At 61.7% G+C, this 461,373-nt stretch carries 405 protein-coding genes, 16 tRNA genes, 1 other RNA gene, 3 pseudogenes and 1 riboswitch (2 of these 426 cut by a window edge); of the genes and pseudogenes, 291 read left to right on the top strand and 134 right to left on the bottom strand.

From position 1 onward, the window contains the following. The 5 genes in view from hisB to hisIE are tightly spaced (at most 19 nt apart) and all read left to right on the top strand, a layout consistent with a single transcriptional unit that may run on beyond the window. On the top strand, positions 1-81 hold the final stretch of the coding sequence (gene hisB / locus PY254_RS09025) for a bifunctional histidinol-phosphatase/imidazoleglycerol-phosphate dehydratase HisB (RefSeq protein ID WP_281011729.1). The gene continues 987 nt to the left of window position 1, outside the view; 81 of the gene's 1,068 nt are visible here — the last part of the coding sequence; its start codon lies beyond the left edge, outside the window; it ends in the stop codon at positions 79-81. Next, positions 81-671, top strand: a complete 591-nt coding sequence (gene hisH / locus PY254_RS09030; protein ID WP_281011730.1) for an imidazole glycerol phosphate synthase subunit HisH — start codon at positions 81-83, stop codon at positions 669-671. The genes hisB and hisH overlap by 1 nt, the downstream gene beginning before the upstream one ends. Next, a complete protein-coding gene (hisA, locus tag PY254_RS09035) occupies positions 668-1,396 on the top strand; it encodes a 1-(5-phosphoribosyl)-5-[(5-phosphoribosylamino)methylideneamino]imidazole-4-carboxamide isomerase (protein ID WP_281011731.1) in 729 nt (242 codons plus the stop codon). Before hisH ends, hisA begins: the two co-directional genes overlap by 4 nt. Then, positions 1,390-2,160, top strand: coding sequence for an imidazole glycerol phosphate synthase subunit HisF (hisF, locus tag PY254_RS09040; RefSeq protein WP_281011732.1), 771 nt, complete (start codon positions 1,390-1,392; stop codon positions 2,158-2,160). The genes hisA and hisF overlap by 7 nt, the downstream gene beginning before the upstream one ends. Positions 2,161-2,179: 19 nt before the next feature. Continuing rightward, entirely contained in the window at positions 2,180-2,809 is a 630-nt protein-coding gene (gene hisIE, locus PY254_RS09045) for a bifunctional phosphoribosyl-AMP cyclohydrolase/phosphoribosyl-ATP diphosphatase HisIE (protein ID WP_281011733.1), read from the top strand. A 259-nt stretch (positions 2,810-3,068) separates the two neighbouring features. Here hisIE and PY254_RS09050 read toward each other — a convergent pair whose 3' ends face one another. Then, positions 3,069-4,061 (bottom strand): AraC family transcriptional regulator, encoded by a 993-nt coding sequence (locus PY254_RS09050; protein WP_281011734.1) that lies wholly within the window; start codon positions 4,059-4,061, stop codon positions 3,069-3,071. A gap of 131 nt (positions 4,062-4,192) precedes the next feature. Between PY254_RS09050 and PY254_RS09055 the strand changes: the two genes are divergently transcribed. Beyond that, on the top strand, positions 4,193-5,932 hold the full coding sequence (locus tag PY254_RS09055; RefSeq protein ID WP_281011735.1) for an N-acyl-D-amino-acid deacylase family protein: 1,740 nt from the start codon (positions 4,193-4,195) through the stop codon (positions 5,930-5,932). Between the two features lie 86 nt (positions 5,933-6,018). Here the strand turns inward: PY254_RS09055 and PY254_RS09060 are convergent, their stop codons facing one another. The 7 genes from PY254_RS09060 to PY254_RS09090 form a co-directional block, all read right to left on the bottom strand. Next, on the bottom strand, positions 6,019-8,328 hold the full coding sequence (locus PY254_RS09060) for a transferrin receptor-like dimerization domain-containing protein (RefSeq protein WP_281011736.1): 2,310 nt from the start codon (positions 8,326-8,328) through the stop codon (positions 6,019-6,021). Between the two features lie 215 nt (positions 8,329-8,543). After that, positions 8,544-9,557 (bottom strand): NADP-dependent oxidoreductase, encoded by a 1,014-nt coding sequence (locus PY254_RS09065; protein ID WP_281011737.1) that lies wholly within the window; start codon positions 9,555-9,557, stop codon positions 8,544-8,546. A gap of 40 nt (positions 9,558-9,597) precedes the next feature. Then, complete coding sequence (locus PY254_RS09070) at positions 9,598-10,386, bottom strand: SDR family oxidoreductase (RefSeq protein ID WP_281011738.1); 789 nt, start codon at positions 10,384-10,386, stop codon at positions 9,598-9,600. 57 nt (positions 10,387-10,443) lie between these two features. After that, positions 10,444-11,214 carry an SDR family oxidoreductase gene (locus tag PY254_RS09075; protein WP_281011739.1) on the bottom strand — a complete coding sequence of 257 codons (771 nt, stop codon included), beginning with the start codon at positions 11,212-11,214 and terminating at the stop codon, positions 10,444-10,446. A 31-nt stretch (positions 11,215-11,245) separates the two neighbouring features. Then, the gene (locus PY254_RS09080) at positions 11,246-11,941 is read right to left on the bottom strand and encodes a histidine phosphatase family protein (protein WP_281011740.1); all 696 of its coding nucleotides are present in this window, start codon (positions 11,939-11,941) and stop codon (positions 11,246-11,248) included. Further along, on the bottom strand, positions 11,938-13,008 hold the full coding sequence (locus tag PY254_RS09085) for a phosphotransferase family protein (RefSeq protein ID WP_281011741.1): 1,071 nt from the start codon (positions 13,006-13,008) through the stop codon (positions 11,938-11,940). Before PY254_RS09085 ends, PY254_RS09080 begins: the two co-directional genes overlap by 4 nt. Further along, on the bottom strand, positions 13,005-14,234 hold the full coding sequence (locus PY254_RS09090; RefSeq protein ID WP_281011742.1) for an acyl-CoA dehydrogenase family protein: 1,230 nt from the start codon (positions 14,232-14,234) through the stop codon (positions 13,005-13,007). Before PY254_RS09090 ends, PY254_RS09085 begins: the two co-directional genes overlap by 4 nt. 140 nt (positions 14,235-14,374) lie before the next feature. Here PY254_RS09090 and PY254_RS09095 point away from each other — a divergent pair, with 140 nt between their 5' ends. Further along, entirely contained in the window at positions 14,375-15,307 is a 933-nt protein-coding gene (locus PY254_RS09095; protein WP_281011743.1) for a LysR family transcriptional regulator, read from the top strand. Here PY254_RS09095 and PY254_RS09100 read toward each other — a convergent pair. Then, positions 15,299-16,240: an alpha/beta hydrolase gene (locus tag PY254_RS09100; protein ID WP_281011744.1), complete on the bottom strand. Its 942-nt coding sequence runs from the start codon at positions 16,238-16,240 to the stop codon at positions 15,299-15,301. The two genes, PY254_RS09095 and PY254_RS09100, sit on opposite strands and share 9 nt — an antisense overlap. Before the next feature lie 317 nt (positions 16,241-16,557). Here PY254_RS09100 and PY254_RS09105 point away from each other — a divergent pair, with 317 nt between their 5' ends. The 3 genes from PY254_RS09105 to PY254_RS09115 all read left to right on the top strand — a co-directional run bounded on the left by PY254_RS09105 (position 16,558) and on the right by PY254_RS09115 (position 19,000). Further along, positions 16,558-17,679: an HD-GYP domain-containing protein gene (locus PY254_RS09105; RefSeq protein WP_281011745.1), complete on the top strand. Its 1,122-nt coding sequence runs from the start codon at positions 16,558-16,560 to the stop codon at positions 17,677-17,679. A 197-nt stretch (positions 17,680-17,876) separates the two neighbouring features. Then, positions 17,877-18,581, top strand: coding sequence for a DUF4386 domain-containing protein (locus tag PY254_RS09110; RefSeq protein ID WP_281011746.1), 705 nt, complete (start codon positions 17,877-17,879; stop codon positions 18,579-18,581). Beyond that, positions 18,578-19,000, top strand: a complete 423-nt coding sequence (locus PY254_RS09115; RefSeq protein WP_281011747.1) for a DUF6326 family protein — start codon at positions 18,578-18,580, stop codon at positions 18,998-19,000. Before PY254_RS09110 ends, PY254_RS09115 begins: the two co-directional genes overlap by 4 nt. On the opposite strand, the gene PY254_RS09120 is transcribed toward PY254_RS09115, so the two are convergent. The 4 genes from PY254_RS09120 to PY254_RS09135 form a co-directional block, all read right to left on the bottom strand. Then, complete coding sequence (locus tag PY254_RS09120) at positions 18,997-20,001, bottom strand: C13 family peptidase (protein WP_281011748.1); 1,005 nt, start codon at positions 19,999-20,001, stop codon at positions 18,997-18,999. The two genes, PY254_RS09115 and PY254_RS09120, sit on opposite strands and share 4 nt — an antisense overlap. Positions 20,002-20,020: 19 nt before the next feature. Then, a complete protein-coding gene (mtnC, locus tag PY254_RS09125) occupies positions 20,021-20,707 on the bottom strand; it encodes an acireductone synthase (protein WP_281011749.1) in 687 nt (228 codons plus the stop codon). A 99-nt stretch (positions 20,708-20,806) separates the two neighbouring features. After that, the gene (locus PY254_RS09130; RefSeq protein ID WP_281011750.1) at positions 20,807-21,364 is read right to left on the bottom strand and encodes a 1,2-dihydroxy-3-keto-5-methylthiopentene dioxygenase; all 558 of its coding nucleotides are present in this window, start codon (positions 21,362-21,364) and stop codon (positions 20,807-20,809) included. After that, a complete protein-coding gene (locus tag PY254_RS09135) occupies positions 21,361-22,011 on the bottom strand; it encodes a methylthioribulose 1-phosphate dehydratase (RefSeq protein WP_281011751.1) in 651 nt (216 codons plus the stop codon). The genes PY254_RS09130 and PY254_RS09135 overlap by 4 nt, the downstream gene beginning before the upstream one ends. A gap of 164 nt (positions 22,012-22,175) precedes the next feature. Here PY254_RS09135 and PY254_RS09140 point away from each other — a divergent pair, with 164 nt between their 5' ends. Further along, positions 22,176-22,505, top strand: coding sequence for a high-potential iron-sulfur protein (locus tag PY254_RS09140; protein ID WP_281011752.1), 330 nt, complete (start codon positions 22,176-22,178; stop codon positions 22,503-22,505). A gap of 416 nt (positions 22,506-22,921) precedes the next feature. Here PY254_RS09140 and PY254_RS09145 read toward each other — a convergent pair whose 3' ends face one another. After that, the gene (locus PY254_RS09145) at positions 22,922-24,379 is read right to left on the bottom strand and encodes an amino acid permease (protein WP_281011753.1); all 1,458 of its coding nucleotides are present in this window, start codon (positions 24,377-24,379) and stop codon (positions 22,922-22,924) included. An 89-nt stretch (positions 24,380-24,468) separates the two neighbouring features. Next, positions 24,469-25,998 carry an amino acid permease gene (locus PY254_RS09150; RefSeq protein ID WP_281011754.1) on the bottom strand — a complete coding sequence of 510 codons (1,530 nt, stop codon included), beginning with the start codon at positions 25,996-25,998 and terminating at the stop codon, positions 24,469-24,471. A gap of 177 nt (positions 25,999-26,175) precedes the next feature. Between PY254_RS09150 and PY254_RS09155 the strand changes: the two genes are divergently transcribed. Further along, entirely contained in the window at positions 26,176-26,742 is a 567-nt protein-coding gene (locus tag PY254_RS09155) for an NUDIX hydrolase (RefSeq protein WP_281011755.1), read from the top strand. A 46-nt stretch (positions 26,743-26,788) separates the two neighbouring features. On the opposite strand, the gene PY254_RS09160 is transcribed toward PY254_RS09155, so the two are convergent. From PY254_RS09160 to parE, 3 genes are all read right to left on the bottom strand, one after another. Next, the gene (locus PY254_RS09160; RefSeq protein ID WP_281011756.1) at positions 26,789-27,310 is read right to left on the bottom strand and encodes a 3-hydroxyanthranilate 3,4-dioxygenase; all 522 of its coding nucleotides are present in this window, start codon (positions 27,308-27,310) and stop codon (positions 26,789-26,791) included. 109 nt (positions 27,311-27,419) lie between these two features. Beyond that, positions 27,420-28,013, bottom strand: a complete 594-nt coding sequence (locus PY254_RS09165; protein WP_281011757.1) for a fasciclin domain-containing protein — start codon at positions 28,011-28,013, stop codon at positions 27,420-27,422. Positions 28,014-28,140: 127 nt separating this feature from the next. Then, positions 28,141-30,033, bottom strand: a complete 1,893-nt coding sequence (gene parE / locus PY254_RS09170) for a DNA topoisomerase IV subunit B (RefSeq protein ID WP_281011758.1) — start codon at positions 30,031-30,033, stop codon at positions 28,141-28,143. 193 nt (positions 30,034-30,226) lie between these two features. On the opposite strand from parE, the gene PY254_RS09175 reads away from it, so the two are divergent. Together PY254_RS09175 and PY254_RS09180 are read left to right on the top strand one after the other, a co-directional pair. After that, positions 30,227-30,481 (top strand): helix-turn-helix domain-containing protein, encoded by a 255-nt coding sequence (locus tag PY254_RS09175; RefSeq protein ID WP_281011759.1) that lies wholly within the window; start codon positions 30,227-30,229, stop codon positions 30,479-30,481. After that, entirely contained in the window at positions 30,459-31,505 is a 1,047-nt protein-coding gene (locus PY254_RS09180) for a hypothetical protein (protein WP_281011760.1), read from the top strand. Before PY254_RS09175 ends, PY254_RS09180 begins: the two co-directional genes overlap by 23 nt. Here the strand turns inward: PY254_RS09180 and PY254_RS09185 are convergent. Next, positions 31,479-33,218: an Eco57I restriction-modification methylase domain-containing protein gene (locus PY254_RS09185; protein WP_281011761.1), complete on the bottom strand. Its 1,740-nt coding sequence runs from the start codon at positions 33,216-33,218 to the stop codon at positions 31,479-31,481. The genes PY254_RS09180 and PY254_RS09185 overlap by 27 nt on opposite strands. Positions 33,219-33,263: 45 nt before the next feature. Here PY254_RS09185 and PY254_RS18105 point away from each other — a divergent pair, with 45 nt between their 5' ends. The 4 genes from PY254_RS18105 to PY254_RS09205 all read left to right on the top strand — a co-directional run bounded on the left by PY254_RS18105 (position 33,264) and on the right by PY254_RS09205 (position 37,033). After that, positions 33,264-34,247, top strand: coding sequence for a polymorphic toxin type 15 domain-containing protein (locus PY254_RS18105; RefSeq protein WP_345781836.1), 984 nt, complete (start codon positions 33,264-33,266; stop codon positions 34,245-34,247). Between the two features lie 6 nt (positions 34,248-34,253). Then, positions 34,254-34,931, top strand: a complete 678-nt coding sequence (locus PY254_RS09195; protein WP_281011762.1) for a GAD-like domain-containing protein — start codon at positions 34,254-34,256, stop codon at positions 34,929-34,931. A gap of 297 nt (positions 34,932-35,228) precedes the next feature. After that, positions 35,229-36,455 carry a DUF7256 domain-containing protein gene (locus PY254_RS09200; RefSeq protein WP_281011763.1) on the top strand — a complete coding sequence of 409 codons (1,227 nt, stop codon included), beginning with the start codon at positions 35,229-35,231 and terminating at the stop codon, positions 36,453-36,455. A gap of 155 nt (positions 36,456-36,610) precedes the next feature. Further along, positions 36,611-37,033 (top strand): hypothetical protein, encoded by a 423-nt coding sequence (locus PY254_RS09205; RefSeq protein WP_281011764.1) that lies wholly within the window; start codon positions 36,611-36,613, stop codon positions 37,031-37,033. Positions 37,034-37,054: 21 nt separating this feature from the next. On the opposite strand, the gene PY254_RS09210 is transcribed toward PY254_RS09205, so the two are convergent. Further along, on the bottom strand, positions 37,055-38,839 hold the full coding sequence (locus PY254_RS09210; RefSeq protein WP_281011765.1) for an ABC transporter ATP-binding protein: 1,785 nt from the start codon (positions 38,837-38,839) through the stop codon (positions 37,055-37,057). A gap of 173 nt (positions 38,840-39,012) precedes the next feature. Next, positions 39,013-39,723 carry a peptide-methionine (S)-S-oxide reductase MsrA gene (msrA, locus tag PY254_RS09215; protein ID WP_281011766.1) on the bottom strand — a complete coding sequence of 237 codons (711 nt, stop codon included), beginning with the start codon at positions 39,721-39,723 and terminating at the stop codon, positions 39,013-39,015. Positions 39,724-39,909: 186 nt separating this feature from the next. On the opposite strand from msrA (PY254_RS09215), the gene PY254_RS09220 reads away from it, so the two are divergent. Next, the gene (locus tag PY254_RS09220) at positions 39,910-40,728 is read left to right on the top strand and encodes an arylamine N-acetyltransferase family protein (protein ID WP_281011767.1); all 819 of its coding nucleotides are present in this window, start codon (positions 39,910-39,912) and stop codon (positions 40,726-40,728) included. Position 40,729: 1 nt separating this feature from the next. Here PY254_RS09220 and PY254_RS09225 read toward each other — a convergent pair whose 3' ends face one another. Genes PY254_RS09225 through PY254_RS09235 form a run of 3 tightly spaced genes read right to left on the bottom strand, consistent with a single transcriptional unit; the run spans position 40,730 to position 41,895 of the window. Next, positions 40,730-40,993, bottom strand: a complete 264-nt coding sequence (locus tag PY254_RS09225) for an RNA-binding S4 domain-containing protein (protein WP_281011768.1) — start codon at positions 40,991-40,993, stop codon at positions 40,730-40,732. A gap of 33 nt (positions 40,994-41,026) precedes the next feature. Then, positions 41,027-41,470: a barstar family protein gene (locus tag PY254_RS09230; RefSeq protein ID WP_281011769.1), complete on the bottom strand. Its 444-nt coding sequence runs from the start codon at positions 41,468-41,470 to the stop codon at positions 41,027-41,029. Next, a complete protein-coding gene (locus PY254_RS09235; protein WP_281011770.1) occupies positions 41,467-41,895 on the bottom strand; it encodes a guanyl-specific ribonuclease in 429 nt (142 codons plus the stop codon). Before PY254_RS09235 ends, PY254_RS09230 begins: the two co-directional genes overlap by 4 nt. Positions 41,896-42,042: 147 nt before the next feature. Here PY254_RS09235 and PY254_RS09240 point away from each other — a divergent pair, with 147 nt between their 5' ends. Continuing rightward, the gene (locus PY254_RS09240; protein ID WP_281011771.1) at positions 42,043-43,596 is read left to right on the top strand and encodes a POT-type proton-dependent oligopeptide transporter; all 1,554 of its coding nucleotides are present in this window, start codon (positions 42,043-42,045) and stop codon (positions 43,594-43,596) included. On the opposite strand, the gene PY254_RS09245 is transcribed toward PY254_RS09240, so the two are convergent. Beyond that, positions 43,581-44,471: a phosphatase PAP2 family protein gene (locus tag PY254_RS09245; protein ID WP_281011772.1), complete on the bottom strand. Its 891-nt coding sequence runs from the start codon at positions 44,469-44,471 to the stop codon at positions 43,581-43,583. The genes PY254_RS09240 and PY254_RS09245 overlap by 16 nt on opposite strands. A 70-nt stretch (positions 44,472-44,541) precedes the next feature. Between PY254_RS09245 and PY254_RS09250 the strand changes: the two genes are divergently transcribed. The 3 genes from PY254_RS09250 to PY254_RS09260 all read left to right on the top strand — a co-directional run bounded on the left by PY254_RS09250 (position 44,542) and on the right by PY254_RS09260 (position 48,575). After that, on the top strand, positions 44,542-46,221 hold the full coding sequence (locus PY254_RS09250) for a serine hydrolase (RefSeq protein WP_281011773.1): 1,680 nt from the start codon (positions 44,542-44,544) through the stop codon (positions 46,219-46,221). 55 nt (positions 46,222-46,276) lie between these two features. Next, positions 46,277-47,902 (top strand): alpha/beta hydrolase, encoded by a 1,626-nt coding sequence (locus PY254_RS09255; RefSeq protein ID WP_281011774.1) that lies wholly within the window; start codon positions 46,277-46,279, stop codon positions 47,900-47,902. A gap of 172 nt (positions 47,903-48,074) precedes the next feature. Beyond that, positions 48,075-48,575, top strand: a complete 501-nt coding sequence (locus PY254_RS09260) for a DUF3761 domain-containing protein (protein ID WP_281011775.1) — start codon at positions 48,075-48,077, stop codon at positions 48,573-48,575. A gap of 58 nt (positions 48,576-48,633) precedes the next feature. On the opposite strand, the gene PY254_RS09265 is transcribed toward PY254_RS09260, so the two are convergent. Both PY254_RS09265 and PY254_RS09270 read right to left on the bottom strand, forming a co-directional pair. Beyond that, the gene (locus PY254_RS09265; RefSeq protein ID WP_281011776.1) at positions 48,634-49,065 is read right to left on the bottom strand and encodes a VOC family protein; all 432 of its coding nucleotides are present in this window, start codon (positions 49,063-49,065) and stop codon (positions 48,634-48,636) included. A 90-nt stretch (positions 49,066-49,155) separates the two neighbouring features. Then, positions 49,156-51,570: a DUF3772 domain-containing protein gene (locus PY254_RS09270; RefSeq protein ID WP_281011777.1), complete on the bottom strand. Its 2,415-nt coding sequence runs from the start codon at positions 51,568-51,570 to the stop codon at positions 49,156-49,158. A 180-nt stretch (positions 51,571-51,750) separates the two neighbouring features. Here PY254_RS09270 and PY254_RS09275 point away from each other — a divergent pair, with 180 nt between their 5' ends. Continuing rightward, positions 51,751-52,023 carry a hypothetical protein gene (locus PY254_RS09275; protein WP_281011778.1) on the top strand — a complete coding sequence of 91 codons (273 nt, stop codon included), beginning with the start codon at positions 51,751-51,753 and terminating at the stop codon, positions 52,021-52,023. 214 nt (positions 52,024-52,237) lie between these two features. After that, positions 52,238-54,077: pseudogene (locus PY254_RS09280) on the top strand (ABC transporter ATP-binding protein). 31 nt (positions 54,078-54,108) lie between these two features. On the opposite strand, the gene PY254_RS09285 reads toward PY254_RS09280, so the two are convergent. After that, positions 54,109-55,236: a glycosyltransferase family 4 protein gene (locus tag PY254_RS09285; RefSeq protein ID WP_281011779.1), complete on the bottom strand. Its 1,128-nt coding sequence runs from the start codon at positions 55,234-55,236 to the stop codon at positions 54,109-54,111. Then, complete coding sequence (locus PY254_RS09290) at positions 55,233-55,976, bottom strand: polysaccharide deacetylase family protein (protein ID WP_281015190.1); 744 nt, start codon at positions 55,974-55,976, stop codon at positions 55,233-55,235. Before PY254_RS09290 ends, PY254_RS09285 begins: the two co-directional genes overlap by 4 nt. 260 nt (positions 55,977-56,236) lie before the next feature. Here PY254_RS09290 and PY254_RS09295 point away from each other — a divergent pair, with 260 nt between their 5' ends. From PY254_RS09295 to PY254_RS09330, 8 genes are all read left to right on the top strand, one after another. Next, positions 56,237-56,662 carry a heavy metal-responsive transcriptional regulator gene (locus tag PY254_RS09295; RefSeq protein WP_281011780.1) on the top strand — a complete coding sequence of 142 codons (426 nt, stop codon included), beginning with the start codon at positions 56,237-56,239 and terminating at the stop codon, positions 56,660-56,662. Beyond that, complete coding sequence (locus PY254_RS09300; protein WP_281011781.1) at positions 56,659-59,163, top strand: heavy metal translocating P-type ATPase; 2,505 nt, start codon at positions 56,659-56,661, stop codon at positions 59,161-59,163. Before PY254_RS09295 ends, PY254_RS09300 begins: the two co-directional genes overlap by 4 nt. A 96-nt stretch (positions 59,164-59,259) precedes the next feature. Next, positions 59,260-59,424, top strand: coding sequence for a hypothetical protein (locus PY254_RS09305; RefSeq protein WP_281011782.1), 165 nt, complete (start codon positions 59,260-59,262; stop codon positions 59,422-59,424). Between the two features lie 79 nt (positions 59,425-59,503). Beyond that, complete coding sequence (gene folC / locus PY254_RS09310) at positions 59,504-60,817, top strand: bifunctional tetrahydrofolate synthase/dihydrofolate synthase (protein ID WP_281011783.1); 1,314 nt, start codon at positions 59,504-59,506, stop codon at positions 60,815-60,817. A gap of 64 nt (positions 60,818-60,881) precedes the next feature. Beyond that, a complete protein-coding gene (locus PY254_RS09315) occupies positions 60,882-61,961 on the top strand; it encodes an SPOR domain-containing protein (RefSeq protein WP_281011784.1) in 1,080 nt (359 codons plus the stop codon). A 36-nt stretch (positions 61,962-61,997) separates the two neighbouring features. Further along, positions 61,998-62,627, top strand: coding sequence for a CvpA family protein (locus PY254_RS09320; RefSeq protein WP_281011785.1), 630 nt, complete (start codon positions 61,998-62,000; stop codon positions 62,625-62,627). 27 nt (positions 62,628-62,654) lie between these two features. Continuing rightward, complete coding sequence (gene purF / locus PY254_RS09325) at positions 62,655-64,127, top strand: amidophosphoribosyltransferase (protein WP_281011786.1); 1,473 nt, start codon at positions 62,655-62,657, stop codon at positions 64,125-64,127. Positions 64,128-64,230: 103 nt separating this feature from the next. Then, positions 64,231-65,040: a ferritin-like domain-containing protein gene (locus PY254_RS09330; protein WP_281011787.1), complete on the top strand. Its 810-nt coding sequence runs from the start codon at positions 64,231-64,233 to the stop codon at positions 65,038-65,040. A 55-nt stretch (positions 65,041-65,095) separates the two neighbouring features. Here the strand turns inward: PY254_RS09330 and PY254_RS09335 are convergent. Further along, a tRNA-Pro gene (locus PY254_RS09335) sits at positions 65,096-65,172 on the bottom strand. A 167-nt stretch (positions 65,173-65,339) separates the two neighbouring features. Here PY254_RS09335 and hisS point away from each other — a divergent pair. From hisS to PY254_RS09350, 3 genes are all read left to right on the top strand, one after another. After that, a complete protein-coding gene (hisS, locus tag PY254_RS09340) occupies positions 65,340-66,728 on the top strand; it encodes a histidine--tRNA ligase (protein WP_281011788.1) in 1,389 nt (462 codons plus the stop codon). An 80-nt stretch (positions 66,729-66,808) separates the two neighbouring features. Beyond that, positions 66,809-68,710, top strand: a complete 1,902-nt coding sequence (locus PY254_RS09345; RefSeq protein WP_281015191.1) for an HAL/PAL/TAL family ammonia-lyase — start codon at positions 66,809-66,811, stop codon at positions 68,708-68,710. Between the two features lie 23 nt (positions 68,711-68,733). Then, positions 68,734-69,135: a DUF6165 family protein gene (locus PY254_RS09350; protein ID WP_281011789.1), complete on the top strand. Its 402-nt coding sequence runs from the start codon at positions 68,734-68,736 to the stop codon at positions 69,133-69,135. Between the two features lie 71 nt (positions 69,136-69,206). Here the strand turns inward: PY254_RS09350 and PY254_RS09355 are convergent, their stop codons facing one another. Beyond that, positions 69,207-70,253 carry a glycosyltransferase family 9 protein gene (locus PY254_RS09355; RefSeq protein ID WP_281011790.1) on the bottom strand — a complete coding sequence of 349 codons (1,047 nt, stop codon included), beginning with the start codon at positions 70,251-70,253 and terminating at the stop codon, positions 69,207-69,209. Between the two features lie 34 nt (positions 70,254-70,287). Between PY254_RS09355 and PY254_RS09360 the strand changes: the two genes are divergently transcribed. From PY254_RS09360 to PY254_RS09395, 8 genes are all read left to right on the top strand, one after another. Then, positions 70,288-71,019 (top strand): 3-deoxy-D-manno-octulosonic acid kinase, encoded by a 732-nt coding sequence (locus tag PY254_RS09360; RefSeq protein ID WP_281011791.1) that lies wholly within the window; start codon positions 70,288-70,290, stop codon positions 71,017-71,019. Next, positions 71,016-71,774 (top strand): MBL fold metallo-hydrolase, encoded by a 759-nt coding sequence (locus tag PY254_RS09365; protein ID WP_281011792.1) that lies wholly within the window; start codon positions 71,016-71,018, stop codon positions 71,772-71,774. Before PY254_RS09360 ends, PY254_RS09365 begins: the two co-directional genes overlap by 4 nt. Positions 71,775-72,059: 285 nt before the next feature. Next, positions 72,060-72,149 (top strand) — tRNA-Ser (locus PY254_RS09370). Positions 72,150-72,231: 82 nt separating this feature from the next. Further along, an RNA gene (gene ffs, locus PY254_RS09375) (signal recognition particle sRNA small type) lies at positions 72,232-72,328 on the top strand. A gap of 82 nt (positions 72,329-72,410) precedes the next feature. Next, positions 72,411-74,102 carry a DNA polymerase III subunit gamma/tau gene (gene dnaX, locus PY254_RS09380; RefSeq protein WP_281011793.1) on the top strand — a complete coding sequence of 564 codons (1,692 nt, stop codon included), beginning with the start codon at positions 72,411-72,413 and terminating at the stop codon, positions 74,100-74,102. Continuing rightward, positions 74,102-74,425 carry a YbaB/EbfC family nucleoid-associated protein gene (locus PY254_RS09385; protein WP_281011794.1) on the top strand — a complete coding sequence of 108 codons (324 nt, stop codon included), beginning with the start codon at positions 74,102-74,104 and terminating at the stop codon, positions 74,423-74,425. Before dnaX ends, PY254_RS09385 begins: the two co-directional genes overlap by 1 nt. A 13-nt stretch (positions 74,426-74,438) precedes the next feature. Next, positions 74,439-75,038, top strand: coding sequence for a recombination mediator RecR (gene recR / locus PY254_RS09390; protein ID WP_281011795.1), 600 nt, complete (start codon positions 74,439-74,441; stop codon positions 75,036-75,038). A gap of 25 nt (positions 75,039-75,063) precedes the next feature. Then, positions 75,064-75,408, top strand: a complete 345-nt coding sequence (locus PY254_RS09395) for a histidine triad nucleotide-binding protein (protein WP_281011796.1) — start codon at positions 75,064-75,066, stop codon at positions 75,406-75,408. 63 nt (positions 75,409-75,471) lie between these two features. Here PY254_RS09395 and PY254_RS09400 read toward each other — a convergent pair whose 3' ends face one another. The 6 genes from PY254_RS09400 to PY254_RS09425 form a co-directional block, all read right to left on the bottom strand. Beyond that, positions 75,472-76,062 (bottom strand): Slp family lipoprotein, encoded by a 591-nt coding sequence (locus tag PY254_RS09400; protein ID WP_281011797.1) that lies wholly within the window; start codon positions 76,060-76,062, stop codon positions 75,472-75,474. Positions 76,063-76,110: 48 nt separating this feature from the next. Then, on the bottom strand, positions 76,111-78,075 hold the full coding sequence (locus PY254_RS09405; protein ID WP_281011798.1) for a transglutaminase TgpA family protein: 1,965 nt from the start codon (positions 78,073-78,075) through the stop codon (positions 76,111-76,113). Beyond that, entirely contained in the window at positions 78,072-79,025 is a 954-nt protein-coding gene (locus PY254_RS09410) for a DUF58 domain-containing protein (protein ID WP_281011799.1), read from the bottom strand. Before PY254_RS09410 ends, PY254_RS09405 begins: the two co-directional genes overlap by 4 nt. Then, positions 79,025-79,957 carry an AAA family ATPase gene (locus PY254_RS09415; protein ID WP_281011800.1) on the bottom strand — a complete coding sequence of 311 codons (933 nt, stop codon included), beginning with the start codon at positions 79,955-79,957 and terminating at the stop codon, positions 79,025-79,027. Before PY254_RS09415 ends, PY254_RS09410 begins: the two co-directional genes overlap by 1 nt. Before the next feature lie 78 nt (positions 79,958-80,035). Further along, positions 80,036-80,632, bottom strand: coding sequence for a Maf family protein (locus PY254_RS09420; RefSeq protein ID WP_281011801.1), 597 nt, complete (start codon positions 80,630-80,632; stop codon positions 80,036-80,038). Beyond that, complete coding sequence (locus tag PY254_RS09425; protein ID WP_281011802.1) at positions 80,629-81,084, bottom strand: hypothetical protein; 456 nt, start codon at positions 81,082-81,084, stop codon at positions 80,629-80,631. The genes PY254_RS09420 and PY254_RS09425 overlap by 4 nt, the downstream gene beginning before the upstream one ends. A gap of 183 nt (positions 81,085-81,267) precedes the next feature. Between PY254_RS09425 and PY254_RS09430 the strand changes: the two genes are divergently transcribed. From PY254_RS09430 to gyrA, 41 genes are all read left to right on the top strand, one after another. Then, complete coding sequence (locus tag PY254_RS09430; protein ID WP_281015192.1) at positions 81,268-81,741, top strand: YceD family protein; 474 nt, start codon at positions 81,268-81,270, stop codon at positions 81,739-81,741. Between the two features lie 69 nt (positions 81,742-81,810). Then, on the top strand, positions 81,811-82,005 hold the full coding sequence (gene rpmF / locus PY254_RS09435; RefSeq protein ID WP_281011803.1) for a 50S ribosomal protein L32: 195 nt from the start codon (positions 81,811-81,813) through the stop codon (positions 82,003-82,005). 158 nt (positions 82,006-82,163) lie between these two features. Continuing rightward, on the top strand, positions 82,164-83,138 hold the full coding sequence (locus PY254_RS09440; RefSeq protein ID WP_281011804.1) for a beta-ketoacyl-ACP synthase III: 975 nt from the start codon (positions 82,164-82,166) through the stop codon (positions 83,136-83,138). A 144-nt stretch (positions 83,139-83,282) separates the two neighbouring features. Next, positions 83,283-84,230 carry an ACP S-malonyltransferase gene (fabD, locus tag PY254_RS09445; RefSeq protein WP_281011805.1) on the top strand — a complete coding sequence of 316 codons (948 nt, stop codon included), beginning with the start codon at positions 83,283-83,285 and terminating at the stop codon, positions 84,228-84,230. A 37-nt stretch (positions 84,231-84,267) separates the two neighbouring features. Beyond that, positions 84,268-85,011 (top strand): 3-oxoacyl-ACP reductase FabG, encoded by a 744-nt coding sequence (fabG, locus tag PY254_RS09450; protein WP_281011806.1) that lies wholly within the window; start codon positions 84,268-84,270, stop codon positions 85,009-85,011. 193 nt (positions 85,012-85,204) lie between these two features. Then, entirely contained in the window at positions 85,205-85,444 is a 240-nt protein-coding gene (gene acpP / locus PY254_RS09455) for an acyl carrier protein (protein ID WP_007805185.1), read from the top strand. 246 nt (positions 85,445-85,690) lie between these two features. Next, on the top strand, positions 85,691-86,929 hold the full coding sequence (gene fabF / locus PY254_RS09460; protein WP_281011807.1) for a beta-ketoacyl-ACP synthase II: 1,239 nt from the start codon (positions 85,691-85,693) through the stop codon (positions 86,927-86,929). A 10-nt stretch (positions 86,930-86,939) separates the two neighbouring features. After that, entirely contained in the window at positions 86,940-88,286 is a 1,347-nt protein-coding gene (locus PY254_RS09465) for an aminodeoxychorismate synthase component I (RefSeq protein ID WP_281011808.1), read from the top strand. Further along, positions 88,286-89,113 carry an aminodeoxychorismate lyase gene (gene pabC, locus PY254_RS09470; RefSeq protein WP_281011809.1) on the top strand — a complete coding sequence of 276 codons (828 nt, stop codon included), beginning with the start codon at positions 88,286-88,288 and terminating at the stop codon, positions 89,111-89,113. The genes PY254_RS09465 and pabC overlap by 1 nt, the downstream gene beginning before the upstream one ends. Further along, positions 89,110-90,144: an endolytic transglycosylase MltG gene (gene mltG / locus PY254_RS09475; protein ID WP_281011810.1), complete on the top strand. Its 1,035-nt coding sequence runs from the start codon at positions 89,110-89,112 to the stop codon at positions 90,142-90,144. The genes pabC and mltG overlap by 4 nt, the downstream gene beginning before the upstream one ends. Beyond that, complete coding sequence (tmk, locus tag PY254_RS09480; RefSeq protein WP_281011811.1) at positions 90,141-90,779, top strand: dTMP kinase; 639 nt, start codon at positions 90,141-90,143, stop codon at positions 90,777-90,779. Before mltG ends, tmk begins: the two co-directional genes overlap by 4 nt. Further along, a complete protein-coding gene (gene holB, locus PY254_RS09485) occupies positions 90,776-91,711 on the top strand; it encodes a DNA polymerase III subunit delta' (RefSeq protein ID WP_281011812.1) in 936 nt (311 codons plus the stop codon). The genes tmk and holB overlap by 4 nt, the downstream gene beginning before the upstream one ends. A 4-nt stretch (positions 91,712-91,715) precedes the next feature. Continuing rightward, the gene (locus tag PY254_RS09490; RefSeq protein ID WP_345781806.1) at positions 91,716-92,663 is read left to right on the top strand and encodes a PIG-L deacetylase family protein; all 948 of its coding nucleotides are present in this window, start codon (positions 91,716-91,718) and stop codon (positions 92,661-92,663) included. Between the two features lie 215 nt (positions 92,664-92,878). Continuing rightward, entirely contained in the window at positions 92,879-95,728 is a 2,850-nt protein-coding gene (locus PY254_RS09495; protein ID WP_281011813.1) for a bifunctional diguanylate cyclase/phosphodiesterase, read from the top strand. 108 nt (positions 95,729-95,836) lie between these two features. Beyond that, positions 95,837-96,190, top strand: a complete 354-nt coding sequence (locus PY254_RS09500; protein ID WP_281011814.1) for a PilZ domain-containing protein — start codon at positions 95,837-95,839, stop codon at positions 96,188-96,190. A 291-nt stretch (positions 96,191-96,481) separates the two neighbouring features. Then, positions 96,482-96,838: an NADH-quinone oxidoreductase subunit A gene (locus PY254_RS09505; RefSeq protein WP_281011815.1), complete on the top strand. Its 357-nt coding sequence runs from the start codon at positions 96,482-96,484 to the stop codon at positions 96,836-96,838. Continuing rightward, positions 96,829-97,386 carry a NuoB/complex I 20 kDa subunit family protein gene (locus PY254_RS09510; protein WP_281011816.1) on the top strand — a complete coding sequence of 186 codons (558 nt, stop codon included), beginning with the start codon at positions 96,829-96,831 and terminating at the stop codon, positions 97,384-97,386. The genes PY254_RS09505 and PY254_RS09510 overlap by 10 nt, the downstream gene beginning before the upstream one ends. A 10-nt stretch (positions 97,387-97,396) precedes the next feature. Then, positions 97,397-98,131 (top strand): NADH-quinone oxidoreductase subunit C, encoded by a 735-nt coding sequence (locus PY254_RS09515; RefSeq protein WP_281011817.1) that lies wholly within the window; start codon positions 97,397-97,399, stop codon positions 98,129-98,131. A 2-nt stretch (positions 98,132-98,133) separates the two neighbouring features. Then, the gene (locus tag PY254_RS09520) at positions 98,134-99,387 is read left to right on the top strand and encodes an NADH-quinone oxidoreductase subunit D (protein WP_281011818.1); all 1,254 of its coding nucleotides are present in this window, start codon (positions 98,134-98,136) and stop codon (positions 99,385-99,387) included. A gap of 21 nt (positions 99,388-99,408) precedes the next feature. Continuing rightward, positions 99,409-99,978 (top strand): NADH-quinone oxidoreductase subunit NuoE, encoded by a 570-nt coding sequence (nuoE, locus tag PY254_RS09525; RefSeq protein WP_281011819.1) that lies wholly within the window; start codon positions 99,409-99,411, stop codon positions 99,976-99,978. After that, on the top strand, positions 99,978-101,303 hold the full coding sequence (gene nuoF / locus PY254_RS09530; RefSeq protein WP_281011820.1) for an NADH-quinone oxidoreductase subunit NuoF: 1,326 nt from the start codon (positions 99,978-99,980) through the stop codon (positions 101,301-101,303). The genes nuoE and nuoF overlap by 1 nt, the downstream gene beginning before the upstream one ends. Then, positions 101,300-103,624, top strand: coding sequence for an NADH-quinone oxidoreductase subunit NuoG (gene nuoG, locus PY254_RS09535; RefSeq protein ID WP_281011821.1), 2,325 nt, complete (start codon positions 101,300-101,302; stop codon positions 103,622-103,624). Before nuoF ends, nuoG begins: the two co-directional genes overlap by 4 nt. A gap of 4 nt (positions 103,625-103,628) precedes the next feature. Further along, on the top strand, positions 103,629-104,657 hold the full coding sequence (gene nuoH / locus PY254_RS09540) for an NADH-quinone oxidoreductase subunit NuoH (protein ID WP_281011822.1): 1,029 nt from the start codon (positions 103,629-103,631) through the stop codon (positions 104,655-104,657). Positions 104,658-104,664: 7 nt separating this feature from the next. Continuing rightward, positions 104,665-105,156 (top strand): NADH-quinone oxidoreductase subunit NuoI, encoded by a 492-nt coding sequence (gene nuoI, locus PY254_RS09545; protein WP_281011823.1) that lies wholly within the window; start codon positions 104,665-104,667, stop codon positions 105,154-105,156. Between the two features lie 8 nt (positions 105,157-105,164). Continuing rightward, a complete protein-coding gene (locus tag PY254_RS09550) occupies positions 105,165-105,809 on the top strand; it encodes an NADH-quinone oxidoreductase subunit J (RefSeq protein WP_281011824.1) in 645 nt (214 codons plus the stop codon). Then, on the top strand, positions 105,806-106,111 hold the full coding sequence (gene nuoK, locus PY254_RS09555) for an NADH-quinone oxidoreductase subunit NuoK (protein WP_007805214.1): 306 nt from the start codon (positions 105,806-105,808) through the stop codon (positions 106,109-106,111). Before PY254_RS09550 ends, nuoK begins: the two co-directional genes overlap by 4 nt. A gap of 4 nt (positions 106,112-106,115) precedes the next feature. Continuing rightward, positions 106,116-108,155 (top strand): NADH-quinone oxidoreductase subunit L, encoded by a 2,040-nt coding sequence (nuoL, locus tag PY254_RS09560; RefSeq protein WP_281011825.1) that lies wholly within the window; start codon positions 106,116-106,118, stop codon positions 108,153-108,155. A gap of 13 nt (positions 108,156-108,168) precedes the next feature. Next, the gene (locus PY254_RS09565; protein WP_281011826.1) at positions 108,169-109,677 is read left to right on the top strand and encodes an NADH-quinone oxidoreductase subunit M; all 1,509 of its coding nucleotides are present in this window, start codon (positions 108,169-108,171) and stop codon (positions 109,675-109,677) included. Positions 109,678-109,689: 12 nt separating this feature from the next. Beyond that, positions 109,690-111,144 carry an NADH-quinone oxidoreductase subunit NuoN gene (gene nuoN, locus PY254_RS09570; protein ID WP_281011827.1) on the top strand — a complete coding sequence of 485 codons (1,455 nt, stop codon included), beginning with the start codon at positions 109,690-109,692 and terminating at the stop codon, positions 111,142-111,144. Between the two features lie 77 nt (positions 111,145-111,221). Continuing rightward, a tRNA-Met gene (locus PY254_RS09575) sits at positions 111,222-111,298 on the top strand. Between the two features lie 196 nt (positions 111,299-111,494). After that, entirely contained in the window at positions 111,495-112,016 is a 522-nt protein-coding gene (rimP, locus tag PY254_RS09580) for a ribosome maturation factor RimP (protein ID WP_281011828.1), read from the top strand. A 104-nt stretch (positions 112,017-112,120) separates the two neighbouring features. After that, positions 112,121-113,626, top strand: a complete 1,506-nt coding sequence (gene nusA / locus PY254_RS09585; protein WP_281011829.1) for a transcription termination factor NusA — start codon at positions 112,121-112,123, stop codon at positions 113,624-113,626. Positions 113,627-113,758: 132 nt separating this feature from the next. Further along, entirely contained in the window at positions 113,759-116,602 is a 2,844-nt protein-coding gene (gene infB, locus PY254_RS09590) for a translation initiation factor IF-2 (protein ID WP_281011831.1), read from the top strand. A gap of 91 nt (positions 116,603-116,693) precedes the next feature. Beyond that, positions 116,694-117,077: a 30S ribosome-binding factor RbfA gene (rbfA, locus tag PY254_RS09595; RefSeq protein WP_281011832.1), complete on the top strand. Its 384-nt coding sequence runs from the start codon at positions 116,694-116,696 to the stop codon at positions 117,075-117,077. Positions 117,078-117,105: 28 nt separating this feature from the next. Then, complete coding sequence (gene truB / locus PY254_RS09600; protein ID WP_281011833.1) at positions 117,106-118,032, top strand: tRNA pseudouridine(55) synthase TruB; 927 nt, start codon at positions 117,106-117,108, stop codon at positions 118,030-118,032. Between the two features lie 167 nt (positions 118,033-118,199). Continuing rightward, positions 118,200-118,469 (top strand): 30S ribosomal protein S15, encoded by a 270-nt coding sequence (rpsO, locus tag PY254_RS09605; protein WP_281011834.1) that lies wholly within the window; start codon positions 118,200-118,202, stop codon positions 118,467-118,469. 86 nt (positions 118,470-118,555) lie between these two features. Then, positions 118,556-120,664 carry a polyribonucleotide nucleotidyltransferase gene (pnp, locus tag PY254_RS09610; RefSeq protein ID WP_281011835.1) on the top strand — a complete coding sequence of 703 codons (2,109 nt, stop codon included), beginning with the start codon at positions 118,556-118,558 and terminating at the stop codon, positions 120,662-120,664. 127 nt (positions 120,665-120,791) lie between these two features. Beyond that, complete coding sequence (locus tag PY254_RS09615; RefSeq protein WP_281011836.1) at positions 120,792-121,913, top strand: poly(R)-hydroxyalkanoic acid synthase subunit PhaE; 1,122 nt, start codon at positions 120,792-120,794, stop codon at positions 121,911-121,913. Between the two features lie 12 nt (positions 121,914-121,925). Continuing rightward, complete coding sequence (locus PY254_RS09620) at positions 121,926-122,993, top strand: class III poly(R)-hydroxyalkanoic acid synthase subunit PhaC (RefSeq protein WP_281011837.1); 1,068 nt, start codon at positions 121,926-121,928, stop codon at positions 122,991-122,993. A 51-nt stretch (positions 122,994-123,044) separates the two neighbouring features. Then, complete coding sequence (gene mtnA, locus PY254_RS09625) at positions 123,045-124,064, top strand: S-methyl-5-thioribose-1-phosphate isomerase (protein WP_281011838.1); 1,020 nt, start codon at positions 123,045-123,047, stop codon at positions 124,062-124,064. Between the two features lie 311 nt (positions 124,065-124,375). Next, complete coding sequence (gene gyrA, locus PY254_RS09630; RefSeq protein ID WP_281011839.1) at positions 124,376-126,991, top strand: DNA gyrase subunit A; 2,616 nt, start codon at positions 124,376-124,378, stop codon at positions 126,989-126,991. Between the two features lie 197 nt (positions 126,992-127,188). Here the strand turns inward: gyrA and PY254_RS09635 are convergent, their stop codons facing one another. Continuing rightward, on the bottom strand, positions 127,189-127,671 hold the full coding sequence (locus PY254_RS09635) for a peroxiredoxin (protein ID WP_281011840.1): 483 nt from the start codon (positions 127,669-127,671) through the stop codon (positions 127,189-127,191). 137 nt (positions 127,672-127,808) lie between these two features. On the opposite strand from PY254_RS09635, the gene PY254_RS09640 reads away from it, so the two are divergent. Together PY254_RS09640 and PY254_RS09645 are read left to right on the top strand one after the other, a co-directional pair. Next, positions 127,809-128,261, top strand: coding sequence for an Hsp20/alpha crystallin family protein (locus PY254_RS09640; protein ID WP_281011841.1), 453 nt, complete (start codon positions 127,809-127,811; stop codon positions 128,259-128,261). Positions 128,262-128,329: 68 nt separating this feature from the next. Continuing rightward, on the top strand, positions 128,330-129,232 hold the full coding sequence (locus tag PY254_RS09645) for a DnaJ C-terminal domain-containing protein (protein ID WP_281011842.1): 903 nt from the start codon (positions 128,330-128,332) through the stop codon (positions 129,230-129,232). Positions 129,233-129,290: 58 nt separating this feature from the next. Here PY254_RS09645 and pilH read toward each other — a convergent pair whose 3' ends face one another. From pilH to PY254_RS09690, 9 genes are all read right to left on the bottom strand, one after another. Then, on the bottom strand, positions 129,291-129,656 hold the full coding sequence (pilH, locus tag PY254_RS09650) for a twitching motility response regulator PilH (RefSeq protein WP_281011843.1): 366 nt from the start codon (positions 129,654-129,656) through the stop codon (positions 129,291-129,293). 69 nt (positions 129,657-129,725) lie between these two features. Continuing rightward, positions 129,726-130,724 carry an acrylyl-CoA reductase family protein gene (locus tag PY254_RS09655; RefSeq protein ID WP_281011844.1) on the bottom strand — a complete coding sequence of 333 codons (999 nt, stop codon included), beginning with the start codon at positions 130,722-130,724 and terminating at the stop codon, positions 129,726-129,728. A 21-nt stretch (positions 130,725-130,745) separates the two neighbouring features. After that, positions 130,746-131,342, bottom strand: coding sequence for an LOG family protein (locus PY254_RS09660; RefSeq protein WP_281011845.1), 597 nt, complete (start codon positions 131,340-131,342; stop codon positions 130,746-130,748). A gap of 173 nt (positions 131,343-131,515) precedes the next feature. Beyond that, a complete protein-coding gene (lpdA, locus tag PY254_RS09665; protein ID WP_281011846.1) occupies positions 131,516-132,940 on the bottom strand; it encodes a dihydrolipoyl dehydrogenase in 1,425 nt (474 codons plus the stop codon). A gap of 85 nt (positions 132,941-133,025) precedes the next feature. After that, on the bottom strand, positions 133,026-134,234 hold the full coding sequence (gene odhB / locus PY254_RS09670) for a 2-oxoglutarate dehydrogenase complex dihydrolipoyllysine-residue succinyltransferase (protein WP_281011847.1): 1,209 nt from the start codon (positions 134,232-134,234) through the stop codon (positions 133,026-133,028). Positions 134,235-134,252: 18 nt separating this feature from the next. Further along, positions 134,253-137,096 carry a 2-oxoglutarate dehydrogenase E1 component gene (locus PY254_RS09675; RefSeq protein WP_281011848.1) on the bottom strand — a complete coding sequence of 948 codons (2,844 nt, stop codon included), beginning with the start codon at positions 137,094-137,096 and terminating at the stop codon, positions 134,253-134,255. A gap of 299 nt (positions 137,097-137,395) precedes the next feature. Further along, positions 137,396-138,349: a GNAT family N-acetyltransferase gene (locus PY254_RS09680; protein WP_281011849.1), complete on the bottom strand. Its 954-nt coding sequence runs from the start codon at positions 138,347-138,349 to the stop codon at positions 137,396-137,398. A gap of 10 nt (positions 138,350-138,359) precedes the next feature. Then, entirely contained in the window at positions 138,360-139,556 is a 1,197-nt protein-coding gene (locus PY254_RS09685; RefSeq protein ID WP_281011850.1) for a cupin domain-containing protein, read from the bottom strand. 34 nt (positions 139,557-139,590) lie between these two features. After that, on the bottom strand, positions 139,591-140,343 hold the full coding sequence (locus tag PY254_RS09690) for a sulfite exporter TauE/SafE family protein (protein ID WP_281011851.1): 753 nt from the start codon (positions 140,341-140,343) through the stop codon (positions 139,591-139,593). Positions 140,344-140,563: 220 nt separating this feature from the next. Between PY254_RS09690 and PY254_RS09695 the strand changes: the two genes are divergently transcribed. From PY254_RS09695 to PY254_RS09705, 3 genes and pseudogenes are all read left to right on the top strand, one after another. Beyond that, on the top strand, positions 140,564-142,366 hold the full coding sequence (locus tag PY254_RS09695; protein WP_281015194.1) for an assimilatory sulfite reductase (NADPH) flavoprotein subunit: 1,803 nt from the start codon (positions 140,564-140,566) through the stop codon (positions 142,364-142,366). A 66-nt stretch (positions 142,367-142,432) separates the two neighbouring features. Next, positions 142,433-144,136, top strand: a pseudogene (gene cysI / locus PY254_RS09700) (assimilatory sulfite reductase (NADPH) hemoprotein subunit); the annotation flags it as partial. Further along, on the top strand, positions 144,133-144,855 hold the full coding sequence (locus tag PY254_RS09705) for a phosphoadenylyl-sulfate reductase (RefSeq protein WP_281011852.1): 723 nt from the start codon (positions 144,133-144,135) through the stop codon (positions 144,853-144,855). The pseudogene cysI and the gene PY254_RS09705, both read left to right, overlap by 4 nt. Positions 144,856-145,099: 244 nt before the next feature. Here PY254_RS09705 and PY254_RS09710 read toward each other — a convergent pair whose 3' ends face one another. Next, positions 145,100-146,095, bottom strand: a complete 996-nt coding sequence (locus tag PY254_RS09710) for a LysR substrate-binding domain-containing protein (RefSeq protein ID WP_281011853.1) — start codon at positions 146,093-146,095, stop codon at positions 145,100-145,102. Positions 146,096-146,403: 308 nt separating this feature from the next. On the opposite strand from PY254_RS09710, the gene cysG reads away from it, so the two are divergent. Then, a complete protein-coding gene (gene cysG / locus PY254_RS09715; RefSeq protein ID WP_281011854.1) occupies positions 146,404-147,873 on the top strand; it encodes a siroheme synthase CysG in 1,470 nt (489 codons plus the stop codon). Between the two features lie 63 nt (positions 147,874-147,936). Further along, positions 147,937-148,878, top strand: a complete 942-nt coding sequence (gene cysK / locus PY254_RS09720) for a cysteine synthase A (RefSeq protein ID WP_281011855.1) — start codon at positions 147,937-147,939, stop codon at positions 148,876-148,878. A gap of 79 nt (positions 148,879-148,957) precedes the next feature. On the opposite strand, the gene PY254_RS09725 is transcribed toward cysK, so the two are convergent. Continuing rightward, the gene (locus tag PY254_RS09725) at positions 148,958-149,347 is read right to left on the bottom strand and encodes a winged helix-turn-helix transcriptional regulator (protein ID WP_281011856.1); all 390 of its coding nucleotides are present in this window, start codon (positions 149,345-149,347) and stop codon (positions 148,958-148,960) included. Between the two features lie 175 nt (positions 149,348-149,522). On the opposite strand from PY254_RS09725, the gene gstA reads away from it, so the two are divergent. From gstA to PY254_RS09785, 12 genes are all read left to right on the top strand, one after another. Beyond that, positions 149,523-150,140: a glutathione transferase GstA gene (gstA, locus tag PY254_RS09730; protein WP_281011858.1), complete on the top strand. Its 618-nt coding sequence runs from the start codon at positions 149,523-149,525 to the stop codon at positions 150,138-150,140. Between the two features lie 350 nt (positions 150,141-150,490). Beyond that, positions 150,491-150,575: transfer RNA gene (locus PY254_RS09735), tRNA-Leu, on the top strand. A gap of 90 nt (positions 150,576-150,665) precedes the next feature. Next, positions 150,666-151,958: a trigger factor gene (tig, locus tag PY254_RS09740; protein ID WP_281011859.1), complete on the top strand. Its 1,293-nt coding sequence runs from the start codon at positions 150,666-150,668 to the stop codon at positions 151,956-151,958. Between the two features lie 71 nt (positions 151,959-152,029). Continuing rightward, on the top strand, positions 152,030-152,659 hold the full coding sequence (gene clpP / locus PY254_RS09745) for an ATP-dependent Clp endopeptidase proteolytic subunit ClpP (protein WP_281011860.1): 630 nt from the start codon (positions 152,030-152,032) through the stop codon (positions 152,657-152,659). Positions 152,660-152,765: 106 nt separating this feature from the next. After that, a complete protein-coding gene (gene clpX / locus PY254_RS09750) occupies positions 152,766-154,058 on the top strand; it encodes an ATP-dependent Clp protease ATP-binding subunit ClpX (protein WP_281011861.1) in 1,293 nt (430 codons plus the stop codon). Positions 154,059-154,227: 169 nt separating this feature from the next. After that, entirely contained in the window at positions 154,228-156,699 is a 2,472-nt protein-coding gene (gene lon, locus PY254_RS09755) for an endopeptidase La (protein WP_281011862.1), read from the top strand. Between the two features lie 341 nt (positions 156,700-157,040). Beyond that, positions 157,041-157,313: a non-specific DNA-binding protein Hbs gene (locus PY254_RS09760; protein ID WP_281011863.1), complete on the top strand. Its 273-nt coding sequence runs from the start codon at positions 157,041-157,043 to the stop codon at positions 157,311-157,313. A 19-nt stretch (positions 157,314-157,332) separates the two neighbouring features. Next, a tRNA-Val gene (locus PY254_RS09765) sits at positions 157,333-157,407 on the top strand. Between the two features lie 10 nt (positions 157,408-157,417). After that, positions 157,418-157,494, top strand: a tRNA-Asp gene (locus tag PY254_RS09770). A gap of 141 nt (positions 157,495-157,635) precedes the next feature. Beyond that, the gene (locus PY254_RS09775; protein ID WP_281011864.1) at positions 157,636-159,537 is read left to right on the top strand and encodes a SurA N-terminal domain-containing protein; all 1,902 of its coding nucleotides are present in this window, start codon (positions 157,636-157,638) and stop codon (positions 159,535-159,537) included. A gap of 142 nt (positions 159,538-159,679) precedes the next feature. Beyond that, positions 159,680-160,255 (top strand): TMEM175 family protein, encoded by a 576-nt coding sequence (locus tag PY254_RS09780; RefSeq protein WP_281011865.1) that lies wholly within the window; start codon positions 159,680-159,682, stop codon positions 160,253-160,255. A 51-nt stretch (positions 160,256-160,306) separates the two neighbouring features. Next, positions 160,307-160,777: a YybH family protein gene (locus PY254_RS09785; protein WP_281011866.1), complete on the top strand. Its 471-nt coding sequence runs from the start codon at positions 160,307-160,309 to the stop codon at positions 160,775-160,777. 35 nt (positions 160,778-160,812) lie between these two features. On the opposite strand, the gene PY254_RS09790 is transcribed toward PY254_RS09785, so the two are convergent. After that, positions 160,813-161,619, bottom strand: a complete 807-nt coding sequence (locus tag PY254_RS09790) for an NAD-dependent protein deacetylase (RefSeq protein WP_281011867.1) — start codon at positions 161,617-161,619, stop codon at positions 160,813-160,815. 142 nt (positions 161,620-161,761) lie between these two features. On the opposite strand from PY254_RS09790, the gene PY254_RS09795 reads away from it, so the two are divergent. The 7 genes from PY254_RS09795 (at position 161,762) to PY254_RS09825 (ending at position 166,999) form a co-directional block, all read left to right on the top strand. Next, on the top strand, positions 161,762-161,938 hold the full coding sequence (locus PY254_RS09795; protein WP_281011868.1) for a hypothetical protein: 177 nt from the start codon (positions 161,762-161,764) through the stop codon (positions 161,936-161,938). 93 nt (positions 161,939-162,031) lie between these two features. Beyond that, entirely contained in the window at positions 162,032-163,171 is a 1,140-nt protein-coding gene (locus PY254_RS09800; RefSeq protein WP_281011869.1) for a DUF1615 domain-containing protein, read from the top strand. Between the two features lie 100 nt (positions 163,172-163,271). Next, positions 163,272-163,676, top strand: coding sequence for a host attachment family protein (locus tag PY254_RS09805; protein ID WP_281011870.1), 405 nt, complete (start codon positions 163,272-163,274; stop codon positions 163,674-163,676). Between the two features lie 96 nt (positions 163,677-163,772). Further along, a complete protein-coding gene (locus tag PY254_RS09810) occupies positions 163,773-164,477 on the top strand; it encodes a glutathione S-transferase N-terminal domain-containing protein (protein ID WP_281011871.1) in 705 nt (234 codons plus the stop codon). 101 nt (positions 164,478-164,578) lie between these two features. Then, a complete protein-coding gene (gene bla / locus PY254_RS09815) occupies positions 164,579-165,490 on the top strand; it encodes a class A beta-lactamase (RefSeq protein WP_281011872.1) in 912 nt (303 codons plus the stop codon). A 226-nt stretch (positions 165,491-165,716) separates the two neighbouring features. After that, on the top strand, positions 165,717-166,259 hold the full coding sequence (locus PY254_RS09820) for a cytochrome b (protein ID WP_281011873.1): 543 nt from the start codon (positions 165,717-165,719) through the stop codon (positions 166,257-166,259). A gap of 83 nt (positions 166,260-166,342) precedes the next feature. After that, positions 166,343-166,999 (top strand): VIT1/CCC1 transporter family protein, encoded by a 657-nt coding sequence (locus tag PY254_RS09825; RefSeq protein WP_281011874.1) that lies wholly within the window; start codon positions 166,343-166,345, stop codon positions 166,997-166,999. A 12-nt stretch (positions 167,000-167,011) separates the two neighbouring features. Here the strand turns inward: PY254_RS09825 and PY254_RS09830 are convergent, their stop codons facing one another. After that, positions 167,012-169,240, bottom strand: coding sequence for a penicillin acylase family protein (locus tag PY254_RS09830; protein ID WP_281015195.1), 2,229 nt, complete (start codon positions 169,238-169,240; stop codon positions 167,012-167,014). Between the two features lie 311 nt (positions 169,241-169,551). Between PY254_RS09830 and PY254_RS09835 the strand changes: the two genes are divergently transcribed. From PY254_RS09835 to PY254_RS09865, 7 genes are all read left to right on the top strand, one after another. Continuing rightward, positions 169,552-170,235 carry an NAD-dependent epimerase/dehydratase family protein gene (locus PY254_RS09835; RefSeq protein ID WP_281011875.1) on the top strand — a complete coding sequence of 228 codons (684 nt, stop codon included), beginning with the start codon at positions 169,552-169,554 and terminating at the stop codon, positions 170,233-170,235. 380 nt (positions 170,236-170,615) lie between these two features. Continuing rightward, the gene (locus PY254_RS09840) at positions 170,616-171,392 is read left to right on the top strand and encodes an iron-containing redox enzyme family protein (RefSeq protein WP_281011876.1); all 777 of its coding nucleotides are present in this window, start codon (positions 170,616-170,618) and stop codon (positions 171,390-171,392) included. Between the two features lie 110 nt (positions 171,393-171,502). Continuing rightward, entirely contained in the window at positions 171,503-174,211 is a 2,709-nt protein-coding gene (locus PY254_RS09845; protein WP_281011877.1) for a putative bifunctional diguanylate cyclase/phosphodiesterase, read from the top strand. Positions 174,212-174,315: 104 nt separating this feature from the next. Beyond that, complete coding sequence (lipA, locus tag PY254_RS09850; protein WP_281011878.1) at positions 174,316-175,293, top strand: lipoyl synthase; 978 nt, start codon at positions 174,316-174,318, stop codon at positions 175,291-175,293. 78 nt (positions 175,294-175,371) lie between these two features. Beyond that, positions 175,372-175,581 (top strand): hypothetical protein, encoded by a 210-nt coding sequence (locus PY254_RS09855; protein WP_281011879.1) that lies wholly within the window; start codon positions 175,372-175,374, stop codon positions 175,579-175,581. A gap of 54 nt (positions 175,582-175,635) precedes the next feature. Next, complete coding sequence (locus tag PY254_RS09860) at positions 175,636-175,977, top strand: carboxymuconolactone decarboxylase family protein (protein WP_281011880.1); 342 nt, start codon at positions 175,636-175,638, stop codon at positions 175,975-175,977. Position 175,978: 1 nt separating this feature from the next. Beyond that, positions 175,979-176,929, top strand: a complete 951-nt coding sequence (locus PY254_RS09865) for a PLP-dependent cysteine synthase family protein (RefSeq protein WP_281011881.1) — start codon at positions 175,979-175,981, stop codon at positions 176,927-176,929. Between the two features lie 79 nt (positions 176,930-177,008). Here PY254_RS09865 and PY254_RS09870 read toward each other — a convergent pair whose 3' ends face one another. Next, entirely contained in the window at positions 177,009-178,808 is a 1,800-nt protein-coding gene (locus tag PY254_RS09870) for an aminopeptidase P family protein (RefSeq protein WP_281011882.1), read from the bottom strand. Between the two features lie 144 nt (positions 178,809-178,952). On the opposite strand from PY254_RS09870, the gene PY254_RS09875 reads away from it, so the two are divergent. The 8 genes from PY254_RS09875 to truD all read left to right on the top strand — a co-directional run bounded on the left by PY254_RS09875 (position 178,953) and on the right by truD (position 186,797). Next, the gene (locus PY254_RS09875) at positions 178,953-180,623 is read left to right on the top strand and encodes a CTP synthase (protein ID WP_281011883.1); all 1,671 of its coding nucleotides are present in this window, start codon (positions 178,953-178,955) and stop codon (positions 180,621-180,623) included. Next, entirely contained in the window at positions 180,620-181,456 is an 837-nt protein-coding gene (kdsA, locus tag PY254_RS09880; protein ID WP_281011884.1) for a 3-deoxy-8-phosphooctulonate synthase, read from the top strand. Before PY254_RS09875 ends, kdsA begins: the two co-directional genes overlap by 4 nt. A gap of 58 nt (positions 181,457-181,514) precedes the next feature. Beyond that, positions 181,515-182,813, top strand: a complete 1,299-nt coding sequence (gene eno, locus PY254_RS09885; RefSeq protein WP_281011885.1) for a phosphopyruvate hydratase — start codon at positions 181,515-181,517, stop codon at positions 182,811-182,813. A 17-nt stretch (positions 182,814-182,830) separates the two neighbouring features. Further along, positions 182,831-183,163, top strand: a complete 333-nt coding sequence (gene ftsB, locus PY254_RS09890) for a cell division protein FtsB (RefSeq protein WP_281011886.1) — start codon at positions 182,831-182,833, stop codon at positions 183,161-183,163. After that, positions 183,160-183,855 carry a 2-C-methyl-D-erythritol 4-phosphate cytidylyltransferase gene (ispD, locus tag PY254_RS09895; RefSeq protein WP_281011887.1) on the top strand — a complete coding sequence of 232 codons (696 nt, stop codon included), beginning with the start codon at positions 183,160-183,162 and terminating at the stop codon, positions 183,853-183,855. Before ftsB ends, ispD begins: the two co-directional genes overlap by 4 nt. Continuing rightward, positions 183,855-184,328 carry a 2-C-methyl-D-erythritol 2,4-cyclodiphosphate synthase gene (gene ispF / locus PY254_RS09900; RefSeq protein ID WP_281011888.1) on the top strand — a complete coding sequence of 158 codons (474 nt, stop codon included), beginning with the start codon at positions 183,855-183,857 and terminating at the stop codon, positions 184,326-184,328. Before ispD ends, ispF begins: the two co-directional genes overlap by 1 nt. After that, on the top strand, positions 184,325-185,719 hold the full coding sequence (mgtE, locus tag PY254_RS09905) for a magnesium transporter (RefSeq protein WP_281011889.1): 1,395 nt from the start codon (positions 184,325-184,327) through the stop codon (positions 185,717-185,719). The genes ispF and mgtE overlap by 4 nt, the downstream gene beginning before the upstream one ends. A gap of 64 nt (positions 185,720-185,783) precedes the next feature. Beyond that, positions 185,784-186,797 carry a tRNA pseudouridine(13) synthase TruD gene (gene truD, locus PY254_RS09910; RefSeq protein ID WP_281011890.1) on the top strand — a complete coding sequence of 338 codons (1,014 nt, stop codon included), beginning with the start codon at positions 185,784-185,786 and terminating at the stop codon, positions 186,795-186,797. Between the two features lie 101 nt (positions 186,798-186,898). Here the strand turns inward: truD and PY254_RS09915 are convergent, their stop codons facing one another. Next, on the bottom strand, positions 186,899-187,444 hold the full coding sequence (locus PY254_RS09915) for a Smr/MutS family protein (RefSeq protein ID WP_281011891.1): 546 nt from the start codon (positions 187,442-187,444) through the stop codon (positions 186,899-186,901). Between the two features lie 542 nt (positions 187,445-187,986). On the opposite strand from PY254_RS09915, the gene PY254_RS09920 reads away from it, so the two are divergent. From PY254_RS09920 to PY254_RS09945, 6 genes are all read left to right on the top strand, one after another. After that, positions 187,987-190,254, top strand: coding sequence for a TonB-dependent receptor (locus tag PY254_RS09920; protein WP_281011892.1), 2,268 nt, complete (start codon positions 187,987-187,989; stop codon positions 190,252-190,254). A 267-nt stretch (positions 190,255-190,521) separates the two neighbouring features. Continuing rightward, the gene (locus tag PY254_RS09925) at positions 190,522-190,764 is read left to right on the top strand and encodes a hypothetical protein (protein ID WP_281011893.1); all 243 of its coding nucleotides are present in this window, start codon (positions 190,522-190,524) and stop codon (positions 190,762-190,764) included. 257 nt (positions 190,765-191,021) lie between these two features. Further along, positions 191,022-191,819, top strand: coding sequence for a 5'/3'-nucleotidase SurE (surE, locus tag PY254_RS09930; RefSeq protein ID WP_281011894.1), 798 nt, complete (start codon positions 191,022-191,024; stop codon positions 191,817-191,819). A gap of 3 nt (positions 191,820-191,822) precedes the next feature. Continuing rightward, positions 191,823-192,518, top strand: a complete 696-nt coding sequence (locus PY254_RS09935; protein ID WP_281011895.1) for a protein-L-isoaspartate(D-aspartate) O-methyltransferase — start codon at positions 191,823-191,825, stop codon at positions 192,516-192,518. Next, entirely contained in the window at positions 192,518-193,126 is a 609-nt protein-coding gene (locus PY254_RS09940) for a YqaA family protein (RefSeq protein ID WP_281011896.1), read from the top strand. Before PY254_RS09935 ends, PY254_RS09940 begins: the two co-directional genes overlap by 1 nt. A gap of 47 nt (positions 193,127-193,173) precedes the next feature. Beyond that, positions 193,174-194,181 carry a peptidoglycan DD-metalloendopeptidase family protein gene (locus PY254_RS09945; protein ID WP_281015196.1) on the top strand — a complete coding sequence of 336 codons (1,008 nt, stop codon included), beginning with the start codon at positions 193,174-193,176 and terminating at the stop codon, positions 194,179-194,181. 40 nt (positions 194,182-194,221) lie between these two features. On the opposite strand, the gene PY254_RS09950 is transcribed toward PY254_RS09945, so the two are convergent. Together PY254_RS09950 and yhbY are read right to left on the bottom strand one after the other, a co-directional pair. Further along, a complete protein-coding gene (locus tag PY254_RS09950) occupies positions 194,222-194,599 on the bottom strand; it encodes an Mth938-like domain-containing protein (RefSeq protein WP_281011897.1) in 378 nt (125 codons plus the stop codon). Then, positions 194,599-194,895 (bottom strand): ribosome assembly RNA-binding protein YhbY, encoded by a 297-nt coding sequence (gene yhbY / locus PY254_RS09955; protein ID WP_281011898.1) that lies wholly within the window; start codon positions 194,893-194,895, stop codon positions 194,599-194,601. The genes PY254_RS09950 and yhbY overlap by 1 nt, the downstream gene beginning before the upstream one ends. Before the next feature lie 82 nt (positions 194,896-194,977). Between yhbY and rlmE the strand changes: the two genes are divergently transcribed. From rlmE to PY254_RS09990, 7 genes are all read left to right on the top strand, one after another. Further along, positions 194,978-195,628 (top strand): 23S rRNA (uridine(2552)-2'-O)-methyltransferase RlmE, encoded by a 651-nt coding sequence (rlmE, locus tag PY254_RS09960; protein ID WP_281011899.1) that lies wholly within the window; start codon positions 194,978-194,980, stop codon positions 195,626-195,628. Beyond that, positions 195,625-197,583: an ATP-dependent zinc metalloprotease FtsH gene (gene ftsH, locus PY254_RS09965; RefSeq protein WP_281011900.1), complete on the top strand. Its 1,959-nt coding sequence runs from the start codon at positions 195,625-195,627 to the stop codon at positions 197,581-197,583. Before rlmE ends, ftsH begins: the two co-directional genes overlap by 4 nt. Before the next feature lie 202 nt (positions 197,584-197,785). Continuing rightward, a tRNA-Arg gene (locus tag PY254_RS09970) sits at positions 197,786-197,862 on the top strand. A gap of 179 nt (positions 197,863-198,041) precedes the next feature. Then, positions 198,042-198,118 (top strand) — tRNA-Pro (locus PY254_RS09975). Between the two features lie 24 nt (positions 198,119-198,142). After that, a tRNA-Arg gene (locus PY254_RS09980) sits at positions 198,143-198,219 on the top strand. A gap of 15 nt (positions 198,220-198,234) precedes the next feature. Continuing rightward, a tRNA-His gene (locus PY254_RS09985) sits at positions 198,235-198,311 on the top strand. Positions 198,312-198,347: 36 nt separating this feature from the next. Further along, positions 198,348-198,423: transfer RNA gene (locus PY254_RS09990), tRNA-Lys, on the top strand. A 153-nt stretch (positions 198,424-198,576) separates the two neighbouring features. Here the strand turns inward: PY254_RS09990 and purB are convergent. Continuing rightward, positions 198,577-199,944: an adenylosuccinate lyase gene (purB, locus tag PY254_RS09995; RefSeq protein WP_281011901.1), complete on the bottom strand. Its 1,368-nt coding sequence runs from the start codon at positions 199,942-199,944 to the stop codon at positions 198,577-198,579. Positions 199,945-200,089: 145 nt separating this feature from the next. Between purB and PY254_RS10000 the strand changes: the two genes are divergently transcribed. After that, positions 200,090-201,469: a class II fumarate hydratase gene (locus PY254_RS10000; protein WP_281011902.1), complete on the top strand. Its 1,380-nt coding sequence runs from the start codon at positions 200,090-200,092 to the stop codon at positions 201,467-201,469. Between the two features lie 146 nt (positions 201,470-201,615). Here PY254_RS10000 and PY254_RS10005 read toward each other — a convergent pair whose 3' ends face one another. The 6 genes from PY254_RS10005 to PY254_RS10030 all read right to left on the bottom strand — a co-directional run bounded on the left by PY254_RS10005 (position 201,616) and on the right by PY254_RS10030 (position 205,612). Further along, positions 201,616-202,203: a YggN family protein gene (locus PY254_RS10005; protein WP_345781807.1), complete on the bottom strand. Its 588-nt coding sequence runs from the start codon at positions 202,201-202,203 to the stop codon at positions 201,616-201,618. A 251-nt stretch (positions 202,204-202,454) separates the two neighbouring features. Beyond that, positions 202,455-203,006 (bottom strand): DUF2884 family protein, encoded by a 552-nt coding sequence (locus tag PY254_RS10010; protein WP_281011904.1) that lies wholly within the window; start codon positions 203,004-203,006, stop codon positions 202,455-202,457. A 53-nt stretch (positions 203,007-203,059) separates the two neighbouring features. Continuing rightward, the gene (locus tag PY254_RS10015) at positions 203,060-204,043 is read right to left on the bottom strand and encodes an ABC-2 transporter permease (protein ID WP_281011905.1); all 984 of its coding nucleotides are present in this window, start codon (positions 204,041-204,043) and stop codon (positions 203,060-203,062) included. Beyond that, positions 204,040-204,897 (bottom strand): ABC transporter ATP-binding protein, encoded by an 858-nt coding sequence (locus tag PY254_RS10020; protein ID WP_281011906.1) that lies wholly within the window; start codon positions 204,895-204,897, stop codon positions 204,040-204,042. The genes PY254_RS10015 and PY254_RS10020 overlap by 4 nt, the downstream gene beginning before the upstream one ends. Then, a complete protein-coding gene (locus PY254_RS10025) occupies positions 204,894-205,268 on the bottom strand; it encodes a GntR family transcriptional regulator (protein WP_281011907.1) in 375 nt (124 codons plus the stop codon). The genes PY254_RS10020 and PY254_RS10025 overlap by 4 nt, the downstream gene beginning before the upstream one ends. Before the next feature lie 2 nt (positions 205,269-205,270). After that, positions 205,271-205,612, bottom strand: coding sequence for a hypothetical protein (locus tag PY254_RS10030; RefSeq protein WP_281011908.1), 342 nt, complete (start codon positions 205,610-205,612; stop codon positions 205,271-205,273). A gap of 260 nt (positions 205,613-205,872) precedes the next feature. Between PY254_RS10030 and PY254_RS10035 the strand changes: the two genes are divergently transcribed. Continuing rightward, complete coding sequence (locus tag PY254_RS10035) at positions 205,873-206,646, top strand: SDR family NAD(P)-dependent oxidoreductase (protein WP_281011909.1); 774 nt, start codon at positions 205,873-205,875, stop codon at positions 206,644-206,646. 56 nt (positions 206,647-206,702) lie between these two features. Here PY254_RS10035 and PY254_RS10040 read toward each other — a convergent pair whose 3' ends face one another. Further along, entirely contained in the window at positions 206,703-208,370 is a 1,668-nt protein-coding gene (locus PY254_RS10040) for an amidohydrolase (RefSeq protein ID WP_281011910.1), read from the bottom strand. A 173-nt stretch (positions 208,371-208,543) separates the two neighbouring features. On the opposite strand from PY254_RS10040, the gene PY254_RS10045 reads away from it, so the two are divergent. The 4 genes from PY254_RS10045 (at position 208,544) to PY254_RS10060 (ending at position 212,932) form a co-directional block, all read left to right on the top strand. Further along, the gene (locus PY254_RS10045) at positions 208,544-209,515 is read left to right on the top strand and encodes a LysR substrate-binding domain-containing protein (RefSeq protein WP_281011911.1); all 972 of its coding nucleotides are present in this window, start codon (positions 208,544-208,546) and stop codon (positions 209,513-209,515) included. Positions 209,516-209,581: 66 nt separating this feature from the next. Next, positions 209,582-210,721, top strand: coding sequence for a pyridoxal phosphate-dependent aminotransferase (locus tag PY254_RS10050; RefSeq protein ID WP_281011912.1), 1,140 nt, complete (start codon positions 209,582-209,584; stop codon positions 210,719-210,721). A gap of 2 nt (positions 210,722-210,723) precedes the next feature. Further along, positions 210,724-211,524, top strand: a complete 801-nt coding sequence (locus tag PY254_RS10055; protein WP_281015197.1) for an amidohydrolase — start codon at positions 210,724-210,726, stop codon at positions 211,522-211,524. A 319-nt stretch (positions 211,525-211,843) separates the two neighbouring features. After that, the gene (locus tag PY254_RS10060; RefSeq protein ID WP_281011913.1) at positions 211,844-212,932 is read left to right on the top strand and encodes a DUF6384 family protein; all 1,089 of its coding nucleotides are present in this window, start codon (positions 211,844-211,846) and stop codon (positions 212,930-212,932) included. Between the two features lie 99 nt (positions 212,933-213,031). Here the strand turns inward: PY254_RS10060 and arsC are convergent, their stop codons facing one another. Genes arsC through PY254_RS10080 form a run of 4 tightly spaced genes read right to left on the bottom strand, consistent with a single transcriptional unit; the run spans position 213,032 to position 216,829 of the window. Further along, positions 213,032-213,376 (bottom strand): arsenate reductase (glutaredoxin), encoded by a 345-nt coding sequence (gene arsC / locus PY254_RS10065; protein ID WP_281011914.1) that lies wholly within the window; start codon positions 213,374-213,376, stop codon positions 213,032-213,034. A 12-nt stretch (positions 213,377-213,388) separates the two neighbouring features. Next, positions 213,389-214,954: a pseudouridine synthase gene (locus PY254_RS10070; RefSeq protein ID WP_281011915.1), complete on the bottom strand. Its 1,566-nt coding sequence runs from the start codon at positions 214,952-214,954 to the stop codon at positions 213,389-213,391. Continuing rightward, positions 214,951-215,844 carry an SMC-Scp complex subunit ScpB gene (gene scpB / locus PY254_RS10075; RefSeq protein WP_281015198.1) on the bottom strand — a complete coding sequence of 298 codons (894 nt, stop codon included), beginning with the start codon at positions 215,842-215,844 and terminating at the stop codon, positions 214,951-214,953. The genes PY254_RS10070 and scpB overlap by 4 nt, the downstream gene beginning before the upstream one ends. A gap of 49 nt (positions 215,845-215,893) precedes the next feature. Continuing rightward, complete coding sequence (locus PY254_RS10080; RefSeq protein WP_281011916.1) at positions 215,894-216,829, bottom strand: segregation and condensation protein A; 936 nt, start codon at positions 216,827-216,829, stop codon at positions 215,894-215,896. A 922-nt stretch (positions 216,830-217,751) separates the two neighbouring features. On the opposite strand from PY254_RS10080, the gene PY254_RS10085 reads away from it, so the two are divergent. Further along, entirely contained in the window at positions 217,752-218,120 is a 369-nt protein-coding gene (locus PY254_RS10085) for a PilZ domain-containing protein (protein ID WP_281015199.1), read from the top strand. A gap of 78 nt (positions 218,121-218,198) precedes the next feature. On the opposite strand, the gene PY254_RS10090 is transcribed toward PY254_RS10085, so the two are convergent. After that, positions 218,199-219,884, bottom strand: a complete 1,686-nt coding sequence (locus tag PY254_RS10090; protein ID WP_281011917.1) for a long-chain-fatty-acid--CoA ligase — start codon at positions 219,882-219,884, stop codon at positions 218,199-218,201. Positions 219,885-220,043: 159 nt separating this feature from the next. On the opposite strand from PY254_RS10090, the gene PY254_RS10095 reads away from it, so the two are divergent. Further along, positions 220,044-220,472, top strand: coding sequence for a hypothetical protein (locus PY254_RS10095; RefSeq protein WP_281011918.1), 429 nt, complete (start codon positions 220,044-220,046; stop codon positions 220,470-220,472). A 77-nt stretch (positions 220,473-220,549) separates the two neighbouring features. Here the strand turns inward: PY254_RS10095 and acnA are convergent, their stop codons facing one another. Next, entirely contained in the window at positions 220,550-223,291 is a 2,742-nt protein-coding gene (gene acnA / locus PY254_RS10100) for an aconitate hydratase AcnA (RefSeq protein WP_281011919.1), read from the bottom strand. A gap of 266 nt (positions 223,292-223,557) precedes the next feature. On the opposite strand from acnA, the gene PY254_RS10105 reads away from it, so the two are divergent. Next, entirely contained in the window at positions 223,558-224,505 is a 948-nt protein-coding gene (locus PY254_RS10105) for a LysR family transcriptional regulator (protein WP_281011920.1), read from the top strand. A 602-nt stretch (positions 224,506-225,107) separates the two neighbouring features. On the opposite strand, the gene typA is transcribed toward PY254_RS10105, so the two are convergent. Both typA and PY254_RS10115 read right to left on the bottom strand, forming a co-directional pair. Further along, positions 225,108-226,934, bottom strand: coding sequence for a translational GTPase TypA (gene typA / locus PY254_RS10110; protein WP_281011921.1), 1,827 nt, complete (start codon positions 226,932-226,934; stop codon positions 225,108-225,110). Positions 226,935-227,098: 164 nt separating this feature from the next. Beyond that, positions 227,099-228,496 carry a GntP family permease gene (locus PY254_RS10115; RefSeq protein WP_281011922.1) on the bottom strand — a complete coding sequence of 466 codons (1,398 nt, stop codon included), beginning with the start codon at positions 228,494-228,496 and terminating at the stop codon, positions 227,099-227,101. A gap of 190 nt (positions 228,497-228,686) precedes the next feature. Between PY254_RS10115 and PY254_RS10120 the strand changes: the two genes are divergently transcribed. From PY254_RS10120 to PY254_RS10130, 3 genes are all read left to right on the top strand, one after another. After that, positions 228,687-231,005 (top strand): TonB-dependent receptor, encoded by a 2,319-nt coding sequence (locus tag PY254_RS10120; protein ID WP_281011923.1) that lies wholly within the window; start codon positions 228,687-228,689, stop codon positions 231,003-231,005. A gap of 113 nt (positions 231,006-231,118) precedes the next feature. Next, positions 231,119-232,156, top strand: a complete 1,038-nt coding sequence (locus PY254_RS10125) for an extracellular catalytic domain type 2 short-chain-length polyhydroxyalkanoate depolymerase (RefSeq protein ID WP_281011924.1) — start codon at positions 231,119-231,121, stop codon at positions 232,154-232,156. An 820-nt stretch (positions 232,157-232,976) separates the two neighbouring features. Further along, complete coding sequence (locus PY254_RS10130) at positions 232,977-236,285, top strand: hybrid sensor histidine kinase/response regulator (protein ID WP_281015200.1); 3,309 nt, start codon at positions 232,977-232,979, stop codon at positions 236,283-236,285. Positions 236,286-236,291: 6 nt separating this feature from the next. Here the strand turns inward: PY254_RS10130 and PY254_RS10135 are convergent, their stop codons facing one another. After that, positions 236,292-236,951 (bottom strand): response regulator transcription factor, encoded by a 660-nt coding sequence (locus PY254_RS10135; protein WP_281011925.1) that lies wholly within the window; start codon positions 236,949-236,951, stop codon positions 236,292-236,294. Positions 236,952-237,113: 162 nt separating this feature from the next. On the opposite strand from PY254_RS10135, the gene PY254_RS10140 reads away from it, so the two are divergent. The 3 genes from PY254_RS10140 (at position 237,114) to PY254_RS10150 (ending at position 240,085) form a co-directional block, all read left to right on the top strand. Beyond that, positions 237,114-238,907: a 3-hydroxybutyrate oligomer hydrolase family protein gene (locus PY254_RS10140; protein ID WP_281011926.1), complete on the top strand. Its 1,794-nt coding sequence runs from the start codon at positions 237,114-237,116 to the stop codon at positions 238,905-238,907. A 104-nt stretch (positions 238,908-239,011) separates the two neighbouring features. Next, positions 239,012-239,521 carry a peptidylprolyl isomerase gene (locus PY254_RS10145; RefSeq protein ID WP_281011927.1) on the top strand — a complete coding sequence of 170 codons (510 nt, stop codon included), beginning with the start codon at positions 239,012-239,014 and terminating at the stop codon, positions 239,519-239,521. 132 nt (positions 239,522-239,653) lie between these two features. Beyond that, positions 239,654-240,085 (top strand): YidB family protein, encoded by a 432-nt coding sequence (locus PY254_RS10150; protein WP_281011928.1) that lies wholly within the window; start codon positions 239,654-239,656, stop codon positions 240,083-240,085. Positions 240,086-240,124: 39 nt separating this feature from the next. On the opposite strand, the gene PY254_RS10155 is transcribed toward PY254_RS10150, so the two are convergent. Then, positions 240,125-240,379, bottom strand: coding sequence for a GlsB/YeaQ/YmgE family stress response membrane protein (locus PY254_RS10155; protein ID WP_281011929.1), 255 nt, complete (start codon positions 240,377-240,379; stop codon positions 240,125-240,127). A gap of 160 nt (positions 240,380-240,539) precedes the next feature. Between PY254_RS10155 and PY254_RS10160 the strand changes: the two genes are divergently transcribed. Both PY254_RS10160 and PY254_RS10165 read left to right on the top strand, forming a co-directional pair. After that, positions 240,540-241,739 (top strand): pyridoxal phosphate-dependent aminotransferase, encoded by a 1,200-nt coding sequence (locus PY254_RS10160; protein WP_281011930.1) that lies wholly within the window; start codon positions 240,540-240,542, stop codon positions 241,737-241,739. An 87-nt stretch (positions 241,740-241,826) separates the two neighbouring features. Further along, a complete protein-coding gene (locus PY254_RS10165) occupies positions 241,827-242,813 on the top strand; it encodes a malate dehydrogenase (RefSeq protein WP_281011931.1) in 987 nt (328 codons plus the stop codon). Between the two features lie 65 nt (positions 242,814-242,878). On the opposite strand, the gene PY254_RS10170 is transcribed toward PY254_RS10165, so the two are convergent. The 4 genes from PY254_RS10170 to PY254_RS10185 form a co-directional block, all read right to left on the bottom strand. Next, positions 242,879-243,907, bottom strand: coding sequence for a MerR family transcriptional regulator (locus tag PY254_RS10170; RefSeq protein ID WP_281011932.1), 1,029 nt, complete (start codon positions 243,905-243,907; stop codon positions 242,879-242,881). Positions 243,908-244,001: 94 nt separating this feature from the next. Then, positions 244,002-245,600 carry an alkyl hydroperoxide reductase subunit F gene (gene ahpF / locus PY254_RS10175; protein WP_281011933.1) on the bottom strand — a complete coding sequence of 533 codons (1,599 nt, stop codon included), beginning with the start codon at positions 245,598-245,600 and terminating at the stop codon, positions 244,002-244,004. 182 nt (positions 245,601-245,782) lie between these two features. Further along, positions 245,783-246,346, bottom strand: coding sequence for an alkyl hydroperoxide reductase subunit C (gene ahpC / locus PY254_RS10180; protein ID WP_281011934.1), 564 nt, complete (start codon positions 246,344-246,346; stop codon positions 245,783-245,785). Positions 246,347-246,523: 177 nt separating this feature from the next. Beyond that, positions 246,524-247,837, bottom strand: a complete 1,314-nt coding sequence (locus PY254_RS10185; RefSeq protein WP_281011935.1) for a dicarboxylate/amino acid:cation symporter — start codon at positions 247,835-247,837, stop codon at positions 246,524-246,526. A gap of 152 nt (positions 247,838-247,989) precedes the next feature. On the opposite strand from PY254_RS10185, the gene prpB reads away from it, so the two are divergent. Together prpB and prpC are read left to right on the top strand one after the other, a co-directional pair. Next, positions 247,990-248,874 carry a methylisocitrate lyase gene (gene prpB / locus PY254_RS10190; protein ID WP_281011936.1) on the top strand — a complete coding sequence of 295 codons (885 nt, stop codon included), beginning with the start codon at positions 247,990-247,992 and terminating at the stop codon, positions 248,872-248,874. 73 nt (positions 248,875-248,947) lie between these two features. After that, entirely contained in the window at positions 248,948-250,093 is a 1,146-nt protein-coding gene (gene prpC, locus PY254_RS10195) for a bifunctional 2-methylcitrate synthase/citrate synthase (RefSeq protein ID WP_281011937.1), read from the top strand. Positions 250,094-250,147: 54 nt separating this feature from the next. Here the strand turns inward: prpC and PY254_RS10200 are convergent, their stop codons facing one another. Beyond that, on the bottom strand, positions 250,148-250,828 hold the full coding sequence (locus PY254_RS10200; protein WP_281011938.1) for a TerC family protein: 681 nt from the start codon (positions 250,826-250,828) through the stop codon (positions 250,148-250,150). A gap of 441 nt (positions 250,829-251,269) precedes the next feature. Here PY254_RS10200 and PY254_RS10205 point away from each other — a divergent pair, with 441 nt between their 5' ends. The 4 genes from PY254_RS10205 to PY254_RS10220 all read left to right on the top strand — a co-directional run bounded on the left by PY254_RS10205 (position 251,270) and on the right by PY254_RS10220 (position 257,056). Further along, entirely contained in the window at positions 251,270-253,213 is a 1,944-nt protein-coding gene (locus PY254_RS10205; protein ID WP_281015201.1) for an LTA synthase family protein, read from the top strand. A 52-nt stretch (positions 253,214-253,265) separates the two neighbouring features. Further along, the gene (locus tag PY254_RS10210) at positions 253,266-254,717 is read left to right on the top strand and encodes a bifunctional 2-methylcitrate dehydratase/aconitate hydratase (RefSeq protein ID WP_281011939.1); all 1,452 of its coding nucleotides are present in this window, start codon (positions 253,266-253,268) and stop codon (positions 254,715-254,717) included. Between the two features lie 325 nt (positions 254,718-255,042). Next, entirely contained in the window at positions 255,043-256,161 is a 1,119-nt protein-coding gene (locus tag PY254_RS10215) for an OmpA family protein (RefSeq protein ID WP_281011940.1), read from the top strand. 121 nt (positions 256,162-256,282) lie between these two features. Then, positions 256,283-257,056 (top strand): pseudouridine synthase, encoded by a 774-nt coding sequence (locus tag PY254_RS10220; protein WP_281011941.1) that lies wholly within the window; start codon positions 256,283-256,285, stop codon positions 257,054-257,056. Between the two features lie 57 nt (positions 257,057-257,113). Here PY254_RS10220 and kbl read toward each other — a convergent pair whose 3' ends face one another. Beyond that, positions 257,114-258,313, bottom strand: coding sequence for a glycine C-acetyltransferase (gene kbl, locus PY254_RS10225; protein ID WP_281011942.1), 1,200 nt, complete (start codon positions 258,311-258,313; stop codon positions 257,114-257,116). Position 258,314: 1 nt separating this feature from the next. Beyond that, entirely contained in the window at positions 258,315-259,349 is a 1,035-nt protein-coding gene (gene tdh, locus PY254_RS10230; RefSeq protein ID WP_281011943.1) for an L-threonine 3-dehydrogenase, read from the bottom strand. Positions 259,350-259,602: 253 nt separating this feature from the next. Between tdh and PY254_RS10235 the strand changes: the two genes are divergently transcribed. The 8 genes from PY254_RS10235 (at position 259,603) to PY254_RS10270 (ending at position 268,320) form a co-directional block, all read left to right on the top strand. Next, positions 259,603-261,765, top strand: a complete 2,163-nt coding sequence (locus tag PY254_RS10235) for a S46 family peptidase (RefSeq protein WP_281011944.1) — start codon at positions 259,603-259,605, stop codon at positions 261,763-261,765. A gap of 151 nt (positions 261,766-261,916) precedes the next feature. Further along, positions 261,917-262,885, top strand: coding sequence for a tRNA (adenosine(37)-N6)-dimethylallyltransferase MiaA (gene miaA, locus PY254_RS10240; protein WP_281011945.1), 969 nt, complete (start codon positions 261,917-261,919; stop codon positions 262,883-262,885). Between the two features lie 132 nt (positions 262,886-263,017). Further along, the gene (hfq, locus tag PY254_RS10245; RefSeq protein ID WP_281011946.1) at positions 263,018-263,299 is read left to right on the top strand and encodes an RNA chaperone Hfq; all 282 of its coding nucleotides are present in this window, start codon (positions 263,018-263,020) and stop codon (positions 263,297-263,299) included. A 57-nt stretch (positions 263,300-263,356) separates the two neighbouring features. Next, a complete protein-coding gene (gene hflX / locus PY254_RS10250; RefSeq protein WP_281011947.1) occupies positions 263,357-264,658 on the top strand; it encodes a ribosome rescue GTPase HflX in 1,302 nt (433 codons plus the stop codon). 181 nt (positions 264,659-264,839) lie between these two features. Next, entirely contained in the window at positions 264,840-265,907 is a 1,068-nt protein-coding gene (gene hflK, locus PY254_RS10255; protein ID WP_281011948.1) for an FtsH protease activity modulator HflK, read from the top strand. Then, positions 265,907-266,773, top strand: a complete 867-nt coding sequence (gene hflC / locus PY254_RS10260) for a protease modulator HflC (RefSeq protein WP_281011949.1) — start codon at positions 265,907-265,909, stop codon at positions 266,771-266,773. The genes hflK and hflC overlap by 1 nt, the downstream gene beginning before the upstream one ends. 10 nt (positions 266,774-266,783) lie before the next feature. Continuing rightward, the gene (locus PY254_RS10265; protein ID WP_281011951.1) at positions 266,784-266,966 is read left to right on the top strand and encodes a DUF2065 domain-containing protein; all 183 of its coding nucleotides are present in this window, start codon (positions 266,784-266,786) and stop codon (positions 266,964-266,966) included. Between the two features lie 61 nt (positions 266,967-267,027). Beyond that, positions 267,028-268,320, top strand: a complete 1,293-nt coding sequence (locus PY254_RS10270) for an adenylosuccinate synthase (RefSeq protein ID WP_281011953.1) — start codon at positions 267,028-267,030, stop codon at positions 268,318-268,320. A gap of 64 nt (positions 268,321-268,384) precedes the next feature. Here PY254_RS10270 and PY254_RS10275 read toward each other — a convergent pair whose 3' ends face one another. Next, entirely contained in the window at positions 268,385-268,741 is a 357-nt protein-coding gene (locus tag PY254_RS10275) for a hypothetical protein (protein WP_281011955.1), read from the bottom strand. A 394-nt stretch (positions 268,742-269,135) separates the two neighbouring features. Between PY254_RS10275 and PY254_RS10280 the strand changes: the two genes are divergently transcribed. From PY254_RS10280 to PY254_RS10290, 3 genes are all read left to right on the top strand, one after another. Further along, positions 269,136-271,790: a M1 family metallopeptidase gene (locus PY254_RS10280; RefSeq protein ID WP_281011956.1), complete on the top strand. Its 2,655-nt coding sequence runs from the start codon at positions 269,136-269,138 to the stop codon at positions 271,788-271,790. A 187-nt stretch (positions 271,791-271,977) separates the two neighbouring features. Further along, positions 271,978-272,916 (top strand): GGDEF domain-containing protein, encoded by a 939-nt coding sequence (locus PY254_RS10285; RefSeq protein WP_281011957.1) that lies wholly within the window; start codon positions 271,978-271,980, stop codon positions 272,914-272,916. Between the two features lie 158 nt (positions 272,917-273,074). Further along, positions 273,075-273,353 (top strand): hypothetical protein, encoded by a 279-nt coding sequence (locus PY254_RS10290; RefSeq protein ID WP_281011958.1) that lies wholly within the window; start codon positions 273,075-273,077, stop codon positions 273,351-273,353. 84 nt (positions 273,354-273,437) lie between these two features. Here PY254_RS10290 and gcvP read toward each other — a convergent pair whose 3' ends face one another. After that, positions 273,438-276,308 (bottom strand): aminomethyl-transferring glycine dehydrogenase, encoded by a 2,871-nt coding sequence (gcvP, locus tag PY254_RS10295; RefSeq protein WP_281011959.1) that lies wholly within the window; start codon positions 276,306-276,308, stop codon positions 273,438-273,440. A 52-nt stretch (positions 276,309-276,360) separates the two neighbouring features. Further along, positions 276,361-276,461: riboswitch (glycine riboswitch) on the bottom strand. A 207-nt stretch (positions 276,462-276,668) separates the two neighbouring features. Between gcvP and PY254_RS10300 the strand changes: the two genes are divergently transcribed. Next, positions 276,669-277,076, top strand: a complete 408-nt coding sequence (locus tag PY254_RS10300) for a VOC family protein (RefSeq protein WP_281015202.1) — start codon at positions 276,669-276,671, stop codon at positions 277,074-277,076. Positions 277,077-277,257: 181 nt separating this feature from the next. Here PY254_RS10300 and PY254_RS10305 read toward each other — a convergent pair. After that, positions 277,258-277,344, bottom strand: a tRNA-Leu gene (locus PY254_RS10305). 258 nt (positions 277,345-277,602) lie between these two features. Here PY254_RS10305 and rnr point away from each other — a divergent pair. From rnr to PY254_RS10320, 3 genes are read left to right on the top strand one after another with little or no spacing between them, the layout of a single operon-like run. Beyond that, on the top strand, positions 277,603-280,164 hold the full coding sequence (gene rnr, locus PY254_RS10310) for a ribonuclease R (protein ID WP_281015203.1): 2,562 nt from the start codon (positions 277,603-277,605) through the stop codon (positions 280,162-280,164). Next, a complete protein-coding gene (gene rlmB / locus PY254_RS10315; protein ID WP_281011960.1) occupies positions 280,161-280,904 on the top strand; it encodes a 23S rRNA (guanosine(2251)-2'-O)-methyltransferase RlmB in 744 nt (247 codons plus the stop codon). The genes rnr and rlmB overlap by 4 nt, the downstream gene beginning before the upstream one ends. Further along, positions 280,901-281,197, top strand: a complete 297-nt coding sequence (locus PY254_RS10320; protein ID WP_345781808.1) for a CBU_0592 family membrane protein — start codon at positions 280,901-280,903, stop codon at positions 281,195-281,197. The genes rlmB and PY254_RS10320 overlap by 4 nt, the downstream gene beginning before the upstream one ends. A gap of 72 nt (positions 281,198-281,269) precedes the next feature. Here the strand turns inward: PY254_RS10320 and rnt are convergent, their stop codons facing one another. From rnt to PY254_RS10340, 4 genes are read right to left on the bottom strand one after another with little or no spacing between them, the layout of a single operon-like run. After that, entirely contained in the window at positions 281,270-281,929 is a 660-nt protein-coding gene (rnt, locus tag PY254_RS10325; RefSeq protein WP_281011961.1) for a ribonuclease T, read from the bottom strand. A 59-nt stretch (positions 281,930-281,988) separates the two neighbouring features. Beyond that, a complete protein-coding gene (hflD, locus tag PY254_RS10330) occupies positions 281,989-282,612 on the bottom strand; it encodes a high frequency lysogenization protein HflD (RefSeq protein ID WP_281011962.1) in 624 nt (207 codons plus the stop codon). Between the two features lie 52 nt (positions 282,613-282,664). After that, positions 282,665-283,768: a tRNA 2-thiouridine(34) synthase MnmA gene (gene mnmA, locus PY254_RS10335; protein WP_281011963.1), complete on the bottom strand. Its 1,104-nt coding sequence runs from the start codon at positions 283,766-283,768 to the stop codon at positions 282,665-282,667. Continuing rightward, on the bottom strand, positions 283,765-284,250 hold the full coding sequence (locus tag PY254_RS10340) for an NUDIX hydrolase (protein ID WP_281011965.1): 486 nt from the start codon (positions 284,248-284,250) through the stop codon (positions 283,765-283,767). The genes mnmA and PY254_RS10340 overlap by 4 nt, the downstream gene beginning before the upstream one ends. Before the next feature lie 120 nt (positions 284,251-284,370). Between PY254_RS10340 and clpS the strand changes: the two genes are divergently transcribed. Together clpS and clpA are read left to right on the top strand one after the other, a co-directional pair. Further along, positions 284,371-284,697 (top strand): ATP-dependent Clp protease adapter ClpS, encoded by a 327-nt coding sequence (gene clpS / locus PY254_RS10345; protein WP_281011966.1) that lies wholly within the window; start codon positions 284,371-284,373, stop codon positions 284,695-284,697. 67 nt (positions 284,698-284,764) lie between these two features. Next, positions 284,765-287,035 carry an ATP-dependent Clp protease ATP-binding subunit ClpA gene (clpA, locus tag PY254_RS10350; protein WP_281011967.1) on the top strand — a complete coding sequence of 757 codons (2,271 nt, stop codon included), beginning with the start codon at positions 284,765-284,767 and terminating at the stop codon, positions 287,033-287,035. Between the two features lie 111 nt (positions 287,036-287,146). Here clpA and infA read toward each other — a convergent pair whose 3' ends face one another. Together infA and PY254_RS10360 are read right to left on the bottom strand one after the other, a co-directional pair. After that, entirely contained in the window at positions 287,147-287,365 is a 219-nt protein-coding gene (gene infA / locus PY254_RS10355; RefSeq protein ID WP_007508585.1) for a translation initiation factor IF-1, read from the bottom strand. 107 nt (positions 287,366-287,472) lie between these two features. Beyond that, positions 287,473-287,748, bottom strand: a complete 276-nt coding sequence (locus PY254_RS10360) for a polyhydroxyalkanoic acid system family protein (RefSeq protein ID WP_345781837.1) — start codon at positions 287,746-287,748, stop codon at positions 287,473-287,475. A gap of 94 nt (positions 287,749-287,842) precedes the next feature. Between PY254_RS10360 and PY254_RS10365 the strand changes: the two genes are divergently transcribed. The 11 genes from PY254_RS10365 to PY254_RS10415 all read left to right on the top strand — a co-directional run bounded on the left by PY254_RS10365 (position 287,843) and on the right by PY254_RS10415 (position 297,455). Next, positions 287,843-288,610 (top strand): FHA domain-containing protein, encoded by a 768-nt coding sequence (locus PY254_RS10365; protein WP_281015205.1) that lies wholly within the window; start codon positions 287,843-287,845, stop codon positions 288,608-288,610. Positions 288,611-288,704: 94 nt separating this feature from the next. Then, a complete protein-coding gene (gene serC / locus PY254_RS10370; protein WP_281011969.1) occupies positions 288,705-289,790 on the top strand; it encodes a 3-phosphoserine/phosphohydroxythreonine transaminase in 1,086 nt (361 codons plus the stop codon). 91 nt (positions 289,791-289,881) lie between these two features. Beyond that, a complete protein-coding gene (gene pheA, locus PY254_RS10375; RefSeq protein ID WP_281011970.1) occupies positions 289,882-290,985 on the top strand; it encodes a prephenate dehydratase in 1,104 nt (367 codons plus the stop codon). Continuing rightward, a complete protein-coding gene (aroA, locus tag PY254_RS10380) occupies positions 290,982-292,292 on the top strand; it encodes a 3-phosphoshikimate 1-carboxyvinyltransferase (RefSeq protein WP_281011971.1) in 1,311 nt (436 codons plus the stop codon). Before pheA ends, aroA begins: the two co-directional genes overlap by 4 nt. Before the next feature lie 63 nt (positions 292,293-292,355). Next, positions 292,356-293,135, top strand: a complete 780-nt coding sequence (kdsB, locus tag PY254_RS10385) for a 3-deoxy-manno-octulosonate cytidylyltransferase (protein ID WP_281011972.1) — start codon at positions 292,356-292,358, stop codon at positions 293,133-293,135. Positions 293,136-293,173: 38 nt separating this feature from the next. Continuing rightward, positions 293,174-295,000: an excinuclease ABC subunit UvrC gene (gene uvrC, locus PY254_RS10390; protein WP_281011973.1), complete on the top strand. Its 1,827-nt coding sequence runs from the start codon at positions 293,174-293,176 to the stop codon at positions 294,998-295,000. A gap of 71 nt (positions 295,001-295,071) precedes the next feature. Then, positions 295,072-295,683 (top strand): CDP-diacylglycerol--glycerol-3-phosphate 3-phosphatidyltransferase, encoded by a 612-nt coding sequence (pgsA, locus tag PY254_RS10395; protein ID WP_281011974.1) that lies wholly within the window; start codon positions 295,072-295,074, stop codon positions 295,681-295,683. A 71-nt stretch (positions 295,684-295,754) separates the two neighbouring features. Continuing rightward, positions 295,755-295,830 (top strand) — tRNA-Gly (locus PY254_RS10400). Positions 295,831-295,956: 126 nt separating this feature from the next. Further along, positions 295,957-296,032: transfer RNA gene (locus PY254_RS10405), tRNA-Gly, on the top strand. A gap of 83 nt (positions 296,033-296,115) precedes the next feature. Then, a tRNA-Cys gene (locus PY254_RS10410) sits at positions 296,116-296,189 on the top strand. 150 nt (positions 296,190-296,339) lie between these two features. Beyond that, the gene (locus tag PY254_RS10415) at positions 296,340-297,455 is read left to right on the top strand and encodes a site-specific integrase (protein WP_281011975.1); all 1,116 of its coding nucleotides are present in this window, start codon (positions 296,340-296,342) and stop codon (positions 297,453-297,455) included. Positions 297,456-297,487: 32 nt separating this feature from the next. On the opposite strand, the gene PY254_RS10420 is transcribed toward PY254_RS10415, so the two are convergent. Further along, on the bottom strand, positions 297,488-297,796 hold the full coding sequence (locus PY254_RS10420; protein WP_281011976.1) for a hypothetical protein: 309 nt from the start codon (positions 297,794-297,796) through the stop codon (positions 297,488-297,490). 57 nt (positions 297,797-297,853) lie between these two features. Between PY254_RS10420 and PY254_RS10425 the strand changes: the two genes are divergently transcribed. Next, positions 297,854-298,069, top strand: coding sequence for a hypothetical protein (locus tag PY254_RS10425; protein ID WP_281011977.1), 216 nt, complete (start codon positions 297,854-297,856; stop codon positions 298,067-298,069). A 51-nt stretch (positions 298,070-298,120) separates the two neighbouring features. On the opposite strand, the gene PY254_RS10430 is transcribed toward PY254_RS10425, so the two are convergent. From PY254_RS10430 to PY254_RS10530, 21 genes are all read right to left on the bottom strand, one after another. Continuing rightward, entirely contained in the window at positions 298,121-298,339 is a 219-nt protein-coding gene (locus PY254_RS10430) for a hypothetical protein (RefSeq protein WP_281011978.1), read from the bottom strand. 672 nt (positions 298,340-299,011) lie between these two features. Then, complete coding sequence (locus tag PY254_RS10435) at positions 299,012-299,164, bottom strand: hypothetical protein (protein WP_281011979.1); 153 nt, start codon at positions 299,162-299,164, stop codon at positions 299,012-299,014. A gap of 68 nt (positions 299,165-299,232) precedes the next feature. Continuing rightward, entirely contained in the window at positions 299,233-299,490 is a 258-nt protein-coding gene (locus tag PY254_RS10440; protein WP_281011980.1) for a hypothetical protein, read from the bottom strand. Positions 299,491-299,563: 73 nt separating this feature from the next. After that, the gene (locus PY254_RS10445) at positions 299,564-299,815 is read right to left on the bottom strand and encodes a hypothetical protein (RefSeq protein WP_281011981.1); all 252 of its coding nucleotides are present in this window, start codon (positions 299,813-299,815) and stop codon (positions 299,564-299,566) included. An 876-nt stretch (positions 299,816-300,691) separates the two neighbouring features. After that, positions 300,692-300,922, bottom strand: a complete 231-nt coding sequence (locus PY254_RS10450) for a hypothetical protein (RefSeq protein ID WP_281011982.1) — start codon at positions 300,920-300,922, stop codon at positions 300,692-300,694. 113 nt (positions 300,923-301,035) lie between these two features. Next, complete coding sequence (locus PY254_RS10455) at positions 301,036-301,215, bottom strand: hypothetical protein (protein ID WP_281011983.1); 180 nt, start codon at positions 301,213-301,215, stop codon at positions 301,036-301,038. Further along, positions 301,205-301,402 carry a hypothetical protein gene (locus PY254_RS10460; RefSeq protein ID WP_281011984.1) on the bottom strand — a complete coding sequence of 66 codons (198 nt, stop codon included), beginning with the start codon at positions 301,400-301,402 and terminating at the stop codon, positions 301,205-301,207. Before PY254_RS10460 ends, PY254_RS10455 begins: the two co-directional genes overlap by 11 nt. Further along, positions 301,399-301,704, bottom strand: a complete 306-nt coding sequence (locus PY254_RS10465) for a hypothetical protein (protein WP_281011985.1) — start codon at positions 301,702-301,704, stop codon at positions 301,399-301,401. Before PY254_RS10465 ends, PY254_RS10460 begins: the two co-directional genes overlap by 4 nt. Continuing rightward, positions 301,701-303,536 carry a DNA cytosine methyltransferase gene (locus tag PY254_RS10470; RefSeq protein WP_281011986.1) on the bottom strand — a complete coding sequence of 612 codons (1,836 nt, stop codon included), beginning with the start codon at positions 303,534-303,536 and terminating at the stop codon, positions 301,701-301,703. The genes PY254_RS10465 and PY254_RS10470 overlap by 4 nt, the downstream gene beginning before the upstream one ends. Continuing rightward, complete coding sequence (locus tag PY254_RS10475; protein ID WP_281011987.1) at positions 303,529-303,705, bottom strand: hypothetical protein; 177 nt, start codon at positions 303,703-303,705, stop codon at positions 303,529-303,531. Before PY254_RS10475 ends, PY254_RS10470 begins: the two co-directional genes overlap by 8 nt. Beyond that, positions 303,698-303,946, bottom strand: coding sequence for a hypothetical protein (locus PY254_RS10480; protein ID WP_281011988.1), 249 nt, complete (start codon positions 303,944-303,946; stop codon positions 303,698-303,700). The genes PY254_RS10475 and PY254_RS10480 overlap by 8 nt, the downstream gene beginning before the upstream one ends. After that, the gene (locus tag PY254_RS10485; protein ID WP_281011989.1) at positions 303,939-304,301 is read right to left on the bottom strand and encodes a hypothetical protein; all 363 of its coding nucleotides are present in this window, start codon (positions 304,299-304,301) and stop codon (positions 303,939-303,941) included. Before PY254_RS10485 ends, PY254_RS10480 begins: the two co-directional genes overlap by 8 nt. Positions 304,302-304,374: 73 nt before the next feature. After that, positions 304,375-304,701: a hypothetical protein gene (locus PY254_RS10490; protein ID WP_281011990.1), complete on the bottom strand. Its 327-nt coding sequence runs from the start codon at positions 304,699-304,701 to the stop codon at positions 304,375-304,377. A 286-nt stretch (positions 304,702-304,987) separates the two neighbouring features. Then, on the bottom strand, positions 304,988-305,236 hold the full coding sequence (locus PY254_RS10495; protein WP_281011991.1) for a hypothetical protein: 249 nt from the start codon (positions 305,234-305,236) through the stop codon (positions 304,988-304,990). Beyond that, on the bottom strand, positions 305,233-305,364 hold the full coding sequence (locus tag PY254_RS10500) for a hypothetical protein (RefSeq protein WP_281011992.1): 132 nt from the start codon (positions 305,362-305,364) through the stop codon (positions 305,233-305,235). Before PY254_RS10500 ends, PY254_RS10495 begins: the two co-directional genes overlap by 4 nt. Beyond that, complete coding sequence (locus tag PY254_RS10505) at positions 305,361-305,681, bottom strand: hypothetical protein (protein ID WP_281011993.1); 321 nt, start codon at positions 305,679-305,681, stop codon at positions 305,361-305,363. Before PY254_RS10505 ends, PY254_RS10500 begins: the two co-directional genes overlap by 4 nt. Next, on the bottom strand, positions 305,678-305,827 hold the full coding sequence (locus PY254_RS10510) for a hypothetical protein (protein ID WP_281011994.1): 150 nt from the start codon (positions 305,825-305,827) through the stop codon (positions 305,678-305,680). Before PY254_RS10510 ends, PY254_RS10505 begins: the two co-directional genes overlap by 4 nt. Continuing rightward, the gene (locus PY254_RS10515; RefSeq protein WP_281011995.1) at positions 305,824-306,045 is read right to left on the bottom strand and encodes a hypothetical protein; all 222 of its coding nucleotides are present in this window, start codon (positions 306,043-306,045) and stop codon (positions 305,824-305,826) included. Before PY254_RS10515 ends, PY254_RS10510 begins: the two co-directional genes overlap by 4 nt. Beyond that, entirely contained in the window at positions 306,045-306,314 is a 270-nt protein-coding gene (locus tag PY254_RS10520; protein WP_281011996.1) for a hypothetical protein, read from the bottom strand. The genes PY254_RS10515 and PY254_RS10520 overlap by 1 nt, the downstream gene beginning before the upstream one ends. A 202-nt stretch (positions 306,315-306,516) precedes the next feature. Then, entirely contained in the window at positions 306,517-306,933 is a 417-nt protein-coding gene (locus PY254_RS10525; protein ID WP_281011997.1) for a hypothetical protein, read from the bottom strand. Next, the gene (locus PY254_RS10530) at positions 306,930-307,652 is read right to left on the bottom strand and encodes a S24 family peptidase (protein WP_281011998.1); all 723 of its coding nucleotides are present in this window, start codon (positions 307,650-307,652) and stop codon (positions 306,930-306,932) included. Before PY254_RS10530 ends, PY254_RS10525 begins: the two co-directional genes overlap by 4 nt. A 297-nt stretch (positions 307,653-307,949) precedes the next feature. Between PY254_RS10530 and PY254_RS10535 the strand changes: the two genes are divergently transcribed. The 34 genes from PY254_RS10535 (at position 307,950) to PY254_RS10700 (ending at position 337,576) form a co-directional block, all read left to right on the top strand. Continuing rightward, on the top strand, positions 307,950-308,489 hold the full coding sequence (locus PY254_RS10535; RefSeq protein WP_281011999.1) for a hypothetical protein: 540 nt from the start codon (positions 307,950-307,952) through the stop codon (positions 308,487-308,489). Position 308,490: 1 nt separating this feature from the next. Next, the gene (locus PY254_RS10540) at positions 308,491-308,709 is read left to right on the top strand and encodes a TraR/DksA C4-type zinc finger protein (RefSeq protein ID WP_281012000.1); all 219 of its coding nucleotides are present in this window, start codon (positions 308,491-308,493) and stop codon (positions 308,707-308,709) included. A 35-nt stretch (positions 308,710-308,744) separates the two neighbouring features. Next, complete coding sequence (locus PY254_RS10545; protein WP_281012001.1) at positions 308,745-308,882, top strand: hypothetical protein; 138 nt, start codon at positions 308,745-308,747, stop codon at positions 308,880-308,882. Then, complete coding sequence (locus PY254_RS10550; RefSeq protein ID WP_281012002.1) at positions 308,879-309,208, top strand: hypothetical protein; 330 nt, start codon at positions 308,879-308,881, stop codon at positions 309,206-309,208. Before PY254_RS10545 ends, PY254_RS10550 begins: the two co-directional genes overlap by 4 nt. Positions 309,209-309,387: 179 nt before the next feature. Beyond that, a complete protein-coding gene (locus PY254_RS10555; RefSeq protein ID WP_281012003.1) occupies positions 309,388-311,787 on the top strand; it encodes a DUF5906 domain-containing protein in 2,400 nt (799 codons plus the stop codon). A gap of 384 nt (positions 311,788-312,171) precedes the next feature. Further along, positions 312,172-312,762 (top strand): hypothetical protein, encoded by a 591-nt coding sequence (locus PY254_RS10560; RefSeq protein ID WP_281012004.1) that lies wholly within the window; start codon positions 312,172-312,174, stop codon positions 312,760-312,762. Beyond that, the gene (locus PY254_RS10565) at positions 312,759-313,376 is read left to right on the top strand and encodes a primase-helicase family protein (RefSeq protein WP_281012005.1); all 618 of its coding nucleotides are present in this window, start codon (positions 312,759-312,761) and stop codon (positions 313,374-313,376) included. The genes PY254_RS10560 and PY254_RS10565 overlap by 4 nt, the downstream gene beginning before the upstream one ends. Next, positions 313,373-315,286, top strand: a complete 1,914-nt coding sequence (locus tag PY254_RS10570) for a phage terminase large subunit family protein (protein WP_281012006.1) — start codon at positions 313,373-313,375, stop codon at positions 315,284-315,286. Before PY254_RS10565 ends, PY254_RS10570 begins: the two co-directional genes overlap by 4 nt. A gap of 5 nt (positions 315,287-315,291) precedes the next feature. Continuing rightward, the gene (locus PY254_RS10575; protein ID WP_281012007.1) at positions 315,292-315,588 is read left to right on the top strand and encodes a Mor transcription activator family protein; all 297 of its coding nucleotides are present in this window, start codon (positions 315,292-315,294) and stop codon (positions 315,586-315,588) included. A 32-nt stretch (positions 315,589-315,620) separates the two neighbouring features. Then, a complete protein-coding gene (locus PY254_RS10580; RefSeq protein WP_281012008.1) occupies positions 315,621-316,166 on the top strand; it encodes a hypothetical protein in 546 nt (181 codons plus the stop codon). Further along, positions 316,166-317,761, top strand: a complete 1,596-nt coding sequence (locus PY254_RS10585) for a phage portal protein (RefSeq protein ID WP_281012009.1) — start codon at positions 316,166-316,168, stop codon at positions 317,759-317,761. The genes PY254_RS10580 and PY254_RS10585 overlap by 1 nt, the downstream gene beginning before the upstream one ends. Positions 317,762-317,855: 94 nt before the next feature. Next, positions 317,856-319,751 (top strand): phage major capsid protein, encoded by a 1,896-nt coding sequence (locus tag PY254_RS10590; RefSeq protein ID WP_281012010.1) that lies wholly within the window; start codon positions 317,856-317,858, stop codon positions 319,749-319,751. 85 nt (positions 319,752-319,836) lie between these two features. Then, complete coding sequence (locus PY254_RS10595) at positions 319,837-320,139, top strand: head-tail joining protein (protein ID WP_281012011.1); 303 nt, start codon at positions 319,837-319,839, stop codon at positions 320,137-320,139. After that, complete coding sequence (locus PY254_RS10600; protein ID WP_281012012.1) at positions 320,132-320,602, top strand: hypothetical protein; 471 nt, start codon at positions 320,132-320,134, stop codon at positions 320,600-320,602. The genes PY254_RS10595 and PY254_RS10600 overlap by 8 nt, the downstream gene beginning before the upstream one ends. A 104-nt stretch (positions 320,603-320,706) precedes the next feature. Continuing rightward, complete coding sequence (locus tag PY254_RS10605; protein ID WP_281015206.1) at positions 320,707-321,609, top strand: ATP-dependent DNA ligase; 903 nt, start codon at positions 320,707-320,709, stop codon at positions 321,607-321,609. After that, entirely contained in the window at positions 321,606-321,821 is a 216-nt protein-coding gene (locus PY254_RS10610) for a hypothetical protein (protein WP_281012013.1), read from the top strand. The genes PY254_RS10605 and PY254_RS10610 overlap by 4 nt, the downstream gene beginning before the upstream one ends. 32 nt (positions 321,822-321,853) lie before the next feature. Continuing rightward, the gene (locus tag PY254_RS10615) at positions 321,854-322,513 is read left to right on the top strand and encodes a hypothetical protein (RefSeq protein WP_281012014.1); all 660 of its coding nucleotides are present in this window, start codon (positions 321,854-321,856) and stop codon (positions 322,511-322,513) included. Beyond that, positions 322,510-322,761 carry a DUF7210 family protein gene (locus tag PY254_RS10620; protein WP_281012015.1) on the top strand — a complete coding sequence of 84 codons (252 nt, stop codon included), beginning with the start codon at positions 322,510-322,512 and terminating at the stop codon, positions 322,759-322,761. The genes PY254_RS10615 and PY254_RS10620 overlap by 4 nt, the downstream gene beginning before the upstream one ends. A gap of 38 nt (positions 322,762-322,799) precedes the next feature. Beyond that, the gene (locus PY254_RS10625) at positions 322,800-323,573 is read left to right on the top strand and encodes a phage tail tube protein (protein ID WP_281012016.1); all 774 of its coding nucleotides are present in this window, start codon (positions 322,800-322,802) and stop codon (positions 323,571-323,573) included. Further along, positions 323,573-324,058, top strand: a complete 486-nt coding sequence (locus tag PY254_RS10630; protein ID WP_281012017.1) for a DUF6631 family protein — start codon at positions 323,573-323,575, stop codon at positions 324,056-324,058. Before PY254_RS10625 ends, PY254_RS10630 begins: the two co-directional genes overlap by 1 nt. Beyond that, positions 324,058-324,192, top strand: a complete 135-nt coding sequence (locus PY254_RS10635; protein WP_281012018.1) for a hypothetical protein — start codon at positions 324,058-324,060, stop codon at positions 324,190-324,192. The genes PY254_RS10630 and PY254_RS10635 overlap by 1 nt, the downstream gene beginning before the upstream one ends. 5 nt (positions 324,193-324,197) lie before the next feature. Continuing rightward, on the top strand, positions 324,198-327,308 hold the full coding sequence (locus tag PY254_RS10640; RefSeq protein WP_281012019.1) for a phage tail length tape measure family protein: 3,111 nt from the start codon (positions 324,198-324,200) through the stop codon (positions 327,306-327,308). 2 nt (positions 327,309-327,310) lie between these two features. Further along, on the top strand, positions 327,311-328,510 hold the full coding sequence (locus tag PY254_RS10645) for a hypothetical protein (RefSeq protein ID WP_281012020.1): 1,200 nt from the start codon (positions 327,311-327,313) through the stop codon (positions 328,508-328,510). 34 nt (positions 328,511-328,544) lie between these two features. Further along, complete coding sequence (locus PY254_RS10650; RefSeq protein ID WP_345781809.1) at positions 328,545-329,360, top strand: phage BR0599 family protein; 816 nt, start codon at positions 328,545-328,547, stop codon at positions 329,358-329,360. Beyond that, the gene (locus PY254_RS10655) at positions 329,351-329,773 is read left to right on the top strand and encodes a hypothetical protein (RefSeq protein WP_281012022.1); all 423 of its coding nucleotides are present in this window, start codon (positions 329,351-329,353) and stop codon (positions 329,771-329,773) included. The genes PY254_RS10650 and PY254_RS10655 overlap by 10 nt, the downstream gene beginning before the upstream one ends. Beyond that, positions 329,773-330,003 carry a hypothetical protein gene (locus PY254_RS10660; RefSeq protein WP_281012023.1) on the top strand — a complete coding sequence of 77 codons (231 nt, stop codon included), beginning with the start codon at positions 329,773-329,775 and terminating at the stop codon, positions 330,001-330,003. The genes PY254_RS10655 and PY254_RS10660 overlap by 1 nt, the downstream gene beginning before the upstream one ends. A 250-nt stretch (positions 330,004-330,253) precedes the next feature. Further along, positions 330,254-332,632, top strand: a complete 2,379-nt coding sequence (locus PY254_RS10665) for a hypothetical protein (protein WP_281015207.1) — start codon at positions 330,254-330,256, stop codon at positions 332,630-332,632. Positions 332,633-332,655: 23 nt separating this feature from the next. Beyond that, on the top strand, positions 332,656-333,468 hold the full coding sequence (locus tag PY254_RS10670) for a hypothetical protein (protein ID WP_281012024.1): 813 nt from the start codon (positions 332,656-332,658) through the stop codon (positions 333,466-333,468). Next, positions 333,465-334,076: an SPRY domain-containing protein gene (locus PY254_RS10675; RefSeq protein ID WP_281012025.1), complete on the top strand. Its 612-nt coding sequence runs from the start codon at positions 333,465-333,467 to the stop codon at positions 334,074-334,076. Before PY254_RS10670 ends, PY254_RS10675 begins: the two co-directional genes overlap by 4 nt. A 54-nt stretch (positions 334,077-334,130) precedes the next feature. Continuing rightward, positions 334,131-334,760 (top strand): glycoside hydrolase family 108 protein, encoded by a 630-nt coding sequence (locus tag PY254_RS10680; RefSeq protein WP_281012026.1) that lies wholly within the window; start codon positions 334,131-334,133, stop codon positions 334,758-334,760. Positions 334,761-334,787: 27 nt separating this feature from the next. Next, complete coding sequence (locus tag PY254_RS10685; protein WP_281012027.1) at positions 334,788-335,180, top strand: hypothetical protein; 393 nt, start codon at positions 334,788-334,790, stop codon at positions 335,178-335,180. Beyond that, the gene (locus PY254_RS10690; protein WP_281012028.1) at positions 335,177-335,497 is read left to right on the top strand and encodes a hypothetical protein; all 321 of its coding nucleotides are present in this window, start codon (positions 335,177-335,179) and stop codon (positions 335,495-335,497) included. The genes PY254_RS10685 and PY254_RS10690 overlap by 4 nt, the downstream gene beginning before the upstream one ends. Further along, on the top strand, positions 335,490-336,053 hold the full coding sequence (locus PY254_RS10695; protein WP_281012029.1) for a hypothetical protein: 564 nt from the start codon (positions 335,490-335,492) through the stop codon (positions 336,051-336,053). Before PY254_RS10690 ends, PY254_RS10695 begins: the two co-directional genes overlap by 8 nt. 260 nt (positions 336,054-336,313) lie before the next feature. Continuing rightward, entirely contained in the window at positions 336,314-337,576 is a 1,263-nt protein-coding gene (locus PY254_RS10700) for a tyrosine-type recombinase/integrase (RefSeq protein ID WP_281012030.1), read from the top strand. 312 nt (positions 337,577-337,888) lie between these two features. On the opposite strand, the gene PY254_RS10705 is transcribed toward PY254_RS10700, so the two are convergent. Next, positions 337,889-338,997 (bottom strand): IS3 family transposase gene (locus PY254_RS10705; RefSeq protein WP_281012031.1). Its coding sequence is split into 2 segments (ribosomal slippage): positions 337,889-338,745 and positions 338,745-338,997, totalling 1,110 coding nucleotides; the frame shifts between segments, so codons are not numbered across the junction. A gap of 241 nt (positions 338,998-339,238) precedes the next feature. Here PY254_RS10705 and PY254_RS10710 point away from each other — a divergent pair. From PY254_RS10710 to PY254_RS10730, 5 genes are all read left to right on the top strand, one after another. Continuing rightward, on the top strand, positions 339,239-339,466 hold the full coding sequence (locus PY254_RS10710; RefSeq protein WP_281012032.1) for a helix-turn-helix transcriptional regulator: 228 nt from the start codon (positions 339,239-339,241) through the stop codon (positions 339,464-339,466). Between the two features lie 71 nt (positions 339,467-339,537). Continuing rightward, positions 339,538-339,864 carry a CHC2 zinc finger domain-containing protein gene (locus PY254_RS10715; protein WP_281012033.1) on the top strand — a complete coding sequence of 109 codons (327 nt, stop codon included), beginning with the start codon at positions 339,538-339,540 and terminating at the stop codon, positions 339,862-339,864. Beyond that, positions 339,861-342,296 (top strand): DUF927 domain-containing protein, encoded by a 2,436-nt coding sequence (locus PY254_RS10720; RefSeq protein WP_281012034.1) that lies wholly within the window; start codon positions 339,861-339,863, stop codon positions 342,294-342,296. The genes PY254_RS10715 and PY254_RS10720 overlap by 4 nt, the downstream gene beginning before the upstream one ends. Further along, on the top strand, positions 342,293-342,973 hold the full coding sequence (locus PY254_RS10725; protein WP_281012035.1) for a hypothetical protein: 681 nt from the start codon (positions 342,293-342,295) through the stop codon (positions 342,971-342,973). Before PY254_RS10720 ends, PY254_RS10725 begins: the two co-directional genes overlap by 4 nt. Continuing rightward, positions 342,970-343,215, top strand: coding sequence for a hypothetical protein (locus PY254_RS10730; RefSeq protein WP_281012036.1), 246 nt, complete (start codon positions 342,970-342,972; stop codon positions 343,213-343,215). The genes PY254_RS10725 and PY254_RS10730 overlap by 4 nt, the downstream gene beginning before the upstream one ends. Positions 343,216-344,143: 928 nt before the next feature. Here PY254_RS10730 and PY254_RS10735 read toward each other — a convergent pair. Then, positions 344,144-345,988 (bottom strand): putative bifunctional diguanylate cyclase/phosphodiesterase, encoded by a 1,845-nt coding sequence (locus tag PY254_RS10735; protein WP_281012037.1) that lies wholly within the window; start codon positions 345,986-345,988, stop codon positions 344,144-344,146. A 513-nt stretch (positions 345,989-346,501) separates the two neighbouring features. Here PY254_RS10735 and PY254_RS10740 point away from each other — a divergent pair. After that, positions 346,502-346,888 carry an HU family DNA-binding protein gene (locus PY254_RS10740; RefSeq protein ID WP_281012038.1) on the top strand — a complete coding sequence of 129 codons (387 nt, stop codon included), beginning with the start codon at positions 346,502-346,504 and terminating at the stop codon, positions 346,886-346,888. A gap of 90 nt (positions 346,889-346,978) precedes the next feature. Here the strand turns inward: PY254_RS10740 and PY254_RS10745 are convergent. The 5 genes from PY254_RS10745 to PY254_RS10765 all read right to left on the bottom strand — a co-directional run bounded on the left by PY254_RS10745 (position 346,979) and on the right by PY254_RS10765 (position 350,939). Then, a tRNA-Leu gene (locus PY254_RS10745) sits at positions 346,979-347,065 on the bottom strand. An 84-nt stretch (positions 347,066-347,149) separates the two neighbouring features. Then, the gene (locus PY254_RS10750; RefSeq protein WP_281012039.1) at positions 347,150-348,385 is read right to left on the bottom strand and encodes a TraB/GumN family protein; all 1,236 of its coding nucleotides are present in this window, start codon (positions 348,383-348,385) and stop codon (positions 347,150-347,152) included. An 89-nt stretch (positions 348,386-348,474) separates the two neighbouring features. Then, positions 348,475-349,365: a carbon-nitrogen hydrolase gene (locus PY254_RS10755; protein ID WP_281012040.1), complete on the bottom strand. Its 891-nt coding sequence runs from the start codon at positions 349,363-349,365 to the stop codon at positions 348,475-348,477. A 59-nt stretch (positions 349,366-349,424) separates the two neighbouring features. Continuing rightward, on the bottom strand, positions 349,425-350,459 hold the full coding sequence (locus PY254_RS10760; RefSeq protein ID WP_281012041.1) for an agmatine deiminase family protein: 1,035 nt from the start codon (positions 350,457-350,459) through the stop codon (positions 349,425-349,427). A gap of 117 nt (positions 350,460-350,576) precedes the next feature. Next, a complete protein-coding gene (locus PY254_RS10765; RefSeq protein ID WP_281012042.1) occupies positions 350,577-350,939 on the bottom strand; it encodes a hypothetical protein in 363 nt (120 codons plus the stop codon). A 193-nt stretch (positions 350,940-351,132) separates the two neighbouring features. On the opposite strand from PY254_RS10765, the gene PY254_RS10770 reads away from it, so the two are divergent. The 14 genes from PY254_RS10770 to zipA all read left to right on the top strand — a co-directional run bounded on the left by PY254_RS10770 (position 351,133) and on the right by zipA (position 367,132). Then, entirely contained in the window at positions 351,133-353,067 is a 1,935-nt protein-coding gene (locus tag PY254_RS10770; protein WP_281012043.1) for an ABC-F family ATP-binding cassette domain-containing protein, read from the top strand. Positions 353,068-353,069: 2 nt separating this feature from the next. Continuing rightward, positions 353,070-353,990 carry a phosphoglycerate mutase gene (locus PY254_RS10775; protein WP_281012044.1) on the top strand — a complete coding sequence of 307 codons (921 nt, stop codon included), beginning with the start codon at positions 353,070-353,072 and terminating at the stop codon, positions 353,988-353,990. Further along, on the top strand, positions 353,987-355,744 hold the full coding sequence (gene recJ / locus PY254_RS10780; protein ID WP_281012045.1) for a single-stranded-DNA-specific exonuclease RecJ: 1,758 nt from the start codon (positions 353,987-353,989) through the stop codon (positions 355,742-355,744). Before PY254_RS10775 ends, recJ begins: the two co-directional genes overlap by 4 nt. Positions 355,745-355,812: 68 nt before the next feature. Then, positions 355,813-356,187: a SpoIIAA family protein gene (locus tag PY254_RS10785; protein WP_281012046.1), complete on the top strand. Its 375-nt coding sequence runs from the start codon at positions 355,813-355,815 to the stop codon at positions 356,185-356,187. Between the two features lie 62 nt (positions 356,188-356,249). Further along, positions 356,250-356,372, top strand: coding sequence for a hypothetical protein (locus PY254_RS10790; RefSeq protein ID WP_281012047.1), 123 nt, complete (start codon positions 356,250-356,252; stop codon positions 356,370-356,372). Between the two features lie 132 nt (positions 356,373-356,504). After that, positions 356,505-358,172: an asparagine synthase B gene (asnB, locus tag PY254_RS10795; RefSeq protein WP_281012048.1), complete on the top strand. Its 1,668-nt coding sequence runs from the start codon at positions 356,505-356,507 to the stop codon at positions 358,170-358,172. A 113-nt stretch (positions 358,173-358,285) separates the two neighbouring features. Continuing rightward, a protein-coding gene (gene prfB / locus PY254_RS10800; RefSeq protein ID WP_281012049.1) for a peptide chain release factor 2 occupies positions 358,286-359,411 on the top strand; the annotation gives its coding sequence in 2 pieces (ribosomal slippage) (positions 358,286-358,360 and positions 358,362-359,411; 1,125 coding nt in all). A 46-nt stretch (positions 359,412-359,457) separates the two neighbouring features. Next, positions 359,458-359,784, top strand: a complete 327-nt coding sequence (locus PY254_RS10805; RefSeq protein WP_281012050.1) for a hypothetical protein — start codon at positions 359,458-359,460, stop codon at positions 359,782-359,784. Positions 359,785-359,879: 95 nt separating this feature from the next. Next, on the top strand, positions 359,880-361,397 hold the full coding sequence (lysS, locus tag PY254_RS10810) for a lysine--tRNA ligase (protein ID WP_281012051.1): 1,518 nt from the start codon (positions 359,880-359,882) through the stop codon (positions 361,395-361,397). After that, on the top strand, positions 361,398-361,886 hold the full coding sequence (locus tag PY254_RS10815; RefSeq protein WP_281012052.1) for a PaaI family thioesterase: 489 nt from the start codon (positions 361,398-361,400) through the stop codon (positions 361,884-361,886). Between the two features lie 52 nt (positions 361,887-361,938). Next, positions 361,939-362,241 (top strand): YciI family protein, encoded by a 303-nt coding sequence (locus PY254_RS10820; protein ID WP_281012053.1) that lies wholly within the window; start codon positions 361,939-361,941, stop codon positions 362,239-362,241. Further along, a complete protein-coding gene (locus PY254_RS10825; RefSeq protein WP_281012054.1) occupies positions 362,238-362,495 on the top strand; it encodes a BolA family protein in 258 nt (85 codons plus the stop codon). The genes PY254_RS10820 and PY254_RS10825 overlap by 4 nt, the downstream gene beginning before the upstream one ends. A gap of 135 nt (positions 362,496-362,630) precedes the next feature. Next, positions 362,631-366,131, top strand: coding sequence for a chromosome segregation protein SMC (gene smc, locus PY254_RS10830; RefSeq protein ID WP_281012055.1), 3,501 nt, complete (start codon positions 362,631-362,633; stop codon positions 366,129-366,131). Between the two features lie 11 nt (positions 366,132-366,142). Next, positions 366,143-367,132 (top strand): cell division protein ZipA, encoded by a 990-nt coding sequence (zipA, locus tag PY254_RS10835; RefSeq protein ID WP_281012056.1) that lies wholly within the window; start codon positions 366,143-366,145, stop codon positions 367,130-367,132. 6 nt (positions 367,133-367,138) lie between these two features. Here the strand turns inward: zipA and msrA (PY254_RS10840) are convergent, their stop codons facing one another. From msrA (PY254_RS10840) to PY254_RS10850, 3 genes and pseudogenes are all read right to left on the bottom strand, one after another. After that, positions 367,139-367,648, bottom strand: a complete 510-nt coding sequence (gene msrA / locus PY254_RS10840) for a peptide-methionine (S)-S-oxide reductase MsrA (RefSeq protein WP_281012057.1) — start codon at positions 367,646-367,648, stop codon at positions 367,139-367,141. Beyond that, positions 367,645-368,094, bottom strand: a complete 450-nt coding sequence (msrB, locus tag PY254_RS10845; RefSeq protein WP_281012058.1) for a peptide-methionine (R)-S-oxide reductase MsrB — start codon at positions 368,092-368,094, stop codon at positions 367,645-367,647. The genes msrA (PY254_RS10840) and msrB overlap by 4 nt, the downstream gene beginning before the upstream one ends. Positions 368,095-368,340: 246 nt before the next feature. Then, a pseudogene (locus PY254_RS10850) lies at positions 368,341-369,321 on the bottom strand (IS5 family transposase). Positions 369,322-370,323: 1,002 nt separating this feature from the next. On the opposite strand from PY254_RS10850, the gene PY254_RS10855 reads away from it, so the two are divergent. From PY254_RS10855 to PY254_RS10950, 20 genes are all read left to right on the top strand, one after another. Beyond that, positions 370,324-371,310 carry a sigma 54-interacting transcriptional regulator gene (locus PY254_RS10855; protein ID WP_281012059.1) on the top strand — a complete coding sequence of 329 codons (987 nt, stop codon included), beginning with the start codon at positions 370,324-370,326 and terminating at the stop codon, positions 371,308-371,310. A 298-nt stretch (positions 371,311-371,608) separates the two neighbouring features. Then, positions 371,609-371,878, top strand: coding sequence for a hypothetical protein (locus PY254_RS10860; protein WP_281012060.1), 270 nt, complete (start codon positions 371,609-371,611; stop codon positions 371,876-371,878). A 15-nt stretch (positions 371,879-371,893) separates the two neighbouring features. After that, complete coding sequence (locus PY254_RS10865) at positions 371,894-372,190, top strand: hypothetical protein (RefSeq protein ID WP_281012061.1); 297 nt, start codon at positions 371,894-371,896, stop codon at positions 372,188-372,190. Next, positions 372,172-372,822: a contractile injection system cap protein gene (locus PY254_RS10870; RefSeq protein ID WP_281012062.1), complete on the top strand. Its 651-nt coding sequence runs from the start codon at positions 372,172-372,174 to the stop codon at positions 372,820-372,822. The genes PY254_RS10865 and PY254_RS10870 overlap by 19 nt, the downstream gene beginning before the upstream one ends. Before the next feature lies 1 nt (position 372,823). Next, positions 372,824-373,843 (top strand): hypothetical protein, encoded by a 1,020-nt coding sequence (locus PY254_RS10875; RefSeq protein ID WP_281012063.1) that lies wholly within the window; start codon positions 372,824-372,826, stop codon positions 373,841-373,843. Between the two features lie 54 nt (positions 373,844-373,897). Further along, positions 373,898-375,286 (top strand): phage tail sheath family protein, encoded by a 1,389-nt coding sequence (locus PY254_RS10880; RefSeq protein ID WP_281012064.1) that lies wholly within the window; start codon positions 373,898-373,900, stop codon positions 375,284-375,286. A gap of 41 nt (positions 375,287-375,327) precedes the next feature. Beyond that, positions 375,328-375,768, top strand: a complete 441-nt coding sequence (locus tag PY254_RS10885) for a phage tail protein (RefSeq protein ID WP_026636669.1) — start codon at positions 375,328-375,330, stop codon at positions 375,766-375,768. Between the two features lie 5 nt (positions 375,769-375,773). Then, complete coding sequence (locus PY254_RS10890) at positions 375,774-376,229, top strand: phage tail protein (protein ID WP_281012065.1); 456 nt, start codon at positions 375,774-375,776, stop codon at positions 376,227-376,229. Positions 376,230-376,254: 25 nt separating this feature from the next. Continuing rightward, on the top strand, positions 376,255-376,443 hold the full coding sequence (locus tag PY254_RS10895) for a DUF5908 family protein (RefSeq protein ID WP_281012066.1): 189 nt from the start codon (positions 376,255-376,257) through the stop codon (positions 376,441-376,443). Further along, the gene (locus tag PY254_RS10900; protein ID WP_281012067.1) at positions 376,443-377,168 is read left to right on the top strand and encodes a CIS tube protein; all 726 of its coding nucleotides are present in this window, start codon (positions 376,443-376,445) and stop codon (positions 377,166-377,168) included. Before PY254_RS10895 ends, PY254_RS10900 begins: the two co-directional genes overlap by 1 nt. Then, positions 377,165-378,931, top strand: coding sequence for a type VI secretion system tip protein VgrG (gene vgrG / locus PY254_RS10905; protein ID WP_281012068.1), 1,767 nt, complete (start codon positions 377,165-377,167; stop codon positions 378,929-378,931). The genes PY254_RS10900 and vgrG overlap by 4 nt, the downstream gene beginning before the upstream one ends. 60 nt (positions 378,932-378,991) lie before the next feature. After that, the gene (locus tag PY254_RS10910; RefSeq protein WP_281012069.1) at positions 378,992-379,261 is read left to right on the top strand and encodes a PAAR domain-containing contractile injection system baseplate protein; all 270 of its coding nucleotides are present in this window, start codon (positions 378,992-378,994) and stop codon (positions 379,259-379,261) included. Between the two features lie 4 nt (positions 379,262-379,265). After that, entirely contained in the window at positions 379,266-379,706 is a 441-nt protein-coding gene (locus tag PY254_RS10915; protein ID WP_281012071.1) for a gp25 family contractile injection system sheath assembly initiator, read from the top strand. Positions 379,707-379,710: 4 nt separating this feature from the next. Beyond that, entirely contained in the window at positions 379,711-383,391 is a 3,681-nt protein-coding gene (locus tag PY254_RS10920; RefSeq protein WP_281012072.1) for a baseplate J/gp47 family protein, read from the top strand. Next, positions 383,388-387,128 (top strand): baseplate wedge protein, encoded by a 3,741-nt coding sequence (locus PY254_RS10925; RefSeq protein WP_281012073.1) that lies wholly within the window; start codon positions 383,388-383,390, stop codon positions 387,126-387,128. Before PY254_RS10920 ends, PY254_RS10925 begins: the two co-directional genes overlap by 4 nt. A gap of 21 nt (positions 387,129-387,149) precedes the next feature. After that, positions 387,150-391,391 carry a hypothetical protein gene (locus PY254_RS10930; RefSeq protein WP_281012074.1) on the top strand — a complete coding sequence of 1,414 codons (4,242 nt, stop codon included), beginning with the start codon at positions 387,150-387,152 and terminating at the stop codon, positions 391,389-391,391. Beyond that, a complete protein-coding gene (locus tag PY254_RS10935) occupies positions 391,388-392,896 on the top strand; it encodes a contractile injection system tape measure protein (protein WP_281012075.1) in 1,509 nt (502 codons plus the stop codon). Before PY254_RS10930 ends, PY254_RS10935 begins: the two co-directional genes overlap by 4 nt. 161 nt (positions 392,897-393,057) lie before the next feature. Continuing rightward, positions 393,058-396,534 carry an eCIS core domain-containing protein gene (locus tag PY254_RS10940; RefSeq protein ID WP_281012076.1) on the top strand — a complete coding sequence of 1,159 codons (3,477 nt, stop codon included), beginning with the start codon at positions 393,058-393,060 and terminating at the stop codon, positions 396,532-396,534. A 40-nt stretch (positions 396,535-396,574) separates the two neighbouring features. Continuing rightward, complete coding sequence (locus PY254_RS10945) at positions 396,575-397,897, top strand: ATP-binding protein (RefSeq protein ID WP_281012077.1); 1,323 nt, start codon at positions 396,575-396,577, stop codon at positions 397,895-397,897. A 257-nt stretch (positions 397,898-398,154) separates the two neighbouring features. After that, complete coding sequence (locus PY254_RS10950; protein ID WP_281012078.1) at positions 398,155-399,135, top strand: IS5 family transposase; 981 nt, start codon at positions 398,155-398,157, stop codon at positions 399,133-399,135. A 157-nt stretch (positions 399,136-399,292) separates the two neighbouring features. On the opposite strand, the gene PY254_RS10955 is transcribed toward PY254_RS10950, so the two are convergent. Further along, positions 399,293-400,255 (bottom strand): IS1595 family transposase, encoded by a 963-nt coding sequence (locus tag PY254_RS10955; RefSeq protein ID WP_281012079.1) that lies wholly within the window; start codon positions 400,253-400,255, stop codon positions 399,293-399,295. Between the two features lie 380 nt (positions 400,256-400,635). Here PY254_RS10955 and PY254_RS10960 point away from each other — a divergent pair, with 380 nt between their 5' ends. The 4 genes from PY254_RS10960 to PY254_RS10975 all read left to right on the top strand — a co-directional run bounded on the left by PY254_RS10960 (position 400,636) and on the right by PY254_RS10975 (position 405,776). Next, positions 400,636-401,328, top strand: a complete 693-nt coding sequence (locus PY254_RS10960; protein WP_281012080.1) for a hypothetical protein — start codon at positions 400,636-400,638, stop codon at positions 401,326-401,328. A gap of 65 nt (positions 401,329-401,393) precedes the next feature. Further along, complete coding sequence (locus PY254_RS10965; protein WP_281012081.1) at positions 401,394-403,343, top strand: hypothetical protein; 1,950 nt, start codon at positions 401,394-401,396, stop codon at positions 403,341-403,343. 10 nt (positions 403,344-403,353) lie between these two features. Beyond that, positions 403,354-404,382 (top strand): ATP-binding protein, encoded by a 1,029-nt coding sequence (locus PY254_RS10970; protein WP_281012082.1) that lies wholly within the window; start codon positions 403,354-403,356, stop codon positions 404,380-404,382. A gap of 557 nt (positions 404,383-404,939) precedes the next feature. Then, on the top strand, positions 404,940-405,776 hold the full coding sequence (locus tag PY254_RS10975) for a hypothetical protein (RefSeq protein WP_281012083.1): 837 nt from the start codon (positions 404,940-404,942) through the stop codon (positions 405,774-405,776). A gap of 367 nt (positions 405,777-406,143) precedes the next feature. Here the strand turns inward: PY254_RS10975 and PY254_RS10980 are convergent, their stop codons facing one another. Further along, on the bottom strand, positions 406,144-406,425 hold the full coding sequence (locus PY254_RS10980) for a type II toxin-antitoxin system RelB family anti-toxin (RefSeq protein ID WP_281012084.1): 282 nt from the start codon (positions 406,423-406,425) through the stop codon (positions 406,144-406,146). Between the two features lie 78 nt (positions 406,426-406,503). Here PY254_RS10980 and PY254_RS10985 point away from each other — a divergent pair, with 78 nt between their 5' ends. The 10 genes from PY254_RS10985 (at position 406,504) to PY254_RS11030 (ending at position 427,201) form a co-directional block, all read left to right on the top strand. After that, entirely contained in the window at positions 406,504-407,355 is an 852-nt protein-coding gene (locus tag PY254_RS10985; RefSeq protein WP_281012085.1) for a hypothetical protein, read from the top strand. A gap of 7 nt (positions 407,356-407,362) precedes the next feature. After that, complete coding sequence (locus PY254_RS10990) at positions 407,363-408,106, top strand: SseB family protein (RefSeq protein WP_281012086.1); 744 nt, start codon at positions 407,363-407,365, stop codon at positions 408,104-408,106. A 926-nt stretch (positions 408,107-409,032) separates the two neighbouring features. Then, positions 409,033-410,337: a glycosyltransferase gene (locus tag PY254_RS10995; protein WP_281012087.1), complete on the top strand. Its 1,305-nt coding sequence runs from the start codon at positions 409,033-409,035 to the stop codon at positions 410,335-410,337. A 37-nt stretch (positions 410,338-410,374) separates the two neighbouring features. Then, positions 410,375-410,872 (top strand): hypothetical protein, encoded by a 498-nt coding sequence (locus PY254_RS11000; RefSeq protein ID WP_281012088.1) that lies wholly within the window; start codon positions 410,375-410,377, stop codon positions 410,870-410,872. Beyond that, positions 410,869-419,286, top strand: coding sequence for a calcium-binding protein (locus PY254_RS11005; RefSeq protein WP_281012089.1), 8,418 nt, complete (start codon positions 410,869-410,871; stop codon positions 419,284-419,286). Before PY254_RS11000 ends, PY254_RS11005 begins: the two co-directional genes overlap by 4 nt. A gap of 172 nt (positions 419,287-419,458) precedes the next feature. Beyond that, entirely contained in the window at positions 419,459-420,730 is a 1,272-nt protein-coding gene (locus PY254_RS11010) for a glycosyltransferase (RefSeq protein ID WP_281012090.1), read from the top strand. Positions 420,731-420,847: 117 nt separating this feature from the next. Beyond that, the gene (locus tag PY254_RS11015) at positions 420,848-423,001 is read left to right on the top strand and encodes a type I secretion system permease/ATPase (protein ID WP_281012091.1); all 2,154 of its coding nucleotides are present in this window, start codon (positions 420,848-420,850) and stop codon (positions 422,999-423,001) included. Next, complete coding sequence (locus tag PY254_RS11020) at positions 422,998-424,419, top strand: HlyD family type I secretion periplasmic adaptor subunit (protein ID WP_281012092.1); 1,422 nt, start codon at positions 422,998-423,000, stop codon at positions 424,417-424,419. Before PY254_RS11015 ends, PY254_RS11020 begins: the two co-directional genes overlap by 4 nt. Then, positions 424,409-425,851: a TolC family protein gene (locus PY254_RS11025; protein ID WP_281012093.1), complete on the top strand. Its 1,443-nt coding sequence runs from the start codon at positions 424,409-424,411 to the stop codon at positions 425,849-425,851. The genes PY254_RS11020 and PY254_RS11025 overlap by 11 nt, the downstream gene beginning before the upstream one ends. 117 nt (positions 425,852-425,968) lie before the next feature. After that, positions 425,969-427,201 carry a glycosyltransferase family 4 protein gene (locus tag PY254_RS11030; RefSeq protein WP_281012094.1) on the top strand — a complete coding sequence of 411 codons (1,233 nt, stop codon included), beginning with the start codon at positions 425,969-425,971 and terminating at the stop codon, positions 427,199-427,201. A gap of 178 nt (positions 427,202-427,379) precedes the next feature. On the opposite strand, the gene PY254_RS11035 is transcribed toward PY254_RS11030, so the two are convergent. Continuing rightward, positions 427,380-427,571 carry a hypothetical protein gene (locus tag PY254_RS11035; RefSeq protein ID WP_281012095.1) on the bottom strand — a complete coding sequence of 64 codons (192 nt, stop codon included), beginning with the start codon at positions 427,569-427,571 and terminating at the stop codon, positions 427,380-427,382. Positions 427,572-427,827: 256 nt separating this feature from the next. On the opposite strand from PY254_RS11035, the gene PY254_RS11040 reads away from it, so the two are divergent. Next, on the top strand, positions 427,828-433,719 hold the full coding sequence (locus PY254_RS11040) for an anti-phage protein ProA (RefSeq protein WP_281012097.1): 5,892 nt from the start codon (positions 427,828-427,830) through the stop codon (positions 433,717-433,719). 236 nt (positions 433,720-433,955) lie between these two features. Here PY254_RS11040 and PY254_RS11045 read toward each other — a convergent pair. After that, positions 433,956-435,064, bottom strand: a protein-coding gene (locus PY254_RS11045; RefSeq protein WP_281012099.1) for an IS3 family transposase whose coding sequence is annotated in 2 segments (ribosomal slippage) — positions 433,956-434,812 and positions 434,812-435,064 — 1,110 coding nt in all. Because the reading frame shifts where the segments join, the coding sequence is not laid out codon by codon here. A 494-nt stretch (positions 435,065-435,558) separates the two neighbouring features. Here PY254_RS11045 and PY254_RS11050 point away from each other — a divergent pair. The 8 genes from PY254_RS11050 (at position 435,559) to PY254_RS11085 (ending at position 449,818) form a co-directional block, all read left to right on the top strand. After that, a complete protein-coding gene (locus PY254_RS11050) occupies positions 435,559-436,863 on the top strand; it encodes an ABC transporter permease (protein WP_281012100.1) in 1,305 nt (434 codons plus the stop codon). A 10-nt stretch (positions 436,864-436,873) separates the two neighbouring features. After that, on the top strand, positions 436,874-438,094 hold the full coding sequence (locus PY254_RS11055) for an ABC transporter permease (RefSeq protein ID WP_281012101.1): 1,221 nt from the start codon (positions 436,874-436,876) through the stop codon (positions 438,092-438,094). 398 nt (positions 438,095-438,492) lie between these two features. Beyond that, positions 438,493-439,950: a carbon-nitrogen hydrolase family protein gene (locus PY254_RS11060; protein ID WP_281012102.1), complete on the top strand. Its 1,458-nt coding sequence runs from the start codon at positions 438,493-438,495 to the stop codon at positions 439,948-439,950. A 182-nt stretch (positions 439,951-440,132) separates the two neighbouring features. Next, the gene (locus tag PY254_RS11065; protein ID WP_281012103.1) at positions 440,133-440,738 is read left to right on the top strand and encodes a winged helix-turn-helix domain-containing protein; all 606 of its coding nucleotides are present in this window, start codon (positions 440,133-440,135) and stop codon (positions 440,736-440,738) included. Then, positions 440,735-447,130 (top strand): HTH domain-containing protein, encoded by a 6,396-nt coding sequence (locus PY254_RS11070; protein ID WP_281012104.1) that lies wholly within the window; start codon positions 440,735-440,737, stop codon positions 447,128-447,130. The genes PY254_RS11065 and PY254_RS11070 overlap by 4 nt, the downstream gene beginning before the upstream one ends. A 508-nt stretch (positions 447,131-447,638) precedes the next feature. Then, positions 447,639-448,097 carry a hypothetical protein gene (locus tag PY254_RS11075; protein WP_281012105.1) on the top strand — a complete coding sequence of 153 codons (459 nt, stop codon included), beginning with the start codon at positions 447,639-447,641 and terminating at the stop codon, positions 448,095-448,097. A gap of 73 nt (positions 448,098-448,170) precedes the next feature. After that, positions 448,171-449,327 (top strand): IS3 family transposase gene (locus tag PY254_RS11080; RefSeq protein ID WP_281012106.1). Its coding sequence is split into 2 segments (ribosomal slippage): positions 448,171-448,411 and positions 448,411-449,327, totalling 1,158 coding nucleotides; the frame shifts between segments, so codons are not numbered across the junction. Between the two features lie 242 nt (positions 449,328-449,569). Further along, the gene (locus PY254_RS11085) at positions 449,570-449,818 is read left to right on the top strand and encodes a hypothetical protein (RefSeq protein ID WP_281012107.1); all 249 of its coding nucleotides are present in this window, start codon (positions 449,570-449,572) and stop codon (positions 449,816-449,818) included. A gap of 63 nt (positions 449,819-449,881) precedes the next feature. Here the strand turns inward: PY254_RS11085 and PY254_RS11090 are convergent, their stop codons facing one another. Then, on the bottom strand, positions 449,882-450,997 hold the full coding sequence (locus tag PY254_RS11090) for a site-specific integrase (RefSeq protein ID WP_281012108.1): 1,116 nt from the start codon (positions 450,995-450,997) through the stop codon (positions 449,882-449,884). 104 nt (positions 450,998-451,101) lie between these two features. On the opposite strand from PY254_RS11090, the gene PY254_RS11095 reads away from it, so the two are divergent. Beyond that, entirely contained in the window at positions 451,102-452,040 is a 939-nt protein-coding gene (locus PY254_RS11095) for a DNA-binding protein (RefSeq protein ID WP_281012109.1), read from the top strand. Here PY254_RS11095 and PY254_RS11100 read toward each other — a convergent pair. Further along, positions 452,037-452,237: a hypothetical protein gene (locus PY254_RS11100; RefSeq protein WP_281012110.1), complete on the bottom strand. Its 201-nt coding sequence runs from the start codon at positions 452,235-452,237 to the stop codon at positions 452,037-452,039. The genes PY254_RS11095 and PY254_RS11100 overlap by 4 nt on opposite strands. Before the next feature lie 192 nt (positions 452,238-452,429). Next, complete coding sequence (locus PY254_RS11105; protein ID WP_281012111.1) at positions 452,430-452,891, bottom strand: hypothetical protein; 462 nt, start codon at positions 452,889-452,891, stop codon at positions 452,430-452,432. 737 nt (positions 452,892-453,628) lie between these two features. Here PY254_RS11105 and PY254_RS11110 point away from each other — a divergent pair. Further along, positions 453,629-453,946, top strand: coding sequence for a hypothetical protein (locus PY254_RS11110; RefSeq protein ID WP_281012112.1), 318 nt, complete (start codon positions 453,629-453,631; stop codon positions 453,944-453,946). A gap of 285 nt (positions 453,947-454,231) precedes the next feature. Here PY254_RS11110 and tadA read toward each other — a convergent pair whose 3' ends face one another. From tadA to folD, 4 genes are all read right to left on the bottom strand, one after another. Next, entirely contained in the window at positions 454,232-454,720 is a 489-nt protein-coding gene (tadA, locus tag PY254_RS11115) for a tRNA adenosine(34) deaminase TadA (RefSeq protein WP_281012113.1), read from the bottom strand. Positions 454,721-454,799: 79 nt separating this feature from the next. After that, positions 454,800-456,380: a glutamine-hydrolyzing GMP synthase gene (gene guaA, locus PY254_RS11120; RefSeq protein WP_281012114.1), complete on the bottom strand. Its 1,581-nt coding sequence runs from the start codon at positions 456,378-456,380 to the stop codon at positions 454,800-454,802. A 125-nt stretch (positions 456,381-456,505) separates the two neighbouring features. Next, a complete protein-coding gene (gene guaB, locus PY254_RS11125) occupies positions 456,506-457,963 on the bottom strand; it encodes an IMP dehydrogenase (protein ID WP_281012115.1) in 1,458 nt (485 codons plus the stop codon). Positions 457,964-458,052: 89 nt separating this feature from the next. Next, the gene (folD, locus tag PY254_RS11130; RefSeq protein WP_281012116.1) at positions 458,053-458,922 is read right to left on the bottom strand and encodes a bifunctional methylenetetrahydrofolate dehydrogenase/methenyltetrahydrofolate cyclohydrolase FolD; all 870 of its coding nucleotides are present in this window, start codon (positions 458,920-458,922) and stop codon (positions 458,053-458,055) included. A 66-nt stretch (positions 458,923-458,988) separates the two neighbouring features. Between folD and PY254_RS11135 the strand changes: the two genes are divergently transcribed. Further along, the gene (locus tag PY254_RS11135; RefSeq protein WP_281012117.1) at positions 458,989-459,558 is read left to right on the top strand and encodes a GNAT family N-acetyltransferase; all 570 of its coding nucleotides are present in this window, start codon (positions 458,989-458,991) and stop codon (positions 459,556-459,558) included. A gap of 20 nt (positions 459,559-459,578) precedes the next feature. On the opposite strand, the gene der is transcribed toward PY254_RS11135, so the two are convergent. Together der and bamB are read right to left on the bottom strand one after the other, a co-directional pair. Beyond that, positions 459,579-460,982, bottom strand: coding sequence for a ribosome biogenesis GTPase Der (gene der / locus PY254_RS11140; RefSeq protein WP_281012118.1), 1,404 nt, complete (start codon positions 460,980-460,982; stop codon positions 459,579-459,581). A 22-nt stretch (positions 460,983-461,004) separates the two neighbouring features. Continuing rightward, a protein-coding gene (gene bamB / locus PY254_RS11145; protein WP_281012119.1) for an outer membrane protein assembly factor BamB crosses the window boundary here: on the bottom strand, positions 461,005-461,373 show its 3' end. 828 nt of this gene lie beyond the right edge of the window; the window shows 369 of its 1,197 coding nt (coding positions 829-1,197); the start codon falls outside the window, past its right edge; its stop codon occupies positions 461,005-461,007.

Here is a 461,373-nt window from a genome sequence, read left to right on the forward strand (position 1 = left end):
TTCAAGGTGGTCGCGCGCACGTTGCGCCAGGCGATTCGTCGCGAGGGCAGCGAGCTACCCAGTACCAAGGGCACGCTGTAATGAGCGTGGTCCTCGTCGATGCCGGTGGTACCAATATCGGTTCCGTGCGCTATGCGTTGCAACGGCTTGGCGTGGATGCGGCGCTGACCGCCGATCCGCAAGCGATTCGTGGCGCGGACAAGGTGATCCTGCCCGGCGTCGGTGCAGCGGGTCCGGGCATGGCTCGTTTGCATGATCTGGGTCTGGTCGACTTGTTGCGCTCCCTGACCCAGCCAGTGCTCGGCGTATGCCTTGGCATGCAGTTGCTGTGTGCGCATTCGGAGGAGGGTGATACCGAATGCCTTGGCGTGATTCCCGCATCCGTTCGCCGCTTCCGGGAGGCGCCGGGTGTACGCGTGCCGCACATGGGCTGGAGCCGGCTGCGTGCGACGCAGGCGCATTCCCTGCTGGCCGGACTGGGTGAGCAAGACCAGGTGTATTTCGTGCACAGCTATGCGGTGCCAGTGGGCGATTTTACCCTCGCCTGTGCCGACTATGCCGGTGAGTTTTCCGCGATCGTGGCCCGTGGAAATTTCCACGGCATGCAGTTCCATCCCGAGCGTTCGGCTGCCGTGGGCGCTCGCCTGTTGAAGAATTTCCTCAGCCTATGAGCTTCGACATCATTCCCGCCATCGATCTGCGCGAAGGGCGCGTGGTGCGCCTGCGTCAGGGTGACTATGCCCAGCAGACCACCTATACGCCCGACCCGCGTGAGCTTGCCTTGCGTTACCTGCATGCCGGAGCGCACTGGCTGCATGTTGTCGATCTGGACGGCGCGCGTTCGGGCAGTCTGGAAAACCTCGCCGTGATCAAGGCGATTGTCGACCATGGCATCGACGTACAGGCCGGCGGCGGTGTCCGTGGCGAGGCCGACCTGCGCCGGTTATTCGATGTTGGTGTGCGCCGCGTGGTGCTCGGCAGCGTTGCCATTCGCGATCGGGAAACGGTAGCGGGCTGGCTGGACATGTTTGGCAGCGACCGCATCACCCTTGCACTGGATACTCGCCGTGTCGGCAACGACTGGCTGCTGCCCAGCGCCGGCTGGACCGAAGTCGAAGCGGCCACGCTGGACGAGCTGGCGCCGTGGTACGCCGCACGCGGTGCGAAACACCTGTTGTGCACCGACATCGAGCGTGACGGCATGCTCAGCGGTTTCAATATCGAGCTGTATCGTCACCTCACCGATCGCGTGCCCGAGCTTGCCCTGCAGGCCTCCGGCGGCGTGCGTTCGCTGGCCGATATCCATGCCGCACGCGAGGCTGGCGCGAGGGCCGTGATCCTGGGGCGTGCGTTGCTTGAGGGGCTGTTCACACTGGAAGACGCACTCGCATGTTGAGCCGCCGCATCATTCCCTGCCTCGATGTACGCGATGGCCAGGTGGTCAAGGGTGTGCGTTTTCGCGATCACGTGGTGATGGGCGAAATCGTCGATCTGGCCTTGCGCTATCGCGATGAAGGTGCCGACGAGCTGGTGTTCTACGACATTACCGCCAGCCCCGAAGGACGCAGCGTGGATCGGGCGTGGGTGGAGAAGGTTGCCCGCGTGATCGACATTCCGTTTTGCGTCGCCGGCGGCATTCGCTCGGTCGAAGAAGCGCGTGCCGTGCTGCATGCCGGCGCCGACAAAATTTCGGTGAACTCGCCTGCGCTTGAGCGGCCAGAACTCATCAACGAACTCGCCGCCGCCTTCGGCGTGCAGTGTGTAGTCGTGGGTATCGATTCGTTGCGCGATGCTGACGGCGAATGGCGCTTGCGTCAGTACACCGGCGATCCCACGAAGACGCAGGCACTGGCGCGCAAGAGCCTGGACTGGATCGTGGAAGCGCAGCAGCGCGGCGCCGGCGAAATCGTGCTTAACTGCATGGGCAGTGACGGTGTGCGCAACGGTTACGATCTTGAACAACTTTCCGCGGCACGAGCGATCTGCCACGTGCCACTGATCGCCTCCGGTGGTGCTGGCGAGCCGGAACATTTTCGCGCTGCCTTCGTCGACGCCGACGTGGACGGCGCATTGGCCGCGAGCGTGTTTCACTCCGGTGCCATCGCGATTCCCGCACTCAAACAGTACCTGCAAACGCAGGGCGTTCCTGTGCGTTTGTGAGTTTCAAGGAAAGTCAGACATGAGCCATTCCACTATCGATACCAGCCGCCTCGACTGGCCCAAGGGCGGCGGTCTGCTTCCGGCCATCATCCAGCACTGGCTCACCGGTGAAGTGCTGATGCTCGGCTACATGAATGCCGAAGCGTTGGCGCAAACTCTAGCCAGCGCGGAGGTCACCTTCTACAGCCGCAGCAAGCAGCGCCTGTGGACCAAGGGCGAAAGCTCCGGCCACGTGTTGATGTTCAAATCCATCCGCATCGACTGCGATGCCGACACCTTGCTGATCCAGGTCGACCCACACGGTCCAACCTGTCACACCGGCACCTCCAGTTGCTTTGGTGACAGCGCCGATGTGCGCCCGCCGCTGGGCTTTCTCGCCGAACTCGATGCGCTGGTCGAACAGCGTCACACCGAGCGGCCCGAAGGCAGTTACACCACCAAATTGTTCGACGGCGGCATTCGCCGCATCGCACAGAAGGTCGGCGAGGAAGGTGTTGAAACGGCGCTGGCAGCAGTGGTGCAGGGCGATGAAGAATTGCTGGGCGAGTCGGCGGACCTGATCTTCCATCTCACCGTGGCGTTGCGTGCTCGGGGTTTGTCGCTGGGCGACGTAGTGGCAGTTTTGGCTGAGCGGCATCGTGGTGCGTAACCAGACCTGATGCGTCTGCGCAAGCTGCTTTGAACGCCGATCCAGCAGCCGAGGTGGAAGAACCTTCGGTGATCATGCGCCGAACTTTTGGTGTCGTTGGCGCAACGCGCAAACCTGCTGAGTCAATGCAATGGCAAGCTCCGCATCTTCCCGATGTACCACAGCGCGGCCAGCGAGAAACCGATGAACAGCGCGAGCTTGGCGTAGCCGAGATGAGTGCAGGCATGTGCCCTTCGCGCCCGAGACGGGTTTTCTGCTTCTACCGCCGCGGTCGCGGCGCCTGCCCGGTCCACTGCCGGTAACTCCGCGTCAGCGCACTGTGTTCGGAATAGCCCAGCAGCAGTGCGATATCAGCGACGGACAGCCGCGCGTCGCGCAGATAGATTTCAGCCATCTGACGGCGCACAGTTTCCAGTTCGGTGCGGAAGCTGGTGCCGGCCTGTTGCAGGTGGCGCTGCGCAGTGCGTGGCGTGACGGCGAGTCGTTCAGCGACGCGTGGCAGGGTGGGTTCGCCGTCATGCAGCAGGGCACCGATGGCGGTGCGTATGTGTGCAACGAAGGGTTCATCGGGTGTTGGCCATAGCGCCAGCAGTTGCTCGGTTTGCCGTTCCATCAGAGTGGACAGGTCGGCATTGGCGGCGCGCAGTGGCAGGGCAAGCGTGGCGCTGCTGAAGCGCACGCGCGTTACCGGTGCGGTGAACTCGACCGGACAACCGTAGGCTGCACGATATGCCGCGCAGTTGCGTGGTGCTGGGTTGACGAACTGCACGTATTGCGGAATGACCGGGCCGGCGGCGATGGCACGGCAGTAGTAGATCAGTGCAGTGATGGAGGTGTCATCGGCGAGGCTTCCGGGTTGGCCCTGATCGATGCCCCAGACCAGATCCACGTAATCGGCTTCGACCAACTGCAGCATCGGTGTCTGGTCATACACCAACCGCTGATAGCGCTGCAGCTTTTGCATGGCCGCGCCCAGCGTGGGCAGCGATTGCAGCAGAAAGCCCAGCGTACCCAGATGTCTTGGTTCGATGGTCTGACCTATACGCAGGCCGAGCAAGGGATCATCCATATGCTGCGACGCGCGTCGCAGCAGCTCGACCCAGTGCGCCATGGGAAAACCCACGGCTTGTTCCGGCGATTCTGCTGGCCGCGCTTCACCCAGCACACGCCACGCATCGAGTCCAAGTGACTGCACGTAGTCGTGCAGCAGGCGGACGAATGCCGGCGAAATGGTGCGATTCGCTGTCTGCATACCCAGGCTGGATTCCGCACGAAGGAACCGGCAGCTTGGCGAGATGGCGCAAATTGTCAAGACGGAAGGTATGACATCTGGAAGGATCATGAGGTCCATGCCATGGCGCCGCGGGCGCGGGGGTTACCGTTTTGCCAGCTGTTTACGATCTGCTGATTCAACGTGGCACCGTGTTCGACGGCACCGGTGCGCCGCCGCGCATCGCGGATGTCGGTGTGCGCGATGGTGCAGTGGTCACCATCAGCGAGGCGCCACTGGCGAGTGCCGAGGCGACGAAGGTGATCGATGCGAAGGGTCTGTGGGTGACGCCGGGTTTCATCGACATCCACACCCATTACGACGCCGAACTGTTGCTGGCGCCGGGCTTGCAGGAGTCGGTGCGGCACGGCGTGACCACGTGCTTTGTCGGCAGTTGTTCGATCAGCATGATCTACAGCGATGCCGAAGACGCGTCGGATATTTTTACCCGCGTGGAGTCCATCCCGCGCGAGTATGTGCTGCCGGCACTGCGCGAAAAGAAAGTCTGGAACGATGCGGCCGGCTATGTCGCGCATCTGCGCAGCCTGCCGCTGGGGCCGAACATCGCCAGCTATATGGGGCATTCGGATTTGCGTGCCGCCGCGATGGGGCTGGGGCGTTCAGTCGATCCGAAGGCGGTGCCCACCGAAACCGAGTTGCGCTGGATGGAACAGCAACTGGAGGACGGCATCGACCAGGGTCTGCTGGGCATGTCGGGCATGACCAATCCGTGGGACAAGGTGGATGGCGATCGTTTTCGTTCGTCCGCGTTGCCGTCGGTGTATGCGCGCTGGAGCGAGTATCGGCGTCTGCACAAGGTGCTGCGTCGGCGCGGCGCGATCCTGCAGTCCGCGCCGAATCTCAACAACCCGATCAACGCAGTCTTCTACCTGTTCACCTCGGCCAGTCTGGCGCTGCGGCGGCGGTTGAAGACTACGTTGATCACGCTGATGGATGTGAAGGCGAAGCCGCGGCTGGACATCGTGATGGGCGGGGTTACGCGTTTCTTCAACGCGTGTCTTGGTGCGGCATTCCGCTGGCAGGCGCTGCCGCAACCGTTCCAGGTATATGCCGACGGCGTCGACTTCGTGATCTTCGAGGAGTTTCCTGCTGGTGAGGCGGCGCTGCATTTGAAGCGCGAATTCGATCGCCAGAAGTTGTTCGCCAGCCCCGATTACCGGGCGAAGTTCAAGACCGAGTATCAGCGCAAGTGGGGCGGGCGCGTGTGGCATCGTGACTTCGGCGATGCGCATGTCATCGACTGCCCCGAGCCGGCTTATGTCGGCAAGACCATCCGGCAGATTGCCGACCAGCGTGGTGCGCACGAGGTGGATACGTTTCTGGATCTGGTGATCGACTACGGCCCCAAGCTGCGCTGGTCCACCTTGATCGGCAATCACAATCCCAAACGCGTGGCGATCAACCTCAATCAGCCCTACGCGATCATGGGTTTCTCCGATGCGGGCGCGCACCTGCGCAATATGGCGTTCTACAACTTCGGTCTGGCGTTGCTGCAGCTTTCAGTGCAGGACGCGCCGGTGATGTCACCCCAGAAAGCGGTGTGGCGGCTGACCGGCGAGATAGCCGAATGGTTTGACGTGGATGCCGGCGTGCTCAAGCCCGGTGCACAGGCGGACATTGTGTTGCTTGATCCAGCGGCACTGAAACGCAGCAAGCTGGATCGCTATGCCGAGGCACCGTTTGAAGCGATGGGTGGCTTGCAGCGCGTGGTCAACCGTAACGACGGTGTGATCAAGTGCACGCTGATTCGTGGTGAGGTGGCGTTCGAAAACGACAGGCCGTCAGCACGGCTGGGCAAGCAGGCGATGGGGCGTTTTCTGGCAAGGCGATAGTGCGACAAAGTCGTGTCTTGGCTCGGAGGTATACAACGAAAAGGGCAGCCAAATGGCTGCCCTTTTTTCGTCAGCCTGTTTGAAGGCTACGACGCCTTGTTCAACATGGCCGTCAGCTGGTCGAGTTGCGCGCAGTAGCCGTCGATCACCTTCGCGGTGATCACCGCATAGCGGTTGGCTTCGTTCCAGCGGCGCGCTTCCAGTGCTTCGCGCACGCCGGGCACCGTCTTGACGCCGTAACCGGTGAGCATGCCTGGCGCATAGATGAAGTGCTTGAACCACGGCCGGTCGGGCAGGCCGGCGGCATCCGTCAGCGCCTGTTCCATGCGGCCCATTTGCCGGTTCAACTTCAACTGTTGAGCGGCGGACAGATCGAAGCCACTGGCAGCGCGTTTTGCATAGGCGGTCTGGAAGGCTTCGGCGCTTTGCTTGAGCTTGGCCGCCGCCTGATCCAGCGGCGCCAGATCAATGGCCGGCATGTCCGAGTCGCGTGCCGGCGGTGCCAGGGGGCGGGTCGGATCGACGGTGAGCGCGAATGCATGCTGATCCAGCAGACGGTGTTGCTCGTCGGTGGCCTTGCGTGTGTTGTCGACCAGCGTGTGGAGTTCGCCGACATAGCGGTCGAGCGTGCTGCTGAAATCGCCGAAGCGCATAGGCAACACGTTGGCGTCGGCCATGCGCAGCGCAATGTGGCCTGCGACTTTGGACAGAGTCACGCCGTATTCGAAGGTCGGATCACCAAAGCGGATGTAGTGATCAAACGAGTCGTAGCGTGAGTGGTAGATGCCGTTGTTGTCGTCCTCGCCGCCGAAGCCGAGGTCGAGCGAGGCGATGCCCAGATGTTCGAGGAAGGCGCTGTAGTCGGAGCCCGAGCCCAGCGCTTCAATCGGCAGGTCACCGCCGCCCGCGACAAGCTTGGCAGACTCCTTGGCTTCAGGGTTGCCGTTCTTGTCATTGCCATCCACCAGCATTTTGGCGCGCACGCGCGCGCCGACGCTGACGTGGGTTTCCGGATCGATCACGCCATCGGCCACCTGGTTGACCAGATGTTGCATCGAATGGCTGCCACCCGCGCCGAGGAAACCGCGCCCGTTGGTATCGGAATTGATGTACAGCACGGCCTTGGCCTGCAGCTCTTTGGCGTGGGTTTCGGCCCATTCGGTGGAGCCGAGCAGGCCGGGTTCCTCGCCATCCCAGCTCGCATAAACCAGGGTGCGTTGCGGCCGCCAGCCCTGCTTGAGCAGGCTGCCGATGGCTTTGGCTTCGTCCAGCAAGGCGACGTTGCCCGCCAGCGGATCCCACGCGCCGAACACCCAGCCGTCGTGATGGTTGCCGCGGATGATCCACTGGTCCGGCGCGGTGGCGCCCTTGATCATCGCAATCACGTCGTAAACCGGCTTGCGGCTCCAGTCCGACAGCACGGTCATGTGTGCCTTGGCCGAGCTTGGGCCGATGTGATACGTCAGCGGCAGCGAACCGCGCCAGCTCGGCGGAGCCACGGGGCCGGTGAGTGATTGCAGCAGCGGTGTGGCATCGGCGTAGGAAATCGGTAGCACCGGGATTTTCAGGATGGTTTTTGCATCCTTGATCGCCAGTCGCTTCGCCCCGGGAGTGGAGCCGATGCCGGGGGTGAGCGGGTCGCCGGGGTATTGCTGCATGTCAGCGACCGAACCGCGCTGCACGCCATCCGCCGGACGCCAGCCGCCCTCGGGGTAGGTGTCGCCCCGTGCATATCCGTCGTCATGCGGGTCGGAGTAGATCAGGCAGCCGACTGCGCCGTGCTCTTGCGCCAGCTTCGGCTTCAGGCCACGCCAGCCGCCGCCGTAGCGGGTGATGACGATCTTGCCGCGCACGTCGATGCCGCGGCGGGCCAGCTCCGTGTAGTCGTCCGGCATGCCGTGGTTGACGTAGACCAGCTCGGCGCTGATGTCGCCATCGCCGCCGTAGACGTTGTACGGCGGCAATACGCCCGGCAGGCCGGAAGTTGCATCGCCGGCGACTGCAGGCTCATGCAGCTTGGCCGTGAAGGGATGTGGGCCAAGCAGTTCGAGTGCGACCTTTTTCGGCGTGGGATAGAGCACGTCGAACGTTTCGATACGTGCATCCCAGCCCCATGCACGGAACTTCTTCAGCATGAATTCCGCGTTGGCCTTGTCGTGCGGTGAGCCGACCTGGTTCGGCTCGGACGACATCTGTTTCATCCATGCACGCTGATCGGCCGGGCTGAGCTGGGCGTCGAAGCGTTGCTCCAGGCTGAGCTGGGCGGCAGCACTGGCGGGCGTGAAGCCCAGCATGGCGGCCTGCTGGTCTGCGGCGACATCGCTGCCGGTGGCGCCAGCACACGTGCCCAGCATGCAGGTCAGGATCAGCAGTGGGCGGAATTTCTTCACAGACATGGGCCAGCTCCGTTCGAGGAATCGCGGATGGATTGAAGTACGTCGGGTGATGCCCGCATGGCGCCAAGGCAAACCAGGGTCTGCGGGATACGATAGGTTTTACGCTTTTTCCGGTTCGGCAGGAAGTTCCAGTGGTGCTGGTTACGGCGTCGGATAACCGGGCCGTCACTTCGGTACTGGGGCAGCACGGCAAACCTGAGCTTGGGAAATCGCGCTCATGCTTCTGCGGCAACGCGCAGCACCAACTTGCCGCGATGACTTCCGTCAAACAAGCGATTGAGCACGACCGGCGCATTTTCCAGACCTTCGGCCACCGTCTCTTCGGTCTTCAGTTGGCCCGCGCGAATCCATCCGGCGATGGCGCCCACGGCTTCTTTTGTCCTGGTGTAGTCCAGTACCAGAAAGCCGCGCAGGGTGAGGCGCTTCATGATGAACGGGCTGAAGTCGTCGCTGGGGCGTTCGCCGCTGTTGTAGCCAGAGATCATGCCGCACAGTGCCACCCGCCCACCGATGACCATGCGTGACAGCACTGCACGCATCACTTCGCCACCGACGTTTTCGAAATTCACGTGGACGCCGTCGGGGGTGGCCGCCTTGAGTTGCTGCTTGAAGTCTTCGGCCTTGTAATCGACGGCGGCATCGAAGCCGAGTTCGTCAACGAGGTATCGGCACTTGTCCGCGCCGCCGGCAATGCCGACCACGCGCGCGCCCATGATCTTGCCGATCTGGCCGGCGATGGAACCGACTGAGCCGGCGGCAGCGGAAATCACCAGGGTTTCGCCGGCATGTACCGGCGCGATGTCGGTGAGGCCGTAGTAGGCGGTGACGCCGCTCATGCCGCAGGCGCCGAGCAGGGTGGGCAACGGGATGCCGGGATCGGCGGGCAGGCGCACGTAGCCCTTCGCGTCTTCGTGCAGCACCAGATAGTCCTGCCAACCGGTGACACCCTGGACCAGATCGCCTTCGGCGTAATGCGAGGAGCGCGAGGCCACCACGCGACCCAGTCCGAGCGCGCGCATCACCTCGCCGATCGCCACCGGCGGCAGGTATTGCGGGATGTCGCGCATCCAGATGCGGTTGGTTGGGTCCATCGAGAGATACAGCACGCGGATCAGCACCTCGCCGTCCTTCAGTTCGGGCACGGCCTGCTCGACGAGGTCGAAGTTGTCGCGCGAGACCAGACCTTCGGGACGGCTTTTCAGGCGCAACTGACGATTGACGTGGGACATGGGATTCACCGTGATGCGGGAAGGGGAGTGGTTGCTTTGACTATACGGCGCAGGCGCCACCGTCGATCACCATTTCGGCGGCGGTGACGTAGCGGCTTTCGTCGGAGGCCAGGTAAAGCACGGCATACGCCACGTCGTCCGGCTCACCGAGCCGACGCATGGGAATGCCGTGGGTGAGTTTGCGGGTGGCTTCTTCCTCGCCCAACGCGTCGAAGAACGGTGCCACGATGCCGGTGCGGATGAAGGCCGGATGGATCGAGTTGCAGCGCACGTCGACCTTTTGCCGCGTGCAGTCGATCGCCACGGATTTCGTCAGCATCGCCACCGCTGCCTTGGACGTGTTGTACGCGGTGTAGTCGGGACCGGCCTTGAACGCCGCCAGCGAGGAGATGTTGATGATCGACGCCGGCTGCTGCGCGCGCAGGTGCGGTAACGCATGTTTGCAGCCAAGCATGATGCTCTCGACGTTGACGCTCATCACCCGCCGCCACTCTTTCAGTTCGATCTGCTCGACCGTGCCGAGCGAGCCGATGCCGGCATTGTTGACCAGCACGGAAAGACCGCCCATCGACGCGACCGCTTCGGTGAGCAGCGCCTGCCAGCGATCTTCGTCACGCACATCCTGGGCGGCGCACCATGCGACCTGCTCGCCACGCTCACGGTTGATCTCGTCAGCCACGATGCTTACGCCGGCTTCGTCGATATCGGTCAGAAACACCTTCGCGCCGTGGCGCGCGAGCATGCGTGCGATCGCCGCGCCGAGTCCGCCGGCCGCGCCGGTGACGAAGGCGTGCTTGCCGGCAACACGCCGCGCGGAAGGTTCGCTCATGGTTGATTCCTGTCGATGTTGATGAGAATTAAATCGCTGAGCATGGTGTCGCTCAGATCAGACACAGAGGTAGCCGCCATCGACGTTCAGCACCGCGCCGGTCGTATACGACGACGCATCGGAGGCGAGATAAAGTGCCGCGCCAGCCATCTCCGACGGCTGCGCCACGCGGCGCATCGGCACGTGGGCCAGCGCCTGTTTGAGGATCGCCGGTGTGTTCACCAGTACCGAGGCGAACTTGGTGTCGGTAAGTCCGGGCAACAAGGCGTTGCAACGCACGCCGGCCGCCGCGCATTCCACCGCAAACGCCTTGGTCATCGAGATCACCGCGGCCTTGGTGATCGAGTAGATACCCTGCTGGAAACCGGGCACCACGCCGTTGACCGAAGCCACATTGACGATCGCGCCGCCGCCACTGGCGGCCATCAGCTTGGCGCCGTGGGTCGACATGTAGAAATAGCCGCGGATGTTGACGTCGACGGTCTTCTGGAAGATGGCCGGATCGGTGTCGAGGATGCTGCCGAAGTACGGGTTGGTGGCCGCGTTGTTGACCAGGATGTCGAGCCGCCCGTGTTGCTGCGTCACGTGCGCGAACAGTGTCTCGATCTGCGCCAGTTCGCCGATATGGCAGGCGAACGCTTCAGCCGAGCCGCCGGCCGCGATGATCTCGTCGACCACTAATTGGCAGTCGGCCTCACGCCGGCTGGAGACGATCGCATGCGCACCGTGCGCCGCCAACAGCTTGGCGATCTCGGCGCCGATGCCGCGGCTGGCACCGGTGACGATGGCGATTTTTCCGGTGAGGTCGAAGGTGGCGGTGGTAGTCATGACGAGGTCTCCTGGCGAATGGGGAAAGGGCTCAGCGCAGCGTGACGAGATGATCTGCGTGCGCTTGTTCCAGGTGCGGCCACGCGTTGTAGGTGACCAGCGTTGCGCCGTGGCGACCGAGCCGCAGCCGCGTGAGGCTGGTGTTGACCAGTGACCAGCTGAGTTTGAAGGTCTGCGCCGGCGGCGCTTCGAGCAAGGCATTGGCGACCACGGCGATCGGACCACCCGAGGTGAACGCCCAGATCGTGCGTGCCGGCTGTTCGGTCAGCGTCTGCAACGCGGTCAGCACCTTGCTGCGAAAGCGCGGCCACGTGAGCTGGTATTCGGCATCGTGCGCGCCGTCCACCCAGCGCGCGACGGCATCGGCAAACATTTGCTGGAAGGCGCGGTGTGGGTCGGCCGCTTGCTTCAACTCCGCGCGCAGTGCATCGGGTCCGTCCAGGTCGGGGCGATGGCGTGCAAGCAATTCGTGGTGATCGAATTCATCCAGTCCATCCAGCACCAGCAGTGGGAGGTCAACGCCGGCCGCTTCGAGACATTGTTCCGCCGTCCGTCGATGCCGCTCGCGTGGACCGATCGCGATCAGGTCGGGCCGTGATCCACTGGCGGCCAGCCATGCGCCGAGCCGTCGTGATTGTTCCTCACCCAGTGGAGATAGCCGATCGTAATCGGCTGCACCGAAACTGGCCTGGCCATGGCGTATCAGCAGCAGGCTGCGCTCGCTCACAGGCTCGATCCGGCGATGATGCGGCGGCAGCGCCCAGCCATGTAGCGGGCCGCCTGGCCGAAGCCGGCGAACTGTGGATTGCTGGTCTGGCCCAGCACGTAGCGGCGGTAGATCTGCTGGATGATCACCATCAGCCGGAACAACCCGAACGCTTCGTAGAAGTCGAAGTTTTCCACGTGCAGGCCGCTGTGCTCGCCGTAATAATCGATCACCTCGCGCCGCGTCAGCATGCCGGCTACATGCGTGGGCTGGCGGCGGAACGACTGGAAGGTGGCGTCGTCGTCGGCCTGTACCCAGTAGGCCAGCGAGCCGCCCAGGTCCATCAGTGGATCGCCGATGGTGGCCATCTCCCAGTCGAGCACGCCGATGATGTTCAGCGGATGCTCGGGGTCGAGTACGACATTATCGAAGCGGTAGTCGTTGTGGATCACGCAGCTGGCGTTGTCCTGCAAAGGTTGCTTCGCCATCAACCACGCGACGACATCAGTACAGGCGTCGGTGTCGTCGGTGGCCGCCTTCTGCCAGCGGTCGCTCCAGCCGGCGACCTGCCGCGCGATATAGCCGTCACCCTTGCCGAGGTGCTGCAGTTCGGGCGACGTGGCGTCCACGCGGTGCAGCTCGATCAAGCGGTCGACGAAGCCTTGGCAGAGTTTGCGCACACCCTCCACATCGAGACCCAGTTCGGTCGGCAAATCGCGGCGCAGGATGCTGCCGCGCAGCCGTTCCATCACGTAGAAGTCATGGCCGATCACCGAGTTGTCGTCGCACGTTGCCAGAATAGCCGGCACATACGAGTAGTGTGGTTTCAGCGCAGCCATGACCTGCGCCTCGCGCAACATGTCGTGCGCAGATTTGGCCTTGGCGCCTGGCGGTGGACGTCGCAGCACCAGTTCGCGTTCGCCGTAACTGATCAGATAGGTGAGGTTGGAGGCGCCGCCGGGAAACTGCGCGAGCGTGGGTGTGCCTTCCAGGCCGGCGATGTGCTGTCGCAGGAAGTTGTCGACGCGCTGCAGGTCGAGCGCATCTTCCTCACGCACCGCACGCGGCTGATCCACGGCCGTGCTCATCGTGCGGCTTCCTGTGCGGCTTGCGCTTTCATTTCCAGCCGCGCGATGACGCCGCGATGCACTTCGTCCGGGCCATCGGCCAGGCGCAACACGCGGGCATAGGCATACAACTGGGTCAGCGGGAAATCGTCGGACAGGCCGGCTCCGCCGTGGATCTGGATCGCCGCATCGGCCGCCTGCTGAGCCACCGCGGGCACCACCACCTTGATCTGCGAGATCAGGCTGAGCGCCGCCTTGGTGCCGTGCGTGTCCAGCGTCCAGGCGGTTTTCAAGGTCAGCAGACGCGCCTGCTCGATCGCCATGCGCAGGTTCGCGATGATGTCTGGATTGCCGCCCAATTCGGCCAGTGGCTTGCCGAACGCGGTGCGTGAACGCGCGCGCGCACAAAGCATGGCCAGTGCGCGTTCGGCTGCCCCGATGGCGCGCATGCAGTGATGCACGCGTCCGGGACCGAGTCGCCCTTGGGCGATTTCGAAGCCGCGGCCCGCACCGAGAATCACGTTATCCAGCGGCAATCGCACGTCGGTGAAGCTCACCTCGCCGTGCCCGCTGGGTTCGTGCAGATGATGAAACACCGGCAGCATGCGTTCTATTTTCACGCCGGCCGCATCGAGCGGGCAGATCACCATGCTGTGGCGACGGTGCGGTTCCGCCTGCGGAGCGCTCAGCCCCATGAAGATCACGAAGCGGCAATGCGGGTGCCCGGCGCCGGTGGTCCACCACTTGCGACCGTTCAACACGACCTGGTCGCCTTCGATGCTTGCGGTTGCCTGCATATTGGTGGCGTCGGAGGACGCCACCTCCGGTTCGGTCATGCCGAAGCCCGAGCGGATGTCGCCGTCCAGCAGCGGTTGCAGCCAGCGTTGCTTTTGTTCCGGCGTGCCATAGCGGTGCAGTACTTCCATGTTGCCGCTGTCGGGTGCGCTGCAGTTGAATGCCTCGGGCGCGATGAACGAGTGGCCCATGATTTCGGCGAGCGCGGCGTACTCCACGTGGCTCAGGCCGGCACCGTGTTCGGCATCGGGCAGGAACAGATTCCACAGCCCGCCGGCACGTGCTTTCGCCTTCAGGCTTTCCATCACTGGTGGCTGCCGCCATTGGCGATGATCACTGCTGCCACTGAGCTGCGCGGCGTAGACAGGTTCGGCCGGGATGACCTCGTCGCGCATGAAGGTGTCGAGGCGCTCGATCCAAACTTGTATGCGTTTCGAAGCGGCAAAGTCCACGTGCGTTTCTCCTGATTAGCCGCCAGCCTACGCCTTGACCTTGCAATGAGTGAAATGAATATGCTTTATGACTACCCATTAGCAATATTGATGACTATGGTTTGCGCTGGCATCGGCACAGTCACCGTCGGGAACTGGATATGGAACGCGCTGACAATCGTATCGACCTGAATCTGTTCCGCGTGCTCGAAGCTATCTATAGCCAAGGCGGCGTCAGCGCCGCGGCGCGGGTGCTGCACCTGACTCAGCCAGCCGTGACGCATGCGCTTCAGCGCTTGCGTGACCAGTTGGGTGATCCGCTGTTCGTGCGCCAGGGCAACCGGCTGCTGCCGACCGAGAAGGTGCGCACGATGATGCCGGCGGTGCAGCTGCACCTGAAGGGGCTGCACGCCAGCGCGCACGCGCAGCCGCATTTCGATCCGGCGCAACTGGATATCGAGTTGACCGTGGGCTTTCGCGACATCCTGGAATCGATTGCGTTACCGTCGTTGCTGGCGCGGATCGAGCAACATGCGCCGCAGTTGCGCGTGGTCAGTCGCCGCGTTGCCGCCGACGACGTGGAGCGCGAGTTGGCCGCAGGGACGCTGGATCTGGTAGTGGATCGGCCGCTGCGTGCCAGTGCACAGATTTCCCGCCAACGCCTGCTCGATGAATCACTGGTGGTGGTGATGCGGGCGGATCATCCATGCGCCAGGCAACTGCGACGGAGCGACTACATGGCTGCCCGGCACGTTGCCGTATCGGCGCTGGGCGAGGCCAATGCACTCGACCTCGTACTCGGCCAGAACGGCATGTTTCGGCAGGTGCAACTGGTCTGCCAGCACTATTTTTCCGCTTGCCAGATCGCAGCTGCCACGCAGATGCTGCTGACGGTGCCACGTTCGTATGCCAATCACCTGGCCAAGCTGCTACCGATGGCCGTGCAGCCGCTGCCGATCCGATTGAAGGCGTTTCCGATCCTCGCCTACTGGCATGCCTCGAAAGATGATGACCGTGTGCACAGCTGGTTCCGCCGCTGGGTGTTCGAGGCGATCAGTCAGGCCATCGCCCCGGTTCACCGAGGATTACCGTGAATTGGCCGCAACGGGCAGCGCGGTGGATAGCGCACGCGTATGCGCGTGGATGAAGCGCATGGTGTCGTCGATCACCGGCGCCTTGCTGCGCAGCGGCTTCGAGATCGAGAACAGGATTGCCAGGTGGCCAATATCCGGATAGAGCTTGACCACCACGGTTTCGTTTTCCTTGCGAAGCGCACGTGTCAGTGATTCGGTGTTGCGCGGCCAGACGGTCTTGTCGCTGGTTCCCTGCAGCAGCAACATCGGCGGTTCGTCCCCATCGACGAAATGCACCGGTTGCGACTGCAACTGAGCCTCGTGCGTGCTGCCGAACATGTCGATGAAGTCGGGGTCCTTCAGCGGCAGGAAATCGTAGGGGCCGGCCAGTCCGATGAAGCCGGCAAGCTGGCGCGGCTGCATGCCGACGGCATTCAGCCAGTGTGCGTCGGTGGCCAACAGTGCGCCGATGTGCGCGCCGGCCGAGTGACCCATTACGAACATGTCATCCGGGTTGCCACCGTATTCGCTGGCGTGGGCATGCGTCCACGCCACGGCGTGAGCCGCATCCTGCATGAACCCATCCAGCTTCACCGTCGGCCACAGGCGATAGTCGGGAATCACCACCACCATGCCTCTCTTCGCCAAAGCCTCACCAGCCCAGCGATACCACTGGCGTTTGCCCGACTTCCAGCTGCCACCGAAGAAGAACACCACCACGGGCGCGTTGCGCGCATCGCTGGGGCGAAACACATCCAGCGCCAGCTCGTGTGCCGGGTCGTACATCACGTCGCGCTGCACCACCACGTCAGACTTGCCGATGGTCGCGTTGAGACTGTGAAACAGCACCGCCTGGCAACCGCTGAGCAGGCTGCTGCCGATCAGCAGCAACAACGTGGCAAGCAGGGGGCGACGGGACGCAGGTGGGGCGCTGACGGTTTTCTGCGAGGGCATGGGGTTCCTTGGCTGAGACTGAGGCACGGCATTCAATGGCTGGTCGCCGCGGGCCGAGTCGCATGACGATCACGATGGCTACCGAAGATACGAAGCACACGCACTAAAGGATGCAAGGCTGCCTGTATGGCTGGCCTGTTTCACCGGAGTCGCCTTGGCGGTTTCGCAGGCATGCCTTGGGTCGCGCAGTTTCTTTCGCATCCGAGGGTCATGCCAGCCAGCCCATTTCCGCTGGAAGCGGCGGTTGACTGCCATCAGCGACCTGCCGAGTTGGGGCATACTTCCGTCGACGGTTGCAGATCAGGTGTGGAGGGGGCGTGGCAGATCGGGTAATCCATCCATTGCAGTTGAAGGTGGGCGACGCATTGCCATTCAATGCGCGCGATGCCAGAGGCGTGCTGTTGCTGCGACAGGGGCAGGTGATTACCAGTCTGGGTCAGATCGAAAGGCTGGTCGAAAACGTCAAGAGCGCCGAGTCCGATGGTCCGGTGGAAATACCCCGCGATCGACCGCTGTCCAAGGTATCGCCGTTAGGTCTGGCATTGGAGGCACGGCGTCGTTTGCACGCTTTGCTGTCGAACCCGGAGCCCGTCGACTTCACCGATGAGGTGCGGCGCATCGGCAGCATGTTGTGCAAGGCATGCAGCATGAATGCCGATGTGGTGCTGGCGTCGATCCTGTTGTGCCGCGACGAGCCTTACAGTGTGCGGCATGCGGTGAACGTGGCGGTCTCCAGCTACATCACCGGCAAGGCCATGCATCTGGATGCGTCGACATTGACCTCGATCGTGTCGGCAGCGTTGACCATGAACATCGGCATGTTCGACCTGCAGCAACAGCTGGTGTCATTGAAGGGAACGCTCAATGACGAATTGCGCCAACAGGTGGAGATCCACTGCGAGCACGGCACGGGCCTGCTGCAAGAGTACGGAGTAAACGATCCGCTGTGGCTTGAGATCGTGCGCGATCACCACGAGCGCCCCAATGGCAGTGGCTACCCGGCGCACAAGAGTGCCGCCAGCATCGCGGTTCCGACGCAACTGGTGGCCTTGGGTGACATTTATTGCGCGCGCGTTTCCGGTCGCATGTATCGCAGCGCAATGGCACCGAACGAGGCCTTGCGCAGGTTGTTCCTCGATGAAGGTGCGGTGGCGGACGAACAGTACGCGGCGCTGTTCATCAAGACCCTGGGTGTCTATCCGCCAGGGACCAGCGTGCGCTTGCGCAATGGCAGCATTGGCGTGGTGACCCATCGTGGTGTTTCGGGGCAGCGTCCACGGGTCTCTTCCATTACGACGCAGGATGGTCTGCTGGTCAGCACGCCGATCCGTCGCAGCGTGGAGTCCGAGGCGCACGCGGTGAGCGAGGTGGTCAACCTCGACGAACTGGATTTGAGCATCAGCCCGGCAGCGCTCTGGGGCGGCGACGCACTGCTCTAGCTTGCAGCGAATATCCCGCGCGCTGTCGTGGTCGGCGTTTCACCTGCTGGGCCGGTCTGGTTTGTCGGAACCCGCCTGACATGCAGGCAGGCAAAACAGAATGGAGATGACTTCCGGCACTGAACGGTTGTTGTCGTTTGATCTGACACTGGCCGCCTATGCCTGCCAGGCAACGTGATGGATCGCGGGGGTTTCGCATGACGAATGAAAGCAGGCTCGCCCGTTGGGCGGGGCTGGTCTACCTGATCGTGGTTGTGGCCGGCTTTTTCAGCCAGGGCTATGTGCCGGGAAAGATTGCTGCACCCGGCAATCCGGAAGCGTTGCTTGGCAATATCGTGGCGCACCAGACCCTGTTTCGCGCCGGGATTGCCGCTTTCCTTGTCGAACAGGTTGCGTTTCTTGCCGTGCCGCTGTTGCTGTTCAGACTGCTTGGCTCGGTCCATCGTGCAGCGGCAGTTGCCATGGTGGCCTTTGCCTTTGCCGGTGTGCCGATGGCGCTGGTCGCGGTGACGCACCGGCTGGATGCGCTGCTGCTGTTGACTGACGCCGGTGGCTTGCCCGTCGACCTCGCGCATGCGATGGCACGGATATCAATGAAGTCGTACGCCAACGGAATTCTGCTGGCCAGCGTGTTCTGGGGGCTTTGGTTGCTTCCGTTCGGCTATCTGGTGATTCGCTGCGGCAGGCTGCCGCGCATTCTGGGTGTGCTGCTGATGCTTGGCGGCGCGGGCTATATGGTGGACATCTTCGGTCAGCTATTGGTGCCCGGCTATGCCGAGATGGCGTTCTCGAATTACGTGAATCTGCCGGCTGCGTTGGGTGAGGTGGGTATCATGCTCTGGCTGCTGGTGATGGGCATTGGTGCCGGCAACGCGCACCGCCAGTCGGGGAACACCTTATGAAGGTTGCGCCATTGAGTGACATCAAATTGCACGTGCGCTTCAAGCTTTCGGCGCTGTGGGCCTCATTGATGTTCTGCTACATCTACGGCGACTACTTTGGCCTTTACGTGCCGGGGCAGCTGCAAGGCATGCTGGCGGGCGCGGGGCCGGTCGGGCCCGTCAGCCAGGGTTCGCTGAGCGGTACGGCCTTGCTGCTGGCGGTGCCGGGGCTGATGGCGTTTCTGTCATTGGTGGTGTCGCCACGGCTGTGCCGCTGGCTGAATATTGCGCTGGGTTTGTTCTATACGGCGGTCATGCTGGTCACCATGCCCGGCGCCTGGTGGTTCTACATCACGCTGGGCATGATCGAGGTGGTGTTGTCGCTGCTGATCGTGGCTTATGCGTGGCGCTGGCCGAGGGGCGGCCCGATTTCCGACTAAGGCATGCGTTTGCTTGGCGTCGGCAGTGTCGGTTGGAAAGGTACGGGTGGCCCGGGCGTGATGCCCTTGCGCCACAGCGCCAACTGATTCTGGATGCCGCTGCCGATATCGATTTGCGGTACCGACGGCGTCAGTTTGTCCTGCTGCTCCCAACTTGCGATGTCGTTGCTGGCCAGATGGAAGGCGTCGACGAAATTGTCGCTGTGGTTCAGTGCATCGACCAGCCACGCCTTGCCAAAGTAGGTGATGTCCGAATCGCTGCCGCAGCCGAATGAACTGCGGTCGCTGCGTGCAGCGGTGAGCACCAGGGTGCCCGGCCCGCGCAGTGGCGGCACGAAGCCGCCGGAGTAGCAGGCGTTTATCACCACGACTTTCCACTTGAATGGATGCAGCGCGAGGATGCCGGCAAGATCGCTGGCGCTGATCTGGTCCAGCGGCAGTGGGTCCATGTCGACCAGCAGCTCGTGGTCTTCGCTGCCGTGGCTGCTGACGTAGAGCAGCAGGATGTCATCCGGCTGCATGGCCTTGTTCAGTCCATCGAGTGCAGCGTCCAGATTGCTCCAGCTGGCCAGCGGGTGCGTGGTCAGGCTGGCCGGGTTGTTCTCCAGCACCAGGCTGTGGGTGCTGGCACCGAAGCGCTGCTTGAACAATTGCGCGGCGTATTCGGCTTCATTGCGGAAGACATCTTCGCCACCGTCGCCGGCGAAGGCCAGCAAGTAGAGGTTGGGTTTACCGGGAACACGCGGGCCAAGTTCGTCCAGCGCCTGGCGCATCAACCGTGGTTGCGCATAAAGAACCTGTTCGGGTGTCGGTGCCTTGTCGGGCCAGCGATCACCGTTGTCGATCGGGGCGTCTGCATCCGTGCCGGACTGCGCTGGCGCACTGGTTGCGGCCGGAACGGCGCTGCGGACCGCGTGCAGCGTGGCCGATTGACCCGACCACCACGTGCTCAGCAGCACGCCGGCGGCAAAGACGAGTGCGAGGGTCAGTGCGTTGCGCATGGCGGTCTGGTGCTGTCGGTTACACAGTGATCGCGTCGAAATCGCGATGGACCGGATGACGCGGTGACACCGGCAGCGGCTGCGGTTCGCGCACCAGCCAGCCGGTGTGGAAACCGGCAGTCTGAGCGGCATCGAGCTCTTCCACGATGTCGGACAGGAACAACAGGTGCTGCGGATGTTCGCCGATGGCCTCGGCGATACGCCGGTAGGACTCGGCTTCACGCTTGGGGCCGGTTTCGGTATCGAAGTAGCCGGCGAACAACGGGCTCAGATCACCGGCGTCGCTATGCCGGAAAAACAGTTTTTGCGCTGGCACCGAGCCGGAGGAATAGACATACAGCCGCAGCCCGTCCGCCCGCCACTGGCGCAGCTTCGCGGCCACTTCCGGATACATGTGCGCGCGATAGTCACCCGCCTCGTAGCCGTCCTTCCAGATCATCCCCTGCAGTGCCTTCAGCGAAGTGGACTTGCGATCCAGGTCGATCCCGTTCAACAGCAGTTCGATGATGTCCTGGCGACTGGCTTCGATCAGCCCCTCTTCGCGGGCGGCCTCATGCAGCCAGTGCTGCACCTCGGGCCGGTCGCTGTGGGTTTCGATGAAGGCTGGCAGGCGTTTGCGGGCGTAAGGGAATAGCACGTCGCGGACAAAATCGATCGAGCTGGTGGTGCCTTCGATGTCGGTGACGATGGCGCGAATTTCGATCATGACGCGGCTACCTGGTGGACGGCAAACTGTTGCAGGAGCCCGCCGGCGGGCGATGTGGCTGATCGCGATTCGCGAAAAGCATCGCCCGCCAGGCGGCTGCTACGCATTTTTCGAGGACTGCATGCGCGGGAACTGGCCGGCGATTTCGTCACCGGTGAAATTCGCGACCCAGCCTTCCTTGTTGGTGAACAGGCGGATCGCCACGAAATAGGGCGCTTCGCCCATGTCGAACCAGTGGCGGGTACCATCCGGCACGCCGATCAAGTCGCCTTGTTCGCACAGAATGTCGTAGACCTTGTCGCCAAGGTGCAGGGTGAACTGGCCGGAGCCGGCAACGAAGAAGCGTACTTCGTCTTCGCTGTGGGTATGTTCGCTGAGGAACTTCTGGCGCAAGGTGGCGCGATCGGGGTGGTCGGGAGTCAGGCTGATCACGTCGACCGCCTGATAACCCGCTTCGCCCATCAGGCGGTCGATGTCGGCGCGGTAGGCGGCGATCACTTCGTCCTGGCTGGCGCCGGGAACGACGGGCTGGTTTGCTGCCCATTGCTCGAAGCGCACACCTCGCTTGCCCAGTTCGGCGCTGATCGTGGCGTGCTCCGCAAACTCCGCCAGCGGAGTTTGCGGACGGCTTTCGTCGAAGATGCGCAGTCGGCTCATGATGTCCTCAGCTGTTTCAGGTCGAGTTCGCAAGCCAGCAGGAACTCCAGGGCTTCCAGGTGCCGCTGGGTCTCGGCCATGTCGCGGCCCCAGGTATAGATACCGTGGCCGTCGATCAGGTAGGCATGCAGGGGTTTGCCGGCGTCCAGCCATGCATCGACTTGCGCCACCAGTTCGGGCATGTGCTGCGTGTTGGGGAACACCGGGATATCCAGCAGGCTGTCGTGGCTGTGGTAGCCGGTAATTGCCTTCTGCAGCTCCCAACCCTGCAGCCGGATCACGCCGTCACTGGCGAACAGGCGCGAGGCCACGCTCTGCGTGCGCGAATGGGTATGCAACACCGCCTGCATTTCCGGCCAGCGGCGGTAGATCTGGGTGTGCAGCGCGGTCTCCGCGCTGGGGCGCGCATTCGTGCCCACGGCGTGGCCGTCCAGGTCGATCAGCATGATGTCGTCGCGACCGAGCCTGCCCTTGTGCTTGCCCGAGACGGTGATGGCTGCATGGGCGTCATCGACGCGCATCGAGAAGTTGCTGCTCGTCGCAGGTGTCCATCCGAGCACCGACAGTTCGCGCGCCGCTTCGATGATGGCGTCGGCGCGCTGTTCGAACTGGCTGGCGGATATCGTGGCGGGGAGAGTCTGCGTCATGTGGTTTGGACGTCCAAATGGATGTTGATCATATCACGTGGCAATTGTTGGCCCGACTGTAATGAGATCCATTCTCGCAAGTCAGGAAATGTTTTCCTACCGCAGGTACCATCAGTCCGAGTCCGGGGCAGGGTGCAACGGATAGTTACGACGGAGGCTTGCCCATGTCGAAAGAACAAGATACCGAATCGCGTCGCCGATTCCTCAAGGTCGCTGCCGGTACGGCAGCGGCGGCCATGGTGGTCGGTAGCCTGCCACGCTTCGCGCGTGCGGCTGATCTGCCGGCGGTGACCGATGCTGACCCCACCGCGAAGGCGCTGGCGTATGTCGAGGATGCGACCAAGTCGACCAACGCGAAGTACAAGAAGGGCGACGACTGCACCAACTGCCAGTTCTATAGTGGCGGCCCCACCGGTCGTGGTCCGTGCCAGTTGTTCCCGGGCAAGTCGGTGAACGCGAAGGGGTGGTGCGTCTCGCATACGAAGAAGGCCTGATTGCTCGCGACTGCAATCACGTTATTGCTGCAATAAAAAAGGCCGGCTTTCGCCGGCCTTTTTTATTGGCGTTTGCATGGTGCGTATACGCCAGCAGCAACCTCCGGACAAAAGTGCGGCCCGGACATATCAGGCTGAGGAGCTACCCACCTGACAAGCCGAGCCGCGATCCGGGGCCCACTGCCAAGTGATCAACCCGCGGACTGGCGATGATACTCCCGACTTTGGCGAATGGGCGGCCAGTGCGGTGATTTCTCTTGAAAAATTATCGTTAAACCAATTAAAAACAATGATTTACAATACAATTTCTAAGAAAATATCTGAAACTTGGCAATGATAGCCCAATTTCTACAAAGCAGTATTTTGGCCGCATTTCGAAGAAAATAAGATGATTTCGACGAATTTAACCGGTGTTATCAACGCGGGTCAGATGCGCCGGCAGTCCGTGCCAGCACACTGTGCTTGCGGCTGTACAGAAAGTAGATGGCAAAGCCCAGCAGCGTCCAGATACCCAGGATGGCCCAGTTGAACCAGTCCAGACTGAAGAGCAGGGCAAAACAGCTGCCCACGCCGGCCAGACAGGTGAACCACACCCACGGCACGCGGAACGTACGCGGCAAATCAGGCAAGGTGTGCCGCAAAATCAGCACGCCGCCGCACACCGCCGAGAAGGCGATCAAGGTACCCATCGAGGTGAGATTTGCGAGCAGGTCGAGCGGGAACACGGCGGCGAGCAGGGCGATCATCGCGCCGGTGATCAACGTGTTGATGTGCGGCGTGCGGTAGCGCGGATGCACTTTGGCAAACACCTGCGGCAGCATGCCGTCGCGCGCCATGATCATGAAAATGCGCGGTTGCGCAATGATCATCACCAGGATCACCGACGACAGCCCGATCATTGCGCCGATCTCCACGACCAGGCGCAGCCAGCCGAGCTGGGGAATGGCAGCCACGGCAGTGACCACGGGTTCGGCCGTATCCAGCATCGTATACGGCACAAGGCCGGTCAGTACGGCGGCCATGGCCAGGTAAAGCACGGTGCAAATTACCAACGAGACCATGATGCCGAAAGGCAAGTCGCGCTGCGGGTTCTTGCATTCCTGTGCCGCTGTCGAGGTGGCCTCGAAGCCGATATAGGCAAAGAACACCATCGCGGCGCCGCGCATGATGCCGGGCCAGCCGTACCTGCCATCACCCTGCGGCTCCGGGATGAACGGGTGCCAGTTTTCCGGGTTCACATAGCGGTAGCCGGCAACCACCACGATGATGATCAGGCCAACCTTGACCAGCACCATCAGCGCGTTGAGCCCTGACGATTCGCGGATACCGATGTAGCAAAGCCAGGTCAGTGCCAGCACGATGCCGACGGCAGGCAGGTTGAACAGATGTCCGGTGGCAACCAGGTGACCATCGGTAAAGGCCAGCGGCGCTTCGGTGAGCGCGATCGGCAGGTGCATGCCCATATGGTCGAGCAGGCTGGTGAAATAGCCGGTCCAGCTGGCGGCGACAGCCGAGGCCGAGATGCCGTATTCGGCGACCATGTTCCAGCCGATGAACCACGCCGCGAACTCGCCCAGCGAAGCATAAGCGTATGAATAGGAACTGCCCGAGATCGGGATCAGCGTGGCGAACTCGGCATAGCACAGCGCTGCAAATCCACTGCAGATGGCCGCGATGACAAAGGAAATCAGTACTGCAGGACCGGCATGTTCGGCGGCGGCCGTGCCAGTGACCACGAAGATGCCGGTGCCGATGACCGCGCCGATACCCAGGGCAGTGATGCCCCAAGGTCCCAGCGTGCGGCGCAGGCTTGGACCGTGACCGTGGTCGTCATTGGTGAAGTCGGTCTTGCGGGCGAGCAACTGCTTGAGCATGGGCGTGGTCTTTGAAGGCGGGTGTCAGACTCCGTCGAAGGAGCCTTGCAAACATGACGGCCGGCGCTTTTGGCGCCGGCCGCCGATTGTCACTGGGCGGTCTTTCTCAGCTTGCTGTGACGGTAGCCGTAGAAGCCGTAGATCAGGAAGCCGATCACGATCCAGCTGACCAGCAGCGGCCAGCGCACCACAAAGGCCTGCCAGAACAGGAACAGACAAGCGGCCGCGCCGAGCGGGCAGACCAGCCATACCAACGGCACGCGGAAGGCGCGGGGCAACTCCGGTCGTGTACGGCGCAACACCAGCACGCCTATGCACACGGTGGCAAAGGCCAGCAGGGTGCCCATTGAGACCAGGTCACCCAGCACGTCCACCGGGAACAGGCCGGCAAGGACACAGGCGATGACGCCTACCAGAATGGTGCCGACGTAAGGGGTGCGATGTTTGGGATGCAGCCGTCCCAGTGCCTGTGGCAACAGACCATCGCGGGCCATCGAGTAGAAGATGCGCGGCTGGCCCATCAGCATCACCAGTACCACCGAGCTCAGGCCCGCCAGCGCGGCGAACACCACCAGGATCTTCAGGGCGTTCAGCAGATAGATGGAGCCACTGCCGGCAGCGACGGTGCCGAGTACGTAATTGATTGCTGTGGCAACTGGCTCAGGTGTATTGAGCATGCGGAACGGCGTGGTGCCGGTCATCACGGCCGCCATGGCGATATACAGCACGGTGCAGATCAACAAGGAGCCGAGAATACCGATTGGCATGTCGCGCTGCGGATTCTTCGCTTCGCCCGCCGCGGTGGAGACGGCATCGAAGCCGATGTAGGCAAAGAACACCAGCGTTGCGCCACGGTAAATACCGCTCCAGCCGAACTTCGAGCCACCCTCATTGGCGGGAATGAAGGGATGCCAGAGTTCCGGGTGGACGTAATTGAACATCACGATCAGGAACAGCACGATCACCGTCACCTTGATCGCCACGATGATCGCATTGACGGTGGCCGACTGGGTGATGCCGACATAGCAAAGCCAGCTGATTGCCGCCACGATGAGGATGGCGGGCAGGTTGATCAACGCTCCGGTGAAGACCAGCGTGTGACCGCCTTCGGCGAACGTCAGTGGGGCCGAAGCTAGCGCCGCCGGCAAGTTGAAGTTCACCCCTGTCGCCGAGGTGAGCATGCGCAGCATCTCGCCGAAGTAGCCAGACCATGCCACCGCCACGGTGGATGCGGCGAACAGGTATTCGAGTACCAACGCCCAGCCGACAAACCAGGCCACGACTTCGCCGAGTGTGGCGTACGAATAGGAATAGGCGCTGCCGGAGACCGGCAACATGGCAGCGAACTCCGCATAGCACATGCCGGCGAGACCGCAGGCGAAAGCGGCAATCAGGAAACTGAGGATCAGCGCGGGGCCGGCGAACTGTGCAGCGGCGGTGCCGGTGATCGCAAAGATACCTGCACCAATCACCGCGCCGATGCCGAGCATGATCAGGTGTCGAGCGGTCAGTACACGCTTCAGCGTGACCTCGCCCTCTGCGCTCCCCTCGACAGGTTCGCCTGCGTCGACGTGAGGCATGGCCTCGATCGAGTGAGTGGCAAATAGACCTTTTATCATCAACGTCCCCTCAGGTGATTTTGCCCGTGTCCGCTCTGTGTCGGATGAGTGAAATGGGTGGGCAATGGCGGGCCAACATAGCCCATGCGGCAAAGGTTGTACAAGCTTCATTCATGTTGCGGCGAAGCATGTCGTGACGGGTTTCCACGCACTCATTCGAACTACCGAAGGACCTTCATGCAACAGCCCGCCATCATCGTGTTCGATGCACTCCAGCGATACCGTGACCAATGGCAGGGGGAATCAGCCGTGGTCGCGCAGTTCGAAGCATTTCTGCACGCGCACCCGAATGGATTTGATCGCGGCAATCTGTTCGGCCACTTCACCGGCTCCGCCTGGCTGCTGAGTGCCGACGGCCTGCGAGTGCTGCTCATGCACCATCGCAAGCTGGGGCGTTGGTTGCAACCAGGTGGCCATGCGGATGGCGACCGGGATCTTGCACGGGTGGCCTTGCGCGAGGCGGCAGAAGAGACCGGTCTGACCAGTCTGTGCATCGAGCAGGACATCTTTGATCTGGACAGGCACCGCATCCTTGCGCGCGGGAACGAGCCGGAGCACTGGCACTACGATGTGCGTTACGTGGTGCGTGCGGGCGCGGACGAATCGTTCGTGGTCAATGCCGAGGCGCATGCGCTGGCATGGCGATCGGTGGTCGATGTGGCCGAAGACGAGACGCTTGATCCGTCACTGCAGCGGATGGCCCGGAAGTGGCTGGCCCGCATGCAGGGGCACGTTCGCGCGTGATGCTGTTTGGCAGCTTCCCTAACAGCATCGCGCACAAAGTGCGCTCCTACAGGTACTTCTGCAGCGCCGGATGGACGTGACCGCAGGCGTCACAGGTGCGTGCATCCACCGAGCGATAGAAACGTTCGAACACCGGCGGAAAGTCACTCTCGATGCTGTCGAGGGTGAAGTACTCCTCGTACAGCTTGTGATTGCATTGCTCGCAGAACCACATCAGGCCATCCTTCTCGCCAGCCACGCGGCGACGCTCGATCACCAAGCCGATCGAGCCGGCGGAACGGTTGGGTGAGTGCGGCACGCGCGGCGGCAGGTAGAACATTTCGCCGGCACGCATCGGGATGTCGCGAGCTGCGCCGTCGTCCTGCACCTTCAGCGTGATTTCGCCTTCGAGCTGGTAGAAAAACTCGGGCCCTTCGTCATAGTGATAATCGGTGCGTGCATTCGGGCCGCCGACGATCATGATGATGAAGTCGCCATCGACAATGCACTTGTTGCCGACCGGCGGTTTCAACAGGTGGCGGTGTTCGTCGATCCAGCGTTCAAGATTCAGGGGCGGCAGCAGGGCCATGCGGAGTGCTCGCGAAAAACCAGCTCGCACGATAACCCTGCCATCGCCACAAAAAAAGCCGCCCGGCGTCAACCGGGCGGCGTTGGTCAGTCGATCGTAGCGGATGCTGTTACGGCATCAGCACCTTGTCGATCACGAAGATCTCGCCATTGGACTGGGTCACATCGGCAATCGTGATGTTGGCAACATTGCCCTTGGCGTCGGTGACAGTCCACTTGCCGTTCTTGCCGGCCACGGTGATCGAGTCACCTTCGACGGTCTTCAGCATCGCCTTGCCACCATTCGCCTTGGCCAGTTTGGCCAGATCGTGCGCAGTGTATTTGCCGGCCACCACGTGGTACGTGAGGATCTTGGTCAGCGTGGCCTTGTTTTCGGGCTTCAGCAGGTTGTCGACGGTACCGGCAGGCAGTGCAGCGAATGCCTCGTTGGTGGGGGCGAATACGGTGAACGGACCGGCGCCTTCGAGCGTCTCGACCAGTCCGGCAGCCTTCACCGCAGCCACCAGCGTGGTGTGATCCTTCGAGTTCACCGCATTCTCGATGATGTTCTTCGACGGATACATTGCGGCACCGCCGACCATCACGGTCTTCTGCATGCTCATCGAGTCCATCTGGCCAGCGAAGGCCATCGGCATCACGGCTGCAGTGGTCAGTGCGATGGAAAGGCCTACGGCCAGGGCGCGCATGCGGGAATGAGTCTTCATGAAGTTCTCCAGGATTTTCCGCTTCGCGGATTGGAAGCACCTGTAGATACGCGCCGTTCCGTGGAACGGATGCAACGCGATCGCCGGCAATTCAGCGAAGTGAATTCCAGGCGAAGACGCGGATTGATCAGACCTCGAGCGTGGCGAGGTCGCCTTTCTCTTCCAGCCAGGCCTTGCGGTCGCCGGCACGCTTCTTGGCCAGCAGCATGTCCATCAACTTGTTGGTGCCATCGTCCTCGTCACCGATGGTCAATTGCACCAGTCGGCGCGTATCCGGATGGATGGTGGACTCGCGCAATTGCGGCGGGTTCATTTCGCCCAGACCCTTGAAGCGGGTGGTGCTGACCGCGCCCTTCATCTTCTCTCGCTCGATCCGCTGCAGCATGGATTCCTTTTCGCCTTCGTCGAGGCAATAGAAAACCTGCTTGCCCACGTCAACGCGGAACAGCGGCGGCATCGCCACAAATACGTGGCCTTCGCGGACCAACTTGGGGAAGTGCTTCAGGAACAAGGCAGACAGCAGGGTGGCGATGTGCAGGCCATCGGAGTCTGCATCCGCCAGGATCACCACCTTGCCGTAGCGCAGGCCGGACAAATCGTCCTTGCCCGGATCACAGCCGATCGCGACAGCAAGGTTGTGCACTTCTTCCGAGGCCAGCACCGACGTGGATTCCACTTCCCAGGTATTGAGGATCTTGCCGCGCAACGGCAGGATCGCCTGAAACTCCTTGTCGCGTGCCTGCTTGGCGCTACCGCCAGCGGAGTCGCCCTCGACCAGAAACAATTCAGTGCGGCTCAGATCGGTGGCGGTGCAGTCGGCCAGCTTGCCTGGCAACTGCGGGCCCTGGGTAATCTTCTTGCGTACGATCTGCTTGGCGGCCTTCAGGCGCGCACTGGCGCGCTCGATGGCAAGCTGGGCAATGCGTTCGCCGGTATCCACGTTCTGGTTCAGCCACAGACTGAAGGCATCGTGGATGACGTTTTCGATCAGTCCGGCCGCATGGCGCGAAGACAAGCGCTCCTTGGTCTGGCCGGCGAATTGCGGATCTTCCAGCCGTGCGGACAACACGAAGGCGATGCGCTCCCACACGTCTTCCGGCGCCAGCTTCACGCCGCGCGGCAACAAGTTGCGGATGTCGCAGAACTCGCGGACGGCGGTAGTCAGACCGGTGCGCAAGCCGTTGACGTGGGTGCCACCTTGCGCGGTGGGGATCAGGTTGACGTAGCTTTCCTGCACCAGTTCGCCTTCGGGCAACCAGGCCAGCGCCACTTCCATGCCTTCGGCGTTGCGCGCCATCTGGTGCACGAACAAATCATTCGGCAACGCTTCGTTGCCCTCGAGCTCGCCACGCAGATAATCGCGCAGGCCATCTTCGTAATGCCACTCGATGATTTCGCCGCTGGCTTCGTCGGTGAGCTTCATGTTGAGGCCAGCGCACAACACGGCCTTGGCGCGTAGCAAATGCTTCAGCTTGCCCAGCGATATCTTGGGTGAGTCGAAATACTTCGCTTCGGGCCAGAAGTGCAAGGTGGTGCCGGTGCGCTTCTTGCCGACCGTGCCGATCACTTCCAGCGGGCTGACCATGTCGCCATGCTCGAACGCCATCGCGTATTCGGAACCGTCGCGACGAATGTTCACTTCGACGCGATCGGACAACGCGTTGACTACCGACACGCCGACGCCATGCAGACCACCGGAGAAACTGTAGTTCTTGCCGCTGAATTTACCGCCTGCGTGCAGCCGGGTCATGATCAGCTCGACGCCAGAGACGCCTTCCTCCGGGTGGATGTCCACCGGCATGCCACGGCCGTCATCGCTTACGGACACCGAGCCATCGGTATGCAGAATCACTTCGATCGAACTGGCGTGACCGGCCAGCGCCTCGTCCACCGAGTTGTCCACCACTTCCTGCACCAGATGGTTCGGTCGGCTGGTGTCGGTATACATGCCCGGGCGGCGTTTGACCGGGTCCAGGCCGGACAGGACTTCAATATCGGCGGCGTTGTAGCGACTGCTCATGCGTGTGTTTCGATGGTGACAAGACGGCAAAGCATGGCCGGCACGGGTGGGTAGGGTCAAGTTGATCTTGGCGCGAATCAGGTGTTTTGGGGCAATCGACTCAATAGCGCTAGAACCTCAAGCATGCTACTCAGAGTCTGTAGCATCAAAGTCATCGCCCGAAAAGAATGGTCTCTCGACAACTGGTCCAACGATGCCAAGAGAGCCAAGTCCCTCACTTCTAGCCATCCTTGCTGAAAACGTTCGGTCGTTTCGTAAACAGCATGGTTACTCGCAAGAGCAGTTGGCTGATCTATGTGAGCTTCATCGAACGTATATCGGGTCGGTGGAGCGCGAGGAACGCAATGTCTCATTGAGCACGATCGAGGTCCTCGCTGAGGCTCTCGGGGTCAGCGTCCCGGAATTGCTGACCCAGGGAGTAGGACGTGAGCGAGGAAAAGTATCCTGACTACAAGAGTGCGATTGCGTCGTCGGGCAAGAGCATATGCGAGCCTATTGACGTCGGGGATGCCGAATACTGGGTTCCGGCGCAACGTCTTGAAAAAATGCTCAACGACGAACTCTGCGGCAAGAGTTTGGCAGGCCTAGCCCTTCGTACGAGGTCTAAGATCGTCAAGAGCGCCGTCTGCGAGGCGCTTGGCTATCCCGTGCCGAAGTCCTTCAAGAGGACGCAGCCGCGATTTCCAGGACAGCAGCTCGACGTCTACGTGCAGAAGACATTGAATCTTCAGATATGGAACGAACAGCTCGCGGTTGCACGACGCTACGCGATCATCCAAGTAAGCCCGGACGATGTGATTACACGGGTGAAGGTAGTGGGGGGGCCACAGTTGGCGGTGCTGGATACGACCGGAACCATCACGACTAAGTATCAGGCTCGTCTGGAGCCAAGCTCCCAGACGCACGAGCTGGTTTCCTCGCAAGATACCCAGTCGATGATGCAACACATTGGAAAGGGCGTGACGCTTGGTCCTGCAGTAAGTCCCGTCCAGCAGCCCGAGACTGGGGGGATGCTTCCTATTCGGGAAATTTTCGACAGGCTTTCGCCGTTGGTTGGCAGGAGGTTTCCAGATCCGGGTGCAGATCAGGATCGCAACCGTGGTGCTGCACTTCATCGACTTGTCTGTCAGCAATTGGGATACCAGCGCTATGAGGACAACGGGCAATTCCCTGACATTCCAAATCAGTTGCTGGAGTTGAAGTTGCAGACTTCTCCCACGATTGATCTGGGACTCGTCCAGCCCACGAGCGAAGAACGTTTGGATGTGGGCCGGATTGGTTCGCTGCAACCACGGCATTGCGATACCCGTTATGCGTTGTTTTGCGCGGTGACGAACGGCGTGCAAGTAACGTTGACGCATTTGTTTGTCACTACGGGAGCCGACTTTTTTAGGCGTTTCAGACGTTTCGAGGGAAATGTCACTAATGGCAAGATCCAGATCCCGTTACCTAGGGATTTTTTCGACCGTTAGTCCAAACGCCCGCCAAACCAGCGAATCTAGGTCGCGGGCAAGTCGGTCGGCTTCGGGAGAGGGCACTTGGGCATGTATGGCCTGGGCCAGTTGCGCGATGGCTCTGGCTTCCTTGCGCGCTGGATTGGGCAAGGGAAATTGCTCGACGTATTGCGTGATGAAACGGCGGCGGCCGGCGTATAACTTGTTGTTGAAACGGTGATCGTAGAACGCCTCGATGAAAGTCGAGTTGGCGATTGCGAGGGCAAGCCAGAGCAAGTCGCCTTCGCCCTCTTTCTCGCATTGCAGCCAGTAACATTCGCCATTCACCACGCCGCCATCGGTGTCCATCCAGAACACGGGCTTGTCGGAGATGTCAGGAAATACAAGCTTTGGCGATGACCAAGCGGCGGGGTCTTGTGGGACCCACAACTCGTACCAGCGGCGTCCCGCAGCGATGACGTAGTTTCTCGCCTCCAACGTCTCCCGATGCTGTTCAAGGTAACTGGCGGCTTTTGGGTAAAGAGCGAGATCCACCGCCGAACGCATGCCGCCGATCACTGCATGTGGATACAGGATTTCCTTGATCTGATTTGTTTTTGACGGGACGCTGGCCTTGAACCGTCGTGCACAGTGACGTGTGATTAGGGGCCGCAACAGCTCCGGTCGGCCATCCGGAAGGCTGTTCCAGTCGCTCCGGATGAAAACTTTGTCGGCAGTGGATTTCACGCCGACGCGAATCTTGCCGATTCGTCGGAAAGTCGCCCAAGTATGGGCCTCGACGGTAGCGAGCCATTGGTCGCTGCTGTGCGTGGCAATGCGCCAGATGCCTTCCCTTTCTCCACCGTTATCCAATTGCCCATGCCGGACGCGGAAATGGCGACCATCCGGGATGGCCACGACGGTATCGTCGTCCGCGGTCAGTGCCGCGAGTGCGTCGGGTGCTTCGGACTGGGCGGGGTCGCGGGTTTCATAGATCGAGGAAAACGTGGTTCGATCAAGCGGCGACTCGTGCTGTTTGGCCGTTCCGCGGGCCAACAATACAGAAGGCAAAACGGCTGCATCGAAGAGCTTGGTGTCGCCCAAATCCCACGCGTGCACAAGGTTGAAGCGTGACAGTAATTCGCGACGCACCGTCTGACCCGACTTGGTAGTCATGAATCTGTTGGATGTGATGACGCCTGCGATACCATCCTCGGCCAGTACCCTAGATATACCAAGGAGGAACGGGTAATACAGATCAACCCTCCCGGTGAGGCCAAAGCTATGCGCCAGTTGCTGAGCCTGTTGTGCACCCATGATTTGGGTGCGAACGTATGGGGGATTGGCGATCACCAAGTCGAAAGGGGCTTGCGCTCTTCCGGCCAGAAACAAATCGCCGCCTCCCGCGAGATTGAGGACATGATCCAAGAAGTCCTCTCTTTGTAGGGAAATTTCTAATTCGGGAAAGTCAAGCTGCAGCCGCCGTGACGCCATCTCGATGGCAATAGGGTCTGTATCGTAGCCGAGCACTTGGACCCGTTTGCGGGCTTCGACGGGCAAGCATTTGATCAGCGCATCGAGCAACGCTCCATCGCCGACCGCGGGGTCGAGAATACGTATAGTCCCGTGAGATGGGAGCGACGCAACCCGTACCATCTGATCAGCGACAAATTCCGCGAAGAGTGCCGGCGTATAAGTCGCACCTGCGGATTTCTGCTGATTTACCTGGCTGTATCGCTGGTGCTTGGTCAAGGGTGGGCCAATTTATGTTTGCTACTCATGGTCATCAATGTTGGCATGAATGCATTTGGCAAACAAGATTCGAGCAGCGGTAGAAGCGAGCTCGAGTGGATCGGTGTTGGCGAAGCGTGGCTGGCGGCGGCTCCTGCACCCTCGCCGCAAGCTCAGCCACAAATCAACCGCTTCGCCATCACGCATGCGGCCAGTTTGCTCGCGCGCGGCCACGTGGCCATGTTTGTCCTGTTGCTGATGGCCATCGTCGCCTATGTCAGCAAGGGCCGTGGAAGCATGCGTGAGCTCGCCGAGAAGGCCAGCCATGGCCGGTTGGGACGGAAGTTTGGCGAATGGCTGCTGAAAAATGAGGCGAAGCTCAAAGCCGATCCGAGACTGCGGCCGGTGGAGCCTGTGCGGAGCACCACTGCTCCAAAAGCAAACGAGGCGCCCGGAGCATCACGTCCACGCCCTCGCCAGGAGACCAAGGCGGCACCGGAATCAAAAGCGCCACCGACCATGGCACGCAAGAAAGTCCCCTGTTTCAAGGCACAGAAGCTGCCACCCGGAAAGTTCGCGGAGATGGATCGGCAACTTCTCGCGCAACAAGGCGGCTTGAACAAGATGACCGTCCAGGACTATCTGGATGGGCGCGCACGTTATGCTGTGGATAAGCGCAAGGGGGCAGGCGCGGCAGCGCTTAAGGCACGTAAAAAGTATCAGGCGCGAATGGAGCGCTTGCTGACGGCCGCCCATGTGCAAGCGGGTACCAATCCTCGTACCGCAAAAATCCTGGCTCAGGAAGCAGCGGCTGATCACTTCAAGACACAGGATGCACTACACAACCCGGACATGGTGGCTGGAGGGAGATCGACTGCGATTGACGGAATGGGTGACTCCCCGGCGAACAGGACGATCGGTAGGCAATGGAACAAGGGGGCATTCGAAGGAATGACCCGTGTGAAACATATGGATGACGCGGCGCTGAAGGTGCCGGTGGCGGAAAGAAGCAGCACCTTGATGAATGTAGATTTGCATCGTTGCAAGTGAGGATTTATGGATCAGGAATTCAACTACTTTTACAATGATCAAGGCTTTGGCCCTGCGCTCAAGAAGCAGGACGTTCCAAAATCAAGCATCGAAAAATATCGCGGTAAACTGCCTGACCAACTGCTCCAGTATTGGAATGAATACGGTTGGTGTGGTTACGGCAATGGCCTGATCTGGATTATTGATCCCGACGAATACGCTCCAGTTGTCGACGCGTGGCTGGAAGGCACACCATTTGAAGGTCGGGATAGCTATCACGCCATCGCTGTCAGTGCTTTTGGAGAGTTGTTCTTGTGGGGTGAGACGACAGGTCTCGCCATTTCCATATCGTCCTTGTGGGGCATGATATTTCCTGGTGATGAAAGTGCGGCAGTGGCGGAAGGCAAGGGTGATTTGATGATCCGCGGATTTTTTGTCGGACTTGACAAAGACATGCTTGATGAAAGCGATGATGCCGAGCATCCATTGTTTGATCGTGCTGTAAAAAAGCTCGGTGTGCTCAGCGCCGGTCAGATGTACGGACTGGTGCCAGCTCTTGCATTGGGTGGCTCTTGCGACCTGAAACATCTGGAAAAGGTGGACGCCGTAACCCACCTGATCATGCTGGCTCAATTGGGTGAGCGGCAGATCATGCAAGACGTTGTTGCTGATGCCAAGGCTGCGGGCCTGCTTGACGGGCTCTGATGCCTCGATGAATGGCACGCCGGGTTTCGGAGTTTTTGCTGCATCGCTTCCGGAATCGAGGGACAGGCCAGGGTCAGGTTGCAAGAATTTCATGATAACGATTCATATCAAGTCCGCTGAAAGGGGTGATGTTCAAGTCGAACGCGGAGCCAGACGGCGAGGAGCAATGGTGTTCTTTGAAGGAAGCAGAGATTGCAAATGAAAATTTCTGGCGGAGTGGATGGACACTAGGGCGGCGATCGCCCCTTCGATCCCCGGCTATTTGCCCAGTTGCGTCCGCAGATGGCGGAAAACACCGTGCGTGACGCGATGGGGACGTTGTGGAACGGGCCGGACGACGAGGGCCGTGCCGGTCACTTTGACGGTGAGATTCCCATCTGCGGCTTGCGCATGAGTGCTGAAAGCCAGCTGCAGGCCGTCAGCTTCTACCGTGCATTTCCGGCTGACATGGTCATTGAGGGATTGCACATCGGCATGACGTTGACAGAGGCAAAGCGTGCACGACCCAAATTGTGCGAGACAGGCGAGACGCGTGGGGTTGTTGAGTTTCGCGATGAAACCACCGCGGGTGAATTGCTGGATGCACGTTTCGCCGACGGGTTGTTGATTGGCCTTTGTCTCTCGCAGCCGGGCATGGTCTTGCCGGAACGTCCGTGGAAGAATGCCGATCCGCGACTGCGCGAGGCCTACAACGTGTGGCCGGAAGATGCGCAACCTTTGCCCGAACGGGAACGCGATGCGCGTTGGGCGAAGGGTTGGTGCTTGGGCCGTCCACCGGGTATCACCACGGCACAATGGCCGCTCAGTCCTTGCTACGGCCATCCCTTGCGGCACGCGTTTACCTTGTACCTGCCTGAGGCTTATCGGACGCAAGGGCCTGAACGTGTCGCCATCAGCCTGTTTGTGGACGATCAGGTGGATGAGCTGGAAGAGATCTGCTCCGGAGAGGATGACGAGCAGCCATGGATGCGCGATCTGTATCAGCGTCACCCGCGCAGCTTTCCCATGCAGGATGGTCTGCAAGGCCATTGCTGTGGGATCTGGCTGACGCAGGCTGAATTCGACGGCCCGCTGGCCGCGTCGCCGGACCTGGCCGACTATCCTTTGCTTCGCGGGCTACCCCAGCCGCTCTGGCAACGTGCCGAATCCGGCGGATCAGACTTGCTGGATACCCTAGGCGAGAGCGACGAGTCCTTGCGGTGCTATGCCCACGGTACGGCGCACCCGATCGGCGTGGCCGAGCGCGAGGACGATCCCAACATCGGCAGGCCGGCACGCGAATGGGATCACGAGAACGAGCACAGCGGCTACATCGTCGCCTTCTCCGAAGAGGGCGAGGCACTGGATTTGCCGCGCTTCGAGCAGTGGCCTCACCACCTCGGCGGCACCATGATCCCGGTGCAGGGTTATCCCGACTTCAGTCCTTACTACTTCGAGTTCGGTGAAGAGTTCGCCGGGTTCAACTTCGGTGGTGGTGTCGGTCAGCTCGACTTGCTGCAGATGAAGTTGGACTGGGCCTGTTGAGTAGCGACGTTTGCGATGGCGTTGTATGTATAGCTGCAGCAGATGTGGGATTCACGGATGACAGCAGCAGGCAGACTCAAAACGGCTTGCGCGAGTTGTTGTTTGGATCAATCGGCAGATAGACGCAGGGCGGAATACAGAGATCGGTGGTCTTGATGAAATACGAAGTCAATCCGCTGGAAGGCGTGGGGCTGCTTCTTTTCGGCATGGACGTGCTGCAGGTCAGAGTACGCATGGATGCCGCGTTTCATTCCTTCAAGCGCACACCGGATGCAGCGTTTCCTTGTGATCACTTTTCTGATGCGGGCGTGTTTGCCAACTATGACAAATCGGGACGTCTGGAGGCGGTCGAGATGGCATCGCCTGCGGCACCCATGTTCGAGCGCTGCAACTTGCTGGGTTTGGGGTTCGACCAGATAGTGACGTTGCTGAAGTGCAGGGATTCCGCCATTGAACTGGATCCGGACGGAGCTACGTCGTCAGCCCTTGGCATCAGTCTCTACGCACCTTACGCAGCGGGAAATCCTGAAATGCCGCCGGAAAGTGTGCTGGTGTTTGCAGCGGGCTACTACAACTGACAGTACGTTTCAGCGCGGTCCTTACCGATACCCCTGCGCCTGCAACGAGAACAAATGGGCGTAGTGCCCATCTTCGGCCATCAATTGCTCGTGGTTGCCGCGTTCGATGATGCGGCCATCCTGGATCACGATGATCTGGTCGGCCATGCGCACGGTGGAGAAACGATGCGAAATGAGGATGGCGATGCGACCGCCAGAGAGTTCGCGGAAGTGTTCGAAGATGGTGGCTTCGGCTTGTGCGTCCATCGCGGCGGTGGGTTCGTCCAGCACCAGGATGTCGGCGCGTGAGCGCATGAAGGCGCGTGCCAGCGCGATCTTCTGCCATTGGCCGCCGGACAGCTCGCGGCCGTCGTTGAACCACTTGCCCAGTTGCGTATCGAAGCCGGCCGGCAGGCTGTCGATGAAGTCGCTGGCCATGCCCTTGTCGCTGGCTTCGCGCCAGCGCGTTTCGTCGTCGAAGTGGGTGACGTCGCCGGCACCGACGTTTTCGCCCACGCGCATCTGGTAGCGGGCGAAGTCCTGGAAGATCACCCCGATGCGTTGCAGCAACACGCCTTCATCCCACTCGCGCAGGTCGGTGCCGTCAAGCAGGATGCGACCGCTGTCGGGCGTGTACAGGCGCGTGAGCAGCTTGATCAGGGTGGTCTTGCCCGAACCGTTCTGGCCGACCAGGGCCAGCGATTCACCGGGGCGAATGTGCAGGTCGATGTCGCGCAACGCCGGTTCGCTAGCGCCGGGATAGGTGAAGCTGACCTCTTCGAAGCGGATGCCGTCTTCCGGTCTGGCGCCTTGCTGTGCCGTGCCGATGGCGGCGGGCACGGGGGTTTCGAGATATTCGTAGAGCGTCGAAAGATAGAGGTTGTCTTCGTACATCCCGCCGATGGCCGAAAGCATCGCTGACACGGCCGACTGCCCCTGGCGGAACAGCGCGAGGTACATCGTCATCTGGCCCAGGGTGATACGCGCCATCACCGTGCTCGCGGCGATCCACGCATAGGCACCGTAAAGTGCCAACGTGCCGAGCAGGCCCAGCCCGAAGCCCCAGCTGTCACGACGTACAGCAAGGTCGCGGTCGGCGCGATACAGCGCGTGGAAGATGTCGCGGTAGCGCTGCAACAGCAGCGGGCCGAGGCCGAACAGCTTCACTTCCTTGGCGTGGTCCTCGCGTGCCAGCACGGTTTCCAGATACAGCTGCATGCGCGTTTCCGGCGAACGCCAGCGGAACAGTCGGAACGCATCGCCGGAGAATTTGGTTTCGGCAAAAAACGAGGGCAGGCCGGCCAGCAGCAACACCGCCACCGCCCACGGCGAGAACTGGAACAGCAAACTGCCGTAGCTGAGCAGCGAGATGGCGTTCTGACCCAGCCCGAAGGTGCGCGTAACCAGTGACAGCGGCCGGCTGGAGGCTTCGCGCCGGGCGCGGGTCAGCTTGTCGTAGAACTCCGAATCCTCGAAATGCGTCAGTTCCAGCGTCAGCGCCTTCTCGAGGATCATCACGTTGACGCGCTGGCCCAGTTGCGCGCGCAGCAGCGACTGGCACAGCGACAGGCCACGCTGTGCGCCAGCCATCGCCGCTACCAGCACGCCTTCAAGCACCACCCATTCGAACACCGGGCGTAGAGGCGCGGTACCGTGCGCCGCCCACAACTTGCTGGCGCCGACCACGGCGTCAACGATGTGCGCACCGACATAGGCAATGCCGGCCGGCAGCAGGCCGGCGATCAGGGTGAGCAGGGCCAGCGCAATGGTCAGCGTGCGGCTGGTACTCCAGACCAGTTCCAGCGCGCGCCCGCTGTAGCGGAACACGCCCAGAAAGCTGCGCGCGAGTTCTTTGGGTGGAGCGAGAGGGGCTGCATGAGGCGGCACGTGGGGATGATATCGAAAGGCGCGCGGTAGGGCGCGGATCTTCCGAGATGGGGGCCGTGCCGCCTCAGGCAACCCGAGGCGGGAAAGTTGTCATCTTTTCAGTGCAGCTGGCGTCAATGAAGCTGCACTTGCACGAGGTGTTGCGGCGCTTGATAGATCTCGGGGAAAAGCTTCTGCAGGTGCGCGACCTTGGGTGCGTCGTTGAACACGATGTAGGGATTGTTCGGATGCAGGTCGTAGTAATTCTGGTGATAAGCCTCGGCCGGGTAGAACGCCTTCAGCGGCAGCACCTGCGTGACGATTGGTGCGTTGAATGCCTTGGCTGCAGTCAACTGGGCGATGTAGTCATCGGCAATCTTCTTCTGCTCAGCGTTGCCGTAAAAGACGACTGACCGGTATTGGGTGCCGCTGTCCGGACCTTGCCGGTTCAGCTCGGTGGGGTTCAGCGCGACCGAGAAGAACACCTGCAGCAGTTTGCCGTAGCTGACCTGGGTGGGGTCGTACTCCACCTTCACCGACTCGGCGTGGCCGGTGTCGCCGTTGCCTACGTCGTCGTAGGTGGCGGTGTTGGCGGCGCCGCCGGAATAGCCGGCGGTGACCCTGCGCACGCCCTTGACGTGTTCGAACACCGCTTCGATACCCCAGAAGCAGCCGCCGGCCAGCACGGCCACTTCGTTGTGTGTGGCGGAGGCAGCAGCGTCTACGCTGGGTGCGGGCAGGCGGGTGACTTCATTGGCGAACGCCACCGGCTGACAGGCGGCGAGGCCAGCCAGCAACACGGCGGCGGCAAGCGGAAACAGGCGGAACGCACGGTAGCGAATCATGGGGAACCTCGCTGGCAATGGGCATGCCCGAGTGCGGCATGCATGGGTAGTTACGTGGCGTCGACGTCAACGGATGCATGTCGTTGCCACGCGCTCAGTCAGTCATTCGTTCGCGGGGCGCCCGCAGTTACATGCAGCACCGCGGCGCGGTGGCTACCATGGGCATCGAACTCACCGGAGAGCGACATGCGCGACGCGATCGACCTGGATGCCTATCTGCGCCGCGTTGGCTGGTCTGGCCCGGTGGCGGTCGATCTGGCCACCCTGCGTGGGCTGGCCATGGCGCATGTGGCGACCATCACGTTCGCCAACCTCAATCCGCTGATGGGTTTGCCGGTGGCATTGGACGTGGCGACTTTGCAACGCAAGCTGGTCGACGAAGGCCGCGGCGGTTACTGCTTCGAGCAGAACCTGTTGTTCGAAGCGGTGCTGCGTGAAATCGGCTTTGACGTCAGCGGCTTGATTGCGCGGGTGCTTTGGGGGCATCCGGAGGATACGCAAACGCCGCAAAGCCACATGCTGTTGCGCGTGGAGCTTGCCGGTGAGAGCTGGCTGGCCGACGTTGGCTTCGGTGGCCATGTGCTAACCGGTGCGCTGCGGCTACAGCCGGATATTGAGCAAGCCACCGGCCATGAACCGTTTCGGCTGGTCCGAACAGGCACGGAATGGCGCATGCAAGCGCTGGTGCGTGGTGAATGGCGCACCTTGTATCGCTTCGATCTGCGGCCGGTACCGATGATCGATTACGTGGTCGCCAACCACTACGTATCGACGCACCCCGCCTCACGCTTCGTGAGCAACCTGCTGCTCGGTCGCACCACGGCGGATCGGCGCTTGAGCCTGCTCAACTACGACTTCACCGTGCGCCGCATCGGTCACGAGCCGGAGCGGCGTCAGTTGCGTGACGTGGCTGAATTGCGTGAGGTGCTGCAACGTGAATTCCTGCTGCCGCTTCCTGAAGGAGCAGACTTCCAGCGGCGGCTGGAAGGATTGCCGCGAAGCTGATTCAGTCCGGTCGGCCGGCGCGTGGGCGGCCGTCGTCGAAACCTTCCGAATCGGCGATGACGTGGATTTCCACATCGTCGATCGTGGCCACCTGACCGGCGTGGATCTTGCACGTCTTGCGCAGTTCGGTCTTGCCATCCACCGACACCGCGCCGGTGGCGACGATCGCCTTGCCGGCGCCGCCGCTGTCGCAGATGCCGACCAGCTTGAGCAGCATGTTGAGCTCGACGTAGTCGCCTTCCAGTTCAAATTCGATGGTTTGCATGGTGTTCCGTAGATGGAGAGAAGTGGCGGGCGGTCAGGCCGGCGCTTGGGCGGATGGGAACACGCTGTCGGGTAGCGTCAGAAACGCAAACCACGGGCGTTCGTGTTCTTCGCTGAAAGTAGCCGCATCATCGAGCACGCCCATCAAGGTGTCGTAATCCGCTGTGCTGGCCTGACGCAAGTCATCGGCGTGGTCGAACAGCAAGACATAACCCCAGGCCGGCATCCAGCTCAGGTCACGCAGGCAGTCGGCCAGCGAGTCCCAGGTGAAGCCGAACGTGACTGGCAAGGACAGCGATACGGCCAGCCGATGCATCAGGTTGTCCTTGCCGGGGCAGCCAGCCAGGTCGGTGCGGCAGACCCGAAGCTCGTCACGGATAGCCAGCTTTTCCAGCCGGTCCAGGTCGTCGGCATGCACCACGTAGACGCCGCTCTGGGTCGGTCGGGTCAGGTCCAGATCAAAACGTGACTTGCTCATCGCGCCACCTCGAAGCGATGAAAGCTGCGGTAGTGATCGTCGGTGTAATACCAGACGGCGGGCGGTGTCCCGCCGGTAATGATGCGCCGTGCGCCGCGGGTGCGCGCGCCTGGAGTCTCCACCGTGTACTCGTGGTAATAGCCGCGCGGCTGCTTTGGCAGCAGGCCTTCGTAATTGCCGAAGACCACGCCATCCTGGCTGTGCTCGAACGGGCCGCCCTGGTTGATCCGCTGAACCATCTGACGCGCTTGCGCCGGCAGCGATGCGCTGCCTTCTTTTGCGACATCAGGCGTTCGTGGCGCGGCATTGCCGTCCGCGTGGCTGGCGATCGGTGCCGTGGCCTCGGGCTTGCCGGCATGACGGCTCCAGAACGTCACTGCAAAGAGGACGATCACCAGCAGGATCAGTGGTTTGAGTTGGCGCATCAGGGTTCGTTGCAGAGGAATGCGAGGCGATCTTAGCAGGGGCGGGCGGTGAGGCCGACCGGTTGGCTTTCCTGATCGCAAGAAATTGCGCACACTCGGGATTCCCGTGGCATCAGCCCTGGCTGACCACTCGATTCTGGAGTCTGGATGAGCACCACCCTCGATCACGCCGAGGGCCGCCTGCCGCGGCAGATTGGCTACATCATCGGCAACGAAGGATGCGAGCGCTTTTCGTTCTACGGGATGCGCAACATCCTCACCCCGTTCCTGATCACTACGCTGTTGCTGTACCTGCCGGAAGGGCAGCGCATCCTGGCGGCGAAGGATGTTTTCCACACCTTCGTGATTGGCGTGTACTTCTTCCCGTTGCTGGGCGGCTGGCTCAGCGACCGCTTCTTCGGCAAGTACAACACCGTGCTGTGGATGAGCCTGATCTACGTTGCCGGCCATGCCTGCCTGGCGATCTTCGAGAACAACCGGCTGGGCTTCTTCGCCGGCCTGGGTCTGATTGCGTTGGGGGCTGGTGGGATCAAGCCGCTAGTAGCTTCGTTCGTGGGTGATCAATTCGACCAGTCGAACAAGCACCTGGCGAAGATGGTGTTCGACGCGTTCTACTGGATCATCAACTTCGGTTCGTTCTTCGCTTCCTTGCTGATGCCGCTGTTCTTGCGCCACTTCGGTGCGGCCGTGGCGTTCGGCATTCCCGGCGGCTTGATGTTCGTCGCCACCGTGGTGTTCTGGCTGGGCCGCAAGCAATACGTGATGGTGCCGCCGGGGCCGTCGGATGAGCACGCGTTTTCACGGGTGATTCGCAGCGCCTTGGTCTCCCGGCGGCCGGGTCAGGCGCGGCCCGGGCTGTGGCTTGCCGGGGCTGCGGTCGTGCTGGCGATGGCGTCGTTTGCACTGATGCCGTCGCTGGGTTTCGTGATCTGTGCCTGCATTGCGCTGGTGCTGTTGATCGGTGGTGTCGGCGGCGGCGCGTGGCTGCAGATGGATCGCGCGTGCGACCAGCATCCGGATCAGGCGGTGGATGGCGCGCGCAATGTGCTGCGCGTGCTGGTGATCTTCGCGCTGACCACGCCGTTCTTCTCGTTGTTCGACCAGAAAGCCTCGACCTGGGTAGTGCAAGGTGGCGAGATGACGATGCCTTCATGGTTCGTGCCGGCGCAAATGCAGGCCTTGAATCCGTTGCTGGTGATGTTGCTGATTCCGTTCAACAACCTGGTGCTGTATCCGCTGCTGCGCAAGCGTGGCTACGAGCCAACCGCATTGCGCCGGATGACCGCAGGCATCGCCTTCAGCGGTCTGGCGTGGATCGTGGTGGGCGGCTTGCAGGTGGTGATCGACGGCGGTGATCCGTTATCGATCGTGTGGCAGGTGCTGCCGTATGCATTGCTGACTTTTGGCGAGGTGCTGGTCTCGGCGACCGGGCTGGAATTTGCCTACAGCCAGGCGCCGGCCTCGATGAAGGGCGTGGTGATGAGTTTCTGGAACCTCACCACCACGGTTGGCAACTTGTGGGTGCTACTGGCCAATGCGGCAGTACGCAATGAAACGGTGACGGGATCAATCACCCATAGCGGACTCAGCGTCACGGCCTTCCAGATGTTTTTCTTCGCTGCGTTCGCGTTGCTGGCTGCACTGGCCTTTGGTCTGTACGCGCGGCGCTATCAGGAGATGGACTACTACCGATCCGACTGAACGGGTGTGCCGGCTTCCTTCTGGCGCAAGGCTTCGGCAGCGCCGATACACAGCACCAGCCACGCGGCACCCGCGGCGTAGCCAGCCAATACATCGCTGAAATAATGCACCTGCAGCAGGATGCGGCTGATGCCGATAACGCCAATCAGCACGATGGTGGCGGCGATGATGGCGCGATGAAAACGCGGCGTCAGGCGCAGCAGCACATAGGCCAGCATGCCGTAGAACACCATGGCACCGAAGGCGTGGCCGCTGGGGAAACTCCAGCCCGGCTCGATGATGAAGCCATGATCGTGCAGCGGACGAACGCGCTGAAACAAGGCCTTGAGCCCGCCGTTGATCGGCAGAATGCCGAGCAGCGCAATGATCCAGATGCCAGCCAGTTGCCGCTGTCGGCGCCACCACAGAAGCAGTGCAATCACGGCGGAGGCGGGAGCTACCCACAGCAGGTCGCCCAAGTGGGTTAGCACGGCGATCACCTGCAGTACCGACACCGGCAACTGTGCGCGCAGTTGTTCGGCCAGGTCGGTGTCAAAGCCAATCAACTTGCCGCCTTGCTGCGCGCCGACGGCAAAGGCAATTGCGACAAAGGCCAATGCCAGCAGGATCGCCAGTATCAGCCCCATGCGCGGACGCAGCATCAGCGGTGTCTCGCCCCGGTTGCGCGTCCGGCGCTGCCAGCGAACGTTGTGCTGCCAGGCCAGGTCGCCCGCCAGCAGCGCCAGCAACAGCAGCAGCACCCACAAAAATAGAGCGTGCGCTGCGACCCACTCTGCCAAAGCTTCCATCCAGTTTTGCGCCCTTGGGGAGGTGTCTGCGATGGCTCCATGATCGCTGCTGCCCGAGCCGGCGTCGACCCGGGTGGTTCCGCGCATGACTTCCAGCGCTGGCCTTGCGCCGGATTTGCCGCGATAGTTGGCCGATCACCAACGGCGGAGTCTTTCGATGTCCCAGCGACCCCTTTCCCTGCGCGTGGCGCTTTGCTGCGCACTGCTTGTTTCCGCCAGCGCCGCCACGGCGCAGTCATCTGCGGCGAAGTTGCCGCCACCGGTGTCCACCGGTGATCGAGTGCAGCCGATGTTGCCCGCGCAGTTGCAGGACTTCGGCGCGTATGTCGATAGCGCGCGCAAGACCTTCGACGTGCCCGGCATTGCGGTGGCGATCGTCAAGGACGGCAAGGTGGTGATGGAGCAGGGCTTTGGGCTGCGCGAAATCGGCAAGCCGGACAAGGTCGACGCACGTACGCTGTTCGCCATCGCCTCCAATACCAAGGCGTTCACCGCCGCCGCGCTGCAGCAGCTGGCGGACGCGGGCAAGTTGAAGATGGACGACCGGGTGATCGATCATCTGCCGTGGTTCCGCATGTCCGATGCGTACGTGACGCACGAAATGCGCATTCGTGATTTGCTGGCGCATCGCAGCGGCTTGTCGCTGGGCGCAGGCGATTTGCTGTATTGGCCGCCGACGTCGTACTCGACCAAGGAAGTGGTGCAGCGGTTGGCCAACGTGCCGATCAAGAACGGCTTCCGCAGCGGTTATGCCTACGACAACATCCTGTTCGCGGTGGCCACGCTGGTGATCGAACAAGCCTCCGGCCAGAGTTATGCCGACTATTTGCGCGAGCACTTGTTCAAGCCCGTCGGCATGGACGAAACACTGGTCGACATGACCTATCTGAAACCCGGCATGGATGTGGCGATGGGTCATGCCAAGGCTGACTTCAAGGATCTGCAGCCGGTGCCGCCGATGGCCTGGCTGAATGATCCGGGCGCCGGCGGCATTTATGCCAGTGTGCACGACCTGGCCAAGTGGATGAACGTGCAGCTGGCCGGTGGCGTGTTGCCGACCACGGACAATGACGGCAAGCCGCAGCGTCTGTTCTCCGAGAGGGCGCATCAGGACATGTGGAGCATGCTCACCCCGATCAAGGTCGGCAAGCCGTCGATCCCGGAACTGGCACCGCTGACGCCGAACTTTTCCGGCTACGGCGAAAGCTGGTTCCTGTCCGACTACCGTGGCGAAAAACTGGTCTGGCATACCGGTGGCTGGCCGGGCATGGTCTCGCGGGTGACCCTGGTGCCGGGACAAAACCTGGGCGTGGTGGTGCTGACCAATGCCGAGTCCGGCGCTGCGTTCAACGCCGTGACCTACCGCGTGCTGGATGCCTACCTCAACGCAAACCAGAAGACCGACTGGGTCGCTGCCTACGACACGGCCGTGAAGAAGTCGCAGGCCCATGCGGATGACAGCCTGGCCAAGCACGAGGCGGCGCGCGACAAGCACAGCAAGCCGTCGCTGGCACTGGCGAAATATGCCGGCACCTATCGGGACCCGTGGTACGGCGATGTCATTGTCAGCAACGAGAACGGCAAGTTGCGCCTGCGCTTTTCCAAGACCGCGCAGTTAGTTGGCACAATGACGCCGTGGCAGCACGATACCTTCGTGGTGCGTTGGGACGATCGCGCACTGAACGCCGATGCGTTCGTCAATTTCAACCTGGGTGTGGACGGCCATATCACCGAAATGCAGATGCAACCGATCTCGCCGCTGACTGATTTCAGCTTCGACTTCCAGGATCTGCGCATGGTGCCGGTGGGGTCGACGTCGGGTGCTGCCGCAGATTGACCCTTGGCGGCGGCCATGTGCCCCGCCTTCCAGCCACATACTCAGGGGAATCCAGATGCGTGATTTGCGTGTTGTTACTGCGGCATTGCTGAGTGCCGGCTTGTTTGCCAGCGTGGCTGTGGCACGCACCGAGGCGCCGGTAGCGCACAGCCAGTTCCATGTCGAGTTGGGCGGTGCGCTGGATCAGCCCACGTCCGGCCGCTTGTTGCTGTTCGCCACCGACGCCAAGACCGCCATCGCCGAGGCGAAGGATGGCAAGGTCGAGGAAGTGGATGCCAGTCCGTTTCGTGGCACGCAGGACTCGGTGGCGGCGCGGGAAGTGAGTCGACTGGCGCTCGGGCATGGCGTGGATATCGACGTGGATGCACAGGCATTCCCGGCCGGCTGGTCGCAGCTGCCAGCGGGCGATTATCTGGTGCAGGCGGTGCTTGATGTCGATCACAACTACAACTACAGCGGGCGCGGCGCAGGTGATCTGGTCAGCGACGTGGTGCGCATGCATCTGCCCGCCACCACCACGGCAGTCCTGCAATTGAACCGTGTGCTGCCGGCGCATGAGCCGTGGGCGCTGTCGCCTTCCACGCCCAAGCCGCTGCGCGATGCGCTGCCCACAGCGCGACAGCACACCGAGTCAATCGACTTCGTCAGCCCGGCCTTGAGCACGTTCTGGGGCCGCCCGATTCACATGCGCGGCTGGGTGCTGTTGCCGCCCGGTTACGACGCGAAGTCGGCCACCCGTTATCCGGTGGTCTACAACACGCATGGTTTCGGTGGCAGCGTGGATCGTTTCACCGGCAGCATTGTGAGCACGTGGTCGAACATGGTCGGCGGGGAACTGCCGCCGATGATCTGGGTGTTCCTGGATGAATCCAGCGCCACCGGAACGCACGAATTTGCCGACTCGGTAAACAACGGTCCGTGGGGACACGCGCTGACTACCGAGCTGATTCCGCAGCTGGAATCACGCTATCGCATGGACGGCACACCGAACGGGCGTTTCCTCAACGGTCATTCCTCCGGTGGCTGGGCCACGTTGTGGCTGCAGACGCGTTATCCAGAAGTATTTGGCGGTACCTGGTCTACCTCACCGGACCCGAGTGACTTCCACGACTTCACCGGCGTGGATCTGTATGCGCCAAACGCCAATGTCTATCACCGCGCGGATGGTTCCGCCTATCCGCTGGTGCGCGACAACGGCAAGGTACTGGCCAGTTTCGAAACCTTCGCCCGGCTGGAAAAGGTATTGGGTGAATACGGCGGTCAGATGGGCTCGTTCGACTGGGTGTTCTCCCCGCGGGGAGTCGATGGTCGACCGATGCCGATGTTCAATCGTGATACCGGCGCGGTCGATCCGGCGGTGGTCGCCTACTGGCACGATCACTACGACATCGCGCATTTGCTGCAGGCCAACTGGCCCACGCTGAAGCCGAATCTGGATGGCAAGATCCATGTGATCGTGGGCACGGCTGACACGTTCTATCTTGATGGCGCCGCACACAAACTGAAGGCGGTTCTGGACGGGCTCGGCGCGAAGTCGGACATCCGCTTCCTGCCCGGCCGCACGCATTTCGATCTGTACAAGATCGGAGACGATCGCAGTGGTCTGATGAAGCAAATCGCCTGGGAGATGTATGCGCTGGCGCGGCCGGGTTCCAAACTGAAGCCGGTTGCTGCGCCGTAAGCGGAATCCGTCGATCAATTCCGCAAGTTCATTCGAAACAACCGACTAGTGGATGAATGCCGTGCGACGGGCTTGTTCTGTGGTCACGCGTTTACGGCATAGTCGCGCTGCGGGTGCGGTTGTTGCGCGCACTTGGGAGTGTCGTTGCGAATTCACTGTGGAGGGAGTCTGAATGAAATCGTCAAATCTGATGGTCATCGCCTTGGCTTGTCTGCTGGCCGTCCCGGCCGTTTATGCGCAGCAGGCGTCCGCGCCTGCCGGTTCCACCGGCCAGTGCAAGGACGGTAGTTACTCCAGCCAAGCCACCAAGAAAGGCGCGTGCAAGGGCCACAAGGGTGTCAAGGAGTGGTACGCCGCTGCTGGTGCATCAGCAGCGGCCGCGCCCGCTGCTGCGCCCGCCGCTGCTGCAGCACCGGCTGCTCCAGCCGTTGCGGCGGCACCCGCGTCTCCGGCGCCGAAAAGCGCCATGAAGTCGCATGCGATGCCGGCACCTTCGGCCACGGCAGCACCGGGTGGTGGCCCGGGCATGGTCTGGGTCAATTCCGGCAGCAAGGTCTACCACTGCTCCACGGACAAGTGGTACGGCAAGACCAAGCACGGCGAGTACATGAGTGAGGCCGATGCCAAGGCCAAGGGCAATCATGCCGAGCATGGCAAGTCCTGTACGCCGTAACGACGAGTACAAGTGGTTTACGCAGGAGGCCGGCGCAAGCTGGCCTTCTGTTTTTTGACTATTCGGTCGGTTGCCACGGATCGTAGCTGCCGAAGTACCACAGATGGCCTTCCGGATCGTGGCAGCTGTAACCGGCGCCGCCGTACTCCTTCTCGGAGTACTCATCCACGATCACCGCACCGGCCGCTTTTGCCTGCAGGTAATGTGCCTTGCAGTCCGCCACGATCACGCAGGGGCACTGGGTTTCACGCCCACCGATCTCATTAGGCTGGGCAAAGTGCCGGCCGAACTCGTTGTTCTGCACTTCACCGAGCATGACCATGCCGTTGCCGAAGGTCAGTTGCGCATGTTCGACGCCGCCGTCATCGTTTTCATACACGACGTTTCTGGTGAAGCCGAACGCCTTGCACAGCCACTCGATCGCTGCGTGGGCGTCGTGGTAACGCAGGCAGGGAATGATGCTGCTGCCGTGGGTGTTGCTGGCTGGCATGACGAGGATCCCTGACGACAAGACCAGTGCAGGTTAGCGCTGCGGGATCAACTTGTCCCATGGCGCGCTACCGCTGGTGGGCTGGCGCACCTAACCGGTAGGGTCGTCGTCGTCGTCGTCTTCGGTCAGCGGCGGCAAGGTGCGTACCAACATGCTTTGTGGCGTGGTCATCGGCATGTTTGCGCTACGCAGGCGCGCGAGTATCTCGAACAGCAGATCGCTTCTCACTCCGCTGACCACGCGCGGGCTGCTGACGTAGGCAACGCAGTTGAACGTCATGGCGCCGGTGATCACGCTTTCCAGTTGTACGAACGGGGCCGGCGTACCCAGCGTAGCGTCATGCGCTCGCAACACTGCCAACACCAGTTCGCGAACCTTGTCAGCGTCACTGCTCAATGGCATCGGCAGCTTGATCTGCACACGGCCCTGCGCGTTGGCCAGGGTAACGTTGCGCACGTTCTGGGTGATCAACTGCGAGTTCGGCACGATCACGGTAGAGCGGTCGCCCATCTGGATTTCGGTGGCGCGCACGTTGATCCGCCGAATATCGCCCTCGACGTCGCTGCTCAAACTGACCCAGTCGCCTACTTTCACGGGTCGCTCGACCAGCAGGATCAAGCCGGAAATAAAGTTCTGCACGATCGCTTGCAGGCCGAAACCGATACCCACCGAGAGTGCGCTGATGATCCAGGTGATGCTTTTCAGATCTACCTGCAGCTCGGCCAGGGTCAACACCATCACCAGCAGCCCACCGACATAGCCGAGCAGAGTGGTGATGGATTCCTGCATGCCGCTATCCATCGCGGACTTCGGCAGCAACTTTTCACGCAGCCAGCGCTTGAGCAGGCGCAGCACCAGCACACCGCCGAGCAGCACCAGCAGGCCGCTGCCGATGCTGGCCGGATTGATGACCAGGTCGCCGAGTTTCAGATTGCCCAGGGTTTGCCTCGCGCTGGCCAGCAGGTCGGCAGGACCGGCTCCGAATGGCGTCAGTACAGTGGCCAGGGCCAGCAATACCAGCGCCACGCGAACGATGCCGCCGAGCAACACGGAGACCTGCTCCAGCCGATGCGGAGCCAGGCTGAAGCTCGTCTGCAACTGTTGGCCGCTGCTGCCGCGAGGGTCCAGCGAGGTATGAATCAGGTCGGTCAGCAGGTGGCTCAGCAGGTAGACGGTGGCGGTAATCACGCCCACCCACAACATCTGCCCGGCGACGAAGAACGCCAGCGCGATGTAGCCGGTGGCCACGCCCAGCCAGCTGACGGCCACGCCCAGCGCGGCGGCCGCGATGAACAGGCTGAGCCATGCCGGCCCCGGCGTGGCTTCGGCATGCTCCGCGGGCCGTTCGTGCCGACTGCGCTGCAAGGTCCACAGCGCTGCACCGATCAGCCCGCTGATCACCAGCGCGAGCAGTCCGCGCGTGGCCACCGTTGCCGGCAAGCTGGTGCCGATCGTGCGCATGATCCGCTCGGTAGTGCCGAACAGCAGCGCGGCGGCGGCCAGCCACCAGGGATAGGGACGCAGACGTTGCGCCGCCAGATCGGGCAACGCCGGCAGGCGCCAGGACGGGCGGCGCACGGAAAGCAGCGCACGCCCCAACCCGGTGACGAACGCGGCAAAGCAGACCAGTCGCACCGTGGCGGTGGCCAGATCGTGAAGGTCGTCGTCGAGAATGTCGTTCCAGTTCAGGCCCAGGTAGACCAGTTGCGCCGACAGGCCGGTAGTGAGCACAGCCGTCAGCGCCACCGCGCTGGCCATCGCGCTGCGGCGCAGGTGACCATCCGGCACGTGGCGCGTGGCCAGGGTCAGCAGCAAGCGCTCCAGCGCCCAGCGGCCACCGGCCAGCAGCAACGCGGCGGCCGCCAGACACCACAGCAGCGGCTGCCGATTTGGCGGTTGCCAGGCGCTGCTGAGCATGGCGGCGACGCGCGAGCCCAGGCGTTTCAGGCGGATCAGATCATCAGGGAATGTCCGCGCGGGGTCGGCCCAGAACGTGACGCTGAAGGGGGTAGCCGTGCGCGAGGCCAACCGCGTCTGGAATTCATCGTTGCGCAGGCCGGTGATCTGCGCTGCCAGTTGCATCGCGGTCTGGTTGAGCAGCTGCGATTGCTTGATCTGGGCATCCAGACTGGACTGCAGCTTGTCCAGCTGACGTCGCTGGGCGGTAACCTCGGGCGCTTCTGCTGGCGCACCTTTGACGGGTGGCGGGCCGAGCACGGCGAGCTGGGCCTGCAGGGCGGTCATCTGCGGCGTGAGGCTGGTAGTGAGCTGGCGCGCCTGATCCTGTACCGCGAGCGCGGTGCCGCGCAGGTCGGCCAGCGGCAGGTCAGGCTGGCCAGGCTTCTTCAGCGCAGCCTTGATGCTGTCGAGCTGGTCGCTCAGCTGGTCCAGCGTCTGCGCCGGTGCGGCCGCTGGCGCGAGCGGTGGGCTGTCGGTCTGCGCGCGCAGCGAGGTGCTGCCAAGAGTCAGCAGGAGGATTAGCAACAGGCGGCAAAAATAAGGCATCCGAGCATGATCGAATACGCCGTGACAGACGGTCAATCGCATTCTTCGCGGTGGCGTCGCGCAGCATGGCGAGCGTTCAGATTGGTGGCGTTGAAGCGGTCGACCTGTCGTGGCTTGTGCCGCCGGACATTCGTACCAAACGCTCACCCCGCGGCGGCAGGCAAGCCAGCTGCGGGGGCGATGGTCGCCGCTGAAGACGTTACCCGTTACCTCACCACCAGCCTGCTTGAGCGCAGGCACCAGCCGTATCCGAAATGCCCCGTGGTCAACAACGGTGGCGACTGGTTTGCTGCGGGTTTTGTCGCCTGGCTGATCCGTGTGCCGCGGTTCGAAATCACTGGCTGGCGGGTCGGGCCGATCTGGTTTACCGAGCGCCCGGATCAGGGCTTTCATCACACCGGGACGACCTCACGGGAAGGCTGCCGGCAGGTTCTATCGGCGGCATTCGGTTGAAGTATTTTTCGCTTGCGCTCGACGACCCACAGGCGACGACGTGGCTACCTTACGCTCGCAGATGCAAGTTGCTGAACGAACGTGCGGAGCCGTGGAAATAGCCTTGGCTTGAGGGATCATCGCTGTGCACGGCAGGCTATGCTGGCCGCCCACGAGTTCGTGCGTGTCTGCGCGTGCTGCGCTGTTTCGTCATCCTCCAAGTCCATTGCCCATGATCTTTCGCTGGTTCGAATCCCTCATCGATGCGTTCAAGGAGCCGGGCGACGGCATGCCGCCGCAGTCAGTTGCGCGCTTCTACGTGTTCTACCTGGGCCAGGTGTGGCCGGTGTTCGCGGTGGCAATCGTGGTGGGCTTCGTGGTGGCGATTGTCGAGGTATCGCTGTTCGGTTTCATTGGCCGCATCGTGGATATGGCCAAAGGGTGCGCCGGCCACCGACTTCTTTCATCGACACGGTCACGAGTTGCTGTGGATGGGCTTGGTTGCGCTGATCGTGCGGCCGCTGGCGATGGGTGTGCACGACTTGCTGGTGAATCAGGCGATTGTGCCCAGCGTGACCAACCGCATCCGCTGGCAGAATCATCGCTACGTGATTCGGCAGAGTCTGGGTTTTTTCCAGAATGATTTCGCCGGTCGCATCGCCAATCGCATCATGCAGACCGGCGCTTCGCTGCGTGGGTCGGCAGTGCAGATCGTTGATGCGATCTGGTACGTCACCATCTATACCGGCAGTGCGATCGTGCTGTTTGCGCAGGCGGATTTCTGGCTGGCCGCGCCGTTGTTTGTCTGGGTGTTTCTGTACGTGGGACTGCTGGCGTTTTTCATCCCGCGCCTGAAGCAACGCTCGTGGCTGGCCTCCGAGGCGCGCTCGAAATTGATGGGGCGCATCGTTGATGGCTACAGCAATGTGTTGACGCTGAAGCTGTTCGCGCATACCCGGCGCGAAGATACCTACGTGGCCGAGGCGATGCGGGAGCAGACCGAAAAGCTGCGCCAGATGACCCGCATCACCACCGCACTGGACAGCAGCATCACCGTGCTCAACGGCTTCCTGATTGTGGGCACGTCGGCGCTGGCATTGTGGTTGTGGAGTGAGGGCCGCGTCACCGTGGGCGCGATTGCGTTGTCGACGGGGTTGGTGATTCGCATCAACAACATGTCCGGCTGGATCATGTGGGTGGTCAACGGCATTTTCGAGGATGTGGGCACGGTGCAGGATGGCATCACCACGATCTCGCAGCCGCGGGCGGTACAGGACTGCGCAGGTGCCATGCCGCTGGAGGTCAGTGAAGGTGCGGTGCACTTCGAGCAAATCCACTTTCATTACGGCAAGCAGGATGGCGTGATTGCCGGGCTGGAGCTGGGCGTTCGCGCCGGCGAGAAGATCGGCCTCGTGGGGCCTTCCGGGGCCGGCAAGTCGACCTTGGTCAGCGTGCTGCTGCGGCTTTACGACCTGGAGTCAGGTCGCATCCAGATCGACGGTCAGGACATTGCCCGGGTCACGCAGGAAAGCCTGCGCTCGCAGATCGGCGTGGTCACCCAGGACACTTCCCTGTTGCATCGCTCGATTCGCGAGAACCTGCTGTATGGGCGTCCCGATGCCAGTCAGGCGCAGATCATGGAAGCCGTGCGCAAGGCGCGTGCCGACGAGTTCATCCCCACGCTCAGCGACGGCGAAGGCCGCTGCGGTTTTGATGCGCTGGTCGGCGAGCGTGGCGTGAAACTATCCGGCGGCCAGCGTCAGCGCATTGCGATTGCCCGCGTGCTGTTGAAGGACGCACCGATCCTGGTGCTGGATGAAGCCACTTCGGCACTGGACTCCGAAGCCGAAGCGGCAATTCAGGACAGTCTGGACGTCCTGATGCAGGGCAAGACGGTGATCGCGATTGCCCACCGGTTGTCCACCATTGCGCGGATGGACCGACTGGTGGTGTTGGACAAGGGGCGCATCGTGGAGAGTGGTACCCATGCCGAGCTCATTGCCCACGAAGGCCTCTATGCGCGATTGTGGAAACGGCAGACTGGCGGGTTCGTGGCGGTGGAGGATGGGCGATAGCGCGGAGCCGTGTAGCGCCGGTACGCAGACGTTACAGCCCGCGCCTGACGTAGCCGCTGCTCAGCGCTTCGGGTTGCGTGCCGGTAATTGGTTGCAGGATGCGCACGAACTCCGCGGCAATCACCGGAAAACTGAAGTTCTGTTGCGCGAACTCGCGTGCGGCCTCGCCCATGGGTAGCCGGATGGCGGGATCGCACAACTGGATGATGGCGTCGCCCCACGCACCGACGTCGCCTGGCGGAAGCAGCATGCCGGTATGGCCGTTGGCGATGGTTTCCGCTATGCCGCCCGCATCGCTGGCCAGCACTGGAACGCCGTGGGCCTGCGCCTCAATGGCGACCCGGCCGAAAGCTTCAGGGGAAATCGACGGAAAAGCCAGCATCGAAATTGCGCTGTAGAGCGGATGGGTGTCGTTGACCCAGCTGACGAAGTGGTGACGTGACGCCATCGGATGTGCGGCTGCCAGTGCACGCAGCGAACCGGCTTCCCCACCGCTGCCGACCCACAGGCAATGCAGTCGTGGTTCGCGCGCCATGGCCTGATTGGCCGCTTCAAATAGCGGGAATATGCCCTTGCCGGTGTGCATGCGGCCGAAGTAGCCCAGCACGATGGCGGTGTTGTCGATGCCCAGTCGCTCCAGGGTTAGCTGCCGCTGCTGCGGGTCTGGCCGGCACGTTTCCAGATCGACCGGGTTGTAGAGTACGTGCACCCGTGCGGCAGGAATTCCCCGTGACAGGTAGGCTTGGCGCGCGTGCCATGACACCGCGAAAAAGCGTTGTGCCAGTCGTGGTGTGAAGTAGCCGGATAGCCGCTTCATGGCGGGAGTGCGGTGCCGAAACAAAGCCACCGGGATACCCAGGATGCGGCCGCTGATGATCAGTGGCCAGTACTCCTTGCCGGAATTGCCAACCAGCCAGTCCGGCCGCGTTTGCCGCACGGCACGCCATAACGCCGTGTAGCCACGTGGATCGAACGCGTTGCGAAACTTCGCCGCCCGTAAGTGCACGGCTGAGCGGGACAGGCTTTGCGCCACCAGACTGTCGGGATAAACCAGCGCGGTAACGTGGTGTCCCGCTTCGACCAGGGCCAGCGCCAGCGCGACAAAGTGTGTCGCGGCGCCGTTGTTGTCCGGACAGGTACCTACCAGCAGGAAGTTCACGCGCGACGATCCTCGTATTTCGAGAAGGTCTTCATCGCAAACTGGGGTAGCACGTGATGGCGGGCGACCTGGATACGTGGCAAGCGCCATGGGTCAGAGCCTGCTTGGGCACGACCACGCCGGGTCGTGGTAGCGGCGGCAAACCCGGCTTGTTGTGTGGCGAGTGCAGTGCGCTCGTCCACATCGCCGTAGGGGTAGCAGAACTGGGTTATCGGGAAGCCCAGTCGATCTTCCAGTTCTCGCTTGCTGCCGCCGATCTCATCGACCAGTTGTGCATCGTCGCATCGGGTAAGGCGGGGGTGGGTACGAGTGTGGGCGCCTACTTCCATCCCGCCCTGCTGCCACGCCTGCAGCTCGCTGACCGTCATCAGTGGCTTTTGCACGCCGAGTCGTTCGGCGTCCCAGCTGTTGTAGTGCCCGATCGAGCCGCTGACCACGTAGCACGTGGCGCTGAAACCATGGCGTTGGAGAACGGGCAGCGCGGCCTGCAGGTTATCTGCGTAGCCATCGTCCAGGGTGATGACGGCGACGCGTGCGGACTTTTCCCCACGCAAGTAAGGCATGGCGGCAGTCATCGACAATCCAATGTAGCCCATCCGGCGAAGCAGCCACATCTGTCGCGCGAATGACGCCGGGCTTACATAAAGGCTGCGCAGCCGCGGCAGGTTGCGCGGAGCGATGTCGATGTTGTGATACATCAAAATGGGAACGGACACCGGGCTTGTCACGGCTGCAGTCATGGGCTGGCTCCGCAGCGCGGCTGGTGAGATGGTGGGGTAACCGATGACATCTACTTTCCCTGTGCCGGGCATACCCGGTTGCTTGCTGAAACTGAGTCGCGCCTCGCTGACCATCGTAGTCCCTGTTCCTGTCGGGCAGCTTTCGTCCCACTGGCGGAGCAGGTGCGGCTGGCCCCATCGGAGCGCGAGCCACACCGTTGACACGGGTTGCGCCGGCAAGCTTGACTCTAGACCTTGATCCATGCTCTAGACTTGGTGGTATGACCACACAAACAGTCTCACTGACCATCGGTGCCGTCGCCAAGCGCGTCGGCGTGGCGATCGACACGATCCGTTACTACGAGCGCGAAGGCTTGCTGCCGGAACCGGAGCGGCGTGCGTCGGGCTATCGCAGCTATGGCGATGCCACCATCGCGCAGTTGCGCTTCATTCGGCGGGCCAAGGATCTTGGCTTCACGCTGGAAGAGATTCGCGAACTGCTCGCCTTGTCGGCTGATCGGCAGCGCGGGGTGAAGGCGGTCAAGCAGCGCGCGCAGAAGCGCCTGTTGGCGATCGAGCAACGCATCGTCGAGCTGCAACGCATACGTGACGGCTTGGCGCAACTGGTCGACTCGTGCCCTGGACATGGCAAGCCGGAGCATTGCCCGATCCTGCGCGCGCTCAGCGATGAGCAGGTGGACGCATGAACGCGCATGCGTGCTGCCACGGTAGCGACCAGCCCGGCATGAAGACGACCGACCCGGTTTGCGGCATGACGGTGAATACGGCGACTTCGAAACACCAGTCCACGCATGACGGGCAAACGTTTCATTTCTGCGGTGCCGGTTGCAAGACGAAGTTTGACGCCGCGCCAGCGACCTACCTGCATGCGCAGGCTGCTGCTGGCAAACAGGCTGATTCGGTGAAGGACCCGGTGTGCGGCATGATGGTGGACCCGCGCACGGCGCAGCACCACGCCGAACATGCCGGTCACACCTACCATTTTTGTGCCTCGCGTTGTCGCGAAAAATTCGTGGCTGATCCTGCGGCTTATCTGCAGACTCGCCCGGCGCCAGCACCGGTAGCGCCCGGTGCGATCTACACCTGCCCGATGCATCCGGAAGTGCAGCAGGCGGGTCCGGGTGATTGCCCGAAATGCGGCATGGCGCTGGAGCCGATGATGCCGACGCTGGAAGAGGATGACGGTGGCGAGTTGTCTTCGATGACACGGCGCTTCTGGCTGCTGGTCGCGGCCACCTTGCCAGTGTTCCTGCTGGCGATGGGGCCGCATCTGTTCGGGTTTCATCTGCCAGTGCCATGGGATGGTGTGGCGGGTTGGGTCGAGGCGGTGCTGGCCAGCATCGTGGTGCTGTGGGGTGGCGCGTCGTTTTTCATGCGCGGCTGGCGCTCGCTCAAACCGTGGTCGCCGAACATGTACACGCTGATCGCCCTGGGCACCGGCGTGGCGTGGCTGTACAGCGCGGTGGCCTTCCTGCTACCGGATGTTTTTCCGGAAGGTTTTCGCGATAGGCAGGGGCATGTTGCGGTCTACTTCGAGTCGGCGGCGGTGATCGTTACGCTGGTTTCGTTGGGTGACTTTCTGGAACTGCGTGCGCGCCGACGCACCGGCGCTGCATTGAAAGCGTTGCTGGGCCTTGCGCCGAAGACCGCTCGACGGATTGCCGCCGACGGCAGCGAGAGCGACGTGCCGCTGAATGACGTGCGGGTAGGCGATGTCCTGCGTGTGCGTCCGGGCGAGAAGGTGCCGGTGGATGGCGTGGCGATAGAGGGCGAAAGCCACGTCGATGAGTCGATGCTGACCGGTGAGCCGATGCCGCAGGCGAAGGTGAGCGGTGATGTGCTCACCGCCGGCACGGTCAACCAGGATGGCGCGCTGATCATGCGTGCGCAGAAGGTCGGCGGCCAGACCATGCTGGCGCAAATCGTGGCTCTGGTGGTGCAGGCGCAACGCAGTCGGGCGCCGCTGCAGCGTGTGGCCGACAAGGTCGCCGCGTGGTTCGTGCCCGGCGTGGTAGCGATTGCGCTGCTGGCGTTTGCGGCATGGGCACTGCTGGGGCCTGAGCCGCGGTTGACGCATGCGCTGATCGCGGCGGTCTCGGTGCTGGTTATTGCCTGTCCCTGTGCGCTGGGCCTGGCCACGCCCATCTCGATCATGGTGGCCAGCGGACGCGGTGCGCAGCATGGCGTGCTGTTCAAAGACGCCGGTGCGATCGAAGGCTTGCGTGACATCGATACGCTGGTGGTAGACAAGACCGGCACGCTGACCATGGGCAAGCCGGCGCTGAGCGAGCTGGTCGTGCTGGATGGTCACACTCGCGAACGATTGCTGGCGCTGGCGGCGGCGCTGGAACGGCCGAGCGAGCATCCGCTGGCCAGAGCGATCGTGCAGGGTGCCGAAGCGGAGCAGGTGGCCAGTCTGGCGGCGACGGAATTTCGCTCGCTGACGGGGCGTGGGGTCACCGCGACGGTCGACGGCAGCGCGGTGGTGCTGGGCAATACGAAATTGATGGACGAGTCGCAGGTCACGCTCGACGCCGCCGCGCTTGCGCGCGCGGAGCAGTTGCGTGGAGCGGGAGCAACGGTGATGTTCCTCGCGGTCGACGGCGCGCTGGCTGCTTTGTTGGCCGTGGCCGACCGGATCAAGCCGGATTCACCTCAGGCGATTGGCGACCTCCATGCAGCCGGTCTGCGCATCGTGATGTTGACGGGCGACAACCTCACCACCGCGCAAGCGGTGGCCCGCACGCTGGGTATCGACGAGGTGCACGCCGACGTGTCGCCGATCGACAAGGCGGCGGTGGTGAGCCAACTCAAGGATGATGGGCGCCGGGTGGCGATGGCCGGCGATGGCATCAATGACGCACCCGCGCTGGCGGCTGCGGATATCGGCATCGCGATGGGTGGCGGCACCGACGTGGCGATGGAAAGCGCGCAGGTGACCCTGGTGAAGGGCGAGCTGGGCGCGCTCGTGCGGGCGCGCAAGCTGTCGCAAGCCACCGTGCGCAACATCCAGCAGAACCTGTTCTTTGCCTTGATCTACAACGCGATCGGCGTCCCGCTGGCCGCAGGCGTGTTGTATCCATGGTTCGGCATCGTGTTGTCGCCGATGATCGCCGCGCTGGCAATGAGCCTGAGTTCGGTGTCGGTGGTCAGCAATGCATTGCGCCTGCGCAACGTGCCGCTGTGACGATTGTCACCGCGGATGGTTGACGGCTGCTTCTGCAGCTGCCGACTGCCGCACGCGATCATTCTTCCGCACCAATGGTGGTGCAGGAGAGCTTCGATGAACGTTACCCCTGACACGCGCAGCACGCTCGACAAATACCTGCCGGTGTTGCTCGGCCTGCTTACGGCGTTGCTTGTCGGCAAGGCCTTGAAGAAGACCATGTGGAGCTTGTTCGGCATGTACATGGCCTTGCACTACAGCGGGATTCACCCGTTCAGTTGAGTGCATGCCGTAGACTGCGCGCTTTCCGTGCGCACCTCAGTGCGTACGCCGCTTGATCCAACAGCGCGAAAGTCACTGCATGAGCCGCACCCTCGCCGAATGGCTGGCCTACCAGGAGCGTGTCAACGTCCACAGCATTGAGCTGGGCCTGGACCGGGTGCGCGAGGTGTGGCGCAGGATGGGCGCACCAGCGCCAGCGCGACAAGTGATCACGGTTGGCGGCACCAACGGCAAGGGTTCCACCGTCGCCATGCTGGAGGCGATATTGCGGGCCGCCGGGCGACGCGTGGGCGCGTTCACCTCACCCCACCTGTTGAGTTACAACGAACGTGTGCGCATCGATGGTGTGGATGTCGATGATGCAGCCTTGATCGCCTCATTCGAGCGGATCGAGACCGCGCGCGGCGTGGGGAAACCCGCCCCTGTGCTGCTGACCTATTTCGAGTTCGGCACACTCGCGGCGCTGGATTTGTTTGCCCGTGCCGAGCTCGACGTGGCGCTGTTGGAAGTGGGTCTGGGCGGGCGGCTGGATGCAGTCAACATCATCGATGCCGACCTTGCGCTAATCACCACGATCGATCTCGACCACATGGACTGGCTCGGTCCTGATCGCGACAGCATTGGTCGCGAGAAGGCCGGCATTGCCAGGAGCGGGCGGCCAGTGATTCTCGGTGAGCTGGACCCGCCGGCCGGTCTGCTCGCTGCGCTGGAAGCTTGCGATGCGCGGATCGAGCGCGCCGGCACCGACTTCAGCGTCGAGCGTCATGCCGATGGCTGGCGTTGGCATCATCGCGACGGCAGCGTGATGGAACTGCCTGACCCGGCCTTGCTGGCACCGGTGCAATACGCGAATGCGGCGGCGGCGATTGCCGCGTTGCATGCGTTGAATGACGAGATGCTCGCACCCAGTGCGTTCTTCGCGGCGGTCAGTGCCGGTTTGCATGAGGTGCGGGCTTCGGCGCGATTGCAGGTGATCCGCGGTGACGTCTCATTGGTGGTGGACGTTGGCCACAACCCGCAGGCGGCACGCGCATTGGCCGAGTGGATCGACGCGCAACCGCCAACCCCATTGCATGCCGTCTATGGCGCACTGGCCGACAAGGATGTTGCCGGCGTGGTCGCCGCGCTCGGTTCGCGGGTGGATCACTGGCACCTGACCGGACTGGATCAGGTCAGTCCACGCGGCATGACGGTGGATGCGCTGGTGGGCGTGCTGCAGCAAACCCTGCCGCAGGCCGCGTACTCGATCTACCCGGACGTGCCTGCGGCACTGCTTGGGGCGCGCCGCACAGCCCAGGTGGGCGACTGCATCCTCGCCTTTGGCTCGTTTTTCGTCGCTGGCGAGGCACTTGCTGAACAGGTCAGCCCCGTCACGCGGGCCGACGGCGGATGACCTCTGCCTGTGGCAGGTATAATCGTGGCGTTGTGCCTTGCCATTGCCGTCCTGGAGCCAAAACTTGAAAACACGCCTGCTGGGAGCCGCCGTCCTGATTGCCTTGGCGGTTCTGTTCGTGCCGATGTTCTTTTCCAGTACGCCGCCGGTTTCCGGTGGTGACCAGGCGGTCAGTCTGGCGATTCCCCCTGCGCCGGACCGTGACCTGCAGACGCGCACCATGAGCCTGACGCCGAGTCCGGCCAGCGGCGCCAGTGCAACTGGCCTGCCGGCCGAGTCGGTAACCCCGGCGACCGGTGACAAGCTGCCCACCGTGAACATTGGCGCCAATCGCCCGCGTGATGTGGAAACCGACCCGCTGGCTGGCCAGCCGCCGCAGCCAACGACGGTTTCCACCGGGTCGGGTGCGTCGGCAACCCAGCCGGTGATTCCCCAACAGGTCAAACCAGCCGCCGGTTCCGCCGCCGTGGCCGCGCCAGCCGTGACCAAGCCCGCTGCGGCGACTCCGGCAATCGTCAACAAGCCCGTGGCCGAGTTGCCGGCCAAGCCGTTGCCCACGCCCAAGCCGCCAGCATCCAAACCAGCCACACCAGCCATACCTGCGGCGCCTGTCGCAGGGCATGGCAACTACACGCTCAACCTCAGTGCCTACGCCAGCGCCTCAGGTGCGGCGAACCTTGAACACCGCGTGCGCGCCTTGGGCTACCCGGTGAGCGGCCGGGTGATCACTCAGGCTGGCCAGCCGCGTACCCTGGTGACGGCAGGACCATTCGAGACGCGTGCGGCGGCAGAAGCGGCGCGACTGAAGATTGTGCAGTCGATCCCCGGCGTGCCGGCCCGGCTGGAACAGGACGCCAGTCACGATGAAGCGCCCGCCAGCGCACCGGCGGCACAGGCTTCCAGCAAGGCGGGTGGCTGGGCGGTGCAGTTGGCCGCGGTGAGCAGCCGGACGGATGCCGATGCCTTGCGCGACAAGCTGCGGGCCAACGGCTTCGATGGTTTTGTCGATTCGGTGCAGTCTGGCGGCAAACTGTTGTGGCGCGTGCGGGCTGGCCCGCAAACCCAGCGCAGCGATGCACAACACGTGCACGACCAGATCAAGACCAAGCTGGGCATCGACGGCAACGTCGTGGCAGTTCCCTGAGTTCACCGGTAACCGTGACCGGGCCTGAGCGCATCCATGAACTGGACTGACTACATCATTCTCGGCGTGCTGGCCTTGTCCGTGCTGGTCGGGCTGTGGCGCGGGCTGATTTCCGAGGTGATGGCGCTGGTGATCTGGATCGCCGCGTTCTGGGTGGCATGGACGTTTGGCCCCGCCATAGCGCCGCATTTCGAGCGGGCGATCGAGCTGCCTTCGGCGCGGATCATCGTGGCTTACGCGTTGTGCTTCGTTGTCGTGCTGATTCTCGGCGCGCTGCTGCGCTTCGTGGTCAGCAAGTTGGTTGAAAGCACTGGTTTGTCGGGTACCGATCGTTTGCTGGGCATGGTGTTCGGCTTTGTGCGTGGTGTGCTGCTGGTCACCTTGCTGGTGTTCCTGGTCGGATTTACCGCGTTCACCCGTGATCCCTGGTGGCAGCAATCGGTATTGTTGCCGCAGTTTCAGCACGTTGCCGCATGGCTGGGTCAGCAGGTGCCACCCAGTGTGCGCGACTACATTCACCCGCCGGCCGTGCTCGATCGCCTGTCCGGCTTGCCGGCGACGGTCACCGCCGCCATATCCAGGCCGGCGGTCGCACCGGCGGCTAGCACCCTTCATCCGGCGATGCCGGCCGCAGCCAGTTCGACTGCGCCGCCGCGGAAACCCTGACACACCTCTCGAAGCAGGCAGCAAACCATGTGCGGAATCATCGGCATTGTCGGTACCAGTGAAGTGGCATCGGCGCTTTATGACGGACTGACGGTGCTGCAGCACCGCGGCCAGGACGCCGCTGGCATCGCCACCGTGGATGGCGACCGGTTGCGCCTGCACAAGGGTAATGGACTGGTCCGCGATGTGTTCGGACAGAGCGCGATGGCGGGATTGCGTGGTCGCATCGGCATCGGCCATTGCCGCTACCCCACGGCCGGCTCCGCAGGTTCGGCCGAGGCACAGCCGTTCTATGTCAATTCACCTTACGGCATCGCGTTTGCGCACAACGGCAACCTGGTCAATACCGATGCGCTGCGTCGTGAAATGTTTCAGGACGATCGCCGTCACATCAACACCGAATCCGACTCCGAAGTACTGCTGAACGTGCTGGCGCACGAATTGCAGATCCAGGACCGCATGGCGCTCACCCCGGACCATATCTTCAAGGCGGTGGCCGGCGTGCATGCGCGTGCGCGCGGCGGCTATGCCTGCGTGTCACTGGTGCTGGGTTATGGCCTGGTCGCGTTCCGTGATCCCAATGGCATTCGTCCGCTGGTGCTGGGCGAGCGCGTCACCGCCCAGGGGCACGAGTACGCAGTGGCATCCGAATCGGTGGCGCTCGACGTGCTCGGCTTCAAGCTGATGCGCGACGTGGCGCCGGGCGAGGCCGTCATCATCACCGACGATGGACAACTGTTCAGCCGCCACTGTGCCGAGATGGCGCCGCATACGCCGTGCATTTTCGAATATGTGTACCTGGCCCGGCCCGACTCGATGATCGAAGACGTCTCGGTGTACAAGGCGCGTCTGCGCATGGGCGAAAAGCTGGCTGAGAAAATTCTGCGCGAGCGACCCGATCACGGCATCGATGCGGTGATCCCGATTCCCGACACCGCGCGTACCGCCGCCAGTGCACTGGCCGGCGCACTGGGCGTGCCGTTCCGCGAAGGCTTCGTCAAGAATCGCTACATCGGCCGCACCTTCATCATGCCGGGGCAGGGCGAACGGGTGAAGTCCGTGCGTCGCAAGCTCAACGCGATTGACCTGGAATTCCGCAAGAAGAACGTGCTGCTGGTCGACGATTCCATCGTTCGCGGCACCACCTCCAAGCAGATCATCCAGATGGCTCGCGACGTGGGTGCGAAGAACGTCTATTTCGCCTCCGCTGCGCCACCGGTGCGCTATCCGAATGTCTACGGCATCGACATGCCATCGGTGACGGAGCTGGTTGCCGCCGGACACACGGAAAAGGAAATCGAGCGGGAGCTCGGCGCCGACTGGCTGATCTACCAGGATCTGGCTGATCTGATCTGGGCGGTGCAGGACGGCAACGAAGACCTCAAGCAGTTCGATACCTCATGCTTCTCCGGTGAATACATCACCGGCCTCGACCAGAGTTATCTCCAGCAGATCGAAATGCTGCGCTCGGATGACGCCAAGGCGGCGCGGCGAGAGTGAGATCAGGAATGAGTGAGGATAAGTGGGCAGCGAGCGTTGCCTGCTCGATGCATTTGCGCTGTTCTTGACCCCTTTTCCTCGTCACTCACGCCGGCCCTCGCTCATGGACCTCCACGCTGCCGCCAAACGTTGCCTCGATGCGAGCGAGCCTGAAGAAAAGTTGCGCCTGACTCGCGAAACCTGGCAGGCGTTGCTTGCCGGCGAGCTGCACGCCGACCCGGATGCGCCTGCCGCCGAGCCGATCGGTGCACCCGGTCGTCCGGACAAACCCGCACTGGTCAACGCCCGTCAGGTGCCGCAGCGAGGGCTGGGCAGCCCTGAAGGTCGTGCGGCGCTGGTGCATGCCATCGCGCATATCGAATTCAATGCGATCAACCTGGCCTGGGACGCGGTGTATCGCTACCGCGACAAGCCGGCCGAGTACTACCGCGACTGGGCCAGTTGCGCGCATGACGAGGCGCGGCATTTCGCCATGCTGTCGGCGCGGCTGACCGAACTGGGCCATGCCTACGGCGATTTCGACGCGCACGATGGCCTGTGGGCGATGGCCGAGAAAACCGCTGCAAACGATACCGCGCGGATGGCGCTGGTGCCGCGGGTGCTGGAAGCGCGAGGGCTGGATGTCACCCCGGGCATGATCGAGCGCCTGCGCAAGCTCGGTGACGAACGCACGGTGGCGATCCTGGAGGTGATCCTGCGCGAGGAAGTGGCCCACGTCGCCGCCGGTACCCGTTGGTATCGGTATTGCTGCGAACGTGATGGCGTCGACCCGATCGACACCTTCTTCGACCTGCTGCGCGATTACATGGGCGTCAGCCTGCGCGGTCCGTTCAACCGGCCGGCACGGCTGGAGGCCGGTTTTCTGGAAGAGGAGCTGGACCGGCTGGCCGCGCTTTCGCCGGTGCCTGGCTGATGCGGTAAACCAGCCAACAAAAAAGCCGGCGCAAGGCCGGCTTCTTCATCGAACTTGGTCGGGGTGACAGGATTCGAACCTGCGACTTCTACGTCCCGAACGTAGCGCTCTACCAGGCTGAGCTACACCCCGTGGTAAGCCGCGTATCTTAATCGCGGATCGGCGCCTTGGCAACTGGTTTGCTTCATTTTGTGGAGTGCGAGTCTGGGGAAGGCAGCTGGCGTTCTGTTAATCTTGACGGCTGCCGTTGTGTGGCTTGCCGCGCAACGGAATGCCCACCACCGTCAGTAGAGGATTCCATGGCGCTTACCCTGGCCCGTACCATGCCCGGCGTGCTCGAGCTGCTGCCGCTCGACCAGATCGCGTTCCAGCGCATGCTCGACGTGATCCGTCGCAATTACGAGCGTTTCGGCTTTCTGGCCATCGAAACACCGGTGATTGAATACTCCGACGTACTGCTGACCAAGAGCGGCGGCGAAACCGAGCGTCAGGTCTATTTCGTGCAGTCCACCGGTGCCCTGAACGCGGCCGCCAAGGTCGACGAAGGCATGCCGGAACTGGCCTTGCGTTTTGACCTCACCGTGCCACTGGCGCGTTACGTCGCCGAGCACGAGCGCGAGCTGAGCTTCCCGTTCCGTCGCTACCAGATGCAGAAGGTCTACCGCGGCGAGCGCGCCCAGCGCGGACGCTTCCGCGAGTTCTATCAGTGCGACATCGACGTGATCGGCAAGGACGCGCTGTCGGTGCGCTACGACGCCGAGATTCCGGCGGTGATCCACAGCGTGTTCCGTGAACTGGACATTGGTTCGTTCACCATCCACATGAACAACCGCAAGCTGATGCGCGGTTACTTCGAAAGCCTTGGCGTGGTGGATGCCGAACAGCAAATGCTGGTGCTGCGCGAAGTGGACAAGCTGGACAAGCGCGGCGCCGATTACGTGCGCGATACGCTGACTGGCGAGTCCTTCGGTCTCAGTGCCGAGGTGACGGCAAAAATCCTCGCCTTCGTGCAGGTGCGTTCCACCTCGCTGCAGGATGCGCTGGACAAGCTCGATGCGCTCGGGCCCGGCCCGGAAGCGATGGAGCAGGGCCGCGCCGAGCTGAAAGAAGTGCTCAATCTGATCAACGCATTCGGCGTGCCTGAAAGCGCCTACGCGCTGAATCTGTCGATCGCACGCGGTCTCGATTACTACACCGGCACGGTCTACGAGACCATCTTGAATGACCACCCACAGATCGGCTCGATCTGTTCCGGCGGACGTTACGAAAACCTCGCCGGCCAGTACACCAAGTCACACCTGCCCGGCGTGGGGATCTCGATCGGCCTGACCCGGCTGTACTGGCAGTTGCGCGACGCCGGCCTGATCGACACGGCCAAGAGCACGGTCGATGTGCTGGTCACCCAGATGGACGAGGCCCAGTTGCCGGCTTATCTGGCGTTGGCCGGCGAATTGCGTGGTGCCGGCATTGCCACCGAAGTGGTGCTGGAAGGCGGCAAGCTGGGCAAGCAATTCAAGTACGCCGACCGCGCCGGCATCCGCTTCGTGATCGTGCTGGGCGAAGACGAAATTGCCAAGGGCGTGGTGACGGTGAAAGACCTGCGCCGCGAGGACCAGTTCGAGGTGGCGCGCAGTGAATTGATCAAGACCCTGCGGGTGGAACTGGAACAGGCTGCTGCGATGGGTTGAGCGCGTCAAGCGCTCTTTTTGCCACTGGCTGCGCCCGTGAGGGCAGCGCCGATGGTCGTTGCTGAAACATTTCTGGAGCAATCCTGGTGAGCGAAACCATTCTTCTCGACGGCAGCAGCCTGACGCGTGCGCAACTGATCGCCGTGGCGCGACATGCGGCATCGGTAACGCTCGATCAGAACCAGCTCAAGCATGTGCAGCGCGCGGCGGATTTTCTGGCGGAGAAGGTCAATTGCGGCGAGCCGACCTACGGCGTCACTACGGGCTTCGGCAGCAACGCGGACAAACTGCTCGGCGCGCACCGTGTGCGCGACGAGTTGCCGGGTAGTCACGCCAGCGCGCCCGAAGGCACGCTGATGGAAGAGCTTCAGCACAACCTGATCATCACCCATGCGGTGTGCGTGGGTAAGCCGTTCGGTGAAGACGTGGTCCGCGCCATGCTGCTGATCCGCATCAATACCTTGATGCGTGGTCACTCGGGCATTCGTGTCAGCACGCTGGAAGCGCTGACTGCGATGCTCAACGCCGGCGTGGTTCCGGTGGTGCCGGAGAAGGGCTCGGTCGGGGCCAGCGGTGACCTGGCGCCGCTGTCACATCTGGCGATCGTGCTGCTCGGTGGTGGCGAGGCGTTTTATCGCGGCGAGCGGATGGATGGTGGCGAGGCGCTGAAGCGTGCCGGCTTGAGTCCGATCCGGCTGTCGTTCAAGGAAGGTCTGGCGCTGAACAATGGTACGGCGCAGATGCTGGCTACCGGCACGCTGGCGCTGGATACGCTGGAACAGTTGCTCGATACGGCCGACGTGGCGGCCGCGATGACGCTGGATGCGTTCGCCGGTCGCAGCGGCGCCTTGCGTCCCGAAGTGCATGCCCTGCGCCCGCATCCGGGACAGGTGGAAGTGGCGGCACGCGTGCGTGAGCGGCTGGCAGGTTCCACCTTGCTCGATATTCCGTATCACCTGGTGCCGCGCTTCAAGTCATGGGCAGCCGACGCCTGGACCGAAGCGGACGACCAGGCCCTCAGCTTCGATATCGGCTGGGACTGGGTGCCGGCCAATCAGCGGCATGGTCGCGAAGCTTTCTACAGTCGCTTCCTGCCGTTCAAGGGTGGCAAGAAGCATCAGCCGCAGGATGCCTACAGCCTGCGCTGCATGCCGCAGGTGCACGGCGCCGTGCGCGATGCGTGGGCGCAGGCCTGTCGCGTGTTCGACATCGAACTGAACGCGGTCACCGACAATCCGCTGATCTTCCCCGACAACGACGAAGCGCAGTTCATCGAGGAGCAGGTGATCTCGGCCGGCCATTTCCATGGCATGCCGCTGGCGCTGGCAATGAGCTACGTGAAAGCGGCGATCCCGGTGCTGGCGTCGATCTCCGAACGCCGACTCAACAAGTTGGTTGATCCGGCCACCAACGACGGGTTGCCGGCGTTCCTTACCGGCAATGAAGACGGCACCGATTCCGGTTTCATGATCGTGCAGTACACCGCCGCCGCGCTGGTCAACGATCTGGCGACCCGCGCCCATCCAGCCAGCGTGTATTCGGTACCCACCAGTGCCAATGCGGAAGACCACGTTTCCATGGGCGCCAACGAGGCGCGCCATGTGCTGGAAATGGTGGACGACCTCGGCCACGTGCTGGCATTGGAGTTGTACACCGCCGCACAGGCACTGGATTACCGTCAGGAAATGTTGAACGCCGCCCGTCGATTGGCGACGCGTGGTGGTTGGCAGGCACTGGCGGCGAAGGTCGCCAACGCGCCGCGCGAAGGCCAGCCGCACTACGAGCAATTCGTCGCCGAAGTGCAGCAACTGGCGGCGGCACTAGCTGGTGCGAGCGACTTCCATGCCGGCGCCAGCGTGCGTGATGCCCACGCGATACTGCGCGAAAAGATCAGTTTCATGCATCGTGACCGTGCGATGGATGGCGATATTCGCGCGGTGTGCGCGCTTGTCCAGGATGGCGCGTTTCGCGCTGTTCACTGAACCTTCTACAAGGAACCCATGCCATGAGCCTGATCCAGACCCCGGTGTCGTACGGCGAACTGATCGACAAGATCACCATTCTCGAAATCAAATCACGGCGCATCAGCGACAACGCGAAATTGGCCAACGTGCGCAACGAGCTGGACTTGCTTGCCGCAACCTGGGCCAACGATGTGGCTTCGCAGACGGACATTTCCGACGAGCGTGCGCGCCTGCTCGCGGTGAATGAGCTGTTGTGGGATATCGAGGACAAGATTCGGCTGAAGGAACGCGCGCAGGCATTCGATCAGGAGTTCATCGCATTGGCGCGTGCGGTGTACTTCCGCAACGACGAGCGTGCTGCGTTCAAGCGCGAAATCAACCTGAAACTGGGTTCGCAGCTGGTCGAGGAAAAGTCGTACCAGGATTACCGACAGCAAAAATGAGGAAAGAGAAGTGAGAAATGAGAGAGCAGCCCCGGATGGCAGACTGTCTCTCGTTTCTCACTCCTTCCTGCTCATTCTTCGCTCTTCGCGGCGGCCTCGTAGCGCTCGATCACGTCATCAACGCCGATCAAATCCATCACGCCAGGCCGTTCGATCTTGCTGCCCCACGCTATCTCGATGGCGGGTTTGCCCAGATACTGTCGCGCCGCCTCGTCGTACTTGTTCACGCACCAGCGGCGATCGGAGTAGGGGCCGGAACGGTCGGGGTTACTTGCGGCATGCAGGCCGAGCACCTTGGTGCCCACCGCATTGGCCATGTGCATCGGACCGGAGTCGGGTGTCAGCAGCAGCTGCGCGCGGCTGAGCATCGCCATCAATTTTTTCAGCGTGTCTTTGCCGGTCAGGTCAAGCGGCTGGCGTTGGCAGGCTGCCAGCACCTCATCCGCCATCGTGCGCTCGCCTGCGGAAGGTCCGCCAATCAGCACCACGCGCCAGCCGCGTGCGGTTACATGATCCATCACGGCGGCATAGCGTTCGGCTCGCCAGTTGCGTAGCGCATGGCTGGAAGTGGGGCTGACCAGCAGGGTAGGCGTGTCGCCGGGCAGTTGCTCGGCTGCCCACGCATGGGCCTCGTCGGGAATCGGAATATCCCAGCGCACGTCGGTCTGCTTGAGTCCAAGCGGTTCACAGAAGCTGCCGATGGCATCGAGCACATGCTCGCCGCGGCGTGCCGGAATGCGTTCGTTGATGACCAGTCCGTGCAGATCTTTCGAGCGTGCCTTGTCGTAACCGATGCGACGATTGGCCTTGATGCCCATGCTCAACAGATTCGAGCGCATGGCCACCTGCATTTGCAGCAGGGCATCGAAGCGTTGTCCGCGCAGCTCCGCATGTACCGCACGCATACCAGCCCAGCCAGCCGGCTTGTCGAAAGTGACGAAATCCACGCCAGGCAGGTCACCGACCAGCTTCCGTTCGAGCTTGCCGACGATCCAGGTCAGTGAGGTTTCGGGCAAGGCTTTCTGCAGCGTGCGTACCAGCGGCACCACGTGGGTGACATCGCCGATGGCGGAGGTGCGCAACAGGCAGATCGATTTAGGTATCGGGTTCGAGGTCATGGGCCTGAGTTAGAATCGAAGACAGTCACCGGGCATGATGATGCAGGAACGAACCCACAGCGATGCCACTGGCGCGATTCTGTTCGACGCGGCGTTGTCGCCACAAGTCGGACACGAATGGTTTGCACCGGATTACTGGCGCGAACGTGATGGCTTGCGCATGCAGGCGGGTGGCCGCGGTGGTGTGGCTATCATTGCTGCACCGGTGGGTGAATGCGTGTTGCGGCACTACCGTCGTGGTGGTCTGGTCGCGGCCTTGCTGGGTGATCGTTATCTGTGGACGGGTGCCGACCGTACGCGTCCCTTCCAGGAATTTCGCCTGCTCGCCGAGATTGCCCGGCTGGGTCTTCCCGGCCCGGCCGTGGTCGCTGCGCGCTATTGCCGGCGTGGATTGTTCTACAGCGCCGATCTGCTTACCCGCCGTATTGCCGATGCGCAAACGCTGGCCGAATGCCTCGTGGCAGGTCGGCTGGATGCTGAACTGGCGGAGGAGGTCGGTGCGCTGGTGGCGCGCTTTCATCGCGCCGGTATTTGGCACGCCGATCTGAACGCACACAACGTGCTGGTGACCTCGGAGCAGTTGTATCTGATCGATTTCGATCGCGGGTGCATGCGTGCGCCTGCCGAACCCTGGCAGCAAGCCAATCTGCAACGCCTGCGGCGCTCGCTGCTGAAGCTGGGTGCTGGTCGTGACGGTGAGGCCGCATTCGAGAAAGCTGTCTGGCAACCCTTGTTGTATCGCTACGGACGTACGCTCAATCCATGAACTGGCATCTGAAATTTCTCGGCGTCGGCGCGGCGCATGCGGTCGAACTCGGCTCCTCGGCGGTGGTCCTTGAGCGCGATGGTACGCCGATCCTGCTGGTCGATTGCGGTCCGGACACGCTTGATCGTTACATGGCCGCTTATGGCGCATTGCCGCCTGCGTTGTTCATCACCCACACCCACATGGATCACGTAGCCGGCCTGGAGCGACTGTTCTTCAAGTGCTGGTTCGACGAGCGCCTGCGCGGCACCACGCGCGTCTTCATCCATGCCGGCTTGATGCCATGGCTGCAGGCACGCGTGGCCGATTACCCTGGTGTTTTGGCCGAAGGTGGGGTGAATTTCTGGGAGGCGTTCCGATTGGTGCCGTGCACGCGCGGCTTCTGGCTTGATAGCCTTTGGTTCGATGTATTTGCTACGCGCCACCACGTGCCGGGAACCTCATATGGACTCGCTCTGGACGGCAGCTTTGCCTATACCGGCGACACCCGGCCGATCCCTGAAGTGCTGGCGCGCCACGCCGATGGCGCGACGTTGATTGCCCACGATTGCAGCTTGATCGGCAACCCCTCGCACACCGGCATTGATGATATTGATCGCGAGTACCCCGAGTCGCTGCGCCAGCAGATGATCCTCTACCACTATGGCAGTGCTGCCGATGGTGCGGCGCTGGCCGCGCGTGGTTATCGCGTGGCCGATCCCGGCGGGCGCATCGCGCTGGCGCTACCTACGTTACCCCGCGCCGACGCCGGCTGAATTGACGTCGTCGCTTGCCTGTATCCGGGCCTGCAGCTATCCTTCCGCTTCTTTGTCGGACAATGAATGCCCGGCGAAGGCGGTTTCACCCATGCGGAGAGGTGTCCGAGTGGTTGATCCGGGATGGTCTGGAGTTGTGTATAGGGTTAAACCTATCGCGGGTTCGACAAATTCGTCAGGAACGAATTTGGACAGCCGCCAGGCTGGCCCCGAACGTCAGTGAGGGGTGAGGCTCAGGATGAGCCGAACAATCCCGCGTGGTGGTCGCGCTGCAAAAAGTCATGCGGAGAGGTGTCCGAGTGGTTGAAGGAGCACGCCTGGAAAGTGTGTATAGGGTTAAACCTATCGCGGGTTCGAATCCCGCTCTCTCCGCCAGTTTCCAAGCAAGTGCGACAGCTTCACAGCTGGCGCAGCAGTAGAAAAACCAAGCGTTATCGCTTGACGTCCATGGTGGCCCCGTCGGTCCCCCCGCGACGATAGTTCGTAAACTCCGCCAGGTCCGGAAGGAAGCAACGGTAGCGAATGATTCGGGTGCCGGGGTGTGGCTGGCGGGGCTGCCGCCATTTCAGGGGTACGGTTTACTGACTTGGCCGCCCCGACTTGGCACAATCGGTCTTTGCCCCCACGTTGGTAGCCATGTCCTATCAAGTACTCGCCCGCAAATGGCGTCCGCGCAAGTTCGCCGAGCTGGTCGGGCAGGAGCACGTGGTTCGCGCGCTGACCAACGCGCTGGATACCGGCCGCATGCATCACGCCTACCTGTTCACCGGCACCCGTGGCGTCGGCAAGACCACGATTGCGCGCATCTTTGCCAAGTCGTTGAACTGCGAGCGCGGTCAGTCGGCCGATCCCTGCGGTGAATGTTCGGTGTGCGTCGCGGTGGACGAAGGTCGTTTCGTCGACCTGCTGGAAATCGACGCGGCCAGCAATACCGGCGTGGATGATGTGCGTGAAGTGATCGAAAACGCGCAGTACGCGCCGTCGCGTGGCCGCTTCAAGGTGTACCTGGTCGACGAAGTGCACATGCTGTCGAAGAACGCGTTCAACGCGTTGTTGAAGACGCTGGAAGAACCGCCGCCGCACGTGAAATTCCTGCTCGCCACCACCGACCCGCAGAAGCTGCCGGTGACGGTGCTCTCGCGTTGCCTGAAGTTCAATCTCAAGCGGTTGTTACCGGAGCAGATTTCCGGCCAGATGCGGCACATTCTGGCTGCAGAAAACATCAGCTACGAAGACAGTGCGATTGGCGAGCTGGCACGCGCGGCCGACGGCTCGCTGCGTGACGGCCTGTCGCTGCTGGATCAGGCAATTGCCTACGGTGGTGGCGCGCTGCATGCGGACGACGTACGCACCATGCTGGGCAGCGTGGCGCGTGGCCAGGTGCTTGGCGTGCTCGATGCGCTGGCCGCTGGCGATGGTGAACGGCTGCTGGTCGAGTGCCGGCAGATCGCTTCGTATTCCCCGGATTTCGGCGGCGTGCTGGACGATATCGCCAGCGTGCTGCATCGCCTGCAGTTGATCCAGTTGATCCCCGGCTATCGCCCCGACGAGGAAAGCGAGGACGACGGTGCGTTGTCGTCGCTGGCAGAGCGGATCAGCCCGGAAGATGTACAGCTGTATTACCAGATCGCCACCTCGGGTCGTCGCGATATTGCGTTGGCGCCGGATGCGCGCACAGGCTTCGAAATGGCGTTGCTGCGCATGCTGGCGTTCCGTCCCGGCGATAGTGCGCCCGCAGCGCGAGCCGAGCGGCCACCGGTGCGCGACCAAGCTGTCGCGCACCGACCGGCCGCGGCTGCTCCAAATCGGCAGGCGCCCGCATCGCCGCCACGTATGGCGGAAGCTCCGGCTCCACGTGCGGCATCCGCGCCAGCCCCTGCGCCCGCGCCAGCGGCCACTGCGCCGGTAGCACGTGATGCCAATGGCCTGCCGGACTGGGACGCGCTGATCGAGCGCGCCGGCCTGCGTGGCCCGTTCAGCGTGCTGGCGCAGAACGCGATCTTGCGCGAGCGCGATGGGCAGACTCTGGTGCTCGCTTTGCAGCCGGCGCATATGAGCATGGCCGTCGAACCGATGGTCAGCCAGATGGAAGAGCGCATCGGCAATGCGCTGGGCGAACGCATCAAGCTGCGATTCGTCAGTCAGGCTCAATCCGCCGGCGTGCAGACACCGGCCGCACGAGCCGCGCAGGTGCGCGACAACGCGCAGGCGGCTGCCGAGCAGTCCATCGAAGACGATCCACTGGTGCAGTCACTGAAGCGCGACTTCGGCGCGCGCGTGGTGCCGCAATCCATCAAACCTTTTGACAACGAATCCGGAGCAACGTGATGAGAGGACAAATCGGTCAGCTGATGCAGCAAGCCCAACGCATGCAGGACGACATGAAGCGCGCGCAGGAGGAGATTGCCAAGCTGGAAGTCACCGGCAGTGCGGGCGGCGGTCTGGTCAGCGTGGTGATGACCGGCGCGCATGAAGTGCGTCGTGTGCAGATCGACCGGCAGACGTTTGCCGATGATCCGGAGATGGCCGAGGACCTCGTCGCCGCCGCGATCAACGACGCGGTGAACAAGGTCGCCGAAGTCAGCAAGAACAAGCTGGGTGGCGTCACGGCAGGCATGAATCTGCCGGCCGGCTTCAAGATGCCGTTCTGAAGTCGCGCATCGAATGAGCGGATCTCCCCTTCTTGCCGAATTTATCGAAGCGCTGCGCTGCCTGCCTGGCGTGGGCGGCAAAAGTGCGCAGCGGATGGCCTTCCATTTGCTGGAACGCGAACGTGAGCGGGGGCTCAAGCTCGCTGCGGTGATGGAGCAGGCGATGCGGCGCATCGGTCACTGCGAGCGCTGCCGCAACTTCAGCGAAGATCCCTTGTGTGTATTGTGCGCGAGCTCCAGTCGTGACCGGCAGGTGTTGTGTGTGGTGGAGTCGCCGACCGATCTTGCTGCCATCGAACAGGCCACCGGTTTTCGCGGTCAGTACTTTGTGCTGATGGGGCGCTTGTCGCCGCTCGATGGTCTGGGGCCGGAAGAATTGGGCCTGCCACAGCTCAGCCAGCGTCTGGGTGAAGGCGAGATCGAGGAATTGATCATCGCCACCAATCCCACCGTCGAGGGCGAAGCCACGGCACACTACCTCGCTCAGCTGGCGCGCGCCGGTGGTGTGCGGCCGACCCGGCTGGCCCATGGTGTGCCGCTGGGTGGTGAACTCGAATACGTTGATCGCAGCACGCTGGCGCATGCGTTCGGCGGTCGCCAGTTGCTGGACTGAAGTCTTGACCTGAGGGAGCCCCGACATGAGTGACACGATTTTCAGCAAGATCATCCGCCGCGAAATTCCGGCTGACATCGTCTACGAAGATCAGGATGTAATGGCGTTCCGTGACCTCAATCCGCAGGCGCCCGTGCATGTGTTGTTCATTCCGAAGAAGCCGATTGCCACGCTCAATGACGCGGCGGCTGGTGATGCCGACTTGCTTGGCAAGTTGTTGCTGGCGGCAGCGACTTACGCCAAGTCGGAGGGCTTTGCCGAGCAGGGCTATCGCACCGTGATCAACTGCAACGAAGACGGTGGCCAGACCGTGTTCCACATGCACGTGCATCTGCTGGCCGGAAGACGTTTGATCTGGCCGCCAGGCTGAGCTCCGGCTCCGTCCAATGGAAAAAACGCCGGCTGCAAGCCGGCGTTTTTCTTTTACGAACGATCAGGGCTTGGACGGTGGCGGCGGTGGCGGAGCCGGGCGCACCACGATCACCTGACGCGGATAGAAACCGCCATAGGGATAGCCACCCCAATACGGACCAAAGCCCGCACCCCAGAACGGGTCGTAGAAGCCCGGAGGATAATTCGTTACCACCGGTCGCTTCGGCCACAGGTAAACCACGTCGGCTTCCACTCGCGGATAGGCGTAATCAAAATCGCCGACCTTCTGTGAGACCGTGCCATGCAAGGTGCCGGTGACGGTCAGTTCGCGCCCGCGGACGAAAACTTCCGGATCATAGAAACCGCTGCGGCAGGCAACGAAACGCCCGAGGTTCTCGCCGGTATTGCCGGTCTTCGGGCGCGCCTGACTGTCCAGCGGGCGTGACAGCAGATAGAAGCAGGTCTGCTGCTGACCCGGTTCGGTCTTGATGATCTCGCCGCCCCAACGGACGTGCGTTCCGCCAGCGCCGCCCTGTTGCGCACTGGCGGTGGAGACGTCGGTATAAGTGCCTTCCAGCGGTTTCGGAATCGTTGCGCAACCGGCCAGCAGGGCGAGGGCCGCGGTGAGTGTCAGTGGGCGGTACAGGGACATGGGGATTTCTCCATACATGAGCAACGGTGGATGCCGTTGAGTCGACTTCTATTTGACCACAGAGGTGATGCGGAAATTCCGTACGGCGCGAGCGAAGCTGTGCAGTGGTTCAGTTGGCGGTTCGATATAGGCATAGCGCAGCTCAAGATACTGCGTCATCAGGTCCGTGATTTCTTCGCGCTGAGCCGGTAGCCCGCGGGCTGCGCGGAGCAGATAGTGCTGTGGGCCTTCGCCAGTGCGGCGCACGATACCTTTGCGTGCCAGCTTGCGCTCCAGTTCGCGCAGTGCGTCGCGGAGCGGGTCGCGCGGTTGCCGGCGCAGCAAGGCCCAGGCCAGTCCCAGCGCGATGAACAGCATGCTGCTGATGGCGAGTAGCCAGCCCAGCGTTGCCGTGTCGGTATCGCGAATGCCGAAGGGTGTCAGCAGACTGCGCTGACGCAAGGCGTCAAACCCGATAACGCCTTGATCCCACCAACGGTTGACAATGTCCCAGTGATTGCGAAATCCCTGCAACCAGTCAGTGTGATACCAGCCCAACTGGTCGCCGGCGGCGGCTGCCGCACCTAGCGATACCCGCTCCGGACGAACGGCTGCGGTGGGGTCAACGCGTACCCAGCCGCGTCCGGCCAGCCACACTTCGCTCCAGGCGTGGGCATCGGAGTTGCGCACCAGCAGGTAATTACCGAACTTGTTCCAGTAACCGCCCTGATAGCCGGTGACCACGCGCGCGGGGATGCCTGCGGCGCGCATCAACACGGTGAACGCAGAGGCATAGTGTTCGCAGAATCCTTCGCGGGTGTCGAACAGAAAGTCGTCTGTGGCATTGCGACCCAGCGGTGCTGGATTCAGCGTGTAGCGAAAGCCGCCGTCGTGAAACAGGGCGAGTCCGGCACGCACGATCGCGGCATCGTCAGCGCCGTTTTGCTGACGCCACTTTTGGCCGAGTGCCAGTGTTCGTGGATTGAATCCGTCGGGCAACAACAGCCAGCGGCGCCGATGCGTGCCAAGTTCGGGCTCCAGTCGGTACTGCGTAGCCGAACTCAGGCTGTAGGAGAGCGTGTCGTTGACCGGCTTTTCCGCCATCAGCACGCGGTCGGCGCGCAGGTGTGCTCCCTCGGGCGCATCGATCGGCACATCGAGTGTCGGCAGCACGTTCTGGTGGGTGGCGAGCAGACTGACGTGGTAATGCGCGGCGCCGGTGACTTCCAGCGTTGCGGGCGCCAATCCGAGGCGATCGCTAAACTTCCAGGTGAAACCGTCGTAACCGTTCATCACGTAGGCACGGAAGTAGCGCTGGCTGCGGTCGGGCGGCGTGCCATCGAAGCTGATGCGCATGGCGGGGCTGTCATCCAGCAACAGCTCGGAGAACGCACCCGGTGACATGCTGTCGGCGAGTCCGGTGATGGCCTGGTTGGGTGTTGGTGCACCCCATAGCGGCGAATCGAGACGGGGCACCAGCAGAAAGGCCAGCAGTGCCAGTGGCAAAGCGGCGGTGGTCAATGCCAGGCCCGGCAGTAGTGAGCGGGGCAGGCTGTGGCTTGTCTGTGCGGGTTCGAGTGCCCGCAAGGTGGCCAATGCCGGCAGCAGGCCCAGCGCGACGATGAAGGTGATCACCATGCCTTGGTCGAACAATAACGCGGCCATCAACGCGAAACAGGCGAAGCTGATGCCCACGCGGGCGTCGCGGATGGTTTCGGTCTCCAGCAGTTTCAGCACCAGCAGGCCGACGGCGAGCGCCGTACCCGGTTCGCGTCCGAAAATATTGCCGTATTGCAGGATCACCGCGAGGGTCAGCAAGACCAGCATCGGCAGCTTCAGCCAGCGCGGCACGCGGCCGGTCCGGCGCCGTCGCTGCCACCAGCGCCAGCCAAGTACCAGGCCCAGCGTGGCGACCAGCCACCATGGCATGTGCGAGGCGTGCAGGCCGAGCACCACGGCCAGGGTCAGGCTGAGCAGATCGAAGGCGCGGGTATCGATGGGCCGTTCGGATCGGGCCGTGCGCAGCCAGCTCATGGCAGTTGGGCCAGCGCATTCATGCAGCGCGCGTAATGCAGCGGACCGCTGCTGCTGTCGATCTCGTTGTCGGGCAGCCACAGGCTGTAGCTGCAACGCTGTGTCTCGGCCTCGTTCAGCCAGCGCGCCAGGCGCGCAATGCGTGCTTCGTTCTCCATGCCGTGCAGCTGACGCCAGTCGAGTTGCCACTGTGGGCGACTGTGCGGTTGTTCGAATTCCTTGACCAGCAGGTTCTCGTGTCGGGCACTCCTTTTCCATGCGATGTGGCGGCGCGGATCGCCGACCCGATAGTCGCGCAACGCGGCCAGCTCATCACCGCGTTGCAACTGCATCTGCCGGGCATCATCGGCCGGCGCACGGGGTGCCGGCCCGGCGCCTTCGGCACGTGGCCAGACCAGCACCGATTGCTCGGGATGCAGCCAGCTCCATGCGCGGAACATGCCTAGCGGCCAGCAGGTCCATACACGCACGCGCGGCAAGCTCTGCCAGCCACGTATTTCCGTGGGCAGAGAAAGTTGCGCATTGGCACTGCTGCGTCCATCAAGCGTGAAAGCCAGCGTGGTTTCACCCAGATCCACGCGGATGGCCTCGCGGGGGCGCGAGGAATCAAACGCGAGCGTGAGCGTGAGCGGGTCGCCGGCCACGGCCTGGCCGGCGCGAATATGCGCAAGGCGCAGGCTGTCCAGGTTGCGGAATGCCACCAGCATGCTTGCGGCACTGGCAGCGCCGAGCAGGCAGGTCAGCAACAAGGCCGCGTTGTTGTTGTAGTTCAGCGCGCCCGTCAGCATCACCAGCAGCAGTATGGAAAAGCCCAGCCCAAAGCCGGTCGGCACGATGTAGATGCGGCGCCGGTGCAAGGTGATCGGCAGGCTTTCCGGGCGACGATAACGGGTCAGCGCGGGCAGCCGGCCCTCGGCCCATCGTTGCAGCGGTTGCAGCAGGCCGCGCATCAATCCACCGCTACCTCGGCCAGCAACTGTCGCGCCAGCGTGTCGCCGTTGGCGCCACGTGCGGGCAGCACCCGATGGGCGGCCAGCGGAATGAACAACGCCTGGAGGTCTTCCGGCAACACGTGGTTGCGGCGGTGAAGCAAGGCCCATGCACGTGCGACGCTGAGCAGGGCCAGGCCGGCACGCGGTGATAACCCCACGCGAATGTCGGCATGTCGCCGACTGGCGGTCAGCAACGCCTGCAGGTAGTCGAGCAGGGCGCCGCTGGCGGTGATGGCTTGTGACTGGCGATGCAGTTCGAGCAGCGCCGTCGCATCCAGCTTGGGGGTCAGTTGTGCCAGCAGGTCGCGCCGGTTGCTGCCGCCGAGCAGGTCGCGCTCGGCAGCGGCGTCGGGATAGTCCAGTGACAGTCGCAGCATGAAGCGGTCGAGCTGGGAGTCGGGCAGCGGGAAGGTGCCGTTCAGATCCAGCGGATTTTGGGTGGCGACCACGAAGAACGGTTGCGCCAGCGTGTGCGTCTGGCCGTCCACGGTGACCTGTCCTTCGGCCATTGCTTCGAGCAGAGCGCTTTGCGTTTTGGGGCTGGCGCGATTGATTTCGTCGGCCAGCAACAGGCCGGTGAAAATCGGGCCGGGATGGAAGCGGAATTGTGCCGTTTCGCGTTCGTAGACGCTGACGCCGATGATGTCCGACGGCAGCAAGTCGCTGGTGAATTGCACACGTTGGAATTCCAGCGCGAACGTCGCCGCCAGCGCGTGGGCCAGCGTGGTTTTGCCCACACCGGGCACATCTTCCAGCAGCAGGTGGCCGCCGGCGATCAGGCAGGCAAAGGCAAGTTTCACCTGTCGCGGCTTGCCCAGCAGCACCAGGTTGACCTGGGCCATGGCGGCATCCAATCGTTGCGGCAGGGGTTCTTCGTGAGACGGTGGCATGACGGACATCGAGGGCCGGTCCTTCGCTGACGTAAGGCGCCCCAGTGTAACTGTCCGGTGGCGATGTTCCGCTGACGATCAGGGCAGGCTGACGCCGGCTTCGCGCAGCAGTCGTGCCAGCGCAATCAGTGGGAGCCCGATCAGGGCACTGGGGTCACGGTTGTCGATACTCTCGAACAGGCTGATGCCGAGGCCTTCGCACTTGAAACTGCCGGCACAATCCAGCGGTTGCTCGCGCTCCACATAGCGACGGATTTCGTCGGCGTGAAGTGTGCGGAAGCGCACGCGGGTGTGGTCGACGTGGGTGTAATGCCGATGGTTACGGGTGTCCACCACGCACAACGCGGTGTGGAAGTCGACGTCGTGACCGGAGCTGGCGGCAAGCTGGGCGCAGGCGCGCTCCATGCTGCCCGGCTTGTCCAGGATCAGATCACCCAGTGCAGCCACCTGATCGGAGCCGATCACCAGCGCATCTGGATAGTGCTGCGCGATAGCATCGGCCTTGGCCACGGCCAGGCGCAGGGCGCGCGCTGCCGGTGCTTCGCCGGGCAATGCCGCCTCGTCCGTACCCGGAGCCGCCTGTTCGAAATCGGTAATCAATCGGCGCAACAGTTCGGCGCGATAGCGCGAGGTGGAGCCAAGCACGATGCGTGGTGAATTCACGGCTTCGTTCATGTGTCCGACTCGCGCCGGATGTGTTCGCGCATGGCGCTGTTGAGATCGGTTTGCGCCTGATCGAGTGCTTTGAGCAGCGGCTGCAGGCGGCTGCGCGTGTCACGCATCGAGGCAGCAGCCTCGTCAAGTTCATGCTGGCTGGCCTGGGGCGAGCGATCGCGAATCCACAGTCGCTGTTGCAGCAAGGCGCGCAGACCAGCGTCGATGGCGTGGCTTGCATTCTGCTCGCTGGCGGCGGGCAGGTCCGGGTTGAGTGACATCACCGCGTGAGCTTGTTGCAGACCGGTACGGCAGGTCTTCAGATCCGCTTCGAGGCGGTCGGCCAGATCAAGCAGAGTGTTGAGACTCTGGCTGCGCAGTCGCTGGCGCCGTCGCAGCAGCAAGGCGGCCGCGGCCAGGCTGACAATCAGCACCAAGAGCGCGACGAGACCAAGCGTCAGATAAGCTTTCAAGGGCAGCGGCTCGCGTGGCAAAGGGATTCAGTCTGCCGCATCGGGGGCAGATCAGGCAAAATGGGCCCGGATTTGGCCTTTGCCAAGGCCCTGAACTTCCCGCCAGTTGACTTCGGGCGGCTTCGAACCTAACATTTCGCGATTATGTCCGTGACACTGCCAGAGTCCGTGGACGCTTGGCGCATGGTCTCGGCGCGGCGTTCGTTCCAGGGAACGCTTCCTGTAGCGTCCATGTCACGCCTGTGCGAGGCGTTGGCGGATACCGCGGGATCGGTGCATTTCGAGCTGGATTTCGGGCGCGATTCGCTGGGCATAAGCTATGTCGATGTGCGTGCCACCGTATCGCTGAGCGTGACATGTCAGCGCACGTTGGAGCCGTTTGAACTGCCGGTGACGGTGGATGCACGGCTCGGCCTGATCAGACAGGAGCGCGAAGAGGCCGGCTTGCCGCCTGATTGCGAACCGCTGCTGGTGGCCGAGGATGGCCGGTTGAATCCGGCGGATGTAATAGAAGACGAATTGCTGTTGGCGCTGCCGCTCATTCCGATCAACCCGAATAGCAGCCTGCCCGACGAAGTGATCAGCCACGAACCGGAAGACTCCGGCGAAGGGCAACGAGAAAATCCGTTCGCAGTATTGCGCGAGCTGAAGAAGTAAACGCCGACCCGAGTCATCCGGCCCGGATCATCAAGCCACAGATCATCAAGTTTCCGTTGGAGAACTACCATGGCAGTTGCCAAGAGCCGCCGCACCCCGTCCACCCGCGGCATGCGCCGTTCGCACGACTCGCTGACGACCGCGCAGCTGTCGACCGATCCGACCAGTGGTGAGGTGCATCTGCGCCACCACGTCACCAAGGACGGTTACTACCGTGGCAAGAAAGTGATCGAGACCAAGGGCGCCGTGTCGGTCGAGGATTGATCGATCCCAGGGCGTCCCTCGGGATGCCTTGACGTGCTCGGCAAAACGGCGCGGTCACGCGCCGTTTTGCGTTGTTGGACAGTCGAATGCCGATGCGGGTGGTTGCGCTGGCGCCGCCCAGGGCGTTCAATCCTTGGTTTACGTTGATGGATAGCTGAATGGCCCAGATCTACTCCCGCATCATTGCCACCGGCAGCGCACTGCCCGAGCGCGTGGTAACCAATGCCGACCTGGAAAAGATCGTCGAGACGAGCGACGAGTGGATTCTCAGCCGCACCGGCATTCGCCAGCGTCACATCGCTGCCGATGGTCAGACCACGGGAGATCTGGCGTTTCAGGCGGCTCAGCAAGCGCTGGAGACGGCGGGCATCAAGGCGTCCGAGCTCGACCTGATCATCCTGGGCACGACCACGCCGGACATCATTTTTCCGTCCACCGCCTGTCTGGTGCAGCATCGCCTGGGCGCCAACGGCTGTGCGGCCTTCGACGTCAACGCGGCGTGCTCGGGCTTCGTCTACGCGCTGGGCATCGCCGACAAGTTCATCAAGAGCGGGCAGTCGAAGAAAGTGCTGGTGATCGGTGCGGAAACACTGACCCGCATGGTCGACTGGACGGATCGCCAGACCTGCGTGTTGTTCGGCGACGGCGCCGGCGCGGTGGTGCTGGAAGCCTCCAGCGAGCCAGGCATCTACGCCACCTGCCTGCATGCCGATGGCGGCCACAAGGAATTGTTGTACAACCCGGTGGGTGTCTCCGTGGGTTTCAAGGACGAGCCCAACCACGGTGTGCGCATCCACATGGCGGGGCGTGAAGTTTTCAAGGTTGCTGTTAAGACGCTGGATTCGCTGGTTGAGGAAACGTTGTCGGCGGCTGGCATGAACGAGTCACAGATCGACTGGCTGATTCCGCATCAGGCGAACTTGCGCATCATCGAAGCGACCGCCAAACGGCTCAACATGTCAATGGAGCGGGTGATCGTGACGGTCGACAAGCACGCGAATACGTCGTCCGGTTCGGTGCCCCTGGCGCTGGATTACGCGGTGCGCTCCGGCAAGGCGCAGCGTGGACAGAATCTGCTGCTGGAAGCGTTCGGTGGTGGCTTTACCTGGGCCTCGGCGCTGCTGCGTTACTGATTCCCGCAAGTGTTTGCCGCTTGCCACGATGCTGCCTGCGGGCGGCATCGTGCGTTTTGATTGGGCGAATTTGCTGAATACAGCTGCGTATGGCGACCAAGGCGTGGCACCATATTCGCTTTCGTCGACAGGATTTGCCCATCCATGAGTTCAACCGCTGCCTCGCTTGCTTTCGTCTTTCCCGGCCAGGGTTCGCAGTCGGTCGGCATGCTTGCCGCGCTGGCCGCCGCGCACAATGAAGTGCAGGCCACCTTTGACGAAGCTTCGCAAGGTGCCGGTGTTGATCTGTGGAGCCTCAGCGCGCAGGGTCCGGAAGATCAGCTCAACAGCACCCAGAACACGCAGCCGGCGCTGCTCGCGGCCAGCGTGGCAGTGTGGCGGGTCTGGCAGAAGTTGGGTGGCGCACAGCCAGCGCAAATGGCCGGACACAGTCTTGGCGAATACAGCGCGCTGGTTTGCGCTGACGCACTGTCCCTGCACGACGCAGCGGCACTGGTCGCCGAGCGGGGTCGACTGATGCAGGCGGCGGTGCCGGCGGGAGTGGGCGCGATGGCGGCGATCCTCGGTGGCGATGACGCGCAGATTGCGGCGGTGTGCGAGGAAATGGCGCAAGGCCAGGTAGTAGCTCCGGCGAATTTCAACTCGCCCGGTCAACTGGTGATTGCCGGCAATACCGAAGCGGTTGATCGCGTCTTGGCCCGCCTGGCCGAGTTGGGCGTGAAAAAGGCGATCAAGCTGGCGGTGTCGGTGCCGTCGCATTGCGCCTTGATGCGCGATGCAGCGGACCAGCTGGGTGAGCGAATGGCGACGATCGCCTGGAAGCTGCCCGCGGTGCCGGTGATCCAGAATGCGGACGCCTGCAGTTACGGCAGCGTCGAGGAAATTCGCGGTGCCCTGCAGCGCCAGCTTTACATGCCGGTGCGCTGGACCGAGTGCGTGCAGGCGCTGGCCGTCAGTGGTGCCACCCGGATGGCCGAGTGCGGCCCCGGCAAGGTGCTGTCCGGCCTGATCAAGCGTATCGACAAGAGCATTGAGGCACGCGCCATTGGCGCACCGGCAGATATCGATGCCGCGCTTGTCGAGTGGGTATGACGGCACACTCCAACCGATTTCCGAAGGAACGAAGCAAATGAGCAAACCATTGCAAGGTGAGATCGCGCTGGTCACCGGTGCCAGCCGTGGCATCGGCGCGGCGATCGCGGACGAACTGGCCGCGATGGGCGCCACGGTGATCGGCACGGCGACCAGCGACGGCGGTGCTGCCGCCATCGGTGAGCGCATGGGCCCCCACGGCGGTCACGGTCGCGTGTTGAATGTCACCGATAGTGCGGCGGTCGAGGGCCTGGTCGAGGCGATCGCCAAGGAATTCGGTGCTGTTTCAATTCTGGTCAACAATGCCGGCATCACCCGCGACCAGCTGTTGATGCGGATGAAGGAAGACGATTGGCAGGCGATCATCGACACCAACCTCACCTCGGTCTATCGCACCTCGAAAGCGGTGATGCGCGGCATGATGAAGGCGAAGAAGGGGCGCATCATATCGATCGCCTCGGTGATCGGTCTCACCGGCAATCCGGGGCAGTCCAATTATGCGGCAGCCAAGGCCGGCATCATTGCCTTCTCCAAGTCGCTGGCACGCGAGATCGGCAGCCGCGGCATTACCGTCAATGTGGTTGCGCCGGGCTTCATTGATACCGACATGACCCGCGCGCTGCCCGAAGATGCCAAGCAGGCGATGCTGGGGCAGATCGCCCTGGGGCGCCTGGGTGAGGCGAAGGATATCGCGAGCGCCGTCGGTTTCCTGGCTTCGCCAGCCGCCGCGTATATCACCGGAGAAACACTGCACGTCAACGGCGGGATGTACATGCCGTAGCGTGTGTTGATGCAGTTGTCGCCAGCGGACTCGTTTTAGGCGACAATTGCGCTTTCGTGCCGATCAGCGGGGGTGTTCCCCGTGACATCGGACCATCGTGGCAGCCTTGCGGTTTAGCCACTACAATGCGCCGGACTTTTGCAGGCATTGAGCCGGCACAAACAAATCACACTCCTTGCGAGGTATGGGCAACATGAGCACCATCGAAGAGCGCGTCAAGAAAATCGTCATCGAGCAGTTGGGCGTGAAGGAAGATGAAGTCACGGCGAACGCTTCGTTCGTTGACGACCTGGGCGCAGATTCGCTGGACACGGTGGAACTGGTGATGGCACTCGAAGAAGAGTTCGAGACCGAGATTCCGGATGAAGATGCCGAGAAGATCACCACCGTGCAGCAGGCCGTCGATTACATCAAGGCCCACTCCAAGGATTGATCGGCAGGGAATTGACCGCCGTTGAACGGAGCTGCTCGCCATTGGCGAGTCGGTGGGTTCGATCGGCGGTAGCGAAGGCTGCGCCATCTTGGCGCAGTTTTCGTTTCTGGAATTTGTAACGTCCGACCCCGTATGGTTGCCCGCAACCAATGGCGTCCTGCAGCAACACCGGGTCTGGGCGGGTTGAACGGCTTTACCTGCGCTGTCGGCAGCGACAGATCCACGCAATCACGTAAGGAAATCAGCATGAGCAAGCGACGTGTAGTAGTGACCGGCATGGGCATCATCTCGCCGGTCGGCAACGACATCGCCAGCGCCTGGGACCGTGTCGTCAAGGGCGTCAGCGGGATCGGCCCGGTCACGCATTTCGATACCTCCGCTTATTCCACGCGCATTGCCGGTCAGGTTGCTGATTTCGAACCGGCTGACTGGATGCCGGTCAAAGACGTCAAGAAGATGGACCCGTTCATCCACTACGGCGTGGCGGCGGGTACCCAGGCCTTGCGCGATTCCGGCCTCGAAGTGACCGAGGCCAACGCGCCGCGTATCGGCGTGGCCGTAGGCGCCGGTATCGGTGGCCTGCATACGATCGAGTCCACCGCGCTGGAGCTTGCCGCGAAGGGGCCGCGTCGCGTGTCGCCGTTCTACGTGCCCAGCTCGATCATCAACATGGTGTCGGGCCAGCTTTCGATCATGTTCGGCCTGAAGGGTCCCAACATCGCCTGCGTCACCGCCTGCACCACCGGCACCCACAACATCGGGCTGGCGGCGCGGATGATCCAGTACGGCGATGCCGACGCGATGATCGCCGGCGGCGCCGAGTTCGCCACCACCGGTACCGCGATGGCCGGCTTCTGTTCGGCCAAGGCGATGTCCACCCGCAACGACGAGCCGACCAAGGCCAGTCGCCCGTGGGACAAGGACCGTGACGGCTTCGTGTTGTCCGATGGTTCGGGCGTGCTGATGCTGGAAGAGTACGAGCATGCCAAGGCCCGTGGTGCGCGCATCTATGCCGAGCTTGTCGGTTTCGGCATGAGTGGCGACGCGTTCCACATGACCGCACCGAGTGAGGGTGGCGAGGGCGCGGCGCGTTGCATGCAGACAGCGCTGAACGATGCCGGCCTCAATCCCGCCGAGGTGCAGTACGTCAATGCGCATGGCACGTCCACGCCGCTGGGTGATCTGGGCGAAGTGATGGCGGCGAAGAGGGTATTTGGCGATCACGCCTACAAACTGGCGATGAGTTCGACCAAGTCGACCACCGGTCACCTGTTGGGTGCGGCGGGCGGTGTCGAGGCAATCTTCACCGTGCTGGCGCTGCGTGACCAGGTGCTGCCGCCGACGATCAACCTGGACAATCCCAGCGAAGGTTGCGATCTGGATTTCGTGGCCCACACGGCGCGCGAGGCGAAGTTCGACGTGGCGATTTCCAACTCGTTCGGCTTTGGCGGTACCAACGGCACGCTGGCCTTCCGTCGCATCTGATTGATCAGGCGTGACTTGCCATCGTCGCATTCTGGACGGCCGACGCGATCTGCTCGCGCCGGCCGCTTCATTTCCCGCACGCTATCCATGCCTGCTGGAAAGCGTGGTGCATGGCACGGCGCAGTCGCGCTACGACATCTTGTTTGGCTTCCCTGAAGGCTCGTTGAGTCTGCAGGCGGATGGCTGCTTGCGGAACGGCGAAGGAGTCGTGAGCGAAGGCCGATTTCTCGACGCATTGGATGCGGCTTGGCAAGCCGAGCGCCTGTCTCCCGCTGACGACGGCCTGCCGTTCCACGGCGGCTGGGTGTTGCTGTTGGCCTATGAGTTGGCGGGTGAGATCGAGCCGGGTCTGGCACTGCGGCCGCCGGTCGGATTGCCGCTGGCGTTGGCCGTGCGTTGCCCTGCCGCAGTGATCGTGGACCACCTGCGCGAATGCACGATCCTGATTGCCGAATCCGGTAGAGAAGAACTTCTCGATCAGCTCGAATCCGATCTGGCGGTCATGCCTTCGATCGCGCCGATGGCGCAGCTCTCCGCTTGGGATGAGGACACGCCGCAGCAGTTCCTCGATGGCGTGGAGCGCATCCACGAGCATCTTTACGCTGGCGATATTTTCCAGGTAAACCTGTCGCGGTCATGGCGTGCACGTTATGCGCAGCCGCCGACACCAGCTTCGCTTTACGCCGTATTGCGCCAGGCCAACCCTGCACCGTTTGCCGGCCTGCTGCAGCAGCCGGGCTGGGCGGTAGTCAGCTCCTCGCCCGAGCGCCTGGTCGAAGTACGTGGTGGCGTGGCGCAGACCCGACCGATTGCCGGCACGCGCGCACGCCTGCAGGGCGATGATGAGATGGCGCGCATCCGTGAACTCAGCGCACATCCCAAGGAGCGCGCCGAGCACGTGATGTTGATTGATCTGGAGCGCAACGATCTTGGCCGGGTCTGCGTACCGGGATCGGTCGAGGTTGACGAATTGATGGTGGTGGAGAGCTATACCCACGTTCACCACATCGTGTCCAATGTGCGCGGACGCTTGCGCCGCGACGTAACGCCTGGCGAGGTGATTGCGGCGACCTTTCCCGGCGGCACGATTACCGGTTGCCCGAAGGTGCGCTGCATGGAAATCATCGCGGCACTGGAAGATGCGCCGCGTGGCGCCTATACCGGTGCGCTGGGCTATCTTGATCGCAACGGTGAGCTGGACTTGAACATACTGATTCGCACGCTGACCTTGCTGGGCAACGAAGTAAGTCTGCGCGCCGGTGCCGGCATCGTGGCGGATTCGCTGGCCGCCAGCGAGCTGGAGGAAACCCGCGCCAAGGCACGCGGGTTGCTGCGCGCACTCGGAGTGCCGGACTGATGTCGGCGCGCATGTTGATCAACGGCGTGGCGGAACAGCAGGTCTCAGCGCTCGATCGCGGCATGGCTTATGGCGACGGCGTGTTTGAAACCCTTCGACTGATCGGAAGTTCGGCGCCGTTATGGTCACGACACATGCAGCGGCTGCAGGACGGCTGCACGCGCTTGCGGATTCCGCCACCCGACGTGCAGCAGCTCTGGCACGAGGTGTTGCAGGTTACCCACGGCATGCCGCAGTCGGTGGTTCGCATCACGGTTAGCCGCGGGCAGGGCGAGCGCGGTTACGCGCTGCCGGCTAATCCATGCCCTACGCGAGTGGTGGCGGCGTTCGCCCCGCCACTCGTCGACCAGCACGCGTATGCACATGGCGTGCGCATGCGCGTCTGCGATCTTCGTCTGGCGGAACAGCCGCTGTTGGCGGGAATCAAGCATCTGAACCGGCTGGAACAGGTCATGGCCCGCGCCGAGTGGAATGATCCGTCGATCACCGAAGGCGTGCTGCTGGATAGCCACGAGCGGGTGATTTCGGCGACCATGGCCAATCTGTTCGTGGTGGTCGACGGTGAATTGCTGACGCCTTCGCTGCAGCGTTGCGGTGTGGCCGGGGTGGCGCGAGCGCAGGTCCTGGCCAGTTTTCCCGAGGCACGAGTGGATGACATGGCGTTGGCTACGCTGCGCAGAGCGGACGAAGTGTTTCTCAGCTCCAGCGTGCGCGGGATCGTGCCGGTCAGTTCGCTCGATGGGCGCGACCATCTGCCCGGTGCACTAACGCGTCGGGTACAGCAGCATTGGCGGGAATTGGGTTTTGTGATGGAGCAGGCTGGATGAGTGACAAATTGATGCGCGGTCGCGTGTGGCCCATGCTGCTTTTGCTCCTGTTTCTACTGGCGGCGGGCACGGCGACTTATTTCTGGAACGCCTATACCCGATTCAGTTCGACGCCACTGAACGTGGCTGCCGGTGGCAACAGTATCGATGTCAGTCGCGGCAGCAGTTTCAGAAATATCGTTGCCGACCTGCGGCAGCAGCAGCTGAGCACGGCCAGTCCGCTTTACTGGCGCGCGCTGGCGGCGCAGATGCGGGTGGGCGGCAAACTGCATGCGGGCGAGTACGCCCTCGAGCCCGGCATCACGCCGCGCCAGCTGCTCGCCAATATGGTGGCAGGCAAGGTCTTGCAGCGCAACTTCACCATTGTGGATGGCTGGACTTTTGCCGAGCTGCGGCAGGCGCTGGCCAAGACCGAGAAGCTGCAGCACGACAGCACGAACCTGGACGATGCCGCACTGATGCAGAAGATCGGTGCGGGCGGTGAGGCGCCGGAGGGACGGTTCCTGCCAGAAACGTATGCCTATGTGAAAGGCGATGGCGAGCTGGACATCTTGCGTCGCGCCCATGCGGCGATGGTGAAGACGCTGGCCGACTTGTGGGCCGGGCGCGCAAAGGATCTGCCGTTGACCACGCCTTACGACGCGCTGATTCTGGCTTCGATCGTGGAGAAGGAAACCGGCCGCGCGGATGAGCGCGCAGAGATTGCCGGGGTGTTCGTGCGACGCCTGCAGGATCATATGCTGCTGCAGACCGATCCCAGTGTGATCTACGGCATGGGCGCGAAATACGCCGGCAATATCCGCAAGAGTGATTTGACCACCGACACGCCGTTCAACACGTATACCCGCGCCGGCTTGCCGCCGACGCCGATTGCCTTGCCCGGCAGGCCGGCGCTGGTCGCGGCCCTGCATCCGGCCGACGGCGATGCGTTGTACTTCGTCGCGCGCGGTGATGGCGGTCATGTGTTCGCCAGTTCGCTCGAAGAACACAATCGCAATGTCGACTGCTACCAGCGGAAGCATTGCCGATGAGTGCGCGTGGCAAATTCATCAGCCTCGAAGGCGGTGAGGGTGCTGGCAAGAGCACCTTGCTGGCAGGCCTGCGCGAGCACATGGAACAGCAGGGCATTACGCTGGTGCAGACGCGTGAACCTGGTGGCACGCCGATCGGCGAAGCGCTGCGGGCTGTGCTGCTTGATCCGGCCCAGCACGGTATGGCCGCCGAAACCGAGCTGCTGCTGATGTTCGCTTCGCGCGCACAGCTGGTGCGCGAGGTGATCGAGCCGGCACTGGCAGCGGGTCGCTGGGTGCTGTGCGACCGCTTTGCCGATGCCAGCTATGCCTATCAGGGCGCTGGGCGCGGCCAGCCGAGCGAGCGCATTGCGCAGCTTGAGCGCTGGGCCTGCATGGGTGTGACGCCGGACCTGACCTTGCTGCTCGACTTGCCGGTGGCCACCGGTCGTGCGCGCGCCGCCGGTCGTGGCGACGCGGATCGTATCGAGGTCGAGGCCGATGCGTTTTTCGAGCGCGTGCGTGCCTGCTATCGCGCACGCGCCGTCGCGGAGCCGCAACGCTTTCAGCTGATCGATGCCAGCCAGTCGCCGGCCGAGGTGTTGCGCGCGGCGATGCGGGCTGTGGGAGATTTGCTGGCAGCGGAGCGGGCATGACTATCCTCCCTTGGCAAACCGCCCATTGGACCCGTTTACAGGCGAGTCGGCAGCGCGGTGCACTGGCGCACGCCATGTTGTTTTGTGGCGCCGCTGGGCTGGGCAAGCGTGCCTTCGTGCAACGCTTCGTGCATGGCTTGTTGTGCAGTGAGCCGACCGATGGCGAGCCTTGTGGCCAGTGCCGCGGTTGTCTGCTGATCGCTGCCGGTTCCCACCCTGACCTTGCCTTGCTGAGTTTCGGTCTGCGCAAGGACGGTGTGCAGCGCAGCGAGATCGTGGTCGACCAGATTCGCGAACTGTCGGCGCGGCTGGCGATGAACAGCCAGTTTGGTGGCTGGCAGGTGGTAATCATCGACCCGGCCGATGCGATGAATGCGGCAGCAGCCAACGCACTGCTGAAAACGCTGGAAGAGCCGGCGACGCAGACCATGTTGATCCTGCTGGCCGATGCGCCGTGGCGCTTGCCGCAAACCATTCGCAGCCGCTGCCAGCGGGTTGAATTCCAGCTGCCCGCCGAGGCCGAGGCGCTGGCGTGGCTGCAGGCCGAGGGTGTGCGCCATCCAGCCGAGGCGTTGGCTGCTGCCGCTGGCAATCCCGGGCTGGCGAAGGCGTGGGCGGAAGAAGGTGCGCTGGAACGTCGTCAGGAAGTGCGCAAGGATCTGGCTGCGCTGGCGGCGGGTCGTGGCCAGCCCACCGACATGGTCAAGCGCTGGCTGGACAACGAGCCAGCGCAGCGGTTGTGGTTTGCCGCTCAAGCCACTGCCGACGAAATACGGGCGCGCTCGACGGCAGCCACCGGTCCATTGGCCAGTGCGATGGATATCGAGGCGCTGACGCACTGGTATGCCGCTGCCAATCGCACGCGCGAGGCACTGCGTGGCCCGCTGCGTGGTGATCTGCTGTTGCTGGAGTTGTTGGCGCAGTGGCGATGAACACGTGAGCGCTGAGGCGCCACGTCCGCGGGTGATGCTTGCGCTGCCGCCGTTTTCCTCGCAAACGCGTTTGCTGGTGGTGGCACCGCATCCGGACGATGAGACCATCGCCAACGGATTGCTGATCCAGCAGGTGCGCGCGGCGGGTGGCGAAGTGCGTGTCTTGTTGCTTACCGCTGGCGACAATAATCCCTGGCCGCAACGTTGGCTGGAGCGCCGCTTGTGCATCGGTGTCGAGGATCGTCGGCGCTGGGCTCAGCGGCGGCAGTCCGAGTTCCTGCAGGCGCTGCGCTGCCTTGGCTTGTCCGAGTCGGACCAGCGTTCGCTGGGTTGGCCGGACATGGGCTTGACCGAGCACCTGCTGCAGGAATGCGATGCGGCGGTGGCTGCGTTGCTGGCGGCGATCAATGAATTTCAACCCAGCTTGTTGCTGGTGCCGGCGTTGTCCGATCATCACCCCGACCATGGCGCCGCGCATGTGTTGCTGCGGCTTGCTCTGGCGGAATATCCCGCCTCGCCCGTGCTGCTGACGTACTTGGTGCATGGTGTTTCGGGCGATGGTGACGTGTTTGAGGTGGTCGGCACGGCCGCACAGCGGACGGCCAAATTCGCCGCCCTTGCCGCCCATCGCAGCCAGATGGCGCTCAGTGGCAAGCGCATGCGACGTATGGCCAGTCGCGCCGAGTGCAGCGCTGCCCCGGCGCCATCGCAGCCGGCGTTGCCGTGGCAACCGCCGATCTGGCTGCAACCCTGGCTGCAGCTCAGCGTGGTCAGCGCAGCGGGTACGCAACGTTGGCGTTGGCGTGACGCGCCGCTGCGGCGTGATGCCTGCGGCAGGTGGAGGCTCCCGGCCGCGTCATCAGTGCACCCGGGCCCCACCTTTGCACGGCTGGCATTTACGCTGCCTACCCCGTGGATTTTCGACCATTGGGGTTGGTGCGAGTTGTCTTGAGGGAGTGCCGCGAGGGCTTCGGCTCTTGCGCCGGTGGATTGACCGGGATAGCTTGGCGGGATGGGGATGATGACGGCGGCTTGGTCCGTCATTACGTCGATCCGTCCACACCCGGATGACGACAATTCCAGTGGACCCAGCAACTGTCTGGAAGGACAGTCGTCATCGCACCTGCTCATCTGGTGGACATTCGAATGCAGACACCGGAGCAGAACTTGACGCAGGAGGCGGCCGGTGGAGCGTCCAGCGAGAGCCTGCACGCCGCGCTGTCCGAGATTGGCCAGCTGCTGGTGCGTTCACTCGAGCCGGCGGTGTTGTACGAAGCCGTCATCGAAGTGTTGCAGCGACGAATCGGTGCGCGACTGGTGATGATCGGTGAAATAGACCGACAGCGTGGCTGGCTGGAACGGGTTGCGCCGGCGAGCGTGCCCGCCGAGATGGCTGACATTTACCCTGATCGCATTTCGTTTTCGGCAGCACAGCCGGCGTTCTGGCGCGGCGAGCCACAGCTTGAGGCGGACGTCTGCAGTGCCGAAGTCTTGCAGATGTTTTGGCCAGCCTACAAACGGCACGGCATTGGTGCCGTGCTGGCCGTGCCGGTGCTGAAATTTGGCGAAGTCTGTGCGGCACTGACGATTCGCGCGCCGCATGCCGACGTTTTCACCGCACCATTGATTGAGTTGCTGCAGCAGGCAGCCATCAGTATCGGCTTTGGCCTGGAAGCCCATGCACAGCGAACCCGATTGACGCAGTCGGTGCGCGACGAAGAGCGGCAGCGTCGTGCGCTGCGCTTGCTCAGCGAAATGATCAAGCTGGTCAGCCACAGTGAAAGCGAGCAGTCGCTGCTGGACGGCGCGTGCCGCGTGGTGCGCTCCATCGGTGACTATCGCATGGCCTGGATCGGGCTGGTCGAGGCCGGTGCTCCCGACTGGTTGCGTCAGCAGTCACAGAGTGGGCTGGATGACTTTCCCGCGGCGGAGTTTCCATTGGGCGAGCGAGCGCGAACCCATATCGGCGATGCGCTGGTGAGGGCACTGGCGAGTGGTGAGCCGCAATGCAGCCATCAAGTTGCGGTGGATCACCTTGACTGGATGCCGTGGCCGGGTCTGCCTGGCGTGCAATCGCTGCTGGCTTTGCCGCTGCGGGTGGCTGGGGCGGTCGCCGGTTGCCTGGTGATCGGGGCTGGGCAGAAGGAAGCTTTCGAAGCGATCGAGGTACAGGTGTTCACCGAAATGTCGGTGGAGCTGGGCCTGGGTATCCAGGTACAGCGGGTGCAGGCAGCGCGGCTGGCGGCGGAACGGGGTTTGCGTTTCAATCTGCAGTACTTTCGCGCCGTGCTGTCCAATCAGCACGCGGGTGTCCTGGTGATGTCGGAACAGGGCCACGTGGCCTTTGCCAATGAGGCGTACTGCGCCATGTTCGGCCTGTCCGAAACGCCTGCCGAGCTGGAAGGAAAGCCGGCGGCATGGCTGTATGAGCGGTTGCGGCCGAGTTACCGATATCCGGAAGCCGAGGAATCGCGGATTGAAGACATCCTGGAACGGAATATTCCGGTCAAGGCTGATGAAGTGGAGATGACGGGCGGAAGGATCTTTTTGCGTGATTTCACCCCGATCCAGATTGACGGGGTTGCCAACGGACGCCTGTGGCACCAGCGCGACATCACCCAGCAGAAGTTGCATGAGGCGCGGGTGGAGCGACTGGCCTTCTATGATGTGGTGACTGGCCTGCCAAATCGTCGCCTGCTGTTCGAGATGCTGGAGCAGGCGCGCGAGCAGGCCAGGAAGCATGGCACGCTGCTGGCGGTGGGTGTACTCGACCTTGACCGCTTCAAGAGCGTCAACGACACCATTGGTCACGCCGGCGGTGACCAAGTACTGGTGGAAGCCTCGTCTCGCGTGGTGGGCATTCTGCGTGAGGCTGACGTGCTGGCACGCTTTGGTGGTGACGAATTTGCGCTGCTGATTCCCGGACTGGACAGTCGCGAGCAGCTTGAGGTGATCAGTCGCTGCATCCTGCAGGTGTTGCGCGCACCGTTCAATCTGATGGGCGAGCAACTGTACTTGTCGGCAAGTATTGGCTGGACGCTGTTTCCGCTGGACGATTCCCATGCCGAAGACCTGGTGCGGCACGCCGACCTCGCGATGTACCAGGCGAAGGATGAAGGCAAGGACCGCGGGTTGTTGTACGAGCCGGCGATGGAGTTCGAACTGATCCGCCTGCAGGCGATGCGTGAGCGGATCGCGCAAGCCCTGCAGCAAGGCCATTTGCAACTGCTGTTCCAGCCAATCGTCTACATCGACGGCCTGCCAGGTCTGCACGGCGTGGCCGGGATGGAAGCGCTGCTGCGCCTCAGCGACAGCGGGCAACTGATCGAGCCGGGCAAATTCATGCATGTGCTGGATGACCCGCAACTGGCCCGGCCGATCGGGCGCTATGTGCTGGACGAGGCGCTGCGTTGCTGCCAGTCATGGATACACGCAGGCATCGCGTTGCCGGTGTCGGTCAACATCAGTACCCGCCACCTGCTGCATCCGGCTTTCTTTGCCGACATTGATGCGGTGCTCGACATCTATCCGGACGTGATGGATGTGGGGTTTGGCATCGAAGTCACCGAAACCGGCCCGAGCATGGATCACGCTCGCGCCAAGGAAGTGATCGAGGAGTGTCGTCGTCGCGGCATTCGTGTCGGGCTGGACGACTTCGGTACCGGCACCGCTTCGTTGAGCCACATCCAGAAGCTTGATATCGAGCACATCAAACTGGATCAAAGTTTTGTGCGCGACATCCTCATCGATGAGCGCAACATGGCCATTGCGGCGGGCGTGATCACCACCGCACGCATGCTGGCCAAGGCGGTGATTGCCGAGGGTGTGGAGACGGCGGAGCAGGGTGATCTGCTGGCCTCGCTGGGTTGCCATCAGCTGCAGGGTTTCTGGATATCCCGGCCGATGCAGCCTGCCTTGGTTCCAGAATGGGTGATGGGCTGGGTACCACCAGCCTCCTGGAACAACATGGTCGATGAGCGTCAGTTGCTGCTGACGGGGCAGCCAGGCAATGAATAACGCGGTCGTTGGGTTGTGGCTGGCCGGCACCCAGTGGTGCACTGCGGTGACAACATCTAAGATTCATGCCATTGATCGGACGTTTCGGAAGTCCGGCAGGAGCCAAGCATGAAACCCATGGGCGCCCGACAGGGCATCATCTCTTTGAAAATCAAGGACGCGGCATCGCTGTACAACGCGTACATGCCGTTCCTCAAGCACGGCGGCCTGTTTGCGCCCACGGCCCAGTCCTATTCCCTGGGTGACGAAGTGGTCTTGCTGGTGACCCTGGCCGAGGAGACTGAGCGCATTTCGGTGGTCGGCAAGGTGGTCTGGGTCAGTCCGGTCGGTGCACAGGGCAACCGCACGGCTGGCATCGGCATTCATTTCAATGCCTCGGGCGACGCCGAGGCGGCCCGCAGCCGGATCGAGAACATCCTGGCTGGCACGCTCAACTCGGAACGTCCGACGCACACCATGTGATGTCGGTTCACCACGCGGGGCGACATCCGCGTGCGGCGAGTGCTTCCACTGAGCGAATAGTTGACGCGGGATTGGTCGTCAAGGCTTGTTGTACCTCGGCGCGCTGATACAATGGCGAGATTCGTGAGTTCCTTTCGCGACACGTCGGACGTCCATGGCAGCAACGCCCGGGACGGGGTGGCACAGCCCGCGGCCCTCGAGGCCCGTCGAATCGAAATCGCCAGACCGTGAGTTGCTCGATCACATCCCACGGTCACTGATGCGCCCAGCGGCGCGGAGGTAAGTTGCATCGTGCTTGCCGAATACTGGCCTGTCCTGTTGTTCATCGGCGTCGCTGCCGGCCTTGGTGTGGTGCTGCTGGTCATTGGCCTGCTGGCGGGCCCGCGTCGCCCCGAGGCGGAAAAACTTGCGCCTTACGAGTGCGGTTTCGAGGCGTTCGAGGACGCCCGCATGCGCTTTGACGTGCGCTATTACCTGCTCGCCATCCTGTTCATCATTTTCGATCTGGAAATCGCCTTCCTGTTTCCGTGGGCGGTGGTGTTCCAGCAGCTCGGCGTGATCGCGCTGGTCGAGATGGGCTTGTTCCTGCTGCTGCTGGTCATCGGTTTCGCTTACGTGTGGAAGAAGGGAGCGCTCGAATGGGAGTGATGGATTCCGTCAGCCGGGTGATGCACAACCCGGACCCGTTGAACCTGGTCGACGACATCCTGCTGCCGGCTGCCGAAAACCCGGTGGTGCAGCGTGGCTTTGCCACCACCAGCGTCGATGCGCTGATGAACTGGGCGCGCACCGGCTCGATGTGGCCGATGACGTTCGGCTTGGCCTGCTGCGCGGTGGAAATGATGCACGCCGGTGCGGCGCGTCTGGACCTTGACCGCTATGGCGTGATCTTCCGCCCGAGCCCGCGTCAGTCTGATGTGATGATCGTGGCCGGCACCCTGGTCAACAAGATGGCGCCGGCGTTGCGCAAGGTCTACGACCAGATGCCCGAGCCGAAGTGGGTGATTTCGATGGGTAGCTGCGCCAACGGCGGCGGCTACTACCACTATTCCTATTCCGTGGTGCGGGGTTGCGATCGCATTGTGCCCGTGGACATCTACGTGCCGGGCTGCCCGCCCACGGCCGAAGCGCTGATCCACGGCATCCTGCAGTTGCAGAAGAAGATCCGCCGCACCAGCACCATCGCGCGTTCCTGAAGGCGCAGTCATGACTGATACCCCAAAGACTTCGCTGGCCGCGCAACTTGCCGCACGATTCGGCGACACGCTGACCATCAGCACGGTGCGCAACGAAACCGTTGCCGAACTGGCTGCTGCCGATTTGATCGCCGTGGCCACCGCGCTGCGCGATGAGTCGGCGTTCCGCTTCAGCGAACTGATCGACCTGTGCGGCATCGACTATCTCGGCTACGGCCAGACCGAGTGGGATACCGAAACCGTTTCCGGCACCGGCTTTTCGCGCGGTGTGGAAGGCGAGGCGCTGGGCCGTTTCGACTGGGCCGGGCGCCCGCGTGGCAATGGTGAAAACCAGCCGCGCCGCTTCGCTGCGGTGATCCAGTTGCTCTCGCTCGAACACAATCGGCGTCTGCGCCTGCGCGTGTTCTGCGCCGATGACAGCTTGCCGATGGTGCCGTCGCTGACCCTGGTGTGGCCCGGTGTGAACTGGTTCGAGCGCGAAGCGTTCGACCTGTACGGGATCATCTTCGACGGCCATCCCGATCTGCGTCGCATTCTGACCGACTACGGTTTTGTCGGTCACCCGTTCCGCAAGGATTTCCCGCTGATCGGCAACGTTGAAGTGCGTTACGACCCGCTGCAGAAGCGGGTGATCTATGAGCCGGTGTCGATCGAGCCGCGTGTGCTGGTACCACGCACCATTCGTGACGATGCCGATCTGATGCAGGCCAAGGCCGAAGCCACCGATCACTGGCGGGAGAATTGAGCATGCAAGAAATTCGCAACTACACGATGAATTTCGGCCCGCAGCATCCGGCCGCCCATGGCGTGCTGCGCCTGATCATGGAGATGGATGGCGAGACGATCGTTCGCGCCGATCCGCACGTGGGACTGCTTCATCGCGGCACCGAGAAGCTGGCCGAATCCAAGCCGTTCAATCAGTCGATCGGCTACATGGACCGGCTCGACTACGTCTCGATGATGTGCAACGAGCACGCCTACGTGCGTTCGATCGAGACCTTGCTGGGTATCGAGGCACCGGAGCGTGCGCAGTACATCCGCACCATGTTCGACGAGATCACGCGCATCCTGAATCACCTGATGTGGATCGGCTCGAACGCGCTCGACCTCGGTGCGATGGCGGTGTTCCTGTACGCGTTCCGCGAGCGCGAAGAATTGATGGACGTCTACGAGGCGGTGTCGGGCGCGCGCATGCACGCCACGTATTACCGGCCTGGCGGCGTTTACCGCGACCTGCCGGCGCAAATGTCGCAGTACCGCGAATCACCCTGGCACAAGGGCGCGGACCTGAAGCGCATCAACAGCTGGCGCGAAGGTTCGATGCTCGATTACCTGGAAGCCTTCACTGCCGACTTCCCGACCAAGGTGGACGAGTACGAAGAACTGCTCACCACCAATCGTATCTGGAAGCAGCGCACCGTCGGCATCGGCGTGATCAGCCCGGAACTGGCCCAGCAATGGGGCATGACGGGCGCGATGCTGCGTGGTTCGGGCGTCGAATGGGATCTGCGCAAAAAGCAGCCGTACGCCAAGTATGCCGAGATGGATTTCGATATCCCGGTCGGCGTCAACGGCGACTGCTACGACCGTTACCTGGTGCGCGTGGAAGAAATGCGCCAGTCGAACCGGATTATCCAGCAGTGCGTGAAGTGGCTGAAGGCGAACCCCGGCCCGGTGATGGTGAAGAACTTCAAGGTTGCTCCGCCGTCGCGGGTCGAGATGAAGGAGGACATGGAAGCCATGATCCATCACTTCAAGCTGTTCACCGAAGGCTATTGCGTACCCGCCGGCGAAACCTATTGCGCAGTCGAGGCGCCGAAGGGCGAGTTCGGTTGCTATCTGGTTTCCGACGGCGCCAACAAGCCGTTCCGCGTGCACCTGCGTGCACCGGGCTTTGCCCATCTGTCATCCATGGACACCATCGTGCGCGGCCACATGCTCGCCGACGTGGTCGCCATGATTGGTACCTATGACCTCGTGTTCGGCGAAGTGGATCGCTGAGCCGGCACGACGGAGAAACCCATGAAAGCCACCGGACATTTCGAGCAGGTCAGGAACGTTGACCCACTCGCGCTACTCACCGAGCACACCCGCCAGCACATCGATGCCTGGGCGGCCAAGTTCCCGCCGGATCGCAAGCGCTCGGCGCTGATCCAGGCGCTGTTTGGTGCGCAGGAGCAGAACAAGGGCTTCCTCACCGACGAGCTGATCACCGCCGTCGCGAAGTATCTCGAACTGCCGGCGATCTGGGCGTATGAGGTGGCCAGCTTCTATTCGATGCTGGAGACCAAGCCGGTCGGCCGAAACAACGTGGCGATCTGCACCAACATTTCGTGCTGGCTCAACGGCGCAGAAGACCTCTTGCGTCATTGCGAGACGAAACTCGGCATCAAGGCAGGCGAGAGCACGCCGGATGGCCGCATCTACCTGAAACTGGAAGAAGAATGCATCGCTGCGTGCGTCTACGCACCGGCGATGACGGTGAACGGTCACTACCATGAGCGCCTGACCATCGAGAAGATCGACACGATCCTCGACGGCTTGAGCATGGAGGGCCCTGTGCACGGCCACGACGCCGAGGGGAATCACTGATGGCCGTCGGACCCGCACCCCAGGACCACCAGGTCGTCTACACCACGCTGCATTTCGACAAGCCGTGGTCGATGGACAGCTACGAGAAGGTCGATGGTTACAAGGCGTGGAGAAAGATCCTTGCCGAGAAGCCCGATCCGGCGTCATTGATCGACGAAATCAAGAAGAGCAGTCTGCGCGGCCGTGGCGGCGCGGGCTTCCCCACCGGTCTGAAGTGGTCCTTCATGCCGAAGGGCGACATGCAGAAATACATCTTGTGCAACTCGGACGAATCCGAGCCGGGCACGGCGAAAGATCGCGACATCCTGCGCTACAACCCGCATGCCGTGCTCGAAGGCCTGGCCATCGCCTGCTATTGCACCGGCTCGACCGTGGCTTACAACTACCTGCGTGGCGAGTTCCATCACGAGCCGTTCGAGCACATCGAAGAGGCGTTGAAGGAAGCCTATGCAGCCGGGCTGCTGGGCAAGAACGTGCAGGGCAGCGGTATCGATGTCGATATCTTCAACGCGCTGGGTGCGGGTGCCTATATCTGCGGCGAAGAAACCGCGTTGATGGAATCGCTGGAAGGCAAGAAAGGCCAGCCGCGCTTCAAGCCGCCGTTCCCGGCCGGTTTCGGTCTTTACGGCAAGCCAACGACGATCAACAACACCGAAACGTATGCTTCGGTGCCGGCGATTCTGCGCAATGGCGCGGACTGGTTCCTCAATATCGGCAAGCCGAACAATGGCGGCCCGAAGATCTTCTCGGTCTCCGGCCACGTCAACAAGCCGGGCAACTTCGAAATCCGTCTTGGCACGCCGTTCGCAGAACTGCTTGAGATGGCCGGTGGCGTGCGCAATGGGCACAAGCTCAAAGCGGTGATCCCGGGCGGCTCCTCGATGAAGGTGTTGCCGGCCGAGATCATGCTCGAGAGCACGATGGACTACGACTGCCTGCAGAAGGCCGGTTCGGGCCTGGGTTCGGGCGCGGTGATCGTGATGGACGAGACCACCTGCATGGTCAGGGTCTGCCATCGGATCTCGCGCTTCTACAAGGCCGAATCCTGCGGTCAATGCACGCCGTGCCGCGAAGGTACTGGCTGGATGCATCGCGTGCTGACCCGCATCGTCGAAGGCAACGGCACCGAGGAAGACCTGCATCGCCTGAAGGCGATCGCCGGCCAGATCGAAGGCCACACCATCTGCGCGTTCGGCGAAGCCGCCGCGTGGCCGGTGCAGGGTTTCCTCGCCCGCTTCTGGAATGAATTCGAATACTTCGTGCAGCACGGTCACTCGATGGTCGATGACCAGCTTGCACAAGCCAACTCTGGAGTTGCTGCATGAGTGCGCAGCCGACCGGCACCGCGCCGGACCTGATCAACATCGAGGTCGACGGCAAGCCGACGCAGATCCGCAAGGGCGCGATGATCATCGAGGCTGCCGATGCCATCGGTGTGTCGATTCCGCGTTTCTGCTACCACCGCAAATTGCCGATCGCCGCGAACTGCCGCATGTGTCTGGTCGACGTGGAGATGGGCGGCAAGCTGATGCCCAAGCCGCAGCCGGCCTGTGCCACCCCGGTGGCTGAAGGCATGAAGGTGATGACGCGCACGGACAAAGCGCTGAAATTCCAGAAAGACGTGATGGAATTCCTGCTGATCAACCACCCGCTGGACTGCCCGATCTGCGATCAGGGCGGCGAGTGCGAACTGCAGGACGTGGCGCTGGGCTATGGCCGCAGCGTGTCGCGTTATACCGAGCGCAAGCGCACCGTGGCCGACGAGAACATCGGGCCGTTGGTTGCCACCGAAATGACGCGTTGCATCCATTGCACGCGTTGCGTGCGGTTCACCAGCGAGATCGCCGGCACCTACGAGCTGGGTGGCATGAATCGCAGTGAAGACCTGCAGATCGGCACCTATATCGGCAAGACTATCGAGACGGAACTCTCGGGCAACATCATCGATGTCTGCCCGGTCGGTGCGCTGACCAACAAGCCGTTCCAGTTCAAGGCGCGTGCGTGGGAACTGATCGCCAAGCCGTCGATCGGCTATCACGACGCGCTCGGTTCCAATTTGTGGCTGCATGTACGCCGCGGCGAAGTGATGCGCACCGTGCCGCGCGACAACGAGGCAGTCAACGAATGCTGGTTGTCTGATCGCGATCGCTACAGCCATCAGGGCATGTACGCGGATGACCGTATCAACGCCCCCGAAATCAAGCGCAATGGCGAGTGGCAGGTGGTGGGCTGGGAAGAAGCCCTCGAGTTTGCTGGCGCCGCGCTGAAGAAGGCGCCGGGCAACGAATTGGGCATCTTGCTGCATCCAGCCACGTCGAATGAAGAGGGCGATTTGCTGATGCGGCTGGCTCGCGGTCTCGGCAGCGCGCATATCGATCATCGTCTGCGCCAGCTCGATTTTGCGGACAACGCTGCGGCGCACCCGTTCGGGTTGCCGGTGGCGGAAGTTGGCCAGATTCGCGCGGCCTTGCTGGTCGGTTCCGACCTGCGTCACGAGATGCCGCTGCTGAATCATCGTCTGCATCAGGCGACCAAGCAGGGCGCCAGGGTCTACGCGATCAACCCGGCGCATTTCGATTTCAATTACAAACTGGCTGGTGAGGCCGTCGTAGCTCCGCCGGCGCTGGTCGACGCGCTGCTGGCGCTGGCCAGGGCCGCGGTTGCCGCAGGCGCTACGGCGCCGGCCGCACTGGCTGACGCGATTGCTGCGGTACAGGCTGATGCCGGTGACAACGACACGATCGCGGCGCTGAAGTCCGGCAACGCGGTGGTGATCGTTGGCGAAGCGGCGGTGACGCACCCGCAGGCTTCCTGGTTGCGTGCGATCGCCCGCTTCATTGCGGCGGCAACCGGCGCGGGTTACGACGAGCTGCCGGTTGGCGCGAATGCCATGGGGCTAGCCCAGCTTGGCGTAGTGCCGGGCAATGGCGGACTGGACGCGCAGGCGATGCTGGTCCAGCCACGCAAGAGCTACGTGTTGTACGGCGTCGAGCCGCCGCACGATTTCGCCGATGGCGCGGTCGCGTTGAAGGCCTTGCGTGGCGCGGAGCAGGTGGTGGCATTCAGTGCCTACGCCAGCCCGGCGTTGCGCGAAGTGGCTGATGTGATCCTGCCGATCGCCTTGCTGCCGGAGATCGAGGCCACCTTGGTCAACGTCGACGGGCTTGCCCAGAATGTGGTCGCTGGTGCGAAGGCGCCGGGTCAGACGCGTCCGGGCTGGAAGGTGCTGCGTGCGCTGGGTGGCGCGTTGCAACTGGCGGGTTTCGAATTCGATGACTTGGCCGGTTTGCGCGAAGGCATCGCCAGGCGCGCGGTGGCCGAGCGCAGTGGTCTGGCGGCACGCTCGTCGATCAGTGGCCTCAGCCGTCTGGCGACCTGGCCGATCTATCGCATGGATGCCGTGCTGCGTCGTGCCACCGCGTTGAACGCCCACCCGCTCAATCGTGCGCCTGCGGTACGCCTGAATGCGGATGAAGCGGGGCGTCAGGGGTTTGCCGCCGGCACCACGGTGCGTATTGCCGAGTCGGTGCTGCCCGTTGTGATCGATGCCGCCGTGCCTGATGGTGCGGTCTGGATCGAGGCTGCGAATGACCTCACCGCCACGCTGCCGCCGTATGGCGCGTCCATCACCCTGAGCAAGGCTTAAGCAGATGCTTGATCAACTCATCCATCAGCTCGTCGTGCCGATCCTGTACATCCTGGCGATCGTGTTGCCGCTGGTGCTGGCGGTGGCGATGTTTGTCTACTGGGAGCGCAAGGTTCTCGGCTGGATGCATGTGCGCATGGGGCCGAACAAGATCGGTCCGTTCGGGGTGTTGCAGGCTTTCGCCGACGTCGTGAAGCTGCTGATCAAGGAAGTGATCCTGCCGACCAAGGCAAACCGCTTCCTCTATTACATGGCGCCGATGATTGCGCTGGTGCCGGCGCTGGCCGTCTGGGCCGTCGTACCGTTCAGCAGCACCATGGTGCTGTCGAATGCAAACGCCGGCGTGCTGTATCTGCTGGCGATGACCTCGATCGGCGTCTACGGCATCATCATTGCCGGTTGGGCGTCCAACTCGCGCTACGCGCTGCTTGGCGCGATGCGCTCGGCCGCTCAAGTGATCTCGTATGAGCTGGCGATGGGCCTGTGTCTGGTTTGTGTGCTGGTGCTGGCGGGGTCGTTGAATCTCACGGACATCGTCAACGCGCAGGCTGGCAGCAAGGGCATTTTCGACTGGTTCTGGCTGCCGCTGCTGCCGGTGTTCGTGATCTATTTCATCTCCGGCGTGGCCGAGACCAATCGTGCGCCGTTCGACGTTGCCGAAGGCGAGTCGGAGATCGTGGCCGGCTTCCACGTGGAATATTCCGGCTCGGCATTTGCGCTGTTCTTCCTCGCTGAATACGCCAGCATGATCCTGGTCAGCTTTCTCGCCGCGATCTTGTTCATGGGTGGCTGGTTGTCGCCGTTCCCGACCTCGTGGGGCTTCATCGGGCACGGCGGTTTCCCCTGGCTGCTGATCAAGGCGTTCCTGTTTTCCTTCATGTTCCTGTGGTTCCGCGCCACGTTCCCGCGCTATCGCTATGACCAGATCATGCGGTTGGGCTGGAAGGTCTTCATTCCCATCGCCATCGTGTGGGTTTTCGTGGCTGGCCTGATGAAGTACTACGGCGTAGTCAGCATCGGCATGGGGAGCTGAGCATCCAATGAATCGCATTACCGCTTATTTCAAGAGCCTGCTGCTGGTTGAGCTGTTCCAGGGTATGGGTTTGACCATGCGCTACATGTTCAAACCGAAGTACACGATGCGCTACCCGATGGAGCACATCCCCAAATCCAATCGCTTCCGAGGTCTGCACGCATTGCGTCGCTACGCGAATGGCGAAGAACGCTGCATCGCCTGCAAGCTGTGCGAAGCCGTCTGTCCGGCGCTGGCGATCACGATTGATTCGGCACCGCGCGAAAGCGATGGTCAGCGTCGTACCACCCGTTACGAGATCGACCTGTTCAAGTGCATTTTCTGTGGCTTCTGTGAAGAAAGCTGCCCGGTAGATTCGATCGTCGAAACCTCGATCCACGAATACCACTTCGAGAATCGTGGCGAGAACGTGGTGGACAAGCAGAAGCTGCTGGCCATCGGCGACCGCTTTGAACAGCAGATTGCCGCCGACCGCGCACAAGACGCGGCGTACCGCTGAGGCCCATGATGAATCCCGAACTGCTTCAACTCATCTGCTTTTATGCCTTCAGCTTTGTCACGGTGGCAGCAGCCCTGTCAGTGATCACGCTGAAGAATTCCGTGCATGCGGTTTTGGCGCTGGTGCTCACGTTTTTCAGTGCCTCCTGTCTGTGGTTGCTGCTGGAAGCCGAGTTCCTCGCGCTGGCGCTGATCGTGGTCTACGTCGGCGCGGTGATGGTGCTGTTCCTGTTTGTGGTGATGATGCTCGACATCGATCAGGAGAAAATGCGCGAGGGCTTTGTGAAGTTCCTGCCGATCGGCCTGTTCGTGGCGGTGATCATGCTGGCGGAAATGCTCGGCCTGATCGGTGTGCGGGCCATGCAGGCCCATGTGTTGGGTGCTGACCCGGCCGTTGCGGCCGGCGTATCGAACACTGCATGGCTGGGCAAGGCGCTGTACACCCGCTTCCTGTTGCCGTTTGAAATTGCCGCATTGATCCTGACTGTCGGTATCGTCGCCGCGGTGGCGTTGACCCTGCGCGAGCGTCGTGATGCCCGTTACGAGTCGGCCAGTCAGCAGGTCAAGGCAGACCCGACCCGGCGCGTGCGTATCGTGAAGATGGCGGCCGTGCGTCCCGACGAATCGACCGAATCCCAGGAGCCGCAGCCATGATCACGCTTGCGCACTACATCGTGCTCGGCGCGGTGCTGTTCTGCATCGCCGTCGCCGGCCTGTTCATCAACCGCAAAAACGTCATCGTGCTGCTGATGTCGATCGAGTTGATGCTGCTTGCCGTGAACATGAACTTCGTGGCGTTCTCGCGCTTCCTCGGCGACGTGTCGGGGCAGGTATTCGTGTTCTTTATTCTTACCGTGGCTGCGGCAGAAGCTGCCATCGGCCTGGCGATTCTGGTGTTGCTGTTCCGTACGCGCAGCACGATCAATATCGCCGACATCGACAGCATGAAGGGTTGATCCGATGCAGCTTTCGACATCCATCCTGCTGACGATTGCGCTGGCGCCGCTGGTCGGTTGCCTGCTCGCCGGCTTCCTCGCCAGGTTCATCGGCCGCGCCGGTTCGCACAGCGTGACCATTCTTGGTCTGCTGATTTCCTGTGCGCTGTCGTTCTACGTGCTGTATCAGCTCACCCTTGGTGGTGCGGCCGAGTACAACCAGAACCTCTACACCTGGTTCCAGGTCGGTCCATTCAACGCCAGCGTCGGCTTCATGGTCGATCGCCTGACCGCGATGATGCTGGTGGTGGTGAGCTTCGTGTCGTTGCTGGTGCACGTGTACACCATCGGCTACATGCGCGATGACCCGGGCTATACCCGCTTTTTCAGCTATATCTCGCTGTTCACCTTCTCGATGTTCATGCTGGTCATGAGCAACAACTTCATGCAGCTGTTCTTCGGCTGGGAAGCGGTGGGCCTGGTGTCGTACCTATTGATCGGCTTCTGGTACAAGCGCCCGACCGCGATCTTCGCGAACTTCAAGGCGTTCATGGTCAACCGCGTGGGTGACTTCGGTTTCCTGCTCGGTATTGCGGCGGTGCTGTATTTCCTCGGTACGCTGGATTACGCCACGGCGTTCAACGCGGCGCCCGGCCTGGTCGGGAAGACCCTGCAGATTACGGCGCATACGCAGTGGGATGCGGCCACGGTGATCTGCATCTGCCTGTTTATCGGCGCGATGGGCAAGTCGGCACAGGTGCCGTTGCACGTGTGGCTGCCTGACTCGATGGAAGGACCGACCCCGATCTCGGCGCTGATCCACGCGGCGACCATGGTCACTGCGGGCATCTTCATGGTGGCGCGCATGTCGCCGCTGTTCGAGCTGTCGTCGACGGCGCTGAGCTTCGTGCTGGTGATCGGTGCAACCACGGCGTTGTTCACCGGCTTGATCGGTATCGTGCAGAACGACATCAAGCGGGTGATCGCGTATTCCACGCTGTCGCAGCTGGGTTACATGACGGTGGCGCTGGGCGTGTCGATGTATTCGGGCGCGGTGTTCCACCTGATGACGCACGCATTCTTCAAGGCGCTGCTGTTCCTCGGCGCCGGCTCGGTGATCATTGCGATGCATCACGAGCAGGACATGCGTTACATGGGCGGCCTGCGCAAGTACATGCCGATCACCTGGATCACCATGTGGATCGGTTCGCTGGCGTTGGTGGCGATTCCGTTCACCTCGGGCTTCTATTCGAAGGACGCGATCATCGAGGCAGTCGGCGAGTCGCATCGCTGGGGCGCGCATTACGCCTACTTCTGCGTGATGGCCGGCGCACTGGTGACGGGTCTGTACACCTTCCGCCAGATGTACCTGACCTTCCATGGCAAGGAGCGCTTCACCGTCGTCGAACAGCATGGCCATGGCCATGATCACGATGATCACGGTCACCATGAGCCCGGTGTGCTGGCGCATGCACCGAAGGAGTCGCCGTGGGTGGTGACGCTGCCGCTGGTGTTGCTGGCCATTCCGTCGCTGCTGGTGGGTTTCTTCACGGTCGGTCCGGTGCTGTTCGGCAACTGGTTTGGTGGCGCGATCCACGTCAACGAGGCGAACAACGTGCTGGCCGAACTCGGTCAGGAATTCCACGGTTCGTTGGCGATGGCGCTGCACGGGTTCAAGCAGCTGCCGTTCTGGCTGGTAGTCACGGCGTTCGTGATCACCACGTATATCTATCTGTTCAACCCGGCGCTGGCCGGTCGTGTCAAGTCCGCGCTGAAGCCGCTGTGGACGGTGCTGGATCGCAAGTATTGGGTCGACAATTTGTACTTCGCCGTGTTCGCCCGTGGCGGCGTGATGCTTGGCCGGTTGTTCTGGAAGGCCGGCGAGACGGCGGTGATCGATGGCGCGATGGTCAACGGCTCGGTGAGCCTGGTGCATCGCGTCGCCGCGACCGCACGCCGTCTGCAGTCGGGTTACCTCTATCACTACGCGTTCGCGATGATTCTCGGCCTGATCCTGCTGCTTGGCGGGTATTGGTTCCTCGGTTCCATGCCGGTCGGGCAATAAGGGAAACAGATCCATGTTCAATCATTTGCTCAGTTTGTTGATCTGGCTTCCTGTCCTCGGTGCGATCCCGGTGCTGCTCGCCGGTTCGGCCCGCCCGAACCTGGCGCGCTGGTTGTCGCTGCTGGTGGCGGTGCTGACCTTCGTGGTCAGTCTGTCGCTGCTGGTGCAGTACGACCCATCCGGCAGCGCCATGCAGTTGGTCGAAAGCCACCTGTGGATTGCCTCGTGGGGCGTGCATTACGGCTTGGCGGTCGACGGTATTTCGGTGGCACTAATCGTGATGACCACCTTCGTCGGCATCCTGGTGATCGCTGGTGCCTGGGAAGTCATCCAGGACAAGCCGCATCAGTACATGGCGGCGATGCTGATTCTGGAAGGCCTGCTGATCGGCGTGTTCTGCGCCACCGACGCGCTGCTGTTCTATGCGCTGTTCGAGGCGATCCTGATTCCGATGTTCATCCTGATCGGTATCTGGGGTGGCCCGCGGCGCGTGTATGCGACGCTGAAGTTCTTCATCTACACGTTCTTCGGCTCGGTCTTCATGCTGATCGCGCTGCTGTACCTGTACCAGAAGGCGCACACGTTTGATCTGGCCACGCTGGCGGCGCTGCCGCTGACGATGAAGGAGCAGACCTGGATCTTCTTCGCGTTCCTGATCGCATTTGCGATCAAGGTGCCGATGGTGCCGGTGCATACCTGGTTGCCGGATGCGCACGTCGAGGCGCCGACCGGCGGCTCGGTGGTGCTGGCGGCGGTGATGCTGAAGGTGGGTACCTACGGCATGCTGCGCTTCATTCTGCCGATCGTGCCGGATGCGGGCGCCCACTTCGCGTGGATCGTTATCGTACTGAGCCTGGTTGCGATCGTTTACATCGGTTACGTGGCACTGGTGCAGGAGGACATGAAAAAGCTGGTGGCGTACTCGTCCGTGGCGCACATGGGCTTCGTCACGCTGGGTATCTTCATGGCGTTCATGCTGGTGCGCGATGCCGGCAATACCAACATGGCCACGCTCGGCATGCAGGGCGCGATGATCCAGATGATTTCGCACGGTTTCGTTTCCGGCGCGATGTTTACCTGCATCGGCGTGATGTACGACCGCATGCATACCCGCGCCATCAAGGACTACGGTGGTGTCATCAACGTGATGCCGTGGTTCGGTTTCTTCTACGTGCTGTTCGCGATGGCCAATTGTGGCTTGCCGGGTACCAGCGGCTTCGTCGGCGAATTCATGGTGATCCTGGCCAGTTTCAGCGCCAACCCGTGGATTGCATTGTTTGCTGCCTTCACCCTGATCATCGGCGCCGGTTACACGCTGTGGTTGGTCAAGCGCGTGCTGTGGGGTGACATCACCAATCCGCACGTGGCCGAGATGAAGGAAATCAACGGTCGCGAAACCTTCGTGCTGGCGTCCTTTGCCGCCGCCGTGCTGGCGCTGGGTATCTGGCCGCAGCCGCTGGTCCACCTGATGGACAGCTCGGTGGCGCAGTTGGTGCAGCAGCTCGCCATTCACAAGATTTGATCGGGACCGAACATGCCAACAATGAATGACATCCTGATCCTGTTGCCGGAGTTCTATCTGGTGGCGGCGGTGTGCCTGCTGCTGCTGATGGACGCCTTCATGAAGCCCGCGCAGCGTCCGCTGCTGCACTGGATTTCCATTGCCGTGCTGCTGGTCGCGATTTATCTGGTGATTGCCGGTCAGCCACCGCAAGCGGTAAGCGCGTTCGGCGGCATGTTCCTGCGCGATGACGCGGCCGAGATCCTGAAAGTGTTCGTGCTGGGCACGACGGCGATGGTCTTTGTCTACGCGCGTCCGTACCTGATCGACCGCAAGCTGCTCGGCGGCGAGTTCTACACGCTGATGATCTTTGCAGTGATCGGCATCATGCTGCTGGTCTCGGCCGGCAACCTGGTAACCATCTATCTGGGTCTGGAACTGCTGTCACTGTCGTCGTATGCATTGGTGGCGCTGAACCGTGACGCGAAGCTGCCGCCGGAAGCGGCGATCAAGTACTTCGTGCTGGGTGCACTGGCTTCGGGCATGTTGTTGTACGGCATGTCGATGGTCTACGGCGCTTCCGGCATGGGCGGCACGCCAACGCTGGAGCTGTCCCAGTTGCACAACGTGATGAGTTACACCACGTCACCCACGCTGCTGCTGTTCGGCCTGATCTTCATGATCGTGGGCATCGGTTTCAAGCTGGGTGCGGCACCGTTCCACATGTGGATACCGGACGTGTATCAGGGCGCGCCGACGCCGGTCACCACGTTCATCGCGTCGGGTTCGAAGCTGGCCGCGTTCGGTATGGCCTGGCGCCTGCTCGATGGCGGCATGGGCGATCTTTCGCATCACTGGCAGTTGATGCTGGCGGTGTTGGCGGTACTTTCGCTGGCGATCGGAAACCTCGTTGCGATCGTGCAGACCAACCTCAAGCGCATGCTGGCGTATTCGACCATTTCGCACATGGGCTATCTGCTGCTGGGTCTTGCGGCAGCCGGTCCGGAAGGTTATGCAGCGGCGATGTTCTATGCGATCTGTTATGCGCTGATGGGCGTGGCTGCATTTGGCGTGATGCTGGCGATGAGTCGGGCAGGGTTCGAGTGCGAGGAAATCGCCGACATCAAGGGACTCAACCAGAAGTCGCCGTGGATGGCTTTCCTGATGCTTCTGGCAATGTTCTCGCTGGCCGGTGTGCCGCCGCTGTTCGGTTTCTGGGCCAAGGTTCTGGTACTTGAAGCAGCGATTCATGCAGACATGCTGTGGCTCGCGATCGTCGGTGTGGTGTTCGCCATCATCGGCCTCTATTACTACCTGCACGTGGTCAAGGTGATGTACTTCGACAAGCCGGTTGAAGGCAGTCAGTTGCAGGCACAGGCCGACAAGCCGTTGCGCGTGGTGTTGTCGATCAACGCGCTGTCGCTGTTGGTGTTGGGCTTGTACTGGGGACCGTTGCTGGGCTGGTGCCGTCACGCGTTTGGTCTGTGATATTTCGATTGTTGGTGTTGTTGCGCGATTGAGGCTTGCAAGAAACCGGCCACCCCGGTAAACTCTTCGGACTCTGATGCGGGGTGGAGCAGTCTGGCAGCTCGTCGGGCTCATAACCCGAAGGTCGCAGGTTCGAATCCTGCCCCCGCTACCAGATCTTTCTTGTTGCAAGAAAGCCTCCTCGTGAGGCTTTTTTGTTGGGCGCACGGAGGCGTCGTGCCTGGCAGCTTCGGCAGTCAAGCGCACCGGAAAGAGCTGTACGAGGAGGAACATCGGCGTGATAAGGAAATGGGCCGTTGGAGCCCATTTTTTGTTTCTGCTGTTCGGCGGAGTGAGTCGGGAAGACGATCATGGATACACAGGTACTGGCACAGCGCTTTACCGAGGTACTGACCGATCTGGGTCTGGAATGCCTTGGTGTGGAGTTCAATCCGTCGCACGGGCAGAGTACGCTGCGCGTTTATCTGGACTTGTTGAGCAAGGAAACCGCTGACGGCGAACGTCGCGAAGTCGGCATCGAGGATTGTGAAACGGCGAGCCGCGAATTATCCGCCTTGCTGGACGTGGAAGATCCGATTCCGGGCAATTACGTGCTGGAGGTTTCTTCGCCGGGGCTTGATCGCCCGTTGTTTACGGCCGAACAGTTTTCGCGAGTTGACGGTCAGGAAGTGAAATTGCTGCTGCGGGCGCCGCTGGAAGGTCGTCGTCGTCTGCGCGGCAAGCTGGTTTCGGTGGCTGGAGAGCACATCGTGCTGGAAGCCGAAGGCAAAACGTTCGAGTTCGATCATTCGTTGGTGGAAAGTGCGCGAGTGGTGCCGGATTGGGTAGCGCTGGGTTATGCGCCGCAACCCAAACCCGGCGGCAAGAAATAAGTCATTGCGGTCATTCATGGCCGCGTTCCAAGTTTTTGCGTTGCGGGATGGACGCAACAATTCAACCATCGGTGTCCGCACAGGGTGCCTACGGAGTTGCAGTAATGAGCAAAGAACTTTTGCTGGTCGTCGATGCAGTCGCCAATGAAAAGGGCGTGCCGGAAGAAGTGATTTTCGAGGCGATGGAGGCCGCACTGGCTTCAGCCGCGAAGAAGCGCTATCCCGACGAAGAACCGGATGTTCGCGTGTCGATCAATCACGACACGGGCGAGTACCAGACCTTCCGTCGCTGGGAAATCATCGCCGATGACGGCGAAATGGAAGATCCATCCTTCCAATTGCGCCTGATGGACGCGCTCGATGAGCGCGATGACGCGCAGGTCGGCGAGTACATCGAACAGCAGGTCGAGAACGCCGAATTCGGTCGCATTGCCGCGCAGGCCGCCAAACAGGTGATCGTGCAGCGCGTGCGCGAAGCCGAGCGCCAGCAGGTGGTGGATGCGTTTGCTGATCGCGTGGGCGAGCTGGTTACCGGCATCGTCAAGCGTGTCGAGCGCGGCAATATCTATCTGGATCTGGGTAGCAACGCTGAAGCCTTCATTCCGCGCGACAAGACGATTCCGCGTGAGTCGGCTCGCGTGGGTGATCGCGTGCGTGGTTATTTGTATGAAGTGAAGTCCGAAGCGCGTGGCCCGCAACTGTTCGTGTCGCGCGCTGCGCCGGAATTCATGATCGAATTGTTCAAGCTGGAAGTACCGGAAGTCGGCCAGGGCCTGGTCGAGATCAAGGGCTGCGCCCGCGATCCGGGTGACCGCGCCAAGATCGCCGTGCTGGCGCATGACAGCCGTACCGATCCGATAGGCGCCTGCATCGGCATGCGCGGTTCGCGTGTGCAGGCGGTGTCCAACGATCTCAATGGCGAGCGCGTCGACATCATCCTGTGGCACGAAAACCAGGCGCAGTTCGTGATCAATGCGATGGCGCCGGCCGAGGTGCAGTCCATCATCATGGACGAGGAAAAGCACTCGATGGATATCGCGGTGGCCGAGGACAAACTGTCTCAGGCGATTGGTCGCGGTGGCCAGAACGTGCGCCTCGCCAGCAAGCTCACCGGCTGGCAGCTCAACGTGATGACGCAGGACCAGGTCACCGCCAAGAGCGAGTCCGAACAAGAGGCTGCTCGTCAGTTGTTCATGGACAAGCTCGAAGTTGATCAGGAAATTGCGGTCATTCTGGTGCAGGAAGGTTTTTCCAGCATCGAGGAAATCGCCTACGTGCCGAGCGCCGAGCTGCTGGCCGTGGAAGGCTTCGACGAAGACATCGTCGAAGAACTTCGCGCCCGTGCCCGCGACGCTTTGCTGACCGAGGCACTGGCGGTGGAGGAGGGCGTGGACGACCATCAGCCTTCTGACGAACTGCTGGCGCTTGAAGGGATGGATGAGGCTACCGCTTACGTGCTCGCCTCTCGTGAAGTCACGACGGTCGACGATCTGGCGGATCTGGCGGTGGATGACCTGATTGATATCGAAGGCATGGACGAAGATCGCGCGGCAGCGCTGATCATGGCCGCACGAGCGCCGATGATCGCGCAACTGGAGAAAGGCGGCTAACCGCGGACGGCAACACCCTGGATGGGTGTGCCGCGAAAGGCTTCTGACGAAGCTTTTCACCAAGGATGGAGGTGGCGGTAGTGATAATGCCGCACAGACGATAAGCGCGGGAACGGCGGAGCAAAGAACACGATGTCGGACGTCACGATCAAACAACTCGCCCAGGTGCTGGGTATGCAGGTCGACAAGTTGCTGACGCAGCTTGGCGAGGCAGGCATGAAATTTTCCGACCAGGAACAGGTCATCAGCAGCACCGAGAAGGTGAAACTGCTGGGCTTTCTGCGTCGCACGCATGGCAAGAGCGAGGCGGTAGCTGAAGTCGATGACAGCGCTCCGCGGCAGATCACGCTGAAGCGACGTACAGTCGGCGAGCTGAAAGTCGCCACCCCGGGCGGACGCGGTGTGGCCGCGACGGCGAAGACTGTCAACGTCGAAGTGCGCGCCAAGCGTACCTACGTCAAGCGCAGCGTGATCGCCGAAGAAGCGGGTGCCGAGCCGGAGCGCGAAGATGCCGTGCGCAAGCTGCAGGAATCGCAGCAGCAGCGTGAGCAGGAAGAGCGCGAACGTCACGAGGCCGAGCAGCGCCGCGAGGCCGAAGTACATCAGCGTGCGCAGGAAGAGCAACAGCGCAAGGCCGAGCAGCAGCAGAGTGAGGCTGCCGCCGCGGTGGCGGCTGCTGCCGAGCCCGTTGTGGCGGCAACGCCAGTGGAGCCGGTTGCCGTTGTGGCCGAGCCGGTTGCCGCCCCCACCAGCGCGGTGGAGACGCCTGCCGACGACACATCGACCGTGCAGCGCATGGATCAGCGCGAACTAGGCATGATCCTGCCGCGCATTCATGAACCGCGCAAGCGCGAGAAGCTGGTCAAGCCGGTGGCACCGCCCGCGGCGACGCCAGCTCCTGCTCCGGCGCCGGTGCGCGCGGCTGCGGCAACGACCAATGCTGCTGCTCCGGCAGCGGCAGGCAGCAGCGATGCTCGCGGCAAACCCAAGCATTCGCGTGAGCGTGCCGAAACACCGGGAAACAAGGAAGATCGGGAAGCCGGCAAGCGTTTTGCCGGTGGCCAGATGCACCTGAGCGAAGCCGATCGTGCCCGTCGTTCCTCGTCCAGTGGCAAACGTGGCAAACCCACCCGCCATGGCGGTCGTGAGATGTCGCGTAGCAGCGGCAGCACGCCGACGGGTCCGCATGGTTTTTCGCGGCCCACCGCACCGGTGGTGCGTGAAGTGGTTGTCGGCGAAACCAATGTGGTCGCCGACCTGGCCCAGAAGATGGCGGTCAAGGGTTCGGAGGTGGTCAAGGCGCTGTTCAAGATGGGCGTGATGGCGACCATCAACCAGACCGTCGATCACGACACCGCCGTGCTGGTGGTCGAGGAACTGGGCCACACGCCGGTGGCCGACAATCAGAACAATGCCGAGGAAACGCTGGCGGCACATACCCAGAGCGTCGAACTGGATGGCGAAAAGGTTGCTCGCCCGCCGGTGGTAACCATCATGGGTCACGTCGACCACGGCAAGACCTCGTTGCTGGATTACATTCGCCGTACCAAGGTCGCCTCGGGCGAAGCCGGTGGTATTACGCAGCATATCGGTGCGTATCACGTGGAAACGTCGAAGGGTGTGATCACCTTCCTCGATACGCCCGGACATGCCGCGTTTACTTCGATGCGTGCCCGTGGCGCACAGTCCACCGACATCGTGATCCTGGTGGTCGCTGCCGATGACGGCGTGATGCCACAGACCGTAGAAGCGGTGAAGCATGCGCGCGCCGCCAAGGTGCCGCTGATCGTCGCGGTCAACAAGATGGACAAGGACGGCGCCAATCCCGACAACGTCAAACAGGGTTTGGTGAAGTACGAAGTGGTGCCGGAAGACTGGGGCGGCGACGTCCAGTTCATTCCGGTGTCGGCCAAGACCGGCGCCGGCGTCGAGGATCTGCTCGATGCGATCTCGGTTCAGGCCGAAGTGATGGAGTTGCGTGCCGTTGCAGACGGCCGTGCCTCGGGCGTGGTGATCGAATCCAGTCTGGATCGCGGTCGCGGCCCGGTGGCTACGGTGCTGGTGCAGCAGGGCACGTTGAAGAAGGGCGACTTCATTGTCTGCGGCATCGAGTACGGCCGCATGCGTGCCTTGATCGACGAAACCGGCAAGCAGGTGACCGAAGCCGGTCCGTCGATTCCGGTGCAGGTATTGGGCTTGTCCGGTGTGCCGGAAACCGGCGACGACTTTGTCTGCGTCGAAGACGAGCGTTTGGCCCGCGAAGTGGCGCAGGAGCGTGAGCTCAAGCGTCGTGAAACGCGCATGGTCAGCAAGAGCAACCGGCTTGAAGACATCATCGCCAAGATGGGTCAGGGCGTGGAGCAGCAGACGCTCAACATCCTGGTCAAGGGCGATGTGCAGGGCTCGGTCGAGGCGCTGCGTGAGTCGCTGACCCAGATCGGCAACGAGCGGGTTCGTGTCAACGTGGTCGCCTCCGGTGTTGGCGGCATCAACGAATCCGACGCCACGTTGGCGGCGGCCTCGAAGGCGCTGGTCATCGGCTTCAACGTGCGTGCCGATGCGTCGGCACGCAAAGTGATCGAAACCAGCGGTCTTGACGTGCGTTACTTCTCGATCATTTATGACGTGATCGATCAGGTCACCCAGGCGGCCACCGGCCTGCTCGGCATGGAAGTGCGCGAAGACATCATCGGCCTGGCCGAAGTGCGCGATGTGTTCCGCAGTTCCAAGTTCGGCGCCGTGGCGGGTTGCATGGTCACCGAAGGTCACGTCAAACGCAGCAAGCCGATCCGTGTGCTGCGTGACAACGTGGTGATCTTCGAGGGCGAACTGGAATCGCTGCGCCGCTTCAAGGAACTGGTCGACGAAGTGCGCAACGGCATGGAGTGCGGCATCGCCGTCAAGCAGTACAACGACGTCAAGCCGGGCGATCAGATCGAGTGCTTCGAACGCACCGAAGTGGCACGCACGCTTTAAAGCAGAAACGAGTGTGCAGAAGTGAGGAATGAGTGAGAGCCTGGCTTTCCCTCTTTTCTCACTTCTCTCCACTCTCTATTGAGATTTTTCCATGCCTTCCCGCGATTTCAAACGTACTGACCGTATCGGCGCCGAGTTGCGTCGCGAGCTTGGCTTGCTGGTGCACGCGGCCGTGCGTGATCACGGCTTGCCGTCGGTCAGCGTGTCGGACGTGGAAATCACCCGTGACCTGGACTGGGCCACGGTATGGGTCACCGCCTTGATGCCCGAGCAGGGCCTGCCGGCGGTGAAGGCGTTGAATGAGATAGGCCACGAAATTCGCCACGCGCTGGCGCACAGCGGCATGCGCATGCGCCGGGTGCCGGAATTGAAGTTCAAGTACGACGATTCAGTGGACAAGGGTGAGCGAATCGAATCGCTGCTGCGCGAGCAGGCACGCACCATCGCTCCGCCGGACGGCGACCAGCAGGACTGAGTCGCTTGCCTCAGGTATGGCTGAAACGATGAGTCGCGAGTCCCGTATCCAGTTCCGTGATCTGCACGGTATTGTCTTGCTCGACAAGCCACTGGGCCTGAGTTCCAACCAGGCGTTGCAGGCGGTGCGTCGGCTGTTGCGTGCGTCGAAGGGCGGCCATACCGGCGCGCTTGATCCACTGGCTACCGGTTTGCTTCCCTTGTGTTTCGGCGAGGCCACCAAATTGGCCGGCAGCCTGCTTGGCGCGCGCAAGGCGTATCTTGCTGAATGCCGATTGGGCATCACCACCGACTCGGCGGACAGCGAAGGCGACTTGGTTTGCCAGCGTCCGGTGCCAGCGCTTGATGATGCGGCGATCGAGGTTGCGCTGAGCAAGCTGCGTGGGCGCATTCTGCAGGTACCGCCGATGTATTCGGCGCTGAAACTCGAGGGCGAGCGGCTTTATGCCAAGGCGCGGCGGGGCGAAATCGTCGACGTGCCGGCGCGTGAGGTCGACGTGCATCGCCTGGAGCTGCTCGGGCGTGCCGGTGACAACTTGCGGCTGCTGGTGGAATGCGGCTCGGGTACTTATATCCGCTCGCTGGCGGTGGATCTGGGTGAGGACCTCGGTTGCGGTGCCCACCTGACCGCGTTGCGGCGAATCTGGGTGGAGCCGTTCCGCGAGCCGCAAATGGTGACACTGGAACAGCTGGAACAGGCGGCAGAACAGGGTGATGAGGCCTTGCTGGCGTGGCTGCTGCCCGTATCGGCGGGTATCTCGGATCTTCCGGTAATGCATCTGGACGAAGCACAAAGCATGGCCATTTCACGTGGCCAACAGATCAATTTGCCGGGATTGCCGGAAATCGGCCGCTGCGCCGCCTATGCCAGTGACGGTGGGTTATTGGCGTTGCTGGAACCGGATGAGCAAGGGCGGGCTCGCGTCATTCGGGGCTTCAACCTGCCGCCGGGCTGACTGATTTGGCCCCAAAAGGCCGCGCGCACTTGTTGTAACAGCACTCCGGTCAGTAGAATAGACAAGTTATTTCAACGCTTTCACTCAACTAGGCGAAGCTTGCGCTTGCGTCATCGCCGATGATGCAAGCGCAAGCTTCGCATCGCCTTATCAAGGAAACGTACTCCATGTCCCTTACTGCAGAACAGACTGGCAAGATCATCGCTGATTTTGGCCGCGTGCCGAACGACACTGGCTCGACCGAAGTGCAGGTTGCACTGTTGTCCGCCCGTATCGACCATCTCACCGGCCACTTCAAGGAGCACAAGCAGGATCACCATTCCCGCCGTGGCCTGCTGAAGCTGGTCAATCAGCGCAAGCGTCTCATCAGCTATTTGAAGGACCGCGATCTGGCGCGCTACCAGACCCTGATCGAACGCCTCGGCCTGCGTCGCTGATTCGCGCGTGCGTTCATTCGTGAACGCAAAGATCAAGAAGCGCCCGACCGCGGGCGCACTTCTCAATCAGATCAGGAATTAAGCACGTGGCAAAAGTAACCAAGTCATTCCAGTACGGTAATCACGAAGTCACACTGGAGACGGGCGAAATTGCCCGCCAGGCATCCGGTGCGGTCATGGCCAGCATGGGCGGCACCGTGGTGCTGGTCACCGCCGTGGCCGCGACCAAGCAGAAGGAAGGTCAGGATTTCTTCCCGCTGACCGTCGACTACGTCGAGAAGTTCTATTCGGCCGGTCGCATTCCCGGTGGCTTCTTCAAGCGCGAAGGCCGTCCGACCGAGAAGGAGACGCTGACTTCGCGTCTGATCGATCGTCCGGTGCGCCCGCTGTTCCCGGAAGACTTCAAGAACGAAGTGCAGGTGATCGCCCAGGTCGTCTCGCTGAACCCGGAAGTTGACGGCGACATCGTTGCGCTGCTCGGCGCCTCCGCGGCACTGAGCCTGGCCGGTATCCCGTTCAAGGGCCCGATCGGCGCAGCACGCGTCGGTTACGCGAACGGCAAGTACCTGCTGAACCCGACCGCCACCGAGCTGAAGACCTCCGAGCTGGATCTGGTGGTTGCCGGTACCGCTGGCGCGGTGCTGATGGTCGAGTCCGAAGCGCAACTGCTGTCCGAGGATGTGATGCTCGGCGCGGTCATGTTCGGTCACCAGCAGATGCAGACTGCGATCCGTGCGATCGCTGAACTGGCCACCGAGGCAGCTCGTCCGTCGTGGGACTGGAAGGCTCCGTCCGTCGATGCTTCGCTGGTGGCCGCCGTCAAGGGCGCGGTCGGTGATCAGCTGGCTGCCGCTTTCGCGGTGCGCGACAAGCTGGAGCGTCGTGACGCGATCTCCGCCATCAAGTCCGATGTGCTGGCTGGCCTCAAGGCACAGGCCGAAGAGAACGGCTGGTCTACCGGCGCGATGGCCAAGGAATTCGCCGAGCTTGAATACCACACCATGCGCGACAGCGTGCTGAAGACCAAGGTGCGCATCGACGGCCGTCAGCTCGACGACGTGCGTGCGATCACCGCCCGCGTCGGCGTGTTGCCGCGCACGCACGGTTCGGCACTGTTCACCCGCGGCGAAACCCAGGCACTGGTTGTCATCACGCTGGGCACCACGCGTGACGCGCAGATCATCGACGCACCGGGTGGCGAGTCGAAGGACCCGTTCCTGTTCCATTACAATTTCCCTCCGTTCTCGGTCGGTGAAGCGGGTCGTTTTGGTGCGCCGAAGCGTCGCGAGATCGGCCACGGTCGCCTCGCCAAGCGCGGCGTGCAGGCGGTCAAGCCGAGCATCGAGGAATTCCCGTACGTTGTGCGCGTGGTCTCGGAAATCACCGAGTCCAACGGCTCCTCGTCGATGGCTTCGGTGTGCGGTTCCTCGCTGGCCATGATGGACGCGGGCATTCCACTGAAGGCTCCGGTGGCCGGTATCGCCATGGGTCTGGTCAAGGAAGGCAACGACTTCGTCGTGCTGTCCGACATCCTCGGCGACGAAGATCACCTCGGCGACATGGACTTCAAGGTAGCCGGTAGTGCCGAAGGCATCTCCGCGCTGCAGATGGACATCAAGATCGACGGCATCACCGAAGAGATCATGAAGGTTGCGCTGGCTCAGGCCAAGCAGGGTCGTCTGCACATCCTCGGCGAAATGGCCAAGGCGCTGACCGAAGCCCGCACCGAGATGAGCGAGTTCGCGCCGCGCCTGATCACCATCAAGATCCATCCGGACAAGATCCGCGAAGTGATCGGCAAGGGTGGCGCGACGATCCGTTCGATCACCGAAGAAACCGGCACCACGATCGACATCACCGATGACGGCACCATCATCATCGGTTCGGTCAATCGCGAGGCGGGTGAAGCGGCGAAGAAGCGCATCGAGCAGATCACTTCCGACGTCGAGCCGGGTCGCATCTACGAAGGCAAGGTCGCCAAGCTGATGGACTTCGGTGCGTTCGTGACGATCATGCCCGGCAAGGATGGTCTGGTGCACGTGTCGCAGATTTCCGATGAGCGGGTCGAGAAGGTTTCCGACAAGCTGAAGGAAGGCGACATCGTCAAGGTCAAGGTGCTGGAAGTAGACAAGCAAGGTCGTATCCGTCTGTCGATGAAGGCGGTAACCGAGGACGAACGCGCCGCTGGCGTCTGAGTTCCCGCTTTGACAGCAGCAAGATGAAGAAGGCCCGGCTTACGTCGGGCCTTCTTCGTTATGGTCGCGATGATTTTGCATGGTGGCGATTTGCTAGGATGGTGGAACCGTTGAAGAGGATGTACCGATGGCCGATCCCGCAAGTGATTTCATGAAGGACTATCAGGCGTTGGCACAGCAGTCGTGGGACTCCTGGACGCGGCAGCTCCAGCAGCAACCTGCAGCGAATCCGTTTGCACCGCCGCCGTCACAGGCCACCGGTGGAGATACGCTTGAACGCACGCTGGCTGGCCTGAAAGGGTATTTCGACTGGATGCAGAATGCTGCAAGCAGCGGTGTCAGTAATCGGCCATCCAACGACTGGCAGCAGCAGTTGCAACAGATGTTCGGCGGTGCCAGCCAGCCTTTCGCGCAGGCTTTTGGCGGTATCGACAGTGCCGGCGCGCAGAGTTTTGCCCGACAGTGGCAGTCATGGTCGCAGGCAGCTCAGCGCAGCGGCTTCGGCGACATGCCGGGAGCGCACGGCCCGACCCCGGCCTTCGGCATGGATCGCGAACAGCAGATGCAACAGCAGGAGCTGGGCATGGCCATGCTGGCGTCGATGCAGGCGTCGGCCAAATATCAGGAGCTGATCCAGCGCGCCAATACGCAAGGCATGCAGCGCTTGCAGCAAAAGCTGGCTGAACATGCCGCGCCGGGCCGGCAGGTCGATTCGCTGAAGGGTCTATACGACCTGTGGGTGGATGCGTCGGAGGAAGCTTATGCGGGCATCGCGTTGTCCGACGAGTTCCGCGTTGCTTACGGCGAGATGGTCAACACCCAGATGCGCGTGCGCCAGCTGCAGCAGAAACAGACCGAGCAGCTGTGCCAGCAATTGGGTGTGCCCACGCGCAGCGAGGTGTCGAGCCTCGGTGAACGGCTGCAGGCCTTGCGCCGCGAGTTCCGCGCAAGCCAGACGGGTGATGGCAGCGATCACACTGGCGAGATCATGGCTTTGCGACGAGAAGTAGCTGCGTTGAAGCGCCAACTGGGCAACGCTGTTCCCGCCAAGCCTGCAGCGAAGAAAGCCGCTCCCGCGCGAGCACCCGTGGTCACGAAGAAATCTGCACCGGCGAAGAAGCCTGCAGCAGCAAAGAAGCCTGCACCGGCGAAGAAGCCCGTAGCAGCAAAGAAGCCTGCTGCGGCGAAGAGTACGCGCAAGTCTGCTGCAGCATCCAAATCCACGGCCACCGCGCGCAAGCGCAAATAAAGGAGCGTCGCCATGCAGACCCCCATGCACATCGACCCGACCAAGGCGCTGACCGACATGGCGGCATTCCAGCGCAAGCTGGCTGCCGGCATGGCCAACCTGCGCGGCATGCGCGAGCCCGAATACGCCAATACGCCACGCGAGCTGGTCTACCGCGAGGACAAGCTCAAGGTCTGGCATTTTACTGGTCACGGCAAGACCACTTCGAAGACGCCGCTGCTGATCGTCTATGCGCTGGTCAACACGGTGTGGATGACCGATCTGCAAGCCGATCGCTCGATGGTGCGCAACCTGCTGGAGCAGGGTGAGGACGTTTACCTGATTGACTGGGGCTATCCCGATGGCGCCGACCGCTGGCTAACGCTGGACGATTACATCAACGGTTATCTTGACCGCTGCGTCGACGCGGTGCGTGCGCGCCACGACCTGGATGCGATCAACTTGCTGGGCATCTGCCAGGGCGGCGCGTTTTCGCTGTGCTACACGGCGCTGCACGCGGACAAGGTTAAAAACCTGATCACCATGGTGACCCCGGTGGATTTCCACACGCCCGACAACATGCTGTCGAGCTGGTGTCGCAACATGGACGTGGACTTGTTTGTCGACACCATGGGCAATATTCCTGCCGGGCTGATGAACTACGTCTACCTCACACTCAAGCCGGTGCGACTGAATCAGCAGAAGTACATCGGCATGGTCGACATCCTCGACAACCCGGCCGAGCTGGAGAATTTCCTGCGCATGGAGCGCTGGATCTTTGATTCACCCGACCAGGCGGGCGAAGCGTTCCGCCAGTTCATCAAGGATTTCTACCAAGGCAACAAGCTGGTCAAGGGCACGCTGGAGATCGGCGGCCAGAGCATTGATCTGGGCATGATTACCCAGCCGGTGCTGAACATCTTTGCCGAGCAGGACCATCTGGTTCCACCGGATGCCTCGCGCGCGCTGGGCAAGCATGTGGGTACCACCGATTACACCCAACTGGCGTTCAAGGGCGGTCACATCGGCATCTATGTTTCCGGTCGAGCCCAGCGCGAGGTGCCTCCGGCGATTCACCAGTGGCTGCGTCAACGCAGCTGAACGTACTCGCCTGTCGTGCGCAATCACGGCGCGGCAGGCGATAATGGATGGATGAAACCATCTGCTGATACCCACGATTCCATCCGCGCCGTGCAATGGCGCGGTGATCATCTGCGTCTGCTTGACCAGCGTCTGCTTCCCGCCGAGGAAAGCTGGATCGCCTGTCGGGATGCCATGCAGGTGACCGAAGCGATCCGCAACCTTGCCGTGCGCGGAGCGCCGGCGATCGGCATTGCGGCGGCCTGGGGTGTGGCAATGGCGGCCCAGCAGGGTGTTCCGCTGGAGCCGGTATTGGCGACCTTGCGTGCCGCACGTCCCACTGCGGTGAACCTGATGTGGGCACTGGACCGCATGAAGAAACGCATCGCTGCGGGTGCCGGCGCTGACGAACTTTTGCGTGAAGCGCAGGCGATTCAGGACGAAGATCTGGCCGCCAATCGGAAGATGGGCGAGTTGGGGGCGTCGCTGATCACAGCTGGCTCGGGCGTGTTGACCCACTGCAATACCGGCTCGCTGGCCACGGCCGGCTACGGCACCGCGCTTGGCGTGATCCGCGCTGGCGTGGCCAACGGGCGGATCGCCCGCGTTTACGCCGGGGAAACCCGCCCATGGCAGCAGGGTGCGCGACTGACCATGTGGGAATTGGTGCGCGATGGTATTCCCGCCCAACTGATCGCCGACTCTGCCGCCGCTCATCTGATGAAGTCCGGTGCGGTGCAATGGGTGATCGTCGGCGCCGATCGGATCGCGGCCAACGGTGACACTGCCAACAAGATCGGCACTTATCAATTGGCGATTGCAGCGAAATACCATGGCGTGAAATTCATGGTGGTGGCACCGTCCTCGACGGTCGACATGGCTACCGGCACGGGCGAGGAAATCGAGATCGAATTGCGCGATGCAGCTGAGTTGTTGAGCACGGCGGGAAGGCGCACGGTCGTCGAAGGTGCACAGGCGTGGAATCCTGTCTTCGATGTGGCGCCGGCAGAACTCATTGATGCCATCGTGACCGAACGTGGCGTGATCGAGCGTCCGAACAGCCTTGCCATGCAGGCGATGTTCGGCTGGTAGGCGTGCCATCACAGGCTGATCTGAACGCTTGCAGAGACCCTTCGGCCGCACCATTCGCGGCCGGCGCAGCCGTTGGCCCGACTGCGTGTCAGCCGCTTTCATCGGTGTTGCGCTGATCAATATTTAAGCAACCTGCAGGGTGCTGCGCGTGCGTCGCGAGTGACGCATGTAAATCATTGATTGCAAAAGATTAAATACTGTCGTTTTAGGTGCTGTCGTGCTACACTTTACCGGTTGATTTCGGGTCACTTGCGCACGCGCTGGAGGCGCGGCGCCAGCGTCCTTTTTTTTGTCATCAAGGAAGCCGATTCATGGCAGAACTCGCCAAAGAAATCATTCGCGTCAACATCGAAGACGAGATGCGCCAAAGCTACCTCGATTACGCCATGAGCGTGATCGTGGGCCGCGCACTTCCCGATGTACGTGATGGTCTGAAACCCGTGCATCGTCGTGTGCTGTTCGCGATGAGCGAGCTGGGCAACGTCTGGAACAAGCCGTACAAGAAATCGGCGCGCGTGGTCGGTGACGTGATCGGTAAATACCATCCGCACGGTGACCAGTCGGTTTACGACGCGATCGTGCGCATGGCGCAGCCGTTTTCGCTGCGCTACATGCTGGTCGATGGCCAAGGCAACTTCGGCTCGGTTGACGGCGACAACGCGGCGGCCATGCGATACACCGAGGTGCGCATGTCGCGCCTCACCCACGAGCTGCTGGCCGACATCGACAAGGACACCGTCGACTTCGGTTTCAACTACGACGAGAGCGAGCGCGAGCCGCTGGTGCTGCCGTCGCGCGTGCCGACCTTGCTGGTGAATGGTTCATCCGGCATCGCGGTTGGCATGGCCACCAACATCCCGCCGCACAATCTCAACGAAGTCATTGCCGCGACGATCGCACTGATCGATGAGCCCGCGCTCAGCATCGACGATCTGATGCATTACATCCCGGGTCCGGACTTCCCGACCTACGGCATCATCAACGGTTCGTCCGGCATCATCGAGGCGTACCGTACCGGTCGTGGCCGCATTCTGGTGCGGGCCAAGGCCGAGATCGAGACCGAAGCCAATGGCCGCGAAACGATCCTCATCCACGAACTGCCGTACCAGGTAAACAAGGCGCGGCTGATCGAGAAGATCGCCGAGCTGGTCAAGGAAAAGAAGCTCGAAGGCATCAGCGAGCTGCGCGACGAGTCCGACAAGGACGGCATGCGTGTGGTCATCGAAATCCGCAAGGATGCGATGGGCGATGTGGTGCTGAACAACCTGTTCCAGCAAACCCAGATGCAGGTGACCTTCGGCATCAATATGGTGGCCCTGCTGGATGGCCAGCCGAAGTTGCTTAACCTCAAGGACATTCTCGAGGCGTTCATTCGCCATCGTCGCGAAGTCGTTACCCGGCGCACCATCTTCGAACTGCGCAAGGCACGTGCCCGCGCGCATATCCTCGAAGGTCTGACGGTGGCGCTGGCCAACATCGACGAAATGATCGAGTTGATCAAGACCTCGGCCTCGCCAGCGGAAGCACGCGAGCGCATGCTGGCGCGCAAGTGGCAGCCGGGCATGGTGGGCGCGCTGCTTTCTGCCGCCGGTGCCGATGCCTCGCGTCCGGAAGACATGGACCCGCGTGAAGGCCTGAAGGCCGACGGCTACCAGTTGTCCGAAGTGCAGGCCCAGGAAATCCTGGCGATGCGCTTGCACCGTCTGACCGGGCTGGAGCAGGAAAAGCTTTCCGACGAATACCGCCAGATCCTGGAGGCGATTCGCGCGCTGATCGAGATTCTGGAGAACCCGAACCGCTTGCTGGAAGTGATCCGCGAAGAACTCGAAGCGATCAAGGCCGAGTTCGGCGATGCACGCCGCACGGATATCCAGCATTCGCAGGAAGACCTCAATGTACTCGATCTGATCGCGTCGGAAGACGTCGTGGTCACGCTGTCGCACACCGGTTACATCAAGCGCCAGCCGGCCAGCACGTATCGCGCGCAGAAGCGGGGTGGCAAGGGCCGTTCGGCTTCCGCACTGAAGGATGAGGATTTCGTCGAGCAGCTGTGGGTGGTCAATACGCATGACACCTTGCTGGCCTTTACCAGCATCGGTCGCGTCTACTGGCAGAAGGTCTACCAGATTCCGGAATCCGGCCCCGGTGCGCGCGGCAAGCCGATCATCAATCTGCTGCCGCTGGGCGAGGGCGAGAAAGTACAGGCGGTGTTGCCGATCCGCGAGTATGCGGAAGATCGCTTTGTGTTCTTCGCCACCAAGCACGGTACGGTCAAGAAAACCCCGCTGAACGAGTTTGCGTTCCAGCTGCAGAAGGGCAAGCTGGCGATCAAGCTGCATGACGACGATGCGCTGGTCAATGTGGAAATGACTGATGGCAACAGCGACATTCTGTTGTTCGCTTCGAACGGCAAGGTCAATCGTTTCGACGAGAACACCGTGCGTTCGATGGGTCGTACTGCGGCTGGTGTGCGCGGGATGAAGCTGATTGGCGGGGCCGAGGTGGTGTCGCTGATCGTCGCGGCGGAAGGCGATATTCTCACCGCCACCGCTCGTGGTTACGGCAAGCGCACCGAGTTGGTCGAGTTCACCAAGAAGGGGCGTGGTACGCAAGGTGTCATTGGCATCCAGTGTTCCGAGCGCAATGGTCCGCTGGTCGGTGCGGTGCAGGTCACCGAGGCGCACGAGCTGATGCTGATTTCGGATCAGGGCACGCTGGTGCGCACCCGTGTCGCCGAAGTTTCGCAGCTCAGCCGCAATACCCAGGGTGTCACCCTGATCAAGCTGCCGGCTGACGAGACCCTGGTCAGCGTGATGCGGCTGGATGCGGAAGAGGACAATGCTGAGGATGTGATGGTCGCCGACGACGCCAGTCCATCCAGCCACAACGACGCCGCAGCCATCGAGCCAACCTCGACTGACGAGTGAGTTTGATGCCAGCGTGAAATGAAAAGAGCCCCGGCATGCCGGGGCTCTTTTTATCTGGGTGTTTGACGGCTGCTGGCATGGGTGGTTGCAGGAGCGCCGGGAATCTATAGGTTCCATTTTGCCGGCTATAGCTCAGATTCCCCAATCAGGACGACTGCCCCCAGGTTGCCGGAGAACCCATCCGCCGGCTTCCCACGTCAGCCGCCAACAAGGGCCAGTATCGCTTCGGCACTGGTAACGCGAAACTCACCGGGGGCTTCCAGCTCCAGCAAGCGCACTACGCCGTCCTCCGCATACAGGGCGAAGCGGCGAGCGCGCAGGCCCATGCCGAAGGCAGTGCCGTCCAGTTCCAGTCCCAGGGCCCGGGTAAAGCTGCCGTTGCCATCGGCCAGCATCAGCAAGCCAGCGGGAACCTGTTGCGATGCGGCCCAGGCTTGCATCACGAAGCCGTCGTTGACGGCCAGACACATCACCGTGATGCCGCTTTGGCGGAACGCATCGAAATGCTCCGTGTAGCCGGGCAGGTGTTTGTTCGAGCAGGTCGGCGTGAATGCGCCGGGCACGCCGAACAGCACGACCTTGCGTCCGGCGAACAGTGCGCCGGTCTGTGCTGGCTTGATGTCGCCATCGATGCACTGCAGGCTGACATCGGGAATCGTTTCGCCGGGTTGAATGCTCATTGCGGATCTCGGTGGGGGATAGGTGAGCCTCCATGCTAAAGCGACGGCTGCCGGCTTGTCGCCTTGAATCGTCGGCGAGCGTACCTATTTTCTCCGTCAGGCGGTAATCCACCGCAATCTGTTCGAGGAGAGTCGCAATGAATCTGAATCGTCACGGTATCTGGAACACAAACCATGGTCTGCCCGAGGAACTTCGTCAGGCATTCGACCGTTTCCTGCAGCCGGAAGACGGCGATGCATCCAACGTGGTCACCAGTCAGTGGGCGCCGCGCGTGGATATTCGCGAAGACGAGCAGCGCTTCGTGATCCTGGCCGATATCCCCGGCGTGGACCCGGCGCAGATCGAAGTGAGCATGGACAAGGGCATCCTCACCATCAAGGGCGAGCGCGAGCCCGGTGGCGTGGAAGACAGCGGCAAGTTCACCCGCGTCGAACGTGCGCGGGGTGCTTTCCATCGTCGTTTTGGGCTGCCCGACAGCGCCGACGCCGATGGCATTACCGCCACCGGCAAGTTGGGTGTGCTGGAAATCGTGATACCGAAGAAGGCGCAGGCAACGCCGCGACGCATTACCATCAACGCAAGCCACTGAGTTTGTAGAGGGCTGTGCCGCGGCGGAGTTGATCCGCCGCGGGTTTTGGGTGAGTCGGGGAGTGGCAAGTGGAATTCAAAGATTATTACGAGATTCTGGGTGTGAAGCCCGATGCCAGCGAGGCCGAGATCAAGGCGGCGTATCGCAAGCTCGCGCGCAAATACCACCCGGACAAGAACAAGGAGGCCGGCGCCGAGGAGAAATTCAAGGCAGCCAACGAAGCCAACGAGGTGCTCAAGGATGCCGAGAAGCGGCGTTCCTACGATCAGCTGCGTGCCGGTGGATATCGCCAGGGTGAGCAGTTCCGGCCGCCGCCGGGCTGGCAGGGTCAGCATGGTGGCGGTGACGACGGCGATTTCAGCGATTTCTTCGAAAGTTTGTTCGGACGCGGCGGCGCGGCGGGCGGCCATCGCGGCCAGCCGCGCCCGCGTCGGGGTCAGGATGTGCAGGCCTCGGTGCAGATCGAGTTGCAGACTGCATTCGATGGTGGCCGCACGCGGCTGTCAATGTCCGATCCAAGTGGCGGCGAGCGCGTACTGGAAGTGAAGATTCCCGCGGGCATCCAGCCAGGACAGGTCATTCGCCTGTCCGGCCAGGGTCAGCCAGGCATGGGTGGCGGTCCCAAGGGCGATCTCCTGCTGGAAGTCGGCATTCGTGAAGACGCGCGCTTCCGCCTGGAAGGCCGCAACGTGGTGCATGTGCTGCCGATCACGCCCTGGGAGGCGGCGCTGGGCGCCTCGGTGCCGGTGCCGACGCTGGCGGGCACGGTCGACCTGCGTATCCCGGTTGGCTCGCAGTCGGGGCGAAAGCTGCGTCTCAAGGGCCGGGGCATGCCAGGTTCCCATCCCGGCGATCAACTGGTGGAGTTGTCCATCCGCACACCGCCGGCGGAGACCGACAAACAGCGCGCCGCTTACGACGCCTTTTATGCAGCCTTCAGCGACTTCAATCCACGCCAGTCGGCGGGCTGATTCGCCAATGAAAAACGGCGCCTCTCGGCGCCGTTTTTCATTGCCTTTGGGCAACAGCTCAGTTCGGCAGGAATTCCTGCAAGGCCTTGACCAGTTCCTCTTCCTTGATCGGCTTGGTCACATAAGCCTTGGCGCCCTGGCGCATGCCCCAGACCTTGTCGGTTTCCTGATCCTTGGTGGTGACCAGGATGATCGGGATATGCGCCGTATCGGCGTTCTTGCTGATCGTGCGGGTTGCCTGGAAACCATTCAGGTTCGGCATGACCACATCCATCAGGATCAGGTCGGGCTTTTCTGCCTTGGCCACTTCCACGCCAGCGGCGCCGTCTTCGGCGGACAGGGTTTCATGCCCGAGCTTCTCGACGATTCGCTTGATGCCAAGCAGCTGTGACGGAGAATCGTCGACGATCAAGATGCGTGCCATAGAAAAATAGTCCCCTGCGAGTTTCGTTGATTCTAAGCTGTGGTGATGGTACTTCCAAGCGCGGCTACGTCAAACCGTGCTGTCGATACATACCAGGGTGCGGCCGAAGGATTCGCCTGCGAGCATACGCCCAAAGCTGCCCGGTAGTTGGTCGAGGCCGACTTCGCGTGTGGCGATGCGTTCCAGATGGCGTGGCTTCCAGTCGCTGGCCAGATGTTGCCAGATGCGGTCACGCAGCTCGCGGGCGGTGCCGGCGGAGGCAATGCCGAGCAGGCTGGCGCCGCGGATGATGAACGGCATCACGGTGCTATCGAACGTGATGCCGCCGGCGTTGCCGCAGAGAGCAACATTGCCATACGGGTTGATCAGCGGCAGCAGTCCACTCAGCATCGCACCGCCCACGTTGTCCAAGGCGCCGCCGAAGCGGGCTGAATCCATGGGCTTTCCGCTGAAGCTGAGCTGGTGGCGGTCGATACATTCGCGTGCACCCAGCGCGTGCAGGCTGTCGAAATGGTCGGCTTTGCCGCTGATGGCATGCACCTCGTAGCCGGCGCGGCTGAAGATGTCGATGGCCAGCTGGCCCACACCGCCGCTGGCGCCGGTCACTGCGATCGGACCCAGTGCCGGTGTTTGCCGGTTGTCCTGCATGCGCAGCAAGGCCAGCGCGGCGGTGAAGCCGGCGGTGCCGATGATCATGCTTTCGCGCAGGCTGAGGCCGGCTGGCAGTGGAATGGTCCAGCGTGCGTCCAGTCGGGCGTATTCGCCATAGCCACCGTCGCGTGTCTCGGACAGGCCGCTACCGGTGCACAGCACCGCATCACCTTCCTTGAACGATGCATCGGTGGACGCGACCACATGACCGGCCACGTCGATGCCGCCGTTGAGGGGATACTGGCGCAGGATGCGGCCCTTGCCGGTGCCGGCCAGCGCATCCTTGTAGTTGATCGACGAGTACGCAACCTTGATCAGCACCTCGCCGACCGACAGTGCATCGATAGTCATCGGCTCGATGCCGGCACGGTAGCCAGCCTCGTCGTTGTGGATGCGGAAAGCGCGAAAAGCATTCATGGCGGTGTTCCGGAGGTGCGGTCAGGCGTCGACGCTTCGCGTGTCGATCCATTTCGGTACGTAGCCACCTTGATAGTCCTGCATCCAGTCGAACAGCGAGGCCATGCTGTCGCCGAACCAGATGCTGTCGCGTTGCTCGGCACGCACGAAGTTTTCCTCGACCATGTGCTGCATCATCTGGCGCAAGTCGCGGTAGTAGCCGCGTACGTCGAGGAATGCGCACGGATAACGATGCAGGCCCAGTTGCGCCCAGGTCAGCATCTCGAACATCTCGTCCATGGTGCCGAAGCCGCCGGGCAGGGCGACGAAGGCATCGGACAGTTCGTACATGCGCGTCTTGCGCTGGTGCATGGTTTCGACCACCACCAGTTCACTCAGCTGGGGATGGGCAACTTCCAGTTCGACCAACTGGCGCGGAATCACGCCGATCACGTTGCCACCACCTGCCAGCACGGCGTCTGCCACCACACCCATCAACCCGACTTTCCCGCCGCCATAGACCAGCGCAATGCCACGCTTCGCCATTGCGGTGCCGAAGGCATGAGCCTGCTCACGATATTCAGGATGCCGGCCGCTGCTGGAGCCGCAGTAAACGCAAATGGCGGTGGGTTGGGGCATGAAATTGCCTGAGCCAGAGAGGTGGGTAGGAGCCCGTCAGCGGGCGATGCGGTTACGGTGATGTTCCATCGTGCATCAGAGCAGAAGCATCGCTCGCTAGCGGACCCCTACCCCGGAACACATCGGCCCGCTCATGTCGCCACGAGCGGGCCGATGTAGTTGCGCAGAGTCGATCAGTTGCCCTTGTGGATGGCGCGCTTGTCGACCGACAACGCGGCCTCGTGCACGGCTTCGGAGAGGGTCGGGTGCGCGTGGATGATGCGTGCCATGTCTTCGGCCGAGCCCTTGAACTCCATTGCGACGACGCACTCGGCGATCAACTCGGAGACGCCCGGGCCAACCATGTGCACGCCGAGGATGCGGTCGGTTTCGGCGTGGGCAATCATCTTGACCATGCCGACCGCCTCGTTCATCGCCACGGCGCGGCCGATGGCGGCGAACGGGAAGGTGCCCACCTTGTACGGCACGCCTTCTTCCTTCAGCTGCTTCTCGGTCTTGCCGGCCCAGGCAATTTCCGGCTCGGTGTAGATCACCCACGGGATCGTGTCGTAGTTGACGTGACCGGCCTTGCCGGCAATCCACTCGGCCACCGCCATGCCTTCCTCGAAGCCCTTGTGCGCCAGCATCGGCCCGCGCACGGCGTCGCCCACGGCCCAGACGCCATCGACGCCGGTGTGACAATGCTCGTCCACCGCGATGCGACCGCGCTCGTCCAGCTTTACACCACAGTCGTCGGACAGCAGATCGGCGGTGTAGGCGCGACGGCCCACTGCCACCAGCAACTTGTCGACCACCAACTGATGTTCGCCGTCCTTGTCGGTGTAGGTGAGGTGGACTTCATTCTTTTTGACTTCGGCCTTGGCCAGCTTCGCACCGAGCTTGATGTCCAGCCCCAGCTTGCCGAGTTCCTTCAGCGCGACCTTGGCGACATCCGCGTCGGCGGCACCGAGGAAGTCGGGCAGCGCTTCCAGCACGGTCACTTCGGCACCCAGGCGACGCCACACACTGCCCAGCTCCAGACCGATCACGCCGGCACCGATCACGCCCAGCCGTTTCGGCACTTCGGTGATGTCGAGCGCGCCGGCGTTGTCGATGATGTACTTGCCGTCGAACTTGGCGAACGGCAGCTCGATCGGCACCGAGCCGGAGGCCAGGATAACGTTGACGGCGCTGATGGTCTGCTTGGCGCCATCGTTGCCGGTGATCTCGACTTCGTTCCCCTTCAGCAATTTGCCCTTGCCGAAGAAGCTGGTGATCTTGTTGACCTTGAACAGCTGTGCCACGCCACCGGTGAACTGCTTGACGATCTTGTCCTTGCGGCCAATGAAGGTGCCCAGGTCGACCTTGGCGTTCTCCACCGTGATGCCGTGCACTGGCAGATTGTGCGCGATGTTGTAGAACTGCTTGGACGAATCCAGCAGCGCCTTGGACGGGATGCAGCCCACGTTGAGGCAGGTGCCGCCAAGTGCTGCCTTGCCGTCCTTGCCAGCCCACGCGTCGACTACAGCGGTCTTCAGACCAAGCTGTGCAGCGCGGATCGCGGCGTGGTAGCCGGCCGGGCCGCCACCGATGACGATGACATCGAATTTGTCGCTCATGGCTAAATTTCCTTGTAAGCGGGAACAGGGAACGGGGAGCAGAAGCGGTGGTTATCACCGTCCCCTGTTCCCCGTTCCCGCATCATTAGAGACCCAGCAGCATCCGCTGCGGATTTTCCAGCTGGTTCTTGATGTCGACCAGGAACAGCACCGCGTCCTTGCCGTCGATGATGCGGTGGTCGTAGCTGATCGCGATGTACATCATCGGCGCGGCGATGATCTGACCGTTCTCGACGATCGCACGCTCCTTGATCGTGTGCATCCCGAGGATCGCGCTCTGCGGCGGGTTGACGATCGGCGTGGACAGCAACGAACCGAAGGTGCCACCGTTGGTGATCGTGAAGGTGCCGCCCTGCAGGTCATCCAGCGACAGTTTGTTGGCGCGTGCCTTGGTGGCGTAATCGGCGATGCCTTTCTCGACGTCGGCAAAGCTCATGTCCTGCACGTCGCGCAGTACCGGCGTGACCAGGCCCTTGTCGGTCGACACGGCGATCGAGATGTCCTGATAGCCGTGATAGATCACGTCGCCGCCATCAACTGAAGCGTTGACGTAGGGGTAGCGCTTGAGCGCTTCGGCGGCGGCCTTGACGAAGAAGCTCATGAAACCGAGCTTGACGCCGTGCTCCTTCTGGAACGCGTCGCCCAGTGATTTGCGCATCTTCATCACTTCGGCGAGGTTCACTTCGTTGAACGAGGTGAGCATGGCGATGGAGTTCTTCGACTGCATCAGGCGCTCGGCGATACGCGCACGCATGCGGGTCATCGGCACGCGCTCTTCCGGGCGCGAACCCGGCGTCGGCTTCGCTACTGGCGCTGCTGCGGCCGGAACCGAGGCACTGCCACCCTTGCCATAATTGACCAGGTCTTCCTTGGTCACGCGGCCATCGCGGCCGGTACCGGCGACGTTGGATGGATCGATTTTCTCTTCGGTAGCGACGCGCAGGCCGGCCGGGGACAGGTCGGCGGTGCCCTTGCCCGCGGCCTTCGGAGCTGCGGCGGCCGGAGCGGCTGCTGCAGGCGCCGGTGCTGCCGCGGCAGGAGCCGGAGCAGCCGCTGCGCCTTCCTCGATGATCGCGATGATCTGCTCGCTGTTCACCGTATCGCCCACTTCGTGGCGAATTTCCTTCAGCACGCCGTCCACCGGCGAGGGCACTTCCAGCACCACCTTGTCGGTTTCAAGGTCGACCAGATTCTCGTCGCGCTTCACCGCGTCGCCGGCCTTCTTGTGCCAGGTTGCGATGGTGGCGTCGGAGACGGACTCGGGCAGGACGGGGACTTTGAGTTCAATGGACATAGCGATCCTTGGGTGTCTTTATTCTGCAGAGTGGTCGGTGCCAACCGGCGTAACGAGCGCCTGTTCGACAAGTGCGGACTGTTCGGCAACATGGGTATTGTGATGGCCTGCGGCCGGTGCCGGCGAGCGTGCGCGTCCCGCATACGAGAGACTGCGCTTGCTGCCCGTGCAGGCCTGCAGGTGGTGGCGAATCTGGAACCAGGCGCCCTGGTTCATCGGTTCTTCCTGGCACCAGATCACTTCCTTGGCGGAAGCATACTTGTCCAGTTCGGCCATGACTTCGCTGCGCGGGAACGGATACAGCTGCTCGACGCGTACGATCGCCACGTCGTTCAATTCGCTTTTCTCGGCCTGCTCCAGCAAGTCGTAATAGACCTTGCCCGAGCACAGCACCACGCGCTTGACCTTCTTCGCCGCCAGCTTGCGGTGCTCGCCGATCACCAGCTGGAAGCTGCCGTTGGCCAGTTCGTCCAGTGTCGAGACAGCCAGCTTGTGACGCAGCAGCGATTTCGGCGTCATCACGATCAGCGGTTTGCGTACCGGACGCAGCATCTGCCGGCGAATCATGTGGAAGTCCTGCGCCGGCGTGGTCGGCACGCAGACCTGCATGTTGTCGAACGCGCACAGTTGCAGGAAGCGTTCCAGACGCGCGGAAGAGTGTTCCGGGCCCTGGCCTTCGTAACCGTGCGGCAGGAACAGTGCCAGGCCGCACAGGCGGTTCCACTTCGCTTCGCCGGAGCTGATGAACTGGTCGATCACCACTTGGGCGCCGTTGGCGAAGTCGCCGAACTGGCCTTCCCAGATATTGAGCGTGTCCGGATCGGTGGTGGAGTGGCCATATTCGAACGCCATCACCGCTTCTTCGCTTAGCAGTGAATCGATCACTTCCACATCGGCGCCGGCCCGCAGCGTGGCCAGCGGCATGTAGGTGTGACCGTCCTTCTGGTCATGCAGCACGGCATGACGATGGAAGAACGTGCCGCGGCCGGAATCCTGGCCGACCAGCCGCATGTCGTGGCCGGCGTCGATCAGGGTGGCGTATGCCAGGTTTTCGGCGAAGCCCCAGTCAGCCGGTTGCTCGCCAGCGGCCATCTTGCGGCGGTCGTCGTATATTTTCGCCACGCGCGCCTGCAGCGTGAGATCGGCTGGCAACGTGAGGATCTTGTTGGCCAGTTCCTGCAGTTTCTTCGGCGGAACGGTGGTGTCGGTCGGCATCGACAGCTTGCCGCCAAGAAACTTCGCCCAGTCGACGTGGCTGTCGCGCATGGGCGAGGGGTCCAGATCGGTCATCGGCGCACCGGCTTCCAGTCGTGCGCGATAGGCCTCGAACTGTTTCTGCGCCTCGCCTTCGGCCAGCACGCCCTGTTTGACCAATTGCTGCTGGTACAGGTCACGCGTGGTCGGGCGCTTGCGGATGATCTGGTACATCACCGGCTGGGTAGCTGCCGGTTCATCCGCTTCGTTGTGTCCGTGGCGGCGGTAGCAGACCAGGTCGATCACCACGTCGCGGCGGAACTGCTTGCGGAAATCGTAGGCGATATGAGTGGCCAGAATCACCGCTTCAGGATCATCGCCATTCACGTGCAGCACCGGCGCGTTGACCATCTTGGCCAGGTCGGTGCAGTACATGGTGGAGCGCGCGTCCTGCGGATTGGAGGTGGTGAAGCCGACCTGGTTGTTGACCACGATGTGCAGGCTGCCACCGATCTTGAAGCCACGGGCCTGCGACATGTTCAGCAGTTCCATGTTCACGCCCTGACCGGCGAACGCAGCATCGCCATGGATCAGCACGGCCATCGACTGCGTGTGCAAGGTGTCGCGGCGTCGCGTCTGGCGCGCATGCACCGAGCCGCAGACCACCGGGTTGACGATTTCCAGATGCGACGGGTTGAACGCCAGCGCCACGTGCACGCCACCCTTCGGCGTCTTGACGTCAGCAGAGAAGCCCATGTGGTACTTCACGTCGCCGGAATGGGCCGGATCATCGGGATGATCGAAGCGGCCTTCGAATTCGTCGAACAAGGTTTTCGGTGGCTTGCCCAGAATGTTGACCAGCACGTTCAGACGGCCGCGATGGGCCATGCCAATCACCAGCTCCTTGATGCCATTGTCGCCAGCAGCACGCACAACATCGTCGAGCATCGGAATCAGGCTGTCGCCGCCTTCCAGCGAGAAACGCTTCTGGCCGACGTACTTGGTGTGCAGATACCGCTCGAGACCTTCGGCGGCGGTGAGGCCGTCCAGCACGCGCTGCTGGGCGGTCTTGTCCAGACCGCTCTGGCCGGCTGCCTGCTCGATGCGGCTGTAGATCCAGTTGCGCTGCTCATGGTTGCTGATGTGCATGAACTCGGCGCCGATCGTGCTGGCGTAGGTTTTCTGCAGGCGATTCAGCAGCTCGCGCAGTTTCAGGCGCAGACCACCGCCGGCGTAGTTGCCAGCATCGAATTCGGTATCGAGGTCGGCATCGGACAGGCCGTGGAAGGCCAGGCCCAGGTCCGGCGCGGTCATCTTCTCGGTCAGGCCGAGCGGATCGAGATCGGCGGCGAGATGGCCGCGCGAGCGGTAGGCGGTGAGCAGGCGCAACACGCCAGCCTGTTTGCGCGCATGTTCATCGCTCATCGGCGCGGCAGTGGCGCCGTTGTTGCAGCGCTGCTTCTGTGCTGCTTCGATGCGGGCAATGGCGGCTGTGTGAGAAACGTCTCCCGACTCGCGACCCTTGAACGATGAAAAGTACGTGGCCCATTCGGCGGAAACCGACGAAGCGTCGGCAAGCCAGGCGTCATACAGCGATTCAACGTAGTCGGCGTTGCCGCCTGCGAGTTGGGAGGAATCGAAGAACTCGCGGATCAGGTTTGTAGTCACGTCACCACCGGCAGGGAAGGGATGCTTGCGGTCATCCGTGCGACCTTCGAGTCGCGGTTTCCGATCGGCTTTCAAGCCCGACAGGCCGCTGCTACGGATGACTGGGGAGAATCCCCATGATTATAGCCGTTGGCTGCTGCGACGCGGCAACCCGTAAGCGGCATGAGAATGGCCGGCAGCCGGTCTGTTCGGGTCATGGCTGAGGTTCGCTGGCGCGATGGGTCGCGTTTTCATGCGATTTACGGTCGTTTCGAGCCGAACTGTCCGCGCGAGCCTCCGGCCAGCTGCGGTTCATCCGTTTAGATATTCAGCGACTGCAGCTCGCTGGCTCGCTCGGCGCGATCCCAGACTTCGTCGAAATGCTGTTGCAGCGGAACTTGATTGGCTCTGTCGCAACGGGCAGCGCGGCCCTGGGCGCGATCGGCTTCGGGCAGAAACAGGTAACCACCGGCATCGTTGAGCAAGTAGGCCGAGATATAGGCGAGGTCAGCTTCCTCGACCGGTGTGCGAATCTGGAAGGCACTGGGCAGGCGTTGGGCGAGCGCGATCAGGCGGTGGTCGTTGCGCAGAGCGGCGGCTGGGTCGTGCAGGATGATGCGGATCTGCGCGCCGCGACCGGAAATCGCGATACGCCGCAGTTCGGCCAGCTCGTCCGTGCTGGCATAGGCATCATTGCCCAGCAGCGGCAGGTAGATGTTCAACTGATGGCGGGTGTCGACCAGCAATTGCAGGCGCGCGGCCGCCGTCTCGCTGCGAGTGGCGGCCGCGAGCATGCCGATGTCACGCAGCGGCGGTGTGGGCTCGTCGTCCACGCGGGGCAACGCCATGCGCATGCCGCGATGCTGCAGTCCGGCGTCCTCGAATTCTTCGCCGTAGGCGACAAAGCCGGCTTGCTCGTAGAAGCCCATTGCGCTGACCTGGGCATCCAGTGCCACTTCCGGCCAGCCCTGGCTGCGCGCTCGCGCGATCAGTTCGCGCAGCACAGCTGCACCCACGCCGCGCCCACGCCAGTCCTTCAGTACCGCCATGCGACCGATCTTGTGCGCCGGCGTGAGCCGCCCGCATCCGATCGGCCGGCCTTGTTCGTCGCGCGCCAGCACGTGCCAGCACTCCCCATCGAGCCCGTCACGCTCGCGCTGTTCGGGTACGCCCTGTTCGTGGATGAACACGGTTTCGCGCAGGTCGAGCAAGGCGCTGCGCTGATCAGGGTTTGACCAGTCAGCGACCTCGATATGGAAATCCTGCAGCTTCATCGGCGTGTGCTCAGCGGCGCTTGCGCGGTTTCCGGACAATCAGATGGCCATCGTTGACCAGCGCCAGCAGCAGGTTGCGCTCGTTGGCGTTGATCTTTTTGGCGGGCGTGAAGCTGCGCTGTTCGCACAGTGCCTGGGCCATTGCCGACGTAGCCTGGTAGGCACCACCGCTGACGTACAGCGTGCAGGCGGACTTGTGCTGATGCCAGGCCAGTCGCGACCACGGGTGACGCAGCAACTGCGCGCCCTCATCGAGCTGCTTGCGCAGGGCGGCGAGGTCCAGCGGTTTGGCCAATGCGGCCGGGATCTGTGCATTGCGGTAGCGGGTGATGAAACGGCCGAACCAGTCGTGCAGCAGGTCGTCGCGCAGGGCGGCGGCAAACGGCAAGGCGTTCTTCAGGCGCTCCAGCACGGCGCGATCGATTTCGCCGGTGACCTTGGCCGGCTTCAGGTCCGGATCGGCGTAACGTAGCTCGTCGGGAAGCTGCTCGGCGATGTAGTCGGCCAGATCGCCAGTCATTTCGGCTTGCGACGGTGCACGCATGCCGACGGAGAACGTCATGCACGGGCCGCCGAAGGCAACGCCATCGTGCGGCACGCCCGGTGGCAGATAGAGGATGTCACCGGCGTCGAGCAGCCATTCGTGGGTGGGCTCGAACTGCGCCAGTTGCTTCAGTTCGATGCCGGGACGGAACGCCTTGGGCGCGATCGGGTCATCGCTGATCGCCCAGTGTCGCTGACCCAGCCCCTGGATCAGGAACACGTCGTACTGATCGATATGCGCGCCGACGCCACCGCCCGGTTCAGCGTAGGAAACCATCACATCGTCCATCCGCCAGCTCGGCAGGAAGGTGAAGTGTTCCAGCAGGCCCGCCACATCGGCATCCCACTTGTCGACGTCCTGCACCAGCAGGGTCCAGTTGCTTTCGGGTGTCTTGGCGAAGTCCGCTTCGCTCAACGGGCCGGAATTGACCTGCCAGCGGTCATGTTTTTCGTCGTGCATGATCAGTCGCGCCAAAGCGGCGGGTTCGCAGGCCAGGCCGGCCAGATCGTCCGGCTGCAGCGGCGGCTGGAAGTTCGGGAACGCCTGACGAATCAGCAGCGGACGCTTCTGCCAGTAGTCGCGCAGGAAGCGGGCGGGCGACATGCCCAATGGTTGCTTGGCAGAGCCGCGGACTTCGATCGGGAAAACAGTGGGCTTGGTCATGCGGCCATTGTAACCGCCACCGAGGCACGCTGGATCAACGCAGTGCCTGCGCCACGCCATGCAGTCCTAGTCCCAGTACCGTCGTGGCGGCCAGCAGGGTGGCTGCGCGCGGTGGCAGCAGCCGTGTCAGCAAGGCGCCGAACGGGGCGGCGACGACACCACCGGCAATCAAGCCGAGTACGGCAGCACCGTGGCTGGCACCGACGTTCAGCAGGAAGCCAATGCTGGCGGCGGCGCTGACCACGCACTTGGCCAGATGCACGGTGCCAATTACCAGCCGCGGCGTGGCACCACGCGCCATCAGGGTGGTTACCGTGATGGCGCTCCAGCCGCCGCCGGCGACCGCATCGGCAAAGCCGGCAAGCAGGCCCAGTGGCCGTGCCGCCGACGGAACATGATCATCGTGTTGACCGGTTCGCCGCCTGCCGCGCAGCAGCAGGCACACGCCCACGCCAAGCAGATACGGCACCAGGGCCAGCCGCATCCATGTCGCGGGAATGTAACTGAGTACGAGTACACCCAGTACTGCACCGATCACGCCGGGTATGGCGAGCGCCCAGAACAGCCGCCGCCGCACATTGCCGGCGGCCAGGTGACTCAGCCCGGAGGCGCCACAAGTAAACGTCTCCGCATAGTGCACGTGGGCGCTGGCCAGCAAGGGTGGCAGGCCCAACGCCAGCAACATGCTGCTCGCGGTAATGCCGTACGCCATGCCCAGTGCGCCGTCGATCAGCTGCGCCAGCGCGCCAACAGCGGCAAAGGTGAGGAACTCGGTGACTGGCAGCATGCGGTGCAGGCATCCGTGTGCATGGCGGGTTCCGGAAGTATTGGCAACGACGCGCAGGCGTGGAAATAAGGCCTTGGCATATGCACATGGCAAGGCATCCTTTCCCGTCGTGAGGGCTGATCGCTACCTTTACCGAAAGACGTATAGACGTCCAAATGGATTTAACGTGAATTCTGTCGTTTCCCGAAGTTTTGCCGATGCTGTGCCAGCGGCGGACAAGATGGTCTTGCTGGCCCAGGGTCTGGCCGGATTGAGTGCGGCCCAGCTGTACTGGGTGGCCGCCTGGAGCGCCGCGCAGGCCGAGCAGGTCCAGCGTGGCGGCACGGTGGCAGCTTTGGCTCCGGCGGTGCAGGTGGGTGAACGACTCACCATCGTCTTCGGCAGCCAGACTGGCAATGCGCGGCGCATTGCCACGGCGCTGGCCAGCCGCAGCGAGGCGCTCGGCCTGCCCATGCGACTGCTGCGCGCCGATGCCTACCCGCAACGCGAGTTGGCGCAGGAGCGCCATTTGCTGGTGGTGGTCAGCACCCAGGGCGACGGCGAGCCGCCGGATGATACGCGTGGTCTGTTCGAGTTCATCACCGGCAAACGGGCGCCGAAATTGCCGGCATTGCGGTTTGCGGTGCTCGGCTTGGGCGACTCCAGCTATCCGCAGTTCTGCACCGTCGGGCGCCAGCTGGATGAGCGGTTGGCGGAACTGGGTGCGAGCCGCCTGCATCCTTTCGGCGAGGCCGATCTGGAATTCGAACTGATCGCCGAACCCTGGTCGGAGCAGGTGGTGGAACGCGCGCGTGATCTGCTGAAGCCGGTCGCTACCCCTGCACGAGTGACTCCGCTGCACGTGGTTCCGCCGGCCAGTGCGTATTCCCGCGAGCAGCCGTTCAGTGCCACCGTGCTGGCCAACCAGCGCATCGTCAGCCGGGATAGTGCGCGTGACATCCGTCACCTGGAGTTGTCGCTGGAAGGTTCTGGCCTGCACTACCAGCCCGGCGATGCGCTGGGTGTGTGGCCGCGCAATCCATCGGCGTTGGTCGAGCAATGGCTGGATGTCCTGCAGTTGGATGGCGCGCAGGAAGTTGTCTTGAAGAATCGTAGTCAGTCGCTGCGGCAATGGCTGGAACGTGATCGGGAAATCACCCGGCTGCATCGCGGTTTCATCGCCGCGTTGGCAACGATCGGTGGGCACGCCGAGCTGGCCGAGTTGCTGCAGCTGGAACGGGCGGCGCCACTGACACGGATGCTGGCCGACGACCAGCCGATTGATTTGCTGCAGCGCTATCCCGCGACGTGGCAAGCCGAGACCTTGTTGGATGCCTTGCGTCCATTGACGCCACGGTTGTATTCGATCGCTTCCAGTTCGGCTGCGGTGGGCGACGAGGTGCACCTGACCGTGGCGGTGGTGGATTACCAGGTCGATGGTCAGCCCCGCTGGGGTGCAGCCACAAGCTTGCTGGCTGCCAGTGACGAAGACGCGCAACTGGAAATCTTCATCGAACCGAACGAGCGCTTCCGCTTGCCGGCCGATGACTCACGTGACGTAATCATGATTGGCCCGGGTACCGGCGTGGCGCCGTTTCGTGCCTTCGTGCAGGAACGTCGTGAGCGTGCCGGCAGCGGGCGCAACTGGTTGTTCTTCGGTAATCGCCATTTCGCCAGCGACTTTCTGTATCAGGTCGAATGGCAGCAGGCGCTGCAGGACGGCGCGCTGCACCGCCTGGACCTGGCGTTCTCGCGGGATGCTGATCTTCCCGAACGTCCGCACAAGGATCTCCGTGATGTTGCGAGGGACTCGCACAAGACCTACGTGCAGGATCGTTTGCGCGAGCGCGGCGGCGAGCTCTACACCTGGCTCGAGGGCGGTGCGCATCTTTACGTTTGCGGTGATGCAAAGCAGATGGCGCGAGATGTCCACGCCGCGTTGATCGACGTGGTCGTTACCCACGGCGGCCAATCCGCCGAGGCCGCCGAAGCGTGGCTGGGTGACTTGCTGCAGCAAGGGCGTTATGCCCGTGACGTTTATTAATCCGTTCGTCCATGCACGCCTGAGTCCAGAAGCGGCCATCCATGGCCGCACTCTTCAGAAAAGAATTCGCCCATGCCTTCCCATCTCGAAAAAATCAAGAACGAAAGCCGTTTTCTGCGCGGTGGGATCGCCGAGGGCCTGGCTGATCCGGTCACTGGCGCGATCAGTGACGACGACACCAAGCTGCTGAAATTCCATGGCAGCTATCAGCAGGATGATCGCGACCTGCGCGAGGAGCGTCGCCGTCAGAAGCTGGAGCCAGCCTACGCGTTCATGCTGCGCGCCCGCTTGCCCAGTGGTGTGGTGACGCCGGCGCAATGGTTGGTGTTTGATCGCATTGCACGTGAATACGCCAGCGGTTCGCTGCGCATCACCACGCGGCAGACGTTCCAGTGGCACGGCATCATCAAGCGTCGGCTGAGGCCGACGATTGCGGCGATTCACGATGCGCTGGCCAGCACAATCGCTGCTTGTGGCGACGTCGTGCGCAACGTGGTCAGCACGGCCAATCCGGTTGAATCGGCGGCCCATGCCGAGGCCTATGCATGGGCGACGCGGCTGTCCGCCGAGCTGGCACCGAAAACGCACGCGTATCACGAGATCTGGCTCGACGGCGCGCAACTGGCTGGCAGTAAATCCGCGGTGGAAGAGCACGAGCCGCTGTATGGCGCCACCTATCTGCCGCGCAAGTTCAAGATTGGCCTGGCGATTCCTCCGCTCAACGACATCGATGTGTTCGCGCAGGATCTGGGCCTTGTCGCGATCATTGAACAAGGACAGTTGCGCGGTTTCAATATCGCTATTGGTGGCGGCATGGGCGCGAGCCACAACGATGCCAGCACCTATCCACGGCTGGCCAGCGTGATCGGATTCGTGCCGCCCGAGCAACTGTTTGAGGTGGCCGAAGCGATCATCGGTGTGCAGCGTGACTGGGGTGATCGTGACGAGCGCAAACATGCGCGGTTGAAATACACGCTGGACAAGCGCGGCTTGGCTGCGTTCCAGCATGAGCTGGAATCGCGACTTGGCTATGCCTTGGCCGCCCCGCGCCACTACCACTTTGCGCACAACGGTGATCGCTACGGCTGGGTCGAGGGGCACGAGGGACGCTGGCATCTCACTTTGCATATCGAATCCGGCCGGCTTGCCGATGTCGGTGATCGGCGCTGGCTTACCGGCCTGCGCGAGTTGGCGAAGGTGCATGCGGGCGACTTCCGTCTGACCTGCAACCAGAATGTGATCATCGCCAACGTTCCGGCGGGCGAGCGCGAACGCATCGACGCAATTGTTCAGGCACATGGGCTGGGCGAGTACCGCGCACAAAGTGGTATCCGTCGACACGCGATCGCCTGCGTGGCGTTGCCCACCTGCGGCTTGGCGATGGCTGAAAGCGAGCGCTATTTGCCCGCGCTGCTGCCCAAGCTGGAGGCCTTGCTCGCCCACCATGGGCTGGCAGCCGCGCCGATCCTGCTGCGGCTCTCTGGTTGCCCGAACGGTTGCTCACGGCCTTACCTTGGCGAGATTGCGCTGGTCGGTCGCGGCCCGGGTCGCTACGACTTGCGCCTCGGTGCCGACTTCAGTGGTCAGCGGCTGAATCAGGTCTATCGCGAGAATATCGACGAGGCGACGATGCTTGAAGTGCTTGATCCGGTGTTTGCCCGCTATGCCGATGAGCGCAACAAAGACGAAGGTTTCGGTGACTTCCTGTTACGTGCCGGCATTCAGCCCCCGATAGTCTCGCGGCAGATTCCGTTGGCCGTGCTCGCGTGAGCGCCGCGCTGGCGACATCGGCGTCCCATGAGCCGCGCGCACTGCTTGAGCTGAATGCGCGGCTGGCCCGACTCAGCGCCACGCAGCGGGTGGCATGGGCACTCGAACATGTTTCCGGTGAGCTCGTACTGTCATCCAGCTTCGGTGCTCAGGCGGCGGTTTCACTGCATCTGCTGACACGGCAGCGTGCGGAATTGCCGGTGGTGTTGATCGACACCGGCTACCTGTTTCCCGAAACTTATCGCTTTGTCGACGAGTTGACCGAGCGGCTCGCGTTGAACCTCAAGGTATATCGCGCGCCGCTCAGCCCGGCCTGGATGGAAGCGCGCCATGGACGGCTATGGGAGCAGGGCATCGACGGGCTCGATCACTACAACCGGCTGCGCAAGGTCGAGCCGATGCAGCGTGCGCTGACCGAGCTGAAGGCCGTGGGCTGGTTCGCCGGCCTGCGTCGGGGGCAATCGCGCAGTCGCCATGCGATTGAGTTTGCAGAGCATCGCGATGGCCGCTGGAAATTTCATCCGCTGGCTGATTGGAGCGACCGCGACATCGGCCACTACCTGACACGTCACCAGTTGCCGTACCACCCGTTGTGGCAGCACGGTTACGTCTCGATCGGCGATACCCATACCACTCAGCGCTGGGAGCCGGGCATGGACGCCGAGGAAACCCGCTTTTTCGGCCTGAAGCGCGAATGTGGATTGCACGGCATCGCGTGATTCATCTGGCTTTGCCGTTGCAAAAGCTCTTTCCGGTGAAGGCACTTTTCGGCCATGAATCACCTCATGTCCGTTGCAGCGTTGGAAGCTGCCGCCGTGCGTCATGGTGGCAGCGCGCTGTACCCATCGGCGGTCATGCTGACAAGCCGCGAGCATCGGCTGGTCAGATGCCAATGCGCGTGAGCAACAACGGTCTGCTTATGGATTGAGTGGTGATGTCCGACTTTGTCTGCTGCTGGAAGGCTCAGGCAGCGTCCGACAGTGCGGCGAACGGACTCTCGCGCCAGTGCGGCACGCCCGTCCATTTGCCGGCTGCGGCATCACCCGCCAGCGTGCGCACCACGTCCCGACGATCAAGGTGCGGCGCAAATTGCGTGATGAATTCCAGCATGTATTCGCGCAGTACGCTTTCCCGCCGCAAAACGATCCACGTCGTGCATTGCGGGAACAGGTGATCCGCCGGTAGCGTGGCCAGGTCGGTGTCGCCGGGCAGGATCGCCATTTCGGCCAGCACGCCGATACCCAGGCCGGCGCGCACGTAGGTTTTGATCAGATCAGCATCGCCTGCGGTCATCGCGATTTGCGGTTTCAGGTTGCGTGCCTCGAACGCCCGGCGCAGCGAGGAGTCTGCTTTAAGCGACGACTCGTAGCTCACCAGCGGCAGCTTCGCCAACGCGTCCAGGGTACGGCCCTGGCCACGCGCGACCAGCGGGTGACCCCGTGGCGCGAGGATGGCTCGATGCCAGTGGTAAGCCGGCAAGGCGATGCCGACGTCGGGTGGTGCACCAGCCGTGCTGATCACGGCCAGGTCGACCCGGCCAGCTTCCAGTTGCGCCAGCACTTCGCTGTCACGACCCGGTTGCAGGTGCACGCTGACTTGGGGGTAGCTCTGGTTGAGCGCGCTGATCGCGGCAGGCAGGGCGAAGCGGGCTTGGGTGTGGGTGGTGGCAATGCGCAGTTCGCCGTGCGCTTCGTTGCGCAGATTGGCGGCGATCGAACGAATGTTGGCCGCTTCGGCGAGGATGATGCGCGCACGCTCCAGCACCTGTTGGCCGGCATGGGTCACCGTATCCAGGCTCTTGCCCTTGCGCACGAACAGCTGGAAACCCAGTTCGTCCTCAAGCTGCCGGAGCTGCTTGCTCAGGCCCGGTTGGGTGGCGTGCACGCGCTCGGCAGCCAGCGTGATGTTCAGGCCGGAGTCGGCGATGGCGATCAGGTAGCGAAGTTGCGTCAAGGTCATGGCGAAAGTCTCGTGAACGGTCGGGGTCGTGGGTGCGAGGCGCGAACGAAGCACGAATACATCGCATGGCATACGGCACCGCCACGGCTGGCGCGGGAATACTGGCCATCGCCGCGAGACGGGGTGTGGTGAATGAATGGCGTGGAAGTGAACGCATGATAAGACGTCTATACGTCTATTTGCATGTTTGGTCAAGTTTGGCTTGGTCATAACCGACGGACATATGCGTGGTGTGGCAAATCATTTGTCGGTGTTCGGCTGTCTGCGTAGCGTGGCCATTTCGTCATTGTCAGTGCGGGTTGCCACGAATGAAGTTGTATCCATTGTTCGCTGATCTGTCCCGCCGCGCCGTGTTGGTGGTAGGTGGTGGCGCGGTCGCCGAGCGCAAGGTGGCGGCCTTGCTGGGTGCTGGCGCACAGGTCACGGTGAATGCGCCGCTGCTCACGCCGGCGCTGCAACAGTGGGTGGCGGATGGTCGTGTTGCGTATCGAAGTGAATCGTTTCGCGAAGGCTGGCTGGATCGGGTCTGGCTGGTGGTGGCAGCGACTTCGGATGTCGAACTGAACCGGCTGATTGCGACGTTTGCCGAGCTGCGGCGGATCTTCGTCAACGTGGTGGATGATGCGGCGTTGTCCAGCTTCCATGTTCCCGCGGTGATTGATCGTTCGCCGCTGGTCATCGCGATTTCCAGCGGTGGCGAGGCGCCGATGCTGGCGCGACTGCTGCGCGAGCGTCTGGAGACCTTGCTGGATCATTCGCTGGGTGGGCTGGCGACGTTGGCGGCACGATTGCGCACGCGCATTCGCGCCAGATGTCCAGACATGGCCACGCGTCGTCGCTTCTACGAGCGACTGTTCGCCGGGCGTGTCGCGACCTTGCTGCGGCAGGGGCAGCCTGATGCGGCCTGGCAGGAAGCAGAGTCGGCCTTGCTTGCCTCACCGGAGGTGATGGCGGGTTCGGTCGTGCTGGTCGGCGCCGGGCCTGGCGATCCCGGTCTGCTGACCTTGCGTGCGCTGCGCGCGCTGAACGAAGCCGACGTGATCCTGCACGATCGACTAGTCAGTGCCGAGGTACTGGAACTGGCGCGGCGTGACGCGGAGCGTATTGAAGTTGGCAAACAGGCGGGTCATCACCACGCGACCCAGGACGGTATCCACGCCTTGTTGCTGCAGCACGCGCGTGCCGGGCGACGGGTGGTGCGGCTGAAGGGCGGTGATCCGTTCGTGTTCGGCCGTGGCGGCGAGGAGCTGGAATTCCTGCGCGATCACGGCATTCCTTATGAGGTGGTGCCGGGCATCACCGCGGCGCTGGCTTGTGCCGCTTACGCGGGAGTGCCATTGACCCACCGCGATTACGCGCAGTCGGTTCGCCTGATTACCGGGCATTGTCAGTCGTCACATGATCGACCGGATTGGGCGGCGCTCGCGCGGGAACGGCAAACTCTGGCGGTTTACATGGGGGTAGCCGAACTCGGTGCGCTGCAGGCAGGCCTGATCGCACACGGTCGTGCGTCTTCGACACCGTTTGCCTTGATCGAGAACGGCTCGCGTGCCGAGCAGCGCGTGATTACCGGCATGCTGTCCAACCTGGTCGAGCGCGCCACTTTTCACGGCGTGCATTCGCCAGCGCTATTGATTCTCGGTGAAGTGGCCGCGCTTGCGCCTTCGTTGGCGTGGTTCGGACAGCCGCCATTGGGTGCCACCGTTCATCCCATTCATGCGCCGGAGCGATGTGAGCCGGCGGCCGTGGACGTGCTCGCGGCCGTGCATCGCGCCTGACAGAAAAATCATTAGCGCAGGTGCAATATGCCTGCCGATCAACCTGCTTACTGGAGTCTTTCCATGATCTACAACAGCATTCTCGATACCGTTGGCCGCACACCGATCGTGCGTCTGCACCGATTGGCACCGAAGCATGTCGAGCTTTACGTCAAGGTGGAGTCGTTCAATCCGGCAGGGTCGGTCAAGGATCGCCTCGCCCTGGCAATCATTCTGGACGCGGAGCAGCGTGGCGTGTTGAAGCCCGGCCAGACCGTGGTGGAAGCTACCTCGGGCAATACCGGTGTGGCGTTGGCGGCGGTGTGCGCGGCACGTGGGTATCCTTTTGTGGCGGTCATGACCGAGACCTTCTCGGTCGAGCGGCGCAAGCTGATTCGCGCCTATGGCGGCAAGGTCGTGCTTACGCCGGCCGCTGCACGTGGTACCGGCATGGTCGAGAAGGCGCAGGAGCTGGCGAAGAAACATGGCTGGTTCTTCGCCGACCAATTCGAGAATCCGGCCAATCCGGCGTATCACAGACAGACCACCGCGCCGGAAATCCTGAATGACTTCGCCGGTCGCCGGCTGGACTATTTCGTCAGTGGCTGGGGTACTGGCGGCACCCTCACTGGCGTTGGCGAAGTGCTGAAAGTGGCGCGCCCGGATGTGCAGGTGATTGCCACCGAACCGGCTGGCGCGGCCCTGCTGTCAGGCAAGGAATGGCAGCCGCACAAGATCCAGGGCTGGACTCCGGATTTCGTGCCGGCCGTGCTCAACTCGAAAGTCGTCGACCGGATCGTGCTGGTTGACGACGTGCTGGCGCGTGACACCTCACGCGCATTGGCCCAGCGCGAAGGCATTTTTGCCGGTCTTTCGTCCGGTGCCACCTTGGCGGCGGCGCTTGAGGTCGCGAAAGACGCGCCCGAGGGTTCGGTGCTTTTGGCCATGCTGCCCGATACCGGTGAGCGCTATCTGTCGACCTTCCTGTTCGAAGGTGTCAACGAAGGCTCGGACGAAGTCGAGTAACGCTGACGGTGTCGGTCTTGTGGACGTGGCGCGCAAAACTGGCTTGCCGATGGCCGGCGTTGCAGGTGACGGTGATGGTTCACTTGCGGCGCGCGCCGGGCTTTTCGATGCCAGCGTCGTTGGCGCCCCATTGCGCAAGCAGCTTCTGGCCTACTCCCGCGAGCGCATGGATCGCCGGCAGCAACTCCCGGCCCAGTTCGGTCAGCGCATATTCGGCTGAGGGTGGCGAGGTATCCAGCAACTGCCGCGTGACCATGCCACGAGCTTCCAGCTCGCGCAGGCGCGCACTCAACACCCGTGCGGAGATGCGCGGGATGTCGTGGCGCAGTTCACCGAAACGGCGCGGTGCAGCGCTCAGGTACCAGATGACATTGGGTGCCCAGGCGCCACGCAACAAGTTCAGGCTCTCGGTGAGTGGGCAGGCGGGAGGTGGCGTTACCACCTGGCTTTTGCGAACGGGCAGGCCCATCTGAGGTTCCCCCGGGTGCGAGCCGGTAACTGAGTGGATACCGCATTCTGCCACTAACGATCAGTTACGTGGTATCCATCAGTAACTCATCTGGCTAACATGGCGGTGACATCCTGCCGGCCTTTCTGGCTTGGCGGGATAGCACGATCCCCCTATATCCCCATGGAGAAATCGCATGAAGCTTTACTATATGCCCGGTGCCTGTTCGCTCTCGCCGCACATCGTGGCGCTGGAGGCCGGGCTTCCCGTGCAGTTGATCCGGGTCGACGGCAAGACCAAGCGCACCGAGAACGGCGATGACTTCCTGCAGATCAATCCCAAGGGTTATGTGCCGGCGTTGCAGCTCGATAGTGGCGACTTGCTGACCGAGGGGCAGGCGATCGTGCAGTTCCTGGCTGATCAGAAGCCGGAAAGCGGGCTGGCTCCGGCGAATGGAACGCTGCCGCGCTATCACCTGCTGGAACTGCTCAGCTACATCAGTTCCGAGCTGCACAAGACCTATAGCCCGTTGTTCAACCCGTCAACGCCGGCCGAGGTGCGTCAGGAGCGCAAGGATTACCTGCGCAAGCGTTACGCGACGCTGGATAGCTTGCTGGCGAAACAGGACTGGCTGCTCGGCGACCATTTCACCGTTGCTGACGCCTATCTGTTCACCGTTACCAATTGGGCCAAGCACGTGGATCTGGACCTGTCCGAATTCGCCGGCCTGACTGCATTCCAGCAGCGCGTTGCCGCGAGACCGATGGTGCAGGCCGCGCTGGCTGCCGAGGGCTTGCTCAAGAAGTCGGCGTAAAAGCGCAGGAACTCGACCGTGGCCGGCGCCGTGAGGCGCCGGCTTCTTGGTGCGGTGCTGCCGGCCAATGGCCGCGTCTTTTGTCGTCTTCCGGGTGACACATTTCACCTGTTGATGTGTCGCGTGATCGAGCAAGTGTCTGGCATGCGCCAGGCAGGCTGATCGGGCAGCGTCGTGATGGCTTGTGCTGCGGCGTGGTGCAACCGTAAAATGGTCCGCTTTCGTATAAGGTAATCATCGACTTAGACGATCATGCCCAGCGTGCGTGGAGGGCTCTGGCGAGACTGTTGAGGCAGTCGGCAATAGTCTTTCATATCAGTTGGTTGGGATCGTTTTACAAGGGTGGCAAGGCGAGAGTGGCGGAATTGGTAGACGCACCAGATTTAGGTTCTGGCGGTTAACCCCGTGGGGGTTCGAGTCCCCCCTTTCGCACCATGCCCCGTTGATTTCTTTAGTTTTCCGGGCGGCACAGCCGCCATGGCGCCTGCGCGGGCCCACAACAATCAGGTAGTACCAGGAGACGTCATGCAGGTTTCGGTTGAGAACATCGGTTCGCTCGAGCGCAAGCTCACGGTGAAGTTTCCCGCGGAGCGGTTTGAAACGCAGGTCAGTGCACGCATCGTGGAGATGGGCCGCACGGTTCGCCTGAAGGGTTTCCGCCCGGGCAAGGTGCCGACGACGGTGATCAAGCAGCGTTTCGGCGACCAGGTACGTGGCGAAGTGTTGTCCGACCTGATCGGCAGCACGCTGCGCGAAGCGGTGGCGCAGGAGAAGCTGCAGCCGATCGCGAACCCGGCCATCAATACCACCGGCAAGCCGGAAAACGGCGAAATCGCCTATACCGCGACGTTCGAAATCATGCCGGAGTTCCCGCAGGTCGACGTGGCTGCGCTCGAGGTCAAGCGTCCGGTGGCTGAAGTCAGCGACGCCGACATCGACAAGATGCTGGAAACCCTGCGTCAGCAGCGTCGCAGCTTCGACGAAGTGGAGCGCGCGTCGGCTGAAGCCGATTTCGTGATGTTCGAATATGCCGCCAGCGCGGGTGATTACCGTTTCCCGGCCGAGGGCCTTGAGCGTGCGGGCAGCGTGCTCGGCTCGGGCACCTTGTTCAAGGCGCTCGACGAGGCACTGACGGGTCGCAAGACCGGTGACAACTTTGAAACGGACGTGCTGTTCCCGGAAGACTTCCGCAACGAGGAACTGGCTGGCAAGAATGCCACGGTCAGTTTCAACATCCTCAAGGTGCAGGCGCCGCAGCTGCCTGAGATCGACGCCGAGTTCGCCAAGTTGTTCGGCATTGCCGACGGCAATCTGGAAACCTTCCGCAAGGAAGTGCGCGCGAACCTCGAGCGCGAACTGAAGGCTGCCCTGATGGGTCGCTTGAAGTCCGAAGTGGCGGAGAAGCTGTCGCTGGCCCATGCCGAACTGGATGTGCCGAAGCTGATGGTGCAGTCCGAAGCTCGCAACATGGCCGCCGGCAGTGTGCCGCAGGGGCAGCAGCCACCGCCGCAGTTGATCGATGCAGCGATGCCGGTCGCTCGCCAGCGGGTGATTGCTGGCCTGCTGATGGGCGAGATTGCGCGCAAGCAGGAAATCAAGATCGATCGCAAGCGCGTGGCCGAGCAGCTGGCCGCGATTGCCTCGACCTACGAAGAGCCGGAAAAGGTCATTGAACTGTACAACGGCGACCCCCAGCTGATGTCTGGGCTGCAGAATCGCGTGATGGAAGACCAGGTGGCAGAGTGGGTGGCAGATCATGCCAAGACCACCCAGCTGGATCTGACGTTCGACGAGGTGATGCGTCCGGTCAACGGCTGAGCAGAGGCCTGAGCAATCAGGCCAATCGGCTTCGGCAATCGCGCCAGGTACATCAACGGAGAGCTGCAATCATGGCCATGGATACAATCCAGAACCTCAATTTGGTACCGATGGTCGTCGAGCAGACTGCTCGCGGCGAGCGCTCCTACGACATCTACTCGCGCCTGCTGAAAGAGCGCGTGATCTTCCTGGTCGGTGAGGTCAACGATCAGGTTGCCAACGTGATCGTGGCGCAGATGCTGTTCCTTGAATCGGAAAATCCGGACAAGGACATCAACTTCTATATCAACAGCCCGGGTGGTGCCGTCACCGCTGGCCTGGCGATCTACGACACCATGCAGTTCATCAAGCCGAATGTCAGCACCATGTGCATCGGTCAGGCCTGCAGCATGGGTTCGTTCCTGCTGATGGCGGGCGCCAAGGGCAAGCGTTTTGCATTGCCGAATTCGCGCATCATGATTCACCAGCCTTCGGGTGGCGCACAGGGGCAGGCGACCGACATCGAGATTCAGGCGCGTGAAATCCTGTATATCCGTGAACGCCTGAACAATATCTACGCCGAACACACCGGCCAGTCGGTGGCAAAAATCGAGCTGGACATGGAACGCGATCGTTTCATGAATGCGGTGGATGCGAAGGCGTATGGTTTGATCGACGAGGTGCTCGACAAACGTGCCGGTGAGACGGTGAAATCCGCCTGATTTCAGGTTTTTCCAACCAGGTCACGAGAAGGGCTTCACGTCTGCAGGCAGACGTGAAGCCCTGTGTTATTCTCGCGACGCATCCAGATTCAGCGGGACCGAGAGTATGAGCGACGACCGACAGGGGCGTTCCAGCGACAGCGGCAAGATTCTTTATTGCTCATTCTGTGGCAAGAGCCAGCACGAAGTACGCAAGCTGATCGCGGGTCCCTCCGTGTTCATCTGCGACGAGTGTGTAGAGCTCTGCAACGACATCATCCGCGAGGAACTGGAGGAAAAGGCTGCGTCTGGCCGTACCCAGTTGCCGAAGCCCCGCGAGATCCGCGAGTCGCTGGATCAATACGTGGTGGGCCAGAGCCGTGCCAAAAAGGCGTTGGCGGTGGCGGTTTACAACCATTACAAGCGGATCGAGTCGCGGCTGAAAAGCGATGACATCGAGCTGGGCAAGTCCAACATCCTGTTGATCGGTCCGACCGGCTCGGGCAAGACGTTGCTGGCCGAAACGCTGGCGCGGCTGCTCAATGTGCCGTTCACGATCGCCGATGCCACCACGCTGACCGAAGCGGGCTACGTGGGCGAGGATGTCGAGAACATCATCCAGAAGCTTTTGCAGAAGTGCGATTACGACGTCGAGAAGGCCCAGTCGGGTATCGTTTATATCGATGAAATCGACAAGATCTCGCGCAAGAGCGAGAACCCATCGATCACTCGCGATGTGTCTGGCGAAGGCGTGCAACAGGCTTTGCTGAAGCTGATCGAAGGCACGCTGGCCTCGGTGCCGCCGCAAGGTGGTCGCAAGCATCCGCAGCAGGAGTTCCTGCAGGTCGATACAAAGAACATCCTGTTTATTTGTGGCGGCGCGTTCTCCGGGCTGGACAAGGTGATTCAGCAGCGCTCTGAGAACACCAGCATCGGCTTTTCGGCCGAAGTGCGCTCCAAGGAGCGTACCGAGAATCTCGGCAAGGTACTTTCCGAAGTGGAGCCGGCCGACCTGGTGCGCTTCGGTCTGATTCCCGAGTTCGTCGGGCGTTTGCCGGTGGTGGCCACGCTGGACGAGCTGGATGAACCGGCGCTGGTAAAAATCCTCACCGAACCGAAGAACGCGGTAACCAAGCAGTTCAAGAAGCTGTTCGAGATGGAAGAGGTGGAACTCGAATTCCGCCCTGAGGCGCTGCAGGCGATTGCCAAGAAGGCGCTCAAGCGCAAGACCGGTGCCCGCGGCCTGCGTACCATTCTGGAACAAGTGCTGCTGGATACCATGTACGAGCTGCCTTCGCTGGAGCATGTCAGCAAGGTGGTGGTGGATGACGCGGTGATCGAAGGTCAGGCCGAGCCTTACCTGATCTATCGCGGCAACCTGCAGCAGCGCGTGGCGGGTGAGGGCGGCGACGCCGCCTGACCATTCGCTCTATCCGCATGGACGACGGCTCCGGTGATTTTCCCGGAGCCGTTTCTTTTTCAACGGCTCGCCAACCTTGACTCGGTCGGTGTTCGCCTCCACTTGACGAGTTGGGATACCCGGCGCAGTGTCGGGTTGAACGCACAATCGACCGAGGGACCTCTCTTTCATGGCCAAGAACGCCCCCCTTCCTGCTGCGCTGGACGCTTTGCCGGTATTGCCGTTGCGCGACGTCGTGGTTTATCCGCACATGGTGATTCCGCTGTTTGTCGGTCGCGACAAGTCCATGCGCGCGCTGGAGCGCGCCATGGAAGGCGAACGCCAGATCCTGCTGGTCGCGCAGAAGAGCCCGGACATCGACGATCCGGAGATTTCCGACCTGCATCAGGTCGGCACGCTGGCTGGCGTGCTGCAGTTGCTGAAATTGCCTGATGGCACCGTGAAAGTGCTGGTTGAAGGCCAGTCGCGCGTGTCCGTCGAAGGCTTCAAGGAAGAGGACGGCATGCTGACCGCGCGTTCGCGGGTGATCGAGCCCGTGTACAACGTGAAGGAACGCGAGCTCGACGTAGTCTCCCGCACGCTCATTTCGTTGTTCGAACAGTTGGTCAAGCAAAGCCGCAAGTTGCCGCCGGAAGTTTTGGCCAGCTTGTCCGGCATTGACGACCCGTCGCGTGTCGCCGATTCCATTGCCGCTCATCTTTCCGTGCGCATGGCAGACAAGCAGAAGGTGCTGGAGACGGCTGATGTCGGTCTGCGGCTTGAACTGCTGATCGGCCTGGTCGACGGCGAGATGGACTTGCAGCAGGTCGAAAAACGCATCCGTGGTCGAGTCAAATCGCAGATGGAGAAAAGCCAGCGCGAGTATTACCTCAACGAACAGATGAAGGCGATTCAGAAGGAGCTGGGTGACAACGAAGACGGCCCCAACGAGGTCGAGGAACTACAGAAGAAGATCGAAGAGTCGGGCATGCCCAAGCCGGTGTTGACCAAGGCACGGCAGGAGTTCAACAAGCTCAAGCAGATGTCGCCGATGTCCGCCGAGGCGACCGTCGTGCGCAACTACCTTGACTGGCTGGTCGGGGTGCCGTGGAAGAAGCGCAGCAAGGTGCGCAAGGATCTGCAGTTGGCCCAGGAGGTGCTGGACGCCGACCACTTCGGATTGGAGAAGGTCAAGGAACGTATTCTTGAATACCTCGCGGTGCAGCAGCGCGTCTCGTTGATGAAGGGCCCGATCCTGTGTCTGGTCGGACCACCCGGCGTGGGCAAGACCTCGCTAGGCCAGTCAATTGCGAAGGCCACCAATCGAAAATTCGTCCGCATGAGCTTGGGCGGCGTGCGCGACGAAGCCGAAATTCGTGGTCATCGGCGCACCTACATCGGTTCGATGCCTGGCCGGATCGTGCAGAACATCAACAAGGTGGGCGCGAAGAATCCGCTGTTCGTGCTCGACGAAATCGACAAGATGTCGATGGATTTCCGTGGCGATCCGTCCTCGGCATTGCTTGAGGTGCTGGACCCGGAACAGAACCATGCGTTCAACGACCACTATCTTGAGGTCGATCTGGATCTGTCCGAGGTGATGTGGATTGCTACCGCCAATTCACTGAACATTCCTGGTCCCCTGCTGGATCGCATGGAAGTCATTCGCATTCCTGGCTACACCGAAGACGAAAAGCTCGGCATCGCGCAGAAGTATCTGCTACCCAAGCAGCTCAAGGCGAACGGGCTGAAGCCCGAGGAACTCAGCGTCAACGAAGAGGCGCTGCGCGACATCGTGCGCTTTTACACGCGCGAGTCTGGCGTGCGCAATCTGGAACGCGAGATTTCCAAAATTTGCCGCAAGGTGGTCAAGGAGCTGACGCTGGGGCAGGTCAGGAAGCTCAAGGTCAAGGCCGTCGCGAAGAAGGGCAAGGGCAAGGCGAAGCCTGCTCTGGACAGCGTCGCGGTCACTGCGGACAACCTCGATCATTTCCTTGGCGTGCGTCGTTTCGATTTCGGCCGCAAGGAGCTGCAGAATGAAGTGGGTCTGGTCACTGGCCTGGCCTGGACCCAGGTCGGTGGCGAGTTGCTCAGCATCGAAGGGTCGGTAGTGCCCGGCAAAGGCCGCTTGGTGCATACCGGTCAGCTCGGCGACGTCATGAAGGAGTCAATCCAGGCAGCTTTGTCCGTAGTGCGGGCACGTGCCGATCAACTCGGTATCGATCCCGAGTTCCACCAGAAGCTCGATGTGCATATCCACGTGCCGGAAGGTGCCACGCCGAAGGATGGTCCCAGCGCGGGCATCGCGATGTGCACGGCGTTGGTGTCGGTGTTGACCAAGGTGCCGGTGCGTTCCGAAGTCGCCATGACCGGTGAGATCACGCTGCGTGGTCGAGTGTTGCCGATCGGTGGTCTGAAGGAGAAGCTGCTCGCGGCCCATCGCGGCGGAATCACCACGGTGATCATCCCCGAAGACAACAAGAAAGATCTGGTCGACATGCCGGCCAACATCACCTCCTCGATGCAGATCTATCCGGTGCGCTGGATCGATGAAGTGCTGGATATCGCGCTGGAGCGTCCGCTGCAGCCCAGTACTGCCAAGGCTGAAACCCCCGCAGGTGTTGCCGGGGACTCCACGGAGGCACATTCGCTGACTCACTAGGCCGCCACCTCAGGGGTTTGCTGGTGCCGGTTTGGAACGCCACGCGACAGCGCGACGTTGCTCCGGCATGTTCAACCCCGTGCGGGGATCTTTGACCTAGCCGTTCAGTGCTTGTTTTGCAAGCGGGCAAAAGTTCACTTTATCGTGCAAAAACGTTGCTGTGACTTGTGTTGCGCCTGCTGGCAACGCACTGGTATAAAGGCGTTACCGTAGTCCCGGCGTTGTCCGTCAGCGCAGTGATGCGGGGTTGCTTCACGGCATCCTGCAAGCCAACCATCCATGTCGGCGTCTGGTCTTCGGACTGATGGCGTCGTCGAAATCCGAACGAGGGAGTTTTCTCAATGAATAAAACCGATCTGATCAATGCCATCGCCGAGAAGGCCGAGCTGACCAAGGCCGACGCCGGCCGTGCTCTGGAAGCCTTTTTCGAGACCGTGCAGAAGTCGTTGAAGAAGGGTGAGGACGTTTCAGTCGTTGGCTTCGGCACGTTCACCGTGCGCCAGCGCGCTGCGCGTACCGGTCGCAACCCGCGTACCAACGAAGCGATCAAGATCAAGGCATCCAAGGTCCCCGCGTTCAAGGCTGGCAAGACCCTCAAGGATGCCCTAAACTAAGCGGCTGACGCTTGGTTTCGGGTGCTTAGCTCAGCGGTAGAGCGTCGCCCTTACAAGGCGGTGGTCGTAGGTTCGATCCCTACAGCACCCACCAGAAAGAATGCGGAGTGGTAGTTCAGTTGGTTAGAATGCTGGCCTGTCACGCCGGAGGTCGCGGGTTCGAGTCCCGTCCACTCCGCCACAGTTCACAAGGGCGCCCGTGTGGCGCCCTTGTCATTTGAGCGATACGCGTTCGGGCGGCGTTGCCGGGCAGCGTATGACGGTTGGCTGACTTGAGTTATTTGCGCACCGTGCGCTTTCACCATCTTGCGGGAAGATTTCGATGCTGCAGGCAATGCGTAACAAGATGCATGGATGGCCGTCCATCGTCCTCCTTGGGGTTTGCGTCGCTGCGATGTCGCTGTTTGGCATGGAGAGCTACTTCATGTCCCATGACGACGCCTTCATAGCCAAGGTCGGCAAACACGAAATCGACCAGCGCGCGTTCCAGGACCGAACAAACCAGTTGCGGCAGCAGAAAGTTGCCGAGCAAGGCGACAAGTTCGATTCCGCCGCGTTCGAGAGTACCGAGACCAAGCTGCGCATCCTCGACGGCATGATCGACGAGCAACTGCTGCAGCAGGCGAATGATGACTGGGGCCTGCGCGTTTCCGGCGCGGCGATGCGCGATTACATCGCCTCGATTCCCGCCTTCCAGGTCAACGGCCAGTTTGACGCAACCAGCTACAAGGCCTGGCTGACCAGTCAGTACAAGACACCGGAAAGCTTCGAGAACGAGATCCGTGCTTCATTGGCGATCCAGTTGTTGCCTTCGGCGATCAACGCCAGCACCCTCGTCAGTGATGCGCAGCTTGACCATTACATGAAGTTGCAGGCCCAGCGCCGTGACCTGCGCTACTTCGTGTTGCAGCATCCGACGCTTGAAAACAATGCGGTGAGTGATGCCGAAATTGCCGCCTGGTACAAGGCGCATCAGGCTGATTACATGAAGCCCGAGATGGTTTCGGTGAAGTATGTCGAAGTTGTCGGTGCAGATTTGCCGTTGGCGGCGCAGCCGAGCGACGAAGATCTGCAGAAGCGTTACGAGAGCGAGAAGCAGCGTTTCGTGCAGCCGGAACAGCGTCTTGCTTCGCATATCCTGATCGACGTACCCGCCAATGCCACGCCGGAGCAGCAGAAGGCTGCGCTGGCCAAGGCTGAGAAGATTGCCGCGGAAGCGAATCCTGAAGACTTTGCCAAACTGGCAGAGCAAGATTCGCAGGACCTCGGCTCGCGTCGTATGGGTGGCGACCTTGGCTGGCTGGAGAAGGGTGTCACCAATGAGGCGTTCGATTCGGCCTTGTTTGCCCTGCAGAAAGGCCAGATATCCAAGCCGGTGCTGTCAACCGACGGTTATCACATCATCTGGCTGCGCGATGTTCGCAGCGGTGAATCCAAGCCGTTCAGTGAAGTGCGCGATCAGTTGGTCAAGGAAGCGACCACGGCGGATCGCGACCGCAATTACAACGATGTCGCGGGCAAGATGTCCGACAACACGTATCAGAACCCCACTTCGCTTGAACCGGCTTCGGATGCATTGAAGCTGCCGATCAAGAAGACCGCCCTGTTCTCGCGCACTGGCGGCGAAGGCGTGGCGGCGAACCCGAAGGTGGTTGCTGCAGCTTTCAGTGATGACGTGCTGGTTCAGGGCAATAATTCTGCACTGATCGATCTGGGCAACAACCACTCGGTGGTGATTCATGTCGATCAGCACGTAGCCGCAGCCGCCAAGCCGCTGGCAGAAGTGCGTGACGATGTGCAAAAGAAGATCCTTGACCAGCGTACGGCTGCGGTCGAGAAGAAGCAGGCTGAGGACGGGCTGGCGCGCCTGCGCAAGGGCGACAGCATGGACGACGTGGCCAAGTCGCTGGGTGCCACGGTCATTGCCGTGAAAGAGGCGCTTCGCCACTTTGAAGTGCCTGCGCCGCTGTTGACCGAGGCCTTCCTGCTGCCGCACCCGCTGGCTGACAAGTCGCAGTTTGCCGCGGTGGATATGTTGAATGGCAGCTATGGTTTGCTGGCCGTGGACAAGGTGCAGGACGGTGACCTGTCCAAGGTGTTGCCGGAACAGCGAGAGATGCTACGCCAGCAGATGGCGCAGGCCTACGGCTACGAAGCGACGCGCGAGTTGATCGATCAACTCAAGGCGAAAGCCAAGATCAAGATCAACAAGCAACGCCTGTAATTTCACGGTCCATGCGTCATGGGTATTGAGGAAGGACGACCTTGTGTCGTCCTTCCTTTTTTGTATTCAACGGTAGTGGACATGCCGGCGTGTGCAGCCGAACATGGTGCGCGTTCGGGGTGTTGCTGAAACAGGGGAAGACATGGGCAAGGGCAGGTTGGAAGCGTTCAGCGATGGCGTGATTGCGATCATCATCACGATCATGGTGCTGGAGCTGAAGGTACCGCAGGACACTACCCTAGCGGCTTTGGGGCCGCTTGCGCCGGTATTGCTCAGTTACGTGCTCAGCTTCGTTTACGTGGGCATTTACTGGAACAACCATCACCACATGCTTTCGATCAGCCACCGGGTGTCGGGCATGGCTTTGTGGGCCAACTTGCATCTGCTGTTCTGGTTGTCGCTGTTTCCGTTTGTCACGGCCTGGATGGGTGAGAACCACCTCGCACAGGGTCCCACAGTTATTTACGGTAGCGTCCTGCTGATGGCCGCTATCGCTTACTGGATACTTGAGCAGGCACTGATAGCCGTCGGCGGCGCTGATTCGGCATTGCGAGCGGCGATTGGTTCTGACTGGAAGGGAAAGTCTTCACCGGTGTTCTACCTGTCCGGGATTGCGCTGGCCTTCTGGCGACCGTGGGCGGCGCAGCTTGTTTACGCTTTGACGGCGTTGATCTGGCTGGTGCCGGATCGGCGCATCGAGAAGGTGGTCGAAAATTGAGTCGCTCCGCTGCGTACTCGCAGCGCCATTGCACGTCACTGGGGAGTCATCATGAAAGCAAGAATCCTTCTGGTCGGGCTGCAAGTGTTGTTGGTGCTGGCTATCGCCGGGCCGGCCCGTGCGGTGGTTCCTGATGCTGATGCCGCAGCCATCCGGCAAGTGATGGATCAGCAACAAGCTGCCTGGAACCGTGGCGATATTGATGGTTTCATGCACGGTTACAAGGATGCGCCCGATACCACCTTCGTGAGTTCCAGCGTACGCAAGGGCTATCGCGTGATCCTCGCCGGTTACCACCAGCACTATGCGACCAAGGACCAAATGGGGCAGCTCACTTTCTCGCAGTTCGAGGTGCGCTTGCTGACCGGGAGCAAGGGCGAAGTCGACTACGCCGTGGTCACTGGACGTTTCCATCTTGATCGGCAAGCTCACGGCGAGACGACCCAGAATGACGGCGTGTTCTCGCTGCTGTGGCAGAAAACTCCGGAGGGCTGGAAGATCATTCTTGATCACACCAGCTGAGCGGGAGGATTCGTCGCAAGACTCTCGCTGATCTGTCAGGGTTGCAGCAGAAACGCCAGCGACTCAGCACACGGTGCATCGACCTTCAGGGTCAACAGCGCGTCGGCGCGCGTGCGCCCCAGTGTGACGGCGGCGATCGGCTTGCCGGCGCGTGCCGCGGCGTCGACGAAACGGTAGCCGGAATAGACCATCAGCGACGAGCCGACCACCAGTACGGCATCCGCCGCTTGCCACGCGCGTGCGGATGTCTCCACACGTTCGCGGGGTACCGCTTCGCCAAAGAACACCACGTCGGGTTTCAGGATGCCGCCGCAGTGTGGACAGGGCGGTACCGTGAAGTGCGCGAAGTCGTGACCTTCCAGGTCAGCGTCACCATCCGGCGCATCGGCGGCATCGAGTTGTAGCCAAGCTGGATTGCATGCCTCCAGCATTTGCTGGAATGAATGACGGGCCAGCCGCGCTTCACAGCTCATGCAGCGCACTTCGTCGAGCCGGCCGTGGAGATCGAGGACCCGCTCGCTGCCCGCTTTCTGATGCAGTCGGTCCACGTTCTGCGTCACCAGCAGCTCGATGCGTTCGCGCCGCTCCAGCTCCGTCAACGCGTGGTGGGTGGCGTTGGGCGATGCACTGCCAAAACGCCGCCAGCCAACCAGGCTGCGTGCCCAATAGCGTTGGCGCGTCGTCGGTTCATGCATGAAGGCGGCATAGTTCACCGGCGGTGGTCGCTTCCACTGCCCGTCGCGATCACGATAGTCGGGAATGCCTGAGTCAGTACTGCAGCCCGCGCCGGTAAGCACGAACAGGCGCGGATGGTCGGCGATGAATTGCTGGAGCAGAGTCATGGGCAAGACAGCGCTGAGATGGGGATGAACGGAACCAGGTAAGTCACCGACTTGTCACGTCGGCGGATGGGGGTGATCATGGGCGTCGGCAGCAGTGTGTCCGCCTTGCGGTGAATGGGACTCTGAGCAAAGGGAACAGCACATGGATCAAGTCAGTAACGAAAGTCACGCGATCACTGATGTGCAGAAGATCGACGCCGACAAGTACAAGCTCTGGCATGAAAAGCCGGTTGGCAAATTCTGTCTCGGCTTTTCGGTTTTCGTGATGGCAGAAATCCTTGTTTATGGAACCTTGCACTGGATCTTTCCGTTGATCTGAAGCATGGCATGGGTCGAGCGACATGCGTTCGGCCTGGCGCCCGCCGTCGCTGCCGGGAAGCAGTATTCAGCACAGGCAAGCTAGCATGGCGGCATGACGTTCAACCTGGCCGACAATTCATTTCGCGTACGTGGTTGCCTGCCGGCATGGCTGCTTGCCCTGTTGCTTGCAGGCTGTGCTTCGCAGCCGGTGGATCTGACGCCGTCGCACAGTCCAGCGCATGTCCGTGCGGAACTGCTGCGTTTGATGCCGAGCAGTGCCCGCGATCGAGTCGACTGGGCCACCGACATCCAGGTTGCACTCACCGCGCAACGAATCGTTCCGTCCACGCCGAATTTGTGTGCGGTGTTGGCAGTCACTGAGCAGGAGTCGGGCTTTCAGGTTGACCCGGTGGTGCCGGGGCTTGGAAGGATTGCGCGTCAGGAAATGGATCGCCGCGCCGTGGCGCAGCACATTCCCGGATTGTTGGTGGACGCCGCGCTGTGGCTGAAATCGCCGGATGGGCGGCGCTACAGTGAGCGCCTGGCGGCGGCGCGCACGGAGCGGCAGCTGAGCGACATCTTCCAGGACTTCATTGGCATGGTGCCGCTGGGCAGGCGTCTGTTCGGCGAGCTCAATCCCGTGCACACCGCCGGCCCGATGCAGGTAAGCATCGCGTTCGCCGAAGCGCATGCGCAGGGCTATCCGTATCCGGTCGAAGGAACGATGCGGGACGAGGTGTTCAGTCGGCGCGGTGGCATGTATTTCGGCATCACGCATCTACTTGGCTATCTCGCAGACTATCCGCAGATGCTGTACCGCTTCGCCGATTTCAACTCCGGCTGGTACGCCAGTCGCAACGCGGCCTTTCAGCAAGCGGTGAGCATGGCTTCGGGAATGCCGTTGGCGCTCGATGGTGACCTGGTGCGGCCAGATGCGAGTTTTGGCGATCCGCCTGGTGCGACCGAGCTGGCCGTACGTTCGCTGGCTGGCCCGCTGCAAATGAGTGATTCGGCGATCCATCGCGCGTTGCTGCAGGGAGAGCAGCAGGACTTCGCGGCAGGGAAACTATACCTGCGTATTTTCGCACTGGCCGAACGGGCCAAGGGTCGATCACTGCCTCGCGCGGTGCTTCCGGGCATTACATTGAAGAGTCCGAAGATCACTCGAAAACTCACCACCGCATGGTTTGCCAAACGTGTGGACGAGCGCTGGCAACGCTGCATGCGACGCGCAGGGATAGCGCAGCCCTGAACAGTTGGCTGGGTTGTGCATGCATCGTCATTACATGCGGCAGGCTAAGCTCGTTCGAACGGCGCTGGTTGGTGCCGCGCTGCCCACGAAGGAGACTGCGATGAAGAAGATTCCCACTGGCGCCTGGATTGTAGTTGCCGATGGCGGTGGCGCACGACTGCTGCGTAATGTGGGCAGCGGGCTGGTCGTTTCACTTGAGCAGGTCGAAGTGATCGAGCCGAAGGATCTGGCCAATGAGGGCCCGGCCGGGCGTCAACCGCCCGAGCGAAGTTCGGCCGAGATCGACGAGGCGACCTTCGCCAAGCAGTTGGCCAGACGGCTGAATGCGGCTGCGTTGAAGAACGAGTTTGCACACCTGGTGTTGGCGGCCGACCCGCAGACACTAGGCCAGATCCGACCTTTGCTGCATGAGGAAACCAGCAAAAGGATGGTAGAGGAGTTGAACAAGACCTTGTTCCATGCGCCCCTGGCTGATATCGAACGTGCTTTGAAGCCGACTTGGTAAGGGCCACCGAAGCGCTGATGGATTTCATTTTACGGGTTGAAGATTTCGGCTGAGTCACCCACGTTCCGTGGCGCAGCCAGCAAGCAGGAGTTTCACGTGGGCAAGCTTTCCGACTTTCCGATCACGGCGCAGTGGCCGCCGATATATCCAGACCGAATCCAGTTGTATTCGCTCAGCACGCCGAATGGGGTCAAGGTTTCGATCATGCTGGAGGAAGCTGGGCTGGCGTATGAGCCGCACCTGGTTGATATCAGCAAGGACGAAAGCCACACGCCGGCCTTCCTTTCGCTGAATCCGAACGGCAAGATCCCGGCGATCATCGATCCGGACGGTCCGGGTGGCGAGCCGCTGGCCTTGTTCGAATCCGGTGCGATTCTGTTGTATCTGGCCGAAAAAACCGGGCAGTTCATTCCGGCCGATCCGGCGCGGCGCTGGGAAACCATTCAGTGGGTGTTTTTCCAGATGGCATCGATTGGTCCCATGTTTGGTCAGGTCGGCTTCTTCCACAAATACGCCGGCAAGGAATACGAAGACAAGCGACCGCTGCAGCGCTATGTCAACGAATCGAAACGGCTACTCGGCGTGCTTGACGCGCGACTGGATGGGCGCCGCTGGATCATGGGCGAGGACTATACGGTTGCGGATATCGCGACGCTGGGTTGGGTGAACAATCTGCTGACGTTCTACAACGCAGGAGAACTAGTGGCGTTCGACAATTTCCTGCATGTCTCGGCGTGGCTTGATCGCGGGCTGGCGCGGCCAGCGGTGCAGCGTGGCCTGACGATTCCTGCCAGTACCTGAAACTTGCCACGATTTCGCCATCTAGAAGGCCGTAGCGCGCCTGCCAGGCTGGTTAGCCTCAGGCGTTCCGGGCGGTTGTCGTCCCCATGCGAGAAAATCCAATGAATCGTCGAGGCTTGCTGCAGGGCATTTTGCTGGGGGCGACGGCGTTGCCGCTGTTTGGTGTGGCGCTCGCGACGCCGGCTCCCTCCGATCCGCGTAACGTGGATGCGGCTGCTGCACGCCTGGCAGCTCTGGAGCGCCAGCACGGCGGCACGCTGGGCGTGGCGATACTGGACACGAGCAGCGGCCGCCAGGTCGCGCATCGTGCCGACGAACGCTTTCTGATGTGCAGTACGTTCAAGTTGGTGGCAGTAGCCGCCGTATTGGCGCGGGTGGATCAGGGCAGGGAGCAACTGGATCGTCGCATCATCTTCGGCAAGAACGTCCTGTTGAACTGGGCGCCGACAACGACGCACCGCGTGGGCGCGCCAGGCATGACGGTGCGCGAACTGTGCGAAGCGGCGATCACGGTAAGCGACAACACCGCCGCGAACCTGTTGCTGGCCAGTCTCGGCGGTCCCGCCGCCGTGACTGCGTTCGTGCGTACGCTTGGTGATCCACTCACCAGGCTCGACCGAACCGAGCCCGAGCTCAACGTGGGCAGTCCGGGTGACTTGCGCGATACCACCACGCCGGCCGCGATGCTCGCTGATCTGCAGGTGCTGTTGCTTGGCAATGCACTTTCCGTGGCATCGCGCGGGCAATTGATTGAGTGGCTCTGCGGCAACACCACCGGCAATGAACAGCTGCGCGCCGGCGTGCCGGCTGGCTGGAGAGTCGGTGACAAGACCGGCAGCGGCGCCCAACACGAAGCCAACGACATCGGCATCCTGTGGCCGCCGCAGCGCAAACCGCTGCTGGTGACGGCCTATTACAAGGGTTCGACTGCGGGCGCTGACGGACGGCATGCGGTATTGGCTGCGGTGGGCCGTATCGCTGCATCGATCGCGGTGCTGCCCAGCGGTCGTTGATCCAATCGTGATGGCTTCCACATCAGGTTGCTGGGTAGCGTAGTCCGCATTTTTCGGATAATCAGGGTTCCGGGAAATCCCCTGCGTGCCGCGTGAGCTGATTGAGACGAGAAGCATTCCGCCCATGGTGGGCCAAGGCGCACACAATGCCGGTCATGGCATTCGGCAGCGCACCCGCCTAACGCCACATTTCGATCCTTGATGATACCCGTGCAGGAGATGTTCCATGGCTTCGTTCGAATCGTCGTCACGCTATGCAGCCTCTATTCGTCGGATGCACTGGACGATATTTGTTCTGGTGTTGCTGGCCTACGTCTTCATCAACCTCTTCGAGCAGTTTCCGAAGGGCAGTGCCACCCGCGTTAACGTGCTGGCAGCGCACTACACCGCGGGACTCGCGGTGCTGCTGCTGGTGCTGCCACGTTTGCTGCTGCGCCTGCGCAATGGACGTCCAGCCATCCTGCCGCCACCACCTCGCTGGACCGAGTTGCTGGGCAACATCACCCAGGTTGCGCTGTACCTGTTCCTGTTGGTCCAGCCGATTCTCGGGATCATCACGCTGCAGATCGGCGGCAAGCCGGTAACCCTGTTTGGCTGGACTCTGCTGCCTTCGTTCGTGGACTTGCCGAATCGCGTCTTGTCGCATCAATGGGAAGATATCCATGGCACCGTCGGCACGATCTTCTATTACGTGATCGGGTTGCACATCCTGGCTTCGATCTGGCACCACTTCGGTCGCCGTGACAACACGTTGAAGCGGATGCTTTGAACCCAGCGCCTTCCGATCGCCTGACCTTTGCAGAGAGCTCCCGCGTGCACCGACGCCATCACGAAAGACACCGTACCGGCCGAATGGGCTGGCTGCGCGCCGCGGTACTTGGCGCAAACGACGGCATCGTCTCCACGGCTAGCCTGGTGCTGGGCGTGGCTGCCGCCCACGGCAGCGCGCAGAGCGTACTGATTGCCGGCATTGCCGGGCTGGTAGCTGGCTCGATGTCGATGGCTGCCGGTGAGTATGTGTCGGTGCATTCGCAGGCCGACAGCGAACGCGCCGAACTCGAACGTGAACGCCACGAGCTGCAGACCGATGTCGAAGCCGAGCACAAGGAACTCGCGGCGATCTACGCGAGCCGCGGACTCGATCCTGTTTTGGCCAGGCAAGTTGCCGACCAGCTGATGGCGCACGACGCGCTCGACGCCCACGCGCGCGATGAGCTTGGCATTACCGAGGCATTCAGGGCGCGACCGCTGCAGGCTGCCGCAGCCTCTGCCCTGAGTTTCGCGGTGGGCTCCGCACTGCCGTTGCTGATGGTGGCACTGACACCAGCCAGCATGTTGCTGCCGCTGGTGTTCGCCACCTCACTGGTGTTTCTCGCGGTGCTCGGCGCGCTGGCCGCCTGGGCCGGCGGCGCGCCGATGGGCGTTGGTACCCTGCGCATCACGTTCTGGGGCGCCCTGGCGATGGCGATCACCGCCGGTGTCGGCATGCTTTTTGGCGTGAGCGGCTGATACCAGGATGACTCATTCTCCGGGGTGATAAACCCGTTCGGTATGGCCGTCCAGTTGTTCCGGCCAGAAATACACCGTGCGCAGGTTGCCGGTGGTGTAGCGCTCGGCTTCGTCATTGAAGTGCTTCGAGTCAGGATGACCGCTCTCGCCGCCGGCGGTGATCGCCCTCGCACTGACTTTCGGACCGAACTCGACCACCGCGACGAAGCTGTTGCCACTGGTGCCGTAGTAGCGCTTCGTGCCGGGCCAGCGGTGTGCGCCGAACGAGGCCAGTGAACCCCAGCGCGAGGAAACGAACGGTACCGGAATGCTCGGCTTGTTGTCGTTGAAGCTTTGCACGATGGCGCTGTCGTTGCGCTGGAAGCGGTTGATCTCGCCCCACGGCACGCCCCAGCTGCCGAAGTCCTGCTGCAACCGGTCGGAGGCCGCAACCAGGGCATCCAGGCGGGCTTTCGGACCGGCGTCTCCCGCCATGAAGTCGTAGACCGACTGGTCTTCCGACTCGGCCTGGGCATGTACCCGATCCCACAACGTGTCGCCCCAGAACACCGCCAACGAAGTCGGCATCGAGGCGATGCCCCAGCGGTAGTCCCAACCGCGCAGCAAGGCGATCTGGCCGGCCAGACGCGGCTTCAGCGGATCGTTGTCGGGCAGCCGGTCGTAGTCGGACACCAGTACCGGGATCAGTTGCGAGAACGCGGGCAGGTAGGAATCGAACGCCGCCGTGATCAGCGAGGCCTTGCTGAAGTCGCGCACGCGATCGAGCACGCGGGTGGCGTGAATGCCACGCGGGTTTTCGCCGAAGGTATCCATGTAGCGGGGATAGTCCTTCTGCTGCGGGCTGAACTTGCCGGCGGCGGAGTAGGGCCAGTTGTTGGTGTTCATGATCCAGCCGTTCGGCGGGTTGAGCAGGTGCGGGGCTTCGTCCAGCGCATGCAGACCATGCCAGTCGGTAGCCGGATCGCTGCCGTCGACGGGCTTGGTGTAGTCAAAACGGTTGTCGCGTTTGGGGATGAACTGCGGATGCATGTACGCGATCTCGCCCTTGTCGTCGGCGAAGATCGTGTTGTTCGACGAATTGGCCTTGAGCTCGGCCACCTTCAGGTAGCTGGCGTAATCGCTGGCCTTGGTGCGCAACCAGCTCTGTTCCAGCGCGGCCATCGGCTTGTTCATCAGGGCCGTGGCGATCCACTGGTGATCGGCGGCGCGCACGATCGGTCCGTGATGGGTGAAACGTGCGGTGAAGCTGCGGCTGGCCATCGAGCCATCTTTCGCGCGATAGCTCAGCTTGATCGTACGCGAGGTGACTGGTCGCAGTTCCTTGCCGTAGCGGTAGAACCACTGGTCGCCCTTGTGCACGATGGTCTCGGCAAATTCGTCGACCACGTCGGCGCCGGTGGAGGTATGCATCCAGCCGATGTGCGGGTTGAAGCCCTGGTAGATGAAGAACTGGCCCCAGGTGACCGCGCCGTAGGCGTCCAGGCCTTCATCGCTGGACATCTGCAGCTCGGAGCGGAAGAAGAACGAAGTGTGCGGGTTGATCCACAACAGCGCGTGGCCATCCGCGGTGAGCTTGGGCGCGATCGCAAAGCCGTTCGAGCCGGTTGGCTCTACCCAGCTCGACGGCGTTTGCACGCTGGCCAGCTTGGTTCCGTCCTTGTCGTAGAACGCGGCAAGTTGATCGAGCGAGACCCGCTCGATGTCGCCGCCGATGCTGCCTTCGCTGAAGCTCAGCGCCATCCATGGTTCGAAATGGCGAATCACGCGCGGATGCACGTCCGGGTGAGTGGCGAGGTAGTAGTTCAGGCCATCCGCCCAACTGTTCATCAACGCCTGCAGCCAGGCTGGGCTCTTGGCGTATTGGTCCTTGAGCACCACCGGATCGATGAACAGCTGCTGGCGAAGATCACTCCAGATCGCTGACTCGCCTTCCGCTTCGGCGAGCCAGCCCAGCGAGTTGAGGTAATTCGTCTCGACCCGGTTGAAATCGTCTTCGGCCTGGGCGTAGGCCATGCCGAACACGGCATCCGCGTCGGTTCGGCCATGTACATGGGCGATGCCCCAGTCATCACGGGTGATCGTGATGGCCTGGGCCTGACGCTGCCAGCGAGCCTGGTCGGGCGACGCCGTCTGTGCGCTGGCAAGCAGCGACGTCAGCATCAGTGTCGTGCCTAGCAGGCAGCGCGGCAGCAGGCTGGGCAATGCCGGGCGATACATCTTGCTCAAGGTTGGAGTGTGCATCAGCTTGTGATCCCCTGGTTCGCCGGCGCTGCCGTGTCGGGTGGAGTTGATCACTACTGGCTCGCTCATGCAAAGCCTGGGGTTAGAGCGTGCACAAAACTCGGTGCAGCCAGTTGCATGGCGCCGGCCCTTGTTCCCGGTGAGCAGTGTTTCCACATCCCGGTGGCAGCCCGCATTCCGGGGTGTGAATCATCCGTGGCTGGTGCTAGTCGGGCAGAAGTACGATCCTCATGACCTGTTCTTCGTGCCACACGGCGAGTGGCGCGAGGTGTGGTGAAAGGCGGATTTGCGCAAATGAAGGGGCATGCAACATGAAGGTCTTGCTGCTTGGCGCCACGGGCATGGTAGGTCAGGGTGCGTTGCGTGAATGCCTGCTGGCTGAGGACGTGAGCGAGGTGCTGACGCTGGGCCGCACGCCGAGCGGACAGCAGCACCCGAAGTTGCGCGAACTGATTCATGCAGACCTGTTTGACCTCGACGCGATCGAAGGCCAGCTGAGTGGTTTCGACGCCTGTTTCTTCTGCATCGGCATGACCTCTGCGGGGATGGACGAGGCAACCTATACGCGACTGACCCTGGACCTCACGCTGGCCGTGGCGAAGATGCTGGCGCGTTGCAATCCACGGATGAGCTTTGTTTATATCTCCGGTGCGGGTGCTGACAGCAGCGAGAGCAGCCCGACCATGTGGAAGCGGGTGCGTGGCCGCTTGGAGAACGCGCTCCAGCGACTGCCGTTCAAGGCGGTTTTCATCTTCCGCCCGAACATCATCCAGCCGCTGCACGGGATTCGATCCAGGACCGTTGCGTACCGATGGTTCTACACCCTCACGCGGCCGTTGCTGCCACTGCTGCGCGCCTTGATGCCAAACAGCATCCTGAGCACTGAAATCGTCGGTCGCGCCATGCTTGCGGTGGTGCGCGATGGGGCGCCGAAGGCCGTGCTGGAAGCAGCCGATATCAGCGCTTTCGGATTGCCTGCGGCGAGCGAGGGTTGATCGCTGCACTTGGCTTGGCGCGTTGCGTGACGGCCGCCATTCCATCGCGTATCGCCCGGGCCGTTGCCCGATGCCGATGACTCACTCTGCGAGCTGATGCTCGTCGTGGGCACTTCAGCGATCGCCGTCAGGGTCGGTCAATTTCGCCGGATTGCGGCCTGGTAGCCAGATCGCCACCCGCCACACAGGCACTCTTTCTGGCGTGGCCGCAAATTGCAGGGCCTGGTCCGCCTGCGTGAGCTGGCTTTTCCGTGAATTGCAAATGCAGATTTTTCGATAGCGCTGCTGCGATATCGGGAGAGCGGCCGCATGTGGAATCCTCCACCCGGCCGGATAGCGACGCAGTAATCCACTGAGTCGCAACATTCAAGGAGAACGCAATGCACAACGAATTCAAACTTGCCGGCCCGCAGACTGAACTGTCCAGCTATCCCCAGTGGGCGCAGGACATGGTGGCCGATTGCGACAGCACCAAGCGCAGCGTCATCGAACATCCGCTGTGGGGATCGATGATCGACGGTACCCTGGGCAAGACCGGGGTGACCCATTTCATGGTGGGAATCTGGCCAGTCATCGAACGCTTTCCGGCCTACATGGCGCAAAGCCTTCTGAAAACCCGGTTTGGACGGAGTGATGGCGACAACCTGGCGCGACGCTGGCTGGTGCGCAATATCCGGGTCGAGCAGAATCACGCCGAGTACTGGGTCAACTGGGCCGAAGGTGCCGGCATTCCGCGCGAGCAACTACTGCATGGATTGGCGCCTTACGGCACCGAGACGCTGGCCAACTGGTGCGAGGAGGTCAGCAAGACGGATACGCTTGCCGCAGGCATCGCAGCCACCAACTATGCGGTGGAAGGTGCTACGGGCGAATGGTCGCAGTTGCTGTTCCAGAGCACCCGTTATGCCGAGCGGTTTCCGGAAAAAGGCCGGGCAGGTACGTTGCGCTGGCTTCAGTTGCACGCCGCTTATGACGATACCCACCCGTGGGAGGCGCTGGAGATAGTCTGTACACTGCTGGGAACCAAGCCATCTGCCGATGAAGTTGTTCATATTGGCGAGTGCATCAAGCGCAGCTACACCAGCATGCGGTTACTCGCCGACCGCTGTATTGAGCCGAATCGTGTTTTTGAAGTGTTGAGCGAGGCCGCAGCCTGACGGATCAGGTTCGGAACAGGACGTTCAGAACGTGATACTTCAATCACGAACCAAGGGACGCAATGGGTAGTTCGCAATTCACCTTGCAACGACCGCTGTCACGGCGCCTTATGCCGCTTGCCTATGGGTTGGTGGTCATGCTGGTCGTTATCCTGGCGTTGACTTGGGGCGCTCTGAAATTGCAAGTGGCTCTCGCCGGTTTTCTCAACGGCGAGAGCATTTGGTCGAAGGCGCAGAAGCAGTCGGTCATTTCCCTGGAGAGCTATGCCAGCTCGGGCGACCCTGCCGCGTTGGCGGATTACCGGCTCAATTACGACGTGTTGATGGTGGACCTTTCGGTACGTGACAAAGTTATTTCGGGTGAGTTTGATTACGCTGAAGTGGCTGGCCTGCTACACCGCAACAACACGGTCGACTCGGCGATTCCCGGCGTCATTTTCATGTTGCAGCATTTTTCCGGTGCGCCGTACATGCGCGATGCAGTGGATGCCTGGCGCTCCACCGATGCATCGATTGTCGAGCTCAATACCCTTGCCGATGCGCTGGCTGTTCGTTATGCCGCCGGTCCGCTGAGTGAGCAGGAGATTGCAAGCCAGCGCGAGCGTATACATGCCATCAACGCGTACATCGAGCCGCGCAGCAAGTTGTTCTCGCGCAAGATCGTCTACGGTGCGGTCTGGATGGGGCATGTGCTGTTCTGGAGCGTGCTGGCGGCGGCTTTACTAGCTGCAGGGTTGTGGCTGGGCATGGCACGCAGAATTCTTGCCGGCATACGTGGTAGCGAGGAGCGTTACCGTTTGCTGTTTGACAGTGCGGCCGATGGCATCGTGATGATCGATGAGTCCAGTGGTCGGATACTGGATGTCAATCGCACCACCTTGCAGTGGACCGGGCGTGCCTCGGCTGATCTGGTCGGCGACCGCTTCGTCCACCTGTTCGTGCAGTCCATGGTGGCGGATTCAGCCGGCCGGGCCAGCAGCAATTTATTGCTGGGCGAACGCGGCAGCACGCGTCCGGTGGAGCTGCAGACCAGTGTCGCCAGTTGGGGCGACCAGCCAGTGCGTCAGGCGATCATTCGCGATATTTCCGACCGTGTGAAGATGGAGCAGGAACGGCGAATCGCCGCCGAGGCACTGGCAGGTATTGCCGAAGGCGTGATCATTGCCGACGCACAGCGACGAGTGATTTCCACCAATGAAGCGCATGCGGTACTGAGCGGTTTTGCTGTCGCGGCGTTGCTGGGTCGGCCCCTGGATGAAAACCGCTGCCTGCCGGATGGACGGCGGCTGCCCAGGTCGATCTGGGACAGTGTTGCGGCTGGCCGAAACTGGAGCGGCGAAGTGCTGAGCACGCGGCGCGATGGCAGCAGCTATCCCGAGCAGCTCAGCATCAGCGCGATCCGCGATGCGGACGGCAATCCGCAGTATTACGTGGCGGTTTGCACCGACATCCACGAGGCCAAGGCAGCGCAACATCGGTTGGAGCAGATAGCTCGGCACGACCCGCTTACCGGTTTGGTCAATCGGGCGGAATTCGAGCGGCACTGCGCTGAGGCGATTGCGGTGGCGGAACGCGAACGGTTGGCGGTGGTGGTGCTGTTCATTGATCTGGATGCATTCAAGATCGTCAATGACAGCTACAGCCACGCAATTGGCGATCGCTTGCTGGTCAAGGTGGCCGAACGGATCAGTCGTCAACTTTCCGAGGGTGATGTAGCCGGGCGTATCGGTGGCGACGAGTTCACCGTGCTGCTGCCGCGGTTGATACTACGCGAGGATGCGCGGGCGATTGTCAGTCGCTTGCTGACGAGTCTGGCCGAACCGCTGTTGGTCGAAGATTACGAGATCGTGCTCAGCGCCAGTATCGGCGTGGCCGGGTACCCGCTCGACGGAACCACCGCGCCTGCCCTGATTGCCAATGCCGATGCGGCGATGTATGCCGCGAAGGCCGAAGAGCGCAATGCATTCCGCTTCTACACGCCGATGATGCATGCCGACACGCGACGGCGCCTGCAGTTGGCGACGGAGCTGCGCCAGGCGCTGGCACGCAATGAGTTCCATATGGTGTTTCAGCCCAGCGTCGAGTTGCGGACCGGGCGCATCGTGGCAGTGGAGGCGCTGTTGCGCTGGAACCACCCGGAACGTGGCGAGATCATGCCGGGCGAATTCATTCCCGTGGCCGAAGGGCTCGGCTTGATCCGGCGTATCGACGAGTGGGTGATGCAGGCGACCTGCGCGCAGATTCAGCAGTGGGATCTGGCCGGCATGCCGCCGATCCGGGTTGCGGTGAACATCTCTGCGCGATGGTTCGGGCATCCTGCGTTTGTCGAGGAAATCAGTCGCGCCTTGCAGGCGCGACAATTGCCGGCTAGTCGTCTGTTGCTGGAGATCACCGAAAGTGCCATGTTGCGCCTTGGCGACGATATCGAGCGCACCATGCAAACCCTGCATGCGCTGGGAATCGAAGTCGCCATTGATGATTTTGGTACCGGCTATTCCTCCATGGCTTATCTGAAACTGCCTGCCGTGGCGTATCTGAAGATCGACCGCTCCTTCGTCACCGGTCTGCCGGGAAGCGCCAACGATGTGGCGATTACCGAAGCCATGCTGGCGATGTCGCGCAGCCTTGGCCTGATCACCATTGCCGAAGGCATCGAGACTGAGGCACAGCACGATTTTTTAATGCACAGCGGTTGTGTCGAGGGGCAGGGCTATCTGTACTCGCGACCGTTGCCTCCCGATGCTGTGCGGCAGTTGCTCAGCCCCAATCAGCCGCTGGTTCCCACACGGTTGAAGCTGGTGCCGCCCAAACGCGGCTGACCAGGATCGCACCCGTCGTGCTGGCGCGGGCGCATTGACCTGCATCAGGGCGCCGGAGACCTGCCGGGGCGAGACTGCACGGCATCTTCTTCAGTCGTGCATCCATGACCATTCGCGAACACATTCCCGACGGCAGCAAGTTCATCAGCCCGCAGGGCAGTCGTGCAGTCAAGGGCGGCATTCGTCCCAATGCCGCCAGCGGCGTGCCTGATGTGGATCGCAAGCCGCCGTGGTTGCGCGTCCGGCTACCGGCTGGCACGCAGTACGAAGCCGTGCACGAGATCGTTCGCAGCCACAAGCTGAATACGGTGTGCGCCGAATCGAAGTGCCCGAACATTGCCGAGTGCTGGGGGCGCGGTACTGCCACCTTGATGTTGATGGGCTCGGTGTGCACGCGTGCGTGCAAATTCTGCTCGGTCAGCACTGGCAACCCGCAAGGCTGGCTCGATCCGCTGGAGCCTTTGCAGGTTGCCGACGCGGTCGCGTTGATGGGGCTGAAGTACGTGGTGTTGACCTCCGTCGATCGCGATGATCTGGCCGATGGTGGCGCCGCTCACTACGCCGCCTGCGTACAGGCGATCCATGAGCGTTCGCCACAGACTTCGGTAGAGGCGCTGACACCGGACTTTGCCGGCAATCTTGATGCCGTGGCGACGGTGCTCGACGCGGGCCTGGTCACCTACGCGCAGAACCTGGAGACGGTGGAGCGGTTGACTCATCCGGTACGCGATCCACGCGCCGGCTATCAGCAAACCCTCGATGTGCTGGCTTTCGCCAAACGACATGCGCCGAAAACCTTGACCAAGACCAGCCTGATGCTGGGGCTGGGCGAAACCGATGTGGAAGTGGAACGCACGCTCGACGATATACGCGGCGCCAACGTTGATGTGGTTACGCTGGGTCAGTACATGCGGCCAAGCCCGCATCACTTGCCGGTGCAACGCTTCGTTACCCCTGACGAATTTCGTCATTACCGCGAACTGGCGTTGGGCAAGGGCTTTCTGGAGGCGGTCGCCGGGCCGCTGGTACGTTCAAGCTATCGCGCCGAGCGCGTGCTGGAGCACAACAACCTGGGTTTGTGAGCCAGCCGCAGTGGACGCGACAGGTGCCGCACCGGTGGGCGGCGGTTGTTCCACCATTCGACGATGGGAGTCACGACCATGCCAATTCGTTTGCCACGCTTTTTTCGCACCAGTCTTGTCCACATGGGCTCCATCGAGCCGGTAGGTGGTGGTATTTCCAGCAAGCAGCAAGCGTGCGATGCCGAGGTGCGCGCTCGCGAGCGCCGCATCGACGAGCAGTTGGCGCAGAGCTTTCCCGCCAGCGATCCACCGAGCTGGGTGCAAGGTACGGCGCCGCTGCCGCGCTGAGTCGCCGTGCAAATTTGAAAGTATTGAACAGTCCGATTTGTCGAGGAGGATGAAATGGACGCATCGATGTACCCGCCGTCCACGGCGGAAACCGCGCGAAAACGCCGCGAACTGGCACCGGAGCCGCTGAAGGCCTTCAAGGCTTTCAGTGCCGCGGTGTTTGCTGATGGTGCCTTGCCGAACGTTACCAAGCAGTTGATCGCGGTGGCGGTGGCGCATGTCACCCAGTGTCCGTATTGCATCAAGGGACATACCGCCGAGGCCTTGAAGCAAGGTGCCAGCGAGCAGCAGATCATGGAGGCGATCTGGGTCGCCGCCGAGATGCGTGCCGGTGGCGCTTACGCGCACTCCACGCTGGCATTGGATGTCATGGCCCACACACACGAGGCAGGCTGACATGGCGACGCGTTTCACTTCGGTTTCCCGCAACATCCTCGACGCCGTTGGCGACACGCCACTGCTGGAGATCGAGGGCGTTTACGCCAAGCTCGAGTTCCTCAATCCGTCTGGCTCGATCAAGGCGCGTATCGCCAAATACATGATCGAACGCGCCGAAGAGGAGGGCTTGCTCAAGCCCGGCGATACGATCGTCGAGGCAACCAGCGGCAATACCGGCAACGCGCTGTCGATGGTGGCGGCCGTGAAAGGCTACCGCATGCTGGTGGTGATGCCCGAAGGACTGTCCAGCGAGCGCGTGGCGATCTCGCGGGCGTTCGGTGCCGAGGTGTTGTTCTGCGGCAACTTCCACGTCAACGAGGCGCTGAAACGGGCACGCGAACTCGGCCAGCAGCCGGGCTACTTCGCGCCGGCCCAATTCGAGTCGGAGTGGAATGTCGAGGAAAACCGCTTGATTCTCGGGCCGGAGATCCTGTCGCAACTGCCGGCCGGTCAATTGCCCGACGCGCTGGTGCTTGGTGTGGGTACCGGTGGAACCTTGATCGGCGTAGGCCAGGCGTTTCGCGAAGCCAATCCCAACGTGCGCCTGTTTGCGATGGAGCCGTCCGAGTCGTGCACGATCCTGTGCGGGGAAATCGCCACGCATACCATCGAGGGTATTTCCGACGGTTTCGTGCCGGGTATCTTCCAGCGTCATTCCAGCCTGGTGAAAGAGGTGCTCAGTGTCTCCAGCGCCGACGCCGTGGCCGAGATGAAGCGGCTGGCACGGACTCATGGCTTGTTCTGTGGTCCAAGCTCGGGTGCGCATTTGCTGGCTGCCAAGCGTATTCGGCAGAACTTCCCCGAGTTGAAGACGGTGGTGACGGCGTTCTGCGACGAGGGCGAGAAGTATCTGCATGAATATTTCATGCAGACGGCCCCCGGCGAGGTCGACGCGACGCACTTCCGCTGAGCCCCGCGCTCGGTAGGGTGGGCGCGGCCCGCCGTATGTTTCCGTAGGAGCGCAATGCCCGCCCTACCAAAGCATTTGCCTACAGCGGCGCGCAGTGGCGGTTCAGCCATTCCAGGTCGGCGCCATCCAGTAGCGGGCTGAGCGCAGCCCGTACGCTGGCGTGGTAGTCGTCCAGCCAGGCGCGTTCTTCCGGATTGAGCAGCACCGGTTCCAGTGCGCGGCGGTCGAACGGGCACATGGTCAACGTCTCGAAGGCGAGGAATTCGCCGAACTCGGTCTGCTCGGCTTCGATCACCACGGCCAGGTTTTCGTGCCGAATGCCGTGGCGGCCGGGCTTGTACAGGCCCGGCTCGATCGAGCTGATCATGCCTGGTTGCAGCGCCACCAGCGCGCCAGCTGCCGTTGGCGGGCGAATGGACTGTGGACCTTCGTGCACATTGAGAAAGTAGCCCACGCCATGGCCGGTGCCATGGCCGTAGTCCATGCCGGCCGCCCATAGCGGCGCACGTGCCAGCGCATCCAGTTGCGGACCGCTGGCGCCCTTGGGGAACCGCGCGCGGGACAGATTGATCATGCCCTTCAGCACCAGGGTTGCATCACGGCGTTGTTCGGCAGTCGTCTCGCCCAGTGCCAGCACGCGGGTGATATCGGTGGTGCCGCCGAGATATTGCCCGCCGGAGTCGATCAACAGCAGGCCTTTCGCCTGCAACGTGCTGTGTGATTCCGGGGTGGCGCGATAGTGCGGCAGCGCGCCGTTGGCCTGATAGCCGGCGATGGTGGCAAAGCTCTCACCGACCCAGCCGGGCTGGGCCGAGCGCTCCTCGTGCAGCAAACTGTCTACATCCAGTTCGGTGACCGTCATGCCAGCGGCCAGTCGCTGTTCCAGTCGGCGGAATCCGCGTACCAGTGCTGCACCGTCGCGGCGCATCACGTCACGAATGTGTTCAAGTTCGGCGGCAGTCTTCACGGCCTTGAACGCGGTGCTGGGGTTGGCAGCTTCGACTCGGGTCACGCCCGCTGGGATTGCCGCAGCGATGGTGTCGACCACGCGGCCGCTGTCCAGCAGCAGGCGATCACTTGCCCCCAGTTCGTTCAATGCGGAGATGGTCGATGCATAGTCGGCAATGCCGATACCGTCCGCAGCCAGTCGTGCCACCAGTGCATCGTTGAGCTTGGCGCGGCCAACGAACAGCGTGGCGCGTTGTTCTGCCTGCACCAGCAGATGGGCCAGAAATACCGGATTGCACTCCACGTCGCTGCCGCGCAAATTGGTCAGCCAGGCGATGTCGTCCAGGCTGGAAATCAAATGATGCGTGGCGCCCAGCTTGTGCATGGCCTTGCGCAGCCGGCTGAACTTGTCGGCGCGCGTGATGCAGGCGTAAGCCGGATCGTGTTCCACAACCGCTGCCTGCGGCAGGGACGGCCGGTCCGGCCAGATCGCGCCGGGCAGATCAAGGTCGGTGCGCACCGTAGCTCCGCAGAGGGCCAGATGCTTTTCGATCTGCTGGCGCGTGGTGACGGCCAGACTGTCGCCAGCCACCGCCAGCACGTCGTCTTGTTGCAGGTTTTGCTGCAGCCATGCCAGGTGTTCGGGCGTATGCGGCACGCGCAGCTTCATCAGGCGGATGCCGCTGCCGGCCAGTTGCTGCTCGGCCTGGGAGAAGTAGCGCGAGTCGGTCCACAGGCCGGCTTCGTCGCGACCGACGATCAGGGTGCCGGCCGAACCGGTGAAACCGGACAGCCATTCGCGGGCGGACCAGTGGGACGGCAGGTATTCGGAAAGGTGCGGGTCGGCGCTGGGTATCAGTACGGCGGCGACGCCATGCTGCTGCATGGCCGTGCGCAGCGCGACAAGACGATCGGGGATGGGGCTGTTCATTTGTTCATGCTAACAGGCAGTCGGTAGCCGTTTCACGGGGTGCCGGGCAACGGAAATGAACTGATCACGACGAAATTTGCTTTGCCATCTCGCAGTGACGCGCTTCTGCAGCTAAAATGCCTAATTTCCACACGGCTGCTTTCCATGACTCCCCTGATTTTCGTCACTGGCGGTGTGGTGTCCTCGCTAGGCAAGGGCATTGCAGCGGCGTCGCTCGCCTCCATTCTTGAAGCACGCGGCCTTTCAGTCACCATGATGAAGCTCGATCCCTACATCAATGTGGATCCGGGCACGATGAGCCCGTTCCAGCATGGTGAGGTGTATGTCACCGACGACGGCGCCGAAACCGACCTTGACCTGGGCCACTACGAGCGCTTCCTGCGCACCCGGCTGACCGGCAAGAACTCGATTACCACTGGCAAGATTTACGAAAGCGTAATCCGCAAGGAGCGCCGCGGCGACTATCTGGGCGCGACCGTACAGGTGATTCCGCACATCACCGACGAGATCAAGCACTGCATTCACGAAGCCACCCGCGGCTTTGACGTGGCCCTGGTCGAGATCGGTGGCACGGTGGGTGACATCGAATCGCTGCCGTTCCTGGAGGCGATCCGCCAGCTGCGCGTGGAGCAGGGCCCGGAAAAAGTGGTGTTCATGCATCTCACCCTGGTGCCGTTCATCAAGGCCGCCGGTGAGATCAAGACCAAGCCAACCCAGCATTCGGTGAAGGAACTGCGCTCGATTGGTATCCAGCCAGACATTCTGCTCTGCCGTTGCGAGGAAGCGCTGCCGGAGGCCGAGCGCCGCAAGATTGCGTTGTTCACCAACGTGCCCGAATCTGCGGTGATCAGCGCGCCAGACGTGGACGTGATTTACAAGATGCCGCTGTGGCTGCACAGCCAGGGTCTGGACGACATCGTGGTGAAACGGCTCGGGCTGGATGCCGGTCCTGCGGATCTGTCCAGTTGGCAGCGCACCGTCGATGCGGTCGAGCATCCGAAGGACGAAATCACCGTCGCCATCGTCGGCAAGTACGTCGAACACAAGGACGCCTACAAGTCGCTGGGCGAAGCGCTGCGGCATGGCGGCATCAAGCAGCAGACGCGAGTCAACCTGGACTGGATCGACTCCGAACAGATCGAGGCCGAAGGCGCAGCCAGTGTGTTGGGCAACGTCGATGCGATCCTGGTGCCCGGTGGTTTCGGCAAGCGCGGTTTTGAAGGCAAGGTGCTGGCGGCGCAATATGCGCGCGAGCATGGCGTGCCGTACTTCGGCATTTGTTACGGCATGCACGCGGCGGTGGTGGATTTCGCCCGCCACGTCGCTGGCCTCGAGGACGCCGATTCCAGCGAGAACGAGCGCAATACCGCCAACCCGGTGATCGCGCTGATCACCGAGTGGACCACGGCCACCGGCGAGATCGAGCAGCGCAGTGATCGTTCCGATCTCGGTGGCACCATGCGTCTGGGTGCGCAGGAGTGCCGTCTGAAAGCCGGCACGCTGGCGCGCGAAATGTATGGGCAGGACGTGATCCGCGAGCGGCATCGCCATCGCTATGAGTTCAATAATCGCTATCGCCAATCGTTTGAGGATCTCGGGCTGGTGATTTCGGGCAAGTCGATGGACGATTTGTTGGTGGAGATCGTCGAGCTGCCACAGCAGCAGCACCCGTGGTTTCTTGGCTGCCAGGCGCACCCGGAATTCACCTCAACCCCACGCGATGGACACCCGCTGTTCAGTGGCTTCGTGCGTGCTGCGCGCGAGTTCAAGGCGGTTCATGCCGGCCACAAGCTGGCACAGGAGACCGTGGCATGAAGCTTTGTGGCGTAGAGGTTGGGCTGGATCAGCGGCTGTTCCTGATCGCCGGTCCCTGCGTGGTCGAGTCCGAACAACTGCAGCTGGATACCGCCGGTACGCTGAAGGAAATCACCGGTCGGCTGGGCATCCATTTCATCTTCAAGTCCAGCTTCGACAAGGCGAACCGTTCGTCCGGCGACAGCTTCCGTGGCCCCGGCCTGGAAGAAGGCCTGCGCATTCTGTCTGAAGTGAAACGCCAGATCGGCGTGCCGCTGCTCACCGACGTGCATGAATACACGCCGATGGACGAAGTGGCTTCGGTGGTTGATGTCTTGCAGACGCCAGCCTTCCTGTGTCGGCAGACCGACTTCATCCAGAAGGTGGCACGCGCCGGCAAGCCGGTGAACATCAAGAAGGGGCAGTTCCTGGCGCCGTGGGACATGAAGCATGTGGTGGCCAAGGCCAAGGCGGTCGGCAATGACGACATCATGGTGTGCGAGCGCGGCGCCAGCTTCGGCTACAACAACCTGGTCTCGGACATGCGCAGTCTGAGCGTGATGCGCGATACCGGGTGCCCGGTGGTATTCGATGCCACCCATTCGGTACAACTGCCCGGCGGGCAGGGCGCGACATCCGGTGGTCAGCGCGAGTTCGTGCCGGTACTGGCGCGCGCAGCGGTGGCCGTGGGCGTGGCGGGTCTGTTTGCCGAAACGCATCCTGATCCCAGCAAGGCGCTTTCCGACGGACCGAACGCATGGCCGCTGGATAAAATGGAAGCGCTGCTGGAAACCCTGCTGGAGCTGGATGCCGTGACCAAACGGCATCGCTTCCTGGAGCAGGACGTATCCTGATTTTCCGGGCGCCGCGATGCGCCTGTATCAACTTTTCCCCTCAGCTTACGGAAACCGCATGAGCACCCAGATCACCCGCATCCACGCCCGTGAAATCCTTGACTCGCGCGGCAACCCCACGCTGGAAGCCGAAGTCACCCTGGCCAATGGCGGCTTCGGCCGCGCCGCGGTGCCCAGTGGCGCCTCGACCGGTTCGCGCGAGGCGGTTGAACTGCGCGATGGCGACAAGTCGCGCTACGGTGGCAAGGGTGTGAAGCATGCGGTGGCCAACGTCAATGGCACGATTGCCGCTACGCTGAACGGGTTCGACGCCGCCGACCAGAAAGGCCTGGACGACAAGCTGATTGGGCTGGACGGCACCCCGAACAAGGGCAAGCTCGGTGCGAACGCCCTGCTCGGTGTTTCCATGGCAGCAGCGCGGGCAGTGGCTGCCGCGCGCGACGAGCCGCTGTGGAGCTACCTGTCAGGCGGCAAGCCCGGTGCGCTGCCGGTGCCGATGATGAATATCATCAATGGTGGCGAGCACGCGGACAACAACATCGATGTGCAGGAATTCATGGTGCTGCCGGTCGGCATGTCCAGTTTCAGCGAAGCGCTGCGCGCGGGTGCCGAGATCTTCCACGCGTTGAAGAGCGTGCTCAAGGGTCGCGGCCTGAGCACGGCCGTGGGTGACGAAGGCGGCTTTGCGCCGAACCTGCGTTCGAATATCGAAGCGCTCGACACCATCCTCGAGGCGATCCACAAGACCGGTTACAAGGTCGGCAGCGAGATCCTGCTCGGTCTGGATGCCGCCGCTTCCGAGTTCTACAAGGATGGCAAGTACGACCTGGCGGGCGAAGGCAAAAAATATACCTCGGCAGAGTTCGTCGATCTGCTCGCCGGCTGGACCAGCCAGTATCCCATCGTGAGCATCGAAGATGGCCTGGCTGAAGGCGACTGGGATGGCTGGAAGTTGCTCACCGACACCATCGGCGATCGCATCCAGGTGGTTGGCGATGACTTGTTCGTGACCAACCCGGTGATCTTCCGCGAAGGCATCGAAAAGAAGATCGCCAACTCGATCCTGATCAAGGTGAACCAGATCGGCACACTGTCCGAGACGCTGGAAGCCATCGCGATGGCCGATGCTGCAAAGTATTCGGCGGTGATCTCGCATCGCTCCGGCGAGACCGAGGACACCACCATCGCCGATATCGCGGTGGCCACCACGGCGACTCAGATCAAGACCGGTTCGTTGTGCCGCAGCGATCGCGTGGCGAAATACAACCAGTTGCTGCGGATCGAGGAACAGTTGGGCAGTGCGGCGCGGTACGCCGGCCGCAATGCGTTCCCCAACCTCAGCCGTTTGCCGGACTGAGCGGGTAGCCGCCGGCCATGCTGCGCTGGATCGCCGTCCTCCTGATCCTGCTTCTGATCGGTCTGCAGCTGAAGCTGTGGACCGGCAACGGCAGCATGCGCGAAGTGGACAGCCTGCGTGTCTCGGTGAAGAAACAAGCCGACGACAACGCCAGGCTGTTGCAACGCAATCAGGCAGTGGGTGCCGACGTGCTTGACCTCAAGCAGGGCGACCAGGCGATCGAGGCGCGCGCGCGCACCGAACTGGGTTTGATCAAGCCTGGCGAAATTTTCTACCAGGTGGTCGAGCCGCCGGCTGGTGCGGCTAGCAGTGCGACACCGCCCGCGAAGCCGCCTGCCGGATCGCCATGAGTGCGGCCACGGTGTGGTGCGTGGTGCCAGCTGCAGGTCGTGGCACCCGGGTCGGCGGCGAATGTCCCAAGCAATACCTTCCCCTGGCCGGCCGACCGTTGATCGAACATACGCTGGAGCGGCTTGCCGCGCATCCGCGGATTGCCGGTTTGCTGGTGACGCTGGCCGCAACGGATACGCACTGGCGTGGTATCACCGCGTTGCATGACAAGCCGGTGCTGACCACGATCGGTGGTGTCGAGCGCAGCGATTCAGTGCTGGCCGGCCTCGATGCCTTGCCGGAAAGTGTCGCAGCAGACGACTTCGTGCTGGTTCACGACGCCGCGCGTCCCTGCGTGCGTGCGGCGGATATCGACAAGTTGATCGATTGTGCGGCGACTGGCGATGGTGGTCTGCTGGGTGCACCGCTGCGCGATACCCTGAAGCGGGCGAGCGACGCGGGTTGCAGTGAACTGACCGAGCCGCGTGATCGACGCTGGCGTGCCTTCACGCCACAAATGTTTCGGCGTGCTCAACTGTCGGCGGCGCTGCGTGACGCGGCGCATCGTGGCGTGAATGTCAGTGACGAGGCCATGGCAATGGAGCAGGCCGGCTTCACGCCCTTGCTGGTCGAGGGGGCCGAAGACAATATCAAGGTCACCACGGCGGCAGATTTCGCGCTGGCCGAGTTCCTTCTTTCCAGGACAGCATGATGCGCATTGGTAACGGTTTCGACGTCCATGCCTTTGGCGACGGTGATCATGTCGTCCTTGGCGGCGTGCGCGTGCCGCATGATCGTGGTGTCGTCGCGCATTCCGATGGCGATGTGGTGATTCACGCGCTGTGTGATGCGATCTTCGGTGCGCTTGCGCTGGGCGATATCGGTCGACATTTTCCGCCTGCGGATGAGCGCTGGCGCGATGCTGACAGCCGCCAGTTTCTGCGTCATGCAGGCATGCTGATGGCGCAACAAGGCTACCGGCTGGGCAATGCCGATGTCACGGTGATCGGTGAGTCGCCCAAGGTAACGCCGCACGCGCAGGCGATGCGCGAGATTCTGGCGGTGGATCTGGGCAGCGAGATCGGGCGTATCAGCGTGAAGGCCACCACCACCGAGAAACTGGGTTTCTGCGGCCGCCGTGAAGGCATCGCGGCACAGGCCTGCGTTCTGCTGGAGCGCCTGTGAGCGAAGTCGAAGCCCGCAGCACGGTCGGTCGGCTGCACGACCAGCTCGAAATCATCGTCGAGTCGTTGCATCGCCAGGACGATGACGGCCGCTTGCCGGCCGAGGTGCTGGCGGAGCTGCGCCAGCAACTGGACGAGCTGCATCCGGCCGACATTGCGTTCATTCTGGAATCGCTGCCACGGGATGACCGGCTGGTGCTGTGGCAGCTGGTCAAGGCCGATCGCGACGGCGAGATCCTGCTGGAAGTGTCCGATTCGGTGCGCGAATCGCTGATCGCGGACATGGATCGGCACGAGATTCTCGCCGCCGCCGAAACGCTGGATGCCGACGAACTGGCCGACCTGGTCGAGGATCTGCCCACGGCGATGCTGCCGGAGTTGATGGCCGGCCTCGATGCACAGCAGCGCGAGCAGGTGCAGTCGGCGCTGTCCTGGGAAGACGACCAGTTGGGCGCACTGATGGATTTCGAGATGGTCACCATCCGCGAGGATGTGAGCCTTGAGGTCGTGCTGCGTTACCTGCGTCGTTGGGACGAACTGCCGGCGCAGACCGACAAGTTGTTCGTGATCAATCAGGACAATCTGCTGACCGGTGTGCTGCCGCTGCACTGGTTGCTGGTCAACTCGCCGGAAAAAATGGTCAGCGAAGTGATGGCGCCGGACGTCAACACCTTCCACCCCGCCGATGATGCGTATGACGTGGCGCAGGCGTTCGAACGATACGACCTGGTGACCGCGCCGGTGGTGGATGACGAAGGTCATTTGATCGGGCGCATCACGATTGACGCGATGGTCGATGTGATCCGCGAAGAAGGCGAAAGCGAAGCGCTCAGCCGCGGTGGCTTGCGCGAAGAAGAAGACATTTTTGCCTCGGTGTGGGCCTCGTTGAAGAATCGCTGGTCGTGGCTGGCGATCAACCTGATCACCGCCTTCATCGCCTCGCGCGTGATCGGCCTGTTCGAAGGTTCGATCGAGCGGCTGGTGGCACTGGCGGCGTTGATGCCGATTGTTGCCGGCATCGGTGGCAATTCCGGTAACCAGACCATCACCATGATCGTGCGCGCGCTGGCGCTGAACCAGATCACCACCGAAGGGGCCAAGCGCCTGTGGCGCAAGGAGCTGATGGTGTCGCTGGTCAACGGACTGGTCTGGGGCAGCGTGATTGGTCTGGTGGCGTGGTTGTTGTACGACAGTGCGTCGCTGGGTCTGGTGATGATGGCCGCGATGACGCTGAATCTGCTGCTGGCGGCGTTTGCCGGTGTTGGCATTCCGGTCTTGATGACCAAGTTCGGGCGCGATCCGGCGTTGGGTTCGAGCGTGCTGATCACCGCAATGACCGATAGCGGCGGCTTCTTCATCTTCCTCGGGTTGGCGACGATTTTCCTGGTCTGATCCGGGCACAGCGTGCGCCACATCTGGCATCCATTGTTTGCGATCTTCGCTGCTGAGAATCTTCATGTCCGAACTTCCCCATGCCTTCGGCAATCCCCCGCTGAGCGCGCGCATGCGTGTCAGCCCCGAAGATTTTCAGGTCGAGGAAGTGCTCGGCTATGACGCCGACGGTGGCGGCGAGCATGCCTTGCTGTGGGTGGAAAAGCGTGGCGCGAATACCGATTGGGTAGCCCGCGAACTGGCGAAGTTTGCCGGCGTGGCACAGGTGGCTGTCGGCTATGCGGGGATGAAGGATCGTCACGCGGTCACGCGGCAGACCTTTTCGGTGCAACTGGCCGGCAAGCCTGATCCGGATTGGTCGGCGTTCCCGCATGCCGAGGTGAAGGTATTGGCTGCCACGCGGCATTCGCGCAAGCTCAAGCGTGGCGCGTTGCGTGGCAACCGCTTCGTGCTGGTCTTGCGCGACGTACAGGGAGATCACGCCACGGCCGAGGGCGTGCTGGCGCAGATCAGCAAACGTGGCGTGCCGAACTACTTCGGCGAACAACGTTTCGGTCGCGAAGGCAACAACGTTGCCCAGGCGCGCGCGATGTTCGGCGGGCGTCGTGTCGAGCGCGACAAGCGCTCGCTGCTGCTGTCGGCGGCGCGTTCGTACATCTTCAACAACGTGTTGGCGGAGCGGGTTGAGCGTGGCGCCTGGGACACGCCTTTGCAAGGCGAGATCTGGTCGCTGGCCGGCTCGCGGTCGTGGTTCGGCCCGGAGCCATTCACGCCGGTGCTGGCCGAACGGCTGGCGCGTGCCGACATCCACCCGTCGGGCCCGTTGTGGGGGCAGGGCGATCCGCCAAGCGCGGATGATGCCGGTTCGCTGGAATGCGAAGTGGCCGCGCAAGACGGCGACCTGGTGGCTGGGTTGGTGGCGGCACGGATGGATCAGGAGCGTCGGCCCTTGCGTCTGCTGCCCAAAGACCTGCGTTGGCGCTGGCTGGCCGACGATGCGCTGGAAGTGTCATTCGAACTGCCCGCCGGCGCGTATGCCACCGTGGTCATGCGCGAGCTTGCCGCTGTGCGCGATTGACAGCGTGGAAGTGAGCGCAGCGAACTGAACAACGGGCGAGGGCGGACTTGGTCCGCTGTTTGTCCCCACTTCTACTGTTGCTTTAAGCGCAGTCCTCGTCATCAACCTTTCAGCAGCACCACGACGGCGCCGGTGCCGCCCATCGAAGGTCGGGCCGAAGCAAAGGCGACGACATCGTCGCGCCGTCGCAACACGCGATCGGTCAGTCCCTTCAGCACCGGTCCGGCCGCTTTCGAGCGCAAACCCTTGCCGTGGACGATACGCACACAGCGCAGGCCATGATGTTTCGCCTCGGCCAGGAAGATGGCGATGCTGGCCTGCGCCGCCGCCATATTCATCTGGTGCAGGTCGAGATCGTCCTGCACGCTGAATTGACCGCGCTTGAGCTGGCGCAGCAGTTTCGGTGAATAGCCTTCGCGCAGGTAACTCAGTTCCTCACCGATTTCGAGCATGGCCGGGTCGAAGGACAGATCCAGCAGCTCACCGGGGACCGCCGCTTCGTCTGCCTCGAACATGCGTGGACGGGGTTCTGGCCGGAGCGTTGCCGGTTGCGGCGCCACTGGCGCGAGAGGTCGTACTTCGCCGATGGCCTCGCGGAACAGACGGGCATCGCCTTCGTCGATCGGATTGGGGATGCGCTGCTTCATGTTTGCATGCTAAGACAATTGATGACGGATGTTCTCGCGCGTTTGCTCGCGACAAAGGTCGCATCCTGAGTCAAGTGACTGTTCTATCGCACGGACAGACTGTGATGCGCATGCCGCCATGGGCCGTAGCTGACCTGCAGGGGCTTCAATACAAGCTATTGAGGCGCCGTTGATCTTCACGAATATGCGTCACCGGTTCATGACGACCATACCGCCTTTATCTGCTGCAACCGGCAAGCTGCTGGTTGTGCCGGGGCTCGCAAGGTTTGACGTGTGCCGCGGTCGGGATGCAGCCAGTGCTTTTACGTGAATGGCATGCCAACTCAGGCGGTCTGCTGTGAAGCTCTGATTTTCGGTGGCGAAAGGCTGCGTTGAAGGGCCTGCATCGCAAGGCCTCTGGCGTTGCCGGAGGCTATTTGCCGACAAAAGAGGATTGCTGATTGGTATTCTGGGCAGGCGAGGTACTCGTGGTTCCAGAGGGAGATGCTGTGCACAGGAGCGTCGGGGCATTCACAACATGGTTGCTTGCCATGGCAAGCGCGATGCCAGCAACTTCGGTTTGTGCGGAAATTCCGCAAGCGCGCTCTGTATCCCATTCGGTACCGGCCAGGCAGGATCAGTCCGGCACGACGGACCAGGTCACGCGCCAGCACCAACCGGTCGCCGGCATAGAGGACCAAGCGCACACCATGGAGCTTGGCTCGGTGGTGGTCACCGCCAATCGGCGCGATGAGACGCTGCAGACTGTGGCTGCCCCGGTATCAGTGCTGACCAACAGGGATATCGAGCGTCAGCATCTGGAGGACTTTGCCGACTACGCCGGCACCGTGCCGGGTCTGAATTACGTTTCGATGGGACCGGGACAGACCGAGTTGAGCCTCCGCGGCATCGCTTCGGGTTCGGCGCAGCCCAGCGCGTCGGTAGGTGTCTATGTCGATGAAACTCCTTATGGGTCCAGCAGCGTGTTTGCGACGGGTTCCTTGACGACGCCGGATCTGGACCCCACCGATCTGGAACGCGTCGAAGTGTTGCGCGGCCCACAGGGCACCTTGTATGGCGCCGGTGCGCTGGGTGGCGTGATTCGTTTCATCACGATTGATCCCGATACCCAGAGTTTGTCGGGACGCGTGCAGCTAGAGGGTAACCGTGTTGCCGGTGGCGGCAGCGGTTTCAGCACGCATGGAATGATCAATCTGCCATTGATCACCGACAAGATGGCCGTCCGTGCCACGGCCTTTGATCGAACCGATCCCGGTTTTATCGACGACGCTGGTCTGGGCAAAAGGAATGTCAACGACAGCCGGGTCAAGGGTGGTCGTGTTTCCTTGTTGTGGATGCCGTCGGAACAAACTTCGCTGCGCCTGATGACCCTGGCGCAGAACCTCAACGGTGACGGCAGTCCGTCGGTCACGCTGCATCCCCTCAGCAACCAGCCGATTTACGGTGATTTGCAGCAACGGGTTGCGGCGAAGACCGGCACCTTTGCTGGGCGCTATCGCCTCTCCAACGCGACGCTGAAGAGCGATTTCGGATGGTCGTCGCTGACCGCATCCAGCAGTTACAGCACGCTGGATGCTCGCAGTCAGCCGGATGACACGCCGTTGCTGTATCTCGGTCCGCCGACGGGTACCGTGCAGACCAACACCGTGCGTCAGACCAAGGCAACCCAGGAACTGCGACTGCAGTCGCCGACGGATCAGACGGTGGAGTGGCTGGGTGGCGTGTTCTTCACGCATGAGACGGGCAGCAACCTGCAACATGTTTTTCCGATCAACTATGCGACGGGAGTAGCAGTTGCTTCGCCGTTCGGCATGCCGATTGCCGATGTGTCATTGCCCAGTACATACGACGCCTATGCGGCCTATGCCAGCCTGACCTTCCATATTTCTGAGCGTTTTGACGTGGAAATGGGTCTGCGGTACAGCCATGACCAGCAGCATTTCCAGGAAATTGGCAGTGGCGTCCTGTTTGGTTCGGCCATACCGATGGTACTGGTCGACAAGAAGTCCGCCGACAGCAGCAATACCTACTCGTTGACGCCGCGTTTCCATATCAGCGATACAACGATGATTTACGGGCGCGTGGCATCGGGCTTTCTGCCCGGTGGTCCGAACGTGGTTCCGGCGGGTATTCCCGGTGTCCCGGCCACCTTCAGTCCGACCAGGCTGGTCAACTACGAGCTTGGCCTGAAGACAACTTCGGCAGACCACCGGTTCACAGCGGATCTTTCGGCGTTCTATATCGACTGGACAAGAATTCCGCTGACCACGTTCATCAACCCGTATAGCTTTCTCACTGATGCTGGCAAGGCCGATAGCAAGGGTCTGGAAGCAACGATCCAGTTCATTCCCGTGCAAGGTGTGCGGCTTGCCTTCAACTCCGCGTATACCCACGCCAAGCTGACGTCTGCTGCGCCGTCACCGTCCAATGGCAAGGCGGGCGACCGGCTTCCCTACAGTCCGCAGTTCACTGCCAATGTGAGTGCGGACTATGATTTTCCGCTGAGCGGTGGCTGGAAGGGTTTTGTCGGCGCGACTTACCAGTTCGTCGGTTCACGCATGACGGACTTCGCCTTCGATGGGTCGGCAAGGTCGACGGTGCCGTCCTACGAAACGCTTGCCTTGCGTGCCGGTGCTTCCCATGACCAATGGGACTTCCACCTGTACGTCAAGAATCTGGGCAACGAGCGCGGCATTGTGCAGGGTAGTGGCGGTGCCGGTCGGATGAATCCGGTTAGTGGGATGAACGAAAACAAGGCGACGATCATCACGCCACGGCAGATGGGCGTTTCTGTCAGCTACAGCTTCTGAGCGGTATCGGGAAGACACGCCAGGCAAGATCTTCCTGCGTGTGATTAACCCGGCCGAGTATCGCGCACAGAGCGCTGCATTCACGGATGCTGGGAACAGACGACGAGCATCACGGTTGCGTTGACCGACACGGCATGCCGGCGTCGATGGAGGGGTACTTGCCGAGTGACCACGGTGGCTGCCTTGATGCGTTGGTCAGTACGCGCGGCGAAACGCTTTTCGGCGCGGATGGGGTGATCCAGGTCGGCGGCAAGTCACGAAGGTTGCGTGCTGTTGGCTAACTTCTGCGGCACCCTGATCGATGACACACCCGCTCTGCACGACGCCCTGGAGCATGCGCAGTGCGATCGGTTCCGCCCGCTCGTGTGGGAAAAGAAATGGCCGGCGCTGATTCGGGAAGTGTTCGCCGAAACCGTTCTTCGGCGCGCTGTAGCGGTGGCAGCCACCCTACCGGCAAGCTGTCTGCAGATGCTGCGAATGCACTGCTGTCGGCGCAACGCCAGCGACTGAGTTTGCCGGTGGCTGATCCGGTGCGTGGTGACGACGCATTCGAGCAACCGGTGGACGCTGCACTCAGCGGGTCGCTGATCCGGCGGGCTCCCATCTGCTGTGGTCGCCACAAGTGCCGGTGCGCTTGCGCAACGGGTGCGGGAGGTCGAGCACCGATGATGTGAAACGCGCGCGGCGCTCCGGTAAACTCGACAAATAAGGTTGTTGCGCTGGCTCATGGTCCGGCGTGCCAACCATCCGTTTTTCGATGGAGCATCATGCGAGTTCTGGTGAGTAATGACGACGGCGTGGATGCCCCTGGCATCCGCGTGCTGGCAGAGCGCCTTGCTGCGGTGGCCAAGGTGACGGTGGTGGCGCCTGATCGTGACCGTTCCGGGGCCAGCAATTCGCTTACCCTCGATGCGCCCTTGCGGGTCTTGCCGATGGGTGATGGTTTTTACCGCGTGGCAGGCACGCCGACCGATTGCGTGCATCTGGCGTTGGCTGGCCTGCTCGACGAAGAGCCGGACATGGTGGTGTCGGGTATCAACAACTCGGCCAACCTCGGCGACGACGTGATTTATTCGGGCACCGTTTCGGCGGCGATGGAAGGGCGCTTTCTCGGCTTGCCGGCGATTGCCGTGTCGTTGGTCAGTCATGATCACAAGGGCGTGCATTACGAATCGGCGGCAAAAGCGGTCTTGCTGTTGATGCAGCGGTTGCTGGTCGATCCGCTGCCGGCGGACACCATTCTCAACGTCAACGTGCCGGACTGCCCCTGGGATGAAATCCAGGGCTTCGAGGTCACCCGACTGGGACGTCGCCATCGTGCGGCTCCCTGCATTGCGCAGACTGATCCCCGGGGGCGTCCGATCTGGTGGATTGGTCCGGCTGGCGAAGCGGATGACGCCGGCCCGGGTACCGATTTCAATGCGGTGCGTCGCGGCTTTGTTTCGGTGACGCCCATTCATGTCGACCTGACTCGTTTCCAGGCACTGGAGAAAGTCAGTAGCTGGATGCTGCCGCTCAGCGATGAGATGGCCCGTGGTCGCGGCACCGCGAGCGAGGTAGCCTGAGTCATGACGGTTTATCCACTGCCGCCGGCGGAGCTGAAAGGCGAAGGGATGACTTCGCAGCGGGCGCGCGACCGGCTGGCCACCTTGCTGAAGGACAGCGGCATCCGCGATACGCGGGTGATCGAGGTGATCCGGAATTTGCCGCGTCACCATTTCATCGATCAGGCGCTGCATTCACGCGCCTACGAAAATGATGCCTTGCCGATCGGCCACGGCCAGACCATCTCGCAACCGTGGGTGGTGGCGAGGATGACCGAAGCCTTGCTTGAGCATTTCGATGCGAAGCAGGGCATGCCGCAGAAGGTGCTGGAGATCGGTACCGGTTCCGGCTATCAGGCGGCGGTGCTGGCAGCTTTGGTACCGCAGTTGTTCACCGTGGAACGCATCGAGGCGCTGCTGCGACAGGCGCGTCGACGCTTCCGTCAGCTTGGTCTGACCAATCTGCGTTCGCGTCACGACGACGGCAAACTGGGCTGGGCTGATGAAGCGCCGTTCGACGCAATCATTCTCACTGCTGCCGGCGATACCATTCCCACCCGCATTCTTGACCAGCTCAGCCCAACCGGCGTGCTGGTGGCGCCGGTCGGTTCGCCCAGCCGTCAAACCCTGATCCGCATGCGTGGCGACGGGCAGGGCGATTTCATCCAGGAAGAACTCGGCCCGGTCAGTTTCGTGCCGCTGCTTGGCGGGATCGGCTGATGCGTCTGTTCGAGACACTTTATGCGCGGGCACTGGTCTGGGCACGCGCGCCGCGTGCGGTGTACTACCTGTGTGCGCTGAGCTTTTTCGAGGCGTTCATTTTTCCGATCATGCCGGAAGTGATGCTGGCCCCGATGATGCTGGGCAAACGGCACAAGGCGTTTTTCTACGCCAACCTGTCGCTGCTGTTTTCGCTGCTGGGCGCGCTGGTCGGCTATGCCCTGGGACACTGGGCCTACGAGACCGTGAAGCCGCTCCTGAGCGTGCACATGCAGCAGGTCATCACGGTCTGGGTGGACAATCTGCGCACCGACATGAACCAGCATTGGCTTGCCATGTTGGGCGCACTGACGCTGGCGGCGCTGCAGCCGGTGATTCCGATGAAGCTGGTGACCTGGGCGGCCGGCATCGTCGGCGTGCCGGTGCTGCCGTTCCTTGCCTGCGTGGCCGTCGGTCGCGGCAAGCGGGTGTGGCTGCTGGCTTTGTTGATCCGCTTGTTTGGTGAGCGTGCCGAACGCATGCTGCATCGAAATATCGAGTGGATCGGCTGGGCCGCGCTGGTGTTGCTGGGATTATTGCTGGGCTGGTGGCTGTGGTCGCGGGGATGAACAGGTCACGGCGAGCATCGTGCATGAAAATGCCCGCCCGCCTCGGTATGCTGGGTAGCATGAATCGTTATCTTCAAGGCTCGATGTTGCTGCTTGCCGTATGCGTACTGTCCGCGTGCGGCATCATGCGGAGCTCGGTCGTGGTAGAGCCTGCACCAGGCAATACCTATCGCAATGCGCCCAGCGTCGTTGCGCCATCACCGGCGCGCACGCCGATACCGGGTGGCAGCTACCAGGTGATGCATGGCGATACCCTGTATTCCATTGCGTTTCGCAAAGGCGTCGATTTTCGCGACCTGGCTCAATGGAACAATATTGCCGCGCCCTATACGATCTGGCCGGGCCAGCAATTGATCCTGTCGCCCCATGCGAAACAGGATTCCGGCCACGCGGCCACGCTGCCGCCCGCGAAGTCGGCAACAACGTCGGTGGCCACGGCGCCGATGTTCGAGCCGGTGCTGCCGGCGCCAGCCGCAGCCCCGGCGGAGAGCGCCGGGCCAGCCGTGGCAGCGACCGCTTCTGCTGCTCATTCGCCGGTGTCGGGTACGACGGTAGCAAGGCCGGTTGTGCCCGCCGTGGCCGCTACGGTACCGAACGTGGTGCCAGTAGCCGGCGTTCCCGCCGAGGCGCCAGCTGCGATGCCACCGCCGGCACCGCCAGCAGCCGGAGTGTCGCGAGTGGTCAGTGGCGTGCAATGGCACTGGCCGGCGGACGGTACCCTGGTAGGCCGTTTCAGCAGCGGCGATGCAATTCCCGGCATTGAAATCGCTGGCAAAGCCGGTGATCCCGTACGGGCCGCCGCTGACGGCGTGGTGGTTTACAGCGGCAACGGCCTGGTCGGCTACGGCGAGCTGGTGATCATCAAGCACAACGACAGCTTTCTGTCTGCCTATGGTCACAACCGCAAACGGCTGGTCAAGGAAGGGCAGCGCGTCAGTCGCGGTCAGCAGATTGCGGAAATGGGTTCGACCGGAGCCTCCCGCAACGAACTGGAGTTTCAGATCCGCAAGGACGGCAACCCGGTAGACCCGCTGACTTATTTGCCCCAGCGCTGAGTTACTGCCAATCGCAGCAGGCTGAAGCAAGTCGCCGTGATTAGCCCGGCGGCAGAATGAATGCGGCGATGACTCGACGGCCTTCGTCAGCCAGCAGGTTGTAAGTGCGCGCTGCGGCGGCGTTGTCCATGACTTCGATGCCAATGTTCTTGCGCAGGAAACCGGCCATGAACTCCGCCGCTGGGAAGCTCTGGCGCGCGCCGGTACCCAGTACGACCAGTTCGGGTTTCAGCACCAGCAATTCCTGGACATGACTGGCATCGAGCATGTTCGCGTCGGTCACCGGCCAGTTCTCGATCGCCTTGTCCGGTGCAAGCAGGAAGCTTGCCGTGAGCTCGCGATCAATCAGGGTGATGCCCTGCGCGCCCACCCGACGCACGTACAGATAACCTTCGGGACGTTCCAGCGACAGATCCATCAGCGCGGCAGGGCGATCTTCGGTTCGTCGACGTTGCGGCGAAACAGCACCACGACATGGCCGATTTGCTGAACCGGCTCGGCACCGGTGCCGCCGGTCAGCACATCAATCTGCGCCTGACGTTCGTCCTTGTCGCCACCGGACAGCTTGATCTTGACCAGCTCGTGGATATCCAGCGCCTGGTTCAATTCTTTCACCACCGCCTCGGTGGCGCCCTTGTTGCCCAGCAGCACAACCGCGTTCAGGTCGTGGGCGAGGCTGCGCAGGTAGCGGGTCTGCGAGGAGGTAAGGGCCATGCGGTGGGACTCGATTCACGGTTGATGAACGGCAAAGGGTATCATGCGGGCATCCCGTTCCCCAATCGGCAACAGTAACGACATGGCCCGCAGCAAAAGCAGTGCAGTCTGGCTGCGCGAACATTTCAACGACGAGTATGTGAAGAAGGCGCAGGCTGAAGGCCTGCGTTCGCGTGCCGTCTACAAGCTGGAAGAGCTGCTGGAGCGCGACCGTCTGCTCAAGCCGGGTATTAATGTGGTCGATCTGGGCGCAGCCCCGGGCAGTTGGTCGCAATTAGTGAGCAATCGGCTAGGCGGTACCGGTAAAGTGTTCGCGCTGGACATCCTGCCCATGCAGAGCATCGCGGGGGTGGATTTCCTGGAGGGCGACTTCCGCGAGGAAAGCGTGCTGCGGGAGCTGGAATCGCGCATGGAAGGCCTCAAGGTCGATCTTGTACTGTGCGATATGGCCCCCAATATGAGTGGAGTGGCACTGGCTGACCAGATCCGTGCGATGGCCCTGGCCGAGCTGGCGCTCGATTTCAGCCGGCAGTGGTTGAAGCCGGGCGGTTCGTTCCTGATCAAGTTGTTTCAGGGTGTCGGCTTTGACGATTACTTGCGTAGCTTGCGCGCGGACTTCAGTCGCGTGACGATGCGTAAACCTAAGGCCTCACGCGCACGTTCGCGTGAGGTGTACGCGCTGGCGATGGGCCGCAAACCCGTCGCCACGACACCGGGCGAGAACCGTGCATGAATGAAACAGCGAAAAATGTGTTGCTCTGGGTGATCATTGCGGTGGTTTTGTTCACCGTATTCCAGAACTTCAATCCGCATGGCTCCGCTGCTGCGGACATGCCCTACAGCGCGTTCAACAGCGGCGTGGAGAGTGGCAGCGTGGCCAGCGCCACGATCAGCGCTGACCAGCCCGCCACGATCAGCGGCAAGCTCAAGGATGGCAGTGCATTCCGTACGGTTGTGCCGGTCCTTGGCTTTTCCACCAACCAGGTGGTCAAGCAGATGCAGGACAAGGGCGTCGAGGTTCGTCAGGACCCGGCGGAGGGGTTCTCGCTGATCGGCTTGCTGATCAGCTGGCTTCCGGTGTTGCTGATGGTTGGCGTGTTCATCTGGTTCATGCGCCAGATGCAGTCCGGTGGCGGTGGCCGTGGAGCAATGAGCTTTGGCCGCTCGCGCGCCAAGCTGCAGGGCGAAGACCAGATCAAGGTCAATTTCAGTGACGTTGCCGGCTGCGACGAAGCGAAGGAAGAGGTCGGCGAGCTGGTCGAATTCCTGCGTGATCCATCCAAGTTCCAGAAGCTGGGCGGCAAGATTCCGCGTGGTGTGCTGATGGTCGGCCCGCCGGGTACCGGCAAGACGTTGCTGGCCAAGGCGATTGCTGGGGAGGCCAAGGTGCCGTTCTTCGCGATCTCCGGCTCGGACTTCGTCGAGATGTTCGTGGGCGTGGGCGCCAGCCGCGTGCGCGACATGTTCGAGCAGGCAAAAAAGCACGCACCCTGCATCATCTTCATCGACGAGATCGACGCGGTGGGTCGCCATCGTGGCGCAGGCCTCGGCGGCGGTCATGACGAACGCGAGCAGACGCTCAACCAGTTGCTGGTCGAGATGGACGGCTTCGAGGGTACCGAAGGCATCATCGTGATCGCAGCAACCAACCGCCCCGACGTGCTCGATCCGGCCCTGCTGCGCCCTGGTCGCTTCGATCGGCAGGTGGTTGTCGGGTTGCCGGACGTGCGCGGTCGTGAGCAGATCCTCAAGGTACACATGCGCAAGGTGCCGACGGCCAGTGACGTCAATGCCATGACCATTGCTCGCGGCACACCCGGCTTCTCCGGCGCTGACCTGGCCAACCTGGTCAACGAGGCGGCGCTGTTCGCCGCACGCGAGAATGCGCGCGAGGTGCGCATGGCGCATCTCGACAAGGCACGTGACAAGATTCTGATGGGCACCGAGCGTCGTTCGATGGCCATGAGCGAGGACGAGAAGAAGCTGACTGCATATCACGAGGCGGGTCACGCTATCGTCGGTCGACTGGTGCCCGAGCATGACCCGGTTTACAAAGTCACGATCATTCCACGCGGCCGAGCGCTGGGCGTGACCATGTACCTGCCGGAGGGTGACAAGTACAGCATCAATCGCGTGGCCATCCAGTCACAACTGTGTTCGCTGTATGGTGGCCGCGTGGCTGAAGAACTGATCTTCGGTGCCGACAAGGTCACCACCGGTGCCTCGAACGATATCGAGCGGGCCACCAAGATGGCACGCAACATGGCGACCAAGTGGGGCCTGTCGGACGAGCTGGGTCCGATCACCTATGGCGAGGACGAGGACGAGGTGTTCCTGGGGCGTTCGGTAACCCAGCACAAGAGTATCTCCAACGAGACCGCCAGCAAGATCGACGGCGTGGTGCGCAGCATCCTGGATAGCGCCTATGCGCGTAGTACGGAGTTGCTGACAGCGAATCTCGACAAGCTGCATGCGATGGCGGAGGCCCTGCTGCAGTACGAAACCATCGACGCGCATCAGATTGACGACATCATGGCCGGGCGCGTGCCTGGGCCGCCGGCCGACTGGACGAAAACGGCCTCCACCGGTAGCACGCCACCACCGCCGCCACCGAAGGGTGACGCAGGGTCCACGGTGGGCAAGGTCGGTGATCCGGCGCCACAAAGCCGCAACGGATGGGATGGCTGAGCGCCGTTTGGACGGCTATTCATCAAGAGATGACGAGGCGGCCGACGGCTGCCTCGTCGTTCCTGAACCCTGGTTGGCAAACGGGATGAAGATAATTTTACGAAAAGGGTTGACGCAAGAGGCTGGAGTCTGAATAATTCCGCTTCTGGCTTCGCCGCCTTGTTTCCCAAGACAAGATGGGCGGAGTTGAAAAGTTTTCAGTGCGCCCGTAGCTCAGTTGGATAGAGTACCTGGCTACGAACTAGGTGGTCGGGAGTTCGAATCTCTCCGGGCGCACCATTTTATTCTGCAAGACGGGTTGCTTCAGTCCCGTCTGGTTTTCAGGCAGCGGCTGGTACAGCTCTGATGAAAACGGTAACAAAGAAATACCAAAGGTGTGCTTCGATACGATTGACTGGGCGAGGCGTCACCCGTAACATTTCAAGGCTTCGGTGGCGGGATTGCCGGGGATTCGAAAGCGGGGTATAGCTCAGTCTGGTAGAGCGTTGCGTTTGGGACGCAAAAGTCGGGGGTTCGAATCCCTCTGCCCCGACCAGCGAAACGTTCTACCGCAGTGACTGCGCTTGTAGCTCAACCGGATAGAGCATCGGCCTTCTAAGCCGACGGTTGCAGGTTCGAGTCCTGTCTGGCGCACCAGTTGCAAGATTTATGGTGGGTGTAGCTCAGCTGGTTAGAGTCCCGGATTGTGATTCCGGTTGTCGTGGGTTCGAATCCCATCATCCACCCCAGTTTCAAATCCGCCGCGGCGGGTACAATCAGTTCATGGGCCGTTAGCTCAGTTGGTAGAGCAGTTGACTCTTAATCAATTGGTCGAAAGTTCGAATCTTTCACGGCCCACCAACAAAACAGCCACTCAGGGAAACCTGGGTGGCTGTTCTCTTTCCGGGATCTGGAATTCGCTGCTTCGATCATGCAATGACAGGGTCAGAGCGAGCTGGCGGACCCGAAGGTCCGCCGGTGATCCTGCTGCAGGCGTGATGCGTTCACCGGCAGTCAGATGCTCTTTGCCAGCCCCTCGGCCAGACCGATGTAGCTACCGGGCGTCAGCTCCAGCAAACGCTGCTTCGCCTCGGCGGGAAGGTCCAGTCCGGCAATGAATTCGCGCATGGAATCCTTGGTGATGCCGTGGCCGCGGGTCAGCGCCTTGAGCTGCTCATAGGGTTGCGGCAGGCCGTAACGGCGCATCACGGTCTGCACGGCTTCAGCCAGTACTTCCCAGCTGGCGTCGAGATCGCTGCCAATGCGCTCGGCGTTGACATTGAGCTTGCCCAGACCTTTCTTCAGCGATTCCAGCGCCACCAACGTATGGCCGAAGGCGGTGCCCAGCGCGCGCAGCACGGTGGAGTCGGTGAGGTCGCGCTGCCAGCGGCTGATCGGCAGTTTCTCGGCAAAATGGCCGAGCAGGGCGTTGGCCAGGCCGAAATTGCCTTCGGCATTTTCAAAGTCGATCGGGTTGACCTTGTGCGGCATGGTGGACGAGCCGACTTCGCCGGCCTTCAGCGTCTGCTTGAAATAGCCCAGCGAGATATAGCCCCAGATATCACGCGCAAGATCGATCAGGATAATGTTGGTGCGGCGTACCGCGTCGCAGTATTCGGCGACGTTGTCATGCGGTTCGATCTGCGTGGTGTAGGCGTTGTAGTCGAGGCCGAGGCTTTCGACGAAACGCTGCGAGAAGGCCTGCCAATCCACTTCGGGATAGGTGATGACATGTGCGTTGTAGTTGCCCACGGCGCCATTGATCTTGCCGGAAACTTCAACGGCCACCAGCTGTTTGCGCTGACGGTTCAGGCGAGCCACCACGTTGGCGATTTCCTTGCCGAGCGTGCTGGGTGAAGCAGTCTGGCCATGGGTGCGCGAAAGTAGCGGTAAGGCGGCGTTGGTATGGGCGATTTCGCGCAGCGTGGAAGTCACTGCATCAAGTTGCGGCAGCAGCACCTGCGCGCGGGCGTCACGCAACATCAAGGCATAGGACAGGTTGTTGATGTCCTCGCTGGTGCAGGCGAAGTGCACGAATTCGCTGGCCTGGGCCAGGCTGCTGTCGGCACCGATCTTTTCCTTGATGAAGTACTCGACCGCTTTGACGTCGTGGTTGGTGGTCGCCTCGATCGCCTTGATCCGCTCGCCGTCGGCCTCGCTGAACTTGTCTGCGATGGCTTTCAGGATGCTGATCTGGGCTGCATTGAAGGCAGGCAATTCGACGATCTTCGCGTCGGCAGCCAGCGCCAGCAGCCATTCGATCTCCACCTGTACGCGACGATGCATCAGCCCGAATTCGCTGAAGATCGGACGCAGCGATGCGACCTTGCTGGCGTAGCGGCCATCCAGCGGCGACAGGGCGGTAAGGGCGTGAGAGGACATCGACAGGTTCCGACAAGGCAGGGAAACGCCCATTCTACAACGTGTCCACTGACTGCCTGCCCGGTGGCTGTGGGCGCGAGACCTTGATCTGGCGGGAATCGCGCCTATCGTGAGTGGGTAGGCTTTTCCGACCCAAGGACCGAGCATGACCACGTTCCGCATCGAACACGACAGCATGGGTGAACTGAAAGTCCCCAGCGACGCGCTGTATGGCGCACAGACCCAGCGCGCGATCGACAACTTCCCGATCTCCGGCCTGCATCTGCCACGTCAGTTCATTCGGGCGCTGGGCCTGATCAAGGCTGCGGCAGCCGAGGTCAATCTATCGATGGGCCATTTGAAGAAGAATCAGGCCACGGCGATCCGCAACGCGTCGATGGCGGTGGCAAACGGGCACTACGACGCGCAGTTCCCGATCGATATCTTCCAGACTGGCTCAGGCACCAGCACCAACATGAATGCGAACGAGGTCATTGCGCATCTGGCAGTGGCAGCAGGCGCGAAGGTGCACCCGAACGATCACGTCAATTACGGGCAGAGCTCGAACGATGTGATTCCTACCGCGATCCACGTCAGTGCCACGCTGACCACCAGCGAACACTTGTTGCCGGCGCTGAAACATCTGAAAAAGGCGATCGACAAGCGTTCGCGGGAATTGAAGAACACGCCCAAGACCGGTCGCACCCATCTGATGGACGCCATGCCGATCACGTTCGGGCAGGAGCTGTCGGGCTGGGCGGCGCAGATCGGTTCGGCGATCGAACGCATCGAGGATGCGCTCAAGCGCATGCGTCGATTGCCATTGGGTGGCACCGCAGTTGGTACCGGGATCAACGCCGATCCGAAGTTCGGCCCGGCGGTGGCGCTACAGCTGAAGAAGATCACGGGCGTAAAATTTGAGTCGGCGGCAAACTATTTCGAGGGCATGGCGGCGCAGGATGCGGCGGTGGAATTGTCCGGCGCGCTGAAAACGCTGGCGGTGGCGTTGATGAAGATTGCCAATGACCTGCGCTGGATGAACTCCGGACCGCTGGCGGGGTTGGGCGAAATCGCGTTGCCGGCATTGCAACCGGGCTCATCGATCATGCCGGGCAAGGTCAATCCGGTGATTCCCGAAGCCGCTGCGATGGTGGCGGCGCAGGTGATCGGCAATGATGCCTCGATCACCCTTGCCGGCCAATCCGGCAACTTCCAGCTCAACGTGATGCTGCCGTTGATCGCGCACAACCTGCTGCAGTCGATCGAGATCCTGTCCAACGTGTCGGTGCTGCTGGCGGACAAGGCGATCGCTGGCTTCACCGTCAACAAGGCGCGGGTGAATCAGGCGCTGGCGATGAATCCGATTCTGGTGACGGCCCTGAATCCGGTAATCGGTTACGAGAAGGGCGCTGCTACCGCCAAGCAAGCCTACAAGCAGCACCGGCCGATCATGGATGTGGCGCTGGAAACCACGGGCCTGTCGAGAGATGAACTGAAGAAGCTGCTCGATCCACTGACGCTTACCCGTGGCGGCATCCACGGCTGACCGACAGCTTTCGTGCAGGGACCCACTCGCGGGCGATACTTTTTCCGAAGTTTCGATCGACCCAAACAAAAGTATGGCCCGCGAGCGGGCTCCTGCGGGATGACCTTTTGCGGTGACTTCCTTGTCACCGCAGATCGGAGGCTTGGTTACTCGGAGAAGATAACGGTGCCTTTCTTCCCATCCTTGTCGGTCACCTTCTTGCCGCAATCATCGATGTCCTTCTGTTCCATCGTCGCGTAAGGGCGGAACTCGGGCATGGCCGCGCCCAGCTTTTGCTGGCTGGACAACAGGTCCGGCAGTCGCTTGCACAGCTTCATCGCGGCGGCCTGGATCTTGTCGGTCTGCGGTTTAAGAGCGGCTTCGATATCGTCGTCGCTCTTGCCGGAAAATTTGCCCCAAAGAGCCTGCTTGGCGGCATTGATTCCCAGACCAGCGCCCTGTGCGCCAACGTCCATACCCGCTTCGGCGATCCCGATGATCTGCTGGCGATAATCCAGCAATAGCGTCTGCTGCGCATGTGTGGCCGTCACTTTCTTGCCTGCAATCAGCAGCTCGCCTTGCGGCGTAATTTCGGCCTTGGGTTTCGAGTTGTTGTCGCTGTGGCTGTTGCCGACATGAACATTGTTCACGTCGATGTTCTTGGTGACAAGTTCCTGCTTCGCCTGTTCCATCGCCTTCTGGATTTCTCCGGCGATCATTGAGTGGGAAGTGGTTTCGCCGTCGTCCTTGGCCACCTGTGCGGCGGGGTTGGCGGCGTCGGATTGGGTATCAGGCTGTGGAGCCTGACCGCAGGCGGTCAGTGGCGCCAGCAGGACGAGTGCGAGTGCGCTGAGCGAGATGAGTTTCATAAGGTTTTCCTGTTTACAGGTTCCACCGGAGTGGAGTCAGTGGAGCAACATGGCGTGCAGCGTGGGTAGCGAGATGCTTCTCGTATGTCGAAAAGAGCTTCGCCCACAGGGTAGGGCCCTGCACGGATATCGTGTTGTTACGGCCTGTTGATGACGGTGGATTTGCAGTCATCGTCATCGGCTTGAAGCAGGCCGGCATAGGGCTTGAATGCGGGTAGCTGGGTCGCCAGTGCATCCTGTGCTGCCTTGATCTCGACCAGGTCAAGACAGATCTTCCTGGCCTTCTGTTCGACCAGCTCGGCCTTGGCGCTGACGTGCTTGTCGATCTGATCACCGTCTCCGCTGCTGATGGCATCGGCAATCCCGCTGAGTGCGGCACCCGCCACGGCAACGCCAGCTTTCCCGGTGGCGATGCCGTGTTCGCGAACAGCTAGCGCGCCTTGGTAATAGCGTTGCAGTTGCTTGCGTTGGTCCGGTGTGATGGCGACCGCCTTGCCGTCGATGGTGAAGTCACCCGATGCCGTGATGACCGCTTCAGGCACGCCACTGGTGTGAAGTGTGACCTGTTCATGACGCAGGGTGATGGCGCCGTTGGCGATGGTGGTGGAACTCCAGTCCGGTGCGTTGCCGCAGGCGGCAACCAAGCCACATAGAGCGGCGGTCAGGGCTATCAAACGCGGGTGTGACATGCTGGTTCGTCCTTTTCGGAGGGGTGTCACCTGAGGCGAAATCACGGCCACGCTCAGCTATCGTCGCGCCAGCGGCGGAACCAGGTGGCACCAGCCAGCAAGGCCACACCCACGACTACACCGATCCACAAGTTGGGCGAAGCAATCAGCTGCCAGGTGTTTGCCAGGTCCATGATGTCGGCGCCGTTGCTGCCGCTGACATGGCGAACCAGATGGTTGCCGCCGGCGCCGAAGATGCTGCCGGTGCCGGGAAACACGCTGAACAGGGCGCGCTGCACGATGTTGGTCCAGAACCAGTTGGCCGGCTGATTGAACAAACCCATGATGCCGAACCAGCTCACCAGCAGACCGGCGCCCACCGGCAGTGCCACCGCCCACAAGAAGGGCTTGCTGCGTGCCCATGCCGAACAAATCAACAGCCAGCCCACCGCGGGGGCGGCCCACAACACATACAACGGGATATAGCCAATCAGGTTGAACATGACGCGGAAGGGATGGGCCAGCAGCAGTAACTGCCAGACGTTGACGCCATGGAAGGACAGCGTGATCGCCACGATCAACAGCTGCAGCATGCCCACGATGATGCCCACAATGACGGCGATGACGGGGGCGACCACGGTGGCACTTACGACCTTGGACAAGACGGTGCTGGCATCGGAGATCGGCAGCGATTTCCAGAACAGGATGCTGCGGTCACGGCGATCGTCATACAGCGCACCGAGGCAGTAGAAGAACACTACGAAACCCAGCACCGCGACCAGGATGCCCATGGCCGAGTACATCGCGATGTCCAGGGCAAAGCCCACCTGGCTCATGTCACCGGCATCCATGCTTTCGATGACCTTGTGCAGGCCACCACTGGCACCGAAGTTGATGCCGTGGCGGGCGCCGAGCACTTCGGCAGTAATGATGCCCATGATGTTCAGAAGCAGGAAGATGCCGCCGGTAATGATCGGGGCCCAGAAGAAGCCGCCCCGGTGTTCCCAGAATTCACGCTTCACCAGCCAGTAAGTATTGTTCAGCGCGGGGATGTTCATGCGTAGGTTCCCTTCATGGTGGCGACGAACAGGTCGCTGATGGATGGCCGACGGGTTTCGCCCATGGCTTCCAGTTGCGCGCGTCCGACACCGTCAAACAGAAAAATGCTTTTGCCGAAGACCTGGCGTTCGTCGATGGGCTTCAGTGCCCGGGCTGCGTCGGCCTTGTCGGCATTCACCATCACCTCGATGTAGCGTTCGCCCACCGCATCCATGTCGGCATCCAGCACGATCTTGCCGTCGCGAATGAACATCAGGTCGGTGAGGATGTGCTCGACTTCCTCGACCTGGTGCGTGGTGACGATGATCGTCTTGTTCTCGTCGAAGTAGTCTTCCAGCAGGTTCTGGTAGAACTGCTTGCGATAGAGGATGTCCAGACCCAGGGTCGGTTCGTCCAGAATCAGCAAGCGGGCATCGATGGCCATCACCAGCGCCAGATGCAGCTGCACGATCATGCCCTTGGACATTTGCCGTACACGCTGATTCGGCTGCAGCTTGGTGCGTGCCAGGAAGCCTTCGCACTTGGCGCGGTTGAAGCGGGGATGCACGTTGGCGACGAAGTCGATCGCCTGACTGACCTTGATCCAGCGCGGCAGCACGGCCACGTCGGCGATGAAGCAGACTTCACCCATCAGCTTGTCGCGCTGCTTGCGGGGGTCGAAGCCCAGCACATTCAGTTCGCCTTCGAAATCGGTGAGCCCGAGGATCGCCTTCAGTGCGGTGGTTTTACCCGCGCCGTTGGGTCCGATCAGGCCGACGATGCGGCCGGGTTCGATCTGGAAGCTGGCGTTATCCAGTGCCAGTGCCGATTTGTATCGCTTGGTCAGGCCGCTTGCCGTGATCACCGCGCTCATGATTTTTCCTCCTTTTCCGTGGTGGCTTCGCGCAGCAATGTCTTCAAGTCGAGCCCCAGCCGCTGCAGTCGTGCAAACAGCAGGGGCCATTCTTCGCGCAGGAAGCGCTCGCGTTCCGATTTCAGCAGCGCCTCGCGAGCGCCTTCAATGACGAACATGCCCAATCCCCTCCGTTTTTCAACCAGTTGTTCGTCGACCAGCTCCTGATATGCCTTGGATACGGTCAGCGGATTGATTTGATATTCCGCTGCCACCTGGCGTACCGACGGCAGCGGGTCGCCTTCGTTCAAGGCGCCGTCCAGGATCATCGCCACTACACGTTCGCGTAATTGGCGATAGATCGGGACGCTGTCGTTCCAGGTAATGGTCATTTTTATTCCTTGCCGACGCGACCGAAATTATTGCCGAACGAGTAGTAGGGCATGACGAGTGCAGAGCCAAGCAGGGCAACTCGCTCGCTGGTGGCGCTGCCACCCACATGACTCCGCGTGTGGCCAGGAACGACGGCCGCGGTACCGGCGTCGGGAAGCAGGGCGGCTGCGCGCATTTCCGCGGCGCTGGGTCGAACCTGGACGGCTGGAAGGTTGGTGACTTGTGCGGCGCCTGGCTGATGCGTGGCGGCCTGCTGGCTGTCAACGTTGTAGCTGACCAGGGAGAGGCTGGCTGCGGTAAGCAGAATGGCGGCGGCGCTGGCGATCAGGTTGTGCGTTTTCATGACGGGCCTCCTTGGTGACCTCGTTGGGTGGTGTTGTAGTGAACTATAACACCGACTTTTGAGCCGTCAAGAGAAAACCCATCAATTCACAACATGACTGATGGCCTATGGGCGTTTTGCATCGCAGACAGCCTCGCGGCTGGCGTTGCGCCGGGGCTTGCATCAAGCCGACCGCACGCCGCCAGCGCTATGGTTAGCTGGCCAGCGGCCTTCGTGCTCCAATGCCTGCAAGCCAGCGGGAGGTGTTTGTGGACCTGGAATTGAGTGATCGAACCGTCGTCATTACCGGCGCCAGCAAAGGTATCGGCCTGGCCTGTGCGATGGCCTTTGCACGGGAAGGAGCCCGGGTAGTTGGTATTTCACGCGATCCTGAAAATCTGCGTCTGGCGCAGCAGCAACTCGCCGCGCTGGGATCGGTCATGGCCGTCTATCCAGCTGACCTCAAAGACAGCGCCGCCGCACAGTCGGTGATGAAGCGCATCGGCAACGAGCATGGCCCGATCGACGTGCTGGTGAACTGCGCGGGTGCGGCGCGTCGCACACCGCCTGATGAGCTTGATGCCGCTGCCCTGCTGTCGGCGATGCAGGCCAAATACCTCAGCTACATGCACGCGATCGATCCGGTGATTCGGGCCATGGCTGCCCGTGGCAGCGGTAGCATAGTCAACGTGATCGGGCAGGGCGGGCGGCAGGCCAACCCTCAGCATATCGGTGGCGGCTCGGCGAATGCAGCCTTGATGCTGGCTACGGTGGGCTACGCCAATGCCTACGCCAGCAAAGGCGTGCGGGTAAATGCAATCAATCCCGGCATCACCCGTACTGGCCGCGTCGATGAGGGTCTGGATGCCGCCGTGCGAAGCAGTGGGAAATCACGTGAAGTGCTGCTGGCCAGCCAGCTTGCCGGGATTCCGCTGGGGCGCATGGCCGAGCCGTCCGAAATTGCCGACGTTGCGGTGTTTCTGGCGTCGGCTCGGGCCAGCTATGTGACCGGGGCGATCATTCCGATGGATGGTGGCAAGACCTCGACGATCTGATCGCCACCGCAAGAAAAGGCCGGCGTGGGTGCCGGCCTTTTCCTGATTTCAAACCATCAATCCTTCGCGACGTAAACCTGTTTGCCACCCACCCAAGTCTGCAGCACCTTGGTGTTCCATAGTTTGCTGGCAGGGTCTTTCATGACATCGTGGTCGACCACGATGAAGTCAGCCCACTTGCCGGGTTCCAGCGTACCCAGGGTCTGTTCCGCATGCTCGGCATAGGCGGCATCGAGGGTGAACGCGCGCAAGGCTTCGACCAGGGTCAGGTCATCCTGCGGGTACCAGCCACCCGGCGGCTGGCCTTTATGGTCTTCGCGGGTTACAGCGGAATACAAGCCGTAGAACGGGTTCGGTGATTCCACCGGGAAATCCGAGCCTGCGGCGATTACCGTGCCCTGCTTGAGGAAGCGCTGCCAGGCGTACGCACCCTGCATGCGTTGGTGGCCAATGCGCGCTTCGGCCATGTTCATGTCGGAGGTAGCGTGGGTCGGCTGCATCGAGGCAATCAGGTGCAGGGTGACGAAGCGAGGAATGTCCTGCAGCGTGACGATCTGTGCGTGTTCGACCCGATTGCGCAGGTTGATGGCATCTGGATGCACTTTGTAGGCCGCGGCATAACTGTCCAGCACTTCGCGATTGGCGTGATCTCCGATCGCGTGGACGCCCACTTGATAGCCCTTGCTGAAGGCCTTCTCGATCTTTGCTGTCATCACCGCCGGCGACATGAACAGCAGGCCGCTGTTGTGCGGGTCATCGGAGTAGGGCTTGAGCATGGCCGCGCCGCGACTACCCAGCGCGCCGTCGGCAAACAGCTTGACCGCGCGTACGCTGAGGAAGTCGTTGCCGTAACCGATCAGCGGACCATCCTTGCTGATGGCATTAAACGAATCGCCGGTATCGCGGATCATCGCGTAGATGCGCGCCGTCAATTTGTGCTCGTCGGCGTATTGCCGATAGAGCTGATAGGTCGCCAGATCGATGCCGGCATCGCTGACGCCGGTAAGGCCGACGCTGGCCATTTCTGCCAGCGCGGAATCCAGTGCGGCAACCCGGTCCTGTGTCGTCAATGCCGGCGCGACCGCATCGACCAGGCTGCTGGCACCGTCGACGAAGACCCCGGTCGGGTTGCCTTCTGCATCACGCTCGATGCGCCCGCCGCTGGGATCGTTGGTGGCCTTGGTGACGCCTGCCAGCTTGATCGCTGCCGAATTCGCCCAGGCCGCGTGCCCGTCGATGCGGCTCAGCCACACCGGCCGATCCGATACCACGGCATCCAGCTCTTTGGCGGTGGGGAAGCGCCCCAGCTTCCAGATTTCCTGATTCCAGCCACCACCGCGTATCCATTTCGCCTCGGGATGCGCGGCGGCGTAAGCTTTGACAACGGCCAGCGCTTCGGCCAGCGACTTGGTACCGCTGAGATCCACGCTGTTCAGCGCATAACCCAGTTCGAGCACGTGGCCATGCGCGTCGATCAGGCCTGGCAGCAGGGTTTGCCCGTGGCCGTCGACGACCTTGGCGTCGCCTGCGCGTTTACTCAGGTCTGCGGTCGTGCCGGTGGCGACCACCTTGCCCTGATCCACCAGCAGCGCCTGAAAGTGCTGCAGCTTGCCGCTGCTGTCGAGGGTGTAGCCATTGACGTTGCTGACCAGCAGGTCGGCAGCCTGGGTTGCTGGCGCCAGGACCAACAGCGCAAGCAGGGAGAAACGCAGCGAACGGTTCATGCGTGGATTCCAGTGACGTATGAACCTGCAGTGTGTCGCCCCGCGCGTGTTTTTTCCACTGGAGTAGCGGTGATTGCAGGGCGGTTGACCGAGGCTGCAAAGCGGATATATTCGAAACAATCTGGTGGAAATTTTGGTCTTTCTGATCAGTCGTCCCCAAATAGGAAACGACGATGACGGTATTGAGCGGCGCCTTGCAGGATCTCAATGACCTGTACTTCTTTGCTGCGGTGGTCGAACACGCCGGGTTTTCCGCGGCTGGCCGGGCCTTGGGCGTGCCCAAGTCGCGCCTCAGCAAACGTGTTGCCCAGCTGGAAGAGCGCCTCGGCGTGCGCTTGTTGCAGCGGACCACGCGCCGATTCGTGGTGACCGAGGTTGGTGAGCGTTTCTATGGCCATTGCCGCGCCGTGCTGGAGGAGGCGCAGGCGGCGCAGGACGCCGTCGACGAGCTGCGTGCCGAGCCGCGCGGCGTGGTGCGCCTGAGCTGCCCGGTATCGTTGGCGCAGACGGTGCTGGCATACATCCTGCCGGACTTCCTCGCGCAATATCCCAAGATGCAGGTGCGCTTGCTGTCCGGCGATCGCCGGGTTGACCTGATTGGCGAAGGCTACGATCTGGCGATCCGGGTGCGAACCAAACTGGATACCGATGCGAACCTGGTGATCCGCAGTTTCGGGCAGTCGCGGACCAAGCTGGTGGCCAGTCCGGCACTGCTGAAAGCCCATGGTCGACCGATGGTGCCGGATGATCTGGCAGCGTTGCCGGCGCTATCGATGCGCGAGCATGAAGGCGCGCAGACGTGGGAGTTGAGTGACGCGCAGGGCAGTCACGCCAATGTGGAAGTAAAAGCGCGGCTGATCACCGGTGACTTCGCCGTGCTGCTGGAGTGTGCGCGTCGCGGCATGGGCGTGGCTTTGTTGCCGGAGTTTGTTTGCGCACCAGCGATCTCCGCGGGTGAGCTGGAAGTGGTGTTGCCGGATTGGAGCGCACCCGAAGGCACCATGCATTTTGTCTATCCCAGCCGCCGCGGCATGCTTCCGGGCGTGCGTGCGCTGGTCGACTTTCTGGCTGAGCGGTTGCCGGCCACCACCTTGTTGAAACACGAGCAGTGCCGCAAGCGACCGCTGGATCACCTGATCGAGTGATCGTGTACGTTGCACAGGCAATCCGCTAACCTCGATTTTTATGGACATCCATACGGCCAGATGATGATGATTGAAACCAAGCTACCGAAAGTCGGCACCACCATCTTCAGCGTGATGAGCCAGCTCGCGCTGGAGCACAAGGCGGTAAACCTTGGTCAGGGTTTTCCCGACTTCGAACCGCCGCAAGAGCTGCGCGATGCGCTGAGCCGGGCGATGAACGAGGGTCGCAATCAGTACGCGCCGATGCACGGCACGGCGGCCTTGCGTGAACAAATCGCGTTGAAGACCGAGCGTCTGTACGGTCGCAAACTCAACGTGGATACCGACATTACGGTGACCTCGGGTGCCACCGAAGCGATCTTCGCGGCGATCGCCGCGACGGTGCGTGCCGGCGAGGAAGTGATCGTGTTCGATCCGGCCTACGACTGCTACGAGCCGGCCATCGATCTGCAGGGCGCACGGGCGGTGCATATCCCGCTGACCGTGCCGACGTTCTCGATTGACTGGCAGCGCGTGCGCGACGCGGTAACGCCGAAGACCCGCATGATCATGATCAACAGCCCGCACAATCCCTCCGGTGCGGTGCTGTCGGCGGCTGATCTTGATCAACTGGCCGCGATCGTGCGAGATACCAGCATCGTGGTGTTGTCTGACGAGGTATACGAACACATCGTCTACGAGGGTGTCCACGAAAGCGTACTGCGTCATCCGGAGCTGGCCGCACGCAGCATCGTGATCTCCTCGTTTGGCAAGACCTATCACTGCACCGGCTGGAAGGTCGGTTATGCGGTGGCGCCGGCGGCGTTGTCGGCCGAGTTCCGCAAGGTGCACCAGTACCTCACGTTCTGCACCTTCCATCCGGCGCAGGTGGCGTTTGCCGAGTTCATGGCCAACACGCCGCAGCACTATCTGGAGTTGCCCGCGTTCTACAAGGAGAAGCGCGATCGCTTCCGTGCGCTGCTGGCACCGTCACGTTTCAAGCTGCTGGATGTACCCGGCGGTTACTTCCAGTTGGTCGACTATTCAGCGATTCGTGATGAAGACGATCTCGCTTTCAGTCGTTGGCTGGTCGAACACGGTGGCGTGGCAGCGATCCCGCTGACGCCGTTTTACGCGCAAGCGCCCGGAACGCGTTTGTTGCGACTGTGCTTCGCCAAGAGTGACGCGACCATGGATGCGGCAGCCGAACGGTTGTGCGGGCTATGAGTATGCAGGCGCTGAAGGTTGCGCTGGTGCAGGGTGCAACCCGCTGGCACGACGCGCCCGCCAATCGCGATTATTACGGTGCGCTGGCGCGGCAGGCGCAGGGCAGCGACCTGATCGTGCTGCCGGAAACCTTCCTGTCCGGCTTCAGCAATGACACCCGTGCCAGTGCCGAAGCCATGGACGGTGAAGGCGTGGCATGGCTGCGCGCGCTGGCGAGCGATGTGGGTGCAGTGGTCTGCGGCAGCGTGGCAATCCGCGAAAACGATATCGTCTACAACCGCCTGTTGTGGATGCGGCCTGATGGCAGCTTTGCGCAGTATGACAAGCGCCATCTGTTTCGCATGGCCGGTGAGCACACGCGCTATGGCGGCGGCCGTGAACGCTTGATTGTAGAGCTGAAGGGTTGGCGCATCCTGCCGCAGGTCTGCTACGACCTGCGCTTTCCGGTGTGGTTGCGCAATCGGCGGCTGGCGACCGCGACCGGCGGGATGGAATACGACCTGGCGGTGTTCGTGGCGAACTGGCCGGCGCCGCGCCGGCAGCCGTGGCGCACGCTGCTGCGCGCACGGGCAATCGAAAACCTCAGTTATGTGATCGGTGTGAATCGCGTCGGCGTGGATGGCAACGAAATCCCGTATTCCGGCGACAGCGCGGTGATCGATCCAGTGGGTGAGCCGCTGCTGGAACTGGATGCTGGCGAGCAGGTGGTGACCATCACGCTGGACCCGGCGCCGCTGTTGGCGCATCGCGAGCGCTTTCCGGCGTGGATGGATGCGGACGCATTTTCACTCGACCTGAATTGAATGCCTGATCGTTTTTCCGGCCGATGGAAGTGATGGCCTGGCCATTCGCTCAGCGGTCAGGCCTTGTCCGCTGCGCGAATGTCCTGTTTGCCCCGATTGCTGGCTGTCGTCGGCTAGAATGGCTGTTTTGTCAGGCCGGTTATCCGCTCTTTTGCGGAAGCGCTGCCTGGCAACGGCGAAATTTCGTCCGATATTCTGATGGCTTTCGATGATTCACACTCCCAAAGATTCGCCTTCCGGCAAACCCACTTCTTTCGCGGCTGAGCGCTCGGGCAGATTCACCCCGGGAGTGCAGGACGCCATCGACCGGTTGAAAGGCATGGACCGGCGCAAGGCGCGTCTGGGCATTGCGCTGGTGGCGGTTCTGGTGCTGGCTTTGGTCGGCTTCTACTTTGTGCAGTCGCATAGTTATGCCCATTGGCAAAAGACCGTCACGCCGTTGGTCGCCGACGCCGCCCTGATGCAGCAGGACGTCAGCAAGACCATTCGCCTGGCCACGAATGTGGGCACTGTCCCGCTGGGTGCGTCGGTGCACGCGGAAGGTGCGTTGATGGAGATCAACAAGTTGAACGGCGCCATGCGCGGATTGATCGTCACCTCGACCGATCCCGAAGTCTTGCAGTCAACGTTTGCCGATCATTCGGACGCGAAGCAAGTGCTCGCCCATGATCGCAAGCTGCTTGCGCTGGCCCGGCAACACTTGCAACTGGCACATCAGGAGTTGAACGAGGCCAACAAGGTCCTGGCTTATGGACAGAAATGGCACGACCTCGATCCGTACGCGTTGCAACCAGCCGGGCTTTCGCCACAGTGGTTGAGTAACGCGATTGCCATGCGCACGGCATTGAACTCAGGCGATCTGCACGCGATCGAGCAGGCGGACCTTCGCCTCGAAACCCTGCACAAGGGTGGTCAAATCGCTCAAAGTGCTGCAACCATTGTCGGCAGCTTCTCTGCCGGGGACCGCGACATGGCGGCACCTTACCTTGCCACCATCAGCACCGCCGTCAACCAGGGCGACTTGAGCAAAGCCGAGCCGGCACTGGCGACGCTGGTGACGATGCAGAAGCAGGCTCCACTGAGTTATAGCTTGTATTTGCTGGCGATCCCGGGAGAGAAGACTTTCGTGGTCAAGCCGGATGCCCGCGATGCCTCGATCCAGCATCACTATCTGATTGTGCAGGCTACCAACGAACATGGCGCGCAGGTGCCGGTCGACATCCACGACAGTGAACTGGACAGGGACCTGGCGGCCAGTCGTTTTGGTGTCGAAGTGAGCGCCGAGACCTTTGATCAAGTGCAAAATGGTGAAAGGGACGGCCTGCTGCTGGTGGGCAAAAAATCGTCAGGTACGGTGAGTACGGTGTTTTCGCTGCCTGTACTGGATGGACGGATCAGTCGCTGGTAACGCATCGGCGTCAACACCGGTTCGCTGGGTTGCTGCCGGGCTGATGGAAATAAAAAGGCTGCCCTGGGGCAGCCTTTTTATTTCGAAAGTGCAGGACACTCAGAGTATCGCCAGCACCGCTTCCGGTGGCCTGCCCAGCGCCGCCTTGCCGTTGGCAACCACGATCGGACGTTCGATCAATTTCGGATGCTCCACCATCGCGGCAATCAGCGCGGCTTCGTCCATCGAAAGGCTGGCCAGCCCGAGTGATTGATATTCCGCTTCACCGGTCCGCAGCAGTTCGCGAGCCGTCATGCCCAGTTGCTGCAGCAGCGTCGCCAATTCGCTCGCGGTGGGTGGCGTGTCGAGATAGTTGATCACCTCGACCGGACCACCCTGCTGCTCCAGCAACGCCAGGGTGGCGCGTGACTTGGAGCAGCGGTTGTTGTGATAGATGCGCACCATCGGTTACTCGCCTCAGCGGTTGCCCGAACGGTTGCCGCCACGACCTGGTGGACGACCGCCGGTCGGGCCGCCGGGGCGGGCGCCGCCATGTGGACGGTTGCCGCCCTGACCCTGTGGTCGAGCGGAGGAACCCTGCGGGCGATTGCCACCCTGGCCTTGCGGCCGTGCCTGGTTACCGTGCGAGCGATTTCCCGAGGCTTGCCCCTGGCCTTGGCCTTGCGGACGCGGACCACGATTGCCCGGCGCGCGATTGCCACTGACGTTGCCATTCGCATTGCCACGTGACTCGCCGCCGCCAAAACCACTGTAAGGATTGCCGCCTGCTGGCCGACCTTCACCACCGCCGGTACGTGCGCCAAACGGCTTGCCCCCGGCCGGACGACGATTGCCAGCAGCCGCGCCGGCGTTGCCACGCGGTGCGCCGGGACGGCCGCTGCCATCGCGGCTTTCGCCGGCAAACCAGCTGCGTACCGACGGCAGCTCCTGGCCCGGAGCTACGCGACGAGTCTTGCCACCACGAGGACCCATGCCACCGCCGGTGCCACGTTCAGGGCGCGCAACGTTGCCGTTCACTTCCTTGCCGTCACGACGCGGCGGCTTGCGGCCGCGGGTCGGTTCCTCACGGATACGATCGTACGCGCGCAGTTCACGCGCTTCGTCCTGACCGCCAGTCCAGGCGCTGCTGGCACCACGCTCCGGGCGATATTCGGTGACGCTGCGGTTGGCGCGACGCTGATGCAGCACCGGGCTCAGCGTGAGTACTGGCTGCGCGACGCCGAGGCCGGTAGCCTGGCGCAATTGCTTGATGCTTTCGGCATCCAGCGCTTCGCACTCGCCACGGCGCAGGTTGCGCGGCAGTTCGATCTTGCCGTAGCGGATACGCTTCAAGCGGCTGACCAGAAAGCCCTGCGAGTCCCACAGGCGGCGAACTTCGCGATTGCGACCTTCGCGAATCACCACGCGGAACCAGCTATGGCTGCCCCCGCGGCTGATCACCGCGATTTCGTCGAAACGCGCCGGACCATCGTCCAGTTCCACGCCGGCCTTCAGGCGTTCGATGATCTCGTCGGGCACTTCGCCATGCACGCGGCACAGGTATTCGCGCTCAAGACCACTCTTCGGGTGCATCAGGCCATTGGCCAGTTCACCATCGGTAGTGAGCAGCAGCAGGCCGGTAGTGTTGATGTCCAGTCGACCCACAGCCACCCAGCGCGCGCCTTTCAGTCGCGGCAACTGTTCGAAGACGTTGGGGCGACCATCCGGATCATCACGAGTGGTCAGCACGCCTTCGGGCTTGTGGTAGATCAGCACTTCAGTGTCGTCGCGGCTGTCAGTGGCGACAACGAACTGCTTGCCGTCCATGACCACGCGATCACCAGCTTTGACGCTCATGCCGATCTCGGCGGGTGCGCCGTTAAGCTCGACTTCGCCGGACTGGATGCGTTGTTCAAGCATGCGGCGTGAGCCGAGGCCGGCATTGGCCAGCACCTTGTGCAGGCGCTCTTCCAGTGCGGGGCCTTCGGTTTCGATGCGCGGTTCGCGCTTCAGGGATAGAACGGATTTTTGCGGCGCAGTCATGCGCGGTACTCCTCGGTATCTTGGCTTGCGGTATCGGGTTCGACAGCCGCGGCGGGGGTCGCTGCCTCGTCGGCAGTGGTTGTCAGGGCTTCGGCGGTGGGACTCGAGTCGGAGCCGTCATCGTCGGAGTTGGGTGCAATGGATGTTTCTGCATCGATTGCCACGTCGTTGTCTTCGGCATCGGCGGTATCGCCCAATGCTGAAGGGTGTTCGTTGTTGCTCGGTTCGATGTCGGTGCTTGCGGCATCGACAACTTCATCTTGCATATCGTGGTGCGGCTGGTTCTCGCCTTCCGGGTCGATCGGCAAGTCGCGCACGATCCGGGCGGGCAGGGGCTCGGCTTCGAAGCGCATCTGCGGGTCTTCCATGTCGCGGATTTCCGACAGCGGCGGCAACTGGTCCAGCGATTTCAGGTTGAAGTAGTCGAGAAAGGCGCGGGTGGTGCCGAACAGCGCCGGTTTGCCGGGCACGTCGCGGTATCCGACCACGCGAATCCATTCGCGCTCCTCCATCGTCTTGATGATGTTGGAGGACACCACCACGCCGCGGATCTGCTCGATCTCAGGTCGGGTGATCGGCTGGCGATAGGCGATCAGCGCCAGCGTTTCCAGCAGCGCACGTGAATAGCGGCTGGGCCGTTCAGTCCACATCCGCGAAATCCACGGGTGCACGTCCTGGCGTACCTGGTAGCGAAAGCCCGAGGCCACTTCCTTCAGCTCGACGCCGCGCCCGCTGCAGTCCTCGGCTAGCGATTCCAGTGCTCGGGCGATCAGCTCGCGCGTGACCTCATCGGTCTCGATGAACAGGTCGCCCAGCTGTTGCACAGTCATCGGCTGGGTGGAGGCCAGCAGGGCGGCCTCGATAATGGATTTGAGTTGCTCGATCTGCATAACCTTGGGTCGGATACCGTTGCGGTCGCTGTCGTTCAAAGTGGGTGGTTCATTGGCTGGATGCTTCGATCACGGCAGGTTCGTCGCCGTGTTCCGCATCCGTTGCAAACTCGGCGAGTTCCTCGGAGTGACTCACTTTCGCTTTTACGTAAATGGCCGCCAGTGGTTCTTCCTGGACGATCTCGATCAGCATTTCCTTGGCCAGTTCGAGCATGGCGAGGAAGGTCACCACGATGCCCGGGCGCCCCTCGCTGATGTCGAACAGGCTCTCGAAGCGGTGAAAGCTGCTGTCGTCGAGCCGGCCCAGCAGTTCACCCATGCGCTGACGAACGCTGAGCGCTTCGCGTTTGATCGCGTGATGCCCGAACAATTCGGCGCGGTGCATCACGTCCTTCAGTGCCAGCAGCAGTTCAGTCAACTCCAGTGGCGGTGGCAACTTGATGACGTTGCGCTCCCCCACCTCGGCGTGTACCACCACGCTGTCGCGCTCCAGCCGGGGCATCGCCTCGATGTCCTCGGCCGCACGCTTGAATCGTTCGTACTCCTGCAATCGCCGCACCAGCTCGGCGCGGGGGTCTTCTTCCAAACCTTCCTCGGCGGGCGGCCGTGGCAGCAACAGCCGCGACTTGATCTCGGCCAGGATCGCAGCCATCAGCAGGTATTCCGCGGCCAGTTCCAGCCGCATCACATCGCGCATCAGCTCGATGTAACTCATGTACTGCCGCGTGATCTCGGCCACCGGAATGTCCAGGATATCCAGGTTCTGCCGACGGATCAGGTACAGCAGCAAGTCCAGCGGACCTTCAAACGACTCCAGGATGACTTCGAGCGCATCCGGCGGAATGTACAGATCCTGCGGCATCTGCAACATCGGCTGGCCGCGCACGATGGCCAGCGGCATTTCCTGCTGTTGCGGCAGCGACGCAAAGGCATCCTGCGGTGCAGGAACCGGGCTCTGTGGCTCGACGACGGGCTCAGTGCTCATCAATGCATGTCATGGGGCCGCCTTCAGCGGCTGGCAGTACTTTCAACAGGATCGGAGTCATCCGCATGATGGCGCGACATGTGGATGTCCGTACTCTGAACACGGCGTTGAGGCGGTATTCCCCGGCTGCTGCGTTCGTCAAACTCATAAATACCGAGGCGCGACGTAGGCACTCGTCACGACGAGCATGATGAATCCACGCCTTGGTGGTTCGGTCAGTCAGGTCGCTGGTGACCATTACGCCAACTGCAGGTTGTCAGCCGTGGCAGGGCGTCTGACCAACGATGACGGGGATCATATCCCGTCTGTTCGCTGGTCGGTCCGAGAGCTATCGAATGTGCGCCAAAGGTCGCCGCGGATACCCGGCAAACTGTTTCTGTGACGCCATGCGTGTTCCAAGAGTAATGGCTGGTCAGCCTCAAGTCCAGCATGGCAATGAGCCGGGTCATGCGCTTCAGCGCTTGGGCCCTGTGCAGCGGGATGTTGTAACAACATTCTCTGCAGGCACAATGAACGCGTCGTGCTTTGAAAAACGCAACGATGGCCGCAGGCGCACGGCGCCATGTGACCTAATGTGTCGACATGCGGCCGGCCCGCGTCAGGCAGCGATCCATTGAATGCATTCACTTCAACGGGGGCGTGGCCTGTCGGGCGGGATTCTCTGCAGGAATGGCTTGGCTGAGCCGCCATCCGCGCAGGGGCGGAAGTTGTGATGGCTGCAGTGGTTGATCAAGAGGCGTGTCGAAAAGGAGTGGCACGGTGTTTGCTTTAGGACATTTCAGGCGAATGCAATCAGTCGTAGCGTTGATTGTGTTCTCGACACAGGACGTGGCATGGGGATCTCAGGAATAAAGCCAGAATAGTGTCCTTGCCGGAGACGAGAGCAATGGCAAACGCAAGCACGAAACGGATGGTGGAGCTGATGGCGATCGACAGAAACGGACAAGGCAATCGCGTACCGGAGCAATTGCGCCCGGCCCGCATGCAGATCGAGACGACGGTTCTGATGAGTCGTCATGGCGAATCGCATCCGACGGAGCTGGTGGATATTTCGGCAACAGGCGCCTTGTTGCGCCGCCCGTTGGGCTGGGCTGGCGAGCCCGGTCAGAGCTGGGTGCTCGACATGATCTTCGGCCACAACCTGCATATTCATCTGGAGGCGGTGGTGGCGCGCATTTCCGATCACCATATCGGTTTCTCCTACAGCCGCATTCCCGAGGATAAACAGGTGCCGTTGTGGAACCTCCTTGGTGGCTACGCTGACATTCTTGAATACTGGAAGGACGGCTGAATCAGGCCGGTCGCGCAAAACAAAACGCCCGCGTGATTCACGCGGGCGTTTTTTCTTGTGGCGCCAGACTCACTCGCCTCAGGCGGCGGGTTTCTTTTCGTCGCGCAATTCGCGGCGCAGAATCTTGCCCACATTGCTCTTTGGCAGTTCGCTGCGGAACTCGATCTGGCGCGGTCGCTTGTAACCGGTCAGGCGATCGTGGCAGAACTTCTTCAATGCTTCCTCGGTGAGCTGCGGGTCCTTGCGCACCACGAACAGCTTCACCACCTCGCCGGAATGCTCGTCCGCCACGCCGACTGCGGCAACCTCAAGTACGCCGGGGTGCTCCATCACCACGTCTTCGACTTCGTTCGGATACACGTTGAAGCCGGACACCAAGATCATGTCCTTCTTGCGGTCGACAATGTAGAAGTAGCCTTGCTCGTCCATTTTTGCGATGTCGCCGGTGTGTAGCCAGCCGTCAGCGCCAAGCACCTTGCTCGTTTCATCCGGGCGCTGCCAATAGCCCTTCATTACCTGCGGGCCATGCACCATCAGTTCACCGACTTCGCCGGTGGGCAGTGGCTGCCCTTCGTCGGACCAGATGGCGACATCGGTCGATGGAACCGGCAATCCGATCGAGCCGTTGTACTCCTTCAGATCAATCGGATTGATGCATACCGCCGGCGACGTTTCCGTCAGTCCATAGGCCTCTGCCAGGGTGCAGCCGGTGGTTTTCTTCCAGCGTTCGGCCACCGCACGTTGCACGGCCATGCCGCCGCCCAGGGTCATGTGCAGTCGCGAGAAATCCAGTTCGGCAAAGCCGGGTGTATTGAGCAGCCCGTTGAATAGCGTGTTGACGCCGGTGAGGGCGGTGAACCGGGAAGCTTTCAGTTCCTTGACGAAACCGGGCATGTCGCGAGGATTGGTGATCAGCCAGTTGAGTCCGCCCAGACGCGTGAAGACCAGGCCGTTCGCCGTCAGCGAGAAGATGTGATACAGCGGCAACGCGGTGATGATGACCTCTTCACCCGGCTTGACCACATCGCTGCCAATCCAGGCGCTTGCCTGCAGCATGTTGGCGATCATGTTGCCGTGGGTGAGCATGGCACCCTTGGCCACGCCGGTAGTGCCGCCGGTGTACTGCAGGAACGCAATGTCGTCGTGACCCAGTGTCACCGGCGGCAGCGGGTGCGCGGCGCCACGCGTCAGCGCGTCGCGAAAACGGACAGCCTGCGGCAGGTGGTAGGCAGGCACCATCTTCTTGACGTGCTTGAGCACGAAGTTGATCAGCGCCCCCTTGGGGAAGCCGAGCAGGTCGCCAATGCCGGTGGTGACAATGTGCTTCACCCCGGTTTCCGCCACCACCTGCTGCAGCGTGTTGGCGAAATTGTCCAGCACCACGATCGCCTTCGCGCCGGAGTCTTCCAGCTGATGTTTCAACTCGCGTGCGGTGTACATCGGATTCGTATTGACCACAATCAGTCCGGCGCGCAGCGCGCCGAACAAGGCGATCGGATACTGCAACACGTTCGGCATCATGATCGCGATGCGGTCGCCCTTGACCAGCTTGAGCACGCCGGTGAGATAGCCGGCGAACTGACGGCTCATCTCATCAATCTGGCCGTAGCTGAGCTGGCGGCCGAAGTTGGCGAACGCCGGGCGATCACGGAAGGCAGCGAACGCCTCTTCCAGCACCGCGGGGACCGAAGCATATTGACTGACGTCGATCTGTTCGGGCACGCCGGCTGGATAGTTGTCCAGCCACGGACGCTCATTGCTCATGCTTGGGATTCCCTGTTGGTCGAGGACGATGAATCAGAGGATGGAATCAGCAACCTGTTTGCATCCATCATGGATCATGTGCTGGGTGATTTGAGCATACGCACGCGTACAGCGGCAAGCCGCGTTGCAGCGAACGAGGTTGAGATGATGATGGGAAAAATGATTTGCCGATGGCTTGCCTGCACGCTGTTCGTGTTCGCTCTGGTGGCCTGTCGGCACGACTCCAGCGAGGCGCAGGTGAGAGCCGCGATTGCGGCTGTCGCGCATGCGGCCGAAGCGGGATCGACGAGCGATCTTGGTGAACCAATCAGCGAGGAATTCGATGGCAATGCCGGTGAACTTGATCGACGCGGCCTGATCTCCATGGTTCGACTGTTGGCACTGCGCGGTGAGCATGTCGGGGTGACCATGGGGCCGGTTTCGATCGAGCAGCGCGGTGAGCGCATGGTGGCGACGTTCACCGTCAGCCTTACCAGTGGCGGCAAGTTGCTGCCGGAACAGATGGGGCTGTATGAGGTTGAATCGGCTTGGCGAAAGGAAGGTGGCGACTGGCGTTGCTACTCGGCGAGTTGGAAACACGCGTTCTGAGGGGTTTTCAATCCGTTGATACAGGACCGCCCCGGAATCCGGGGCGGTCTGTGCATGACGTGCTGTCACGCTGAAACTCAGGCGGCTTTCTTGCCGGCCAGCTGACGCAGCACGTACTGCAGGATGCCGCCGTGACGGAAGAAGTCACGCTCCTTCGGGGTCAGCAGCATCACATGTACGGTGAACTGCTTCTTGCTGCCGTCGGCGGCAGTGGCAACCACGGTGGCTTCCTTCGAATTGCCGTTGTCCAGGCCGGTGATGTCGAAGCTCTCGCTACCGTCCAGGCCCAGTGACTTTGCGTTCTCGCCTTGCTTGAAGCACAGCGGCAGCACGCCCATGCCGACCAGGTTGGAGCGGTGGATACGCTCGAAGCTTTCGGTGATCACGGCCTTGACGCCCAGCAGCAAGGTGCCCTTGGCAGCCCAGTCACGCGAGGAGCCAGTGCCGTATTCCTTGCCGGCGATGACCACCAGCGGCGTCTTGGCGTCCTTGTACTTCATGGCCGCATCGTAGATTGCCATCTGTTCGCCCGACGGGACGTGGCGGGTGAAGCCACCTTCGACACCATCCAGCATCTGGTTCTTGATGCGGATGTTGGCGAAGGTGCCGCGCACCATCACGTCGTCGTTGCCGCGACGGGAGCCGTAGGAGTTGAAGTCGATCGGCTGCACGCCGCGCGAGATAAGGAAGCGACCGGCCGGCGAGTCCTTCTTGATCGAACCGGCCGGCGAGATGTGGTCGGTGGTGATCGAGTCGGCGAACAGGCCCAGGCAGCGCGCAGCATGAATGTCGTCGACCGTGCCCACTTCCATCGTCATGCCGTCGAAGTAGGGCGGGTTCTTGATGTAGGTGGACGCTTCGTCCCATGCGTACAGCGCGCCGTCTGGCGAGGCGATGGCGTTCCAACGCTCGTCACCCTTGAACACGTCGGCGTAGTTCTTCTTGAACATGTCCGAGGTGACCGCGCTGGCGAGCAGGTCGCTGATTTCCTGATTGGACGGCCAGACGTCCTTCAGGAAGACGTCCTTGCCATCCGAACCCTCGCCCAGCGGCTCGGTGGTCAGGTTGATGTCGAGCGAACCGGCCAGCGCGTAGGCGACTACCAGCGGCGGCGAAGCCAGGTAGTTCATCTTCACTTCGGCATGCACGCGGCCTTCGAAGTTGCGGTTGCCGGAGATCACCGCGCCAACGGTCAGGTCGCCCTCGCTGATCGCCTTGCTGATTTCCTGCGGCAAGGGTCCGGAGTTGCCGATGCAGGTGGTGCAGCCGTAGCCGACCAGATAGAAGCCGGTCTTTTCCAGCTCGGTCAGCAGTCCGGTCTTTTCCAGATAGTCGGTGACGACCTTGGAGCCCGGTGCCAGCGAGGTCTTCACCCACGGCTTGGCCTTCAGGCCACGCGCGGCAGCTTTCTTGGCGACCAGACCAGCGGCCAGCATCACTGCCGGGTTGGAGGTGTTGGTGCACGAGGTGATTGCCGCGATGACCACCGAGCCGTCGCCGACGCGGAAGTCCTGGCCGTTCATCGAGACATGCTGGCCCGGTGCGTTCTGGCTCTGGTCGTGACCGACGGCGGTGTCGCCACCTTCGTTGGCGAAGCGGGCTTCCGCACCATTGCGCTTGGTGGTGGTCGCGCCGAGGTTCTCGTTGTAGTTGGTCTTGACGTCGGTCAGCAGCACGCGGTCCTGCGGACGCTTCGGGCCAGCCATCGACGGCTTGACGTCGGCCAGGTCCAGTTCCAGCGTGGCGCTGAAGTCAGCGTGCACGCTGTTCTCGTCATGCCACAGACCCTGAGCCTTGGCATAGGCTTCGACCAGCGCGACTTGTTCGTCGCTGCGGCCGGACAGGCGCAAGTAGCGCAGCGATTCGGCGTCGACCGGGAAGATGCCGCAGGTGGCGCCGTATTCCGGCGCCATGTTGCCGATGGTGGCGCGATCCGCCAGCGCCAGATGCGGCAGGCCCGGACCGAAGAATTCGACGAACTTGCCGACCACACCCTGCTTGCGCAGCATCTGGGTCACGGTCAGCACCAGATCGGTGGCGGTGGCGCCCTCGGGCAGCTTGCCCGACAGCTTGAAGCCGACCACCTGCGGAATCAGCATGGACGAAGGCTGACCAAGCATCGCGGCCTCGGCTTCGATGCCGCCAACGCCCCAACCCAGCACGCCCAGACCGTTGATCATGGTCGTGTGCGAATCGGTGCCGAACACGGTATCCGGGTAAGCCCACAACTGGCCGTTGACTTCGTTGCCCATCACCACGCGGCCCAGATGCTCCAGGTTCACCTGATGCACGATGCCGGTGCGCGGCGGCACGACCTTGAAATCGGCCAGGGCTTTCTGGCCCCAGCGCAGGAAGCTGTAGCGAGCCTGGTTGCGCTCGAACTCGATCGCAACGTTCTTTTCCAGCGCGTCTTCGCTGCCGAACACGTCGACCTGCACCGAGTGGTCGATGACCAGTTCAGCCGGCGACAGCGGGTTGATCAGGGTCGGATCACCGCCCAGCGCCTTCATCGCGTCGCGCATTGCGGCCAGGTCGACCACACACGGTACGCCGGTGAAATCCTGCAGCAGCACACGTGCCGGCATGAACGAAATTTCGGTGTCCGGTTCCTTCTTCGCGTCCCAGGTGGCGACCGCTTCGATTTCCTTCGACGTCACGTCGACGCCGTCTTCGTGGCGCAGCAGGTTTTCCAGCAGGATCTTCATCGAGTACGGCAGCCGCTTCAGGTCGAAGCGCTGACCCAACTTGGCCAGGCTGGCGAAAGCGTACTGCTTGCCATTGACTTCGAGGGTGTCGCGTGTGGAAAAGGTATCTTTCATGGGGACGAGCTCCTGGCTGAATCCTGCGGCTGGGATGACAGAACGACGACGCCGGACGGCGCGTAGGGTCTACCAGTCCGGTAAAAACACAATTATCGCGCAAACCCTGCGAGTCCGCGAACGGCAGGGTCGCGTTGAACGGTTCGAGTTGGCTGGTCCGACGCCTTTCGGACAGCCTCGCCGGGTACACTGCGCGCACGGCTCGTGGCCGACTACACCGAACAGGATGGCCTCGATGATCACCGCAAGCAAACGCCTTTGATGACATGCAGCATTCGATGATTTCGATGGGCCTTGCGGCCGTCTCGCTGCGCGACCTCAGTCTTGTGCAGGCAGTACATCGCCACGGCAGTTTCAACAGTGCCGCCCGCGCCATGCACATCAGTCCGTCAGGCCTGTCGCACCAGGTGCAGAAAGTGGAGCAAGCCCTGGGTGCGCCGTTGTTCGAGCGCGGCGGTAGGAAAATCGTGTCCACCGCAGGCGGACAACGATTGTTGCAGCAAATTGATGCCGTATTGACTGCGGCCGAACACCTGCAGCAGCTCGCGCGTGCCGGCGAAGTCGCGTTTGGCGGCGAATTGCGCCTCGGCGTGCCGGCCTCGCTGGGGCCGTATCTGCTGCCGCATCTGATCGCGCCGTTTCCGCAGCATTTTCCCGGTGCGCGGTTAGGCATCTCCGAAGGCAAGCCACGCGGACTGTTGCGGCGGCTGAGCGAAGGTGAGCTGGATGCGGTGCTGGCGCCACCGGCACCAGCGCTCAGCGGTATTGCATCACGCCCGCTGTTCTTCGAGCCGTGGGAATTGATGCTGCGTGCTGATCATCCGCTGGCCGGTCAGCGTGAAATTGCGCTGGATCAACTTGATCCCGCTGAAGCAACGCTGATGACTGAAAGCCACGCCGACGGGCTGCATTGCGAAGGCAGCGAGCATGGGCACGTGCAGGATGTCAGCCTGGAAAGTCTGGCTGCGCTGGTCAGCTTGCGTGGAGGCTATGCGCTGGTGCCGGCCTTGGCGCACGAGCGCCTGGCATCGATGCCCAATATTGTGCTGGCCAAATTGAAGGGGCTGGAGAGCGGGCGTGAAATTGCCCTGTATTGGCGCGATGCCTCCCCGTGGAGTGAGGACTTGGATGGGTTTGCGGAGCTTCTGCGAAAACTGGCCAAGCGGCTGAAGGTATTGAGGTTGACGAATTTTGTGGAAAAAGCATCCGTGTAGAGTGCGTGCAGTGGTACGCCCAACCCTTTCCCTGCTGCGCGGGGACGGGGCCCGACTCGCCACACAAGAAAGCGCCCGGCATGGCCGGGCGCTTTGGTTCTTACGAAAATCTTGTGGCTCTGAGCGGCTGTATCACAGCGGTTCGGGCGGGGCAGGCGGCAGGCCAGGGCCCCATTGCCTCATGCACGTTTCGAAAACCCGGCTGTCGCAAGCGGCCTGATCGCCCGCGTCACAGGCAGCGTAAACCGTACGACAGGTCTGCGGATTGATCCGTGCCTGCGCTGGTTGTGAGAATGACAACGTCCCTAAGCCCACTACGATGATACCGATGGTGCTGATCGTACCCAGTACTTTCATCGAAAACTCTCCTTGAGTAGTTGCTCCAAGATGGAGCTGTCCATCAATAAACGGTGCAGGGAAAGCCTGTCAATGTTTCGGGAGCAAAAGAGGGGTTCCCCTACAAAGAAGTGCCGCGGCTATCACAGTTTGTTGAGCGACGACATGGCGCGGTTGGCAATGTGGCGAACCATGGCCGTCGCGCAATCAAGCAGAAGGCCACCTTGCGGTGGCCTTCTGATCAATCCATCACTGGAGAAAACAACTCAGCCGCGCGAGGAGCGCTTGCGATCGTTCTCGGTGAGGTTCTTCTTGCGCAGGCGGATCTCTTTCGGAGTGATCTCGACCAGCTCGTCGTCGTCGATGAAGTCCAGCGCCTGTTCCAGCGTGAACTTGATCGCCGGGGTCAGCTGGATCGCATCGTCCTTGCCGGAGGCGCGCATGTTGGTCAGCGGCTTGGGCTTGATCACGTTGACGGTGAGGTCATTGTCCTTGGCGTGGATGCCGACCAGCTGGCCTTCATACACGTTGTCGCCTTCGGCGGCGAACAGCTTGCCACGCTCCTGCAACGGCCCGAGCGAGTAGGCCGGGGTGCTGCCACCCGCGTTGGCGATCATCACGCCATTGAGGCGCTTGGCGATCTGGCCGTCTTCCTTCGGACCGTAATGGTCGAACACGTGGAACAGCAGGCCCGAACCCTGGGTCAGGGTCTTGAACTGGTTCTGGAAGCCGATCAGGCCACGCGCCGGGATCTCGTAATCCAGACGCACGCGACCCTTGCCGTCGGACTCCATGTTCTTCAGCTGGCCTTTGCGCGCACCGAGGCGTTCCATCACGGCGCCCTGGTGGACTTCTTCCACGTCGACCACCAGTTGCTCGATCGGCTCCATCTTCTGGCCGTCGATTTCCTTGATGATCACTTCGGCACGCGACACCGCCAGCTCGTAGCCTTCGCGACGCATGTTCTCGATCAGCACCGACAAATGCAATTCGCCGCGGCCGGAGACCAGGAACTTGTCGGCGTCCGAACCTTCCTCAACCTTCAGCGCCACGTTGTGCACTTGCTCGCGCTCGAGGCGCTCGCGCAGCTGGCGGCTGGTGAGGAACTTGCCGCCGCTCAGATCCTTGTTGCCGGCGAACGGCGAGTTGTTGACCTGGAAGGTCATCGAGATGGTTGGTTCGTCGACAGTCAATGCCGGCAGCGCCTCGGGCGTGTCCAGCGCGCAAATGGTGTCGGAAATGGTCAGGTCGGAAATACCCGAGATGGCCACGATGTCGCCGGCCTCGGCGCTGTCCTGCTCGATCCGCTCCAGGCCGAGGAAGCCCAGCACCTGCATCACCTTGCCCTGGCGCTTCTTGCCGTGCCGATCGATCACGCTGACCGGCATGCCCTTCTTCAGGGTGCCGCGCTGGATGCGACCGATGCCGATCACGCCGACGAAACTGCTGTAATCGAGCTGGCTGATGCGCATCTGGAACGCGCCGTCCGGGTCCACGTCCGGCTTGCTGACGTGCTGCATGATCGCTTCGTACAGCGGGGTCATGTCGCCTTCGCGGACGTCATCATTGAGACCGGCGTAACCGTTCAGCGCCGAAGCGTAGACGATCGGGAAGTCCATCTGTTCCGGCGTGGCACCGAGACGGTCAAACAAATCCCAGACCTGCTCGACCACCCATTCCGGACGCGCGCCCGGACGGTCGACCTTGTTGATCACCACGATTGGCTTGAAGCCCATCGCGAACGCCTTCTGCGTCACGAAGCGGGTCTGCGGCATCGGGCCGTCCATCGCGTCGACCAGGATCAGCACCGAGTCGACCATCGACAGCACGCGCTCGACTTCGCCGCCGAAGTCAGCATGTCCCGGGGTGTCGACGATGTTGATGCGATTGCCGTTCCAGGTGATCGCGGTGTTCTTGGCCAGGATCGTGATGCCACGTTCCTTTTCCTGGTCGTTCGAGTCCATTACGCGTTCGGCGAGCACGGTGCGCTCGCTGAGCGTGCCGGACTGCTTGAGCAGACAATCGACGAGGGTGGTCTTGCCGTGATCGACGTGGGCGACGATGGCGATATTGCGCAGGTTTTCGATAGACATGGGATCGACTCGGGCGGCTCAGGGCCGTCACGCAGGTTTTTTGAAGGACGAATTAACCGATTATACGGACTTGTGAGCCAACTTGCCCGTCATTTCGATTTTTCGTTCATCTGCGGGGCGACGGTGGCCGCTCCGGCCGGTCATCCATTCGAGTTGCCAGCGGCTCAGACCACGCCGAACAAGTAGTACGCAGCAATCACCACCAGCACCGCGAGCGTCTTGATCACGGTGATCGCGAAGATGTCCTTGTACGCCTGCCGATGGGTGAGTCCGGTGACGGCCAGCAGGGTAATGACCGCACCATTGTGTGGCAGCGTGTCCATGCCACCGGAGGCCATGGCAGCTACGCGATGCAGCACTTCCATCGGAATGCCGGCGGCATTCGCGTTGGCAATGAAGGTTTCCGCCATCGCGCCCAGCGCGATGCTCATGCCGCCGGAGGCCGATCCGGTGATGCCGGCCAGCGCGGTGACGGTGACCGCTTCGTTGATCAGCGGGTTGGGAATCGAGTGCAGCGCATCGGCGACCAGCTTGAAGCCGGGCAGGGCGGCGATCACTGCACCGAAGCCGTATTCCGAAGCGGTGTTCATGGAGGCGAGCAACGCGCCGCTCACGGCGGCCTGGCTACCCACGGCCAGTCGCGTGGTCACCGCGCGCCATGCAAAGATCAGCACGCACAGCACGCCGATCAGCAGGGCGCCTTCCACCGCCCAGATCGCGGTGAGCTTGGACACTTCCTGCACCACCGGATGGGCGTGGCCGACCACGCTGGGCAGGAACGACTGGGTTTCGCCATACGCGCGGGGAATCACGTCGGTGAGCAGTTTGTTGCAGACGCCAACCAGCACCAGCGGCAGCAGGGCGATCAACGGATGCGGCAACGTGGCGGCTTCGAACGGTACCGGTTCGTTCAACAGGTTATCGCCGTAGCCTTCGTCCGCGGCGGCGGCCTTGCGTCGGCGCCAGTCCAGATAGGTCAGGCCGACAATCAGGATGAACACGCCGCCGATCGTGCCCAGCCATGGTGCGGCCCACGTTGTGGTGCCGAAGAACGACGTGGGAATGATGTTCTGGATCTGCGGCGTGCCCGGCAGCGAGTCCATGGTGAAAGTGAACGCGCCCAGCGCGATGGTTCCCGGTATCAGCCGCTTGGGGATATCCGACTGGCGGAACAACTCAGCCGCGAACGGGTAGACCGCGAACACCACCACGAACAACGACACGCCGCCGTAGGTCAGCAGCGCACATACCAATACGATCGACAGAATCGCCCGACTGCGGCCAACCAGGCCGATGGTTGCCGCGACGATGGATTTGGAGAACCCGGACAGCTCGATCAGCTTGCCGAACACCGCGCCCAGCATGAATACCGGGAAATACAACTTGAGGAAGCCGACCATCTTGTCCATGAACAGGCCGGTGAACATCGGCGCGACCAGTGACGGATCGGTCAGTAATACCGCGCCCAGCGCAGCGATCGGCGCGAACAGGATGACGCTGTAGCCGCGATACGCCGCGAACATGAGGAAGCACAATGCGGCCAGCACGATCAGGAACGCCATCCGTGAATCCCCCGCTTATCAATAACGACAGGCGTCGAGTATCCCGGACGCCTCCGGACGAGGGCACTGTACGAAGGTACAAGTGCTGCTTCGGCACAGCCCACCTAAGCTCACTCCATCAGCATTCGCGCGAGCGGTGCATTTACTGTCGCATCCGCGCAAGCGATGCCTTCAACTGCAAGGGGACGTCATGAAACGCACGTATCTGAGTTCGGCGATTGGTCTGGTTTTGGGTCTGGCTTTCATCGCACCGCTGCAGGCGCAGCAGGCCGCCAGCAGCCCGGCTGCCAGCAAGCCGACCGCAGCGAAGCAGGCTGAGGCCAAGGAGCTGCAGGAAGTGACGGTCAGCGCACGGCGTCGAGATGAATCGCTGGAGAAGGTGCCGGTAGCGGTCACCGCCTTCAGTGGCGAGGACATGAAAGACCTGCAGGCCAACAGCATCGACGGACTGCAGAGCGCGGTGCCAAACATGAACATCGTGCAGGGTCGCGGTTCGTCATCGGCGGTCAACATCTTCATTCGCGGCATCGGTCAGCCCGATGCACTGCAAACCTTTGATCCCGGCGTCGGCATGTATGTCGATGACGTTTACTACTCGCGTATCCAGGGCGCGCTGATCAGCCTGTTCGACGTGGAGCGCGTTGAAGTGCTGCGTGGCCCGCAGGGCACGCTGTACGGCAAGAATTCCACCGGCGGCGCGGTGAAGGTAGTCACCAAGAGCCCACCGGAGGCCACCGAAGGTTCCGTCGAAGCCGGCTTCGGTAACTTCGGCCGGCGCGAGGGCAAGTTCTATCTGGGTGGCCCGTTGGCAGGCGCCTGGTCGGCATCGATCGCCGGTGCGGTGACGCGGACGGATGGCTATGTCACCGATCCGGCCACCGACCACAACTACAACGACGAAAACACCAAGGCCGTGCGCGGCAAGTTGCGCTATCACCCATCGGAGAATTTCGATGCGGTGCTGAGCCTCGACTACACCAAGATGGACACCGGCCTGACCCTCGGTCAGCCGGTCTCCTCCCTGACGCAGACCGTCCTGCCATTGAACACCACCGTGGTGTTGTACACGCCGAACCCGAACCAGAAGTATGACTTCAAGACGCATACCTCACTGCCCACGAACGACGGTCAGCACCTGAAACATGGTGGCGCGGCGCTCAACATGAACTGGAAGCTGTCTGACCAGTGGAATTTCAAGAGCATCACGGCGTTCCGCAAGCTGGACAGCGATTCCTACATCGACATTGACGCATCGAAGTTCTCGCTGGGTGACGTGCTGGTCGATTTCCACCAGAAGCAGGCCAGTCAGGAGCTGCAGCTGCAGTACGACAATGGCAGCAACCTGCAGGCGGTCTATGGTCTGTACTACCTGCGTGAAACCGTGCCGTCGCATCAGGAGGCGTATGCCAACGATCTGTTTTCCAACGGCGGCGTTCCGGTCAGCTTCCTGCGTACCATCGACGACGACCTGACCACGACCACTTATGCGGGCTTTGCTCACATGAACTGGGAATTCGTGCCGAGCTGGACGCTGGCTGCGGGCGTGCGTTACAGCAGTGACCACAAGGATTACGACCGCACCACCAGCATCTTCTGGAACTCCACCTCGTTGTATCTGGGCTTCATACCGTTCCCGGCGCTGAATGGCTCACCGGTGGCGTTTAACGGGAACAAGCGCTGGAACGCGTGGACACCGAGCGTCAGTCTGCAAAAGCAGATCGACCCCCAGACCATGGCTTACGTGTCGGCCAGTCGCGGCTTCAAGTCGGGTGGCTTCAATGGTCGGGCAAACTCGGCGGCGGAAACCCTCACTGCCGAGTACAACCCCGAATACGTGTGGACCTACGAGCTGGGCCTGAAGTGGCGTTCGGCCGACAACAAGTTGCAGGCAAACCTGGCGGCGTTCCATAGCGACTACACCGACTTCCAGGCACGCGTTTCTGAAGTGCAGAACCCAGGTGCGATGCGGCCGACGTTCGCCTTCCCGGTGATCAACGCGGCGAAGCTGAAAATGGATGGCGTGGAATTTGAAGGCGCTGCCGTGTTCGACGATGGTACCCGCCTGTCCGCGCAGGTCGGCTACATGAATGCGCGCTACGCCAAATTCACCGATCACCGCCTCAATCCGAGCGACCCGCTGTACAACCCGAGCCTGCATGATCATGTCCCGTTCTCGCCCACCTGGACCTCGCGTCTGGCAGCGACACACGCGTTCAATTTGAGCAGCGGCAGTGCCATTACCATTGGCGCTGACTGGGCTTACCGCGGTGAAACCTGGCTGAGCGTGGACAACTACGCAGCGTTGAGTCAGAAGGCGTACTCGGTGACCGGCCTGTTCGGTGTTTTTGACTCCGCCGATGGCCACTGGCAGTTCCGCACCGGCGTGCGCAATCTTGGCGACAAGGTCTACAAGACCGACGGTCAGGAATTCTCCAGCGTAGGCAACATCCGCACGGCGTACTACGGCATGCCGCGCAACTGGTACGCCAACCTGCGCTATAACTTCTGATCCACTGCTGGTGTAGGGCGGGCACTGCCCGCCGCATTCCCGTTCGATCATCAGGCGGGCGGCGGGCATGGCCCGCCCTACACGTCGCTCAATCGATAGCACGGAGCTGACCAATGAATACCCGATGGGTAGCCCGCCTGATTTGGCTGGCCTTGCTGACCAGCGCCGGCAGTGCCTGCGCAAAAGATCCCGGGTCCAGCCTGCCAAAATTGAAAATGGATGCGGGGCGTGTGGCCGTGGTCGGTCTTTCGTCCGGTGCCTATATGGCCACCCAGGCCAACCTGGCGTATCCGGAGTTGTTTCCGAATGCCGCGATGGTTGCTGGTGGCCCCTACGGCTGTGCCGGCGGCAAATTGGACGTGGCGCTGGGCAGTTGCATGAAGGGCGTGCCGGAGCCGGATGTTGCGGCGTTGGTGATCACTGCTGGCAAACGCTCCGCAGCTGGCGAAATCGGTGCGCTGCAGGATCTGGCGCATTCACGCATCTATCTGTTGCACGGCACGGACGATGCTCTGGTCACACCGACGGTTGCGGAAGCCGGCGCACATTTCTATGAGCAATTGCGCGATCACACGCCCGGTCTGACGAGCATGCAGGTGCATGATGATGGCCAGCGCGCGTTCGCCCACAATCTGCCAGTGGTAGGCAGCGGCGATGATTGTGACAAGTCGGTAGCGCCTTATCTGGGTCACTGCGGTTTTGATGCGGCAGGTGAAATCTTCGCGCAGATGTTCGGCAAGCCTTCGCATGCGCCAGGCCAAGCGCGTGGGGAGTTGCGCAGCTTTGATCAGAATACGTTGCGGCCTGACGGTGCCGATGCCTTCATGGCTGATACGGGTTACGTTTACGTTCCGGCAGCCTGCGCGGCTGGGAAGCCGTGCGGGTTGGTGGTTGCCTTCCACGGCTGCAAGCAGAATGCAGATGCGGTAGGCGAGGCCTTTGTAAAGGATGCCGGCTTCAACCGCTGGGCCGACGTTTACGGCGTCGCGGTGCTATATCCTCAGACACGCGCAAGCTTTGCGCCTTTGAATCCGCAAGCATGCTGGGACTGGTGGGGATATTCGGGAGCCGACTACGACAGCCGCCACGGCGTGCAGCTGCGCTGGCTGGTGAACGCAGTGCACGCGTTGGGCTTGCCAGCCGGGCATTGATCGCACCCCATGCCGATAATCACGACGTTGTTGTAGGAGCGCACCCTGTGCGCGATGCTTTTGCTTTGTCTGCGGCATTCAAGGCAAGAGCTTTCGCCTGCCTTCGGCACGCGAGTTACTTTCTCTTTGCGTGGCCAAAGAGAAAGCTAACCAAAGAGAAAGGCCACCCCACTTGGCGCTTGCCGGGCATCCATGCCCGGCAAGTCCGTGAGTCGTGGCCGGGCTTTTCGAACGGGCATCCTGCCCGTGCGAAAAGGAGTCGACGTCCTGTCGACTCCCGCTGCGCGGCCTGTCGACCCCGCCTCACCGCCGCACAGGGGCCCCGGGTAGAGCAGCGGGCCATCCTGACCCGCATTCGGTGGAGAGCTGAAAGGCTTGAGAGCACCAGCAACAGCGTGAACAGAAGCGGAGGCGAAGCACCGCTTTGCTGTTGCTCTGCTGTTGTTCCGGCTTTTCTGAAGAGTGCGCGCAGGATGCGCGCTGCTCTACCCGGGCCCCCTCTGAAGCGGCGGGCGGGCGAAGGAAAGCCCGCAGGGTGGTTTGCAGGGATGCGAACCAGTTTGGCGTCAGTCCATGGATGGACTGTCGACAAACCCCGTAGCCCGCACGCGGACTTTCCGGGCAGGGATGCCCGGAAAGCGCGCAAGCGGGGTGGCCTTCTCTTTGGTTACCTTTCTCTTGGCCACGCAAGAGAAAGTAACTCGCCCTCCGAAGGAGGACGAAAGCTCTTCGCTTCGAAGCTTTCGGTTCACGAGAAGCAGCAAGCAGCGGCATCGCAACTGAAGTCGCTCCTGCACCCGTTTCAGCAGGCATGCCCCGCATGCTGAGCGCCAGCGTCATCGCGATCGCCGCGCTGTGCTGGCTTGGCCTGCTGTTTGGCGTGGCGTTGCTGGGCGAACGTCGCCCGCACATCTTCGAGAAGCGCTGGGCGATTGTTTACGCGCTGTCGCTGGCGATTCACTGCACCTCGTGGACGTTCTACGGCACGGTAACCCAGGCCAGCCGGTCAGGTTGGTGGCTGCCGCCGACGTTTGTCGGGGCGATCCTGATGTACGTATTCGCGCTGAAATTCCTTGGCCGACTGGTGCGGCTGGTGCGCGAGTACAACGCCGGTTCGCTGGCTGACCTGATTGCCGTGCGTCTGGGTCGCCACTCGGGTCTCGCCGCGCTGGTCACGGCGGTAGTGGTGATCGGGATCGTGCCGTACATCGCGCTGCAGCTGAAAGCCGTGGCGATGAGTTACGCGATCCTCAGTCAGGGGCAATTGGCCGAGTCTGATCCGTGGCAGGACAGCGCGTTGTACGTCGCCTTGCTGATGGCGTTGTTTGCGATGTTGTTTGGCACGCGGCGCGCCTCGACCATGGCGCACAACCGCGGTCTGGTGCTGGCGATGGCGTTCGAGTCGCTGTTCAAGCTGGGTGCAATGCTGGCGCTGGGCACGTTGCTGTTCACCGCCTTGCCCGCGGGGTTGCCGGCCACGTTGCCGACACCACCGGACAGCGGTGGGTTTCCCGCGTTGATCCTGCTCGGCGCGCTGGCGATGTTCACCATGCCGCATCAATTTTACGCGGGCATTGTCGAATGCCGCGATGACGGGCAGCTGCGCACCGCGCGCTGGCTGTTCCCGTTGTACCTGTTGCTGATCTCGTTGCCGATTCTGCCGCTGGCGCGGCTTGGCGATGCCTGGCTGGGTGCCAGCGGCGTGTCGTCGGACATGTATGTGCTGGCCTTGCCGCTGGCGCGTGGTGAGCATGGTCTGGCGCTGGTGGCTTTCCTCGGAGGCCTGAGCGCGGCGACCAGCATGGTGGTGATCGCCACGCTCACGCTTAGCTTGATGGTGGTCAACCACTTCATTGCACCGTTGCGCGTGCGCTCGGGCTGGGGCCGCGACGAACAAGGCGACCTGCGCGGCGCGCTGCTCAATTACCGGCGTGTGGCGATCGTGGTAGTGATCCTGCTGGCGTGGGCCTACAGTCGGGTGCTGGCGCGCAACGAAGCGCTGGCCGACATTGGCGCGATTTCATTTTCGGCGCTGGCCGGCTTGGCACCGGCGCTGCTGGCCGCGGTCTATCGGCCGCAGTTGGGTTCGCGCGCGGTGATTGCCGGCTTGGCTTCGGGAACGCTGGTCTGGATGTATGCGGTGTCGCCGACGCTGTTGCCGGCGGCGCATGGCTGGCTGCACGACGGTCCGTTCGGCCTGCACTGGTTGGCCCCGGATGGGCTGCTTGGACTGGGCAACTGGAATCGGCTGGGCCGTGCCGTGGTGGTCAGCTTGCTGGTGAACGGCGCAGTGATGTTGATGGTGGCCGGCTCGCGTTACGGACGCGCGGCCAGAGCAGTCAGCGTGGGTGAGGTGGGGCTGGTTGAACTGCGCGCACTGGCTGCGCGGTTTCTGCCAGGCGAACGAGTGGAGCACTTGTTCAACACGGTGTCGCTCAATGGTCGGGCCGGCAGCGCCCAGGTAGCGCAGGTGGAGCACGAGCTTGCTGCGGTGATCGGCGCGGCATCGGCGCGCCTGTTGTTGGAGGTGGTGCATCGGCAGGGGCGCGACGATCTCGACACCGTGGTCGCCATCGTCGGTGAGGCCGCGGAGGACCTGCGCTTCAACCAGCGGGTGCTGGAAGCGGCGCTGGAAAACATGAGCCAGGGCATCTGCGTGGTCGATGCCGAGCTGCGACTGGTGGCCTGGAACACGCCGTATGAACGGTTGTTCCATTACCCGCGCGAACTGTTGCAAGTCGGCCGGCCGGTGGCCGAACTGACCCGCTACAACATCGATGCCGGCCTGCTTGGCTCCGGTGAAGTGGAGGCGCGCGTACAGCGTCGGCTGGCGCACATGCGTTCGGGCACGCGGCATCTGTCCGAGCGAAAATTTCCTGATGGCACGGTAGTCGAGATCCGTGGCAACCCGATGCCCGGTGGTGGCTTTGTGGCTACCTTCACCGATGTCACCGCGTTTCGCCAGGCCGAGGGCGCGCTCAAGCGCGTCAACGAGACGCTCGAATTGCGAGTGCAGGAACGCACGGGCGAGCTGGCGACCGCCTCGGCGGAGGCGCAGGCGGCGAATGATGCGAAGAGCCGCTTTCTTGCCGCCGTTACCCACGACTTGATGCAGCCGCTGCATGCGGCGCAACTGTTCGCGCATTCATTGACCGAGCGCGGCGGCGATGCGGTCACCGCGCAACACCTCAATGGTGCACTGGCAGCCACCGAGGGCTTGCTCACCGGCTTGCTCGATGTGGCCCGGCTGGAAGGTGGTCGTCTGCACCCGCAGTTGCGATCGTTTGCGCTGGCCGAGGTGCTGGACCCGCTGGCGGCGGAGTTCCGTGCGATCGCCGCCGATCACGGTGTGCATATGGACGTGGTCGGCACGCGAGCCTGGGTACATTCCGATCCGCAGTTGCTGCGTCGCGTGCTGCAGAACTTCCTGTCCAACGCCTTGCGTTATGCCGAGCGCGGTCGGGTGTTGCTGGGTGTGCGGCGGCGTGGCGGCTGTTTGCGTATCGAGGTGTGGGACAACGGCCCCGGCATCGCCACGCACGAACAGCAGCTGATTTTTCAGGAATTTCGCCGAGGCAGTACGGCGGGCGGGCAGGGGCTGGGGCTGGGTTTGTCGATTGCGCAGCGCATGGCCGATCTGCTGGGTCATCCGCTGGGCCTTCGCTCCTGGCCGGGTAGCGGCAGCGTGTTTCATGTGGACTTGCCAATCGCCTTGCCGTTGGCCGCATCGAGTGCTGCCGTAGCGGTACCACGTGCGTTGCCGGCCGGCCGCGCATTGCTGCTGGACAATGAGCCTGCCGCATTGGCTGCGCTTGGCAACCTGCTGTCACGCTGGGGCTGGCAGGTGCACGCCGCCCGCAATGCCGAACAGGCATTGGCGGCACCGTGGCGAGCGGACCTGCACATTCTCGACTTTCATCTGGATGGCGGACACACCGGGCTGGACGTGTGGAAGCTGTTGCACGAGCAGCATGCCGACGTACCGACCGTGATGCTGACGGCGGATCGCGACAGCGACTTGCGCCAGCGCTTGCAGGAACTGGGCATCAGCGTGCTGTACAAGCCGCTGAAGCCAGTCGCGTTGCGCCAGGTGCTGCAGCGGGTGGCGGTCAATCTGGAACGGGGCTGATCGGCTCTAAGCCAGCCGTCCCGGCTCGCCCAGTTCCAGCGATTTCAGCAACATCCCGGCCTGGGTGCGGTTTCTCACCTTGAGCTTCTCGAAGATCGCCGTGACGTGAGCTTTCACCGTGCGCTCCTGGATATTCAGGCGATCGGCAATCTGCTTGTTGAGCATACCCTGGGCGAGCAGGGTGAGTACGCGATATTGCTGTTCGGTGAGACGGGCGAGACGACTGGCAAGGTCGGTGTCGGTGCGGTCGGCCGGTAGTGCGGCCACCGCTTCGGCAAGATGCGGCGGCAGCCAGTGGCCACCATTGAGCACCTGTTGAATTGCCTCACCGATCTCTCCGGGGCTGGCGCTCTTGGGGATGAAGCCGGCAGCACCGTGATCGAGAACGCGGCGAATCACCTGCGGCTCGTCATGCGCGGAAACCACCAGCACCGCCACGCCGGGATACTGTCCGCGCAAGGCGGCCAGTCCGGACAGGCCGTGGCTGCCGGGCATGTGCAGGTCGAGCAGCACCAGATCGATATCCGGGGCGGCTTGCAGCGCGTCGAACACGGCGGCGAGATCGGCAGCCTCTTTCAGCTCGCACTCCGGCAGACTCTCGCTGGCAGCCAGACGCAATGCGGCACGGAACAAGGGGTGATCATCGGCAATCAGCAGGCTGGTCATGACGTCGAAGGTATCCGGCTGTTGGCACCACGTCGAGTTTGCTGTGGTGGCCGTGCTGGACTTTTGTACGATGGCATCCTGTCACCGGCTTGCTAAGGTCGTGGAATGAAGAATTCCGCCCGTCGTCTGCTTGTACTGTTCTGCTTGGTTCCCGCATGCGTCATGCTGTTCGCTTGTGCAAGCCATGAAACCGGGAAGGAATCTGCCATGTCAGAGGTCGATTACGGCGAAGTGCGAGTAACCGAGCATCGCGGTCACGACGATTTGTTGAGCGCGGGACTGGGTCTTGCCGGCCTTGCCGCTGCGCCCGTGCCGTTTGCCGACCCGCTGGACCCCAGCGCCGAGGCATTGCGTCGGCGCGCCATCCAGACCAGTTGGAAAGGTATTGCCGACCTGGGGCCGCTAGGTGGCTACGGCAGCTTGTATGGTGGTGTTCCCGATGTGCCGGGGCGCGAATATCAGGCGTTTGCACGGATTCCCGGCGCACGTGCGCCGCACCGCGTGCTGTTGCAATTGCCCGATCATTTCGATCGACAGAAACGTTGTCTGGTGGTGACTGCTTCATCCGGTTCGCGTGGGATCTATGGTGCGATCGCGCTGGCCGGTGCATGGGGCCTGCCGCATGGTTGTGCGGTGGCGTATACCGACAAGGGTACCGGCTCGGGTTACTTCGATTACGCCGACAACAGTGGCGTGGCACTGGATGGCCGCCGTGCGAAGCGTGGTGAGGCGCCGCTGGAATTCCAGCCCTTGCCGGGACCGCCAGCCAAGGGTATTGCGATCAAGCACATGCATTCGGGCGACAACCCGGAGGCGGCGTGGGGCCAGCATGTGATTCAGGCGGCGCAGTTCGGCCTGGCCATGCTTGATCGCGCCTACCCGGAAGAGGCGCCGTTCACGCCGGAAAACACCAAAATCATTGCCACCGGTATTTCCAATGGTGGCGGCGCGGTGTTGCAGGCGGCCGGGCTCGACAGAAATGGTTTTTTCGCCGGCGTGGTCGCACTGGAGCCGAACGTCCACGTGCAGGATCACGGTCGTGCGCTTTATGACTACGCCACTGAAGCGGCAATCTGGCTGCCGTGCGCGCTGAGTGCAGAAGCATTTGCCGGCGTGCCGATGGCGCGTGGTCCGCGTGGCGCTGCGTTGCCGGCATGGCCGATTCGTTGCGCCAGCCTGCGCGCGCAAGGCAAGCTCAGTGGCAGCACGTTGATCCAGCAGTCGGAGCAGGCGCGCGAGTATCTGCACGCGCGCGGCTGGACCGACGAGGCGATGAGCACGGCTGCGACCACCACCGCATTTGATCTCTGGCGCGTGGTCGCCGCGGGTTATGCATCGTCCTACCTGCGTCGCAGTGCCAGTGAAATGCCGTGCGGCTTCCACTACGCGGCGATCGCTGCGGATGGTGCGCCGGGTGTTGCGGATCAGGCCACGCGGGCGGCGTGGTGGGCCGATGGTTCGGGTATTCCGCCGGGTAATGGCATCGGCCTGTTCGGTGGCGTCAACGTATCGGCCGATCCCACGCTGTTTGGTGATGAATGCCTGCGTGCGCTGTGGACTGGCGACGATCACGAGGCGCAAGCGCTGCATGCGTCGGTGGCCGAAACCGCCGCGCGTATGCCGCGACAGGATCTGCCGATGTGGGTGCTGCACGGTGCCAGTGATGGCTTGCTGCCGACCGCTTTCAGTTCCGAGCCTTATGTGGAATGGCTGCGCGACGAGGGGCGTCGCCCGATTTACTGGAAGGTGCCGCACGCACAGCACTTCGATGCTTTCCTGGCCTTGCCGGGCTTTGGTGACCGCCACGTGCCGCTGTTGCCGTACGGCTATTTCGCGCTGGATCGTCTGTGGGCGCACCTGTACGACGCCGCGCCATGGCCGGCAAATCCGCCGACACCCGTGGCCCAGCCACGCGGAGCTGGCGCCTTGACCAGCCAGATGCTCGGCCTGCCGTAGCGGCGGCGGAAGACTGGAGCCTTTGCCGGAGTGCTGGGTTATTCTTTATGGCCCTGCGCCCATGCCGTGGCGCGGAGCCGCTTTCGAACTTCAAAGGATTTGCGATGACCATCAATGTCACCTTCACCACCAATCGTGGCCCGATCCACCTGCGCCTGCACGAAGACAAGACGCCGGTGACGGTGGCCAGCTTCGTCAATCTGGCCAGGCGCGGATATTACGACGGCTTGTCCTTCCATCGCGTGATCGCCGACTTCATGGTTCAGGGCGGTTGCCCCGAGGGCAGCGGTCGCGGCGGCCCGGGCTACAAGTTCGAGGACGAGTTCAACGCCTCGCTGAAGCATGACAAGCCCGGCGTACTGGCGATGGCCAATGCCGGTCCACGCACCAACGGCAGTCAGTTCTTCATCACCCATGGCCCGACGCCATGGCTGGACGGCAAGCACAGCGTATTCGGCGAAGTGGTCGGCGCGGCGGACATGGACGTGGTCAACGCGATCCAGCAGGGCGACACGATCGAGAAAGTTACCGTGGAAGGCGACGTGGATGCGTTGTTGGCAGCACAGTCGGATCGTGTCAGTGAATGGAATGCAGTGCTCGACGAGCGCGGCTGATCCGCTTCTGCGGGCGCACAGAAAGCCGTCGGTTTCAGCCGGCGGCTTTTTGATGTCATGCCCGCAGAAACTTTCGGCAGTACAGGCCTATGATCGGATAACCACAGTTCCACTTGCTCAGGGAGAAAGCGTATGTCGTTCCTCAATGATTTGCTCGGCGGTCAGAATCAGCAGGCGGGTGCCGGACAGGTAGGTGCAGGTTCGCTGATTGCCGTGGCTGGCCAGTTGATCGAGAAGGCCGGTGGCGTACAGGGCCTGATCGGCATGCTGCAACAGCATGGTTTGGGCGGAGCGGTGCAGTCCTGGGTAGGTACCGGGACGAATCAGCCGGTGTCAGGCGACCAGTTGGGTCAGGCGCTGCAGAGCGGCGGGCTTGGTGCACTGGTGCAGGAAGCCGCAGGCAAACTGGGTGTTGATCCTTCCGTGGTGCTGGGCGGCTTGTCGCAGGTGTTGCCACATGCGGTGGATCACATGACGCCCGATGGCAATGTTCCGGCCGCGGCACAGGGCGGTGGTTTTGATCTCGGCATGCTGGAAGGTCTCGCCGGCAAACTGCTCGGTTGAAGTCACCACGGTGGAGCAATGCTCCACCGTGGTGACTGGTCACGCAGACTTGCGTTTGACCAGGTGATAGAGAAGCAACAGCACGATCGCACCGATCACCGAAGCGATGAAGCCGGCGGACTGTCCTTCCTGATACCAGCCGAACACATTCTGGCCCGCCCAGGTCGCCAGCATCGAACCGGCGATGCCGATGATTGCGGTAATGATGAAGCCGCCAGGGTCCTTGCCCGGCATCAGGAACTTGGCCACCAGGCCAACAATCAGTCCGATCAGAAACACCCAAAGCCAATGCATATGGATCTCCTTTGCTGGTGAGGTCGACCTGCCGATCGGGCAGGTGTTCCTATCATGCACGGATCGAGGTGCTGTGGCGTATCCGTCAATCCATCAGCGCCAGATGCAGGTGGCGTGATAAAATGGCGACTTTGCTCTCCTCCTCGTGCGTGAGATATCCATGCCCCAGCTCGCCCAACGTGTCGGCCGCGCCAAACCCAGCGCGATCATGGTGATTGCCGAAAAGGCGAAGCAGCTCAGGGCTGCCGGCCGCGACATCATCAGCTTCTCGATCGGTGTACCGAATTTTCTGCCCGGTGAGCATGTCTACGCCGCTGCGCGCGAATCGTTGTCGCACGATACCGGTCAATACGGCAGCAATCGCGGTGCCGAGTCGCTGCAGGACGCATTTCTGAAGCATATCGAGGCGTTGGGCTTTCGTGGGTATGGGCGTTCAAATATTTCGATCGGCATCGGTGCGAAGCAGGTGTTGTACAACCTCGCCGAAGCGCTGTTGAACGATGGCGATGAAATCTGTTTTGCCGCGCCGTACTGGACGACCTACCGCGATATCGCGGACATCATGGGCGCCAAGGTCAACGTGATGCACTGCGGGCCGGAGCAGAACTACAAGCTCACACCGAGCCAGCTGGATGCCGCCTTGGCACGCAAGCCGAAGGTATTCCTGTTCAACAACCCGTCCAATCCCACCGGCATGGTCTATACCGGTGCGGAAATCGCCGCACTGGCCGAGGTGCTGTTGAAGCATCCCGACACCTGGGTGATCACCGACGACATCTACAACTCGATGGTGTTCGACGGTCTTGGCTATCACAACTTCGTGTTCGCCAAGCCCGAGCTGCGTGATCGCGTCATCTTCGTCGACTCGGTGTCCAAGACCTACGGCATGCCAGGCTGGCGCGTCGGTTTGCTGGCGGGGCCGGAAATCGTGGCCAAGGCCATCTCCACGCTGAACTCCAACCACATCACCAGCCTGCCCGAAGTGATCACGGCGGCGGCAGTGGCGGCGTTGTCCGGGCCGCAGGATGTGCCGCAGCAGAAGTGCGGCGAGTTCGCCGCGCGGCGCGACACCGTGTTTGCCGCGCTCAGCGCGATTCCCGGTGTGGTCTGCCCGCGACCGCAAGGCGCGTTCTATGCGTTCCCGGATATTTCGGTGGCGTTCGGCAAGAGTCACAACGGTCAGGTGATCAACAACGACGTCGAGTTTTGCGCGGCGTTGCTGGAAGCCAAGGGCGTGGCCTGTGTGCCGGGTTCGGCGTTTGGCGAACCGCGCGCGCTGCGTATTTCGTATACCTGTCCGGCTGCACAACTGGCGCCGGGCCTTGCCCGTGTCACCGAATTTTTTGCCGAGCTGAATTGAACCCGTGAATCGGCAGGGTGAATGGGTGAAGCCCATTTCGCGCGACCGATTCTCCTTTTCCGACTCCCCCTTTCCGGAGATGAAATGATGAAAGCCCCCGTTCGTGTTGCCGTTACCGGCGCTGCCGGCCAGATCGGTTATGCCTTGTTGTTCCGCATTGCTGCGGGCGACATGCTTGGTCCGGATCAGCCGGTGATCCTGCACCTGCTGGAAATCACCCCGGCGCTGCCGTCGCTGCAGGGCGTGGTGATGGAATTGAATGACTGTGCGTTCCCGACCTTGGCTGGCGTGGTTGCCACCGATGACGCCAACGTCGCGTTCAAGGATGTTGATTACGCGCTGCTGGTCGGCGCGCGTCCGCGTGGTCCGGGCATGGAGCGCAAGGATCTGCTGGAAGCCAACGGCGCGATCTTCGGCCCCCAGGGCAAGGCATTGAACGATCACGCTAGCCGCGACGTGAAGGTGCTGGTGGTCGGCAATCCGGCCAACACCAATGCGCTGATCGCCCAGCAGAATGCGCCCGACCTGAACCCGAAGTGCTTCACCGCGATGGTGCGGCTGGATCACAACCGCGCCAAGGCGCAGTTGGCCGAGAAGACCGGCAAGCACAACACCGACGTGAAGAAGATGACGATCTGGGGCAACCACAGCTCCACCCAGTATCCGGACCTGTCGCAGACCACGGTCGATGGCAAGCCGGCACTGAGCCTGATCGACCAGGCCTGGTACGAGAGCGACTTCATCCCCACCGTGCAGCAGCGTGGCGCGGCGATCATCAAGGCACGCGGCGCTTCGTCGGCTGCTTCGGCCGCTTCCGCCGCGATCGACCATATGCATTCCTGGGCGCTGGGTACGGCCGAAGGTGACTGGGTTTCGATGGGCATTCCGTCCGACGGTTCCTACGGCATCGCGCCGGGCGTGATCTATGGCTTCCCGGTGACCGTGAAAAACGGAAAGTACGAAATCGTGCAGGGCCTGCCGGTCAGCGACTTCTCGCGCGCCCGCATGGACGCCACCGACAAGGAACTGCGCGAAGAGCGTGCCGGCGTTGAGCATCTGTTCGCCAGGAAGTAAGTTGGTTCTTCATGCGAGATGAAAAGGGCGGCCTGGGGGACGCCCTCTTTGTGGAGATATTCAGATCAGCTGACGTCAGCCTTGGTGCTGGCGATAGCTCGACGAACATAGTCGAGCAGCGTGCCGTCTACAGCGCTGCCACTGCGCAACTCCGGCTCAGCGGCATATGCTTCGCGGATGCGTGCATGGGTTGCTGGATCGTTGCCGGCATAGGCACAGAATAATTCCATCCAGCGTTTGGCCAACGGCTGCGCGCGCGAATCTTCCGGCGGGATGTTTGCCGCGATGGCCTGCCGCAGTTCGCCGATCAGGGATGGCCATGCATACATCTGTTTGCCGTAGTTGGCATGCATGCGTCGCATCTCGCCGGGTTCGAGATAGCGGGCGAAGATGGCCAGACGGCCCGCGATCATCGACCGCTCCACGAACTGCTCCAGCTCGCGGCTGATGCCGCTGCGCGCACGCAGGCCCGATTCGCTTTCATTCATGTCGTGCAGGCGAGTCAGGAACGCAGGATTGTTGCCTGTACCGCGCTCGACCATCGTCATCCAGCGTTGCGCGAGTGTGTGCGCTTCGGCGTCCTCGGCTTTAGTGCCGCGATCCATGGCGGCTTGTACTTCGTCAACCAGACCGGCCCAGTCGGTGAGGACGTCAGGGTCGGTATGCAACGGCAGGATTTTCAGTTCGTCGGGTGAAAAATATTTTTCATACATGGTCATTAGCTCCAGCGTGCCCAGCCAGTCGGCCAGGTCGGGGGGCTGTCCGGTCGCCAGTTGCTGACGAAGATGCAACAACTGCTCGCGCAGTTGGGTGGCCTTGGCGAGTTCGTGGTTGATTTGCGCGATCTGGCGATCGACCAACTCGGCCAGCGGAGCTTGCGGCCCGGACAGGGCGGTTCCGATGTCGGTCAACGTCAAGCCCAACTGACGCAGGGCCTGGATGCGATGCAGACGTTCAATGTCTGCCCTCGCATAGAGTCGATAACCGGCAGCGGAGCGCAATGCGGGAACGAGCAGGCCGATGGCGTCATAGTGGTGCAAGCTGCGTACGGTCAACCCGCAGCGCCTGGCCAGTTCACCCACGGTCAATTCCATTGTCCTGCTCCTTTCGCATGGCGTGGCGCCGATGTTGGGGGCTCACGTTACGTGAGGGTCAAGCGCTTTGCCACGCTTGTCCTGATCTGCGTGCTCAGGCGACAGCAGCTTCCCTGGCCGGCTCCGCCACGACCACGGGACTGCGGATGATGTGATCGAAGGCGCTCAGCGCTGCAGTTGAACCGGCGCCCATCGCGATGACGATCTGCTTGTACGGGACCGTGGTGGCATCGCCAGCGGCGAACACGCCGGGCAGCGAGGTCTGGCCACGTTCATCGATCACGATCTCGCCCCGCGGCGACAATTCCAGCGTTCCCTTCAGCCATTCGGTATTCGGCAGCAGGCCGATCTGCACGAAGATGCCTTCCAGTTCCAGCGTGTGCATTTGCTCGGTGGTGCGATCGCGGTAGACCAGTGCGCTGACCCGCTGGCCATCGCCGAGTACCTCAGTGCTCAGCGCGCTGACGATGATATCGACGTTGGGCATGCTGCGCAGCTTGCGTTGCAGAACTTCGTCGGCGCGCAACTTGCTGTCGAATTCGATCAGAGTGACGTGGGCCACGATGCCAGCCAGGTCGATCGCTGCCTCGACGCCGGAGTTACCGCCACCGATCACCGCCACGCGCTTGCCCTTGAACAGCGGGCCGTCGCAATGCGGGCAGTAGGCCACGCCCTTGTTGCGGTATGCGTCTTCGCCGGGCACGCCCATCTGACGCCAGCGCGCGCCGGTGGAGAGAATCACCGTCTTCGATTTCAGCGTGGCGCCATTGGCCAGCTGGATCTCGACCAGTCCGCCAGTGGCTTCGCTGGCCGGCACCAGTTTTTCGGCGCGCTGCAGGTTCATCACGTCCACGTCGTATTCGTGCACGTGCTGTTCCAACGCGGCGGCGAGCTTCGGGCCTTCGGTGTACGTGGTCGAGATGAAGTTCTCGATACCCATGGTGTCGAGCACCTGGCCGCCAAAACGCTCGGCGGCGACGCCGGTGCGGATGCCCTTGCGTGCGGCATAGACCGCCGCCGCTGCACCGGCCGGGCCGCCACCAACAATGAGTACGTCGAATGCGCCCTTGGCCTTGATCTTCTCGGCTTCGCGGGCGCTGGCGCCGGTGTCCAGCTTGGCCACGATCTGTTCCAGACTCATGCGGCCCTGGTCGAACACTTCGCCGTTGAGGAAGACGGTGGGCACCGACATCACCTGGCGTGCGTCGACTTCGTCCTGGTACAGCGCGCCGTCGATCGCGACATGCTGGATGCGCGGATTGAGCACGCTCATCAGGTTCAGCGCCTGCACCACGTCGGGGCAGTTCTGGCAGGACAGCGAGAAATAGGTTTCGAACTTGAAGTCGCCATCGAGGTTGCGTACCTGCTCGATCGTATCGGACGCCGCCTTGGACGGATGGCCGCCTACCTGCAGCAAGGCCAGCACCAGCGAGGTGAATTCATGGCCCATCGGCAAACCGGCGAAGCGCACGCCGATGTCGGTGCCGACGCGGTTGATTGCGAACGACGGCTTGCGCGCTTCACTGTCGTCGCGACGCAGCGTGATCTTGTCGGACAGCGCGGCAATTTCATGCAGCAACTCGTCCAGCTCGCGGGATTTGGCGCTGTCATCCAGTGCAGCGACCAGCTCGATCGGCTGCACCAGCTTTTCCAGATAGGCCTGCAACTGGGTCTTGAGGGTTTCGTCGAGCATGGTTACCACTCCAGTGATGGATGCGTGGAAATTGCAGAGGGGGAAGACGCTTGTGACAGCGGCCGGCGCCGGAGGGGGAGGGCGGCAGGCGGGGAGCATTGCCGGGCGCAAGCCGCTGACAGAAGCATCCAGAGTGGGGTGGAACCGGGCGCTTCAGCGCCCGGTTCCGAGGCAGCGATGAATCAGATCTTGCCGACCAGATCCAGCGAAGGAGCGAGGGTCTTCTCGCCCTCCTTCCACTTGGCCGGGCAAACTTCGTTCGGATGGCTGGCGACGTACTGTGCCGCCTTGACCTTGCGCAGCAGTTCGCTGGCGTCGCGGCCGATGCCGCCGGCGTTGATTTCGACGATCTGGATCTTGCCAGCCGGGTCGATCACGAAGGTGCCGCGATCAGCCAGGCCGACTTCCTCGATCATCACGCCGAAGTTGCGGCAGATCGTGCCGGTCGGGTCGCCGACCATGGTGTAGTTGATCTTCTTCACTGCGTCGGAGGTGTCGTGCCAGGCCTTGTGGGCGAAGTGCGTATCGGTCGAAACCGAGTAGATCTCCACACCCAGCTTCTGGAATTCGGCGTAGTTGTCCGCCAGGTCCTCGAGCTCGGTCGGGCAGACGAAGGTGAAGTCGGCCGGGTAGAAGAACATCACCGACCACTTGCCTTTCAGATCGGCATCGGTCACCTGGATGAACTTGCCAGCCTTGAGCGCGTCGGCCTTGAACGGTTTCACTTCGGTATTGATCAGGGACATCGTCGTTTTTTCCCGTGGTGGTTGAGGACTGAAATGGATGCTACGGGCCAGCGCCTGATAAATCTAATTGATTGTTGGCATCGCAATGATTGAGTGTGGCTATCATCTGGCCTATTCAGATGTGCGGGCAGGCGGGGACGCTTCAAGCCTCCGCCGAGAACCTGCGCTCAATCCGGCTCAAGGCACCGACAAGCGCCCACGCAACTGATGATCGACCACCGTGGCGGTGACAATATCGCTGCCCACGTTCACCGTGGTGCGCATCATGTCCAGAATGCGGTCGACCCCGATGATGATGCCGATGCCTTCGGGTGGAATGCCGAACGTGGCCAGCAAGCCGGCAATCATCGGCAGCGAACCGCCCGGAATGCCGGCCACGGCCACCGCACTCAACACCGACAGCAGCATCAGGATGGCCTGATGGCTCAGGGTCAGTTCCACGCCAAACGCTTGCGCTACAAACAGCACCACGCAGCCTTCAAACAGCGCGGTGCCACTCATGTTCATGGTGGCGCCCAACGGCAGCACAAAGCCGGCCGTGCTCGGTGAAAGGTTCAGATCGTCACGGGCGACGGCCAGTGAAGCCGGCAGACAAGCACTGCTGGAGCTGGTCGAGAAGGCGGTGATCAGCAACGGGCGGATCTGCCGGAAGTAGGGCAGCGGCGAACGCTTGGCCAGAAAGCGCAGCCATAGCGACAGGGTGCCGAACAAATGCAGCGCCAGCGCCACGCTGCAACCGACCACGAACACCGACAAGGCCAGCAGCACATCCATGCCCACCTTGACGATCACGCTGTAAATCATCGCCGGCACGGCATACGGCGCCAGTTGCAGCGCGAAGCCGACGATCTTGGTCATCAGGTCGGTAATCGTGTCCAGCGCCCTCTGCACGCGCTTGCGTTCCTTCTCGCGCAACTGGGTAGCCGCGGCACCCACCAGGATCGCGAACAGGATCAGCGGCAACACGTCGCCGAGCGCATCGCGGCTGGGACCAGCCACCGCGCCGAGCAGGTTGCGCGGCATGAACATCTCCACCAGCGTGCCGAAACTCATCTTCGGCTGGGCGGCCTTGCGGTCGATCGACTGCTGCGCGCTGCTGCCGTATTCCTGCATCAGCTGGGTACGCGCCTGCTCATCCAGATGATGGCCCGGCTGTACCGTATTCATCATCACCAGACCTATCGTCACCGCGATGAGCATATTGGCGAAGAACAACAAGAACGTTCGCCCTGCCAGCGGGCCGAGGCGATCCAGTCGACCCAGTTGTGCCACGCCGGATGCCAGCGAAGTGAATACCAGCGGGATCACCACGAAGAACAGCATGCGCAGGAAGATCTGCCCGAGCGGATCGAACACCGCGACGGAAATCTTTTGCATCAGTGCCAGCGTGGCTGGGTGCCATTGACCGATGCCCAGCGTGGCCACGGCAGCTACCACGCCGATGACCAGGCCCCAGAGGATACGTTTTGCCAGCGGAGTTGATGTGCTCATTGGGCTGAATGTACGGTGCCGGGCACAGTTCGTCACGCAGGATCTTGCGAAGTTATTCTGCGCGAGGTCGGCGTGGCGCGCCGCGACTGGCCTAAGGTCCATTACGGTAATCGGGTCGGCTCGGCTAAACTGAATGCTTTTACGGAGTCGACATGACACAGCCAGCATCCCCGGGCGCACGCTTCCGTGCTGAACTTTCCGCCGAGCAGCCGCTGCAGGTCATGGGTGCGATCACCGCCTATGCCGGCATGATGGCCAGGCGGGTGGGTTACAAGGCGCTGTATCTGTCTGGCGGCGGAGTCGCCGCGAACTCACTCGGCATGCCGGATCTCGGCATCAGCACGATGGAAGATGTGCTCATCGACGCGCGTCGCATTGTCGACGCCACCGGCTTGCCGTTGCTGGTCGATATCGATACCGGCTGGGGTGGGGCATTCAATATCGCGCGCACGATCCGCTCGTTCGAGCGCGTCGGCGTGGCCGCCGTGCATATGGAGGATCAGGTCGGCCAGAAACGCTGCGGTCACCGTCCGGGCAAGGAAGTGGTGAGCAAGGGCGAGATGATCGACCGGGTCAAAGCCGCTGTCGATGCGCGGGTTGATCCGGGTTTCGTGATCATGGCGCGGACGGACGCTGCAGCAGTTGAAGGTGTTGATTCCGCCATCGAGCGTGCGTGCGCCTATGTCGAGGCGGGTGCGGACATGATCTTCCCCGAGGCGATGAAGACGCTGGAGGATTACCGCAAGTTCAAGGCCGCAGTGAAGGTGCCGATTCTTGCCAACCTCACCGAATTCGGCTCTACCCCGTTTTTCACCACCGATGATCTGCGCGACGCCGGCGTGGACATTGCGCTGTACTGCTGCGGTGCCTATCGCGCGATGAACAAGGCTGCGCTCAACTTCTACGAAACCGTGCGTCGCGAAGGCACCCAGAAAAATATCATCGACACCTTGCAGACGCGCGAAGAGTTGTATGACTTCCTTGGTTATCACACCTACGAGGACAAGCTGGACGCGCTGTTTTCACACAAAGGCTGACCGCAATTCGCAGGAGCCCGCAAGCGTGCTCCTCCGGAAATAGAAAGCACCATTCCGCACCCTGGAGATTCCGATGAGCGAACAAACCCTTCCCAAGGCCAAGAAATCCGTTGCCTTGTCCGGTGTGGCCGCAGGCAATACCGCGCTGTGTACGGTCGGCCGCAGCGGCAACGATCTGCACTATCGCGGTTACGACATCCATGACCTGGCCGCCAAGGGCTGTTTCGAGGAAGTAGCCTATCTGCTGGTGCACGGCATGCTGCCGAACTGGACCGAACTGCAGAATTACAAAGCCAAGCTGAAGCGCCTTCGCGGCTTGCCGGCGCCGGTCAAGGCTGCGATGGAACTGCTTCCCGCTGCCACCCACCCGATGGACGTGCTGCGCACTGGCTGTTCAGTGCTAGGTACCGTGTTGCCGGAAAAGGACGATCACAATGTCACCGGCGCGCGAGATATTGCCGATCGCCTGATGGCCAGTTTCGGCTCCATGCTGTTGTATTGGTACCACTTCAGCCACAACGGCAAACGCGTCGAGACCGAAACCGAGGACGACTCGATTGCCGGGCACTTTCTGCACTTGCTGCACGGTCACAAGCCCAGTGACCTGCACGCGCACGCACTGGACAAGTCGCTGGTGTTGTATGCCGAGCACGAGTTCAACGCTTCAACCTTCAGCGCCCGTGTCATCGCCGGCACCGGCTCGGACATGTACTCGGCGATCACCGGCGCCATCGGCGCGCTGCGCGGACCGAAGCACGGTGGTGCGAACGAAGTGGCGATGGAAATCATCGCGCGCTATCGCAACGCCAATGATGCCGAGAGCGACATTCGTGCCCGCGTCGAGCGCAAGGAAATCATCATTGGGTTCGGCCACCCCGTCTATACGGTGTCCGACCCGCGCAACGAGATCATCAAGGAAGTATCGCGCAAGCTGTGCACCGACGGCGGCAATCCGAACTTGTTCGATGTTTCCGAGCGTATCGAGAAGGTGATGGGAGAAGTCAAGAAGATGTTCCCGAACCTGGACTGGTTCTCGGCCAGCGCGTACCACATGATGGGCGTGCCCACCGCAATGTTCACGCCGCTGTTCGTGATCGCGCGCACCTCCGGCTGGAGTGCGCACGTGATTGAGCAGCGTCAGGACGGCAAGATCATTCGTCCCAGCGCCAACTACACCGGGCCGGAAGATCAGGCCTACGTGCCGATCGACAAGCGCTGAGTCCGGCAATGATGAATCCGGAGAAACGCTCCGGATTCATCGGATGCCAGCGGCTTACTGTCCGGCACGACTCTTGCGCCGATGGACAAGCCAAGCGCCACCGCAGATACCTGCCACAGCGAGTGCATCCAGTGCGTAGGGAGCCCAGAAGTGCGCGTCGAACCACGCGCTGACCAGGTGGTCATGACTGATCATGCGGCCGGCAGTGATCGCGATGGCTGCGGCGCCGATATACATGATGATGGGATAGCGATCGATCAATTTCAGGATCAACGTCGAGCCCCATACCACCAGCGGCACGCTGATCAACAGCCCCAGGATGATCAGCAACAGGTGACCCTTGGACGCGCCGGCGATGGCCAGCACGTTGTCCAGACCCATCAGCGCATCGGCGGCGATAATCGTGCGCAATGCTCCCCAGAACGTGTTGCCGGCCTTGATGTGCGGGCCGTGTTCGTCGCCCTGGTTCAGTAATTTCCAGCCGATCGGGAGTAGCAGCAAGCCGCCGGCCAGCATCAAGCCGGGAATTTCCAACAGGTAGACGACAACCGCGGTCAGTGCAAAGCGGATCGCGATGGCACCGAACGTGCCCCAGAAAATGGCCTTCTTCTGCAGTTCTTTTGGCAACCGACTGGCGGCCATCGCAATCACGATGGCATTGTCGCCGGCCAGCACGAGGTCGAGCAGGATGATGGCCAGCAGGCCGGAGAGAAAGTTGGGAGACGTGAAATCCATCGGACATTCCTTGCGCGTCGGACAATGCAGCAGCCACGGACGCGCGCGGCCCGTAACTACCGCAAAAGTCTCGTTCGCAGGATGACTGCTGGACGACCGGAGCGAAGCCTCGCTCGTGTTGACGATCGTCACACCGGGCAGAAGAACTGCCGCGTGAACTACTCCCTTTTGGGATGGTGTTGCAGCGTCGATTCTGCGGTTCGCGGCATGGTGCGTCAAGCGCAGTCATGACGATCGGACAAGGGTCTGGGTTGCGCCACTCGTGGTGAAGACGCTGGACAGGATGGGAGGGTACTGATGCAATTGCGTCGCATGAATAGTCTCCCAACGTTTTCGACCCGTTCTTCGGCCAGTGTTTTCTCCGTTTTGATGGGAATTTTTGCCCGGATATGGACGTTTATCGGCTTGTCGCTGGTGGTTCTGGGAATCGCGCGCGTGGCCATGTGGTTCGGTTACGCGGGAGCGGCGCGTTTGCCGGGCTGGTCGGTGTTGCTGCCGGAACTGGCCCGTGGCGCGCGTTACGACGCTGCCGTGGCGGGGGGCTGGGCTTGTGTCGTGCTGGTATTCAGCTTGCCCTTGCTGCTCCTGCCTGCGCGAGTGCGTGGCGCGGTGGCAAAAGTGGGGAGCGTCCTGCTGCTGGTGTTGCTGCTGTTGTTCGGGCTGCTGTCCGCCTGCGAGTTCTATTACTACGGCTTCTACCACTCGCGCTTTGACCCGGTGGTATTCGGCTTGTTCGAGGACGATACCTCGGCGGTAGCGGTGACGATCTGGCACGCGTATCCGGTGATGTGGGGGCTGCTGGGGCTGCTGCTTTCCGCAGTGCTTCTGTACTGGATATTCAAGCGTGGCACGCGATGGATCACGGGTCGCCTTTCTGTGACATCGCCTTGGGCGCGGGTGCTGCTGATCGTCGGGCAGTTGCTGTTGCTGGCGTTGATCACGCGCGGCAGCCTGGGCACGTTTCCGTTGATTCGTCAGGACGTGGTGTTTTCGCCTGATCCGTTCGATAACCAACTGGTTTTGAATGCGCCCCTGACGCTGTACAAGGCGGTGAGGGTGCGTGAGCGCGAAATTGATATTGGCAGTGACCCGCAGATACGCCTGCATGAGTTGGGTTTTCGCAGTCCGAAGGATGCAGCTGCCGCTCTCGGTCTGGCTGGTGGCGGCGACGATCAGATTGCCAGCCAGTTATTCGCTACAGTGCCGGGTGCGGCATCGGGAACAAGGCCGAACGTGGTGCTGGCCTTGCTGGAGTCATTCGGATTCGACGTACTGCACGTGGACGGTCCGGACAACGACATGCTCGGGCGACTGCGACCGCATCTGGCGCACGATTACCTGTTCACCAATTTCATCACCGGCCAGAACGGCACGCATCCGGAGCTGGAAAACCTGCTGCTGGGTTCGTCGATCACGCCGCTGACGTTGGGTAATGCAGGCCGGATCGCGCTGTCCACGTCTGCTGCCATTCCGTTTCGGCAAGCCGGCTATCGCACAGTGTTTGTTTATGGCGGTGGCGCCGACTGGCGCAATATCGGCAAGGTGTTCAAGCGGCAGGGTTTTGAAGAAATCTACGATCAGGCCGACATACGAGCGCGTTACCCTCAGGCCGGCAGCAGCGCATGGGGCGTTTACGACGAGTACCTGTTCCGCTTTGCGCGCGACATCCTGGACAAGGCGGAAGCGCAGCACGTGCCGGTCTTCCTGTTCGTTCTGACGACGACGAATCATCCGCCTTACACACTGGACACACCTCACGCGAAGTTGCCAATCAACCCGGCGCTACTGGGTACGCGAGGCAACCCCGACATGGCATTGCGTCGTCGAATCCTGACCACGTATCAGTATCAGGCCGATCAGTTTGGAGCGTTTCTCGATGGCATCGAGGCGAGTCCGTTGGCAGCAGACACCATCGTTGCGGGGGCGGGGGACCACAACTTGCGTGACCACTATCGTTACGCGCTACCGGCGGAACAGCCGGATGTCGACAGGGTGGTGGGTTTCTTCCGGTTGCCGCCGGCATTGCGACCAGAGCATGTCGATACTGCGCGCTTTGCCGGGCATGAGGACATGCTGCCCACCTTGGTCAACCTGGCCATTCCGGGCGGACGCTATTTCAATACCGGTGTGAACTTGTTCGGGCCACCGACGGCCGATGATCATGGTCTGGCGATGTTCCAGCGTGTCTACCTCCCGCAAGGTGTGGCGTTCGGGCTGGGCCATCCCCAGTGGCATCCGTGGACGGTGCCCTATACCCGCATTGCGGCCCAGGGCGAACCGGTGCCAGCGGCCGAAGCGCCGGTACTTCGCAAGGTTGCGGCCGGCGTGGCTCTGCGTGACTGGTATATACGAACGCAGGTGCTCGACGCGCGCAAGCCCCACTGACGCTTACCAGCGTGAAAGGTTAAAATCGCGGTTTTATCCAGCGAGAATGACCATGAGCGCACACGACATCCGTTCCGCCGTCCGTCCCGATCCCGATCAGCCGTTGGTTGATATCGCCAACTATGTGGTGGATTACAAGGTCGATTCCCGCGAGGCCTACGATACTGCGCGCTACATGTTGCTGGATTCACTGGGTACCTCGATGCTGGCGATGAAGTTCCCTGAATGCGTCAAGCATCTGGGGCCGCTGGTGCCAGGTGCCACCCTGCCGGGTGGTGCCCGCGTGCCAGGTACCAGCCATGAGCTGGACCCGGTGCAGGCCGCGTTCGCCATCGGCACACAAATTCGCTGGCTCGACTTCAATGACACTTGGCTGGCTGCCGAGTGGGGCCATCCTTCGGACAACCTGGGCAGCATTCTTGCGGTGGGTGACTATTTGAGCCGCAAGGCGGAGCGTGAGGGTGGCCAGCCGCTGACCGTGCGCGACGTGCTGGGTTATGCGATCAAGGCTCACGAAATCCAGGGCTGCTACGCGCTATTGAACAGCTTCAATCGCGTTGGGCAGGATCACGTGATTCTGGTGCGGCTGGCGTCTACCGCCGTGGCTACCGCCATGCTGGGGGGTGACAAGGAGCAGATCACCACGGCTGTGTCGCACAGTTGGATCGACAACGGCGCGCTGCGAACCTACCGTCATGCGCCAAACACCGGCCCGCGCAAGAGCTGGGCGGCGGGTGATGCCTGCCGGCGTGCGGTGACTCACGCAATCAACGCGGTCTACCGCGGCGTGGTGGGTTATCCCTCTGCGTTGAGCGCCAAGACCTGGGGCTTCTATGACGTTGCCTTCGGTGGCAAGCCGTTTGAGTTCGAGCGCCCGTTCGGCAGCTACGTGATGGAAAACGTGTTGTTGAAGATCAGCTTCCCGGCAGAATTCCATGCGCAGACGGCGGTGGAATGCGCCATGCAGCTGCATGCTCAGGTTGCCGGCAAGCTCGACCAGATCGAGCGCATCGCCATCGAGACCCAGGAAGCCGGTTGCCGCATCATCGACAAGACCGGCCCGTTGGCGAATTACGCCGATCGCGACCATTGCATCCAGTACATGGTGGCGGTGCCGCTGATCTTCGGTCGCCTGGTGGCGGATGACTACAACGATGACGTGGCGGCTGATCCGCGCATCGACGCGCTGCGCGAGAAGATGACGGTGGTTGAAAATCCGCAGTTCACTCGTGATTATTTCGATCCCGCCAAGCGCTATATCGGCAATTCCGTGCAGGTTTTCTTCAAGGACGGCAGCAGCACGGACAAGGTCTCCATTGATTTCCCGATCGGCCATCGCAAGCGCCGTGCCGAAGGCATTCCGGTGTTGCTGCAGAAATTCGAAGCGGCCATGCGCGGACACCTGCCGGCGCACAAGGTCAAGGCCATCATGGCAGCGACCAAAGACCCGGCGCAGTTGGACGCGATGCCGTTACATCAGTTCCTCGGCCTCTTCACACTGTAAAGACGATGTGAGTGAGACCTTAAGGCGGGCTCGGACGCAGTGAACACCGTCCATTTCGTCCGTGCCGCTGGTTTGCCGTTGAATTTGCCGAGTAGTTCATTCGAAAAGCTCAAGAAAACGGTGTTCCTGAATGAAACCTCACCGAAAATCGCGGTAAAGGTTATTAATCCGAGAACCACTTAACATTTTTGCTACAATCTCAGCCGCTTGTCGCATAAACGCCAAGCAGGGGCTAAATGGGCTCTGAGTGACGTAGTTCAGTTCCATACGCGACTCCGGTTGGAATTGAACGGACGCGAAAATCAAATAATTGAGGAGACACCTGATGAAACGTACGGGCTTGTATTTTCTGATTGCGCTGGCCCTGGGCGGCGTAGGTGCCGTTCATGCACAGGACGCGGCTGCTCCGGCCGACACTGCTGGGTCGATGACCGCTCCGTCCTATGATGGTCGCTGGTACATCGCTCCCACCGTGGGCGGCTACTACAACGATACCGATCGCAACACCAACAGCCGTCAGTTCTATTTCGGTCTGGGTGTTGGTCGTTACATTTCGTCGAACACCTCGGTCGATCTGTTCTGGGACCACACCAGCCGCAAAGCTGATGGTGGTGGCAGCTGGTCGAACAACAACGTCGGCGCCGCTGTGCGCTTCTATGCGGGTGACTGGAACGCATGGCGTCCGTACCTGCTGGCCGGCGTGATGGGCAGCAACCATCACGGTATTCATGGCAACGGCTGGTCGCCGGCTGCCGAACTGGGTGGCGGCTTGTCCAAGACCATCGATGACAGTTCTGACTTCCGCGTCGAAGCTGGCTATCGCTATGACTGGGACAACAAGAGCCAGCCGGCTAAGGACGGCTACGGTGACTGGTTCCTCGGCTTCAGCATCGTCTCGCGTTTCGGTGCTCCGGCTGCTGCCGCGGTTGCTCCGGTCGTTGAAACCCCGCCGCCGGCTGATTGCTCGACGATGGACAGCGACAAGGATGGCGTGAATGACTGCGAAGACAAGTGCCCGGCTACGGCCGCTGGTACGATCGTCGGACCGGACGGTTGCGCGCAGAAGGTCGTGATCGACCTGCGTGGCGTCAACTTCAAGTACGACCGCCCGAAGAAGGGTGAGACGGACATCTCCAAGTCGCTGGCCGAGCCGAGCGCCGATTCGATCGCCGTGCTTAAGCAGGCCATCGACACCCTGCAGCGCTACCCGCAGGTGAAGGTGACGGTTGCCGGTTACACCGACTCGAAGGGCTCTGACGAATACAACCAGAGCCTGTCCGAGCGTCGTGCGTCGATCGTCTACAACTACCTGACCAGCCATGGCATCGATGCCAGCCGTCTGGAAGGTCCGATCGGTCACGGTGAAACCAACCCGATCGGCGACAATGCTACCGACGCAGGTCGCGCGCAGAACCGTCGTACGGAACTGCAGGTTCAGCAGTAATCGTTCCGCGGTAGTCGAAGTAAATAAAAAAACCCGGCTTCGGCCGGGTTTTTTTTGCCTTGTGCCAATGCGGAAAGGTATTTCGTTGTGGCGGCAGGGCTCAACCCTTTACGCTAGCGCGATGCCTCGTCCTCCATCCATCCGTCGCACAACCCCCACGACTTCCACCCAGCCGGCACGGCATGGTTTGGCTCGGGTTCTGTCCAAGCTCGGTACTTGTTCGCGCAGCCAAGCTGAGCAGTGGGTTCGGGATGGTCGGGTCAGTGTTGATGGACGAGTGGTTCGCGATCCCTATCACCCAACCCTGATTTCGCTGCACCAGCTCGCCGTCGATGGACAGCCGGTCAAGCGAACCGAAAGTGTTTACGTCGTTTTCAACAAGCCACGGGGCATCGTGGTCAGTGCCGCCGACGAACACGGTCGCGCAACGGTCTATACCGCACTGGCAGAGGCCGGGCTGCCCTGGCTTGGCCCGGTAGGTCGGCTGGACAAAGCCAGCGAAGGATTGCTGTTGTTGAGCAACGACACCACGTGGGCGGCTGGTATCACCGATCCGGCGACTCACCTGGACAAGACTTATCACGTGCAGGTGGCTGGACTGCCTGATGCAGTCGTGCTGGCGGCGATGCTCGCTGGTATCGAGGATGCTGGCGATTGGCTCAAAGCGCAACGCGCCACCTTGCTGCGTGCAGGCGAGAAAAATGCCTGGCTGGAAGTGGTGCTGGACGAGGGACGCAACCGGCATATCCGCCGGTTGCTTGCTGCTCTGGGATTTGACGTGTTGCGCCTGATCCGCGTAGCCATCGGGCCCTTGCCATTGGGGCGGCTGGGCAAGGGTCAGTGGCGCCGACTCGATGAGGACGAAGTGCGTTCCCTTACCATGCCTCGTCCCTAGGGGCCCGCTCGCGGGCGCTGCTCCTGCTCCGATGCGCCGGGTATTCTCGGCCGCCCCTCAGCTTCCGATCACACCCAGCTTGCGCCCGACCTTGGTAAACGCGGCAATCGCCTGGTCAAGATGTTCGCGGGTATGTGCTGCACTCATTTGCGTGCGAATGCGCGCCTGACCCTGCGGCACTACCGGAAAGAAGAAACCGGTGACGTAGATGCCTTCTTCGAGCAGGGCAGTGGCCATCGCCTGCGCTTTCGGCGCGTCGTAAATCATCACCGGCACGATCGGATGCACGCCCGGCTTGATGTCGAAACCGGCGGCAGTCATCTGTTCGCGGAAGTAGCGCGTGTTTTCCTTGAGCTGGTTACGCAGATCGCCGGCACTGGCCAGCATGTCGAATACCTTGATGCCTGCAGCAACCACATGCGGCGGCAAGGAGTTGGAGAACAGATAGGGGCGTGAGCGCTGCCGCAGCAGTTCGATGACTTCCTTGCGGCCAGTGGTGAAACCGCCCAAGGCGCCACCGAGTGCCTTGCCGAGCGTGCCGGTGAAGATGTCGATCTTGTCCATCACGCCGTTGACCTCGGCGGCGCCGCGACCGGTGTCGCCGAGGAAGCCGGTGCAATGACATTCGTCGATGTGCACCATCGCGCCGTATTTCGCGGCCAGTGCGGTGATTTGATCGAGCTTGGCGATGAAGCCGTCCATCGAAAACGAGCCGTCGGTGGTGATCAGCTTGGTGCGCGCACCGGCCGTATCGGCGGCTTTGAGCTGGGCTTCCAGATCGGCCACGTCGCTATTCGCGTAACGGAAGCGTTTGGCCTTGCACAGGCGGATGCCGTCGATGATCGATGCATGATTCAGTGCATCGGAAATCACCGCGTCTTCTTCGCCCAGCAACGGCTCGAACAGGCCGCCATTGGCATCGAAGCAGGCCGCATAGAGGATGGTGTCCTCGGTGCCGAAGAACTCGGCGATCTTCGCTTCGAGCTGCTTGTGCAGATCCTGGGTGCCGCAGATGAAGCGCACGCTGGCCATGCCGAAGCCGTGCGTGTCCAGCGCGTTCTTGGCCGCGGCAATCACTTCGGGATGGTCGGCCAGTCCCAGGTAATTGTTGGCGCAGAAGTTCAGTACCTTGCGGCCGCCTTCCAGCTCGATCTCGGCGGACTGCGGCGAGGTGATGATGCGCTCGGCCTTGAACAGTCCTTGCTCACGGATGGATGCCAGCTCGGCGGTGTAACGGTCTTTCGCGGTATAGGTCATGTCAATTCCAGGAGCAGACGACTTTGCCGCAGACGCCGGCGTCCATCAGGTCGAAACCTTTCTGGAAGTCGTCGATGTGGATCTGGTGGGTCAGCACTTTTTGCAGCGGGAAGCCGGTCAGCACCATTTGCGTCATCTTGTACCAGGTCTCGTACATCTTCCGGCCGTAGATGCCTTGCAGGGTAAGGCCCTTGAAGATCACCTTGTCCCAGTCGATGCCCGCACCGCGCGGCATGATGCCGAGCATGGCGACCTTGCCGCCGTGGTACATGCAGTCGAGCATGTCACCGAACGCACGCGGGTTTCCGCTCATCTCCAGGCCCACGTCGAAGCCTTCCATGTGCAGGTCCTTCATCACGTCCTTGAGCGACTGGTTGGTGACGTTGACCACGCGGGTGGCGCCCATGTCGGCGGCCAGTTTCAGGCGGAAATCATTGACGTCGGTGACCACCACGTTGCGGGCGCCGATGTGTTTGCAGATGCCGGCCGCAATGATGCCGATGGGTCCGGCGCCGGTGATCAGCACGTCCTCGCCGATCACGTTGAATTCCAGCGCGCAGTGCGCGGCGTTGCCGTAGGGATCGAAGAACGCCGCCAGCTCGGACGGGATCTGGTCGGGAATCGGCCATAGATTCGACGCCGGCATGCTCATGTATTCGGCGAAGGCGCCATTACGGTTCACGCCGATGCCGATGGTGTTCGGGCACAGATGCTGGCGACCGCCGCGGCAGTTGCGACAGTGACCGCACACGATGTGGCCTTCGGCCGAGACGCGATCGCCGATGTTGTAACCGGTCACGCCTGGGCCGATTTCCACGATACGTCCGACGAATTCATGGCCGATGGTGAGGCCTGGCTTGATCGTGCGCTGGCTCCACTCGTCCCACTTGTAGATGTGCAGGTCGGTGCCGCAGATCGCGGTTTTTTCGATCTTGATCAGCACTTCGTTGGGGCCGACCACGGGCATCGGCACTTCTTCCATCCAGATGCCCTGTTCGGGCTTGCGCTTGACCAGTGCTTTCATCGTCTGCGACATGGGGAATCCATTGGTGGGCCCGCGGAACGGGCAGGGAAACGTTGATTATAGAACGCAGCAGATTTCTTGCTGGCGTCAGCGGAACGGGGCTGAAGTGATGGCGCAGATTGTCGCGGGTCTCTCCGTGGCGAGGTCTGCAGAACGCATGCATGACTTGCGGCATATGCCGAAAGCGCTCGATTCGGTCATATATCGCAAGATATTACGCCATCACCTTCCGCCACTTCGGGCGGGAATTTCCCAGGAGAATGTCTTGCGTCGTCTATTGCTTGCTGCTGCCGTATCCCTCGGCTTGATCTCGTCCGCCGATGCTGTCGAAGGCATGTGGCAGCCCGCCCAGCTTCCGGGTATTGCCGCCACCTTGCAGCACCATGGTCTGAAGCTGGACCCGAAAGCGCTGACCGACCTTGCGGCTTATCCGATGGGTGCGATCGTCAGCCTTGGCGGCTGCACCGCGTCCTTCGTTTCACCGGACGGTCTGGTGGTGAGCAATCATCATTGCGTTTACGGCGCCTTGCAGTTGAACTCCACGCCCGCAAACAACCTGATCGAGAAGGGCTTCCTGGCGAAGACGCGCGCTGAGGAGCTGTCCGCCGGGCCGTCCCAGCGGATTTACGTCACCGAAGAAATTCGTGATGTCAGCAACGACATCAACGCGAAGCTGAGCGATGGCATGACCGGTGCCGATCGCTACAAGGCGATCGAGCTGGCGATCAAGGAACAGGTGAAGGCGTGCGAAAGCGACGGCTACCGCTGTGGTGTGTACAGCTTCCATGGCGGTTACAGCTATCAGTTGATCAAGCAACTGGAAATCAAGGATGTGCGCCTGGTCTACGCGCCAGCGGACTCCATCGGCAAGTTCGGCGGTGATGTCGACAACTGGATGTGGCCACGCCACACCGGCGACTTCGGCTATTACCGTGCCTACGTCTCCAAGGATGGCAAGTCGGCGGCGTATTCGAAGGACAACGTGCCGTACCAGCCGAAACATGTGCTCAAGGTCAATCCGCTCGGCGTGGAGCAGGGCGACTACGTGATGGTGGTGGGCTATCCGGGCCGCACCAATCGCTATCGCCTCGCCGAGGAAGTGCAAAGCGCGATCGACTGGACCTACCCGACCCAGATCAAGGTCTACGAAGACACGCTGAACATCATCAACACGGCGGGCAAGGTCAACCCCGACGTGGCGGTGAAATACGCCAGCATGGTCGCGGGTCTCAATAATTATCTGAAGAACTTCGGGGGCCAGCTCGAAGGTCTGCATCGCGCTGAGGCGGTCGAGGTGAAGCGTGCGCAGGAAACGCGATTGGAGTCCTGGCTGAAGCAGCAGGGTGGAGCGGAGAATGCCGCACTGGCTGCAGACATCAACACGCTGCGTCAGCAGATCGCCGACAATCAGGCTCATCGTGATCGCGACCTTGCCGTCGGTCTGGTCACGCGCGCCCAGTTGCTGAGTACGGCCGTGCGCCTGACCCAGCTGGCCAAGGAACGCCCCAAGGCCGATCTGGCACGCGATGCCGGTTATCAGGAGCGTGACTGGGTACGCATCGAAGGCGGACTGAAGCAGATGGATCGCCGTTTCGATGCAAAAGTTGACCAGCAGCTGATGGTCTACGGCCTCACGCGTTACGTGGCCCTGCCGCAAGCAGAACGTCTGCCGGCGCTGGACGCATGGCTGGCCGGTGCGAATACCAAGGCGCAACTGACGGCCAAGGTCGCCGCGCTGTATGCCGGCAGCACGCTGGACCATGTGGACCAGCGCATGAAGTGGTTTGCCGCCGACAGCAAAGCCATCGACGCCAGCAGCGACAGCATGCTCAAGCTGGCTCGTGCAGTGCAGCCACAACTGAAGACCCTGGAAGATGCCGCCGATGCCCGTGACGGTGAAATGAGCAAGCTGCGCCCGCGCTATATGCAGGCGATGATTGCCTGGAAGGATTCGCAGAAGCTGCCGGTCTATCCGGATGCGAACAGCTCGTTGCGGGTCACCTTCGGCAACGTACAGGGCGTGGCACCGCGCGATGGCGTCAGCTACGCAGCGTTCACCACCGCGCAGGGCATCGTCGAAAAGAACACCGGCGTCGAGCCGTTCAACGCGCCGAAGGCCGAGATCGCCGCGATCAAGGCGAAAGCATTCGACAGCTACGCCTCACCGAAGCTGGGCATCTTGCCGGTGAACTTCCTGGCCGATCTGGACATCACCGGCGGCAACTCCGGTTCGCCGGCGATGGACGCCAACGGACAGTTGGTTGGCCTGGCGTTCGACGGCAATTGGGAGTCGGTCAGCGGTGACTGGCTGTTCAACCCGGAGTTGAACCGCTCGATCCAGGTCGATGTGCGCTACATGTTGTGGGTGATGCATCACCTCGACCATGCCGACAATCTGTTGAAGGAAATGGGCGTGCCGGCAAAGTAAGCCGGGACAAGGATGGCCGGCAAGGCCTGCGTCCTCGACGCAGGCCTTCGTTGCGTCTGTGGTTCGGGAAGTTCGCTCAGTGGCTTGATCGTCGGACTCGGGGTCATGGAAAACTCTCGGTATCCTCTGCGTCGACACCTACAATGGGCGCATGCCTGTCGATCATCGTCCCCTTGCCATCTTTCTGATGGGCCCCACCGCCTCGGGCAAGACGGCGCTGGCCTGCGAGTTAAGCGAACGATTCCCGCTGGACTTGATCAGCGTCGATTCGGCGCTGGTTTACCGTGGCATGGATATCGGCACGGCGAAGCCTGACACGGCGACGTTGGCGCGTTATCCACACGCGCTGGTGGATATCCGCGATCCGGCTCAACCTTATTCTGCCGCTGACTTTTGTGCCGATGCCGTGCCCGTGATGGAGCGGATCAGTGCTCAGGGCAGGGTGCCCTTGCTGGTGGGTGGCACCGGGCTGTACTTCCGGGCGTTGCAGCAGGGCTTGTCCGACTTGCCCGAAGCCGACCCGGCCACGCGGGCGCGACTGGGTGCCGAAGCACTGCAATCGGGCTGGCCGGCGATGCACGCGCGCTTGGCACAAGTGGACCCCGTTGCCGCGCGCCGCATCGACAGTAATGACACACAGCGGCTGCAACGGGCGCTGGAAGTATTCGAATTGACTGGCCGTCCGCTGTCTGAATTGCAGGGTGCCGGCAGGAGCGCTCCATTCCCGTGGCGAGTGCTGAAATTGGCCTTGCTTCCTGCCGACCGGCACCAGCTGCATGCGCGCATCGCCGGGCGCTTCGATCTCATGCTGGCGGATGGCTTTCTTGACGAGGTGGGTGTGTTGCGCAAACGCGGCGACTTGAATGCGGACCTGCCGGCCATCCGTGCCGTGGGCTACCGTCAGGCATGGGAGCATCTGGACGGCCACACCAGCGCGACAGAATTCCGTGACCGGGCCATCTTTGCCACCCGGCAGCTGGCCAAGCGCCAGATCACCTGGCTGCGCAGTGACCATGGTGCACGCTTGTTCGAGCCGGATCAGGCGGGCTTGCTGACGCAGGCCTGCAGCGCGGTGGAGTTGTTTGTGCGCGAATCGGGCGCGGCAAGCGTGCAAGCGTGACGTACTGCCCTTGCCGGGTGCAAAAATCTTCTTTCATCAAGCATTTGAAAGCAGCTAACATCGAACGATGTTGGGTCGGGGCGCCATTCGCGTTTTTTCTCCGATCTGTTCGTGGCAAGGGGAGAACAAGAAATGTCCAAGGGGCAGTCATTGCAAGATCCATTTTTGAATGCGTTGCGGCGTGAGCGAGTGCCGGTAGCCATCTACCTGGTCAATGGGATCAAGTTGCAGGGAACCGTTGAATCGTTCGATCAGTTTGTGGTGCTGCTGCGCAATCAGGTCAGCCAGATGGTCTACAAACATGCGATTTCGACCGTGGTACCGAGTCGCAACGTGCGTATCGGCAACGGCCACGATGGGCACGAGGGTCATGATCCGGCCGATACCTCGGCAGCAGACGACACCCACGCTTGATTCGGGGCGGTCCAGCCCGCATGACAGAGGTTTGCTCCTGAAGGATCATGCCCAATCGTGTTTGACCGTCAAAAGAGAGGCGATCGCGCCGTCCTCGTCCTGCCGCATTCGCGTGGCGAGGGCGACTCGTTGCGCCGTGCGGAGGAATTCGCCGAGCTGGTGAAGTCCGCCGGGGCCGAGGTGCTTGGCGTGATCAACGCCCGCGTCGAAGATCCCAACCCGCGTTATTACATCGGCAGCGGCAAGGCCAACGAGGTCGCCGAGGCGGCGCGTGCGCTTGAGGCTGATCTGGTGCTGGTTGACCACCTGTTGACTCCGGTGCAGGAACGCAACCTGGAGAAGCATCTGGGCGTGCGCGTGGTCGATCGCGCCGGCCTGATCCTGGACATCTTCGCCCAGCGCGCGCGCTCCCATGAAGGCAAGCTGGAAGTGGAGCTGGCCCAGCTCAAGCATCTGGCCACCCGGTTGGTGCGTGGCTGGACCCATCTCGATGCCCAGCGTGGCGGCGCCATCGGCAACCGCGGCCCGGGCGAAACCCAGCTGGAAACGGACCGCCGCCTGCTGGGCGAGCGCGTCAAGCAGCTCACCAAGCGGCTGGAAAAAGTGCAGGTTCAGCGCGGCCAACAACGCCGTTCGCGACTGCGCAACACGGTGCCGCGGGTGGCCCTCGTCGGCTATACCAATGCCGGCAAGTCGACCTTGTTCAATGCGCTCACGACGGGCGATGTCTATGCCGCCGACCTGCTGTTCGCCACCCTCGATCCCACCGTACGCAAGCTGGAAAATCTCAGTTGCGGACCGGCAGTGATCGCTGACACGGTCGGTTTCATCCGCGAGCTGCCGCATGACCTGGTCGCGGCCTTCCGCGCCACCCTCGCCGAAGCGCGTGATGCCGACCTGCTGCTGCATGTCAGCGATGCAGCCGACGAAGAGCGCGAGCGACTGCACGGCGTGGTCGACAAGGTGCTGGAGGAAATCGACGCAGGCGACGTTCCCCAGTTGCATGTGATGAACAAGATCGACCTGGCCGGGGCCGAGCCGCGCATTGAGCGTGATGGCACTGGCAAGCCGGTACGCGTGTGGCTGTCGGCGGGCACGGGAGTTGGCTTGGAGCTGCTGCGTCAGGCGCTGGGTGAATTGCTCGGTGGCGATCGGGTGCAGGCGCCGCTGCACCTGCCGCTGTCAGCGGGGCGTTTGCATGCCCGGCTCAAGGCTGCCGGTGCGATCAGCAGCGAGACGATCGACGAGCACGGCTGGCAGCTTCTCATCGATGCGCCACGCAGCGTGATTGCCCCGCTCAGCGGTGGCGATGCCAACGAGGCGCAGCTGTTACGCGAACTGTTGGCTGTGGCGGAATGACATTGCGGCGTGGTACGCGACAACAGTCACGCTCTGATAGAATTGGCCCTGTTTGCGTGGCTGCGAGAGGCGGCGAACGCAGGATATCGACAGTCTTGGCTGAATCTCATGTGTAACCCGGTTCAACACGCGTTTCGGCCGTGGTTGCCGGCCTCCGGACATCCCCAAAGGAGACTGACTCGTGGCATGGAATGAACCCGGCAACAACGGGCAAAAAGATCCGTGGAACAGGAATCGCCAGGGCGGCAAGTCGCCCGTGGACGACCTGCTGAACAAAGCCAGAAAGCATGTTGGCAAGATGGGCCAGGGTCCGGGCAGCATCCTTACTGGCATTGTGGTTCTGCTGGTGGTCGGCCTGCTGTTCAGCAGCTACACCATCATCGGTGCACGCCAGCAGGGTGTGGTGCTGCGTTTTGGCCAGTACTCGCGCACGCTGTCACCGGGTTTTCACTTCAAGCTGCCGCAGCCAATCGAGTCGGTGAACAAGGTCGAAGCCACGCGCATACGCTCGGTCACCGACAAGGTGGCGATGCTGACCAAGGATGAGAACATCATCACGATCGACTTCACCGTGCAGTATCAGGTGGACGATTCGCGCAAGTATCTGTTCTCCCTGAACGACCCCGATGGAACCATCAGCGCGGCTGCCGAGGCTGCCGTGCGCGGAGTGATCGGCGGCAGCGATATGGATCAGATCCTCTCCGCGGCCGGCGCTAGCCTGGTCGCGCAGGCACAGGAAGCCTTGCAGAAGACGCTGGACGGGTACGATTCCGGCCTGCGTGTCACCGAAGTCAGCTTTCAGAACGTGGCGCCGCCGAACGAAGTGAAGGATGCCTTCGACGACGTCAACAATGCGCGCGAAGACAAGCAAAGCATCGAGAACGGTGCCCTGGCGTATGCCAGCAAAGTGGTGCCAGTGGCGCGTGGTGACGCCGCCCGCATTGCCGCTGAAGCTGCCGGTTACAAGGCGGAGCGCATCGCTCGTGCCGAGGGTGATGCGGCGCGCTTCGACCTGCTGTTGACCCAATACAAGGCTGCGCCAGAGGTAACCCGCAAGCGCTTGTGGCTGGAAACGATGGAGCAGGTGATGGCCAAGAACCCGAAGGTGATCGACGGTTCCGGTGGTCGCAACATCATCAATCTGCCGACGCTGCAGGGCAGCCCGACGCCATCCCCCGAGCCAGCGACTACCACCGCTGTGGTGACACCAAACGCCAGCGATGCCGGCAACAAGGGAGCACAGCCATGATGAAGATGGGTTCCATCATTCTGGCGCTTGTGCTGGTTCTGCTCGGCCTGAACAGCATGTTCGTGGTCAGCGAAGGGCATAGTGCGTTGGTGCTGCAATTCGGCCGCATCGTGCAGACCGACTACCAGCCCGGCCTGCATTTCAAGTTGCCGGTGATCCAGCAGGTGATGAATTTCGACAAGCGCATCCTGTCGCTGGACGCCGCGCCGGAACGCTATTTCACCTCCGAGAAAAAGAGCGTCAACGTCGACTTTTACGTGAAGTGGCGCGTGGCCGACAACGCGGCCTACTACCGCGCGACGGGTGGCGACCAGCTGCAGGCAGCGCAGCGTTTGACGCCGATCGTCAAGGACGCGCTGCGCTTCGAGTTCAACGCGCGCACCTTGCCCGACCTGATTTCCGGTGGGCGCAAGGACATCACCGAGCGCGTGCGTGCCCAGACGGATGCTTCCGCCCGCAAGAACCTCGGTATCGCTGTGGTCGACGTGCGCATCAAGCGCATCGATCTGCCGAACGAGGTCAGCGAGTCGGTGTACAAGCGCATGCGCGCCGAGCGTCTGCAGCTGGCCAACGAGCTGCGCTTCACCGGCCAGGAGTCGGCCGAAACGATTCAGGCGGACGCCGATCGTCAGGGCCAGGTGTTGCGTGCCGATGCCCAGCGTGACGCGGCCAAGGTGCGCGGTGACGGTGATGCCCAGGCCGCCACGATCTACGCACAGGCCTACAGCAAGGACCCGGAGTTCTTCACTTTCTATCGCAGTCTGGCGGCGTATCGCAACTCGTTCGAGGACGGCAAGGGCGTGATGATCCTGAAGCCGGACGACGAATTCCTGCGTTACTTCGAACAGTCCAGCCCCAAGCGCTGAGTCGAACCTGATGCACCAGCTGATTGCGGCTTTGTGCCTGATGCTGGTGATCGAGGGCTTGTTCCTGTTCGCGGCACCGCAGGGCTGGCAAGCGATGATGCGCGAAGCGCTGAAACTGCCGCCGCGCAGCTTGCGACTGTTTGGCGCTGGCGCGATGGTGTTGGGACTGGTGCTTTTGCAGTTTTTTCATTGATAAGCGCCGCAGCTTCACGTGGGCGCGCAAACCTGATCGAAACCTCCCGGAGTAATGCAACATGGGTAAGTCAGTAGTCATTCTTGGTGCCCAGTGGGGCGACGAGGGCAAGGGCAAGATCGTCGACCTGCTGACCGAGCGGGTCAGTGCCGTGGTGCGCTTCCAGGGCGGCCACAACGCCGGCCACACGCTGGTGATCAAGGGCAAGAAAACGGTGTTGCACCTGATCCCCTCGGGCATCCTGCGCGACGACGCGCTGTGTCTGATCGGCAATGGTGTGGTGCTGTCGCCGGAAGCGCTGATCAACGAGATCGCGGAACTGGAGGCCAACGGCGTCGAAGTGCGCTCGCGTCTGAAGATCAGCCCGGCCACGCCGCTGATCATGCCGTACCACATCGCTGTCGATAAGGCGCGCGAGATCGCCGCCGGCGGCAAGGCCATCGGCACCACCGGTCGTGGCATTGGCCCGGCCTATGAAGACAAGGTTGCCCGCCGCAGCGTGCGCGTGGCGGACCTGATGTATCCACACGAATTGCCGGCGCTGATCAAGACCGCCGTCGACTACCACAACTTCATCCTCACCCAGTGGCTTAAGGTCGAGCCGGTCGACTACGACACCGTGCTCAAGGACGCGCTGGCCTGGGGCGAATACATCCGTCCGCTGGTCGATGACGTGGCCACCATCCTGCACGACGTGCGTGCCGAAGGTGGCAACATCTTGTATGAGGGCGCCCAGGGCGCCTTGCTCGACATCGACCACGGCACCTATCCCTACGTCACCTCCAGCAACACCACCATCGGTGGCGCGCTGGCCGGTACCGGCGTGGGCGCGCGCGACATCGACTACGTGCTGGGTATCTGCAAGGCCTATGCAACACGCGTAGGTAGCGGTCCGTTCCCGACCGAACTAAACGATGAGATGGGTGAGTTGCTGCGCAAGAAGGGCAACGAGTTCGGTGCCAGCACTGGCCGCCCGCGTCGCTGCGGCTGGATCGATCTGGTCGCGCTGAAGCGCGCCACCCAGATCAACGGCATCAATGGCCTGGCGATCACCAAGCTCGACGTGCTCGATGGTCTGCCCACCATCAAGGTTTGCATCGCTTACGAATACCGCGGCAAGCGTCGCGAACTGGCGCCGCTGGATGCCGATGGCTGGGACGAGTGCAAGCCGGTCTATCTGGAATTCCCGGGCTGGGAAGAATCCACCGCGGGTATCCGCGACTGGAACAAGCTGCCGCCGGCCGCCCGTGCCTATCTGCGCGCCGTCGAAGAGTTGTCCGGTTGCCGCCTGGCGCTGGTCGCCACCGGTGCCGATCGCGACGACACCATCAGCCTGGACGATCCGTTTGCCTGATCGCTGATGGCTCGGAGTGAAAGAAAAAGGCCCCGCATTGCGGGGCCTTTTTCATCTGCAGTGATCAGTGGCGCTGGCGATGAATGGCTCGGCTGTTGCGATTTTCAGCCTTGTTCAGGCGGTGGGTTTCGCGCTTGGTAAGGTGGCCGTTGTGCTTGGCTTCGTCGGCACTTTCGCGCTGCGCGATGTTGGCGTCGCGCGATTCATCGTGCGCGGCCTGCTTGCCGGTGATGGTGCCGTTTGCAAGGCCGGCCTGGGTACGCGCCTGCTGGTTGTCGATGCGCTGGTTCACTTCGTTGACGCGGCCGTGGCCAGGCACTTTGGCCGCCGAGGTCGACTGAGCCATCGCGGTACCGCAGGCGAGCGCGGCGGTGGCGGCCAGTGCGATCAGGCCGAAGCGGAAGGTGGAAGCTGTCTTCATGGTGGTGTCCTCTCAGGTGGAATGGATGGAGTCGAACGTTTTCTCGGTGCGACGTGGCTTCCACAGGCGGGTGCACCCGCCGGTCACGGATCTCTCCGTTGAGTCAGCTCTTGCCGGCAACCACATGCCCGGCTCGATTGACTGGTGCAGGTGGAAATAACGGGGCTGGTGACAAGGCGTTGACAGCGCCTCGTATCAACGGTTGGGTGGGATTGCTCGCTTCAGGTTCGCCTTTGAGTGCAGACGTGCATGACTTCCGGCCATGTCTGGACGGCCCAGACCAAGTCACCATGGGAGGGTGCACTGTTGAATGTGTCTCGCTGCAGTCCGTTCAATGCCCTTTCGCCGCGCTGTGCTTTGTGGCGCGCCAATCCCACATGAAAAAAGGATGGTCATGCGTAGATATCTGGTTTCCGCAATTGCCCTGGCGCTGGCCGGCGCGTCAATGACTTCGCTGGCGGCAACGCCCGCCGTTGCGGCGAAGGTCGAACTGGCCACCACGCAGCTGCCGCGCGGGGTGGTGCCAAGTCACTACGACGTGTCGATCACGCCGCATGCGGCGGCGATGAATTTCGATGGCAAGGTCACCGTGTCGTTGGAAGTCATGAAGCCGACTACCAGCATCACGGTCAATGCGATCGACATGGCTTTCTCCAAGGTCAGCCTGACTTCGCTGAAGAACCGGATGGCTTTGGGTGAGCCCAAGGTGTCGATTGATGCCGAGGCGCAGACCGCTACCTTCACGTTCGACCACAGCTTGCCGCCCGGGCCGTACCAGCTGGCCATGACCTACACGGGCAAGATCGGTACCCAGGCGAACGGCCTGTTTGCGATGGACTACGACACCGCTACCGGCAAGAAGCGTGCGCTGTACACGCAGTTCGAAAATTCCGATGCGCGCCGATTCATTCCGTCATGGGATGAACCGGCGTACAAGGCCACCTTCACGCTGGACGTGACCGTGCCCAGCGACGAGATGGCAGTGAACAACATGCCGGCGGCGTCGAAGAAGGATCTTGGCAACGGCATGACCAAGGTGACGTTCCAGCAGTCGCCAAAGATGTCCACCTACCTGCTGTTCTTCAGCCTGGGTGATTTCGACCGTGCCACCACGATGTCCGACGGCACCGAGATCGGCGTGATCACGCAGAAGGGCAAAACCGGTCAGGCGAAATTCGCGCTGGATTCGGCCAAGGCCATCCTGCACGAATACAACGATTACTTCGGCGTGCCGTATCCGCTGCCCAAGCTGGACAATATCGCCTCGCCGGGCAGCAGCCAGTTCTTCAGTGCAATGGAAAACTGGGGCGCGATCTACACCTTCGAATATTCCCTGCTGATGGATCCGGCGATCTCGACCGAGTCCGACAAGCAGCGCATCTTCAGCACTGCAGCCCATGAAATGGCGCACCAGTGGTTTGGCGACCTGGTCACCATGCGCTGGTGGGACGACCTCTGGTTGAACGAAGGTTTTGCCTCGTGGATGGAGGCACGTACCACCGACAAGCTGCATCCGGAATGGCATACCAGCCTGGATGACGTAGGCACGCGCGAAGGGGCGATGTCGCGCGACGCGGTGGCGACCACCCATCCGGTGGTGCAGCACGTGGACACCGTCGAACAGGCCAGTCAGGCCTTCGACACGATCACCTACGCCAAGGGCCAGTCGGTGATCAACATGCTCGAGGTGTACGTAGGTCCGGACAAGTGGCGTGAAGGCGTGCGCAACTACATCAAGGCACATGCGTACGGAAACACGGTGTCTGACGACCTGTGGAAGTCGGTGCAGGCTGCCGCCGGCAAGCCGGTGACCCAGATCGCGCATGACTTCACGCTGCAGCCGGGTATTCCGCTGATTCGCGTGGCCTCTTCCGCCTGCAGCAACGGCAAGACTACTTTGACCCTGACCCAGGGCGAGTTCACCAAGGATCGCCCGAACAAGACGCCGCTGCGCTGGCATGTGCCGGTCATCGCCAAGAGCATCGACAGCGGTGCCGAGGCGCGCACCGTGGTGGATGGCAAGGCAAATCTGGTCGTGTCAGGTTGTGGTCCCGTGTTGGTCAATGCCGGGCAGAGCGGCTATTACCGCACGCTGTACACGCCGGCTGAGTTCGCTGCCATCAAGGGCGAGTTCAACAAGTTGGCACCGATCGATCAGCTGGGCCTGATGGGCGAAAGCTGGGCCTTGGGCATGGCGGGTCTGCAACCGGCGTCGACCTATCTCGATCTGGCGCAGCAGGCGCAAGCGGACGCTGATCCGCAGATCTGGGCGGAAATCGCCGGCACGTTCTCCGGTCTGCACGCTTACTACCATGGTGATCAGGCGCGTCAGGATCGCTTCGATGCCTTCGCGATCAAGCGTCTCAAGCCGGTGTTCGCACGGATCGGTTGGGAAGCCAAGCCGGGTGAGGGTGATCCGACCACGATTCTGCGCACCGAAATGATCGGCGTGCTGGCCGATCTCGGCGACACCGACGTGATCAAGGAAGCGCAGCGTCGGGTGGCGGCAGCTGCAACGGATCCCGCAGCCGTGCCGACGGCCTTGCGCCGGACGATTTATGCCGTGGTGGCACGCAATGCGGATGCAGCCACCTGGGACAAACTGCATGCGATGGCCACGGCAGAGACCTCGGCACTGGTGAAGGATGGCCTCTATCAGCTGCTGGCCATCGCCAAGGACGATGCCTTGGCCCAGCGTGCGCTGGCCATGGCGATCACCGATGAGCCGGGAGCCACCAACAGCGCCGGCATGATTCGCAGCGTGGGCTACGAGCATCCGGAGATGGCATGGACGTTTGCCATGGCGCATCGAGCGGAGATCGACAAGCTGGTCGATTCCACCTCCAGCAGTCGCTATTACCCGGGTATCGGTGCCAGCTCGAATGATCCGGCGATGATCGACAAGATCCAGGCCTATGCCGATGCCCATATTGCGAAAAGTTCGCGTCGGGCGGCAGATACCGTGATTGCCGGCATCAAGTATCGTCAGATGGTGCGCAAGGAGCGACTGCCCGCCATCGACGCCTGGCTAGCCAGTAACGGCGGCTGAGTTCAACTTGGTGGTATAAAAAGGCCCCGGCGTACTGCCAGGGCTTTTTTCGTGTAGCAACGACACCTGTTTCAAGATGACTTACGGTATCGCGGGGGGACGCGGCAATTTTGCCTGCGTATCTGCACCTCACGCGGGTGGCCCGGTGCACTTCGCTGGTGTTCGCATACTTTTGAGCCAGTAGACGATGGTCGACTCTGAAAACAAGGCGGGTCCCGATAACGCGGCCTACACGACGCTGCTGGAATCGACCAAGGCCATTGCGTGGAAGATCGACTGGGCCAGCAGGCAGTTCGCGTACATCGACCGGCAGATCGAATCGGTGTTGGGCTGGGCATCCTCAAGCTGGGTGACGATGGGCGACTGGGCCAGCCGCATGCACCCACAGGATCGCGAATGGGTGCTGAAATTTTGCGTGACCCAATCCGAGGCAGGCATCGATCACGAAGCGGATTACCGAGCGTTGACCAGCGATGGCCGCTACGTGTGGATGCGCGACGTGGTGCATGTGGTACGCAACGCGGACGGCTCGGTCGATTCGTTGATTGGCTTCATGTTCGATATCAGTGAGCGCAAGGAGACCGAGCAGAAGCTGGCAAGCCTGCAGAAGCGGCTGGAAGAGCTGTCCTTCCTGGATGGTCTGACCGGTGTGGCGAATCGACGTCGCTTCGATGCGCTGATGGATCGCGAATGGATTCATTCACGACAGAGCCGGCAGCCGTTGTCCCTATTGCTGATGAATATCGACTATTTCAGGCAGTACAACGAAGGTTACGGCCACCTTGAGGGTGATGCCTGCTTGCAGCGCGTGGCAAAACTGCTGGCGTCGGTGGGTACGCGTTCGCACGATTTGCTGGCGCGCTTTGGTGGTGACGAGTTCGTGTTGTTGCTACCGGAAACCGATGTGTCAGCTGCGGGCAAATTGGCCGAGCGTTGCCGCAAGCTGATCCTCGCCGAGAAACTTCCACACCAGCATTCCGAGGTTGGTCCGATGCTGACGATCAGTGTTGGTGTGGGCACCTGTACACCCGGTTACGTTGATGAAAAGCATACTTTCATCGATGTCATCGACAAACGCTTGTGTCAGGCCAAACAGCAGGGCCGTAACCGCGTTGTCGCGGACTAGACAGAATGCATACGCCATTCCATGGAGGCACGCTGGTGAAACCCCTTATCTGCAGGATCATTCTGTTCGGAGCGCTAGCCGTTATGGTCGGCCCCGCTTTTGCGGCGGCGCCATCCTATGCCGCGGCGAAGGCGCAGGCCGATCGTGACGAGGCCTCCGTGACGAGGCTTCAGTCGCGTGATCTGCTCGCATCGCAAGGCGCGGTGATCGACCGGATCGTTCCGCAGTGCGCACAAACTGCCGGGCCCGGTGGCATGCCGCCGTTTGTCGTTGTGGTGGAGCTGGACGCGGCGGGCAAGGTGGTGATGACGTGGCGTGAAGGCGACTCCGATTTTGCCGTTTGCTTCGAAAGAAGGCTCGGCGCACTGTCGTTGATGGCGCCACCGCATGCACCGTTCTACACCTCGTTCGAGATGAGCATGTCGCACGAGCATTGATGCGCGAACGTAGTGTCCCCGATACAAGAAAAGGCCCCGCATTCGGGGCCTTTTCTTGCTGCATGTGTGAACGGTCGCGCGCGATCAGGCGTCTGCTTCTTCCTTGTAAGCATCTACCGGAATGCAGGCGCACATGATGTTCTTGTCGCCGTAGACGTTATCGACACGCGAGACCGGCGGCCAGTATTTCTGCAGCTTCAGACTTGCCAGCGGGAAGGCGGCCAGTTCACGCGGATAGGCGTGGGTCCATTCGCTGCCACTGACCATGGTGGCAGTATGCGGGGCGTGCTTCAGCGGGTTGTCCTCGCGGTCCAGTTTGCCTTCTTCGACGGCGCGGATCTCGTCGCGGATCTGGATCATCGCATCGATGAAACGATCCAGCTCGACCTGCGATTCACTCTCGGTCGGTTCCACCATCAAGGTGCCGGAGACCGGGAAGCTCAGCGTCGGCGCGTGGAAGCCGAAGTCGATCAGCCGCTTGGCCACGTCCTCGGCACCGATGCCGGTGGCGTCCTTGAGCGGGCGCAGGTCGAGAATGCACTCGTGCGCGACCAGTCCGTTGCGACCGGTGTACAAGGTCGGGTAATGCGGTTCCAGCCGCTTGGCCACGTAGTTCGCGTTGAGCAACGCCACTTGTGTGGCTTTGCGCAGGCCTTGCTGGCCCATCATGGTGATGTACATCCAGCTGATCGGCAGGATGCTGGCACTGCCGAAGCTGGCAGCGCTGACCATGCCGACAGGGCTGTCCTCGCCAAGCTTTCTTGGCAGGAACGGGGCAAGGTGCGACTTCACCGCGCAGGGACCGACGCCCGGGCCGCCACCGCCGTGCGGGATGCAGAAGGTCTTGTGCAGGTTCAGGTGCGACACGTCCGAGCCCCACTTGCCGGGCTTGGCCACCCCGACCAGCGCGTTCATGTTGGCGCCGTCGGTATACACCTGGCCGCCGTGCTCATGGACGATCTTGCAGATCTCCACCACGTCTTCCTCGAACACGCCGTGGGTGGACGGGTAGGTGATCATCAACGCGGCAAGACGATCCGAATGCTTCTCGGCGGCGCGGCGGATGTCCTCGACATCGACGTTGCCGTTGGCGTCGCACTTGGTCACCACCACGCTCATGCCGCACAAATGCGCGGAGGCTGGGTTGGTGCCGTGGGCGGATTCGGGGATCAGGCAGATGTCGCGCTGCGACTGACCGTTGGCACGGTGATAGGCGCGGATCGCCAGCAGACCGGCGTATTCGCCCTGCGCGCCGGAGTTTGGCTGCAGACTCACCGCGTCGTAGCCGGTGCATTCCACCAGCATGGCTTCCAGCCCGTCGATCAGTTCCTTGTAACCCAGGGCCTGTGCAGCGGGTGCCAGCGGATGCATGTTGGCAAATTCTGGCCAGGTCACCGGGATCATCTCGGCGGTGGCATTGAGCTTCATCGTGCACGAGCCCAGCGGGATCATCGTGCGATCCATCGCCAGGTCCTTGTCGGCCAGCGCGCGCATGTAGCGCAGCAGGTCGTGCTCGCTGTGATGGGTGTTGAATACCGGATGGGTGAGGAAGTCGCTTCCGCGAACCAGCGTGGGAGGCAGGGCGTCAGCGGTGCTGGCGTCGAGCGCATCGATATCGCTGATGCTGGCACCGAACAATGCGGCCAGTGCAATCAGGTCGGCGCGTGTGGTGGATTCATCGAGGCTGATGCTGAGGCTGCCTGCATCGATCCGACGCAGGTTGATCCGTGCCTGGTCTGCCTTCGCGTGCAGGGCCGCAGCATCCACACCAGTGACATGCAAGGTATCGAAGAAACCGTCGCCTACGGTGATACCGGCCTGACGCAGCGAGCTGGCGAGGATCGCGGCCAGCCGGTGCGTGCGACGGGCGATCCGGGTCAGTCCCTGTGGACCGTGGTAGACCGCATACATCGAGGCCATGACGGCCAGCAACACCTGCGCCGTGCAGATGTTGGAAGTTGCCTTCTCGCGACGGATGTGTTGCTCGCGGGTCTGCAAGGTCAGGCGGTAGGCCGCCTTGCCCTCAGTATCGATCGACACGCCGATGAGACGGCCCGGCATCGAGCGCTTATACGCATCGCGGCAGGCCATGAAGGCCGCATGCGGGCCACCGAAACCGAACGGCACGCCGAAGCGCTGCGAGTTGCCGACCACGATATCCGCGCCCCATTCGCCCGGTGCGGCGATCAGGGTCAGCGCGAGCAGGTCGGTGGCCACTGAGACCAGCCCGCCACGCGCATGCACGACGTCAGCGATGGCCTTGTAATCGTTGATGCTGCCGAAGGTGTCCGGGTACTGCAGCAGCACACCGAATGCGTCGGTGCCGGCAGCGTCGCTATCCGCGCCAACTACCAGTTCGATGCCCAGCGGCTCGGCGCGCGTGCGCACCACTTCCAGCGTCTGCGGATGCACGCCGCTGGAAACAAAGAATACGTTCGACTTCGACTTGCACGAGCGCTTGGCGAGGGTCATCGCCTCGGCCGCAGCTGACGCTTCGTCCAGCAACGATGCGTTGGCGATTTCCATGCCGGTGAGGTCGGCACACATGGTCTGGAAGTTGATCAGCGCTTCCATGCGACCCTGCGAAATTTCCGCTTGATACGGCGTATACGCGGTGTACCAGGCCGGGTTTTCGAGAATGTTGCGCAGGATGACGTTCGGCGTCAGCGTGCCGTAATAGCCCTGTCCGATGAAGCTGCGGAACACCTGATTCTTGTCGGCAATCGCGCGGATCTTGGCCAGCGCTTCCTCTTCGGTGATCGCTTCGGGCAAGGCCAGCGGCGCGGCAGATTTGATCGAGGCCGGCACGATCGCGTCGGTCATCGACTCCAGCGATTCGTGACCCACCACGCGCAGCATCTGGGCTATCTCGGCATCGTCCGGGCCGATGTGGCGATCAATGAACGCGCCGTGGTTTTCAAGGTCACGCAGGGAAACTTTGGGGCTGTGGCTCATGACTGGGCATCCGGAAATGGCCGATGAAGGCCGAGCGTGCCGTACCGCACGCGGGTGCCCCTCTGTCCTTTTGCCTGAGAGTTTGGAAGCGTGAGACGTGCGCTTCGTGCCCCTTCGGCGGCGGATTCAACCGCTCTCTCCAGAGTGTTCACGCATGGTGGTATGGGGGCCTGAGCGATTACGGGCGTTGCGTCTTCGGCAGCGGACTGGTCAATGACCGTCCGCTTCTCCCACCATGCGTTTACCGCAGCGATTATACAGGGGGAACGGCTGTCGTTGCTGCTGACCAGGGTGCCATTGAAGGGGCGGCACGACGCGGCGCTATGCTGGATCTGCAGCAACCAACCGCCGGGAGTTCAGGTGATTCAGATTGGCGAGATCGACCATGTGGTATTGCGCGCCATCGACAGCGAAGCGATGCAGTGCTTTTATTGCGAGGTGCTGGGCTGCCGCGAGGAGCGCCGCCAGGAGGATATCGGTCTGGTGCAATTGCGCGCCGGACGTTCGCTGATTGATCTGGTTGCCATCGACAGCCCGCTGGGACGGCACGGCGGCGCCGCACCGGGGACGGAAGGCCACAACATGGATCATCTGTGCCTGCGTGTGGAAAACTACGACGAGGCGGCGATCCTGGCCCATTTGCAGGCGCACGGTGTACGCATCGGCGAACTTGGCTCGCGCTATGGCGCCCAAGGCGAAGGCCCGTCGATCTACCTGTACGACCCGCAGGGCAACATGATCGAGCTGAAGGGCCCGCCCGTCGTCTGAGAAGTCGGCGGGCAGTCCCCGCCCTACGACGCGACCGTGCAAAGCGGGCAAGGGCGGTGAGCCTTCCTGACTTTAATCAAACCCGGAAAAGACGAAGGCCCGCATTGCTACCGGCCTTCCTGACTTTAATCAAACTCTGAAAAGACGAAGGCCCGCATTGCTGCGGGCCTTCGTTTACAATTGGTGCCCAGGAGAGGACTCGAACCTCCACGGAGTTGCCCCCGCTAGCACCTGAAGCTAGTGCGTCTACCAATTCCGCCACCTGGGCAGGTGTCACGTTGCTCAACGAGCTGCGTGAGCCGCGTAATTTAGGCATCTGCCAGCGGCTTGTCAACACTTTTTCACAACCATCTATCGCGACGTGGCATTCTCCGCGTCGCAAACATCCAAAGGATACTGAGTGACCAGAAAAACTCCCCCCAAGTCCGGCCAGTCGCAGGACTCACGCCCCGCCAAGAAAACCGCCAGCCGCGCAGCGCGTGGCGCCGCACCGTCGGACAAGCGCAACAAGGCCGCTGCAGGCGCCGTGCGCGATCCCCATGCCGATCGCGAGGCGCAGCGTTATGCGCGCCCGATTCCCAGCCGCGAGGCGATTCTCGCCTTGCTGGAGGATCGTGGCGAACTGCTGACCGAGGCGCGCATCGCCGAAGCCTTGCAGATCGACGAGGAAACCGACCTTGAAGCCTTGCGCAAGCGCCTCGGCGCGATGGTGCGCGATGGCCAGTTGCTGCTGGGCCGTCGCGGTGGCTATGCGCCAACGCAGAAACTCGACCTGATCGCCGGCCGCGTGCTGGCCAATGCTGAAGGCTACGGCTTCCTGCGGCCGGACGAGGGCGGCGATGATCTCTACCTGTCGCCGCAGCAGATGCGCGCAGTGATGCATGGTGATCGCGTGCTGGCCAGCGTGGTCGGTATCGATCGCCGTGGTCGCAAGCAGGGTGCGATTGCCGAAGTGCTGGAGCGTCGCTCGCCGCGCCTGGTTGGCCGCGTGGTGATCGATGACGGCGTGACCTTGGTGACGCCGGATGACCGTCGTCTCAATCACGACGTGATGATCAAGCCGGGCACGGAGCAGGGCGCGACGTCCGGTCAGATCGTGGTGGTCGAGATCACCGCGCCGCCCACCGCACAGCGGGGTCCGGTCGGCGAAATCCGCGCCGTACTTGGTGAACGTCTGCAGCCGTCGCTGGTGGTGGAAATGGCAATTGCCAGCCACGACTTGCCGCACGAATGGCCGGCTGAAGTGTTGCGTGACGCGGCCCAGGTGGAGTCGGTAGTGACCGCCGCCGAGCGCGAGGGTCGCACCGATATCCGCAAGCTGCCGCTGGTCACCATTGACGGGGCCGACGCACGCGACTTCGATGACGCGGTGTATGCCGAACCGAAACGGGGCGGGGGCTGGCGCCTGATCGTGGCAATTGCCGACGTCTCGCATTACGTGCAGGTTGGCAACGCGCTGGATCGCGAAGCCTACGAGCGCAGCACATCGACCTATTTTCCCGGTTTCGTCGTACCGATGCTGCCGGAGACGCTGTCCAACGGCATCTGCTCGTTGATGCCGAAAGTTGAACGGATGTGCATGGTCTGCGACATGCTGGTCGATGCCGAAGGCAACGTGACCAAGTCGAAGTTCTACGACGCGGTGATGCTTTCGCATGCGCGGCTTACCTATGACAAGGTCTGGCAGGCCGTGGGTTTGCGCGAGAAAGACGCGCGCAACGAAGTGGCCGACGTGCTGCCGCAGCTGGAGAACCTGCACGCGCTGTACAAGGCGATGGCTGGCCAGCGCAAGCGTCGCGGTGCGATCGACTTCGAGACGCCGGAAGTGAAGTTCCGTCTCGACCAGACCGGCAGCGTGGAGTCGATGGGCGCCACCGAGCGCAACGACGCGCACAAGCTGATCGAGGAATGCATGATCGCTGCCAATGTGCAGGCAGCGCTGTTCCTGGAAAAGAAGAAGATCCCCGCGTTGTTCCGCGCACACGAGCCGCCGCCGGCGGAGAAGTACGAAGACCTGCAGCAGTTCCTGCGCGAGTTCAAACTCAGCATGCCGCCGGTGGATCGGGTCACCCCCGGCGATTTCGCCGAAGTGTTGCGCATGGTGCACGACCGCCCCGAGCGCGAACTGATCCAGAACGTGCTGTTGCGTTCGCAAAGCATGGCCGCGTACCAACCGGATAACCGCGGCCACTTTGGTTTGGCGCTTGAGGCTTACGCGCACTTCACCTCGCCGATTCGTCGTTATCCCGACCTGCTGGTACATCGGGCGATCCGCTTCGCACTCACGGGTCGCAAGGTCGTCGAGTACACCTACACACCGGCCGAGATGGCCGCGATGGCGGTGCATTGCTCCCAACGTGAGCGCCGTGCCGAAGAAGCCGAGCGCGACGTGGACGAGCGTTTCAAGTGCGCGTGGATGGAAAAACACATCGGCAGCGAGTTCGACGGCGTGGTCACCGGGGTCACCTCGTTTGGCCTGTTCGTGGAGCTGGACGAATCGAAGGTATCCGGCCTGGTTCATATCAGCCAGCTGGCCAACGACTATTACCACTTCGATGCGACGCGCAAGCTGCTGAAGGGCGAGCGCACCGGTGCGCAGTTCCGTCTCGGCGACCACGTGCGCATCCAGGTTCTGCGCGCGAGCCTGGAGGATCGCAAGATCGACTTCCGCTTGGTTTCGCCACGCAGCGCGGCCACGCCGCCGACGGTTAGCGGCAAGGCGTACGACTATGCATCCAGCGGCGAGCGTTATTCGCTGCCGAAGAAAGCCGCTGCCAAGGAAAAAGCGCCGGGCATGTTTGGGCGTGCCGCCAAGGCGATCGGTCGCGCGTTCGGTCGCAAGGAAGCTGAAGTCGTCGCGCCGGCGCCTGCGCCTGCACCTGCACCACGCAAGGCAGCGGTAAGCGATAATCCGCCGTCGCGTTTGCCATCCTCACGCGATGAGCAACGCCCGAGCCGCAAGGCGAAGGCGTCGTCTTCCCGCGGCCCGCGCAACGAGACGTCTTCCCAGCGTGGCCCGGCACCTGTTGCCGCGCCGGCAACGAAGAAGAGTCCGCGGCGTCGTCCGAAACCGAAAGGCAAGTCATGAGTGAGAGCTGGATCGTCGGGATCAACCCGGTCGAAGGTGCGCTGAGCAACGATGCCGAGCGCGTGCGCGAAGTGCTGGTCGAAAATGGCCAGCGCAATGCACGCGTGCTGGAGCTGGCCGAGCATGCGAAGAAATTGAATATCCCGGTGCTCCATCGGCCGCGCGAAGAGCTGGACAAGCATGCCGGCGAAGCGCGTCACCAGGGCATCGTGGCACGTTACGAGGCGGCGCCCGCCGCGCACGAGAATGATCTGGCCGGCCTGCTTGAACGCGACGGCAGCGACGCGTTGGTGCTGGTGCTCGACGGCGTCACCGATCCGCACAACCTCGGCGCCTGCCTGCGTAGTGCAGCGGCGGCCAAGGTCACCGCCGTGATCGTGCCCAAGGATCGCGCGGTCGGACTGACCCCCGTGGTACGTCGTGCTTCGGCGGGCGGCGCCGATCGGGTGCCGCTGATTGCGGTAACCAACCTCGCACGCACGCTGCGTGAACTGAAGGATGCTGGTGTGTGGATCACCGGCCTGGCCGGCGATACCGATACCACAGTCTACGGCGTCGACTTCAAAGGGCCGGTGGCCATCGTGTTGGGTAGTGAGGGCGAAGGCATTCGTCGTCTCACTCGCGAGCTGTGTGATTTCGTGGCAAAAATTCCGATGCCCGGCGTGATGGAAAGCCTCAACGTGTCGGTCGCCACCGGCGTCGTGCTGTTCGAGGCGTTGCGTCAGCGGAGTGCGAAATGATGAGCCTGTTCTGGTACGACTGGGCCGGCTATGTCGGCGTTCTTTTCATCTTGCTGGCGTACTTTCTGCTGCAGGCACGCAAGTTGCCTGGACACAGCCTGATCTACCAGCTGTTGAATGTGTTTGGCGCGTTTGGCGTATTGCTGTCGCTGATCTTCAGCAAGAACTCCATGAACTGGCCGGCGTTTTTCATGGAGCTGGCTTGGATTGTGATTGGCGTTTACGGGATCGTGCGCGGGGTGATCAGGCGGCGCGATCCGGGTGATCAGCAGGGCACCCATTCCTCGGTCTGAAACGCATACGAAAAAGCCTTGCCGGGTTCATTCGGCAAGGCTTGAATGCTCAACCGTGAGGGTGGCTTTTGCTCAGCGCGCACTCAGCCCGTCATGCGCCTGCTCCAGCAGTTCCAGCTGGCGCCAGCGGTTGACCACGCTGCAAAACAACTGCGCGGTGCGCTCGGTGTCGTAGACCGCTGAATGCGCCTCGCGGCCGTCGAACTCGAGTCCGGCAGCGAGCACGGCCTTGCTCAGCACGGTTTGCCCGTAGGCCAGGCCCCCGAAACTGACCGTGTCAAAGCAACTGAACGGGTGGAACGGGTTGCGCTTGTGCCCGGTGCGCCGCACCGCCTGGTTGAGAAAGCCGAGGTCGAACGCGGCGTTGTGGCCGACCAGAATGGCCCGTTGGCAACCCGCGTCGCGCACCGCATCCCGCACGACCTGGAAGATGTGATCCAGCGCCAGCTTTTCGGCGAGTGCGCCACGCAGTGGATTGGTCGGATCGATGCCGGTGATTTCCAGCGAGCGCGGATCAAGGTTCGCCCCGGGGAATGGTTCGACGTGTGTCGATACCGTAGGCAGCAGATGCAAAAATCCACCTTCGTCCATCGCCAGCGGAATCGCGGCAATTTCCAGCAGGGCGTCGTGTTCGGCGTCGAAACCGCCGGTTTCGACATCCACCACTACAGGCAGGAAGCCGCGAAACCGGTCGGCCATGCGGGGCGAATTGCTATTGCTCGGTGTATCCATCGGCGAAGCATATCAGCCGGCTTGTTGTCACCGTGCCGAAATTGCCTGCAACCGAAGTGTCAGCGACGATCCAGTGTCGCGCCGGTCAACAAGCCGCGTGCCAGCATGCTGCACTGGCGCCGGTACAACAGCAGTTGCCACTGGCGGCCACCGAGTTGCCGCCACAGCACGGCTGAGCGCATCGCGGCGAGCAGGTTGGTACGGACCTTTTCCACCACCAGCGGGATTTGCAGTTGCTGCGGATTGCCGCTGACCATCACGCGTGGAGTGAGCAGTGAAAGCGTCGATGCATACAGCTCGGCCAGCCGGCTGTGGACCTGGCTGGAGTCCGGGCCGAAATGCTCGACCTGACGCTGCGCGGCCACGATGCCTTGCTGCAGTTTTGCGAGCAGCTCTGGCCGCGCGGCCAGACTGCGCTCCAGGCGCATCACGGTAACCGTCATGCGAGTCACCGCCATATCTCGGCCGGTTTCGTCGAGTTGGGCGATCAGTGTGCGCAAGCCCAGTCGCACATTCGAGGTGTCGCCATATACCGCGACTACAGACGGTGCGTCGATGCGGAATACGCTGGCCACGCTGGCTTCCATCGCGCCGTCGTCGCAACGTCCGTCATTGGCCAGTTGCTGGGCCAGTGTGCAGGCCTGGAACAAGCCGGCGAGTGCGAGCACGCGCTCTTCGGTCATGGAGAAAGTTTCAAACACAGCGTGAAAACACTCTTGCGGGGAATGAGGAGAATCAGACGGAAGGCAGCAGGCCGCCATAGGCAGCGTCGGTGGCAGCGATGACAGCGCCGCCGAGGCAGACCTCTCCATCGTAGAGCACCAGCGACTGTCCGGGGGTGACTGCACGTTGGGTGTCGTCGAAGCTTACGTCAAGGCCGTTGTCAGTGACGGTGACGGTGCAAGACTGGTCGGTCTGGCGATAACGGGTGCGGGCGGTGCAGCGGAAGTGGGTAGCGGGGGCGATTCCATCGACCCAGGTGGGTGCTTCGGACTGCAGCCGGCGCGAATGCAGCCAGCGGCTTTCGCCGCCCTGCGCCACAAACAGCACGTTCGCCGCCACATCCTTGCCGACCACGTACCACGGCTCACTGCTGGCACCATGACGACCGCCGATGCCCAGCCCGTTGCGCTGGCCCAGGGTGTAGTACATCACGCCCTCGTGCTCGCCGATCAGTTCACCATCCGGGCTGCGCATTTCGCCGCGACGGGCGGGAATGTACTGCGACAGAAAACCACGGAAGTCGCGCTCACCGATGAAGCAGATGCCGGTGGAGTCTTTCTTGGCGTGGGTGGGCAGGTTCGCTTCGCGAGCCAGTTCGCGCACGCGTGGCTTTTCGATTCCGCCCAACGGAAACAGGGTGGCAGCCAATGGTTTTTGGCCCAGTGCGTGCAGGAAGTAACTCTGATCCTTGGCTGCGTCGACGGCACGCAGCAGACGATAGCGACCGTCCCTGCAGTCGACCCGGGCGTAGTGGCCCGTAGCGATTTTTTCCGCGCCCAGGGCGTGAGCTTCATCGAGGAAGGTCTTGAACTTGATCTCGCGATTGCACAGTACGTCGGGGTTGGGCGTGCGGCCGGCGCGATACTCGGCGAGGAAATGCTCGAACACGCCATCCCAATACTCGCCGGCGAAATTGCGCGCATGAAACGGGATGCCCAGTCGTCCGCACACCGCCACGGCGTCCTTGCGGTCGGCATCGGTGGTGCAGGGGCCGGAGCGTTCGTCCTCCTCCCAGTTCTGCATGAACAGGCCTTCGACCTGGTGGCCGGCGCGCAGCAGCAGCAGGGCGGCCACCGAGGAATCGACGCCGCCGGAAATGCCCAGCATCACCTTCACGCCGCTGCGCCTTCAGTCAGGTGGCTGAGGCAGTTCAGCGGCAAGCGCTGCCCACCCAGCCACAGGTCGATGCTTTGCAGGATCATCGGGCTGCGCAGGCGATCACCCAGTGCGGCAATCTCGGCACGGGTCAGCCACAACGCGCGGGCGATGTCGCTGTCCAGTGGGCGCTTCGGGTCGTGGCTCACCGCTTCGGCGGCAAAGCTGAAGCGCACCACCGCGTCGCCGTGTTCGGTGCTGCGCCACTGGTGCACCCCGATCAGATGCTTCAGTTCCACCGTCCAGCCGGTTTCTTCCAGGGTCTCGCGCTGTGCGGCTGCCAGCAAGGTTTCGCCGTCATCCAGATGGCCGGCTGGCTGGTTATAGACCAACCGCCCGCTGACCTCTTCCTCGACCATCAGAAAACGATCACCCATGGCCACCACGCAAGCGACGGTGACGTGCGGGCGCCAAATTTCACTGCGGGAACGGGAAGCGGTCATCAACACGAATGCGGGGGTGGAAAAGTGGCCATTGTGCCATCACCTCTGCTCACGCACCGTTGCGGAGAGACAGATCCACTGCGGCGTATACTTCGTAGCTGAGAATAGACACTGACAAACATGGCCCACGAACCTGAACATGAGCACGACAGCGGCCGCGGACTGGCGCTGGAGACGGCAAAGCCTGAAGTGGCGCGACCACCGCTATTCCAGGTGCTGTTGCTGAACGATGATTTCACCCCGATGGACTTCGTGGTCGAGGTGCTGCGTAGCTTTTTCAACCTTGACCAGGAGCAGGCGGTACAGGTAATGCTGCACGTACATACCCGCGGTCGCGGTGTTTGCGGTGTATTTACGCGTGAAGTGGCCGAAACAAAGGTAACCCACGTCAACGAATACGCACGCACCCATCAGCATCCGTTGTTGTGCACTATGGAAAAGCTCTGAGCAACCCCATTACGTGCTCATTGCGGCGTTGAAGGCCGCTCCCACTGCAAGGCAGGAGATGATCCGCATGTTCAGCAAGGATCTGGAAGTCACCATCGGCCACTGTTACAAACAGGCCCGCGAACAGCGGCATGAGTTCATGACGGTCGAGCACTTGCTGCTGGCCCTCACTGAAAACCAGTCGGCGGTAGGCGCGCTGCGCGCCTGTGGCGTCGATCTGCCGCGGTTGTCGGCTGATCTGCAGCGCATCATTGGCGAAACCGTACCGGTGTTGCCGGCCGGCGATGAGCGCGATACGCAACCCACGCTGGGTTTCCAGCGCGTGCTGCAGCGGGCCGTTTACCATGTGCAATCCTCGGGGCGGAAGGAAGTCACCGGCGCCAACGTGCTGGTGGCGATCTTCGGCGAGAAGGACTCGCACGCGGTGTATTTCATGCATCAGCAGGAAATCACCCGGCTCGACGTGGTCAATTACATCTCGCACGGTATCGCCAAGATCGGCGACGAGCCGGCCGCCGGCGTGTCCAGTGGCGAGCGCGAAGGCGAGGAGGGCGGTGAGCCCAAGGGCAATCCGCTGCACGAATTTGCCAGCAACCTCAACGAACTGGCCCTGGAAGGCAAGATCGATCCGCTGATCGGCCGTGCCGACGAGATCGAGCGCACCATCCAGGTGTTGTGTCGCCGGCGCAAGAACAATCCCCTGTACGTGGGCGAAGCCGGCGTGGGCAAGACCGCGCTGGCCGAAGGTCTGGCCAAGCGCATCGTCGATGGCGAGGTGCCTGAAGTGCTGGAGAGCGCCACGATCTGGTCGCTCGATCTGGGCTCGCTAGTCGCCGGTACCAAATATCGCGGCGATTTCGAGAAGCGCCTGAAAGGCGTGATCGCCCAGTTGAAGAAGCAACCGGGCGCGATCCTGTTCATCGATGAAATCCACACCATCATCGGTGCCGGTTCGGCTTCGGGCGGCACCATGGATGCCTCGAACCTGATCAAGCCAATGCTCGCCTCGGGTGAGTTGCGCTGCATTGGTTCGACCACGTTCCAGGAATACCGTGGCGTGTTCGAGAAGGACCGTGCGCTGGCCCGCCGTTTCCAGAAGATCGACGTGGTCGAGCCGACGGTTGCCGACAGTATCGAGATCCTCAAGGGCCTGCGCTCGCGCTTCGAAGAGCATCACCACGTTGCCTATACCAACGAGGCGCTGAAGGCGGCGGTCGACCTGTCGGTGAAGCACATTCCTGACCGCTTGCTGCCGGACAAGGCCATCGACGTGATCGACGAGGCTGGTGCACGTCAGCGGTTGCTGCCCGTTGATCAACGCACCGGCACGGTGGATGTCAGCGAGGTCGAGTACATCGTGGCCAAGATGGCGCGCATTCCGGCCAAGCAGGTTTCGGCCTCCGATCGCGACGTGCTGCGGAATCTGGAACGCAATCTGAAAATGGTGGTGTTTGGTCAGGACCCGGCGATCGAGGCGCTGGCCGCATCGATCAAGATGGCCCGCTCGGGTCTGGCCGATCCGTCCAAGCCGATCGGCTGCTTCCTGCTTGCTGGCCCCACTGGTGTGGGCAAGACCGAGGTGACCAAGCAACTGGCGATGCAGCTGGGCATCGAAATGATCCGCTTCGACATGTCCGAATACATGGAAGGCCACTCGGTTTCGCGGCTGGTCGGTGCGCCTCCGGGCTATGTCGGTTTCGACCAGGGTGGCCTGTTGACCGAGGCGGTGGTCAAGCACCCGCACGCGGTATTGCTGCTGGACGAGATAGAGAAGGCGCACCCGGATGTTTTCAACATCCTGCTGCAAGTGATGGATCGCGGCGTGCTGACCGACACCAACGGTCGCGAGGCGAACTTCAAGAACGTGGTGGTAGTGATGACCACCAATGCCGGTGCGGCGATTGCTTCGCGGCGCAGCATGGGTTTCGTCGAGCAGAAGCACGAGTCCGATGCGATGGAAGTGATTCGGCGCATCTTCACACCGGAGTTCCGCAACCGGCTGGACGCGATCATCCAGTTCGGTGCGCTGGATTTCGAGCACATCCTGCGCGTGGTCGACAAGTTCCTGATCGAACTGGAAAGCCAGTTGACCGAGAAGCGGGTGAGCCTGGACGTGGATGCCGATGCGCGGCGCTGGCTGGCCGAGCATGGCTTCGATCCGCAGATGGGCGCCCGCCCGATGGCGCGGGTCATTCAGGAAAAGGTCAAGCGTGCACTGGCTGACGAACTGCTGTTCGGCAAGTTGGCCGACGGTGGCGTGGTTCGCTTGAGCGTGGTCGACGGCGAGCTGAAGGTCGACTGCAAGGCGGCCGAGCAGTTGCCGGTGGTGGTCGAATAGCGCGGGTTGCCCGGATTACGGGCAAAGCAAAGGCGGCGCAGGCGCCGCCTTTGTCATGTATGCACTTCACCACGTGTCTGTTGCGCCGAATGGCGCGTGCCGACGTGCCGCTTACTTCATGCGGTAAGTGATGCGTCCCTTGCTCAGGTCGTACGGGGTCATTTCAATCTTGACCTTGTCGCCCGTGAGAATGCGGATGTAGTGCTTGCGCATACGGCCGGAAATGTGGGCAATGATGACATGCCCGTTCTCCAGCTGTACGCGAAACATGGTGTTGGGCAGGGTCTCCTGGACCGTGCCTTCCATTTCGATGACGTCGTCTTTGGCCATGTGTTCCGAGGTTCACGCGCAGCCGTCATGGCCGCGTAAGCCGACGATTATGTCACGAATGAGCCGCTGGTTAAAGAAACATCACAAGCCAGCCAGCCCCCTGTGGGTCAGGCGAAATGCTCGTCCAGCTTGCGCCGGATCTCCTGCTCGACCATGCCCTTGAGCGGCGCCAGCATCAGGCCCAGCTCGGCCTTGACGTGGATGACGTCGCTGTCGACCGCAATCGAGCCGTTGACACCGGAGCGTGTGAACAAAAGTGTGTTGTCCTGCCAGCGTCCGTCGATCCCAAATTTTTCGCGCATGCGCGCGGCCACTTTGTCGACCACCGAGCGAGCTTCGTTGATGGAGAGCTGGTGGGGGCGGCGAATATCAATCGTGGGCATGGCGGGTTCCAGTGTTTTTGACGGGATATGGAAGGGCATCTTAGCGGCATGAATCGGCATGGTAGAGTTCCGCGATCCATCGACCGGTTTGTGCATGCGTATCGAATTTCCCCATGTGGCCCGTGAAGATTTTCGCTGGGCGCAGGCGTTGTTGCGTATCGGCAGCGCCCCCGACAATGATCTGGTACTGGCTTCCGGCCAGGCCGCGCCGGAGCATTTGCGCATCCACCAGGACCGTCGCGGCTGGGTACTGCAGGTTGTCCCGTCAGCCGATCGCATTTACGTCAATGCGCGGCCAGTGCGCGAGCAAGCGTTGTTGCGTGCCGGCGACGTGGTCAGCGTTGGCGATTGTCGGCTGCTGTTGCGTGCCGACGAAGACCCCGTGCAACGCCCGCCACTGCAGGTTTCCGAAGAGGGGCGCGGCACGGTGGCTTTGCGTGCCGTGGCCGGACCGCTCTCGGGACGGGTTTGGTCGTTGCTGGGCAACCTGGAACTCGGTGCGCCGGGCGGCGTTCCGCTGGAGCTGCCGCAAGGCGATGTGGTGGTACTGCGAATCGGCTGGGAAGCCGGGCAATTGTGTCTGGAAGCCGTTCGCCCGTGTGAGCGCCATCCGCTGCGGGTCAACGGGGCATGTGTGGATAAACTTGCGCTGCAGCCCGGCGACCAGGTCGGCGTGGCCATGCACCGCTTCGTCATTGACGGCCCGGGCATGAGGCCGGAGCCGGAGTTGTTGATACCCGAATCATGGTCGCAGCCGTTACCAGAGGAGTCGGCCGGTCCGAGCAGCGAGGTGTGGTGGCTGATTGTCACTGCTGCAGTGTTGGCATTGGGTATTGCGCTGGTGCTGCTGATCCGTTTCTAGCCGGTCATTCCGGGGCGCCCGTTGCGGTAGTTGACCATGCCATGCTGCGCCGCGGCATAATGCGGGTACCACCTTCTTCAGGATGCGGGCGCAAGTGAACAGAGTCTGGAACTTCAGTGCCGGTCCGGCAGCGTTGCCGCCGGCCGTCCTTGAGCGTGCACAACGCGAGTTGCTCGACTGGAACGGCAGCGGCGCATCGGTGATGGAACAGTCGCATCGCGGCAAGCGATTCATCGCGATGGCCGAGCAGGCAGAAGCCGACCTGCGTGCCTTGATGGACATTCCAGCGGACTACGCAGTGCTGTTTTTGCAGGGCGGTGCGACCCAGCATTTCGCGCAGATTCCGATGAACCTCGCCGGTCCCGGTGACAGCGCCGACTATATTGTCAGCGGACATTGGAGTGCCAAGGCCGTCAGCGAAGCGGGCCCTTACCTGCACGTCAACGTGGCAGCCAGCAGTGTTGCAGACGATTACCTGATGCTGCCGGCGCGCGACAACTGGCAGCTCGATCCGAACGCGGCCTACGTGCACTACACGCCGAACGAGACGATTCATGGCGTCGAGTTTCACGAGGTACCCGAGGTCGGTGCGGTGCCGCTGGTGGCCGACCTGTCCTCGAATATCCTGTCCGAGCCGCTCGACGTGAACCGGTTTGGACTGATCTACGCAGGCGCGCAGAAGAACATCGGCCCGTCGGGGTTGGTGGTCATGATCATCCGTCGCGACCTGTTGCAGCGTGCCGGTCGGCCGATGGCGAAGATTTTTCGCTACGCCGAGCACGCTGCCGCCGGCTCCATGCTCAATACCCCGAACACCTGGGGCTGGTATCTGTCCGGGCTGACCTTCCAATGGCTATTGGGGCAGGGTGGCCTGGAGGCGATGGCCAAACTCAATCATGCAAAGGCCGATGCGCTGTATCAGGCCATCGATGGTTCGGGCGGCTATTACCGCAATCCCATCGATCTGGCAGCACGTTCGCGCATGAACGTGCGCTTTGAACTGCATGATACGGCACTGGATGCGGCCTTCCTGCAGGAGACCGAGGCGGCTGGCTTGCTTGCGCTGAAAGGTCACAAGGCGCTGGGTGGCATGCGCGCGTCGCTGTACAACGCAGTACCACTGGCTGCGGTCGAGGCGCTGGTCGAATTCATGCGTGACTTTGCGCGTCGGCACGGTTGACCGCGCAATAGTTGAAGTTTTCAGGCAGGATGCAGGCTTACCTTTTGGACGTCCATCAAAACGGACGTCCATCCATCCAGGCAATCATCGCATGACCGATTCAAGCGCTATCGATCCCCAGACCCCGTTGAGCGAGATGCGCGAGCGCATCGACAGCATTGACCGGCAGATCCAGCAGCTTATTTCCGAGCGCGCCAATCACGCGCGCACCGTGGCCAAGGTCAAGGGTGAAGGGCTTTCGGCGATTGACTACTACCGCCCGGAGCGGGAAGCGCATGTCTTGCGCATGGTGGTGGATCGCAACCATGGTCCGTTGTCCGACACCGAAGTGGTGCGCCTGTTCCGCGAAATCATGTCCTCGTGCCTGGCGCAGGAAGACCCGCTGAAGATCGGATTCCTGGGGCCGGAAGGCACCTTCAGCGAGCAGGCCGTGCGCAAGCATTTCGGTCATGCCGCCTATGGCTTGCCGCTGGGCAGTATCGAAGAGGTTTTCCAGGAAGTGGCGGCTGGCCATGCTGACTTCGGCGTGGTGCCGGTGGAAAATTCCGGGCAGGGCATGATCCAGATGACGCTGGACATGTTCCTCACCTCCGAGGCCACCATCTGCGGTGAAATCGAGTTGCGCGTGCACCAGTGTCTGCATTCGCGCAGTGGCAAGCTGGAAGACGTGCGTCGCGTGTACGCGCATGCGCAGTCGTTGCAACAGTGCAAAACGTGGCTGCGCATCAATTTGCCGAATGTTGAGTGCGTTGCTGTATCGAGCAATGCCGAGGCAGCGCGACTGGCCGTGCATGCCGACGATGTGGCGGCGATTGCCGGAGAGACGGCGGGCAAGGTCTATCGACTGAAAACCGTGGCCAGGGGTATCGAGGATCGCGCCGACAACACCACACGCTTCCTGGTGATTGGGCGCTCGCTGTTCCCGCCTTCAGGCAATGACCGCACCTCGTTGCTGATCACCGTGAACGATAAGCCAGGTGCCTTGTACGACGTGCTCAGTCCGTTTGCCAAGCACGGCGTCAGCCTGAACCGCATCGAGTCGCGACCGGCGCACACCGGTAAGTGGCAGTACGCGTTCTTCATCGACGTGTCCGGGCATATCGACGAAGGTTCGTTGCGTGCAGCGGTGCAGGACATTGGCGAATCGACGGCGACCGTGCGCGTGCTCGGTTCCTATCCGGTGGCGTTGCCTTGAGCGGGCAACGGGACTGGAGCAGCCGTCCGGGTGGCGCGCTGCATGGCAGTTTGCAGGTGCCGGGCGACAAGTCGGTGTCCCATCGCGCGTTGATGCTGGCTTCGATCGCCGAAGGCAGTTCGCGCATTCGCGGGTTCCTTGAAGGCGAAGATACCCGCGCCACTGCCGCGGTGTTGACCCAGTTGGGCGTGCGGATCGAGACGCCGTCGTCCGGCGAACGGCTGGTGCACGGCGTGGGCCTGCATGGCCTTCGCGGCACGACGCAGCCGCTGGATTGCGGCAACGCGGGCACCGGCATGCGTTTGCTGGCGGGTTTGCTGGCGGGGCAGGCGTTCGACAGTCGTCTGATGGGTGACGCCTCCCTGTCGAAACGTCCGATGCGTCGGGTGACGGAGCCGCTCGCTTCGATGGGCGCACGCATCGATACGCGTGACGGCCTGCCGCCGCTGGATATTCACGGTGGCCAACCGTTGCGCGGCATCCGTTACGAGTTGCCGGTGGCCAGCGCCCAGGTGAAGTCGGCGCTGCTGCTGGCTGGGCTGTATGCGGCAGGTGAAACCGAGATCATCGAACCGCATCCGACCCGTGATTACACCGAACGCATGCTCGCTGCGTTCGGCTGGCCCGTCGTCTTTTCGCCGGGTCACGCCACCCTTGAAGGTGGCCATGCACTACGCGCCACCGACGTCGATGTGCCGGCCGACTTTTCCTCGGCCGCGTTTTTCCTCGTTGCAGCCAGCATCGTTCCGGGTTCTGAACTGCGTCTACAGAGCGTCGGGCTCAATCCGCGTCGTACCGGTTTGCTGCAAGCGCTGCAGTTGATGGGGGCCGATATCACGATCGAACGTGAGCGTGAGGCAGGTGGCGAACCGGTCGGTGACCTGTTGGTACGTCATGCCCCGCTGCACGGCATCGAGTTACCCGAGGCGATCGTGCCGGACATGATCGACGAGTTGCCCGTGTTGTTCATCGCGGCGGCCGTCGCCAGTGGCCGCACGATCATTCGCGGAGCGGCCGAGCTGCGGGTGAAAGAGTCTGATCGCATCGCAACCATGGCCACCGGGTTGCGCGCGCTGGGTGCGCAGATCGAGGAAACTCCCGATGGGGCGATCATCCAGGGTGGTCGACTCGGTGGTGGCGTCATTGAAACCCATCTCGACCATCGCATCGCGATGAGCTTTGCGGTCGCCGGGCTGGTGGCTGCGGCGCCGGTTCGAATCAACGATTGCGGCCATGTCGCGACATCGTTCCCGGGCTTTCTGGCGTTGGCCAATGGTTGCGGCTTCAAGCTGGGCGATGCCGGCTGAGCCGTCGCCGCCGCAGCATGTATCTTGGCGGCAACCTTGAGTCCGTTATTGAAGGCATTGTCCATGTCGAACATCGTCGCTCCGTTCATTGTCGCCATTCCCGCCCGATTTGGTTCAACCCGCCTGCCGGGCAAGCCACTGCGCGAAATCGGTGGCGTACCGATGGTGGTTAGGGTGGCCCACCGTGCGCTGCAGGCCGGCGCCGTCCAGGTGGTAGTGGCGGTGGATGATCAGCGCATTGCCGATGCGCTGGCGGGGCAGCCCGGCATCGAGATCTGCATGACCCGTACAGACCATGCTTCCGGCAGCGACCGGCTAGCCGAGTGTGCGCAGCACTACGGCTGGAGTAATGACAGCATCGTGGTCAACCTGCAGGGTGACGAGCCATTTGCACCCGCAGCGGGGATTCGTGCGGTAGCGCAAGCACTGGTCGATGACGATGCGCCGATGGCAACACTGGCCACGGCCATTGTCGATGCAGAGGAACTGTTCGACCCCAATGCGGTGAAGTTGGTGTGCGCCGTTGGCGGTCGTGCGCTTTATTTCAGTCGCGCGCCGATGCCATGGGCACGTGATGCGTTTGCTGGTGATCGCACGGTGCTGCCAGCTGGCCTGCCGTTTCTGCGGCATATCGGCATCTACGCCTATCGCGCCGGCTTCCTCGATCGCTATACGCGCTTGTCGCGCACGCCGCTGGAGCAGATCGAATCGCTGGAGCAGTTGCGCGTGCTTGAACACGGTCACGCGATCGCCGTGCGGCTGACCCCCGAGCCGTTCCCGCCAGGGATCGACACCGAGGCCGATCTGATTCGTGCCGAGCAATGGTTGAGCGCGAGGCACTGAGCCACCATATCGGGCGCGTCGCCATCTAGAATCGAGCCATGCAACCCGCGCAACTCCCACCGTTCGACGGCAAGGCCTTCGTCCGCACGCTCACTTCCGCGCCGGGCGTCTATCGTCACTTCGACGCTGCCGGCGAACTGCTTTACGTGGGCAAGGCGGGCAACCTCAAGAAGCGGGTCAGCAGTTATTTCCTGAAGCCGCGGATGGAACCGCGCATCGCCGCGATGGTGGCGCAGATTGCCCGCGTCGAAATCACCGTAACGCGCACCGAGGGCGAAGCGCTGCTGCTGGAATCACAGCTGATCAAGTCGCTGAAGCCGCGTTACAACATCCTGCTGCGCGACGACAAAAGCTATCCCTACATCTACCTGTCCACTGGCGAGGACTATCCGCGGCTGGCCTTCCACCGCGGCGCGAAGAATTTGCCGGGGCGTTATTTCGGGCCGTATCCAAGTACCTATGCGGTGCGCGAAAGCCTCAGCCTGATGCAGAAGTTGTTCAAGGTACGCCAATGTGAGGACAGCTATTTCCGCAACCGTACGCGGCCGTGCCTGCAATACCAGATCGGCCGCTGCAGCGCGCCCTGCGTCGGCTTGATCAGTGTCGAGGACTATCGCAACGACGTGCGCCATGCCGAGATGTTCCTGGAAGGGCGCAGCAACGCGGTGATCGACGAACTGGCCGAGGCGATGGAGCAGGCCAGCCATGCGCTGCAATTCGAGCGTGCCGCGAAACTGCGCGATCAAGTGGCGGCAATGCGCCAACTGCAGGCACAGCATCATGTGCAAGGCGCCAGCGCCGACATGGACGTGATTGCCTGCCGGATCGAAGCGGGCATGGCCTGTGTCAGCGTGCTGTTCTTCCGTGACGGCATCAGCCTGGGCACGCGCGAGTTCTTTCCGCGACTGCCACTGGATGCCGAGCCGGCGGATGTGCTGGCGCAATTCATCGCGCAGTACTACCTCGACCGGCCGGTGCCGCGTGAACTGATTCTCGGCGAGGTGCTGGCCGACCGCGAGATCCTCGCCGAATTGCTGAGCCAGCATGCCGGTCGCGCGGTGGAACTGAAATCCAGTGTGCGCGGCGACCGTGCGCAGTTCCTGCAGATGGCCGAGCGCAATGCACAAGCCTCGCTGACGGCGCGTCTGGCCAGTCGCCAGACCCTGGGCGCACGATTCGACGATCTACAGAAAGTATTGGGTCTGGAAGCACCTCCTCGTCGCATCGAGTGTTTCGACATAAGCCACACGATGGGCGAACTCACGGTGGCCTCATGCGTGGTGTTTGGTGCAGAAGGGCCGGAGAAGTCGCACTACCGGCGCTTCAATATTGCCGGCATCACCCCGGGCGACGATTACGCGGCGATGCATCAGGCGCTGACTCGACGCTTCCGCAAGGTTGCCGAAGGTGAGGGCGCGCGGCCGGACGTGTTGTTGATTGATGGCGGTGGCGGGCAGGTGGCGCAGGCGCTCGACGTATTGCGCGAACTTGGCGTCAACGGAATACAGGTCATTGGCGTGGCGAAAGGGCCGGGCCGGCGAGCGGGCGAGGAAACGCTGGTGTTGGCGGACACGGGGCGCGAACTGCACCCGGGCTCGGCGTCACCGGCACTGCACCTGGTGGCGGCGGTGCGTGACGAGGCTCATCGTTTCGCCATCAGTGGTCATCGCAAACGTCGTGAGAAGGCGCGCGAGCACAGCGTGCTGGAAGACGTGCCAGGTGTGGGGGCAAGGCGGCGCTCGGCGCTGCTGAAGGCGTTTGGCGGCATGCAGGGCGTCGAAGGTGCCGGTGTCGAGGAGTTGATGCAGGTAAGAGGCATTGACCGTGGGCTCGCTGAACGGATCTACGCCAGCCTGCATGGCTGAATTGCGGCAAACCTTCGACTCGGCAAGCGCGTGCTGGCGTGCGAAACTGCAGCAAATTCTCGGGATAACTCATGCGCATCAACCTGCCGACCTGGCTGACCCTGTTTCGCGTGGCACTGTTGCCGGTGATGGTGGTGGTTTTTTATCTGCCGTTCCCCGGTCACAACATCACCGCGGCCATCGTGTTCGTGCTGGCCGCGTTTACCGACTGGCTGGATGGTTACCTGGCGCGAAGGATGAATCTCACCTCGGCGTTCGGTGCTTTCCTCGATCCGGTGGCTGACAAGTTGATGGTGGCGGTGACCCTGTTCCTGCTGGTGGAGGCGCACCGTGGTGGATGGCCGGGTGTGCTGATGGCGGTGACGGCAGCAATTATTGTCGGTCGCGAAATCAGCGTTTCCGCCTTGCGCGAGTGGATGGCTGAAATCGGCATGCGCGCGACGGTCAAGGTTGCGTTCATCGGCAAGCTCAAGACGGTGATGCAGATGGTTGCGCTGGTGGTGCTGATCGTGCAGCACGAGAAGGCTGCCGAGGCACTGCGGCTGTACCACATTGGCGAAGCTTTGCTGGTGATTGCCGGCATACTCACCATCTGGTCTGGCCTCAGTTATCTGCGCGCCGCGTGGCCGATTCTCAGTGGCGAGACACCGCAGCCGCGGCCGGTCGAAAGGGACGATATCTGAGCGTCCCTCGATCTTGGTATCGATCCGGGCTTGACGATCGGCATTCACGTATTAGAATGCGCGGCTCCAATGCGGGAATAGCTCAGTTGGTAGAGCACGACCTTGCCAAGGTCGGGGTCGCGAGTTCGAGTCTCGTTTCCCGCTCCAGTTCAAAGACAGGGCCCTGACATGTTCGGGGCCTTGTTGTATCGGAACCAGGATGAATCTCGTCAGGAATATGTTGTCGAGGCTATTCACAAGTCACTTCGTTCTGGTATGATTCCGGGCTCAGATGCGGGAATAGCTCAGTTGGTAGAGCACGACCTTGCCAAGGTCGGGGTCGCGAGTTCGAGTCTCGTTTCCCGCTCCAGTTTCAACGCAGAACCTCGGCTTTCCGGGGTTTTGTTTTTTAGAGACAAGCTGCGATCATCATGGTCGCGCTCACGAAGCAATGGCCTGGTGGCAGAGTGGTCATGCAGCGGACTGCAAATCCGCGTACGCCGGTTCGATTCCGACCTAGGCCTCCATTGCAATCAACGACTTAGCGCCTATATGGCGCTTTTTCTTTGCCTGTAATCCGGCGATTGTGGTACAAAATCGGGCGCTTGCCACCCGTTTTTGGGTGGCAAACTCGCGTTAGCTTCTCAATTATCCGTGTACGGGGGTTTTCGATGGCCATGAAACGGCGGCGTGGTGACGCCTGGCATTACACGGTGAAGCGGGCGGGGTTGTTGCCGCGACCGTTGTATTTGAGTTTCACGGATGAGGCGGAGGGCGATGAGTATGTGCGCCGGGTGGAAGCGTTGCTGGATCGCGGCGTGGTGCCCGATGAGTTCGGGGCGAAGCGTGAGTTGCGCCCGACGCTGCGCGATGGCGTGCGGCGGTATCTGGCGGGGCAGCATGTGGCGGCGGATGATCCGAAGGTGTTGGGCGTAGTGTTACAGCGATTGCCGATGGATATGCGTCTGGCCGAGTTGTCGTTTACGTGGGCGACGCGCTGGGTGGGTGAGTTGAAGCGCAAGCAGAATCTGGCACCGTCGACGATTCGCAAGCATGTGGGCGCGTTGTCGCGTTGTCTGGACTGGCTGGCTGGGCATGGTGATGTGCCGTTCAACGCGTTGCGCTCGCTGCCGAAGGGCTACGCGAGTTACACGCCGGATGATGCGGCGGCCGTCGCGCAGGTGGAGGGCGTGGCGAAGGATGATGTTGAGCGCGATCGGCGGCTGGAGCTGGGCGAGGAAGCGCGGATCCGTGCGGTGCTGGACGGCATGCGGCCGGATGATCGGCAACGAGCGCTGGAGTTGCGTGAGGCGGACGCGCTGCGGCTGCTGTTTGAGATGGCGCTGGAGTCGGCGATGCGGATGCGCGAGATGTTCACGTTGTCGGTCGATCAGGTCGACTTGAAGCGTCGCACGATCTTCCTGGACAAGACGAAGAATGGAAGCAAGCGCCAGGTGCCGATCACGACTGTGTTGCGGACGCAGTTGGCGGTACGGTTGAAGAGTGCGGAGCCCGGTGAGCTGGTGTTTCCGTGGTGGGATGGCGACGCCCGCCTGCCGAGCTTGCGGCGGACCACGTCGCTGCTGTCACGGCAGTTTGCGCGGGTGTTCAGCGCGGCGAAATGCGAGGGGCTGCACTTTCATGATCTTCGGCATGAGGCGACCAGCCGTCTGTTTGAGCGGACGAAGCTGAGCGATCTGGAAATTGCCAAGATAACGGGACATAAAAGCCTGGCGCAGCTGGCGCGGTATGCGAACCTGCGCGGGTCCAACTTGGCGGCTCGGCTGTGGTAACTGCTTGGGCATAGCTGCTGCTGCCCGGCGGATCATTCGCCGCCGTTATTTCGTGGACTCAACAGGCGCGGAAGTGCGCGGCGAAGACCGTCGAGCACCCGCGACCAGCCGATGCCAGCGTGCCACTCCGCGCCGTTGACCACGGCGCGGTAGCTATCGATGCGCCGCGTTCGGAATAGCTCGATCGTGTGGATAGTCGGCTCGGCGTCGTCGAAGTCTTCGATCGTGATACGGCGGCGGAGAAGTGGCGGCTGCCATGTGGGCGGGCGCTGATCTCCGGGCGCGATGTCGGGGCGGTGGCGATCGCGCCTGGCTTGGTACTTCCGTGTGCGTCGGTACATGACAGACCTTCAGCGGTTCGGATAATGAGGGTTAGACCTTACAAGGAACACCTCTCCATGGTCGTAAAGAAAAAGCGTGAAGGTTTTGGCCTTGAAATGAAAACGTTCGAGGGTGAGGACGGTAATTCGTACTTGGTCTTTCGTACTGGCACAGGCTCCTTCCATGTGTTCATGGAGGTCGAGGCTAAAGAGGCTGCGCGTCAGTGCGGAGCCACTTCCGGCAAGAACACTCGTGGTATGTGGTCGGATGTCTGGCGCGGCGGTAAGGTCTAACATCTCATCCAAGCGGACGGCTGCGCCGCCGCTTAATTCCAGCGTTAGGCGTCACTTGTAGCGTTCGGCGTAGGTGCCGTCTTCTAACCACTTCATTCGCTTCGTCGCCCTGCTCAGCGCAGCACCGGGAGTAGCGCACTTGTTCGGCATCCCGCAGAACTCGTGTCTCACGCCTTTGTGTGTAATTGCAAAGCGCCACGGGTATGGGTGCACTAGATCGCCGTAATCGTCACGGATCAGTTCAATTGAGGTTGCGCGTTCGTCTTTCATTTGAGTTCCCGTAGGTGCCGCCTAACACTGCGGTCAAGCGGACCGGCGAAAAGCCGCCGGCCGCTTACCTCAAGGGTTAGGCCGCTGTGGCGGTTCCTCCGTCAGACGCCAGTCTGTTTTGCTACTGTCCATGAGTTTCGCGGCGGTCTTTCGATTTACAAAGCAACAACCGCATTGCGGGCAAACGACCTGATCGGCGCCTTCAAAGACTTTCTGGGCCGCTTGCTGGCAGCCAAGACAGTAGTCCACTTGAGGGCTGTTATCACCGCCTGCCAACCCGAATAATTTCATCAACTTTTTTAACATGCGTTTTCTCCAAGTTCTTGGCATAGCGGCCTAACACGTAGGTCGAGCGGACGGCTTTCAGCCGCCGCTCACCACAGGGTTAGGCCGCTCAATGATGTATTCGGGAAACGGCCAGCCTTCTTCTTCCGTTGCCCGCCTTGCGCCGAGTTCACCCCATCGCGCATTGCACAAGCAACAGTCGCTCGGGTCGGCGCTCACGTCTGCTGGCTGCAGGTCAAGCGCCGTAGCAAGCTGCCCAACGGTTTCGCACTCAATTGCTTCGCCAGCGCGTATCACGTTCACTTCGGTACACATTGCAAACCTCCGGGCAGCGCGGCCTAACACTACATTCAAGGCGGACGGCTACGCCGCCGCTTAATTCAGGGGTTAGGCGTCGTCGCGAAGTTGTCCGCAAGTCTTGGCGTATGCTCGCGCTTCGATTATCAGCGTCATCAGCTTGCGCAGTTTCTTTGCACCCTTCATGTCCGAATCCATCACGGCCATCAGGTCTTTGAAAAATAGGTCAAGGGAAAATCCCATGTTGTTCTCCTTTTGTGGTTTCCACGCCTAACACGTCATTCAAGCGGACGGCTGCGCCGCCGCTTAATTCAAGGGTTAGGCCGCAGGGCGTCTCGCGCAATTTGCACAAGACATCTCCAGCGGTCATCGCTTCCTGTGGTGGCTGCGATCTTGTCGAGCGCCGCGCGCAGCCTGGCTATCTCCGCATCCGCATCAATTTTCGCCACGAGTGCAATCGTTTCATCCGGCGGCGCGTCGTCCCATTTTTTCGGCAGCGGGTCGGTCCGGTCGTGGTACTGCATCCAGCCGGTGTCGTCCCATGTGCATCTGTACGCTTCAATTTTCATTGTTCTCTCCAATTGCGCCCTAACACGGTGGTCAAGCGGACCGGCGAAAAGCGCCGGCCGCTTACCTCAAGGGTTAGGCGGCGTCTGAAACATCCAGTTTCCCAGGCCAATCCGCACCCATGTCTATTCCGATCTCGCCGGCAACATCGAGCAGTGCCTTTTCGGCAAACTGCGCCGTCTCCATCGGCCCATCATGCTTGTGCGGCGTCAGTGGCAATCCGGCCTGTTTCCTGATGCTCATAATCGCGTAGCGCAAATGCATGGACACGCCGAGCAGCGCGCGCTGGTCAATCGTGAATTGCTGGGTTGGTGCGTGGTACTTCATTCGGGTTCTCCAAGTTCGTGGCGCCGCCGCATAACACGTAGGTCAAGCCGATGGCGTTCCGCCACGGCTTACCATTGGGTTAGGCCGCTCAATGATGTATTCGGGAAACGGCCAGCCTTCTTCTTCCGTTGCCCGCCTTGCGCCGAGTTCACCCCATCGCGCATTGCACAAGCAACAGTCGCTCGGGTCGGCGCTCACGTCTGCTGGCTGCAGGTCAAGCGCCGTAGCAAGCTGCCCAACGGTTTCGCACTCAATTGCTTCGCCAGCGCGTATCACGTTCACTTCGGTACACATTGCAAACCTCCGGGCAGCGCGGCCTAACACTACATTCAAGGCGGACGGCTACGCCGCCGCTTAATTCAGGGGTTAGGCCGCAGTGGCGGTGTCTCTTGCCGCAAGCCATGACAAGTGCAGCATTCGGCTTTCCTCGGCAAAAAAGACTCCGTTCTTGTCACGGCCCCATGCGCGTGTAATGTGCGGCTGGGCTTTTACCCACCACTCGCGGCATTCTGTCTGCGTTGGGGTTTCCTGTGGTGCGTCTTTGTGGCTCATAATTCCTCGCGTTGCGGCCTAACACGTCATCCAAGCGGACGGCTGCGCCGCCGCTTAATTCAGGCGTTAGCTCGCTATCCGCGGCGGGATATTCCATGCCGCCACGGCCTGCGCACTGTCATCCGGCTCACCATCGGTAATGCTTGTGCCGGTTGCATCGCATTCGTTGCATCGCACAAACCAAGCAGATCCACTGCATGTCAATTCAACGTGTGCGCTTCCGCAAAATGGGCAGTTCAGAATTTCGTTTTCCATTTCATTTCCTTTGGTTGCATCGCAAGCTAACACTGCGTCCGAGCGGACAACGTACCGTTGCCGCTCAACTTAATCGTTAGGCCGCGGCAATCTGAATCCGTAGTCCTGTTGCATCCGTTGCACCATGTCCACCGGATCGGCGTCGGCGGACAGCCGGACAAATCCTCGGACGGCCATTTCACGCCCAAGCGAGAACTCCTGCAGAGCCATCGGGGTTACTGGCTCGGAAACCTTCCTGGTGGGGTGCAATATCGAAATTGCTCCCCACAGGAAAAGCTCCTGCGCCTTCCATTTATCCATTGCCACTTTCTTTGCTTTTGACCAATTAACAGCCACTTCATTCTCCAAGTTCGTCGCAACGCGGCCTAACACGTCATCCAAGCGGACGGCTGCGCCGCCGCTTAATTCAGGCGTTATGCTGCAAGTTCGATGTCGATCGTTACGGTTCGAAACATCACTGGCGGCAGCGCGGCAATCTGCTCGCGAGTCAGCCCGCTTATCACAATGAACTGGTCGCCCGATTCGGTGCGTATGCCTGGCGTTGTCATGCCTTCAAGGTCGCCCATTTCAACAACCGTTCCTTCAATCTTCATTTCGTGCCGCCTCGGTTGCCACCGCCCTGACGCGCTTCGCTTCGCGCTCAAGCGCTGCCGCTGCCATATCAATCGCCACACCCAGCCGGCGTGGGTTTGTTTGTACGTGTGGTTCGTCGTCGCTGTCACGCCGCCACGCGTTGTGGCTGCGCAGTATTTCGGCGGCCTCGCTTGCGGTCATCTTCATCGGTCACCACCGGTGCGCTCGTATGCGTCGAGGTTCGGCTTGCTGGTGGATCGTTTGGCGCGGGTCGGTGGTGCGTCGATGGGTTTTCGACTGCGGCGGCGTGCTGCCTGGGCGCGGCCTTGTTCGCGCACGTAGGCGATGAGGTCGTCGCGCAGCAGGATGGTGTGTTTCTGATTGAGCGACAGGGCCGGAACCGCGCCGCTGTCGACCAGTTCTTTCATGGATTTCAGGCCAAGATGCAGGAAGTCGGCGGCTTGCTGCAGGTCCATCGTCGGATCGTTGGCGGCGGGTTGCGTGTTCATGCGGCGATCCGTTCCGGCATGGTGACCGGGTCGAGGTTGGCGCGGGCCAGTGCGCAGAGTGGTGGTGGGCTGACGCTGTTGCCGACCATGCGCACGGACTGGCTGATGGTGAGGCGCTGGCCGCTGGCGGTGCGATCGATGATGTAGTCGGCGGGGAAGCCTTGGGCGCGGAACAGTTCCTCGCGCCGCAGCATGCGCAGGCCGATGTCGACGATGACGTAGGGCGTGCCATGAATGACGACGGTCACCAGTGCGATGCGATCGCGGGTGGTGATGGTGTCGAGCGGTTCGCGCAGGTCGAGCGCGGTGCCGTTGCCGTAGTAATTCACCATGAATGCTGCGACACGCAGCGCGCCGGTTTCGTGTTCCGGTGACAAGGTGCACTCGATCAGCGCGTGGTGCTCGCCGCCGGCGCTGATGGTGGCCAGCGGGTCGGCTACGTCTGCCGCGTTGCTGGTGCCGCGCAGCTTGGCCATGTGCGCGGTGACCAGTCGCTGCTGGCTGCCGGTGGCGGTGACTGAGCTGACGGGTTCGTCACAACCGCGAGCGCGTGCGGGGTTTCCGTTGGGGCCACCGCCGTTGGCTTGCTCGAGGAATGCGGTGACCACCGCGCAGTCTGCTTTGCTGGTGATCGTGATCAGCGGTTCATTGCCGGGGCGCTGGTCGGTCTGCGCAGCCCGGCCACCGACCCCGACCAGCGTCGGTGACACCACCGCGAAGTGGCCACCCTTCACCCCGGCGCAGATCGTGCGCAGCGGTTCATCCGCTGGCATGGTGCGCTGGTTGCTGGCGTTGGCCATCTCAGTGATCAGCGGCGCGAGCGTGGCAGTTCCGAGACAACTGTCCGCCTTGGCGGTGATCGTCTGCATGGGTTGCGATGTGCCGCGTTCGGAGGTCTGCGACATGCGGCCACCACAGCCCACAATGAACGGCTCCGCCGCATCGATCACGTACCGCTGAATGCCCTTGGCGATCCGCCGCATGGTGGCTTCGGCCAGCGGCTTCTTGCGGGTGAAGATGGACGGGCACGGCACGGTGAAGTCGATGCAATCGGCGGCGGTCACCAGCGGCAGCAGGCCGGGTGCTTTGCCGTGGGTAGGCGCAGGCCAGACGATGGGCTGGCCGTCGCGGCGGGCGATGAGGAACAACCGTTTGCGGATGGTGCCGGCGCCGTAGTCGCTGGCCACCAGCTTGCGCCATTCGACCACGTAGCCGATGGCGCGCAGCGCGGCGACAAACTGCGACCAGGTACGGCCGGCGTGGCGTTTGTCGGGCACCAGTTGCTGGTCCCACACGCTGACCATCTCGCCCTTGCTGGCCACGCTGCCGTCCAGTTTCAGCACGCGGCCGGTGGTTTTGCAGCGCTTGGCCACCAGCGGCCCCCATGTGAGGATCTGTTCGACGTTTTCGAGGCTGATGATGCGCGGCGCAAGGCCTGCTGCCGCCAGCGTGCCGGCAACCTTGAGCACCACCCAGCTCAGCGATCGCGTGGCACGCGCCCGCGGCTGGCCGCCTTTGGCTTGGCTGAAGTGGGTGCAGTCGGGGCTGGCGTGGAACCAGCCGACCTTGCGGCGCGCTACCTCACGCAGAATGTCGACGGTCCACACGTCGGCTTGCATATGGTGGGTGAATGGATGGTTGGCGGCGTGCAGGCCGATGGCCATGGGGTCGTGGTTGACGGCCATGTCGGGGTCGCGGCCCAACGCCTGCCGCAGCGCTTCGCTGGCGCCGCCGCCGCCGGCGAAGAAGTCGAGCACGATTTCACCGGGGCGAAGCGCGGATGTGAAAGCCTGGCGTGGGAAGTTGAAGCCGTGCTGGGTTCCGTCAGCCATGCAGCTCACCCACGGCGCCAATGGCTTGTTCTGCCTGCTCGATGGCTATGGCTAGTTGCGTGGCCAGTGACCGCGCCGCTTCAAGAGGCAGCTGCTGGTATCCGGCACCGATGTAGACAGCTACACGGCCATCGGTGGTGGCATGGGCGATGGGCTTGAAGTCAGGCACGGGGCAGTGCCTTCTGGTCGGCTAGCTGGCTGATGCCGTGCACGACGGCTTCGACACGCTCAAGGCATTCAGAGGCAGCGGCGGATGGTGTGGCATGTGTCGTTTCAGAATCGACGTTTACCTCGGCACCCTTGGCTTGCACGAAAAGGTTGCAGCGGGCCCACCAGCCGCGATCCATGCGGACTACCTTGGGGGATCCGTAGCGGTTCAGCTCGATGAGCGTGGTTTCGAGATCACGCATGGGCTTGCTCCTTTCGATCCGCCTTGCGCAGCAGCCTTTGGCGGCATTGTTCGGCGTGTTTGATGGCGCGTTCGGTGGCGGCGATGGATTTGTTGAGGTCATCGATGACCGCGATGTCGTGGCGGCCTTCGGTGGCCAGTTGCAGGGCTTTGTTGAGGTGGCTTTGCGCGATGGTGGCGCTGGAGGCGACCAGCACGGCCAGTTGAGCGCGGTGGTGGAGTTGTTCGGTGCTGTTCATCGGATGGCCTTTTTGCGGAGTGCCTGTAGGCGGGTTTTGCAGGGCTGGCAGATGCGCCGGCCGCGCCAGGTGGTTGCTTCGGCGCGGGTGTAATGGTGGGATGAGGTGCAGTACCACTCGCCGGTGCTGCGCTGCAGGGCTTCGCTTTGCTGGCGAGCATGCTGGGCGGTGGAGTCTTTGCCGGTGGCGCTCATGCGGCGGCCTCGCTGGCTTCGTGCAGGGTGCGCTGGGCGAACGCGGCCCGGGCCTGGCGCAGGTCGTCGGTGATGTCGGTGGCGGTGCACGGGAACGGTGCCTGGCGCGGTTTGCGGTAGGTGTTGACGCGCTGTTCCTGCGCGTGGCGCAGCATGGCGTTGGCGCGTGGGTGGCTGGTGAGCGCGAGGTAGACGCAGCCGTCGTCATCGACCCAGCACACGTACTGCCGTGCGTCGTTGGCCATGCGCACGCGATACACGATGGTGACCGCGAGGATGGGCAGGTTGCCGGCGATGTGGCCGATGGGGCGCAGAGGGGTCATGGTGGTGCTCAACACGTTGTGGGATGACTCAGCAGCGCCCTGCAGATCGCGGGGAGTCGACCGGCTGCATGCCAGGGGAAACATGCGCAGGGCGCTGGTGGGTGCAGCCTGTGGAACAGGCGAGGCTGCGACACCGCTGGGGCGTAACCGAGAGGAATACTGAGATGGATTCAGCCGCATCGACGATGCGCTCGGTGTTCCCAACTGCCGGGGTTGTTGCGGATGCAGACGCGAGGCACTGGCCGGCTGGCCTCACCCGTTGGGGCCGACGGGCGGCGGTGGTTGTTCATGCGTGTGGCCAGTGGCTGACGAAGTAGGCGATGTAGCCGATCACGAAGGCGGCAGTGAAGCTTTTCCACAGCAGGCTGCTGTTTTCGACCGTGTTGCAGACGCGCAGGAAGCGGGCGAGCTTGCTGGGTCGCGGCGGCGCGGTGGCGCGTTGCTGGCGTGCGATCGCCTGGCGCTTCTGGCGATTGGTCCAGCGGGTGTTGGCGCGCTGCAGGGCGGTGATCTGGCGGATGGTGTGGACGGTCATGGGGTTTCATCCTTGTCCGTGGGGGTGTTGTGGCTGTCGTTTTGCGCGGCGATGGTGAGCACGGAGTAGGCGACCAGCAGCACCAGCACCACGACCAGAACGATGACGAAGACGAGCAGCGGGCTCATAGAGCACCGCCGGCCGGATCGGCGGCGTAGCGTTGCTGTTTGAACGCCCACAGGCGGTTCGCGCCGTCGATGGCTTTGTCGCTGGTGGCGTACAGGTTGACGGTGCGGGTGAGCACGTGGCCTTCGGCGTCGGTGATCAGCCCACGCCAGCCGTCGGCTTCGTGTTTGGCAGTGGCGGTGGCGCTCATGCGGGCGGCTCCCTGGGTGCGTGCATCGCGGGCGAGGTAACTGGGGTTGTGCTTGCGGTAGTAGCGCTGCAGCAGGCCTTCCATCTGGTCGATGGCGTGGTGCTGGTCGGCGGTGAGTTGCACGTTCATCCATGCAGCGCCTTGAAGACGCACAACACGACGAACGCGAGCGATGCCAGCACGATCAGGCCCAGGCCGATCAGCAGGGCGCGGTCGGGCGTTTTCGGCGCGGGGATCGGCGGCGGGTAGCGGAAGGTGGGGTCGACGCGGTTCATGCGTCGTCACCGAGGTAGTAGACGCGGGCGGCGGCGAACGCGGCCATGGCGTGGTCCTGCACGGTCATGCGCAGGCACAGGCCGAACCCTTGCATGCCGCGGGTTTCAGCTGACACCGCCTGGCTCAAGCCCTGTTCCGTGAGCACCGCGTGCTTGAGCACTTCAGCACGCATGCGGCGACGGTTGGGCATGGGGTAGGTGATCTGGCGGCTGGCCATCACGCCACCTTCCGGCGGCGCGAGACGCGCAGCGGCAGCGCGAGCTGCGCGTGGTCGCTGCCCCACTCGGCTTCGGCGGCGGTGAGGGTGTCGTGGCGGGCGGTGCGCGAACCGCAGCGGCATTCGATGCCGTGGCGCTGGGCGGTGGCGAGGAACTGGACCGGCTCGCGGCTGCTGCGGCCACTTGCGCGGATGTGCCGCGGCTCGGCGTTGCAGGTGCGGCAGCGGGCGAAGCGGCCGGCGGGGTGAGGTATGACGCGCTCGATCATGGTGATCTCCCTGGCCGCGATGTGCGGCGCAGGGGAGATTACACACCACGTTTAATCATCTTGTCAACACTACGTTTAACAACCTGATGCGCGCGTAGTGAACGACAATAAAAAGCCCGCCGAAGCGGGCAGTGGTTGCGTTTGTGGTTGAAATGGCGCCCGCAACTGGCGTAGGTGCCTGTCCGGGCGCCCTCGCGGATGCCTACGGCTGCTCGGGTGCGGGCATCATGAACTCGAGTGGCACCCAGTAATCGTCCTGGCCAATGTTTGGTGCCGCGTCTTTCCCGGCTTCATATTGAGACGTAGTGTGAAAGCCGATCTGAGCGGCGCCGTCTCGCACTTGCAGTACCGTCCACCGCAAATCCGGTGGCAGATCGTAGAAGCAACCAGGGCCGTTGACGGTCGATGCCCAGGCTGTGAACTCGTGCCGATTGTAATGGTCGATCGCGGCGGATAGGACGATGGGGTATATGCATCCGTAGCTGGAGCGTGCGAGCTGCACCTCTTGATCAGCCTTGATTACCGGGCCTGCAACGGCTGATGTTCCCGTGGTGGCGTCATTTGGCTGGCATCCGCCCAGAAGCGCCAACATCAGCGGGGCGAGTAGGGTCCATTTCATGAATCGACCCCCAAACCATGCATGCTGAAATTACCTCGAACAAAATGAGCTGATTCGACCTCGCTGGCCGAAATGGTTGTGCGCTCGCCGCTGTTGGTGATGCTCTGAAGCTTGTATTCATGCTGATTGTAGACCCGAAGTCGCTGAATGGTGCTTCGACCATCCTTCAGGCAGATCAAGACACGGCCATCAATGCGAAGCGCGACGCTCGGTTCGATCAGAACACAATCGTCCGCCTCGATCGCGGGATCATAGCTGTCACCTTTGATGCGTATGGCATATGCCGCGGGGTCAGTGGTTGGGTAAAAAAAGCTTTCGAATGCGCTGTCATTGTCCAGTTGAAACCAGAATCCCTGTTTGTTCACTCCGGCGTTCCCCCTGATAGGAACCCGCCACAACGGCGGTCTGCCAAGGTAGCCGATAGAATCGTCATCTGGTGAGATTGGCGCAGTAGATCGGCCTGAGCTGTAAGGCGCTTCGGATTCACGCACCGATAGTCTCGCATCGGTGGTCGATCCAAGAATCCAGTTGGCATCGACGTTGTAAGCAGCCTGGGCTTCAAGCGCGCCTTCTTTCGATACGCCGCGCGAGATCCAGTTGGATACCTTCTGGACGGAAACATTCAGGCGCCTGGCGATCGCCGTCGGCGAAGAATCCCCCATGCGCTCAGCGGCCTCCGCCAGTCGGATCGATGATGGGTGCGCGCGGGGTTCATTCATAAGTGGAATTGTTCGGCAATTAAACGCAGTGTTGTTACACGCGCCGTTGACAATGCTGCTACACATGGCGTTTAATGACCGCCATGCCCAAATACCACGCAGACAAAGCAGTAATCGACGCCCTTGGTGGGCCGGCAGAGGTTGCTCGCCGGTTGGAACTTGAGGGAACTGGATCTACGCAACGCGTCCACAACTGGACGGTGCGAGGTATTCCCGCGGAAGTACGTCTGGCGCACCTGGACATGTTCGGGCTGCCAGGCGCTCGCGTGGCCGGGGGCCGCGAAAACTCGGAGTGCGATGTCACGAGATCTGGTGGCCGCGCCGCAGCGCTGCAACTTTCGACAACTGGTTGATTCATTTTTCTGTGCGGTGCTCATGCGCCGCATTTTTTCAGATGTTCAGGGGTTTTCTTGGGAACACGTGTTCCCAAGAAATACCCGGAAGGGGTCAACGATGCAGCAGATGAGCCTCACCTTTGAACCCGGACTGGCGCAGCGATCGCGCAACCTGCGGGATCACATGGCCAACGGCGTCTATAGCCGTGGGTTGGTTTTCGTGGCGGGTCAGATGGACCTGTCGCCGTCGCGCCTGACCGAGAAACTGGCCGGCTTCGACAGCGCCGGCAAATCTCGCGGCATGACCATCGACGAACTCGAGACCTACATCCAGCGCACCGGCGACATGAGCCCGGTGCATTACCTGGCGGACAAGTATCTGCGTGATCCTGCGGTGGCTCAGCAGGAAGCCTCGGCGAAGCTGACGGCCATGCTTGAAGCGCTGCCGGCGTTGTTGGCGGCGGCGGGTGTGGATGCGTCCGCGCCGAAGCGGAAGCGCTGACATGGACGTCATCGACGTAGCACAACGCCGGCAGCAGGAAGATATCGACCACGTGTTGGCCAGTCGCAAGCCTACCGGGGCAGGGCGCACGCATTGCGCGAACCTGGACTGCGGGGAAGCGATCGCGCCGATACGCCAACAGATGGGCGCCACGTTGTGCATTGACTGCCAGCGTGATGCGGAACAGGGCACGCACGCGTGCGCACGTACGGCGGTCTGACATGCAGATATCGCAAACCACCACCGTCGCGCACGGTGATCGAAACCATCGACGCCATTCGACGCGTGTTAGAGCAGGGCTGCACGCCGCAGGAGTTGGCACAGGCACGTGCCAACCTGGACGCGCTGAACCAGCCACGACAACCGCAACTGGATCTGAAGGTGCGCGGGTGACCGACTGGTCGGAGCTGCTACCGGACGGGCTGGGTAAGGCAGGCGTGAAGCTGTTCGAAGCGGGCACGGACCCGCGCCGGATTGCCGGTGTGATCTGTGAACGCGCATGGCAGGCGCAGGGCGTGCGTGTGTTCCGCTGGCCACTCGGCGCCATCGCGGTGGTGAACGTCGGCTCACGTGCCGATGCGCAACTGCTGGCCACATGCGTCGACGCACTGCTGGTCACGTACGCCCGGCACACGCTGTTCGGTGATGTGTTGCGCGGTGATGGTCCATCGCTGGCCGACGTGCTGCGTGACCTCACCTGGGCGAGGGCGTCAGCATGATCGCCCCATCTCCCCGAGTGAGGAACGGCAGCGGCGCGGGGCACGATTTGCGGCCCTGCACCAATTCACGCGAAGTTAATGAAACATTAACAATCCGTTCAGGGTCCTCCCTGTCGCTGCCCACATGCGGGTGGCACGGCCGCAGAAACCGTGTAGTTAGTGGCTTGGGGAGTTACTGAATGGCCGCCAGCAACTACGGCGACGTGCTGGACCAGCTGCGCGGCATCGGCCTGCAGGTAGATCACCTCGAGATCGGGCGCATGGTGCGCTGTCGTATCGAGGGCGATCGCGAGCAGCGCGGCTGGTACATGCTCCACGAACTGCAGGCGGGCACCGGTGATCTGCTGATCGTCGGCAGCTTCGGCGTGTGGCGTGGGCAGGACAACGGCGCGATGAAGGTCGCGCTGAGCAAGTCGTCACAGCTCACCACCGAACAGCGCGAGGCGATCCGCAAGCGCCAGGCCGAAGACCGCAAGCGTGTCGACGCCGATCGCGCGCGCACTGCAGCCCGCGCTGCTGACAAGGCTGCCGCCGCCTGGGCGAAGTGCAACCCCACTGGCGAATCCGACTACCTCACCCGCAAGGGCGTGCAAGCGCACGGCCTGCGGTTCTCACCCAGCGGCGCGTGCGTGGTGCCGATGCTGGATGCTGCCGGCAAGATCCACGGCCTGCAGATCATCCGTCCGAAGAAAGAGAACGGCCGCGACAAAGACTTCTGGCCGGCCGGGCTGGCCAAGAAAGGCCACTTTCACCTGATCGGTTCGCCCACCTGGCTGGTGCTGATCGCCGAAGGTTATGCCACCGCCGCCACGTTGCACGAAGCCACCGGCCTGCCAGTGGCGGTCGCGTTCGATGCCGGCAACATCGGCCCGGTGGCCACCGCGCTGCACAAGCGCTACAAGCAAGCGAAGATCCTGATCTGCGCCGATGACGACGTCTTCGGCAAATGCCAGCACTGCGGCACGCGCGTCGACCTGTCGCCGTACCGCGACGGCAACACCTGCGGCAGCCCCGCCTGCGCCAAAGAACACGGCCGTACCAACACCGGCGTGGTCGCGGCTAGCAGCACGGCGCTGGAAGTCAACGGCGCCTGGGTCGTGCCCGTGTTTGCTGATGCCAACGGCCGCCACAACGCCTTCATCGAACGCGGCGCCAAGCTCAGCGACTTCAACGACCTCCACGCGCTCGAAGGTCTGCACGTCGTGCGCACCCAGCTCGAGGCCCGCCTGTCGGAGCTGTCGTGGACGCCGGGCGCGAAAGGCTCGCGCTTGCGCAACAAGAGGGGGGAGGGGAATGGCGATCTGCGCCCCATCGAAACCCTCGACGAATTGCTCGAGCGGTACGCGCTCATCTACGGCCACGACAGCACCGTGTTCGATCGCACCGAACACCAGCTGGTGAAGATGGGCGACATGCGCGACATCTGCCTGGCACGTGACCTGCACCGTGGCTGGGCCGAACACCCCGACCGGTGCATCGTGCGCGTGCGCGAAGTGGGCTTTGACCCCGCCTGCACCGATCCCAACATCAAGTGCAACCTGTGGTCCGGCTGGCCAACGTCACCCACACAAGGCAACTGCGACAAATTGCTCGAACTGCTGCGCCACATGTGCAGCGGTGATGGTGCGCCCACCACCCTCTACAACTGGGTGCTCAACTGGCTGGCGTATCCGCTGCAGCACCATGGCGTGAAGCTCAAGACCACCATCGTGCTGCATGGTCCGCAGGGCACCGGCAAGAACGTGTTCTTCGAAGCGATCATGGCGATCTACGGGCGCTACGGTCGGGTGATCGATCAGAAGGCCGTCGAAGACCGCTTCAACGAATGGGCCAGCCGCAAGCTGTTCATCATCGCCGACGAAGTCGTCGCCCGCTCCGACCTGTACCACATCAAGAATGCGCTCAAGGGTCTCATCACCGGCACCGAGATCCTGATCAACCCCAAAGGCCTGCCCAGCTACTGGGAAAGCAACCACCTCAACATGGTCTTCCTCAGCAACGAAACCATGCCGGTCGTCGTCGAGGAAGACGACCGCCGCCATGCCGTCATCTGGACGCCCGAAAAACTGGCGCAAAGCTTCTACGCCGAAGTGTTCGATGAAATCGCCAACGGCGGCGTGGCAGCGCTCCACCACTTCCTGCTCCACCGCGACACCGGCGATTTCAACGCCGGCACGCTGCCGCCCTACACCGACGCCAAGGCTGACCTGATCAACCTCAGCCTGGACAGCACCGTGCGTTTCTACCAGGAGCTGGTCGCCGGTGAGCTCAACGGCGTGCGCCCACGGGCCGCGCTGGCCACCGACGTGTATGACCTCTACCGCGTGTGGTGCGTGCGCACCGGCCACCGTGCCGGCCCCCAGCCGAAGCTCATCAACGCGATCGAACGCAAGTGCCGGGTCACCAGCGCCCGCAAGCGCTACGTGGACGTCATGGGCACCACCCGCGGGCCGCATGGCGTGCTCTACCTCGGCGCCGACGCCTGCCCACCTGGCGAAGCCGAAACCGCGTGGCTCGGTGAACAGATCGCCGGCTTCCGCAAATCCGTCGGCGTCTACAAGGGCGACAACTATGACTGACCATTTTCCCGACGCCAAGAAAATGAACTGCAAGTCACTTTTCAGTTCACTTAATGCCCAATCTGTGCGGCATGTGCGGCATAGTGTGCGGCATCCTGTGCGGTATCAAATCCGCGCTTTTGCAGGCTGTGCGGCATGTGCGGCATGCCCCGCGCAGACGCCCACCCGCGCCTATGCGTGCCTGCGCACATGGGGGCGCGTGTGCGCCCCCGCAGGTATGCCGCACATGCCGCACACCCGCACCGCTACGCCATCCGTTGCCGCACAACATGCCGCACAGACACCCGCACACCTCGCCGCCATGCCGCACAGTCGCGTGCGCGCCAACTACCTACCCCAACACGTTGTTGGAAAAAAAGTAGTAGTGGTGAAGGGAGTAAGGGCATGACCGGGCAAGAAACCGCCAGCTTCGCCGGCTTCGCCCGGATCCTCGGCGTCAAGCCCCAGGCTGTCACCGCGCTGCGGCACGCTGATCGCCTGGTGCTCACGCCGGATGGCAAGCGCGTGTTGGTGCTGGAAAGCCAGCAGCGCCTGGTCGCCACCGCCGACCCCAGCAAAGCCGGCGTGGTGGCACGTCATGCCGCTGCGCGGCAAGCATCGGCGGGGGAGGGGGAAGCCCCGCCCGCCGGTGGTCAGCCACCGCCCGCCAACGAGCCCGACGACGACACCCACGCCAGCACCGGCTTCCAGCACTGGCGTGAGCGCAATGAGCGGGCCAAGGCATTGGCCGGTGAGCGCGACAACCTCATCGCCGAAGGCAAGCTGATGGACGCCGGCGAAGTCGCCGCCGCCGTCGCCGCCGCCACCACCCAGCTGCGCGCCAGGCTCGAAGGCCTGCCCAACGTGCTGGGCCCGCAGCTCGCCGCCATCCACGACGAAGGCGAAGCCCGCGCCATCCTCGCCGAAGCCATCGAGCACGCGCTCGAAGAAACGGCGCGGCAGTTTTCCAATCTCAGCAAGCAGGTGAATGCATGAACGCAAAAGCAACCATCATCACAGGGCCGCAGGGTTCCGGTAAGAACACCCGTGCGCGTGCGATCGCCGCAGCGTTGGGTCCATTTACGGAAATATCGTGGTCACAACTTTATGAGCAGTTCGGTCTTGAATCATTGCACCGGAAGGCAGTCGTCATCGTCGACGAGGTTCCTGCCATGGAACACTGTCTTTCTAAGATCAAGGGGCTAATCAGCAGTCCGAAAATAACGATCAATCGTAAGGTCCATGCCCCGTTGGAGATATACACGCCGAGTTTCATTTTCTGCACCAGCTCGAAGTGGGAGTGTGGCGATGGGCGGCGCTTTGACGTCATCGATCTTTGGGAAAAGGTTCCGCTATATCGAGACATTCCAAGCCTCGACTACAACTTTCCGGCCGAACAAAACGAACGGATCTACGGCTGGTCGGCTCATATGGGTCATCGCTGCGTGCGATGCGCCAACCCGCTTGGCCCCTTCGGCATAGGGCATGGCACTAAGCAGGAACAATGGGGCTGCGTCGACTGTGGTGTAGGTGTTTGTTTCGGCGAAGAGAATCAGCCATCGATCAATGCAGCCGCCGACATGTTTGTGAGCATGCTTCGCACCGCATGACCGCCGCCGCCGCCCCGCGCATCCACGCCGCCATTGCCCGCGCCATCGCGCCGCGCAAGCCGCTCACTGTTTCCCAGTGGGCCGATGCGGAGCGCGTGCTGTCGGCGAAGGGCAGCGCGGAGCCTGGCCGCTGGCGCACCCATCGCAACCCGCCGCTGCGCGAGCCGATGGATTGCATGAGCGCCCGCAGCACCGTGCAAGACGTGGTGTGCATGTTCCCGATCCAGTTCGGCAAAACGGAAATTGCCGTCAACGGCCTCGGCTACACCATGGACCACAACCCCGGCCCGGTCATGGTCTGCCTGCCCGGTGAAGTGGGCCGCGACAAGTGGGTGGCGCAAAAGCTCAACCCCATGCTGGAAGAAACGCCCGCCGCCCAGCGCGCACTCACCAGCGTGGCCAGCCGCGACAGCAGCAACACGCGCACCTTCAAGGACTTCGCCGGCGGCCAGCTCTACCTGGAGCACGCCGGCAGCCCCAGCCGCCTGAAGTCCACCAGCGTGCGCACCCTCATCGTGGATGAGCTCGACGAATTCGCCGGCAACCTGATCGGCGGCGACGACCCCGTGGAAATGCTCAACGGCCGCACCAGCGCGTTCCCGGCCACCTACAAGCGCCTGTACATCAGCACACCTGGCATGCAGGGCACCAGCCGCATCGAATACCTGTGGAACGAAAGCGACCAGCGCCGCTACCACATCACCTGTCCGGACTGCGGCCACGAACAACCGCTGGAATGGGCGGGCCTGCATTACGCGCCCGACGCCAGCGCGTGTTGGTACGCCTGCCGCGAATGCGGCGTGGTGATCGAGGAGCACCAGAAAACCGCGCTCATCGCCGGCGGCAGGTGGATCGCCGAACACCCCGAACGCAAAATGCGTGGCTACACCATCAACTGCCTGTACTACCCCATCGGCCTGGGCCCGCGCTGGCTGGATCTGGTGCGCAGCTGGCGTGCCGCGCAAAACGATCCCGCCCGCCTCAAAACCTTCGTCAACGACCGCCTGGCCGAGCCGTGGGAAGACCCCGCCATGCGCGCCGTCAAGCACAACGTCATCGCCGATCGCGCCGAACCGTGGGCACTGCGCACCGCGCCGCTGGGCGTGCTGGCCGTCACCGCCGGCGTGGACACGCAAGACAACCGCCTGGCCGTGCACATCACCGGCTGGGGCCGCGGCATGGCCGCGTGGACGCTGGACTACATCGAACTGCCCGGCGACCCCGCCGAAGACAAAGTGTGGGACGACCTCACCGACCTGCTCAACCGCGGCATCGAGCACGCCACCGGCGCGCTGATCCGCGTCGAATGCACCGCCATCGACGCCGGTGGCCACCGCACCGAAGACGTCAAAGCGTTCGTGCGCGCCCGCCGCATCCGCCGCCCGCTGTGCATCTTCGGCGCCGTGCCCAACAATGCGCCCGTACTCAGCAAAGGCAAACTGGTCGACGTCACTTGGCGCCAGAAAACGGACAAGCGCGGCGTGATGATCCACCACGTCGGCACCGTCGGCATCAAGCACTGGCTCTACGCCCGCCTCAGCGTCGACGCCGACAAGCCCATCGACACCCGCCTGATCCACCTGAGCGACGAACTGCCACCCGAATACTTCGGCGGGCTGGTCAGCGAAACCTACAACCCCACCAAAAACCGCTTTGAAAAACGCAAAGGCGGCGCCCGCAACGAACCGCTGGATACCTGGGTGTACAGCTACGCCGCCGCCCACAGCCCCGAGCTGCGCCTGCACCGTCTGAGCAAAGCGGACTGGGATGCACGCGAAGCGCGGCTGTTCGCCAGCGTCACAGGGAAGGGCGAGCCACCCGCCGACGAAACAGACGTCCAGCCGTCCACACCCAACGTTCCCCGTGGAACACCCCCGCGCCGCCGCGGCAGCTTCGCTACCAACTGGTAACCACCATGGCCCATCTCGATCTAGTTGCCGACATCCTGCAGCGCATTGGCCTGCACGCCAAGCTGCCCGCCAAGGTCGCCCAGGCGGTAGAGCGCGAAGTGCGCGATGACTGGGGCGGCGAGCGCCATTACATCGCCAAGGTGGGCGAAAGCGGCAAGGCGCAGCTCACCGAACGCGATAAGCAAATCCGCGACGCCTACCGCCAGGGCGAACACATCGAACTGCTGGCGCGCCGGCACGGCATCAGCGTGAAGCGGGTGCAGCAAATCGTGGCCATCGACGCAGGAAACGCTTTGCCTTAACCGTTTCCATAAACCCGGTCAGCCTGCCCAGCATGACCGCCACTCCCGCTGACAGCATCCCGTCCGGCCTCACCGCCGGCGACACCGCGATCTGGTCGCGGTCCCTGCCGGACTACCCGGCCAGCGCTGGCTGGGTGCTGGCGTACACGCTGGTCGGGCTGACCACCGCCTACAACTTCAGCGCCACCGCCGACGGCGACAACTTCGCCATCAGCGTGCCGGCCGGCACCACCGCCGCATGGACGCCAGGCACCTACAAAGTGCAGGAATATGTCGCGCTGGCCGGTGAGCGGCACACCATCGGCATCACCGTGTTGCGCGTGGCGCCCAACCTGTCCGTGATGACCGCCGGGCAAGACCTGCGCACCCATGCCCGCAAGGTGCTCGACAGCATCGAAACCTGGCTGGAAACCAAGGCGCCAGTGGCCGGCAGCATGGAAATCAACGGCCGCAAAATCGCCTGGTACCCCATCGCCGACCTGCTGAAGCTGCGCGATCGCTACCGGGTTGACGTGATGCGCGAAGAAAACGTCAGCCAGCCCGGCCGCTACGGCCATCGCATCAACTCGGTGCTGTGATGCTCAAATTCTTGCGCCACTTCCGTAGCACGCCACCGCCGCCGCCGCGCACCGCGGCGCGCAGTTTCGACGGCGCCGCCGTCAACGCGTTGACCATGTCGTGGCGCACCACCAACTACGCCATCGACGCCGAGCTGCGCACGGATCTGGACCGCTTGCGAGCGCGCAGCCGTGACCTGTTCAAAAACAACGAATACGGCGCCAAGTTCCGGCGCCTGGTGCGCAACAACGTGGTGGGCCCGGAAGGCTTCGGCCTGCAGGTACGTTCGCAAGACCCCGGCGGCAAGATGGACGACGGCGCGAATCGCGCCATTGAAAGCGCGTTCTGGAAGTGGAGCCGCCCGGATCAGTGCGACGTCACCGGCAAGCGCAGCTTTGCCGATATCTGCCGCGCCGCCGTCGAAGCCCTGGCCCGCGACGGTGAATTCCTGATCCGCAAGCGCCGCGGTGCCGGCGCCGGCGACTTCAGCTACCAGCTGCAACTGCTCGACGTGGATCGCCTGGACACCATCTACAACGTATGGCCCGCCGATGGCCGCAACGCCGTCATCATGGGCGTGGAAATCGACGTGTGGCGCAAGCCCGTTGCCTACCACCTGTGGAACCGCCACCCCACCGAAGCGCCCAGCACCAGCCGGGTGCGCGAGCGCGTGCCGGCGGAGGAAATCTTCCACGGCTACATCGCCATGGAAGACGAGCAGTCGCGCGGTATCCCGTGGCTGCACGCCGCCATGCGCCGCATGAATGATTTGAACGGCTACCGCGAGGCGGCCGTGATCGCCGCCCGCGTGGGCGCCGCAAAAATGGGCGTCTGGGAAACCCCGGACGGCCTACCGCCACCCGGCGCGGAGGAAGCCACCCCCGGCAGCGGCGACTACTTCAGCGAAGCCACACCCGGCCACTTCGACTTCGCGCCGCCCGGCTACAAGCTCACCACCTTCAACCCGGAGTACCCCCACGCGCAGTTCGAAGCGTTCTGTGCTGGGGCGTTGCGCGGCATTGCCAGCGGCATAGGCGTGGCCTATCACAGCCTTGCCAACGACCTCAGCAGCGTCAACTACAGCAGTATCCGCAGTGGTGCGCTGGAAGAGCGCGACGAATGGATGGTGATCCAGAACTGGCTGATCACCAACCTGCTGGTGCCGGTGTACGAAGAGTGGTTGACCATGGCACTGCTGCGCGGCGCCATCCTGCTGAACAACGGCAGCGCCTTGCCGCTGGCCAAGAAATCCAAATTCATGGACCACCAGTGGCAGGGTCGCCGCTGGCAGTGGGTGGACCCGCTCAAAGACATGGCCGCCAGCGTGCTGGCCATCGAGAACGGCCTGGCCAGCCCGCAGCAGATCGCCGCGCAAACCGGCCGCGACATCGAGGAAGTGATCGATGACATGGCCCGCTTCCAGGCCCTGCTGAAAGCCAAGGGCGTCACCCTCACCGGCACCACCGCGCCCACCGGCACCGTGGCCAGCGCTGTGAAGGAATCCGGCAACGACGCCGGCAAGCAAGACGCCGCCGGCAAACAGACGGCCAAAAAATCACGCGCCAGCGGGCGGTTGCGGGCGCTTGTCGATGCGCTGAATGCGTCGGACGAATGAGCCCGCCGCGCGGAAACGCTTTGCCTTATCCATTTCCCGAAACCGCTGCAACCTGCAATTCACCATCGCACACCACCGCACCGAGGATTTCCATGTGACCACGCCCGCAGCACTCCAACCCGGTAGCAAAGGCGAGCGCCTGCTGCGCATCGGCAGCGAGCGCGCCGTGGTTGATGAAGCCGCCCGCACCGTCACGCTGGCGTTTGCCAGCGAAACGCCGGTGGACCGCTACTGGGGCGTTGAAGTGCTCGACACACAAGCCCGCAGCATGCGCCTGGACCGCCTCAAGAGTGGCGGCGCGCTGCTGATGGACCACGACCCGCGCGATCAGGTGGGCGTTATCGAATCGGTACAGATCGGTGCGGACAAGGTTGCCCGCGCCGTGGTGCGCTTTGGGAAAAGCGTCCGTGCCAATGAGGTCTTCCAGGATGTGGTTGACGGCATCCGTCAGAACGTCTCGGTGGGCTACCAGATCCACGACGCGAAGCTCGAGTCCGAAACCGACGGTGTGGGCACCTATCGGGTGATGGATTGGGAGCCGTACGAAATTTCCATGGTGGCCGTACCCGCCGACACCAAGGCCGGCATTGGCCGCAGCACCGAATCCATCCCTTTCAAGAATATCTCGGAGACTCGCATGACCCCTGAAGAAATCGCAGCGGCCGAAGCCGTCAAAGCCGCGCAGCGTGATGCTGTCCTGAACGCCACCGCCGCCGCTGAGCGCAGCGGCGCCGAAGCCGAGCGCAAGCGCAGCACCGACATCACCGGCATGGCCGATCAGCTGAAGGCGTACGACGTGCGCGAGCTGGCCAGCGAAGCCCTGCGCAGCGGTTGGAGCGCCGACCAGTTCCGCGCCAAGGCACTGGAGCTGGTGGCCACCAAGCCACTGCCCACCGCCAACATCGGCCTCACCACCGGCGAAGTGCGCAACTACAGCTTCACCCGCGCGCTGGCCGCACTGGCCAACCCCCAGGATGCACGTGCGCAGGAAGCGGCCCGCTTCGAATTCGAAGCCAGCAGCGCGGCGGCCGACAAGCAGAACCGCTCGGTGAAGGGCTTGCTGATTCCGCACGACGTGCTGCAGCACAACCAGCGTGCCGACAACATGGTGGTCGGTACCGCCAGTGCCGGCGGCAACCTGGTGGCCACCAACCTGCTCACCGGCAGCTTCATCGACCTGCTGCGCAATGCCATGGTCATCAACCGCATGGGTGCGCGTTACCTGACCGGCTTGGTCGGCAACATCGCCATCCCGAAACAGACCGGCGGCGCCACCTTCGCGTTCGTCTCCGAAAGCGGCACCGGCAGCCCATCCGGCCAGACCATCGGCCAGGTGCCGATGACGCCAAAGACCGGCATGGCGCGCACCCAGCTCAGCCGCAAGCTGCTGCTGCAAAGCTCGCTGGACGTGGAAAGCTTCATCCGCAACGACCTCGCCACCATCGTCGGCTTGGGCATTCAGCAGGCCGCCATCAACGGCAGCGGCTCGGCACCGATCCCCATGGGCATCCTCAACCAGTCGGGCATTGGCTCGGTGGTGGGTGGTACCAACGGCTTGGCACCGACGTGGGGCAACATCGTGGGGCTGGAATCCGCGGTGGCCATCGCCAATGCTGACGTGGGCAGCCTCGGCTACCTCACCAACGCCGGTGTGCGCGGCAAGTTGAAGACCACGCAGAAGTTCCCCACCAGCAACGGCGATGCCATCTGGGCCGACGGCAATACGCCGCTGAACGGCTATCAGGTGGGCGTCACCAACGCCGTGCCCAGCAACGGCACAAAAGGCACCAGCACCGGTAACTGCAGCTCGATCATTTTCGGCAACTTCGCCGACCTGATCGTGGGCATGTGGGGCGGTCTGGAGCTGCAGGTGGACCCGTACAGCCAGGGCGATTCCGGCTCCGTCGTCATTCGCGCCTTCCAGGACGTAGACGTCGCGGTGCGCCACCCGGAAAGCTTCGCCGCCATGATCGACGCGCTCACCGCGTAAGCATGAAAGCACTGGCCTGCCAGCGCGAACAAGCCCACCACCCGGCGCCATGCCGGGTGGTGGCACGCGTGTGCGGGGCCCAGTCATGACCACAGCAGCACCCGAATTCAATGCGCTCGATGACGAGTTGTTTGGCGAGTTTGCCGAACAGTGCAGCATCGTGCGCGGTACCGACGCACCCGTCATCACCCGCTGCCTTGTCGACGACGGCGCGCAGACGCTGGGCCAGCACGGCCGCATCATCGGCAACAAACGCGTACTGACCTTCATCAAATCCGAATGGTCGCCCGCCCGTGCCGACCAGATCACCGTGCGCGGCGCCATGCGCAAAGTCGACGAAATCCTGATTGACGATGGCTACACCGTGCAGGCGGTGATGCATGGGTAACGCACTGGTCGCCACCGCCTCGCGCACTTGGACCATCATCCAGGCGCTGGCCGTGCAACTGGCCACCATCACCGTGGCCAACGGCTACCTCACCGACGTGGGCAACAACGTCTGGACCACTGACAACCAGCGCACCGACACCGATGCGCTGGGGCTGATGATTTACAGCGAATCCATCACTGGCGCCGGCCTCGACCTCGAGCGGCCCGGCAAGGGCGTGCGTGATTTCGGGCTGCTGGTGGAAGCTGCCATCGGCACTGATATCGACGACGCGCAGCAGCAGATCCACAGCATCATCGAAGACATCGACAACTGCATGATCGCCTACGGCCGTCTGCTGCAAAAATCGCCGAACCTGCAGCAGGCATCCGTGCACGTGGCGGATATCGCCATTCTCGACCGGCCCGAAGGCATGGCGGTGGTCATCATGCAGGCGCGCATTGTGACGAGATATTTTCGATAAATGTCGCTTGCATAGGGCAAATAGCCCTGTTATAGTCAACCCATACCAGCGCACCATGCGCTGAAAAGGTGACCACCATGTCCGCCGATTCTGTTTTTTCCGTCATGCTTGCCGATCGTTATCAGGCCGCTGCGATTACCCATTGGCCAGTCCAGGTCGAGCCGAAGATTGACGGCGTTCGTTGCCTTGCTGAAGTAGACCTGGCCGCCGGCAAGGTGCAGTTGCATACCCGCAACGGCAACCTGATCAGCCACATGGAAAGCTTGAACCACGGCGTGCTTGAGTTGGCCCGCAGGCTGGCCGCACCAGTCGGTGCGGGTGTGGTGATCATTGATAGTGAACTCACCGCCGGCAATTTCGCGCAGACCTTGGCCGCGCTGCGTGGTGTCGCGCCGCCAGACAAAACGCCGACTCTGCATGTGTTTGATGCGCTGGTGGACGTGCATGCTTGTTCCTTGCAAGAGCACGGCAGTTACGCCGCCCGCCGTCAGCGGCTGCAACAGGCTTGGGCTGCTGGCATGCCTTCGACATTGCAGCTGGTGGCCAGCGAATCGGCCCACACGGAAGGCGAAGTCGAGGCGATCTATCGCCGCCAACTGGCCGCTGGCTGGGAGGGCGTCATGGTCAAGAACCCTTCGGCATTTTATGCGGCCGGCCGCAGTCAGGCATGGTTGAAAATCAAGCCGCGTGAAACGTTCGATGTTGCAGTTGTTGGTGCATTCGAAGGCACCGGCCGTCAGGCCGGAACGCTGGGCGGGCTCATCGTCGACCACCAAGGCGTCGAGGTGCGCATCGCGTCTGGATTCACCAGTGATCAGCGCGATGACTACTGGTATCAGTACAGCCGCGACCTGAAATGGCAGGCAGCGGGGATGTCTGATGCATGCCAACTGCTCGGCGGTATCGTAGAGGTCAAGTGTCAGGAAGAGCTTCCCAGCGGGTCCATGCGCCATCCGGCGTTTGTCTGCCGGCGACTGGACAAGGATGCACCACGGCGCGCCGCATGAAGCCAGATGCACACCACCACAATCCAGACCCGGCCTACCTGCGCGGGTTGTTGGCACGGGCGCGGCTTTCGCAAGCCGCAGCCGCCGCCTTGCTTGGCGTGAACCCGCGCACGATGCGTTCCTACCTGGCCAATGATGCAAGCCGCGCACCGGCGTCATACGTTGTGCAGTACGCGCTGGAACAGTTGGCGGCTGGAAACGCTTTGCCTTAATCATTTCCGAAAAGTGCTGCAACGTAGGGGGCATGAACCCCACACTGAGCATTGAACTGACTGGCGCGCTTGACGCGGCACAGTCCATGTCGGCCGTTCCATCGCGCATCCTGCGTGCCCAAGAGCACGCATTGGCAGAAATGCGCCGCCGTCTCGGCACTGAAGCGAAACGTGATATCGGCTTGGAATATAACCTCCGGGCTGGCCGCATTTCGCAGGGGCTCCGTACGCAAAACACGCCGGACGGCATCAAGCTGGTTGGTAAGTCGCGCGGCATCAATGCGATCGAGTTTGGCGCCACCTGGAGCCGCGTGCGCGGTGCCGGTTTGGTATCACGCGTCAGCCGGCTCAAATACGCCGCCCCTCGTGCGCTTCACCTGCGCGGCGACAGCGGGCTGGGCGCGAAATGGTCTGCACGTCGTGGCGCGGCGAAAACGGTACACCCTGGCACGTTCATCGCCCGCGGAAAAAACGGCGCCATGTTGGTACTCCAACGCGATCCCGAGGGCAGCACGTACACGCCAAAAACGGGCTGGCATGCTGGCCAGCGACAGACCCCTCGGCTTCTTGGCGTCTACGGCCTCAGCGTCGGTCAGATGTTGAAGCATGGGCGCCGGCCCGAGCGTCTGGCGGAATTTGCGCTCGGCAAGGTCGATGAATACCTACGCAAGGAATTGGGAATCACACCATGACCCAGATCATCCTCGACCAGCCCCACACCCACGCCGGCCAGCCCTACGAAAAGGGCGCCGAGCTGGACGTGCCACAGCATGACGCGGAGTACCTGGTCACCGCGGGCGTGGCGCGTTTCAAGCAAGGCCTGCAGCGCCGCGCCCCAAAAAATGACCCCCCCGAGAGCGAAGCCAGCGCGGTGGCAGGTGAGCCTGCCGCCGCTATGGAAAGCACCGAAACCGATGCACCTTCGCCCACCACCGACTGATTTTTGCCACCCACCCCCGCACGACCGGAGAGATATCCATGAGCCTCGAAAACTTCTATTACGGCCAGGGTCGCCTGTCCATTGCGGTGCGTGACGCCGTTACCGGCATCCTTGGCCCGTGGGCCTGGGTGGGCGACGTGAGCGCGTTCAGCGCCAAGCCCACCACGCAGATGATCCAGCACCGCGAAAGCTACAGCGGCAACAACTCGCTGACCCGCAACATTCCGCACCAGCGCGACCTGGCGCTGGACTGGACCTTCAGTGAGTTTCGCCCGGAGAACCTAGCCAAGGCGCTGTTTGGCACCAACATCGCCGTTGTCAGTGGCACCGCCACGGCGGAATCGCTGGGCGCCACGGTGGCCGTTGGCGACGAAGTGCGCACGGCGCACCCCGGCATCAGTGCACTGGTGATCAGCGACTCCACGCCCACCACGCCGCTGGTGCTGGTGGAAGGCGTGGACTACACCGTCGACCTCACGTTCGGCCGCATCGACATTCTCAATATCGGTTCGTACGTGCAGCCGTTCAAGGCAGCCTACAGCTACGCCAAGCGCACCGACACCGGCATCTTCACCGCCGCCCAGCCGGACATCTCGGTGCTGTACGAAGGCATCAATCTGGCGCAGAGCAACGCCGGCGTGATCGCGGAGTATTACAAGGTGGCGCCGTCGGTGGTCACCGAGCTGATGCACATCACCACCGGCAACGACACCGCCGGCCTGGCGATCACCGCGCAGGCGTTGCTGGACAGCAGCAAGCCGGCCAACGGTCCGTTGGGTCAGTACGGCCGGATCACGCAGGTGGGTGTGTAATGGAACAGCCTGCTGCCGGTGGCGCGAGCGATCTCGCCACCTTGTTCCCCGAGCGCACCACCACCATCGCCGATCGCGTGGTGGTGATGCGCGAATACAGCTTCGTGGAATCGCTGCACCTGTCCGCGCCCATTGCCGGCCTGGTGGACGCCATGGCCGGCGTGGCGCTGGCCGGCAACTTCCACGACATCGACAGCCTGCGCACCGCCTTTGGTGATCAGGCAGATGCCGTGTTGCAACTCATCGCCGCCGCTTGCGACCAGCCGCAGAGCTGGGTGCAAGGGCTGGACGCCGCCAGTGGCGAGCAGCTGATGCTGTTGTGGTGGGGTGTGAACACGGATTTTTTTCTGCGTCGCGTACTGCAAAGCGTGCAGCTGGCCAAGCTGCGCGAGGTGCAGGCGATCGTTGGTCCGACATCTTCGCTGCACTCGTCGATGCCGGACACGACGCCACCCGACTTGGCAACTACACGTACCGTCAACTGATGTTGTATTACCGCGCCGCCAAGCGATTGGCGCGCAGTAAACGCCAGCAGGCACTGGTGGATGGAACCACCGCGCAGGCCGGCGGCACCGCGGCGCAAGAGCTGTTCAAGCAGCTGGGCAACTCACCGGAATAACGCGCATGGCCGTCCAAGATTACGAACTGCTACTGCGCGTCCGGGCTGACCTGCTGGAAGCGATCAGCGGTCTGAAAGGCCTCACCACTGAACTGGGGCAGGGGGATGCGGCGGCCAAGCAATTGGGCAACACCGCCGACACCACTGCTGCCAAAGTGGACGCACTGGCGCAATCGCTCAAGGCCCGCGACGATGCCAATGCGCGCTCGTTTGATGCCACCGCACGCGCCGCGCAGCAGTCCAAGCAAGTCATCGCGGACATGGACGCCGAGGCCGCGGCGCACAAGCGTGCCGGCGCGGCGGCGCAGGCCTACCGCGATGCCGAGTCGGCCCGTGGCACCGCCAACACCGCGACGCTCGAGCGCACCGCCGCGCTGGCGGCCCAGCGCACGGAAATGGCCAAGCTGGCCGGCCAGATCGACCCCACCGTCAACGCCATGGCGCGGCTCGACGCACAGGAACGCTCGCTCAATGCCATGCGCAAAGCCGGCGTGGTGGGCATGGAGGATTACACCCGCTTCAAGGCGGTGATCGACGCCAACCGGCTGTCGATCGGCGGCGCTGCCAAGAGCATGCACAAGTTCAGCCTCAACACCCAGCAAACGCGGCTGGAGATGGGGCGGCTGATCAAGGATATTTCGACCGGGCAGTGGGGCCGGCTGGCCAGCACCGGCACTACGCTGGCCAACCAGGCCGGCTTTATAAGCCTGTTGTTCAGCCCGCTTGGGTTGGCCATTGGCGCGGTGGTTGGTTCGCTCGGCGCGTTTGCGGTCGCGTTGGAAAAAGGATACCAAGAAGAAGAAAAAATAAATCAAGCGATCGTCGTCACAGGAAACTATGCCGGCGTAACTGTGGGTCAGATCGATGCTTTGGCCGCCAGCATGGGGGCTGTCAGCGGTAAAACTGGCCAGGCGCGGGACATTCTCACCGGTTTGATTGCCACCGGAAAGTTCACGGGCGAGTCGTTGCAATCCGTGGGCCAGGCGGCGGCTGACATGGCAGCCGTCACCGGCAAAAGTGCCGCTGAAGTAGTAGCGCAATTCAGCAAGTTTGCCGATGATCCAGTCAAAGCAGCGATGGAACTGGATGGGCAATACCACATCCTCAACACCACGATCTACGAACAGATCAAGGCGCTGCAGGATTCCGGCGACAAGTTTGGCGCCTTGGAAGTTTTAGCAAAACGATTCACCGACGAAACCGGCAAGAATTTCGACGAACTCCGCTCACACATGAGCTGGTACGAAAAGTTCGTGGACCGCTTTTCCACGGACAACGGGTTCAGCCGACTCTTCGACTGGGCGAAAAATCTTGGTCGTCCCACCACCGAACTCGATACATTTCGGGCCGCGTTGGAAAAGTACAACTCGGTATATGACACCTATCAGGCAAGCCTGACGGGAAGCTCGACCAAAGACCGGCAGGAATACTTGTTTGCGGCGTCTCAACAGGCCTATAAGGAACTGCAGGCTGCGCAAAAGGCCGCGCAGGGCGTGCAAGCCAAAGCTCTTGATGATGGCACGCAAAAGCGGCTCGACTCAGCAGCGGTATCGGCCGACGCCAAGCTAGACGCGCTGCAAAAGAGCATGGAATCCAAGGCCGACAAGGTCAAGGACAAAATCAAGGAACTCAACCAGGCGTACACGGATCTGTGGGGCGGTGCCGATCCTAACAACCCAAAACTCAAAGGCGTGCAGCGTTTCATCGCCGAAGATGGCAACGTCAGCTATGCCGGTGGCCAGTACGACAAAGACCTTGCCAACATCAACGCTATGGACAAGGGGTCCAAAGGCCCTCGCGGCCGGTCGCAAGCCAGCATCGACCAGGCCGCCGATGCCGCGCTGCAGAAGCTCATCGAGGGGCTTGGGAGTCTGCAGGGCAAGCTCGATCCGACTGCCGCCGCCTGGGCTGCTTATAACAAGGAAGTGGATAACGCCAACAAACTGGCAGTAGAAGCAAAGACGCATGGCAACGCGAATATCGCCATGATTAATGGCTTGCGAGATGCTCGCATCGCGGAAGCGGCAACCGTTCGTGATGCTGCGATCGCGGAGGAAGCCGACAAGGATAGGAATGCCTACGAAAAGTTGCGCGACAGCATCAAGGATGTCGACAACGTCAGCCTTGGCAAAGCGTTCGCCCAACTCAAACAGCTCAACGATGAATTGGCCCGTGGAACGATCACGCAGCGCGAACACGACGACACGGCCGGTGCCATTGTCGATGCCAACATCCCGAAATCCCTCCACTACAAAGGCCTTGACGCTGTTGTCGGTGGTCCGTTCGGTGAAGTGAACAAGGCCGACAGGGCGCTGGAGGATCAGCAGAAAAATTATCAAAAACAACTTGACGCGCTCAACAAATTCCACGACGCAAAACAGCAGTCAGATGCGGATTTCGTCGCCAAAGAAAATGCGCTGAAGAAAGAAAACGACGCGGAGGTTCAGGCCATTCAGGAGGCGCGTCAGCAGGCGATGTTGATGGGCATCACATCATCGTTTGCCTCGGCTGCCGATGCTATCAAACAGGGCTTCGGTGAGCAAAGCAAGGCCTACCGTGCGGCGTTTGCACTCAGCAAGGCCGCCGCTATCGCGCAAGCGACCGTGGGCATGTTTATGGATATCAGCCATGCCATCGACAAAGGCTGGCCGCAAAACATCCCGCTGATCGCGCAGGCGACCGCCGAAGGGATTGGCCTGATCGGCAGCATTCGCAGCCTGACCGCCGGCTACCGCGAAGGCGGCTACACCGGCCCGGGTGGTGTTGACCAGCCGGCCGGCACCGTGCACGCAGGCGAAGTGGTGTGGTCGCAAAAGGATATCGCCCGTGCTGGCGGCGTCGGCATGGTCGAAGCCATGCGTCTGGGCATGATTGGGTACGCCGACGGCGGCGTAGTCGGTGCCTTCGCCTCGGCAGCGGATTTCCCGCGCGGCCCCACGCCCGGCATGCCGCGTAATACCGTCGAAAAAACCGGTGCGCCCACCAACAACATGCGCGTGTATGTGGTGCAAAACGAAGACCAGCTGCTGCAGCGCCTGTCGCAACACCCCGCGATGGAAAAAGCAGTGGTAGCGATTGCCGGTGAAAACGGCACGGCCATTCGGGCGAAGTGGTAGCCGTGGGTTTCTCCGATACCACCGATGTGCCATGGACCATTCCGCCGGACTGGACGGCCGGTGTGCAGGAAGTGCTGTCGTGGTCGACGGATGTGATGCAGGCCAGTGCCAGCGCCGTCACCCAGCACCGCAGCCTGCGCAGCCTGCCGCGCCGCCGCTTCGCGATGCAGGTGCTGGCAACCGACCAGTGCCGCCGAGCGGCCGACGCGCTGCTGGCTGGCCACGGCGGCCTGTGGCAGCTGCCGATCTGGGCCGACGTGCAATGGCTGGTCGCGCCACTGGCAGCGGGCGCGGCTTCCATCCCGTGCGTCACGGACGGCTATGACTTCGTGGCCGGCGGCAAGGCGCTGCTGTTAAGCGCGGTCAACACGTGGGAAGTGGTCACCGTCACCACGGTCGCGTCCGATCATCTGACACTCAGCGCCAACACCGTCGCGGATTACGCGATCGGTGCGCGGCTGTATCCGCTGCGGCTGGCCCGGGTGCAGGATAGCGGCGAAGAAACCCTGAAAAGCGACACCGTCAGCCAGCGCAACCTCACGTTCGACATCGTGGAGCCGTGCGACTGGCCGCTGCTGGCCAGCCCCACGATGTACCTGGGCCACCTGGTGCTGGACGTGCGCCCGGACGAAAGCACCAGCCCAACCAGCAGCTACAGCCGCCTGCTGCAAAGCGTGGATTACGGCGTGGCGTTTCCCGTGGTGCATGACCTGCCTGGCTTGGCGCTGCGCGTGCAGCAAAGCCACTGGTCATTGTTCGGCCGCGCCGAGCACACGTGGTTTCGCTCGCTGCTGTACACGCTGGATGGTCGCCGCGTGCCGATCTGGGTACCCAGCTTCGCCGCCGACCTGCTGCCGGTGGCTACCATCGGCGCCAGCAGCACATCGGTGACGGTGGAGTGGGCCGGCTACACCAAGTTCGGCAAAAGCCAGCCCAACCGCACCGACGTGCGCATTGAACTGGTCGACGGCACCGTGCTGTATCGCCGCATCACCAATGCGCTGGAATCGGGCAATACGGAGATCCTCACGCTGAGCGCCGCGCTTTCCAGCAGCAGCATCGCGCCGGCCAGCATTCGGCAAGTTTCCTTCATGGCGCTGTGCACGCTGGGCAGCGACGACGCCGAACTGGATCACGTCACCGATCAGGACGGCGCCGCCACGTCAACCATCGGCTGGCAAGCGGTGGTGCCCGATGTTTAATACCTTCGAGACCAGCCGTTTCCTTGGTCGCCCGGTGCGGCTGTTCCGCTTCGAGCGCCAGGGGCTGGTGTGGCGTTTCTGCAATGCGCCGCAAGACCTCACCATCGGCGGCTTCACCTACCTTGCCGCGCAGATCGACCGCAGCGAAATCAAGCAAACGGTTGAGCGCGCCAAGGACAAGGTGCAGGTCACCATCGCCTACCTGCGTGACCCCGGCGCCACCACCTTCCCGGTGACGCAGGCGCTCGGCGACAACTGGCACCCCTACACACCCAGCGACACCGTGCGCGTTATCTGCCTGTCCGCCCACATCGGCGATACGGATCCACCGGTGGTCGAGTGGATGGGCATGGTCAGCCAGCCTGCCTTCACCGATGTTGAGCTTACGCTCACCTGCGAGCCCAGCACAGCCATTGCGCTGGCGCTGCAGCAGGGGCCGAAGTGGCAGAAAGGCTGCTACAAAACCGTGTACTCCACCGGCCCGCGCGGTTGTGGCCTGGACCCGGCCGCGTTCGAAGTAACGGCCACGCTGACCGCCGCGAGCGGCCTCACGCTGACCGCGGCGGAGTTCGGCACGTCGCCGCTGTCGCTGGCCGGCGGCTGGGTGGAATGGACGCGCACCGATGGGCTGGTGGAGCGGCTTTCCATCATGTCGCACAGCGGCACATCCATCGGCCTGCTGTCCGGCGCGGTGGATCTGGCCATTGGTCTGGCCGTGGTGGCGCGGCCGGCGTGCGAGCAGACCTGGGCGGCGTGCGCGGTGCGTTTCGCCAACCCCGAGTTGCATTACGGCGGCGCCATCTACAAGCCCGTCAAAAACCCCACCGGAGATTCCATGTCATGGGGCTGATACTGCGCGGCCGTCATCGCTGCAACGTGTGGTCGTGGCGCCTGCGCTACTGGTGGATGGACACCCACGCCGGCCAGCAGGCGCATATCGCCGTGCTGTGCCTTGCCGCGCTGGTCGTGGTTGGCCAGATGGTGCACCTGGGCATCGCCGCGCTGCATCCGGCGCCGGTGACCGAACAGCACAGCGTGATCTGGTGGGTGGTCTACCTGATCGTGATGCTGGTTGCTGCGGCAGTATCCTACGCTATGCGCCCCAAAGCGGAAAACACTAAGCCGACGGAGCAATCCGGCCCAACCACCGAAGACGGCCAGTCGGTCATGCGCTTCTGGGGAACGCATTGGATCGATGACGAATTCCTGCTGGCGTGGAAGATCGTCGGCCGCGATCCGATCAAAGCCAGCGGGGGCAAGTGATGATCGTCACGACCCGCCACTTGTTCACTTGCCCCGGCTTCAGCCGCCGCGCCGGTTTCTGCCGCGACGGCGCCCGCCGCCAGTCGGTAGCGCTTGGCCTTGACTGGCGCGACTTCGTCGCCAACGGCATCGCCGCCGACAAACTGCTGGCCACCGGTAACGGCTTCGCCATCGCGCTGGTCGCGTGGGCGGAAAAGTGCGAAGCGCAGGAGCACACGCAACATGGGTAAGGGCAGCAAACCCACCATTGGCTTCTGGTACCACGTGGCCTATCACCACGGCCTCACCATCGGACCCATCGACGCTTTCCTCGAATATCGCGGCGGCGACAAAACCGCGTGGCAAGGCGAGCTGACCGCCAGCGGCACCATCAACGTCAACGCACCCAATTTGTGGGGTGGCGAAAAAGACCAGGGCGGCATCGTCGGCAACCTCGACGTGATGTTCGGCGAGCCCACGCAGGTGCCCAACCCTTACCTGGTGTCGACCTTGGGCAACCAGACGGCGGCATGGCGCGGCTTCAGCACCGTGGCATTCACCGGCGGCCGCTACGGCGCCATGAACCCGTACCCGCAGAAGCCGAGTTACAAGATCCGGCAGATTTTGAACGGGTGGGATGACGGGTGTTGGTATCCGGACAAGGCACCGATCATCATGGCGCCGTCTAGCGGCACCCCGTCGGATGTTGTTCTGATTTCGGAATTGGCAATGGCGGGCAATGTCGTCATTGGCCCAGGCACGACTGGTGGCGCGTACATCGAGATCGGCGGTTTTTCTGTCGCGGATCAACTTGTACTTAGCGTGATTGATGGAACGTACGCAGCATGGTCACGGTGGGCCACCGACGACCATAACGGTGGGCGGTCGTGGACGTGCGGCGTTTCGATGACGACGGATAATGGGACCATCCTTCGATATCTGGATGATCCCGGTTACAGCGCCACGCATTATTTTTCGACGGCCGCCGCCGCCCACGCTTATGCAGTGACGCAGCCGGCGGGAATCTTTTCCGGAAGTACGTACTATCGGTTGAATTTCGATGACTATGCGGTCAACGAAAATCGAGGCGGCTTGTCCCTTCGGGTGAGTCGCCGGGGCGCATTCTTGCAGGCAATCAACCCGGCGCATGTGCTTTATTATTCGCGCACAAACCAAGAGATGGGACGAGAGCTTGCCAGCAGCATCAACAGCGCTAGCCTTCAGGCCGCGGCGGACAAACTCTTTTCCGAAGGCTTCGGCATTTGTCCCAAATGGGACCCGGCGAGCGAGACGGTAGAGGATTTCGAGAAGCGCATCTGCAAGCTGATCGGCGGCAGCTTCAGCCGTAGCCTGGAAGATGGCCAGTGGTATCTCGACCTCGCACGCGGCGACTACGTGTTGGCTGACCTGCCCATTCTTACGGACGATGACATCCTCGACTTCAAGGAGCAGCCATCGTTGCTGGATAACGCGATCAACAGCGTCAGCGTTCGGTACTTCGATCCAGAAAAGAAGGAAACAATCGTCACGGCACCGGTGCGTGCGTTGGGATTGGTAGCATCGTTCGGAACCATCCACCAGACCAACGACTATCCCGAAATACCCACTGCCGACCTGGCGGCGCGTGTAGCTTTGCGTGACCTGCTGACCACCGCGACGCCAACGCGGGCCTTTGATCTTGTCACCAACCGCACGCCCTACAACTGGCGCCCCAATCAGTACTTCCGCCTGCAGGCACCCAAGCGCGGCATTGCCGACATGGTGTGCATCCTCGGCGAAAATCAAACGGGTACGTTGAAATCCGGTGCCATTCGACTGAAGGCGACGCAAGACATCTACGGCCTGCCGTCCGCCAGCTTCGTGCAGGTGGAGTCTGGGGTGGATACCCGGCCGTCGCAAATACCCACGGTGATCCCGCTGCAGCGCGTTTTCGAGGCACCTTACGTCGAAGTCGCCGGTGCGCTGTCGCGTGCGGATCTTGCCGCATTGCCTTCGGACATTGGCTATGTGATGGGCGCCGCATCCACCCCGGCAACGGATATTGATTACGCGTTGATGGTGAGCGCGGCCGGTGGCGACTACGTTGAGGTGGCGCGTGGTGATTGGTGCGCAGTGGCGACGATCAATGAAACGGCTGCACCCGGTGACACCGCATTCACGCTTGCCAATGGTTCGCGTCTTGCTGCCGTGGAAGTTGGCATGGCGGCGCTGTGGGACGATGAGATTGTGCGGGTGGATGCGATCGCCGCCACGGCGCTGACGCTGACGCTCGGCCGTGGGTGTGCTGATACCGTCGCCGCTGAATCGCATGCGGGCGGCAGTCGCGTATGGTTCTACGACACGGCGGCCGCGCGAGGCACAGCCGAATACGCCGCCGCCGAAGTTATCGCTGTCAAGCTGCTCAGCAACACGGGCAGCCAGCGGTTGCCGTTGGCGTCGGCGACCGCGTTGTCGCTGACGTTCGCGTCGCGGCAATACCGTCCGTATCCGCCAGGCCAGTTCCGCGTCAACGGGTTGGTTTCGCCGACCGACGTCATCGGCGCGGTCACCCTCACCGGCGTGCACCGCGACCGCGTGCAGCAAGCCGATCAGCTTGTCGATGGCGAGATGGCGGCGATCGGCCCTGAAGCGGGGACTACCTACACGGCGCGTTATTACATCAACGGCGCGCTGGTACATACCGACAGCGGCCTTAGCACGCCGTCATCGACTTACACGCCAACGGCCGGCGGCATCATGCGCGTGGAATTCGAAGCGGTGCGCGACGCGCTGGCCAGCTTCCAGATGCATGTTCGCGAATTCGCGGTTGGTGCCGTGTTGCAAGCGGAAGACGGCACGCTGATCAGCACCGAAGACGTTCAATCCATTTTGATGGGGTAACCGCTATGCCTAAAATTTCCCAAATGAGCCCGCCTGTTGGCGCATTGAGCGGACTGGAGCTGATCCCGCTGTTGCAAGGCGCGGCGAATGCGGGGCTGCCGCTACTTGCCGCTGGCGCGCTGCCAAAGGGTACCGTGTTGCAGTTGCGACGCCCGTTTGCGGCCGACCTATCGGCCACGGCGGATGCGGACCCGGGTGCCGGCAAGTTGCGCTGGAACAATGCCGCGCCCGCGTCGGCGACCATGCTGTATATCGACAATGTGGACGGCGGCGCCACCAGCATCGCGGCGGCCTGGGCATCACTGAACGTCGGCGGCTTCGTTTATGTGCAGGGCGTGACAGACGCCGCCCGGGGCAACTGGCAAAAGTGGCAGGTCGCGTCGGTGGCCACCGGCACCGGCTACGCCAAAATCGGCGTATCGCTGCAAGCCAGCGCGGGCACGTTTGCTGATACCGATCCGGTCGAGCTGACGCTGCAACAGCCCACGCCGTCGCCGGGTATCGATCGCGGTGTGCTGTCGGGGCTTTCGATTGCCAGCGGTGTCGTCAATATCGACTGCTCGTTGGGTGACTACTTCACCCTGGCACATACCGCCAATGTCACCAGTCTCACGTTCAGCAACCTGCCTGCTGCAGGGATGGCCCGCACGTTGATGGTGCGCATCAAGCAAGACGGTACCGGTGGGCGCACGTTCGCCATGCCAGCGTCCTTCAAAGCCATCACGGGCAGCGATACCGCGGTGCAGTCGGCGGCGAATGCCTACACGATTCTGGCGATCACCACGTTCGATCAGGGCACGCGGTGGGAATACAGCATGAAGGCAGGTGCGGCATGACCGCTATCGCCCACCATGCGGCGCTGATAGCCGCCGCAAGCATTAGCGCGTACACGACCTTGAACCCATCGGACAAATCGTCAAGCATCACGTTGAGCGGTGGGAATCTCGTTGCAACAGGAAACACGGCAACGTCGGGCATTGTTCGAAGCATCAAGGCCATCACGGATAAAAAATATTTCGAATGCGTTATCTCAGGGCCCAACGTTGGCAATACTGCAACATGGGCGGCCGGCATCGCTAACGCATCCGCATCCCTGACTGGGTCGCTTGGATATTCGGATGCAAACGGTTGGGCGTTTTGGGCGGCTAACCTAGGCGCGAGGCACAACGGAATAACGACGGTAACAATCGGAGCTTATGCACCAAACGTGCTCGGTTTCGCGGTAGACGAAACCAGCGGGAATATGTGGATTAGCATCAATGGCGTGTGGATTTCTGGCGATCCGGTGGAGGGAACCAGCCCAGCGTTCACGGGCATCACCGGGACGATCTACGCGGCGGCGTGTCCGTGGACGAATGCAGTATCGGCAAAATGCACGATGCGTTTTGACCCGGCATTGATGTCATATACATTGCCGACAGGGTATTCGGGTATCGCTGCATGAAGGTCAGAAACGCTTTGCCTCAGTCATTTCCAGCACTACCCCGACGATGGCTGCATGTCCGCCGCCAACTTCGCCGCCAGCCTGCAGCTCACCCTCGGTTATGAGGGTGGCTTCAGCGATCACCCGCTCGATCCCGGTGGCGCCACCATGTGCGGCGTCACCCAGCGCGTGTATGACGAAGACCGCGATGCGCGCCGCCTTGCTCGGCAAAGCGTGCGGCTTAGCACGGAAGCCGAGCGCGCCGCTATCTACCGCCAGCGCTATTGGGCCACCTGCGCTGGCGACGCGCTGCCGGTGGGCGTGGATTACGCGGTGTTCGACTTCGCCGTGAACAGCGGGGTGGGGCGGTCGGTACGCACGTTGCAGCGCCTGGTGGGTGTGGCTGACGATGGCGCACCGGGCCGCTACACGCTGGCCGCGGTACAGCGCTACTGCGCCCAGTACAACGCCAACGCGCTGACCGATGCCATCTGCCATGCGCGCATGCAGTTCCTGCGCGGCCTGCCCACCTTCGGCACGTTCGGCAAGGGCTGGACCACCCGCGTGATGGGCAAACAGGACGGCACCCAGTTGACCGACACGGGCGTGATCGATCGCGCTTACGCGATGGCCATGGGCGCGGGCGTCACCCAGCCGGCCACGCCCATCGTCACGCCGAAGACCTATCTGGCCACAGCGGCATGATCCCGGTGGCAACCTCGAGGGCACGCGATGATGATTGAAATCCGCGCCAGTGCTTTCCTCGGTGGCGTTTATTCCACCGCCGCCGCCGCCGCCACCTGGACCAGCCCGCTGGAGTTCGTCGGCCTGCCGGCGCCGGTGTTGTTCATGGCGTTCGCCGGGGTGGCCTTCGGGCTGATCCTGCAGCCACCCAAAACCAGCCGCACCACCATGTTCCTGCTGGTGCTGGCGTACACCTTTTTCAGCGCCGTGGCCACCGTGATGGTGGGCGGCATTCCGCATATGGAATGGGCGCAAGCGTCCGCGCCGGCCATTGCCGGCTTTCTTGGCGTGTTCGCGCAAGTCGTGGTGCCGGCGGCGCGTAACCGGCTGACCCGCGAAGTTCAGGACCGGGGGAACAGCTCGAACGGAGGTGCTCCATGATCGACATCATCGCCTGGCTGGCGGCACTGGTAGCCGCCCTGACCGGGCTGGCCATGCTGCAAGACTCCACGCGTCGCCCCGCCGATCGCAGTCGCGTCGGCTGGACGCGCCACATTCTTCGCTGCGGCCTGCTGGTGTTCATCACCGCCAGCGCGGCCATCCTGTTGTTCATGCCCGAAGCCCGCACGGCGTCGGTGTATGAGGTGGCCTTCCGCTGCAGCCTCACCGGCTTCATGGCCATGCAGTCACCGTGTCCGTGGTGGCGCTACGTGTTCAAAGGTGGCGTGAAGCCACAAAGGCGTATCACCGATGGCTAGTGCACTGGCGTTGCTCAAGGCCTACTGGAAGCCGCTGCTGGCGATAGCGCTGCTGGTCGCCGCGCTGGCGACTGCCTACCACCGCGGCCAAACGAACGGCGAAGCCGCCGGCGACGTCAAGGTGGCGAAGCTCACCGCTGACCACGCCCAAACCCTGCAGCACCTCGCCGAGCTGGCCACCCGTTCGGCGCTGGCCGCCCGCGACGCTGAACACGCCCAGGCGGACGCCATCACCGCTGTGGCCGCCCACTACGAACAGGCCAAAACCCATGCCCAAGCCCTTCCTGCCGCTGTGGCTGCTGATCTGCACGCTGGCGTTATCAGCCTGCGCCAGCAGTGGACGTGTCCAGCCCCTTCCATCACCCGTGCTGACCTGCCCACGCCCGGCGGCGCCGCCGCCCAGCCTGATGCAAACGCCGCACTACGAAACCAAGGTGCGGGCGATCTTGTTGGACTCGCCGCCGAAGCCGACGCCCAGGTAGCGGGCCTGCAGCAAGCCCTGTTAATCTGCACCGCACCGGCCACGCAGCCGACCACGCCCAAACCCGACGGGTGACAAAAACCGGGTGGCAACTGTCGCAAGTGGTTGAAAAGCCTAGAACCGCAACGCCCTGCAAATCCGCGTACGCCGGTTCGATTCCGACCTAGGCCTCCATTGCGCTTAACCGCAACATCCCGGAACACCCCGCAAACCCCGCTAATGCGGGGTTTTTCTTTGTCTGACGTCCCGTAGTACTCCCGCTGTGTCACTTGTGATACCGCAAGTCTACCGGTAGCTTTGACGGTATCGGCAACATGCCAAATCCGGATACCGTCATGCTGACCCCTTCCGCCGTTGCGAATGCGAAGCCACAAGCTAAGCCATACAAGCTGGCCGACGAACGCGGCATGTATCTACTGGTGAAGCCGGACGGAGCGCGCTTGTGGCGCTTTGATTACCGGCGCCCGGACACGCGCAAGCGCAACACCCTATCTCTGGGCGCCTTTGCTGACGTGAGCCTGCGTAAGGCACGCGATAAGCGCGACGAAGCCCGCGCGCTGTTGGCGGACGGTATCGACCCCGGTGTACATCGGGTGGCGCAGAAACGCGCAGGCGAAGAACGCGCAGCCAATTCGTTCGAGGTTGTCGCGCGCGAATGGCTGGCCGTGAAATCGCCGGAATGGATGGATGAAACTGCGAAGCGCGTAACGGCTTGGCTGGAAAACAACGTGTTTCCCATCATTGGTAAGCGGCCCATCGCGGAACTGGAATACAACGCCCCCGAGTTGCTGGATGTTCTGCGTCGTATGGTGAAGCGAGGCGCCGTGGATTCTGCGCACCGAGTCCGCGAGCACATGGGCGCTGTGTTTCGTTACGCCATCGCTACGGGGCGCGCGAAGCATGACCCCGTTGCTGACTTGCGCGACGCGCTGCCACGGGCGGAAGTGGAGAACTTCGCGGCACTGACTAAGCCTGATGATATTGCCGCCTTGTTGCGGGCCATCGACGGTTATCAAGGTTCACCTGTCACGCGCGCGGCGCTGCTGCTGTCGCCGCTGGTGTTCCAGCGTCCGGGAGAAGTGCGCCAAGCCGAATGGGAGCATATCGACCTTGATGCGGGTGAATGGCGCGTGCCGGCATCCGTGCAGAAGTTAAAGAAGGCGCAGAAGGAAAACCCGCGTACACCAGACCATATCGTGTTGCTGTCGGTACAGGCGGTGGCGATCCTGCGCGAGTTGCAGCCACTGACGGGGAGGGGCCGCTACGTGTTCCCCGGCGCGCGCGACCGTAATCGCCCTATGTCGAACAACACGGTGCGCGGTGCATTGCAGCGACTTGGCTACACGGGCGAGGAAATGACTGCGCACGGTTTCCGCCACATGGCTAGCACGCGACTAAACGAGATGAGCCAGTGGAACCCGGACGCCATCGAGGCGGCGCTGTCGCACAAGATGCCGGGTGTGCGTGGCGTGTACGCCGGACGCGCGAAGTTTCTGGATGAGCGCAAACGCATGATGCAGGTATGGGCGGACTACTTGGATACTTTAAAAGTCGGCGGGAACGTAATCGCGCTCCGACGCGGGAGCAAAGGTAAGTGACAAGACTGCTCGCTATGGCGAAGGCCGAATTGGTTGACCTTGTGATTGGTATGCGTGAAGAACTGCGCGATGAAAGGAAGTCCGTACGGGAGTGGCAGGAATCGTGTGCCTATTGGAAAGAGCTCGCGAACGCGAACGCATTGCAGCATGGGGAGTCACACCGTGTTTCCCGCCCCAAGGTGATGCGCGACAACAGGCGCCAGGAAGGCACACGCAAGGAACGCCGACCCGATGTGACGGAATGGATCGCAAAGCAACTCGCGCGGAATGCCTCTGCAAAGTCTCCTGATTTGTGTGTCGACTCCCCATAAATCAGTGCCACGCTAAATTAGAGGTCGCCGGGTCGTTTTGAATGCGGAATTCGGCGGGCGTGAGCCCGTCGAGGCTGTCATGGGGAATCTCGTTGTTGTAGTCAGCTACCCATCGTTCGGCCTGCTCGCGCACTTCGGTGAGATTGCGGAAGACATGCATGTCCAACACGCCACGCCGGAAGCTTCCGTTGAAGCGTTCGATAAAGCCGTTCTGCATCGGCCGGCCGGGCTCGATGAAGTCCAAGGCGATGCCCTTGCGTTCCGCCCATTCGGCCAGAGCCAGCGCGATGAACTCCGGGCCGTTATCCAGGCGCAGCTTGGTCGGGTAGCCGCGCCAGGCGGCGATGCGCTCTAGCGTGCGAATGACACGTGTGGCTGGTAGATTGAGATCCACTTCGACCGCCAGCGCTTCGCGACTGAAATCATCGATCACATTGAACGTACGAAAGCGCCGCCCGTCCCACAGGGCGTCGGACATGAAGTCGATCGACCAACTGCTGTTGATCTGGTCGCCGGCCACCAACGGCATCGGGTGCCGGTTGGGTAACCGCTTCTTTCCGCGGCGGCGCCGGTTGAGCTGCATCAGGCAGTACACGCGCCACACCCTCTTGTGATTCCAAACCAGCCCGCGACGGCGGATCAGTTGGAACAGCTTGTCGAAACCACGCTCCGGAAACCGCTCAGCCAGCTCGGCCAGCAACGCAATCACTGCTTCGTCCCGATCCACTCGGCGTTTGTAGCGTGCCGTCGATCGAGAAAGCCCCACCGCCTGACAAGCCCGACGCTCGCTCCAGTCGTGAACATCCATCAGCCACGACATCAGCGGGCGCTTGTGCGCCGGGTCTATAGTTTTTTTGCGATGACGTCCTTCAGCGCCATGTTCTCCAGCGACAGATCAGCGAACATGCGCTTGAGGCGGCCGTTCTCTTCTTCCAGATCCTTCAGACGCCGAACATCAGCCGCTTCCATGCCGCCGTACTTGGACTTCCAGACGTAGTAGGTGGCGTCCGAGATACCCAGCTCTCGGCACACATCTTTGACCTGTCGACCGCCTTCGACCTGCTTCAGCGTCGCGACGATCTGGCTCTGGGTGAACTTGCTCTTGCGCATCGTTGGTCTCCTTAGGGGCTAGTTTGCCCGGAGACCTCTGGTTATACCTGGACCAAGTTTATGGGGAGTCGACATGTGGGAACGGGCCCCCGACTACGTGACGGAACAAATCGGATTTGACCGATTCAAGAAGCGTGTCACCGCTGAAAGGAAAAAGGGTCGCATGTAAATAGCGACCTATTCGCCATAGAGCATCCCCGGCAATCCCGCAACAACTGCGGGCAACATCGGAGATGCCGCTATGTCCCCTAGCAACACCCCTGCGACGACAACTGAACCGGGCGACCTTGTAACCGAACAGGACGCTGCTGCCATTCTGTCTACTGCTGTTCGCACCCTGCGCAATTGGCGGGCCCTGCGCAAAGGCCCGCGCTATCGCAAGATCGGCGCACGCATGGTGCGCTATCACCGCGCAGACCTTGCCGAGTTCCAGAAGATTATGGCGGGCGATGGTGAGGCTGCGGCATGACCCGGCCCGGCTCGCATATCCCTAGAAGCGCGAAACCCCACGGCAGCAACCGTAGGGCTTCAAGTGCGGCAATGCTCGATTCTGTGCGTGCATTGTACGGCGACAAACCGGCGGCACACATCCCCGACAACTGGCGCGACCGTCTGCCCGATCCGGCGACCTACTACGGCCAGCACGTCTCCAAGCTGGGGCCACCGAAGGGCAACGGCTACGCGGTGGGTCTGTGTCCTTTCCACGACGATCACACGCCTAGCTTTGGCGTGAAGCTGACCGACCCACGCGGGCACTGGTGTTGCTATGCCGGATGCGGCAAGGGCGACATGGTGTCATTTCACCAGCGACGTACTGGCCTGGACTTCAAGGCCGCTGTGCGTGATCTGATTGGTGGGAGTCGATGAACGCCGTGGCCCAATCTATCGAGACACCTAAAGAGGCGGCACGCCGTCTGTCTGCTGGCGCTATGCGTGATGGATTCAAGCCAATCGCATTGCACTGTTACCGCGAAGCAAGCGGCGACCCCATGTTTTGGCGCATCCGCTGCAAGCATGCGGACGGGCGCAAATGGATGCGGCCCATGTTCCACGATGGCACCGGCTACGTTCTAGGCGAGCCACCGGCACCAGCCGAAGGCAAACTGCTGTATCACCTGCCCGAGCTGCTGGCCGCTGACCCCGCTGTTCCGGTTGTCATCGTGGAAGGCGAAGGCAAGGTGAAAGCCCTGCAAAAGCTGGGCATGGTGGCCACTACATCCGGCAGTTGTACCAGCGCCAGCGGCGCGGATTGGCAGCCATTAGCAGGGCGTCATTGTGTGATCTGGCCTGACAACGATGCACCGGGCGCGGAGTATGCCGACGGCGTAACCGCCACGCTGCACGCACTTGGCTGCGTGGTCGAGTTGATCGACGTAGAGCCGCTGGGCTTGCCTGAAAAGGGCGACGCGGTGGACTGGCTGGCGCTGTATCCGAACGCTACGGCTGATGACGTGCTGGCGCTGTTGAGGCTGCCCCCTGAAAAATCAGGTGTGGCAGGTGTGGCAGGTGTGGCATCAAGCGCAGCAACTCCTGCGACGCCACACGCTGCCACACCAAAAAACGAAGGTGTGGCAAAACCAAAGGCACGCTTTGATCTGGTGGCCAATCAGACAGGACGTAAATCGGGTGTCTATTGGATCGGCACCGCGCGCGACAAAGACACCGGCGAGGAGATCGAGCGCGAACCCGAATGGATCTGTTCGCCTTTGGTAGTGCCAGCAACGACGCGTGACGGCGACGGCAGCGAATGGGGGCGCCTGTTGGTTTTCACTGACCGCGACCGCTTGGAGCATCGCTGGGCTATGCCTATGACCATGATGGCGACCGATGGCGCCGACCTGCGCACGGAACTGCTACGGCAAGGGCTGGAGATAGCCACCGATGGCACGCGGCGGCGGCACCTGCTGAATTACATTCAATGGGCGAACCCGGACACGGCGGCGCGATGCGTCACGCGTACCGGCTGGCATAACGATGCTTTCGTGTTGCCGACCTTCACCTATAACGATGAAGCGGAGCCGGTCATTTATCAAAGCGCGTCGCTGGACGGCGTGGCCTTGTCGCAAGCGGGCACGTTGGAAGCGTGGCGTGAACAGGTGGCCATGCCGTGTGCTGGCAATAGTCGGCTTGTCTTGTCCGTTGCTGCCGGATTCGCTGGCCCGTGTCTCGGTCTGGCAGAGGCGGAGGGCGGCGGTATTCACCTGCGCGGCCCGTCCAGTGTCGGCAAGTCCACGGCGCTACAGGTGGCGGGTTCGCTGTTTGGCCCGCCTGCGCGGTACGTTCGCACCTGGAGGCAGACGGATAACGCATTGGAGGGCGTGGCATCGCTTCATTCTGACCTGCTGCTGATCCTAGATGAGATCAAGGAGCTGGCCGCAAAAGATGCGGGCGCCGTGGCGTACATGCTCGGCAATGGGCAGGGAAAAGGTCGAGCCAATCGCAGCGGTTCCGCACGCGCGGCGGCACGCTGGCGTCTGTTGTTCCTGTCATCGGGTGAGGTGGGACTGGGTGACTTGATCGCACAAGGCGGAGGAACGCTTCACGCTGGCCATGAAGTGCGATTTATCGACGTGCCAGCGGATGCGGGGACTGGACTGGGCTTGTTTGATTGCGTGCCTGATGGCATCGCGCCGGGCGTCTTTGCTGACCAGTTGAAACAGGCGGCAGCGGCACACTACGGTCATGCACTGCCCGCGTTTCTGGAGCGGCTTACAGCCGACGTGGCCAGCAATCGTAATTTGCTGGTGAGCATGCGTGATGCATTGGCCGATGAACTGGCCACCGGCACCAATGACGGGCAGGTGCGAAGGGTGGCGCAGCGGTTCGCGTTGATCGCGGCAGCCGGTGAACTTGCCACACATCACGGCCTGACAGGTTGGCCACCGGAAACAGCCGAACTGGCAGCGCGTGCGTGTTTTCGTGATTGGCTGGCAACACGCGGCACCAAAGGTAACTCGGAGCCAATGGCGATGGTGTCAGCGGTACGGGCGTTTCTGGAGTTGCACGGCGAATCACGTTTCACCCCATGGGATGCCGACGACAAAACCCCGCGCACCATCAACCGTGCTGGCTATCGAAAGAACACCCCCGATGGCCCGGAGTACTACGTGGAGGGTGAAGCATTTCGACGCGAGATCACGAAAGGGTTTGACTCGCGTAGTGTGGCCCGACTGCTGATAGAGCATGACGCCATGCTGCCAAGCCCTGACGGCAAGGCGTCCCGTTCCGAACGGTTGCCGGATAACCGAAACGCGCGTGTTTATCGAATCCTGCCGAAACTGTGGGAGATCGAGTTATGACACTGGCCGCGATCATTGCTGAGCATTCGGCGAATCTGCCACACCCAACGCGGGAAGGTGTGGCAACGTGTGGCGTGCAAACCGTTGGTACGCCTAGTGCCACACCTGCCACACCTGCCACACCCAAAAAACAGACCCATGAGGTACGGGCGCAAACGCCGTCCAATACTGTCCAATCATCCGATGTACTGAAAGCCGAACGCGCGCGCCTGCTGGAACTGGCCGCTGCTGAGGTAATCGACGCGGCCCATGTTCACCGATTGAAAGATGCCGACCTTGCCGAGTGCCTAGGGCTGGATGACGGGCAGCGCAGGGTATTCCTGCGAATGATGGATGACACGGCAGAGCGTCACGCCGGACGTGTGCCGCTGGATGACACGGCGGCGATGTACTGCGAAAGGTGCGGCCCGGTCTGGACTCACCCCGACATTGCCGAGAGTCTGCCCGTAGTCAAAGACTGGCCGCGTGCGCTGGGCTGTCCGTGGTGTTTCGTGCGCAAGGCAGGGGGATACATTCCGCGCCCGCCTGTTGCTTGCTGTGATTGCCAGCACTTCACCGCTGACGCATTGAACCGCGAGGCGGGCATAGGCACCTGTACTAGCGACCACGGTTCGTACTGGGCAGGGCAGCGGCATGCCTGCGCAGCGTTCCAGCCTGACAAGGAGCCGACTGTATGACGTGGCAACCTGGGCAACCTGTGGTGAGTGCCAGCGATGAAGTCGATTGGAAGGCATGGCGCAAGGCCAGCAAGTTGGAGGCGCAGCGTTGGCGACGGCGGCAATATCCACGCATCGACTACTACCCAAGCGAGGAGGCGCTGGCAGTGATTGAGACGTACACAGGCAACCACGCCGGGGGCAATTTCAGCAGCGTTATAGATCGCCTGATTCTGTCTGCTGCTGACGACCTTCCGGAATAGAGTAGTGATAAATAGAGATCGGAACCGTCGATTGCCACCGGCATCGCGCCCATGCGTGCGCGCGAACAAGTTAGGACGAACCAATGCGGAACCGTCGAATTAATGGACGCCTTTCATGCGCGCGAATGACTTAGGCGGTCTGCTCGTGGTCTGTGGGGGCAGGCGTCGCCGTGACGGCAAGCCCTGCGAAGCTCTAAGCGTTCCGGGCAAGCGTCGCTGCAAATGGCATGGCGGGTGTTCTACTGGCCCACGTACTGCCGAGGGAAAGGCTAAGGTGGCGGCTAACCTGCGGCTTTCGATGACCGCCGACGTACGCCTATACAATCTGGTCAGTAGATCAAAAAAGGGGGAGTTATGAGGACTGCTGAAACTTTGGGGTTGCTGTGTGCTTTGTTCGTCTTGTCCGGCTGTGCGACGACACCATCTAACGCTGCATTATCCGTCCGCGACGCGGATACTCGCATGGTCGCGTCCTGTCAGTTTCTCGGAGATGTGACTGGCAATTCTGGCTTTGGCGGAGTGGCAGCCAGTACAGGCGAAAAGAACGCGCAAACGGAAGCACGCGAAAAGGCCGCTCGGTTGGGAGCTACTGACATCGTATGGTCGAACTTGGATGGAGGATGGACGCCGAGCGTAAGCGGTAAGGCGTATCGTTGCGCGAAGTGAGGGCGAGAATGTCGGTCAACCTGCCAAAGCGGCTGCGATCCATGAGCATCGCGCCGTGCTGGCGGTATATTTGACGGTAGCGGAGAGCTTTCTCTATGGATGATTGGCTTCAGGAAAGCGTTTCGGGCCATGATTCGATTCCGACCTAGCCATTGCTCGACAGGCTGCCAATCAGCCGCTGAAAACCCGCCATCGGCGGGTTTTTTGTTGGCTTGAAATCGATCGGTGCAGAGTTGGCAATGGTGTCGCGGCCACCACGCAATCAACAGCTTGGCGTGGTGGCGTCGTCGGTGCCGCCTGCGGCTACCGCGTGCTGAATCGCCCACTGCTGGAATTCATCTGCCGGTAACGGTTTGCAGATGAGGTATCCCTGCATAAGGTCGCAGCCGAGTTTCCGCAACACGGCTTCCTGCTCTTTCGTTTCGACGCCTTCGGCAATCGTGGTCATGCCCAGTCGCTGGCCCACCTCGATCACAAAACCCGCCAATGGATCGGCAACATCCGGTTGCAACGAGGTGACAAAGGAGCGGTCGATCTTCAACTCGTCCATGGGCAGTTGTTGCAGGTAGGAAAGTGACGAGTAACCGGTACCGAAATCGTCCAGCGATAGCTGGAAGCCGATGGCGGAAAGTTGCTTCAGCGTCTGCAGTGCCGCGGGAAAGTCGGTCAACAGTGCACTTTCAGTCAATTCGAGCGTCAACTCCGACGGACTGACGTTGGCAGCGGCCATCTGCGCAGCAATGTTCGCTACAAATTGCGGGTGGGCAATTTGCCATGGGCTGATGTTGACCGAGATTCGGCCACCAAAATCGATTCCCAGCGACCTCCATTTGCGAAGGTGCTCGCAGGCGCGAGCAACCACCCACGCGCCGATGGCATGAATGAGCCCGGTTTCTTCGGCGATCGGAATGAAAGTAACCGGCGAGATCTGGCCCAGCGTGGCGTGGGTCCAGCGCAGCAAGGCCTCGGCACCGACCAGCCTTCCGTGCATGTCCACCTGAGGCTGGAAATGCAGCGAAAACTCGTGCCGTTCCAGCGCCTCGCGCAAGCCGCGCTCCAGGTCCATGCGTGCATCGGCCTCGCGTTGCATTTGCGGCAGAAACAGGCGCGCGGCATTTCGTCCGGCTGACTTGGCGCGATACAACGCAATGTCCGCACAGCGAACGACGTCGGTTGCGCCCTGACCGTCGTGCGGAAATGCCGCCACGCCAATACTGGCGCCCACGCCTAGAAAGCGGCCGTCAATTGCCAGCGGCGTGGCAAGTCGCTGCAACAGGCTTTCGGCAATTTCCATCGCGCATGTGGCTGCGTGTTCCGGCGTGGCGTTGCTGGCACCAAGCAACATGATGAACTCGTCCCCACCCAGGCGGGCAACGGTGGCGTCGGATGGCGCCACTGCAAGCAGGGTATCGCCGATGCATTCCAGCACGCGGTCGCCCACCTGGTGTCCCAGCGAATCATTGATGGTCTTGAAGTTGTCCAGATCGACCATCAACACCGCGCCGTACTGCTTGCGCTGGCTGGCTTCGACCAACAGATCAGTGAGGATGTACAGCGCACGCAGCCGATTCGGCAGGCCGGTCAAGGCGTCGTGATAGGCGGCATGGCGAAGGTCGAGTTCGGCCCTGCGCCGAGAGTTGGCCTCATCCCGCAATTCGCCGGCGATGGTTTCCAGTTGCAGGCTGCGTCGACGGATCTGGTCGGCCAGGGAGATGCCCATCAACAGCACAAACAACGGAAACGCAAACAGATCCAGCGGTGGGCTTCGCAGGTTCAGTGTCTTGAGCAGAATGAAGCTCCATGATCCGCCCATGACCAACATGGTCAGACACACAAGCAACATGCCGCCGCGCCAGCGTTCGCCGGCCAGGACTTGTCGCGCTGCGCTGTAGAACGTCCAGCCAATGACGAGGATGTCCAGCAGGCTGTATACATATCCGGCGGTCGAAATCGTGCGCTTGATGGTGAACAGCTGTTCACCCCAGGGCAGTACCATGCGCGGACCTTCTTCCAGCAGCGTATAGAACGCGCCATAGGGACTGCTCAGGTTGATCCAGAACATGCCCAGTGAAAGCAGGCAGAGCATGCCGAGCAGGTAGCGGTTCATCGGCCTTTCCGTGTAGAAACCCACGAAAAACGCCAGTGACGGTAGCGTCAGCAAGGAGATGCCCGTCAACAGGCGCACCGTTGGGACGGCCAACACAAGCGATGTAGTGACGTACTGGAATGCGCTTGCGATAGACAGCATTCCGACACATGCGCACAGCACGCTGAAAGCCAGATAGGTGCGATCCGTTCCGCCGCGCAGACCGACGATCAGATACTGCAGAGCCGCACCGCACACCAACACCCCGACTGCTATCAGGGCAACTGTGTAATAGCCGAAACTTGTTGGTTCAACCATGCGCCCCCCGGTCTTCGCGTTTGGCGCTTCGATCCGTCGGTAGCAGCGTACGTCATGTGGTGCTCAAACAGCGAGTAGATTGCTCAGACTCGTACTTTCGACACATAAGTACGAGAATTTATGTGCAAACCCGTTGGCGTAACCCTAAAATTCCCCTACATTCAGCGTGCCGTGAGGCATTCAAACATTCCATCACACCTAGACGAGGGGAAATCCATGGCAAAGGCACTGAAAGCAGCAGCCAAGAGCAAGCCGGCACCGAAGGCCAAGGCCGCACCGGCAGCTCCGAAGCCGATCAAGGAAGCGCTGAACAAAACCAGCCTGGTGGCACACATCGTGGAAGCCAGCGGCGTGGTCGCCAAGGACGTCCGTGCCGTGCTTGCTGCACTGGAAGGCGCCGTTGCCGGTTCCATCCACAAGAAGGGCGCAGGCTCGTTCCAGCTGCCGGGTCTGCTGAAGATCACCTCGGTGAGCGTGCCGGCCAAGCCGAAGCGCAAGGGTATCAACCCGTTCACCAAGGAAGAGCAGTGGTTCGCGGCCAAGCCGGCGTCGGTCAAGGTCAAGATCCGCCCGCTGAAGAAGCTGAAGGACGCGGCGGCCTGATAGCTGCTGTTTACTCTGCGTCAATCATGAAAGTGCGACGGCCCGTCCGTCGCACTTTTTTTGTGCGTCAGTAAGGCGTGGAAACGTGTTTGGTGCCCGAACCCGGAATCGAACCGGGATACCCGTGAGGGTGAGGGATTTTAAGTCCCTTGCGTCTACCAGTTTCGCCATTCGGGCCGGATGTCGGAGCAAACTGCAGCGTGGCTGCAGGCGGCGCGAATCGTAACATGCGCGCAGCAAGGGCCTGTCATTCGGGCCCGTTCAGAACAGACTCTTGAAGATGTGGATGCCGGCGCTGTACTCGCCGATGATCGTGCCGACGCTGACCAGGAAGAAGTTCAGCAAGGTGCGAGCGACCCGGTTCTTCCACCAGCCACTCCAATGCACGATGTCGTCGCGCAGGGTGTCGAAGTCGACTACGCGCGGTCGACGGGCCCAGGCCTCGGCCATCGCGCTGATGCCGCCGGCGGGAATGCCGGGGCGAAACGGTTTGATCGGCGCGGCGATGAAGGCCGCCAGGATACTGACCGGATGACCGCCAGCGAGCAGCGCGCCCACTGCAGCGAAGCCACCGGTGAACAACACCCAGTCACGCAGGGCCTGCGTGCCGAGCGCAGTGTTCTGATGGAACGCCCAGGCAATCGCGGCGAAAACCAGCAGCACCAGCGCCACGGCCAGCCACTTCGGCCAGCGCGCCTTCGGTGGTGACAGCGCCAGTTCGGTGACTGTGCTGGCGGGATCGTCCTGCTGCTCGCGCAGCAGCGCGCACATGCCCTTGAGATGGCCGGCACCAATCACCACCAGCACGCGGCGTGGTTCGGTGGTGGCCGAACGAGCGGCCTCCTGGCGAAGGCGTGCGGCCATGAACGCATCGCGTTCGCCAATCAAGCTGTTGTAGAGCGGCTTGGAACCGTTGGCGAATTCACTGAAGGCGCTTTCGAGCAAGTCTTCCTGCTTGAGCTTTTCGATCTCGCCTTGTTCGATGTCTTCGCGATCAAACACGCTGGCCAGCAAGCCGCCGAGCAGGCCGAAGCGCTGCCAGAAACCCACGCTGCGCCAGGCGCGCTTCAGCGTGGTGCCGACTTCGCGATCGATCAGCCACAGCGGCAGCTGGCGTTTGTCCGCACCGTCCATGGCGGCTTTCATCTCCGCGCCGGGCTGGATACCGGACTGGTCGGCCAGGCGTTTCTGGAACGTTGACAGCACCAGGCTCGCAGCGACCATGCCGGCCTTGCCCTCGCGGATGACCTTGAACAGATCGAGCTGCCTGAAGGCCTCGGGGTCACGCATGCTTTGCGCGCGGCTATCGCAGAGTTCCACCGCCACCGCGTCGAAGTGCTCGTGATCGAGCATGGCTTCGACCGCTTCCATGCTGCTGCGCGATACGTGGGCGGTGCCCAGCACCACGTACTCCACGCCCTCGCGCTGCACCCGTTCGATTGGCTGGCCATCCAGCGCAGCAGGCAAGGCGATGACTTCGGTTTCAGGAACACTCATGCGATCAGCCGGCCGGTTTCAGGTGGAAATTCAAGCATGGGGACGATCGCCATGCGGAACAAGCAAGCACATCCTGTGCTCGCACGGATTCAGTCGCGGTAGCGCTTGAGCAGGTCGGCATACGCATCGATGCGGCGATCGCGCAGGAACGGCCAGATCCGCCGCACATGCTCGCTGCGCGCCAGGTCAACCTCGGCCAGCAGCAGTTCCCGGCCGTTGGTGCCGGCCTGGGCCAGATACTCGCCCTGCGGGCCCGCAACAAAGCTTGAACCCCAGAACTGGATACCGGCGCCGACTGCGCTCGGATCGGCTTCATAACCGGTACGGTTGCATGACAACAGCGGCAAACCGTTGGCTACCGCATGGCCCCGCTGCACGGTGATCCAGGCATCGCGCTGGCGATCCTTCTCGGCCTGGTCGTCGTTCGGGTCCCAACCAATGGCGGTGGGGTAGAGCAGCAATTCAGCGCCGGCGAGCGCCATCAGGCGCGCCGCTTCCGGATACCACTGGTCCCAGCACACCAGCACGCCGAGGCGGCCGACTGAAGTGTTGATCGGTTCGAAGCCAAGGTCGCCCGGGGTGAAGTAGAACTTTTCGTAAAAGGCGGGATCGTCGGGAATGTGCATCTTGCGATACTTGCCGGCGATCTCTGCGGAGCGATCGAAAACCACGGCGGTGTTGTGATATAGCCCGGTCGCGCGCTTCTCGAACAGCGAGGCGACCACCACCAGTTGCAGTTCCTCGGCCAGCTTGCCGATGCGCTCGGTGCCGGGGCCGGGAATCGTTTCGGCCTGATCAAACACTTCGACCGACTCGTGCTGGCAGAAGTACGGTCCATTATGCAGTTCCTGCAGCAATACCAGTTCGGCACCGGCCTTGGCAGCCTCGCGCAGGCCGGCCTCGATCGCGTCGAGGTTGGCGTTGCGGCTGCCGCGGTCGGTTTCTTGCAGCAGCGCAACCTTGAGGGTCTTGCGGGTCATCGGGGCTATCCTGGGCGTGGCGCCAGCTGGAACAGACCCCGCAGTTTAGCCGATGCGGGTCAGGCCAGCCCGGCCGGCAGCTGCATGGTGATGCAGTGCAGGCTGCCGTTCTGCCAGATCAGCGGGCGACAGGGCACCTGCACGATTTCGCGGCCCGGATGGGCGCTGCCGATGATGCGGGCGGCTTCTGCATCGGCCGGATCGTCGTAGGCGGGCACCAGCACGGCGCCGTTGACGATCAGATAGTTCGCGTAGGACGCGGCGAGACGGCGGCCTTCATCGATGATTGGTTGCGCCCACGGCAATGGATGCAACTGATACGGGCGACCATCCACCGTGCGCAGTGTGGCCAGCTCGGCGGCCATGCGCTGCAATTCGTCGTGGTGCGGATCGCTGGCGTCATCGCAGGCCTGGAACACGATGCGATCACCCGGCGCAAAGCGGGCGAGCGTGTCGATGTGGGCGTCGGTGTCGTCACCTTCGAGATAACCGTAATCCAGCCACAACACGCGCTTGGCGTGCAGGCCATCGCTGAGGATCGCGCTCATTTCCTCGCGCGACTGCTCCGGATGCCGCTGCACCAGGCAACGCCAGGTGGTCAGGATGGTGCCGGCGCCGTCGCTTTCGATGCCGCCGCCTTCGAGTGCCCAGTCGATGCGCTTGTGTGCTGCATGGCCAAATACGCCAGCTCCGACCAGGCCCGCGACCAGCGCGTCGTCTTGCTCGGCACCGAACTTGCCACCCCAGCCGGTGAAACGGAAATCAGTGAGCTGGAAGCCGGCGTCGCCGCCCTTCAAGGTGATCGGACCGGAATCACGCAGCCAGGTGTCGTCGTAGGGCAGGGTGATGCAGCGTACTTTCGACAGCGTCACGCCGGCATCCGCCAGCAGGCCTTCCACGTGAGTTCGCAACGCCGCGTCGGCAACCACGATGATCAACGACTGGAAACGGGTGACCGCAGCAGCCAGTGCCACGTAGGTGCTCTCGACCGAGGCCAGCCGGTCGGCCCAGTCGGTATCGGCGTGCGGCCAGGCGATCAGTACGGCGGATTGCGGTTCCCATTCGGCGGGCAGGCGCAAGTTGTGGTCGGTCATGCGGGACAGTCTCGTGGACAGGCGGTATGGCGTACGACCGCAAAGTGTACGACGAGGTGGGCACGCTTACACAAAAACGCGGCCCGCATTGCTGCGGGCCGCGTTTTCATCAGCGAATCAGTGGATCGCCGAAGGATCGGTGTTATTGCCTGCCGGCGTATTCAGCACCGAGTGGATCACGTGGCTGTGTTCGAAGTAAACGATGAAGTTCGCGTACTCCCAGCGGTTGATCTGTGGGTGCTTGCTGGTGTCGCCACCACGTGGTGACAGCTTGCGTTGCGGTGCGCCCCAGGTCTTCTCGACCTGGCTCATGCTCAAGCCGCGGCGGGGCAGGTTCATGCCCTTTTCCTGCTGCACACGGTGCACCAGCAGGCTGTCGCCGTGCTTGTGCTGTGCCGCCACGGCGTTCTGCGGCGCGGCGAAGGCAGCGGCCGCCGCCAGTACGACGACGATTGGCAAAATAGTAGTGAACTTGACCATCGGTTCCCCTCTCCCTGCAAGGCTGTATGCGGCGTCGTTGTAGCAGAAGTAACCATGCTACGCCATGTCGGAGGCGAACGATTGCGATGGATTCGGCATTCGCTCACACCCGGTGATTGGTCGAGAATAACCCGTTCGCCGCTATCATGGGCGGCTGCGGGCAACGACCCGCCCGCTTCAGTCCGGGTTTTTCATGATTTCCTTCCGACATTTCGCCTTGCGCCGTGGCAGTCGACTGCTGCTTTCCGACATCGATCTGGTGATCCAGAGTGGCTGGCGCCTCGGCGTGATCGGCCGCAACGGCTGTGGCAAGTCCAGCTTGTTCGCCACCTTGCAGGGCAAGCTCGAAGGCGATGCCGGCGAGCTGGAGATGTCCGGCAAGTTGCGGCTGGCCTCGGTGGCGCAGGAAACCCCGGCGCTGCCCGATGCGGCAATCGACTACGTGCTGGGCGGTGATGAGGAGCTGGCCGAGGCGATCAACGCGGAAGCCGATGCTGGCGAGCGCGGCGACATGGACGCGATGGCCAAGGCGCATCACCGCATCGAAGAGTTGAACGGTTATGACGGCCGCGCCCGTGCCGGGCGCCTGCTGCATGGGCTGGGCTTCCCACCTGAAACGCACGAGCGTGCGGTGCAGGAATTCTCCGGCGGCTGGCGCGGACGCCTGAACCTGGCCCGTGCACTGATGTGTCCGTCGGACTTGCTGCTGCTCGATGAGCCGACCAACCATCTCGATCTCGACGCCGTGTTGTGGCTGGAAGAATGGCTGCGCCGCTATCAGGGCACCTTGCTGATCATCTCGCATGATCGTGAGTTCCTCGACGGCGTGATTACCCATACGCTGCATCTCAATGACGGCAAGGCCAAGCTCTACACCGGCAATTACAGCGCATTCGAGCGCCTGCGTGCCGAGCAGCTGCGCCAGCAGCAGATCTCGCATGAACGCGAGCAGGCCGAGCGCGCCCATCTGCAGTCCTTCATCGACCGCTTCAAGGCCAAGGCGACCAAGGCCAAACAGGCGCAATCGCGCATGAAACGACTGGAGAAGCTGGCCGGCACCGAGGCCGTGCGCGCTGACCGGCCCTTCAGCTTCACCTTCCCGATACCCGGTCGCCTGCCGGATTCGATGCTGCAACTGGAAGACATCACCGCCGGCTATATGGCCGACCCATCCAGTCGCGAGGGCAATGAGGAAGTCGCCCACATCGTGCTCGCCGACGTGCGTTTCAGTATCGAGGCGGGCGAGCGAATCGGTCTTCTCGGCCCCAACGGCGCCGGCAAATCCACTTTGGTGAAAACGCTGGTCGGTGAGCTGGAGCCGTTCAGCGGCGAGCGCAAGGTGCACAAGGATCTGAACATCGGCTACTTCGCCCAGCACACGGTGGAAAGCCTGCGCGAAGGTGCCAGCGCGCTCGATCACCTGATGGACAAGGCGCCGGGTGTAGCAACACAGGTGATGCGCGATTTCCTTGGCACCTGGAACTTCGCCGGTGATCGGGCGTTTGAATCCGTTGACGGTTTCTCGGGCGGCGAGCGTGCGCGCCTGGCGCTGGCGCTGATCGCGTGGGACAAGCCGAACCTGTTGCTGCTCGACGAACCCACCAACCATCTCGACCTGGACATGCGCGAAGCGCTGGCCGATGCGCTGGCCGATTTCGACGGCGCACTGGTCCTGGTCTCGCATGACCGCCATCTGCTGGGCATGGTTTGCGACAGCTTCTGGCGCGTTGCCGACAGCGTGGTAGAGCCGTTCGATGGTGACCTCGACGATTACGCGCGCTGGCTGAAGAATCGCGGATCGGCGAGCAAGAAGGCCGCGAAAGCCGGTGCGGCCAAGCCGGTGGAAGTCAAGTTGGTCGAGATTTCACCGGAGGAGCGCCGCCGTCAGGTGGCCGCTCAGCGTGACGACGAGAAAGCTGCGCGCCAGCGGGTGAAAAAGGTCGAGACGCGCACTGCCACGATCGACACCGAGCTGAGCACGATCGAGACGCAACTCGCTGACCCGGCCACCTACAACGGACCGACCCAGGAAATGATGCGGCTGGGCCAGCGGCAGGCCGAGTTGCGTAGCGAGAAAGAAGCGCTGGAAAGCGAATGGCTGGCGTTGATGGAACAACTGGAGGCATAGCCATGTCGCTAACGGTTCGCTCGCTGCAGTTGTGGCTGCCCGCGCTGGCGCACTTCGAGCCTGGGCATCCGCTACGCGAATGGCTGGCCCGGGCTGATCGTCTTGCCGCGGGCGGCAAGGGTTACTTCGGCGGATTGGCTGATCATTTTTCGTCGGTCGACGCGAAGCTTACGGCGGCGGCCATTACCCGCCAGTTTCTTGCCGGCGACGCCGCCGATGGCCTGTGGCTGTCGGCCGATCCGGCCTGGATTCAGCCGGACATGAATGGCGTGCGGCTGCTGGCTTGTGGACGCATGCAGCTGGACCGGGACGCGGCGCAAGCGCTGGCCGAAGCGTTGCGGCCGGTGTTCGAAGAAGTCGGCATGCAACTGGAGGTTTCCACGCCCGATCACTGGCATCTCCGATTGCCAGCGGACATATCGCTGCCCGATTTCGCTGCCCCCGCGCAGGCGTTGGGTGAGGACCTCGCCCAGCATTTGCCGCAAGGTCCGGAGGGCCGTCGCTGGCGTGTCCTGCTCAATGATATTCAGGTGTTGTTGCATCAGCATCCGCTGAATCGGCAACGACAGGCGCGCGGTCTATCGCCGGTCAACAGCTTGTGGTTGTGGGGTGGCGGGCGTTTGCCGACCGGGATCACCACTCAATTTGGCGGTGTAATCAGCGACGACGTGCTGTTGCGCGCACTGGCGTCGCTCGCAGGTATCACGCAGCAGGCGCGCAGTCCTGAAACCATCGCGACCAGCAAAGCAGGTAGCTTGATCGATCTGCAGGACTTGCCGGCACGTGACATCGCCACGCATTGGTGGCCGTGCGTACAGCCATTGCTTGAGCAACAGCCGGTGCTGCTGCAGTTCGCCAGTGGCGAGCGCTGGCAGCGCAAACCCTGGCACCGCTGGCGCGTGTGGCGCAGGGTGGGCCGTTGAGCGTGTTGCAACTGCAACGGCGCGAACGTCGGGCTGAGCCGCACGGTTGGCCGGCTTCGGTGCACCCGGTCTTGCAGCAGGTGTATGCCGCGCGGGGCGTGCTGGAACCTGCGCAGGCTGAACACAGGTTGGCCCGGATGCTGTCGCCGGAACTGCTTGGTGGGATGAGTCAGGCGGTCGACCTGCTGGCTGAAGCCATCCGTGATGACTGGTCCATCCTGATCGCCGGCGACTACGACTGTGACGGCGCCACCGGCACCGCGGTGGCCGTGCGCGGTCTGCGTCTGCTCGGTGCGCGGCAGGTTGGTTATGCGATTCCCAATCGTTTCACCCACGGCTACGGTCTGAGCGCCACCTTCGTGGCTTCGCTGCAGCCGACACCGCAACTCATCGTCACCGTGGACAACGGCGTAGCCAGTGTGGCCGGCGTGGCGGCAGCGAAGGCCCGTGGTATCCGCGTCATCGTCACTGATCATCATTTGCCCGGCGAACAGCTGCCGGACTGCGATGCCATGGTCAATCCGAATCTGGCCGGCGATCCGTTTCCGAGCAAGATGCTGGCCGGCGTCGGCGTGATGTTCTACTTGCTGTTGAGCCTGCGTGCGCGGCTTTACCCTGGTGATCATCCTGATCGCGAAGATCAGCAGGGGACCATCCCCGGCCGTGCTGTTCAAAAGCGCCAACGCCCCGATCTTTCGAGCGTGCTCGACCTGGTTGCGCTGGGCACGGTGGCCGATCTGGTGCCGCTGGATTTCAACAACCGCGTGCTGGTCGAAGCTGGCCTGCAGCGTATGCGCGGCGGGCGCGCCTGTGCCGGCATCACCGCGCTGGTCGAAGCTGGCAAGCGCAGTCTGGCGACGTTGTGCGCCAGTGATCTGGGCTTTGCCGTGGGTCCCCGCTTGAACGCTGCCGGGCGTCTGGAAGACATGCGGCTTGGGGTGGAATGCCTGCTCACCGATGACGCGGCGCAGGCACGCCATTACGCCGCGCAGCTCGATGCAATCAACCGTGAGCGACGCGATCTTCAAGCCTCCATGGTGGCCGAAGCGGAGCAAATGGTCGCCGGCCTCTCCGACATCGACGCGATCGGCGTGGCCTTGTTCGAACCGTCGTGGCATGCAGGCGTGGTGGGTCTGGTCGCTTCTAAACTTAAAGAGCGGCTGCATCGCCCGGTGATTGCCTTTGCTCCGGCCAGTGCAGACGATGGTGATAATTTGCGTGGGTCTGCCCGTTCGATTCCGGGCTTCCACATCCGTGATGCGCTGGCCGCCATCGATGCACGCCAGCCCGGCCTGATCGAGCGCTTCGGCGGCCATGCGATGGCGGCCGGGCTGAGCCTGAAGGCTGTGGACTACCCGCGGTTTGCTGCTGCCTTCGATGCCGTGGCACGCGAATTGATCGAGCCAGAACGTTTGCAAGCGGTGTTGCATACCGACGGCGAGCTGCCGCCCGGCGCCGCTACGCTGGATCTTGCCCGGCAATTGCGTCGGGCCGGGCCGTGGGGCCAGGCCTTCCCCGAACCGTTGTTCGATAACGTGTTCGACTGCGCCAGCTGGAAGGTGATGGGTGAATGCCATCTGCGCCTGCAATTGCGCGATCCGCGCGATGGCGCCGTGCATGACGCGGTGATGTTCAACGCCTATCACGGCCAACCGCCGCCGTCGCGCCTGCGTGCCGCCTACGAGCTGGTGATCAACGACTGGCAAGGCCGCGAAAGCCCGCGCCTGCTGCTGCGGCATATCGAAGCGGCTTGAACCTTTCTTGCGCGTTGTTCACGTGATGGGGTGCATGCTGGCGCCTCCACCCTCCACGGAGAACAACCATGATTTCACAAATCGAAGGTCTGCCTGCCGGCACGCTGGGTTTTCGTGCCCATGGTCAGGTCACCGCGGATGACTACGAAAGCATCATCGTGCCGGACGTGGAAGCGGCGTTTGCGCTCAATCGCAAATTGCGCTTGCTGTATGTCACCGCGGAGGACTTCACCGGCTTCGACCCGGGCGCCATGTGGAACGACGCGAAGCTGGGTGCGCGGCATTTCAGTGGTTGGGATCGCGTGGCTCTGGTCACCGACGTGCCATGGCTGCGAGTGACTGCTGCCACGTTCAGCTTTGCCATACCGGCACAAGTCCGGCTATTCCATGCCGCTGAAATCGAACAGGCTACTGCCTGGATCACCGAAGCTTCAGACGGCTAAATGGCCGATTGATCCGTTTTTCGGCACTTGCCAAGCTGCTGAGAATCTGTTCCAGTAAGTCCATGCATTCCGCCACCGCCCGTTTCGTCAACCTCATTGCGCTCTCCGCGCAGGGTTTCGTGCTGGCCAGCAACAACAATAATCGCGCGAACAATAACGCCAACCGTTGGCGGGCCCTCGCGTAGCTTCAAGTCTCCACGAAAAATACGCGAAGAAGGCCCGCCTAGTGCGGGCCTTCTTCGTTTTTGCCTGTGGGCATGGATGCCCACTTTTGCCCCGCGATCAGGGATCGGTCGCACAAACAAAAGGCCTTCACCATGTGCTCGATATTCGGAATGTTCGACCTGCAACCCGGTGATGATCTGGCGGCGTTGCGCCGACAGGCGCTGGAACTGTCGCAGCGCCAGCGCCATCGCGGGCCGGACTGGAGTGGTGTTTTCGTCGACGCCGGTGTGATTCTGGTGCACGAGCGCCTGGCGATTGTCGACCCGGCCAGCGGTGCCCAGCCGCTGCGTTCGCGTGATGGCGCGCTGGCGCTGGCGGTCAACGGCGAGATCTACAACCACCGCGAGCTGCGTGCGGCCAGTGACTATGACTTCACCACCGGGTCGGACTGCGAGGTGATCAACGCGCTCTATCGGGAGCATGGCAGTGATTTCCTCGGCAAACTCAACGGCATCTTCGCGTTCGCGCTGTGGGATGGTGTGGCGCAGCGTTATTTGATCGCCCGCGATCCGATGGGCGTGTGCCCGCTGTATTGGGGGCATGACGTGCAGGGACGTCTTTGCGTGGCGTCGGAGATGAAGGCGCTGGTTGGCGTATGTGCCGACGTGGCGCCGTTTCCGCCGGGGCATGTTTACGACAGCGCGAGCGGCGAATTGCAGCTTTACTACAGCAAACCCTGGCGTGATTACGAAGCGACGCGTGGCCAGGAAGTCAGTGCAACCGCGTTGCGCGAGGCCTTCGAGCAGGCGGTGCATCGTCAGTTGATGACCGATGTGCCGTACGGCGTGTTGTTGTCCGGCGGGCTGGATTCTTCACTGGTCGCGGCTTGCGCGGCGCAGTTTGCACGTGAGCGGGTCGAGGACGACGATCGCAGCGAAGCGTGGTGGCCGCGGCTGCATTCGTTCGCGGTCGGGCTGGACGGCTCGCCCGATCTGGCTGCGGCGCAGATCGCTGCCGATGCGCTGGGTACCGTGCATCACGGTTTCATCTACACGTTCTGGGAAGGGCTGGATGCCTTGCCCGAAGTGATCCGGCACATCGAAACCTACGACGTCACCACGATTCGCGCCGCTACGCCGATGTATTTGCTGGCGCGGCGGATCAAGGCGATGGGCGTGAAGATGGTGTTGTCTGGCGAGGGTTCGGACGAGATCTTCGGGGGTTACCTGTACTTCCACAAGGCACCGTCGGCCGAGGCCTTTCACGAAGAAACCGTGCGCAAGCTTGATGCGCTGCACAGCTACGATTGCCTGCGCGCGAACAAGGCGATGATGGCCTGGGGAGTGGAGGCGCGCGTGCCGTTCCTCGATCTGGAATTCATCGACGTGGCGATGGGACTGGATGCTGTACGGAAGATGGCCGGGCAGGGCAAGATCGAGAAGGCGGTATTGCGCGAGGCGTTCGAAGGCGCGTTGCCGAATGAAATTCTGTGGCGGCAGAAGGAGCAGTTCAGCGACGGCGTCGGTTACGGCTGGATCGACGGGCTCAAGGCGCATGCGGAACAACAGGTCAGTGACCGCGAGTTCGCGGCGGCTGCGGCTCGTTTCCCGTTCAACACGCCGGCAACCAAGGAAGCCTATTTCTACCGCTGCATCTTCGAGCAACATTTTCCGGGTGAAGCCTGTGCAGCCACGGTGCCTGGCGGCAAGTCGATCGCCTGCTCCTCGCCAGCGGCGCTGGCGTGGGACCCGGCCTTTGCCAGTGCGGCTGATCCGTCCGGGCGTGCGGTGAAGGGCGTGCACCAGCAGGCGTTGGCCTGAGCTTGCAGTCGAGGTGGCAATCGCCCGGCGTGACCGTCAAAGCCTCATGTCGGCATGCTGTGCCGGCATGGGCTCTGCTACCATTGCGAGCTGTTTTCCTGCGATTTCCTACCATGATCGAGACCAATCCCATCCAGGCCCAGATCACCGACCTTCGTGACCGTGTCGAGTCACTTCGGGGGTATCTTTGACTACGCTACAAAAAGCGAACGTCTGGAAGAAGTAACCCGCGAACTGGAAAGTCCCACGGTCTGGGATGACCCCGCGCGCGCCCAGGAACTGGGCCGCGAGCGTGCCCGGCTCGATACCATTGTCCACGGCATCGACCGCATGACCGCCAGCCTCACCGATGCCGGTGAGTTGCTGGAGATGGCCATTGCCGACGGTGACGATGACACTGCGCAATCGGTGATCGACGATCTGACCAAGGTGGAAACCGAAGTCGGCAAGCTGGAATTCCAGCGCATGTTCTCCGGCAAGATGGATGCAACCAACGCGTTCGTCGATATCCAGGCCGGTGCCGGTGGCACCGAAGCGCAGGACTGGGCCGAAATGCTGCTGCGCATGTATTTGCGCTGGTGCGAAAACCGCGGTTGGAAGACCGAGTTGATGGAAGTCTCCGGGGGCGACGTGGCCGGCATCAAGTCCGCCACCTTCCGCGTCGAGGGTGACTACGCCTATGGCTGGTTGAAGACCGAGATCGGCGTGCACCGGCTGGTGCGCAAGTCGCCGTTCGATTCGGATAACCGCCGGCACACCAGCTTCACTTCGGTGTTCGTGTCGCCGGAAGTCGATGACAACATCGAGATCGACATCAATCCTGCTGACCTGCGTACCGACGTGTATCGGTCCTCCGGCGCCGGTGGTCAGCACGTCAACAAGACCGAATCGGCGGTGCGAATCACGCATATTCCGACCAATACCGTGGTGGCCTGCCAGACCGGCCGCAGCCAGCACCAGAACCGCGACACCGCGATGAAGATGCTGGCCGCCAAGCTGTACGAACTGGAAATCCAGAAGCGCAATGTGGAACGCGATGCGCTGGAAGCGACCAAATCCGACATTGGCTGGGGCAGCCAGATCCGCAACTACGTGCTCGACCAGAGCCGCATCAAGGATCTGCGCACCGGCATCGAACGGACCGACACCCAGAAAGTGCTCGACGGCGACATCGATGAATTCATCGAGGCCAGCCTGAAATCGGGTCTGGAGGCTGGCTCCAAACGCATCGATGCGTAAGTGTTGATGCGTTGAATGTGTGCATTTTTCGAGTGGAGTCCCGGTCATGAACAGCAAGAAAACCTTCCGCATGCTGCTGGTTTGCGCGATGTTTGCAGCGTTCAGTTCCACCGCTTGCGCAGCCCAGGATGGCTCCGGCCAGAGCATCAAGCAGGACGCGAAAACGGCAGGCCACGGCATCGCTGATCGTGCTCGCGACGTCGGTCATGCGACCAAGCATGTGGCCACGAAGGTGGGCCATGGTGGGAAGGAAGCCGGCGTGGGGATTGGTCACGGTGCGAAGAAGGCCGGGCTGGGCATTGGCCACGGTGCACGCGATGGCTGGAACGCGACGAAACACGCGGTCAAGAAGGTTTTCAACAAGGGCGATTGACGCGTATTGCAGGCCATTGCGTGTTGTCTGGCAACCCGAATCAAACCATGAGGCGTTCGCCAAGCGATGCGGACGCCCGGAGCAGCAAAAGTCCCATGAGCGAAACGACCGACACCCCGATCATCGACGAGAACCGGCTGATTGCCGAGCGCCGCGAAAAGTTGCATGCGCTGCGCGAGCAGGGCATCGCGTTCCCGAACGACTTCAAAGTCGACAGCTTCGCCGGTGATTTGCAGGCCGAGTTCGCAGACAAGGATGCGCACACGGCAGAAGTTGTCGAGGCTGCCGCACGGCGGGTGAAGATGGCCGGTCGCATCGTGCTCAAGCGCGTGCAGGGCAAGGTCAGCTTCGTGCAGTTGCAGGATTTCAGCGGTCGCATCCAGTTGTTCATCCATCAGGGCACGGTCGGCGAGATCTACGAGGCATTCAAGAGTTGGGACATGGGCGACATCGTGGGCGCCGAAGGCGTGCTGATGCGCACCAAGACCGGCGAGCTTTCGGTGCGTGTCGACCAGCTGCGTCTGCTGACCAAGAGCCTGCGACCGCTGCCGGACAAGCATCACGGCATGGCCGACGTGGAGCAGCGCTACCGCCAGCGCTACGTCGACCTGATCGTCACCGAGGAAGCACGGCGCACCTTCATGCTGCGCTCGCGGATCATCGGCTACATGCGCCAGTGGCTGGAAGCACCGTCGCGTCGCTTCATGGAAGTGGAGACGCCGATGATGCACATGATCCCCGGCGGCGCCACGGCCAAGCCGTTCACCACGCATCACAACGCGCTGGATCTGGATCTGTACCTGCGCGTGGCGCCGGAGTTGTACCTGAAGCGCCTGGTGGTTGGCGGCTTCGACCGCGTCTACGAGATCAACCGCAACTTCCGCAATGAGGGTGTGTCCACGCGGCATAACCCCGAATTCACCATGCTGGAGCTGTATCAGGCCTACGCCACCTATCACGAGATCATGGATCTCACCGAGGCGGTGATCCGCGACACCGCGGCCAACGTGCTCGGTACCACGGAAATCGAATGGGATGGTGCGGCGATCGACGTCGGCCCGGCGTTCCGTCGCTGGCGCATGGAAGATGCCGTGCTTGAGCACAACCCCGAAATCAAGCGCGAAGAGTTGCGCGATCGCGAGGCGATGGCGGCGCATGCCAAGCGCGTCGGTGCGCAGGTGAAACCTGGTTACGGTTGGGGCAAGCTGCTGCTGGAGATCTTCGAGCACACCGTCGAACACACGCTGATCCAGCCCACCTTCATCACCGACCATCCGGTCGAAGTGTCGCCACTGGCGCGCGAAAGCGATACCGACAAAGGCATCACCGACCGCTTCGAGCTGTTCGTCAACGGCAAGGAACTGGCCAACGGCTTCTCCGAGTTGAACGACCCGGAAGACCAGGCCGCGCGTTTCCAGGCCCAGGTCGACGCCAAGGATGCCGGCGACGACGAGGCGATGCATTTCGACGCCGACTACATTCGCGCACTGGAAGTGGGCCTGCCACCCACCGGCGGCCTCGGCATCGGCATCGATCGACTGGTGATGTTGCTGACCGGTTCATCCTCGATCCGCGACGTGCTGCTGTTCCCGTACATGCGACCCGAGGCCTGAGTGAACACACTGGCGCTACAGGATCTGGCTGCGCCCGATGGCATCTGCTACGGCTGCGGCAGTGCCCATCCGCACGGGCTGCACATCAAGAGTCGCTGGGATGCGGATGGCGTGCATGTGGTGTCCACGCATCTGCCCGATGCCGACTTTCACGGCTGGCCGGGGCTGGTCTACGGTGGCCTGATCGCGATGCTGGTGGATTGCCATTCCAACTGGACGGCGATGGCGTACCACTACCGCGCGGAAGGGCGCGAGCCGGACAGCAAGCCGCGCATTGACTGCGTTACCGGCAACCTCGGCGTGAAGTTTCTCAAGCCCACGCCGATGGGCGTGCCGCTGACTTTGAAGGCACGCGTCGACGGTGAGCTGGGCCGCAAGACGCGGGTGCTTTGCGAGGTTTTCGCTGGCGACGTGCTGACGGCGCTGGGCGATTCAATCTTCGTGCGCGTGGATACCGCGCAGCTGGCCGCAGCCGCGCGGAACGGCTGACCGGCGCCGTGCGTTAAACTTCGCGTTTCATCTCAACTCTGGAGCTTGCACCATGTGGTTTGCCATCATCGGAACGGACGTTGCCGACTCGCTGGAAAAGCGCAGGAGCGTTCGCCCGGCGCACATCGCACGGCTGCAGGCATTGCTGGATGAAGGTCGGCTGTTCGTGGCGGGCGCATTCCCGGCGATCGAAGCCGAAGATCCGGGTCCAGCTGGTTTCAGCGGCAGCATGATTCTGGCTGAATTTTCGTCACTGGCTGACGCCCGCAGCTGGGCCGATGCCGATCCCTACATCGCGGCCGGCGTTTACGCCGACGTACAAATCAAGCCGTTCCGCAAGGCGTTGCCGGCGTGAGTGAAGTGATGCTCGAACAGATCCGCCAGCGCCTCACCCAGGCACTGGCGCCGATCGAGCTGGAAGTAGTCGATGAAGGTCACCTGCACGCCGGACATGCCGGCGAGGGCAAGGGTCATTTTCATGTGCATATCGTCAGTCCGGCGTTCGACGGGCTGCTGCCGATCCGCCGGCACCGGCTGGTTTACGCGGCGCTGGATGGTCTGATGGAGCATGGTATCCACGCACTATCAATAGATGCGAAGAATAAGTAATTCAGGAACAAAGTGTTAGGTTATATTTTTCAACTGTTACCTTACGCAGGAACGCATTGCAGCGCCGCCTTGCGTTTGGCACAGTGACTTGTCGCCCGGCAGTACGGGCCTTACCGCTGACCCGTTGAAGACCGCATGCGCCTGAGCACCATCAAACTCGCCGGTTTCAAGTCCTTCGTGGACCCGACCACTCTGCACCTGCCAAGCAACATGATTGGCGTGGTGGGGCCGAACGGCTGCGGCAAATCCAACATCATCGACGCGATCCGCTGGGTGATGGGCGAGAGCGCGGCCAGCCGCCTGCGCGGCGATTCGCTGACCGACGTGATCTTCTCCGGCTCCAACACGCGCAAGCCGGTGGGGCAGGCGACGGTCGAACTGATCTTCGACAACGCTGATGGCTCAGTGCAGGGCGAGTACGGCCAATACGCCGAAATATCGGTGAAGCGCCAGGTCACCCGCGATGGCCAGTCGGCGTATTACCTCAATGGCGCGCGCTGCCGTCGGCGCGACATCACCGATTTGTTCCTCGGCACCGGTCTGGGTCCGCGCAGCTACTCGATCATCGAACAGGGCATGATCAGCCAGATCATCGAGGCGCACCCGGAAGAATTGCGTACACATCTGGAAGAAGCGGCCGGCATTTCCAAGTACAAGGAACGGCGCAAGGAAACCGAAAGCCGCATCAAGGCCACCCGCGAAAACCTCGACCGTGTGCGCGACGTGCGCGACGAGGTCGACAAACAGCTCGAGCATTTGAACCGTCAGGCCCGCGCGGCCGAGCGCTGGAAAGCACTGAAGGAAGAGCAGACACGCAAGGATGCCGAGCTGCGTGCGCTGGAATACCGTGGCCTCAAAAGTCAGCACGATGGCGAAGGCGCAGGCTTGTCCGCCGCCGAGATCGAGATCGAAAAGCAGCTCGCCGGCCAGCGCCAGATCGAAGCGCAACTGGAAAGCGTGCGCGAGCGTCACACGGACGCCAGTGAACACCTGAACGCGGTGCAGTCCGAGGTCTACAAGGTTGGCGGCGAGATTGCCCGCGTCGAGCAGCAGGTGCGCTACAACAAGGAAACCGCCGAGCGCCTGCAGCGCGCGCAGGCTGATGCCGCGCGCGAGCATGCCGAACTGGCCGCGCACATTGCCACCGACGGCGAGCAGGTTGAGGCCTTGCGCCTGGCACTGGCCGAAGGCGAACCCAGGCTCGAAGCGCTGCAGCAATTGCAAGACGACACCGGCGAAGCTCAGCGCAGCACTGAAGCCAAGCTCGCCGACTGGCAGCAGCGTTGGGACAGCCACACCCGCAACGCCGGGGAATCCAATCGTGCGGCTGAAGTCGAGCGCACCAAGCTCAATTATCTGGATCGTCAGGCGATCGACCTTGCGCGTCGCCGCGAGGTACTGGAAACGGAGCAGAAAGCCACCGATATGGCGGCACTGGATGCCGCCGGCGAACAGTTGGCCAACGAGCACGACACCCAGCGCGAACGTGTCGAAACCCTGGGTAGCCTGCTTGATCAGCATAAATCCAGTCACGAGAAGGTGCTGGAAGACGAGCGCCAGGTGCAGTCGACCCTGAACGAAGCACGCCAGCAGTTGCAGACGGCACGGGGCCGACATGCGTCGCTGGAAGCCTTGCAGCATGCCGCGCTCGGGCAGGAAGAAAATGCCGCCAGCAGCTGGTTGGCACGACTCGGGCTGGATCACTCCCGTCGTCTGGGTGCCGCGCTGCAAGTCGAGGCGGGTTGGGAGACGGCCGTGGAAACCGCGTTGAGCGGCTTCCTGGACAGCGTGCTGGTGGACCAGGCGCATGCGCTAGCCAGCGAATTCCCGGCGATCGAGAATGCCGATGTGGCTTTACTTGACGCCAGCGAAGGCGGTGGCAACACCGCCGGTACGCTGGCGGCACAAGTGCGCGGTCCGGCCGCTGCCATGGCGATTCTCGGCCAGGTATTCACCGCCTCCTCCATTGACGAAGCGCGTCAGCGCGCCGCGTCGCTGGCGCCGCACCAGTCGGTGATGACCGCCGCTGGCGAGTGGTTGGGTCCGGGTTGGGCGCGCGTGCGCCGGGCGCAAGGCAGTCAGGTTGGTGTGCTGGCACGCGAGCGCGAATTGCGCACGTTGACCGAGCAGATTGCCATGCTGGAAGCGCAGTTGGAGGAAGCCAGCGAACAGCTCGACACGCTGCGTACCAGCAAGTTCGAAACCGAACGCGCGCGCGACGATGCTCAGCGCGAGTTGTACAACGCCCATCGCCGCCAGTCCGAACTGGCCGGCCAGCTGCAGAGCCACCGGGGCAAGCTTGAAACCGCGCGCGCCCGCGCCGAGAAGGTCAATGGCGAGCTGGCGGACCTCACGCGGCAGATCGATGAACTGCAGGGCCAGACCCGCGAGGCACGTGCGCGACTGGATGAATCCGTGGGCCTGATGGGCGATCTCGAAGACCAGCGCCGCGAGTTGGAAAACGAGCGCCGTGGTCTGCTTGAAGCGCGCGAAGAAGCGCGCATGAATGCGCGCGAGGCCGCCGATCAATCGCATTCGCTGGCACTGTCGCTGGAGTCCAAGCGTTCTTCGCTGAGTTCACTGGAACAGACCCTGGGTCGCATGGATGCGCAGTTGCGCCAAATCGAAGCGCGCCGCAACGAGATCACCGAGCAGCTGGCGGCCGGCTCCGATCCGATCGCCGAACTGGAAGCCGAACGGCAGGCCTATCTGGAGCAACGCCTGCTGGTCGACAAGCAACTGGTCGAAGCGCGCCGCGCGCTGGAAGACTGTGATATCGAGTTCCGCAAGCTGGAGCAGCAACGGCATCTGGCGGAGCAGGGATTGGCGAGCCTGCGTGAAGGTCTGTCGCAGAAGCGACTTGCCGCGCAAGCCCTGCAGTTGCGTGCCGACCAGTTGGCCGAGGCGATCGCCGCGTCGGGGCTGGAACTGGAAACCCTGCTTGCCGAATTGGCGCCCGATATTGACGCCAACCAGTGGCGCTCGCAGCTGGCCGATCTTGGTCAGAAGATCGCGCGACTGGAGCCGGTGAATCTGGCGGCGATCCAGGAACACGCTGAACAAAGCGAGCGCAAGACCTACCTCGACAACCAGCTTGCCGATCTGGTTGATGCGATGGAGACGCTGGAAGGCGCAATCAAGAAGATCGATCGCGAAACCCGTCAGCGCTTCAAGGAAACCTTCGACAAGGTCAACGCCGGTGTGCAGGAATTGTTTCCGCGCCTGTTCGGTGGTGGCCATGCGTATCTCGAACTGACCGGCGACGACCTGCTCAACACCGGCGTAACGATCATGGCGCGCCCGCCCGGCAAGCGTCCGTCCAACATCTCGCTGCTGTCCGGCGGTGAGAAGGCGCTGACCGCGGTGGCATTGGTGTTTGCCATCTTCGGCCTCAACCCGGCGCCGTTCTGTCTGCTCGACGAGGTCGACGCGCCGCTGGATGAAGCCAACGTGGGGCGCTTCTCCAGCCTGGTACGCGAGATGAGCGAACACGTGCAATTCATCTTCATCAGTCACAACAAGGCGACCATGGAAGCCGCCACCCAGCTTTGCGGCGTAACCATGCGCGAACCCGGCGTGTCACGATTGGTGCAGGTGGATCTGGCCGAAGCGGCTAAACTGGCAGGCGCTGCCTGAGGAACCTCATGATGACGTTGCAACCTGTGCTTGCCTTTGCCTGGAATCCCGCTGTCGGCATTCCGATGTTGATTGTCGGCATCATCGTACTGGCGCTGCTGTGGCTGTTCGGTCAGCCGAAGAAGGAGCAGGGCAAACGCCGTATCGTTCCCAGTCCGCAGACCGGCGAGCGCCGTGAGCCGACCCTGGGTGCATCCGATGCCGAGTCGATCGATGACGACTTCTATACGAGCGACATCAAGCCGCAGCAAGGTGAGCTGGAAGTTGGCTTGCGCGAGGAACTGGAGCGACTCGGCGCTGCACTCTCGGGTGATCGCAGCAAGGAGCCGGCGCCCGCGCCGGGTCCAAAAGGACAAAAGAGCAGGCAACAGCCGAAACTGGCCGATCACGTGGCTTCAATCATCGACGCATTGCGCGCGCCCAGTTCCGGTGACGTCACGCCATTCGACGCGCCGGTGACCGCGCAGGAAGCGTCGCCACCCGTAGCCGCGACGGCGACACCGTCAGCCGCGACGGTGCAGCGTTCGGAAGTGGGTCGCCGTCCCGCTCAACTTCCGGTGGAACGGATCGTGACCTTGTTCGTGGTGGCACGTGAAGGAGGCCGTTTTCACGGCCCGGATCTGATCGTGGCCGCCGAAAAGGCCGGTCTGGAATTCGGCGACATGGGTATTTACCATCGTCTGGTCGACGGCAAGCGCGAACTGGGTCCGCTCTTCAGCGTCGCCAACATGCTCAAACCCGGCAACTTCGACCTTTCCCGGTTGGAAGACTTGCGCACACCGGGCGTCAGTTTCTTCATGACCTTGCCGGCGCCGCTGCCGGCGCTGGACGCGTGGGATGCGATGCTGCCCACCGCCCAGCGGCTGGCCGAGTTGCTTGATGGCCTGGTGCTGGATGAAGAGCGCAATGCGCTCGGCCGCCAGGGTATTGCGCACATCCGCGACCAGTTGCGCGGCTGGGATCGAGATCACGAAGGCAAGGAAATCATCTTCGGTCGCTGATACGTTTCAGCCGCCCGTGCTGCGCCGGGGTAACTTCCAGTCAGCCCGGATGAAATGGCAGGTGTAACCCTGCGGATAGCGTTCCAGATAGTCCTGGTGCTCCGGTTCGGCTTCCCAGAAGTCGCCAGCCGGTGCCAGCTCGGTCACCGCCTTGCCCGGCCACAAACCTGAGGCATTGACGTCGGCGATGGTGTCTTCGGCGATTTCCTTCTGCTGCTTCGATGTGTAGTAAATCCCCGAGCGATAGGATGTGCCGCGATCATTGCCCTGGCGGTTTGGCGTGGATGGATCGTGGATCTGGAAGAAGAATTCCAGCAAGGTGCGATAGCTGATCCGCGAGGGATCAAACACGATCTCGATGGCCTCGGCATGACTGCCATGGTTTCGATAGGTCGCATTCGGCACGTCGCCACCACTGTAGCCGACCCGCGTGGACAGCACGCCGTCGCGCTGGCGAATCAGATCCTGCATGCCCCAGAAGCAGCCGCCGGCGAGAACCGCGCGCTCGGTATTCATCGCACATCCTCCACCTGATCCAGCCACGCGCCATAGCCTCGCGCTTCCATCTCGTCGCGATGGACAAAGCGGAGCGAGGCGGAATTGATGCAGTAACGCAGCCCGCCACGATCCCGCGGGCCATCCGGGAAGACGTGACCGAGATGGCTGTCACCATGCGCGGAGCGCACCTCGATACGAACCATGCCGTGGGTCATGTCGCGCAACTCATTCACGTGCGCCGGCTCCACCGGCTTGGTGAAACTCGGCCAGCCACAGCCGGATTCGAATTTGTCGGACGAGGCGAACAGCGGCTCGCCCGAAACCACGTCGACGTAGATGCCCGGCTCGTGATTGTGCAGATATTCGCCCGTGCCAGGCCGTTCAGTGCCGCTTTCCTGGGTTACCCGAAACTGCTCCGGGGTGAGGTTGGACAGAGCCTCGGCGTTTCTGGTGTAGGTGGGCATGTGCAGCTTCCTTGGAACGACGTTCGGTCTGATTGAAGATGGCAGCGGAGCGACGTTTATCAAGGGTTCGCTGGTGTTGCGTTGCTGGCACAAGGACACTAGGGATGCTCTGATCAATTAAGTTCAAAATGGCCGTCCAGACGGCCGTGCTAAAAATATGGATTGACTACGACGAAAAGGCAGATTGTGAGGCATATCGCCGCCATCGCCGTGCTGGGTTACCCCCAATCGCCTCGATTTCCCGCCTCACAGGCGCACCTCCCCTGCGGACGCTAGCAACGTTCGTCGCACCATCCACAGATTCGATAGCGCGAACAGCGTGAGTATCTGAGCGGTGTTCTTGAGCAAGCCCTTGAAGCGCACCTTCTGATAGCCGAACTGCCGCTTCACCACCCGGAACGGATGCTCCACCTTGGCTCGAACCGCGGCCTTCATGTGCTCGGTGTGCTTGACCGCATCCTTCAACTCGCCCTCGGGCATCGCCTTCACGCTGCCGCGTTTGGCCGCGATATGCCACGTGCGGCCGCGCTTGGGTGCCCGTTTCTCGGCGCCTTGGTAGCCGGCATCGGCATGCACCGTCTTCTCTTGGCCGTGCAGCAACTTGTCCACTTCCGTCACGTCGCCCACGTTGGCAGGTGTCGTGGTTACCGTGTGCACCAGCCCCGATTCCACGTCCACCCCGATGTGCGCTTTCATGCCGAAGTACCACTGCTGGCCCTTCTTCGTCTGGCGCATGTCCGGGTCACGCTGTTTGTCCGCATTCTTGGTCGAGGACGGCGCCTGAATGATCGTGGCATCCACGATCGTGCCCTAGCGTAGCAACAGGCCCTAGCCGCTCAGGTGCGCATTGACCGCTTCGAAGATCTTCACCGCCAGGCCGTGCTGCTCCAGGAAGCGACGGAACTTCAGGATCGTCGACTCGTCCGGAATCGCGTCCTCGTTCAGCTCCAGCCCGGCAAACCGGCGCATGGACTCGATCTCGTACAACGCATCTTCCATCGCTGGATCGCTCAGTGCGTACCACTGCTGCATGAAGTGGATCCGCAGCATCGTCGATGCCGCCATCGGCGGGCGACCGCGACGACCGGAGGTCGGATAGCTCGGTTCGATCAGCGCCAGCAGGTCGGCCCACGGCACGACTTTGTCCATCTCACCCAGAAACCGCTCACGACGTGTCGGCTTCTTCTTGACTTCAAAACTCAACGAGGCGAACGAACGCTGCTTCATCGGCGATGGGCTTCCTGGGGACTGCTGGCTATGATGCCGCAGACGGGGAATAAATCAGAGCATCCCTAGGGCGTCTTGCTTGGGTGCGCCGTGGACTCTAGAAAATACCGATTGCAGGCTTCTCACTAATACCCGCCCGAGCTAATTTTGCCAGCAACTTGTCAAACTGGAATGGCTCATCGAGGGTGAAGCCAGGCTTGTGCAGGCGAATCTTGCACTGGCGAATGTTGGCAATACGCTAACTGAGGGAGAGTTTCAATTCTTCGGCGACCAAAAGGGGATGGCGAGACTGGGTAGTCAGGGCTTGCTGCGCAGGCGGTGTCGTCCGGGGCCCGCTGCAGCCCAGTGCGAGAAGCGCCCTCACACTTCGTGTAGGCATTCGCCTACAGCACAGGCTATGATCATGTGTGACGCTGGAAACGGTATGCCGCGGCTGTGCTTGATGACAGTTGGTCCAGCTACAAGTGGACGACAGGCAACCGCACGAGACAAAGTCGGTTGATTGGGCTTTATCGAATACAGGCGTTGTGGGCCGTCGAGGGTGGCTCGCAAGTAGCCGCATCAGCCAACTCGATAAAAGTTTGCCAGTTCGATTGATTCGCCATAAGCATCTGTTTCGCCGCGTTCAGCGCCGCACAAAGTCAGAGCCATTCGCGTCCAGCATTTTTTACGCCGAACGGCGTTCCTGGTAGGGCGAGCGTCAGCTCCGTCCCATGCAGGTTTGCGGCGCGATTCCGAAACCATCCGCGTGCGGGCGGGGAATATCAGGATTACATTTACTTTTGCGTTTGTTTGGACGGCTAAATATATTAATGTCAACGTGGCTGATCTATATAGACTTGCCAATTCGTGTTTAAGGAAACTTCTTGCCGGCGCGGTAGCTTGAAGCATTGGGCATGGCTCTTGCGAGTCCTTGTCTGGTCACACCGGTTAACGATGGATATGCATTGCCTGCTGGTCTAAAACGTCGATAGTGCGGTGGCGTTTCTGGGGAGATGAACGATGCCGGTCATGCTGGGTCAATCCAAGGTTTTCGGGCAAATGCTCGCGCAACTGCATTGTTATTCCCGGTGCGACGTGCAAATTCTTCTGGAAGGCGAGACAGGAACTGGGAAGGAGCTCGCCGCCCGGGAAATTCACTACGCCAGCGAGCGCCGTGAGCGACCGTTTGTTCCGGTCAATTGCGGTGCGCTGCCTGACACACTGATCGAGAATGAACTCTTCGGCCATGAGCGTGGTGCCTATACCGATGCCAAAAGCGCACAGCCGGGGCTGATCGAGCACGCGCGCGGCGGCACCCTGTTTCTTGATGAGGTGGATTCGCTGTCCATCAAGGCGCAAGTGACTTTGCTGCGCTTTCTTGAGAACAACGAATATCGACCGGTGGGAGGCGGTGTGACGCGATTTTCGAACGCGCGCATCGTCGCGGCTACCAACGCCAGTCTGGAGACGCAGGTAGCGGCCGGCCTGTTTCGGCGCGATCTGCAGCATCGGCTCAACGCCCTGCATGTGCGTCTGCCTCCATTGCGTGAGCGCGGTGGAGATGTACCGATGCTTGCCGAGCACTTCCTTCGGCAAGTCTCCCAAAGTATGGACAGGCCTGCCAAGCATTGGAGCGCTGGAGCTTTGCGCGTACTGGATGCGCACGATTGGCCTGGCAATGTACGTGAACTGGAGAATGTCGTATTGCGTTCTTACCTGGGCACGGACGGGGCAGTGATAGACGCGTTCACTCTCGATGGTCTCATCACATCCGTGTCGAACATTTCATCGCACTCGCCGGCAAGCACGCTCCAGGACGATGGCGAGCTTCATTACGTTTCTGCAAAGCACAATGCCATGAGTGCGTTTGAGCGATCCTACCTTTTTGGCCTGATGACGAAGACTTCCGGAAACATTACCGCCGCGGCGCGTCTTTCCGGTACGGACCGGCGACAGCTTGGAAAGCTGCTCAAGAAGCATTGCATTGAGACGGGTGTGTTTCGGTAGTGGATCGCTGCGTTTTCACCGTCTGCTCTCAAGGCATGGTCGGAATGCGCAAGCTCCAGATCCCATTCGTTCGCAAGCCAATCGCCATTGTCCCCACCTCATTCGCGCTTGGCGGGCGAAGGGCCTTGAGGGCAAGGCAGTACCTCTGGGTGTGAGTTGACCCACCTGCACCATTGGACCGGGTCAAACCTTACCCAGTTGTTCGCCTGATCATCGCAGACCGGCCATTTAGCGCCATTTTTCATTGCGATGGTTGGCACGGTGATTGCCTCAGTCCCCAGTGACATGGAGGTGACGCATGAACCATCGGCAAATCCCGGAGCACGCTGACTGCTGTGAAGTGGAGTGCGCGGTACTGGGCTATTTGGCGCAGCACCCCGATGCCGCGGACACGCTCGATGGCATCGTGAGCTGGTGGTTGCCGACGCAACGCTACGAAGCCGAACGCCAATGCGTAGAGAAAGCGCTGGAACACATGGTCGAGCGGGGCCAGTTATGCCGCGACCACCTTCCCGGCGGCAGTGTGCTTTACGCACTGAGACATGCCAACCATTCGCGGCTGCACTGACCAATGCACACCGTCATGGCCAAGAACGCCGACATGTCAGCCCTCGCAAAATTTCCGAGCACCGGTATCGCGGGGATGCCCAGCAGTGCTCGAGCCATTGCGGTGAGCGCCGCAACGAAGACGGACAGCTGGCCGCATACCCGGCTCGGCATGTATGCGTTGAACAAGGTCAACCTGTTTGAGCTGCCGAGTTTCCCCGCAGACGCGCGTGATGGTGTTGGTCGTGAGTCCACCGCGCTGCTCGACCCGGGCTTCGATCACTGCAGTATTCACTGTGAAGCCAGGAGGCGGGCATGCTTTCACATGCTTTGACCATCGTGGCAAACGAACTGGAGCGACACTTGGCTGACGCATACGGCGCGCCGGCAGTGTCGCCCCAGGTGCGCCTTGGCAACATCGCCGAGGGCGTGGGTGGTGGCAGTCCCGGGGCGATTCCGCGCGACGTGCTTGCGTTCTCGATGATCAATATCCGCGAGGAGAAGACGCTCAAGAATCTGGTCCAACCTGTGCGCAACGATGCCACGTTGCGCGTGCAGTACCAGAACCCGGCGCTCTACCTGAATTTTCACATCATGGTTGTGGCAACCCACACCAGCTACACCAATGCGTTGCTGCTGCTATCGCGCACGATCAAGTTTTTCCAGTTCAACAATGTCTTCAACCAGAACTCGGTGGCGCCGGATTCATTGACCACCAATGCGCCCACCAATCCGCTGGATCAACTCGAAACGTTCAAGCTGATTTTCGACATCTATTCGCCGACCCTGGAAGAGGTAAATCATCTGTGGGGCACATTGGGTGGCAAGCAGTACCCGTTCGCGCTGTACACGCTGCGCCTGCTGGAGATGACATTCCGTGCCATCCAGGCTGAGGGTGGCCTGATCACCGAGGTGGCGGGCGATACCTCCTTGCGGTCGTTCCAGCAGATCGGCTTGGGGGGCTGAAATGAGTGAGCGTTCAACTACCTCGTACCGCCGCCTGTTCGAAGTGCGATTGCTGCATCACTACTGGCTGGATGATGGTGGGCAGCGCTTTGACACGCTTGCGCCAGAGAGGCAGGCCGAGCGTCTGTTGAACTATGAGGTGCGACGGCTGCTGCAGGTGACGCCAACACCGTCCACGCTAAGGCAGCTGGGCTCCCAGCGCTGTTTGTTCAAGCCAACCGGGCGGGGTTTCATCGTGGCGGCGCCGAGCGAAGCGACGTTCGACCCGGCTGCCACGTTCTCGTTCGCGCTGTCGATCGCCAGCGGTGACTGCCTGGACTACACCGCGCTGACCTTCCGACCAAAGGCCGTGCAGGAAGCTGTCGACCCCACCGATCTGTCACCGTCCCGAGTGATCTATCGCTACAAGGCAGACGTGCCGGTACTGTCCAATCTCACCGGGGCCAAGCGCACCCTTGGTTCTGGCCAGGTGCTGTTTCTGTCGCGTGACTATCCGGCGCCAGCCGCGAGCGACACGGTAGAGGCCATGGTGCTTTCCGCCGGTGCCCTGCTGCAACTGACCAGCGACAACCCCGGCGCGACCACCGAACAGTTGGCGGCTTCCGCCGCCGACTTGCCGGTGTTCATGCACCAGGGCGATGTGCCGGACATCGTGCCGCCGGCCGGCGTGGTCGGTGCGCCGGTGCGTGGTGTGCAGCTCAGCGACGAGATGTCCGATGACGTGTTCGCCCTGATCACACTCACCGCGGTGCGGGCAGGTGATGACGACTTCAGCTTCGTCGACGGCACTGGTGCGGCGAAAGTGCCCGCCACCGTCTACGACGTGCGGTTGAAGAACCGGTCTACCTGGTGGACCTATCTCGACAAGCGGACCGGCGTGCTCGACGCAGCCGAACCGCAACCGTTGCCGCTGACCTTTTTCGGCAATGCAGGCACCCGGCAGAAGCCTTCTCAGGGCATCGTGAAAGCGCAGGTGAGCGGCGCGCGCATCACGCAGCTTGTTTCGGAGATCTACATCTAGGTTTTTTCACACCGTCCACTGAACCAGTACGCGGAATAGAGGGAGTTCACGGTCATGGCCTACAACACACCTGGCGTCTACGTTGAAGAAATTTCGTCGCTGCCGCCATCAGTGGCTGGCGTCGCCACGGCGATCCCCGCCTTTATCGGCTACACGCAGCAGGCGATGCTGTCGACGGCTGGCGACCTCACGCTGAAGCCGACGCGCATCGCCGCAATGGTCGACTATGAAAAGCACTTCGGCGGTGCCGATCCGGAGCTGAAGATCAAGGTCACCATTGCCAGCGCCGCGGACGGCAGCCTCAACGCGGTAGCGACACTGGCGGAGGCCGATCGATCCCACCATCTGATGTGGTACGCCTTGCGCCTGTATTTCGACAATGGTGGCGGACCTTGCTACATCTGCTCCGTCGGTGGCTATGGCGCGCTGGACCTCACCGAACTTGAGAACGGTCTCACTGCGGTCGGCAAGGAGGATGAGCCGACCCTGCTGGTGTTTCCCGAGGCGCAGTACCTCGACATCGCCGACTGCAAATCGCTCTACGACCAGGCTTTGCAGCAATGCGCGGCCTTGCAGAACCGCTTCGTGATCATGGATGTGCATGGTGGTGCCGTGTCGCTCAACGATCCCGGCGCAGATATCAACACTGCGGTGAAGAACTTCCGTGACAACGGCACGCCGGCCAACAACCTCAAATACGGTGCCGCTTACGCGCCAAATCTGGAAACCACGGTGCGTTTCGCCTATGACGACACCCAGACCCATGTGATTGTCGGCGCCGCCGACTCCACACTCGATACGCTGGAGACGACCAATACCCAGAACTACAACCTGGCGCTTGGCGCGATCAACAAGCTGACCTGCAAGTTGCCACCGTCCGGTGCGGTGGCCGGTATTTACGCTGCGGTCGACAACGCACGCGGCGTGTGGAAGGCACCGGCCAACCTCAGCGTCGCCGATGCGATTCAGCCGACCATCGCGATTGACAGCACGACGCAAGACAGCATGAACGTAGACAGCACCAGCGGCAAGTCGGTCAACGCGATCCGTGCCTTCACCGGCGTGGGAACCCTGGTCTGGGGTGCACGTACGCTGGCCGGCAACGACAACGAATGGCGTTACGTCAACGTGCGTCGGTTCTGCATCTTCGCCGAAGAGTCGATCCGCCGCGCCACCCGTCAGTTCGTGTTTGAGCCGAACGATGCCAATACCTGGGTCAAGGTCAAAGGCATGATCGAGAACTTTCTCACCTCGTTGTGGCGTCAGGGTGCATTGATGGGCGCCAAGACATCGGACGCATTCTCGGTTCAGGTGAGTCTGGGCAGCACCATGACCGCGCTGGATGTGCTGGAGGGCCGCATGGTGGTGGTAGTGGGGCTGTGCCCGGTGCGGCCGGCCGAATTTATCGTGCTGCGTTTCGTGCAGACGATGCCCGTGTCCTGAGCCGTTCGTCCCGAGCCGATCTTTTCAACAGGAGTTGAGCCATGAGTCAGCAAGCCTATCCCCTGCCGCGATTCCACTTCCAGGTGGACTGGGGCGGCACGATGATCAGTTTCACCGAAGTCACCGGTCTGGTGATGGAGCGGGAAAAGATCGAGTACCGCCATAGCGACAGCCAGGACTTCCACAAGATCGCCCAGCCCGGCTTGCAGAAAACCGCGGCCCTGGTGCTCAAACGCGGCAAGTTCGAAAAGGATGTCGATTTCAACACCTGGTTCGAGGACGTCGCCGACGATCGTGCCAACAAGCGCCGTGACGTGATCATCCGCTTGCTCAATGAGAAGCATCAGCCGGTCGCGGCATGGAAGGCCTCGCGCTGCTTTCCGCTGAAGGTCACTGCGCCGGACCTGAAGTCCGACGCCAACGAGATCGCCATCGAGAGCGTGGAAATCGCCCACGAAGGCCTTAGCCATATCGACGTTTGACCACCATGAGTGACTACTACCCGCCCTGGAGTTTTTACTACAAGGTCGAGTTCATGCTCGGGGGCAGATCCGCGCCTGCGCCCGATGCACGCTTCCAGACGGTTTCGGGGCTGTCAGTGGAGTACGACTTCGAAAGCTTCAAGGAAGGCGGCGAGAACCGCTTCGAGCACAAGTTGCCGGTTCGCACCAAGTACGCAGATCTGGTACTCAAGCGCGGAATGCTGATGGGCTCGGCGGTGCTGGACTGGTTCACGGCCGCTTTCAGCGATCGCAGCTTCACGCCCGCGGACATCAACGTGATCCTGATGAACGAGCAGGGACAGTCGCTGCGTACCTGGAACGTGGTGCAGGCGATCCCGAAGAAATGGTTGATCAGCGACTTGAATGCCAACGAAAACAGTTTGGTGATCGAAACCATGGAGTTGTCGTACCGCTATTTCAACCTGCAGGACGGGGCGTAGCCATCAACCACCAAGGCCATAGGACATGCCGATCGAGATCAAGGAACTGCACATCCGCGTCACCGTCTCGGGCAAGCCGCCGGAGGCGCATGGCGCTACCGGCAGCGCGGCGAAACAGGCTGCGGCTGCCGGTGCGGCGGTGGGCAAGGACGAACTGCTGGCTGAATGCGTGGAGCAGGTCTTTGAACTGCTTCAGGCGCGCAAGGAACGCTGATGGCCGACTCTGGCAAGCACGGCAAAATGCTGATCCTCGCCTTTGCAGATTCCAAGGCCGCGGAGAACGGTGGGTTGGCCGAGGCCGACGCTTCCTTCGAGGCGCTGATCAATCCGGAGACTTACACGCTGTCCTACAAGCTGAAGTTCTCCGAAGGCGGGCAAGGGCAGGGCAGCAGCGGCAAGCAGCTGAAGTACGAATACACCGAGCCGTCGGAGATGGCTTTCGAGTTCCTGTTCGACAACACCGGCATCATCGATGGCGAAGCGCGCGATTCGATCGCCGATGATCTGGCCACATTCAAGAAAATCCTCATCGACTATCAGGGCGACGCGCACGAGCCGCGACATTTCAAGCTGGTATGGGGCAAGAACTCGATCTTCAAAGGCCGCGTCACCGCGGTGGACATTCTCTACAAACTATTCAAGTCCGACGGCACGCCGATCCGCGCCACCGCCAAGGTGACCTTCAAAAGCAGCATCGAGGAAGAAAAGCGCGCCGCCAAGGAGGACAAACAGTCAGCCGACCTGACCCATGTGCGGCGGGTGAAGCTGGGGGACACGCTGCCACTGTTGTGCAAGCAGATCTATGGCGATCCGCGCTATTACCTGCAGGTAGCGGACCGTAATGACCTGAGCAACTTCCGCCACCTGACACCGGGCATGACGTTGCACTTTCCGCCGATCGCCAAGACTCAAGGCCAGGGACCGGGAGACACTACGTGAGCGACCCATCCACTGTTCCGACTCCGGCCACCCCGGATGTCTGCACCGTCGAGATCCTGATCGACGGCCAGGCAATCCCCGGAACCCTGCATGTGCAGTCGGTGACGGTGATCCGGGAGCTCAACCGGATACCCTCGGCCGTGTTGCAGATTGACGATGGTGAAGCGTCTACGGGCAGCTTTCCAGCCAGCGACGGCGATCTGTTCGCGCCGGGCAAGAGCATCGAGATCCAGTTTGGCTACCGCTCGCAAAACACCAAAGTGTTCAAAGGCAAGGTGGTCAAGCAGCGCCTGAAGGTGCGCAAAAACGGCAGCACGTTGAGCGTGGACTGCTACGCCGATGCAGTGAAGATGACCACCTCGCGGAAGAGCAAGTACTTCGTCGAGCAGAAGGACAGCGACATTGCTGGCGCTTTGCTGGATGCGCACGGCCTGGCCAACGACGTCGAAGCGACTACGCCCGACCTGAAGGAAGTCGTGCAATACGAAGCCAGCGACTGGGATTTCCTGCTTTGCCGCGCCGAGGCGAATGGGCAGGTGGTGCTGGTCGGCGACGACAAGGTCTCCGTGGCCAAGCCCAAATTCGGCAGCACACCGGTGCTGAAGCTTGGCTACGGCAGCACGGTGCTGGAGCTGGACGTGGAAATGGATGCCCGCTGGCAGAGCAAGGGTATCCAGGCGTTGAGCTGGAACGCGGCCGACCAGGAGGCCATTCATGCCGATGCCACCGAACCATCGCCACCGGCCGCCGGCAATATCCCCGCCACCGATCTGGCCAAGGTGGTTGGCGATGACGTGGACGACATCTTCCACGGCGGCGCGCTCGACGAAGCGCAGCTGCAAGCCTGGGCTGATGCACGCCTGCAGCGGATGCGTCTGGCGCGTCTGCGCGGTCGCGCGCGTTGCCAGGGTTTCGCTGGCGTGGCACCCGATCAGGTGGTGCAGATTGACGGTATTGGCCAGCGCTTCCAGGGCAAGTTGTATGTATCCGGCGTGCGCCAGACCGTGGCTGGCGGCAACTGGGAAACCGACGTGCAGTTTGGTCTTGGCCACGAGACTTTCGCCGAGACCCATGAGCTGCGTCCGCTGCCCGCCGGTGGGTTGCTGCCAGCGGTAGCTGGCCTGCAGATCGGCGTGGTCACTCAGCTGGAAAGCGACCCTGCCGGCGAGGACCGCATCAAGTGCCGTCTGCCGCTGGTCTCCAGCAGTGAAGACGGCATCTGGGCGCGGCTGGCCACGCTCGATGCTGGCAAGGGGCGCGGCACGTACTTTCGTCCGGAGATCGGCGACGAAGTCATCGTCGGTTTTCTTGGCGATGATCCACGCTATGCCGTGGTGCTGGGTCAATGCCACAGCAGTGCGCATCCGGCGCCGGAACCAGCCAAGGACGCCAACCAGCACAAGGGTTACGTCAGCCGCGAAAAACTGAAGCTCACCTTCGACGACGAGAAAAAAGTGATCGGTCTGGAAACCCCGGCCGGCAACAAGATCCGCTTGTCCGAAGACGCCAAGGGCATCGTGCTCCAGGACCAGAACGGCAACAGCATCACGCTCGACGGTGACGGCATCACCATCGAGAGCGCCAAGGACCTGGTGTTCAAGGCGAAGAAGGACGTGAAATTCTCCGGCACCAATATCGAACTGAGCGCCAGCAGCGGCTTCAAGGCCTCCGGCACCGGCACGGTCGAGGTGTCGGGGGCGCAAACCAAGATCAGCGGTGATGCAACCACCGTGATCAAGGGCGGAATCGTGCAGATCAACTAATGGCGCTGCGTCTGCTCACGCAGACGTGGCATGGATGAATACAAAGGACGGAATCGGGCCATGGGATTCGCTGCAAGAGTGACCGACATGATCGTCAGCACCGCCACCTCGAGCATGCCGGTGCCGATCATTCCGCCGGGAGATCTGACCGTATTGATTGGTGGCCTGCCAGCGGCGCGGATGAGCGATGGCTGCGGTGTGGACGTGGTGCTGCTGGGTTCGATGACGGTAATGATCGGCGGCCTGCCAGCGGCGCGCATCGGTGATCCCACTGGCGCCGGTGGCATGGTCACTGCGCCCGGCTGTCTTACCGTGTTGATCGGAGGCTGAGCTCATGGAGCTGGATTTCCTCGGTCGCGGCTGGTCGTTTCCGCCGGATTTCAGCGGAGCGATACCGGGCGTGGCGATGCTGGAAGACGAAGCGGATGTCGCCTCGAGCCTGCACGTGCTGTTGAGCACGCGACCGGGCGAGCGAGTGATGCAGCCCGACTACGGCTGCAACTTGAGCGAGCTGCTGTTCGAGAGTCTGGATACGCGGATCAAGACGCTGATCGCCGACAAGATCGAATCCGCGGTGCTGTATTTCGAGTCACGCGTGACGCTGAACCAGGTGACTCTTGATGACAGCGACATTGCCGAAGGCGTGGTGCTGATCCAGTTGGCCTACACGGTGAAATCGACCAACTCGCGCTTCAACTTCGTTTACCCGTATTACATCCGCGAAGGCACCGACATCAATCTCACTACGACCAACCTGTTGCCGGACAACAGCTGACGTCATGACCAACGACTGCTCCCACAACGACGATCCGCTCAAGCTGGTACGTGAAGGCACCAGTCAGGACGAGCGCGCCCCGGCGACGCTGTCGCCGGATGCCGCACCCGTGGATGCGCGCACCGTGGCGCACGACATCGTGTTCGCCCAGGGCTATGCCGGCCTGCTTCGCCGCTACAGCGCTGCCAATGTGCCGGACGGCGACTGGCGCAACTATTTCGGTGGTGACATGGCGGTGCCGCTGGCCGTCGCCGCGATCGAGGATGTCGATGCGTACAAGGTCCAGGTGCGTGAGTGGTTCGACTTTCTCAACAACATGGACAACGACGGTGATGCGGCTGGCCTGCGCGATCGCCTGGGCTATTTGTACGCAGCGATCGGCACGCTGGCCGACGCGCTGGATCAGATGCACCGGAAGCTGGCGGAGGAAGCGCCGCTCAAGGGCACGCTGGACAATATGATCCGTACCCAGCTGGCGCCCGCATTTGCACGGTTGGTGGCCTACTACAAAGGCGGCATGGCGCTGGGCGTGATCAACGTCGTTGCGCCGCCACTGCGGGTGTTGCAGTACGACGCCAAAGCTTTCGCTGACGTATTGTCCGAGGGTTTGTCTAACGCATGGAGTGGCGATACAGCCTGGGCTGGCTATGTCAGTGGTATCGCGGCCGACGATTCGGTGTATGGCGCGGCCGGTCTGCCCGATCCCTTTATGCGTATCAACCATTGCGCCACGCACAACCTGTTCCGTTCGGTGTTTGACTTGTTCCTGAAGGCGCTGATGCGTACGGTCAGCGAGTCACAGGCGGGCCTTGCCGACACACTGGCAAACGTCTCCGACCACGCGCCGCACTACGCGCTGTATCTGGCGTTCCTGCAGCTGCTTGCACACGCCAGGGCGGCGACCAACGGGCTGACTCGGCGACATCTGGACTTCTATTATTCAACCATCCTCGGCCTGCAGCCGCGACCGGCGCAGCCGGGACACGTGCATCTTCTGGCGGAGCTGGCCAAACAGGCATCGCAGTGCGACTTCGCCCCGGGCACGCAGTTCAAGGCCGGCAAGGATGCCAGCGGCAAGCCCGTAATCTTCGCCAGTGTCGACGATCTGGTCGCCAACAAGGCGACCGTGGTCTCGCTGAAGACGGTGTATCGCCATGGCAGCGAAACGCTGAGCAACGGCGAGGCCGACCAGGGCCGGCTGTTCGCCTCGCCGGTGGCCAACTCCGATGACGGGCTGGGCGCGGCGCTGACTTCGCCGGACAAGTCCTGGCAGCCGTTCTTCAACAAGGAATATGTGGACGGCGAGCTGGTCGCGATCGATATGCCGCCTGCACAGGTGGGCTTCGCTATCGCATCGCATCATCTGCTGTTGGCTGAGGGCACCCGCCACGTGATTGTGCAGGTGCATTTACGCGATGCGCTGCCGGCCGGTTTCGACCTGGCCGACGACGTGCAGTGCCAGCTCAGCACCGCCAAGGGTTGGCTGGTGCGCGGTCCCTCGTCCTTCGCGCGGAGCGACAGCAACACGCTGGAGCTGATGATCGAACTGAGTGGCGCCGACGACGCCATCGTGCCGTACACGACGGCGAAGCACGGCTACAACTTCGACACCGATCTGCCGCTGCTGCTGGTCACGCTCAAGCAGGATACTCAGCGCAATTACGCTTACGCCCGTGTGCAAGGCCTGGTGCTGATGTCGATCGATCTGCGCATGGAGGTCTCCGGCATCAAGACGGTGGCGGCGGCCAACGACTTCGGGCCGATCGACCTGTCCAAACCGTTCCAGCCGTTCGGCGCCTCGCCGGTGGAGAACAGCGGCCTGGTGGTCGGTTCGAAGGAGGCGTTCCAGAAACACCTCGATAGTCTGTCGCTCGATTTGACCTGGCAGATTGCACCGGTGGCATCTGCATCCACTCCGCCGCCGTCGAATATGGCCACTGGTGTGGTAGTCGATGTGTTGCAAGCGGGCAGCTGGACGAATGCCATAACCAGTGACTCATCGCTCGGTTTCGGGTCCAGCTCCGCTTACGTCACGCTGGAGGACAGCGCCAACGCCACCGTGTCCGACCTGCCGGACTTCCAACCCGATCAGCCTTACACCACGTCGGCACGGCAGGGCTATCTGCGCGTGCGGCTCAATGGCGACGTCGGCCAGCGCCAGTATCAGAGCAACTTGATCGCGTATCTGCGCAAGGATTCCGGTGCGACCGAACCAGACCCGCGTCCGCCGCAGGGCCCAGTCGCCTCGGCGTTGGCACTGTCTTATGTTTCGTCCACCAGCCTGGTGCTGAGCAGCAGCACCGAAGCCTCATTTCAGGCGCGTGTCGGCCGCTTCTTCCATCTGCTGCCATTTGGTAGCGCCGAGCGACACCCGTATCTGTGCAACGGCGCACCGGTTCCGCTGCTGGCGCCATTCTCCTTCGCGCGCAACGCCATGGCGCTGAGTAGCGAGGCCGAGTTGTACATCGGTGTGGCAGACCTCGCGCCACCGCAAAGTCTGGCGCTGCTGTTCCAGGTCGCGGACGGTACCGCCAACCCGCTGGCGAACAAGCCAGTGCCGCACATCGACTGGTCCTATCTGGTCGACAACCTGTGGGTTCCCTTTCCGCAGAACGCAGTAGTCGATGCGACCGGCGGGCTGCTCAACTCCGGCATTGTCACTTTTTCCGTGCCACGCGATGCCGCCAGCGACAACCGCCTGTTGCCGCCGGGGCTGTATTGGATACGCGCCGCCGTGCACGAAGCCAGTGATGCGGTGTGCCGATTGAAGCTGGTTGCCGCACAGGCGCTGCAGGCGATATTCACCGACAAGGGCAATGCAGCGGACTTCTCGGCGACCCCAGTGCCGTCGGGCAGCGTGGCTCAACTCGCTGCATCGAATGCGTCGGTCAAGGACATTACCCAGCCGTATCCGTCCTTCGGCGGGCGTGGCGCCGAGAGTGGGGCCGATTTCCATCGGCGCGTGAGCGAGCGCCTGCGGCACAAAGATCGTGCGATCGACCTGTGGGACTACGAGCGACTGGTGCTGGAAGCCTTCCCGTCGATCTACAAGGTTAAGTGTCTCAACCACACCCAGTACGAGCCTGCCGACAGCGTGGGTACCGGTTTGTGCAGCGGCGGTATTTATCGCGAGCTGGCGCCGGGCCATGTCACCTTGATCGCGCTGCCCAATCTGCGCGGACAAGTACAGCGCGATCCGCTCAAGCCGTATACCAGCCTGGGCCTGCTCGGCGAGATCCAGGCCAGTCTGGCCCAGCGCTGCAGCGGCTTCGTGCAACTGCACGTGAGGAACCCGCAGTTCGAGGAAGTGCGGGTGGCCTTCACGCTGAAACTGCGCGATGGCTATGACGAGGCCTACTACACGACCCGTTTGCAGCAGGCGATCACTCGCTTCCTGTCGCCGTGGGCTTTCGATGGCAGCGGCACGCCATCGTTCGGTGGAAAGGTCTACAAATCCACGTTGATTCACTTCGTGGAAACGCAGGCCTGCGTGGATTACGTCACCGACTTCAGCCTGTTCCACAACCTGCCGTGCCAGGCGCCGGGTAGCGTCGATCAGGATGAAATCACCGGCTCGCGTGCGGTGTCCATCCTGGTCTCGGCGCCGGCCAGCAAACACCAGATCACCGTTATCAGGCCCGCACCCGACGGCGCGCTGGCGGAACGCTGCGGGTGCAGCGCATGAACAGCCTGCAGCCTCTGAATCCTCTTCCGCTGGTGGCGCAACCAGCGCTCGATCCCTCGGTGGATTACTACCAACTGCGGCGCCAAGGCATCGGCCACGTGCAGCAGGCGGGCAGTCAGCAGTGGACTGACTACAACATCCACGATCCCGGCATTACCATCCTCGAAGCACTGTGCTACGCGATCACCGACGTCGGCTACCGCGTCGAGTGGAATATCGAAGACATCCTCGCGCCCGCCGTGCCCGCCGCCGATCCGGCGCGGCCGTATCCGGACCAGACCTTCTACACCGCGCGCGAAGTGCTCACGGTCAATCCCCCGACGATCGCCGACTTCCGCCGCTTGTTGATCGACTTGCCGGGTGTGAGCGACGCATGGGTACTGTGCAAAAGCTGTGCGTGCGAGGTCAGCTACTGGGCGTACTGCGATCTGACCGGCAATCTGCTGTTGCAGTACGGCCAACCTGCGAGCCCGCCGAATCCGGCCAGTGAGACCTGGGTGCTGGGTCTGTACGAAAGCTTGCTTGAGCTGGACGACGATCCGGAGCTGGGCGATCTCAATGATCGCCTGGTTGAGCAGAACAGCGTTTACCACGATAGCGATGGCGCGCATCCGATTCTGATGGAGCTGCGTTTCCCCGATATCGCGCTGCTCGAGCGCGACGCGTGGCAGCGCTTTCTCACCGATGACGCAAGTTTTGCCGACACGGAGGCGTTCAGCATTGAGCTCACCCGCCTGGGTGCGACCAGGACCTACAACGTATTTGATTTGCCAGACCCGGCCGATCGCCACGCTTACCTGCGTCAGCAGTGGGGCGGCGTTTTCTATGTGAGCCTGAGCATCAGTTTCAGCGGCTCGCCCGCTGTCATCGATATCCAGAACGCCGCATTGCGGGTGTTCGCCGACGACGCCGTACGGAACACAGTCGGCGCCGAGGCCTGGCGAACGAGGTTCACCGACGCGACATCTGCCGGCTTCGTGCTGCGCTATCGCAAAAAAGCCAAGGCCGCCGCCGCCGCGGTAGCCGGTGCCAAGGCCGCTTTGCAGCAACAGCGCAATCTGGGTGAGGACTATTGCCTGATCGACTGTGCTGGCGCCGAGCAGGTGGCCGTCTGCGCCGACATCGAAGTGCGGCCGGATGCCGATATCGAGCGTGTGCAGGCTGGTATCTGGTTCGCGCTGGAGCAGTACATGACACCGCCGGTACCGTTCCGCACCTTGCAGGAGTTGCAGGGTAGGGACGTGGCGGTGGAAGACATCTTCAATGGTCCGGCGCTGGCCAACGGCTTTATCGAGGATGCCGATCTCGCTGCAGCACAGCTCAAGACGATGTTGCATACCTCCGACATGATCCACCTGCTGATGGATATCGACGGCGTGCTGGCGGTGAATCAGTTGCGCATGACCAAGTATGACGACGAGGGTCTGGTTGTCGCCGGCGCCGCCGATCCCGTCTGGATCAATGATCAACCGATTTACGATCCCGCTCGCACCAGTGCGGCGTGGCTGCTGGCAATCAGCCCGCGGCATCAGCCACGGCTCTACCTCAACCAGTCGCGATTCCTTTTCTACAAGGACGGCTTGCCGTTCCTGCCGCGAATGGACGAGGCCACCGATACGTTGAACCAGTTGCGCGGCGATGCCGACCGACCGAAGGACCCGGGGGCTCCGAACGATCTGCCGGTGCCGGCCGGCGTGTATCGCCAGCCGGAGGATTACTTCCCGGTACAGAACAGCTTTCCGCTGACCTATGGCATCGGCCCGGACGGCCTGCCGCCGCGCGCGTTGCCGGCACGCAAGGCGCAGGCGCGCAACCTCAAGGCTTATCTGCTGGTGTTCGAACAGCTGCTCGGCAATGCGTTGGCTCAGCTGGCGCACAGCTCGGACCTGTTCTCGCTCGATGCTTCAATAACGCGTACGTATTTCGTCAAACAACTTGACGCCAGCACCATCAAGGACCTGACTGATATCGCTGATCCGATCAAGCTGACCCGTGCGGCGGTGGAGGCGCTGGTGGAGACGCCGGCGGGGTTCCAGACGCGGCGCAATGCGTTCCTCGATCATCTGCTGGCGCGCTTCGGTGAGCAATTCAATGAATACACGCTGCTGCTGACCCAGGCTACCGGCGACGTGGTGGCGAAAGAACAGCTGATCGCCAGCAAGATCGCCTTCCTGCGTCGCTACCCGGCGGTCAGCCACGACCGTGCCAGGGCCTTCAACTACCAGATCGAGCCAAACGCGCCAGGCAACGAGCCGGGTATCAAGCAACGCATCAATCTGCTGCTGGGTTATCCAGATCTGAGCTATCAATGGACCGCGGGCGCGCCCGTAGCCGGCGTGTATCTGGTCGACTATCAACTGGTCGACGGTCTCGGTACAGCGCAGTTGGAAGGCACGCTGAGCGTGACGGCAGGCAGTGTGGGCAACGCGGGCGAGGGCGCTTATCGCGTGCTGCTTGATCGCATGATCCTGGACGAGGCGTATACGGTCGCGCCGGTCGCCGGTGGCAAGTTCGGATTGGTGCTGGACGAGGTTTCCTCGGCCGAGATCGGCCGCAGCCCAGCAACGTTCGCCACTGCTGCCGAAGCACTGGCGCTGAAGGCGATGTTGCTGTCCTGGAGTGCCGGTGCGCGCATCCTGGTGATCGAGCACATCTTGTTGCGCCCGAAGTTCATCGGCGACGCGCTGTATCCAGCCTGCTGCGAAGACAGCTGCTCCACCTGCGGCAGTGCAGACCCGTACTCGTTCCGGCTGACCTATGTAATGCCCGGCTGGACGGCGCAATACACCGACAACCTTGATCTGCGCCGCTATGCCAACCGCACCATCGAGCGCGAAACGCCCTCGCACTTGCTGGCCAAGACCTGCTGGGTGGGCAACGATGGTTATGTAGAAAACCCTTGCGATCAGGTGGTCGAAGACCTGGCCGATCTGTTGCAGGCCGACGGGCTGACCGCAGCGAGTATGCCGCCATCCAGCGACGATGCCTGCGCCGACGCGCACGCCATCCTGCATGTCTTCAGCGAGGCGTTCTCGCCCTGGTTCGAAAGCAAGAAACTGAGTTTCCTGCACGACGATGCCTGGGCCACCGCTGTCACCGCCTTGTTCGCGGACATCCCGGTGCCGGTTGCTGGCGCGTATACGACGCTGTTCCTGCCGCCGCTATGGGATGGCGTGTGTGCCTTGATGAGCGCGCGCTTTACCGAGGTCGCCAGCCAGGGTTGGCAGTTCGAGCGTTTTGAAGCGGCATGGCGCACCTGGCTGGATGCCAATGCGGTGATCGACTGGACGGATGAGCGGCTGATCGAGCGCGTGGAGGCGTTGCTCGCCGCCGGCCTGCTGCTGACCAGCAACGTCGCGGCGGCTTCCTTGTGCGAGTGCGCGAGGCGCATCGTCACCGACTACGGCAGCACCTACTACGCATGGATGCGCGACAACATCACCGCAGGCCATGCATTCGACGCACTGACGCCGTTCGTAGAGCCGGCAGTGACGCTGTGCACGGGCCTGAGCTTCACACCCGTTACGCAAAAACGAATCGCCACGCTGCTGCAAGAACGCTATGCCGCCTATGCGTTGCCGTCCTACTGGCTATGGATGGTGACGAGCTTGCTCGCGGGGCTGCGCAACACCTATCCGGGCGCCACGCTGCACGACTGCGATGAAGGCAGCGATTTCAATCCGGTGCGACTGGACAACACGGCGCTGGGCAACTACCCGCGCAAGACCACTCTTTGACTTTGACGAGGGAGATCGCTCATGGAGAGCTTGCTTGACCATTACCCGCTCTTCGAAGCGAATCAGGTACTGATGAGCCGGCATCTGAATGATGCCTTCGAGTACCTCGAACAACAGCAACGCCAGACCCGCTCGCATCTGATCGGCATTGGCATCGCCTGTGGCCTGAAGATTCAGCTCGACGGCGCGGCGATAACGTTGTCGAAGGGTTGCGGCGTCACCTCGCAGGGCTATCTGATCGAGGAGCCGGAGGACGTGACGCTGACGACGTACCGGCCTTACACGTTGCCGACCGACATCGACTACCCCACGTTCAAGAGTGACGGTTCACCGTTCGCCATGTGGGAGCTGTTCGGCGACGGCGTACCCAACACCACACCGCTGGGCACGCCCGCGGGCTTTCTCGACGACAAGGCGGTGCTGCTGTTCCTGGAGCTGAAGAAAGAAGGCTTGCGCACCTGCAGTCCGAACAACTGCGACGACAAAGGCTCGCAGGTCACCGCCACGGTGCGCCGTCTGCTGATGGCGCGCAGTGATCTGGACAAGATTATCGCCGCGGCCAATAGCTTGGGCAGCGGCCTGAGTGAAAGCGACCTGGTGGCCGCGCTGTCGGCGCGGCTGAACCTGCCGGACCTGCGCTTGCGGCGCTTCGACGTGCCCAATTCCAATCCGGTCAGCTCAAGCGACGTGTACACCGCTTTTCTGGAGATGGTTCGTCAAGGCGGCCTGGCCAGTGCCACCGGGCAGGCCCTGAGCGCAGCGTACGCGGCGTTCCGACCGCTGTTGCTGGCCGAATATCCGACGGACCCGTTCAGCACGTTTGGCAGCAACTACGGCTTTCTCGACAGTGCACCGGTGGACACCACCCAGGTGAAGTTCCTGCAGTACTACGCCGATCTGTTCGATGACCTGCTGCACGCCTACGACGAGTTCCGCTGGAAAGGCCTGGAGCTGATGTGCGCGTGCTGCCCCGACGACGGGATGTTCCCGCGGCACCTGATGCTGGGACTGCTGCATCCGGAAAGCGTGACGAGCGCCGCTGGCTATCGCCAGGGCTTCCTGCCCTCGCCAGCGGTGGGCAACTGCGAGCAGGAGGGGGCGCAGCTAGGCCAGCTGTTCGCTCGTCTGGTGGCGATGTGCGCCGCGTTCACCAACCAGCCGAAGCTGCCGCCCGCCAATCCATCCCTGCCGTTCGATCCGCAGATCCGCATCACCCCCAGCTGCAGCGGCAAGGTGGTGCTCGATGTCATGGCGATCCCTTATTTCTACGCCAAGCCTGGAGCGCCACCGCTGTATCCGTTGTGGAGCCCGCTGCAGACCCGACGCCAGCGCGCCAACCAGAACCTGGGCTACAACTCTGATCTGTACGCACCGGCTGCGCCGGCATTCGTTACCGATCCGCTGCGTTATGACCTCGGTTCACACGACTTCCTGCGTATCGAGGGTCATCTGGGCAAGGACTACCAATCCGTGCTTCGTTCGCTGCTGACCATGAAGGCGCAATACCGTCTGCCAATCGACGTGATCGCGTTGCGTACCGGCGCCTACGACGACAGCCAGCCGGTGGATCTGAGTCAGGAGCAGGCACGTTTTCAGGATCTGGACGCGTTGTATGGCAGCCTGAGCGGCGAGCTGCGCTCGCAACTGGTCGAAGGGATCATGCAGCTCTACAACCATCCCATCGCTGCCATTACCGGCCTGCCGCTCAGCGCCGGTGCGCCACAGCTTTCGTTGCTGAAACAGTACGCACCGCAGTTCACTTACAAAGACAACACCATCGGCGCCTGGTACGAACATTACCTGACGCGTTTCGAAAATCAGGGCTATATCGACGTCGATCAGAATGCGATCAATTCCACGGCGGTGCTCTACCTGTACTGCGCGTTGTTCAACGGCACCCAAGGACCGGAGAATGCGGCGTATCCGCACGTCGTGTCGATCTATTACTTCAGCAAGCTGGCCGAGGCGCTGGACCCGTCGCTGTCGGCGCTGAATTACGCGGACTTCCAGAACAAATACCAGGACCTGATGGCGTTGATCCGCTATTTGCGCTCGGATGTGGTCTACAAGGCGCCGACTGATCTGCAGTCATTCTTGCCGCAGGACGAGTTCATCGACCTGTGCGAAGGCGTGCTGATGGGCTGCAAACTCGACGCGATCAAGTCGGTGCGTGACCAGTTTCAGGCGCGCATCGGGGAGCTGCGTCGGCTGCAGTTCCTGTCCAGCTTCCTGCAGCGCGAACCGGGCATTCAGCACAAGGCTGGCGTGCCGCTGGGCGGCACCTTCATTGTGGTCTATCACGGCGACACGGTGATCAATCAGTTCAACGGTGGGTTCCTGAAGGGGCTGGAACGGATGCGGGTGCAGAGCCCGGTGCCGTTGCAGTCACGGAATCTTGACCGCAAGACGATGCCGATGAAACCCAGTGCCGCGGTAAGCGCGGTGGAAGTCGCCAACGCTGGTATCGACAGCGTGCCCAATATAGCCAACGTCGACATCGCAGCCGCATTGAACATCGCTCCGGCCGCCGATGCCTCCGCCGACACGGCGGGCCTGATGCGGGCAATCGGCAATCTGAGTGCCAATCGCGCACTGATCAAGAACGACGATCTGCATGTGGTGATGGACTGGCTGACCGGTCGCACCCCGGTGACCGCTCGACCCGGCCGTGGGCCGCGTAACGACGGTGATACGGCTGCCGCCATCATTGGTCGCGCCGTTGACGAACTCAATGCGGGCACGGTGATTGCCGACTTTTTCCTGCCGTATCGGTTGAGCGGCAGCGGCCCCGGCATCCAGTACGTGCTACCGAAAATGCCACCCATCTTCACCGTCGCAGTCGGCTGCACCGCGCCAAACGGTAGCGCTTCGATATCCATCGATGCCACCGGCGGCGTGCCTCCTTACGACGTGGCAGCCGACGGCGGCGCTTACCAGCCGCTGGGTGCAGCGCTGTCGCTCAGCGTCGGTAATCACAGCGTGACCTTGCGGGACGCGGTGGGTGCGGAAACGCCGATGCAAAGCTTTAGCGTGGCATCGCCGCTTATCATCGGCGAGCCGAGCTTTACCTGCACGGGCGGCAGTTATACCGCCAGCGCCGCCATTACCGGCGGTACTCCACCGTACGAGGTCAACGGCCAGCCAGCGACAATGATTGTTACCGGGTCAACGCTCAGCGGCGCGGCAGTGTCGGTAACGGTGCGGGACAGCAAAGGTTGCGCGGTGGATGGGGAATTTACGCACGAGTGCTGCACGCTGCCTTGCGGCGGTGCTTCGCTCAAACGCAATTTCCGGTTCTTTCTGCCCGATCCGGACGCCAACCCCGACATCGCCTATCAAGAGTTCAAGGCTGACAATGTGGTGTTCACCGTCGATGCGGCTGCCGCCAAGCCGATCGATCTCAGCGCAAAGATCGCCGATATTTTGGTGGCTACCAAGGGTCAGCTCAGCGGGGCGCAATTTCAGAACACGGTCAACAGCTGGATGAAAGCGATCAACGAGCTGATCGCCAGTACCCCGGGCCTGAGCCAGCCTGGCAAAGCGCAATGGCTGACCCTCGGTTACAAGTCGATGTCGCCGGGACGTTTTGGTGTGCTGACGCTCGAGTACTTCAAGTGTCTGGGATTCCATATCGAACTCGACGCGATCTGGACTGTGCCCAATGCCACGCAGCAGATGAGATTCGCCTACTCGCCGGACGGTACGTTGATCAAATCCGGCGACAACACTTTGAGCGTGCCGGCCTCTGATGGCATCTCGATTGACAAGTGCAGCGAAACGCCCACACCAGTGAATCTGTGTCCGAGTCCACCGAAATTTGCGGTTGAGCTGAAAGGATCGGATTCAGTGAGGATCGGCGACAAGGCCACGTTTGCAGTGAGGATATCGCCGTCGCAGGACGCAATGACCTTGGTTTGGGAGGCACAAGGAGGCACGCCGACGATGGGGAAGGATTTAACGTTCGAGACTTCATTCAACGCCAGCGGTACCCAGTTAGTGACTGTCACGGCGTTCGATGTCAACGGTTGCTCGGTGACGCAGACGATGGGAGTGAAGGTTGTAACGGCGACCAAGCGTCCGCCGATCATTCCGTCGGGGCCGGTGGTGGTTCGCGACAAGACTCCGGTTGTGACCAAGAGGCCTGCCGTGAGCAAGGTGGCTGCGGTGCAGAAGCCTGCGGTAGCCAAGACGGCCAGCCATAAAGTCATCGCGAAGAAAGCAGCAGCAAAGAAGACTCCCCCATCAAAGCGGGGTAGCAAATGAGTCAGGCCTGGCGCCATGTGATTCGTCGCGAATACATTGATCTCGACGTCGAGGGCGGCGAGTTGGATGGCTTTGCGCTGCAAGCGCAGCTGGCGGCGCTATGCCATGGCGAACTGACGGTGGCGCTGGATGAAGCGTTCTCCCGAGCGGTGCCGGGCGAGGAGCATTGGCAGTTCGACCGAATTGACGTCGATGCCGGGCATTTCACCCAGGAAACCTTTGCGGGCGACTTTGTCGCAGCCGTGGCGGCTGCGGTGAAGGTGCAGATAAAAGAGCGCCAGGCGCAGGCCATTGCGCAGCCGGAAGTTTCCGCCGAAGAGGGCGATGTGCAGTGGAGCGGAGCACAGTCGATCGATCAGGCCTTCCTCTACTTCCTTGCTACCGGTGTGTTGCCTTGGTGGTGCCGTCTGCCTGAAGGACAGACGCTGGAGTCGATGCTCGACAAAGCCTGGAGCGAGGTGCCGGGACAAGGGCAGGGCGGAAGCACTGAAGCGTTGGCACTCGTGGCATTGATGCGAGTGTTGTCGTCAGCAGTGCCGCGACTGCGCATGGTGCGGCAGTTCTCGCAGCCGTTTCTGGGACGCGTACTGGAACGGTTGGCGCCGACGGCGTTGGTAGTGCTGCGCGAGGTGGTGGCAGCGGTTCATCACGAATGGGCACTCGCGCTGCCGGCGGCCGTTCCGGAGCAGGCATGGGTCGCGACCTTTGTTTGTGCAGTGACGCAGCAAACGATCTCACAACGGCACCTGCTCGAGGCATGGGCGACTCTGACGCCCGAGTTCATCACGCCCGCCATCATCGCAAGCGTGTTGCGCGCAGCAACCACGCATGCGGTAGACCTGTCGCTGAAGCAGCTGCGCGACAAAACCAGTGTCAGTGAGAGCAAACCCGCAACATCGACTGCCGCACCGTCCCGCCGTGATGCTCAAGACGCCACCAGCCCACAGCCAGCCGATGGCTCTCGTTCCGAGCATCGAATGGCGATCTCGGCGAAGCCGCTTGATCTGCACGAAGACGTCTTCATCGACTGCGCCGGCATGGTGTTGCTGCACCCGTTCCTGCCACGGTTGTTCGAGCGACTGGAGCTCATCGCGGACGACCACCTGCTGCAACCTGACAGGGCGTTGGCACTGTTGCACTTCCTGGCGACCGGGCAATCGAGCGCGCCCGAACATGCACTGGTGTTGCCGAAATTGCTGTGCGGAATGGAGGCCTTCGAGATTGCCGGCGCACCGGTGGAGCTTGGCGAAGCAGATCGAACGGAAGCCGAAAATCTGTTGCAGTCAGCGATCGATTACTGGCCGGCCATCGGTCAGACCACGCTCGACGGCTTTCGCGGCAATTTTCTGGTGCGACCGGGAAAACTTGGCAAGCGCGGCGACGAAGATCTGCTGCAGATCGAGAAGCAGAGTTGGGACATCCTGCTCGGGCAATTGCCCTGGAGCATCGGTGTGGTGCGCTTGCCGTGGATGCGGCGAATGTTGTGGGTGGAGTGGCCGTATTGACGACCTGTTGAGGGTCCGACGGAGAAAGGCGAGTGGGGTCGACCAAGGCGACAGCCGAAAAAAGTTCGAGCACTGCATCGGCGACGCTATCGCAGGCGCCCAAGCGCCCGTTTTTTGCTCACGCTGGGGGAGGGGAGTTCTTTGCGCCCGTGCAGGCAAAGATGACTGTCGGTGCGCCCGGCGACAAGTTCGAGCAAGAAGCCGACCACACTGCAGACAAGGTGTTGCGCATGCCCGATCCGGGTATGGCAGGGAAGCTGCAGCGAGCCCCCGGCGACAAGGCGCAGCGGCAAGGCGCGCACAGGTTGCAACGCCAGAGCGTCGACAAGGTGCAGCGTCGTGCAGAAGAAAAGATCTTCCGTACGACGGCGGACGAGGGTATCCAGAAAGCACCGGAGCCGAGACTGCAGCGCCGGGAGGAAGAGAAGATTCTGCGCGTGCCAGCCGAGCAGAAGGTGCAGCGAGTCGAACAGAACGGGATCCAGCGCACTGAAGAAAAAGTAGCGCACCCGCATCGCGCGGAAGAAAAAATCTTCCGCTCCCCCGACGACACACTGCGGAAGAAGGACGAGGCCTTGATCCAGAAAGCTGCGACCGTACCGGGCGGTGAGCATGTGCAGCGTGCCGCCGCTGGCGGCGTGCCGGCGGTCGAGGACCACGTGCAGTCGACCATCCACCGCAAGATGACCGGAGGCCAGCTGCTGGCCAACGATGCCCGCGGCTTCATGGAGCCGCGCTTCGACGCCGACTTCAGCAACGTGCGCGTGCATCACGACGGGGAAGCGGCCGGCCTGAACAACCGGCTGGGCGCGAAAGCCTTCACCTACCAGAACCACATCTTCTTCTCGCGCGGCCAGTACCAGCCCGGCACCAGCGACGGCAAGCAACTGCTCGCGCACGAGTTGACCCACACCATCCAGCAGGGTCACGCGGTACAGCGTTCGCCGGAAGTCGCGCCGGTTTCGGCCGCGCCAGCCACACCGACGGTACAGCGCTTTGGTATTCAGGACGCATTGGACAAGTTCGCCGACTGGGCCTACGCGATTCCCGGCTACCGGCTGATGACCCTGGTGATCGGCTTCAATCCCATCAACATGCGTTCGGCTGACCGCTCGGCGGCCAACATCCTGCGTGGCCTGATCGAGCTGATGCCCGGTGGCTCGCTGATCACCCAGGCGCTGGACAACCACGGCGTGATCAACAAAGCCGCCACCTGGGTGGAATCCAAGCTCAAGCAGCTCGGCGACATCGGCGCGGGGCTGAAGCAGGCGCTGGATGACTTCCTGGACTCGCTGAGCTGGACCGACATCTTCGACCTGAGCGGCGTCTGGGCACGCGCCAAGCGCATCTTCACCGAGCCGATCACCCAGCTGATCGACTTCGCCGTGACCACGGCGGTCGAACTGCTGAAAATGATCAAGGACGCGATCCTCAAACCTTTGGCCGTCATGGCACAAGGCACGCGAGGCTACGACTTGCTGTGCGTGTTGCTGGGTAGCGATTCGATCACTGGCGAGGCCAAGCCGCCCACCGCGGACAATCTGCTCGGCGGCTTCATGAAGCTGATCGGGCAGGAGGAGATCTGGGACAACATCAAGAAAGGCAATGCCATCGCGCGCGCCTTCGCGTGGTTCAGAACGGCGCTGGGTGGCCTGATGGGGATTGTGCGTTCGATCCCGACCCGCATCATCGAGACGCTGACTTCGCTGACCATCACCGACGTGCTGACGGTGGTCGGCGCGTTCGGCAAGATCGCCAGCTGCTTCATCAGTATCGCTTCAGACTTCATCAGTTGGGGCATGGGCACGATCTGGGATCTGCTGAAGATCATCTTCGATGTGGTGAAGCCCGGTTTGATGGGCTACATCACGAAGACCGGGGCGGCGCTCAAGAGCATCCTGAAGAACCCGATACCGTTTCTGCGCAACCTGGTGAGCGCGGCCAAACTCGGCTTCAGCAACTTCGCCGGTCACTTCGGCGCGCATCTCAAGGCTGGGCTGATCGATTGGCTAACCGGTTCGCTGACCGGTGTCTACATCCCGAAGGCGGCCACCCTGCCGGAGCTGGGCAAATTTGCGATGAGCGTCCTCGGCATCACCTGGGCGCAGGTTCGCGGCAAGATCGTCGCAGCGCTGGGGCCCAATGGCGAGCGCATCATGCAAGGTCTGGAACAGGCCTTCGATGTAGTCAAGGCGCTGGTGACTGGCGGTGTGGCGGCGGTGTGGGATCTGATCAAGGAAAAGCTCAGCGACCTCAAGGACCAGGTGATCGGCGGCATCGTTTCCTTCGTCACCGACACCATCATCAAGAAAGCCATCCCCAAGCTGATCGGCATGTTCATCCCGGGTGCGGGGTTCATTCCTGCGATCATCTCGATCTACGACACGATCATGGTCTTCGTGCACAAGATCTCCAAGATCATCCAGGTCGTGAAGGGGTTCATCGATTCCATCGTGACCATCGCGGCCGGCAATATCGGTGGTGCGGCCAAACGGGTCGAAAGCATTCTGGCGGGGCTGTTGTCGCTGTCGATCAGCTTCCTGGCAGGCTTCCTCGGACTGAGCAAGGTCGCCGACAAGATCATGGCCGTGGTGCAGAAGGTGCGCGCCAAGGTGGATGCGGCGATCGGGGCGGCGGTGGGGTGGGTGGTGGGGAAGGCGAAGTCGATGTTCGCGAGGTTGTTCGGTGGCAAGGACAAGCCGGATGATCGGACGCCAAGCCAGAAGCAGGCAGATCTGGATAAGGCGATCAGCGAGGCGAACGCGTTGCAGACTGCGCCGCACGCAACTGAGCAATCCATCAAGAAGGGCCTGGGGGCAATCAAGGCCAAGTACAAGATGAAGTCGCTTGTACTAGTTGTTGAATCCACGGACGATGCCACGGAAAAAGTCCACGTCGAAGGCGAAATTAATCCCAAGAAGCAGACACCAACTAGCGATACCAGTACCGGCGGTCCAGTCACCCCAGTACCGGTCAATGCGTGGATTCTCAACAAGGGTTCTGGCAACCGCTTCGAGCAGGTGTCGGCTAGTGCCAACTTGTCCGTGCGAGTTGGCGGAGTGCTGGTACCGCAGACCTTCATGACCGACATTCCCGGCGGCGGCAGCAATAAGCTGGCCTATTCGGCGGAAGGCACGGCGTGGGAGCGCACCAGTTTCGTGCACGAGTCCAAGCTGGTTACGCCCGTCGGCGGCGGCGAGTTCAAGCTGGCTCCGGCGGTGACCGGCGATAACATCCGTGCCCGGTTCTACCAGGACTCCAGTTCCATTCACGAAAACGTTAAAAGGGGCCGTCGCTCAACGCTGATGCACAACGGCACGCACTTCCTGAGCGAGGGTGACCCCAAAGATGAGCAACGCTTCGGTTACAAGCTCGAACCCACCAGCGGACTGGCCTTGGTGCCGTGGACAGACTCGTCGGCTGACCACCAACCGCCCGTTGCAGCCCACTGGACCAGCGGAGGCAACAACCAGACCAGAGGCAGTAACACCAACCAGGCCACACGCAAGATGTGGACCTCCAGTCCGTCGACTTACAAGATCATGTCCGGTTCGCTGAATTCGAGCCTCAACTCGCGCGACGCGAAGTACACGCAAGTTGTGGGCATCAATTTCCGCGGGCCGGGCGAACGGCCATGATCGCCGACCGTCGCGGAGCGACTCCGCGGAGACCCTAGCCATGACATCGCACGCCAATATCGACGCCGCGCTGGACTGGATCACCTGCTTCGTCGCGGGTTGCCTGAACGTGCATTTCGGCAAGGTCGGACACTACGAACCACGACCATTTGTATACCAGGAGGACGACTCCTGGATCGGCCGCTTCGTGAAAAATCAGGACACCGGAGCATGCGAGTTTGCCTTGCTGATGCTGGCCTTGCTACCGCACCTGCATCCGGGCGTGTTCGACAAGCTCCTGGCGGAACACATGCCCGGCGGCGGCGAATTTCCGGAACTTGGCGGCACGCGTGGTGCTGGCTATCGCAGCTTCCTACCCACCGGCGAAACCGCGCAGTTCGTGCTGGCTGGCAGCAACTTCGAGGGACGGCTGGAGGTCCAGCATGCGCTCTCGGCTGAACAGTGGCTGGGCCGCCAGCGTGTGCTTTGGGTAGAGCCGGTGCGCGAAGGCGAACCCGCCATGAGTGGCCGCCTGATCGTCAACCCGGAAATCGTCGAGGAAATCGTCACAGGCAAAGTCGGCCATCCCGCCTTCAGCACCGACTTTCCCGCCGAGCACATCGAAACCCCGATGGACTGGGACGATCTGGTGCTCAACCCGATGACACGCGGCCAAATCCGCGAGATCGAACACTGGATCAAGCACAACGACACCTTGATGAGCGAGTGGGGCATGCGTAAACGCGTCAAGCCCGGCTACCGCGCGCTGTTCTACGGTCCTCCGGGAACTGGCAAGACGCTGAGCGCGATGCTGCTGGGCAAGCACACTGGCAAAGAGGTATTCCGCGTGGATCTGTCGCGGGTGGTGTCGAAGTACATCGGCGAGACCGAGAAAAATCTGTCGCGCCTGTTCGACAAGGCGGAGAACAAGAACTGGATACTGTTTTTCGACGAGGCCGATGCGCTGTTCTCCAAGCGCACCGAAGTGCGCGATGCGCACGACAAGTATGCCAACCAGGAAGTGGCATATCTGCTGCAGCGAATCGAGGGCTACAACGGTCTGGTAATCCTGGCTTCCAACCAGCGCGCCAACATCGACGACGCTTTCGTACGGCGCCTGCAGGCGATCATCCCGTTCCCGGTACCCCGGCAGGAAGAGCGCTACGAAATCTGGCGCCGCACCTTTCCCGCGCAGATCGCCTTGGCCGGCGACGTCGATTGGCGGCACATTGCCGCGCGACACGAGTTGACCGGCGCGAACATCCTCAACGTCACACACTTCTGCGCGATCGAGGCGTTGGCAAACGAGAGCCTGCAGATCGATCTGAAAAGCTTGGAGACAGCGATCAGGCGCGAGTACGTAAAGGAAGGGAAGGTCATGTAGGAAATGGCTTGATGGGTAGAGGCCGGAACTAATCCTTTATCCTCGCGACTTCCATAAGCCCTTGATGGGTCATGCCGCCACCGCATTTGCAGGCGATTTTTAGTTTTCGATTGCGCAACTAATTACCGATTAATTTTCGGCCTGAAACTAATCTTCGACCTTTTTGTCGTGTTCAACAACTTTCCTGATTAGGGATGCTCTGATTTATTCCCCGTCTGCGGCATCATAGCCAGCAGTCCCCAGGAAGCCCATCGCCGATGAAGCAGCGTTCGTTCGCCTCGTTGAGTTTTGAAGTCAAGAAGAAGCCGACACGTCGTGAGCGGTTTCTGGGTGAGATGGACAAAGTCGTGCCGTGGGCCGACCTGCTGGCGCTGATCGAACCGAGCTATCCGACCTCCGGTCGTCGCGGTCGCCCGCCGATGGCGGCATCGACGATGCTGCGGATCCACTTCATGCAGCAGTGGTACGCACTGAGCGATCCAGCGATGGAAGATGCGTTGTACGAGATCGAGTCCATGCGCCGGTTTGCCGGGCTGGAGCTGAACGAGGACGCGATTCCGGACGAGTCGACGATCCTGAAGTTCCGTCGCTTCATGGAGCAGCACGGCCTGGCGGTGAAGATCTTCGAAGCGGTCAATGCGCACCTGAGCGGCCAGGGCCTGTTGCTACGCCAGGGCACGATCGTGGATGCCACGATCATTCAGGCGCCGTCCTCGACCAAGAATGCGGACAAACAGCGTGACCCGGACATGCGCCAGACGAAGAAGGGCCAGCAGTGGTACTTCGGCATGAAAGCGCACATCGGGGTGGACGTGGAATCGGGGCTGGTGCACACGGTAACCACGACACCTGCCAACGTGGGCGACGTGACGGAAGTGGACAAGTTGCTGCACGGCCAAGAGAAGACGGTGCATGCCGATGCCGGCTACCAAGGCGCCGAGAAACGGGCACCCAAGCGCGGCCGCACGTGGCATATCGCGGCCAAACGCGGCAGCGTGAAGGCGATGCCCGAGGGCGAGTTGAAGGATGCGGTCAAGCACACCGAGCACATGAAGGCCGCGGTTCGAGCCAAGGTGGAGCATCCGTTCCGGGTGGTGAAGCGGCAGTTCGGCTATCAGAAGGTGCGCTTCAAGGGCTTGCTCAAGAACACCGCTCAGATACTCACGCTGTTCGCGCTATCGAATCTGTGGATGGTGCGACGAACGTTGCTAGCGTCCGCAGGGGAGGTGCGCCTGTGAGGCGGGAAATCGAGGCGATTGGGGGTAACCCAGCACGGCGATGGCGGCGATATGCCTCACAATCTGCCTTTTCGTCGTAGTCAATCCATATTTTTAGCACGGCCGTCTGGACGGCCATTTTGAACTTAATTGATCAGAGCATCCTTAGCGCTGATCCTCAGCTGGAAAAATTGGTGGCCTGACGTAGAAACGGCTGAGGGGAAGGGGCGCAGAGCACCATGGCGCGTAGTAGTCGCGGCACGAACTCGGGGAGGCGAAAACGGCGGTTAAAACGGTAGGCGGCTTCGGCCAGATAGCGACGTGCGTACTTGTGCTGTTTGAACGCGTGGTAAGCGCCGCCGATGGAGCGCTTCAGATTCGACAGCAGCACGTTGACCCAGCGTGCGCCGTTGATTTCGGTGGCCGCCCGACCACCTTCGCTCTCGAGCACTGTATGGGCATGTCCGGTGGCCTCGAATCGACGAAAGGCTCCGAGGCCGTCGCTGAAGGCCTCCGCTTCCGGCGCAAGTCGGCGCTGGGCCCAGTCGGTGATCGCCGCATTGTCAAAGGTGCGTACCGGCTCGATCACCGCGAACGTCGGATGGTCGAGGTCGACATCGGTCTGCACCGCGATCACGAAGGCTTGTTTGTTTTCCGAGCCGCGACCGGACTTGCCGCCGTTGCGTTCGCCGCCCAAGTAGGCATCGTCGATCTGCACGAAACCGCTGAGTTGGCGCGGCTCTTCGCGCTGCATCATTGCTTCCATCACTTTGTGCTTCAGGCGCCACGCGGTGCGGTAGCTCACCCCCAAGTGCCGCTTCAGTTCCAGTGCGGCCATGTTGGTCTTGGTGGAGGTCAACAGGTGAATCGCCAGGAACCAGGTCGTCAGCGGCAGCTTGGTCGCCTCGAATACGGTACCGCTCAACAACGTCGCTTGATGTCGGCACGCCCGGCACTGGTAGTAGAGCTGCCCCTCCCTGCGAAACCGCGAAGACAGCCGACCGGCGCACGCCGGACAGCGATACCCCCTCGGCCATCGCAAGCGAAACAGCGCGCGTCGGCACTTCGCCTCGGTTCCGTACTGCGCCATGAACTGTGTCATCGACAGGCCTTGTTGGAACTGCACCCGATTCATCGCCATAACCCACCTCCGCATCGAACGTGGGCGTACCATCGCTTTTGGAAGTCTCAAATCACGCGACGGCTGGCTGAGGATCAGCGCTAATCAGGACAACTTTAGGTTGACATCTGGTGAGAAAAGCGGAAAAGAAATGTCCGGGTCAGTGAAATAGGCTGGGCGGATTACACCCTTTGCGACGAGGTGAAATGAATCCTCAGGCGATACGGCAAAATCTTAGACCCCATAACGCTATGCAGTGAGCTTCATGGCTTCGCTTGAATACGCGTGGTTGAGATTCTGAGCCTAACTTAGGCAACAGCAGGCTCGTTGCCTAGTAGCGTTTAGCGCCAAAAAAAAACATGCGGCGCAGCCGTTCGCCTCCGACTTGAAGGAGGCAGATCATGGCAACCCAAGGCACAAGCCCGGCGCGTGCGCAGCGACGCAGGGCCGCGGGCAATCTATCTGACAACCGCGACGTTCGCTCCGGCATTTGGATCGTCCATGCTATGGACGGCGGACGGCGCATCCCTTTGTTGGGCGACCTCAGACATGAGCATTTCTATTTCACTGAGGGCGATCCTAGGATCGATTTTGCTGAGTATGAGCTGGATCCAACCATCACCACGCTCGACGCCGTTTCGGATAAGCCTCTCAGATTCGATGGCGTGGTCGTTACGCTTGATGGCAGCCGTCATTGCCGGCGGGTCGCGGAACGGTCTCTTGATCACGCGAACGGCCGCGACGCCCACCTAATTGAGCGTTATACAGTTGCGGCCAGACGCCTAGGCGGTACGTTTGAAGAAGTCACCGCGGTGCAACTGGATGCCGCAAGCGTGCGCGTCTCAAACTGGATTCGCGTGATGGGCGCCTATGTGCGTTGTCGCGGGCGTTCCCTCGGGGTGATCGAAGTGCTGGTCGCGGCACATGTGCCCGGCGCTAGCACCGTAACTTTGGGCGATCTGCTGAACCGGCTGAGCGATCAACCGCCAGCGTTCGTGCTCGCATCAGTCGCCAAGCTCTTGCGGCGTCGCGCATTGTGTAGCGACCTGGACGAGCGCGCTTGGAGCCGCCACACCCTGTTGTGGAGAGCCTAGCCATGAGCGCGACAGTTACGCGACGCACGATTCCCACCGAGGTGGCTAACTGTGCGGATTGGGCCATGCCTGACCTGTCGGGATTGACCGAGAAGCAGCGCCTGCGGTTTGTTGAGATCCACGATGTGATCATTCCTTATCTTGCCGGCAAGAACGTCCATCTGCCGATCAAAATGGCGCGCCTCTCGTACGTCGAGCTCGGGCGTCGGATCGGACGCTGCGTGAGTTTCGACAGTGAGGGACGGATGCTCGGTTGGTATGGTTTGCTGCCCGGCACCCATGTGACGGCGTACGAGCGGAAGACTGTCGCTAGCGGAAGGGTTGCCCTGGCTCAAGGGGGATACAGCGGTGCGCTGGGTGCCATCATGCGCACCCATCCCGATGTTGAGGTGCACCTCGCTCAGTATTTGCTGACAGCTCGGCGTGATCATGCGCTTCCCGAGTCCCGTGTCGCGATGAAGGATGCGCATCAGTATTTCTTGTCGCTGTGTAAGGAGCAGGGGGTCGTTGCCAACGACTGGCCTTTCTGCGTGGAACATCAGGGCGTGCGTTCTCTTACCAAGTGGGTCAACGCTTTTTACGCGCGTCACTACGATGCAATCGTCGAACGTCAGTATGGCGGGGTGGCTAAGGTAAAGGCGGCGACGGGCACCGGCCTGTGCAGCCGCCTTCGGGCAAGGATGCCCTTAGACATTGTGGAGATGGACGAGCACGTGTTGGACTTTTTCGCCTGCCTCGCGATTCCAACTCCCAAGGGCGTTAGGCACGTGAAGATTCGCCGCCTCAGTATCATCCTTGTAGTCGATCGGTTCAGTGAGGCGATCTTGGCCTATACCGTGATCGTCCGGCGTAAGGTCAACGCGGCGGACATAGTGGCCACTGTCGCCAAAGCCTTGGGACGGTGGATACCACGGGTCATGAGCCTACCCGGATTCGATACCGTTCGGCGCGGCGGAATGCCCTCAGAGCTGATTGAAGCGTTGGCTTCCTGTGGATTCAACGTGCTACTAATGGATAACGACTCGGCCCACCTGGCCGAGGCCTCGCTGTCCCGGATTGGTGAGATGGCAGGATGTGCGATCAACTACGGCAAGGTGGCGCACTTCGAGCGTCGCCCGTTTGTGGAGTTGATAAACCATCGTTTAGAAATTGCCTTTCAGCGATTGCCCTCCACCACGGGCTCAGGGCCGACTGATCCACGCCGGAAGGGCGCGGAGGACAAGGCGGTGACGTTCCAGATCGAGCTGCAGGCCGTGCTGGATCTGATCGATGCGGTGATTTCGGACTACAACACCTCTTTACCCGCCGGCAATCTCGGCGCGACACCGCTGGAGATCCTGCAACACTACGTTGAGGACACCTCGATCGGCTTTCTTCCGCCGGTACTGCCGCCCCCACTTCCTGGCATGCCCCCATTGGGACTGATGATCGAAAACGTGCGAGTGGCGGGCAGCTTGTCCCGCGGCGAGAAGCCACACATCAACTTCGATCGCGCAAAGTACATGGCACCGTGGCTCTCAGAACGCATGGATTTACTAGGCGAGCTTGTCCAACTGCACATCAACGAGGACGATATTTCTAGCGTGTTTGTCGTTGCGCCGGATGGCCGTCCGTTGGGGCTTGTCGATGCCAAGGGCGTCTGGGCGGGGGCCTCGCATTCCCGCGAAATGCGCCGCCTTATCAATGCAGCGATCGACACCGGGCAGATGTGCCGCCGCGTCAATACATGCATCGTGAGCGACTGGCTCTCGAGGGTCAGCAGGACCGCGCTTGCCAGGGGTAAAAAAGGCGATCACGTCGCCGCGGCAGAGGCCGCCAATCAGCTGGCCGAGGCGGCCCGCCTAGGACACGCGCTTGTGTCGCGCGAGCCAGGGCCGACCGAGGACCCTCCGGCCGGACCGGTGACGTCGGCGACACCGGGCTGCGCACCTCCCATCGCTTCCGTGAAGACCGCATCCGATGCCGCCAAGGCATGCACCATCGTGCCCGTGGCCAGTTTCTTCGCCATCAATTGATGACTATGCCATGACTACAAGAGTCGAGGTTCCTACCAGCGAGACCCTGCGTCTTCGCGACGAGTGTTGGGACGATCATCCCATAATCGTGACCAATGCAGTGTTGCCTACGGCCCCGATTGGATGGGTGCTCGGTCACGTGCTCAAGTGGGGTAGGCGTCAACAGGCGGGGGGCGCTTTCTGGGCCGAACCGCGCACAGGCAAGAGCTCCTGCATCCGAGCCATCGTTCGCGTAATCGCCATGAAGTTTCCCGGCGCGGGTGTCTTGGTCTATGAAGCAAAGAAAGACATTGTTTGCGCCGAAGGTTCGCTGATTGAGGACATGCTTCTCGCGATGGAGTTTGAAGGAAAGAGGCCGCGCCGCTTGCCTGACATGCGTGATCAGTTGTGCCGAGCGTTCTTTGCATTGAGTGCGAAGCGACGGCACTTATTCTTGATTTTTGATGAAGCGCAGTGCCTGCACGCGATCCAACTGGAATGGATCAAGTGCTACATCAATTTCTTGGTCAAACGAGGCTATCGGGTGACCGTCGTGATGTTTGGGCAGCACGAGCTCATCGGCATGCGAAACCGGATCATGATGCGGGGACGGTCTGACCTCAATTTCCGCTTCATGGAGCACTTCTTACAGTTTGAAGCGATTCTTTGTGGGAACGACATACTCGCCCTGTTGATTGCATGCGATCAGGAGTCGGAGTACCCCAGCGGCAGCGGCGTGAGCTATACCCAATTCCTCTGGCCACGCTCGTTCGAGGCGGGATTTCGGCTGTCCGATCAACTGCTCGCGATTTGCATCGGCTTTGGCATGGCGATTGAGGGCAAGCTGACCCACGAAGGGATCGCCATGGAATACGTCGCACGCACTCTAGCCGAACTGGCTGAGCTGACCCGCGACCGCGACAGCACGGGATTCCTGCCCAGCAAGGAAGACTGGAAGATGGCGGTGACGCTGAGCGGCTACTTTGACCGTCCGCCGATCCAGAGCCTTCGTGATAATGACGACAATGACGATACGGGATTGCGCCGCGATGCGCTTTGAAGGGGCCGGCGATGCTCAGCTGGAACAGTTGCTTCGATGATCCGTGGGAATCAGCGTGGGGCGCGTGTCACCGGCTCGCCTGGCTGAATGCCTGCAACGTCCGCGAGGTTCTAGAAGCAATGGTCGGCCGGCGCGTCCCGGTGGCCGACGTCAGAGCGGCCCTATTTAGCACCGAGGGGCGATGGTGGACGGAGACCTCCTTGGTCAGCAGCGCCGAGACTCAAGCGGCTTTCGCCACGCTAAGTGCACGCTTTGGACACGATGGCCCCGTCAGCCAGTGGCAGCGGTCGGTCGCACCACTGCTCGCGCGCGTGCCTCGATATTGCCCGCGCTGTTTGAGGACGGGCTTTCACTCGGTCGTTCATCAGATTGCCGGGCTTGACGGGTGCCCTTGGCATGGCGTGCCGCTGCGATCAGCGTGCGATGCGTGCCATCTCCCCTTCGCCGATTTAGATTGTGTTGCCGTCGGTGGGTTCGCCTGTCACCGTTGTAGTGCTTGTGTAGTGCCCGAGTCCTGGCCACTGCATGCCTCGGCCGCGACTCGGCGTCGTCGCCTGTTGATCGAGGGTCAACTCACCCAGTGGGCGCGCGCGGCGATCACCAACTTTCCGTTGGACTGGGACTGGACTTGGGAGGTGAATCCCGTCGGCGTGCGCGATGGCCGGAGACTGGTGCCACGATCCTGGTCAGCTGTGTTGCTTCCGATCCTCGCCAGCCATACGAAATTCCCGCTGGACGCACGGTTGCTCTGTCCAGCGCCAACGCAGCTTCAACGGATTGATCCCCGCAGATTTGGCCCCGTTCAGCCGGGCCTGAGCACGGTCGAGGTCGAACAGACAGTTGGGGAGGTGGAGCAGGAGGTTAGGCAGTACTTAGGCCCGCATCTGCAATGCTATGAAGACGCGAGGTTCATGCTGAGCTCGATCCATTTTTTCGACGACACTATTCCCTGGCTGGACGAATTCTGTGTGCAGGCGTGGGCGTACCGCATCTGGCGCGCGCGTTGCCTGCATTTAGTGAACGATTGCAAGTACTTTTTAAAACCGTATGTCGGCTTGGCAACGCAATTGGCGCGGGATTCCCTTCGCCAGGACTTGCTCAGCTCCTTTCATTACGGGCTGCAGATTCAGGTGATGTCGCGGTCGATGGTCGCACGTGGCACGAAGCCATCACACGAGGGATTGGTGTCGTTTTCAGACACGTGGACGTGGCTCACGCACTCACCCGCTCGACGGGGGTTCGTCTACGGGCCGGCCGATATGGCAGACCTCAAGGACTGTGACCATGGGCGCGTTGCGGGAAGTTGGGAGTCTCCTATGAAGAAACTACGGGAGAAGCAGCGGGAAGAAGCGATGAGTGACGTCGCGGTCACCAGTCCGTTCGGCAGCGCGTGAATTTGCTGATGACTATTAGCCTTGTGTGCTCATTTATCATGCCGACGAGAGGGAGGAAAACGGTGCCCCCGGCCTGCGAGAAGGGTAGGTAGGCCAGCTCATCGACGACGAACAGATCGGCGTTCAGCGTCCATTAGCCTTGTCGCCAGTTTGATCCTGTTATCCAGCGGCCCTCTCCGCTCTAGCGTGTTGACCAGCAGTCCATCTGCGAATGTGTACCACGTACGCGTAGATTTTCGATGCGTCCGGAACGACACTGAGGTCGCAGTCTTCAAACGGGCGTTGAATGAATTTTGGTAGGAGAGACCAATAAGGACTTTCCGCGCACTCTGTCTAAAAATCATTGCTCAAGAGGTGCGTGAAAACGTCACTTACGCGCGGCTAGCTTACTGCGCGTTTTGCGGCGTACAGGGCGTAGTCGTAGGAACTCATCGAGAACGGTAACGGGATTTAAGCTAAGGGCCTCACAGATCTCCACGAACTCAACGATATCAAGTCGTCGTTCGCCACGTTCTACTTTGGATATGAACGTTTGCGTGTTGCTGACGCGTTCCGCAAGCTCAATTTGAGTGACAGCTGCACGTTCCCGCAGGTTGCGCAAGATGGTCAGTATTGCCTGATAGTCAGGATGATGAGTGGATTGCGCCATGTGCTTGCCGTCGGTCGGCTTCGCACGCTAGAGTCGAATTCGGAATAGTCCAAAATCGGCTTGTAATGGAGTTCTTAGGTGCTCGTAGCGGCCATGGCGTTAGAACAATCGCGCATTGAGGCGACCCCGCCTGCCGATGTGAGCGAACTTGGCATTTTTGGAGGATTGGCATTACTGGCAGTTCTCGATGCCGGCGCAGACCCCGGTTTCCGGCATCTGAGAGCGCATCCTGGTTTCGGTGCACGTTTGGCGCCGCATCGCGCGCTGAGACACTTGATCCTCTCCACCTTGCTGAAAGCTGGCGTTCTGGCTCCCATTGCTTCCAGGGAACGCCTAGATGACGCAATCAGAGATGCACCTTGGGCAGAGGATGCTAGTCTTGAAGATGCTGACTGGCTGGTTGTATGGGACGAGCGCGGGCGAGGCACACTTCCAGATCAATTGCATGTCTATTTAAATACGTTCGAGTCGACGTCCCGGACCTGCGAGGTGATCTTGCAGACGTGGCAGACACTTGGTACGGCAGAATGCTTGGCGTTCGGTGAGTACGCACTGGCTGCGCACAATCTCAATCCGGCTTTAGCGCGACCATCTGCGGCGGCCCTGAGCACGATTTTGTCGCAGCACTCCATCGGCCAGGGTTGCGCGTTGATGTGGTCAGCAGCCAAACATGTGGCGTCGTGGTTCATGCGTAACGGCGTCAAGGCGACTGGAGCCGCAGAACGCGAATTTATCAATTCGATATGCGGAAACTCCGACCGCGCACGCTACGGTGAGCGATCGATAGCACAGTTCAGTCGTCACTCGTCGGTGCCCATCAGCACGTTTGCTCGAACGTTCATGAGGGCAAGCATGCTTGAGGACGATTTTTGGACCTCGCCTCTATCCGAAGAGGCGCTCATTGAGGCGAGACTACCTAAGAGGGGTTGATTGAAACGTGCCGAAAAAGAAAGCCCGAAAGCTCAACGAGCTTCTTGAAGCCGCAAGGCAGGACGCCACTCCATCCGTCGCAGCCCGCAGGCAAGAGGCTTTCTTTATGGCATTGCTTGACGCCACCGTCTATTCGCATGTCCCCCGTGAGCCGGCGCCTGCCGGGCGTATGCGGTTCCACCAATTTGTCCGGCCGGATAACGGCCAGACAGTGATGCCATTTTTCACCGACCGTGAGCAGGCTGAATTCGCGTCGACGGGAAACGTGGGAATCATGGCGATGGGCGCGCGACGTTTCTTCGAGTTGACGCGCGGCGCCACGTTGATGCTGAACCCTAACCTTGACAAAATCACGCTCTACCCGCCCGAAATCAAAGCTCTGCTGAACGGCCAACCCCCGCCATTCTTTACACGTGAGGAACTGCAGGCTCACGAGGAGGTGGGCGTGTGCCTGCCAACGGTGCCGACGGACAGCATGGTGCTTGGTCTGAGCGGTTTGTTTGCACGCGAGCCGTCGGTTCGTGCGGCGTATCTGACGGAGATCCATCGAGGAGTCGATGACTCAGGCGTTTTCCTCTTGCTGACCTTGGTGGTGACGTGCGGCAATGAGGAGCGCATGGTGCAGCTCACCACGCTGGAATTGCACTCGATCTCGCCGCCATTGACCCTTCCGGTCACCATGTCCTGCCAGGCACCTGACGAACCACTTCCAGCGCTATGCCACCATGGCATTCAGTTTTACGGAACCTAACGCACGGCCCGCCGCTGCGGGCGTGACATACAGTGGAGCAGAGCCACCGCAGGGGAATATTGTCTGGCCACTGACAGCGATCGGATTAGTGATTAGGGAGCGTTATCGAGGGTAGGGGAAAGCAGCTCTGATTTTGGATTGAGGAAGGGTCGGGGCACCCGCGCTCCGGATGCCAGTCCGAAAGTGCTGCCAGACGTTGCCGCAATGTGTTGCCCGACAGCGACGCTGCGTGGGCAGACGAATATTGGACCACAATGTCTGCCGTGGCTGGCGGGAGACCACGGCGGATCATTTCAAAGTGCGGCAAGGCCGAGGCATAGCGGCGTTACGTGTCTTAGCGCTCGGCGGCTTGCAGATAGCGTTCGATGGCATAGGACGGCATGAACGTAGTGGAAAATAGCTCATGCAGAAACACAATGCCTGAGGCAACCGTTATTCCGTGCTGGACCTCGTAGCAGGTACGGCCTTCGAGCTGCCAAACCCATCCCGAACGGTCGTCGTTGACTGCCGGGTTGACGCGTAAGAAATTGCACGTTGACACGCTGTTCGCCGCGGTTCTAAATCTTGGCCAGCCAGCCTGAGCGCAATGCCGGGCTGCAATGGACGTGGTTGAAACTTGCGAGGGAACGATGATGACGGGATGCATCACAAGGCGAGCAACAAGGAGGCCACAGCCGATCATTCTTGACGCGCGAAGCCCTTCCAGTCAGACGCATCTGCATTGTTGTGCTTCCACGGCCTGGCATGGTCACGATCGGGGTAGTGCCCAAACAGACGGGACTGGACAGCTAGGCAACTTGCTTGCCTGCTTCCGAAGTTGAAGATCTCACCAGAAAGCGACGCCGCATCATTTTCAACGGCGTAACGGTGCCATCGCAAGCGGGAAGCACGCCTGCACGTCAGGCGGGTCAGGGGAGGAGGAAGCAATGCGGCAAGCAAAGGATGACTTGGTGCGAAGTCAACAGTCTCGCGTTGAGCCGAGTGACGCACTGAAGCCGCAAGGCGCGGGGCGTGTTCTTATCGCGGGTGAATTCGCGAATGACTGGGGGCATCTCGGCTGCATGCTCGCGATGGCGCGGGCCTATCGTGACGCTGGGCACGAGGTGCTTCTGGCTGTCAGCGATTTGAACGCAGCCCGATTCTTCTTCGCAGAAGATACCTTTTCGGTAGTTCAAGCCCCCGCCCTGCGTCCTGCAAAGCGTCCTGCAGCCGAAGATCGACCCGCGGTCAATTTTGCTGACCTCTTGTGGGGGCTGGGCTATGCAGACACCGTCGCCCTTGCTGTGGCTACTGAGACGTGGATGGCTCTGCTCACCGAGATTGAGCCGGAACTGCTGGTGTATATCAACGCGCCCACGGCAGCGGTGGCGGCGCGTGTACTCCGCATTCCGACTATCTACGTGGGCGGCGCGTTCGATATTCCACCTGTCACATCCCCGTTGCCGATCTTCCGGCAAGCCACCGATCTCCCTGAGCAAGAGCTTGCAGTGATTCGGGAGGCGGAGGTTGTGGAAAACATCAACTCGATTCTAAGGCGATTCCAACAGCCGCATATCGAGTTTTTGGGTGAACTCTTCACCGCGAAAGACGTGCGACTTACCACGTTGCCGGAGCTGGATCCCTTTGGCCCGCGACCTCTGGAACAGTATGTTGGGCCAATCTTCACCCTACCCAAGGTTTATCGGACTAGCTGGAAAACGACGGATGCGAGTACCCGCATATTCGCGTATCTGCACCCGCAAGCACCTGCCTGCGAAAGCGTTTTGCAGGCACTGAATGGTCTTGAAGGCGAGGTGCTCTGCGTGATGCCTGGCTGCCCGCCGCAGTGGCCAGGGCGCTTTGACAGAATCACCTTTTATGCACAGCCACTGGAGCTGGCTTTCCTGTTGCCAATGGCGCATCTCGTCATCACCAGCGGCGTGGCGACCACGACAACGGCGTTGCTTATCGGGCTGCCAATCCTTTCGGTTCCGCGCACTTTGGAGCAGCACACAGTTGCTCAAGTGCTGGAGCGAGGCGGAGCGGCCAAGATAGCTGACGGGGGAGACGTGGAGCGTATTGCACGGGACATTAGCGAGTTACTGGTCAATTCGAAGCACAGGCAGTCGGCCGTACGGATTGCCATGAAATATATGGCAACTAAATTTGAAGATAATGCCTCCCGTGTTACCGGAAACCAAAATTGGCGAGCAAAGCGTGCCGCAATTATTTCAATCGTTAACTATGGCTAACAAGGCATCTGGAAAAGATGCTCGGAGGATGCAACTCATGAGATCTTCAGCACCCAACTATATTCTTTTAGGAGTCATCTCTTTTGTTGCTTCCTTTGGTATCCAGGCGTTGATCGTTTCTTATCTACTTCCGGGGCCGACCATTGAGATTCTTAGTAATCCATTAGAGCTGTCGGGTACTTACACATATCGTGATGCTGGTCGCTCGGGTAGAATGACTTGGATTAATGGTAAAAAATTCTATTGTAGTGGCGGCGCCATAAGTTATTATAGTTGCATGAACGATACGCGTGGATTGCCGCAGCGGGCCTCAGTTACCGTGCAGTTCGTAAATTTAAAAACACTATACGGTCATATTCCGATGGTGATGAATATCAAATCTTCGGACGCAAAGATATTTAGTCAGACACCTATCCAAGTAATGAATTCATGGAGGGATGAGAACATTTCTATGTTTTTATGGTTTTCTTCGATTATTCCATTCTTTGTCGTAGGCGGTACCATCATTTATCTCAATCGGAATAAGACGGCATGAGCGCTCTGACATGGTTGGAAGACTTTGCCTCCGAACATGGAAAGGGAGGAATTGTTTCAGCGATTGCCGGACTCACTTTGGACTCGGTGGCTATGGCCGGGGATATTGTAAGTGAAAAGGGGCCTAGGCAGTTATGGGATGATACCTATAAAGTCGTTCGCGATGCTTCTGAACTGATCAATGAAGTTCACGGGGCCGATAGTGTTTTCGGTAAACTCTTCGGTCGTCTCCTTGCATTTGCATCGATACCCGGCGATGTGGGCGATCTTGTGGTTAAATTCCACGACGCGGGTAGTGTGGATAACTTAAAACCGTCAGATATTCTTGGAATGTTAAGCGACGTGCTTGACATGGACGGAAGCCTGGTCGCAATTGCTGGGGTCGTTGACCCTCCTGTCGAGGCAGTTGGCCTTACTATCAAGGCGGCTGCATGGGCGGTGGGGGCATGGTCAGTTCATTTGTCAGCAGAAGAGGATTCGCAAGAGGGCCAGCAGAATGCTGCTTCCGAATCTCAGTCCAATCCGCAGCCTGTAATTATTACCCCAACCGTCAGCGTTGATCCTGGTGTCACCATGGGCTCGGGTACGGTGACTCAGTCCGATGGCTCTCAAGCCACGTACCAATCCGGCGCCAATGGTCTAGTCAATAGCGATTCGTGGACGTCTGCCAATCAGACGACCGAAACCGATACGCTGAATGCTGATGGCTCGATTACCAGCAAGATTACTTACGCCAACGGTACCTCTGCCACTGTCACTGACGATGGCCACGGAAATGTGACCACCGACTACCTCACCCAGAATGGCATCGAAACTCGTTCGACCTGGGTGCACTCCGATGGCACATCGGGCTCGGTAACGGTGTATCAGGATGGATTGACCAAGTTCCCGAATAGCACCGCCCCTTATCCGATCCCGTTATCAGCGTCGACAGTCGTCCAGAACCCTGATGGCAGTTACGAGAATGTCAGCTCAAATTCTCAAGATCAAACCCTGGCTACCAACTACAGCGCCGCCGGAGACCAGACTGCCCAAAGCGGCGTGGCTGCGACAGCATCCAACGATCTGGCCATAGCCACTACTGCCATGGTCACGGATGGAGACTCGAAGACCACCAACAACTACAACGCGGCGGGCAACTGGATCGGCGATACCTGGGTTAGTACTACAGATGCGGGCATCTATGCGGCATGGGCCAACACCAACCTTACGAAGGGGACGATCGTCCTAAACGCCAGCGGTGTGGCAATCACCGATGACACTGCGGTGGATGGCAGCATCTGGCGGGCCACGGCAGAAAAGAACGGAAGTACCACCACCCACATCGATAAGCAGGGAACGCTGCTTTCGGATCAGTGGACTGACACGGATGGGGCGAGTGGTTCGGATACCTTTGACTCCGACGTCTCGGGCTCTGGCACCTTCAGCAATGCGGACGGTAGTGGAGGCACCGTAACCCTCGGGGCGCAGGGTGACATCACCATCACCAATACGAACATAAGTGGACAGAAGACCAGCACGGATATCTGGCATAAAGCCACGGGCAGCTATGACATTACGCTTTTCAATTCCGGTGGAAGCAAGAGTTCGGACTACGATTACCTATCCAATGGCAATGTCGTCGCTACGGATTACAACAGCGACGGTAGTGTGGCTAATCAGCATACCGTTGCGGCGGGCCTGGTGATCGATCCCGATGGATCCAGTTTTGGCGACGTCGTCAACGCGGACAATACTTACACCGTCTATTTCGAAAACTCTTCAGGTGATACTACCGCTTGGCAGTTCGGTGGCGGTGGCGGGCTTACCGGCAGTTATCACACCACAAGCAATGACTCCCCTACTTCGGGGTGGACAGGCACGTTTTCGGATGGCGAGACATGGACTAGCGGCGATAATGCCTCAACGGCCCACTTTACTGATTCGCAAGGCAATGCCTGGACGATCTACATGAATCCGTTAGGGCAGGAAGCCGGCGGCGATTATAGTAACGCATCGACCGGGTCGCATGGTTTCGTCACGCGCAACGCGGATGGGTCCCAAGAGGATATCAATTACGCTTCCGATGGTAGTTCGTATACGGTCTATAGTGATGGAAATGGTAATGTCAGTAACGAATTCTTTGACGCCAGCGGCAACGAAACCAGCGATGTATGGACCAAGGCCGACGGCGGTAGCGGTGAAGACGTTTACAATGCCGATGGCAGCTCGAAAACTTACATCAAGGATGCAGCAAGCAATACCAGCGAATTCTCTTACAACTCTCAAGGCGAATTGACGGGTGTTGAATGGAGCAGTGGCAATAGTGACGTAACCACCACAACTGGTAGCAATGCCGAGGGTGATGTGGTCATTACTACTTCCAACAGTTATGACGGATCCAGCATCATCGAGACGATGTATACCGGCGGCAGCCAAAGCGTTGTGTGCAACGATGGACTAGGCGATACCGGCACGTTCAGCACCATGGTCGGCGGAGCCTCCGGCGACAGTTGGGAAAATGCCAATGGCAGCTCGGGCACGTACGCCACCAATGCTGGTGGCTCCAGTTCTAGCTCGTTCGTTACTGCCTTTGGTTCTAGCGACGGCAAAACGACCAACGCTGATGGCAGTTATAGTGCCTTTAACGCGGATGGACTGGGTAACACCAGTACCGCCAACTACAACGCCCAAAGCGTGCTAACCGGTATAGTCTGGAGCAGCAGCAACACCGACATAGAAAATGTGACCAATGCTACGGTCACCACCAGTACCAATTACTACGACAACTCCAGCGTTGTCACTACGGTCAACAGTGATGATAGCGAAACGATCTCCTACAGTGATGGGCAGGGCAATAGTATTACGGACAGTTACGGCGCCAGCGGAGTGCTCACGGGAGATGCGTGGACTCAGTCTGATGGGACCACGGGCAGCGACAACTATTATGGTGGCCTTGGCGTTGGTGGCCCCTTCTCGTCCGTAATCAATGCAGGTGCCGGTGGTACAGCAGCCGCACCCGTTGTCGTTATCGCGGGTAGTGGAAGTGCCACGGTCTACGCAGGCGCTGGGTTCGATCAAATCCACGGTGGCAGTGGTTCTGACACCATTGAAGGCGGTCCGGGCTCGGCGCAAATCCTGGGTGGCACCGGGCAACAAACCTATGTGTACGACTTGGGGAACGGGTCAGACACGATCAGCGAAAACACCACGATGGCAGGTGCTGATGTACTGAAGTTTGGTACGGGTATCAGCTCATCGGGTTTGACTTACAGCTACAACTCGACCACGAACGCTTTGGCAGTCGGCTTCGGGGCGTTGTCCGGTTCGACGTTGACCTTGGCTGGCTTCGTGACTTCGCAGATCAGTCAGCATCAGATCGCGACCTTCTCGTTCGCCGATGGTACGTCCCTGACTCAGTTGCAGGTTTTGCAGAAGGGCGTTGCCATCAACGGAACGACCGGAAACGACTCGCTGGTGGGTACCGCGGGTACGAACTATTTCGACGGTGACGGCGGAAACGATACGGCAGTGGGTGATGGCGGTAATGATACGTTCGTATTCAATGCCGGGTATGGGAAGCTCACAATCAACGAGACCTATTCCAGTGGTCAACAGCCCGTGTTGCAACTGGGGGCTGGGATCACCGCATCTGCACTGAAAGTAACAATCGATGGAGCCAATCTGGTGCTGACTGACGGCGTCAGCGGCGACCAGATCACCTTGGATGGCATGGCATCGTCTAGTACTGATGGCGTGGCCGTCGTCCAGTTCGCCGACGGTACCAACTTAGTCGCTGCACAGCTGTTGCAGAGTGGGACGACCGGTACGACTGGTAGCGACACAATCTACGGTACATCGGGTGCGGATCTGATCGATGGCAAAGGTGGCGGCGATATCGAATATGGTGAGGGTGGCAATGACACCTTTGTGTTCGAGTCGGGTTACGGTCAACTAGAAATCAGCGATATCAATACGGCCGGGCAGTCACCCGTGTTGCAGTTGGGAGCAGGTATCACCGCGTCGGCGTTGAAGGTGATGACCGATGGAATCAATCTGGTGCTGACCGACGGCGTTAGCGGCGACCAGATCACCCTCGATAAGATGTGGTCGACCAGTGGTGCTGGTGTTGCGACACTGCAATTGGCGGATGGCACCAGCCTGACGGCGGCGCAGCTGATGCAGATGGAGATGACCGGAACAACAGGTAACGATACTCTGCGTGGCACTTCAGGCGCTGACTTGATTGACGGCAATGGCGGCAAGGATCTGATCGTCGGCAATGGTGGGAGCGACACCTTTGTCTTCAATAGTGGTTACGGCAATCTGGAGGTCAATGAGCAGTACTCAGGAACCCAGGCGCCGATCTTGGAGCTGGGTGAAGGGATCACTGTTGCGGCACTGCATGTTTCATCGTTCCAGAACGCCTTGTTTCTGACCGATGGCGTCAGTGGAGATCAGATCAAGTTGGATGGGATGTTGAGCAGCAGCTATGGCGTGTCGGCCGTGCAGCTGGCTGACGGAACGACGCTAACGCGCGCGCAACTCGTCCAGATGGGAATGACGGGGACGATCGGCGACGATACGCTGAACGGCACTTCCAGTGCCGACTTGCTTGACGGCAAGGGAGGCAACGACTCGATTGACGGAAACGGTGGCAACGACACGTTCGTGTTCAATGCCGGTTATGGTGATCTGGAGATTTACGAGAGTTACACCAGCGGCCAACAGCCCGTGCTGCAATTGGGTGTGGGGATCACGGCGGCCGCATTGCACGTGATTTCGGATGGCACCAACCTCTTGCTAACCGATGGAGTAAGTGGCGATCAAGTTAAGTTGGACAATATGTGGAACAGCAGCAGCCATGGCGTTGGGGTGGTACAGCTGGCTGACGGGACGACATTGACGGCCGCGCAACTAGTGCAGACGGAGATGACCGGGACGACGGCTGACGATACGATCTACGGCACATCGGGTGCTGATCTTCTCGACGGAAAGGGTGGTAACGATTCCGTGATTGGCAACGGTGGCAATGACACTTTCGTGTTCAATGCGGGATATGGAAAGCTCGCGATTAATGAAGTTGAAGCCATCACCGGAAACAGTCCAAATCAAGCTGTATTGAAATTGGGGCCTAGCATAACCTCTGCGATGCTGAAGGTGACCGCAAACGAGTTTGGGGATCTCATCCTGAACGATGGAACGGCAGGTGATCAAGTCAGTATCCAATCACCTAATCAAAGGGGCTACCCCAGTTCTACGGCGTGGGGCGTGAGCGTCCAATTTGCTGACGGCTCCTCCTTGACGCACAGCGAACTCACGCAATTGGCAAGCAACTTGGATGGTACGCCTGGTAGTGACTACCTCGTGGGAACAGGGAACGCCGACACGTTCGACGGCAAAGGTGGTAACGACTTTGTGCTTGGAAATGGAGGTGCTGATACCTTCGTTTTTAATCAGGGATACGGTGCGTTGGAAGTGGGGACGGAGTATGGATACACACTGAACCTTGGTTCCGGAATTACGTCATCGAACCTGCAGGCATACATCAGCCATAGTGACAATGGCTCCGACTTGATTCTGACGGACGGTACGCCCGGTGATGTCATTCGTTTGGATCATGTCTATGATAACTTCGGCGCTGGCGGTGTCGTGCATTTTTCGAATGGAACGACGCTTCCGATGTCTCAGCTGGTTAGTGAAGTTAACGGCGAATATAATAATATTTATATGGGTCAAGAGGTTTATCGGGAGGGGGTCGGTTCATCTGATCAATGGATTAGTGAGAATAATACAACTGGCTTCATTCAGATTTTTTATGAAGACGGCATCACCAGCAATGACGTTGCGGCGGAGGGCCGTAACGGTGGTGGTCTGATTCTGATGAATAAGTCAACCGGTAGTCAGGTTTACCTTGATAACTATTTCAACTACCAAAATATTACAGTGAATTTCTCCGATGGAGTGACTTGGAGTGAGCCTCAGATAATCCAGGCGATGGAAACCGGAACGACGGGGAACGATACGCTCTCAGGTACTGGCGCTGCTGAACGTTTTGACGCTAAGGGTGGCGACGATTCCATTTATGGTGGTGGTGGTAATGACACGTTCGTCTTCAACTCGGGCTACGGTGAGTTGGAGATCAACGAGGCAAATACCAGTGGTCAGCAACCGGTCCTGCAGCTTGGCGCAGGGATCACTGCGTCTGCGTTGCGTGTGACTGTGGCGGGCGTAAATCTGGTGCTGACCGATGGTGTCAGCGGTGATCAGATCACGCTGGACAACCAGAACTCCTCCAGCACCGATGGTGTTGCACTGGTGCAGTTTGCCGACGGGACAAGCGTGACAGCGGCGCAATTGATCCAGATCTCGCAAGAAATCGCAGGGACAACGGGCAACGACATACTGACGGGCACCCCTGGGGCCGACTGGATTGACGGTAAGGGCGGCAACGATTCCGTCATCGGCAATGGCGGCAGCGATACGTTCGTCTTCAACGCAGGCTATGGTAACCTGGAGATCAACGAGACGTATACCAGTAGTCAGCAGCCCATCCTGCGGCTCGGTGCGGGGATTGCGGCGTCAACGTTGGAAGTGACAGCGAACGGCGCCCATCTGGTGCTGACCGATGGCGTCAGCGGTGATCAGGTCACATTGGATAACCAGAACTCTTCTGGCAGTGCTGGCGTTACATTGGTGCAATTTGCCGATGGGACGAGCTTGACGGCGGCGCAATTGACCCAGCTCTCGAAAGAAATTCGTGGAACGACGGGCAACGACACGTTGATCGGCACCTCTGGAGCCGATTTGATTGACGGCAAGGGTGGCAACGACTCCATTATGGGCAATGGCGGCAACGACACGTTCGTCTTCAACTCGGGCTACGGTGATCTAGAGATAAACGAGCCGTATACCAGTGGTCAGCAACCGATCTTGCAGCTCGGCACAGGGATTACGGCGTCGGCATTACAGGTGACAGTGTCCGGTGCCAATCTGGTGCTGACAGATGGTGTCAGTGGTGATCAGATGACCTTGGACAACCAAGTCTCATCCGATAGTGACGGCGTTGCATTGGTGCAGTTTGCCGATGGGTCGACCTTGAACACGGCACAATTGATTCAGATCGCGCATGATTTTGTCGGAACCGCAGGCAACGATGTGCTGACGGGTAATTCGGACGCCGATCTGATCGACGGCAGCGGGGGCAATGATTCGGTGATCGGTGGCGGCGGCAGCGATACCTTTGTCTTCAATTCTGGTTACGGCCATTTGGAGATCAACGAGCTCTTTACCAGTGGTCAAATGCCGGTGTTACAACTGGGTGCCGGCATCACGGCATCAGCGTTGCACGTCACGGAAAGTAGCAATAATTTGATATTGGTGGACAGTGTCAGTGGTGATCAGATCACCCTGGATGCGATGTGGTCGAGCGCTACCCATGGGGTCGCGACGGTGACGTTGGCCGATGGCACGGTATTCACGCGCAGCCAGTTGATCCAGATGGAAATGAGCGGGACAGTCGGCAGTGATACGATCACTGGCACCTCGGGTGCAAATCTGATCGACGGGATGGGCGGCAATGATTCGGTGGTCGGCGGGGGTGGCAACGACACGTTCGTCTTCAATTCCGGCTACGGCCATCTGGAAATCAATGAGAGCTTTACCACCGGTCAAACGCCTGTACTGCAATTGGGTTCCGGAATCACCGCGTCGACACTGCATGTTGTAAAGAGTGGAAACAATCTGCTGCTGACCGATGGCATTACCGGTGATCAGATCACGCTGGACACGATGTCATCGTCCAGCACACATGGCGTCGCCACGGTGCACTTGGCCGATGGCACAACACTGACGCGTGCCCAGCTGATCCTGATGGAATTGACCGGGACGACAGGCAACGACACGATTACTGGCACCTCGGGTGCCGATGTGATCGACGGCAGAGGTGGCAATGATTCGGTGGTCGGCGGGGGCGGCAACGACACGTTCGTCTTCAATTCCGGCTACGGACAATTGGTGGTCAATGAGACCTTCACCAGCGGTCAGACGCCGGTCTTGCAACTGGGTGCCGGGATTACGGCATCGACACTCAAGGTCAAGAAAAGTGGGAACAATCTCGTACTCACTGATGGCGTGACGGGGGACCAAGTTACCTTGATCACTATGTCGTCGTCGAGCACCCATGGTGTCGCGACGGTGCACTTGGCCGATGGCACGTCATTGACGCGCAGCCAGTTGATCCAGAAGGAAAGTGCGTCAGCCACGAAAACTTCATCGGTCCCGCTGACTTCCGCGGATAGCGCGACTGCTATCCAGATCAATCCCTTGATCCATGCGATGGCAAGCTATACGGGTACTGGTAAGGGAGGTGGCGGCATGACCACGACGGTGATTCCGCAGGTCGCCTCGGACGTGATGCTTCACGCGGCCGCTTAACAGTGGCTGATGTATGCATTCGGTAGAGGATGCAGACGGGCAGGCCTCGATCCAGTGCTACGGATACCAGCATCGAGCCCCCCGTTCGTCTGAGTCATGTTCTTGCGCCAGTCATTCCATCCGCGTCCAAGGAATGTTCGTTTCGTTGCGAGAAAAAGGATCTTGGTAGCTCATGCCGCAGAGAGTGATCTTCATTCATCAAAATATGCCCGGACAGTTCAGGCACCTGATGGCGTATTGCGCTGAAAGTTCGGAGTTTGAAGTCGTCGTCGTCGGTGAGAAGCAGCGTGTTCTGGCCAACTTCCCTCGCGCCATGCACGGGGTGACCTTTCACGTCTACGACTTGACCGACATCCCACGCGAGCAAGTTCCGTCGGAGTTGTGGACGACCACGAACGCCATGCGTCGTGGGCGTGCCGTGGCCCTGTGTCTTCAGAACATACGTGACACTGGCTTTCGGCCGGACGTGATCTACGGTCATCCGGGGTGGGGTGACATGCTGCATGTCCGGGATGTGTTCCCCGCGGCGCGGATCGTCAATTACGGTGAGTTTTACTTCAATCGCGATGGGCAGGACCTGAATTTCGACCCGGAATTCCAGCCGCAAGCGATGGACGTCTATCGGGTTCGGACCGACAACATGACGCAACTGGTCAGTCTGGTGGATTCCGATGCCTGCATCAGTCCCACTCAGTGGCAGCGATCGCGCTACCCTGAGCTGCTGAGAAAGCACATCACAGTCATTCACGACGGTATCGACGTTGATGTCGTTAAGCCCGATCCAACGGTACGACTGACGCTGCCTCAGTCGGGGCTAGTCTTGGACCGAAATGTGCCGGTCATCACTTATGTCAGTCGCAACCTGGAACCCTATCGGGGTTTCCACGTGTTCATGCGAGCGTTGCCGGGAATTCTCTCCGCACTACCGGATGCGCAAGTACTGATCGTTGGCGGAGACGAGGTCTCCTACAGCAGCAAGCTTCCGGGGAGCCGTACGTATCGGGAAATGATGCTCGCCGAACTGGGCGCAAGGCTTGATCTCTCGCGAGTGCATTTCCTCGGTCGTGTGCCCTACGAACAATATTTGCGAATACTTCAGGTATCGCGCGTGCACGTCTACCTGACCTACCCCTTTGTGCTGTCGTGGTCGATGCTGGAGGCGATGGCGGTTGGTGCTGTGGTCGTGGGATCGAGTACGCCTCCTGTACAAGAGGTCATCGTTGACGGGGTCAATGGCTTCTTGGTGGACTTCTTCTCACCCCAAGAGTTGGGGGAAGCCGTGTGTCGCGCGTGCCGTGACTTCGACGAGTTGGGGTCGATTCGCCAAGCCGCCATGGAAACGGTCACCCAACGTTTTGATCTTCGCAACGACTGCTTGAGGCGGCAGTTGGCCTTGTTGTTTCCGGAATCGGATGCCAACGCTACTGTTCGCGCCAACGCTTGATGATTTGAAGGAATAGAAGTTCATGAAGGGATGCACAAGACCGCGTCATTTTCCCCACGTTGGGCCTGGGTTGGCCACCGCGGCGGTAGCGCTTTCCTCGTCAATCTGGACACGTACATGACGATGCTCGGAGCGAATGGGGCCATCGAGCATCCTGAGACACTAAGCGACGCGGGCCTGTCGCTGTTGGTACTGATTGCTGGCTTTCACAGCATCCCGGCTGAACCGGCCCAACTGCGCCACGCGGCGGCGCTGCAAGGCGGCGTGTTTCAGGAAGGCGACCTCGTGCTTGCCGCACGATCTCTGGGACTTCGTTGCCGCGCCGTGCGCTTGCAGGCCGGTCGAATCGACCGCTTGCCACTCCCGGCCTTGGTCATGGACGTGGAGGGACGCCACTTTGTTATTGCCGCGACCAAGGACAGTACCGCGCTGATACAAGAAGCGGATGGGCGCGCACCCACGGTTCAGTCGCTCGATGATGTGATGGCACGCTCCACCGGCCGCGTGCTTCTGTTCGCCTCACGCGCGTCGCTCGCCGGAGAACTGGCCCGTTTTGACTTTTCCTGGTTCATTCCCGCCATAGTTAAGTATCGGCGCATCTTGCTCGGGGTCTTGGGCGTCTCGGCGATTCTGCAACTGTTCGGTTTGGTCACACCGTTGATGTTCCAGGTGGTCATGGACAAAGTGCTTACCAACCGCGCCGAGTCGACGCTGTTGGTGGTTTGTCTTGCGCTGGTGGTGAGCGGCCTGTTCGAAGTCCTGCTGACGGGCTTGCGCAACTACGTGTTCGCGCACACGACCAATCGGATTGATGTGGAATTGGGCTCGCGTTTGTTCCGCCACCTGGTGGCGCTACCCTTGCCGTATTTTGGTGCGCGCCGCGTGGGCGACACCGTTGCTCGGGTGCGTGAACTGGAGAACATTCGTTCCTTTCTTACCGGTCAAGGTCTGACCGCCGTTATCGATGTCTTCTTTTCGTTTATCTTTCTCGGGGTGATGTGCCTGTACAGCGTCTGGCTCACGCTGATGGTGGCCTTATCGCTACCTCTGTACGCACTGATCTCGGTCGCGTTGGTGCCTGTCTTGCGCCATCGACTCAATGAGAAATTCATGCGTGGTGCCGATAACCAGGCGTTTCTGGTCGAATCGGTGGCTGGCATGGAGACAGTCAAAACGATGGCGGTCGAGCCGCATTTCGTGCGTCGATGGGACACGCAGTTGGCCGGTTACGTTTCGGCCGGTTTTCGCGCGAGCAACGTGGGCAATGTCGGCCAGCAACTAATCCAGTGGGTGGGCAAACTAGTGACGGTGGGTACCTTGTTCTTCGGGGCTCGCCTGGTGATTGGTGGTCGTCTCACCGTGGGCGAATTGATTGCGTTCAACATGATGGCGCAACGCGTTGCTGCGCCGGTGCTGCGCCTGGCCCAACTGTGGCAAGACTTTCAGCAAGTGACGATTTCTATGGATCGGCTTGGCGATGTACTCAACGTGCGCACGGAGCTTTGTTCGCAAAAACAATCGCTGCCTGCGGTGCGCGGTGACGTCGTTTTCGAGCAGGTGTCCTTTCGTTACCGTCCCGATGGGCCGGAAGTGCTCAAAGATATCAATCTCCAAATCCGTCCTGGCCAGATCATTGGCATCGTAGGCCGGTCGGGCTCAGGCAAGAGCACGCTGGCGAAGCTGCTGCAGCGTCTGTACCTCCCCGAGCGCGGAACTATGCGCGTGGACGGTATCGATCTCAACGTCGCGGATCCGGCGTGGCTGCGTCGACAGATCGGCGTGGTGCAACAGGAGAACCGGCTGTTCAACCGCTCGATCCGCGAGAACATTGCCTTGACCGATCCATCTGCTCCTCTTGCGGCGGTGATTGACGTGGCCACGTTGGCGGGCGCCCACGAGTTCATTACGGCGCTGCCGGAGGGTTATGACACGCGCGTCGAAGAAAACGGGGGCAACCTTTCAGGTGGTCAGCGTCAGCGCCTGGCCATTGCGCGGGCATTGCTGACTCAGCCACGTATCCTGATTTTCGACGAGGCCACCAGCTCGCTCGATGTTGAGACCGAGCAGGTGATTCAGCACAACATGGCTGCTATCTGTGCGGGCCGCACGGTGATCATCATTGCTCATCGCCTTAGCGCGGTTCGACACGCTCATCAGATCCTGGCAATGGACGAAGGGCGCATAGTTGAACGGGGCACGCACTCTGAACTCTTGGCGCGTTCTGGCTACTACGCCCACTTGGTAGGCATGCAATCGACGGTGTTGACATGAACCGATGGTTCGAGGGCGCCGCCAGCGATTTGTGGCGACACTATGGAGAGGTATTCCGGGCGGCATGGGCTGAACGGGATGCGCACGCACCGTCGTCGCGGGAGATCCATGAGGCCGAGTTTCTTCCTGCTCATTTGGAGTTGATGGAAACGCCGCTGCATCCCGCACCGCGCTGGACGATACGGATCATCGTTACTCTGGTCCTATTGACCCTGTTGATCGCCATGTTGGGCAAGCTCGATATCGTGGTGGTTGCAAACGGCGAGCTGATACCGGACAGCAACGTCAAGGTCGTGCAGCCAGCCATCACTGGAGTGGTGCGCGCTATTCATGTTCACGATGGTCAGCAAGTCGTGCTCGGACAAGCCTTGGTGGATTTGGATACACGACAGGCTGCAGCAGACACCTCCACCGCGCACGATCATCGCGTCCATGCCGCGCTGGCCATGGCACGCGTGCAGGCGCTGCTGTCGGCTGTGGCCACCGACCGATTGCCGTCGATCTCGCGCGTTGCAGAGGCATCTGTTCTGGATCAGCAGCAGGCCGCTGATCTGGCCGCCCAGACCTGGCAGGCTTATGTCGACAAACGTCAGGGCGCGCGCGACGAACTCAGCGCCAGACAGGCCGATCTGGCGAGCACGGGGCAAGAGATCGCCAAGCTAGAGGCGACGGCACCGTTGGCCGAACAGGAAGCGGACGCCTATCGGGCCTTGCTGGCAAAGAAAGATGTGGCGCAGATGGATTATCTGGAGCGCGAGCAGACAGCGCAAAACCAAATTCACGAGTTGGCGGCGCAGCGCAGCCACGCGCTGCTGTTGATGGCGACCATCCGTCAGCAGAAGGCTGATCTGGCAGGTGTTACATCAGGTTTTTTGCGTGATGAGCGACTTGAACTGGACAAAGTTACGCAAGATTTCACCGCCAGCGGGAACGAGGAATCCAAGACCTCCACGCGACAGGCTCTGCTGACGCTCAAGGCTCCTGAGGCGGGGACAGTTCAGCAACTTGCCATACATACGCTGGGTGGAGTCGTTACCACGGCGCAAGCACTCATGGAAATCGTGCCCAAGGACACTTTGCGAGTCAAAGCCACCATCGAGAACCGTGATGTGGGGTTCGTGCATAAGGGGCAAACCGTGGTGGTGAAGGTGGCCGCGTTTCCGTATACCCATTACGGCTACTTGACGGGAACCGTTGTGGAGCTCGCCAATGATGCCGCCAAGGACAATAAGCGGGGCTCGGTATTCGTGGCGTACGTGCGTTTGTCCAGCAACCATATGCGCATTGACGAGCGATGGATCGACTTGACCCCGGGCATGGCAGTCAGCGCGGAGATCACGACCGGGCGACGGCGCGTGATCAGTTATTTCCTCGGTCCGTTGCTGCAAAATGCGCAGGAAAGCCTGCATGAACGCTAGGTGGCGTGCTCGCCTCGCGTGCGCGATGGGGATGGCTTGGCTGGGAGTTAGCGCCGCATGGGCGACCGACCCATTTCATACCCGCCACGAGGTTCCGGCCAACGCCGGCAGTGCGCTGCTGGGTGAGCATATGGCGTGTGTGTTCGGCGCGCCCACGGTGCCCTTGACGCTGCCGGAAACGGTCGAGCGAGCGTTATGTGCCAACCCCGATACGCGCGATGCGTGGACGATCATCGAAGAGCAAACGGCGGCTGTGGGCATAAGTAAGGCCGCCTATTTGCCGACGCTATCGGCTACCGGCCAATGGGTGCATGAGAACAGTCTGACGAATGTTCGCGACCATGCACCACTTAGCTCCAATTATTCGACCGGGGTGCACTCGGGCAACCTGACGTTCGGTTGGATACTGTATGACTTCGGCGAACGTCGCGCCGCGTTGAACCATGCCGAAGCGCTCCTGAGCGCAGCACAAGCCAGTGCTGACGCGGTGCTGCAACAGACGTTTGCTGATGCCGCCAAAGCATATTACGCGGCGCAGGCCGCCCGTGAGCAACTGCACGCTGACGATGCGATTGTCGCTGCTGCGTGGAGCGGTGTGACCGCTGCTGAAGAGCGGGTTGGACGTGGCGTGGGCCCCATCACTGAGGAGTATCAGGCGCAAAGCGCCTATGAGCAGGCGCGGGTTTCGCAAACCCGTGATCGGGGCCAAGCACTAGTGGCGCAAGGTAATCTGGCTAACGCCATGGCACTCTCACCCGATACGCCGCTGACGTTGGTCCCTCTAGACGATACGGTGCAACCTAGTGAAGCATTTCAGAGTTCGGTGACGCAGCTCATGGCCCAAGCCGTGAGCTCGCACCCTGCCGTCGCGGCGGCTGCGAACGAATTGCGGGCCGCCCAGGTAGGCGTGACCCAGGCGAAGGCCCAGGGACGCCCCACGATCAAACTGGTTGCGCAATACAGTCAGAATAACAATCCCGTGCAACTGGGCTTGGGTCAGCCGCACTTTCCGGCTACCGGTCATGACGGCTATATCGGAGTCCAAGTCAACGTCCCCATTTTTTCCGGTTTTGCGACCACGTATCAGGTACGGCAGGCCGAGGCGCAGATGGACCAGCAAGCGGTTGCGCTGGACAAAGCGCGACAGCACGTCGCACTGCAGGTTTGGACGAGCTATCAAACCCTGCAAACTGACACGCAGAATCTGACGACCAGCGCCCTGTCGCAACATGTTGCCACGCTGGCCTGGCAATCGGCACAACGACGATATGGTTCCGGGGTGGGCACCATCCTTGAGCTGCTAAGCACCCAGACGGCGCTTGCACAAGCAAGGCAGCAACGAGTCGAGGCGTTGACAGCATGGCGATATGACCGCCTGGCTCTGGCCTCCTCGCTCGGAAAGTTGGGGTGGGGGGACGTCAATGGTCGTTGATACGGTGGCGCATGTCCGCTTTCAAAAAGTCTTCGCCTTCATGCAGACATATCGATGTGAATATGGGGTGTTAGCGACGACCGGGTGGCATGCCGCAACCATATTTGATGAGTCGCCATGCGCCTATTGTTGATCCATCAGAACCTGCCGGGCCAGTACCGGCATCTACTTGCTCACTACGGACAGCGCGCCGATTGCCAAGTCGTGGGTCTCGGCGAAATGCGCCGACTGCGTGAGAACTTCCGCCAACCTATTTCCGGTGTTCGTTTGGTCGGGTATGAAACGCCACCTGCAACAAGATCGACCACCTTGCCGATGCTGCGAACTACTGAGGCGGCAGTGCAGCGCGGTCATACGGTGCTCAACGTTCTGTTGCGGCTCAAGAAGGCCGGGTTCTACCCGGATGTGGTCTACGCCCATCCAGGCTGGGGCGAAACCTTGTTCCTTAAAGATGTCTTCCCGAAGGCCCTACTGCTGCATTTTTGTGAGTTCTATTACAACACGACAGGACAGGACTTCGATTTCGATCCGGAGTTTCCCAATACCGCCGATGAGGTGCTCCGGCTGCGAACACGGAATCTCCATCACCTAATGGCTTTGGAGCAAGCTGACGTTGGTATCGCTCCGACGGTGTGGCAAAAGACCCGTTTCCCGCTGATGTGTCAGTCGAAGATTACCGTGGTCCATGACGGCGTGGACACGACGACCGTTAAGCCCGACGCGGAAGCGTTTGTTCAGTTTCCCAAGAAAAATCTGCGACTCACCCGTCAGAACGAAGTCATTACCTTCGTGAGTCGAAATTTGGAACCGTACCGTGGTTTCCATACGTTCATGCGTGCATTGCCGGAGCTTTTGGATGCTCGTCCAGCGGCGCACGTGATCATCGTGGGCGGAAACGACGTTTCATACGGACGCAGGTTGGCGACAGGTACCTACCGTGAAAAATATCTGGCGGAAATTGACGGAAAGTTTGACACCAGTCGTGTGCATTTCGTGGGCAAGGTGCCCTATGCGACCTACCTGCGTGTGCTGCAGGTATCCACGGCACATGTATACCTTACTTATCCGTTCGTCCTGTCTTGGTCGATGATGGAAGCGATGGCAGCGGGCTGCGTGCTGATTGGCTCACGCACACCGCCGGTCGAAGAAGTAATCGCTCATGGCATCAACGGATTGCTGATCGATTTCTTCTCATCCCAGCAACTTGTCGAGGCGGTCCAAACGGTCTGTCATGAGTCCACCAAGATGGGGGCGGTGCGTGAACGGGCGCGTCAGACGATCGTCGATCGCTATGATCTGAAAACCATCTGTCTACCGAGACAACAGGCCTTGATCGAGTCTGCCCTCTGACACCCAATGCGCTGCCTGGTTGTGCATGGTGCAGGACGATTAGATCGGGTTATCGAGGGTAGAACAGCACCGCTGTTTGACTCGAGGCTCGATCAGCCAAGCCACTATGTGGGGGCGTCTCAGCCGATGAGATTAGACAGTGACAACCTTTGCGAACCAATGAAGGAGGTGTCATGTCTTACGCCGACCGGATGTGCGTGCGAATGTTGGCTTGGTGTTTAGTCCCAGTGGTTGCGTCGATCCCAATATCCTTCATTGCTTCCACTATCTTAACGATCCCGGCAATGATGGGCGGGCAAGCTGCTCCATCGGACGTGCCGTTTCTGATCGCCATGGCGGGGGCCTGCTTCGGCGTAGTCATCTTCGCCATTCAAGGCATCCTTCTATGGCGTTGGCGACTCGGCAAGACAGAGGATTGCTGGATCTGTGGATGCTTGCTGGGGAGAGAACGGGAGGGGCGCTGGGGGCCATATCGACGATGTCTGGGGTGTGGCAAGAACCATTCAGCTCGCGAGTAGCGCGCAGTCCCCCGAGATCAAGATTGTGTCTCTGGGAATGGCCCATTCGAAACTTCCGCCCTAGCGCCCTATGATTCGAAGCTGAAGGGTGCTCAAAGGGCAGGGGAAATGGGAATTTCAATCGAAGGTGTGATCACCGCCAAGCTCGGGTTGGCGTCACATCAGAATGCCGTGCCGCTTCTTCGACAACTGACCATCATCAATGATGACGTCGAAGGACTTGACCACCTGGTTCTGGAGCTTGAGCCGAGCTTACCGTTTGCCAAGACAAAGATTTGGCGAATCGACAGGTTGGGGCCTGATTCCTCAATAGCAATTCCTGATCGCGATGTAGAGCTGAAGGATGGCTACCTAGCTGACTTGACCGAAAGTATGCAGGCTGCAGTGCAGCTTCGCTTGCGATCGGACGCTGGCGTTGTCGCGGAACACAGGTTTCCTGTCGAACTACTCGCGCGAAATGAGTGGGGAGGTGCGGGAGCCATGCCCGAACTTCTGGCTGCTTTCTGTATGCCGAACGATCCTGCCGTCGACAAGGTTCTCAAGAAGTCGTCGGATACCCTGCGCAGGGCAGGGCGGCCAGATGGTATAGATGGTTATAAGGCGGGATCCCGTCAACGATCTTGGGAACTGGCCTCGGCTGTTTGGTCTGCCGTCTGCGGGTACCAAATCAGCTATGTGGTCCCACCGGCGAGCTTCGAGCAGCAGGGGCAAAAAATTCGGTCTCCTTCACAGATTCTGGAAGGAGGTGTAGGCACCTGCTTGGATACTGCTCTTTTGTTTGCTGCAGCCTTGGAACAGGCCGGCCTCAATCCCGTTCTTTTATTGACCAAAGGCCATGCATTCGCAGGAGTCTGGCTTCAGCCGCAGGAGTTTGCACAGGTACTAACTGAGGACGCCTCTTCAGTTCGCAAGCGCATTGAACTGCAGGAGCTTTTGGTGTTTGAGACGACCTTGGCCACGCAATCGCCAGCTCCGGGATTCAGCCATGCAGTGGACGTTGCCAAGCGCCAGTTGACTGACGAAGACTTTGTGATCGCAGTTGACGTGCGTCGCGCTCGCATTCAGAAACTGCGCCCGCTGACGGTGCCCGCTCCGACCACGGCCCATGCGCAAGACGAAGAAGCTCCAACGGTCAACGAGGCTTTAGAAGCCGCTCCCTCGCTGCCTGGCTTTGACACTGACGTCGAGGATGAGCCTCTCACGCCGACCGACAAGCTGGAACTGTGGCAGCGCAAACTACTCGATCTGACTACGCGGAACCGCCTACTTCATTTGCCTGATAGCGCCAAGGCGATCCGCCTGACGTGTCCGGACCCGGCGGCACTTGAAGACATACTGTCGGCGGACAAGAGTGTGCGCATAGTCAGCATGCCGGATCTCGAAGTGGGCGGGCGTGACAGCGAGATATACGAGAAACGTAACCGCGAAAGCCTAGAGGAAGAATCTGCCCGTCAGGCCTTGGTGCGCAACGAGGTGCTCTCACGGATGGAGAAGGGCAAGCTCGACGCGGCACTGATTGATCTTTATCGCAAAGCTCGCTCAGATATGGAGGAGGGTGGCTCCAACACGCTATTTCTTGCCGTGGGTTTTTTGCGCTGGAAAAAGGCCGAGGATGATCCGAAAAGCTACTGTGCCCCCCTGATCCTGCTTCCGGTCAAGTTGGAGCGGCGCAGTGTGCTATCCGGCGTGAAGATGACCATGCTGGATGATGAGCCTCGGTTCAATCTGACGCTTCTGGAACTTCTTCGCCACGACTTCCAGCTCACTATCCCAGGCCTGAGCGGCGACCTGCCAGCGGACGAGAGTGGTATCGATGTCGAGGGTATCTGGAACATCGTACGTCGCGCCGTGCGTGATATCCCGGGCTTCGAGGTCACCACTGATGTTGTGCTGGGGACATTTTCCTTCGCGAAATACTTAATGTGGCGCGATCTGATCGATCGATCAGATCGATTGATGGAAAACGACGTCGTGCGGCATTTGCTGCACCACAAGCTTGGTGACTCCTCGCTTGAATCGGTGGGTGAGTTTCCAGAGCCCACGAAACTCGATGCCGTCATCGATCCTCGCGAACTGTTTACGCCACTTCCGGCTGATTCATCGCAATTGGCCGCCGTAGTCGCTTCCGCCACGGGTCACAGTTTCGTGTTGGATGGACCACCGGGCACCGGCAAGTCGCAAACCATCGCCAATATGATTGCTCACAACCTCGCGCTTGGACGCCGTGTGCTGTTCGTGGCTGAGAAGATGGCTGCCTTGGACGTTGTGAAGCGACGACTTGAAGACAAAGGCATCGGCCAGTTTTGCCTGGAGCTGCATTCGAGCAAGTCCTCCAAAATGCACGTGCTCGAGCAGTTGGATCGTGCATGGACATCGCGCGACACACTGACCGAGGCGGAGTGGAATGCGCAGGCCCAAAAGGTCAGATCGCTCCGTGATCGACTCAACGAAGTCGTGAAAGTACTCCACGAACGCTGGCCCAACGGTTGGTCAGTCCATGAGGCCATTGGCCGTGTGGTGAAAGATGTGGTCGCACTGACGCCTCGGCTTTCCTGGCTGGATGGGACGGAGCATGACGCCACCCAGATGCAACATTTGCGGGATGTTGCCCGGCGGTTGGATCTAAACCGATCGGCTGCCCAAGATGTCGGCGCACGGATGACGCTCTTGACTCGGACCGAGTGGTCCAACGCTTGGCAGGAGACCGTGGTAGGAGCAGCTCGTCAGGTACTCACGACCCTCAATGCCTGCGATGAGGCGTGTGCACAGGTCGTTCGGAACACTGGGCTGTCGGTAGGCAGTTCGGCCCCTATGGCTGCCAAGCTTCTCGGGGTGTCTCGGCTCCTTCCCGACGCATACGGGGTGGATCTGCGCTTTGCGTTCTCACCAGAACTGAAAGCGATCAGTGCTTCAGCTCAGCGCGCCATGTCTCTGCTCAAGGACTATAAGGCGCTGGAAAACCGCTTGTCTCAGACTTATGCGCCAGAGGCGGTTCGTCGTATTGATATTGACACGTTGCGACGTAACTGGACCGACGCATCCGGGAAGTTTTGGTTCCTTGCCACGTTGGCAAAGAAGGGTGTAGCCAAGTCGCTCGCTGGCAACGTGGGAACGGCTGCTCTGCCTAGCGTAGGGGACGACCTTCCTCTGCTCGCCGAGATGCGGGCTCTGGTTGCCAAGATTGATCAGTTGGACGGCGATCTGCGCGAGGTTCCCGGATGGTCTGCGTTGAGCAGCAATGTCACGCGTATGGCATTCACCACTAGGTTGGCTGAGAGCCTTCGTGCAAATTTGATTCCGCTGGCCAGTTCACCTGAGCAGCTGATTAAGCTCCGCCACGAGATGCAAAAGCTGGTGATCGACGGCAATGACTTGCTGGATCCTAATGGTCCTATCGCGGGTGCCGTTGGACAGCTCACAAGTCGCCACAAGGCGCTATTCGAAGCGACCGAGCAGTTTGGCAAGGCTGCCGGAGCTGAAGTCGATCTCAACAGGCAAGTTCCCGAGCTCTATGCCAATGCGCAAGCGGTCGTCGAAAACGAAAAGGCACTGAATGCCTGGTGTAGTTGGCGGCGCGTACGCCGAGAGGCAGTTGCGTGCGGGCTCCAGCCTTTGGTTGATGCGGTAGAGCAGGGCACGCTCCCTGTTGGCTCGGTCGCCGACACTCTAGAGGTGGCATATGCGCGCTGGTTTGCTGCCAAGGCGATCGACGCTGAGCCACTCCTATGCAACTTTGTCCCGGCCGAACAACAGAGCGATATTGCCGCGTACCAAACAGCAGTTGACCAGTTGGGTGAGCTTACTTCCGCGTACATCCGCGCCAAGCTCTCGGGCAACATTCCGGATAAGAACGGCGTTACCAAGCGCAGCGGCTTTGGCGTACTCAAGCATGAGTTGCAAAAGCAACGCCGTCACAAGCCGGTACGTCAGTTGGCTCAGGAGATGGGCCTAGATTTCACGGTTCTGGCGCCGTGCATGCTGATGAGTCCGCTATCAATCGCCCAGTACCTGCCGGCCGACCACGAACTGTTCGATCTCGTTATTTTTGATGAGGCCTCGCAAATTGCGCCTTGGGATGCGGTGGGCTCCATCGCACGAGGAAAGCAAGTCGTTATCGCCGGTGATCCGCGGCAAATGCCCCCAACGAGTTTTTTCAATCGTGGCACTGACGATGGTGACGACGACACCGACGAAGATATGGAGAGCATCCTTGACGAGTGCATCGGTGCAGGTGTGCCGCAGCACAGTTTGAGCTGGCACTATCGTAGTCGACACGAAAGCCTGATTACGTTCTCAAACTACCGCTATTACGGCGGCAGCCTGATCACGTTTCCGGCGGCCGATACACGCCCGAGCACGGTGACGTGGCGGAAGGTTGATGGCATCTATGCGAGGGGTAAGGGCGGGCGTCGTAATCCTCTGGAGGCCCAGGCGATCGTGGCCGAAGTAGTAAGGCGCTTGATCGACCCACAGTTCATCGCATCAAGACAATCTATTGGCATCATTACGCTCAACGCCGAGCAGCAAAAGCTGGTGGAAGATCTTCTCGATCAGGCACGGCGCGAGCATCAGTCAATCGAACCGTTCTTCAAAGATGATCTAAGTGAGCCTGTCGTGGTCAAGAATCTGGAGACCATGCAGGGAGACGAACGAGATTTGATTATCCTGGGTATCGGCTATGGTCCCACCGAACCAAGTTCGAACGTCATGTCCATGAACTTTGGACCGCTCAATCGGGAATGTGGTTGGCGTCGCTTGAACGTCGCCGTTACGCGAGCACGTCGCGAGATGATGGTCTTCACGTCGTTCGATCCTTCGATGATTGACCTCAATCGCACTTCGGCACGGGCGGTACAAGATCTGCGGCATTTCATCGAGTTTGCGCAGCACGGCCCCAAGGCACTCTCTGCGGCGGTGCACGGTTCCATTGGTGACCACGACTCGCCGTTTGAGCAGTTCGTTGCGGAAGGGCTGCGTGCGAAGGGCTGGGAGACCCACCCGCAGATTGGTGTGTCGCGTTTTCGAATCGATCTGGGCGTCGTCCATCCCGATCGTCCGGGTGACTACTTGGTCGGCGTCGAATGCGACGGGGCGACGTATCACAGTGCGGCCACCGCACGCGATCGCGACAAGGTTCGAGCCGAGATTCTGCGCGGCCTCGGCTGGCAGTTGGTGCGCGTTTGGTCGACAGAATGGTGGGTTGACCGCGACGGAGCGCTTCAGCGACTACATGAAGCCATCAGCGCATTGCTCGAGAGCCAACGTGCCGACGCGGCGGAATTGCGGAAGACTCAGGAGATCGAAACGGCAGCCGCCGTCGAGTCGGTTAAAGCCGAAGGCGAGGCCATTGCAGCGAGGGACGACGAGCCCGACTCAGATGGAGGAGATATTGTTGAGCCTGTTCCGGTAGTTTCGACGGAAGGCGAGAGCCAAGGGCCAGAACCTTTGCGTTTGGTTGCAAGTGGTCCAAGCAGCATCAGTGGAGAACCAACGAAGCGTATCTACCGCGTGACTGACCTCTCTCATCTGGAAACGTCACTGCGTCCGGAGAGCTTCCAAGACGCATCCTACGATGACACGCTTGAAAAATGCATCCAGGAAGTTCTGGAACAAGAAGCGCCGATTCTTGACAAGGTTCTCGTCGACCGCGTGGCTCGAGCGCATGGATTCAGGCGATCTGGTCGTCTGATTCGTGAGCGTGTCCTCGACATCGCCGAGCGCCGATATCACTTTCAACTCGATCCAGAGCCGGAACGTGGGCATTTCGTGTGGCTGGCTGCGGATGATCCTGGGCGTTGGTGCGCGTATCGGGTTCCGGAGCGGGAGGAAGATGTCCGCTCTATCGAGGAACTTGCTCCCGAGGAAATCATGGCTGCCGCACAGTCTATCCAGAGCGATGATGCAGTGGTTGATATCGCGAGGACTTTCGGAGTTCGCAGGCTCTCGGCTTCGGCAAAAGACCGGCTCCTCAGAATCCTCGGAGCAGGGCCTGAGTCCTAGGCAGTTCACCAACATGGTGGAAGTCAGTGATTAGTGCAAAACGCAAGCCACCTGCGCACCTTCGCAACTGCAATTGATCAGCGGCGGCGAAACTGACCACAGCCAGTGGCCACACTGCGCTGCCCATCTCCGGCATTGATCCAGACGACGCCAACGGCGCTCGAGAGGCTCGACAGGTGCGCTGGCCAGCGCAGTCGACAGGCAACAACCGGCCAACACTGTCGACTCCCCATAAATCAGTGCCACGCTAAATTAGAGGTCGCCGGGTCGTTTTGAATGCGGAATTCGGCGGGCGTGAGCCCGTCGAGGCTGTCATGGGGAATCTCGTTGTTGTAGTCAGCTACCCATCGTTCGGCCTGCTCGCGCACTTCGGTGAGATTGCGGAAGACATGCATGTCCAACACGCCACGCCGGAAGCTTCCGTTGAAGCGTTCGATAAAGCCGTTCTGCATCGGCCGGCCGGGCTCGATGAAGTCCAAGGCGATGCCCTTGCGTTCCGCCCATTCGGCCAGAGCCAGCGCGATGAACTCCGGGCCGTTATCCAGGCGCAGCTTGGTCGGGTAGCCGCGCCAGGCGGCGATGCGCTCCAGCGTGCGAATGACACGTGTGGCTGGTAGGTTGAGATCCACTTCGACCGCCAGCGCTTCGCGACTGAAATCATCGATCACATTGAACGTACGAAAGCGCCGCCCGTCCCACAGGGCGTCGGACATGAAGTCGATCGACCAACTGCTGTTGATCTGGTCGCCGGCCACCAACGGCATCGGGTGCCGGTTGGGTAACCGCTTCTTTCCGCGGCGGCGCCGGTTGAGCTGCATCAGGCAGTACACGCGCCACACCCTCTTGTGATTCCAAACCAGCCCGCGACGGCGGATCAGTTGGAACAGCTTGTCGAAACCACGCTCCGGAAACCGCTCAGCCAGCTCGGCCAGCAACGCAATCACTGCTTCGTCCCGATCCACTCGGCGTTTGTAGCGTGCCGTCGATCGAGAAAGCCCCACCGCCTGACAAGCCCGACGCTCGCTCCAGTCGTGAACATCCATCAGCCACGACATCAGCGGGCGCTTGTGCGCCGGGTCTATAGTTTTTTTGCGATGACGTCCTTCAGCGCCATGTTCTCCAGCGACAGATCAGCGAACATGCGCTTGAGGCGGCCGTTCTCTTCTTCCAGATCCTTCAGACGCCGAACATCAGCCGCTTCCATGCCGCCGTACTTGGACTTCCAGACGTAGTAGGTGGCGTCCGAGATACCCAGCTCTCGGCACACATCTTTGACCTGTCGACCGCCTTCGACCTGCTTCAGCGTCGCGACGATCTGGCTCTCGGTGAACTTGCTCTTGCGCATCGTTGGTCTCCTTAGGGGCTAGTTTGCCCGGAGACCTCTGGTTATGCCTGGACCAAGTTTATGGGGAGTCGACAACACCGGCTGTTCGTCCAAGTCACATAGGCGCCGCAAAGTAGCCGTTCGCCGCCGTCAGGAATGGATTGATCTCTGTCTGTCACAGCTTGTCAGGCCCGCGCGGAGGCTACAGTCCAAAACCGTCGGTCGCGTTTTGAGCCGGGCTGGGCGTGCGGTCAAAAAGGGTGCTCGTTGTTATCGTGACGACCAGTTGCCTCCGCCCGAGAAATTCCATAACTGTGCCCGCGATGGGTCATGCATGGCGTTCACCCTAAGCCTTGCACCCGATCGGAGTTACGTATGCGCGAGTTGATAGTTGGGATTTGCCTCAGCAGTTAGCTTATTCGGTAACAGTCCCTGACTCTCACCCCGGCTTGTGAAGCCATTCGGTCGAAGTCAGATCCGAGCAGATGGCGTCGTTGACGCAAGGGGAAAACGCAGTGTTTGCCTACTATCTGGAACTGGCCGTGCGCAGCCTGCGGCGCAGCCCTGGCCTTACTGCGCTGATGATGCTGGCGATCGCCTTTGGCGTGGCGGCGTCCATGACGATGTATTCGGTATTTCGCGGCATATCCGCCGATCCGATTCCGTGGAAGTCGTCGCAACTGTTCGTGCCGCAAATCGACGTCTGGGGCCCGGGCCACCGCGACAATGGTGAACCGCCTATCGCGTTGACCTATACCGATGCCATGGCGCTGATGCGCCAACATCGGGCCTTGCGCCAATCCGCGATCACTTCGTTTTTTCGGTCGGTAAGGCCGCCGCGTTTCAGCGAAAACGACAGTCTGATCGACGCTCGGGGCTATGCGGTCTACAGCGAATTTTTTCCCATGCTGGATGTGCCGTTTCACTACGGCACTGGCTGGAGTGCGGACGACGATGCGGGTCGAACCCCGGTTGTGGTGATAAGCGATCACTTCAACCAGGAGATGTTCGGCGGCGGCAACAGCGTCGGCAAGAGCATAACCATCGACACCCACGACTATCGGGTTGTGGGTGTTGTCAGGTACTGGAACCCGCAACCGGATTTCTTTAGTGCTCTCCAGTTCCGACTCGAGGCGCCAGACTTTTTTTTACCGTTTCAATTCTTGATGGCGAACCATGCCTTCATGGGGTTCAAATGCCAGAAAGGCATCGACCTGGCTTTCACTGCGACGCTTTTGAGCCCGGACTGTCCATGGATCTCGTACATGGCTGAACTGGATACTCCAGCGGCCGTACAGACGTATCGGCAATATCTCGATGCGTATACCAGCGAACAGCAAAAGATGGGCCGCTTCACCTGGAGCCCGAACAACCGCCTGCGCGACGTGCCGGCGTTTCTCGACTACCGGCATGTGGTACCCAGCAATACGGAACTGTCGTTATTGGTGGCGCAAGGCCTGCTGGTCGTATGCCTGCTCAATACGGTGGGGCTGCTGCTGGCCAAGTTCCTTCGGCGCGGGGTCGAGATCGCCGTGCGGCGTGCACTCGGCGCCTCACGGGCGTCGATCTATGCTCAATTTCTCACCGAGGCAGGACTGATCGGCGCCGGGGGCGGCATGCTCGGGCTGCTGCTGACGGTCATTGGCGTGCTCAGTATCGGTGCGGTGATGCCAGCACAGCTGGCCGCGCTGGCGCGACTCGACCCCAGCTTGCTGTTGCTCACGCTGCTGCTTGCCGTGACGGCCACCCTGCTTGCCGCTGTCTATCCTGCGTATCGCGCGTCGCAGGTACCACCTGCGCTTCAGCTCAAAGCACAATGAGGATAACGCAGTGAACGTTTATCCCATCCTTATGGCATTGCGCCGACACAAGGTCGCCGTGCTCCTTATCGTGTCGCAAATCGCGCTGACCCTGGCGATCGTCGCCAATGCCTTCTTCCTTATCGGCCATACCATCGAGCACATGACTCGCCCAAGCGGGCGCCAGGAAGATGGTCTGATCGTGGTTTTGCAGAAATGGACAGGCTTGTCTGATAACGATGGTGCTGCCCTTGTGGAGAAGATCGATGCCTCGCAACGCACGGATCTAGCAGCAATAAGAAATTTGCCGGATGTGCAGGAAGTTGCAGCCTCAAGCCAGGAAGATGACGCCGGCACTATTTCTCTTGATGCGGACGGCAAAGGCAAACTTGTGCAGGCAGGCTACTTTTACGGCGACGAACACTTGCGATCGACCCTCGGCCTGCACCTGGTTGCGGGTCGCGACTTTTTCGCGGACGAGATCCGACATGGCGAGGGACTTCCGGGCTCACCTATTGTCATCGTTAGCAGGCCCCTCGCGAATCAGCTGTTTCCCCATGGCAACGCACTTGGTCAAACGGTTTATCAGGACAGCAAGCCGGCCACGATTGTGGGCATCGTCGAGCGCTTGCAGACATCGATGGGGGAAGACACGAATTGGGAATTCAACGCGGTGATGGAACCGCTGCGAGAAGATGGCCTGTGGACGGCCTACGCGGCACGCGCGCGCCCCGGCCGCACCACGGAGGCGATGCGCGAAATCCACAAGGCACTTTTTGCAGTGAAACCCATGCGCCACATGCCGCAAGCGTGGGCCGGCGTCCACAGGTTCTCCGAGAAGCGCGCCAGGGGTTTCAGCGAAGAGCGCGGCATCGCGGTACTGATAGGCGTGATTTGCGTCATTTTGCTGAGCGTCACCGCCGCCGGCATCGTCGGCCTGACCAGTTTCTGGGTCACCCAGCGGCATCGGCAGATTGGCGTGCGGCGCGCACTAGGTGCGAGAAAGATCGACATCCTGCGCTACTTCCAGATCGAGATCCTGCTGATCGCCGGCGCTGGCGCGATCATCGGCGCGCTAGGTGCGGTTGGCCTCAACACATGGCTGATGAGGCGCTACGAGATGCTGCATCTTCCGCTGTTCTACGTGGCCATAGGCGCACTTGTCATGCTCGTGCTTGGCCAGGTTGCCGTGCTGGTGCCAGCGCGCCGTGCTTCCAACGTGCCGCCGGTGGTGGCGACGCGGTCGGTTTGAGTATTGAACCCTTGGTCAGCAGAGTTCGGTCTTCTTGGTCAAATTCTCCGCTCTACGCAGATAGCGGCTTTCCAGAAAGCGGACACCAGCCAACGACTGCTTTGGGTCGCCTGCTGCCGTCAACGTCGATTGACAACCGATTACGTTGATAGGTGGACGGGTCAGTGACCAACGATCCGGTGATACGTCCGCTCCGGCGCGTACGACGAGACTGCCACGCGCCAGCAGAGCAGGGCGATTAGCCTGTGTTATCGCGGGTAGAGCGGGGCCGCTTTTCAAACTGACACGTGCGAGATTCAAGCAGTGCAACACGGAAGCGAAGGACTTGTCCGGCGTGATCTGACCGGTAACATGGCACTTGCCAGCCAGCGATTCTCGCCGTGGCAGGGAGGCTGTTCGTGTCGTGGATGCTGGATGCAAGGGCGCTGCTTGAGACGCTTGGCCAACCGCTGGCGGTGTCTTCCGCTTTCATTGCGCTGTTCCGGTTCATCGAGAACTCGCCGGACGGCAGGTTCGGCTGGTTGTCGCTGGGAGATGACGCCGTCAGTGGGCACGAGTTCGCGGTGGAGGTCATCCGTTGGCGTACGGAGATCCGAGAGTGCATCGGCCGCGAAGATCGGTTTCCGTCGTGTACCCAGATCGCAGAGTTGGGCGCGGTGCTGGAGGCGATTACCGCGCTCGGCCGCATCTCGCCCCAAAATTCCAAACGCCTAGTCATAGCGCTGCGAGTGCTGGATGATGCCTTCCAAGGGGTCCATCCCGCCGAAGTTATATCGGCAACGGATGCGGAAGGTTTCGTCGCGTTGCGTACCCGTATCCGCCTTGGGCAATCCCTGTTTGAGGCTGACGCACTGCGTGCGTATCCCAAGCCACGACGATTGAACTCCCCAGATTTGCGGGGACAGGGTCGCCTGACCGATTTGCTGGTTAATCTTGCGATCGTCAACTGCGGGTCGCAGTTGCAGGTGGTAAATCTGATGGCGTTCGCCAACGGATCTCCGGGTCCCGCGGGATTCAGGCACATCGGCATCATTCCCACGATCGACTCCCACTATGAGCTTGTGTGGAAGAAGGAAGACAACCGCCGATACTCCATCGGAGAGCATCCCGGTGCCCGTGCGGCCATCCACGCTCGTGTCAGCGCCGCGCTGGCGCTGCTCGTCGCAGAAGGCGCGGAGCTGGTGCTCATGCCCGAACTGGTGGCCTCTCCTGACTTGACGGTACTGATCGCGGAAGAGCTCGCTGCGCGTCGGCGCAATGGTCTACATAACCCCCATCTAGTACTCGTGGGTACCCAGCTGGTGAAGGACGTCGACGACAAGGTGCGTAATCGGGCACGCGTACTGAACGCTGAAGGAGATACCGTCTGGGAGCAAGACAAGCTGCATGCCTACCGGTTCAGCGCCAAGGAGCAAGCCGAGGCTGACCACCCCATGGGCCTAGACGACTTGGTCGATCGAACCGAAGCCATCGATGTGGAGCCTCGGACACTCTACATCGTCGATCTTTCACCGACGCAACGGGTCACGATCTTGACCTGCGAAGACTTCATTCAGCCCGATCCGCACCGGGCCGTCGTTGCCGACATCGTGGCCACGACTATCTTGGTGCCGATCATGTCTGGCCGTCGCGCTGGGCAGCACTTGGGCTGGATCCAGGATGCGGCCATGAACTACGTGCGGCACCCTGGCGCCACCTGCGTTGTGGCCAATTCGGGAACGTTGCTCGGTCTCACCCCTGAGGGTTGGCAGTTTGGCCACGTAGTGGCGCCCCTTCGGGTTCCAGAGCATTGGGAGCCATTGCCCCATTCGTCGGCACCCATCGCCTGGCTTGTAGATCTAGGGCGACTCGTGTAAAACAATTGTCGACAATTGTAAGGTGTTTTATGCTAATGCCGTCTCAAATAATTGCGAGACTGATCGAGCCGACTCTGCATGCTGTGTCCCGGCCCAGTGCGGAGGGCATCCGAGCGGTGCTGGACCAAGCACTTGCATCCACTCGTGCTACTCGGGAAGTACTTAGACAGCAGGGCGAGGCCGTGCACGCGCCGTCCTTCGAATTGGGCGCAGGGACCGCATTCGTAGAGATGCTGGGCACAATGCAGCAGCGAAGCATTCTGGGAGATGCAATCCGTGCCGCGACAGAAGCGCCGCGAGGCACCGAGATACTCCATCTTGTCGGCGTGCTGAGTCTGTCCACGGCTGCGGCCACACAGGGTGGGCTGGCGGATCGGCTTGGCATCGATCGCGGCAACTTCAATCGCTATGTACGCCGTTTGGCGGACGCTGGGTTGATCCAGTCGCAGCGGTCGAGCCGACGCGTCGATTACCGGCCGCTGCCGCTAGGTCTGGAGGTTCTCAACTATCTTCGGCCGGGTTGGAAAGCGCTCGATCCTAAGACCAACACCTTGCTGCAGTTCGAAGAGTGCATCCGGGCATCGGTGAAAGGGGAGACCACGGATCCCGCCGGGCTGGGCAAGAATCGCAAAGAGGTTTCTGTATTGGAACTCCTGGAAGCAGTGACCGCGAGCCATGCTGTCTTCGGCAGCGAACACATGCGGATGGGGAAGATGGCGAGTCACCGCAGCTTCGGCATTTCGCGCGCATCGACCTCCCAAACCGAGTTTTTGCAGGAAGTGGCGTGATGCAGTCACGCGCGCAGGCGCCAACTGCCCCCTTGGTCGGTATTCCAGGAACCGAAGCCAACGCCAGTAAGGGCGGCTATTACTACCAAGACCTGGTCACCTCCTTGGCTTGGGTGAAACTGGGCATCGGCGAAGCGTTGCATATCGAAATCGCCGAGGACTATGCCGTCGCCACGGGAACGGATGCGCAAGTTACCCAAGTGAAACATGTCGGTGGTGTACTGACATTGACGAGTGCCGTGGAGTACCTAGAACGCTTCCTACGCATGGTTGCGGACAACCACGGACGGAGCCTGTCGTTCGTGTACTTAACCACGTCCGAGATCGGTCAGGAAAAGGAAGTTCAGCACCGGCCCGACGGGAAGCGGGGAATCGTTTACTGGCAGGACGTCCAAGTGGGCGCCGACCCTGCACCCTTGATCGCAGTCCTTAAGAAACTCGCACCAGCAGGCGGAAAGCTGTCCGCATTCCTTGCTGCCAAGTCCAATGCCGAGATCGTTCGAGATCTGATCCAGAAAGTCGCATGGGCCGCCCGAGCGCCCGCTCCCGACGCCATCAGAAATGAACTGCGGGAACAGGTCGCGGCAATCGCTCTTGAAGAGGGCGAACAAAAATATGCCAATGGACGCCGACTCTGGTCCATCGTCGTCGACACTGTTACTCGTGTATCGACCGATCCCGTGGAAAGCACACGCGTTCTAACCTATCAGGGTCTGCGTGAGCTGATCCGCAACGAGCTGTTGGTCACTCTGCCGAAGGACGAGTATGCGGTGCTGCTCGGCGACGCGGCGCTGGCAAAGAATTTGCCGCTCGCGCCGGTCAACGACGACATTCAGCGCCGGCTGGAGCAGCTTCGCCAGTCCAGATTTCTTTCAGAGGCCAACGCGATCGATACCGCGAAGGCGCTTGGTCAAGACGTCGCCGACGGCGGCACCTACCAGATCGGCGACCCGCAGGTGCGCGCGATCACGCTGTGCTGGTGCGCGCGAGTACTGCTCGAAGAACATGCCGAAATTGCCGAGGAATACCTCGACAATGCGGCACGCGTTGCCACAGTCATGGAGCACGATCAAGTCAAGGCGCTGTTTCTGGCTGGGCGCGACAAGGACGAAGCCCGGCGCTTGGTCGCAAATGATCACTCCGCCGCAGCGGAGACGATCCGCTACGCGATCGCACGCAAAGGCAGTGTCGACGAGGGTATCGCATGGCTCGCGGTGGTGGCGGCGAGTCCGGCGCAGTTTGATGGCAGCGGGCAAAGCCTGATACTCCTGGACCTGCTGACATCAAAGCGCTGGAAGGATGCTGTCGACTGGTTCGAGCGGATTCCTGAATCCTCGTTCGAGCAGTTTCCGTTCCTATCGTGGGCAGGCGCTTATTCGCTGGTAGCCTGGGGGACGGTTGACACGGCGCGTAGTACCGTACTTTCGGGCCCTCCCATCGGCGACGAACTCCATCTCCGTGACGATCCGCCTGCGATGGCGGCTCGCCGTCGCGCAGTGGAACTGTTCCGCCGGTTCCACGTGGTGGCGAAAGGCTGGGGGCTGCAGGACACCACCCAACAATCCCTTGAGTATGCGCTGTGGCTTCTGCTGGAGGACAGACAATCACGCACAGCAGCGATCGCTGAAATTTCAAGGCTGTGGAAGGAGGAGTCGAGTAGTAATTTCCGCTGGCTGCCTCTCGCGCTACGTGCCGGCGTAGATATGGACAAGAGCACGCTCGTCGCAAAGCTTGACGGGCAATCCGTGCGGTACGGCTCACTAAGCTACAGCGACGCGCGCGCGCGCCTAGCATTACTTTTCCACATGCCAGCGGAGACGTGGATAGACGCGTGGCCTGGGATAAGCGCGAACATCTCTGCCTATTTCACCGCCGAATTCCTGCAACACGTCCACATTCAGGGCTTGATCCATTTGGGCCGACTGGATCAAGCGCGTTCGGAACTAGCAGAGACCACAGGAATTCCAGAAGAGCTGCGCAAGCGTTTGGAGCTTGAGTTGGACAGACCTGATCCGCAAACGCTGGAACAATACCGGCAGGCGGTGAGGCGGGATGCCTCGCCTGCTTCGCTCCACAATCTGGTCATCGCGTTGCAAAAAGCGGGGGATCCGGCAGGCGCGTCAATTTATGCGCTCAAACTCTTCGAGCAAACCCAGGAGCATGAGAACGCAAGGGAGTATTTGGATCTATTGCGGCAGCAAGACAGGTGGAAGGATATCGTCGACTTTCTGGCCGGCAACGAATTCCTTCTGGAACAGTCGACGCTACTGGGGCGACTATATGTCGATGCTCTGATCCGTCATGGACGCTGGAAAGAGGCGCGCGCAGCTGCCGATGCGCATCTCGATCTAGGGGGCGATCGCGCCGACCTCAACCTGCAGCTATCCGTCAGCTCAGGACGCTGGGACGAAGTCGGCCTGCTCCTCGAGGAGGCGAACGCTGACCCCAACCTGGATTCCGGCGAATTGATGCGCTTCGCGCACATCGCCACCAATCTGGGCAACATTCCACTGACCAAGCAACTCGTAAAGCGTGCCGTGGCGACTGCTAGCCAGGATCCCAAGATCTGCTGGAACGCCTACATGCTGGCGGTGCAGGGCAACTGGGAAAGCGAATCAGAGGTACGCCATTGGTTCCAAGTCAGTATCGATAGCGCGGATACCGAAGGAAGTCCGGTTCACAGAGGCAAACTCTCGGACCTGGTGGACATGGCGCCAGCATGGCGTGAACGCACCGATACTCTTGAGAAATCCATCGCATCCGGTGACATGTTCCTTGCCCTAGCGGCCCATCAAGTTAACCGCCCCTTGGCTAGTGTCATTGCCGGTACAGCGATCGCTAACGAGAACGAACCAGACTTCCGCCGCATCTCCCCCATACCGGCATACGCCGGTGTGGAGCGCCAGTCCGCTGTCCGGCCCGGCTCAATCGCAATAGATGCCACTGCGTTGCTGACGCTGGCGCGATTGGGTGTGCTGCAAAGTGCTCTGGATCTCTTCCACGCGATCCATGTCCCCCACAGCACCGGTGTCTGGCTGTTCACCGAAGCCTCACAAGTCCGCTTCCACCAGCCTGGCCAGATCACGAATGCTAAGCGCCTGCAGCAGGCCATCGCACGCGACGACCTGAAGGTCGCCGACGCGAGTATCGCCTTTCCTAAGCCGCTGGCAGACGAGGTGGGAGCTGATCTGGCACAGCTACTCGCCGCCTGTCAAGCGGACCGCGATGTAGGAAAACAGGCGTTCGTGATCCGGTCCACGCCCTTGCATCGCGCCGGGAGTTACCTCGAAGAAGTAGCCAATGTCGGCGATCGCCAACCTTTGTTCCGCAGCACGCTGGAAGTAGCGCGATCATTGCATCGGTACGGAGGCGTTTCGGATTCGCTGTACGCGGACGCCTTGGATTATCTGCGCTTGCAGGACGAGGGCTGGCCCGATGAAGAACTGATTCCCCAGGGCGCTCGACTTTACCTGGACGACTTGGCGGTCACCTATCTGCAGCATGTTGGCCTACTGAAGCCGCTCGCTGACGCTCGGTTTCAGCTATTCATCCATGCTGATGTGCGGGCCCAGGCCGTGGCGTTTGGTGCTCTGGAAGACGTGGGCGAGAACGTCGCGGACGTGATCGAGCAGATACGCCGATTCTTCGTCAACGGCCAAGAACGCGGAGTAGTGCGCGTTCTACCGCTTCCGGTTCGAAATCGGGCGGCAGGGCACGACGGCGGCCCAGTCGAGGTCACGGCCGGCGTGTTGCTGGAGCAGATGTTCCAGCAAGAAGAGGGCATCGAAGCCGTGATCTTCGATGATCGGGCCGTGAATCGGCATTCATCGTTCAGCTATCCAAACGAGACGAGTGTCGCCGTCTGCACCACGCTGGATGTCATCGACTGGATGCACGAAAAAGGGTTGATGGAGGAGCGAGCGCGGCTGAAATGCCTGGTCACTCTCAGGCGCTCTGGGTATTTGTTCATGCCGCTGGATGCCACCGAACTGCGCGCTGCGCTTGCCGGCTCGAAAGTGCATGAAGGCGAGCTGTTCGAGTCTGTCGCTGCTCGCGCGATCCGTGAAAATCTGCTACTGGCACGGGCATCAGGTCTGCTGCAACTGCCAATGGAGATGTTCTGGTACACGGCGCATGTGGCCCAGATTGCGAAAGCCGTGACTGAATTGTGGTCGGGCGACAGCGTGGATGACGATGTTCCGGTCAAAGCATCGTGGCTACTCGATCTGATGCGCTACGACGGTTTTGCGGACCGGATGCTCGGCCCTGAAAATAGTCGCAGGTGGGTGGACATGGAGGCACTGAGCGTTCTTCGACTACTGATGAACCAGGGTGTGGCGCAGAAGCATCGTGCGGACTACAACCGCTGGCTCGACGAAACGTTTTTCGTAGATATGGAGCAGGCGCGGCCCCAAGTGTTTGCTGCACTCTGCGAGCTGGTCCGTAGGAACATATCCGGTATCGTCAGCATCGTTGAAGGCGCGGAAAAAGCCGGGCAACTCGGCGAACTGCCGCGCGAGGCCGTCGTAGGGCAGCTGGGCAAAGAGTTCATCAACCATCTGCCGCGATCTATCCGTGAAGTGATCTTCGAAGACGAGGTATTACTCGACAAACTAGGATTGAGCAGATCCACGATTGTCAGCGTGAGCCTGCAAGGCTCGCCGTCGTTTTCCTCGGAGATGCTGTACGAAGTCGCAGCGGCCGTCCATGCGGACGGCAAGGCGGGCCGCATTGTGGACAGATCGGGCACAGGCTGGTGCATGAACATCGGCGCCGATGGAATTGCTTGCTGCGTGGAAGAAGAGGGCGAACGCAGCTTCCCCGTAAATCACTCGTCGCTTGTATCGCCGACAGCATCTGTACGCCTAGATTATGCACGGCAGTTCGCCGCCGAAACCGGTATCGCGGAACGCTACATTGAACAGTGGTTCGCCGCGCTGGCGGAGGCGCCTCTCAGTCCGGCCCGGATCGCCGTGATGGAGCGCGATTTCCAGAACTGTCCTGTGTGGCGCATGCGTCAGATACGCAGGCTGCTGCATGAGGGGAGCACCTCTGTTGCCGATATGGCGCCGACGAACAGGACCTACTACGAACGGTTGCTTCCGCCTTGGGACGGTCAGGTGACTCTCGCCTCGTTCGCAACGTCGCTGGAGATCGCCGAAGGGTTTTCCGCAAATCCGCTGTCGCGGCTCGTATGGTCCGCGCATCAGACCACCGCTCCATCGGCCGTCATCGGCACCATGACGGTGGATGAACTCATGGAAGGAGTGCCTGTGTTACTGGACGACATCGATGTCTGGTCGCTGGTGGGCTTGATCGAAGCACTGGCGTGCCGGCCTGACGCTTTCACTGATCTGCTCGAAATTACGCGGCTTGTGATCGAGCATTTCAGCAAAGTGGTGGGCGACGACACGCGTCTCGCACTGGCATCCGCCCTCATCAGCCTAGTGGATTCGACGGTTAACGGTTCTGGCGTGTTCGTTGATGTTCCCGTGTATTGGCGCCGTTTGGCTTCGATCGCCCAAGCAACATTGGTGGAGCGCGCAGCGTTGGCGAGTGCCGTCGACCTTTCGGCATTCGTTGAATGGGCGGGCGGTGCCTTCTCGCTGTTCCAGTCCATGACTCTGGCGGATCTCCCCCGCGAACCGTGCTGGAATGGCTTCATGGCGCATCCCGACCAGCTCAGGCAGGAGTTCCTCGGACGGGTGCTGCATGCAATGGAACCTCGGCGCATCGACATCGCGGATACTGAACTGCTGCAGAACATTTTCGGCTCGCACGAGGATTCATTGCTGTCTCGCAACAACATCTTCTTTAGTGGCCTACCAGGACCGTTGGAAGGTGCGTTCGAAACTAGGCTGGCCCTCCCGGTGAATTTGGTCTCCGTGCTGGAATCGTCGCTCGCTGACGATAGCCAGCCGTTGTTCCAGCGAGTGCTTGCGGCTGCGCAGCTGGCGGACATGGGACAGCTGACGGACACGGTCGCCTGTGCGCTGGCACGCGCAGTGGGGGAACTGGACAGGCACGATGTCGCCAAGGAAGGAGAAGGCCTGATGACGACCTTCTGCATACGGCTATCGCTGGCCGCGGCAGCAACCCGGCACGAAAAACTGACCGCGGCGATCAAGCAGTTGCTCCTAAGTCAACCCGGGATTCCACTTTCGGTCCGATTCCATGCAGCGGTCACTACCTGCGCTGCCGAGGGGGACGCGAGCAAATGGGCAGCCGAAGTTGGTCGCGTCGTTACGCGCTGCAGCAGCATGGTCCAGAGCCGTCAGGATGCCGAACACATCCTGTTCACCTTGCGAGCAATGCGCGATGTCAGATCCGATTTGAGGCCTGTTGTAGCGGCGAACTATGCGAGGCTCCAAGCGCTTGCCGGCAGACTCTAGCGGGGAGGTGGGGTTAGCTCAATCCCGCTGAGCTGTAAGGCGCCCACAAGGGCGACTTTTTTTATTGGGCTGTCTCTAGCGGTGAGACTGAGAAGCTCGAGACTGTACCTGTCACCTATCATCGGAACCAATGTGTCCTACATCACCAAGATGTGTCTGCGGATTATGGGATGGTGCCTGTTGCCGATCTTTTTTGCGGCCTTGGTGGCTTGGCCCATGTCCGCAGTGCTTGAACTCCCAGCCAAGATAGGTGGCCAGCCCGTTCTTCCGGATTTGCCTTGGCTGGTCGTTTCGACTGGAGCTGCCATCACGCTCGTCCTTTTGGTCTACCAGAGCATTCGGGTTTGGCGCTGGGAACACGGCAAGGGCGATGGGTGTTTTGTCTGTGGGTGCTTGCTAGGTCGTGAGCGCTCGGGACGCTGGGGACCCTACCGCAAGTGTCTTGGATGTGGAAAGAACCATTCGATGCAGAACGGGATCAGCTGAGTCCAGCGCAAAGGCGAAGGTCATGATTACGCTCGACACCGAAAAATGCCTGGTTCGTATCGAGAACTGGAGTGATGTCTTGGAGATGGCTGGCTTCACGGTGGACATCGACTCGGAAGCGGCCAAACTCAAAAGCATCATCGGAAGTTACGCCTTTAAGGACTTCATCAAGTGCGGACTTGCGTCATGCCATCAACCTCACGGAAAGGGCTATTTGGTTGAGCTTGCTGATGGCCGCGTTACCAATATTGGACAGGATTGCGGCAAGACCTATTTCTCGGTGAATTTTGAGGAAATGCGGGTGGTCTTTGACCGGGAGACGAGGGCGAAGGAACGGCGCGAGTCCCTGGTTACTTTGCAGCACCAACTGCCGACCATCGAGGAACGTATCCGCACACTTAAGGAGGCGCCGTTTTCGGGGGGGATGGGTCCACAAGTTGAGCCAGTCCCTCACTGGTGCGACCACCGGGCTTCCCAGTGAAGTGACGTCCCGGGTTCACCCCCGTTTTCACGGACACTTACGAGAAGGCCGATGCGGCCTATGAGGAGTGTTCATGTCGAAGCGAAGAAAATTCAGCACCGAGTTCAAGCGTGGCGCGGTTGAACAGGCTAACCAGCCGGGCGTCAGTTGTGCTCAAGTGGCTCGGGAACTGGGGATCCGGGATAGCCTCTTGACCCGCTGGAAGCGCGAGGCCGGGAGCCAGGGCAAGAGCGTATTTGCCGGCACGGGAACGCCGCGGGACGAGGAGCTGGCGCGTTTGAAGCGCGAGCTGACGCGGGTGAAGAAGGAACGAGATTTTTTGCGAGAAGCGGCGACGTTCTTTGCCAAGGGATCATCTTGAGGTATCAGGTGATCGAACGTTGTCGCTATGAGTTCCCGGTCCGGCTGATGTGTCGTTGCCTGCGGGTATCGACCAGCGGTTATTACGATTGGAGTCAACGCCTACCCAGCGCCCGCCAGATCGATAACGAACGCTTGCTCGAGCGTATCCGTGGGCTTCACGAGGACAGCCGGGGTGCGTTGGGAGCGGGACGGATGCAGGAGGACCTTGCCGATGAAGGCGAGACTGCCAGCGTGAACCGCGTCGCTCGGTTGATGGCAGCTGATGGCCTGCAGGGCTGGCCGCGCCCGAAGCGACGAGGCCAGCGAGGGCGGCCGGCGCTTACCCCGCCGGGCGTGCGCAACCGGCTGGAACGGGACTTCACTGCACTGGAGCCAGAGACCAAATGGGTCACCGACATCACCGAGATAAAGACCAAGGAAGGCAAGCTGTATTTGTGCATTGTGCTGGACCTGTTCGACCACCGGGTGGTGGGCTGGTCAATGCATCATCGACAGGATCGGCAGATGGTTGTCCGAGCAGTGCAGATGGCCGTATGGCAGCGACAGGGCAACGAACCGGTGATCTTGCATTCGGATAGAGGCAGTCAGTTTCGAAGCGGTGACTATCAGAAATATTTGCTGGCCAACGCCCTGGTCAGCTCGATGAGCGCCGTGGGTCACTGTGGAGACAACGCCGCATGCGAGGGCTTCTTCGGTCTACTCAAGCGCGAACGGATTTACCGCATGACATACCCGACACTCGATGCGGCAAGAGCGGATGTGTTCGAATACATCGAGCGGCACCACAACCCAAGGATGCGGCGAAGGACCGCCAGAGATGGTTTGAAGTTTTCCACCCTTTCACAACCGTCCGTGATTTCGGGGTAGAACCCCCCTAGTCAAGAAACTGGTTCGTGCTCGAAGCGGAAGACTGACCCAGCAACGGATTGCCACACAGGAAGAGCGTGAACGTCTGAAAGCCAGCGGGCAACGTCTGGAGAAGGAAACCTACGTGGAGGACCTGATTGGCCAACTCGATGGAATCGCAGCTTTGTACCCGGAAAATGATTTAAGAGCAGCTGCTGGTCAAAAAGCTTCGGGAAGAGCTCGACGAACTGGCGCTGGCTGACGTGGATCTACTCGATGAGCGAAGCCTTGCAAGGCTTGCCAAATGGAGCGAAGAAATCGAGCCGACGCTCGTGAAAGCAGCGGAAGTGATTGGCCTCGGTCAGAAGCTTTTTTTGCAGGAAAACGTCCAGCAACTGATGGCTTATGTTCCAAGCAGGGATGGACAAAGAAGCATGGCCTCGTTCATTGCCCAGTTGCCCGCTGAGCCCATGAAGGCTGAGGCAGCTCGACCCGCTGCATGGATTCTTTAGCGATCACTCCACACTTCAGGCCACGGTATGTGGCTCGTCAGGCAAGGCGTTGACCTGGAGAGATCACCCCCCACTTTCTTCGCCTGCCGTCTCGGCATCCTCAAGCAGACGTGCTGCCGGATTGTCCGTCGCGCCACCCGCCTGAAAATACCCCACGACGCTGGATACCGCACGATGCTCGGTCATTGCCATGATCGCCGGCAGCGACACGCCCTGACGGCTCGCCTCGGTCACGAAGCCCGAGCGCAGACTGTGCCCACCAAAGTCCCCTTCCAAACCCGCCAGACGCGCCCGCCGCTGCACGATCTCGCCCACCGCGGCCGGAGAGAGAGCGGGGCCGATGCGGTGCTTCCACAGCCGCCGAAACATCGCCCCCTCGGTAATCCCGGCCGCGGCCAGCCAAGCCTCTAAGGCTTGGGCGGCGCGATCGAGAACGGGTTTGTCAGGTGCCGAGGACGCCGTCACGCCGGCCTGTTGCGTCTTGCTGTGCTCCAGCCGGTAGATGAAGCCCTGCGGACCGATCCGACGCAGGTCGCGCAGATCCGCCGCGGCGACTTCGCTGCGCCGACGCCCGCCGCTGGCGAAGCCAAAGCAGAGCAGGGCGTGGTCACGCAGACCTTCGAGGCTGTCGTCGCAGGTGGCCAGCATGGCCTCCAGCTCGGTCAGGGTGATCGCCGTCTTCTTGCGAGGGCGCACGCCACGCTTGACCGCCGCTCGGGCGGCCCGACTCAGGACCGTGCGGATCGCTGGCTGCTCGCACGGATTCGGCACCTGCTTGAGCCGGTGCGCCGTGGACAGCACCGCCACCCGGTGACGGACCGTCGCCAGGGTCCACGGACCGAGTTTGGCCTTGAGCCCGGCGGCCACTAAGGCTTGGTCCACGACCAACGGTAACTCCCAGGCCAATTCGCCTTCGGCCGATCGACGCACGACGTGGTCGACTACGAACTGGAGCACCGTGGCTTCGGGCACCGGCAGCGTGAGCTCGATGCTATAGCGTGCCGCGTGCCAGCCGGCCCAGTAGCGCAGCGCACTGGCGTAACTACGGGTCGTGTTCGCCGCGGCCGCTTCGGCGAGCAGTTCGCGCACCGCGTTCGCGGCCTGCTGCGCCAGTTGGATCGGCAGCGTCAGGCCGGAAGCCGGTTGGGCGAGGGCAGGAAACGTGGAATTATCTTTCATAGTATGTAATGTATACTACGATCAAGAGTGTATAGCCACGATAATCATCCCTTATCGCGAGTACGTAGACAAGCGGGCAGGGCGCCGATCGAGGAGGCACTTTCATGGCCAAAGGCATCACGCAGGATCAAGTCAGCGCCGCGGCCGACGCACTGGTCACCGCCGGCGACAAACCCACGGTGGAACGGATCCGCGCACAGCTCGGCACGGGGTCGCCGAACACGGTGTTACGCATGCTGGAGGTGTGGCGCGGCACGCTGGCCCAGCGGTTGCAGGACGTCATGCAGCTCCCGGACATGCCGCCGGAAGTCGGGCAGGCGGCCACCACGCTGTGGCGGCAAGCCCTTGCTCAGGCTGAAACCGTTGCCCGGGAACGCCTGTCCCGTGAATCGGCCGCCCTCACCCTAGCCCACGCGGCCCTAGCCGACGAGCGCACCCGTTGGGCGGCCACGCTCGAGAACGCCCGTGCCGAGGTCGATGGCGCCGTGCAGGCGCGCGATCAGACGCAAATTCGCTTGGACGAACAGCAACGATTGATTACCTTGTTGGAGCGCCAGGTGGATGAGCACGTCCGTCAGCGCGATCTGCTTCAGACGCAGCACGAGACGCTTCACCTCGATCGTGACGCGCTCCGTCAACGACTGGAAGCCTTCGAGGCGACCATGGCAAACGAGCGCGCCGCGACCGTGCACCATGTACGGTCCGTCGAAGATCGCGCCCACGCCGAAGTGGATCGGGCCCGCGAAGAACTGAAGCGGCAGCGTCAGGAAGCCAACCAACGCGAACGTCAGCAACAACGCGAATTAGCGACGATCACGCAGCGGCATCAACGCGCCGAAGGGTTGCGACTTGACGCCGAGCGCACGATTGTAGGGCTGACGGCACGACTCCAAGCGATAACCTCGCCGACTCCGAAGCGCTCGCCGTCCGTTCGAAAGGCCTCGCAAGCAGCGGGATTGGTGGCTGCGGCACGCAAGCGGGCGCCTTCGAAAGAACCCAGTGCAAAGAAACGAGCGCCACAGGGGACTGCAGCCTCCGATTAGCTGTCGCTCTCGGGAAGCATCGTGGCGAGGGGAGATAGGCGTTCCTTCTGAGCCGCTCGTACCGCGGCCGCGCCGAGTTCTTCCGGTGTGGCCGCCATCAACCGGTCCACTCCAGCCTTGGCTTCGGGTGTTTGCATCTTTGCCACCATCTTGTCGACTTCAAGGCGCCAAGAGGCAAGCGGGTCAGGGGCATTCATAGTGAGCATCAGATTACGCTGATAGAGAGCGCTGAGTGTGGCCTTTACCTGTCACAGGCAAATTAGCAGCGATTGCGGCCGCGTCATAAAATTAGCTGGCTCCAGCTAATTTTTGGTGGATGCCGCTAATTTTCGGCTTCGGACTAACACTTCAGAGTGGAACGCGGGCGCGATCGTGTCGTGCATTTTGGATCACCAGACGGTCACAGCTATGCCTTCTACCAAGCGGATTACGAGCTCAGGGTCGTTGGCGAACATCTGCGCCGGGGTCGGCGGCTCAGTGACATTCTTGTCATTTTGCATACTTGCAAAGTAATCATTTGGGCGATAAAGCCAGATGGTTCTCTGCCAACCATCTTCATCGGATAAAGCGTACGGCCCACGGCCTACCCAGTCATCCAACGGCCTTAGCATCTCCTGCAAACGAGGGAGGGTGCCGCGTTGGTTGAATTGAAAAGCGGGATATACAAAAACGCGGTCCTCCGCGGACCAAACCCCCCACAGCTTATGTAGCCGGCGCATATTACCGACCCAAGACCTGAGGCTGAACGTACGCGATGGGGAAAAGTTCAGGAGCTGAGCGACTTCTGCAGACGATTTGGAACTGTACAGAATTCGTTCTTCCAAACCTTCAAAACTGGAACTCACGGTCATGGTCTCCATAACTCTAGCTGAGTATGTATCCTGGTCTACCTTTAAAAAGGCGTCGTAGAAAGTGATCGTTATTGCCTTGCTTGCTCTAGAGCGAATTTACAGCGCATGTGAGCACACTTAGGCACCAAACAGTTCGCATCCACAATCGCTGGAATTCTCACAGGAGCAGTTGCAATTGCACCACGGCCGTGACGTGTAAACTAGGGATTGTTGAGCGCAGCAGTTGCAACATGACGGTGATTGTCCGCTGCATTTGGGTACGTGTAACGCACTGGTTGGGGAGAAATCACTGCATGCAACAAATGTCGATCATTTCGTAGAGTGTTACATGCTTGTTAGCATTGGCCCCCTTTCGGCAGAAAAGAACAACATTTAGTTCCGCGCACTTGGGTGAGCAGCCATCTCGTCCAAACATCTACGATGCACGTGTCAACAATTTCGCATAATGTATATTATGTCAAATACGAAATAAGCCTCCACAGATTTGTCTGGAAGCGCCAACGCTACGTCGGCCGTTAATTGGAGCGTCTATCGCTGTTTGGGTCGTGCCGTTTGCATGGGTCTGATCTGTGACAGCCAGTCGTATCCATCTTCTGCAAGCAGCCCGCTGTTGACTGTGCTCATGCGGCCTCGCGACGCACGGCGAATGGCGTGCGCCTCTGCCAGTCGGACCCGCGGTCGTTGCAAAAGCTGATCGATGAAACGCTTCATTTGCATGGCTCCAGGTCGAATGACGGATGACCGAATCGATGCCGCTTGTGCCGGTCCACAATGTTACCTGTGGCAATGATCGGGTTCGCTGCATGACGAATCAACCCGGCGTCGTTGATCGGTCTGTTCCTGCGTGGAAACGATGTCAGGCCTCGCCATGTTCGTTCATCGAGGAAAGCGCAGTGGGCATCTGTGTCAGGGTGACGATGCCTGATATGGCACAGACGGCGACGTTCTTCCAGGATGTGCTTGGTTGCCGCCTGATGACGCCGCAAACCGAGCTGGCTTCAGGCATGCCGGAATCTCTTTGCGTTCCTGCGACCAAGGTTTGGTCGTCGAATTGATCGCCGCTGGTAGCGCGCCCCCTGCTCCCGTATCAAGCAAGACAGCAACGCTATTCCCGTGTATCTGGGGTGATGTACTGCACGCCGGCGCATGGCTACGTCATTGCGGCGTTACCGTGAGTGGCGGGCCTCACCAGATGGTTTGTGGTGCGCGGGGCCGGCCACATGGCACAGGATTTCGTGGTGCCTTGGGGGCTGCAGCTGCAGTTGCTGGATCAAACTGCCCGCAGGTGTGACGAGACAAGTCTGGCTGCAGCGGGAGCGCCACCGGTTGACCACTGACGTTCAGCGGCGAGCGCGGAAGAATTCGCGCAACATCCGGGCGGATTCTTCTGCCAGCAAGCCACCATCCACTTTTATGCGATGGTTGTGGCGTGGATCGGTCAAGGTATCGAACACGCTGCCGGCGGCCCCGGTCTTGGGGTCGGCTGCCGCATAAACCACCCTGCTCAGCCTGGCGTGGATCATTGCCATGGCACACATCGAGCACGGTTCGAGAGTGACGTACAGGGTGGCGCCGGACAGACGATGATTCGCGAGCTTCTCGCCGGCGGCACGCATGGCCATGATTTCGGCGTGGGCTGTGGGATCGTGCAAGGTGATGTTGCGATTCCAGCCCAAACCGACGATCTCGGCGCCCTGCACCAACACGGCACCAACTGGGACTTCGCCTTCGGCATCGCGTGCGTGGGCCGCCAGTTGCAGCGCCCGCTGCATGTACTCCGCATCGATGGGCGAGAATTCGCCGGAGATGCTCTGAATTTCGTCAGTCATTTCAATGAATTATTGTCACAACATGCCACGGCAGGCAAGTTGCCGGCCTGCGCATGTTGTATGCAAGTGGTTGATTGGCTTATTCCCACTCGATCGTGGCTGGCGGCTTGCCACTTATGTCATAAACAACACGAGAAACACCGCGTAACTCATTGATAATTCTATTTGATACCTTGCCGAGAAATTCGTACGGCAAGTGCGCCCAATGTGCGGTCATGAAATCGATGGTTTCCACGGCACGCAATGCAATTACCCATTCGTAGGCGCGTGCGTCACCGACCACGCCCACCGATTTGACCGGCAGGAATACCGCAAAGGCCTGGCTGGTCTTGTCGTATAGATCGGCCTTGCGCAGCTCGTCGATGAAGATCGCATCGGCCTGGGCCAGCAGTTCGGCGTACTCGCGCTTAACTTCGCCGAGGATGCGCACGCCCAAACCCGGCCCCGGGAACGGGTGGCGATAGACCATCGCACGGGGCAGGCCGAGTTCCACGCCGATCCGGCGAACTTCATCCTTGAACAACTCGCGCAGTGGCTCGACCAGCTTCAGCTTCATATGCGCCGGCAGACCACCGACGTTGTGGTGACTCTTGATAACGTGCGCTTTGCCGGTTTTGCTGCCGGCCGACTCGATCACATCGGGGTAGATCGTGCCCTGCGCCAACCATTTCACTTCACCGTCGCCGACGGCGGTCAGTTTGGCGGATTCCTCGTCGAAGATCTCGACGAACAAACCGCCAATGATCTTGCGCTTGGCTTCGGGATCGGCGACGCCTTCGAGTCCCTTGAAGTAGCGATCGGCGGCGTTCACGCGGATCACCTTGACGCCCATGTTCTCGGCCATGGTGGCCATCACCTGGTCGCCTTCCTGCCAACGCAGCAACCCGGTATCGACGAACACGCAGGTCAATTGTTTGCCGATGGCTTGGTGCAGCAAGGCGGCTACCACGGACGAATCAACGCCACCGGACAGGCCGAGCAACACGTGATCGGCGCCCACCTGCTCGCGCACGCGGGCGATCTGGTCGTCGATGATGTTGGCCGCGGTCCACAGCGTGGCGCAGCCGCAAATCTCGGTGATGAAGCGCTTGAGCAATGCCCCGCCCTGCTTCGTATGCGTCACTTCGGGATGGAACTGCACGCCGTACCAGCGCTTTTCCTGATTCTCCATCACCGCGACCGGGATGCGGTCGGTGGTGCCGGTAATGGTGAACCCCGGCGGGACTTTCGCTACGTGGTCGCCGTGACTCATCCAGACGTCCAGCTTGTGAACGCCCGGATGATCACTCAGGCCATCAAACAGCTGGCTGTTCGCCGCGATGTCGACGATGGCGTGACCAAATTCACGGGCTTCAGCAGCCTCGGTTGCGCCACCAAGCTGCGCCGCCAGGGTCTGCATGCCGTAGCAGATGCCGAGTATCGGCAAACCCGAATCGAACACTTGCAGCGGTGCCTTTGGAGCGTCGGCCAACGTGGTCGACTCCGGACCACCAGACAGGATGATGCCCTTCGCGCCGAAGCCGGCGATCTCGGTCGGATCGTGATCCCACGCCCAGATCTCGCAGTACACGCCAAGCTCGCGCACGCGGCGCGCGATCAACTGGGTGTATTGCGCGCCGAAGTCGAGAATCAGGATCTTGTCGTTATGGATATTGGTCATCGGTCCGGTTTCGCCGCCAGGCCTGTTGGCCCAGTCGACGCCTTTGATCTTGGAAGTTCTGCAGCACCGGCTGCGCCGGGAGCTACGTGTAAAACAAGGCGCCGGCCCTCAGGCCGGCGCGTCAGTCACGAGTTGAGCCGGTAATTCGGCGCTTCCTTGGTGATCTGGATGTCATGCGGATGCGCTTCAGTGACGCCAGCGGAAGTGACCTTGACGAATTGCGCTTTTTGCTGCACTTCCTCGACCGTGGCTGCACCCAGGTAACCCATCGACGCACGCAAACCACCGATCAGCTGGTGGATGATGTTGCGCAGCGGGCCACGGTAGGGCACACGGCCTTCGATGCCTTCGGGAACCAGCTTGTCGGCGTCGGCGTCATCCTGGAAATAGCGATCCTTCGAACCCAACTGCATCGCGCCGATCGAGCCCATGCCGCGGTAGCTCTTGTACGAGCGCCCTTGGAACAGTTCGACTTCGCCAGGCGATTCTTCGGTGCCGGCGAACATCGAGCCGAGCATCACGCTCGACGCACCGGCGGCGAGCGCCTTGGGGATGTCACCGGAATAGCGGATGCCGCCATCGGCGATCAGCGGAATTTCTCCCTTCAGCGCGGTGGCGACCATGTCGATCGCGGTGATTTGTGGCACGCCAACGCCAGCCACCACGCGCGTAGTGCAGATCGACCCCGGACCGACGCCGACCTTGACTGCGTCGGCGCCCACGTCGAGCAGTGCTCGCGCCGCTTCGCCAGTAACGATGTTGCCCGCAACGACCTGCACCTGTGGGTAGTGCTTCTTGACCCAGCCCACGCGATCGATCACACCCTGCGAATGGCCATGCGCGGTGTCGACAACCAGCACGTCAACGCCGGCATCCACCAGTGCCGCTACGCGTTGTTCGGTGTCACCGGCAACGCCCACGGCCGCGCCGACCAGCAGCGCTTCCTGACGGTCTTTGGCGGAATGTGGATTGTCGCTCGCCTTCTGGATGTCCTTGACGGTGATCAGCCCGCGCAGCTGGAACTCGTCGTTGACCACCAATACCTTTTCGATGCGGTGCGTGTGCAGCAACTGCAGCACGTCGTCCTGAGCGGCGCCTTCGCGCACGGTAATCAGCTTGTCCTGGCGCGTCATGATATTGCGCACCGGGTCGTCCAGCTTGCGCTCGAAGCGCAGGTCGCGACTGGTGACGATACCGACCAGACGTGCGCCATCGACCACGGGTACGCCGGAGATGTTGTGCGCGTGAGTCAGGCGCAACACTTCGCGAATGGACGTTTCGGGCGTCACCGTGATCGGACTGCGGATCACACCGGCTTCGAATTTCTTCACCAGGCGCACTTCGGCGGCCTGCTGCTCGGCGGTCATGTTCTTGTGGATGATACCGATGCCGCCGTTTTGCGCCATGGTAATGGCGAGTCGGGCTTCGGTGACGGTGTCCATGGCGGCGGACACGATCGGGATGTTCAGGCGCAGGTCGCGGGTGAATCGCGTCGAGGTATTCACGTCGCGCGGCAGCACGATGGAGTGGCCCGGAACAAGGAAGACGTCGTCGTAGGTCAGTGCCTCGGCGAGAATGCGCATGAAATTGCCCCGCTGCAAAGAGGGAATTATACGCGCTCTGCCGTATGGCCTGCCAGATGCGAGCCTGAATCCAGGCTTGCCAACGAAGCTCAGTGCGCCTGCATGAGCTGCAAATGGGCTTCGGCTGCTTCCAGCGTGTTCTCCATCAGCGTGGCGACCGTCATCGGCCCGACCCCGCCGGGAACCGGCGTGATCCAGCTGGCCCGTTCGGCTGCCGGAGCAAATTCCACGTCTCCGACCAGACGACCATCATCGAGCCGGTTGATTCCCACGTCGATCACCACGGCGCCCGGCTTGATCCAGTCGCCTTTGACCAGGCCAGGCTTGCCGACGGCCACGATCACGATGTCGGCCTGGCGAACAAAGCCTTCCAGGTCACGCGTGAAACGGTGGCACGAGGTGGTGGTGCAACCGGCGATCATCAGTTCGAGTACCAGCGGACGACCGACATGGTTCGACACGCCAATCACTACGGCGTGCTGGCCGCGCACCGGTCGATCGGTGTGACCCAGCAGGGTCATCACGCCCTTCGGTGTGCATGGACGCAGGCCGAATCGACGCAGCGCCAGACGGCCCACATTGATCGCCTGAAAACCGTCGACGTCCTTGTTCGGATCAATGCGATCAACCAGCGCGTCTTCGTCGATGTGTTCGGGCAACGGCGACTGCACCAGGATGCCGTGCACTTCCGGGTCGGCGTTGAGTCGGTCGATCAAGGCGAACAACTCCTGCTGGGTGGTGTTCGCAGGCAGATCGTGGTCGAACGAGCGGAAGCCCACCTGATGACAGGCCTTGCGCTTGTTGCGGACGTAAACTGACGAGGCGGCATCACTGCCGACCAGCACAACGGCCAGTCCAGGTGCAGACAAGCCCTGCTGCACGCGTTCACTGACACGCAGCCCAACGCGCTCAAGCAATTCCTGTGCGATGCGTTTGCCGTCAAGTATGCGTGCGCTCATGCGTGTCACCTGCTGTGGAGTCGTGCATTATCCGGGCTGGATGACATGCACACAAACGACGGACCCATGGACACTCTTGCACTTCCACTTGCCAACACCGAATTGAGCGATGGCCGCTTGTTGCTGCGGCCATGGCGGGAATCGGATGCGCGGTTGCTGGTCGAGGCCGTAGATGAGTCGGTGAGGAGCGTCGGACGCTGGTTGCCTTGGTGTCGTGCGGGCTACGAGGTGGCTGATGCATTGTCCTGGGTCGCACTTTGCCGGGCTGGCTGGGCCGCCGGTGAGCATTTTGCGTTCCCAATATTCGACGTCGCTTCAAGCCAGTTGCTCGGCGGTGTGGGGCTCAACCAGATCAACAAGCAACACCGCAGCGCGAACCTGGGTTACTGGGTGCGCGAAACCTGCCAGCGGAGTGGCGTGGCCGTTGCCGCGGCGCGAGGCATTGCACGTTTTGGCTTCGAGCAGCTCGGGCTGGCCCGCATCGAAATCGTGATCCTGCCGGACAACCTCGCCAGTCGCACAGTGGCAGAACGGCTTGGCGCACGGTTCGAGGCGGTTGCTCGACAGCGGCTGTGGATAAACGACCATGCACACGACGCAGCGGTCTACGGCTGCATACCGCAGGACCTTGCCTGAGGTCGTTGCCCGAAGCGTTCTCAGCGCGTGCGGCTGATCAGTTCGCTCTTGCGACGACGGGCCTTGTGCTGCTGTTCCTTGGTCAACACTTTCTTGCGTCCGGCATACGGGTTTTCACCCTCGCGGAACGCAATGCGAATCGGCGTACCTTCCAGCTTGTAGCGCTTGCGGAAGAAGTTTTCCAGATAGCGCTGGTAGGCCGGTGCAATGTGCTTGGTGCGGGTACCGTGAATCACGATGGTCGGCGGATTGCTGCCGCCCGGATGCGCGAAACGCAGCTTCGGCGCATGCCCGTTGACCAGCGGCGGTTGGTAGCTTTCGTAAGCTTTTTCCAGCGTCTTGGTCAGGTCAGAAGACACTAGCACCTTGGTTGCCGAAGCGTGTGCGCGTACTACGGCCGTCATCAGTTCGCGCAGCCCCGAGCCGTGCAGCGCGGATATCTGTACCTGCTTGGCCCAGCTCACGAACACCAATCGGCGATCCAGTGCACGACGACATTCGTCGCGCTGGTACTGATCCATGTCGTCCCACTTGTTGATCGCGATGACCAGTGCCCTGCCCTCGTCCATCGCGTAACCGATCAGGGTGAGATCCTGGTCGGCCAGATTTTCGCGCGCATCGATCATCACCACCACCACCTGGGCGGCGGCGATTGACTGCAGCGTCTTGATCACGCTGAACTTCTCGACGGCTTCCTCGACCCGGGCCTTGCGCCGGATGCCGGCGGTGTCGATCAGCGTGTAGCGCTTGCCGTCACGTTCCAGCGGCACACGGATCGGGTCACGCGTGGTGCCCGCAACGTCGGAGACGATCAACCGTTCCTCACCGAGCAGGCGATTGATCAGGGTTGACTTGCCCGCGTTTGGACGGCCGACGATGGCTACGCGGATGGTGCCATCCTCGGCGTTTGCGTCGACGGCATCTTCGTCGTCGGCAGGCAGCATCGGCAGCACCAGACGGATCAGGTCATCGGTGCCGCGGTTGTGTGCAGCCGACAGCGGCAGCATCGTGGCGATGCCGAAGGCCGAAAATTCGGCCAGTACGGCATCTTCGTCCAGACCATCGGTCTTGTTCACGACCGCGACGATCGGCTTGCCGCTGCGACGCAGTTCGCCGAGGATCACATAGTCTTGCGGCAGCAGCCCGTCACGGGCGTCGATCACGAAAACCAGGATGTTGGCTTCCTCGATCGCCAGCCGCACCTGCTTGGCGGTGAGCACGTCCATGGCGTCCTCGACACCGGACAGACCACCGGTATCAACCACCACGAACGGCCGATCGCCACTGCGGCAGACGCCGTAGTGACGATCCCGAGTGACGCCCGGCATGTCAGCCACAAGGGCGTCACGACTGCGCGTCAGCACATTGAACAGGGTCGATTTACCGACATTCGGACGACCAACCAGTGCGACAACGGGCAGCATGATATGTACTTCGTTCCAGCAATCAGGGCGAGGACAGACGGTAGGCGCCAATATGGCCCTCGACGTCCTCGACGTAAACAATGTTGCCAACCACCAGAGGCTGGGCGCGAATCGCCTTCTTCGACAGACGCTCACGCGCGGCCAACGCGCCGTCACCGGTTTGCAGCCAGTGCACGTAGCCTTCCATGTCACCCACCACCACGTAGTTGCCCTGCACGGCCGGACCGGTGACCCAGCGATACTTCAGCGCGTCGTTCTTCCACATGTCGGTGCCGGTGCTGCGGTCGAACGACCACACCTGGGATTGGTCATTCACGCCAAAAAGTGCGTTGTCCGTGAGCGCCAGCGAGCCGAAGGTGGAGAATGGATGCGACCATAGCGGGCGGCCGCT

It is taken from the genome of Rhodanobacter sp. AS-Z3 (assembly GCF_029224025.1).
Lineage (GTDB): Bacteria > Pseudomonadota > Gammaproteobacteria > Xanthomonadales > Rhodanobacteraceae > Rhodanobacter.

What these genes read in the sequence shown, in the direction of transcription:
- hisH (WP_281011730.1), top strand. Translation starts at nt 81, where the DNA reads ATGAGCGTGGTCCTCGTCGATGCCGGTGGTACCAATATCGGTTCCGTG.
- hisA (WP_281011731.1), top strand. Translation starts at nt 668, where the DNA reads ATGAGCTTCGACATCATTCCCGCCATCGATCTGCGCGAAGGGCGCGTG.
- hisF (WP_281011732.1), top strand. Translation starts at nt 1,390, where the DNA reads ATGTTGAGCCGCCGCATCATTCCCTGCCTCGATGTACGCGATGGCCAG.
- hisIE (WP_281011733.1), top strand. Translation starts at nt 2,180, where the DNA reads ATGAGCCATTCCACTATCGATACCAGCCGCCTCGACTGGCCCAAGGGC.
- PY254_RS09050 (WP_281011734.1), bottom strand. Translation starts at nt 4,061, where the DNA reads ATGCAGACAGCGAATCGCACCATTTCGCCGGCATTCGTCCGCCTGCTG.
- PY254_RS09060 (WP_281011736.1), bottom strand. Translation starts at nt 8,328, where the DNA reads ATGTCTGTGAAGAAATTCCGCCCACTGCTGATCCTGACCTGCATGCTG.
- PY254_RS09065 (WP_281011737.1), bottom strand. Translation starts at nt 9,557, where the DNA reads ATGTCCCACGTCAATCGTCAGTTGCGCCTGAAAAGCCGTCCCGAAGGT.
- PY254_RS09070 (WP_281011738.1), bottom strand. Translation starts at nt 10,386, where the DNA reads ATGAGCGAACCTTCCGCGCGGCGTGTTGCCGGCAAGCACGCCTTCGTC.
- PY254_RS09075 (WP_281011739.1), bottom strand. Translation starts at nt 11,214, where the DNA reads ATGACTACCACCGCCACCTTCGACCTCACCGGAAAAATCGCCATCGTC.
- PY254_RS09085 (WP_281011741.1), bottom strand. Translation starts at nt 13,008, where the DNA reads ATGAGCACGGCCGTGGATCAGCCGCGTGCGGTGCGTGAGGAAGATGCG.
- PY254_RS09095 (WP_281011743.1), top strand. Translation starts at nt 14,375, where the DNA reads ATGGAACGCGCTGACAATCGTATCGACCTGAATCTGTTCCGCGTGCTC.
- PY254_RS09100 (WP_281011744.1), bottom strand. Translation starts at nt 16,240, where the DNA reads ATGCCCTCGCAGAAAACCGTCAGCGCCCCACCTGCGTCCCGTCGCCCC.
- PY254_RS09110 (WP_281011746.1), top strand. Translation starts at nt 17,877, where the DNA reads ATGACGAATGAAAGCAGGCTCGCCCGTTGGGCGGGGCTGGTCTACCTG.
- PY254_RS09115 (WP_281011747.1), top strand. Translation starts at nt 18,578, where the DNA reads ATGAAGGTTGCGCCATTGAGTGACATCAAATTGCACGTGCGCTTCAAG.
- PY254_RS09120 (WP_281011748.1), bottom strand. Translation starts at nt 20,001, where the DNA reads ATGCGCAACGCACTGACCCTCGCACTCGTCTTTGCCGCCGGCGTGCTG.
- mtnC (WP_281011749.1), bottom strand. Translation starts at nt 20,707, where the DNA reads ATGATCGAAATTCGCGCCATCGTCACCGACATCGAAGGCACCACCAGC.
- PY254_RS09130 (WP_281011750.1), bottom strand. Translation starts at nt 21,364, where the DNA reads ATGAGCCGACTGCGCATCTTCGACGAAAGCCGTCCGCAAACTCCGCTG.
- PY254_RS09135 (WP_281011751.1), bottom strand. Translation starts at nt 22,011, where the DNA reads ATGACGCAGACTCTCCCCGCCACGATATCCGCCAGCCAGTTCGAACAG.
- PY254_RS09140 (WP_281011752.1), top strand. Translation starts at nt 22,176, where the DNA reads ATGTCGAAAGAACAAGATACCGAATCGCGTCGCCGATTCCTCAAGGTC.
- PY254_RS09145 (WP_281011753.1), bottom strand. Translation starts at nt 24,379, where the DNA reads ATGCTCAAGCAGTTGCTCGCCCGCAAGACCGACTTCACCAATGACGAC.
- PY254_RS09150 (WP_281011754.1), bottom strand. Translation starts at nt 25,998, where the DNA reads ATGATAAAAGGTCTATTTGCCACTCACTCGATCGAGGCCATGCCTCAC.
- PY254_RS09155 (WP_281011755.1), top strand. Translation starts at nt 26,176, where the DNA reads ATGCAACAGCCCGCCATCATCGTGTTCGATGCACTCCAGCGATACCGT.
- PY254_RS09160 (WP_281011756.1), bottom strand. Translation starts at nt 27,310, where the DNA reads ATGGCCCTGCTGCCGCCCCTGAATCTTGAACGCTGGATCGACGAACAC.
- PY254_RS09165 (WP_281011757.1), bottom strand. Translation starts at nt 28,013, where the DNA reads ATGAAGACTCATTCCCGCATGCGCGCCCTGGCCGTAGGCCTTTCCATC.
- parE (WP_281011758.1), bottom strand. Translation starts at nt 30,033, where the DNA reads ATGAGCAGTCGCTACAACGCCGCCGATATTGAAGTCCTGTCCGGCCTG.
- PY254_RS09175 (WP_281011759.1), top strand. Translation starts at nt 30,227, where the DNA reads ATGCCAAGAGAGCCAAGTCCCTCACTTCTAGCCATCCTTGCTGAAAAC.
- PY254_RS18105 (WP_345781836.1), top strand. Translation starts at nt 33,264, where the DNA reads ATGAATGCATTTGGCAAACAAGATTCGAGCAGCGGTAGAAGCGAGCTC.
- PY254_RS09195 (WP_281011762.1), top strand. Translation starts at nt 34,254, where the DNA reads ATGGATCAGGAATTCAACTACTTTTACAATGATCAAGGCTTTGGCCCT.
- PY254_RS09205 (WP_281011764.1), top strand. Translation starts at nt 36,611, where the DNA reads ATGAAATACGAAGTCAATCCGCTGGAAGGCGTGGGGCTGCTTCTTTTC.
- msrA (WP_281011766.1), bottom strand. Translation starts at nt 39,723, where the DNA reads ATGATTCGCTACCGTGCGTTCCGCCTGTTTCCGCTTGCCGCCGCCGTG.
- PY254_RS09220 (WP_281011767.1), top strand. Translation starts at nt 39,910, where the DNA reads ATGCGCGACGCGATCGACCTGGATGCCTATCTGCGCCGCGTTGGCTGG.
- PY254_RS09225 (WP_281011768.1), bottom strand. Translation starts at nt 40,993, where the DNA reads ATGCAAACCATCGAATTTGAACTGGAAGGCGACTACGTCGAGCTCAAC.
- PY254_RS09230 (WP_281011769.1), bottom strand. Translation starts at nt 41,470, where the DNA reads ATGAGCAAGTCACGTTTTGATCTGGACCTGACCCGACCGACCCAGAGC.
- PY254_RS09235 (WP_281011770.1), bottom strand. Translation starts at nt 41,895, where the DNA reads ATGCGCCAACTCAAACCACTGATCCTGCTGGTGATCGTCCTCTTTGCA.
- PY254_RS09240 (WP_281011771.1), top strand. Translation starts at nt 42,043, where the DNA reads ATGAGCACCACCCTCGATCACGCCGAGGGCCGCCTGCCGCGGCAGATT.
- PY254_RS09245 (WP_281011772.1), bottom strand. Translation starts at nt 44,471, where the DNA reads ATGCGCGGAACCACCCGGGTCGACGCCGGCTCGGGCAGCAGCGATCAT.
- PY254_RS09250 (WP_281011773.1), top strand. Translation starts at nt 44,542, where the DNA reads ATGTCCCAGCGACCCCTTTCCCTGCGCGTGGCGCTTTGCTGCGCACTG.
- PY254_RS09255 (WP_281011774.1), top strand. Translation starts at nt 46,277, where the DNA reads ATGCGTGATTTGCGTGTTGTTACTGCGGCATTGCTGAGTGCCGGCTTG.
- PY254_RS09260 (WP_281011775.1), top strand. Translation starts at nt 48,075, where the DNA reads ATGAAATCGTCAAATCTGATGGTCATCGCCTTGGCTTGTCTGCTGGCC.
- PY254_RS09265 (WP_281011776.1), bottom strand. Translation starts at nt 49,065, where the DNA reads ATGCCAGCCAGCAACACCCACGGCAGCAGCATCATTCCCTGCCTGCGT.
- PY254_RS09270 (WP_281011777.1), bottom strand. Translation starts at nt 51,570, where the DNA reads ATGCCTTATTTTTGCCGCCTGTTGCTAATCCTCCTGCTGACTCTTGGC.
- PY254_RS09275 (WP_281011778.1), top strand. Translation starts at nt 51,751, where the DNA reads ATGGTCGCCGCTGAAGACGTTACCCGTTACCTCACCACCAGCCTGCTT.
- PY254_RS09290 (WP_281015190.1), bottom strand. Translation starts at nt 55,976, where the DNA reads ATGACTGCAGCCGTGACAAGCCCGGTGTCCGTTCCCATTTTGATGTAT.
- PY254_RS09295 (WP_281011780.1), top strand. Translation starts at nt 56,237, where the DNA reads ATGACCACACAAACAGTCTCACTGACCATCGGTGCCGTCGCCAAGCGC.
- PY254_RS09300 (WP_281011781.1), top strand. Translation starts at nt 56,659, where the DNA reads ATGAACGCGCATGCGTGCTGCCACGGTAGCGACCAGCCCGGCATGAAG.
- PY254_RS09305 (WP_281011782.1), top strand. Translation starts at nt 59,260, where the DNA reads ATGAACGTTACCCCTGACACGCGCAGCACGCTCGACAAATACCTGCCG.
- folC (WP_281011783.1), top strand. Translation starts at nt 59,504, where the DNA reads ATGAGCCGCACCCTCGCCGAATGGCTGGCCTACCAGGAGCGTGTCAAC.
- PY254_RS09320 (WP_281011785.1), top strand. Translation starts at nt 61,998, where the DNA reads ATGAACTGGACTGACTACATCATTCTCGGCGTGCTGGCCTTGTCCGTG.
- purF (WP_281011786.1), top strand. Translation starts at nt 62,655, where the DNA reads ATGTGCGGAATCATCGGCATTGTCGGTACCAGTGAAGTGGCATCGGCG.
- PY254_RS09330 (WP_281011787.1), top strand. Translation starts at nt 64,231, where the DNA reads ATGGACCTCCACGCTGCCGCCAAACGTTGCCTCGATGCGAGCGAGCCT.
- hisS (WP_281011788.1), top strand. Translation starts at nt 65,340, where the DNA reads ATGGCGCTTACCCTGGCCCGTACCATGCCCGGCGTGCTCGAGCTGCTG.
- PY254_RS09350 (WP_281011789.1), top strand. Translation starts at nt 68,734, where the DNA reads ATGAGCCTGATCCAGACCCCGGTGTCGTACGGCGAACTGATCGACAAG.
- PY254_RS09355 (WP_281011790.1), bottom strand. Translation starts at nt 70,253, where the DNA reads ATGACCTCGAACCCGATACCTAAATCGATCTGCCTGTTGCGCACCTCC.
- PY254_RS09360 (WP_281011791.1), top strand. Translation starts at nt 70,288, where the DNA reads ATGATGATGCAGGAACGAACCCACAGCGATGCCACTGGCGCGATTCTG.
- PY254_RS09365 (WP_281011792.1), top strand. Translation starts at nt 71,016, where the DNA reads ATGAACTGGCATCTGAAATTTCTCGGCGTCGGCGCGGCGCATGCGGTC.
- dnaX (WP_281011793.1), top strand. Translation starts at nt 72,411, where the DNA reads ATGTCCTATCAAGTACTCGCCCGCAAATGGCGTCCGCGCAAGTTCGCC.
- PY254_RS09385 (WP_281011794.1), top strand. Translation starts at nt 74,102, where the DNA reads ATGAGAGGACAAATCGGTCAGCTGATGCAGCAAGCCCAACGCATGCAG.
- recR (WP_281011795.1), top strand. Translation starts at nt 74,439, where the DNA reads ATGAGCGGATCTCCCCTTCTTGCCGAATTTATCGAAGCGCTGCGCTGC.
- PY254_RS09395 (WP_281011796.1), top strand. Translation starts at nt 75,064, where the DNA reads ATGAGTGACACGATTTTCAGCAAGATCATCCGCCGCGAAATTCCGGCT.
- PY254_RS09400 (WP_281011797.1), bottom strand. Translation starts at nt 76,062, where the DNA reads ATGTCCCTGTACCGCCCACTGACACTCACCGCGGCCCTCGCCCTGCTG.
- PY254_RS09405 (WP_281011798.1), bottom strand. Translation starts at nt 78,075, where the DNA reads ATGAGCTGGCTGCGCACGGCCCGATCCGAACGGCCCATCGATACCCGC.
- PY254_RS09410 (WP_281011799.1), bottom strand. Translation starts at nt 79,025, where the DNA reads ATGCGCGGCCTGCTGCAACCGCTGCAACGATGGGCCGAGGGCCGGCTG.
- PY254_RS09415 (WP_281011800.1), bottom strand. Translation starts at nt 79,957, where the DNA reads ATGCCACCGTCTCACGAAGAACCCCTGCCGCAACGATTGGATGCCGCC.
- PY254_RS09420 (WP_281011801.1), bottom strand. Translation starts at nt 80,632, where the DNA reads ATGAACGAAGCCGTGAATTCACCACGCATCGTGCTTGGCTCCACCTCG.
- PY254_RS09430 (WP_281015192.1), top strand. Translation starts at nt 81,268, where the DNA reads ATGGTCTCGGCGCGGCGTTCGTTCCAGGGAACGCTTCCTGTAGCGTCC.
- rpmF (WP_281011803.1), top strand. Translation starts at nt 81,811, where the DNA reads ATGGCAGTTGCCAAGAGCCGCCGCACCCCGTCCACCCGCGGCATGCGC.
- PY254_RS09440 (WP_281011804.1), top strand. Translation starts at nt 82,164, where the DNA reads ATGGCCCAGATCTACTCCCGCATCATTGCCACCGGCAGCGCACTGCCC.
- fabD (WP_281011805.1), top strand. Translation starts at nt 83,283, where the DNA reads ATGAGTTCAACCGCTGCCTCGCTTGCTTTCGTCTTTCCCGGCCAGGGT.
- fabG (WP_281011806.1), top strand. Translation starts at nt 84,268, where the DNA reads ATGAGCAAACCATTGCAAGGTGAGATCGCGCTGGTCACCGGTGCCAGC.
- acpP (WP_007805185.1), top strand. Translation starts at nt 85,205, where the DNA reads ATGAGCACCATCGAAGAGCGCGTCAAGAAAATCGTCATCGAGCAGTTG.
- fabF (WP_281011807.1), top strand. Translation starts at nt 85,691, where the DNA reads ATGAGCAAGCGACGTGTAGTAGTGACCGGCATGGGCATCATCTCGCCG.
- pabC (WP_281011809.1), top strand. Translation starts at nt 88,286, where the DNA reads ATGTCGGCGCGCATGTTGATCAACGGCGTGGCGGAACAGCAGGTCTCA.
- mltG (WP_281011810.1), top strand. Translation starts at nt 89,110, where the DNA reads ATGAGTGACAAATTGATGCGCGGTCGCGTGTGGCCCATGCTGCTTTTG.
- tmk (WP_281011811.1), top strand. Translation starts at nt 90,141, where the DNA reads ATGAGTGCGCGTGGCAAATTCATCAGCCTCGAAGGCGGTGAGGGTGCT.
- holB (WP_281011812.1), top strand. Translation starts at nt 90,776, where the DNA reads ATGACTATCCTCCCTTGGCAAACCGCCCATTGGACCCGTTTACAGGCG.
- PY254_RS09500 (WP_281011814.1), top strand. Translation starts at nt 95,837, where the DNA reads ATGAAACCCATGGGCGCCCGACAGGGCATCATCTCTTTGAAAATCAAG.
- PY254_RS09510 (WP_281011816.1), top strand. Translation starts at nt 96,829, where the DNA reads ATGGGAGTGATGGATTCCGTCAGCCGGGTGATGCACAACCCGGACCCG.
- PY254_RS09515 (WP_281011817.1), top strand. Translation starts at nt 97,397, where the DNA reads ATGACTGATACCCCAAAGACTTCGCTGGCCGCGCAACTTGCCGCACGA.
- PY254_RS09520 (WP_281011818.1), top strand. Translation starts at nt 98,134, where the DNA reads ATGCAAGAAATTCGCAACTACACGATGAATTTCGGCCCGCAGCATCCG.
- nuoE (WP_281011819.1), top strand. Translation starts at nt 99,409, where the DNA reads ATGAAAGCCACCGGACATTTCGAGCAGGTCAGGAACGTTGACCCACTC.
- nuoF (WP_281011820.1), top strand. Translation starts at nt 99,978, where the DNA reads ATGGCCGTCGGACCCGCACCCCAGGACCACCAGGTCGTCTACACCACG.
- nuoG (WP_281011821.1), top strand. Translation starts at nt 101,300, where the DNA reads ATGAGTGCGCAGCCGACCGGCACCGCGCCGGACCTGATCAACATCGAG.
- nuoH (WP_281011822.1), top strand. Translation starts at nt 103,629, where the DNA reads ATGCTTGATCAACTCATCCATCAGCTCGTCGTGCCGATCCTGTACATC.
- nuoI (WP_281011823.1), top strand. Translation starts at nt 104,665, where the DNA reads ATGAATCGCATTACCGCTTATTTCAAGAGCCTGCTGCTGGTTGAGCTG.
- PY254_RS09550 (WP_281011824.1), top strand. Translation starts at nt 105,165, where the DNA reads ATGAATCCCGAACTGCTTCAACTCATCTGCTTTTATGCCTTCAGCTTT.
- nuoK (WP_007805214.1), top strand. Translation starts at nt 105,806, where the DNA reads ATGATCACGCTTGCGCACTACATCGTGCTCGGCGCGGTGCTGTTCTGC.
- nuoL (WP_281011825.1), top strand. Translation starts at nt 106,116, where the DNA reads ATGCAGCTTTCGACATCCATCCTGCTGACGATTGCGCTGGCGCCGCTG.
- PY254_RS09565 (WP_281011826.1), top strand. Translation starts at nt 108,169, where the DNA reads ATGTTCAATCATTTGCTCAGTTTGTTGATCTGGCTTCCTGTCCTCGGT.
- nuoN (WP_281011827.1), top strand. Translation starts at nt 109,690, where the DNA reads ATGCCAACAATGAATGACATCCTGATCCTGTTGCCGGAGTTCTATCTG.
- rimP (WP_281011828.1), top strand. Translation starts at nt 111,495, where the DNA reads ATGGATACACAGGTACTGGCACAGCGCTTTACCGAGGTACTGACCGAT.
- nusA (WP_281011829.1), top strand. Translation starts at nt 112,121, where the DNA reads ATGAGCAAAGAACTTTTGCTGGTCGTCGATGCAGTCGCCAATGAAAAG.
- infB (WP_281011831.1), top strand. Translation starts at nt 113,759, where the DNA reads ATGTCGGACGTCACGATCAAACAACTCGCCCAGGTGCTGGGTATGCAG.
- rbfA (WP_281011832.1), top strand. Translation starts at nt 116,694, where the DNA reads ATGCCTTCCCGCGATTTCAAACGTACTGACCGTATCGGCGCCGAGTTG.
- truB (WP_281011833.1), top strand. Translation starts at nt 117,106, where the DNA reads ATGAGTCGCGAGTCCCGTATCCAGTTCCGTGATCTGCACGGTATTGTC.
- rpsO (WP_281011834.1), top strand. Translation starts at nt 118,200, where the DNA reads ATGTCCCTTACTGCAGAACAGACTGGCAAGATCATCGCTGATTTTGGC.
- PY254_RS09615 (WP_281011836.1), top strand. Translation starts at nt 120,792, where the DNA reads ATGGCCGATCCCGCAAGTGATTTCATGAAGGACTATCAGGCGTTGGCA.
- PY254_RS09620 (WP_281011837.1), top strand. Translation starts at nt 121,926, where the DNA reads ATGCAGACCCCCATGCACATCGACCCGACCAAGGCGCTGACCGACATG.
- mtnA (WP_281011838.1), top strand. Translation starts at nt 123,045, where the DNA reads ATGAAACCATCTGCTGATACCCACGATTCCATCCGCGCCGTGCAATGG.
- gyrA (WP_281011839.1), top strand. Translation starts at nt 124,376, where the DNA reads ATGGCAGAACTCGCCAAAGAAATCATTCGCGTCAACATCGAAGACGAG.
- PY254_RS09635 (WP_281011840.1), bottom strand. Translation starts at nt 127,671, where the DNA reads ATGAGCATTCAACCCGGCGAAACGATTCCCGATGTCAGCCTGCAGTGC.
- PY254_RS09640 (WP_281011841.1), top strand. Translation starts at nt 127,809, where the DNA reads ATGAATCTGAATCGTCACGGTATCTGGAACACAAACCATGGTCTGCCC.
- pilH (WP_281011843.1), bottom strand. Translation starts at nt 129,656, where the DNA reads ATGGCACGCATCTTGATCGTCGACGATTCTCCGTCACAGCTGCTTGGC.
- PY254_RS09655 (WP_281011844.1), bottom strand. Translation starts at nt 130,724, where the DNA reads ATGAATGCTTTTCGCGCTTTCCGCATCCACAACGACGAGGCTGGCTAC.
- PY254_RS09660 (WP_281011845.1), bottom strand. Translation starts at nt 131,342, where the DNA reads ATGCCCCAACCCACCGCCATTTGCGTTTACTGCGGCTCCAGCAGCGGC.
- lpdA (WP_281011846.1), bottom strand. Translation starts at nt 132,940, where the DNA reads ATGAGCGACAAATTCGATGTCATCGTCATCGGTGGCGGCCCGGCCGGC.
- odhB (WP_281011847.1), bottom strand. Translation starts at nt 134,234, where the DNA reads ATGTCCATTGAACTCAAAGTCCCCGTCCTGCCCGAGTCCGTCTCCGAC.
- PY254_RS09680 (WP_281011849.1), bottom strand. Translation starts at nt 138,349, where the DNA reads ATGAAGCTGCAGGATTTCCATATCGAGGTCGCTGACTGGTCAAACCCT.
- PY254_RS09685 (WP_281011850.1), bottom strand. Translation starts at nt 139,556, where the DNA reads ATGACCAAGCCCACTGTTTTCCCGATCGAAGTCCGCGGCTCTGCCAAG.
- PY254_RS09690 (WP_281011851.1), bottom strand. Translation starts at nt 140,343, where the DNA reads ATGCTGCCAGTCACCGAGTTCCTCACCTTTGCCGCTGTTGGCGCGCTG.
- PY254_RS09695 (WP_281015194.1), top strand. Translation starts at nt 140,564, where the DNA reads ATGGTCTTGCTGGCCCAGGGTCTGGCCGGATTGAGTGCGGCCCAGCTG.
- PY254_RS09710 (WP_281011853.1), bottom strand. Translation starts at nt 146,095, where the DNA reads ATGACCTTGACGCAACTTCGCTACCTGATCGCCATCGCCGACTCCGGC.
- cysG (WP_281011854.1), top strand. Translation starts at nt 146,404, where the DNA reads ATGAAGTTGTATCCATTGTTCGCTGATCTGTCCCGCCGCGCCGTGTTG.
- cysK (WP_281011855.1), top strand. Translation starts at nt 147,937, where the DNA reads ATGATCTACAACAGCATTCTCGATACCGTTGGCCGCACACCGATCGTG.
- PY254_RS09725 (WP_281011856.1), bottom strand. Translation starts at nt 149,347, where the DNA reads ATGGGCCTGCCCGTTCGCAAAAGCCAGGTGGTAACGCCACCTCCCGCC.
- gstA (WP_281011858.1), top strand. Translation starts at nt 149,523, where the DNA reads ATGAAGCTTTACTATATGCCCGGTGCCTGTTCGCTCTCGCCGCACATC.
- tig (WP_281011859.1), top strand. Translation starts at nt 150,666, where the DNA reads ATGCAGGTTTCGGTTGAGAACATCGGTTCGCTCGAGCGCAAGCTCACG.
- clpP (WP_281011860.1), top strand. Translation starts at nt 152,030, where the DNA reads ATGGCCATGGATACAATCCAGAACCTCAATTTGGTACCGATGGTCGTC.
- clpX (WP_281011861.1), top strand. Translation starts at nt 152,766, where the DNA reads ATGAGCGACGACCGACAGGGGCGTTCCAGCGACAGCGGCAAGATTCTT.
- lon (WP_281011862.1), top strand. Translation starts at nt 154,228, where the DNA reads ATGGCCAAGAACGCCCCCCTTCCTGCTGCGCTGGACGCTTTGCCGGTA.
- PY254_RS09760 (WP_281011863.1), top strand. Translation starts at nt 157,041, where the DNA reads ATGAATAAAACCGATCTGATCAATGCCATCGCCGAGAAGGCCGAGCTG.
- PY254_RS09775 (WP_281011864.1), top strand. Translation starts at nt 157,636, where the DNA reads ATGCTGCAGGCAATGCGTAACAAGATGCATGGATGGCCGTCCATCGTC.
- PY254_RS09780 (WP_281011865.1), top strand. Translation starts at nt 159,680, where the DNA reads ATGGGCAAGGGCAGGTTGGAAGCGTTCAGCGATGGCGTGATTGCGATC.
- PY254_RS09785 (WP_281011866.1), top strand. Translation starts at nt 160,307, where the DNA reads ATGAAAGCAAGAATCCTTCTGGTCGGGCTGCAAGTGTTGTTGGTGCTG.
- PY254_RS09790 (WP_281011867.1), bottom strand. Translation starts at nt 161,619, where the DNA reads ATGACTCTGCTCCAGCAATTCATCGCCGACCATCCGCGCCTGTTCGTG.
- PY254_RS09795 (WP_281011868.1), top strand. Translation starts at nt 161,762, where the DNA reads ATGGATCAAGTCAGTAACGAAAGTCACGCGATCACTGATGTGCAGAAG.
- PY254_RS09800 (WP_281011869.1), top strand. Translation starts at nt 162,032, where the DNA reads ATGACGTTCAACCTGGCCGACAATTCATTTCGCGTACGTGGTTGCCTG.
- PY254_RS09805 (WP_281011870.1), top strand. Translation starts at nt 163,272, where the DNA reads ATGAAGAAGATTCCCACTGGCGCCTGGATTGTAGTTGCCGATGGCGGT.
- bla (WP_281011872.1), top strand. Translation starts at nt 164,579, where the DNA reads ATGAATCGTCGAGGCTTGCTGCAGGGCATTTTGCTGGGGGCGACGGCG.
- PY254_RS09820 (WP_281011873.1), top strand. Translation starts at nt 165,717, where the DNA reads ATGGCTTCGTTCGAATCGTCGTCACGCTATGCAGCCTCTATTCGTCGG.
- PY254_RS09825 (WP_281011874.1), top strand. Translation starts at nt 166,343, where the DNA reads ATGGGCTGGCTGCGCGCCGCGGTACTTGGCGCAAACGACGGCATCGTC.
- PY254_RS09830 (WP_281015195.1), bottom strand. Translation starts at nt 169,240, where the DNA reads ATGCACACTCCAACCTTGAGCAAGATGTATCGCCCGGCATTGCCCAGC.
- PY254_RS09835 (WP_281011875.1), top strand. Translation starts at nt 169,552, where the DNA reads ATGAAGGTCTTGCTGCTTGGCGCCACGGGCATGGTAGGTCAGGGTGCG.
- PY254_RS09840 (WP_281011876.1), top strand. Translation starts at nt 170,616, where the DNA reads ATGCACAACGAATTCAAACTTGCCGGCCCGCAGACTGAACTGTCCAGC.
- PY254_RS09845 (WP_281011877.1), top strand. Translation starts at nt 171,503, where the DNA reads ATGCCGCTTGCCTATGGGTTGGTGGTCATGCTGGTCGTTATCCTGGCG.
- lipA (WP_281011878.1), top strand. Translation starts at nt 174,316, where the DNA reads ATGACCATTCGCGAACACATTCCCGACGGCAGCAAGTTCATCAGCCCG.
- PY254_RS09855 (WP_281011879.1), top strand. Translation starts at nt 175,372, where the DNA reads ATGCCAATTCGTTTGCCACGCTTTTTTCGCACCAGTCTTGTCCACATG.
- PY254_RS09860 (WP_281011880.1), top strand. Translation starts at nt 175,636, where the DNA reads ATGGACGCATCGATGTACCCGCCGTCCACGGCGGAAACCGCGCGAAAA.
- PY254_RS09865 (WP_281011881.1), top strand. Translation starts at nt 175,979, where the DNA reads ATGGCGACGCGTTTCACTTCGGTTTCCCGCAACATCCTCGACGCCGTT.
- PY254_RS09870 (WP_281011882.1), bottom strand. Translation starts at nt 178,808, where the DNA reads ATGAACAGCCCCATCCCCGATCGTCTTGTCGCGCTGCGCACGGCCATG.
- PY254_RS09875 (WP_281011883.1), top strand. Translation starts at nt 178,953, where the DNA reads ATGACTCCCCTGATTTTCGTCACTGGCGGTGTGGTGTCCTCGCTAGGC.
- kdsA (WP_281011884.1), top strand. Translation starts at nt 180,620, where the DNA reads ATGAAGCTTTGTGGCGTAGAGGTTGGGCTGGATCAGCGGCTGTTCCTG.
- eno (WP_281011885.1), top strand. Translation starts at nt 181,515, where the DNA reads ATGAGCACCCAGATCACCCGCATCCACGCCCGTGAAATCCTTGACTCG.
- ftsB (WP_281011886.1), top strand. Translation starts at nt 182,831, where the DNA reads ATGCTGCGCTGGATCGCCGTCCTCCTGATCCTGCTTCTGATCGGTCTG.
- ispD (WP_281011887.1), top strand. Translation starts at nt 183,160, where the DNA reads ATGAGTGCGGCCACGGTGTGGTGCGTGGTGCCAGCTGCAGGTCGTGGC.
- ispF (WP_281011888.1), top strand. Translation starts at nt 183,855, where the DNA reads ATGCGCATTGGTAACGGTTTCGACGTCCATGCCTTTGGCGACGGTGAT.
- truD (WP_281011890.1), top strand. Translation starts at nt 185,784, where the DNA reads ATGTCCGAACTTCCCCATGCCTTCGGCAATCCCCCGCTGAGCGCGCGC.
- PY254_RS09915 (WP_281011891.1), bottom strand. Translation starts at nt 187,444, where the DNA reads ATGAAGCAGCGCATCCCCAATCCGATCGACGAAGGCGATGCCCGTCTG.
- PY254_RS09920 (WP_281011892.1), top strand. Translation starts at nt 187,987, where the DNA reads ATGCCAGCAACTTCGGTTTGTGCGGAAATTCCGCAAGCGCGCTCTGTA.
- surE (WP_281011894.1), top strand. Translation starts at nt 191,022, where the DNA reads ATGCGAGTTCTGGTGAGTAATGACGACGGCGTGGATGCCCCTGGCATC.
- PY254_RS09935 (WP_281011895.1), top strand. Translation starts at nt 191,823, where the DNA reads ATGACGGTTTATCCACTGCCGCCGGCGGAGCTGAAAGGCGAAGGGATG.
- PY254_RS09940 (WP_281011896.1), top strand. Translation starts at nt 192,518, where the DNA reads ATGCGTCTGTTCGAGACACTTTATGCGCGGGCACTGGTCTGGGCACGC.
- PY254_RS09945 (WP_281015196.1), top strand. Translation starts at nt 193,174, where the DNA reads ATGCTGGGTAGCATGAATCGTTATCTTCAAGGCTCGATGTTGCTGCTT.
- PY254_RS09950 (WP_281011897.1), bottom strand. Translation starts at nt 194,599, where the DNA reads ATGGATCTGTCGCTGGAACGTCCCGAAGGTTATCTGTACGTGCGTCGG.
- yhbY (WP_281011898.1), bottom strand. Translation starts at nt 194,895, where the DNA reads ATGGCCCTTACCTCCTCGCAGACCCGCTACCTGCGCAGCCTCGCCCAC.
- rlmE (WP_281011899.1), top strand. Translation starts at nt 194,978, where the DNA reads ATGGCCCGCAGCAAAAGCAGTGCAGTCTGGCTGCGCGAACATTTCAAC.
- ftsH (WP_281011900.1), top strand. Translation starts at nt 195,625, where the DNA reads ATGAATGAAACAGCGAAAAATGTGTTGCTCTGGGTGATCATTGCGGTG.
- purB (WP_281011901.1), bottom strand. Translation starts at nt 199,944, where the DNA reads ATGTCCTCTCACGCCCTTACCGCCCTGTCGCCGCTGGATGGCCGCTAC.
- PY254_RS10000 (WP_281011902.1), top strand. Translation starts at nt 200,090, where the DNA reads ATGACCACGTTCCGCATCGAACACGACAGCATGGGTGAACTGAAAGTC.
- PY254_RS10010 (WP_281011904.1), bottom strand. Translation starts at nt 203,006, where the DNA reads ATGTCACACCCGCGTTTGATAGCCCTGACCGCCGCTCTATGTGGCTTG.
- PY254_RS10015 (WP_281011905.1), bottom strand. Translation starts at nt 204,043, where the DNA reads ATGAACATCCCCGCGCTGAACAATACTTACTGGCTGGTGAAGCGTGAA.
- PY254_RS10020 (WP_281011906.1), bottom strand. Translation starts at nt 204,897, where the DNA reads ATGAGCGCGGTGATCACGGCAAGCGGCCTGACCAAGCGATACAAATCG.
- PY254_RS10025 (WP_281011907.1), bottom strand. Translation starts at nt 205,268, where the DNA reads ATGACCATTACCTGGAACGACAGCGTCCCGATCTATCGCCAATTACGC.
- PY254_RS10030 (WP_281011908.1), bottom strand. Translation starts at nt 205,612, where the DNA reads ATGAAAACGCACAACCTGATCGCCAGCGCCGCCGCCATTCTGCTTACC.
- PY254_RS10040 (WP_281011910.1), bottom strand. Translation starts at nt 208,370, where the DNA reads ATGAACCGTTCGCTGCGTTTCTCCCTGCTTGCGCTGTTGGTCCTGGCG.
- PY254_RS10045 (WP_281011911.1), top strand. Translation starts at nt 208,544, where the DNA reads ATGACGGTATTGAGCGGCGCCTTGCAGGATCTCAATGACCTGTACTTC.
- PY254_RS10050 (WP_281011912.1), top strand. Translation starts at nt 209,582, where the DNA reads ATGATTGAAACCAAGCTACCGAAAGTCGGCACCACCATCTTCAGCGTG.
- PY254_RS10055 (WP_281015197.1), top strand. Translation starts at nt 210,724, where the DNA reads ATGCAGGCGCTGAAGGTTGCGCTGGTGCAGGGTGCAACCCGCTGGCAC.
- PY254_RS10060 (WP_281011913.1), top strand. Translation starts at nt 211,844, where the DNA reads ATGGACCGGCGCAAGGCGCGTCTGGGCATTGCGCTGGTGGCGGTTCTG.
- arsC (WP_281011914.1), bottom strand. Translation starts at nt 213,376, where the DNA reads ATGGTGCGCATCTATCACAACAACCGCTGCTCCAAGTCACGCGCCACC.
- PY254_RS10070 (WP_281011915.1), bottom strand. Translation starts at nt 214,954, where the DNA reads ATGACTGCGCCGCAAAAATCCGTTCTATCCCTGAAGCGCGAACCGCGC.
- scpB (WP_281015198.1), bottom strand. Translation starts at nt 215,844, where the DNA reads ATGCAGATCGAGCAACTCAAATCCATTATCGAGGCCGCCCTGCTGGCC.
- PY254_RS10080 (WP_281011916.1), bottom strand. Translation starts at nt 216,829, where the DNA reads ATGAGCACTGAGCCCGTCGTCGAGCCACAGAGCCCGGTTCCTGCACCG.
- PY254_RS10085 (WP_281015199.1), top strand. Translation starts at nt 217,752, where the DNA reads ATGGCGATCGACAGAAACGGACAAGGCAATCGCGTACCGGAGCAATTG.
- PY254_RS10090 (WP_281011917.1), bottom strand. Translation starts at nt 219,884, where the DNA reads ATGAGCAATGAGCGTCCGTGGCTGGACAACTATCCAGCCGGCGTGCCC.
- PY254_RS10095 (WP_281011918.1), top strand. Translation starts at nt 220,044, where the DNA reads ATGATTTGCCGATGGCTTGCCTGCACGCTGTTCGTGTTCGCTCTGGTG.
- acnA (WP_281011919.1), bottom strand. Translation starts at nt 223,291, where the DNA reads ATGAAAGATACCTTTTCCACACGCGACACCCTCGAAGTCAATGGCAAG.
- PY254_RS10105 (WP_281011920.1), top strand. Translation starts at nt 223,558, where the DNA reads ATGCAGCATTCGATGATTTCGATGGGCCTTGCGGCCGTCTCGCTGCGC.
- typA (WP_281011921.1), bottom strand. Translation starts at nt 226,934, where the DNA reads ATGTCTATCGAAAACCTGCGCAATATCGCCATCGTCGCCCACGTCGAT.
- PY254_RS10115 (WP_281011922.1), bottom strand. Translation starts at nt 228,496, where the DNA reads ATGGCGTTCCTGATCGTGCTGGCCGCATTGTGCTTCCTCATGTTCGCG.
- PY254_RS10120 (WP_281011923.1), top strand. Translation starts at nt 228,687, where the DNA reads ATGAAACGCACGTATCTGAGTTCGGCGATTGGTCTGGTTTTGGGTCTG.
- PY254_RS10125 (WP_281011924.1), top strand. Translation starts at nt 231,119, where the DNA reads ATGAATACCCGATGGGTAGCCCGCCTGATTTGGCTGGCCTTGCTGACC.
- PY254_RS10130 (WP_281015200.1), top strand. Translation starts at nt 232,977, where the DNA reads ATGCTGAGCGCCAGCGTCATCGCGATCGCCGCGCTGTGCTGGCTTGGC.
- PY254_RS10135 (WP_281011925.1), bottom strand. Translation starts at nt 236,951, where the DNA reads ATGACCAGCCTGCTGATTGCCGATGATCACCCCTTGTTCCGTGCCGCA.
- PY254_RS10140 (WP_281011926.1), top strand. Translation starts at nt 237,114, where the DNA reads ATGCTGTTCGCTTGTGCAAGCCATGAAACCGGGAAGGAATCTGCCATG.
- PY254_RS10145 (WP_281011927.1), top strand. Translation starts at nt 239,012, where the DNA reads ATGACCATCAATGTCACCTTCACCACCAATCGTGGCCCGATCCACCTG.
- PY254_RS10150 (WP_281011928.1), top strand. Translation starts at nt 239,654, where the DNA reads ATGTCGTTCCTCAATGATTTGCTCGGCGGTCAGAATCAGCAGGCGGGT.
- PY254_RS10155 (WP_281011929.1), bottom strand. Translation starts at nt 240,379, where the DNA reads ATGCATTGGCTTTGGGTGTTTCTGATCGGACTGATTGTTGGCCTGGTG.
- PY254_RS10160 (WP_281011930.1), top strand. Translation starts at nt 240,540, where the DNA reads ATGCCCCAGCTCGCCCAACGTGTCGGCCGCGCCAAACCCAGCGCGATC.
- PY254_RS10165 (WP_281011931.1), top strand. Translation starts at nt 241,827, where the DNA reads ATGAAAGCCCCCGTTCGTGTTGCCGTTACCGGCGCTGCCGGCCAGATC.
- PY254_RS10170 (WP_281011932.1), bottom strand. Translation starts at nt 243,907, where the DNA reads ATGGAATTGACCGTGGGTGAACTGGCCAGGCGCTGCGGGTTGACCGTA.
- ahpF (WP_281011933.1), bottom strand. Translation starts at nt 245,600, where the DNA reads ATGCTCGACGAAACCCTCAAGACCCAGTTGCAGGCCTATCTGGAAAAG.
- ahpC (WP_281011934.1), bottom strand. Translation starts at nt 246,346, where the DNA reads ATGTCCCTGATCAATACCGAAGTGAAACCGTTCAAGGCCGACGCGCTC.
- PY254_RS10185 (WP_281011935.1), bottom strand. Translation starts at nt 247,837, where the DNA reads ATGAGCACATCAACTCCGCTGGCAAAACGTATCCTCTGGGGCCTGGTC.
- prpB (WP_281011936.1), top strand. Translation starts at nt 247,990, where the DNA reads ATGACACAGCCAGCATCCCCGGGCGCACGCTTCCGTGCTGAACTTTCC.
- prpC (WP_281011937.1), top strand. Translation starts at nt 248,948, where the DNA reads ATGAGCGAACAAACCCTTCCCAAGGCCAAGAAATCCGTTGCCTTGTCC.
- PY254_RS10200 (WP_281011938.1), bottom strand. Translation starts at nt 250,828, where the DNA reads ATGGATTTCACGTCTCCCAACTTTCTCTCCGGCCTGCTGGCCATCATC.
- PY254_RS10205 (WP_281015201.1), top strand. Translation starts at nt 251,270, where the DNA reads ATGTGGTTCGGTTACGCGGGAGCGGCGCGTTTGCCGGGCTGGTCGGTG.
- PY254_RS10210 (WP_281011939.1), top strand. Translation starts at nt 253,266, where the DNA reads ATGAGCGCACACGACATCCGTTCCGCCGTCCGTCCCGATCCCGATCAG.
- PY254_RS10215 (WP_281011940.1), top strand. Translation starts at nt 255,043, where the DNA reads ATGAAACGTACGGGCTTGTATTTTCTGATTGCGCTGGCCCTGGGCGGC.
- PY254_RS10220 (WP_281011941.1), top strand. Translation starts at nt 256,283, where the DNA reads ATGCCTCGTCCTCCATCCATCCGTCGCACAACCCCCACGACTTCCACC.
- kbl (WP_281011942.1), bottom strand. Translation starts at nt 258,313, where the DNA reads ATGACCTATACCGCGAAAGACCGTTACACCGCCGAGCTGGCATCCATC.
- tdh (WP_281011943.1), bottom strand. Translation starts at nt 259,349, where the DNA reads ATGTCGCAGACGATGAAAGCACTGGTCAAGCGCAAGCCCGAACAGGGC.
- miaA (WP_281011945.1), top strand. Translation starts at nt 261,917, where the DNA reads ATGCCTGTCGATCATCGTCCCCTTGCCATCTTTCTGATGGGCCCCACC.
- hfq (WP_281011946.1), top strand. Translation starts at nt 263,018, where the DNA reads ATGTCCAAGGGGCAGTCATTGCAAGATCCATTTTTGAATGCGTTGCGG.
- hflC (WP_281011949.1), top strand. Translation starts at nt 265,907, where the DNA reads ATGAAGATGGGTTCCATCATTCTGGCGCTTGTGCTGGTTCTGCTCGGC.
- PY254_RS10265 (WP_281011951.1), top strand. Translation starts at nt 266,784, where the DNA reads ATGCACCAGCTGATTGCGGCTTTGTGCCTGATGCTGGTGATCGAGGGC.
- PY254_RS10270 (WP_281011953.1), top strand. Translation starts at nt 267,028, where the DNA reads ATGGGTAAGTCAGTAGTCATTCTTGGTGCCCAGTGGGGCGACGAGGGC.
- PY254_RS10275 (WP_281011955.1), bottom strand. Translation starts at nt 268,741, where the DNA reads ATGAAGACAGCTTCCACCTTCCGCTTCGGCCTGATCGCACTGGCCGCC.
- PY254_RS10280 (WP_281011956.1), top strand. Translation starts at nt 269,136, where the DNA reads ATGCGTAGATATCTGGTTTCCGCAATTGCCCTGGCGCTGGCCGGCGCG.
- PY254_RS10285 (WP_281011957.1), top strand. Translation starts at nt 271,978, where the DNA reads ATGGTCGACTCTGAAAACAAGGCGGGTCCCGATAACGCGGCCTACACG.
- gcvP (WP_281011959.1), bottom strand. Translation starts at nt 276,308, where the DNA reads ATGAGCCACAGCCCCAAAGTTTCCCTGCGTGACCTTGAAAACCACGGC.
- rlmB (WP_281011960.1), top strand. Translation starts at nt 280,161, where the DNA reads ATGAGTGAGAGCTGGATCGTCGGGATCAACCCGGTCGAAGGTGCGCTG.
- PY254_RS10320 (WP_345781808.1), top strand. Translation starts at nt 280,901, where the DNA reads ATGATGAGCCTGTTCTGGTACGACTGGGCCGGCTATGTCGGCGTTCTT.
- rnt (WP_281011961.1), bottom strand. Translation starts at nt 281,929, where the DNA reads ATGGATACACCGAGCAATAGCAATTCGCCCCGCATGGCCGACCGGTTT.
- hflD (WP_281011962.1), bottom strand. Translation starts at nt 282,612, where the DNA reads ATGACCGAAGAGCGCGTGCTCGCACTCGCCGGCTTGTTCCAGGCCTGC.
- PY254_RS10340 (WP_281011965.1), bottom strand. Translation starts at nt 284,250, where the DNA reads ATGACCGCTTCCCGTTCCCGCAGTGAAATTTGGCGCCCGCACGTCACC.
- clpS (WP_281011966.1), top strand. Translation starts at nt 284,371, where the DNA reads ATGGCCCACGAACCTGAACATGAGCACGACAGCGGCCGCGGACTGGCG.
- clpA (WP_281011967.1), top strand. Translation starts at nt 284,765, where the DNA reads ATGTTCAGCAAGGATCTGGAAGTCACCATCGGCCACTGTTACAAACAG.
- infA (WP_007508585.1), bottom strand. Translation starts at nt 287,365, where the DNA reads ATGGCCAAAGACGACGTCATCGAAATGGAAGGCACGGTCCAGGAGACC.
- PY254_RS10360 (WP_345781837.1), bottom strand. Translation starts at nt 287,748, where the DNA reads ATGCCCACGATTGATATTCGCCGCCCCCACCAGCTCTCCATCAACGAA.
- PY254_RS10365 (WP_281015205.1), top strand. Translation starts at nt 287,843, where the DNA reads ATGCGTATCGAATTTCCCCATGTGGCCCGTGAAGATTTTCGCTGGGCG.
- pheA (WP_281011970.1), top strand. Translation starts at nt 289,882, where the DNA reads ATGACCGATTCAAGCGCTATCGATCCCCAGACCCCGTTGAGCGAGATG.
- kdsB (WP_281011972.1), top strand. Translation starts at nt 292,356, where the DNA reads ATGTCGAACATCGTCGCTCCGTTCATTGTCGCCATTCCCGCCCGATTT.
- uvrC (WP_281011973.1), top strand. Translation starts at nt 293,174, where the DNA reads ATGCAACCCGCGCAACTCCCACCGTTCGACGGCAAGGCCTTCGTCCGC.
- pgsA (WP_281011974.1), top strand. Translation starts at nt 295,072, where the DNA reads ATGCGCATCAACCTGCCGACCTGGCTGACCCTGTTTCGCGTGGCACTG.
- PY254_RS10415 (WP_281011975.1), top strand. Translation starts at nt 296,340, where the DNA reads ATGAAACGGCGGCGTGGTGACGCCTGGCATTACACGGTGAAGCGGGCG.
- PY254_RS10420 (WP_281011976.1), bottom strand. Translation starts at nt 297,796, where the DNA reads ATGTACCGACGCACACGGAAGTACCAAGCCAGGCGCGATCGCCACCGC.
- PY254_RS10425 (WP_281011977.1), top strand. Translation starts at nt 297,854, where the DNA reads ATGGTCGTAAAGAAAAAGCGTGAAGGTTTTGGCCTTGAAATGAAAACG.
- PY254_RS10430 (WP_281011978.1), bottom strand. Translation starts at nt 298,339, where the DNA reads ATGAAAGACGAACGCGCAACCTCAATTGAACTGATCCGTGACGATTAC.
- PY254_RS10435 (WP_281011979.1), bottom strand. Translation starts at nt 299,164, where the DNA reads ATGGGATTTTCCCTTGACCTATTTTTCAAAGACCTGATGGCCGTGATG.
- PY254_RS10440 (WP_281011980.1), bottom strand. Translation starts at nt 299,490, where the DNA reads ATGAAAATTGAAGCGTACAGATGCACATGGGACGACACCGGCTGGATG.
- PY254_RS10445 (WP_281011981.1), bottom strand. Translation starts at nt 299,815, where the DNA reads ATGAAGTACCACGCACCAACCCAGCAATTCACGATTGACCAGCGCGCG.
- PY254_RS10450 (WP_281011982.1), bottom strand. Translation starts at nt 300,922, where the DNA reads ATGGATAAATGGAAGGCGCAGGAGCTTTTCCTGTGGGGAGCAATTTCG.
- PY254_RS10455 (WP_281011983.1), bottom strand. Translation starts at nt 301,215, where the DNA reads ATGAAGATTGAAGGAACGGTTGTTGAAATGGGCGACCTTGAAGGCATG.
- PY254_RS10460 (WP_281011984.1), bottom strand. Translation starts at nt 301,402, where the DNA reads ATGAAGATGACCGCAAGCGAGGCCGCCGAAATACTGCGCAGCCACAAC.
- PY254_RS10465 (WP_281011985.1), bottom strand. Translation starts at nt 301,704, where the DNA reads ATGAACACGCAACCCGCCGCCAACGATCCGACGATGGACCTGCAGCAA.
- PY254_RS10470 (WP_281011986.1), bottom strand. Translation starts at nt 303,536, where the DNA reads ATGGCTGACGGAACCCAGCACGGCTTCAACTTCCCACGCCAGGCTTTC.
- PY254_RS10480 (WP_281011988.1), bottom strand. Translation starts at nt 303,946, where the DNA reads ATGCGTGATCTCGAAACCACGCTCATCGAGCTGAACCGCTACGGATCC.
- PY254_RS10490 (WP_281011990.1), bottom strand. Translation starts at nt 304,701, where the DNA reads ATGACCCCTCTGCGCCCCATCGGCCACATCGCCGGCAACCTGCCCATC.
- PY254_RS10495 (WP_281011991.1), bottom strand. Translation starts at nt 305,236, where the DNA reads ATGACCGTCCACACCATCCGCCAGATCACCGCCCTGCAGCGCGCCAAC.
- PY254_RS10500 (WP_281011992.1), bottom strand. Translation starts at nt 305,364, where the DNA reads ATGAGCCCGCTGCTCGTCTTCGTCATCGTTCTGGTCGTGGTGCTGGTG.
- PY254_RS10505 (WP_281011993.1), bottom strand. Translation starts at nt 305,681, where the DNA reads ATGAACGTGCAACTCACCGCCGACCAGCACCACGCCATCGACCAGATG.
- PY254_RS10510 (WP_281011994.1), bottom strand. Translation starts at nt 305,827, where the DNA reads ATGAACCGCGTCGACCCCACCTTCCGCTACCCGCCGCCGATCCCCGCG.
- PY254_RS10515 (WP_281011995.1), bottom strand. Translation starts at nt 306,045, where the DNA reads ATGGCCAGCCGCCAGATCACCTACCCCATGCCCAACCGTCGCCGCATG.
- PY254_RS10520 (WP_281011996.1), bottom strand. Translation starts at nt 306,314, where the DNA reads ATGATCGAGCGCGTCATACCTCACCCCGCCGGCCGCTTCGCCCGCTGC.
- PY254_RS10525 (WP_281011997.1), bottom strand. Translation starts at nt 306,933, where the DNA reads ATGAAATGGACCCTACTCGCCCCGCTGATGTTGGCGCTTCTGGGCGGA.
- PY254_RS10530 (WP_281011998.1), bottom strand. Translation starts at nt 307,652, where the DNA reads ATGAATGAACCCCGCGCGCACCCATCATCGATCCGACTGGCGGAGGCC.
- PY254_RS10535 (WP_281011999.1), top strand. Translation starts at nt 307,950, where the DNA reads ATGTCACGAGATCTGGTGGCCGCGCCGCAGCGCTGCAACTTTCGACAA.
- PY254_RS10540 (WP_281012000.1), top strand. Translation starts at nt 308,491, where the DNA reads ATGGACGTCATCGACGTAGCACAACGCCGGCAGCAGGAAGATATCGAC.
- PY254_RS10555 (WP_281012003.1), top strand. Translation starts at nt 309,388, where the DNA reads ATGGCCGCCAGCAACTACGGCGACGTGCTGGACCAGCTGCGCGGCATC.
- PY254_RS10560 (WP_281012004.1), top strand. Translation starts at nt 312,172, where the DNA reads ATGACCGGGCAAGAAACCGCCAGCTTCGCCGGCTTCGCCCGGATCCTC.
- PY254_RS10565 (WP_281012005.1), top strand. Translation starts at nt 312,759, where the DNA reads ATGAACGCAAAAGCAACCATCATCACAGGGCCGCAGGGTTCCGGTAAG.
- PY254_RS10570 (WP_281012006.1), top strand. Translation starts at nt 313,373, where the DNA reads ATGACCGCCGCCGCCGCCCCGCGCATCCACGCCGCCATTGCCCGCGCC.
- PY254_RS10575 (WP_281012007.1), top strand. Translation starts at nt 315,292, where the DNA reads ATGGCCCATCTCGATCTAGTTGCCGACATCCTGCAGCGCATTGGCCTG.
- PY254_RS10580 (WP_281012008.1), top strand. Translation starts at nt 315,621, where the DNA reads ATGACCGCCACTCCCGCTGACAGCATCCCGTCCGGCCTCACCGCCGGC.
- PY254_RS10585 (WP_281012009.1), top strand. Translation starts at nt 316,166, where the DNA reads ATGCTCAAATTCTTGCGCCACTTCCGTAGCACGCCACCGCCGCCGCCG.
- PY254_RS10595 (WP_281012011.1), top strand. Translation starts at nt 319,837, where the DNA reads ATGACCACAGCAGCACCCGAATTCAATGCGCTCGATGACGAGTTGTTT.
- PY254_RS10600 (WP_281012012.1), top strand. Translation starts at nt 320,132, where the DNA reads ATGGGTAACGCACTGGTCGCCACCGCCTCGCGCACTTGGACCATCATC.
- PY254_RS10605 (WP_281015206.1), top strand. Translation starts at nt 320,707, where the DNA reads ATGCTTGCCGATCGTTATCAGGCCGCTGCGATTACCCATTGGCCAGTC.
- PY254_RS10610 (WP_281012013.1), top strand. Translation starts at nt 321,606, where the DNA reads ATGAAGCCAGATGCACACCACCACAATCCAGACCCGGCCTACCTGCGC.
- PY254_RS10615 (WP_281012014.1), top strand. Translation starts at nt 321,854, where the DNA reads ATGAACCCCACACTGAGCATTGAACTGACTGGCGCGCTTGACGCGGCA.
- PY254_RS10620 (WP_281012015.1), top strand. Translation starts at nt 322,510, where the DNA reads ATGACCCAGATCATCCTCGACCAGCCCCACACCCACGCCGGCCAGCCC.
- PY254_RS10625 (WP_281012016.1), top strand. Translation starts at nt 322,800, where the DNA reads ATGAGCCTCGAAAACTTCTATTACGGCCAGGGTCGCCTGTCCATTGCG.
- PY254_RS10630 (WP_281012017.1), top strand. Translation starts at nt 323,573, where the DNA reads ATGGAACAGCCTGCTGCCGGTGGCGCGAGCGATCTCGCCACCTTGTTC.
- PY254_RS10635 (WP_281012018.1), top strand. Translation starts at nt 324,058, where the DNA reads ATGTTGTATTACCGCGCCGCCAAGCGATTGGCGCGCAGTAAACGCCAG.
- PY254_RS10640 (WP_281012019.1), top strand. Translation starts at nt 324,198, where the DNA reads ATGGCCGTCCAAGATTACGAACTGCTACTGCGCGTCCGGGCTGACCTG.
- PY254_RS10655 (WP_281012022.1), top strand. Translation starts at nt 329,351, where the DNA reads ATGGGGCTGATACTGCGCGGCCGTCATCGCTGCAACGTGTGGTCGTGG.
- PY254_RS10660 (WP_281012023.1), top strand. Translation starts at nt 329,773, where the DNA reads ATGATCGTCACGACCCGCCACTTGTTCACTTGCCCCGGCTTCAGCCGC.
- PY254_RS10670 (WP_281012024.1), top strand. Translation starts at nt 332,656, where the DNA reads ATGAGCCCGCCTGTTGGCGCATTGAGCGGACTGGAGCTGATCCCGCTG.
- PY254_RS10675 (WP_281012025.1), top strand. Translation starts at nt 333,465, where the DNA reads ATGACCGCTATCGCCCACCATGCGGCGCTGATAGCCGCCGCAAGCATT.
- PY254_RS10680 (WP_281012026.1), top strand. Translation starts at nt 334,131, where the DNA reads ATGTCCGCCGCCAACTTCGCCGCCAGCCTGCAGCTCACCCTCGGTTAT.
- PY254_RS10685 (WP_281012027.1), top strand. Translation starts at nt 334,788, where the DNA reads ATGATGATTGAAATCCGCGCCAGTGCTTTCCTCGGTGGCGTTTATTCC.
- PY254_RS10690 (WP_281012028.1), top strand. Translation starts at nt 335,177, where the DNA reads ATGATCGACATCATCGCCTGGCTGGCGGCACTGGTAGCCGCCCTGACC.
- PY254_RS10695 (WP_281012029.1), top strand. Translation starts at nt 335,490, where the DNA reads ATGGCTAGTGCACTGGCGTTGCTCAAGGCCTACTGGAAGCCGCTGCTG.
- PY254_RS10700 (WP_281012030.1), top strand. Translation starts at nt 336,314, where the DNA reads ATGCTGACCCCTTCCGCCGTTGCGAATGCGAAGCCACAAGCTAAGCCA.
- PY254_RS10710 (WP_281012032.1), top strand. Translation starts at nt 339,239, where the DNA reads ATGTCCCCTAGCAACACCCCTGCGACGACAACTGAACCGGGCGACCTT.
- PY254_RS10715 (WP_281012033.1), top strand. Translation starts at nt 339,538, where the DNA reads ATGCTCGATTCTGTGCGTGCATTGTACGGCGACAAACCGGCGGCACAC.
- PY254_RS10720 (WP_281012034.1), top strand. Translation starts at nt 339,861, where the DNA reads ATGAACGCCGTGGCCCAATCTATCGAGACACCTAAAGAGGCGGCACGC.
- PY254_RS10725 (WP_281012035.1), top strand. Translation starts at nt 342,293, where the DNA reads ATGACACTGGCCGCGATCATTGCTGAGCATTCGGCGAATCTGCCACAC.
- PY254_RS10730 (WP_281012036.1), top strand. Translation starts at nt 342,970, where the DNA reads ATGACGTGGCAACCTGGGCAACCTGTGGTGAGTGCCAGCGATGAAGTC.
- PY254_RS10735 (WP_281012037.1), bottom strand. Translation starts at nt 345,988, where the DNA reads ATGAACCGCTACCTGCTCGGCATGCTCTGCCTGCTTTCACTGGGCATG.
- PY254_RS10740 (WP_281012038.1), top strand. Translation starts at nt 346,502, where the DNA reads ATGGCAAAGGCACTGAAAGCAGCAGCCAAGAGCAAGCCGGCACCGAAG.
- PY254_RS10750 (WP_281012039.1), bottom strand. Translation starts at nt 348,385, where the DNA reads ATGAGTGTTCCTGAAACCGAAGTCATCGCCTTGCCTGCTGCGCTGGAT.
- PY254_RS10755 (WP_281012040.1), bottom strand. Translation starts at nt 349,365, where the DNA reads ATGACCCGCAAGACCCTCAAGGTTGCGCTGCTGCAAGAAACCGACCGC.
- PY254_RS10760 (WP_281012041.1), bottom strand. Translation starts at nt 350,459, where the DNA reads ATGACCGACCACAACTTGCGCCTGCCCGCCGAATGGGAACCGCAATCC.
- PY254_RS10765 (WP_281012042.1), bottom strand. Translation starts at nt 350,939, where the DNA reads ATGGTCAAGTTCACTACTATTTTGCCAATCGTCGTCGTACTGGCGGCG.
- PY254_RS10770 (WP_281012043.1), top strand. Translation starts at nt 351,133, where the DNA reads ATGATTTCCTTCCGACATTTCGCCTTGCGCCGTGGCAGTCGACTGCTG.
- PY254_RS10775 (WP_281012044.1), top strand. Translation starts at nt 353,070, where the DNA reads ATGTCGCTAACGGTTCGCTCGCTGCAGTTGTGGCTGCCCGCGCTGGCG.
- PY254_RS10785 (WP_281012046.1), top strand. Translation starts at nt 355,813, where the DNA reads ATGATTTCACAAATCGAAGGTCTGCCTGCCGGCACGCTGGGTTTTCGT.
- PY254_RS10790 (WP_281012047.1), top strand. Translation starts at nt 356,250, where the DNA reads ATGCATTCCGCCACCGCCCGTTTCGTCAACCTCATTGCGCTCTCCGCG.
- asnB (WP_281012048.1), top strand. Translation starts at nt 356,505, where the DNA reads ATGTGCTCGATATTCGGAATGTTCGACCTGCAACCCGGTGATGATCTG.
- PY254_RS10805 (WP_281012050.1), top strand. Translation starts at nt 359,458, where the DNA reads ATGAACAGCAAGAAAACCTTCCGCATGCTGCTGGTTTGCGCGATGTTT.
- lysS (WP_281012051.1), top strand. Translation starts at nt 359,880, where the DNA reads ATGAGCGAAACGACCGACACCCCGATCATCGACGAGAACCGGCTGATT.
- PY254_RS10820 (WP_281012053.1), top strand. Translation starts at nt 361,939, where the DNA reads ATGTGGTTTGCCATCATCGGAACGGACGTTGCCGACTCGCTGGAAAAG.
- smc (WP_281012055.1), top strand. Translation starts at nt 362,631, where the DNA reads ATGCGCCTGAGCACCATCAAACTCGCCGGTTTCAAGTCCTTCGTGGAC.
- zipA (WP_281012056.1), top strand. Translation starts at nt 366,143, where the DNA reads ATGACGTTGCAACCTGTGCTTGCCTTTGCCTGGAATCCCGCTGTCGGC.
- msrA (WP_281012057.1), bottom strand. Translation starts at nt 367,648, where the DNA reads ATGAATACCGAGCGCGCGGTTCTCGCCGGCGGCTGCTTCTGGGGCATG.
- msrB (WP_281012058.1), bottom strand. Translation starts at nt 368,094, where the DNA reads ATGCCCACCTACACCAGAAACGCCGAGGCTCTGTCCAACCTCACCCCG.
- PY254_RS10855 (WP_281012059.1), top strand. Translation starts at nt 370,324, where the DNA reads ATGCCGGTCATGCTGGGTCAATCCAAGGTTTTCGGGCAAATGCTCGCG.
- PY254_RS10860 (WP_281012060.1), top strand. Translation starts at nt 371,609, where the DNA reads ATGAACCATCGGCAAATCCCGGAGCACGCTGACTGCTGTGAAGTGGAG.
- PY254_RS10865 (WP_281012061.1), top strand. Translation starts at nt 371,894, where the DNA reads ATGGCCAAGAACGCCGACATGTCAGCCCTCGCAAAATTTCCGAGCACC.
- PY254_RS10870 (WP_281012062.1), top strand. Translation starts at nt 372,172, where the DNA reads ATGCTTTCACATGCTTTGACCATCGTGGCAAACGAACTGGAGCGACAC.
- PY254_RS10875 (WP_281012063.1), top strand. Translation starts at nt 372,824, where the DNA reads ATGAGTGAGCGTTCAACTACCTCGTACCGCCGCCTGTTCGAAGTGCGA.
- PY254_RS10880 (WP_281012064.1), top strand. Translation starts at nt 373,898, where the DNA reads ATGGCCTACAACACACCTGGCGTCTACGTTGAAGAAATTTCGTCGCTG.
- PY254_RS10885 (WP_026636669.1), top strand. Translation starts at nt 375,328, where the DNA reads ATGAGTCAGCAAGCCTATCCCCTGCCGCGATTCCACTTCCAGGTGGAC.
- PY254_RS10890 (WP_281012065.1), top strand. Translation starts at nt 375,774, where the DNA reads ATGAGTGACTACTACCCGCCCTGGAGTTTTTACTACAAGGTCGAGTTC.
- PY254_RS10895 (WP_281012066.1), top strand. Translation starts at nt 376,255, where the DNA reads ATGCCGATCGAGATCAAGGAACTGCACATCCGCGTCACCGTCTCGGGC.
- PY254_RS10900 (WP_281012067.1), top strand. Translation starts at nt 376,443, where the DNA reads ATGGCCGACTCTGGCAAGCACGGCAAAATGCTGATCCTCGCCTTTGCA.
- PY254_RS10910 (WP_281012069.1), top strand. Translation starts at nt 378,992, where the DNA reads ATGGGATTCGCTGCAAGAGTGACCGACATGATCGTCAGCACCGCCACC.
- PY254_RS10915 (WP_281012071.1), top strand. Translation starts at nt 379,266, where the DNA reads ATGGAGCTGGATTTCCTCGGTCGCGGCTGGTCGTTTCCGCCGGATTTC.
- PY254_RS10920 (WP_281012072.1), top strand. Translation starts at nt 379,711, where the DNA reads ATGACCAACGACTGCTCCCACAACGACGATCCGCTCAAGCTGGTACGT.
- PY254_RS10925 (WP_281012073.1), top strand. Translation starts at nt 383,388, where the DNA reads ATGAACAGCCTGCAGCCTCTGAATCCTCTTCCGCTGGTGGCGCAACCA.
- PY254_RS10930 (WP_281012074.1), top strand. Translation starts at nt 387,150, where the DNA reads ATGGAGAGCTTGCTTGACCATTACCCGCTCTTCGAAGCGAATCAGGTA.
- PY254_RS10935 (WP_281012075.1), top strand. Translation starts at nt 391,388, where the DNA reads ATGAGTCAGGCCTGGCGCCATGTGATTCGTCGCGAATACATTGATCTC.
- PY254_RS10940 (WP_281012076.1), top strand. Translation starts at nt 393,058, where the DNA reads ATGACTGTCGGTGCGCCCGGCGACAAGTTCGAGCAAGAAGCCGACCAC.
- PY254_RS10945 (WP_281012077.1), top strand. Translation starts at nt 396,575, where the DNA reads ATGACATCGCACGCCAATATCGACGCCGCGCTGGACTGGATCACCTGC.
- PY254_RS10950 (WP_281012078.1), top strand. Translation starts at nt 398,155, where the DNA reads ATGAAGCAGCGTTCGTTCGCCTCGTTGAGTTTTGAAGTCAAGAAGAAG.
- PY254_RS10955 (WP_281012079.1), bottom strand. Translation starts at nt 400,255, where the DNA reads ATGGCGATGAATCGGGTGCAGTTCCAACAAGGCCTGTCGATGACACAG.
- PY254_RS10960 (WP_281012080.1), top strand. Translation starts at nt 400,636, where the DNA reads ATGGCAACCCAAGGCACAAGCCCGGCGCGTGCGCAGCGACGCAGGGCC.
- PY254_RS10965 (WP_281012081.1), top strand. Translation starts at nt 401,394, where the DNA reads ATGCCTGACCTGTCGGGATTGACCGAGAAGCAGCGCCTGCGGTTTGTT.
- PY254_RS10970 (WP_281012082.1), top strand. Translation starts at nt 403,354, where the DNA reads ATGACTACAAGAGTCGAGGTTCCTACCAGCGAGACCCTGCGTCTTCGC.
- PY254_RS10980 (WP_281012084.1), bottom strand. Translation starts at nt 406,425, where the DNA reads ATGGCGCAATCCACTCATCATCCTGACTATCAGGCAATACTGACCATC.
- PY254_RS10995 (WP_281012087.1), top strand. Translation starts at nt 409,033, where the DNA reads ATGCGGCAAGCAAAGGATGACTTGGTGCGAAGTCAACAGTCTCGCGTT.
- PY254_RS11000 (WP_281012088.1), top strand. Translation starts at nt 410,375, where the DNA reads ATGAGATCTTCAGCACCCAACTATATTCTTTTAGGAGTCATCTCTTTT.
- PY254_RS11005 (WP_281012089.1), top strand. Translation starts at nt 410,869, where the DNA reads ATGAGCGCTCTGACATGGTTGGAAGACTTTGCCTCCGAACATGGAAAG.
- PY254_RS11010 (WP_281012090.1), top strand. Translation starts at nt 419,459, where the DNA reads ATGCCGCAGAGAGTGATCTTCATTCATCAAAATATGCCCGGACAGTTC.
- PY254_RS11015 (WP_281012091.1), top strand. Translation starts at nt 420,848, where the DNA reads ATGACGATGCTCGGAGCGAATGGGGCCATCGAGCATCCTGAGACACTA.
- PY254_RS11020 (WP_281012092.1), top strand. Translation starts at nt 422,998, where the DNA reads ATGAACCGATGGTTCGAGGGCGCCGCCAGCGATTTGTGGCGACACTAT.
- PY254_RS11025 (WP_281012093.1), top strand. Translation starts at nt 424,409, where the DNA reads ATGAACGCTAGGTGGCGTGCTCGCCTCGCGTGCGCGATGGGGATGGCT.
- PY254_RS11030 (WP_281012094.1), top strand. Translation starts at nt 425,969, where the DNA reads ATGCGCCTATTGTTGATCCATCAGAACCTGCCGGGCCAGTACCGGCAT.
- PY254_RS11035 (WP_281012095.1), bottom strand. Translation starts at nt 427,571, where the DNA reads ATGGCGAAGATGACTACGCCGAAGCAGGCCCCCGCCATGGCGATCAGA.
- PY254_RS11040 (WP_281012097.1), top strand. Translation starts at nt 427,828, where the DNA reads ATGGGAATTTCAATCGAAGGTGTGATCACCGCCAAGCTCGGGTTGGCG.
- PY254_RS11075 (WP_281012105.1), top strand. Translation starts at nt 447,639, where the DNA reads ATGATTACGCTCGACACCGAAAAATGCCTGGTTCGTATCGAGAACTGG.
- PY254_RS11090 (WP_281012108.1), bottom strand. Translation starts at nt 450,997, where the DNA reads ATGAAAGATAATTCCACGTTTCCTGCCCTCGCCCAACCGGCTTCCGGC.
- PY254_RS11095 (WP_281012109.1), top strand. Translation starts at nt 451,102, where the DNA reads ATGGCCAAAGGCATCACGCAGGATCAAGTCAGCGCCGCGGCCGACGCA.
- PY254_RS11100 (WP_281012110.1), bottom strand. Translation starts at nt 452,237, where the DNA reads ATGAATGCCCCTGACCCGCTTGCCTCTTGGCGCCTTGAAGTCGACAAG.
- PY254_RS11105 (WP_281012111.1), bottom strand. Translation starts at nt 452,891, where the DNA reads ATGACCGTGAGTTCCAGTTTTGAAGGTTTGGAAGAACGAATTCTGTAC.
- PY254_RS11110 (WP_281012112.1), top strand. Translation starts at nt 453,629, where the DNA reads ATGACCGAATCGATGCCGCTTGTGCCGGTCCACAATGTTACCTGTGGC.
- tadA (WP_281012113.1), bottom strand. Translation starts at nt 454,720, where the DNA reads ATGACTGACGAAATTCAGAGCATCTCCGGCGAATTCTCGCCCATCGAT.
- guaA (WP_281012114.1), bottom strand. Translation starts at nt 456,380, where the DNA reads ATGACCAATATCCATAACGACAAGATCCTGATTCTCGACTTCGGCGCG.
- guaB (WP_281012115.1), bottom strand. Translation starts at nt 457,963, where the DNA reads ATGCGCATTCTCGCCGAGGCACTGACCTACGACGACGTCTTCCTTGTT.
- folD (WP_281012116.1), bottom strand. Translation starts at nt 458,922, where the DNA reads ATGAGCGCACGCATACTTGACGGCAAACGCATCGCACAGGAATTGCTT.
- PY254_RS11135 (WP_281012117.1), top strand. Translation starts at nt 458,989, where the DNA reads ATGGACACTCTTGCACTTCCACTTGCCAACACCGAATTGAGCGATGGC.
- der (WP_281012118.1), bottom strand. Translation starts at nt 460,982, where the DNA reads ATGCTGCCCGTTGTCGCACTGGTTGGTCGTCCGAATGTCGGTAAATCG.